The organism is Mesoflavibacter sp. SCSIO 43206 (genome assembly GCF_019904215.1).
GTDB classification, from domain to species: Bacteria; Bacteroidota; Bacteroidia; order Flavobacteriales; family Flavobacteriaceae; genus Mesoflavibacter; species Mesoflavibacter zeaxanthinifaciens.
This window is the reverse complement of sequence record NZ_CP063201.1, coordinates 540,001-1,001,373: the sequence shown is the minus strand read 5'-3', so window position 1 is coordinate 1,001,373 and position 461,373 is coordinate 540,001. Positions and strand designations below refer to the sequence as shown.

At 31.8% G+C, this 461,373-nt stretch carries 400 protein-coding genes, 5 tRNA genes and 1 riboswitch (2 of these 406 cut by a window edge); of the genes, 223 read left to right on the top strand and 182 right to left on the bottom strand.

Annotated elements, in window-relative coordinates:
* Both INR78_RS04760 and INR78_RS04755 read left to right on the top strand, forming a co-directional pair.
* On the top strand, positions 1–3,234 hold the 3' portion of the coding sequence (locus INR78_RS04760) for a T9SS type A sorting domain-containing protein (protein WP_223077690.1). 207 nt of this gene lie to the left of the window's left edge; only the last 3,234 of its 3,441 coding nucleotides appear in the window; its start codon lies beyond the left edge, outside the window; the stop codon is at positions 3,232–3,234.
* A 101-nt stretch (positions 3,235–3,335) separates the two neighbouring features.
* Positions 3,336–5,441 carry a M13 family metallopeptidase gene (locus INR78_RS04755; protein WP_223077689.1) on the top strand — a complete coding sequence of 702 codons (2,106 nt, stop codon included), beginning with the start codon at positions 3,336–3,338 and terminating at the stop codon, positions 5,439–5,441.
* A gap of 70 nt (positions 5,442–5,511) precedes the next feature.
* On the opposite strand, the gene INR78_RS04750 is transcribed toward INR78_RS04755, so the two are convergent.
* Positions 5,512–6,219 (bottom strand): hypothetical protein, encoded by a 708-nt coding sequence (locus INR78_RS04750; RefSeq protein WP_223077688.1) that lies wholly within the window; start codon positions 6,217–6,219, stop codon positions 5,512–5,514.
* Positions 6,220–6,297: 78 nt separating this feature from the next.
* On the bottom strand, positions 6,298–8,601 hold the full coding sequence (locus INR78_RS04745) for a M28 family peptidase (protein WP_223077687.1): 2,304 nt from the start codon (positions 8,599–8,601) through the stop codon (positions 6,298–6,300).
* A 111-nt stretch (positions 8,602–8,712) separates the two neighbouring features.
* On the opposite strand from INR78_RS04745, the gene INR78_RS04740 reads away from it, so the two are divergent.
* Positions 8,713–9,180 carry a CBS domain-containing protein gene (locus INR78_RS04740; RefSeq protein ID WP_027879176.1) on the top strand — a complete coding sequence of 156 codons (468 nt, stop codon included), beginning with the start codon at positions 8,713–8,715 and terminating at the stop codon, positions 9,178–9,180.
* On the opposite strand, the gene INR78_RS04735 is transcribed toward INR78_RS04740, so the two are convergent.
* The 6 genes from INR78_RS04735 to INR78_RS04710 form a co-directional block, all read right to left on the bottom strand.
* Positions 9,177–9,866 carry a hypothetical protein gene (locus tag INR78_RS04735; protein WP_223077686.1) on the bottom strand — a complete coding sequence of 230 codons (690 nt, stop codon included), beginning with the start codon at positions 9,864–9,866 and terminating at the stop codon, positions 9,177–9,179. The two genes, INR78_RS04740 and INR78_RS04735, sit on opposite strands and share 4 nt — an antisense overlap.
* A gap of 62 nt (positions 9,867–9,928) precedes the next feature.
* Complete coding sequence (locus INR78_RS04730; RefSeq protein ID WP_223077685.1) at positions 9,929–11,014, bottom strand: DUF2891 domain-containing protein; 1,086 nt, start codon at positions 11,012–11,014, stop codon at positions 9,929–9,931.
* A 1-nt stretch (position 11,015) separates the two neighbouring features.
* A complete protein-coding gene (locus INR78_RS04725; RefSeq protein ID WP_027879173.1) occupies positions 11,016–11,363 on the bottom strand; it encodes a hypothetical protein in 348 nt (115 codons plus the stop codon).
* Positions 11,360–11,896 carry a GNAT family N-acetyltransferase gene (locus tag INR78_RS04720; RefSeq protein ID WP_223077684.1) on the bottom strand — a complete coding sequence of 179 codons (537 nt, stop codon included), beginning with the start codon at positions 11,894–11,896 and terminating at the stop codon, positions 11,360–11,362. Before INR78_RS04720 ends, INR78_RS04725 begins: the two co-directional genes overlap by 4 nt.
* Positions 11,897–12,388, bottom strand: coding sequence for a DUF6265 family protein (locus INR78_RS04715; RefSeq protein WP_223077683.1), 492 nt, complete (start codon positions 12,386–12,388; stop codon positions 11,897–11,899).
* A gap of 41 nt (positions 12,389–12,429) precedes the next feature.
* A complete protein-coding gene (locus INR78_RS04710) occupies positions 12,430–13,080 on the bottom strand; it encodes a fused MFS/spermidine synthase (RefSeq protein WP_223077682.1) in 651 nt (216 codons plus the stop codon).
* A 177-nt stretch (positions 13,081–13,257) separates the two neighbouring features.
* Between INR78_RS04710 and INR78_RS04705 the strand changes: the two genes are divergently transcribed.
* Entirely contained in the window at positions 13,258–13,590 is a 333-nt protein-coding gene (locus tag INR78_RS04705; protein WP_223077681.1) for a single-stranded DNA-binding protein, read from the top strand.
* A 59-nt stretch (positions 13,591–13,649) separates the two neighbouring features.
* Here the strand turns inward: INR78_RS04705 and INR78_RS04700 are convergent, their stop codons facing one another.
* From INR78_RS04700 to INR78_RS04630, 15 genes are all read right to left on the bottom strand, one after another.
* Complete coding sequence (locus INR78_RS04700) at positions 13,650–15,029, bottom strand: sugar porter family MFS transporter (RefSeq protein WP_223077680.1); 1,380 nt, start codon at positions 15,027–15,029, stop codon at positions 13,650–13,652.
* Between the two features lie 15 nt (positions 15,030–15,044).
* Positions 15,045–15,890 (bottom strand): endonuclease/exonuclease/phosphatase family protein, encoded by an 846-nt coding sequence (locus INR78_RS04695; RefSeq protein ID WP_223077679.1) that lies wholly within the window; start codon positions 15,888–15,890, stop codon positions 15,045–15,047.
* A gap of 2 nt (positions 15,891–15,892) precedes the next feature.
* The gene (locus INR78_RS04690; protein ID WP_223077678.1) at positions 15,893–17,746 is read right to left on the bottom strand and encodes a family 43 glycosylhydrolase; all 1,854 of its coding nucleotides are present in this window, start codon (positions 17,744–17,746) and stop codon (positions 15,893–15,895) included.
* A 91-nt stretch (positions 17,747–17,837) separates the two neighbouring features.
* Positions 17,838–19,526 (bottom strand): sulfatase, encoded by a 1,689-nt coding sequence (locus INR78_RS04685; protein ID WP_223077677.1) that lies wholly within the window; start codon positions 19,524–19,526, stop codon positions 17,838–17,840.
* Positions 19,527–19,642: 116 nt separating this feature from the next.
* Positions 19,643–20,530: an alpha/beta hydrolase gene (locus tag INR78_RS04680; RefSeq protein ID WP_223077676.1), complete on the bottom strand. Its 888-nt coding sequence runs from the start codon at positions 20,528–20,530 to the stop codon at positions 19,643–19,645.
* Positions 20,531–23,083, bottom strand: coding sequence for a glycoside hydrolase family 2 TIM barrel-domain containing protein (locus tag INR78_RS04675; RefSeq protein ID WP_223077675.1), 2,553 nt, complete (start codon positions 23,081–23,083; stop codon positions 20,531–20,533).
* 60 nt (positions 23,084–23,143) lie between these two features.
* Positions 23,144–25,486: a beta-glucosidase BglX gene (gene bglX / locus INR78_RS04670; RefSeq protein ID WP_223077674.1), complete on the bottom strand. Its 2,343-nt coding sequence runs from the start codon at positions 25,484–25,486 to the stop codon at positions 23,144–23,146.
* A 3-nt stretch (positions 25,487–25,489) separates the two neighbouring features.
* Positions 25,490–26,275, bottom strand: a complete 786-nt coding sequence (locus INR78_RS04665; protein WP_223077673.1) for a prolyl oligopeptidase family serine peptidase — start codon at positions 26,273–26,275, stop codon at positions 25,490–25,492.
* A gap of 11 nt (positions 26,276–26,286) precedes the next feature.
* On the bottom strand, positions 26,287–27,630 hold the full coding sequence (locus INR78_RS04660; RefSeq protein ID WP_223077672.1) for a glucoamylase family protein: 1,344 nt from the start codon (positions 27,628–27,630) through the stop codon (positions 26,287–26,289).
* A gap of 10 nt (positions 27,631–27,640) precedes the next feature.
* On the bottom strand, positions 27,641–29,011 hold the full coding sequence (locus INR78_RS04655) for a glucoamylase family protein (RefSeq protein ID WP_223077671.1): 1,371 nt from the start codon (positions 29,009–29,011) through the stop codon (positions 27,641–27,643).
* A gap of 112 nt (positions 29,012–29,123) precedes the next feature.
* Positions 29,124–30,857, bottom strand: a complete 1,734-nt coding sequence (locus INR78_RS04650) for a LamG domain-containing protein (RefSeq protein ID WP_223077670.1) — start codon at positions 30,855–30,857, stop codon at positions 29,124–29,126.
* A gap of 11 nt (positions 30,858–30,868) precedes the next feature.
* Complete coding sequence (locus INR78_RS04645) at positions 30,869–32,401, bottom strand: RagB/SusD family nutrient uptake outer membrane protein (RefSeq protein WP_027879158.1); 1,533 nt, start codon at positions 32,399–32,401, stop codon at positions 30,869–30,871.
* Between the two features lie 15 nt (positions 32,402–32,416).
* Positions 32,417–35,434, bottom strand: coding sequence for a TonB-dependent receptor (locus tag INR78_RS04640; protein ID WP_223077669.1), 3,018 nt, complete (start codon positions 35,432–35,434; stop codon positions 32,417–32,419).
* A gap of 222 nt (positions 35,435–35,656) precedes the next feature.
* Positions 35,657–38,434, bottom strand: coding sequence for a LuxR C-terminal-related transcriptional regulator (locus tag INR78_RS04635; protein ID WP_223077668.1), 2,778 nt, complete (start codon positions 38,432–38,434; stop codon positions 35,657–35,659).
* A 9-nt stretch (positions 38,435–38,443) separates the two neighbouring features.
* Complete coding sequence (locus tag INR78_RS04630) at positions 38,444–39,409, bottom strand: endonuclease/exonuclease/phosphatase family protein (protein ID WP_223077667.1); 966 nt, start codon at positions 39,407–39,409, stop codon at positions 38,444–38,446.
* A gap of 79 nt (positions 39,410–39,488) precedes the next feature.
* Here INR78_RS04630 and hflX point away from each other — a divergent pair, with 79 nt between their 5' ends.
* A complete protein-coding gene (gene hflX, locus INR78_RS04625; RefSeq protein ID WP_223077666.1) occupies positions 39,489–40,718 on the top strand; it encodes a GTPase HflX in 1,230 nt (409 codons plus the stop codon).
* Positions 40,719–40,884: 166 nt separating this feature from the next.
* Here the strand turns inward: hflX and INR78_RS04620 are convergent, their stop codons facing one another.
* The 17 genes from INR78_RS04620 to INR78_RS04540 form a co-directional block, all read right to left on the bottom strand.
* Positions 40,885–41,790: a DUF3078 domain-containing protein gene (locus INR78_RS04620; RefSeq protein WP_223077665.1), complete on the bottom strand. Its 906-nt coding sequence runs from the start codon at positions 41,788–41,790 to the stop codon at positions 40,885–40,887.
* 122 nt (positions 41,791–41,912) lie between these two features.
* On the bottom strand, positions 41,913–42,416 hold the full coding sequence (locus INR78_RS04615; RefSeq protein WP_223077664.1) for a DUF2480 family protein: 504 nt from the start codon (positions 42,414–42,416) through the stop codon (positions 41,913–41,915).
* An 11-nt stretch (positions 42,417–42,427) separates the two neighbouring features.
* Entirely contained in the window at positions 42,428–42,748 is a 321-nt protein-coding gene (locus tag INR78_RS04610) for a DUF59 domain-containing protein (protein ID WP_027879151.1), read from the bottom strand.
* A 34-nt stretch (positions 42,749–42,782) separates the two neighbouring features.
* Complete coding sequence (locus tag INR78_RS04605; protein WP_223077663.1) at positions 42,783–43,208, bottom strand: SufE family protein; 426 nt, start codon at positions 43,206–43,208, stop codon at positions 42,783–42,785.
* 79 nt (positions 43,209–43,287) lie between these two features.
* Positions 43,288–43,767, bottom strand: coding sequence for a hypothetical protein (locus INR78_RS04600; protein ID WP_223077662.1), 480 nt, complete (start codon positions 43,765–43,767; stop codon positions 43,288–43,290).
* Positions 43,768–43,818: 51 nt separating this feature from the next.
* Positions 43,819–45,033: an aminotransferase class V-fold PLP-dependent enzyme gene (locus tag INR78_RS04595; protein WP_223077661.1), complete on the bottom strand. Its 1,215-nt coding sequence runs from the start codon at positions 45,031–45,033 to the stop codon at positions 43,819–43,821.
* Position 45,034: 1 nt separating this feature from the next.
* Positions 45,035–46,348, bottom strand: coding sequence for a Fe-S cluster assembly protein SufD (sufD, locus tag INR78_RS04590; protein ID WP_223077660.1), 1,314 nt, complete (start codon positions 46,346–46,348; stop codon positions 45,035–45,037).
* Between the two features lie 91 nt (positions 46,349–46,439).
* Complete coding sequence (gene sufC, locus INR78_RS04585) at positions 46,440–47,192, bottom strand: Fe-S cluster assembly ATPase SufC (RefSeq protein WP_223077659.1); 753 nt, start codon at positions 47,190–47,192, stop codon at positions 46,440–46,442.
* A gap of 5 nt (positions 47,193–47,197) precedes the next feature.
* Positions 47,198–47,584 (bottom strand): hypothetical protein, encoded by a 387-nt coding sequence (locus tag INR78_RS04580; protein ID WP_223077658.1) that lies wholly within the window; start codon positions 47,582–47,584, stop codon positions 47,198–47,200.
* 6 nt (positions 47,585–47,590) lie between these two features.
* On the bottom strand, positions 47,591–48,463 hold the full coding sequence (locus tag INR78_RS04575; protein WP_223077657.1) for an N-acyl homoserine lactonase family protein: 873 nt from the start codon (positions 48,461–48,463) through the stop codon (positions 47,591–47,593).
* 14 nt (positions 48,464–48,477) lie between these two features.
* Positions 48,478–49,926: a Fe-S cluster assembly protein SufB gene (gene sufB / locus INR78_RS04570; RefSeq protein ID WP_223077656.1), complete on the bottom strand. Its 1,449-nt coding sequence runs from the start codon at positions 49,924–49,926 to the stop codon at positions 48,478–48,480.
* A 21-nt stretch (positions 49,927–49,947) separates the two neighbouring features.
* Positions 49,948–50,277 (bottom strand): iron-sulfur cluster assembly accessory protein, encoded by a 330-nt coding sequence (locus tag INR78_RS04565; RefSeq protein WP_027879140.1) that lies wholly within the window; start codon positions 50,275–50,277, stop codon positions 49,948–49,950.
* A 105-nt stretch (positions 50,278–50,382) separates the two neighbouring features.
* The gene (locus INR78_RS04560) at positions 50,383–51,462 is read right to left on the bottom strand and encodes a cytochrome-c peroxidase (RefSeq protein ID WP_223077655.1); all 1,080 of its coding nucleotides are present in this window, start codon (positions 51,460–51,462) and stop codon (positions 50,383–50,385) included.
* Positions 51,463–51,468: 6 nt separating this feature from the next.
* Positions 51,469–52,242 carry an MbnP family protein gene (locus tag INR78_RS04555; RefSeq protein ID WP_223077654.1) on the bottom strand — a complete coding sequence of 258 codons (774 nt, stop codon included), beginning with the start codon at positions 52,240–52,242 and terminating at the stop codon, positions 51,469–51,471.
* A complete protein-coding gene (locus INR78_RS04550) occupies positions 52,243–53,598 on the bottom strand; it encodes a hypothetical protein (RefSeq protein ID WP_223077653.1) in 1,356 nt (451 codons plus the stop codon).
* A complete protein-coding gene (locus INR78_RS04545; protein WP_223077652.1) occupies positions 53,599–54,867 on the bottom strand; it encodes a choice-of-anchor B family protein in 1,269 nt (422 codons plus the stop codon).
* A 6-nt stretch (positions 54,868–54,873) separates the two neighbouring features.
* Positions 54,874–56,424, bottom strand: coding sequence for a choice-of-anchor B family protein (locus INR78_RS04540; RefSeq protein ID WP_223077651.1), 1,551 nt, complete (start codon positions 56,422–56,424; stop codon positions 54,874–54,876).
* Positions 56,425–56,582: 158 nt separating this feature from the next.
* Between INR78_RS04540 and thiL the strand changes: the two genes are divergently transcribed.
* A complete protein-coding gene (gene thiL, locus INR78_RS04535; RefSeq protein ID WP_223077650.1) occupies positions 56,583–57,638 on the top strand; it encodes a thiamine-phosphate kinase in 1,056 nt (351 codons plus the stop codon).
* 376 nt (positions 57,639–58,014) lie between these two features.
* Here thiL and INR78_RS04530 read toward each other — a convergent pair whose 3' ends face one another.
* Positions 58,015–58,794: an alpha/beta fold hydrolase gene (locus INR78_RS04530; RefSeq protein WP_223077649.1), complete on the bottom strand. Its 780-nt coding sequence runs from the start codon at positions 58,792–58,794 to the stop codon at positions 58,015–58,017.
* Between the two features lie 82 nt (positions 58,795–58,876).
* Here INR78_RS04530 and INR78_RS04525 point away from each other — a divergent pair, with 82 nt between their 5' ends.
* Positions 58,877–60,427 (top strand): serine hydrolase, encoded by a 1,551-nt coding sequence (locus INR78_RS04525; protein WP_223077648.1) that lies wholly within the window; start codon positions 58,877–58,879, stop codon positions 60,425–60,427.
* Here INR78_RS04525 and INR78_RS04520 read toward each other — a convergent pair whose 3' ends face one another.
* Positions 60,428–61,084, bottom strand: coding sequence for a hypothetical protein (locus INR78_RS04520; protein ID WP_223077647.1), 657 nt, complete (start codon positions 61,082–61,084; stop codon positions 60,428–60,430). It lies immediately after the preceding gene.
* A 102-nt stretch (positions 61,085–61,186) separates the two neighbouring features.
* On the opposite strand from INR78_RS04520, the gene INR78_RS04515 reads away from it, so the two are divergent.
* Positions 61,187–62,515: an aspartate kinase gene (locus INR78_RS04515; protein WP_223077646.1), complete on the top strand. Its 1,329-nt coding sequence runs from the start codon at positions 61,187–61,189 to the stop codon at positions 62,513–62,515.
* Positions 62,516–62,686: 171 nt separating this feature from the next.
* Here the strand turns inward: INR78_RS04515 and INR78_RS04510 are convergent, their stop codons facing one another.
* From INR78_RS04510 to INR78_RS04500, 3 genes are all read right to left on the bottom strand, one after another.
* Positions 62,687–63,505, bottom strand: coding sequence for a hypothetical protein (locus tag INR78_RS04510; RefSeq protein WP_223077645.1), 819 nt, complete (start codon positions 63,503–63,505; stop codon positions 62,687–62,689).
* Positions 63,505–63,996, bottom strand: a complete 492-nt coding sequence (locus INR78_RS04505) for a hypothetical protein (RefSeq protein WP_223077644.1) — start codon at positions 63,994–63,996, stop codon at positions 63,505–63,507. Before INR78_RS04505 ends, INR78_RS04510 begins: the two co-directional genes overlap by 1 nt.
* Positions 63,997–64,139: 143 nt before the next feature.
* Complete coding sequence (locus INR78_RS04500) at positions 64,140–65,432, bottom strand: aminopeptidase P family protein (RefSeq protein WP_223077643.1); 1,293 nt, start codon at positions 65,430–65,432, stop codon at positions 64,140–64,142.
* A 101-nt stretch (positions 65,433–65,533) separates the two neighbouring features.
* On the opposite strand from INR78_RS04500, the gene INR78_RS04495 reads away from it, so the two are divergent.
* From INR78_RS04495 to INR78_RS04465, 7 genes are all read left to right on the top strand, one after another.
* Positions 65,534–68,377, top strand: a complete 2,844-nt coding sequence (locus tag INR78_RS04495; protein ID WP_223077642.1) for a sialidase family protein — start codon at positions 65,534–65,536, stop codon at positions 68,375–68,377.
* Between the two features lie 108 nt (positions 68,378–68,485).
* Positions 68,486–69,160, top strand: coding sequence for a succinate dehydrogenase cytochrome b subunit (locus INR78_RS04490; RefSeq protein ID WP_027879127.1), 675 nt, complete (start codon positions 68,486–68,488; stop codon positions 69,158–69,160).
* A gap of 13 nt (positions 69,161–69,173) precedes the next feature.
* The gene (locus tag INR78_RS04485) at positions 69,174–71,186 is read left to right on the top strand and encodes a fumarate reductase/succinate dehydrogenase flavoprotein subunit (RefSeq protein WP_027879126.1); all 2,013 of its coding nucleotides are present in this window, start codon (positions 69,174–69,176) and stop codon (positions 71,184–71,186) included.
* Positions 71,187–71,264: 78 nt separating this feature from the next.
* Complete coding sequence (locus tag INR78_RS04480; protein WP_027879125.1) at positions 71,265–72,011, top strand: succinate dehydrogenase/fumarate reductase iron-sulfur subunit; 747 nt, start codon at positions 71,265–71,267, stop codon at positions 72,009–72,011.
* 89 nt (positions 72,012–72,100) lie between these two features.
* The gene (locus INR78_RS04475; protein WP_223077641.1) at positions 72,101–73,870 is read left to right on the top strand and encodes a DNA mismatch repair protein MutS; all 1,770 of its coding nucleotides are present in this window, start codon (positions 72,101–72,103) and stop codon (positions 73,868–73,870) included.
* A gap of 12 nt (positions 73,871–73,882) precedes the next feature.
* Positions 73,883–75,802, top strand: coding sequence for a sensor histidine kinase (locus INR78_RS04470; RefSeq protein ID WP_223077640.1), 1,920 nt, complete (start codon positions 73,883–73,885; stop codon positions 75,800–75,802).
* 89 nt (positions 75,803–75,891) lie between these two features.
* Positions 75,892–76,611 carry a LytTR family DNA-binding domain-containing protein gene (locus INR78_RS04465; protein WP_223077639.1) on the top strand — a complete coding sequence of 240 codons (720 nt, stop codon included), beginning with the start codon at positions 75,892–75,894 and terminating at the stop codon, positions 76,609–76,611.
* 202 nt (positions 76,612–76,813) lie between these two features.
* Here the strand turns inward: INR78_RS04465 and INR78_RS04460 are convergent, their stop codons facing one another.
* Complete coding sequence (locus INR78_RS04460; protein WP_223077638.1) at positions 76,814–78,901, bottom strand: S46 family peptidase; 2,088 nt, start codon at positions 78,899–78,901, stop codon at positions 76,814–76,816.
* A gap of 97 nt (positions 78,902–78,998) precedes the next feature.
* Between INR78_RS04460 and INR78_RS04455 the strand changes: the two genes are divergently transcribed.
* Together INR78_RS04455 and INR78_RS04450 are read left to right on the top strand one after the other, a co-directional pair.
* Positions 78,999–79,520 carry a hypothetical protein gene (locus INR78_RS04455; protein ID WP_223077637.1) on the top strand — a complete coding sequence of 174 codons (522 nt, stop codon included), beginning with the start codon at positions 78,999–79,001 and terminating at the stop codon, positions 79,518–79,520.
* Positions 79,520–80,305 (top strand): nitrilase family protein, encoded by a 786-nt coding sequence (locus tag INR78_RS04450; RefSeq protein WP_223077636.1) that lies wholly within the window; start codon positions 79,520–79,522, stop codon positions 80,303–80,305. The genes INR78_RS04455 and INR78_RS04450 overlap by 1 nt, the downstream gene beginning before the upstream one ends.
* Here INR78_RS04450 and INR78_RS04445 read toward each other — a convergent pair.
* Positions 80,292–81,902, bottom strand: coding sequence for an Ig-like domain-containing protein (locus INR78_RS04445; RefSeq protein WP_223077635.1), 1,611 nt, complete (start codon positions 81,900–81,902; stop codon positions 80,292–80,294). The two genes, INR78_RS04450 and INR78_RS04445, sit on opposite strands and share 14 nt — an antisense overlap.
* 57 nt (positions 81,903–81,959) lie before the next feature.
* A complete protein-coding gene (locus tag INR78_RS04440; RefSeq protein ID WP_223077634.1) occupies positions 81,960–82,649 on the bottom strand; it encodes a ComF family protein in 690 nt (229 codons plus the stop codon).
* Between the two features lie 202 nt (positions 82,650–82,851).
* Here INR78_RS04440 and INR78_RS04435 point away from each other — a divergent pair, with 202 nt between their 5' ends.
* Both INR78_RS04435 and INR78_RS04430 read left to right on the top strand, forming a co-directional pair.
* A complete protein-coding gene (locus tag INR78_RS04435; protein WP_223077633.1) occupies positions 82,852–83,757 on the top strand; it encodes a hypothetical protein in 906 nt (301 codons plus the stop codon).
* 79 nt (positions 83,758–83,836) lie between these two features.
* Positions 83,837–85,381, top strand: a complete 1,545-nt coding sequence (locus INR78_RS04430; RefSeq protein ID WP_223077632.1) for a glycine--tRNA ligase — start codon at positions 83,837–83,839, stop codon at positions 85,379–85,381.
* Between the two features lie 67 nt (positions 85,382–85,448).
* Here the strand turns inward: INR78_RS04430 and INR78_RS04425 are convergent, their stop codons facing one another.
* The 5 genes from INR78_RS04425 to INR78_RS04405 all read right to left on the bottom strand — a co-directional run bounded on the left by INR78_RS04425 (position 85,449) and on the right by INR78_RS04405 (position 96,118).
* The gene (locus INR78_RS04425) at positions 85,449–86,597 is read right to left on the bottom strand and encodes an efflux RND transporter periplasmic adaptor subunit (RefSeq protein WP_223077631.1); all 1,149 of its coding nucleotides are present in this window, start codon (positions 86,595–86,597) and stop codon (positions 85,449–85,451) included.
* Between the two features lie 93 nt (positions 86,598–86,690).
* The gene (locus INR78_RS04420; RefSeq protein WP_223077630.1) at positions 86,691–91,010 is read right to left on the bottom strand and encodes a CusA/CzcA family heavy metal efflux RND transporter; all 4,320 of its coding nucleotides are present in this window, start codon (positions 91,008–91,010) and stop codon (positions 86,691–86,693) included.
* A gap of 66 nt (positions 91,011–91,076) precedes the next feature.
* Positions 91,077–91,466, bottom strand: a complete 390-nt coding sequence (locus tag INR78_RS04415) for a hypothetical protein (RefSeq protein WP_223077629.1) — start codon at positions 91,464–91,466, stop codon at positions 91,077–91,079.
* A gap of 92 nt (positions 91,467–91,558) precedes the next feature.
* Complete coding sequence (locus INR78_RS04410; protein ID WP_223077628.1) at positions 91,559–92,593, bottom strand: NAD(P)/FAD-dependent oxidoreductase; 1,035 nt, start codon at positions 92,591–92,593, stop codon at positions 91,559–91,561.
* Between the two features lie 81 nt (positions 92,594–92,674).
* Entirely contained in the window at positions 92,675–96,118 is a 3,444-nt protein-coding gene (locus tag INR78_RS04405) for a hypothetical protein (protein WP_223077627.1), read from the bottom strand.
* Between the two features lie 118 nt (positions 96,119–96,236).
* On the opposite strand from INR78_RS04405, the gene INR78_RS04400 reads away from it, so the two are divergent.
* The 6 genes from INR78_RS04400 (at position 96,237) to INR78_RS13675 (ending at position 107,801) form a co-directional block, all read left to right on the top strand.
* Complete coding sequence (locus INR78_RS04400) at positions 96,237–96,998, top strand: exodeoxyribonuclease III (protein ID WP_223077626.1); 762 nt, start codon at positions 96,237–96,239, stop codon at positions 96,996–96,998.
* A 28-nt stretch (positions 96,999–97,026) separates the two neighbouring features.
* Positions 97,027–97,983: an OmpA family protein gene (locus INR78_RS04395; protein ID WP_223077625.1), complete on the top strand. Its 957-nt coding sequence runs from the start codon at positions 97,027–97,029 to the stop codon at positions 97,981–97,983.
* Positions 97,984–98,304: 321 nt separating this feature from the next.
* Positions 98,305–99,342 (top strand): aldo/keto reductase, encoded by a 1,038-nt coding sequence (locus INR78_RS04390; RefSeq protein WP_223077624.1) that lies wholly within the window; start codon positions 98,305–98,307, stop codon positions 99,340–99,342.
* A gap of 145 nt (positions 99,343–99,487) precedes the next feature.
* Positions 99,488–104,941: a gliding motility-associated C-terminal domain-containing protein gene (locus INR78_RS04385; protein ID WP_223077623.1), complete on the top strand. Its 5,454-nt coding sequence runs from the start codon at positions 99,488–99,490 to the stop codon at positions 104,939–104,941.
* A gap of 30 nt (positions 104,942–104,971) precedes the next feature.
* Entirely contained in the window at positions 104,972–105,880 is a 909-nt protein-coding gene (locus INR78_RS04380) for a type IX secretion system membrane protein PorP/SprF (RefSeq protein WP_223077622.1), read from the top strand.
* 22 nt (positions 105,881–105,902) lie between these two features.
* Positions 105,903–107,801, top strand: a complete 1,899-nt coding sequence (locus INR78_RS13675) for an OmpA family protein (protein WP_223077621.1) — start codon at positions 105,903–105,905, stop codon at positions 107,799–107,801.
* A 212-nt stretch (positions 107,802–108,013) separates the two neighbouring features.
* Here the strand turns inward: INR78_RS13675 and INR78_RS04370 are convergent, their stop codons facing one another.
* Together INR78_RS04370 and INR78_RS04365 are read right to left on the bottom strand one after the other, a co-directional pair.
* Positions 108,014–109,558 carry a ribonuclease E/G gene (locus tag INR78_RS04370; protein ID WP_027880826.1) on the bottom strand — a complete coding sequence of 515 codons (1,545 nt, stop codon included), beginning with the start codon at positions 109,556–109,558 and terminating at the stop codon, positions 108,014–108,016.
* 307 nt (positions 109,559–109,865) lie between these two features.
* The gene (locus INR78_RS04365) at positions 109,866–110,156 is read right to left on the bottom strand and encodes an HU family DNA-binding protein (protein ID WP_019386001.1); all 291 of its coding nucleotides are present in this window, start codon (positions 110,154–110,156) and stop codon (positions 109,866–109,868) included.
* Between the two features lie 139 nt (positions 110,157–110,295).
* On the opposite strand from INR78_RS04365, the gene mutY reads away from it, so the two are divergent.
* From mutY to gldD, 4 genes are all read left to right on the top strand, one after another.
* Positions 110,296–111,336, top strand: coding sequence for an A/G-specific adenine glycosylase (gene mutY / locus INR78_RS04360; RefSeq protein WP_223077620.1), 1,041 nt, complete (start codon positions 110,296–110,298; stop codon positions 111,334–111,336).
* Between the two features lie 92 nt (positions 111,337–111,428).
* Positions 111,429–111,884 carry a single-stranded DNA-binding protein gene (locus tag INR78_RS04355; RefSeq protein ID WP_223077619.1) on the top strand — a complete coding sequence of 152 codons (456 nt, stop codon included), beginning with the start codon at positions 111,429–111,431 and terminating at the stop codon, positions 111,882–111,884.
* A gap of 10 nt (positions 111,885–111,894) precedes the next feature.
* A complete protein-coding gene (locus INR78_RS04350) occupies positions 111,895–113,199 on the top strand; it encodes a gliding motility-associated protein GldE (protein ID WP_106679691.1) in 1,305 nt (434 codons plus the stop codon).
* Between the two features lie 16 nt (positions 113,200–113,215).
* Complete coding sequence (gldD, locus tag INR78_RS04345; RefSeq protein WP_106679692.1) at positions 113,216–113,797, top strand: gliding motility lipoprotein GldD; 582 nt, start codon at positions 113,216–113,218, stop codon at positions 113,795–113,797.
* Between the two features lies 1 nt (position 113,798).
* Here gldD and INR78_RS04340 read toward each other — a convergent pair whose 3' ends face one another.
* Positions 113,799–114,626 carry an alpha/beta hydrolase gene (locus INR78_RS04340; protein WP_223077618.1) on the bottom strand — a complete coding sequence of 276 codons (828 nt, stop codon included), beginning with the start codon at positions 114,624–114,626 and terminating at the stop codon, positions 113,799–113,801.
* 98 nt (positions 114,627–114,724) lie between these two features.
* Entirely contained in the window at positions 114,725–115,237 is a 513-nt protein-coding gene (locus INR78_RS04335; RefSeq protein ID WP_223077617.1) for a heavy-metal-associated domain-containing protein, read from the bottom strand.
* A 99-nt stretch (positions 115,238–115,336) separates the two neighbouring features.
* On the opposite strand from INR78_RS04335, the gene INR78_RS04330 reads away from it, so the two are divergent.
* On the top strand, positions 115,337–116,233 hold the full coding sequence (locus INR78_RS04330) for a DMT family transporter (protein WP_223077616.1): 897 nt from the start codon (positions 115,337–115,339) through the stop codon (positions 116,231–116,233).
* Positions 116,234–116,268: 35 nt separating this feature from the next.
* On the opposite strand, the gene INR78_RS04325 is transcribed toward INR78_RS04330, so the two are convergent.
* Entirely contained in the window at positions 116,269–118,347 is a 2,079-nt protein-coding gene (locus INR78_RS04325; protein ID WP_223077615.1) for a pitrilysin family protein, read from the bottom strand.
* 49 nt (positions 118,348–118,396) lie between these two features.
* Positions 118,397–119,719, bottom strand: a complete 1,323-nt coding sequence (locus INR78_RS04320; RefSeq protein ID WP_223077614.1) for a pitrilysin family protein — start codon at positions 119,717–119,719, stop codon at positions 118,397–118,399.
* A 191-nt stretch (positions 119,720–119,910) separates the two neighbouring features.
* On the opposite strand from INR78_RS04320, the gene INR78_RS04315 reads away from it, so the two are divergent.
* The 5 genes from INR78_RS04315 (at position 119,911) to INR78_RS04295 (ending at position 125,505) form a co-directional block, all read left to right on the top strand.
* On the top strand, positions 119,911–120,363 hold the full coding sequence (locus tag INR78_RS04315; RefSeq protein WP_027880836.1) for a DUF4199 domain-containing protein: 453 nt from the start codon (positions 119,911–119,913) through the stop codon (positions 120,361–120,363).
* 97 nt (positions 120,364–120,460) lie between these two features.
* Positions 120,461–121,114 (top strand): 50S ribosomal protein L21, encoded by a 654-nt coding sequence (gene rplU / locus INR78_RS04310; RefSeq protein WP_106679702.1) that lies wholly within the window; start codon positions 120,461–120,463, stop codon positions 121,112–121,114.
* Positions 121,115–121,178: 64 nt separating this feature from the next.
* Positions 121,179–121,439: a 50S ribosomal protein L27 gene (gene rpmA, locus INR78_RS04305; RefSeq protein ID WP_027880838.1), complete on the top strand. Its 261-nt coding sequence runs from the start codon at positions 121,179–121,181 to the stop codon at positions 121,437–121,439.
* Between the two features lie 194 nt (positions 121,440–121,633).
* Positions 121,634–124,492: a TonB-dependent receptor gene (locus INR78_RS04300; protein WP_223077613.1), complete on the top strand. Its 2,859-nt coding sequence runs from the start codon at positions 121,634–121,636 to the stop codon at positions 124,490–124,492.
* Positions 124,492–125,505: a phytase gene (locus tag INR78_RS04295; RefSeq protein WP_223077612.1), complete on the top strand. Its 1,014-nt coding sequence runs from the start codon at positions 124,492–124,494 to the stop codon at positions 125,503–125,505. The genes INR78_RS04300 and INR78_RS04295 overlap by 1 nt, the downstream gene beginning before the upstream one ends.
* Before the next feature lie 127 nt (positions 125,506–125,632).
* Here the strand turns inward: INR78_RS04295 and ahcY are convergent, their stop codons facing one another.
* Positions 125,633–126,949, bottom strand: a complete 1,317-nt coding sequence (ahcY, locus tag INR78_RS04290; RefSeq protein WP_106679707.1) for an adenosylhomocysteinase — start codon at positions 126,947–126,949, stop codon at positions 125,633–125,635.
* A gap of 133 nt (positions 126,950–127,082) precedes the next feature.
* Between ahcY and INR78_RS04285 the strand changes: the two genes are divergently transcribed.
* From INR78_RS04285 to INR78_RS04250, 8 genes are all read left to right on the top strand, one after another.
* Complete coding sequence (locus INR78_RS04285) at positions 127,083–127,709, top strand: 4'-phosphopantetheinyl transferase superfamily protein (RefSeq protein ID WP_223077611.1); 627 nt, start codon at positions 127,083–127,085, stop codon at positions 127,707–127,709.
* Positions 127,709–128,431 carry a geranylgeranylglyceryl/heptaprenylglyceryl phosphate synthase gene (locus INR78_RS04280; RefSeq protein WP_370632512.1) on the top strand — a complete coding sequence of 241 codons (723 nt, stop codon included), beginning with the start codon at positions 127,709–127,711 and terminating at the stop codon, positions 128,429–128,431. The genes INR78_RS04285 and INR78_RS04280 overlap by 1 nt, the downstream gene beginning before the upstream one ends.
* A gap of 1 nt (position 128,432) precedes the next feature.
* Positions 128,433–128,693: a thiamine-binding protein gene (locus INR78_RS04275; protein ID WP_106679713.1), complete on the top strand. Its 261-nt coding sequence runs from the start codon at positions 128,433–128,435 to the stop codon at positions 128,691–128,693.
* On the top strand, positions 128,677–129,297 hold the full coding sequence (pnuC, locus tag INR78_RS04270; RefSeq protein ID WP_223077610.1) for a nicotinamide riboside transporter PnuC: 621 nt from the start codon (positions 128,677–128,679) through the stop codon (positions 129,295–129,297). The genes INR78_RS04275 and pnuC overlap by 17 nt, the downstream gene beginning before the upstream one ends.
* Positions 129,270–129,851: an AAA family ATPase gene (locus tag INR78_RS04265; RefSeq protein WP_223077609.1), complete on the top strand. Its 582-nt coding sequence runs from the start codon at positions 129,270–129,272 to the stop codon at positions 129,849–129,851. Before pnuC ends, INR78_RS04265 begins: the two co-directional genes overlap by 28 nt.
* Complete coding sequence (locus INR78_RS04260) at positions 129,835–131,388, top strand: DUF4301 family protein (RefSeq protein WP_223077608.1); 1,554 nt, start codon at positions 129,835–129,837, stop codon at positions 131,386–131,388. The genes INR78_RS04265 and INR78_RS04260 overlap by 17 nt, the downstream gene beginning before the upstream one ends.
* Positions 131,388–131,795 (top strand): alternative ribosome rescue aminoacyl-tRNA hydrolase ArfB, encoded by a 408-nt coding sequence (arfB, locus tag INR78_RS04255; RefSeq protein ID WP_223077607.1) that lies wholly within the window; start codon positions 131,388–131,390, stop codon positions 131,793–131,795. Before INR78_RS04260 ends, arfB begins: the two co-directional genes overlap by 1 nt.
* 332 nt (positions 131,796–132,127) lie before the next feature.
* Positions 132,128–134,257: a TonB-dependent receptor gene (locus INR78_RS04250; RefSeq protein WP_223077606.1), complete on the top strand. Its 2,130-nt coding sequence runs from the start codon at positions 132,128–132,130 to the stop codon at positions 134,255–134,257.
* A gap of 66 nt (positions 134,258–134,323) precedes the next feature.
* On the opposite strand, the gene INR78_RS04245 is transcribed toward INR78_RS04250, so the two are convergent.
* A complete protein-coding gene (locus INR78_RS04245) occupies positions 134,324–134,767 on the bottom strand; it encodes a hypothetical protein (protein ID WP_223077605.1) in 444 nt (147 codons plus the stop codon).
* Between the two features lie 159 nt (positions 134,768–134,926).
* Between INR78_RS04245 and greA the strand changes: the two genes are divergently transcribed.
* Together greA and INR78_RS04235 are read left to right on the top strand one after the other, a co-directional pair.
* Positions 134,927–135,400: a transcription elongation factor GreA gene (greA, locus tag INR78_RS04240; RefSeq protein WP_027880851.1), complete on the top strand. Its 474-nt coding sequence runs from the start codon at positions 134,927–134,929 to the stop codon at positions 135,398–135,400.
* A 108-nt stretch (positions 135,401–135,508) separates the two neighbouring features.
* Complete coding sequence (locus INR78_RS04235) at positions 135,509–135,898, top strand: HIT family protein (protein ID WP_223077604.1); 390 nt, start codon at positions 135,509–135,511, stop codon at positions 135,896–135,898.
* Here the strand turns inward: INR78_RS04235 and INR78_RS04230 are convergent.
* Complete coding sequence (locus INR78_RS04230; RefSeq protein WP_223077603.1) at positions 135,889–136,239, bottom strand: hypothetical protein; 351 nt, start codon at positions 136,237–136,239, stop codon at positions 135,889–135,891. The two genes, INR78_RS04235 and INR78_RS04230, sit on opposite strands and share 10 nt — an antisense overlap.
* A 2-nt stretch (positions 136,240–136,241) precedes the next feature.
* A complete protein-coding gene (locus tag INR78_RS04225) occupies positions 136,242–137,393 on the bottom strand; it encodes a HAMP domain-containing sensor histidine kinase (protein WP_223077602.1) in 1,152 nt (383 codons plus the stop codon).
* A gap of 121 nt (positions 137,394–137,514) precedes the next feature.
* Here INR78_RS04225 and INR78_RS04220 point away from each other — a divergent pair, with 121 nt between their 5' ends.
* The 3 genes from INR78_RS04220 (at position 137,515) to aat (ending at position 139,520) form a co-directional block, all read left to right on the top strand.
* Entirely contained in the window at positions 137,515–138,369 is an 855-nt protein-coding gene (locus INR78_RS04220) for a flavin reductase family protein (RefSeq protein ID WP_223077601.1), read from the top strand.
* Between the two features lie 46 nt (positions 138,370–138,415).
* Positions 138,416–138,790: a DUF3127 domain-containing protein gene (locus INR78_RS04215; protein WP_223077600.1), complete on the top strand. Its 375-nt coding sequence runs from the start codon at positions 138,416–138,418 to the stop codon at positions 138,788–138,790.
* 106 nt (positions 138,791–138,896) lie between these two features.
* A complete protein-coding gene (aat, locus tag INR78_RS04210; protein ID WP_223077599.1) occupies positions 138,897–139,520 on the top strand; it encodes a leucyl/phenylalanyl-tRNA--protein transferase in 624 nt (207 codons plus the stop codon).
* 234 nt (positions 139,521–139,754) lie between these two features.
* Here aat and INR78_RS04205 read toward each other — a convergent pair whose 3' ends face one another.
* Positions 139,755–140,318 carry a DNA-3-methyladenine glycosylase I gene (locus tag INR78_RS04205; RefSeq protein WP_223077598.1) on the bottom strand — a complete coding sequence of 188 codons (564 nt, stop codon included), beginning with the start codon at positions 140,316–140,318 and terminating at the stop codon, positions 139,755–139,757.
* A gap of 77 nt (positions 140,319–140,395) precedes the next feature.
* Here INR78_RS04205 and INR78_RS04200 point away from each other — a divergent pair, with 77 nt between their 5' ends.
* Positions 140,396–141,010 carry a thioredoxin family protein gene (locus INR78_RS04200; RefSeq protein ID WP_223077597.1) on the top strand — a complete coding sequence of 205 codons (615 nt, stop codon included), beginning with the start codon at positions 140,396–140,398 and terminating at the stop codon, positions 141,008–141,010.
* 50 nt (positions 141,011–141,060) lie between these two features.
* Here INR78_RS04200 and INR78_RS04195 read toward each other — a convergent pair whose 3' ends face one another.
* The 4 genes from INR78_RS04195 to INR78_RS04180 form a co-directional block, all read right to left on the bottom strand.
* Positions 141,061–141,777, bottom strand: coding sequence for a hypothetical protein (locus tag INR78_RS04195; protein ID WP_223077596.1), 717 nt, complete (start codon positions 141,775–141,777; stop codon positions 141,061–141,063).
* A 72-nt stretch (positions 141,778–141,849) separates the two neighbouring features.
* Positions 141,850–142,545 (bottom strand): tRNA pseudouridine(55) synthase TruB, encoded by a 696-nt coding sequence (gene truB / locus INR78_RS04190; protein WP_223077595.1) that lies wholly within the window; start codon positions 142,543–142,545, stop codon positions 141,850–141,852.
* Positions 142,546–142,550: 5 nt separating this feature from the next.
* Complete coding sequence (locus tag INR78_RS04185; RefSeq protein ID WP_223077594.1) at positions 142,551–143,345, bottom strand: undecaprenyl-diphosphate phosphatase; 795 nt, start codon at positions 143,343–143,345, stop codon at positions 142,551–142,553.
* A 38-nt stretch (positions 143,346–143,383) separates the two neighbouring features.
* Entirely contained in the window at positions 143,384–144,406 is a 1,023-nt protein-coding gene (locus INR78_RS04180; RefSeq protein WP_223077593.1) for a LacI family DNA-binding transcriptional regulator, read from the bottom strand.
* Between the two features lie 115 nt (positions 144,407–144,521).
* Between INR78_RS04180 and INR78_RS04175 the strand changes: the two genes are divergently transcribed.
* The 4 genes from INR78_RS04175 (at position 144,522) to INR78_RS04160 (ending at position 151,429) form a co-directional block, all read left to right on the top strand.
* The gene (locus INR78_RS04175; protein ID WP_223077592.1) at positions 144,522–147,188 is read left to right on the top strand and encodes a TonB-dependent siderophore receptor; all 2,667 of its coding nucleotides are present in this window, start codon (positions 144,522–144,524) and stop codon (positions 147,186–147,188) included.
* A gap of 84 nt (positions 147,189–147,272) precedes the next feature.
* Positions 147,273–148,583, top strand: a complete 1,311-nt coding sequence (locus INR78_RS04170) for a trehalase family glycosidase (RefSeq protein ID WP_223077591.1) — start codon at positions 147,273–147,275, stop codon at positions 148,581–148,583.
* An 11-nt stretch (positions 148,584–148,594) separates the two neighbouring features.
* Positions 148,595–150,301, top strand: a complete 1,707-nt coding sequence (locus INR78_RS04165; protein ID WP_223077590.1) for a sodium/solute symporter — start codon at positions 148,595–148,597, stop codon at positions 150,299–150,301.
* A 3-nt stretch (positions 150,302–150,304) separates the two neighbouring features.
* The gene (locus INR78_RS04160; RefSeq protein ID WP_223077589.1) at positions 150,305–151,429 is read left to right on the top strand and encodes a glycerate kinase; all 1,125 of its coding nucleotides are present in this window, start codon (positions 150,305–150,307) and stop codon (positions 151,427–151,429) included.
* 8 nt (positions 151,430–151,437) lie between these two features.
* Here INR78_RS04160 and INR78_RS04155 read toward each other — a convergent pair whose 3' ends face one another.
* Both INR78_RS04155 and INR78_RS04150 read right to left on the bottom strand, forming a co-directional pair.
* On the bottom strand, positions 151,438–151,695 hold the full coding sequence (locus INR78_RS04155; RefSeq protein ID WP_027880868.1) for a DUF3098 domain-containing protein: 258 nt from the start codon (positions 151,693–151,695) through the stop codon (positions 151,438–151,440).
* A 344-nt stretch (positions 151,696–152,039) separates the two neighbouring features.
* Positions 152,040–152,915, bottom strand: coding sequence for an ABC transporter permease (locus INR78_RS04150; RefSeq protein ID WP_027880869.1), 876 nt, complete (start codon positions 152,913–152,915; stop codon positions 152,040–152,042).
* A 127-nt stretch (positions 152,916–153,042) separates the two neighbouring features.
* Between INR78_RS04150 and INR78_RS04145 the strand changes: the two genes are divergently transcribed.
* The 4 genes from INR78_RS04145 (at position 153,043) to INR78_RS04130 (ending at position 158,955) form a co-directional block, all read left to right on the top strand.
* Positions 153,043–156,054 (top strand): leucine--tRNA ligase, encoded by a 3,012-nt coding sequence (locus INR78_RS04145; RefSeq protein ID WP_223077588.1) that lies wholly within the window; start codon positions 153,043–153,045, stop codon positions 156,052–156,054.
* Positions 156,055–156,245: 191 nt separating this feature from the next.
* The gene (gene ald, locus INR78_RS04140; RefSeq protein WP_223077587.1) at positions 156,246–157,346 is read left to right on the top strand and encodes an alanine dehydrogenase; all 1,101 of its coding nucleotides are present in this window, start codon (positions 156,246–156,248) and stop codon (positions 157,344–157,346) included.
* Between the two features lie 94 nt (positions 157,347–157,440).
* Positions 157,441–158,151 carry a zinc metallopeptidase gene (locus INR78_RS04135; RefSeq protein WP_255593117.1) on the top strand — a complete coding sequence of 237 codons (711 nt, stop codon included), beginning with the start codon at positions 157,441–157,443 and terminating at the stop codon, positions 158,149–158,151.
* A 96-nt stretch (positions 158,152–158,247) separates the two neighbouring features.
* Complete coding sequence (locus INR78_RS04130) at positions 158,248–158,955, top strand: Bax inhibitor-1 family protein (RefSeq protein WP_223077586.1); 708 nt, start codon at positions 158,248–158,250, stop codon at positions 158,953–158,955.
* Positions 158,956–159,133: 178 nt separating this feature from the next.
* On the opposite strand, the gene INR78_RS04125 is transcribed toward INR78_RS04130, so the two are convergent.
* Both INR78_RS04125 and INR78_RS04120 read right to left on the bottom strand, forming a co-directional pair.
* Entirely contained in the window at positions 159,134–159,604 is a 471-nt protein-coding gene (locus tag INR78_RS04125; RefSeq protein ID WP_027880874.1) for an Lrp/AsnC ligand binding domain-containing protein, read from the bottom strand.
* 215 nt (positions 159,605–159,819) lie between these two features.
* Positions 159,820–161,184 (bottom strand): saccharopine dehydrogenase family protein, encoded by a 1,365-nt coding sequence (locus INR78_RS04120; RefSeq protein WP_106679767.1) that lies wholly within the window; start codon positions 161,182–161,184, stop codon positions 159,820–159,822.
* Positions 161,185–161,293: 109 nt separating this feature from the next.
* Here INR78_RS04120 and INR78_RS04115 point away from each other — a divergent pair, with 109 nt between their 5' ends.
* A complete protein-coding gene (locus INR78_RS04115; RefSeq protein WP_106679769.1) occupies positions 161,294–161,683 on the top strand; it encodes a DUF423 domain-containing protein in 390 nt (129 codons plus the stop codon).
* A 66-nt stretch (positions 161,684–161,749) separates the two neighbouring features.
* Positions 161,750–163,366, top strand: coding sequence for a phosphoenolpyruvate carboxykinase (ATP) (pckA, locus tag INR78_RS04110; protein WP_223077585.1), 1,617 nt, complete (start codon positions 161,750–161,752; stop codon positions 163,364–163,366).
* A gap of 80 nt (positions 163,367–163,446) precedes the next feature.
* Here pckA and INR78_RS04105 read toward each other — a convergent pair whose 3' ends face one another.
* A complete protein-coding gene (locus tag INR78_RS04105; RefSeq protein ID WP_106679773.1) occupies positions 163,447–164,196 on the bottom strand; it encodes a uroporphyrinogen-III synthase in 750 nt (249 codons plus the stop codon).
* 22 nt (positions 164,197–164,218) lie between these two features.
* Complete coding sequence (locus INR78_RS13705) at positions 164,219–164,863, bottom strand: DUF4271 domain-containing protein (protein ID WP_106679775.1); 645 nt, start codon at positions 164,861–164,863, stop codon at positions 164,219–164,221.
* Between the two features lie 107 nt (positions 164,864–164,970).
* On the opposite strand from INR78_RS13705, the gene INR78_RS04095 reads away from it, so the two are divergent.
* The 3 genes from INR78_RS04095 to INR78_RS04085 are packed head-to-tail and all read left to right on the top strand — an operon-like array spanning position 164,971 to position 167,496.
* Complete coding sequence (locus INR78_RS04095; protein ID WP_223077584.1) at positions 164,971–165,696, top strand: polyprenol monophosphomannose synthase; 726 nt, start codon at positions 164,971–164,973, stop codon at positions 165,694–165,696.
* Between the two features lie 6 nt (positions 165,697–165,702).
* The gene (locus tag INR78_RS04090; protein WP_027880881.1) at positions 165,703–167,049 is read left to right on the top strand and encodes a dihydroorotase; all 1,347 of its coding nucleotides are present in this window, start codon (positions 165,703–165,705) and stop codon (positions 167,047–167,049) included.
* A gap of 6 nt (positions 167,050–167,055) precedes the next feature.
* Positions 167,056–167,496, top strand: coding sequence for a DUF4296 domain-containing protein (locus tag INR78_RS04085; RefSeq protein WP_223077583.1), 441 nt, complete (start codon positions 167,056–167,058; stop codon positions 167,494–167,496).
* A 10-nt stretch (positions 167,497–167,506) separates the two neighbouring features.
* On the opposite strand, the gene INR78_RS04080 is transcribed toward INR78_RS04085, so the two are convergent.
* Positions 167,507–168,517, bottom strand: a complete 1,011-nt coding sequence (locus tag INR78_RS04080; RefSeq protein WP_223077582.1) for an NAD-dependent epimerase/dehydratase family protein — start codon at positions 168,515–168,517, stop codon at positions 167,507–167,509.
* A gap of 87 nt (positions 168,518–168,604) precedes the next feature.
* Between INR78_RS04080 and tyrS the strand changes: the two genes are divergently transcribed.
* Complete coding sequence (tyrS, locus tag INR78_RS04075) at positions 168,605–169,915, top strand: tyrosine--tRNA ligase (RefSeq protein ID WP_223077581.1); 1,311 nt, start codon at positions 168,605–168,607, stop codon at positions 169,913–169,915.
* A gap of 210 nt (positions 169,916–170,125) precedes the next feature.
* On the opposite strand, the gene INR78_RS04070 is transcribed toward tyrS, so the two are convergent.
* The 3 genes from INR78_RS04070 to INR78_RS04060 all read right to left on the bottom strand — a co-directional run bounded on the left by INR78_RS04070 (position 170,126) and on the right by INR78_RS04060 (position 173,707).
* Complete coding sequence (locus INR78_RS04070) at positions 170,126–171,106, bottom strand: acyl transferase (protein WP_223077580.1); 981 nt, start codon at positions 171,104–171,106, stop codon at positions 170,126–170,128.
* Positions 171,107–171,179: 73 nt separating this feature from the next.
* The gene (locus INR78_RS04065) at positions 171,180–171,932 is read right to left on the bottom strand and encodes a T9SS type A sorting domain-containing protein (protein WP_223077579.1); all 753 of its coding nucleotides are present in this window, start codon (positions 171,930–171,932) and stop codon (positions 171,180–171,182) included.
* A 95-nt stretch (positions 171,933–172,027) separates the two neighbouring features.
* Positions 172,028–173,707, bottom strand: a complete 1,680-nt coding sequence (locus INR78_RS04060) for a DUF6130 family protein (protein ID WP_223077578.1) — start codon at positions 173,705–173,707, stop codon at positions 172,028–172,030.
* A 270-nt stretch (positions 173,708–173,977) separates the two neighbouring features.
* Between INR78_RS04060 and INR78_RS04055 the strand changes: the two genes are divergently transcribed.
* The gene (locus tag INR78_RS04055; protein ID WP_223077577.1) at positions 173,978–174,661 is read left to right on the top strand and encodes a response regulator transcription factor; all 684 of its coding nucleotides are present in this window, start codon (positions 173,978–173,980) and stop codon (positions 174,659–174,661) included.
* Positions 174,662–174,740: 79 nt separating this feature from the next.
* Entirely contained in the window at positions 174,741–175,703 is a 963-nt protein-coding gene (locus tag INR78_RS04050) for a cell wall metabolism sensor histidine kinase WalK (RefSeq protein WP_223077576.1), read from the top strand.
* On the opposite strand, the gene INR78_RS04045 is transcribed toward INR78_RS04050, so the two are convergent.
* Positions 175,684–176,733 carry a glycosyltransferase gene (locus INR78_RS04045; protein ID WP_223077575.1) on the bottom strand — a complete coding sequence of 350 codons (1,050 nt, stop codon included), beginning with the start codon at positions 176,731–176,733 and terminating at the stop codon, positions 175,684–175,686. The genes INR78_RS04050 and INR78_RS04045 overlap by 20 nt on opposite strands.
* Positions 176,734–176,942: 209 nt before the next feature.
* Between INR78_RS04045 and trmB the strand changes: the two genes are divergently transcribed.
* From trmB to INR78_RS04010, 7 genes are all read left to right on the top strand, one after another.
* Complete coding sequence (trmB, locus tag INR78_RS04040; protein ID WP_027880889.1) at positions 176,943–177,617, top strand: tRNA (guanosine(46)-N7)-methyltransferase TrmB; 675 nt, start codon at positions 176,943–176,945, stop codon at positions 177,615–177,617.
* A 3-nt stretch (positions 177,618–177,620) separates the two neighbouring features.
* Positions 177,621–178,250 carry a LysE family transporter gene (locus INR78_RS04035; protein WP_223077574.1) on the top strand — a complete coding sequence of 210 codons (630 nt, stop codon included), beginning with the start codon at positions 177,621–177,623 and terminating at the stop codon, positions 178,248–178,250.
* Entirely contained in the window at positions 178,247–178,576 is a 330-nt protein-coding gene (locus INR78_RS04030; protein ID WP_027880891.1) for an MGMT family protein, read from the top strand. The genes INR78_RS04035 and INR78_RS04030 overlap by 4 nt, the downstream gene beginning before the upstream one ends.
* A 135-nt stretch (positions 178,577–178,711) precedes the next feature.
* The gene (locus tag INR78_RS04025; RefSeq protein ID WP_223077573.1) at positions 178,712–179,851 is read left to right on the top strand and encodes an Mrp/NBP35 family ATP-binding protein; all 1,140 of its coding nucleotides are present in this window, start codon (positions 178,712–178,714) and stop codon (positions 179,849–179,851) included.
* Positions 179,852–180,091 carry a NifU family protein gene (locus INR78_RS04020; RefSeq protein WP_223077572.1) on the top strand — a complete coding sequence of 80 codons (240 nt, stop codon included), beginning with the start codon at positions 179,852–179,854 and terminating at the stop codon, positions 180,089–180,091. It begins immediately after the preceding gene.
* 183 nt (positions 180,092–180,274) lie between these two features.
* Positions 180,275–181,327: an NAD(P)/FAD-dependent oxidoreductase gene (locus INR78_RS04015; protein WP_223077571.1), complete on the top strand. Its 1,053-nt coding sequence runs from the start codon at positions 180,275–180,277 to the stop codon at positions 181,325–181,327.
* 1 nt (position 181,328) lies between these two features.
* Positions 181,329–181,664, top strand: a complete 336-nt coding sequence (locus INR78_RS04010; RefSeq protein ID WP_223077570.1) for a 2Fe-2S iron-sulfur cluster-binding protein — start codon at positions 181,329–181,331, stop codon at positions 181,662–181,664.
* 57 nt (positions 181,665–181,721) lie between these two features.
* Here the strand turns inward: INR78_RS04010 and INR78_RS04005 are convergent, their stop codons facing one another.
* The 7 genes from INR78_RS04005 to INR78_RS03975 all read right to left on the bottom strand — a co-directional run bounded on the left by INR78_RS04005 (position 181,722) and on the right by INR78_RS03975 (position 187,295).
* Positions 181,722–182,615, bottom strand: coding sequence for a metallophosphoesterase (locus INR78_RS04005; RefSeq protein ID WP_223077569.1), 894 nt, complete (start codon positions 182,613–182,615; stop codon positions 181,722–181,724).
* Between the two features lie 9 nt (positions 182,616–182,624).
* Positions 182,625–183,323 (bottom strand): SGNH/GDSL hydrolase family protein, encoded by a 699-nt coding sequence (locus INR78_RS04000; RefSeq protein ID WP_223077568.1) that lies wholly within the window; start codon positions 183,321–183,323, stop codon positions 182,625–182,627.
* Between the two features lie 2 nt (positions 183,324–183,325).
* The gene (locus INR78_RS03995) at positions 183,326–184,114 is read right to left on the bottom strand and encodes a DUF3050 domain-containing protein (protein ID WP_223077567.1); all 789 of its coding nucleotides are present in this window, start codon (positions 184,112–184,114) and stop codon (positions 183,326–183,328) included.
* Between the two features lie 98 nt (positions 184,115–184,212).
* Positions 184,213–185,391, bottom strand: a complete 1,179-nt coding sequence (locus INR78_RS03990; RefSeq protein ID WP_223077566.1) for an acyl-CoA dehydrogenase family protein — start codon at positions 185,389–185,391, stop codon at positions 184,213–184,215.
* 109 nt (positions 185,392–185,500) lie between these two features.
* Entirely contained in the window at positions 185,501–186,214 is a 714-nt protein-coding gene (locus INR78_RS03985; protein WP_223077565.1) for a tRNA1(Val) (adenine(37)-N6)-methyltransferase, read from the bottom strand.
* Positions 186,207–186,737, bottom strand: coding sequence for a ribosome maturation factor RimM (gene rimM / locus INR78_RS03980; RefSeq protein WP_223077564.1), 531 nt, complete (start codon positions 186,735–186,737; stop codon positions 186,207–186,209). The genes INR78_RS03985 and rimM overlap by 8 nt, the downstream gene beginning before the upstream one ends.
* A 69-nt stretch (positions 186,738–186,806) precedes the next feature.
* Positions 186,807–187,295 (bottom strand): 30S ribosomal protein S16, encoded by a 489-nt coding sequence (locus INR78_RS03975; protein ID WP_223077563.1) that lies wholly within the window; start codon positions 187,293–187,295, stop codon positions 186,807–186,809.
* 185 nt (positions 187,296–187,480) lie between these two features.
* Here INR78_RS03975 and INR78_RS03970 point away from each other — a divergent pair, with 185 nt between their 5' ends.
* The 15 genes from INR78_RS03970 to INR78_RS03900 all read left to right on the top strand — a co-directional run bounded on the left by INR78_RS03970 (position 187,481) and on the right by INR78_RS03900 (position 201,055).
* Complete coding sequence (locus INR78_RS03970) at positions 187,481–189,031, top strand: DUF6252 family protein (protein WP_223077562.1); 1,551 nt, start codon at positions 187,481–187,483, stop codon at positions 189,029–189,031.
* 170 nt (positions 189,032–189,201) lie between these two features.
* Entirely contained in the window at positions 189,202–189,891 is a 690-nt protein-coding gene (locus INR78_RS03965) for a DUF6252 family protein (protein WP_223077561.1), read from the top strand.
* A 145-nt stretch (positions 189,892–190,036) separates the two neighbouring features.
* Positions 190,037–190,486, top strand: a complete 450-nt coding sequence (locus INR78_RS03960; protein ID WP_223077560.1) for a PA2169 family four-helix-bundle protein — start codon at positions 190,037–190,039, stop codon at positions 190,484–190,486.
* Positions 190,487–190,639: 153 nt separating this feature from the next.
* Positions 190,640–195,025, top strand: a complete 4,386-nt coding sequence (gene dnaE / locus INR78_RS03955; RefSeq protein WP_223077559.1) for a DNA polymerase III subunit alpha — start codon at positions 190,640–190,642, stop codon at positions 195,023–195,025.
* Positions 195,026–195,141: 116 nt separating this feature from the next.
* On the top strand, positions 195,142–195,465 hold the full coding sequence (trxA, locus tag INR78_RS03950) for a thioredoxin (RefSeq protein ID WP_369695045.1): 324 nt from the start codon (positions 195,142–195,144) through the stop codon (positions 195,463–195,465).
* Positions 195,466–195,544: 79 nt separating this feature from the next.
* Positions 195,545–196,474, top strand: coding sequence for a DUF58 domain-containing protein (locus INR78_RS03945; RefSeq protein WP_223077557.1), 930 nt, complete (start codon positions 195,545–195,547; stop codon positions 196,472–196,474).
* Positions 196,475–196,540: 66 nt separating this feature from the next.
* A tRNA-Asp gene (locus INR78_RS03940) sits at positions 196,541–196,614 on the top strand.
* A gap of 412 nt (positions 196,615–197,026) precedes the next feature.
* Positions 197,027–197,203 carry a hypothetical protein gene (locus INR78_RS03935; RefSeq protein WP_223077556.1) on the top strand — a complete coding sequence of 59 codons (177 nt, stop codon included), beginning with the start codon at positions 197,027–197,029 and terminating at the stop codon, positions 197,201–197,203.
* A gap of 27 nt (positions 197,204–197,230) precedes the next feature.
* Complete coding sequence (locus INR78_RS03930) at positions 197,231–197,407, top strand: hypothetical protein (RefSeq protein WP_223077555.1); 177 nt, start codon at positions 197,231–197,233, stop codon at positions 197,405–197,407.
* A 28-nt stretch (positions 197,408–197,435) separates the two neighbouring features.
* Positions 197,436–197,612, top strand: a complete 177-nt coding sequence (locus INR78_RS03925) for a hypothetical protein (protein ID WP_223077554.1) — start codon at positions 197,436–197,438, stop codon at positions 197,610–197,612.
* A gap of 27 nt (positions 197,613–197,639) precedes the next feature.
* Entirely contained in the window at positions 197,640–197,816 is a 177-nt protein-coding gene (locus INR78_RS03920; protein ID WP_223077554.1) for a hypothetical protein, read from the top strand.
* A gap of 26 nt (positions 197,817–197,842) precedes the next feature.
* Positions 197,843–198,019, top strand: a complete 177-nt coding sequence (locus INR78_RS03915; RefSeq protein ID WP_223077554.1) for a hypothetical protein — start codon at positions 197,843–197,845, stop codon at positions 198,017–198,019.
* A 27-nt stretch (positions 198,020–198,046) separates the two neighbouring features.
* Positions 198,047–198,223, top strand: coding sequence for a hypothetical protein (locus tag INR78_RS03910; RefSeq protein ID WP_223077553.1), 177 nt, complete (start codon positions 198,047–198,049; stop codon positions 198,221–198,223).
* 108 nt (positions 198,224–198,331) lie between these two features.
* The gene (locus INR78_RS03905) at positions 198,332–200,362 is read left to right on the top strand and encodes an ATP-binding protein (RefSeq protein WP_255593116.1); all 2,031 of its coding nucleotides are present in this window, start codon (positions 198,332–198,334) and stop codon (positions 200,360–200,362) included.
* Positions 200,363–200,377: 15 nt separating this feature from the next.
* Positions 200,378–201,055 carry a response regulator gene (locus tag INR78_RS03900; RefSeq protein WP_106679818.1) on the top strand — a complete coding sequence of 226 codons (678 nt, stop codon included), beginning with the start codon at positions 200,378–200,380 and terminating at the stop codon, positions 201,053–201,055.
* Between the two features lie 269 nt (positions 201,056–201,324).
* Here the strand turns inward: INR78_RS03900 and INR78_RS03895 are convergent, their stop codons facing one another.
* The gene (locus tag INR78_RS03895) at positions 201,325–201,822 is read right to left on the bottom strand and encodes a DUF456 domain-containing protein (RefSeq protein ID WP_106679820.1); all 498 of its coding nucleotides are present in this window, start codon (positions 201,820–201,822) and stop codon (positions 201,325–201,327) included.
* Positions 201,823–201,941: 119 nt separating this feature from the next.
* Between INR78_RS03895 and INR78_RS03890 the strand changes: the two genes are divergently transcribed.
* The 3 genes from INR78_RS03890 to INR78_RS03880 all read left to right on the top strand — a co-directional run bounded on the left by INR78_RS03890 (position 201,942) and on the right by INR78_RS03880 (position 204,651).
* A complete protein-coding gene (locus INR78_RS03890; protein ID WP_027880912.1) occupies positions 201,942–202,301 on the top strand; it encodes a BlaI/MecI/CopY family transcriptional regulator in 360 nt (119 codons plus the stop codon).
* A 2-nt stretch (positions 202,302–202,303) separates the two neighbouring features.
* On the top strand, positions 202,304–204,055 hold the full coding sequence (locus INR78_RS03885) for a M56 family metallopeptidase (protein ID WP_223077552.1): 1,752 nt from the start codon (positions 202,304–202,306) through the stop codon (positions 204,053–204,055).
* A gap of 119 nt (positions 204,056–204,174) precedes the next feature.
* Complete coding sequence (locus INR78_RS03880; RefSeq protein ID WP_223077551.1) at positions 204,175–204,651, top strand: hypothetical protein; 477 nt, start codon at positions 204,175–204,177, stop codon at positions 204,649–204,651.
* 51 nt (positions 204,652–204,702) lie between these two features.
* Here INR78_RS03880 and INR78_RS03875 read toward each other — a convergent pair whose 3' ends face one another.
* From INR78_RS03875 to INR78_RS03860, 4 genes are read right to left on the bottom strand one after another with little or no spacing between them, the layout of a single operon-like run.
* A complete protein-coding gene (locus INR78_RS03875) occupies positions 204,703–205,443 on the bottom strand; it encodes a Bax inhibitor-1/YccA family protein (protein WP_223077550.1) in 741 nt (246 codons plus the stop codon).
* Positions 205,444–206,316 (bottom strand): hypothetical protein, encoded by an 873-nt coding sequence (locus tag INR78_RS03870; RefSeq protein WP_223077549.1) that lies wholly within the window; start codon positions 206,314–206,316, stop codon positions 205,444–205,446. It lies immediately after the preceding gene.
* Between the two features lie 51 nt (positions 206,317–206,367).
* On the bottom strand, positions 206,368–207,492 hold the full coding sequence (locus INR78_RS03865; RefSeq protein ID WP_223077548.1) for a glycosyltransferase: 1,125 nt from the start codon (positions 207,490–207,492) through the stop codon (positions 206,368–206,370).
* On the bottom strand, positions 207,492–208,457 hold the full coding sequence (locus tag INR78_RS03860) for a lysylphosphatidylglycerol synthase domain-containing protein (RefSeq protein WP_223077547.1): 966 nt from the start codon (positions 208,455–208,457) through the stop codon (positions 207,492–207,494). The genes INR78_RS03865 and INR78_RS03860 overlap by 1 nt, the downstream gene beginning before the upstream one ends.
* Before the next feature lie 46 nt (positions 208,458–208,503).
* Here INR78_RS03860 and INR78_RS03855 point away from each other — a divergent pair, with 46 nt between their 5' ends.
* The 10 genes from INR78_RS03855 (at position 208,504) to INR78_RS03810 (ending at position 214,380) form a co-directional block, all read left to right on the top strand.
* A complete protein-coding gene (locus INR78_RS03855) occupies positions 208,504–209,133 on the top strand; it encodes a cell envelope biogenesis protein OmpA (RefSeq protein WP_223077546.1) in 630 nt (209 codons plus the stop codon).
* Positions 209,133–209,687 (top strand): crossover junction endodeoxyribonuclease RuvC, encoded by a 555-nt coding sequence (gene ruvC, locus INR78_RS03850; protein WP_223077545.1) that lies wholly within the window; start codon positions 209,133–209,135, stop codon positions 209,685–209,687. Before INR78_RS03855 ends, ruvC begins: the two co-directional genes overlap by 1 nt.
* A gap of 74 nt (positions 209,688–209,761) precedes the next feature.
* A complete protein-coding gene (locus tag INR78_RS03845; RefSeq protein ID WP_223077544.1) occupies positions 209,762–210,268 on the top strand; it encodes a hypothetical protein in 507 nt (168 codons plus the stop codon).
* Between the two features lie 5 nt (positions 210,269–210,273).
* A complete protein-coding gene (hemW, locus tag INR78_RS03840; protein WP_223077543.1) occupies positions 210,274–211,401 on the top strand; it encodes a radical SAM family heme chaperone HemW in 1,128 nt (375 codons plus the stop codon).
* A 4-nt stretch (positions 211,402–211,405) separates the two neighbouring features.
* Positions 211,406–212,152 (top strand): cyclase family protein, encoded by a 747-nt coding sequence (locus INR78_RS03835; RefSeq protein ID WP_223077542.1) that lies wholly within the window; start codon positions 211,406–211,408, stop codon positions 212,150–212,152.
* A gap of 1 nt (position 212,153) precedes the next feature.
* A complete protein-coding gene (locus INR78_RS03830; RefSeq protein ID WP_223077541.1) occupies positions 212,154–212,498 on the top strand; it encodes a DUF4260 domain-containing protein in 345 nt (114 codons plus the stop codon).
* Positions 212,498–213,109, top strand: coding sequence for a DUF4230 domain-containing protein (locus tag INR78_RS03825; RefSeq protein WP_223077540.1), 612 nt, complete (start codon positions 212,498–212,500; stop codon positions 213,107–213,109). The genes INR78_RS03830 and INR78_RS03825 overlap by 1 nt, the downstream gene beginning before the upstream one ends.
* Positions 213,110–213,218: 109 nt before the next feature.
* A complete protein-coding gene (locus INR78_RS03820) occupies positions 213,219–213,356 on the top strand; it encodes a hypothetical protein (protein WP_223077539.1) in 138 nt (45 codons plus the stop codon).
* A gap of 15 nt (positions 213,357–213,371) precedes the next feature.
* Complete coding sequence (locus INR78_RS03815) at positions 213,372–213,737, top strand: MmcQ/YjbR family DNA-binding protein (RefSeq protein WP_223077538.1); 366 nt, start codon at positions 213,372–213,374, stop codon at positions 213,735–213,737.
* Positions 213,738–213,801: 64 nt separating this feature from the next.
* A complete protein-coding gene (locus tag INR78_RS03810; RefSeq protein ID WP_027880946.1) occupies positions 213,802–214,380 on the top strand; it encodes an alkylphosphonate utilization protein in 579 nt (192 codons plus the stop codon).
* Positions 214,381–214,434: 54 nt separating this feature from the next.
* Here the strand turns inward: INR78_RS03810 and INR78_RS03805 are convergent, their stop codons facing one another.
* Positions 214,435–215,535 carry a DUF4407 domain-containing protein gene (locus INR78_RS03805; RefSeq protein ID WP_223077537.1) on the bottom strand — a complete coding sequence of 367 codons (1,101 nt, stop codon included), beginning with the start codon at positions 215,533–215,535 and terminating at the stop codon, positions 214,435–214,437.
* A gap of 192 nt (positions 215,536–215,727) precedes the next feature.
* Between INR78_RS03805 and INR78_RS03800 the strand changes: the two genes are divergently transcribed.
* The gene (locus INR78_RS03800) at positions 215,728–218,823 is read left to right on the top strand and encodes a CHAT domain-containing protein (RefSeq protein WP_223077536.1); all 3,096 of its coding nucleotides are present in this window, start codon (positions 215,728–215,730) and stop codon (positions 218,821–218,823) included.
* A gap of 54 nt (positions 218,824–218,877) precedes the next feature.
* Here the strand turns inward: INR78_RS03800 and INR78_RS03795 are convergent, their stop codons facing one another.
* From INR78_RS03795 to INR78_RS03785, 3 genes are read right to left on the bottom strand one after another with little or no spacing between them, the layout of a single operon-like run.
* Entirely contained in the window at positions 218,878–220,914 is a 2,037-nt protein-coding gene (locus tag INR78_RS03795; RefSeq protein ID WP_223077535.1) for a hypothetical protein, read from the bottom strand.
* A gap of 43 nt (positions 220,915–220,957) precedes the next feature.
* The gene (locus INR78_RS03790; protein WP_223077534.1) at positions 220,958–221,665 is read right to left on the bottom strand and encodes a tol-pal system YbgF family protein; all 708 of its coding nucleotides are present in this window, start codon (positions 221,663–221,665) and stop codon (positions 220,958–220,960) included.
* Positions 221,666–221,669: 4 nt separating this feature from the next.
* Positions 221,670–222,203: an RNA polymerase sigma factor gene (locus INR78_RS03785; protein ID WP_223077533.1), complete on the bottom strand. Its 534-nt coding sequence runs from the start codon at positions 222,201–222,203 to the stop codon at positions 221,670–221,672.
* Between the two features lie 126 nt (positions 222,204–222,329).
* Between INR78_RS03785 and INR78_RS03780 the strand changes: the two genes are divergently transcribed.
* Together INR78_RS03780 and INR78_RS03775 are read left to right on the top strand one after the other, a co-directional pair.
* Positions 222,330–224,330 carry a T9SS type A sorting domain-containing protein gene (locus INR78_RS03780; RefSeq protein ID WP_223077532.1) on the top strand — a complete coding sequence of 667 codons (2,001 nt, stop codon included), beginning with the start codon at positions 222,330–222,332 and terminating at the stop codon, positions 224,328–224,330.
* A gap of 80 nt (positions 224,331–224,410) precedes the next feature.
* Positions 224,411–224,929 carry a DUF6252 family protein gene (locus INR78_RS03775; RefSeq protein WP_223077531.1) on the top strand — a complete coding sequence of 173 codons (519 nt, stop codon included), beginning with the start codon at positions 224,411–224,413 and terminating at the stop codon, positions 224,927–224,929.
* Positions 224,930–225,027: 98 nt separating this feature from the next.
* On the opposite strand, the gene INR78_RS03770 is transcribed toward INR78_RS03775, so the two are convergent.
* The 4 genes from INR78_RS03770 to INR78_RS03755 form a co-directional block, all read right to left on the bottom strand.
* Positions 225,028–227,241 carry a M56 family metallopeptidase gene (locus INR78_RS03770; RefSeq protein ID WP_223077530.1) on the bottom strand — a complete coding sequence of 738 codons (2,214 nt, stop codon included), beginning with the start codon at positions 227,239–227,241 and terminating at the stop codon, positions 225,028–225,030.
* 2 nt (positions 227,242–227,243) lie between these two features.
* Positions 227,244–227,609 carry a BlaI/MecI/CopY family transcriptional regulator gene (locus INR78_RS03765; protein ID WP_223077529.1) on the bottom strand — a complete coding sequence of 122 codons (366 nt, stop codon included), beginning with the start codon at positions 227,607–227,609 and terminating at the stop codon, positions 227,244–227,246.
* 86 nt (positions 227,610–227,695) lie between these two features.
* Positions 227,696–228,556 (bottom strand): DMT family transporter, encoded by an 861-nt coding sequence (locus tag INR78_RS03760; protein WP_223077528.1) that lies wholly within the window; start codon positions 228,554–228,556, stop codon positions 227,696–227,698.
* Between the two features lie 129 nt (positions 228,557–228,685).
* Positions 228,686–230,074, bottom strand: coding sequence for a dipeptidase (locus tag INR78_RS03755; RefSeq protein ID WP_223077527.1), 1,389 nt, complete (start codon positions 230,072–230,074; stop codon positions 228,686–228,688).
* A 120-nt stretch (positions 230,075–230,194) separates the two neighbouring features.
* Here INR78_RS03755 and INR78_RS03750 point away from each other — a divergent pair.
* Positions 230,195–230,276, top strand: a tRNA-Leu gene (locus tag INR78_RS03750).
* A gap of 112 nt (positions 230,277–230,388) precedes the next feature.
* On the opposite strand, the gene INR78_RS03745 is transcribed toward INR78_RS03750, so the two are convergent.
* The 4 genes from INR78_RS03745 to INR78_RS03730 form a co-directional block, all read right to left on the bottom strand.
* A complete protein-coding gene (locus tag INR78_RS03745) occupies positions 230,389–233,268 on the bottom strand; it encodes an alpha-amylase family glycosyl hydrolase (RefSeq protein WP_223077526.1) in 2,880 nt (959 codons plus the stop codon).
* Between the two features lie 83 nt (positions 233,269–233,351).
* Positions 233,352–234,686 carry a SusF/SusE family outer membrane protein gene (locus INR78_RS03740; protein ID WP_223077525.1) on the bottom strand — a complete coding sequence of 445 codons (1,335 nt, stop codon included), beginning with the start codon at positions 234,684–234,686 and terminating at the stop codon, positions 233,352–233,354.
* A 15-nt stretch (positions 234,687–234,701) separates the two neighbouring features.
* Positions 234,702–236,246, bottom strand: a complete 1,545-nt coding sequence (locus tag INR78_RS03735) for a RagB/SusD family nutrient uptake outer membrane protein (protein WP_223077524.1) — start codon at positions 236,244–236,246, stop codon at positions 234,702–234,704.
* Positions 236,247–236,256: 10 nt separating this feature from the next.
* Positions 236,257–239,370, bottom strand: a complete 3,114-nt coding sequence (locus INR78_RS03730) for a SusC/RagA family TonB-linked outer membrane protein (RefSeq protein ID WP_223077523.1) — start codon at positions 239,368–239,370, stop codon at positions 236,257–236,259.
* 286 nt (positions 239,371–239,656) lie between these two features.
* Here INR78_RS03730 and INR78_RS03725 point away from each other — a divergent pair, with 286 nt between their 5' ends.
* The 8 genes from INR78_RS03725 (at position 239,657) to INR78_RS03690 (ending at position 251,864) form a co-directional block, all read left to right on the top strand.
* Complete coding sequence (locus INR78_RS03725; protein ID WP_223077522.1) at positions 239,657–240,697, top strand: LacI family DNA-binding transcriptional regulator; 1,041 nt, start codon at positions 239,657–239,659, stop codon at positions 240,695–240,697.
* A gap of 131 nt (positions 240,698–240,828) precedes the next feature.
* Entirely contained in the window at positions 240,829–242,202 is a 1,374-nt protein-coding gene (locus INR78_RS03720) for an MFS transporter (RefSeq protein WP_223077521.1), read from the top strand.
* 1 nt (position 242,203) lies between these two features.
* Positions 242,204–242,860: a beta-phosphoglucomutase gene (gene pgmB / locus INR78_RS03715; RefSeq protein WP_223077520.1), complete on the top strand. Its 657-nt coding sequence runs from the start codon at positions 242,204–242,206 to the stop codon at positions 242,858–242,860.
* 14 nt (positions 242,861–242,874) lie between these two features.
* A complete protein-coding gene (locus INR78_RS03710; RefSeq protein ID WP_223077519.1) occupies positions 242,875–245,160 on the top strand; it encodes a glycoside hydrolase family 65 protein in 2,286 nt (761 codons plus the stop codon).
* 26 nt (positions 245,161–245,186) lie between these two features.
* Complete coding sequence (locus INR78_RS03705) at positions 245,187–247,301, top strand: glycoside hydrolase family 97 protein (RefSeq protein ID WP_223077518.1); 2,115 nt, start codon at positions 245,187–245,189, stop codon at positions 247,299–247,301.
* 3 nt (positions 247,302–247,304) lie between these two features.
* Positions 247,305–249,233 (top strand): glycoside hydrolase family 13 protein, encoded by a 1,929-nt coding sequence (locus INR78_RS03700; RefSeq protein ID WP_223077517.1) that lies wholly within the window; start codon positions 247,305–247,307, stop codon positions 249,231–249,233.
* Positions 249,230–250,429, top strand: coding sequence for an alpha/beta hydrolase-fold protein (locus INR78_RS03695; protein WP_223077516.1), 1,200 nt, complete (start codon positions 249,230–249,232; stop codon positions 250,427–250,429). Before INR78_RS03700 ends, INR78_RS03695 begins: the two co-directional genes overlap by 4 nt.
* Before the next feature lie 10 nt (positions 250,430–250,439).
* Entirely contained in the window at positions 250,440–251,864 is a 1,425-nt protein-coding gene (locus INR78_RS03690; RefSeq protein WP_223077515.1) for an alpha-amylase family glycosyl hydrolase, read from the top strand.
* A 50-nt stretch (positions 251,865–251,914) separates the two neighbouring features.
* Here the strand turns inward: INR78_RS03690 and INR78_RS03685 are convergent, their stop codons facing one another.
* The 6 genes from INR78_RS03685 to INR78_RS03660 form a co-directional block, all read right to left on the bottom strand.
* Complete coding sequence (locus INR78_RS03685) at positions 251,915–252,175, bottom strand: heavy-metal-associated domain-containing protein (protein ID WP_106679911.1); 261 nt, start codon at positions 252,173–252,175, stop codon at positions 251,915–251,917.
* A gap of 111 nt (positions 252,176–252,286) precedes the next feature.
* Positions 252,287–253,648 carry a glycosyltransferase family 87 protein gene (locus tag INR78_RS03680; protein WP_223077514.1) on the bottom strand — a complete coding sequence of 454 codons (1,362 nt, stop codon included), beginning with the start codon at positions 253,646–253,648 and terminating at the stop codon, positions 252,287–252,289.
* A 169-nt stretch (positions 253,649–253,817) separates the two neighbouring features.
* Entirely contained in the window at positions 253,818–255,251 is a 1,434-nt protein-coding gene (locus tag INR78_RS03675) for a cellulose synthase family protein (protein ID WP_221184965.1), read from the bottom strand.
* Positions 255,252–255,307: 56 nt separating this feature from the next.
* The gene (locus INR78_RS03670; RefSeq protein WP_223077513.1) at positions 255,308–255,997 is read right to left on the bottom strand and encodes a glycosyltransferase family 2 protein; all 690 of its coding nucleotides are present in this window, start codon (positions 255,995–255,997) and stop codon (positions 255,308–255,310) included.
* A gap of 42 nt (positions 255,998–256,039) precedes the next feature.
* Positions 256,040–257,623 carry a 4Fe-4S dicluster domain-containing protein gene (locus INR78_RS03665; protein WP_223077512.1) on the bottom strand — a complete coding sequence of 528 codons (1,584 nt, stop codon included), beginning with the start codon at positions 257,621–257,623 and terminating at the stop codon, positions 256,040–256,042.
* A gap of 1 nt (position 257,624) precedes the next feature.
* The gene (locus INR78_RS03660) at positions 257,625–258,929 is read right to left on the bottom strand and encodes an NAD(P)/FAD-dependent oxidoreductase (protein ID WP_223077511.1); all 1,305 of its coding nucleotides are present in this window, start codon (positions 258,927–258,929) and stop codon (positions 257,625–257,627) included.
* A gap of 94 nt (positions 258,930–259,023) precedes the next feature.
* Between INR78_RS03660 and INR78_RS03655 the strand changes: the two genes are divergently transcribed.
* Together INR78_RS03655 and INR78_RS03650 are read left to right on the top strand one after the other, a co-directional pair.
* Entirely contained in the window at positions 259,024–260,028 is a 1,005-nt protein-coding gene (locus tag INR78_RS03655) for a glycoside hydrolase (protein ID WP_223077510.1), read from the top strand.
* A gap of 3 nt (positions 260,029–260,031) precedes the next feature.
* Positions 260,032–260,790, top strand: coding sequence for a metallophosphoesterase family protein (locus INR78_RS03650; RefSeq protein ID WP_223077509.1), 759 nt, complete (start codon positions 260,032–260,034; stop codon positions 260,788–260,790).
* Here INR78_RS03650 and INR78_RS03645 read toward each other — a convergent pair whose 3' ends face one another.
* From INR78_RS03645 to INR78_RS03605, 9 genes are all read right to left on the bottom strand, one after another.
* Positions 260,791–261,600 carry a glycosyltransferase family 2 protein gene (locus INR78_RS03645; RefSeq protein ID WP_223077508.1) on the bottom strand — a complete coding sequence of 270 codons (810 nt, stop codon included), beginning with the start codon at positions 261,598–261,600 and terminating at the stop codon, positions 260,791–260,793.
* On the bottom strand, positions 261,593–262,291 hold the full coding sequence (locus INR78_RS03640; RefSeq protein ID WP_223077507.1) for a DUF547 domain-containing protein: 699 nt from the start codon (positions 262,289–262,291) through the stop codon (positions 261,593–261,595). Before INR78_RS03640 ends, INR78_RS03645 begins: the two co-directional genes overlap by 8 nt.
* Before the next feature lie 55 nt (positions 262,292–262,346).
* Complete coding sequence (gene arsM, locus INR78_RS03635) at positions 262,347–263,315, bottom strand: arsenosugar biosynthesis arsenite methyltransferase ArsM (protein WP_223077506.1); 969 nt, start codon at positions 263,313–263,315, stop codon at positions 262,347–262,349.
* Positions 263,316–263,663: 348 nt separating this feature from the next.
* Complete coding sequence (locus INR78_RS03630) at positions 263,664–264,476, bottom strand: purine-nucleoside phosphorylase (protein WP_223077505.1); 813 nt, start codon at positions 264,474–264,476, stop codon at positions 263,664–263,666.
* Positions 264,473–265,081 carry a TIGR04282 family arsenosugar biosynthesis glycosyltransferase gene (locus INR78_RS03625; RefSeq protein ID WP_223077504.1) on the bottom strand — a complete coding sequence of 203 codons (609 nt, stop codon included), beginning with the start codon at positions 265,079–265,081 and terminating at the stop codon, positions 264,473–264,475. The genes INR78_RS03630 and INR78_RS03625 overlap by 4 nt, the downstream gene beginning before the upstream one ends.
* Complete coding sequence (locus tag INR78_RS03620; RefSeq protein ID WP_223077503.1) at positions 265,082–265,573, bottom strand: rhodanese-like domain-containing protein; 492 nt, start codon at positions 265,571–265,573, stop codon at positions 265,082–265,084. It abuts the gene before it with no gap.
* Position 265,574: 1 nt separating this feature from the next.
* Complete coding sequence (arsS, locus tag INR78_RS03615; RefSeq protein ID WP_223077502.1) at positions 265,575–266,639, bottom strand: arsenosugar biosynthesis radical SAM (seleno)protein ArsS; 1,065 nt, start codon at positions 266,637–266,639, stop codon at positions 265,575–265,577.
* Between the two features lie 3 nt (positions 266,640–266,642).
* Entirely contained in the window at positions 266,643–266,978 is a 336-nt protein-coding gene (locus INR78_RS03610; protein WP_106679939.1) for an arsenosugar biosynthesis-associated peroxidase-like protein, read from the bottom strand.
* Positions 266,979–267,112: 134 nt separating this feature from the next.
* A tRNA-Phe gene (locus tag INR78_RS03605) sits at positions 267,113–267,188 on the bottom strand.
* A 185-nt stretch (positions 267,189–267,373) separates the two neighbouring features.
* On the opposite strand from INR78_RS03605, the gene INR78_RS03600 reads away from it, so the two are divergent.
* The 7 genes from INR78_RS03600 to INR78_RS03570 all read left to right on the top strand — a co-directional run bounded on the left by INR78_RS03600 (position 267,374) and on the right by INR78_RS03570 (position 275,109).
* The gene (locus tag INR78_RS03600; RefSeq protein ID WP_223077501.1) at positions 267,374–268,105 is read left to right on the top strand and encodes a type III pantothenate kinase; all 732 of its coding nucleotides are present in this window, start codon (positions 267,374–267,376) and stop codon (positions 268,103–268,105) included.
* Complete coding sequence (locus tag INR78_RS03595; protein ID WP_223077500.1) at positions 268,102–269,418, top strand: hypothetical protein; 1,317 nt, start codon at positions 268,102–268,104, stop codon at positions 269,416–269,418. Before INR78_RS03600 ends, INR78_RS03595 begins: the two co-directional genes overlap by 4 nt.
* 22 nt (positions 269,419–269,440) lie before the next feature.
* Complete coding sequence (locus INR78_RS03590; protein ID WP_223077499.1) at positions 269,441–270,766, top strand: hypothetical protein; 1,326 nt, start codon at positions 269,441–269,443, stop codon at positions 270,764–270,766.
* Complete coding sequence (lptC, locus tag INR78_RS03585) at positions 270,766–271,320, top strand: LPS export ABC transporter periplasmic protein LptC (RefSeq protein WP_223077498.1); 555 nt, start codon at positions 270,766–270,768, stop codon at positions 271,318–271,320. The genes INR78_RS03590 and lptC overlap by 1 nt, the downstream gene beginning before the upstream one ends.
* 55 nt (positions 271,321–271,375) lie before the next feature.
* Positions 271,376–271,561: a hypothetical protein gene (locus tag INR78_RS03580; RefSeq protein WP_027880983.1), complete on the top strand. Its 186-nt coding sequence runs from the start codon at positions 271,376–271,378 to the stop codon at positions 271,559–271,561.
* Positions 271,561–272,850, top strand: coding sequence for a hemolysin family protein (locus tag INR78_RS03575; RefSeq protein WP_223077497.1), 1,290 nt, complete (start codon positions 271,561–271,563; stop codon positions 272,848–272,850). The genes INR78_RS03580 and INR78_RS03575 overlap by 1 nt, the downstream gene beginning before the upstream one ends.
* Before the next feature lie 132 nt (positions 272,851–272,982).
* Positions 272,983–275,109 carry a peptidylprolyl isomerase gene (locus tag INR78_RS03570; RefSeq protein WP_223077496.1) on the top strand — a complete coding sequence of 709 codons (2,127 nt, stop codon included), beginning with the start codon at positions 272,983–272,985 and terminating at the stop codon, positions 275,107–275,109.
* An 81-nt stretch (positions 275,110–275,190) separates the two neighbouring features.
* Here INR78_RS03570 and INR78_RS03565 read toward each other — a convergent pair whose 3' ends face one another.
* Both INR78_RS03565 and INR78_RS03560 read right to left on the bottom strand, forming a co-directional pair.
* Positions 275,191–276,099: a GYDIA family GHMP kinase gene (locus INR78_RS03565; protein WP_223077495.1), complete on the bottom strand. Its 909-nt coding sequence runs from the start codon at positions 276,097–276,099 to the stop codon at positions 275,191–275,193.
* Positions 276,100–277,398 (bottom strand): hydroxymethylglutaryl-CoA reductase, degradative, encoded by a 1,299-nt coding sequence (locus tag INR78_RS03560; protein WP_223077494.1) that lies wholly within the window; start codon positions 277,396–277,398, stop codon positions 276,100–276,102. It lies immediately after the preceding gene.
* A 179-nt stretch (positions 277,399–277,577) separates the two neighbouring features.
* Here INR78_RS03560 and INR78_RS03555 point away from each other — a divergent pair, with 179 nt between their 5' ends.
* From INR78_RS03555 to INR78_RS03545, 3 genes are all read left to right on the top strand, one after another.
* Positions 277,578–279,764: a S9 family peptidase gene (locus INR78_RS03555; RefSeq protein ID WP_223077493.1), complete on the top strand. Its 2,187-nt coding sequence runs from the start codon at positions 277,578–277,580 to the stop codon at positions 279,762–279,764.
* A gap of 25 nt (positions 279,765–279,789) precedes the next feature.
* Positions 279,790–281,379: a peptide MFS transporter gene (locus INR78_RS03550; RefSeq protein ID WP_223077492.1), complete on the top strand. Its 1,590-nt coding sequence runs from the start codon at positions 279,790–279,792 to the stop codon at positions 281,377–281,379.
* A gap of 101 nt (positions 281,380–281,480) precedes the next feature.
* The gene (locus tag INR78_RS03545; RefSeq protein WP_223077491.1) at positions 281,481–282,023 is read left to right on the top strand and encodes a thioredoxin fold domain-containing protein; all 543 of its coding nucleotides are present in this window, start codon (positions 281,481–281,483) and stop codon (positions 282,021–282,023) included.
* A 6-nt stretch (positions 282,024–282,029) separates the two neighbouring features.
* On the opposite strand, the gene INR78_RS03540 is transcribed toward INR78_RS03545, so the two are convergent.
* The 4 genes from INR78_RS03540 to surE form a co-directional block, all read right to left on the bottom strand.
* Complete coding sequence (locus tag INR78_RS03540) at positions 282,030–284,057, bottom strand: ComEC/Rec2 family competence protein (RefSeq protein WP_223077490.1); 2,028 nt, start codon at positions 284,055–284,057, stop codon at positions 282,030–282,032.
* Positions 284,058–284,126: 69 nt separating this feature from the next.
* Positions 284,127–284,705 carry a C40 family peptidase gene (locus INR78_RS03535; protein WP_223077489.1) on the bottom strand — a complete coding sequence of 193 codons (579 nt, stop codon included), beginning with the start codon at positions 284,703–284,705 and terminating at the stop codon, positions 284,127–284,129.
* A gap of 7 nt (positions 284,706–284,712) precedes the next feature.
* Positions 284,713–285,828: a lipid-A-disaccharide synthase gene (gene lpxB, locus INR78_RS03530; RefSeq protein ID WP_223077488.1), complete on the bottom strand. Its 1,116-nt coding sequence runs from the start codon at positions 285,826–285,828 to the stop codon at positions 284,713–284,715.
* A 19-nt stretch (positions 285,829–285,847) separates the two neighbouring features.
* On the bottom strand, positions 285,848–286,624 hold the full coding sequence (gene surE, locus INR78_RS03525; protein WP_223077487.1) for a 5'/3'-nucleotidase SurE: 777 nt from the start codon (positions 286,622–286,624) through the stop codon (positions 285,848–285,850).
* Positions 286,625–286,776: 152 nt separating this feature from the next.
* On the opposite strand from surE, the gene INR78_RS03520 reads away from it, so the two are divergent.
* On the top strand, positions 286,777–288,912 hold the full coding sequence (locus INR78_RS03520) for a carboxy terminal-processing peptidase (RefSeq protein WP_223077486.1): 2,136 nt from the start codon (positions 286,777–286,779) through the stop codon (positions 288,910–288,912).
* 6 nt (positions 288,913–288,918) lie between these two features.
* The gene (locus tag INR78_RS03515) at positions 288,919–290,013 is read left to right on the top strand and encodes an ABC transporter permease (RefSeq protein ID WP_223077485.1); all 1,095 of its coding nucleotides are present in this window, start codon (positions 288,919–288,921) and stop codon (positions 290,011–290,013) included.
* 3 nt (positions 290,014–290,016) lie between these two features.
* Here the strand turns inward: INR78_RS03515 and INR78_RS03510 are convergent, their stop codons facing one another.
* The gene (locus INR78_RS03510) at positions 290,017–290,643 is read right to left on the bottom strand and encodes a hypothetical protein (protein WP_223077484.1); all 627 of its coding nucleotides are present in this window, start codon (positions 290,641–290,643) and stop codon (positions 290,017–290,019) included.
* A gap of 166 nt (positions 290,644–290,809) precedes the next feature.
* Here INR78_RS03510 and INR78_RS03505 point away from each other — a divergent pair, with 166 nt between their 5' ends.
* Positions 290,810–293,188 (top strand): GAF domain-containing protein, encoded by a 2,379-nt coding sequence (locus tag INR78_RS03505; protein ID WP_223077483.1) that lies wholly within the window; start codon positions 290,810–290,812, stop codon positions 293,186–293,188.
* On the opposite strand, the gene INR78_RS03500 is transcribed toward INR78_RS03505, so the two are convergent.
* A complete protein-coding gene (locus tag INR78_RS03500; protein WP_223077482.1) occupies positions 293,172–294,437 on the bottom strand; it encodes a Pycsar system effector family protein in 1,266 nt (421 codons plus the stop codon). The two genes, INR78_RS03505 and INR78_RS03500, sit on opposite strands and share 17 nt — an antisense overlap.
* A 56-nt stretch (positions 294,438–294,493) precedes the next feature.
* Between INR78_RS03500 and INR78_RS03495 the strand changes: the two genes are divergently transcribed.
* Both INR78_RS03495 and INR78_RS03490 read left to right on the top strand, forming a co-directional pair.
* A complete protein-coding gene (locus tag INR78_RS03495) occupies positions 294,494–298,204 on the top strand; it encodes a metallophosphoesterase (protein ID WP_223077481.1) in 3,711 nt (1,236 codons plus the stop codon).
* Positions 298,205–298,213: 9 nt separating this feature from the next.
* Complete coding sequence (locus tag INR78_RS03490) at positions 298,214–299,488, top strand: DUF2254 domain-containing protein (RefSeq protein WP_223077480.1); 1,275 nt, start codon at positions 298,214–298,216, stop codon at positions 299,486–299,488.
* Here INR78_RS03490 and INR78_RS03485 read toward each other — a convergent pair.
* Entirely contained in the window at positions 299,477–300,283 is an 807-nt protein-coding gene (locus INR78_RS03485; protein WP_223077479.1) for a hypothetical protein, read from the bottom strand. The genes INR78_RS03490 and INR78_RS03485 overlap by 12 nt on opposite strands.
* Before the next feature lie 86 nt (positions 300,284–300,369).
* On the opposite strand from INR78_RS03485, the gene INR78_RS03480 reads away from it, so the two are divergent.
* From INR78_RS03480 to INR78_RS03470, 3 genes are read left to right on the top strand one after another with little or no spacing between them, the layout of a single operon-like run.
* Positions 300,370–301,056, top strand: coding sequence for a glycerophosphodiester phosphodiesterase family protein (locus tag INR78_RS03480; RefSeq protein WP_223077478.1), 687 nt, complete (start codon positions 300,370–300,372; stop codon positions 301,054–301,056).
* Complete coding sequence (locus tag INR78_RS03475; protein WP_223077477.1) at positions 301,053–302,258, top strand: NAD(P)/FAD-dependent oxidoreductase; 1,206 nt, start codon at positions 301,053–301,055, stop codon at positions 302,256–302,258. The genes INR78_RS03480 and INR78_RS03475 overlap by 4 nt, the downstream gene beginning before the upstream one ends.
* A gap of 2 nt (positions 302,259–302,260) precedes the next feature.
* On the top strand, positions 302,261–302,797 hold the full coding sequence (locus tag INR78_RS03470; protein ID WP_223077476.1) for a DUF1697 domain-containing protein: 537 nt from the start codon (positions 302,261–302,263) through the stop codon (positions 302,795–302,797).
* Here the strand turns inward: INR78_RS03470 and INR78_RS03465 are convergent.
* Positions 302,794–303,354: a TetR/AcrR family transcriptional regulator gene (locus INR78_RS03465; protein ID WP_223077475.1), complete on the bottom strand. Its 561-nt coding sequence runs from the start codon at positions 303,352–303,354 to the stop codon at positions 302,794–302,796. The genes INR78_RS03470 and INR78_RS03465 overlap by 4 nt on opposite strands.
* 201 nt (positions 303,355–303,555) lie before the next feature.
* Between INR78_RS03465 and INR78_RS03460 the strand changes: the two genes are divergently transcribed.
* The 4 genes from INR78_RS03460 to INR78_RS03445 are packed head-to-tail and all read left to right on the top strand — an operon-like array spanning position 303,556 to position 307,407.
* A complete protein-coding gene (locus tag INR78_RS03460) occupies positions 303,556–304,635 on the top strand; it encodes a diphosphomevalonate/mevalonate 3,5-bisphosphate decarboxylase family protein (protein ID WP_223077474.1) in 1,080 nt (359 codons plus the stop codon).
* A gap of 28 nt (positions 304,636–304,663) precedes the next feature.
* Positions 304,664–305,593 carry a mevalonate kinase gene (locus tag INR78_RS03455; RefSeq protein WP_027881006.1) on the top strand — a complete coding sequence of 310 codons (930 nt, stop codon included), beginning with the start codon at positions 304,664–304,666 and terminating at the stop codon, positions 305,591–305,593.
* Between the two features lie 32 nt (positions 305,594–305,625).
* Positions 305,626–306,531: a geranylgeranylglycerol-phosphate geranylgeranyltransferase gene (locus tag INR78_RS03450; protein ID WP_027881007.1), complete on the top strand. Its 906-nt coding sequence runs from the start codon at positions 305,626–305,628 to the stop codon at positions 306,529–306,531.
* Positions 306,532–306,564: 33 nt separating this feature from the next.
* Positions 306,565–307,407: a pseudouridine synthase gene (locus INR78_RS03445; RefSeq protein ID WP_223077473.1), complete on the top strand. Its 843-nt coding sequence runs from the start codon at positions 306,565–306,567 to the stop codon at positions 307,405–307,407.
* A gap of 32 nt (positions 307,408–307,439) precedes the next feature.
* On the opposite strand, the gene INR78_RS03440 is transcribed toward INR78_RS03445, so the two are convergent.
* A complete protein-coding gene (locus INR78_RS03440; protein WP_223077472.1) occupies positions 307,440–308,312 on the bottom strand; it encodes a sterol desaturase family protein in 873 nt (290 codons plus the stop codon).
* A 396-nt stretch (positions 308,313–308,708) separates the two neighbouring features.
* On the opposite strand from INR78_RS03440, the gene INR78_RS03435 reads away from it, so the two are divergent.
* The 6 genes from INR78_RS03435 (at position 308,709) to INR78_RS03410 (ending at position 313,633) form a co-directional block, all read left to right on the top strand.
* Complete coding sequence (locus tag INR78_RS03435) at positions 308,709–310,106, top strand: arginine decarboxylase (RefSeq protein WP_027881010.1); 1,398 nt, start codon at positions 308,709–308,711, stop codon at positions 310,104–310,106.
* Positions 310,096–311,031 (top strand): agmatinase, encoded by a 936-nt coding sequence (gene speB, locus INR78_RS03430; RefSeq protein ID WP_223077471.1) that lies wholly within the window; start codon positions 310,096–310,098, stop codon positions 311,029–311,031. The genes INR78_RS03435 and speB overlap by 11 nt, the downstream gene beginning before the upstream one ends.
* Positions 311,021–311,995, top strand: coding sequence for a deoxyhypusine synthase family protein (locus tag INR78_RS03425; protein ID WP_223077470.1), 975 nt, complete (start codon positions 311,021–311,023; stop codon positions 311,993–311,995). The genes speB and INR78_RS03425 overlap by 11 nt, the downstream gene beginning before the upstream one ends.
* A gap of 57 nt (positions 311,996–312,052) precedes the next feature.
* A complete protein-coding gene (locus tag INR78_RS03420) occupies positions 312,053–312,376 on the top strand; it encodes a hypothetical protein (RefSeq protein ID WP_027881013.1) in 324 nt (107 codons plus the stop codon).
* Positions 312,377–312,378: 2 nt separating this feature from the next.
* Entirely contained in the window at positions 312,379–313,155 is a 777-nt protein-coding gene (locus INR78_RS03415) for an RMD1 family protein (RefSeq protein WP_223077469.1), read from the top strand.
* Between the two features lie 139 nt (positions 313,156–313,294).
* Positions 313,295–313,633, top strand: a complete 339-nt coding sequence (locus INR78_RS03410; protein ID WP_223077468.1) for a hypothetical protein — start codon at positions 313,295–313,297, stop codon at positions 313,631–313,633.
* A 52-nt stretch (positions 313,634–313,685) separates the two neighbouring features.
* On the opposite strand, the gene yihA is transcribed toward INR78_RS03410, so the two are convergent.
* Both yihA and INR78_RS03400 read right to left on the bottom strand, forming a co-directional pair.
* The gene (gene yihA / locus INR78_RS03405; protein WP_223077467.1) at positions 313,686–314,294 is read right to left on the bottom strand and encodes a ribosome biogenesis GTP-binding protein YihA/YsxC; all 609 of its coding nucleotides are present in this window, start codon (positions 314,292–314,294) and stop codon (positions 313,686–313,688) included.
* A 33-nt stretch (positions 314,295–314,327) separates the two neighbouring features.
* Complete coding sequence (locus INR78_RS03400; protein ID WP_223077466.1) at positions 314,328–315,092, bottom strand: alpha/beta fold hydrolase; 765 nt, start codon at positions 315,090–315,092, stop codon at positions 314,328–314,330.
* Between the two features lie 271 nt (positions 315,093–315,363).
* On the opposite strand from INR78_RS03400, the gene mraZ reads away from it, so the two are divergent.
* From mraZ to INR78_RS03315, 17 genes are all read left to right on the top strand, one after another.
* A complete protein-coding gene (mraZ, locus tag INR78_RS03395; protein ID WP_223077465.1) occupies positions 315,364–315,831 on the top strand; it encodes a division/cell wall cluster transcriptional repressor MraZ in 468 nt (155 codons plus the stop codon).
* The gene (gene rsmH, locus INR78_RS03390) at positions 315,818–316,714 is read left to right on the top strand and encodes a 16S rRNA (cytosine(1402)-N(4))-methyltransferase RsmH (RefSeq protein ID WP_223077464.1); all 897 of its coding nucleotides are present in this window, start codon (positions 315,818–315,820) and stop codon (positions 316,712–316,714) included. Before mraZ ends, rsmH begins: the two co-directional genes overlap by 14 nt.
* A 2-nt stretch (positions 316,715–316,716) precedes the next feature.
* Complete coding sequence (locus INR78_RS03385) at positions 316,717–317,034, top strand: FtsL-like putative cell division protein (protein ID WP_106686899.1); 318 nt, start codon at positions 316,717–316,719, stop codon at positions 317,032–317,034.
* A gap of 64 nt (positions 317,035–317,098) precedes the next feature.
* A complete protein-coding gene (locus INR78_RS03380) occupies positions 317,099–319,042 on the top strand; it encodes a penicillin-binding protein (protein ID WP_223078025.1) in 1,944 nt (647 codons plus the stop codon).
* On the top strand, positions 319,042–320,505 hold the full coding sequence (locus tag INR78_RS03375; RefSeq protein WP_223077463.1) for a UDP-N-acetylmuramoyl-L-alanyl-D-glutamate--2,6-diaminopimelate ligase: 1,464 nt from the start codon (positions 319,042–319,044) through the stop codon (positions 320,503–320,505). Before INR78_RS03380 ends, INR78_RS03375 begins: the two co-directional genes overlap by 1 nt.
* Positions 320,506–320,547: 42 nt before the next feature.
* Entirely contained in the window at positions 320,548–321,780 is a 1,233-nt protein-coding gene (mraY, locus tag INR78_RS03370) for a phospho-N-acetylmuramoyl-pentapeptide-transferase (protein WP_223077462.1), read from the top strand.
* A 4-nt stretch (positions 321,781–321,784) separates the two neighbouring features.
* Positions 321,785–323,116 carry a UDP-N-acetylmuramoyl-L-alanine--D-glutamate ligase gene (gene murD / locus INR78_RS03365; RefSeq protein WP_223077461.1) on the top strand — a complete coding sequence of 444 codons (1,332 nt, stop codon included), beginning with the start codon at positions 321,785–321,787 and terminating at the stop codon, positions 323,114–323,116.
* Between the two features lie 17 nt (positions 323,117–323,133).
* Positions 323,134–324,336, top strand: coding sequence for an FtsW/RodA/SpoVE family cell cycle protein (locus tag INR78_RS03360; protein ID WP_223077460.1), 1,203 nt, complete (start codon positions 323,134–323,136; stop codon positions 324,334–324,336).
* Between the two features lie 5 nt (positions 324,337–324,341).
* A complete protein-coding gene (gene murG, locus INR78_RS03355) occupies positions 324,342–325,448 on the top strand; it encodes an undecaprenyldiphospho-muramoylpentapeptide beta-N-acetylglucosaminyltransferase (protein WP_223077459.1) in 1,107 nt (368 codons plus the stop codon).
* The gene (murC, locus tag INR78_RS03350; RefSeq protein ID WP_223077458.1) at positions 325,448–326,803 is read left to right on the top strand and encodes a UDP-N-acetylmuramate--L-alanine ligase; all 1,356 of its coding nucleotides are present in this window, start codon (positions 325,448–325,450) and stop codon (positions 326,801–326,803) included. Before murG ends, murC begins: the two co-directional genes overlap by 1 nt.
* Positions 326,804–326,819: 16 nt before the next feature.
* Positions 326,820–327,512 carry a cell division protein FtsQ/DivIB gene (locus tag INR78_RS03345; RefSeq protein WP_370632504.1) on the top strand — a complete coding sequence of 231 codons (693 nt, stop codon included), beginning with the start codon at positions 326,820–326,822 and terminating at the stop codon, positions 327,510–327,512.
* A gap of 3 nt (positions 327,513–327,515) precedes the next feature.
* Complete coding sequence (gene ftsA, locus INR78_RS03340) at positions 327,516–328,841, top strand: cell division protein FtsA (RefSeq protein WP_027881029.1); 1,326 nt, start codon at positions 327,516–327,518, stop codon at positions 328,839–328,841.
* 70 nt (positions 328,842–328,911) lie between these two features.
* The gene (gene ftsZ, locus INR78_RS03335; protein WP_223077456.1) at positions 328,912–330,882 is read left to right on the top strand and encodes a cell division protein FtsZ; all 1,971 of its coding nucleotides are present in this window, start codon (positions 328,912–328,914) and stop codon (positions 330,880–330,882) included.
* A 125-nt stretch (positions 330,883–331,007) separates the two neighbouring features.
* Positions 331,008–331,457, top strand: a complete 450-nt coding sequence (locus INR78_RS03330) for a GatB/YqeY domain-containing protein (RefSeq protein ID WP_223077455.1) — start codon at positions 331,008–331,010, stop codon at positions 331,455–331,457.
* Between the two features lie 9 nt (positions 331,458–331,466).
* A tRNA-Arg gene (locus tag INR78_RS03325) sits at positions 331,467–331,540 on the top strand.
* A gap of 173 nt (positions 331,541–331,713) precedes the next feature.
* Positions 331,714–332,586 (top strand): zinc-dependent peptidase, encoded by an 873-nt coding sequence (locus INR78_RS03320; RefSeq protein ID WP_223077454.1) that lies wholly within the window; start codon positions 331,714–331,716, stop codon positions 332,584–332,586.
* A 72-nt stretch (positions 332,587–332,658) separates the two neighbouring features.
* Complete coding sequence (locus INR78_RS03315; protein ID WP_223077453.1) at positions 332,659–333,078, top strand: CBS domain-containing protein; 420 nt, start codon at positions 332,659–332,661, stop codon at positions 333,076–333,078.
* A gap of 57 nt (positions 333,079–333,135) precedes the next feature.
* Here INR78_RS03315 and rpe read toward each other — a convergent pair whose 3' ends face one another.
* From rpe to rpsO, 8 genes are all read right to left on the bottom strand, one after another.
* A complete protein-coding gene (gene rpe / locus INR78_RS03310; RefSeq protein WP_223077452.1) occupies positions 333,136–333,798 on the bottom strand; it encodes a ribulose-phosphate 3-epimerase in 663 nt (220 codons plus the stop codon).
* A 138-nt stretch (positions 333,799–333,936) separates the two neighbouring features.
* A complete protein-coding gene (locus INR78_RS03305; RefSeq protein ID WP_013869172.1) occupies positions 333,937–334,800 on the bottom strand; it encodes an RNA polymerase sigma factor RpoD/SigA in 864 nt (287 codons plus the stop codon).
* Between the two features lie 100 nt (positions 334,801–334,900).
* Positions 334,901–336,103 (bottom strand): glutamate-5-semialdehyde dehydrogenase, encoded by a 1,203-nt coding sequence (locus tag INR78_RS03300; protein WP_223077451.1) that lies wholly within the window; start codon positions 336,101–336,103, stop codon positions 334,901–334,903.
* A 12-nt stretch (positions 336,104–336,115) separates the two neighbouring features.
* Positions 336,116–336,892, bottom strand: coding sequence for a glutamate 5-kinase (proB, locus tag INR78_RS03295; RefSeq protein WP_223077450.1), 777 nt, complete (start codon positions 336,890–336,892; stop codon positions 336,116–336,118).
* A 1-nt stretch (position 336,893) separates the two neighbouring features.
* On the bottom strand, positions 336,894–337,727 hold the full coding sequence (gene proC, locus INR78_RS03290) for a pyrroline-5-carboxylate reductase (protein ID WP_255593140.1): 834 nt from the start codon (positions 337,725–337,727) through the stop codon (positions 336,894–336,896).
* A gap of 234 nt (positions 337,728–337,961) precedes the next feature.
* Positions 337,962–339,371, bottom strand: a complete 1,410-nt coding sequence (locus tag INR78_RS03285; protein ID WP_255593111.1) for a glycosyltransferase family 2 protein — start codon at positions 339,369–339,371, stop codon at positions 337,962–337,964.
* A gap of 111 nt (positions 339,372–339,482) precedes the next feature.
* Entirely contained in the window at positions 339,483–341,708 is a 2,226-nt protein-coding gene (locus tag INR78_RS03280; protein ID WP_223077449.1) for a polyribonucleotide nucleotidyltransferase, read from the bottom strand.
* A gap of 157 nt (positions 341,709–341,865) precedes the next feature.
* Entirely contained in the window at positions 341,866–342,135 is a 270-nt protein-coding gene (rpsO, locus tag INR78_RS03275; RefSeq protein ID WP_027881040.1) for a 30S ribosomal protein S15, read from the bottom strand.
* Positions 342,136–342,338: 203 nt separating this feature from the next.
* Between rpsO and INR78_RS03270 the strand changes: the two genes are divergently transcribed.
* Entirely contained in the window at positions 342,339–343,436 is a 1,098-nt protein-coding gene (locus tag INR78_RS03270; RefSeq protein ID WP_223077448.1) for a PAS domain S-box protein, read from the top strand.
* Between the two features lie 56 nt (positions 343,437–343,492).
* Here INR78_RS03270 and accD read toward each other — a convergent pair whose 3' ends face one another.
* The 3 genes from accD to INR78_RS03255 form a co-directional block, all read right to left on the bottom strand.
* Positions 343,493–344,350: an acetyl-CoA carboxylase, carboxyltransferase subunit beta gene (gene accD / locus INR78_RS03265; protein WP_223077447.1), complete on the bottom strand. Its 858-nt coding sequence runs from the start codon at positions 344,348–344,350 to the stop codon at positions 343,493–343,495.
* Positions 344,351–344,579: 229 nt separating this feature from the next.
* The gene (fbaA, locus tag INR78_RS03260) at positions 344,580–345,647 is read right to left on the bottom strand and encodes a class II fructose-bisphosphate aldolase (protein ID WP_223077446.1); all 1,068 of its coding nucleotides are present in this window, start codon (positions 345,645–345,647) and stop codon (positions 344,580–344,582) included.
* Between the two features lie 111 nt (positions 345,648–345,758).
* Positions 345,759–348,290, bottom strand: coding sequence for a BamA/TamA family outer membrane protein (locus tag INR78_RS03255; protein ID WP_223077445.1), 2,532 nt, complete (start codon positions 348,288–348,290; stop codon positions 345,759–345,761).
* Positions 348,291–348,440: 150 nt separating this feature from the next.
* Here INR78_RS03255 and INR78_RS03250 point away from each other — a divergent pair, with 150 nt between their 5' ends.
* A complete protein-coding gene (locus INR78_RS03250) occupies positions 348,441–349,157 on the top strand; it encodes an RNA methyltransferase (RefSeq protein WP_223077444.1) in 717 nt (238 codons plus the stop codon).
* Positions 349,158–349,161: 4 nt separating this feature from the next.
* On the opposite strand, the gene INR78_RS03245 is transcribed toward INR78_RS03250, so the two are convergent.
* Together INR78_RS03245 and ubiE are read right to left on the bottom strand one after the other, a co-directional pair.
* Positions 349,162–349,881 carry a porin family protein gene (locus tag INR78_RS03245; protein ID WP_223077443.1) on the bottom strand — a complete coding sequence of 240 codons (720 nt, stop codon included), beginning with the start codon at positions 349,879–349,881 and terminating at the stop codon, positions 349,162–349,164.
* A gap of 5 nt (positions 349,882–349,886) precedes the next feature.
* The gene (gene ubiE, locus INR78_RS03240) at positions 349,887–350,615 is read right to left on the bottom strand and encodes a bifunctional demethylmenaquinone methyltransferase/2-methoxy-6-polyprenyl-1,4-benzoquinol methylase UbiE (protein ID WP_223077442.1); all 729 of its coding nucleotides are present in this window, start codon (positions 350,613–350,615) and stop codon (positions 349,887–349,889) included.
* A gap of 118 nt (positions 350,616–350,733) precedes the next feature.
* On the opposite strand from ubiE, the gene trkA reads away from it, so the two are divergent.
* Positions 350,734–352,083 (top strand): Trk system potassium transporter TrkA, encoded by a 1,350-nt coding sequence (trkA, locus tag INR78_RS03235; RefSeq protein WP_027881048.1) that lies wholly within the window; start codon positions 350,734–350,736, stop codon positions 352,081–352,083.
* Between the two features lie 4 nt (positions 352,084–352,087).
* A complete protein-coding gene (locus INR78_RS03230; RefSeq protein ID WP_106680045.1) occupies positions 352,088–353,593 on the top strand; it encodes a TrkH family potassium uptake protein in 1,506 nt (501 codons plus the stop codon).
* Here the strand turns inward: INR78_RS03230 and INR78_RS03225 are convergent, their stop codons facing one another.
* The 3 genes from INR78_RS03225 to INR78_RS03215 form a co-directional block, all read right to left on the bottom strand.
* Positions 353,594–356,305, bottom strand: coding sequence for a T9SS type B sorting domain-containing protein (locus INR78_RS03225; protein ID WP_223077441.1), 2,712 nt, complete (start codon positions 356,303–356,305; stop codon positions 353,594–353,596). It abuts the gene before it with no gap.
* 482 nt (positions 356,306–356,787) lie between these two features.
* On the bottom strand, positions 356,788–357,978 hold the full coding sequence (locus tag INR78_RS03220) for a pyridoxal phosphate-dependent aminotransferase (protein ID WP_223077440.1): 1,191 nt from the start codon (positions 357,976–357,978) through the stop codon (positions 356,788–356,790).
* Between the two features lies 1 nt (position 357,979).
* Positions 357,980–359,083 (bottom strand): acyl-CoA desaturase, encoded by a 1,104-nt coding sequence (locus tag INR78_RS03215; protein ID WP_223077439.1) that lies wholly within the window; start codon positions 359,081–359,083, stop codon positions 357,980–357,982.
* A 130-nt stretch (positions 359,084–359,213) separates the two neighbouring features.
* Between INR78_RS03215 and rsmG the strand changes: the two genes are divergently transcribed.
* Complete coding sequence (gene rsmG, locus INR78_RS03210) at positions 359,214–359,840, top strand: 16S rRNA (guanine(527)-N(7))-methyltransferase RsmG (RefSeq protein WP_027881054.1); 627 nt, start codon at positions 359,214–359,216, stop codon at positions 359,838–359,840.
* A 54-nt stretch (positions 359,841–359,894) separates the two neighbouring features.
* Here the strand turns inward: rsmG and metK are convergent, their stop codons facing one another.
* Positions 359,895–361,148, bottom strand: coding sequence for a methionine adenosyltransferase (metK, locus tag INR78_RS03205; protein WP_223077438.1), 1,254 nt, complete (start codon positions 361,146–361,148; stop codon positions 359,895–359,897).
* Between the two features lie 313 nt (positions 361,149–361,461).
* On the opposite strand from metK, the gene INR78_RS03200 reads away from it, so the two are divergent.
* Positions 361,462–364,041: a phosphoenolpyruvate carboxylase gene (locus INR78_RS03200; RefSeq protein ID WP_223077437.1), complete on the top strand. Its 2,580-nt coding sequence runs from the start codon at positions 361,462–361,464 to the stop codon at positions 364,039–364,041.
* Positions 364,042–364,211: 170 nt separating this feature from the next.
* Here INR78_RS03200 and INR78_RS03195 read toward each other — a convergent pair whose 3' ends face one another.
* Both INR78_RS03195 and INR78_RS03190 read right to left on the bottom strand, forming a co-directional pair.
* A complete protein-coding gene (locus tag INR78_RS03195; protein WP_223077436.1) occupies positions 364,212–365,447 on the bottom strand; it encodes an ammonium transporter in 1,236 nt (411 codons plus the stop codon).
* Between the two features lie 11 nt (positions 365,448–365,458).
* Positions 365,459–365,797, bottom strand: a complete 339-nt coding sequence (locus INR78_RS03190) for a P-II family nitrogen regulator (RefSeq protein ID WP_223077435.1) — start codon at positions 365,795–365,797, stop codon at positions 365,459–365,461.
* A 440-nt stretch (positions 365,798–366,237) separates the two neighbouring features.
* On the opposite strand from INR78_RS03190, the gene gltB reads away from it, so the two are divergent.
* The 7 genes from gltB to ilvA all read left to right on the top strand — a co-directional run bounded on the left by gltB (position 366,238) and on the right by ilvA (position 379,458).
* On the top strand, positions 366,238–370,743 hold the full coding sequence (gltB, locus tag INR78_RS03185) for a glutamate synthase large subunit (protein ID WP_223077434.1): 4,506 nt from the start codon (positions 366,238–366,240) through the stop codon (positions 370,741–370,743).
* 4 nt (positions 370,744–370,747) lie between these two features.
* Positions 370,748–372,214, top strand: coding sequence for a glutamate synthase subunit beta (locus INR78_RS03180; protein ID WP_223077433.1), 1,467 nt, complete (start codon positions 370,748–370,750; stop codon positions 372,212–372,214).
* 378 nt (positions 372,215–372,592) lie between these two features.
* Positions 372,593–374,272 (top strand): dihydroxy-acid dehydratase, encoded by a 1,680-nt coding sequence (ilvD, locus tag INR78_RS03175; RefSeq protein WP_223077432.1) that lies wholly within the window; start codon positions 372,593–372,595, stop codon positions 374,270–374,272.
* Between the two features lie 137 nt (positions 374,273–374,409).
* Positions 374,410–376,143 (top strand): biosynthetic-type acetolactate synthase large subunit, encoded by a 1,734-nt coding sequence (ilvB, locus tag INR78_RS03170; protein ID WP_223078023.1) that lies wholly within the window; start codon positions 374,410–374,412, stop codon positions 376,141–376,143.
* A 2-nt stretch (positions 376,144–376,145) separates the two neighbouring features.
* Positions 376,146–376,673 (top strand): acetolactate synthase small subunit, encoded by a 528-nt coding sequence (gene ilvN, locus INR78_RS03165; RefSeq protein WP_181256134.1) that lies wholly within the window; start codon positions 376,146–376,148, stop codon positions 376,671–376,673.
* Positions 376,674–376,685: 12 nt separating this feature from the next.
* Entirely contained in the window at positions 376,686–378,185 is a 1,500-nt protein-coding gene (ilvC, locus tag INR78_RS03160; RefSeq protein WP_223077431.1) for a ketol-acid reductoisomerase, read from the top strand.
* A gap of 10 nt (positions 378,186–378,195) precedes the next feature.
* On the top strand, positions 378,196–379,458 hold the full coding sequence (gene ilvA, locus INR78_RS03155; protein ID WP_223077430.1) for a threonine ammonia-lyase IlvA: 1,263 nt from the start codon (positions 378,196–378,198) through the stop codon (positions 379,456–379,458).
* 53 nt (positions 379,459–379,511) lie between these two features.
* Here ilvA and leuB read toward each other — a convergent pair whose 3' ends face one another.
* From leuB to INR78_RS03135, 4 genes are all read right to left on the bottom strand, one after another.
* On the bottom strand, positions 379,512–380,630 hold the full coding sequence (leuB, locus tag INR78_RS03150) for a 3-isopropylmalate dehydrogenase (RefSeq protein WP_223077429.1): 1,119 nt from the start codon (positions 380,628–380,630) through the stop codon (positions 379,512–379,514).
* A 175-nt stretch (positions 380,631–380,805) separates the two neighbouring features.
* Positions 380,806–381,393 (bottom strand): 3-isopropylmalate dehydratase small subunit, encoded by a 588-nt coding sequence (gene leuD / locus INR78_RS03145; RefSeq protein ID WP_223077428.1) that lies wholly within the window; start codon positions 381,391–381,393, stop codon positions 380,806–380,808.
* Positions 381,394–381,396: 3 nt separating this feature from the next.
* On the bottom strand, positions 381,397–382,797 hold the full coding sequence (leuC, locus tag INR78_RS03140; protein WP_223077427.1) for a 3-isopropylmalate dehydratase large subunit: 1,401 nt from the start codon (positions 382,795–382,797) through the stop codon (positions 381,397–381,399).
* A gap of 22 nt (positions 382,798–382,819) precedes the next feature.
* A complete protein-coding gene (locus INR78_RS03135; protein ID WP_223077426.1) occupies positions 382,820–383,995 on the bottom strand; it encodes a 2-isopropylmalate synthase in 1,176 nt (391 codons plus the stop codon).
* 148 nt (positions 383,996–384,143) lie between these two features.
* Here INR78_RS03135 and INR78_RS03130 point away from each other — a divergent pair, with 148 nt between their 5' ends.
* From INR78_RS03130 to INR78_RS03100, 7 genes are all read left to right on the top strand, one after another.
* Positions 384,144–385,688 (top strand): hypothetical protein, encoded by a 1,545-nt coding sequence (locus INR78_RS03130; protein ID WP_223077425.1) that lies wholly within the window; start codon positions 384,144–384,146, stop codon positions 385,686–385,688.
* A 98-nt stretch (positions 385,689–385,786) separates the two neighbouring features.
* Positions 385,787–385,911, top strand: a riboswitch (SAM riboswitch).
* A gap of 120 nt (positions 385,912–386,031) precedes the next feature.
* Positions 386,032–387,324, top strand: a complete 1,293-nt coding sequence (locus tag INR78_RS03125; RefSeq protein WP_223077424.1) for an O-acetylhomoserine aminocarboxypropyltransferase/cysteine synthase family protein — start codon at positions 386,032–386,034, stop codon at positions 387,322–387,324.
* 96 nt (positions 387,325–387,420) lie between these two features.
* On the top strand, positions 387,421–388,434 hold the full coding sequence (locus tag INR78_RS03120) for an alpha/beta fold hydrolase (protein WP_223077423.1): 1,014 nt from the start codon (positions 387,421–387,423) through the stop codon (positions 388,432–388,434).
* Between the two features lie 38 nt (positions 388,435–388,472).
* The gene (gene epsC / locus INR78_RS03115) at positions 388,473–389,198 is read left to right on the top strand and encodes a serine O-acetyltransferase EpsC (RefSeq protein WP_223077422.1); all 726 of its coding nucleotides are present in this window, start codon (positions 388,473–388,475) and stop codon (positions 389,196–389,198) included.
* Positions 389,191–390,078, top strand: coding sequence for a cysteine synthase CysM (cysM, locus tag INR78_RS03110; RefSeq protein WP_223077421.1), 888 nt, complete (start codon positions 389,191–389,193; stop codon positions 390,076–390,078). The genes epsC and cysM overlap by 8 nt, the downstream gene beginning before the upstream one ends.
* A 50-nt stretch (positions 390,079–390,128) precedes the next feature.
* Entirely contained in the window at positions 390,129–391,223 is a 1,095-nt protein-coding gene (locus INR78_RS03105; RefSeq protein ID WP_223077420.1) for an acyloxyacyl hydrolase, read from the top strand.
* Between the two features lie 153 nt (positions 391,224–391,376).
* Positions 391,377–392,120, top strand: coding sequence for a head GIN domain-containing protein (locus tag INR78_RS03100; RefSeq protein WP_223077419.1), 744 nt, complete (start codon positions 391,377–391,379; stop codon positions 392,118–392,120).
* Positions 392,121–392,255: 135 nt separating this feature from the next.
* Here INR78_RS03100 and gldA read toward each other — a convergent pair whose 3' ends face one another.
* Positions 392,256–393,149, bottom strand: coding sequence for a gliding motility-associated ABC transporter ATP-binding subunit GldA (gene gldA, locus INR78_RS03095; protein ID WP_223077418.1), 894 nt, complete (start codon positions 393,147–393,149; stop codon positions 392,256–392,258).
* A 281-nt stretch (positions 393,150–393,430) separates the two neighbouring features.
* On the opposite strand from gldA, the gene INR78_RS03090 reads away from it, so the two are divergent.
* From INR78_RS03090 to INR78_RS03075, 4 genes are read left to right on the top strand one after another with little or no spacing between them, the layout of a single operon-like run.
* A complete protein-coding gene (locus INR78_RS03090) occupies positions 393,431–394,258 on the top strand; it encodes a prephenate dehydratase (RefSeq protein ID WP_223077417.1) in 828 nt (275 codons plus the stop codon).
* The gene (locus tag INR78_RS03085; RefSeq protein WP_223078022.1) at positions 394,255–395,397 is read left to right on the top strand and encodes a pyridoxal phosphate-dependent aminotransferase; all 1,143 of its coding nucleotides are present in this window, start codon (positions 394,255–394,257) and stop codon (positions 395,395–395,397) included. Before INR78_RS03090 ends, INR78_RS03085 begins: the two co-directional genes overlap by 4 nt.
* The gene (locus INR78_RS03080; protein WP_027881079.1) at positions 395,397–396,248 is read left to right on the top strand and encodes a prephenate dehydrogenase; all 852 of its coding nucleotides are present in this window, start codon (positions 395,397–395,399) and stop codon (positions 396,246–396,248) included. The genes INR78_RS03085 and INR78_RS03080 overlap by 1 nt, the downstream gene beginning before the upstream one ends.
* Positions 396,249–396,280: 32 nt before the next feature.
* Positions 396,281–397,363: a bifunctional 3-deoxy-7-phosphoheptulonate synthase/chorismate mutase type II gene (locus INR78_RS03075; RefSeq protein WP_223077416.1), complete on the top strand. Its 1,083-nt coding sequence runs from the start codon at positions 396,281–396,283 to the stop codon at positions 397,361–397,363.
* 60 nt (positions 397,364–397,423) lie between these two features.
* Here the strand turns inward: INR78_RS03075 and INR78_RS03070 are convergent, their stop codons facing one another.
* Positions 397,424–397,894, bottom strand: a complete 471-nt coding sequence (locus INR78_RS03070) for a hypothetical protein (protein WP_223077415.1) — start codon at positions 397,892–397,894, stop codon at positions 397,424–397,426.
* 100 nt (positions 397,895–397,994) lie between these two features.
* Here INR78_RS03070 and rsgA point away from each other — a divergent pair, with 100 nt between their 5' ends.
* From rsgA to rlmN, 7 genes are all read left to right on the top strand, one after another.
* Positions 397,995–398,945 carry a ribosome small subunit-dependent GTPase A gene (gene rsgA, locus INR78_RS03065; RefSeq protein ID WP_223077414.1) on the top strand — a complete coding sequence of 317 codons (951 nt, stop codon included), beginning with the start codon at positions 397,995–397,997 and terminating at the stop codon, positions 398,943–398,945.
* Positions 398,946–398,947: 2 nt separating this feature from the next.
* Positions 398,948–399,400 (top strand): D-aminoacyl-tRNA deacylase, encoded by a 453-nt coding sequence (dtd, locus tag INR78_RS03060; RefSeq protein WP_223077413.1) that lies wholly within the window; start codon positions 398,948–398,950, stop codon positions 399,398–399,400.
* Positions 399,401–399,402: 2 nt separating this feature from the next.
* Entirely contained in the window at positions 399,403–399,594 is a 192-nt protein-coding gene (locus INR78_RS03055; protein ID WP_223077412.1) for a hypothetical protein, read from the top strand.
* Positions 399,591–399,917 carry a nucleotide pyrophosphohydrolase gene (locus tag INR78_RS03050; protein ID WP_027881088.1) on the top strand — a complete coding sequence of 109 codons (327 nt, stop codon included), beginning with the start codon at positions 399,591–399,593 and terminating at the stop codon, positions 399,915–399,917. Before INR78_RS03055 ends, INR78_RS03050 begins: the two co-directional genes overlap by 4 nt.
* Before the next feature lie 11 nt (positions 399,918–399,928).
* Entirely contained in the window at positions 399,929–401,152 is a 1,224-nt protein-coding gene (gene aroA, locus INR78_RS03045) for a 3-phosphoshikimate 1-carboxyvinyltransferase (RefSeq protein ID WP_223077411.1), read from the top strand.
* Positions 401,153–401,255: 103 nt separating this feature from the next.
* Positions 401,256–402,305: a tRNA preQ1(34) S-adenosylmethionine ribosyltransferase-isomerase QueA gene (gene queA, locus INR78_RS03040; RefSeq protein ID WP_106680121.1), complete on the top strand. Its 1,050-nt coding sequence runs from the start codon at positions 401,256–401,258 to the stop codon at positions 402,303–402,305.
* 236 nt (positions 402,306–402,541) lie between these two features.
* The gene (gene rlmN / locus INR78_RS03035; protein WP_223077410.1) at positions 402,542–403,585 is read left to right on the top strand and encodes a 23S rRNA (adenine(2503)-C(2))-methyltransferase RlmN; all 1,044 of its coding nucleotides are present in this window, start codon (positions 402,542–402,544) and stop codon (positions 403,583–403,585) included.
* 53 nt (positions 403,586–403,638) lie between these two features.
* Here the strand turns inward: rlmN and INR78_RS03030 are convergent, their stop codons facing one another.
* A complete protein-coding gene (locus INR78_RS03030) occupies positions 403,639–404,628 on the bottom strand; it encodes a T9SS type A sorting domain-containing protein (RefSeq protein ID WP_223077409.1) in 990 nt (329 codons plus the stop codon).
* A 148-nt stretch (positions 404,629–404,776) separates the two neighbouring features.
* Between INR78_RS03030 and INR78_RS03025 the strand changes: the two genes are divergently transcribed.
* The 5 genes from INR78_RS03025 to dnaG all read left to right on the top strand — a co-directional run bounded on the left by INR78_RS03025 (position 404,777) and on the right by dnaG (position 410,292).
* Complete coding sequence (locus tag INR78_RS03025; RefSeq protein ID WP_223077408.1) at positions 404,777–405,754, top strand: polyprenyl synthetase family protein; 978 nt, start codon at positions 404,777–404,779, stop codon at positions 405,752–405,754.
* Between the two features lie 76 nt (positions 405,755–405,830).
* Positions 405,831–406,391: an RNA polymerase sigma factor gene (locus tag INR78_RS03020; protein WP_223077407.1), complete on the top strand. Its 561-nt coding sequence runs from the start codon at positions 405,831–405,833 to the stop codon at positions 406,389–406,391.
* Positions 406,378–407,100: an MSCRAMM family adhesin SdrC gene (locus tag INR78_RS03015; protein WP_223077406.1), complete on the top strand. Its 723-nt coding sequence runs from the start codon at positions 406,378–406,380 to the stop codon at positions 407,098–407,100. The genes INR78_RS03020 and INR78_RS03015 overlap by 14 nt, the downstream gene beginning before the upstream one ends.
* Positions 407,101–407,132: 32 nt before the next feature.
* Positions 407,133–408,200, top strand: a complete 1,068-nt coding sequence (locus INR78_RS03010; RefSeq protein ID WP_223077405.1) for a hypothetical protein — start codon at positions 407,133–407,135, stop codon at positions 408,198–408,200.
* A 133-nt stretch (positions 408,201–408,333) separates the two neighbouring features.
* Positions 408,334–410,292 carry a DNA primase gene (gene dnaG / locus INR78_RS03005; protein WP_223077404.1) on the top strand — a complete coding sequence of 653 codons (1,959 nt, stop codon included), beginning with the start codon at positions 408,334–408,336 and terminating at the stop codon, positions 410,290–410,292.
* Here dnaG and INR78_RS03000 read toward each other — a convergent pair.
* Together INR78_RS03000 and nadE are read right to left on the bottom strand one after the other, a co-directional pair.
* Entirely contained in the window at positions 410,287–410,910 is a 624-nt protein-coding gene (locus INR78_RS03000) for a response regulator transcription factor (RefSeq protein ID WP_223077403.1), read from the bottom strand. The two genes, dnaG and INR78_RS03000, sit on opposite strands and share 6 nt — an antisense overlap.
* Before the next feature lie 108 nt (positions 410,911–411,018).
* On the bottom strand, positions 411,019–411,807 hold the full coding sequence (gene nadE, locus INR78_RS02995) for an NAD(+) synthase (RefSeq protein WP_223077402.1): 789 nt from the start codon (positions 411,805–411,807) through the stop codon (positions 411,019–411,021).
* A 91-nt stretch (positions 411,808–411,898) separates the two neighbouring features.
* Here nadE and gldB point away from each other — a divergent pair, with 91 nt between their 5' ends.
* Together gldB and gldC are read left to right on the top strand one after the other, a co-directional pair.
* The gene (gene gldB / locus INR78_RS02990) at positions 411,899–412,858 is read left to right on the top strand and encodes a gliding motility lipoprotein GldB (protein WP_223077401.1); all 960 of its coding nucleotides are present in this window, start codon (positions 411,899–411,901) and stop codon (positions 412,856–412,858) included.
* A 2-nt stretch (positions 412,859–412,860) separates the two neighbouring features.
* Positions 412,861–413,193: a gliding motility protein GldC gene (gene gldC, locus INR78_RS02985; RefSeq protein ID WP_223077400.1), complete on the top strand. Its 333-nt coding sequence runs from the start codon at positions 412,861–412,863 to the stop codon at positions 413,191–413,193.
* Between the two features lie 72 nt (positions 413,194–413,265).
* On the opposite strand, the gene pruA is transcribed toward gldC, so the two are convergent.
* The gene (gene pruA, locus INR78_RS02980) at positions 413,266–414,894 is read right to left on the bottom strand and encodes an L-glutamate gamma-semialdehyde dehydrogenase (protein WP_223077399.1); all 1,629 of its coding nucleotides are present in this window, start codon (positions 414,892–414,894) and stop codon (positions 413,266–413,268) included.
* Between the two features lie 171 nt (positions 414,895–415,065).
* On the opposite strand from pruA, the gene INR78_RS02975 reads away from it, so the two are divergent.
* Positions 415,066–415,683: a hypothetical protein gene (locus tag INR78_RS02975; protein ID WP_223077398.1), complete on the top strand. Its 618-nt coding sequence runs from the start codon at positions 415,066–415,068 to the stop codon at positions 415,681–415,683.
* Here INR78_RS02975 and apaG read toward each other — a convergent pair.
* On the bottom strand, positions 415,676–416,062 hold the full coding sequence (gene apaG / locus INR78_RS02970; protein ID WP_027881103.1) for a Co2+/Mg2+ efflux protein ApaG: 387 nt from the start codon (positions 416,060–416,062) through the stop codon (positions 415,676–415,678). The two genes, INR78_RS02975 and apaG, sit on opposite strands and share 8 nt — an antisense overlap.
* Before the next feature lie 89 nt (positions 416,063–416,151).
* Entirely contained in the window at positions 416,152–417,402 is a 1,251-nt protein-coding gene (locus tag INR78_RS02965) for a type IX secretion system plug protein domain-containing protein (protein ID WP_223077397.1), read from the bottom strand.
* A gap of 157 nt (positions 417,403–417,559) precedes the next feature.
* On the opposite strand from INR78_RS02965, the gene INR78_RS02960 reads away from it, so the two are divergent.
* From INR78_RS02960 to INR78_RS02930, 7 genes are all read left to right on the top strand, one after another.
* Positions 417,560–418,915, top strand: a complete 1,356-nt coding sequence (locus tag INR78_RS02960; protein ID WP_223077396.1) for a Na(+)-translocating NADH-quinone reductase subunit A — start codon at positions 417,560–417,562, stop codon at positions 418,913–418,915.
* Entirely contained in the window at positions 418,915–420,129 is a 1,215-nt protein-coding gene (locus tag INR78_RS02955) for an NADH:ubiquinone reductase (Na(+)-transporting) subunit B (RefSeq protein ID WP_223077395.1), read from the top strand. Before INR78_RS02960 ends, INR78_RS02955 begins: the two co-directional genes overlap by 1 nt.
* Positions 420,130–420,131: 2 nt before the next feature.
* Positions 420,132–420,887: a Na(+)-translocating NADH-quinone reductase subunit C gene (locus tag INR78_RS02950; RefSeq protein ID WP_223077394.1), complete on the top strand. Its 756-nt coding sequence runs from the start codon at positions 420,132–420,134 to the stop codon at positions 420,885–420,887.
* 2 nt (positions 420,888–420,889) lie between these two features.
* Positions 420,890–421,534 carry an NADH:ubiquinone reductase (Na(+)-transporting) subunit D gene (locus INR78_RS02945; protein ID WP_027881108.1) on the top strand — a complete coding sequence of 215 codons (645 nt, stop codon included), beginning with the start codon at positions 420,890–420,892 and terminating at the stop codon, positions 421,532–421,534.
* A gap of 52 nt (positions 421,535–421,586) precedes the next feature.
* The gene (nqrE, locus tag INR78_RS02940) at positions 421,587–422,321 is read left to right on the top strand and encodes an NADH:ubiquinone reductase (Na(+)-transporting) subunit E (protein WP_027881109.1); all 735 of its coding nucleotides are present in this window, start codon (positions 421,587–421,589) and stop codon (positions 422,319–422,321) included.
* A gap of 1 nt (position 422,322) precedes the next feature.
* Positions 422,323–423,633, top strand: a complete 1,311-nt coding sequence (nqrF, locus tag INR78_RS02935) for an NADH:ubiquinone reductase (Na(+)-transporting) subunit F (protein WP_027881110.1) — start codon at positions 422,323–422,325, stop codon at positions 423,631–423,633.
* Positions 423,634–423,815: 182 nt separating this feature from the next.
* Entirely contained in the window at positions 423,816–426,620 is a 2,805-nt protein-coding gene (locus INR78_RS02930; RefSeq protein ID WP_223077393.1) for a T9SS-dependent choice-of-anchor J family protein, read from the top strand.
* A 54-nt stretch (positions 426,621–426,674) separates the two neighbouring features.
* Here the strand turns inward: INR78_RS02930 and INR78_RS02925 are convergent, their stop codons facing one another.
* Complete coding sequence (locus tag INR78_RS02925) at positions 426,675–427,148, bottom strand: Na(+)-translocating NADH-quinone reductase subunit F (RefSeq protein WP_223077392.1); 474 nt, start codon at positions 427,146–427,148, stop codon at positions 426,675–426,677.
* Between the two features lie 77 nt (positions 427,149–427,225).
* On the opposite strand from INR78_RS02925, the gene INR78_RS02920 reads away from it, so the two are divergent.
* Both INR78_RS02920 and INR78_RS02915 read left to right on the top strand, forming a co-directional pair.
* Positions 427,226–427,603: a Na(+)-translocating NADH-quinone reductase subunit F gene (locus tag INR78_RS02920; protein WP_223077391.1), complete on the top strand. Its 378-nt coding sequence runs from the start codon at positions 427,226–427,228 to the stop codon at positions 427,601–427,603.
* Between the two features lie 4 nt (positions 427,604–427,607).
* Positions 427,608–428,591, top strand: coding sequence for an FAD:protein FMN transferase (locus INR78_RS02915; protein WP_223077390.1), 984 nt, complete (start codon positions 427,608–427,610; stop codon positions 428,589–428,591).
* 2 nt (positions 428,592–428,593) lie between these two features.
* Here INR78_RS02915 and INR78_RS02910 read toward each other — a convergent pair whose 3' ends face one another.
* From INR78_RS02910 to map, 4 genes are read right to left on the bottom strand one after another with little or no spacing between them, the layout of a single operon-like run.
* Positions 428,594–428,968, bottom strand: a complete 375-nt coding sequence (locus INR78_RS02910; protein WP_223077389.1) for a DUF423 domain-containing protein — start codon at positions 428,966–428,968, stop codon at positions 428,594–428,596.
* Positions 428,969–428,976: 8 nt separating this feature from the next.
* Positions 428,977–429,744, bottom strand: a complete 768-nt coding sequence (locus INR78_RS02905; RefSeq protein ID WP_223077388.1) for a class I SAM-dependent methyltransferase — start codon at positions 429,742–429,744, stop codon at positions 428,977–428,979.
* Between the two features lie 25 nt (positions 429,745–429,769).
* On the bottom strand, positions 429,770–430,144 hold the full coding sequence (locus INR78_RS02900) for a GxxExxY protein (RefSeq protein WP_027881116.1): 375 nt from the start codon (positions 430,142–430,144) through the stop codon (positions 429,770–429,772).
* 48 nt (positions 430,145–430,192) lie between these two features.
* A complete protein-coding gene (gene map, locus INR78_RS02895; protein WP_223078021.1) occupies positions 430,193–431,011 on the bottom strand; it encodes a type I methionyl aminopeptidase in 819 nt (272 codons plus the stop codon).
* A 122-nt stretch (positions 431,012–431,133) separates the two neighbouring features.
* On the opposite strand from map, the gene INR78_RS02890 reads away from it, so the two are divergent.
* Complete coding sequence (locus INR78_RS02890) at positions 431,134–432,405, top strand: acetyl-CoA hydrolase/transferase family protein (protein WP_223077387.1); 1,272 nt, start codon at positions 431,134–431,136, stop codon at positions 432,403–432,405.
* Here the strand turns inward: INR78_RS02890 and INR78_RS02885 are convergent.
* The 4 genes from INR78_RS02885 to INR78_RS02870 form a co-directional block, all read right to left on the bottom strand.
* Positions 432,402–432,800, bottom strand: a complete 399-nt coding sequence (locus INR78_RS02885; protein ID WP_106680160.1) for a BT0820 family HAD-type phosphatase — start codon at positions 432,798–432,800, stop codon at positions 432,402–432,404. The two genes, INR78_RS02890 and INR78_RS02885, sit on opposite strands and share 4 nt — an antisense overlap.
* Before the next feature lie 129 nt (positions 432,801–432,929).
* Positions 432,930–434,447, bottom strand: coding sequence for a 2,3-bisphosphoglycerate-independent phosphoglycerate mutase (gene gpmI / locus INR78_RS02880; protein WP_223077386.1), 1,518 nt, complete (start codon positions 434,445–434,447; stop codon positions 432,930–432,932).
* 80 nt (positions 434,448–434,527) lie between these two features.
* Complete coding sequence (locus tag INR78_RS02875) at positions 434,528–435,289, bottom strand: M48 family metalloprotease (protein WP_027881121.1); 762 nt, start codon at positions 435,287–435,289, stop codon at positions 434,528–434,530.
* 97 nt (positions 435,290–435,386) lie between these two features.
* Entirely contained in the window at positions 435,387–436,325 is a 939-nt protein-coding gene (locus INR78_RS02870) for a GNAT family N-acetyltransferase (RefSeq protein WP_223077385.1), read from the bottom strand.
* A gap of 51 nt (positions 436,326–436,376) precedes the next feature.
* Here INR78_RS02870 and INR78_RS02865 point away from each other — a divergent pair, with 51 nt between their 5' ends.
* Together INR78_RS02865 and INR78_RS02860 are read left to right on the top strand one after the other, a co-directional pair.
* Positions 436,377–436,802 carry a GNAT family N-acetyltransferase gene (locus INR78_RS02865; protein ID WP_106680216.1) on the top strand — a complete coding sequence of 142 codons (426 nt, stop codon included), beginning with the start codon at positions 436,377–436,379 and terminating at the stop codon, positions 436,800–436,802.
* A 48-nt stretch (positions 436,803–436,850) separates the two neighbouring features.
* A tRNA-Gly gene (locus tag INR78_RS02860) sits at positions 436,851–436,923 on the top strand.
* Positions 436,924–436,955: 32 nt separating this feature from the next.
* On the opposite strand, the gene pepE is transcribed toward INR78_RS02860, so the two are convergent.
* Positions 436,956–437,663, bottom strand: coding sequence for a dipeptidase PepE (gene pepE, locus INR78_RS02855; protein WP_223077384.1), 708 nt, complete (start codon positions 437,661–437,663; stop codon positions 436,956–436,958).
* 114 nt (positions 437,664–437,777) lie between these two features.
* Here pepE and INR78_RS02850 point away from each other — a divergent pair, with 114 nt between their 5' ends.
* The 5 genes from INR78_RS02850 (at position 437,778) to INR78_RS02830 (ending at position 442,772) form a co-directional block, all read left to right on the top strand.
* Positions 437,778–438,593: a carboxypeptidase-like regulatory domain-containing protein gene (locus INR78_RS02850; protein WP_223077383.1), complete on the top strand. Its 816-nt coding sequence runs from the start codon at positions 437,778–437,780 to the stop codon at positions 438,591–438,593.
* A gap of 13 nt (positions 438,594–438,606) precedes the next feature.
* Entirely contained in the window at positions 438,607–439,377 is a 771-nt protein-coding gene (locus INR78_RS02845) for a carboxypeptidase-like regulatory domain-containing protein (protein WP_223077382.1), read from the top strand.
* Positions 439,378–439,434: 57 nt separating this feature from the next.
* On the top strand, positions 439,435–439,935 hold the full coding sequence (locus tag INR78_RS02840; RefSeq protein ID WP_223077381.1) for a DUF6702 family protein: 501 nt from the start codon (positions 439,435–439,437) through the stop codon (positions 439,933–439,935).
* A 62-nt stretch (positions 439,936–439,997) separates the two neighbouring features.
* A complete protein-coding gene (locus INR78_RS02835; protein WP_223077380.1) occupies positions 439,998–442,307 on the top strand; it encodes a M1 family metallopeptidase in 2,310 nt (769 codons plus the stop codon).
* Positions 442,308–442,442: 135 nt separating this feature from the next.
* On the top strand, positions 442,443–442,772 hold the full coding sequence (locus tag INR78_RS02830) for a thermonuclease family protein (protein WP_223077379.1): 330 nt from the start codon (positions 442,443–442,445) through the stop codon (positions 442,770–442,772).
* A 42-nt stretch (positions 442,773–442,814) separates the two neighbouring features.
* Here the strand turns inward: INR78_RS02830 and INR78_RS02825 are convergent, their stop codons facing one another.
* From INR78_RS02825 to INR78_RS02815, 3 genes are read right to left on the bottom strand one after another with little or no spacing between them, the layout of a single operon-like run.
* Positions 442,815–443,360 carry a DUF4136 domain-containing protein gene (locus INR78_RS02825; protein WP_223077378.1) on the bottom strand — a complete coding sequence of 182 codons (546 nt, stop codon included), beginning with the start codon at positions 443,358–443,360 and terminating at the stop codon, positions 442,815–442,817.
* A gap of 13 nt (positions 443,361–443,373) precedes the next feature.
* Entirely contained in the window at positions 443,374–445,368 is a 1,995-nt protein-coding gene (locus tag INR78_RS02820; protein ID WP_223078020.1) for a urocanate hydratase, read from the bottom strand.
* Positions 445,369–445,382: 14 nt separating this feature from the next.
* Positions 445,383–445,550 carry a DUF5522 domain-containing protein gene (locus INR78_RS02815; protein ID WP_223077377.1) on the bottom strand — a complete coding sequence of 56 codons (168 nt, stop codon included), beginning with the start codon at positions 445,548–445,550 and terminating at the stop codon, positions 445,383–445,385.
* Between the two features lie 49 nt (positions 445,551–445,599).
* On the opposite strand from INR78_RS02815, the gene INR78_RS02810 reads away from it, so the two are divergent.
* The gene (locus INR78_RS02810; protein ID WP_223077376.1) at positions 445,600–445,923 is read left to right on the top strand and encodes a hypothetical protein; all 324 of its coding nucleotides are present in this window, start codon (positions 445,600–445,602) and stop codon (positions 445,921–445,923) included.
* Here the strand turns inward: INR78_RS02810 and INR78_RS02805 are convergent.
* Positions 445,920–447,347: a hypothetical protein gene (locus INR78_RS02805; RefSeq protein ID WP_223077375.1), complete on the bottom strand. Its 1,428-nt coding sequence runs from the start codon at positions 447,345–447,347 to the stop codon at positions 445,920–445,922. The genes INR78_RS02810 and INR78_RS02805 overlap by 4 nt on opposite strands.
* Positions 447,348–447,629: 282 nt before the next feature.
* Between INR78_RS02805 and INR78_RS02800 the strand changes: the two genes are divergently transcribed.
* Genes INR78_RS02800 through hemL form a run of 3 tightly spaced genes read left to right on the top strand, consistent with a single transcriptional unit; the run spans position 447,630 to position 450,651 of the window.
* Complete coding sequence (locus INR78_RS02800; RefSeq protein ID WP_223077374.1) at positions 447,630–448,553, top strand: 1-aminocyclopropane-1-carboxylate deaminase/D-cysteine desulfhydrase; 924 nt, start codon at positions 447,630–447,632, stop codon at positions 448,551–448,553.
* A 4-nt stretch (positions 448,554–448,557) separates the two neighbouring features.
* Positions 448,558–449,370 (top strand): glucosaminidase domain-containing protein, encoded by an 813-nt coding sequence (locus INR78_RS02795; protein WP_223077373.1) that lies wholly within the window; start codon positions 448,558–448,560, stop codon positions 449,368–449,370.
* A 3-nt stretch (positions 449,371–449,373) separates the two neighbouring features.
* Positions 449,374–450,651, top strand: coding sequence for a glutamate-1-semialdehyde 2,1-aminomutase (hemL, locus tag INR78_RS02790; protein WP_223077372.1), 1,278 nt, complete (start codon positions 449,374–449,376; stop codon positions 450,649–450,651).
* Positions 450,652–450,731: 80 nt separating this feature from the next.
* On the opposite strand, the gene INR78_RS02785 is transcribed toward hemL, so the two are convergent.
* The 3 genes from INR78_RS02785 to lysS all read right to left on the bottom strand — a co-directional run bounded on the left by INR78_RS02785 (position 450,732) and on the right by lysS (position 453,548).
* A complete protein-coding gene (locus tag INR78_RS02785) occupies positions 450,732–451,088 on the bottom strand; it encodes a hypothetical protein (protein ID WP_027881136.1) in 357 nt (118 codons plus the stop codon).
* Positions 451,089–451,223: 135 nt separating this feature from the next.
* Positions 451,224–451,697: a hypothetical protein gene (locus tag INR78_RS02780; RefSeq protein WP_223077371.1), complete on the bottom strand. Its 474-nt coding sequence runs from the start codon at positions 451,695–451,697 to the stop codon at positions 451,224–451,226.
* 156 nt (positions 451,698–451,853) lie between these two features.
* A complete protein-coding gene (lysS, locus tag INR78_RS02775; protein ID WP_223077370.1) occupies positions 451,854–453,548 on the bottom strand; it encodes a lysine--tRNA ligase in 1,695 nt (564 codons plus the stop codon).
* A gap of 176 nt (positions 453,549–453,724) precedes the next feature.
* On the opposite strand from lysS, the gene INR78_RS02770 reads away from it, so the two are divergent.
* From INR78_RS02770 to lipB, 3 genes are read left to right on the top strand one after another with little or no spacing between them, the layout of a single operon-like run.
* A complete protein-coding gene (locus tag INR78_RS02770) occupies positions 453,725–453,883 on the top strand; it encodes a YqaE/Pmp3 family membrane protein (protein WP_081653219.1) in 159 nt (52 codons plus the stop codon).
* 41 nt (positions 453,884–453,924) lie between these two features.
* Positions 453,925–454,686 carry a hypothetical protein gene (locus INR78_RS02765; RefSeq protein WP_036227664.1) on the top strand — a complete coding sequence of 254 codons (762 nt, stop codon included), beginning with the start codon at positions 453,925–453,927 and terminating at the stop codon, positions 454,684–454,686.
* Positions 454,687–454,690: 4 nt separating this feature from the next.
* Complete coding sequence (gene lipB, locus INR78_RS02760; protein ID WP_223077369.1) at positions 454,691–455,401, top strand: lipoyl(octanoyl) transferase LipB; 711 nt, start codon at positions 454,691–454,693, stop codon at positions 455,399–455,401.
* A 38-nt stretch (positions 455,402–455,439) separates the two neighbouring features.
* Here the strand turns inward: lipB and INR78_RS02755 are convergent, their stop codons facing one another.
* From INR78_RS02755 to INR78_RS02745, 3 genes are read right to left on the bottom strand one after another with little or no spacing between them, the layout of a single operon-like run.
* The gene (locus INR78_RS02755; RefSeq protein WP_027881142.1) at positions 455,440–456,489 is read right to left on the bottom strand and encodes a nucleoid-associated protein; all 1,050 of its coding nucleotides are present in this window, start codon (positions 456,487–456,489) and stop codon (positions 455,440–455,442) included.
* 8 nt (positions 456,490–456,497) lie between these two features.
* Positions 456,498–458,909, bottom strand: coding sequence for a DUF3352 domain-containing protein (locus INR78_RS02750; protein WP_223077368.1), 2,412 nt, complete (start codon positions 458,907–458,909; stop codon positions 456,498–456,500).
* 33 nt (positions 458,910–458,942) lie between these two features.
* Positions 458,943–459,542 (bottom strand): ribonuclease HII, encoded by a 600-nt coding sequence (locus tag INR78_RS02745; protein ID WP_223077367.1) that lies wholly within the window; start codon positions 459,540–459,542, stop codon positions 458,943–458,945.
* A 140-nt stretch (positions 459,543–459,682) separates the two neighbouring features.
* Between INR78_RS02745 and INR78_RS02740 the strand changes: the two genes are divergently transcribed.
* Positions 459,683–461,373, top strand: partial view of a putative porin gene (locus INR78_RS02740; protein WP_223077366.1) — the 5' portion only. 268 nt of this gene lie beyond the right edge of the window; only the first 1,691 of its 1,959 coding nucleotides appear in the window; it begins with the start codon at positions 459,683–459,685; its stop codon lies beyond the right edge, outside the window.

The window sequence follows — 461,373 nt, the reverse complement described above, 5'->3', positions numbered from 1 at the left end:
TTTAAAAGATGGGAAGCGTATTGGTCTAACTTTGTAAAAGAAGACGGGACTTTACCTACTTCAGAAGAATTATGGGATACCTATCAATTAGTGCAAAATCAGTCTCAAAACTTACGTAGTAGTAATGTACTAATAGATGAAAGTAATTGGATGCCAATAGGTCCATTTACACACACCAATACTGGTTCTTGGTCTTCTGGTCAAGGACGAGTTAATGTTATCGTTAAAGATCCAAATAATCCATCAACATTTTATGTAGGAGCACCTGCTGGAGGTATATGGAAATCTACAGATGCTGGTTTAACATGGAATACAACAACCGATAATTTACCTCAAATAGGTGTTTCAGGAATTGCGGTAGATGTCAATAATTCTAATATCATTTACATAGCAACAGGAGATGATGATGCAGGAGATTCTTACAGTGTTGGTGTTATGAAGTCTACAGATGGTGGTCAAACATGGAATACAACAGGTTTAAATCCTGGTAACTCACCAAGCTCTATGAATGACATATACATGCACCCATCTAACTCAAATATCTTATGGGTAGCAACTAATAGTGGTGTTTTTAAAACTACAGATGCTGGTGTGTCTTGGTCCAATCAAAACTCTTTAGGAGGAAGTAATGGTACAGCTGGATTAAATATTAAAGACATAAAAATACATCCAACAAACCCAGACATTATTTATGCAGCTTCTAGTAGCAGAATTTATAAATCAACTAATGGCGGAGAAAGCTTTAGTTTAGTTTCAAGTGGCTTACCTAATAACGGCGTTTCTAGATATGTAATAGATGTAACGCCTGCTAATCCAAATGTTGTCTATGCGTTAGCAGCAGACAATTCGTATAATTTTTTAGGGTTATATAAATCATCAGATTCTGCTAATTCTTTCACAAACGTAGCTTCATCTCTTACTGTCGGAGATATATTTGAATCTCCACAAGCATGGTATGATATGGCAATGACTGTATCAGATACTAATGAAAACGAAGTGTATACTGGAGTACTTAATATCTGGAAAACTACAGATAGTGGAGCAACTTTTACTAAAATAAATAATTGGAGTTCTCCTTTCTCTAGTTCTTATACACATGCAGATATTCATTTTTTAAGATTTTTTGACGGAGAATTGTTTGCAGGAACAGATGGAGGTTTTTATAAATCAAGTAACGGAGGTACAAGTTTTACAGACCTTACTGCAGGTATGCAAATAAGTCAGTTTTACCGTATATCTGTATCAAAACAATCTTCAAGTAAAATGGTTGGCGGTTTACAAGATAACGGTGGACACGCATTTTCTAATGGACAATGGCAAAACTATTATGGTGCAGATGGTATGGATACTGCAATAGACCCTAACAACTCTAATATATATTATGGTTTTACACAAAATGGAGGAGGATTGTATTATTCTACAAATGCAGGCGCATCACTAACAGGTAGTGTAAGTGCTCCTGCAGGAGAAAGTGGTAACTGGATTACACCTTTAGCTATGAGTGCTAATGGCGAATTATTTTCAGGTTACAATAGCCTTTACAAATTACAAGGAGGAAGTTGGGTAGCAGTTTCACCTTCTTTTGGAACTAATATAGATGTTTTAGAAATAGACGAAATTAATCCTAATAATATTTACGTAGGTACTAATTCTTCATTATATAAAAGTACAGATAATGGTGTAACATTTAATTTTACTTATTCGTTTTCTTCAAATATTACTTCTATAGAAGTTAATAATACAGATAACAATATTATTTATGTTACAACATCTGGTGTTGCAGGTCAAGTTTATAAATCTGTAGATGGAGGGATTAATTTTACAAGTATCTCAACAGGCTTACCAAATGTGACAAAAAACAGTATTAAACATCAAGCATTACACACTAAAAATCCTTTGTTTTTAGGAACTAGTTTAGGGGTATATAGGTATGATGATGATACTTTAATGTGGGAATTATTTAATAATAATTTACCAAACGTATCTGTAAGAGATATAGAAATTAATCTAATAGATAATAACATTACAGCAGCAACATATGGAAGAGGTATTTGGCAATCAAGTATTCCTTATGAGTTACCTCAGGATGACGTTAAATTAGTTTCGGTTTCTGGAATAGGACAAGCAATTGAATGTAACGCAAATTTAGCACCACAAGTAGAGCTTTTTAATAACGGACAAAATACGATTACATCTATCGACTTAACTTATAATATAGATGGCACACCTAATATGTTTACTTGGACCGGTACATTAGCATCAGAAACTTCTGTAACAGTAACTTTACCTTCATTTACATTGTCAAAAGGAACACATTCATTTAACGTGTCATCTACAATAAATAATGATGCTTTTGCTGAAAATAATAATTCAGAAACTTCGTACATAAAAGCAAACGCGTCTGGTACAACACTTGTAGTTAATACCTTTGAAACACCTGAAGAAGCATTATTAGTTTATGACGAAGGTACTACAAATCAATACTGGCAAAGAGGTTTGGCAAGTGGTACAACCTTAAACAGCACAGTAAACAGTACAAATGTATATGGTACTAATTTAAATGGTGATTATGCAGACAATACAAAAAGTTATTTAGTATCAGAATGTTTTGATTTAACAACAGTGTCATCACCAACGTTAGAATTTGATATGGCTTTTGATTTAGAACAAGATTGGGATATTGTATATGTAGAATACTCTTTAGATCAAGGTGCAACGTGGAGTTTGCTTGGGTCAAGTACAGATGTAAACTGGTATAATAATGGACTAACATCAGGAGAAAACGGAACTTGTTATAATTGTCCAGGAGGACAGTGGACTGGTGTAAATACAACTATGACACACTATACTTATAATTTATCTGCGTTTGGTACGGAGACTAACTTTATGTACAGATTCGTATTTCATTCAGATCAAGCTGTTAACGAAGAAGGCGTGATTATAGATAACCCAATCATATCTGGTACACCTTTAAGTACAGAAACTTTTAATAGTGAAACATTTAATGTATATCCAAACCCTTCTACAGGTATATTTAATTTAAAGACTGATAGCGTTCAGCAATTAAGTATATCAGTAATAGATATAACAGGTAAAGAAATATTTAATCAACAAAACGTAAATATTCAAGACAATAATTATAAAATAGATTTAAGTGATTATTCCTCAGGTATTTATATTTTAAATATTAAAACTTCAACATCAACAACAATTAAAAAGTTAATAGTTAAATAAAAGTTAATATAAACTTAAAAAAAGCGCCTTTCAAACTTATGTCAGGCGCTTTTTTTATATCTTGAGTCGCGTAATAACTAACATAGTCAATACTTATAACAATGAAATTCAACTTTAAAAATTTAGCATTAATGAGTGCTTTAGGCGGTGTTTTTCTTCTTGGTTGTAAAGAAGAAAAAAAAGCTGAAGAGATGGAAACAGCTCAAGTAGAAGTTTTGCCTGGTATAAATACAGAGTATATGGATACTTCTGTAAAGCCTAGCGAAGACTTTTTTAGATTCGTAAACGGAAAGTGGTTAGACACTAACGAGATTCCTGCAGATAGAACAGTTTGGGGTAGTTTTAACGAGTTAAGAAAAAAAACAGACGAAGATGCTTTAGCAATCTTAAAAGAAGCTATGTCTAATGATAAGGACTTAAAAGGTATCCAAGTTGTACCAGGTTCAGATCAAGAAAAGGCAGTGTTTTACTACCAAACTATTATGGATACTGTTGGTCGTAATAAAGCAGGTTTAGAGCCAGTAAAACCATATTTAGCTAAAGTAGAAGCAATAAATAACATTGAAGACTTACAAAACTATATGATAGAGATGGAGCCAGCTGCCGGCGGTGGTTTATATGGTGTAGGTGTTGGTGCAGATCCTAAAGATAGTGACCGTAATGTAGCTTATTTAGGTGGCGGTAGTACAGGTTTACCAGACAGAGATTATTATGTAAAAGATGATGCAGATTCTAAAGAAAAAAGAGAAAAGTATGTAGCACACATTACTAGAATGTTACAGTTTTTAGGAGACTCAGAAGAAGAAGCAAAAGAACAAGCAGAACAAATATTAGCTTTCGAGACGCGTCTTGAAGAAGCTAAAATGGATAAAGTAGATAGACGTGATGCTCGTAAACGTTACAATCCAAGATCTATAGAGCAAGTACAAGAAATGGTTCCGGAAGTAGACTGGAAAAAATTCTTTGCTGGTGTAGGCTTAAAAGATTTAGATACCGTAATTGTTGGTGATTTAGGTTATTTTAAAAGATTACACGAAGTATTAGCAGATAATAATGTAGATAACTGGAAAGCCTATTTAAAATGGAACACATTTAGAAGTGCTGCAGGCTACTTAAGTACAGATATCGAAACTGCTAATTGGGAGTTTTATGGAAAAGAACTTAACGGTGCAAAAGCACAGCGACCAAGAGAAGAGCGTGCTTTAGCAGCTTTAAACGGAACTTTAGGAGAAGCTTTAGGTAAATTATATGTAGATAAAAAGTTTCCGCCAGAAGCTAAAGAAAAAGCAGAGAAAATGATTAAAAACGTAATTCTTGCTTTCGAAAAACGTATAGAAAAGCTTGACTGGATGAGTCCAGAAACAAAACAAAAAGCTATCGAAAAACTAAAAGCGACTAAAGTTAAAATTGCGTATCCAGACAAATGGAAAGATTATTCTGATTTAGAAGTTAAAAGTGTAGAAGAAGGCGGATCTTACCTACAAAACTCTTTAAATGCTAGAGTTTGGAACTTTAATGAAGACATCAATAAATTAGACAAACCAGTTGATAAGTCAGAGTGGTATATGGCACCTCAAATTGTAAATGCATATTTCAATCCATCTTATAACGAGATTGTTTTTCCAGCAGCTATTTTACAACCACCTTTCTATAATTTTAATGCAGATGATGCTGTAAATTACGGTGGAATAGGAGCAGTAATTGGTCATGAAATCTCTCATAGTTTTGACGATTCTGGTGCGCGTTACGATAAAGACGGAAACCTTAACAATTGGTGGACAGACGAAGATTTAAAGCAATTTGAAGCTTTAGGTGAAGACCTTGCAAATCAATATTCAGAAATTGAAGTGTTACCTGATACAAAAATCAATGGTAAGTTTACTTTAGGTGAAAACATTGGAGATTTAGGAGGTGTTTTAGCGGCTTACGATGCTTTACAATTAAGCTACGAACAAAACGGTAGACCAGAAGAAACTATTGATGGATTTACACCAGAACAACGTTTCTTTATGAGTTGGGCAACAGTATGGCGTACAAAAATGCGTGATGATGCTTTAAAAACAAGAATTAAAACAGATCCACACTCACCAGGTATGACAAGAGCTGTACAACCTTTACTTAATGTAGATGCTTTTTACAAAGCTTTTGATATTAAAGAAGGAGACAAAATGTACATTGCTCCAGAAGACCGAGTTAGAATTTGGTAATCTGTAAAGTTTTATAAATAAAAAAGCCTTCAGTTATCTGAAGGCTTTTTTTTATAATTTCAACTTAAAACTACTCTTTAGTTTCAGTAGTTGTTTTTGGTGTTTTTTGTTGCATTAAAGCATTTTTAGCTAAACTAGCCATATTAAAATTAGGTGCTAAAGCTAAAGCTTCATCTAATTTTTTAATAGCTAAATCTATATTTGCTACTTTATCTTGATTGTATTTTACTAATGCATCTAGATAGGTAAAAGCAGCTTTTAAAGGTACAGTGTAAGGTTGTTGTGTTTCGTAGTAGGTTTTTCCTTGTTTTTCTTTTATACCAGGCATACCTAAATTAATATAGGCTTTAGCTTGTGTTAGATTATTAATGTTAAGGTTAAGTTCTGCAATTTCATAAGCCACTAAAGCATTTTTTGTTTTGTTATAAATTTTAGTGTAAAAAGGAATTGCTCTTTCAAATTCACCTAAGTTTTTTAGTGCTACAGCTTTTACTTCTATTGCAATATCAGAATCAGAATCTTTATTGTCAATTCCAATGGTATTTAAAGCTTGCGAAAATTTATTGTTTTGAAGATAGATGTAAGCTAAAGTATCTTTTCTTGCTTCAGATGGTTTTAAAACGTTTAAATGCGTCATTGCATTAATAATACCTTGTACGTCACCTTGCATTTGCATTTGTTGGTAATACGCTTCGTAATGCTTTATTAAAGCGTCATTATTTTGAGCAGTAAGACTAAGGCTAAAGCAAAAAATAGATAAATAAATTATGTGTTTCATTTTGTTAAAAATTTTTGTGGCTCAAAACTAAAAAAATATTTTGCTTAGTGGTCTTAAAATAAGTGAAATAAGCGTTAATTATTCTAAGCTAATTGTCTTTTTAACAATAATAGCGTCATTAAGCACAAAAGGTTTTGGGATCATATCTTTTGATCGTTTAGGAATACTAAATAATTCATTGTCTAATAAATCATTAGATGCTTCATAAAGCTCTATGCTTGTTTGTTGATTTTTTGGCACAGAAATTTCTAACTCTAAAGGCTCGTCATTTGTTACATAATAACAGAATAATCTATTACTTTTTCTATTGTTAAACACAGCAGAATCTTCTTCAGTTTTATTTTCAATCTTAACACCATTTATTTTAAAACTTTTAAACACATTTGTGGTGTCAGAAAACAATTCTATACGTTGCACATGTCTTTGTGGAATAATACAAATGTTATATGATCGCAAATTACCAATTATAGTATCGTTAGAAATTTCAATCTTTGGTTGAGGTATATTTTTTATTGGTGCAGATTTAGAATAACTAAAACCTGTACCGTATTTACTACCAAACGTATTATTGCCAAAAGCTTTAGCTTCTTCTGGGTTTTCACCTAAAAAATTAGTCGTATACGTATCTAAAATCTTATCATACGTTGCCCAAACAGCAGTATTTTTATCAGCATCTAACGCGTAAACTAAACTATTTGGTTTTGGTGAATCCTCTGTAAACTGCGAATTGAAATGCGCCATAAAAAAGCTAATAATTGCTAAAGTAAAAAAGCAATAACTCCATTTTTTTTTATGTTTTAAAAATCCAAAAACAGGTAGACAAAGTCCAAAAATAAGTACCAATAAGATAGCAGTGACAAATAAGATTTTTAGCCCTAAGCCAACAGGAAACATTATTATTAATGGCGACATAATAAATAACACAGGTATGCATAAAAACGCCAATATAATAGGGTTAGGTTTTTGTTGTCTTATTAAAACAAAAAGTGCTATTAACCCAAAATATACTGGGATAATAAAATAGCTTGCACCTTTTAGACCAAAAGCTGTTAAAGCACAAATTATTAACCAAAAGAATAGTGGAGCAATAAGTAAACTGCTTACATTATTTGTCTTGTAAACTTTACCGTAAACGTAAAAACTAATGGCTAATGTTAGTACTACAAAAAACCATATGTAGGTATGACCGTTATAGGTAAAACCGTGTAAAATTTCGTTGTATTCTGGGTAGATGGTTAAAATTAATTTCCATCCAAAAAATCCAACAAGTCCAGAAATTAGTAAGCTTAATAAAAAGGCAATAAAACCTTTGCCAATCTCTTTTCCTTTTAATTGTCGTTGTTTAAATCCATAAATTAATAATGCAATAAAAGCTACAAAAGCAATAACTAACATTGGTATAATCCAACTAAAAGGGTAAGTAACTGTCTTAAAAAAAGGAACATTAAAATAGATATAATCTTCAGTGCTTTTTAAGTTGGTTAGATTAGCTTGGCTAAAATGTTTTAATAAAGGCATCAAATACGTGCCTTGATGCTCTAATGTATTTCGGTCTAAACGCTGGTAATTATCATTAGCGGTGTGGTAATCAAAATGATCATCGATAAAGGCAAAATTAAAACCTTCAATATCGCCATCACGTCTAAAAACAGTCAAATCTGTATCGTTTGGCAGCATTTTGTAAATACTATACGCTAAACTATTGGCTACTGGATATTCTGGATTTGCAGCCACAAATTCTTTCATTAAACTAGCATTTCCGCCATTAGTTTCAATAAGCATATAACTTGGTCCGCCGCTTCCTCTAGCTTCAAAGTTTAAAACTAAACCAACATCTTTTGCCCAAGGGTGTTTATTTACAAATAATTCGGCACCATTTAGACCTAGTTCTTCAGCATCTGTAATACAAACAATAATATCGTTTTTAGGCGTGTTTCCTTCAGCTAAATACGCACGCAAACCTTCTAAAATGGTAACCACGCCAGAACCAGCATCACTTGCACCAATGGACGAATGCGGGTTACTATCATAATGCGTTAACAGCATTAAAGCTTTGCTGTTACTTTTGCCTTTAATTCGTGCTAAAATATTGACAGGTTTTGTAAAGTTGTTCCATTGACTGTTAGTAAAACCTTCCTGAGTTTCTGTAGTTAAACCTAGTTTTTCAAGTTCAGAAATAATATAATGTCTAACACGTGCATTCTCTTTATTTCCTGTGTAATGAGGTGCTTTAGAAATTTCTGCTAAATGCACCAAAGCTCTATCTGTAGAGAATTGTGATAATGGCGTGTCTAAGTTTGAAATTTTATTAGGAAGAAGTGCATCGAAGCTTAAATATACAGCTAAGCACAATACAAGAATAGCAATTAGTTTTTTAAACATTTTGAAGGTTTTGGTTTGCAGTATAAAAGTAAGAAATAATTGCGTGTATAAATATTTTAGGATAAGTGATTGAAAATAAGTAACTTTAGTTAAACCGAAAATTAAAAAATTATGGGAATTAAAAGTTTTGAAGGTTCTAGAAAAGGACAACAGCAAGTAGATGATACCTCTTTACAGGTTAAAGATTACATGACTAAAGATTTAATTACTTTTAAACCTACACAAAGTGTTGAAGAAGTTGTAGAAATTTTAATTAAACACAAAATTTCAGGTGGACCAGTTGTGAATGAAAACAATGAATTAATAGGAATTATCTCTGAAGGTGATTGTATTAAACAAATTAGTGAAAGTAGATACTACAACTCACCAACCCAAGATAGTCATGTAGAAAACCATATGGTAAAAAATGTTGAAACCATTGATGGTAACCTAAATATTTTTGATGCTGCCAATAAGTTTTTAAGTGCTAAACGCAGACGTTTTCCTATTATTGAAGATGGTAAATTAATTGGACAAATAAGCCAAAAAGATATTCTAAAAGCGGCTATGCAATTAAAAGGACATAACTGGAAACCTTAACGACCGTGTTTTGGTTTTAAAGCTTCTGTAGCATCTGTGATTAAAATCTTGTTTTTGTCTTTAGCCACTAATGTTGCTACACGAGAATAGTTGTAGTCTGAAACAGGCTGTTCTAACTCTACCCATTTTACGTAGCCAGCAACAGTAATACGTTCGCCAACTTCTATAATAGATTCGCGGTAACGTAATTGTTTGTTGAAACCAAAAAATCCGGTAGATTCTATGCCATAATTATTTAAAAGCGACTGAAACTCTGGTGTTGGATCATTAAATGTTCCGGAATTTGCTTTCTTATCAGACACCAAATAGGCGTAATAATTTTTAGGATTTTGCTTCGGGAAAATTAATAATCTTTCTCCTGTTTGCTCCACAAAAAAATCTTGAATTTTCTCCTCATCAACAATAGTTTTCCAATGTGAGTTTTTTCCGCTATTAACTTTCTTTTCAATAACAATTTGATAAAACACACATTCGCGTTGACTTAAAGGAGCAATTAAAGGTTGGTTAACGTTAAGTGCATTGCCTTCAACTTTAGAATAATGATGATTTTGTAAACTACCTATTTTACTAAAACGTAATTTTTTAAGCCGACGTAAAATAATGGTCTTTGGATTAAAATAGTAGATTAAAAAAATAATTATAGCAACAACAGAAACAATAGAGATGATTATGATAGATTTTTCCATTACGATAATTAAAAGCGTTTAATTGTACTGTATAAGTAGCGTTTTATAGATGTTAGTTACAATTATTTGCCAACTTTTAAAGCATGCAATGCAAAAGAAGCTAACCAATGTGCGCCAGCATATTCGCCAGTATCCATTTTTGAATAACTATCATTAAAATGCGTATTAGCTAACGTAATCATTTTATTGTTATCTAGTGCTTTTCCTATTTGGTATAAACACCACGTTCTACTAAAGTTTAAACCATCTAAATGTGCCATTTTACCATCCGTCTTATCTACAACTTCAACAGGAGATATGTATTGCGATGGTTGTGTTCTAAACCCAGGTAAAAATTGATCCAACCATGTTAAGTAGTCATCTTTAGGTAATACTTTTAACATTAAAGTAGCTTCTTCTAAGCATGGTGATAAAAAATCAAATCCGCCAGGTTCCCAATTTATGGGACAACCTTTATCATTTTGATAGAATATTTTAGCTCTTTCTTTAATGACTTTTGCTAATTCTGGACTGTAATTTTCAGCATAATCTAAAGCAAAGCTCATTCCAAAAGCAGTATTTGGATGTTCTCCTACACGGATTGGATAATTTAATTTCTTAAAAAATTCAATACACTTACTTTCGATTAATTGGGTTAAAGGTTCTAAGTTTTTATCTAATGCTTTTAACTCAGGAATATTAGATTCTTTTAAGCTTTTAGCTAATTTTAATAGCCAAGCCCAACCGTAAGTACGCTCAAAAGTTTTGTTATGTACATCATCAAAGTATTCAATTTCTTTTAAAACATTTTCTTTAGAAATGGTTGCTTGTAGTTTTTTTATAATTTCATCTTTTTCTTTAAAATCTGGGTACGTGTTAAGTATGTTAACTAGTGTCCAATGTCCATGTACAGCACTATGCCAGTCAAAACAACCATAAAAAGTAGGATGTAACTCTTTAGGTGTTTTTAAATACGTACTGTCTCCTAAAACTTGACCTAATTTGTTTGGATACTCTTGATCAATACAAGTGTAAGCAAAAGTATATAAGTAATCTGCTTTTTTTGTGTCAATAGTAATAGGTTTTACTATTTGTTCAGTATCAGTTTTTTGATTTTTGTTATTACAGCTAAGTATTATTAACGCTAAAAAGAGTAATGTGTATTTCATATTATTGTCGTTTTACAAGTGCGTAAAAATCATTGTCTAAAGGTAAATAGCCTTGATCGTACACAAAGTAATAGATTGTTCCTGCTTTGGTGGTGTAAATGCTAGTAAAGTAATTAAAATCAAATCCTTTTTCTATCAATTTTGTACGTGTAGTTTTTGTTTTTTGATCTGGATTTAAAGCTTCTAAAATACGCCAATTTTTACGTAAGCGATTATTTATATTTCTAATTAGATTTTTTCCGTCTTTATTTAATTTGTTGTTGTAAGCATTGCGACAACCATCAGAACAGAATTTTTTATCAATTCTTCCAACTATTTTGTCGCCACATTCTGGACAGGTTTTACTCATAGTTTTGGATTATTAATTTTATACCAACGTAAAGTCATTTTTTCTGGCGAAAAATAAAAATCGTTTAAATAATGTAAACCAATTTTTAATAACGCATTGTGTGATGCTTGATTATCTATGTGCGTTGTAGCATAAAGACGTTTTAAATTTAAAACTTCAAACGCAAATTTAGCAGCAGCTTTACCAGATTCGGTAGCGTAGCCTTTTCCCCAATAGTCTTCAATTAAACGGTAGCCAATGTCATAATATGTTGTGAAGCCATTCATATTATATTCGGTGTTAAGTCGTAAACCAGACCAACCCACATAATTACCCGTAGCTTTTTCTATGACCGTAAATCTGCCAATGCCACGTTCTTTATATTGTTGTTTTACACTGTCTATAACCTTTTGCGCTTCAGCTTTTGTCTTTATTGGTCTATTACCTAAATATTTATGTACGTTTGGATTACTGTCTAAAGTAAATAAGCCATCAAGATCTTCGTCACGCATTTCGCGAAGTAGTAAACGCTCGGTTTCTATATTAAAGGTCATTTATTTTTTGTAATTAAATTTCACTTCATCAACGTCATCTTCATTTTCAATAACGACGTAAATATTTATTTCGTTATCGCTTATTTTTTCAAAAGTAAATTGATCAAAATACACACGATTACCTTCAATTTTTACCAATTTAGCATCAACAGTTTCGTCTTTTTCTTCCCAGCCTTTAAAATCGGCTCCAAAATGTTTTAGTTGAAAAAGTAAGGTATTGTCTACTTCTCTAATGCCACCTATTTCATAAAAAACAACTTTTTGATCTACAACTAATTTGAAAGAAAACATCATTGAATCTCCTAATGGCGGACTCCAAGTTTCTTCTGTAATGCCTCCAAAAGCTTCACCTTTCCAGTGACCAGCAATCCAAGACACATCGCTTAATTTAGTTTCTGGTGACACTGAATTTTCAGTAAATTTTAAAGTGTTGTTCTGCGCGTATGTAAACGAAACAAAGAATAAACAAATGATAATAGCAAGTTGTTTCATAACAATGAAATTAAAGAGATTAAGGTACAAAAATTATTCGTTTACAAATGATTACGTTGGGCAATTAATAACGTATTGGTGCCATTTACTTTATTTAAAGTTTCAGTTTTGTACTTGTTTTGATTTAAAAATGAAATAATGCCAGCTAACTTCTGGTCGTTATTTTGATGTAAAGCAGCATTAAAAATAATTTGGTTTTTAACCGATGCAGTTTTTAAAATTGCTGACCAAAAATTGTTTGCTAAAACAAAGTTTGGCACTTCGGTATCAATAAAAATATCTAAGATGATGAGGTCAAAAAGTAATTTATTTTCATTTAAAAACTGAACAGCATCTTGACAAATTATCTTAAGGTTTTGATCTGTTTTTAAACTGAATTCTTCTTTAGCTAAATCAATAATTACAGGATCAATATCTACTCCGTATATCTGTTTTTTATAGTTGAAATCTTTTCGTAATGTTTCAATAACACTTCCGCCACCAAGACCTAAAACCAAAATATTCTCTACGGTTTTTAGTTGGATTTGCTTTAATCCAAATTTCAAAATTTGCTGTAAACTACCGTAAGAATAGTTAGCATTTTTAGTATTTAAATGCTTTTTTCCGTTGTACCAAGTAATTTCTAAAGTATCGCTATACTTAGATTTTATTTTTTTAGTAATCGGGTAGAAGTAGCTTAAAAGTCTTTTCATTACTGGTAAAAGTAGCTTTTTTGCTTCAAATAAAAAACATTTACAAACGACAACAAACGATTACATTCGACATTAAATAGGTAACAACCGAATAAAATTTGCAAGCTGTCTGATCTTTGCACTGTCGAAACATAAGAACTCGATAGTATTAACTGTTTAACATTAAAAATTAAAATTATGAACGCATTAAAAAACAAAGTACAGTTGATTGGTAGATTAGGACAAGATCCAGAAATTGTAACCTTTAACGACGGAAACAAAATGGCTAAATTTAGTCTTGCAACAGATGATAGCTACAAAGACAAAAATGGTAACAAAGTAGAACGTGCGTATTGGCACAATATAGTTGTTAAAAACGGTTTAGTAAAAGTAGTTGAAGAGTACGTTACTAAAGGTCAAGAAATAGCTATAGAAGGTAAATTAACTAACCGTACTTGGGAAGATAAAGAAGGTAATAAACGTTATGTTACAGAAGTAATATGTAACGAGTTATTAATGCTCAGCAAATAAGATTTAGATATTATATCAAATAAAAAAGGCTCGCTTAAAGCGAGCCTTTTTTATTGTTATTATTCTTTCCAGAATTCTTCAATTTCTTCTAAAGATTTTCCTTTAGTCTCTGGTATAAATTTATAAGTTAAAAATATAATCACTAGGATAAACGCGATAAATATAAAGTATGGCATTGATCCATTCCAAGGAGCGCTATTGTTAGCTTCACTTTCCATCACCATAGGGAATGATTGAGAGACTAAATAATTTGCAGCCCATTGTGCTGCTACAGCAACAGACATAGCTACACTACGGATTTTATTAGGAAACATTTCAGATAAAATAACCCATACAATTGGACCCATAGACATAGCAAAAGAGCCAATAAAAATTAAAACTCCTAATAAAGATATAAAGCCTACTGCACCTTGCTGTAAAGATACTCCTAAAAGTAAAAATCCTAATATCATACCAATAGAACCAATATATAATAAAGGTTTTCTACCAAACTTATCTACTGTAAACATAGCGATAAAGGTGAATACAAGATTTACAAATGCTAATAATATTTGTTGAGCTAAAACATCTTCTTTACCAAATCCTAAAGCCTTTTCAAAAATATCTGCACCATAGTATAATACAGCGTTAATACCTGTAAATTGTTGTAAGACAGATAATGCTGTACCAATAACTATTATAGCTAAAATCCCTTTAGAAAAATAATTAACTTTTACCTTGTTTTCAGTTTTTTCAAAAGAATTTTTTATTTCAACAATTTCTTTTTTAGCTTCTTCTACACCATGTATTTTACTTAAAATTTGTAACGCAGCACTATCATTTCCTTTTAATGCTAACCAACGAGGGCTTTTAGGTACAAAGAATAATAGTATTAAAAATAAACCACTAGGGATTAATTCTGACCAAAACATACGTCGCCAACCAAAATCTATATTTTCAGATTCTGTTAAATTATTTCCAATAAAATAGGTTGCTAAAAACACTACAAAAAAACCAACAACTATGGCTAATTGGTAATAAGTAACCATTTTACCTCTAATGTTACTTGGTGCTATTTCTGCAATATACATAGGTGCATTCATAGATGCGATACCAATACCTAAACCTCCAATAATTCTAAAAATAACTAATAAGGTTACAGATTCTTCAAAAAATGAAGGTAAACCTGATCCCCATGCAGAAATTGTAAATAGTATTGCAGAGATAATCAAAGAATACTTACGTCCTAGTTTAATACTTAAAGGTCCAGCTACAATTGCTCCTACAAAACAACCTAAAAGTGCACTACCAACGACCCAACCTTTCATAGCTGCATCTAATTCAAAATACTTACTTAAGTAAAATTGTGCGCCATTAATAACTCCTGTGTCATAACCAAATAGTAATCCACCTAAAGCAGAAACTATTGTGATTAGTAATAAGAAAATTTTTTTATTCATTTTAATCTATTAGTGTTAGTTAGTATCTTTTTTTAAAAACTGAAAAGTAATAAAAACAGGTAAATGGTCTGAAGGATATTTTAAATCCCAATTATCACTTAAAACTGCATATTTTTTTACTAAAATAGATGATTTTGTTACAAAAATATAATCTATCCTTCTTTTAACAGTTTTATCAAAATTAAATCCATTAAAAGTACCTTCTGGTCCAAATGCTAATTTGGCAATATTTTTACTATCATCTAAAATAGATGTGATTGTTTGTATAGGTTTACTATCAGGTTCTAAGTTAAAATCTCCCATTAATAAAACTGGATAGTTTTTTGTGTTTAATGTGTTTATCTTCTCAAGAATTAATGCCGCGCTTTCTAGTCTAGCAACTTCACCTACATGATCAAAATGCGTATTAAATACCCAAAATGTTTCTTTTGTCTTTTTATGTTGAAATAAAGCATAAGTACAAACACGGTTACAAACGGCATCCCAACCCATACTTACTTTGTCTGGAGTTTGGGACAACCAAAAAGTTGACGATTGAAGCACTTTCAACTCCTTATTTTTATAAAAAATTGCAGAAAATTCGCCTTCATTTTTACCATCATCTCTACCAACACCAACAAAACTATAATCTGTCAATAGGCTATCCATATATTTCATTTGATTGGGCATAGCTTCTTGCACACCTAAAACATCTGGTTCGTAAAATTTGATTTGATTCACCATGAATGGCTTACGGTTTGTCCAACTGTTTTTACCTTCTTTTGGATAATCTAATTTGATGTTGTAACTCATTATTTTCAAGTCTTGAGATAAGACCGAAAATGAAGTTAAAACAACTAAAAGTGTTATAAATTTTTTCATCTTTATTCTACATAAATAGTTTCAGTTTGTTCCGAAATACCATTTTCATTATATGCTTCTATGGTAAAATAATAAGGTGTATCTCTATCTAAACAGCGCATAAAATGAGAATTAGTATCGTAAACTTGCCAAGATTGGTAGAGTTTGTCTGGTGCAATTCCCCAACGTATGTTATACCCTTGCGCGCCTTCAACTTTATCCCAAGAGAATGAAATGTCTCTACGGTCTTTTTCACGATTAATTTTAAAATTTGACACTTTGCTTGGTGTTTCGCCTAAACCTAATCCAAAGACTCTAACTTCTGACATCGCGAAGTTATTTCCTGGTACTTTTATATTGTTATATCTAACGTATTTTGCTTTTACAGGTTTATCTAAAACAAGATAGGCATTTGGTGCGTCAATCTCAGATTTACTTCTATCTACAACCGTCTTCCAGTTTTTTCCATCTTCAGAAGTTTCAATAGTAAATTGATGTTTTAATCCTTCAACACGTGTGTAAATTCCTGATTCGTGATCGTGGTAATTTAACTGAATAGCGTGTACAGTTCCTTCATTTAACAATTCAATTGTAATCCATTGTTTATCGTCATTAGCTTCGGCAACCCAAAAGGTTTTTGGGTTTTCGTCGGTTAAAACTTTTGAAGTTATTTGTCCTTCAGCATTGGTTTCTGTTGGGATTTCTTTGACTTCAACTTCATCATCATTAGACGTAAATTTCATTATTTGTTGAAGCGAAGACGATACAGTTACATTGCCTTTATACGATAATAACATCCAACCGTTATGTTGTCCGGCTTTTGTTGGATGATTAGCACCATAACGCGGATAATCGCCGTACGATGTGTTGCTGTACATTAAACCGTCTTCATCAAAATAGGTAGGAAACATACATAAACGACGTTCCCATTGCGCGTTAGATGCCAATGCCATCGTCGCAAAATGCCAGTATTGACCGTTGGTTTGCTTTACTGTAATACCGTGTCCTGCACCATTGGTAAATCCGCCTGGTTTAAAACTCATCGGATTATTTTTCATATAGGAGAAAGGTCCAAGTGGCGAATCGCCAACATACACACCATCTGCGTAAACATTAAATTGTGTACCTGGTGCAGCGTATTGCAAGTAATATTTCCCGTTGTGCTTGGTCATTGACGCGCCTTCCATATAACCTTCTTTTAAAGTTGGATGAAAATTGTTTTCGCCAAATCGTTCCCAACCGTGCTTTTCTTCATCTAAATTTATCAATTCTTCTCTAACACCAGTTTCTAAGAAACGGTCATCTTTATTCAGCATTTTTACACGAATAGGATGCACGTTAGAACTTCCCCAATACAAATACGACTTACCGTCATCATCAATAAATAATTCGGAATCTTGAATATTGTTTGAAATGGAAGCTGTTGGTGTCCATAATCCTTTTTTAGGATCATCGGTATATAAAATACTTCCGTAACCAGCAGGATCACCAGCAAAATAAACTAGCGAATCTTTATAATTGAAAGCTGTTGGCGCATTGCTACCTTCAAAAAACCATTGTTGCGGTTTTATAAATTTCCAGTTCACTAAATCTTTGGAATGCCAATACCCAAATGAACGTGTTACGAACATATAATATTCGCCTTTAAATTCAATCACCGCAGGATCAGCACCAGAACGGTAAGATTGATTTCTGGCAGAATTGTAAACCATATAGGTATAATCAATATCTAACGGATTGATGTAGGTTTGCGTGGTGTCTATTGTTGTTGTTTCAGTTTTATTATCTTCTATAACAATAGTATTTTCTTGCTTTTGTTTACAAGATACCGTTGCTATAATTACGAATGCGAGTTGTATGCTATGTTTTAATTTCATCTGTTAATTTTTATTGTTTTTCAATCGTCAGATGGAACATCTTATTAATATGTTCACTAAGTGACTTGAGATTAATCAGAGATGTTTCATTTTAATGATGATGATATTTTGATCCTGTGTTACCTCTTAATCTTTCAAATTGCTTGTAAGCATTATCTACACGTTGCTTTGGCGCCTTTTCAAATTCTTTCTCGGTAACTTTATATTGTTCTTGTAATTCGGCTAAACGTGTTCTTAGTTTGGTTTCAATCTCGTCATAATTTTCGTCATTGATAAGATTAGTTAACTCTTTTGGGTCGGTTTGTAAATCATATAATTCCCACTCATCAATATCATCATACACGTGAATTAATTTATAACGATTGGTACGTATACCATACATCTTTTTTACCATATGGAATGCTGGATAATCGTAATAATGGTAGTAAACCGCATCTCTAAAATCTTCATTGTTTTCAGTACCATCTAATAAACCTGCAAATGATTTTCCTTGCATATCACTAGGAATATCAACATTTGCAAAATCTAAAAAGGTTTCAGCAAAGTCGAGGTTTTGCGTTAAGCCTTCAACAACAGTTCCTGGTTTAATTTTTTCAGGATATTGAATTAATAATGGCATTTTTAAAGATTCTTCATACATAAATCGCTTATCAAACCATCCTTTTTCGCCTAAATAAAATCCTTGGTCTGATGTGTACACAACAATGGTATTTTCGGTTAAACCGTTAGCATCTATATAATCTAAAATCTTCCCAATACCTTCATCTACCGAAGCTATTGTTGATAAATATTCTTGCAGATAACGTTGTCCTTTCCATTCTGCTAATGCTTTACCTGATAAATTAGCATCGTGGAAGGCATCATTTTTTGGTTGATAGGCTTTATCCCAAGCTGCACGTTGCTCTGGTGTCATTCGTTCAAAATCAGTTTTCCAAGGATTCCAAGCCAATTCTGGACTGCCTTTTTCTTTGGTCATTTTAAGGTCGTGACCTTCGTACATATCACGATAGATAGTCTGTAACTGCTCTTTTGATGCTGTTGAATTTTCGTGCTTTGTAAAATACGTATCAGGTAACGGAAATTGTACCGAATCGTACTTATTAACATGACGCAACGCTGGCATCCAATTACGATGTGGCGCTTTGTGATGTACCATTAAAAAGAAAGGCTGGTCGCTGTTTTTCTTTTCATCTATATAGTCAATTGCGTAATCCGTAATTAAGTCGGTTGCATAGCCTTTAACCACAGTGGTATCTGGTAATTTAGTTGTCCAATGTGCAGTGGTATCAATGTGTTTTCTGTTGATGTGAACGGTATCTTGAATCTTAATAAACTGCGGATTGTAATAGTTTCCTTGATCGTTTAAAATATTCCAGTGATCAAAACCTTCAGGATAACCGTGCAAATGCCATTTACCCACAATTGCTGTGTTGTAACCTGCTTCTTTTAGTAATTTTGGAAGCGTTTGTTGTGAACCATCAAAACGGTCGCCATTCATTCTAAATCCATTGACGTGACTATGTTTCCCGGTTAACACTACAGCACGACTTGGTCCGCAAATGGAATTGGTACAAAAGTTATTTTTGAAAATTGCACCGTTTTTTGCCAATCTATCAATGTTTGGTGTTGGTGCCAGTTGACCAATAGGATGACCATACGCGCTAATGGCTTGTGCAGCATGGTCGTCTGCCATAATGTAAATGATGTTTGGTCGTTTTGAGTTTTCAGTTACATCTGTATTGACAGCTTCTGACCTGTTTTCTTTGCAACCTAAAACCATCAGTACAAAAGCTAATAATAAAAAAAGAGAGTTTCCTATACTCTTGTTCTCGATACATTTCGACTTTTGGGTCGAAATACTCGAACTGACGATTTTAAACGTATTCAAAAAATGCATTACTTTTTCGTTTTTATAATTTTAGTTTGAATGATTTCATCGTTAATTACTGTACGCTCAAAAAAGTTGAACACAATATCTAATTCTTCATAAGGAATTCTGGAAATTTCATGACGTGCTTCTTTCACAATATTGAAATAGAAAGACGTTTCAAATTCCTCTAATTTATCAGCAATAATTTTAGAACCATCTAGCATTATATAACCGTCTTTTGTTGGTGCGCAATAATGGTGTGGCGCATTTCCGTAAGGTACCAATTGGTCTTTTGTACCGTGATACAACACAGTTGGCACAGCGTTTTCTGGCGTCATATAACTTGCATCTACAATAGCACCAGCGCAAGAAAAAGCGCCAGCGAATTTAACATCGCTATACGCTTCGACATTATCTATAAAATACTCGCGCATAAAAACTGCATTTAGAATGCCTTCAGCACCAGCACTACTACCACCAGCAATGATTTTTGTAGTATCAATTTGAAGTTCATTAGCGTGTTCAACCACATATTTTGCAGCATCCATATAATCGATAGCAGCTTGTTTAAAGGTCTCAAGCTTTTCGTCCTTACTACAATCGCAACCAAAACCTGTTTTTGTACCTTTTCTTAGCAAACGGTACGAAATGGAAATACCAATGTAATTCTGCTCTTTCGCTGCATATTTAACTAAATTTTCATCATCTATGTATTCTCTATGACCACCTGAAAATCCGCCACCATGCATCCAAAGCAATACAGGTAACGTGTCTGTTTTTTTGATGTTTTCTGGTGTGTAAACGTCTAGCTTTAATGTGTCTTTTCCTTTTATCGAGTAGGTGTAAGTCGTTTTGTTTTGTGCCGAAATTGTTAACACAAAAAAGAAAATAAATACGTTTATTACTAATTTCATTTAGTCTAGTTTTTCAATTAAAATGCCGCTAATAACAGGCAACCCTTCAATAGCGTTGAGTTTTAAAGTTAGTCCATTTTTTGTTTGAATATTTGCCTGAAGTGTTACACCATATTTCTCTGGATAGGCTTGGGCTAAATTCAATTGTTTTTGGATTAGTATATCGTTAATATACACATCAAAAATGCGCTGTGTCTTATTACTTTCTGATGTTTCTTCTGAGAGGTTATAAATATTTTCAGTTGGCTTAATTTGTGGTTCTACGAAGTATAATTTCACCTTATAGTTGCCTTCAGGAACGTCTAGTTGATATTCAGTACAACCTTCTAATAAGGTTTGAAATAATGGCTCTGCACCTGTGTTTTTAATATTATGTGGCAAACCTTGATTTTTATCTTTGGTCATCCCAAAAGCTGAACCATTTTTATATCCAAACCATTCTTTTTTATACGCTTGGTCTGGTACAAATGTGATGTTTTGTGCTTTATCATAAAAGTTGAAATGCGCACCTAAATTGATACCGAAACGTTTGAAGTTTTTAAAATCAAAAACTTCAATACGATTAACTTTTATTGTTTTTTCTTCGGAAATAGTTTCTGTTGAAACTCTAATAGAATTATTTCCATTTTTGAAAGACATATCAATAGAAACAACACCGTTTTCAACTTTAAAAACACCTAAATTGTGACCATTCAAATTGATATTGACGTCATTTTGATTAGAATATATTTGGATAGGAACAGTTTCATTTTCTAAAACCGTTAGTTGCTTTAAATAATCTGTTGAGATATGTATGAATGGTTTTTTATTATCTAAAACCGATTTGTACCAATAGTAAATGTCTTTTGGTGTTCGGTCGTATTGCACAAGTCCTTTTTGGTTGACGTGCGGAATGGCATCAGCACGAAATTCTGAACCAAAATCGGCAAAATTCCAAGCTGTCATTCCTGTCATAAACGGTCTGTCTGTAATCTGTTTGTAATACGATTGATGCAGTTTTGCTTGATAATTGGTGGAAAAGTCGAACTTTTTGGGTGTTTTGGTAAAAATTCTAACATCAGCGCCAGGACCATATTCAGACAACAATAACGAGCGCTTTGGATAACGTTGATGTTGTTGATCTAAGAATTTACCTAAATCTTCAATCTGTGCATCATACCAACCGAAGTATAGATTCCAACCAAACAGCATTGGTAAATCTGCTATGCCAGTATCGTTATAAACTTCGTTTAAATGACCAGCCATAACTGTAATGTGGTTAGGTGTCAATTTTCGGGTTAAATCTTCTAGCTGGTTGGCGAGTTTTAAAGTCGTTGTTTTTAGAGCTTCTTTTTCTTTATCAGACGACTTTTTATCGAATGCTAAACGCAGAAAAATTTCATTCATATAACCAAACATTACTACACTTGGGTAATTGTAATATTGTTTGATGTGCTCGTTTTGCATTGTATTTGAGACCTCAAAAAAGGTTTCAGAATCGGTCACTTTATTTACTATCGGTATTTCAGTCCATACCAAAATCCCAAGTTCGTCACAAAGTTTGTATAATTCTCTAGCATGTGGATAATGTGCAAACCGTATCACATTTGCACCCATATTTTTAATGAGATGAATATCTTGTTTTTGTAATTCTATTGGTACGGCATTACCATAATCTTTATAATCTTGATGACGATTAACACCAACTAATTTTATTGGTTTTCCGTTAAGAAAAAAGCCTTTTTCAGGATCTACAGTTGCCCAACGAAAGCCTAAATTAGATTGTTTTTGGTCTAAAATAGTTCCGTTTTTATCACTTAAGGTTAGCTGTAATTTGTATAAATACGGATTGTTTGGCGACCATAATTTTGGGTTTTTAATTTCAGGAAACTTGACCTTTACAGTTTCAGTTTTATTGGATTTTAAAGTTAATCCTTGATGTTCTTCTCTAACACGATTTCCTTCAGCATCAAAAATTTCAAGATATAAATGCGCATCGGTTTTGATTTCAAAATTATCTATCAATATATCAACTTTTACACTAGCTTTGTCGTTGGAAACGTTGTAATAATTGACATAAAAACCATCGGATGCAAAATCCTTTAAACTAAAATGCTGTTTTGGGACTTTAATCAATTCCACATCGCGATAGATACCTCCATAGAATGTAAAATCTGCATCAAGAGGCGGAATGTTGTCATTGTGAGAATTATCGACTTCAATTTCAATTAAATTATAAGCATCAAAGTTTAAAAGCGACGTAATTTCAACATTAAACGCTGTGTAACCACCTTTGTGATTGGTTGCTTTTTTTCCATTAATAAAAACAGTCGCTTCCTGATTTACAGCGTTAAATTTTAGATAGAAAATCTGGTCTTTATCTTGAGAAGACACATAGATTTGCTTTTTGTAATAGCCTAAGCCACGACGGTAACCAGACTCGTCATCAAAAGCATCTTTATCATTCCACGTATGTGGAATATTTACGGTTTGCCAATGGGTTTTATCTTCAGAAAATTGCCAACCCGAATTGATGATTTTAGATTGTGCGTAACTTAAAAAAAGGGAAGCCACACACGCCATTAAAACTAGGGAAAACGTCTTATATTTTATGTGTGGCATAATAATTAGCTATTAATCTAAAAGTTTGAATGATTTTTTTAAAGCAACATCAGAGTTTGTTCCGATAGCAACTTGGAATTCACCAGGTTCTGCAACAAAATCTAAATTAGAGTTGTAGAATTTTAAGTCTTCAACCGAAATTTCAAAAGTAACTGTTACAGTTTCACCCTTTTTAATAAATACTTTTTGGAAGCCTTTAAGCTCTTTTACAGGTCTTGTTACACTACCAACTAAGTCTCTTATGTATAATTGAGCTACTTCTTTTCCGTCGTAATCACCAGTATTTGTAATATCTATAGAAACATTAATTATGTCGTTTTGAGACATTGATGTTTTATCTAGTTTAATATCACCATACTCAAAGGTAGTGTAGCTTAATCCGTAACCAAAAGGATATAAAGGCTCGTTACGAACATCTAAATAATTGGTTTTGAATTTTTCAAAATGACCTTCGTCGTTTCCTAATGGGCGACCTGTATTTTTATGATTGTAGAATAACGGAACTTGACCAACATTTCTTGGGAATGTTGCTGTTAATTTTCCTGAAGGGTTAACATCACCAAACAACACATCTGAAATGGATAAACCAGCTTCGCTACCAGGGAACCAAACATTAAGGATCGCAGGAACAGTTTCATTCTCTTCAACTAACGTTAAAGGTCTACCTGTAAACAGTACTAAAACAACCGGTTTTCCTGTTTTTAATAAGGCTTGTAATAAATCTTTTTGAACTTGCGGAATACCTAAATCTGTACGACTACTACTTTCGCCACTAAACTCAGCAGATTCACCAATAGTAGCTACAATAACATCAGATTTTTTAGCGATTGCTAGAGCCTCATCAAGCATTTGCTGATCGGTTCTTCCATCTCTTGGGATATCTTTACCGAACATTGTAACGCGTTTTTCTAAATCTAAATCGTAATCTACATTACTTCCTTTTGCATATAACAAATTAACATCGTTACCAACGGTTTGTTGTAAACCGTCCCAAACTGAAATAGAACTTTGATGATCTGTAGATACAGACCAAGTACCAGCCATATTACTATTAGCTTTAGCTAACGGACCAATAACAGCAATAGTACCAGATTTTTTTAATGGTAAAAGCTGATTATCATTTTTTAATAACACTGAAGATTCTGCACCAACAAGACGTGCATAATCTCTATTTTCTTGTGTGTAAGTTTCGTTTTTAGCACGCTCTTCACTGCAATATTTGTAAGGATTGTCAAATAAACCTAATTGATATTTTGCGGTTAACACACGTGCTACAGCAGTATCAATATCTTCCATTGAAATTTTACCTTGGTCTAACGCACCTTTTAAAGCATGGGTAAAAGAGGCTTTAATATTTGGCGAATCACCAGCCATATCCATATCTAATCCAGCTTTTAATGCTAGTGACGTTACATCGTATTCATCACCCATTCCGTGTGCACGCATTTCGTAAATACCAGTATAATCAGACACTACAAAACCATCAAATCCCCAATCATCACGAAGTAAATCGGTTAACAACCATTTGTTTCCAGTTGCAGGAACACCATCAATCTCGTTAAAGGATGCCATTACAGAGCCAACACCTTCGTCTACAGCAGCTTTGTAAGGCGCTAAATATTCGTTATACATACGAATACGGCTCATATCTACCGTATTGTAATCTCTACCTGCTTCTGGCGCACCATATAATGCAAAGTGTTTTACACAAGACATTAAGGTATTATTTGCAGCCATATTATCTTGCTGATAACCACGAACCATAGCGCGAGCAATAGCACTACCTAAAAACGGATCTTCACCATTTCCTTCGGAAACGCGTCCCCAACGTGGATCGCGAGAAATGTCTACCATTGGCGAAAAGGTCCAGTTGATACCGTTTGCACTTGCCTCATTAGCTGCGATTTGTGCTGTTTTTTCAATCATGTCCATATCCCAAGAGGCAGATAAACCTAACGGAATTGGGAATGTGGTTTTAAAACCGTGAATTACATCCATTCCGAAAATAAGTGGAATACCAAGTCGGCTTTTTTCAACTGCAATTTTCTGAACTTCATAAATATTTTTTGGATCTTTAATATTGAAAAGACCACCAATTTTTCCGTCTTCAATCTTTTTTACAACATCAGTACTTTTTGAAGCACCTGTTGTAATTGGACCTGTAGCAGGAAGGTTTAATTGACCAATTTTTTCATCTAAAGTCATTAACCCGATAATGGAATCTACTTTAGTTTGATAAGGGTTATCGCTTTTTGACGATGTTGTTTTATTGCTATTGGTATTGCATGATATAGCAGTTAATAACCCAAAACCTATTGCTAGGGATTTTATGTTAGTAAGTTTAAGCGTTGTCATTATTTATTTTTTTGATTTAGAGAAAAGCCATGTTAATAATTCAGGTTCTGCAAAAGCAGGATCCCAACTGTTGTGATTTGCATCTGAGTACAAAGTGAAATTCGGTTTTCCGCCATTTTCTAGAATAGCATTAACCATTTTTATTGAACCTTTTGGGTCTACAACATCATCATTTGCACCATGAAAAACCCATAAATCTACTTTTGTTGCGTAGTTTTTAGTTAGTTCGGCATTACCATCACCGCAAATAGCGATAGCAGCAGCGAACATGTCTGGTTGTCTTGATAGAATTTCGAATGTTCCCATTCCTCCCATAGATAATCCGCCAACATAAACTTTGTCTGTATTTACATAGTCTTTGCTGGTAACTTCTTGCATTAAATCTATAACCAATTGCATTGGTTTTGTAGCTTCTTTATCTTTAGGAAACACTAATTTTATTGGAAAAGATGACCGATCTACATCTGCATTAGACCAGTAACTATCTTTTGGACATTGCGGAAAAATTACTATTGCAGGAAATGCACCACGATTGGTTTTGTCTGCAAATAATTTACTTCCGTGTGCTAACTGTCTTTGGTTATCATTTCCACGTTCGCCAGCACCATGAAGAAATAATACAACAGGATATTGTTTGTCTTCTGAAAAATTTTCAGGATACATAATGCGGTACTTAAGCGTGTCTTCGCCTTTAATATGAACCTTTTCCTTATAAAGATCTTTTTGTGCAAATGCTAGTGATGTAATTAGTAGCAGACAAAAAGTAATTTGTGTTTTAATGTGTTTCATTCTTAGTGAGTTTAATAGGTGAATCCTAGTGTGTCTAATCCGTTTTGTACGTCTTCGTTTTGCATAAATAAATTCCATAGTAAACCTGTACGGTAATTTTCTATCATAATTATTTGCGGACCTTGGTCTATTGCCAAGTAGCGCTCTGTTACCCAATTATATTGCGGGCTAAATGCATCATAAAAACCTGCTGGACCCATTAAATCATTTTCGTAGAAAAAGTGCATTGCTGCCAGAGATTGTGCTGGAGTGTAAGGAATAGAACTTACAGCAGCCGTTGGTGAAATGACACCTGTATCATTTTCTGGATCGTGAGCAGAATACCCAACAGAACCATCTGCATTTCTGGTATAACTTGCTGTTAATCCCCAACAATCTTGTCCATAACTCACATAATTGCTAGGATTATCAACACAGTATTGATAATTTATTCTGGTATGATTAACATTTAGATCCCAATAATTGGCATACTGATCTGAAAGATTACTTGGATCTAATCCTAAATAAGAATAGTGTGCCCAAAATAAAGGTCCTGTGCCTGTGCCAGCATGATCTAAAATTAAAGGAATGTTATACTGCGTTGCAGAAGACACAATATTACCACTACTTGCCCAACCTTGATGATAAGCCTCTGATGGCATTGTATGGTCTGGTGACGCTGCTCCAAAAATAAAAGCTAATAAGGTTTCGTTGTAACCTTTTAGCTCAAGGTTAATTGCAAATCCGTTGTTTGGGCTCCAATGCCACAATAATTTATTTTCGTTGTTGGTATACCAATTCCACTCTACACCCTTCCAAAGCGCATCTGCTTTAGCTGCTAAAGCATCTTCTTCGGTTGTACCTCCTTCAAAATATTCTTTTACACAAATTAAACCTTGTACTAAAAATGCTGTTTCTACAATATCGCCACCATCATCCTGCGAACTAAACGGAATTACATTACCAGTACCTCCATCTAACCAATGTGGCCAAGCTCCGTGAAAACGATCTGCACTTTCAAAGAAATTTAATATTTGTATTAATCTTGTGACACCTTCGGATTGAGAGATATAACCTCTTTCAATACCAACTAAAATTGCCATAAGACCAAATCCGCTTCCACCGACAGTTACCACATTTTGGCTGTTTGATGGATCATTAGGATGATATCTTTCTCTCGCTGCACCAGAATTACTTTCAGCATAATCCCAAAAGTATTTAAACGTTTGTTGCTGAGTTAAATCCATTATTTCATCATCTGTTAGCTGTACAACAGGATCATCATCATTTGGATTGTAAGGTTCTTGATATCCTGGTCCGTCATCTTTTCCACAGCTTAAAATGAGTAATAGTAACATGAAACTAAGTTTCTTCATTGTTAAATTTTTAGTATTTAAAGCCAAGCTTATCTAAACCAGCTTGAACATCTTTGTTTTGCATGAATAATTTCCAGAATAAACCTGTTCTATAATTTTCTATCATAACAGGTATTGGGCCTTGATCGATAGCTAAATATCGTGGCAAATACCAATTATATTCTAAACTAAAAGCATCATAAGGCCCATATTTTCCAACCAAACTATCGTGGTTTTTGTAAAGATTTTTTAGCATTTGCATGCTCTCTTTTGGTGTGTAAGGAAAAGAAGATAGTGCAGCTGTAGGTGATACAACACCAAGATCGTCTCCTGGTCTATGACCAGCATAACCTTTTATAGAATAACTCGATGTAAAACCCCAAAGACTATCTCCATAGCCCTTATAATTTTTAGGATTATCGATTGCATATTTGTAATGAATTTTAGCGTGATTTTGAGTTAGCTTCCAATAATCAGCGTATTGATCTGATAGTCCTTTAGGATTAAGACCTAAGTATGAATAATGTGCCCAAAACAATGGACCAATTGATGCATCGCTATGCTCAAAATAGTCTAAAACTAATTCTTCATCATAATATGAATCTTTAGAAACGATAGCACCGTTTCTTGCCCAACCTTTTTCGTAAACTTCTTTTGATATTGGATGTGTTGGTGAGGAAGCAGCAAGTACATACATAATTAAGCATTCGTTATAACCACCGACAGGAAAATTCATATCCCAACCGTATTCTGGTGACCAATGCCAATACAATACGTCTTCGCCTCCTTTGGTGTACCAATTCCACTCAACATCTTTCCAAAGTTTATCTATTTTGGCTACTAATTCTTGCTCTTGTTTGTTTCCGTCTTTAAAATACTCTGAAACTGTAAGTAACCCTTGAATTAGAAAAGCTGTTTCTACCAAATCGCCACCATTGTCTTTTTTTCCAAATGGGTAAACTTTACCAGTTTCACCATCTATCCAATGTGACCATGCACCGTGAAAACGGTCTGCGTTTTCAAGAAAATTAACGATTTTAGTATATCTTTTAAAAGCTTGTTCTCTTGTAATCCAACCGCGTTCTACACCAACTAAAATAGCCATAAGACCAAAGCCAGTTCCTCCGGTTGTTACTGTATTTTTAGGTGAGCTTGAGTAATTTTCATCTAAATGAATACGCTCTCTTGCCATACCAGAATTAGGTTCGGCACCATCCCAGAAGTAATTGAAGGTTTGATATTGAATAGTGTCTAATAGTTGATTTTCGGTTAATTCAACTTTAGTATTATTAGCTATAGCTAACTCAGAGTTTTCTTTGTTTTTGGTATTGTTTTTACAGCTAAAAATTGATAATAGTATAGCTGTCAAAACAAGGATATTATTTTGAAGGTTTAATCTCATTAGAAAAAATTAAGATAAACTTTAGCTGCATTTACGCAATTATAAATACAGCTAAAGAGTGAAAAAATAGACTAATCTAAAATGTTAATGTTTGCTATTAATTAATCTACGGTTACAACATGGCTTGTATTTCAGCCTGAGTAAGTGCTTTTTTATAAATTTTTAAGTCATCCATTAAACTAGCGTCAGAATTGTGTCCCCAACCTGTAAACCTTGGAGCACCAGACATAATTGAAATAATATCACAACCAGTCCAATCTACACCTGCAAAAGCATTTTGACTAACAACTTGACCATCTATATAGACTACACATTCTGTACCTGAAATGGTAAAAGCCATTTGTTTCCATTGGTCAATAGTTGGGTCTACATCTGCAGCTGCACCACCATCAAACCAAGAATCTGATGAACCGCTACCTACATTTAATTTAAAACGTTGCATTCCACCAGCGTTTTCACGGAAGAATCTAAATCCTTTAGTACGATCATTTTGAGCATCAGGATTAGCAGTGTCTTCTGGACCTATTACTAATACGCCAGCTCTATCTGGTGTTGCATTAACTTTGTATCTAAATACAGCTGAAAATTCTTCATTTAATAAACCTTCTGTTGGGAAAGTTAAGTAAGAATCTGTAGCACCTTGGTATGCGCTACTACCTTCAAAAGCATCAGATGAAAATCCTGGATTACCAACCTCTGTGCAGTCTTGATCACTGAAGCTTTCTGTATAACTACCATTAAATGCTAGTTTAAAAACTTGATCGCTATTGGCAATTAATTCTGTAATATCATTCTGTGTTAAAGCGATATTGAATAATCTTAAGTCATCCATATAGCTTTGGTCAGCATTGTGTCCCCAACCTGTAAATCTAGGAGCACCAGACATTATAGATAATATATCACAACCTGTCCAATCTATTCCAGAAAAGCTATTTTGAGTTACAACTTGACCGTTGATGTATACAGTAGCTTGAGATTCTGAAATTGTAAAGGCTAAGTGAACCCATTCGTCTAAAGTTGGATCTACATCTGCAGCTGCGCCACCATCAAACCATGCTTCTCCAGATCCTGTTCCGATATTTAATTTGAAACGTTGCATTCCTCCTGCATTTTCACGGAAAAGTCTAAAACCGCTAGTACGATTATTTTGCGCATCTGGGTTTGCTGAATCTGGAGGACCAATAACTAATACACCTGCACGATCTGGTGTAGCGTTAACTTTCATCCAGAAAGCAGCACTAAATTGGTTAGCTAGAAGACCGTCTGTAGGGAATGTTAAATAAGAATCTGGTGTGCCAGCATATGCATTTGATCCAACTCTTGCTTCACCAGCAAAACTTGGAGCTCCAAATTCTTCTGCATCTGTAACAGTTACAAGCTCTGTGTAACTACCATCAAAAGGCATATAAAATGTTTCGCCTTGGTATTCTGGTGTGTAAGGTGGTTGTTTACTAAAGTTGTTAGTTACACTTGTTGTGTTTCCTGCTATATCTGTAGCAGTAACAGTAATAAAGTGATCACCTGTGGTTATATTATCATAAACAAACTCTTCATTAAAAATTCTATAATCTAAGAATGAGTTGTATGAAGCTATAACATCTCCATCAAGTTCTACAACTACAGAAGTTAGTTCTATATCATCCTCAGCTTTAAACTCTATAGGAGTTGAAGTAACAAGATCTGCTACTTGAATTTGAAAACCATCAACAGGTTTTTCTATCGTAACAATAGGAGCACCAGCGTCAGGACCTGGATCTACTTGTGTTATTGGATCTATACCTTCATAACATGACGCAGTAAGCGCTAAGGTTAAAAAGGCTAAAATATATGTGTTTAGTTTTTTCATAATTTAGTGTTTTATTCAAGAGGTAATAAGTCTACTTGTGCTTGTGGATATGGTAAATACTCGTCGTCAGCAGTAAAAGTTCTTCCTTCGTAGCTTAATTCGTCATATCTATTTAATCTTATCATATCAAAGTATCTGATTCCCCATTCCATTGCTAATTCTGCAAATTTTTCGTCAATGACGTCGTCTGTAGTTACTCCAGATAGCGCAGGCATATTTACTCTTGCTCTAACGCTATTTACAGCTTCGTCTGCCGTCATTACTGTTCCTGTAGCACCTTGTGTTAATGCTTCTGCATACATTAATAAGATTTCTGCATATCTAATAGCAATTAGGTTTTTACTAGAACCGTAGCTGTTTCTTCCAGGTGTTAATTGAGTAGAAGGAAGGTAGTGTTTACCACTAGCAAACATTGCTCTTGGGTAGTCGTTAAAAATGTCTCCAGAAGGAGTTGTGTTAGATACATAATTAGGAAGTGTTGCGTATGCTGGATCTTCCATGATTTCGTCAATACCTCTTGGTGTGAAACATACACTAGTTACTAATCTAGTTTGATCACCTCTATCTAGCATAAATTTGATAAATTTTAAACTTGGCTCATAAAATCCCCAACCTCCAGATGCAGTTTCTACAACTGGTGTCCAGCTAGAAGGACCAAAAGGCGCAAAAAGGTGATTGTTAACATCTCCAGAATCGGTATTGTAATCTGAGAATTGTAATTCAAATAAGTTTTCGTTACAAAGTTTTCCTGGTTTTTTAAATAATTCGTAATAATCTGGGAATAAAGAGAATTTATTTGAGCTAATAATTTCTTCTGTAGCTTCTGCAACTCCTTGGTAGTCTTCCATTTCTAAATTAGCTAAAGCTTTTACTGCTAGTGCAGTATATTTTGTTACACCACCAGGTACATCTTCACGTTCGTTAGGTCTTGCATCTGGTAGGTAAGGAATAGCTTCGTCCATTAAATCTGATACGTACTGCATAACTTCCATTTTAGAATCAATTCCGTTATCAATATCTATTTGAGGATCTGCAGGGTTTTGGATAATATAAATATTACCCCAAAGACGCGACATTTGTAAGTGTTGGAAACCACTAAGTACTTTAGTTTCTGCAACATATTGGTTTGCTAGGTCTACATATGAGCCAGTAGCTAAATCACCGTATCTTTGTATTATTTCGCCAGCATTAAGTACATCTACAATATCTCCATAGAAGTTTTTCCAAACTTGATTATACATCCAGAATCCATTATCATAATTGTATAAATCTGTTTCTGCAAATAAAGGTTGATCACCAAGTCCGCCAGCATTAACATCATCACCTCTAACACCAACTAATAATGGGTCTTCCCAACCTCTTGTGTAAGTTGTAGAGTATGCACCAATTAATGGTAAAATCATATCACTAGATATAGTATAATCTAAATCGTCTGTGGCTACTTGACCTTCAATTTCTTCTAATTTGTCATTACAATTGAAGAAAGTAAACCCAACTGCTAACAATAAAGTTAGTTGTTTAAAGTTTTGTTTTAAATTTTTCATAAAGCTTTTCTTTTTTTAAATTTTTACGTTAACTCCAACGGTGTACACTGCAGGTACAGGATATGTTTGTCTATCTACACCATTTGCTACTTCAGGATTAAACCCGTTGTAGTTAAAGAAAGTAAATGGTCTATCTGCAGTAAAGTAAACTCTTGTTTCTGGCATATTATCGCCTAGTAATGTTCCTGATTTTATAGTATAAGCTAATTGAATGTTTTGGATACGGAAGTAAGCACCATCTTCTATGAAAAATGAACTTAATTTTTGGTTCCAAGCTCTTCTTCTTCCTGCTGCAGAAGGGTATGAGTTTGTTGTACCTTCTCCGTGCCATCTATTGATAGCAAAATCTGCATCCATATTAGTATCGTTTGTAAAAATTACTTCACCTCTTTTTCGATTTAGTATTTGGTTACCAAATTGACCTTGCATGTCTATTGATAAATCAAAGTTTTTGTAAGATACTTTTAGATTTGCACCATAATTGAATGTAGGTAGATAAGAGCCTATGTTTACTCTATCATTATCGTCTATAACACCATCGTTATTTTGGTCTACATATTTAAAGTCTCCTGGTACTAATCCATTATCTACAGCAACAGGATCATTAGCAACTTCTGTGTCGTTTTGATATACTCCAGCAACTTCTAATCCGAAGAAGTAATTTACAGGTTCTCCTACCTCAATTCTTTGTCTAAATTCTGCACTACCAGTATCTATATAACCACGACCGTTATCTAGTTTAGTTACTTCGTTATCTAAAGTTGCGATGTTACCACCGATTGAGAATTTCCAGTTATCATTGATAGTTTGATTCCAATTAGCAGCAAATTCAAAACCTTTGTTTCTCATTTCTCCAATATTATCTCTAACAAAGTTACCAGTAATCGGTACTTCTCTTGATGCTACTAAATCTTTAATATCTCTTATGTAATAATCAGCTTCAAGACTTAATCTACTATTAAATAATCTAGCACTAATACCTATATTGGTTTCTTCCATAATCTCTCTTTTAAGATTTTGAAAAGTTGTACTACCAATTATACCATTAGTTTGTGTATCGTCTATTGCTGTAACGATTGTGTTTATTGTGTTTGTTCCTGAGCTTCCTGATAAAGAACCGTTAGATAATTGTCCCCATGTAGCTCTTAATTTTAAGAAGTTTATAAAATTACTATCGTTTAAGAATTTTTCTTTTGAAATTACCCAACCTAAACCAAATTGAGGAGTTGTTTTCCAAATTTCTCTTGGGAATCTTGAGTCTCCTTCACGTCTTACGGTTGCGTTAAATAAATATTTATCATCAAAACCGTATTCTAGTCTACCTAAATAAGACATGTAATAAAATCTGCTAGCACTTTCAAAAACTCTACCATTAAAAGAATCTGGATCAGCAAAGTTTAAATACCAAGAACTTTCAAAATCTACAGCGCTAATATCTTCTCCAGTTGCAGAGAAACTGTTAGAATGTAAATCTCTATATGATGTACCAGCTATTGCTTTTACAGAATGCTTACCAAATGTGTCTGAGTAAGTTAAAAGATTATCCCACATTTGGTTAGATGTTGTTAAATTAGCTCTTCTAATACTAGAAACTTGTCTTTGAGATTGACCAGATATAAAGTAAGGTAATCTTACATTTCTTTCTAATATTGTTGAATAATCATTGTAATAGGTTGTTTTAAACGATAATTTATCAGGAATAAGGTAATACTCTGCATAAATGCTTGTAAGTAGTTTTCTTATTCTTAATTGATTATCATTAAACGTCATAGCTGGAAATGGGTTTTGTGATCCTCTATAACCAAGTAAAGTAGCGTCTGAAAAAGGTATTGGGTCTGCAGCTGTGTTTGCATAATCATATTTTGGTAAAATAGGTACTGCAAAATAAGCTTGAAACCATGCTCCGTTTTCTGGATTATATTTAGTAGCATTACTAAACGCACTATTTACTCCTACTTTAAAACGATCTGATACGTCTATGTCTATATTACCTTGAATATTAAAACGTTCATATTCGTTTTTCATGTCTAAAATACCTTCTTGGGCAAAATAACTTGTGTTTATACCGTAGTTAGAGTTTTCTCCACCACCTGTAATACCTAAACTATGGTTTGTAATAGGTGCATCTCTTAAAACTTCTCTGTACCAATCTGTGTTTACGTTAGGGATGTTAGGATTAACACGACTTCTACCAAAACGTTGTATAGCATTTTCTACATATTGAATATCTGCAGCAGATTCAGACTCATAAACCATAGTTACAAACTGTTCTGCGTTAGCCATTTTTAATACGTTTTGTGCATGTTGAATACCTGTATATCCATTATAGGTAATAACAGGTTTGCTACCTTTTTTACCGCCTTTAGTTTTAATAATTATAACACCATTACTACCTCTTTGACCAAAGATTGCTGTAGAAGACACGTCTTTTAAAACAGAAACAGATTCTATTTGGCTATTATCTAAAAAGTCAATGTTATCATACCAGTTTCCATCAACTACGTAAAGCGGATTTTGGCTACCGTTTAAAGTGTTAATACCACGAATTCTTACATTAGGAGAATCTCCTGGTGATCCTGCACTTGTAATTTGCACACCAGGTACTTTACCTTGTAAAGATTGCATTACGTTACTGTTAGGTGTTTTTTCAATAACCTCTGAGTCTACTGTTGTTATTGCTCCGGTTAAATCTGATTTTTTTTGTGAACCATAACCTATAATAACAACCTCTTCTAAGTCTGAAACTTGAGTTTCTAAAGCTATGTTTAAAGTGTTTTGGTTTGTAACAGTTATTTCTACTGTTTTAAAGCCTATGTAACTAAATTCTATTACATCACCTTGTTTGGCACTAATTGTATAATTACCGTCAAAGTCTGTACTTGTTCCTGTACTAGTGCCTTTAATTAGGACATTAGCACTAGGTATAGGCAATCCGTCTTCCATACTGGTTACAGTACCTGTAATAGTTCTGTCTTGTGCATATAAAGTAATGCCAAGAAGGAAGAAGAATAAAACGCTAATCTTTGTTCTCATTTACTTTTAGTTTTTAAATGTTAGTGAAGTAAAATTAACAGCTATTTAACTAAATCTTTTATTTGGAAATACATTTTGATTACGTCAAGATTAAGAAATTGTTAAAAACACAGCTATGACGTACTGTTAAACTATTAAAAAATTAGCAAATACGCAACTAAAACGTTATAGTGACGTAGTTTTGACGTATGTTAAAAATGACTTATTTTGTTAAAAAAAGTACTAATTAAAACTGTGTAAATATTCGGTAAGAGAGTCTTCTTTATCTAGTTTTAGTTTTCTTTTAAGACGATATCTATGCGTTTCTACACCTCGTGTAGATATGTTCATAAGAGGTGCAATTTCTTTTGTAGTTAGATTCATTTTGATGTACGCTGAAAGCTTTAAATCTTTAGGGGATAATTTTGGATGTTTATCTTTTAACTGATTGAAAAACTTTTTGTGTACTTGGTTAAAATTATATTCAAATATTTCCCATTGATCTTTGTTGCCAATGGTTTGATCTATTTTTTTCTGAATTCTTCTGTTAATTAATTTATTGCTAAACTGCCCTTCGTTAATTTGAAGATCTTTTTTTATTTCTAGTAAAGCTTCGTTCTTTTTAACTAGTGCAATTGCGGTATTTGCAAGTTGCTTGCTCTTTAATTGAATTTCGCTTTCTAAAGCTTCATTTTTAATTTCTACTAATTTGCGTTCGTTTTCTATGTTTTTTTCTCTTAATAAGTGCTGTTGTTCTTTTTTTAATTCAATTTCAAGTCTTCTTTGTTCTTTATACATTTTACGCTTGTGTAAAAAATAAAAAATAGCAGTAAGGATTAATGCTGCAATAAAGTATAGTATAAATCCAAGACTAGATTTATACCAAGGAGGAAGTACGTGTAATTTTAATGATTTGACCTCTGATGTTTGTCCAGATTTATTTGTGGTTCTAAAAAGCACTCCAAAATCACCATTTTTTAGATTAGATAGTACCAGGTTTTCATTATCTACTTTTTCCCATTTATTTGGATCTGTAGTAAGGCTATATTCAAAACTATGGCTAGTTGAACCAGGTGATGATATAGTAATATTGATATTACCATTGTTGGGTATGTCTATAACTTTATTTTCTAAACTCACATAAGTATCATTAACTTTTATTTGCTCTATAGCTGGAGTTTTTGGTGATTGAGCAGAAAAGTTATGATTAGGATTAAACATTAAAAAACCATCGTTAAGATTTAATGTGTATGTGGAGTCGTTTAATTTTGATACATTTTCATAACCTAAGATAATACGGTTGTCATAGTAGTTTCTTGTTAAAATTTCTTTTACAGAATTATCTTCATCTAGTTTAATAATTCCGTTATTGTTTTTAAAAAATATACTGTTTGTTGACGCTTCTGAGATTACATCTGAGTTTTTACCTATCTTTTCATTTAAAAAAGGATATGGTACTATGCTATCTAATAAGGGCTCGTATTTTTTCCAACCATTATTTGTCTTGAAGCAAATGGTATTTTTAAGTTTATAAACTCTTACGTTATAATCTGTTTCTAAACCTTTATGATTATAGTCTACAACTTTTGTTATTGAATCATGATTAGTATTAAAAACAACTTTACTTAATCCTTTATATGCATTTGCAGCCCATGCTTGTTGTTTGTTTTCAAATTCTAAAAACCGTGTAGGATTAGTCGTTTTACCTAAATGGTTAACTTGCCATTTATTATTCTCTTTTTTAAATTTAACTAAACCTCCATAGGTGCCTTGAGTATATATGTCTGTATCTGGTATTTTTTTTAAAGTCCAACCACCAGTGAAATTGGAGATAAGTTCAATTTTGTCTTTTGAAACCAAATATGTACCGTTATTGTGACCACAAAATAGTTGATCATCAATTATTTTTAAATCCCAAACTTGTCCTTGTGTACCTTCAATAAATTTAAGATTATGGTCTTGGTCTAGATAATAAAGACCAGTATTACTTCCTATATAGATGGTGTTATTAAAATTTATAACATCATAAACAGCTCCTAATTTACCCGTTACATCATTGTAATAAGAGATATTGTTTTTTAAGTTAATTTTAGAAAGTCCATTATCTAAACACAGCCAAATGTTTTCATTTTTTTCAATTAAAATGCTTAAAACAGTATTGTTAGCAAGTCCATTTTCTTTGTTTATATTATAAACAACTTCACCATTATGATTGGTTATATAAAGTCCATTTTTGATAGTTCCAAAAACTAAATATCCGTTATCAAGCTGTCCAAAACGATTAAGTTGATATTTTTTTAAAGTTTCGTTTATGGGTAAGTTTAATGGTTCTAACTTTTTGTTTTTAATAATAAAACAACCTTTTAAATCTGTTGTAAGTAGTAATTGATTTTTGTATTTAGAAATAGATATTATTCTATCTCCTGCTATAATATCATCTTGAACGAAAGGAGTTAGTTGTAACTGGTGATTAAGTATAAACACACCTTTGTTTAAAGTTGAAACATATAAAGTGCTATTAACTATACTGCAAGAAATAACTGTAGATGGTAAATTAATTTTGGTGATTTTATCATTTTCATAAACGTAAATATTTTGAAACGATCTAAAAACGATTTTATCGTTGTAATCTAATATCTGCCAAAACTCTTCACTTGTTGATTTAGTTTTATTTAGTAAATGTGATAATGAATGATAGATAATTTGACCTTTGTCATTGTATGTCCAATATCCAAATTCTTCATAAGAACCAGTGTAAATCTTGTCTTTTACCGCTAAAACAGATCTTATAGTTGTTTTATTAGGTAGCGATTTAATTTTCCAATTTAATCCATTGTAAATTAAAAGTCCGTTGTTGTTAGCAACATAAATTTTACCGTCATCTCCTTTAGATATTCCCCAATTTTGATTACTTGCATTATATTTTGAAAGTGAATAATTTTCAAAATATGGTGTAAATTGAGCGTTAGCAAAAGGACTTGCCAGTATACAAATAAAGACTAAAAGTGTTTTTAATTTCATTTTAAAAACTTATTTTTTATTTAAGATCAGATATACAGGAAAATGGTCACTGTAACCACCTTTATAATTTTTACCAACATAAGTCCGATAAGGACTACCTTTATACTTACCGTCATATTGTTTTAAAAAATCTGCATCATAAATATCTGCTTTTACGTAGCGCAGTGTTTTGGGTTTTCTTTCAAAAAAATTGTGTGTAATTATAATCTGATCAAATAAATTCCACTCAAAATTATGACTTGTTGTGCCTCTATCAATAGATAGTAGAGTGTCCATCGGGTTAAACAAACCTATATTATCTACCAACTGTTTTATACTATTACTAAAAGGATCATCATTAAAATCTCCCATTACTATAATTTTAGGATTATCATAATCTTCTTGTAGTCTTAAAATAATAGCTTGTACTTGTTCTGATGCTTTAATACGTTTAAATTCTGTAGCAACATCACCAGTTCTTCTTGATGGCCAATGGTTGACTATAAAATGTATTTTTTCACCAAAAAACAAACCAGATACTAATAAGATATCTCTTGTGTAGTCGGGTAATCCATCTTCATCGGTTAAAGTAAAGGTGAAAATTTCAGAATGTAAAACCTCAAACTTTTTACTATCGTAAATAAATGCTACGTCTATACCACGCTCATCTTGACTATCATAATGTACAAATTGATATGGATATTCTTTAAGATGTTTTGAAGCAATTAAATCCCTTAATACAGCATCATTTTCTACTTCTGCTAAACCAATAATTGCTGGATGACTGTTGGTTTCTTTTCTGCCTATGTTAGAGATAGCATAACCAATTTTACGTAGCTTATTTTTATAACGTTTAACTGTCCAGCGCTTTTTAGAAGTAGGGATAAAATCATCATCACGAGTAAATTCGTCATCATAAATATCAAAAAGATTTTCGATATTATAAAAAGCAACAGTTTGTTTATTAGTTTTAGATTTAAATATATTAAACTTCAAAAGGGTAGAATTTTAAAAGTCTAAAAATAGCAAATTTATTGTGGCTACAATTATGTAAATTTGCAATATAAATATTTATATGCTAGAGAAAAAAGACATAGAATTAGAAAGCGCCGTATTAATTGGTGTAGTAACAAGAGAACAAGACGAAACACAATCTAAAGAATACTTAGATGAACTAGAGTTTTTAACCTATACAGCAGGCGGAGAAGTAAAAAAACGTTTTACCCAAAAAATGGAGATGCCTAATCCAAAAACATTTATTGGTACAGGGAAAATGGAAGAGGTAAAGCAGTTTATTGATGATAATGAAATTGGTACAGCCATTTTTGATGACGAACTTAGCGCTGCGCAAGAACGGAATATTAGTAAGATTTTAGGTGTAAAAGTATTAGACCGTACCAACTTAATATTAGATATTTTTGCGCAACGTGCACAAACTAGTTATGCGCGTACCCAAGTGGAGTTAGCACAGTGCGAATACTTGTTACCAAGACTTAAAGGAATGTGGACACACCTTGAGCGTCAAAAAGGAGGTATTGGAATGCGTGGACCTGGTGAAACCGAGATTGAAACAGATAGACGTATTGTACGTGATAAAATAGCATTGTTAAAGGCTAAAATAAAGACTATTGATAAGCAAATGGCTGTGCAACGTGGTAACCGTGGCAAAATGGTACGTGTTGCTTTAGTTGGTTATACAAACGTAGGTAAATCTACTTTAATGAACACTATTAGCAAATCTGAAGTCTTTGCAGAAAACAAATTATTTGCAACTTTAGATACTACAGTTAGAAAAGTTGTAATTCAAAATTTACCATTTTTATTAACCGATACCGTTGGGTTTATCCGTAAGCTGCCAACACAATTGGTAGAAAGTTTTAAAAGTACGTTAGATGAAGTACGTGAAGCAGATTTATTGCTACATGTTGTAGATATTTCGCATCCAAATTTTGAAGAGCATATTGCTTCTGTAAATAAAATTTTAGGTGAAATTGATAGCGCAGACAAACCTACTATTATGGTGTTTAATAAGATTGATGCTTATAAAGCAGAACCATTTGATGAAACCGATTTAACTGCTGAGCGTACCACAGATCATTATAGTTTAGCTGAATGGAAAAGGACTTGGATGAATAGAGTAGGAGAAGACAATGCTTTATTTATCTCTGCGCTAAACAAGAAAAACTTAGAAGAATTTAAAAAGCGTGTATATAATGAAGTAAGAGAAATACACGTAACACGTTTTCCTTATAATCACTTCTTGTATCCGGATTACGATTACGAAAACTTAGGAGAAGAAGAATAAAATAATTTGGGCGTTACCCACTTTTGTTTTTAATGACAAAAGTACGTCGGGCTTTCGCTAGTCGCAATCAAAGATGTGCTCCAACAATAGCTCAATCCCTAACGCATAAAAAAAAGTGCTTCCTTTTTGGGAAGCACTTTTTTTATATCTAAATCTAGAGTGTTTATTATAGTTTATAGTTTAAACCAAATAACCAGTAAGATTGTAAATCATTATCAGCGTTGTCTAAACTTACACCTTGGTAAGCTGCAGCTTCTTGTTTGTTACTTCTTAAACCAAAGTCAAAACCAACACCTATGTTTTTCCATAATGTATACCCAAAACTGTTAATCCATGTCCAGTTAGAGTAGTCACCACTTTTATAGCTAGCAAAACCAGAGAAGTTAGATTTAAAGTTTACTTTACCAATTTGTCTAGTATAGTCTGCTACAAACTTAGCTCCTAAAGAAGATTCAAAAACAGTACCTTCATCAGCAAAAACAAAGTTGTAGTTTAATGGATGTATTACAACTACTAAGTTTTCTATAGGTGTCCAAGTTGCACCAACACCAAGATCTAAATAACCAGGGTTGTTAAAATTGTTTAAAAGTGTTGTTCTGTATTCTCCTAATCCAGAAATTGCCCACTTATCACTTAACTTTCTACCATAAAGAGATGTGATATTAAAAACGTCTGTGTTTTCTCTAAACTTATCGCTATCTGTAGGATCGTCTTTATCATCTAATTTAACCCAACCTAAGTTTACGTTTAAATTGTTACGCCAGAAAAATTTCTCTTCAATTAAATTTGCGTAACCATTTACAGTAAAACCAATATTACCAGAACTGTTGTTAGGTGCTGCTTGAGCATACCAATTGTTAAATTCAGAGATGCTTCCTCCAATGGTACCAAAAGCACCAACTCTCCAACCAGGTAAAGCATCTATTTGAGCCTGTATAGCATGTGCTTCTGCTTGAAACTTATCAGCTTGTGCTTGTTTTTCAGCTTTTTCAGCTTTTAATTCTTCTTTTGTTTGAGCATTTACGGAAACGATTCCTAAAAATAAAGCCCCAATAAGTAATACTTTTTTCATTTCTAATTATTTTAGTTTTTAATAAAACGAATGCAAAGGTAAGTTTTACTTTTGATTTATATGAAATTACCAAAACAGATTAATGGTCTGTTATTCAGTAATTTAAATAATTAACAAAGTTGTTAACGTTTAAATAATGGCACAGAAGAACATGCTTCTCCATACATTATTGATTTGGCGTGTTTTTTTAGTTTAGAAGTAAGCATAGTGTAAGCGTTTATAGGGACTGGCTTGTTGCTACAGCCTTTAACGATTACTGGTTTATCTTGGTAAATTGTAGTGTCTATTTGGTTAATTTTATCTTGGTAGATTGAAGTTTCTAATTCCTCTAAAGTTCCGATATGGCACTTTTCGACAAAAGGTTCTAAATTAACGACCAACAACATAAATGCCCAATCTGGTATTATAGCATCTGTACTACAATTTATTGCGACGTACTGGTTTTTATATTGAGACCAGTCATATGCTTTTACTTGTTCTCTAAAATCTTTTTCTCTAAGGACTAATCCTTCATAAAGCCAATCTTTAATGTCAAAAACTACACATTTACCAGATGGATAATAATCTTCTAGATCTATTATTTGCAGCTTGCTATTGGCTACGCGGTTTATAATTTCGTCTGCCATTTTGATTGCTTTTATAGCATTCCTAATTCTAGTTTTGCTTCTTCACTCATTAAGTCTTGAGACCATGGTGGATCAAAAGTGATTTCTACTTCAGCGTCTTTAATATCGTTAAGAGATTTTACTTTTTCTTCTACTTCAAGAGGTAAAGTTTCTGCAACTGGACAGTTTGGTGTTGTTAAGGTCATTAGGATTTTTACTTCGTAATCTTCGTTTACTAATACGTCGTAAATTAATCCTAATTCGTAAATATCTACTGGTATTTCTGGATCGTAAATGGTTTTTAAAACCTTTACTATTTTTTCTCCTAATTCGGCTGTATCTATTGTGCTCATTTTCTTTTTCTTTTGTTATTCCGCGAAAGCGAAATTATTTTAATTGTGTTTGATAAGCAATTGCATACATCTTTAATTGCTTAATCATGCTAACTAATCCGTTTGCTCTTGTAGGAGATAGGTGTTCTTTTAATCCAATTTTATCAATAAAATCGGTATCTGCTTCGATAATATCTTTTGGGTGTTGGTTTGAAAATACACGAATTAAAATAGCAATAATCCCTTTGGTTATTATAGCATCGCTATCTGCAGTAAAGGCAACTTTATCTTCATCCATTTGAGCATGTACCCAAACTTTGCTTTGACAACCTTTAATTATATGATCGTCGGTTTTGTATTGCTCCTCAATTAATGGTAAGGTTTTACCAAGGTCTATCATGTATTGATAACGCTCTTCCCAATCTTCGAACATTGAAAATTCGTCTATGATGTCTTCTTGTATTTCTTTTATATTAGGCATAAGTCGTTTCTGTCTTTTTCAGTTACAAAATTAATGAATATTCTTCTATTGTAAGCCTTGACTTGTCGTTAAACCGTTCTTAATTTTTTGGCACTAAGTTTAAAAGATAGTTAACTAGTTCTGCAATTTCTTTTGGAGGATTACCTGCATCAAAAGATTGAGAACCGTATGTTTTTTCTCCAACAAAAATTTTAAAGTTAGCAATTGCAGCACCATCATATTGATGTGCTTTGCTTGGAGCTTCAAATTCATTAATTTTTGTAATGTCAAAATTACTAGCTAAGTTGGTTAAAGTTTCCCAATTCTTAGTTGTGCAATCTTTTGTTTCTTCTTTAGACGTGCGAGATAATTGATAAGTAATTTTATCTTTATTAGCTTTTACCATTAAATACCCGCCTCTTGTAACTGCAGAATATTCAAATGACGAAATGTCTGATTGTGTTGTTTTAGCTTTTGTTGATATTTCTGTGTTACTTTCAGCTAAATTAGATGGTATATTTTTAGAAGCGTTACAAGCGTTTAAAAATAAGGTTAAAAATATAAGAATATAGGTTTTCATCTTCATTGAAATTTATTATTTACTATAATAATACAAAAAAGACGCCAATTTTTAACTTAACATCATCTTTGCTTTTTTTACAGCAGTAACTAAAGCGTCTATTTCTTCTTTTGTATTATAGAATGCAAACGAAGCTCTTACTGTTCCTGGTATATTATAAAAGTCCATTATAGGTTGCGTACAATGATGACCTGTACGAACTGCAATACCCATTTTATCTAATAATGTACCAACATCATATGGATGAATACCAACTAAGTTAAAAGATATTACAGATGTTTTATTTTTAGAAGTTCCGTAGATTTTTAATCCTTCAATTTCTAAAAGTTTTTTAGTGCCGTATTCTAAAAGTTCATGCTCGTAATTAGCAATATTATCAAAGCCAATAGCATTCATGTAATCTATTGCGGCTCCAAAAGCAATGCCTCCACAAATATTTGGTGTTCCTGCTTCAAATTTATGCGGTAAACCAGCGTATGTTGTTTTTTCAAAAGTAACTTGGTCAATCATTTCTCCACCACCTTGATAAGGCGGAAGTTTTTTTAACCATTCTTCTTTACCATAAAGCATACCAACACCTGTTGGTCCACACATTTTATGAGCTGAGGTTACATAAAAATCTACATCTAATGCTTGTACATCTGGTTTTATGTGTGGACAAGCTTGCGCACCATCTATTAAAACAGCAGCGCCAACTTGATGCGCTTTTTCAATAATTGTTTCAATTGGATTAATGGTGCCTAATGCGTTAGATATATGATTAACGAAGACTAATTTTGTGCTTTTAGAAAGTAGATTAGTGTAGGCTTGCATGTCTAATTCACCTTCATTAGTCATAGGAATCACTTTAAGTGTAGCTCCTGTTTTTTCGCAAAGCATTTGCCAAGGAACGATATTACTGTGATGCTCTAATGCAGAAACTATAAGTTCATCTTTTTCATTTAAAAGTGAAGCAAAGCCATTTGCAATTAAATTAATACTATGAGTTGTACCAGAGGTTAAAATAATCTCGTAAGCATGTTTAGCATTAAAATGATTTTGAATAGTCTTACGTGCAGCCTCATATTTATCTGTGGCTTCTTGACTTAATGTGTGTACACCGCGATGTATATTAGCGTTATAATTAGAATAATAATCTACTATTACATCTATAACTTGTTGTGGTGTTTGCGACGTTGCAGCATTATCAAAATACACTAAAGGTTTACCATTTACTTGTCTATTAAGTATAGGAAAATCTTGTCTTATTTTTTTAATATCTAGCATATTATAAGTCAAATCCTATATTTACGCCTAATTTTAAAGCAATTAATTTAGTAATACGTTGTTTAAGTTCTGGTATTTTTACCGAACTTAATACGTTGTTACTAAATGCAAACATTAATAATCCTCTGGCTTCTTTTTCTGGGATACCTCTAGATTTTAAATAGAATAAAGCACTTTCGTCTAACTGACCAATTGTACAACCGTGAGAGCATTTTACATCGTCTGCAAAAATTTCTAGTTGAGGTTTGGTGTTAATTGTAGCTTTATCGCTAACTAAAATATTGTTGTTAGATTGAAAAGCATTTGTTTTTTGTGCTTCTTTTTCAACAACTACTTTACCATTAAATACGCCGGTTGCGTTATCGTCAAAAATACCTTTGTAATCTTGGTGACTTTCGCAATTTGGTTCTATATGATGTACTAATGTATTATGATCTACATGTTGTTTTTCACCAATAATTGTTACTCCTTTTAATGTAGAATCTATACGCTCTCCGTTTTGATAATAATTAAGGTTATTTCTGGTTAATTTACCACCAAAACTAAAGGTATGAACAGAAGCAAAACTTTCTTGCTTTTGCTCTACAAAAGTGTTGTCTATTAATGAAGCATTTAGATTATCATTTTGAATTTTATAATAATCAACAATTGCGCGTTTGTTGGCAAATATTTCTGTAACACTATTGGTTAATACAGGATTGTCTGTAAGACTTTGATGACGTTCTATAATTTGTACATGACTATTCTCGTCAACTACAATTAAATTACGAGGTTGAAGCATAAGTGCAGACTCGTTACCTGTAGAAAAATGTACAATTTGAATAGGTTTGTTAACTACTTTATTTTTTGGAACGTGAATAAATGCGCCTTCTTGAGAAAATGCTGTGTTTAAAGATGATAATCCATCTTTTTCTGCTACTTTGTTAAAGTAATTTTCTATTACCAATTGGTATTTTGGTTTTGTTAACGCAGCAGACATTAAACAAACATCTAGACCTTCGTGTGTAGTTTGAGATAAATGAGATGAGTATTTACCGTCGATAAAAACAATCTTGTAAGTGTCTATATCGTGAATAAAATATTGTTTTATATCACTATATTCTAAAGCGTTTTCTTGTTTAGGGAATACGCTATAGTCATGTTTTAATATGCTGTTTAAAGATGTGTACTTCCAAGCTTCATCTTTTTTTGTAGGAAAGCCTTTATCTTCAAAAAGCTTTATAGCTTCTGTACGAATATCATGTATTTTAGTATCAACGTCTACATGGTCTTCAAAAGCCATGAAAGATGAAACTAATTTTTCTTTTAAACTCATTTGTTAAGTTTTCAGTATTCAGTCTTCAACGCATTTTAAATGCTGCTTAAAGCTGTATTATTCTACATAATTTTAATTTGCTAGAAAGTGCTTATGCACCAACTTCTTCTTTAATCCAATCGTAACCTTTTTCTTCTAGCTCGTGTGCTAATTCTTTAGTTCCAGATTTAACAATACGACCATTTAATAACACGTGTACGTAATCTGGTACGATGTAATCTAATAAACGTTGGTAGTGTGTAATTACTACAACAGCGTTGTCTTTACTTTTTAATTTATTTACTCCATTTGCTACAATACGTAAAGCATCAATATCTAAACCAGAATCAGTTTCGTCAAGAATAGCTAATTTTGGTTCTAACATTGCCATTTGGAAAATTTCGTTACGCTTTTTTTCTCCTCCAGAAAACCCTTCGTTTAAAGAACGAGATAAGAATTTACGATCTATTTCTAGTAATTCTGATTTTTCACGAATTAGCTTTAACATCTCGTTAGCTGGCATTTCTTCTAAGCCTTTAGCTTTTCTTGATTCGTTGATAGCTGTTTTCATAAAGTTGGTTACCGAAACTCCAGGGATTTCTACTGGATATTGAAACGATAAAAATACACCTTTATGTGCGCGCTCTTCTGCTGCAAGCTCGTTAATGTTTTCTCCTTCTAAAAAGATATCTCCATCCTCAACTTCGTAATCTTCTTTACCAGCAATTACAGAAGCTAATGTACTTTTACCAGAACCGTTTGGTCCCATAATGGCGTGTACTTCACCTGGTTTTACTTCTAGGTTAATACCTTTTAATATAGATTTGTCTTCTACGCTTGCGTGTAAGTTATTTATCTTTAACATACTGTTTATTTTCCTAATTTAATAACGTCGTTTTTATTCGGGTCTAGTGCTTTAACACTATGTATTTTTTCTATTTTTAGTTTGTATGGCCAGCCTTCTTCATTTGTATCTTTTGGGATAATTTGTGCCTCTACATCTGCTATAACCATATCTGTTGCTTCTTTTTTGTAAGGCTCTGCTTCTTTATTTAAAGCTTCAGATTTTTCATCTAAAATAACACCATAAATATCATTTTTTACTTGAAAAACTGCTGCGTCTGCATAATATACAAACTCTCCAACTAATCTTTTGGTTTCAACTTTTTTATCTGTTGAAGTGGTTTCGGTGTGTTTCTTTTCGTCTTTACAACCAAAAGCTAATATGATAGTACAAATAAGAATTATTTTTTTCATTTTTTACTATTGAATTGGTTCTGGTGCTGGATTTAAACTGTTATAATCTTTTGTTGAATGTTGTATAATAACACGTGCTCCTTTTTCTTTTGCAAATGTTTCAAAAACTTCCATTGATGCTAAAGTTTGATCAACATCATGATTAAAGATTGGTACTCTAGAGTTTTCTCTGCTTTCTTCCATGTGGTACATATCTCCTGTAAGCATTAATGGTCCTTCTTGTTCTAAATCTACAAATAAAGACTGATGACCTGGTGTATGACCTGGAGTTGATACTATTACAACTCTTCCGTCACCAAAAACATCATAATTACCATTTATTTTCTTTAAAGCTTTTAAATTTTTTATCGCGTTAAAATTGTCTGGACTTTGTTTTTTTTGTTCTTCGCTAGTTACAAAGTTATACTCGTTTTCTTGAACGATCCAAATGGCGTTTGGTAATTTAGATGCAGATCCAGAATGGTCAAAATGTGTATGCGATAGCGCAATATATTTTACATCATTGGTTGACAAGCCTATTGACTTTAGTTGTTCTTCAATTCCTGTTTTTCTACTTACAGTAAAAGCGCCTTCTGGAGTTGTAAATGGTTCTTTTCCTATTAAATCTTCAGACAATCCTGCGTCCCATAATAAGTTACCGTCTGGATGCTGAATTAAATAAAATGCATCTGCAAAGGTTTTTGATTGTCCTTTATAAGCATCATCTTGAGAAAAAATTTCAAGCATGTTAACTTGAACAGTACCACCATCAAACATAAACATTTTGATAGGCTCTTTTTTAACCTCAGTTTCTGTTTGCTCTACAGTAGTTTCTTTTTTGTCTTTTTTACAAGCAACAAATAATGAAAGGGTAATAAGAAGAATGATTAGTTTTTTCATAGTTAAAAATTGATTTATCCTACAGAACCTTCTAATGAAATTTCTAAAAGTTTTTGCGCTTCTACAGCAAACTCCATAGGCAATTTATTTAATACTTCTTTACTAAAACCGTTTACTATTAAAGCAATTGCTTTTTCGGTATCAATACCACGTTGGTTACAATAAAAGATTTGATCTTCTCCAATCTTACTGGTTGTAGCTTCGTGTTCTATTTGTGCCGATTTATTTTTTGCTTCAATGTAAGGGAATGTATGTGCGCCACACTCGTTACCCATTAGCAAACTATCACACTGTGAAAAGTTACGTGCATTTTCTGCGCGACCTGCTATTTGTACTAGTCCACGGTAAGAGTTTTGAGATTTACCTGCAGAAATTCCTTTAGAAATAATTGTAGATTTAGTGTTTTTTCCAAGATGAATCATCTTAGTCCCTGTATCTGCTTGCTGGAAATTATTAGTTACTGCAATAGAATAAAACTCACCAACACTGTTGTCTCCTTTTAATACGCAGCTTGGATACTTCCAAGTTACAGCACTACCGGTTTCTACCTGTGTCCAAGAAATTTTTGCGTTTTTCTCGCACAATCCACGCTTTGTTACAAAGTTATAAACACCACCTTTTCCTTCGGCATTTCCAGGAAACCAATTTTGTACGGTACTGTATTTTATTTCGGCATCATCTAAAGCAATAAGCTCTACAACTGCGGCGTGTAATTGGTTTTCGTCACGACTTGGTGCTGTACAACCTTCAAGATAACTTACGTAACTACCTTGATCTGCTACAACTAATGTACGCTCAAACTGTCCTGTTCCTGCTTGATTAATACGGAAGTAGGTAGATAATTCCATTGGGCATCTTACACCTTTAGGGATGTAGCAAAAACTACCATCACTAAATACAGCGCTATTTAATGCCGCATAAAAATTATCTTTTTTAGGCACAACGGTACCAATATATTTTTTTACTAAATCGGGATATTCGCGAATAGCTTCAGAGATAGAGCAGAAGATAATACCTTTTTCTGCTAATGTCTTTTTAAATGTAGTTGCTACAGAAACAGAGTCTACAACAACATCCATAGCTACACCTGCTAATTTTTTTTGTTCGTCTAAAGAAATTCCAAGTTTATTAAAAGTGTCTAATAATTCTGGATCTACTTCGTCTAAACTATCGTATTTAGGTTTGTTGTTTGGAGCCGAGTAGTAAGAAATAGCTTGAAAATCTGGTTTTTCGTAATGTACGTTTGCCCATTCTGGTTCTACCATTTCTTTCCAAGTTTTGAAGGCATCAAGACGCCACTCGGTCATCCATTCTGGTTCTTCTTTTTTAACCGAAATGGCACGAACAATGTCTTCGTTTAAACCAACAGGAAAGGTGTCAGATTCAATATCTGTGTAAAAACCGTATTCGTATTCTTTAGTTTTTAATTCTTCTCTTAAGTCGTCTTCAGTATATTTTGACATAGTAATTTTTGTCTTCTTTTTTTAAAGTGAAAAACTTTCTCCGCAACCGCAAGTACGGTTGGCATTAGGGTTATTAAACACAAATCCAGTTCCGTTTAATCCTCCTGAATATTCTAAAGTGGTACCTATTAGGTATAAAAAACTTTTTTTGTCAACAATAATTTTAACCTCATTATCTTCAAAAACTTTATCTTCTTCTGCTTTGGTTTTGTCAAACTTTAAATCGTAAGATAAACCAGAGCAACCACCACTTTTTACACCAACTCTTATGTAGTCAGTGCTAGGATTAAAGCCATCATCATTCATTAATTCGATGACTTTCTTTTTTGCTGTATCAGAAACTTTTATCATACCTGTTTATTAGAGTTTATCTAAATAGAATGCAAAGATACAATTTAAGTCTCTGTTTACCATATTTAGTAACATTATATTAATAAATAGGCAGATTGATTTTTCTTATTGAGGAAGAAATGCGGGATTGTTTATAAATGAAGGGTCAGAAAGTGATAACAAGAAAGCTTTTAAGTTGTTCTTGTCTTCTTCTGAAAGTTGAACGCCACCTTGCTCTACTTTTTTCATTAAAGGATCAATGGTTGAAGAATTTTGAAGACCGCTACTGTAATGTTCTATAACATCGTCTAATGTTAGAAACCTACCGTCGTGCATATATGGTGCAGTGTAAGCTAAATTACGTAGTGTTGGTGACCTAAACTTACCATTATCATTAGGGTTGCCTGTAACTGCGCCCAAGCCTAAGTCTGTAAAAGTAGCATCTAGACCATTGTTGTGAAATTGATTATCTGTCCAAAGCGGATTGTTAGGATTACCATGACAGTGGAAACAATCTCCACGTTCTTCATCCATAAACACATTTAAACCTTCTTGTTCTTGAGCAGTTAATGTGGCTTCTCCATTTAGAAATTTATCAAATTTTGAATTACCAGAAATTAAAGTACGCTCAAATTGTGCAATTGCTTTTGTTACTAAGTCTTTTGTAATAGTTGAAGTACCAAACGCTTGGTTGAATAAATTTGGATATTCTGGATGGTTGTTAAGTCTGTCTTCTACATCACTCCATGAAGGATTTTCTAGCTCTATTGGATTGGTGACAGGTTCTAATGCTTGATGTTCTAGTCCTAATGCACGTCCGTCCCAAAAATATTTGTCATCAAAATTCCATGCTAAATTAATTAAAGGCATACTATTGCGATTACCAAAATTTCCTGAAACACCTATGCTAAATTTATTAGAGTCTGAAAATCCATTTTGTGGCATATGGCAACTTGCACAAGCTTTTGTATTATCTACAGAAAGAATACGATCGTAAAATAAGCGTTTTCCTAAAGAAACACCTTCTTCTGTCATCGGGTTGTCAAAAGGAATAATTGGATCTATTAACAATTGGTCAAAATGTAGCGGTACTTCTAATTGATAAGGTATAGGTACATAATCATTCTCATTATTAGCTACGTCTTCAGATTTTGAGCAAGAACAAATAATAATTGTTAATAGGCAATATGTAATCCAATATTTCATTAATATTTATTGTATAATTTCACCTAAACTAAATACAGATAATACATTTTCTTGCATCATTTTTTGTGCAGTATAATTAGGCATTAGTGGTGTGTCTAATACGTTTAAATCCCAAGTGTTTGGATTGGTAAAAAATTCGGCAATATTCATTTTAACTTCAATTGTTGCATTGTTTGAAATAGTGAATGACTCTGAAAATGTTATTGTTGCAAAATTTTGCTCAAAAACACCTTCGCTTACTCTTGCAGTTCCATTATGATAGTTAAAAGGTGCAGGGTTAGTTGTATTAACATTATACATGCCATCAAATTGTAAAAAGTGATAACCGCCACCAAGCATGTCTGGCCAATTCCAAGAAGCAATATTTAAATCTGGATAAGCACCGTTTATATTATCTTGTTCGTTAAATCCCCAAATAAATTTAAGTTGATAATTACCTAGTGGAACGGCATTGGTTTCTGGGGAGAAATCATATGTATTTTCGTTTGATAAATCTGTAAATTTATAACCATCAAATACATAGCTAAGGTTGTTATCTGTATTAATTAATTCAATACGAGAGATAAGGTATCTTACTCTGTCTATATTTATTACTTCTCCGTTTTCGTTTGTTAGATCTAAATTTTCAAAGTTAGAACTATCTAATAATTGGTCATTCCAATTGTGTGTAAATTTAAAACTAACACTAGCATTTGTTTCTGCTACAGCATTGTCGTCTACATCTTCACTACATGCAGCTAGGGTTAAAAATAAAGCTATTAATGTTGCTATTTTTTTCATTTAATTTAATGTTGCTATAATTAAGTCTTCAAATCCTTTGTTTTCTGGTATGTCAATATCGTTACTGCTAGAGACGCCAACAACTACAATTTTACCATTGTCTAATTGAGTAATTCCATGTCCGTAATCGATGTTGCTTCCTCCAATTGATGTTTGCCAATTTAAATCACCGTTAGAATTAGTTTTAAATACCCAAATATCATTTTGTCCATTATTTTGAGTGAGTTGTCCTGTGCCACTTCTAGAGCTTCCGCAGTAAAGATATCCGTTTTCTAAATCAGAAATAACAGCCCGACCAACATCAAAACTTTCTCCTCCATAATTGGTTTCTTGTAAAAGTTGACCAGAATCATCAATTATAATAGACCATACATCTGCAGCACCTAAACTGTTTGAGATATCTGCATCTTCACTTCTTGTGTCACCAACAATTAGATAATTACCATTATTAGTTTTTATTATCTTACGTGCTTCGTCTATTTGAGAGCCACCATAATTTTTTTTCCACTCTAAAATACCTTGACTATTTATTTTGATAACCCAAAAATCGTAAGAACCGATGTTGTTTGTAACGTCAAAATCGGTGCTGTCTGAGGATCCTATAATTATAAAGCCACTATCTTCTGTTTGTATCGTGTCGTAAGGCGTATCTGAGAAGGAACCGCCAAAATATTTACTCCATTGAAGGTTGCCAGTTTCATCTATTTTTAAAGCCCAATAGTCGCCGCCAGCATGTAAGGTTTGATTGCTTCTGGTGTTACCTTCTCCTCCAGAAGCAGTAACGTCTAAAACACCTGTTAAAAAATAACCGTTGTCGCTTGTTTGTATTATTGATAGTCCGTAATCTAAACCTGAATAGCCATAAGTTTTTTCCCATTCAATATTACCTTGAGGATCTGTTTTAAACACCCATAAATCTTGTTGACCAGCATTATTACTTACGTCTCCATCGTTGCTAAAAGTGTATCCTATTACAATAAATCCACCATCGTTAGTTTGAATAATATCATTAGCTTTTTCATCATTACTACCTCCGTAAGTTTTGTTCCATAGTAAATTGTTGTTAGCGTCAAATTTTAATAACCATGCATCATAACTTTCGTCAGATTTGTTTGTGATATCGCCATTTACAGATTGTGTATATCCAACAACAGCGTATCCGCCATCAGATGTTTTTATTACTGCTTCTGCGCTATCATTTTTTGAACCGCCAAAAGTTGATATGTTTTCTATACTGCCTGTTGTTGTCACTTCTGGAGTTTCTTGTTCTTGTTGAGGTTGAGGCGTGTCATCTTCAGTTCTACAAGAAGTTAAAACTAAGGCTAAAGCAATTATAATTAGATAAATATATTTCATTTAATTACTTTTTCTAACAATTAAAAGTCCAGCATCAATATCTCCTATTATTATATTTTCACTCTCAAAATAAGGATATACACTCCATGCACCATTAAAATCAGGATTATCATCTGCTGGATAAGAATCGAAATATCCTGTTTCAACTAAAGCATTTGATGACGCAGAAATATTACTAATATCTAAAACTCTTAATCCAGCACGATAGTTGGCTAAATAATATTCGTTTCCTTTTACATAACCGTTATGATCAATTGCTGGTGTTGGTCCAAAATATGTTGAAGATAATGAAGGGTTGTCTAAATCGTTAAAGTCAAAAACTAAAGTCTTTGTGTTAAAGCCATAGGTAATTTCATCTACCTCATCACCTAAAATAAAATAGGCTTGATCCTCTGTAAACCAGCCTTGATGCGCGTAGGCTGTTTGAGGATAAGATATACTACTTATTTGAGTAATATTAGACTTATCTGTAACATCTAAAATTACAACTTGATCTGTATTGCCATTACTGCCTATGTATATTTGATGTCCAGTGTAGTCATTGTCTGGTCCGTTATAAGTTACAACTTGCGCATCATGAGAGTAGCCTGCTGAGTTATATTCTCCTAAGTATGTCGGGTTTAAAGGGTCAGTAATGTCTACAAATATAGGACCTCCATTATTATTGGTACATCCAACAAGGTATGCTACACCTTCCTCTTCATTAATAACTATGTTGTGACAGCTATCTACACCGTTAAAGGTTGTATCTGCAGTAAATGTTACTGGTGTAGAAGTAAGGTTTCTTAGCCTAGTAAGATCAAAGACCTGCATCCCATGCGTGCCTGCATTATCTGCAACAATAAAAGCATAGTTATTATAAGTTTTAACATCTCTCCATATACTTGAAGTTGTGTTTGTTTCAAGTCTACCTAAAAATATAGGGTTTGTTGCATCAGTAACATCTATAAATGCTGTGCTGTTAGTTAAAGCGGCTATTGCATATTCTTTTTGGGTTGATGGGTCTGTCCATCCCCAAATATCATTACCTCTTGCTGCAGTAGATCCGCTTAAAGTTAGAACATCTATTTCTCCCATTAAATCAAAGCCATTACAGGGATAATTTCCTGCTAATCCATCAGTACATGGTGATTGAGAGCTTTGTGTACTGTTGTTAGGCTGTGTTGAGGTAATCTCTTCATTTTCTGAACAACTAAGGTTTAATAAAAGAATAACTATTAAACTTAATGTTTTGTAATAGTGTTTTATTTTAAGCTTAAAGTTGTTCATTTTTTTTTATTTATTGATTATCAATTTTTTAGATATTCTATCATTTATTCTGACAATATAAATCCCATTATTATAATTGTCTGTTGGTAAAACGAAGTTTCTGGCATTGATATTGTTTTTATCAAATACCTTTTTACCAAGTACATTAAATATTTGAACAGTCATTATTTTTTTTGTGCTGTTACTTGTTAATTTACTTTTACCCTTCGTTGGGTTAGGAGATATTGAAAAATTATTAGTAATTTCAAATTCTTTAGTATTTAATGAATTCTCACTTTCTCTAACCACAAATAAGCCTCTTTCTATATCACTAATAATGATATTACCGCTTGCGAAATAAGGGTAGATACTCCACGCACCATTAAAAGCTGTGCTGTTACTAGATGGGTAAGTATCAAAATAACCAATTTCTGTCATGGAGTTAGAAGTTGTGTTTACTGTTGAAATATCTACTACACGCATGCCAGCACGATAATTTGCTAAGTAAAACTTGTTACCTTTAATGTAACCATTATGATCTATTGCATCTGAAGGTCCATAATATGTTGATAATAATGATGGGTTATCTAAATCATTAACATCAAACACTAAAGTTCGTGTGTTGTTTCCAAAATTCATTTCGTCTGTTTCGTCTCCAAAAATGAAATATTTATGATCTTCTGTAAACCAACCTTGATGTGCATAACCTGGACTTGGATATGTAATTTCTGAAATAAACTGCGGATTGCTTTTGTCTGTAACATCTAAAAACACAACTTTATCATTAGATCCTCCATTACTAGCTGCTAAAATTTGTCTGCCTATATAACTAGAAACTCCAGTAACATTACTAGCGTTTGTGTCTGGTCCATTATAAGTTATAACTTGTGCGTCATGTGTATATCCGCTTGCGGCGTAACTACCACTAATAGTTGGTGAGCTAGGGTTAGAAATGTCTACAAATATAGGTCCGCCACTAACTGCGTTACAACCTACCAGATAAGCGGTTGCGTCATCTTCATTGATAACTATATTATGACAGCTGCCAATGTTAATTCCGTTATCACCACTAAATACTACAACTCCGCCATCATTTATAGCGCTAGTATATGTTAAATCTGGATTTGGACCATTTCTTAAATTGGTTAAATCAAAAACTTGCATGCCATGATTACCTACACCATCAGCAACTATGTAAGCATGATTATTATACACTTTTACATCTCGCCAATAGGATGTGTTTCCGTTTGCAGTTTCAATTCTTCCTAAAAAAACAGGATTAAAAGCATCAGAAACATCAACAAAAGCGGTACTATTTGTTGTGCCTACAATAGCATATTCTTTTCCATCTAACGGATCGGTCCATCCCCAAATATCACTACCTTCTTCTGTCCCTAGTGTAGTTGCTAAAACAGAAATAGGTACTCTAGATAGCAAGTCGTAACCGTTGCAAGGGTAAGATGTTGTTTCGCCATTTATTGTGTGGGAAGCAAATCCATTTTCACATTCACTTTGAGCATTAGTCAAATAATAAAAAAGACTAAAAGCTATAAATGGTAATTTTTTTAAATAATTCATTTAGGTTAAGTTCTGATATTGAGATTTTAGCAAATTTAACAGAAATACCAACAATTAAGTAAAATTTGCAGTTGATTTAGATTTATGCTAACTATTAATTATAACAATTAATCTTACTTTTTGCCTACCTTTTAAAATAGCCTTAGTATTTTTGCACTATGATAGAAGATAAAAATCAACAACGAACAGATTTAGGTCAAATAGGAGAATTTGGCTTGATAGACCATTTAGCTAAAAATTTTGAAATCAAACAATCATCAACTATTAAAGGAATTGGTGATGACGCTGCTGTTTTAGATTTTAAAGGAGATAAAGTTGTAGTGTCAACAGATTTTTTAGTTGAAGGTGTGCATTTTGATCTGTCCTACATGCCTTTAAAGCACCTAGGTTACAAATCAGTTATGGTTAATTTATCAGATATTTATGCAATGAATGCACAAGCTTCTCAAGTTACTGTGTCTATTGCGGTTTCTAATAGGTTTCCGTTAGAGGCTATAGAAGAGCTTTACTCAGGTATACAAACTGCTTGCAATATTTATGGTGTAGATTTAGTTGGAGGAGACACTACAAGTTCAACATCTGGACTAGTAATTTCTGTCACAGCAATAGGTCATGTAGATAAAGGTAATGAGGTATATCGTAGTGGTGCTAAACCAAACGACTTACTTGTGGTTACAGGAGATTTAGGAGCTGCTTATTTAGGACTTCAAGTTTTAGAACGCGAAAAAGAAGTGTTTAAAGTAAACCCTCAAAATCAACCAGATTTAGATCAGTATACTTATCTAGTAGAAAGACAACTTAAACCAGAAGCAAGAAAGGATATTGTTAAGTTATTAAAGGATTTAGATGTAAAACCTACATCTATGATTGATATTAGTGATGGTTTATCTTCAGAAATACTTCATATTTGTAAAAATAGTGACGTAGGTTGCGATCTATACGAAACCAAAATACCTTTAGATCCTCAAGTTATTACTACTTGTGAAGAATTTAATATAGATAGTACTACAATAGCTTTGAACGGAGGTGAGGATTATGAGCTTTTAATGACGATAAGCCAAGAAGATTATCCTAAAATTAAAGCCAACCCAAATTTAACAGTCATTGGTTACATTACTGAAAAAAATGCAGGCGCACATTTAGTCACAAGAGCAGAACAAAAAATTGAATTGCAAGCTCAAGGATGGAAAAGTTTTAAATCTACAGAGGACTAAGATGTCATTTTAAATTGAGGATAATCAATCCTTTGTCTAGACAGCCTAATTAGTTTGTTGCTATGAATTCGTTCTAAAACGGAATTAATTTCTTTAAATTTAGGGGTTAATTCTGTTAAGTCACCATTGCTATTGGTTGTCATTTCTTTTTTGCAATTGCAACATTTGTACTCTTTAACATGATAGGTGATGTTTTTACTCACCTGAAAGTTGTGTCCAAAAATAGCGCAGTATAGACTACTGCGATTAGTTGTTTGGCTGTCTACTTTTCTCATCGGTATATGTTTGTTTTAGATAGCTTTGGGGCTAAAAGATTAAAAATGTAGTAGTTAACATTTCGAATGTAAATAATAAAATCTAAAACACCGACAAAAAGTTATATTTTTTCGATGAAATGCACTATTTCTTGTAAGAAATCACTTTCATTTTCAATATAAGACATATGTCCGCCTTCTAAAATGCTAATATTTAGAAGATTAATAGGTTTTAAAGATTCAAGGTCTTCTAAGCTTAAAATTGGGTCGTTTTTACCAGCAATAATTAGTTTTTTACAGTTAAGCTGTTTTAAAACTTCGGTTCTATCTTTTCTTAGCTTCATACCTTCTTGAGTGGCAATATAACCTTGTAAAGGTGTTTTTAAGGCTTCTGTTTTTAAGGCTTCAATGTCTTCACTAAATAATTCTCTATTTTTTTCGTAAAATAAATTACTAATAGACATACTAACCAAGCTTTCGTAGTTTCTCTTTGCTGCTTTTATAGCTCGTGTTCTAGTATCATAACGTAACTGGCTATCAGCAAATGGTGTCGAGTTCATTAAGCATAACCCATTAATGTATTTTGGATGTTTTTCGGCGAAAGCCAAAGCAACGTAACCGCCTAAAGAGTGACCTATTACTGTAAAGTTTTTAATATTTAATTGGGTAATCAATGCGTGTATCATGTCTGCATTATCTTCCATAGTATGAATGTAACCCAAGCAATCGGTTTGACCATGACCTAATAAATCTACAGTTATTATTCTGTTAGTATATTTTAATGTGTCAACTAAAGCATTCCACATGGTGCTGTTTTCTAAAAAACCATGAATTAATACTATTGTATCGCCTTGACCAATATCGTTATAAGAAACCGTAATGTTTTTGTAGGTTGTTGTCATAGTTTGCAAATATAAGTTAAGAGCATAAAAAGTAGCTCAAGGATTTATTATATTTGAAGACTTTCAACTTAAAATTTTTAAAATGAAATTTAATAAAATCACTTTCATTTTTGCCTTTTTTACATGTTTGTTTTTACAAGCTCAAATCGAAGAAAAGCAATTAGATAAATTAGTAGAAAAAACTTTAAAAACCTTTGATGTTCCTGGTATTTCTGTTGGGATTTTAAAAGATGGAAAAGTGGCTTACGCAAAAGGACATGGTGTTAGAGCATTGTCTAACCAAAAAGAAATGAATGAAAACACCTTAGTCGGTATTGCGTCAAACAGTAAAGGGTTTACCTGTTTTGCATTAGCAATGATGGTAGATCAAGGTAAATTAAGTTGGGACGATAAAGTTACAAAACACATTCCTGAATTTAGATTATACGATGCTTGGGTAACCCAAAATTTTACGGTTAGAGATTTGGTTACGCACAGAAGTGGACTTGGTTTAGGTGCAGGAGATTTAATGTTTTTTCCAGAAAACGACCATTTTGATGTGCAAAAAGTAATTGATAATTTAAAGTATATCGAGCCAAGTACCTCGTTTAGAAGTACGTTTGAATACAATAACAATATGTTTATCGTTGCTGGTGAAGTTTTAAAACGTGTAAGCGGATTATCTTGGGAAGATTTTATAGAAACTAAAATCTTAAAACCTGTTGGGATGACTAACAGTAAAGCTGCTTACAGTCGTGTGACCGATAAGTCTAATATAATCGAAGCACATACGATGGCTGATGGTAAATTAGAAGAAATTCCGCATGATTGGGATGATACTGCTAATGCTGCTGGTGGAATTGTAAGTAACGTTACCGATATGCTAACTTGGGCAAAATTTTTAATGAATGATGCCGTAACCGAAAACGGAGAACGTTTATTAAGTGAAGATCAATTACACGAGCTTTGGCAACTACAAACACCATTAAAAGCTAGAGCCAATGACAGTTACAATTCTAATTTTAGAGGGTATGGTTTAGGTTGGTTTGTAACCGATGTAAAAGGCGGATATAAACAAGTGTATCACACTGGCGGGTTATTAGGAACAGTGACCCAATTTACTATCATACCAGAACTAAATTTAGGAATAGTTGTCTTAACTAATCAAATGAATGGTTCTGCATTTACCACTATAACCAACACCATTAAAGATACGTATTTAGGTTACGAAGATAGAGACTGGTTAGACAAATTAGGACAAAGCAACAAAGATTGGTATAAGTACAACGATAGTATCAAAACCGAAGTGTTTAATAAAGTTGAAATGATGAAATCAAGCCCAATTGTACCTAAATCAGAACAAATTACAGGTACGTTTACCGATGCTTGGTTTGGTGATATGGTGATTAAAGAAGAAGGTGAAGATTTAAGAATTTCATCGGAAAACTCTAAAACTATTAAAGGTCAATTATTACCATATAACGCGACTACTTTTGTTGTAAAATGGGATAATCGTAGTTATGATGCCGATTGTTTTATGCAATTTACTTTTGATGAAAAGGGTAAAGCACAAAGCGCTACCCTAAAACCAATTGCACCAATTACAGATTTTAGTTACGATTTTGAAGATTTGTTTTTAAAGAGAACGGAGTAGTTAATTCTTCAAATTTTTAATCACAGAAAACGCTTTATCTACCACGTGATCTTCAACCAATACAGTAAACTCATTGGTAGTAGAAACCACTTCGTAAATCGGGATGTTTTCCCAAGCTAAGCGCTTAAAAATTTGATAATACAAACCAGATACTTTAGAGTTGTCTTTAGGTAGTCTTACGCTTATTGCAGACAAGCCTTCTTGCAATCCTATTTGAATTTCGCCTTTAAAACGTTTTAAAACTTGCTTGTTTTCAGAGCTAGAAATAATAATGTTACTCTCGTAAATTCCTCTGGTAAACGCATAAAAAATGTCTTTGTTCGTTTCGACTTGTTCTAAAATTTTGGTGTGACATTGTATTAAGGTTTCCGAGTTTTGAAACGTAAAATCACTAAGGTTAGAACGTACCGTAATATCACCAAGTTTTTGAAGCGTCGTTTTTAGTTTTAAAGAATGACGTAAATTATTTGGTGTATTGTAACGTCTTAATGCCATCATAATAGCGCCAGACTTTACGGGTTTTCTTAGCATATTGCTAATAGGTTCGCGTAGCTCTTCTGCTAAAGCAGAATAATTTATAATACTGCGTGTTAAAGCTTCTTCTAAAAATGGTTGTGCAATTAAGATATCTTCAACGCAAGATGAAATGGTTTTCATGATGTTAATTATTTAACAATTTGTGTAAAAGTAGTATAATTTTTTCATTTTTAAGGATATTGCTAAGGTTAATAGTAGTTTAGCATTCTAAATAATAAAAAAATGTTAGTATTAAAATTTGGTGGTACATCTGTAGGTAGTGTAGAAAGCATGATTAATGTTAAAAACATTATTAATGATGGTAAGAAAAAAGTGGTTGTATTATCTGCAATGTCTGGTACTACAAATGCGTTGGTTAATATTTCTGAGCAATTAAGGCAAAATAATGCCGAAGAAGCAATAGTGTTACTTGATCAATTACATAAAACATATAAAAATACTATAGATCAGTTAATAACTAATCCAACATTTAATGCAGAAGTTAATGCATATGTGTCCAATATTTTTGAAGTTTTAACGCAAAATACCAATAATGAATATAATCGCTTAACATACAATACATTTGTAGCGCAAGGCGAAAGATTATCAACCTATATCTTTACTAGATATTTACATCAAGAAGGTATCGATGCTTGTTTGATTTCGGCATTAGATTTTATGCGAATTGATAAAACTAACGAGCCTGATAATTTTTATATTCAACAAAATTTAAACCGCATCCTTTTTGAGAATTCCGAATCTCAAATCTATATCACACAAGGTTTTATTTGTCGTGATGCAGATGGTAATATTGCTAATTTACAACGTGGCGGAAGCGATTACACCGCAACTATAATTGGTGCAATATTAAAAGCTGAAGAAGTACAAATTTGGACCGATATTGATGGGTTTCATAATAACGATCCACGTTTTGTAGAAAACACAACAGCAATCTCTAATTTGTCTTTTGACGAATCTGCTGAGTTGGCATATTTTGGAGCCAAAATCTTACATCCGCAAACGGTAATGCCGGTTAGCGCTTTTGATATACCTGTGCGATTAAAAAACACAATGTCGCCAAATGCACACGGTACGTTAATTACCAATCAAGTACATGGCGAAGGGATTAAAGCAATAGCTGCAAAAGATGGCATTACGGCAATCAAAATTAAATCTGCTAGAATGTTATTAGCGCACGGATTTTTAAAGAAAGTTTTTGAAGTTTTTGAGCGTTACGAAACTTCTATAGACATGATTACAACGTCTGAAATTGCAGTATCACTAACCATAGACAACACTACCTATTTACATGACATTGTAAATGAACTTAATGCTTTTGCGCATGTTGAGGTAGACGATTTTATGAGTATTGTATGTTTGGTAGGAAACGCAATTGTTTATCATCCAGATACACCTAATTTATTCCAGATTTTACAAGATGTTAATGTAAGAATGATTTCTTACGGCGGAAGCAACAATAATATCTCACTATTAATTAATACTAGCGATAAAGTAGAAACCCTTAAAAAACTACAACGCTATGTCTTTGAAAATAACCAAGTTTTAGTTTAAGTTGATTTGAAAAAAAGCGAACCATTTGGTTCGCTTTTTTATGGGTTTTGTTTAAGGTGTTTGGATTTTATTACGTGGTTTGAGTGCTAAACTTAGTAAATAAAATTCGCAAAGATTTTTGTAAATATCCTAGTGCTAAGAGCGATTAATTTTGTGTTACTACAGCAGTTTTTAATTGCATCCACCACATCCACCGCAACTACTACAACCACTATCACAAGAAGAGCAACCTGATGCGTCAAATTCATGATCAAATGAATCTAAAGTGTCATCAAAACTATCAAAATATGAATCAAACATATAATCATCTTCAAAAAAGTCAACATATAACCACCAATCACTATCAGAGTCATAAGTATCACTATATAAAACTTTCTGTTGATTTAGTAATTCTTTGTCGATTGTTTTTAAAAGTTGAAAATCTAAGTTCTTTAAAAGGAAAATATTTCCTCCAATTCTCAATAATAATTCTAATCCTTCCTTTTTATCATTATGAAGCAAATGGTCTATGCTTTTATCAATCTCATTTAAATAGCTTGATATTTCTCTCCTTAGTTTGTTCCCGCTGTCAGTTAGTTTATTTAATCTGAATAAATTTAACAAAAATGATTGCTTAAAATATGGGTTGATTTCTCGATTACTTTTTGTTGTTTTTTTAAAATTCCAGCTACCGTTTGAGGTGTCATAAGCCATTTTTATAAAATTCTTAAAAAGTATTTGAATTGAAGGACTTTTTATAAATGGACTCAAATAAATTAATTCGTGATTTTTTGGCTGGTATTTATTAAAGTTTTTACCTGGAATAACATAAGTGTAAGTTCTAATGTAATTGTCTCTAGGATGAGATTTTTTATTTATTTCTTTAATTTCAATTACTTTTTTTAGAAGTAAATCCATAAAAGTAAACTTCATTAAATCTTTCAATTGTACAGAAGTACAATCTTTAATTAGCATTGTTTCTGCTGGAGTTATTTGAGATAGTATTTTCATTACTTTTTAAATCGTAGTTTAGGTATTACCCAATTTCTCTTTCTATTAACTCTTGTAAAGTGAATTTCGTTAAATCTAGTATCAATATCAATCCAAATGTCACTTGGTGGTTTTTCATTAAATATTGACTCGTAAAATTCAAGTGTTTTTGAATACTGTTCTTTAAACAAAGGTTTTTCCTCTGAGCCTTTTGTTGGTCCGTGATGAATATCTTTATTTATTGTGTTTTTACAAAGTTCTATCCAATATGATTCTGTGTAAAGTAAATGAAGATGCCAAACTTGGTCAATTTGGTCTGAAGGTGTTTGAGGGAAATCTGAAATAGTAATCAGAAAAATAAATTTTTTGTATTCCAATACTGTTCTCAGCGAATATTCTATTGACCAATTATTTTCTCTTGCTAATCTATCTGTAAAGCTGAAAGAAGAATCTATGTCGTCAATTTCAAAATTTTGAATTTTCTTCCATATTTCATTTTGTTGTTCAGTCATTTTTGGGTAATTGTAGCCAACTTTAAGATAAAGCAAGTTTTAAATTCGCATTATCGATTATTAAACGAATATAGAATAAAAATTCAAGCCATCAAAAAAGCGAACCATTTGGTTCGCTTTTTTAAAATCTCTACTAAAGACTATTATTTATTCATAATTTCCTCAATTTCATCTGCTTCAATTGGGATATTTCTCATTAAGTTAAAAGGTTCTCCTGTTTCTTGGATAACTACATCGTCTTCTAGTCTAATGCCAAAACCTTCGTCTGGTATATAAATACCTGGCTCTACAGTAAAGACCATGTTAGCTTGCATAGGCTCGGTTAAAATACCGTAATCATGTGTATCTAATCCCATGTGGTGAGACGTACCGTGCATAAAGTATTTTTTGTAAGCTGGCCAATCTGGGTTTTCGTTTTGTACATCTGCTTTGTCTAATAAGCCTAAACCTATTAACTCGCTAGTCATTAATTTACCAACTTCTACGTGGTAATCTGCCCAAATGGTTCCTGGTGTAAGTAGTTTTGTAGCTTCATTTTTTACACGGTTTACAGCGTTGTATACTTCTTTTTGACGTGCTGTAAATTTACCAGACACAGGTATGGTACGAGACATGTCACTACTGTAATTAGCATATTCTGCACCAACATCTAAAAGGATTAAATCACCAGCTTTACACTCTTGATTATTTTCTATGTAGTGTAATACGTTAGCATTGTTTCCAGATGCAACAATTGGCGTGTATGCAAAACCACGAGAGCGATTGTTTAAAAACTCATGCATAAACTCAGCTTCAATGTTAAATTCCATAACACCTGGTTTCACAAACTCTAAAATACGTCTAAAACCTTTTTCGGTAATGTTACAAGCGTTTTGTATTAAATCAATTTCAATTTGATCTTTTACAGAGCGTAAACGTTGTAAAATCGGGTTGCTTTTTGCTACACGATGTGCAGGAAAACGGTCTTTAAGTTTTTTTGTAAAACGGTCTTCGCGTGTTTCGGTTTCAACATTAGCACGGTAATGCTCATTAGTATTAATGTAAACAGTATCGCATTGCGTCATGATTTCGAATAAAATTTTATCTAAATCTTGTAACCAGTATACGGTTTTGATACCGCTAGTTTCAAACGCTTTTTCTTTGGTTAATTTTTCGCCTTCCCAAACAGCAATATGTTCGTTAGTTTCTTTTAAAAATAAGATTTCGCGATGTTTTGGGTTTGGGCAATCAGGAAAAATAACAAGTATACTTTCTTCTTGATCTACGCCGCTTAAATAAAAAAGATCTCGGTTTTGCTGAAACGGTAACGTGCTATCTGCACCAATTGGATAAATATCGTTAGAGTTAAAAACTGCTAAACTGCTAGGAAGCATTTTTGCAGCAAAATTTTTACGGTTTTTTATAAAAAGTTCTTTCTCTATTTTATGGTATTTCATTGTGATATTGTTTTACTTTCCGCGAAAGCGAAAAGTTATTATCTATTTATTTGCTTCAAAAATAAGAAGATTAATTATCTTTAAAGAAAATTATACTAACTATGAAACTTAAACTTCTGTTAATCTTAACAGCGCTTTTTACTTTTAGTGTTGAAGCACAACAAAACTTAACGACTTCAAGAGAAGTACAACAAGCTTTAATTAATAAAAAAGAACTTGTAAACGCTTCTTTAGTTAAAAATGTACCTTTTGAAAATATTGGACCAACAGTTATGAGTGGTCGCGTGGTAGATTTGGCTGTAAATCCAGAAAATCCAACCGAATTTTATGTAGGTTACGCATCTGGTGGCGTTTGGCACACTACAAATAATGGTACGTCTTTTACACCTATTTTAGACAACGCGCAAACCCAAAATGTTGGTGATATTGCTGTAGATTGGAACACTAGAACTATTTGGGTAGGAACTGGAGAGAACAATGCCTCACGATCGTCTTACGCTGGTATAGGAATGCTTAAATCTACTGATAACGGAAAATCTTGGCAACATGTTGGTTTACCAAACTCGCAACACGTTGGACGTATATTAATTAATCCTAATAATCCAGAAGAAGTGGTTGTTGGTGTAACGGGTAGTTTGTATTCTAAAAGCGTAGATAGAGGTGTTTACAAAACTAAAGATGGAGGTAAAACATGGACCAAAACATTGTATATAGATGATGTTAGCGGAGTTATTGACATGCAACATGCTCCAAACAATTATAACATCATGTTTGCTACGTCTTGGACTAAAGACAGAAAAGCTTGGAATTTTGATGGAAGCGGAAATAACTCGGCAATATATAAAAGTACCGATGCAGGTGAAACTTGGCAAAAAGTATCTACAGAAAAAAGCGGTTTTCCTACCGGGAATGGTGTTGGTCGAATAGGATTAGCAGTTTACGACAGTAATATTGTTTATGCTATACATGATAGTCAATTTAGAAGACCTTCTGAAGGTAAAAAAGATGAAAGTAACGGCTTGCAAAAAGACGATTTTAAATCTATGACTACAGATATGTTTTTAAAATTAGAAGATAAGAAGCTGAATAATTTTTTAAAGACTAACGGATTTCAAGAAAAATACAGAGCAGAAAACGTTAAACAAATGGTGCGCAGCGGTAATGTAAAACCTGCAGATATAGCAACATATCTAGAAGATGCAAACTCTATGCTGTTTGATACGCCTGTTATTGGCGCAGAAGTATATAAAAGTACTGATGGCGGAATAACTTGGAGTAAAACTCACGATGATTATATAGACGATTTATATTATAGTTACGGATACTATTTTGGACATATTTATGTATCGCCTGCTAATAAAGAACATCTATATATTTATGGTGTGCCTATTTTAAAATCTAAGGATGGAGGTAAAACATTTACTTCGATTTCTGCAGAAAATGTACATGCAGATCATCATGCGCTTTGGATTAATCCAAAGAATCCAAATCATTTAATTAATGGTAACGATGGTGGAGTAAATATTACATATGATGATGGTGAAACTTGGATAAAAAATAATTCACCATCTGTTGGACAATTTTATGCTATTAATGTAGATAATCAAACACCATATAATGTATATGGAGGTTTGCAGGATAATGGTGTATGGAAAGGTGCAAACAACGCACCAGAAGACAGAAGTTGGCAACAATATGGACAATACCCTTGGGAAATGATTATGGGAGGAGATGGTATGCAAATTGAAATTGATAACCGTAATCCAAATATTGTTTATACAGGTTATCAGTTTGGGAATTATTACCGTCTAAATCTAGATACCGAAGAGCAAACTTACATACAACCAAAGCATCAATTAGGCGAAAGTCCTTATCGTTTTAACTGGCAAACTCCGATACAGCTATCAAGTCATAATCAGGATATTTTGTATCTAGGAGGTAATAAATTAATGCGTTCTTTAGATCAAGGAAATACTTGGGAAGCTATTAGCGACGATTTAACTAAAGGTGGTAAAAAAGGAAACGTAGCCTATGGCACATTAACTAGTATTAGTGAATCACCATTTCAATTTGGGTTAATTTATGCAGGTAGCGATGATGGTTTACTTCATATAACTAAAAATGGAGGAGCATCTTGGCAAAATATTTCTACATCTTTTCCTAAAGATCTATGGGTAAGTCGTGTTATAGCATCTTCGCATAAAAAAGAACGTGTTTATGCTACATTAAACGGTTACCGTTGGGATGATTTTTCAGTCTATATTTATAGATCTGATGATTATGGTCAAACATGGAAAAATATTTCTTCAAACGTACCAATGTCTCCAGTAAACGTGATTAAAGAAGATCCAGTAAATCAAAATATATTGTATTTAGGAACCGATAATGGTGCATATGTATCTTTTAATAAAGGTGAAACTTGGCAAGCGTTTTCTAAAGGTTTACCAGCAGTTGCTGTACATGATTTAGTGATTCATGAAGACACTAATGATTTGTTGTTGGCAACACACGGAAGAAGTATTTATAAAACTAGTGTAGCAAATCTTCAAAAGTATAATGATGTTGAAAGTGCATCTCAAAACATTTCAATTTTTGATATAAATAATATTAGATATTCTGGACGTTGGGGAAGTAGTTGGAATAAATGGGCTAAACCTTTTGAACCAAAAGTAATTGTTGAGTTTTATAGTAATATTTCAGGTCAAGCAGATTTTAATATAGTAACAGAAAAAGGTACAGTTCTACATATTAATAGTATTAAATTAAATAAAGGATTTAATTATGTAGATTATGGTTTAGAGATTACAGAAAAAGCAAAGAAAAAGCTTTTAAAGGAGAACACTTCCCTTGTTATTAATAAAGCTAAAAATGGAAAATTTTATTTGCCTAAAGGTAAGTATTTTGTAAAAATCAATAATACATCTAAAACGTTTGAAGTAAAGTAAAACTCAGATTAATTAAACTCATTCTAAATAGCGTAAATAAAGCTTTTAATTTGTTATAAATTGCTCTGAGGCTTATCTTTGTAAAAAGAAAAAATAACCATATACACAATGAGCGGAATTTTAAATTCTTCAATAGGAAGAAAGGTTGCTATGGCACTTTCGGCATTCTTTCTTATGATTTTTATTCTTCAACACTTCGCAATCAATATCTTATCTGTTTTTAGCCCAGATACGTTTAATGAAGTATCACACTTCATGGGTACGTTTTGGTTAATACAGTTTGTATTGCAGCCTGTTTTAATTTTTGGGGTAGTTTTTCACTTCATTATGGGATTTGTTTTAGAAATTAAAAATAAGAAAGCACGTCAAATTAGCTATGCTAAAAACAATGGTAGTGCAAATTCTACTTGGATGAGTAGAAATATGATCTGGAGCGGAGGCTTCATTTTAGTATTCTTAATTATTCACTTTATCGATTTTTGGTTTCCAGAAATCAATACTAAGTATATTGTTGGTGATATGTCTGGAACATTACCTAATGGTGAGTTTAGATATTACGAAGAGTTAGTGCATAAATTTGAACCAATCTGGAGAGTTGCATTATACTGTCTAGGTTTTGTATTCTTAGCACTGCATTTGCTTCACGGTTTTAACTCGGCATTCCAGTCAGTTGGAGCTAACAATAAATATACAAAAGGATTAAAAGGTTTTGGTAAAGCCTATGCTATATTAATTCCGCTAGGATTTATTTTTATCGCATTGTTTCACCATTTTAATCACTAAAAAATAGTTGACTATGAGTTTAGATTCAAAAGTACCTAAGGGTCCAATTGCAGACAAATGGACTAATCATAAAAATAATATTAATTTAGTTAACCCAGCTAACAAGCGTCTTATTGATGTTATTGTTGTTGGTACTGGATTAGCTGGTGGATCTGCTGCTGCTACTTTAGCAGAGTTAGGTTATAACGTAAAAGCATTTTGCTTTCAAGATTCACCAAGACGTGCGCACTCCATTGCAGCACAAGGTGGTATTAACGCTGCCAAAAACTATCAAGGAGATGGAGACTCTAACTACCGTTTATTTTACGATACTGTAAAAGGAGGAGATTACCGTTCTAGAGAAGCAAACGTATATCGTTTAGCAGAAGTTTCTGCAAATATCATTGACCAATGTGTAGCTCAAGGAGTACCTTTTGCACGTGAATATGGTGGATTATTAGACAACCGTTCTTTTGGTGGAGTGTTAGTATCTCGTACATTTTACGCAGCAGGACAAACAGGTCAGCAATTATTATTAGGAGCTTACTCTGCAATGAACCGTCAAATAGGACGTGGAAAGATAAAGATGTATAACCGTCACGAAATGCTTGATGTTGTAGTTGTAGATGGTAAAGCAAGAGGTATCATAACACGTAACCTAGTTACAGGTGAAATAGAACGTCATTCGGCACACGCAGTAGTTTTAGGGTCAGGAGGATACGGAAACGTATTTTTCTTATCAACAAATGCAATGGGAAGTAATGTAACAGCAGCTTGGAAAGCACACAAACGCGGTGCATACTTTGCAAACCCATGCTATACTCAAATACATCCAACGTGTATTCCTGTTTCAGGAGATCATCAGTCTAAACTAACGTTAATGTCAGAATCATTACGTAATGATGGACGTATTTGGGTGCCAAAAAATATAGAAGATGTAAAAGCAATTAGAGAAGGACGATTAAAACCAACAGAAATTGCTGAAGAAAATAGAGATTATTATCTAGAGCGTCGTTACCCAGCATTTGGTAACCTTGTACCTCGTGATGTTGCCTCTCGTGCAGCTAAAGAACGTTGTGATGCAGGTTACGGTGTAAACGCAACAGGAGAAGCAGTGTACTTAGATTTTGCTTCTGCAATAACACGTTACGGTAAAGAGCAAGCACACGTTAAAGGATTAGACGAAAACGATGCTGCTTTAGTAAAAAAATTAGGGCAAGAAGTTATCAAAACTAAATATGGTAACTTATTCCAGATGTACGAAAAAATTGTAGATCAAAATCCTTACGAAACACCAATGATGATTTATCCTGCAGTACACTATACAATGGGTGGACTTTGGGTAGACTATAATTTACAAACAACAGTACCAGGATTATATGCAATTGGTGAAGCTAATTTCTCTGATCACGGAGCTAACCGTTTAGGTGCATCTGCATTAATGCAAGGATTAGCAGATGGTTACTTTGTATTGCCTTATACAATTGGTGATTATTTAGCAGACGATATTAGAACAGGACCTATATCTACAGAATCTAAAGAATTTGAAGAAGCAGAAAAAAATGTACGAGAGCGTATAGAGTTTTTTGTAAACAATGAAGGAAAGCACTCTGTAGATTATTTCCACAAGAAATTAGGAAAAATCATGTGGAACAAAGTAGGAATGGCACGTAACGTAAAAGGATTAACTGAAGCTATTTCAGAAATTAAAGCCTTACGTGAAGAATTTTGGAAAGAAGTTAAAGTACCAGGTACAGCTAATGAATTTAATGAAGAGTTAGCTAAAGCTGGTCGTGTAGCAGATTTCTTAGAGTTAGGAGAATTATTTGCTAAAGATGCATTACACCGTGAAGAATCTTGTGGAGGACACTTTAGAGAAGATTTTGTTGAAGAAAGTGGAGAACAAAAAGGTGAAGCAAAACGTGATGACGAAAACTTTGCTTATGTTGCTGCTTGGGAATACAAAGGGCAACCAAGTGAGGCTCAACTACATAAAGAAGAATTAGAATTTAACGATATTGAGTTAAAACAAAGAAGTTATAAATAGATTAAGTATTGAGATAAGAGATGTTAGACACAGATTTAAACGCTCAATACTCAATACTCAATACTAAAATCTGAATATATGAATTTAACATTAAAAATATGGCGTCAAAAAAACGCCAACGATAAAGGAAAAATGGTTGACTATCAAGTCAGTGATATTTCTCCAGATATGTCTTTTTTAGAAATGTTAGACGTATTAAACGAACAGTTAATTAACAAAGGTGAAGAACCTGTAGCGTTTGATCATGACTGTCGTGAAGGTATTTGCGGTATGTGTTCTTTATATATTAATGGAGAAGCACATGGACCAGATAGAGGCGTAACAACATGCCAATTACATATGCGTATGTTTAAAGATGGTGACACAATCTTTATAGAGCCATTTAGAGCAAAAGCATTCCCTGTAATTAAAGATTTAGTTGTAGATAGAAGTGCTTTTGATCGTATACAGCATGCAGGTGGATTTATCTCTGTAAATACATCTGGTAATACTATAGATGCTAATGCAATACCTGTAAATAAACATGATGCAGACGATGCATTTTCTGCAGCAACATGTATTGGTTGCGGTGCATGTGTAGCTAGCTGTAAAAACTCTAGTGCAATGCTTTTTGTTGGTGCTAAAGTATCTCAGTTTGCATTATTACCACAAGGACAAGTAGAAGCTACAGATCGTGTTATGAACATGGTGAAGCAAATGGACGAAGAAGGGTTTGGTAACTGTACAAATACAGGAGCATGCGAGGTAGAGTGTCCTAAAGGAATCTCTTTAGAAAATATAGCTCGTATGAATAGCGAATACTTAAAAGCAAGTCTTAAAGGTTAATTTATAACCTAAAACAAGATATATTTTGTAAAATCTCAAGAGGCTAGCTTCTTGAGATTTTTTTGTTTCTTTACTTTTTAAATTTCAATATGCAACAACCTTCTGCTTTTTACCAAAAAAATATTACAAACTATTCTAATCAGGTATCAAAACTAAGTAAGCAATTATTTGGTTTAAGTCTATTACGCTTCTCTATTTTTATTCTTACCATAATTGGATTGTATAGTTTTTTTGGAGAATGGATAATATTTTCAATTATATCTATACTTGGGTTAAGCTTGTTTTTATTGTTATTATCTAAATATACCAATATAAAAAAACAACTGTTATTGTATAAACAGTTAGTTTCAATTAATGAGGAAGAAATTAGAATAATATCAGGAGATTTTTTCTACAAAGACAAAGGAGAACAATATCAAAATGTTAATCATAATTATGCATTAGATATTGATTTGTTTGGTAGAGGATCATTTTTTCAGTTTTTAGATAGAACAGCAACAAAAGAAGGACAGGAAAAATTAGCAAATGCATTAAAAGCTAATCAAATAACAAATATAAAAGATAGACAACAAGCTATAAAAGAGTTAGCCGAAAAACCTAGTTGGCGTCAAGAATATCAAGCAACAGCAAGTTTAATACATGTAGAAACCGATGTTAATCAAGTTGTTTATTTTTTAAATAATCATAAAAGTTTTTTGCCAAAATGGATGAAGCATATTCCATTAGTTTTCGGAATTTCATCTTTAGTGTTATTAGCACTAGTCATTTTTAAAATTTTACAACCACAATATTTTGGATACTGGATTTTTGTAGGCTTTTTTATTACTGGTAAATATTTAAAAAAGATAAGCAGTTTAGCTTCAAACACCGATAAAATAAGGGATACGTTTAGACAATACGCTTTGTTACTTAAGTTAATTGAAAACGAAAAATTTAACGTCTCTTTACTAAAAGATAAACAACAAAAAATAAAACAAGAGTCAAAAAAAGCTTCTGAGATTTTAACAGAATTATCTAAAGCAATGGACGCATTAGATAATCGTAATAACTTCATTTCTGCCATTTTTGGTAATGGTTATTTTTTGACAGATATTAAACACAGTTTCTCCATAGAAAAATGGATAGAAAATTATCATGATACCGTAGAACAGTGGTTTGAAGTGGTTAGCTTTTTTGATGCTTATAACAGTTTTGGTAATTATACTTTTAATAATCCAGATTATATTTTTCCTGAAATATTAGATACCAAGCAAACTACTAAAGTTGAGCAATTAGGTCATCCTTTATTAAAGTCAGAAAAGCGAGTTGATAATGACTTTCAAATTAAAAATCAACAATTTTTTATAATTACAGGAGCAAATATGGCAGGTAAGAGTACTTTTTTACGCACTGTTTCTTTGCATATAGTAATGTCAAATGTAGGTTTGCCCGTTTGTGCAAAGTCAAGTCAATATAGTCCCGTAAAGTTAATAACAAGTATGCGCACAACAGACTCCTTAACAGATGATAGTTCCTATTTTTTTAGTGAGCTAACCAGACTTAAACATATAGTTGAAGCTATTAAAACCGACGATTATTTTATCATTTTAGATGAAATATTAAAAGGAACAAACAGTACAGATAAAGCTATTGGTAGTAAAAAGTTTGTAGAGAAATTGGTGGCAAGTAAAGCAACAGGAATAATTGCTACACACGATTTAAGTTTGTGCGAAATAGAAAATGAGTTACAAGCAGTTAAAAACTATTATTTTGATGCTCAAATTGTTAATGATGAGCTATTCTTTGATTACACCTTTAAAAAGGGAATTTGTCAAAATATGAATGCTAGCTTCTTATTAAAGAAGATGAATATTGTGTAAATGTAAATACTTATGAAATTTTTTAATTTATTAATACTTATAAGCTTTATAGCTTTTAAGCTAAATGCGCAAACTAATAATGCAAGTATACAAAAGATAGAGAGCCTTATCCTAAATCAACAAAAAGATTCGGCTTCAATATATCTTTCAAAAATTAAAGAAACTACACCGTATATTTCAGTATTAAGAAAAATCACAAACAATCAATCCGATTATTCTAATTATAAAAAATTCATTGATAATATTAGTAATTCTGGCAATCATCAATATGGATTAATTTCAAATTTTATAAATAATTCAATAAATCAACCAACTTCAGATAATTTCAATCAAAATTATTTTCAAATAAAATTAGATCAGATATCTGTATTACGTGACGATTCAAAAACCATAGATCAATCTACTACATTAAATAAAGAATTAGAAAAATACCTTCTAAAATTTGATCAAACAAATAAAGAAATAGTAATCGCAAATACGTATTTAGATTTTCATAAAATCGTATTACTTCTCATTCAGTATAAAGATGAAGAGGCAAAAAAAATATTAGATAAAAATTTAAATATTGCCAAAAAATATAATGATAAAAAGTTACAAATAGCTACGCTATATTATACATGTAATTATTATTTGAATAAAAAAAACCTTCAAGAGTATATAAATACTTGTGAAGCAATTTTAGATTTAGAACAACAATTGCCAGAACATTCAAAGTATTATAAAGGGACTATTATGAATACTTTAGATGCTTACATATATAAAGGTGATCATGAAAACGAAGTAGATAAATTATTATTAGAATTATATAATAATCCAAAAACAAGAGCAGATAGCTATGCGTTTTATGCAAAATATCTTACCTATTTACCTTTGGAAAGTGAAAGGATAAAGAAAATTTTTAAACAATTTGAGGTAGATAATATAATTGAGTTTGGAGAAAAAATTAAAGCGCTTGCAAAAAACAAATTAAACTCTAATGATTATTATTATATCTATTATGAAATGGGTGAAGCTTTAGAGCAACACGGATTTTTAAAGGAGGCTTTAGCATACCAAAGGGATGCAGTAGCTTTAAATAGGCAGATATATTCTGAAGATTTATCAAAAGCTTTAGCAAATTTTCAAACACAACAAGCAATTAAAGAAAAAGAATTAGAGTTACGGTTTGCTCAAAAAAAATCTCAACTCTATGTGGTAATAGCATCATTAATTGGATTAGCTCTATTTTTTACAGCTCTACTTTTAATCAAAAATAAAAAACAGACAAAACAACTTAATAAACAGAATAAGCAAATAAATAAAGCCTTAAATGAAAATAAGCTATTGGTTAAAGAAATACATCACCGTGTAAAAAATAACTTCCAAATGGTGTCAAGTCTTTTAGATTTACAGACTAGAGATATTGAAGATGAAAAAGCTAAAGAACTTGCAAAAGAAGGACAAAACCGTATAAAATCTATGGCGCTTATACACCAAAAGCTGTATCAAAAAGAAGATGGATTAATAGATTTTTCAGATTATTTAACAAATTTAGTCAATCAAATAAAATATTTATTTAAAAATGAAAAGAGTGTAGAAGTAAAACTTGAAACAAAAAATTTAAAACTAGATGTAGATACTGCTTTACCTTTAGGTTTAATTGTAAATGAACTTTTGACTAATACATTTAAATATGGACTTTTAAGCGATCAAAAAAATATCATTAGCATAACGGTAAATAGACAAGAAAACGGTATTTATAAAATGGTGTTTTCTGATAACGGACGTGGATTAACTAAAGGTATTGATATAAAAAAATCAAAAAGTTTAGGTTTAAAACTAATAAGTAGATTAACAAGGCAATTACAAGGTACTTTATCTTATAAATATCAAAACGGAGCTGTATTTAGTATAACATTTAAAGATTTCTTTTTAAGAAAGCAAACTACTTAAGTTGTCTGTTTAGAACAAGATATTGTAGTCTTAGAACATTTTTGGGTAGATTAAGGATATTATAAATATTTTTAGAAAATTTTGATTTAATGAGCCAAATAAAAATCTTAGTAGTTGAAGACGAAATACTAATAGCAGATAATATATGTGATACCTTGACAGATTTAGGTTACTTTACTTTGGAACCAGCATTAAATTATACAGAAGCAATATTATCTTTAAAAACTGAAACACCAGATATAGTAATATTGGACATTAATTTGTCAGGAGAAAAATCTGGAATTGACATAGCTGAAGTAATTAAAAGTCAATATGACATACCGTTTATCTTTCTTACATCCAACGCAGATAAAAACACAGTAAGTTTAGCAAAAAAAGTACAACCCAAAGCTTTTTTAGTTAAACCGTTTACACAAGAAGAACTATACTCTTCAATAGAGATAGCTCTTTCTAACCATATTAAGCATAACTTGGCTACATCGAATAATGATACAAGCAAAAAGGTGTTGTTCTTAAAAGAAAAAGGAATTTTTATCAAAATTAAGCTTGAAGATATTCTATATATAAAAAGTGACCATGTTTATATTGAAGTAATTCTTTCTTCAGAAAAAAAGCATGTAATAAGAACGAGCTTAAATGATATATTAACTAAGCTAAATAAAAACTTTATTAGAATACATAGAAGTTATATCGTTAATTCTAATTATATAGATCAAATACAAAGCAATAAATTGTTTTTAAACAACTCCGAAATTCCAATTGGTAAAAGTTATAAAAATAAAATACTACAAAAAATAAATATAAATTAGTTTTTAATTATTTAAATGGGTTGTTAAGAACAATATACGTTCGTTTAGAACATAAATAACTGTATTGTAAATCATTAAGTTATCTTTAGGGTTAAAGACAATATTATATACAATATATTATACTTAGATTAGTAGTACATATGTGTGAAGTGTATAAAAAAGCCTGTAATTTTATTACAGGCTTTTTAAAATTCTAACTTTATTATTTTTTAGGATGAACCAATTTCATTTCTTCAATTAAGTGTTTGGCACCAGCAAACTTATCTATGATAAATAGGACGTATCTAGCATCTACCATAATGTTGCGGCAAATTTCTGGATCGTAATTAATATCACTCATTGTGCCTTCCCAAACGCGGTCAAAATTTAGTCCGATCAAATTTCCATTTGCGTCAATTGCAGGACTACCAGAATTTCCTCCAGTGGTGTGATTAGTCCCTAAAAAACAAACAGGTACTTTACCGTTAGCGTCTGCGTATTGACCAAAATCTTTAGCTTCATATAAATCTAAAAGCTTTTGTGGTACATCAAACTCGTAATCTCCAGGGACATATTTTTCAATTACACCATCTAAGTAGCTTACTGGCATATAGTAAACAGCATCTTTAGGCGAATAGCCTTTTACCTTCCCGTAAGTTACACGCATTGTACTGTTAGCGTCAGGAAAATATCTAGCATCAGGTAACGCTTCCATCAAAGCTTTCATGTATTGTTTTTCTAAAGCAGTGATCGGCGCATTTTTAGTTTCAAATTCTGGGTTTATTGTGCTATAAAATTCATCAATAAATGGTTTTGCATATTTATAAGCAGCGTCTTTATTTAACTTTTTAAGGACGTCTTTTGGTTTACCATCAAGAAGTTTTAATGCTTCATCTAAATCTGTAAGAGCTGTTTTATCATAAATAGAAGCGTCTACTTTTTGTGTGTAAAAAGGCATAACGTTTTTAAAAACACCTTTATCTACATTTACATCATAATTTTTATGAATACCTTTTAAAGTTGAAGCAAAACGCGCTTTAGCTTTTTCAAAATTATCAGGATTTTGTTTAATAGCTTGCTCCATTTGATAAGCTCTAAGCGTCATGGTCATCAACTCGTTGGTAACAATAAATACTTCAATAAAATTTCTTCTTTTAATATTTATTGCTGCAAAATCTTTATAAAGTTGATCAAATTCTGGAAGAATGTTTCCGTATTTACTTTCTAAATTTTTGTCTTTTAAAGCTTTTGTAAATTCAGCTTCAAAAGCACGTCGTTCTGCTATTGCATTACTTTTTTCGATACCAAGATTTTCTCCAATCCATTTTTTCCACGCGTTAGCAATTCTTGCTTGTTTAGAGGCGTATTTAATACGTACCTCATCGTTAGCTTTCATGTTAGCATCTATAACTTTTAAAGCAGCTTCGCGTATTGCAATATTGCTTGGGTTGTATTCTTGTGTGATGTGTTGTATAGCTACTGCAGGAAGATATTCGTTTGTACGACCAGGAAAACCAAATACCATGGTAAAATCGTCTTCTTCTATACCATCTAAAGATATTGGTAAATAATGTTTTGGTGTGTATGGTACGTTGTCTGCACTATATTTTGCTGGTCTGTTATTTTTATCTGCATAAATACGAAATAAAGAAAAATCGCCGGTATGTCTCGGGAAAACCCAATTATCTGTATCGCTACCAAATTTACCTATGCTTGCTGGTGGCGCACCAACTAATCTAATATCTTCAAAACGTTCTGTAATAAATAAAAAATATTGATTACCCTTATAAAACGCCTTAACTTTAGAGTCTTGCCAAGGTTCTTTATCATAATAAGCCTGAACTTTATTGCTGTTTTTGTCAATTATAGATTGCTTTTCTTTTTCAGACATTTCATCAGTTATACCAGCTAAAACATCGTTAGTAACATCTTCAATACGTATGATAAATTCGACAAAAAGACCTTCGTTTGGCAATTCTTCATCTAAATTCATTGCCCAAAACCCATTTTTAATATAATCGTTTTCTAAAGAAGAATGTGATTGTATTTGACTGTAACCACAATGATGATTAGTTAAAATTAATCCTTTTGGAGAGATCACTTCGGTAGTACAACCACCATTAAAATGACCGATAGCATCCTTTAAACTAGATTTGTTAACGCTGTATATATCATCAGCAGTAAGCATGCTTCCAAGGTTAGCCATTTCGGTTTCATTCATTCCATCCAAAAGCGAAGGAATCCACATACCACCTTGTTGTGCAGATACGCTAAAAGTGATAAAAAGTAGTAAAAATTTTATAAGTCTCATTGTATTTAGTTTATTAAAACTCAAATATAAAAAATTAGTTAAAGGCGTAAGCCAGCAAACATCAATTACTTATATTTAGGTATTAAATATTTTATAAATGAAATCAATAATTACTTTAATTATTATCCTATTAGGTGTAAGTTTTACCTTTGCTCAAGAAGTTACTTTAGACGATAAAAAATACCAAGTAGATGATAAAACAATTTGGTCTAATGGTACAGATGTTACTAATGTTTTAAATGAAGAGCAGCAGCAAAAAATATACGATTTAGCTGAAGAAAAGCAAAACGCATTAAAACAAATTGAATTAGAGAAAAAGGCATCTGAAAAAGCTAAAAAACAAGCCGAAAAACAAGCAAAACAATTAAAAAAGCTTGAAAAACAACAAAAAAAGACTCAAAAAGCATTAAAAAAGAAAGAAAATGCAATTGCTAAAAAAGCTAAAGCCGAAAAGCAATTAGCAAAAGCCGAAAAAGAAGCTAAAAAAGCGCAATCTAAATATGAAAAACTTAGTAAAAAAGGAAAATTAAGTACAGAAGATGAAGCTAAATGGCTAAAAAAAATTGAAAAACTTAATGCTAAAGTAGCCAAAGTAGAAAAGAAATTAAAAAAATTGTAATGGAACAAATTACTCTACATGTTGCGATAATTCAAGCAGATTTAGTGTGGGAAAATCCCAATCAAAACAGAGAAAATTTCACCAAAAAAATTGAAGAAATTACACAAGATGTAGATCTAATTGTATTACCAGAAATGTTTACTTCTGGTTTTACAATGACGCCAGAACATATTGCAGAAACTGAAGAAGGAGAGACCATTATTTGGATGAAAAAAATGGCTTTTCAAAAACAAGCAGCTATTGTTGGAAGTGTTGCAATTAAAGATAATAACCATTATTACAATAGATTATTTTTTGTGTATCCAAATGGTTTGGTAGACACTTACGATAAAAAGCACACGTTTACTTTAGCAGGCGAAGATAAGGTTTACAAAAGAGGAAATTCTAAAGTCATTGTAGATTATAAAGGTTTTAAAATACAACCTTTAATTTGTTACGATTTAAGGTTTCCTGTATGGTCAAGAATAGCAGAAGAAGATTATAATGTATTAATCTATGTTGCTAATTGGCCAAAAATAAGAGTACATGCTTGGAATACTTTGTTACAAGCTAGAGCAATAGAAAACATGAGTTATTGTATTGGTGTTAATCGTGTTGGTTTAGATGCTAATAATTATGAGTATTCTGGTCACTCTGCAGTTTATGATGCTTTAGGTAAAAAACTTTCAAACACACAGCCAAATATTGAAGGTGTGGAAATTATTGTTTTAAATAAAAAACATATTGATGATGTAAGAAGCAAACTTCGTTTTTTAGACGATAAGGATAGCTTTAGTTTAGAATAAACTCTTCAATATTACTCCAACCAACCCTAATTTCGACTTCTTTTTTACGGTAGCTTACACGTTCTGGCTGAATTTTCCTTAAAAAATCACCTGTGTCATATTTTCCGTTTTTATTGCTGTCAAAAACAACTCTTAAATAGTATTTTCCAGGTTTTACATAGAAAAAATCTAATGGTTCTGGTTTTGTACTATACTTTTCGTATTTCACTTCACTTTTATCATTAACAAGTTGTACTAAAATAGGGTAAGTTGCATTTTTTATTAAAACTCTTGCTTCTCCTAGCGTATCAGGATCTGGAGTTTGTAAATTGTAATTTAAAGAGTCGTTAGTGTTTTCAAAAAAGTCTGTTACTGTTTCTGGTAAAATTGTTATTTTATATTGGCTTTTATCTTCTTTTGCAAATTTGATTTCCAAATGATTTAGTAATGTGTCAAGTTTCGTGTCAAAGTCAATAAAAACAGAGTCTTTATCCATAATACTAATGTTATCCTTATTTACTTTAGTAATAGGGATATTAGCTTTTAATTTAAAACTTTCGTTTATAGCAATAGTGTTTATAGGTTCTGCTCTTAGATTTAAAGAGTCTTTTAAATTATCCTTAAGCTTAACAGTAAATGTGTCTATTATTTTATCGTTTTGTACTTTAAAAATTAAAGAGTCTGTGTCTTCTAATTTTGGGTAGTAAAAATAATTTAAAGTATCTGTGTCTTGCTCTTTTACAATTCTAAATTTAAAATCTTCAGGTACTTTGGATAATACATCTATTTTAGTTTTTGTATAATCACCTTGGTAACCAAATGCTATTTTTTCGCCTGCAACTAATCTTGGTTTAAATGCTTTATAATCTAAATCTTCTTTAAAGACCTTAAGTTGATAATTAGCAGAAGTATCTGGTACTGTTATGTAATCTTCAAAAAAGCCAATTTTATCACTTTTTTGCTCGTATAAATTATTGTTGTTATTGTCTTTTAAAGCTATTAAGCGGTATGTTCCAGCTTTTAAATTTTCGATAGTAAAGTTTGTTGTGCTATCTAATGTGTTGGTGACGTATTTAGGTTTTTCTTTATATATGATTGAGTCTGTGTAAGTAGAATCTACTTCGTAAAGGTGAACAGATATGAAAGATTCTGTTATTCGGTCTAATCCATCTACCACACTTCCTTTAACGTTTAAAGAATCAATATAGTCTCCGGTAGAAAAGACGTAGCGATAATACTCGTAAGGATTTTCTTCGTTGTTATCTACAATACTATTACCAAAATTAAAGGCGTATGTAGTATTAGGTTTTAAAGTGTCGTAAATTTTAATTTTTATATACTCGCTAGCAGAACTTAAAGGTGTTATTTCTGGTTGAATATCCATTGGAGGCGAAATAATTAACTGCTTCTGTAAATTTTTAACTTTTACATATTCATTAAAGTAAATTCTTATTTCGTTTGCGTTAAAGTTAGTCGAGTAATTTTCTGGTACAGTTTTTACTATTTCAGGAGGAGTTACATCTTTTGGTCCGCCACCAATAGATCCACGGTTGGCACAGTTAATAGCAGTAAGTGCTAGTATTAAATAAAAACTAAAATTTATCCAACGTTTTTGCATAAAAAATCAAATAGAAGCACAAATTAACAACATATTTATGTTTTAACGAAAAATCCTTTATGCTATTGCCATACAAGCAATGCTTATTTTTATATTATTTGCTTTTTGAAGTTGTATGCAGCAAGACTCTATTGTATTTCCTGTAGTAATTATATCGTCAACTAATAAAATGTGTTTATTGTTTAATTTTTCTATGTTTTTAGTAGAAAAAAGTTCGTTATTAAGTTGCCATCTTTCAAGACGTTTTTTTGATGCTTGAGATTTTGAAGAGCCACTAATTTTTACCAAAATATCATCTATAAATTCTGCTTGCAATGCGTAAGCAATTTCTTTTCCAAATTTTTCAACTTGATTATAACCACGTTTTTTTAGTTTTTTAGCGTGTAATGGTACAGGTATTACTATATCTACATCATTATAACTTTTTATAGTTTTAAGTTCTGTACCTATCCATTTCCCAAAAAACTCACCTACTTTTTCATTACCACCGTATTTAAGTTGGTGTATTAAATATTGTACCGTACCTTGTTTTTCAAATCTTAGTAAAGCAGTACCGTTTTCTATAGCAACACGACCGTATAAAACATTATCAATACTCTTATCATTATTAAAATGAAACTCTGTAATAGGTAATTTATGTCTACAGTCTGTACATATAAAATCTTCATTATCATAAAGTAAGTTTTTACAAGCATTACAAACTGAAGGGAAGAAAACATTAATAAAATCTCTTATTAAATTTTGCATCGAATATTCGTTTTATTCTTCAATGAAAATAATGAATAAATATTTAATATTAAAAATCTATGATTAAACATATTTCTAAATTTAGGTTTCAGTAATTATAATTTGACAATCAATTAACATAGTTAATCAATTATTTTTTCGTTTTATCGATAATTATTGATGGTCTTTATTCTTCTTATTTACTTTGCAAAAAAAATTAACAATGATAGTTTTCCCTCAAACATATAACTACAAGTTAATTATTGGTTCATTGATAATAGCGTTATCCGTTTTAGGAGTATTTACATTTCAAAATCAAAATAAGTTAGAAGAGTATAATGCATACTTAGCTCAAGAAAAAAGCTTAATTCAAAATGAGTTGTCAGAGATGATATCTAGATTTGATACTTTAGATATTGAAAACGAAGAATTAAGTTTGCAATTAGAAGCTTCTAAGCTAAAACTAGAACAAGCGTTAGACTCTATAAAAACACTAGAAGTCACAGCCAATTTATTAACTCATTATAAGTCCAAAGTACAATTACTTAAGGAAGAAAAGGCGCGTATTCTTAACTTAGTTAATAACTTAGAGACTCAAAATAAAACTTTACAAACAGAAGTTACTCAATCTAAACAACAATTAAGCAGTATAAAAGTTAAAGCCAATACATTAAAAGAAACAAATGTAAAGCTTAAAAAACGCAATGAAACCTTAAATAAACACATTGTTAAGGCAAGTCAAATGCAAATTACTATGTTAGATGCAAAAGCAGTAAAACGTGTTAGTAAAAACAAGGTTGTAACAACAGATAAAGCAAAAAGAACAAACAAACTTTTAGTCGAATTTGTAATACCAAAAAATGATTTAATTACTAAGGGTAAAAAAGATATTTATATACAAATAGTTAATCCAAATAATAATGTGGTCTCAAATAAAGACGAAGCTAAGTTTGGAAAACAATCCTTAATTTACAGTAAAAAACTAGATGTTAATTTTAACAATAAAGATTTAGCAGTTTCAACTTTTATAGATGCTGATAAAGATGAACCTTTTAAACAAGGTGTTTATTTTGTAAACGTTTTTAACCAAGACAACCGTTTAGCTAGTACTTCAATATTGTTAGACTAATTTTCTTCTTTATTATTAGGCTTAAATCAGCCAAAAATTATATTGTAAACTTTTTATAAACGTTTATCTTTGCTGTATTATGGCAAACAACGACGATCAATTTAAAAAAGTAATCTCTCACGCAAAAGAGTATGGTTACGTATTCCAAAGTAGCGAAATTTACGATGGACTAAGCGCAGTTTACGACTACGCACAAAACGGTGTAGAATTAAAGAAAAACATACGCGACTATTGGTGGCGCGCTATGGTGCAAATGCACGATAATATTGTAGGATTAGACGCTGCAATTTTTATGCACCCAACCACTTGGAAAGCGTCTGGACACGTAGATGCTTTTAACGATCCGTTAATTGATAATAAAGACTCAAAAAAACGTTACCGTGCAGATGTTTTAGTTGAAGATTATTGCTTAAAAATCGAAGCTAAAATTGAAAAAGAAGTTAAAAAAGCCGAAAAACGTTTTGGCGATGCTTTTAATAAAGAAGAATTTTTAAGCACAAACGGTCGTGTTTTAGGTTATCAAGAAAAAATTGATACCATCCTAAAACGTCTAGGTAAATCTTTAGAAAATGAAGATTTAGCAGACGTAAAAGCCTTAATTGAAGAATTAGAAATTGCATGTCCATTAAGCGGAAGTAAAAACTGGACAGACGTTAAGCAATTCAACTTAATGTTTGGTACCAAATTAGGTGCAAGTGCAGACAGCGCAATGGATTTATACTTACGTCCAGAAACAGCACAAGGTATTTTTGTAAACTTCCTAAACGTGCAAAAAACTGGACGTATGAAAATTCCTTTTGGTATTGCTCAAACAGGAAAAGCTTTTAGAAACGAAATTGTTGCAAGACAATTTATCTTTAGAATGCGCGAGTTTGAACAAATGGAAATGCAATACTTTATCAAACCAGGAACACAAAAAGAATGGTTTGATTACTGGAAAGAAACACGTCTTAAATGGCATAAATCGCTTGGTTTAGGCGAAGATAATTACCGTTTCCATGATCACGAAAAATTAGCACATTATGCAGATGCAGCTACAGATATCGAGTTTAAATTCCCGTTTGGATTTAAAGAATTAGAAGGAATTCACAGTCGTACAGATTTCGATTTAAAACAACACGAAGAGTATTCTGGTAAAAAACTTCAGTATTTTGATAACGAAGACAATACAAGTTATACGCCTTATGTTTTAGAAACCTCAATTGGTTTAGATCGTATGTTTTTAGCAGTGTTTTCTAACAGTTTACAAGATGAAACTTTAGAAGACGGAAGCGAAAGAACCGTTTTAAAATTACCAGCAGTTTTAGCACCAACAAAAGCAGCAATTTTACCATTAGTTAAAAAAGATGAAGGTTTAACTAAAATGGCAAAAGATATTGTAGACGATTTAAAATGGGACTTTAACGTTACCTATGACGAGAAAGATGCAGTAGGTAGACGTTACCGTCGTCAAGATGCAGCAGGTACGCCATTTTGTATCACTGTAGATGGCGAAAGTCTAGAAGATAACACTGTAACGATACGTCATAGAGATACTATGGAGCAAAAACGTGTTAAAGTTGAAGAATTACGCGACATCATTAAAAAAGAAGTTGATGTAAAAGAATGGTTAATGAAGATGTAAAATTCCTGTAAAAACAGAAATTTATAAATAAAATTCGCCCAAAACTTTATGTTTTGGGCGTTTTAGTTTAATGACTATGTCCACCTTTGCCACCTTCTTCTAGTAACATTCCTATACCTTTAACTAATATTTGTTTGTTTTGTAATGCTTCAGGATTTAAAATTTCTGTAGCATTTTCGTCTTCTTGACCTATGTTTACTTTTAGCTTTTTAAATTGATAGCCATCAGTAGTTGTTTCATCTAAAACAAGCACATAATTGTTTTTGTCTTCACTTACAATAGCTTCGTTTGGTAAGCCAAGACCTTTTTTACTGTCTGTAATAATGTTAGCTTCTACAAACATACCAACAATAAAATTGGCTAAGTCTTTATCTACGTGTCCGTGAACTTTAACACGTCTTGTAGTTTCATCAATGGTAGTGCCAACTAAATGCACGTCTGCTTCAAAAGTTTTTTCTGAAGCTTCAGGAATTTTAAAGAGTATTTTTTGACCTTTTTTAATGTGCATAATGTCTTTTTCAAAGACTGATAATTCCAAATGAATATGGTCAATATCTACAATTTCTAATATCACATCGTTTGGCGCAACATAAGCGCCATTACTTACATTTACTTTAGTGACGTTTCCATTAATTGGTGCATATAAACTAATGGTTGAGGTAATGTTTCCTTGTTCTACAGCAGCTGGACTAATATTCATCATTTGTAATTTTTTCTTTAGTCCGTTGTAAGTAGCCAAACTACTTTTGTAAGTGCTTTGTGCTTTTAGGTAGTTTTTTTCTGAAGTTATTTTTTCGTCAAATAACGTTTTTTGTCTGTTAAATTCAGCTTTCAAATAATTAAGTTGCTCTGCGATTTCTAAATAGTTTTGCTGAATTTCGACATACTCAGGATTTTTTAAGCTTACCAAAAGTTGTCCTTTTTTAACTTCGTCACCAACTAAAAGTGGTGTGTTTGTAATATATCCACCAATAAATGTCGTGATACTCGATTTGTTTTTTGGTGGCACGTCTATCATTCCGGTAACGGCAATTCCTGTTGAAAAATCAAGTGTTTTCAAACTATCTAAAACCATTTGCTCGCTTTCAAATTGTGCTTTAGTTACTGTTATTGCATTGCTTTTGGTAGGTGTGTTTTCAAGCGTTTCTGTTTTGTTTTCTTTATTTCCGCAGGTTAAAAATAAAAGCGATAAAAGAAGTATATATATATGTTTCATAGATTTAAAATTTTCAAGAACCATTGGTTCGGTTATTTACTTTTCTAAAGTTATTGGTCTTTATTTGTCAAATGCCCATTATGGGCTTTCATTTTAATTAATATTTAATGTCAAGTGATTAATTTGTATTACGGTTTGATTGTAAGCGTTTAAATTTTCTAGATACGATAATTCAATTTCGCTAGCGGTTTCAAGACTTTGTATGTATTGAAAAAAGTCAATTTCACCTTCTTTAAACGTACGGTTTGCGGTTTTTATAATTTGATTTTTCAGCTCTTCACCTTCATTATTATAGTAATTTACAGCTTCTTCGTATTGCGCTAAAGTCGTCAAAAGTGCATTATACTTAGTGTTTAATTTGGTTTTATAATCTTGTTGTTGCTCTGTAATAATGTCTTTAGCAATTTTTGAAGCTTTTATTTTTGAAGCATTGCCAGAAAACAACAACGGAATTTTCAACCCTAATTGATAGCCTTTTAAATTGGTATTTAACTGGTCGTTTGTACCTTGAAAATACTCGACGCTAATGTCTGGTAACAGGTTTTGTTTTTCCTGTTGATAGATGGCGTTTTGATAGTTTTTAGCTTGTTCAAAATAGTGTAAACCAACATTATTTTGTGTTGACATAACTTCGATTTGTAACTGTTCAAGCGGTTGGTCTACAATCTCTAAACTATCAACTTGTACAACACTTTTTAATTGCTCTTTAGAAAATGCAACTTCTTTAAGTGCTTGTTTATACAAGGTTTCTAACTGTTTTTGTTTGGATTTAGCGGTAATCATTTCTAAATAATTGGTTTCGCCAAGTTCAAAGCGACGTTTAGATTTATTGGCAAAATCTTGATACAGACTATCTAAATATTTGTAAGTTTTCGCCTTGTTTTTAGAATAACTCAACTGGTAATAGTTGGCATAAACTGCTTGCTGTAATTGCTCAAACCTGAGATTGTAATGCGTTTCTTCTAAACTAGCTTTTGCTTTATTGGTTTTCTTTTCCGCAAAATATACCGTCGGAAACTTAAAATCTTGAGCAATACCAAACACCTTTAATGGTTGATTGTTTATGGCTAAATTATTTTCGTCATAACTGTAATAAATAGACATTTTATCAAAACTAAAAGCGCTTCCTATTAAAGCATTGCTTTCGTCTACCTTAAGATTTGACGCTTTTAAGCCTGAGTTATTTTCAATAGCTAGAGCTAAAGTTTCTTCAATGCTTAATTTATTTTGCGCGTTAGCATTCATCATAAAAAAGAAACCGAGAATGGTAATTATTACTGTTTTGTTGATTTTGACTTCTTTTTTAGTTTCAAACCACGCGTATAAAACGGGTAACACGATTAGGGTTAATACGGTTGCAGTGACTAATCCGCCAACGACTACGGTTGCTAAAGGACGTTGAACTTCGGCACCAGCATTGGTCGAAACCGCCATAGGTAAAAACCCTAAAGCTGCTGCTGCTGCGGTTAGTAAAACAGGTCGCAAACGCTCTGAAGTTCCACGCTTTATGCGTTCTTCAATATCATCCATACCGTGTTCTTTTAATTCTTTAAAATGCTCGATAAGCACAATACCGTTAAGTACAGCAATTCCAAAAAGCGCAATAAAACCAACACCTGCCGAGATACTAAACGGTAAATCGCGTAGCCATAAAAGCAATACGCCACCAACAGCAGATAATGGAATAGCTGAGTATACTAATAAAGCTTCTTTTACTGAACCAAATGCAAAATATAGTAGCAAGAAAATTAAGGCTAAAGCAATTGGTACCGCAATCATTAAACGTGCTTTGGCACTTTGTAAGTTTTCAAATTGTCCACCATAAGTTACATTGTAACCAACAGGTAATTTTAATTGTTGATCTAGAATGGCTCTGACATCATCTACTACCGATTGCAAGTCACGATTACGAACATTGATCCCAACGACGATACGACGTTTGGTGTCATCTCTTGAAATTTTTGCAGGTCCAGTGGTGTAAGTGATCTCTGCTAATTCGCTAAGCGGAATTTTTGTTCCACTTGGTGTATCGATATATAAATTTTGAAGACTGGCTAGATTTTTTCTATTGTTTTGATCTAAACGCATTACTAAATCAAAGCGCTTTTCGCCTTCAAAAACTTGCCCAACAGTTCCGCCAGCAAATCCCATTGAAATTATTTGATTAATATCTGAAATATTAAGTCCGTAACGTGCAATTTTACTTCGGTTGAAAGACACGCTCATTTGTGGTAAACCTTCAACTTTTTCAATGATGATATCTGAAGCACCTTCAACATCTTTAATTAATTCTTTGACTTCGTCTGCTTTATTGGCCAAAATGGATAAATCTTCACCAAAAATTTTAACAGCAACATCGGCTCTAACACCAGTGATTAGCTCGTTAAAACGCATTTCGATAGGTTGGGTAAATTCCACTTCCATACCAGGAATGATGCTTAATGCTTCTTTAAATTTATTGGCTAATTCGTCTTTACTTTCTGCGCTTACCCATTCGTTTTTTGGTTTTAGTTTTATGATGACATCGCTTTCTTCCATAGACATTGGATCTGTTGGTACTTCGGCAGCGCCAATACGACTAACGACTTGATCGACTTCTGGGAATTTTTCTAGAAGAATCTTTTCAATTTTGGTTGTAATTTCAATGGTTTTACCAAGTGATGTTCCTGTTTTTAAAACTGGCTGAATAACAAAGTCTCCTTCGTCCAAAGTTGGCACAAATTCACCACCCATTTTACTAAATAAAAAGATGCTGATAACTAGTAAAATTCCGGCTAAACTCATCACTGTTTTTTTGTGTTGCAAAGCCCAATTAATAGTAGGTTTGTACCACGAGTTAAGCACTTTCATTAACCTAACGGAAATATTTTTTTCGCTTGGCTTTTTCGGTTTCAAAAATAAAGATGATACCACAGGAACGTATGTTAAACATAGCAGCATTGCACCAATTAATGCAAAACTAAACGTCAATGCCATAGGCTTAAACATTTTACCTTCTACACCGCTTAATGATAAAATAGGAATAAAGACTATTAAGATGATTAATTGCCCGAAAATGGCAGAATTCATCATTTTTGAGGCGCTTTTTAACGTGATTTGGTCAATTTCGGACTGTTTAGCTTCTTTAGTGAGTGATTTTAGTTTTTCACTTTCGGTTATAATTCTAAAGGCGATAAACTCGACAATAATCACTGCACCATCAATAATAATCCCGAAATCTATTGCACCAAGACTCATTAAATTGGCATCAACACCAAATATGTTCATCATTGAAATGGCGAATAATAAACTTAACGGAATAACAGACGCAACGACCAAACCCGAGCGTAAATTACCGAGTAATAAAACCACAACAAAAATGACGATTAATGATCCTAAAATTAGGTTTTCAGACACGGTAAAGGTTGTTTTACCAATCAGTTCGCTACGTTCTAAAAATCCGTTGATGTAAACACCTTCTGGTAGACTTTTTTGGATGTCTTCTACGCGTGTTTTTACAGCGTCTATAATAGCTTTAGAGTTACCGTTTTTAAGCATCATAATTTGCCCAAGCACTTTTTCGCCTTCACCGTTACCGGTAATGGCTCCAAAACGTGTGGCACTTCCAAAACCTACTTTAGCAACATCTTTTATGTAAATTGGTGTACCTTCATTTTTGACTACGATTTGCTCTATATCTTCAAGGTTTTTAACCAAACCTTCGCCACGAATAAAATAGGCTTCGTTAGTTTTTTCAATATATCCGCCACCAGCAACACTATTGTTTTTTTCTAATGCGTCGTAAATTTCGGATACCGAAATCTTCATAGCATTTAGCTTGTTTGGGTTAATGGCAACTTCGTATTGCTTTAAAAATCCGCCCCAAGTATTGACTTCCACAACACCAGGTATACCTGATAGTTGACGCTTAACAATCCAGTCTTGTATGGTGCGCAAATCGGTAGTTGAATATTGGTCTTTATATTCGGGTTTTACATCCAAAATGTATTGATAGATTTCACCCAAACCAGTGGTAATTGGTCCCATTTCTGGCGAACCAAATCCGTCTGGAATTTTCTCTGAAGCTGACTTGATTTTTTCGGCAATTAATTGTCTTGGTAGGTAAGTACCCATATTGTCCTCAAACACAATAGTCACTACAGAAAGACCAAATTTTGAAACTGATCTTATCTCTTCTACGCCTGGTAAATTAGCCATTTCTAGCTCGACAGGATAGGTGATAAATTGCTCAACATCTTGGGTTGATAAGTTGCGTGATGTGGTAATCACTTGGACTTGGTTGTTGGTAATATCTGGTACAGCGCCAATAGGAATTTGGGTCAAAGAGAAAATTCCGAAACCAATAATAAATGCTGTAAAAAGGAAAATAATAAGCTTATTATTTAAGCTTGATTTTATGATTTTTTCTAACATAATTCATAATAATAAAATTGAAAAGTGCCTGTCTGCAATTGAAAACAGGATGAGTTTTAAAATGAATTATGCGTGTTTAGGTGGTTGAAAAACAGATGGTTTTTCAAATGAAGTAAAAGATTCTTTGTAGATGAAATTAAAAGGAATTTCAATAAACTCTGTATTGTTTATTTTAAATGAAATGTTAGGACTTATAAAAGACAAATTTATGTGCGTACACATGTGGTGATTGTCTTTAAAAGGTAAATCTTTATGTTCTTTATGATCGTTTTCATGATTATCTCTAGCTTCACCATAATGTTCAGCTAAAAAATCAAAAAAAGAATCGCCATACATTTCTTTATGAAATTGAGCATGATCAATCAAGGCATTAATCTTAGAAATGTCGTCTAAGTTAATATTGAAACTTTGAATAAGAATCAGAAACGAATATGTTAATGCCAATATTTTGTTCATACCTTACGAAATTACAAAATTAAAGGAATTAAACTGTTACAAAAGTTACATATGACTGCTAATATAGAACGTTTTTAATTAAGGATTTTTATTTATAAAATATTATTAGCTAGGTAATTGGCGTCTTTTTTTATGCCGCCTAAAGTAGCAGATCCACGTGTGTGTAACCATGGTAAACCAATAAAATATAGTCCGTTTGTTGTGCTAATACCACGATGATGTTTTGGATAGCCATTTTGGGTTAACTCAATATTTTTTATCCAATTAAAGTTGGGTTTATAACCGGTTGCCCAAACAATATTCTTTACATCTTTAAGGATTTGTTTTGATGTTTTTATTGTGTTTTCTTCGGCGTCAAGTGTATATCCAACTGGTATAACGTTATCTCTTTTAATAATAGATTTTACATCTGTACCAATAATTGGCTGTTTAGATTTACTAATCTTTTTTCCAAGCCAAGAGTCCTTACTAAAACTTAAAAAGCCTGTTATAGTAAACCACCACCAAAGCGTTTTTCCTAAGATTTCTTGTGGTAAAGTTTTGATATCTGTGTTTCCTGAGAAATAAGTTTTTTTATTGGTTTGTTTTGAAATTTCATCTAAAATTTGAAATCCGCTATCGCCGCCACCAACAACCAGTGTTGCGCCATCTTTAAGTTGTTCTGGATTTTTGTAGTAATTACTATGTATTTGAAAAATATCTTCGGAGAGATTATTATGAAATTTTGGAGTATAAGGAATATGAAACGGTCCAGTAGCTACAATAACTTCTTTGCACTTTAAATCACCTTTATTAGTTTTTACAATAAAATGATTGTCTTCTTTTTCAATGCGTTCTGCAAGCGTGTTTAATTGCAGTGGGAAATCAAATTTTTCTACATAAGATTTAAAGTAATCTGCGACTTCGTATTTGTCAGGATAATGTCCTTTAGGTGCAGGAAAAGGCATTCCTGCAAGGTGATTAAATTCGGTTGGTGTAAAAAGTTTTAACGAATTCCAACGGTTAAGCCAAGAGGCACCAATTTGGTCTTCTTTATCAATTATTAGAAAATCTTTTTGATTTTTCTTTAAGTGATAAGCCATAGATAATCCAGCTTGTGCAGCTCCAATAATTATAAAATCTTTCATTAAAACGTATTGTGGTTATTGCCATAGTATACGTTTTTTAAAGGGTTTTAACAAATGGAAGTTTTTAAAATACGTAAATGCTTAAAAATAAGCTTTTAACTGTACGTTACCGGTATGAATGGTTTTGGAGGTTTCAGTTTTTCTGCCAAAATAATTAAGGTTTAAATCTAAAAATTTGGTTAGTTTTTTTTGCGCTAAAAGTGTCCAAGTGAAGTTTTTTCCTGGTTGTAAACCTTCTAATAATTGATAAGCTACAGGACTGTTGGCGTTGCCTGTAAAGTTGTTGTCGAATACGTTAAATTCAGCAGAAATTGCGCCAGATTGTGCATTGTTTTTAGGCGAAAACGCAAATGATAAACCATACTTTTGCTGCTGTAAAGTTTCTAAATTATTAATCGTGTTTTCTTTGTTTGTATATTGATAAAACACGTCAAATTGTACATTATCATTTAATAAATATGATAATTTAGGGTTGAAAGCTTCAGTATCTAAATCGAAATTTTTACTGCTAAAGTTTTCACTTCTATTAAATTGATTTTCTAAAGTAGACGTTAAAGTAACCAACCAACTATTAGCTATTTTGTGCGTAAAATTTAATTGGTGACTTTTCAATTTGTTTTCTATAAACCCAAAACTTAGTGTGCTTTTAGATTGATTGTTTAAATACGTGTAAGACGTTGTATAGCGTTGCTTGCCACGATTAAAAAACAGTACATTTCTAAAATTTTGGTTAAGTCCTAATTGATTGTCTTCATCTTTTTTAAAAGGATTTAAATCAAAATTATCACCGTTTCTTCTAATTTTTCTATCAATTAGATAACTGGTTTGATTGTAAAATTTAGATAATAATTTTTTTCCTTTTTGCTTTGAATTTACCCAATTTATAGGGTTTAAAGTTAGGGTTTGACTCAATCTGTTTTGGTGTGTTTTTATATAAACTTGATTAGGTAATAACACACGAATATATTCGCCTTGATCGGTAAATTGAGCAATTTCAAATTCTTCTAATTCTTGTATACCGTTATTATTATAATCAATCCAAGTGTATGCGCCTTGACCAGGTTCTACTTGCACGTAAGTGAAATCTTGTTGAGGTAAAGAGCCAGAATTAGTCTCGAAAGCAGTATTCCAAATAATACCATTTTTTAGAAACTTTTGATTGAATAATATACGCGAGTTTAGAGAGTTTTCGTCTGCAATGTCTTCATCTTCATAAGTCAGCGTACGGTAATTAATATACATTGATAGATTGGTGTTTTTGTTACTTATCAAACGCGAATCTAAATAGTAAGTGTTTGAGGTGTTAACACGAGTTAATTTTTGATTTTGAATACTATCATTAACTCTAAATTTATAACCAACTTCTGCAAAAACATTAGTGCTATCACCAATTCCTGTAAAAGCTTGATAAGCTATAAAACGTTGAGATAGGTCTGTAAAAGCTTGAGTTTCTTTAATGCGCTCTTTGTTTTCTTCAGCAGAAAAACCAGCACCAAACCATTGTTTTTTTAAAGCGTAAATAGCTTTGTTGTAGGTTCTGAAAAATCGAGATTCGTTTAGCGTTCCATCCGAATTTAACAGACTTGATTGTGATGAAATATTAAGTTTTTTAAGTCTTAAATTGGTGTTTAAATTATGTTTGCTTCCACTAAATGTACCAGAGTAATTTAAATGCTGAAAATTGTAGCTTGCATTTCCTTTTTCGGGATGAAAAGCCTCAAAACCTGCCGAAATTAAAGCTTGATTTCCTAAGGTTGTATTTTGAAGATTGGTGCTGTTTTGACTTAAATTCCAGTCGCGATTAAATTCTGGTCGGTATAAACGTTGTATAGTTTTAAAATCTTGATTGATGTAATCTATATCTGCAATTGCATTAAGATTCCAAAGACTATCTTGCTTGATTATGGACTGTTCTACGGTTAATTTACCTGCATAGCCATTATTGTTTTCATCATCTAAATTAGAAAATAGGTTAAGATCGTTTTTGCTACCAGCTAATTCAAAACTAACGTTTGTTTTTTCGCTTGGCGAGTATTCTCCATTTACCACAGCAATTTGTAAAAGTGTTGGTGCTACTAATTGTACCACAGGTGCATAATTACCTTGTGGTATGCCATTTATTGGAGCAACGTATTCATAAATATTATTAATGGCATTTGACGATGATAGTATATAATTACCTTGATTATCTCCAACTAAAGTAAAGGTAACGCTGTAAAGCTCGTCATCTGAATTGTTAGAGAATATGTAAATCTCTTCTCCGTTAATAATCTCTTTTCTATATAAAATTCTATTTTCATTATAGGCTTCTGGGACTTCAGAAGGCGCTGTCATTAGGTTTTGATCATCACCTGCGTTGCTTAAAATTTCAGCTTGTGCTTGAGAGATATTTTGCTGTAACGGATTGTTTTTAGAGTCGTTTTCTGAATAGACAGAAGCGCCAATTTTTAGTTTGTCGCTACTGTAATTTCCACCTCCAAAAGCGACAATTCTAGAATAATTTCGTTCAGAATATTGAAAATCAACACTAATTCTCATTTCTGAAGTTACAGGATACGTAGGGTTGAAAATAATTTCACCTGCATTGTAATCTATAATATAATCTTCGTTTTCTCCTCTTTTTAACGGTACTCCATTTACGTAAACGGTTTCACTTCCAGAAACAATAAGTACAAACAACTCGCCACTTGGACCTTGCAGTTTGTACGGACCTTGATTACCTTCTTGAGCGATGAATTGGTAGTTGGTAAATTGTCCGCGTACCAAAGCGCCTGACGCAAAAATATTGGTTTGATGGTTGTCGTCACCCAAGTTAGCTCTTATTTGTAAGCCTTGAACTCGCTTAGAAAAATTAGCAAAATAAGAGTTGTTGTTTTGTAAGTCTATATCTCCAGCACGTATCGCCCAACGGTCACTAAAAAGCTCTAAAAACACTTGGTCAAACTCGTCTAAACGTTGTGAGTAACCACTTTCTTGTAATGGTATGTTGGCATCTTGTATACTGGCACGCAGTGAGACTTTGTCGTTTAATTTACCGGTTATTTGTAAATCTAATTCGCTATTTAAAACTGAATTTTGGTTGTTACCAATAGTCACACCACGACTTATACTACCAGTAGTGGTTAAGCCATCAAAAGGTGTGAAAGTGTTGGTAATATTGGGTTGTTTAAGTTGTACAAGTTTGTCAACGTTTGCAGTACTTTCTACAATAACGCTTTTGTCAAATTGTTGGTAAGTTCTAGTTAAAAATTCAGGATATTTTTGGTAACTTACTATTACAGAATCTCCTTCAATAGGTTTTAAAAGTTGAAGCGTTGACGTTGCAAAATCTATAGCATAATACGTAGTATCTAAAATCTGATTGCTTTTAGTTTTTAATTCAAAAAAAATAGAATTTATACTTACACTATCTACTTTTATAGTGTCTTTGATAGCGATGGTTTTCTTTACCATTAAAGCATCTTGGTCTTGCCCAAAAGCAAAAAAGACTGACAAGAAAATAAAAAAGGTAAAGCAATTTTTCATCTACAACTATAACAGCAAAATTGTTAGTTTATTTTGTTAATATTTTTTAGTTAAAAAGGCTATAATTCATCTTGTAAAAGTAACGCATTATTTATTTTAGCAGAAATTAATAATTAAGATGAAAATTATCTCGTACAACGTTAACGGAATTAGAGCTGCAATAAACAAAGGATTTATAGATTGGTTAAAAAGTGCAAATCCAGATATTTTGTGTTTGCAAGAGATAAAAGCAATGGAAGAACAGCTAGATTTAAACTTGTTTAAAGACGCTGGTTACCATTATAATTATTGGTTTAGCGCACAAAAAAAGGGTTATAGCGGTGTAGCAGTTTTATGTAAAAACGAACCAGATCATGTCGAGTTTGGAACAGGAATAGAATCTATGGATTTTGAAGGTAGAAATTTGCGTGTAGATTTTGGACACTTATCGGTGATGAGCATGTATTTGCCTTCTGGAACAAACGATGCTAGATTATCGCATAAATTTGAATATATGGACATGATTCATCAATATTTAAATGATTTACGTCAAGAAAGACCTAATCTTGTGGTTTGTGGAGATTACAATATTTGTCATGAAGAAATAGATATTCATAACCCAAAAATGAAAGGCGTTTCAGGATTTTTACCCGAAGAACGCGAGTGGTTAACAAGCTTTATAGATAGCGGATTTATAGATTCTTTTAGATTTCTTCATCCAGAAAGACAAGAATATTCGTGGTGGAGCTACCGTGCCAATGCAAGAGCAAACAATAAAGGTTGGCGTTTAGATTACGCAATGGTTAGCGAGCCATTACAACAAAAAATAAAAAGAGCAGTTATATTACAAGAAGCAAAACATAGTGACCATTGTCCAATTTTGCTAGAGCTAGAAAACTAATAAACAATAAACCCAAATTAATTAAACAATGAAAAACACCTTTTTAACTTTAATGCTTTCAGCTTTTGTATTTTCAAGTTGCGTATCGCCAAAAGTGTACAAAGAACTAGAAAGTAAATATGCAGATTTAAAGAAAGAAAATAGATCGTTAAAAGACCAAAATAATGATTTGCAAAAAGCAAAAAACCAAGCTGAAAATGATTTAGCTTCATTACAAGCAAAATATGACGAAGCTGTAGCAAATCGTGATCAATTACAAGCAGATTTAGCAGCAACAAAAACTAATTATGATACTTTAAAAGCATCATATGACGCTTTAGAAGCAAATAGTAGTTCTGCAATTGCAGCAAATACTAAAAAAAATAGAGAATTATTAGCGCAATTAGAAGCTAAAGAGCAAGCATTAGCTTCTGAAAACGCTAGATTAGAGCAGTTAAAAAAAGAACTAGAAGCAAGATCGCAACGTGTAGCAGATCTTGAGGCTATAATATCTGCAAAAGAAGCCGAAATGAATGCGTTAAAAGACGCCATTTCAAGTGCGTTAGTAGATTTTGAAGGTAAAGGATTAACCGTAGAAAAACGTAACGGAAAAGTTTATGTATCTATGGAAAATAAATTGTTATTCCAATCAGGTAGTTGGGCAGTAGGAACACAAGGTAAACAAGCCGTAAAGCAGTTAGGAACTGTGTTGGCAGATAATCCAGACATTTCAGTATTGATAGAAGGACATACAGATAATGATCCGTATTCTGGTAACGGAAACGTAAAAGACAACTGGGATTTATCAACCAAACGTGCTACAGCAATAGTTAATATTCTTCAAGAAAATAAAAACATTAATCCAGAAAGTTTGACAGCAGCAGGTCGTGGCGAGTATGCTCCCGTAGCAACTAACGACACAGCAGAAGGAAAAGCAAAAAACCGTCGTATAGAGGTTATTTTAACACCAAAATTAGACAAAATCACAGAGTTACTAAATAATTAGGGTGTTACCACACACTTCGACTATGCTCAGTGCAAGTGGTCGGGCTTTCGCAAGTCGCAATCAAAGATGTGCTCCAACAATTGCTTAACTATGAAGTGATTATGAATACGTTAATTTGAAATAAATAATAAGGAATAATCCCTAACGTGTCATACCGAGCGCAGTCGAAGTGCAGGCTTAAGCAAAGGTTCTTTCATAAAAATAGGACTAAAATTTTCAGCCAACTTTCAGTAAAAATTTCTTAACAAACATTTAGACCTTTAGTTAAATTATTTAATTAAAGGTCTTTTTATATTTGTTAAAAAGTAAACTATCCAAAAAATGAAATATACAACGCTTCCAAACACAGATATAAAAGTGAGTAAAATTTGCCTAGGTACTATGACTTGGGGAAATCAAAATACCGAACAAGAAGGTCATGCGCAATTAGACTACGCGTTAGAACAAGGCGTAAACTTTATAGACACAGCAGAGCTATATCCAGTACCTGCCGAAGCAAAAACACAAGGAAGAACTAGTGAAATAATAGGGACATGGCTTAAAAAAACAGGACATAGAGAAAAAGTTGTCATCGCATCAAAAATAGCTGGACCAGGCGATTATACTGCACACATACGTACATCAGGATTTCAAAAAGGATCTGTTAAAGATGCTGTAGAAAAAGAATTAAAAAGATTACAAACAGATTATATAGATCTGTTTCAGTTACATTGGCCAGAACGACAAACCAATACGTTTGGGGTAAGAGATTATAATCATAATCCAAATGACAAATGGGAAGATAATTTTAAAGACGTTTTAGAGCAGTTAGAGGCTGTAAAAAAAGAAGGGAAAATTCGTTTTGCAGGACTTTCTAACGAAAAAGCATGGGGAACAATGCGCTATTTAGAAGAATCTAAAAAGCACAACTTAATAAGACCAATAACCATTCAGAATGCGTACTCATTAATTAACCGAGTTTTTGAAGGAGATATGGCTGAGGTTTCTATTAGAGAAAATATTGGTATGTTGGCTTATTCGCCTATGGCATTTGGTGTGTTATCAGGTAAATATATTAAAGGAACTGCAGGAGAAAACTCTAGATTAAAATTGTTTCCTAGATTTGCAAGATACAGTAGTGAAAATTCAACAATTGCAACAAAAAAATATCTAGAGCTAGCAGAAGCTAATAATCTTAGCTTAGCGCAAATGGCATTGGCTTTTGTTAATCAAAGACCATTTATAACTAGTAATATTATTGGAGCAACTAATTTAGAGCAACTTAAAGAAAATATTTCAAGTATTAATATTGAATTATCTTCAGGTATTTTAGAAAAAATAAATCAAATTCATTCCATAATACCTAATCCTGCCCCTTAATCGATAGTCATTAAGGGATTAGTCGCTGTTTTCTTTTAAACGATAAATTAAAACATTTTATCTATATTAACTATTTAGGGCAAGTAGTAGTAGGTTTTTTTTAATAGCTTAGATGTTTCTAAAACTAAACATCTCATTAATTAATATGAAAAAAACTACTCTACTAATTTGTTTGATTGCTTTATTTTCTAGCATACAATCATTTTCACAAATTACCAGTTATCCTTACTCAGAAGATTTCGAATCTGGAGATGGTGGCTGGACAGCAAACGGTACAGGAACATGGGCTTTAGGAACGCCAGCAGCTACTATTATAAATAGTGCAGCATCTGGTAGTAACTCATGGGTAACAAATCTAACCGGAAATTATAATAGTAACGAGGACTCTTTTGTAAGTAGTCCAATTTTTGATTTGTCAACATTATCATCACCAAGCATTGAAATGAGTATTTGGTGGGAATCAGAGTTTAGTTGGGATGGAACTGTATTACAGTCATCTATCGATGGAGGAACAACATGGCAAAATGTTGGTGCTTTTGGAGATCCTAACAATTGGTATACAGACACTACAATTAATGGTAACCCTGGAGGGCAACAAGAAGGATGGACAGGTCGAGATGGTTCTGGATCTAATGGATGGGTAACTGCACGTCATGCTTTAGTAGGCTTAGCAGGAGAAAGTAGTGTTCAGCTAAGAATAGCTTTTGGATCAGATGGATCTGTTCAGGATGAAGGATTTGCTTTTGATGATGTGTCTATTTTTGATGTGATATGTCCTGAACCATTAACTTTAACAGCAACAACGACAGGAGACAGTACAGCAGATGTTACCTGGTCAGCAGGCGGATCAGAGACTGAATGGCAAATCTGGGTGCAACCAGCAGGAACAGGTGAGCCAACAACAGATGGTACAACAACATCGACTAACAACCCTTATCCAGCAAGTGGTTTAACACCAAGTACAGCTTATGAAGTTTATGTAAGAGCTGATTGTGATACTGATGGGTTTAGTAACTGGGTGGGACCAGTAAACTTCACAACGTTTAACACACCACCACCAGCACCAGTAGGTGTAACATGTTCTAGTGGAACATCAACATTTATCTTTACAGAAGATTTTGGAAATGATACAAACTATGTACCATCAGGATGGACAGGAACAACTTTTGCAGATAGTAATGGTAACTGGGATATTACAGGCGTAAGTGCAAACTCTTCAGGAACTGGTCCAGATGTTACATGGGATGGTAACGCAGGAACACATTTAGAATATGAAGCTTCAGGTAATACTACTAATGTGGCTTCAGCAATTACACCAGCAATTGATTTATCAACTGCAGTAGACGGTGCAGAGTTATCCTTTTATATGCATGCGTTTGGTTCAAACATAGGAACTTTAAACGTGGGTGTATCTACGTCTGCAACAGGACCATTTACAACAGAATATACTTGGATAGGAGATTATCAAACCTCTGCTTCTGAAGCATGGGTACCAATAGGTATAAACTTAGACGCTTACTTAGGTCAAGTTATTTATATAGAATTTAGTTATGTAGGAACAGGAGAGACTTGGGAAGGCGATATGGCTATAGACCAAGTAAGAGTAGAAACTTGTGGTAACTTTTGTGTAGCTCCAACAGGATTAGCAGTAGCAAATGTTACAGATACTACAGCAGATATTTCTTGGACAGCTAACAATGGAGAAACAGCTTGGGAAGTAGTTGTACAACCAGCAGGAACAGGCGTGCCAACAGGAGCAGGAACAGCTGTAACAACAAACCCATATACTGCAACATTATTAAACTCGAGTACTGCTTATGAAGCTTATGTATTAGCAGATTGTGGTAACGGTACAAGTGTTTGGGCAGGACCAATAAACTTTACAACATTAAACACACCACCGCCACCACCATTAGGTGTAACATGTTCTTCTGGAGGATCTACTTTTGTGTTTACAGAAACTTTTGGAGCAACTTCAGGAACAGCACCAGCAGGATGGACAGGAACAGGTTTTGATGGTTCTAATGGAAATTGGCGTATTACAACAGAAAACGGAAATTCATTTGGAACGGGACCAAACGTAACATGGGATGGTAATGCAGGAGCGCACTTAGAATATGAAGCATCTGGTAGTGCTTCAGATATAGCCTCAGCCATTTCACCAGCAATAGATTTAACACCAGCGGTAGATGGCGCAGAGTTATCATTTTATATGCATGCATTTGGTGATGATATAGGAACTTTAAATGTAGGTGTGTCTACATCTCCAACTGGTCCATTCACAACAGAATACACTTGGATAGGAGACTACCAAACAGACGCTACAGAAGCATGGGTACCAATAGGTATAAACTTAGATGCTTATTTAGGACAAGTAATTTATGTAGAATTTAGCTACGGAGGCGCAGGAACAGGATTTGAAGGTGATATAGCTATTGATCAAATGCAGGTAGAAACTTGTGGAACATTCTGTATTGCACCAACAAACTTAACAGCTTCGAATATTACAGCAACTTCAGCAGATATTTCTTGGACACCAAGTGGACCAGAAACACAATGGAACTATGTAGTACAACCAGCAGGAACAGGAACACCAACCTCAGGAACAACAGTTGGAACAACAACAGTTTCAGAATCAGCACTAACACCTCAAACAGATTATGAAGTATATGTACAAGCAATTTGTGGAGCAGATACTAGTGTATGGGCAGGACCTTACTTCTTCACAACACCAGCACAAACCAATTTTGTATTAGATTGTGTTAATGGTGGACCACAAACACTAACATATTGTTATGAGAATAACGATACTAATGTATTCACATTTACAAGTGCAGATGGTACAACACCATTAAACATAACGTTTAATGCTGGACAAGTAGAACAGAACTTTGATGAACTAGTAGTTTTAGACTCTGACGGATCAACAGATTTAAATGCAGCTACACCTTATGGTAACGGTGGAAACTTAAGTGGTCTAACTTATCAATCAACAGGATCTACAATTTCATTCCAAGTTCAGTCAGACGGAAGTGTAAACTGTCAAGGTAACAACTATACATCAATTGATGTAACTGTAAGTTGTGCTACTTGTGTTAATCCAACTGCAACTTTTGTTGTGGTAGATGATTGTGCAAATGGAGATCAATTCTTAGTAGATGTAGATATTACTTCTTTAGGAGATGCAACATCATTATCTATTCAAGATAACCAAGGTAATCCTCCAGTAAGTGTATCGTCTACAGGTTCTGTAACTCCTCTATTTGGGCCTTATCCGTTTAATACAGATATTATATTTACTGTTTCAAATGAACAAGATGGAAACTGTGTGATTACAAGTCAAGCAATATCATTAGCTGCTTGTCCACCGGATAATGATAACCCATGTAATGCTACTATAGCTTCTGTAAATTCAGATGAAAGTTGTACAGTAGTTAATTCAGGAACATTATTAGAAGCTACAGATTCAGGTTATCCAAATGGATCATGTACAACTAGTGCAGATGATGATGTTTGGTTCCAATTTACAGCAGTTGGTGATCAACAAATTATACAAATACAAAATGTTGTAGGTGGCTTTAATGTAGATCATGCTGTTTATGAAGGAACAGACTGTAATAATTTAACTCAGTTATATTGTACAACAGATGACTTCAGTTTAACACCTACGTTAACAGTAGGTAATACATATTATATAAGAGTATTTTCAGCTGGTTCAACACCAACATCAATCACTTTTGACTTATGTATACAAACTCTAGGCGCACCTACATATTGTACAGATGCTTTACCTATTTGTGCAGATCCAACTATATTTTATCCTAGTATTGTAGGAGATCAAACAGCTCCTCCATACTTAGATTATGATTGTTTAGGAAGTCAACCAGATCCGCAATGGAACACAATTCAGTTTGATGATCCAGGAGATTATACTTTCCAATTAGCTCAAACAAACGATGCGGGAACAGGTTTAGATATTGACTTTATAGTTTGGGGACCATTTACAGGACAAGACACAGGTTGTTTTGAGTTATTACCTCCTAATATTGCAGATTGTAGTTTCTCTGCTACAGCAACAGAAACTATTACATTAACAGGAGTTCCGGCGAATTCAACATATGTTATTTTAATAACTAATTATTCTCAACAATCTGGTACGTACAACTTTACTCAAACATCTGGACCTACAGATGGTACAAATTGTGATGTGGTTTGTGACGTTACTTTAGATTATGATGGTATAGTTGTAGAACAAGGAACAACAGCTCCTGATGGAGAAAGTGATGATATTAACTTATGTGGTTATACATCTGTTACCTTAACAGCAGATACTGCTTATTCTGTAGATTCTTATGATTGGTACATTGACGGAATATATCAAGCAGGAATCAACTCTCCAACTTTAGTCGCTACCCAGTCAGGTAGTTACCAGTGTGTTGTTGGAGGAGGAATTTGTGATGATTTTACATCATCTATAATAGCTAATATTAATTTCTTTGACGATGCTAATGCTAACCAAGCACCTGATATGGAAGCTTGTGATGAAGGTGCTGGTAATGCTAGTTTTGATTTAGAGTCTCAAACAGCTACAATTTTAGGTACTCAAAGTAATGCAGAATTTGTTGTTACTTATCATGAAACATTATCTGATGCTCAATCAGGTACATCAGCTATTTCTTCACCTTACGTAGCAGTAGATGGTACTGAAATTTATGTAAGAGTTGAAGATATTGATGCAGTAGGATCAATGTCTGGATGTGCATCTACAAATACTAGCTTTAACTTGGTAGTTAATGATGCACCAGAAGCATATACAACACCAAATCAAGAACTATGTGATGATGGTAGCGGAAGTAATATATTTGACTTAACGCTTAACGAAGCGGTTACAATAGGAACACAAACAAATGTGTCTGTATCTTATTATACATCTCAAATAGATGCAGAAACAAGTACAAATGCAATCAATAATCCAACTGCATATTCTAATACAAATAGTCCTCAGACAATTTTTGTTAAAGTTGAAAATTCTTCAGCAAGTGAGTGTTATGCAATTACAAGTTTTGATATAGCACTTTATGAAACACCAGAGACACAATTTGGAGATGTAGTTTACGAGGTCTGTCCAAATGCGACAGCACCAATTACAGTAACAGCGATACCGGATAATTATACTTCAGATGAAGTAAGTATTGTATGGTATGACCAAAATGATAATATAATATCAGGCGAGAACAGCTTAGATTTAGATACCGTATTAACAGAAGGTACTTATACCATTGAGGTTACTTTTAATGATACAGAATGTTCAAACACAGCAACAGTAGATGTCTTTGAATTAGAGAGTTGTGTTATCCCACAAGGTATATCACCAAATAATGATGGATTTAACGATAACTTTGACTTAAGCAGTTTTGATGTACAACGCTTAGAGATTTATAACCGTTATGGTACGTTAGTATACTCTAAAGATTCTTACAGCAATGAGTGGCATGGTCAATCAAATGACGGAGAAGAGTTACCAGTAGGGACTTACTACTTTGTCATGAAGTATCAAGGAAGCAAACAAAAAGCCGCTTGGGTATACATAAACAGATAATAAACTAATCATACAACCAATACAGATATAATGAAAAAAATATATATCCTATTCGCTTTGCTCTTTGCATTGCAAGCACAAGCACAGCAAGATCCACAATACACACAATACATGTATAACATGAATGTGGTCAATCCAGCTTACGCGGGTTCATACGAAGGTGTTGCCATAGGCGCACTTTACAGAAGCCAATGGGTAGGTTTAGAAGGAGCACCATCAACAGGAACCTTAACCATACACTCGCCAGTAGGTAAGCGTGTAGGTTTAGGTTTATCCTTAATAAGTGACGAAGTAGGACCAGTAAACGAGACTAATGCGTATGTAGATTTCTCATACACCTTACCGGTAGGGACAGGAACAAAATTAGCATTTGGATTAAAAGCAGGAGCTACTTTTCATGACATTGGATTAACTTCAGTAGAAGTATTAGATCCAAACGATCCTTTCTATTCAGAAAACATCAATGAAGTCACACCAAATATAGGAGCAGGTTTATATTTTTATAAGCCAAACAAGTATTACATTTCTGCATCGATGCCAAATATTTTAGAATCTGTACACTTAGATGCTAATGGGTTTAAAATAGGGTCAGAGACCCAACACGCATTTTTAGCTGCAGGATATGTTTTTGACTTATCAGAGAACTTTAAGTTAAAGCCACATGTAATGACAAAGCTAGCGTTTAGTTCACCAGTGACTTATGATGTTAATCTAAACCTATTTATGTATGATTTTGTAGAAGTAGGCGCAGGTTACCGTTTAGACGATTCGTTTAGTGGTATGGTTAACTTTTTAGTAGCACCAAACTTAAGAATCGGTTATGCATATGACAGTGTTAACTCACAATTAGATGTTGTAACTAACTCATCCCATGAGATATTTATCAACTTTGATATCAATCTACCAAGAAAAGTATCAAGATCACCACGTTATTTCTAATCAGATAAGCTAACCAAGAACAATGAAACATATACAATTATTTATAGTTTGTGCCTTAATAAGCAGTTTTAGTCTAACTGCTCAAAATAGTACCACAAAAAAAGCCGATAAACTTTTTGCTAAGTATCAATTTGTAGACGCTATAGAGGCCTACAATAAATTAGTAGAAAAAGGAGAAGCCGATGCTTATGTCTACTCACAATTAGCAGAAGCCAACTACAATATCTATAGTACCGAAGCAGCCGAAAAATGGTATGCTAAAGCATTTGAAGCAGGAGCAAACGATGCAGAGATGATCTACAAGTATTCAGAAATGCTAAAAGCAAACGGAAAGTACGAAGCATCAAACACGCAAATGGATAAGTTTGCTGCAATGAAGCCATCAGATGACAGAGCAATGATGTACAAGTCTAACCCAGATTATTTATCAAAAATCTTAGACAAAGGAAAAACCTTTAACGTACAAAACTTAGACATCAACACAGCTACATCAGATTTTGGAGGTACGCTTCAAGATGGTAAACTATACATTACTAGTTCTAGAAATGATAACCGTAAAAAATACGGATGGAATGAAGAACCATTTTTAGATATCTACGAATATACTGTAGCAGAAGATGGGACTTACCAAGGTGAAGAGCTTTTAGAAGGTGATATTAACACAAAATACCACGAAGGTATTGTAAGCTTTACACCAGACGGAAAGACTATGTATTTTTCAAGAGAAAGTTTCTTTGAAAACATCTATGAAAAAGACAGTTTATCAAATACTAAAATTAGTGTATTACACCTATTTAAAGCCACAAAAGACAGTGATGGTTTTAGCGAAGTAGAAGCCTTAACTATCAATAGTCCAAACTACTCAATAAAAAATCCAAGTGTAAGTGCAGATGGAAGTATGATTTACTTTGCAAGTGATATGCCTGGAGGATATGGTAAGTTTGATATTTACAAAGCAACTTTAGATGCAAACGGAAATGTAGGCACACCAGAAAACTTAGGTCAAAAGGTAAATACCGAAGGACAAGAAATGTTCCCATACATTAGTAGTGATAACACACTTTACTTCTCTTCTACAGGTCATTTAGGGCTTGGAGGTATGGATGTATTCCACACTAAAGAAATAGACGGTAAAATGGCGCCAATACGTAATGCAGGAACACCAATAAATAGTAATGGCGATGACTTTGCTTTTAGAATGAATGAAGAGACAGGAGAAGGATTTGTATCGTCTAACCGTGAAGGAGGAAAAGGAAGTGATGACATTTATGCTATTAAAAAGTTACAACCATTATGTGATGTATTAATTACAGGAACTGTAGTAGATGAGAAAACCGGAGATGTAATAGCAGGAGCAACAACAAGCTTAGCCGATGCTAACGGAAACATTTTAGCTACAAAAACTACTAATGCAGAAGGTATTGTAGAGTATATTGTAGAATGTGAAACAGATACAGAGTTACAAGTCACTATGGAAGGTTACGAAAGTAACAAAGTAAGCGTAGATGGTACTAACGAAGAAGAAGTAGCAGTAAGCGTAGCATTAACACCAATAGAAGAGATTGTAACACCTGTAGAAGTGGTGTTAAACCCAATTTACTTTGAGTTTGACAAATCAAACATCACAGCAAAAGCAGCGTTTGAATTAGACAACTTAGTACAAGTGATGAATAAATACCCAGATATGGTTATAGAAGCAACGTCTCACACAGACTTTAGAGGTTCTGATAGCTACAACCAAGCTTTATCAGAAAGACGTGCGCAAACTACAAGACAGTACATTATCTCTAAAGGTATTGATGCTAGCAGAATATCTGCAACTGGTAAAGGTGAAACTGAGCCTGCTGTAGATTGTAACCCTTGTAGTAAAGAACAACACCAACTTAACAGAAGAAGTCAGTTCTTAATTGTTAAGCAGTAATCTAAATTTTATGCTGAAATAATCAGTTTAAGTAATACTAAAAAAGCGGTGATTTGAACCAATCAAATTACCGCTTTTTTGCGTTAAGGATGGTAGTGGCATCCTTTTTTTGCTTCCATATAAGGCAAAAAAAGATATAACGAACAGCCTGTTAAAACGCCTAAATCTTTACAATAAAAAAAGCCTCACTAATTAATTAGCAAGGCTTTGGGTTATTTTATTAAATCACCATTTTTATCGTAAAAATGATATTCTAAATATGTGTAAGCATCTCTAGGTTGTATTTTTACCCATTTTTTGTGTTCAAAAAACCATTTTGAACGTACAGATGGAAAACCTTTTGTTAAAAAGGCTGCTATAAAAGGATGTGTGTTTAAGGTCACCTTTTTATAGTCTTTTTTAAATAGTTGTTCTAAGTCATGAGTTATTTTTTGTACCAATACTATTGGTGCCTCGACCTCTTCTCCATTATCGCCATTAGGGTTAACTTCTCTGGTTTTAATGTTCATTTCTGGTCGTACTCTTTGACGTGTTATTTGAATCAATCCAAACTTACTAGGAGGTAATATTTTATGTTTGGCTCTATCATCTTTCATTTCTTCACGTAAGTGATTGTAAAGTTTTTTTCTGTTTTCGGCAGAGTTTAAATCTATAAAGTCTACTACAATAATACCGCCCATATCGCGTAATCTTAACTGTCTTGCAACTTCTGTTGCAGAGATAAGATTTACTTCTAGCGCAGTATCTTCTTGTGAGTTTGATTTGTTAGATCTATTACCGCTGTTAACGTCTATTACATGAAGTGCTTCAGTATGTTCTATAACAAGGTAGGCACCTTTAGCCATAGATACTGTTTTTCCAAAAGAAGTTTTTATTTGTCGTTCTATCCCAAATTTCTCAAAAATGGGAACTTTAGATTGATAGAGTTTGACAATTGATTCTTTATTTGGTGCAATTTCTTGCAAATAATCTTTTATTTGAAAATAAAGCTCTTCATCATCTACATGTATACCTGTAAAAGTGTCGTTAAATATGTCTCTTAAAATTGAAGATGCTTTATTTAATTCTCCTAATACTTTGGTAGGGTGATGGGCTTTGTGTAGCTTTTTACACATTGTTGTCCAACGACTTAACAGATGTTGTAAATCTTTGTCTAGTTCGGCTACTTTTTTGCCTTCAGCTACTGTTCGTACAATAACGCCAAAACCTGGTGGTGTTATGCTTTTTACCAATCGTTTTAAGCGGTCTTTTTCTTCTCTATTTTCTATTTTTTGAGAAATAGATATACGATCAGAAAAAGGGACTAAAACAATATATCTACCGGCAATAGAAAGCTCTGAGCTTATTCTTGGACCTTTTGTAGATATTGGTTCTTTTACGATTTGTACTAAAATAGACTGGTTTGATTTTAAGACGTTATTTATTTTACCGTCTTTATCAATGTCTTTTTCAAATGGGTAATCTTTTAAAGAAAAGTCTTTTAATTTACCTGTGCTTACACGTTTTGTGAATTTTAAAAGTGAAGAAATTTTTGGTCCTAAATCATGATAATGCAAAAAGGCATCTTTTTCATATCCTACATTAACAAATGCAGCATTAAGACCTGGTACAGCTTTTCTTATTTTGGCGATAAACACATCACCAACAGCAAACTTGTTACCATCTTCATCTTTATGTAATTCAATTAGTTTTCCATCTTTTAATAAGGCAAAATCAACAGCTTCTGGACTAGACCTAATAATTAATTCTTTATCCATTTAGGTTAATTTTTATCCATACGATTAAGTATAGATGGATTATACAATTTTCACAGGATTTTTAATCCGGCTGAGTTTATTTTTACGCAAGGTTATAACGTAATTTTTTTAAACTCTATTTTCAAAGAACGAAATTTTAAAAAACCAAAAAAGTAGTTAAAAAACTACTTTTTGGAATTATTTTTTCTTTTTGTGACGGTTAGCGCGTCTACGTTTTTTACGCTTATGCGTAGCAACCTTGTGTCTTTTACGTTTCTTACCACTTGGCATAGGTTAATGTTTTTAAATTAATAATTCGTTTAAATTTTTACTTTACGTCAACATTTGTCTTAACGCCTTCTACAAATACTTTTGCTGGCTTAAATGCTGGAATATTGTGAGCTGGAATCTTTATTGTTGTGTTTTTAGAAATATTTCTTCCAGTTTTTTCAGCTCTAGTTTTGATGATGAAGCTACCGAATCCTCTTAAATACACGTTATCTCCACTCTCTAAAGATGTTTTTACTTCTTCCATAAAAGTTTCAACAGTCGCTTGAACATCTCCTTTTTCAATTCCTAATTTCTCAGAAATTTTTGCTACTAAATCAGCCTTAGTCATTTTCTTTTATTATTTGGGTTATTATATTTTTTTTAAGGGTTGGCAAATATAGGCATTTAATATTCAATATTTCAAACCTAATTCATTAAATTTTAATGCTATAAACTTTACTTTTGCATTTCTTGTAGTTTTTAGCCCTATGAATTTTTCAACAAAGTTAATTAATTGGTATACAGTAAACAAACGCGATTTACCTTGGCGTAGTACGAATAACCCTTACTATATCTGGCTTTCTGAAATTATCTTACAGCAAACACAAGTTGTTCAAGGTACACCTTATTACCATGCTTTTACAAGTCAATTTCCGACAGTTTATGATCTTGCAAATGCTAATGAAGAAGACGTTTTAAAATTATGGCAAGGATTGGGTTATTACTCACGCGCACGAAATTTACATTGGTCTGCAAAATATATAGTAAACGAGCTTGATGGTGTTTTTCCTGATACATATAAAGATATTTTAAAGCTAAAAGGTGTTGGAGATTATACTGCTAGCGCAATTGCCTCTATTTGCTTTAACGAAGTAACTGCAGTGGTAGATGGTAATGTTTATAGAGCTTTATCAAGAATTTTTGGAATTGAAACACCAATAAACTCTACGCCAGGACAAAAAGAGTTTAAAGCGTTAGCACAACAATTAATAGATAAACAACAACCTGCTATTTTTAATCAAGCTATAATGGAGTTTGGCGCAAGACAATGCAAACCTAAAAATCCAGATTGTAGTGTTTGTCCTTTTAAAACAAGTTGCTTAGCATTAAAAGAAAATAAAATTGCTGTATTACCTGTTAAGCTTAAAAAAACTAAGGTTACTAAAAAGTACTTTAATTTTATAGTTATTATTTCTAAAAACGAAAAAACAATTTTAGAACAACGTGTTGGAAGCGGGATTTGGCAAAACTTATATCAATTTCCTTTAATTGAAACTGAAAAACCTTCAATTTATAATAATATAAAGTCTAAGATTGAAAATTTAGATGTTTTAGAAGATATGAATTTTGATGTTCATTTATATAATGATACAGATATAATACATAAACTATCTCATCAACATTTGTACACAAAATTTTGGATAGTTAGTGTAGATAAAAGTATTGAAAATGGTATTGATATTTCTAACATAAAAGACTATCCTGTGCCTATTTTGATAGGAAACTTTATTGATAAATTTAATTTTTAAAATTTATAATTCATTCACTTCAAAAAAAATTATTAATTTTAATAACATACAGACGCAATTCTGTAATTTTGCGTCCTTAATATTAAATAATTATGTCAGGAACACTAAATAAAGTAATGCTAATTGGGCATTTAGGAGACGAAGTAAAAATGCACTATTTTGAAGGTGGTGGCTGTGTAGGACGTTTTCCTTTGGCAACTAACGAAACTTATACCAATAAGCAAACTAATGAGCGTATTAGTAATACAGAATGGCATAATATAGTTGTACGTAATAAAGGTGCAGAAATCTGCGAAAAATACTTGTCTAAAGGAGATAAAATATATGTTGAAGGTCGAATAAAAACTAGAAAGTGGCAAGATGATTCTGGTAACGACCGCTATAGTACAGAAATACAAGTGACAGATTTTACGTTTTTAAGTAATAAAAACGAATCTGAAGCTATGCAAGGTAATGCACAAGCAAAACCGATGCAACAACAAGCACCAAAACCTGAAACACCAAATACACAAACAGTAGAAGATAGTAATGACGATCTTCCGTTTTAAGTAATATTATATGGATCCTGAACCCTCGTGTTTTATCTTACTTATAGCTAGTACTAATATAAATATAGTACTAGGATTTGTACTTTTAATAGTTCTTTTAATTGGTTCTGCATTAATTTCTGGAGCGGAAGTTGCTTTATTTTCTTTGTCAAGAACAGACTTAGAAGACGAAGAACTAGCTGCAAAAAACCAAATAAAAATAATTACCAAGCTTTTAGAACGACCAAAAAAACTACTGGCAACCATATTGGTGGCAAATAATTTTATAAATATTGGTATAGTAATTTTGTTTGCTTTTTTAAGTGAGTTTATGTTTAAAAGTATTACATCTACTTTAATAAAATTTATAGTTGATGTAGTAGTTGTTACTTTTTTAATTTTGCTTTTTGGAGAAATTTTACCAAAAATATATGCTAGCCGTAATAATTTAAAATTCGCCACTTTTATGGCATATCCTTTACGTGTTTTAGATGTTGTTTTTTCTCCGTTAAGCCTACCAATGCGTGCTATAACGCTAACAATACACAGCCGATTAGGAAAACAAAAATCAAACCTTAGTGTAGATCAATTATCTCAAGCTTTAGAGTTAACAAGCGAGCATGATACAACCAAAGAAGAGCAAAAAATACTACAAGGTATTGTAAGTTTTGGTAATACAGATACCAAGCAAGTGATGCAGCCACGTATTGATGTATTTGCATTAAGTATAGATCAAACTTACGCAGAAATTGTGGAAGAAATTGTAGCCAACGGTTATTCCAGAATACCAGTTTACCAAGATAATATGGATAATATAAAAGGTATTTTGTACGTAAAAGACTTGTTGCCTTATTTAAATGAAAAAGAATTTGATTGGACATCGCTTTTACGTGATCCATTTTTTGTGCCAGAAAACAAAAAATTGGATGATTTAATGTCCGAATTTCAAGAGAAAAAAGTACACCTAGCTGTTGTAGTTGACGAATATGGAGGAACTTCAGGTTTAGTGTCTTTAGAAGATATTATAGAAGAAATTGTTGGTGATATAAGTGACGAGTTTGATGATGAAGACCTAATATTTTCTAAATTAGATGACAAAAATTACGTCTTTGAAGGTAAAACAGCATTAAAAGATTTTTATAAAATTATAAAACTTGAAGACGATACCGTTTTTGAAGACAATAAAGGTGAAGCCGAAACTTTAGCTGGATTTATTTTAGAGAATTCTGGAGGTTTTCCTAAACGAAACAGTAAAATAAAATTTGAAAATTACGTTTTTACTATAGAGTCTTTAGATAAAAAAAGAATTAAGCGTGTTAAGGTAACTTTACCCTAACCAAAATGTAGAATTAATGATACAAAAACTAACATATTTACTTTTAGGTTTACTCTTATTAACCAGTTGCGCAGAAGATCCTGTACCAAAACCAAAAGGGTATTTAAGGTTAGAGTATCCAGAAGCAACTTATAAAAGTTATAATAAACAATTACCGTTTTCTTTTGAAAGAAATACACTTAGTGATACTGTTAAAATTAAAACCATTCCTAATGATCCTAGTAGTTTTGGGTTAAACTTAGAATATGATAAATTAAAAGGAACAATTTATCTTACTTATAAAACCATACACAACGAAGAAGAATTAACCAAGTTTTTAAAAGACGCACAAAACTTTACACAAGAACACACACGTAAAGCTGATGAAATTGTTGAGCAAGTTTATGATAATAAAGAACGAAAGGTTTACGGAATGTTTTACGAAGTTGGAGGTAATGCAGCAAGCCAATCACAATTTTATGTCACAGATAGTACAAAGCACTTTTTAACAGGTTCTTTATATTTTTACGCAAAACCAAATTACGATTCTATCTTACCTGCTGCTAACTATCTGCAAAAAGATATTAAACACATAATGGAAACTTTAGAGTGGAAGTAATTTATTTTTTAGAATTATAAATTTTCTCAAAAGCATCATAAACTGCAATGTGTAAAGCATCTCCGTGAGTTTTGTTTTCTAAAAAGTTAAAAAACAACCTTGTGTTTTGTTTTTTATTAGAGTTTAGTTTTTCGTAAAGTTCTTTGGCTGTACGTTCCATAACTTGACCTTCTTTACCAACTGCTACGTAAATAGATTTATTATTGTTATAAATAATAGGTTTGAAGTTTAATAAATTTTCATCATCCCACCACAAACTAGGACTAACAATAATATAATTGTCAAAAAGATCTGGTTTTTTAAATAATATTTCTGTTGCTAATAAGCCGCCTAAAGATTGACCAATAATTGTTTTTTCTTTACTAGTTTTAAATTTAGAGTTAATGTAAGGCTGAAGTTCTGATTCTATAAAACTTATAAATTTATCAGATTTTCCAGATGAAGGAAATTCTTTTTGATCAAGTTCATTTTTAGATGGATATGTAAAGTCTCTTTTTCTGTCTACATTAGCAATTCCTACAACAATAGACTCTGGCAACATATTAATCCAAGAAAACGAACCAAATTGCACAATTCCTGAAATATGTATAAAATCTTCGTCTTTAGAACCGTCTAATAAATAGATTACAGGATAGGTCTTTAAACTGTCTAGATTGTAAGATGCAGGTAAATAGATATTTAATTCTCTGCTTTCGTTTAATATTTTAGACTTAATTTTTACTGTTTTACCAATTGTAAAAGTTGTATCGCTAATGGTTTGAGGTAATGTTTGAGCTTTTATAAAATAAGCACACAAAATTGTAATGAATAAGAGAATTTTATTTTTCATCTTTAATAAATTTTATCCAAAATATGAATATTTATTGATTTTAAAGCATAAAAAAGCCTCGATTAATCGAGGCTTTTTATAATAAACTTTTAAATGTTTTAGGCTTTTTTAGCTTTTTCTGCGCAAGTTTTTTTGCATGCTTCTTTACAAGCCATTTTTTCTGCATCTGTTTTGTTTGCACATTTTTCTTTACATTTTGCAGAACATTCTTTTTTGTCTTTAGTAAAACTCTCTACAGTTTTCATGTCTTTTACACTGTATTGATCTGCAACACTTGTAACTGTATTTTCTAAACTTTCTTGTGTTACTTTAGCATCATCATATTCTACCATTGCTAATTTTTTGTCAAAATCTACTGTTGCAGATTTTACACCTTCCATTTTAGCCATTTTCTTCTCGATAGTTTTTGCGCAACCCATTGCACAAGTCATTCCTTCGATAGTGAATTCTGCTTTAGCATAATTAGCGTTTGGATCTAATTTAGCTACTTCATTATTAGTTGTAATTTCAGAGTTTGGAGAAGTTACTACTTCTGGCTTAGCTTCATTTTTACAACTAAACGCAAAAAGAGTGACAATAGCTAAAGCTAATATGTTTTTAAATAATTTCATTTTATATAGTATTTAATTATTACTGAATAGATTACAAAACTAAGAAATATTGTTAATTATTGTATTTATTATTCCATTTTTGTAGTGTAAAAATTGACTATGCAAAATAATGATTATTTAAAATGGGTTTACCTATTGGTGTTGTCTTTAATTTGGGGTACATCTTTTATCCTGATAAAAAAGGCATTGATAGGATTAAACGCTTATCAATTAGGAGCTTTACGTACGATTATTACCGGTGTGTTTTTGTTTATTGTTGGTTATAATAAATTGAAGCTTATCAAAAAAGAAGACTGGAAATGGATAGCGCTTTCGGGTTTTGTAGGTTCATTTTTTCCTGCGTTTTTCTTTGCTATAGCAGAAACTGAAATTGATAGCGCTGTTGCTTCTATTTTAAATAGTTTGGTGCCTTTAAATACGGTTTTGTTAGGTGCTGCTGTTTTTAAAATAGCGACAAATACTAGACAGGTTATTGGGATTATAATTGGTTTTGTAGGGACTTCTATTTTAATCCTTGAAGGAGCAGATCTAAATCCAAATCAAAATTATTGGTATGCAGGTTTTGTAATTGCAACTACAATTATGTATGCAATTAATGTAAATGTTATAAAAACTTATTTGCAACATGTTAAACCATTAAGTATTGCAGCAGGTAATTATGTTATAATTTTTATTCCTGCATTATTGGTGTTGATTTTGACTAACTTTTTTAATGTTGAAAACTTAGACCAATCAGAATTTTTAAGTTCTATTGGTTTTGTAGTTGTTTTATCTTTTTTTTGTACTGCTTTAGCCAAAGTTTTATTTAATAAGTTAGTGCAGATGTCAACACCTGTGTTTGCATCTTCTGTAACTTACATAATGCCAATTGTAGCATTAATTTGGGGATTATTAGATAATGAAACCTTTAGTTGGACCCAAGGTTTGGGTAGTTTGATAATATTATTTGGTGTGTTTTTAGCAAATAGAAAGCAAAAAAAAATCCGAAGTAATTAAACTCCGGATTTTTAATAAATATCATAAACAATTAATTATTCAAAGTCTGCGTCTGTAACACCTTCGTTAACTTTAATTGCTTTAAAATTCATAGATATAGTTTGAGGTCCAGAAACAATTGTTTGACCATATGGTAACTGTACTCCGTTAACAGGAGAATAGTTGTTGTATGATACAACTGTTTTAATTTCTTGACCTTGTGCTTCGGTAGTACTTTCTACTTGAGTTAATAAGTTAGTAGACGTATTGTAATAACGGAAAATTTCATTATCTCCATTAACTACTTTTACTTTGTAGTTATCCTCTCCGTTAATAGAAACAATGCTTTCTAAGCTTACATTGTTCATGTCCAAATCAGTTTCTGGGAATAATGCTGGGCTTGCTTTTTTCTCTGCAATTTGATCTTCTGTCATATCTCTTTTCATTCCTTGTTGCTCCATATATCCAGTTGTACCATTCCACTTTTGCTTCATTAAAGTACCCATACCTTCAGCGTTCATTTCTAAAGATTCTTTGTTAGGCATCATGTATTTTACTTCTGCAGTTAAAGGAATTGGCACACCTTCAATTTTTACATCTCCACTCATGTGTACTGTTTTTACAGCTTTGATTTTGTCTATTCCACCAACAGCTGTTAAGTAATTATCAACTACTGTTTTTGCAGTAACACCATCAGGTATTGGTTTAGAAAATACTGGCTTTTCTACAGGGTTTGCAAATTTGTCAAAATACTTAATAGGTAATCCTGTTTTTTCTAAGTTAGGTATTACTTCGCTTCCTTTACCAACTATAATAACTCTTGCGTTTTCAGGCTTAAAATATTTATTAGCTGCATCTTTAATGTCTTGAACTGTAAGTGCATTAATTCTTGATAAATAAGTCTTGTAGTAATCTGCAGGAAGATTGTTTAATTTAATGTTTAGAGCATTTCTTGCAATAGTTTGAGGTTGTTCTAAAGACATGATAAAACTACCTACATACTTAGCTTTTGCATTTTTTAAAGCTTCTTCAGTAATCGTTTCGTTTTTAATACGGTTTACCTCTTTAAGCATTTCTACTACAGAGCTATCTGTAACCATATTTCTTACTTCTGCAGTAGCTTCAAATCTTGATGCACCATATTTATTTGCTCCTATACTAGAATAAGATCCATAGGTGTAACCTTTATCTTCACGAAGGTTTAAGAATAAATAACCTTCACCACCACCACCAAGGATGTAATTAGCAACTTTAGCAGCTAGATAATCGTCATCATTCATTTTTAAGTCTACATTGTTAGTTAAAGCAATGTTAGATTGAACTGCGTTTGGCATATCAACAAAATTGATTTGCGTAGCAGGTACATTAGGATTTGGTTTAATTATATTAGTTGTAACATCTATTCCTTTTTCCCAATTTTTAAAATATTTTTTTACGTTTTTTTCAACGGTTTTAAAATCTACATCTCCAACAATTACAAGGTAAGCATTGTTTGGGTTAAAGTATTTTTGGTAAAAAGCTCTAACATTATCTAACGTAATATTGTTTACAGTTTCTTCTGTAATAAATTCTCCATAAGGATGTTTTTTACCGTAAGCAAGTGCAGATCCAACTCTACTAGCTACAGCAGATACGCTTTTTTCTGAGTTTTTAAGTCCTTCTAAAACTTTAGTTTTTTCTTTGTCAAATTCTTCTTGTGTAAATAATGGGTTAATTGCTGCATCTGCCATTAACTCCATAATACGCTCAGAATATTTAGATAAACCAGAAGCGTATGCGCTACTAGATCCAAAACTTAATCTTGCTCCTAAAAAGTCAATTTCATCATTAAATTCGTCTTTAGATATGTTAGTAGTTCCATTACCTAACATAGCTCCAAGCATACTAGATACTCCAGCTTTATCTCCTTCTACAATTGGATTGTTGTCAATTGTTAAAGAGTAAGATACGCGTGGTAATTTGTGGTTTTCTACAACTAAAACTTTAAGTCCATTTTTAAGTTGAAATTCTCCTGGTACTTCTAGAGTAATGGTTGGAGCAGGACCTGGTTTAGGTTGTACAGATCTATCAATTTGAGCTGTTGCAGAAATTGATAAGAACAATACGGCTAATAAGGCTGTTATTTTTGTTTTCATTATGTTTTATATTTTAAATTGAAAAATTGCCGAAGCTAATCTTCATTTCTTATTTGTTATCTTTTTCCTCTGGTAAATACTCTAATACAAGACGCTTATTAGGTTGTAAGTATTTTTTAGCTACTTCTTGCATATCTTCTCTAGTAATAGATCTATAGATTTCAATTTCTGAGTTGATTAAATCTGTATCACCGTAAAGCATGTAGTATCTAGCTAAAGAGTTAGCAATACCTGAGATACTAGAATTAGAATTTACAAATTGATTTTCAAATTGATTTTGAAGTTTTTGATAATCTCTTTCTGATATTAATTCGTTTTGAACTTTAACAATCTCTTCATCAATTTCTTTAATTAGATCAGAAAGTTTTACATCTCCTAAAGGAAGACCAAAAAGGATATAAGTACCGTAGTCTTCTTGGCTGTTGTTAAAAGCGCCAACTTGTAAAGCCATTTTCTTTTCGTCAACTAACTTTTTGTAAAGTACAGAAGATTTTCCGCTACTTAAGTAAGTAGATAACATATCTAAAACGTAAGCATCTCTATCTTTCATAGATGGCGTACGATAAGCAGCTACAACAGCAGGTATTTGGATGTTAGCGTCGTAAGCTTTAGCATTTATTTGTTCTGTTATAGGGTCTTCTTTTGGGAAGTTTCTTGTAATTTCTTCACCTCTTGGAATTGGTCCAAAATAATCGTTAATCATTTTTTTAACCTGAGGTACATCTATATCACCAGCTACAACTAAAACAGCGTTGTTAGGCACATAGAATTTTTTGTTAAATGCTTGAAACTCTTCTAAAGTTGCTGCATCTAAATGTTCCATCTCACCAATTGTAGTCCAACGGTAAGGATGTTTTTTAAACATGTGTTTTTTTACGTTTTCAAAAAACTTACCATAAGGAGAGTTATCTACACGTAAACGTTTTTCTTCTTTTACAACTTCATTCTGTGTATCTACACCAATTTGATTAATTACAGGATGCATTAAACGCTCAGATTCCATCCATAAACCTAATTCAACTTGGTTAGAAGGAAAAACTTCGTAGTAGTACGTTCTATCATCTGTAGTATTAGCGTTGTTGCTACCACCATTTGATGATACTATTTTAAACCAATCTCCACGAGGAATGTTTTCTGTACCTTCAAATAAAAGATGCTCAAAAAAGTGAGCAAATCCTGTGCGTTCTGGGTTTTCGTCTTTAGCACCAACGTGATACATTACAGAAGTAGTAACAACAGGTGCAGAATTGTCTTGATGTAAAATAACGTGCATGCCGTTATCTAAATCATACTCTTCATACTTAACTTCTTGAGCATTAGCGGTAAAACCAGCCAACACTAAAGCTGCTAATGAGAATAAACTTTTTTTCATGTTTAAGATATTTAATTGTCTATTTTTTGGTATTAGTATCAAATCTTAAAGATTTGTTACACTTTTTAACAAAAATAACAATACAAATGGCTTAACATCCTTTAAATCAGAAAAATTAACATCAAATTATAAAAAAACAGTTTTTTTTTCACGAAATTAAATGGACTATTTAACCAATAAAATAAAAAACTATGAAAAATATCTCATTACCTATTAAATATGGGTTTGCCATAAGTGCAGCCCTTATTGCTTATTTTTTAATTTTAGCATTATTTAATTTACACACAAATCCTTTTTTTAGTTTGTTTAATGGCTTTATAACGGGATTTGGTATTTACGAAGTTATTAAGCATCAAAAACTAAAACAAGATGAAGACTTTACTTATTCTAATGGGTTTACATCAGGATTAGTAGCTGGATTCTTAGCTGCTATTGTTTTTACAATATTTTTTACGTTATATGCTACCGAAATTAACCCTGATTTTTTAAGTCAATTACTTACTGTGTTTAAACAAGATTATAATGTACACATAGGTTTAGTAGCTTTTGTAGTTGCAATTATGGGATTTGCAACGACAGTTGTTTTAACCTTAACTTGCATGCAAATGCTAAAAAAGAGCAGAAATATGCTTCAAAATGCCTAAAACGTTTGTAGATTAATTAATTAGAAGTATATTTGCATCCGCTTTCTGAGAAGATGGAAGCAAAAAGTAATAATTAAATTAATAAAAACGTTACGCTATGTACGCAATTGTAGAGATAGCAGGGCATCAATTTAAAGTTGAAAAAGACCAAAAAGTTTTTGTTAATCGTTTAGCAGTAGAAGAAGGTAAGCAAGTTGATTTTGACAATGTACTTTTATTAGCAGACGGTAGCAATGTAACAGTAGGCGCCCCAGCTATAGATGGAGCACAAGTAAGTGCAAAAGTCTTAAAGCACCTTAAAGGTGATAAAGTTATTGTTTTCAAAAAGAAAAGACGTAAAGGTTACCGTGTAAAAAATGGTCATAGACAAGCCTTAACTGAAATCGTAATTGAAAACATAGTAGCATCTGGAGCTAAGCCAGCAAAAAAAGCTGAAAAAGCTGCTCCAAAAAAAGAAGCTAAAGCAGAAGCGCCTAAAGCAACTGCAAAAAAAGCTTCCGGTAAAGCAGATGATTTAAAGAAAATTGAAGGTATTGGACCTAAAATTGCAGAAACTTTAGTAGAAGCAGGAATTGCTACTTATGCAGATTTAGCTAAAGCTAAACCAGCAAAAATTTCTGAAATCATCGAAGGTGTTCGTGGTAATCACGTACCAGACACTTGGCCACAACAAGCTCAATTAGCTGCTGATGGTAAGTGGGATGAATTAAAAGAGTTACAAGACAAATTAGATGGTGGAGTAGAAAAATAATCTACAACACTTAAGTATAACACAACGTTACTGCGTAAAGCAGAAACTTTAAAACCTTAAAATTATGGCTCATAAAAAAGGAGTTGGTAGTTCTAAAAACGGTAGAGAATCAGAATCGAAACGATTAGGTGTTAAGATTTTTGGTGGTCAAGCAGCTGTTGCAGGAAATATCATTGTAAGACAAAGAGGTAACACACATCATCCAGGTGAAAACGTATACCAAGGTAAAGACCATACGTTACACGCTCAAGTAGATGGTGTTGTAAAATTCACAAAGAAAAAAGATAACAAATCTTATGTTTCTATAGAGCCTTTTCAGGCTTAAGAATTTTTAGCCCAAAAAATAAAAAACCCTTTCTAATTGTAGAAAGGGTTTTTTGTTTCTTTAATATTACCTCAAAGTTTTGTTAATATTAAAAAGCTTATTTTTTCATTTAAAAATAACTCAACCTTTAAGTTTATCTAAATTCACTTAGATGGGTATTTTATTATTTAGCGTTGAACAAAAATCAACAAAATATGAAATACTTTTACACCTTATTAATGCTACTAACTATCTCTTTTAGTGGCTATTCTCAGTCAGGAAATATTCAAGGAACATTAACCGATGAAAATGGTATATCTATACCGGGAGCTACTATTTTAATAGAAACATTAAATAAAGGAGCAATCTCTAACTTTAATGGTAAATATACTCTAGTAGACGTGCCAGAAGGAAATTATACTTTATTGGTTAAATATTTAGGATATTCTGATGTTTCAAAATCTGTACAAGTAACAGCTAATACAACAACAACGCTAAATATAAATTTAAACTCAGAAAATACCGAATTAGAAACGGTTGTATTGACTGGATACGGTATTGGTAGTCAAGCAAGAGCTTTAAATGCTCAAAAAAACAAACAAAACATTACAAATATCGTATCTACAGACCAAATAGGTAAGTTTCCGGATGCCAATGTAGGAGATGCTGTAAAGCGTATACCAGGTATTACAATGCAAGTAGATCAAGGAGAAGCAAGAAATATTATTGTTAGAGGTTTATCACCTCAATTAAACTCGGTAACTCTTAACGGAAGCAGAATTCCTTCTGCAGAAGGAGATAATAGAAACATACAAATGGATTTAATTCCTTCTGATATGATTCAAACTATCGAAGTTAATAAAGCAGTTACACCAGATATGGATGCAGATGCACTTGGAGGATCTGTAAATTTAATTACAAGAACATCACCACAAGGATTTAGATTGTCTGCAACAGCTGGTTCTGGTTTAAACTTTATTACAGATAAGCGTATTTTAAATGGTTCATTTTTAGTAGGAGACCGTTCTAACGATGGTAAATTTGGTTGGATGGTTTCTGCATCTATCAATGATAATGATTTTGGAAGTGATAACGTAGAAGCAGAATGGACAGATGAGTTTGAATATAATACAGGAGTCCAAGACATAGAAGGTGATGATATCCTTGAAGAAGTAGATGTAAATCCTTACGCTAATGTTTTTGAAATTAGAGAATACTTAGTACAACGTGTTAGAAGAAGTTTTTCTGCAAATTTTGATTACGAGTTAGATAAAAATAATACGGTTTACTTCAAATCAATTTACAACTGGAGAGATGATCGCGAAAACAGATTTAGATTAGAACATGAAATATTAGATGGAGAAGATATTGGTTTAGGCGATTTTAATGTTGATAGCAATGGAAATTTAACCATGTTTCCGGTTGAGGCAAAAAGACAATCTAAAGGCGGAATTGATAATAATAGAAATAAAAACAGACGTTTAGAAGATCAACGTATGTTTAACTTTAGTTTAGGTGGAGATCATTTATTAGGTAATGTAGAATTTGATTGGATGGCTTCATTTGCTAAAGCATCTGAAGAAAGATTAAACGAGCGTTACTTAGAATACGAAAGCGAGTACATGGTTAACTTTAATAACAATCAAGACAAACCAAACTACGCTCTAGTAAATGCTGCTAATTCTGATTTTTCAATTTTCACACTAAACGAGTTATCAGAAGAAAATCAATATACAGAAGAAGAAGATTTTAACTTTTTTGTAAACGCAAAATTACCAGTTTCTATTGTTGAAGATAGAGATGGGTTTTTGAAGTTTGGAGTAAAAACTAGATTAAAAAATAAAAATAGAGATAACGATTTTACAGAATACAGTGATGCAACAGGAATGTTAGATGAGTTAGGAATGATTCCTACAAAAAACTACTCTGATTCAGATTTCTTAGCTGGTAGTCAATATCAAATAGGGACATTTGCTTCAGAAGAATTTTTAGGAGGACTTAATCTTAACAACACAAACCTATTTGAAAGTGAAGATTTGCCAGAAGAATATATTACAGCTAACTACGATGTTAATGAAAACGTATACGCAGGATATGTTATGTTAAATCAAGATTTTTCTGATAAATTTAGCGTGTTAGCAGGTGTTAGGTTAGAGCATACCTCTATTGATAGTGAAGGTAACGAGTTAACTTTTAATGAAGATGGAGATGTAGACGGTATTCAAAAATTAACAGACAAAAATTCTTACACAAACCTTTTGCCAGGTGTTCATTTAAAATATAACGTAACAGATAATACTGTTTTACGTTTTGCATGGACAAATACTTTAGCGCGTCCAAACTATGTAGATTTAGCGCCTTATCAAGAAATTAATAATGAAGATGAAGAGATTTTCTTAGGTAATTCAGAGTTAGACCCAACTACATCTATGAACTTTGATATTATGGCAGAGCATTACTTTAAATCTGTTGGTATAATTTCAGGAGGTTTATTCTATAAAGATATTCAAGATTTTGTTTATGTAAGACAAACAGAAAATGAAAATGGTTATGAAGTTTACCAACCATTAAACGGAGATGGAGCATCTGTTTTTGGAGCAGAATTTTCATTTCAACGTCGTTTAGATTTCTTACCAGGTTTTGCTAAAAACTTTAATATTTATTTAAACTATACGTATTTAACTTCAAATACAGATGGTATTTATAACGAAGACGGAGAAGAGCGTACAGACTTAGATTTACCACAAACAGCACCAAATATGTTTAACGGATCTTTAAGCTATGATGCTAAAAAATTCAGTTTACGCCTATCAGCAAACTTTTCAGACGATTATATAGATGAAATAGGAGGAAATGCTTTTGAAGACAGATACTATGACGAGCAGTTTTTCTTAGACTTTAATGCTAATGTTGCATTAAGTAAAAATCTAACCTTATATGCTAATTTAAATAACATTACTAACCAACCATTACGTTATTATCAAGGTGTAAAAGGAAGAACCATGCAAATGGAATACTACGAGAAGCGTTTAACCTTTGGATTAAAGTACGATCTATTTAAAAGCAAAAAATAATGAAACAATTTTTAATACTATGTTGCGCAATTACAATGGTAGCTTGCAAAACTAACTTACCAGAAATACCGCCAACATTAAAAACAGATAAAGTACCTCACGATAGTGATGATCCAGCAATTTGGGTAAACAAACAAAACCCAGAACAAAGCATAGTTTTTGGTACAGATAAAGATGAAGTTAATGGCGGTGTTTACGCTTTTGATTTAAACGGAAAACTAATTAAAGACAAAGCAATTACAGGTGTAAGTTACCCAAATAATGTAGATGTAGAATATGGTTTTAAGTTAACAGATAGTACAGAAACAGATATATTGATGTTTACAGAAAGAGAAAAAAATCAAATACGATTATTTTCTGTACCAGATTTAAAGCCACTTGATAATGGAGGTTTTAAAGTATTTGAAGATGAAACTGATAAACTTCAAAAAAGACCAATGGGAATTTCAATTTATAAAAACCCAAAAACTAATGAAGTCTCTGTATTTGTTAGCCGAAAAGCTGGTCCAAAAGAAGGTTATTTATACCAGTATGGTTTAGAAACTGACTCGACAGGAGTTTCTGCAAAATTACTTAGAAAATTAGGCACATTTAGTGGTCAAAAAGAAATTGAAGCTATAGCTGTAGACGACGAGTTAGGTTTTGTGTATTTTTCAGATGAAGGTGTAGGTATAAGAAAATATCACGCCAACCCAAAAGATGGGAATAAAGAAATATCTATGTTTGGTTCTGAGTATTTTAAAGACGATATAGAAGGTATTGCTATAGCAACTTATCCTAACGGAGAAGGTTATATAATAGTATCAAACCAACAAGATCATACGTTTAATTTTTTTACAAGAAGAGACAATACCTATGTAAAAACTTTAAACTTAGGAACTTTAGAAACTGATGGTTGCGATATTACAACACAAGCATTGGGTGATAAATTTCCCAACGGATTATTTGTTTCAATGAATGATGAGCAAGATTTCTTTTATCATGCAGTAGATTCATTACAATTGAATAAATAATAATTTTTTCATAAATTAAGAAAACCCTTTCTTTAACAGAAAGGGTTTTTGATTTTTAAAATGTACAATAAAAAAATCCCAAACATTTCTGCTTGGGATTTGTGATTTTTCTGCTGTTGCAGAAATTTTAGTATCTATAGTGTTCTGGTTTAAAAGGACCTTCAACCGTTACACCAATATATTCAGCTTGATCTTGCTTAAGCTCGGTAAGTTCAACACCAATTTTTTCTAAGTGTAATTTAGCTACTTTTTCATCTAAATGTTTTGGTAGCATATATACTTCGTTTTCATACTTGTCAGAATGATTCCAAAGCTCGATTTGCGCTAACGTTTGGTTAGTAAAAGAGTTACTCATTACAAAACTTGGATGACCAGTTGCACAACCTAAGTTTACTAAACGTCCTTCTGCTAAAACGATAATATCATTACCATCAATAGTATATTTATCTACTTGAGGTTTTATAGTGTTTTTAGTGTTACCGTAGTTTTCGTTTAACCAAGCCATTTGTATTTCGTTATCAAAATGACCAATGTTACACACTATGGTTTTATCTTTCATTGCTTTAAAGTGCTCTGCACGTACAATGTCTTTGTTACCAGTTGTAGTAATTACGATATCTGCATTACCAACAACAGTTTCTAATTTTTTAACTTCAAAACCGTCCATTGCAGCTTGTAACGCACAAATTGGGTCAATCTCAGTAACTGTTACGATACTTCCTGCACCTTTAAAAGACGCAGCAGTACCTTTACCAACATCTCCGTAACCACAAACAACAACGCGTTTACCAGCTAACATCACGTCTGTTGCACGACGTATAGCATCTACAGCACTTTCGCGACAACCATATTTGTTATCAAATTTAGATTTTGTTACAGAGTCGTTTACGTTAATTGCAGGCATTGGTAATGTTCCATTTTTAACACGCTCGTATAAACGGTGTACACCAGTCGTAGTTTCTTCAGATAAACCTTTAATACCAGAAGCTAATTCTGGGTATTTATCTAAAACCATATTAGTTAAATCACCACCATCATCAAGAATCATGTTTAAAGGCTTACGATCTTCTCCAAAAAATAAGGTTTGCTCGATACACCAGTCAAACTCTTCTTCAGTCATATCTTTCCAAGCATAAACAGCAGTTCCTGCAGCAGCAATAGCAGCAGCTGCTTGATCTTGTGTAGAGAAAATGTTACAGCTACTCCAAGTAACCTCTGCACCTAAAGCCTGTAACGTTTCAATTAAAACAGCAGTTTGAATGGTCATATGTAAACAACCAGCAATACGTGCGCCTTTTAATGGCTGCTCATTTTTATACTCTTCACGTAAACTCATTAAACCTGGCATTTCTGCTTCGGCTAATTCAATTTCTTTTCTTCCCCAATCTGCTAGAGACATATCTTTTACCTTATTAGGAACGTATGGGACTGTTTTTGTACTCATTTCTAAATTTTTTCTATGTTTATTAAAGGGCTAAACTTTGGTTTTAGTGTTTTAAAATAACTAAATTCGCTATATAAAATGCCAAAATCGCCTAAGGCGTTGCAAAGATAACTAATAACATTTAGAATATTAAATGCCTCTTTACAAATCCATTACTCCTAATAGCCAAACTACTGTTAAAATTTGGAAAATTGAAGAATCTTATGACGATTTACTATCGCCTTTAGACTTAAAACCAGAAAGTTTAACCAGAGTTTTAGGAATGAAAAGCGAGTTACATCAACGAGGTTTTTTAAGTGTTAGACACTTGTTACGAGAGTTTGGTTATACCGATCAAGATTTGTATTATGATGAAAATGGTAAACCACATTTAAAAGACGGTAAGCATATTTCTATCACGCACAGTTTTACATTCTCTGGAGTTATTATTAGTGATAATGAAGTTGGTATAGATATAGAAATGCAGCGCGAAAAAATTACGAAAATAGCTAAGAAATTTGTCGAATATGAGTTTGAGTATTTAGATACTGAAGCTGAAGATTATATTAATAAACTAACCGTAATTTGGGGCATAAAGGAATCTTTATATAAATTATTTGCAACGCCAGGAATGTTGTTTAGAGAACATTTTTTAGTTATTCCTTTTTCTATTGAAGATGAAGAAACGGTGTGTTGGATTGATTACAATGGACTTAAAAAAAGATACAACTCGCACTTCTTAGAATTTGAAGGATTTACTTGCGCATACGTTATTGAATAATGAATATTTATAACCATATATTACAAGCTAAAAACGACGGAAATAAACTATTAGCAGTCTTAATAGATCCTGATAAGTTTCAGCTTAAAAATGCATTGCAATTTATAGATAAAGTCAATAAATCTCTAATAACACATGTTTTTATCGGCGGTAGTGAAGTCGGGCAAAACGTAACCCAACAATTAGTTGAGGTTATAAAAATGCTAACCGATTTGCCTATAGTTTTGTTTCCTGGTGATGTGACTCAAATCTCAAAAGATGCAGATGCTATTTTGTTTCTGTCTTTACTTTCTGGTCGTAATCCAGACTATTTAATAGATAAGCAAGTGCAAGCTGTACCATTATTAGAAAAAACACAATTAGAAGTTATTTCAACAGGATATATTTTAATAGAATCTGGTAAAACAACAGCTGTACAACGCGTTACAAATACGTTGCCTCTAAATAGAACAGACGTAGATGTTATAACAAACACAGCAAAAGCAGGAGAATTACTAGGTAAAAAGTTGATTTATTTAGAAGCTGGTAGCGGCGCTACTTATGAAGTGCCGGCTGAGGTAATTTCTTCAGTAAAAAATAAAATAGATATTCCGTTAATTGTTGGTGGCGGTATTAGAACAAAAACACAAATAGAAAACGCTTTTATTGCAGGTGCAGATATGGTAGTTATTGGTACTGCTTTTGAAGAAGACCAACAGTTTTTTGAACAATTAAAACAATAATATGCAAATATCAGTAGATTTAACCTTGTCACCGTTGCAAAACGATTATGAGGCACACATTATAGACTTTATAAAAACACTAAGGAATTCTGAATTTAAAGTACTTGAAAACCCTTTAAGCACACAAATATTTGGCGACTTTGATAAGCTAATGCCATTTTTAAATCAAGCTATCAAAACGTCTTTTGAAAATGCAGATATTAGTGTGTTAACTATGAAGGTTGTAAAAACTAACAGAAGCGATTATGAACCACATTTTTGATTTCTTTTTTGGTCAATATGCAACTTATAATACCATAGATGTTGTTTTAGAAATTATTGCAGTAATCTTTGGCTTTTTATCTGTTTGGTATTCTAAACAAAATAAAGTTCTTGTATTTCCAACAGGTATGATTAGCACAATAATTTTTGTGTATCTATTGCTTAAATGGGAACTTTTAGGTGATATGATGATTAACGCTTATTATTTTATTATGAGTGTTTATGGATGGTATTTTTGGACCAAAAAGGTAGATCAAACTCATGTAACGCCAATTTCTACAACAACCACTAAAGAAAAACAAGCTAGTGTTGCTATATTTATAGCAACTTTAATTTTTGTTTTTGCTGTTTATAAAACCTTTGATAAATGGACAAGTTGGGTTGCTTATGTAGATGCATTAACTACTGCAATTTTCTTTGTTGGAATGTGGTTAATGGCAAAACGAAAAATTGAAAATTGGATTTTTTGGATTATAGGCGATATCATTTCTGTACCTTTATATTTCTATAAAGGATTTACGTTTACCAGTTTTCAATATTTAGGGTTTACGGTAATAGCAATTTATGGATATTTAGCATGGAAGAAGCTCTTAAACAACAACTAAGTAACTGTATAAAAGTTGTGCTTTTTGGACCAGAAAGCACTGGTAAAACAACACTATCTATTCAGTTAGCACGATATTATAATTCGGTTTGGGTACCAGAATATGCACGCGAATATCTACAAAATAAATGGAATAACGAGCGTAAAACTTGCGAGCCTAAAGACCTTTTGCCAATAGCTATTGGTCAAATGCAATTAGAAAACACATTAGCCCAAAAAACAGATTCAGTTTTAATTTGTGATACAGATTTACTAGAAACTAAAGTGTATTCAGAAGAGTATTATTCTGGGACATGTGATCCATTATTAGAAAAATATGCCTTAAAAAACACCTACGATTTATACTTTTTAACGTATATTGATACACCTTGGGAAGCAGATGATTTAAGAGATAAACCAGAAGAAAGGCAAGAAATGTTTGAAGCGTTTGAAGCAGCTTTAATAAAATATAACAAACCATATGTTTTATTAAAAGGCGATAAGCAAACACGTTTAGCATTAGCCACCAAGCACATTAATCAATTATTAGCAAAGAAAAATGAAGTTAAGCCCTAAAGACCAAGAGTTATTAGATAAAAAAGGAATTACTGTAAAAAAGCTAAAGCAACAATTAGAAACTTTTAAAACAGGTTTACCTTATATAAATTTAAAACGTGCAGCAACTGTAGGAGATGGTATTTTAAATTTAAACGATACAGAAAAAGAACAATTAATCTCGTTATATGATGCTTCTAAAGATAATATTGATGTAATTAAGTTTGTTCCTGCATCTGGCGCAGCAACACGTATGTTTAAATTCTTATTTCAATTTTTACAATCATACCAATCTAATGACGAGAGTATTAATGCATACATTAACCGAAAAAAAGCATTAGATATTTCGTTATTTTTTATAGGTCTAGAAAAATTACCGTTTTACAACGATGTCATTCAGCATTTAAAAAACACAAAACCGCATTATTCAAAATTAACTTTAGAAGAACAACGTATCGAGTTTGTAAAAGCTTTATTAGAAGAAAATCAGCTTAATTATAGCTTTTACCCAAAAGGATTATTACCATTTCATAAATACAAAGATCATATTGCAACTGCTTTTGAAGAACATTTATACGAAGCAGCGTTATATGCATCATCAAATAAAAAAGCAAAAGTACATTTAACAATTTCAGACAAGCATCTAGAACTTTTTGAAGCAGAGTTTGAAAAGATTAAGGATAAAGTAGAACAAAACACAGAAACCAAATTTGATATTTCATTTTCTTTTCAAAAGCAATCAACAGACACCATTGCAGTAAATAGTAAAGACGAGATTGTAAGAACAAAATCTAAAGAGTTATACTTTAGACCATCTGGTCATGGCGCTTTGTTAAACAACTTAAACGATTTAAATGCAGATGTTATTTTTATAAAAAATATTGATAATGTCGTGGTTCCTAAAAGCAAAGAACAAGTTTGGAAACATAAAAAAGTCCTTGCAGGATTGTTGTTAGATGTAAAAAGTAAAGCGTTTGATTATGCCAAAGCATTAGACGAAAAAGATCTAACCGAAGAAGAGTTAATAGAGATTGCAACGTTCTTACAAAATAAACTTAACGTAGTAATTTCTCAAGAATTTGAAAAATACGCTAAAAAATATCAAGTAGAATATTTACAGAAAAAACTAAACCGTCCAATTAGAGTTTGCGGTATGGTAAAAAATGAAGGAGAACCTGGTGGAGGACCATTTTGGGTAAAAGATGAAGCTGCTAATATTTCGCTTCAAATTGTCGAAACAGCTCAAATAGATACAAAAGCAAAGTCACAGAAAAAAATACTTAAAAAAGCAACTCATTTCAATCCTGTAGATATAGTTTGTAGTATTAAAAATTATAAAGGAGAAGTCTATGATTTACAAAAATTTTTAGATCCAAAAGCCGCTTTTATAACAGAAAAAACCATTAACGGTAAAAGTATAAAAGCATTAGAATTACCTGGATTATGGAATGGAAGTATGTCTAACTGGAATACTATTTTTGTAGAAGTACCATTAGCAACATTTAACCCAGTAAAAACGGTAAACGATTTGCTTAAATCATCTCATCAAGTAGACTAATGTTACTTTATCAAGAATTAGAAAAAGAATTTAATTTTAAAGCCATTCGTAGCTCAGGTAGTGGTGGGCAACATGTAAATAAAGTTGCTACAAAAATCGAATTAAGTTTTTCCGTTTCAGAATCTTCAGTCTTAAATCAACACCAAAAAAAATTAATAATAGAAAAGCTTTATAACAGGTTAACAAAAGATCAAGTGTTAATTCTGAAATCTGGAGAAACACGAAGCCAACTTAAAAATAAACGAATTGCTATAAGTAGAGCATTTTCGATTTTAGAAGCAGCACTAGAGGTTAAAGCAGAAAGAAAACCTACAAAAGTGCCAAAATCAGTTATTAAAAAGCGACTAAAAAATAAAAAAATACAATCCGAAAAGAAAGCAAGTAGGCGTAAACCTAACATTGATTAGTTTAATGTTATTGTAAAAAAGAGTAATTTTATTTTCGGCTATTTTTAAATTAATTCTATAAAAGTCAGAATTCTTATTTTTATTTCAAAAAACCTATTTATCTTTGCGCCGTTCTCAAAAAAGGGGTGCTTTTTTGATTTAAGATATACTAGTCAAACTTAAATCATACAGGCTGAGATCATACCCAACGAACCTAGAACAGGTAATGCTGTTTAGGGACAAAGAATGGACAATCTTACAAGTAAAAACGTATGATTAACATTCAACAAATTAATTATTAATAGTAAAGAATAATTACCTCTTTTTATTCGATTATAAATTTCATAATCGTAATGAAAAATTTATTTCTTTTTTTAACACTTTTAGTGTTATCAGTCAGTGTTAATGCTCAAGAAGACAAACAGCAAGACACTACAAAAATTCAAAAATTAGACGAAGTTTTAGTAAAAGCAGTACGTGTAGATGCAGACTCACCAATCACGCACAGTAATGTTTCTAAAGCAGAAATCGAAAAGCGTAACTTGGGTCAAGATGTACCTATATTACTTAATTATTTACCGTCTGTTGTTACTACAAGTGATGCTGGAGCAGGTATAGGATATACTGGTATTAGAGTACGTGGTACAGATGCAACACGTGTTAATGTAACTATTAACGGTATACCTTATAATGATCCAGAAAGTCAAGGTACTTTTTGGGTTAATTTAGGTGATATAGCATCATCAACAGAAAGCATTCAGTTACAACGTGGTGTTGGTACATCTACCAATGGTTCTGGAGCGTTTGGAGCAAGTCTAAACTTGTTAACCGATGTGTTTTCTGAAGAAGCTTCTGCCGAAATTTCAAACAGTTTTGGTAGTTTCAATACAAGAAAACATACAGTAAAATTAAGTACAGGATTATTAAATGATCATTTTGAATTCTCAGGAAGGTTATCAAAAATAGATTCAGATGGATATATAGATAGAGCTTTTACCGATTTAAAATCTTACTTTTTACAAGGAATTTATAAAGATGAAAATACGTTAATTAAAGCCTTAACTTTTGGTAATGTAGAAAGAACTTATCAAGCATGGTATGGTTTAACTAAAGAAGAATTAGAAGAAGATCGTCGTCAAAATCCATATACTTATGATAACGAAACAGATAATTACTGGCAAGATCATTATCAATTACACTGGAACCAACGCTACAATAATAATTGGTCAACAAACCTAGGATTAAACTATACAAAAGGGAAAGGATACTTTGAGCAATATAAAGAAGAAGAAGCTGCAGCAGATTTTTCTAATTTAATAGAAGACGACTCAGATGTAATTGTACGTCGTTGGTTAGATAGCGATTTTTATGTGCTTAATGCCAACGTAGTTTACAAAAAAGATGCTTTAGAGGTTATCTCTGGTATCTCATATAGCAGTTTTACAAATGACCATTTTGGTGAAGTAATTTGGGGAAGCGATTTAGCACCAAACACACAAATTAGAGATCGTTACTATGATGGTGATGCTACAAAAAACGACTTTAGTGTATTCTCTAAAGCTACATTTAAACTAGCACCAAAATTTACAGGATTTGTAGATTTACAAGGACGCTTTGTAAGCTATAAAACCAATGGTATAAATTCAGATTTAAATGAATTTGTTACCGATGCAGATTTTAGTTTTTTCAATCCTAAATTAGGATTAACTTATAAATCTTCAGAAAAAAATAGCTACTACGTATCTTATGCAAGAGCTAACCGCGAGCCAAATCGTGACGACTTTAAAGCTGGTGTAACAGAAAACGAAACTTTAAATGATATAGAGTTAGGTTGGCGTTATGCAAATAATAAAGTTAATGTAAATACTAACTTATATTATATGTTTTATCAAAACCAGTTAGTACTAACGGGCGAATTAGACGATGTTGGTAGTCCTATAAGAGCTACTAGTGGAGAAAGTTATAGATTAGGATTAGAGATTGATGCTAACATTGCTTTTAATAGTAAGTTTAGTACGTCTTTAAACGTAGCAGTAAGCCAAAATAAAAATCAAGATTTTACAACATCATTAGATGGAGAATTTGTAAATCTTGGCGATACAAATATCTCTTTTTCTCCAGAGTTAGTTATTGGTAACGCTATTAATTTTATGCCTACTAAAAATTTACAAATTTCATTTTTAAGTAAATTTGTTGGTGAACAATATATGGGTAATATTGATAGTGAAAACTCTAAGTTAGATAGCTATTTTGTAAATGATTTAAACGTTAATTATCAAATTAAACCAAATAAACTATTTAAGTCTATAGTATTTTCTGGGTTAGTAAATAATGTGTTTAATAAAAAGTATGTTTCAAATGGATATTACGGTACATATGATGATACTTGGTCAGTACCTGGTCAAACAACAACTTTAGATTATGCAGGATACTATCCACAAGCAACAATAAACTTTTTGTTAGGAATGACTTTAAAATTTTAATATGTAATTAATTACAAAAAAAAGCACCTTTTTTTAAGGTGCTTTTTTATTTTTCAATAAGTTTTTTTAATTGTTGTAAACGCGTATTACACTACCATTTACTTCTACAAAATAAGGTTTTAAACTAAAATTACCGTCAGTACCATCAAAAGGAGCACCAGTTACAATATTGTAACTATTGCCATCCTCACAATTACAAGTTGCAGTAATACCTTCAACACTTAATCTAGAACAATCAGAAGGCGCATGGTTTGGATCTGTTAATTCAAAAGAAACATAATTGCCATTACCAACATTATAAATAACAATGGCATTATAACCAAAAGCGTTTAAAACCAAGTGGTTTCCAGCAAACTGTAAATCGTTGTATTGAGGTAAAGATGTATCTATAGAGTTTTGAGTGTCAAAAACAATATTAGGGATATAATTATTGTTGTTATTATCATCATCTTTTTGACAAGAAACACTAATAATAATAAGCGATACAAGTGCTAATAATTTGATTTTCATATTCTAAAATAAAAGTCTAAATTCTACACAAATTTACAACAATAAGTAGCGTAAAATAAATATTTTGTATATTTGCTTAACAAAATCTCGTGCATGCGAGATTTTTGCGTTTTACGCTGAAATTTTTTTCAGCGTCTTTTTATTTAAAACGAAATAACTATGAGTAAAGTATCTTATTATACAGCAGAAGGTTTAAAAAAACTAAGAGATGAGCTTAAGCAACTTAAAGATGTAGAACGCGTAAAAGCATCTAAAGCAATTGCCGAAGCAAGAGATAAAGGAGATTTAAGTGAAAATGCAGAGTATGACGCCGCTAAAGAAGCGCAAGGTATGTTAGAGATGCGTATTTCTAAATTAGAAGAAGCTTTAGCAGGAGCACGTTTAATAGACGAGTCTCAATTAGACACATCAAAAGCATTGGTGTTATCTAAAGTAAAAATTAAAAACCAAACCAATGGTATGGAAATGGTTTATACGCTAGTAGCAGATGGTGAAGCAGATTTAGCATCAGGAAAAATCTCTGTAAATAGTCCAATTGGTAAAGGATTGCTAGGTAAATCTGTTGGTGAAGTTGCCGAAATACAAGTGCCAAGTGGTATTATGAAATTTGATATTATCGAAATTTCTAGATAAATAATATTTCGCTTTCGCGGAAATTAAAAACAAAATTCCTGTGTATTCTGAAATATGTTTTCAGTTTGGCAGGAATCTTTTTTATATTTAAATCATAAATTAATCAATATGGCTTCAATATTTACAAAAATTATAAATGGTGAAATACCGTGCTACAAAATTGCTGAAACGGAAGATTTTTTCGCTTTTTTAGATATCAATCCTAATGCTAAAGGACACACACTTTGTATACCCAAAAAAGAAGTTGATAAGATCTTTGATTTAGATGAAGCTACATATACAGGCTTAATGCAATTTTCTAGAAAAGTTGCTATAGCTATAGAACAAGCAATACCATGTAAGCGTGTTGGTGTAAGCGTAATTGGTCTAGAAGTACCACATGTACACGTACATTTAATTCCCTTAAACACTATGGAAGATGCGCGCTTTATTAGTAAAGAATCACTAACTAAAGAAGATTTCGAAGCAACTGCAAAAGCAATACAATCTTACTTATAAAAGCTGATTAAAAACGTAACTAAAGCAGCAATTAAAACTATAGCTACTATTATTAAAATCAATGCAAATGGTTTTAGTTTTAAGTAGCTTTTTTTTGGCGTAAATGCTTTTAATTGATACTCATATACACGCTCAATATCGTCAGTCCATTGTACAGGGAAAATTTCTGTCTCACATGTGTTACAATATAAACTATGACTTATTTTTTGGGTTAAAGTTTTGTGTAAAGATGTTTCTAAAAACTCTTGTTTAAAAGTAAGTTGCAATCCAGAGTTATTATAACATTCTGGACAGTTATTTTTTAAAACTACTTGTTTTATTGTAACATAACTTTTACGCATAATTAAACTGTTTTTAGAGAAATTAACATGGTTGTTCCAACACCAATTTCTGATAATTGTACTTTTATTTTTCCGTCATGAAAATCTTCAACAATACGTTTTGTTAAAGATAATCCCAATCCCCAACCACGTTTTTTTGTGGTGTAACCTGGCTCAAAGATAGTTTTAAATTCTTTTTTAGAGATACCTTTGCCAGTATCGCTAACTGTAATATCTACATATTTTTGATGTGGTGTAATTTGTACCTTTAGATTACCTTTTCCTTTCATAGCATCTATCGCGTTTTTAACCAAGTTTTCAATGCTCCAACCGTATAATTGTCTGTTTAAATTTACATAAATTGGTGTGTCTGGAGCATCAATACTAAAGTTAATTAATTTTGAAGATCTAGACTTTAAATAACCATAAGCTTCTTTAGTTTCTTTAACAATATCCAATTGTTCTAAGGTTGGTAAAGAGCCTATTTTACTAAAACGTTCGGTAATAGTTTGTAGTCTATTTATATCCTTTTCAATCTCTTTAATATATTCTGGATTGGTATTTTCGGTCTTTAAAATTTCTGTCCAACCAATTAAAGAAGATAGTGGAGTACCAATTTGATGAGCTGTTTCTTTTGCCATACCGGACCATAGTTTGTTTTCGGTTGCGTTTTTAGAACTTTTATAAAAAAAGTAAACAACTGCACCAAATAATAAAATGATTAGTAGTAGCGCTAATGGATAGTATTTAAGTTTGTTTAATAAAGGGGAATTTCCGTAGTAAAGCGTAGATAAAACTTTGTCTTTGTATTTAATTTCGATGGGCTTATTTTCTCCTTTAAATTGTTCTATTAAAGATTTAAGGTAAGTTTCGTTTTCTGTTTCCTTTTCATCTATGTTATTAAAGTCCATCGTTCCATCTTCGTTAACTTTAATCATTGGAGTAGTGTTATTACTTTCTAAAATTTTTAGTGGTAAATTGCCAATATCTCCATTTAAATCCATGTTCTGGATAATGTCTTGTTGAGCAAAAGACCAAATCTCCATTTTTTTGCGCTCTTCTTCTTTAAATTTCTGAAAGAACACGTATGTATTCCACAAAATCAAAGAGATAATTCCAAAAGACGCAATAATAATAATCCAACGTACTAGCTGACGATGTTTAGTAAAAAACATGATGGTTAATTTTTGTTGTTAATATAATGCAATTCTGTTAATAATATTGTGAGAGTTACCTATTAAATTGCTTTTAGTTGCGTGCCAGATTATGTACTTTTGTACAAAATAAACAAGTAGTATGTTATCATTTTTGCCAAAGGATTTAGAAACACCAAAACTACACAGTTACCTACTTAGCGCTGTGGCACCAAGACCAATCGCGTTTGCAAGTACAGTAGATAAAGATGGAAGACCAAACCTATCTCCGTTTAGTTTTTTTAATGTATTTAGTGCAAATCCACCAATATTAATATTTTCTCCTGCAAGACGTGTTAGAGGCAATACCACAAAACATACTTTAGAAAATGTAGAAGTTACAAATGAAGTCGTAATTAATGTGGTAAATTATGATATTGTACAACAAATGTCATTAAGTAGTACAGAGTATCCTGAAGGTGTAAATGAGTTTGAAAAAGCAGGGTTAACCATGCTAAAATCGGACATTGTTAAACCTTTTAGAGTAGCAGAAAGCCCAATACAAATGGAGTGTAAGGTTAATGAAGTTGTTAAGCTAGGTACAGAAGGTGGTGCAGGTAATTTAGTAATATGCGAAGTAGTTAAAATGCATATTAATGATGAGGTTTTAGATGAAAATGGAGCTATCGATCAAGTAAAATTAGACTTAGTATCAAGAGCAGGAGGTAGTTTTTATAGCAGAGCAAAATCTGGTTTTTTTGAAATACCAAAACCTTTAAGAACCTTAGGTATTGGTGTAGACGCTTTACCAGAACATGTAAAAAACAGTAACATATTAACAGGTAACGATTTAGGTTTATTAGCAAATGTAGAAACATTACCAACAGAAGATGCTATATTAGCATTTAAACAAAAACATGATTTATCAAAAATAAATCTCGAAGAAAAACACAAAAAAGCACAAGATTTTTTAAGTTATAATGATGTAGAAAGTGCTTGGAAAATGCTATTATTGTAAAATAGCAATTTAAATTTAGACGAATATTTAATAATTATAGAGAGAAATGGAAGTACAAGGAAAAGTAAAATTAATTGGAGAAACACAGACTTTTGGAAGTAATGGGTTTAGAAAAAGAGAAATAGTAGTAACTACTGAAGAGCAGTACCCACAACATATCATGATAGAGTTTGTTCAAGATAAAACAGATTTATTAAACAACTACCAAGTAGGACAAGATGTAAAAGTTAACATTAACTTACGTGGTAGAGAATGGGTAAATCCACAAGGTGAAACAAAATATTTCAACTCTATTCAAGGTTGGCGTATAGAAGCTGTTCAAGCAGGTGCACCACAAGGTATGCCAGAAGTGCCACCAGCACAAGCATTTGAACCAGCAAATAATGTAAACGAAGAAGAGCACGACGATTTACCGTTCTAAATAATATTTCGCTTTCGCGGAAATAAAAACCCTCAAAACCTATTTGGTTTTGAGGGTTTTTTGTCAAATTCATTTTAAATATTTATTTTGATTAAAAATAATTGTATTGAAATTTTTAAATAAACATCACTTTTTCCCTCCAGTATCTCAAGCAACAGATGATGGTCTTTTAGCTTTTGGTGGTGATTTAAGTCCAGAACGACTTTTAGCAGCTTACCAAAACGGAATTTTTCCTTGGTTTGAAGATGATAATACTATTTTATGGTGGTCACCAGATCCTCGATTTGTGCTATTCCCTTCAAAATTAAAAGTATCTAAAAGCATGAAACAAGTGTTGCGTAATTGTGATTTTGAAGTGACCGTAAATAAAGATTTTAATGCGGTTATTACCGAATGTGCTAAAGCAAAACGATCTGGTCAAGATAGCACTTGGATTACCAACGGAATGGTAGAGGCTTATAACGCATTACATCAACTAGGTTTTGCTAAATCTGTTGAGGTTTGGCAAGACCAAAAATTAGTTGCTGGCTTATATGGTGTCGATTTAAATAATGGTGTGTTTTGTGGCGAAAGTATGTTTACCAAAGTTAGTAATGCTAGTAAAGCTGGTTTTATCTCTTTTATTCAAAATAGTAATTACAAATTAATAGATTGTCAAGTTTATACTAATCACCTAGAAAGTTTGGGTGCAGAAGATATACCTAGAGATGAGTTTTTAAAGTATTTATAAGTTTTAAGTTATTGTGGCAAAAAATATTATTGTAAAAATTAACCCTAAAATCACATTGTAAAATTGTGTCTTCTCATTGTCATAAAAACTTTTTGATCCAGAAAAGTAGTTTTTAAAGTTATAAGTATTCATTTTAAAAAGAAACCTAATGCTGCTTCCAACGGTCCATCTTATAATTGCTCCAATTATATTAATTAAAAAGTAGAATATAATTCCAACTATTTCAATCATAAACTACACTTCATTATACCTAAAACAATCAATCTCATGATCGTTAACCATACCAGTTGCTTGCATATGTGCATATATAACAGTACTGCCTACAAATTTAAAACCGCGTTTTTTTAAATCTTTACTTAAAGCATCACTTATTGGTGTATTTGCTGGAGCTTCTTTATAATTTTTCACTTTGTTTTTTATAGGTTTACCATCAACAAAAGCCCAAATGTATTTACTAAACGTTCCAAACTCTTCTTGCACTTTCATAAAGGCTTGCGCATTTGTAACTGTAGCTTTAATCTTTAGTCTATTTCGTATAATACCTTCATTTTGCATTAATTCTTCAAGTTTCGTTTCATTATAATTTGCTATTTTTTTATAGTCAAAGTCATTAAAAGCAACTCTAAAATTTTCGCGTTTACGTAACACAGTAATCCAACTCAATCCTGCTTGAAACGTTTCAAGAATTAAAAACTCAAAAATCGTGTCGTCATCATAAATAGGTTTTCCCCATTCTTGGTCATGATAAGCTTCGTATAGGGCATCACCAACGCACCAACCACATCTGTGTTTTGTCATTGTAAGGTTTTTAAAAATATACTACTAATGTAACAACAGTTACTAAATTATCCTAAAAGTTGCTGTAATTTTAGACTATGGAAACAACACAATTAGACTTAGCAAATGTTATAGAAGAGAGCTTAAAAAAAAGTCTTTCTTATCAAGATTATAGAACTTTATTAAGCAGGTTAGTAGAAGAGAATGCTACTACAGGTACTAATCAGTCTGAAGCATTAATTAATTATACTGCGCTTAACGATAGACGTATGAAGCGCTGGGATAAAACGATAAAAATTAGTGAAGCCGATAAAATAACTATTAAAAATGCAACAGTAAATCAAACATGGATTGTTCTTACCGAAAGTTGGTGTGGCGATGCAGCACATGTAATACCTGTAATTAATAAAGTTGCCGAGTTAAATTCTGGTATAAATTTGCAGTTGGTTTTGCGTGATGAAAATGAGCAATTAATGGATTTGTTCTTAACTAACGGAGGTAAATCAATACCTAAACTTATTCAGTTTGATAATACAACAAAAACAGTTTTAAATAGTTATGGTCCAAGACCAACAGAAGCTACCAAGCTGGTTAATGATTTTAAAAAGAAAAACGGTACGTTAACTGCCGAATTTAAAGAAGATTTACAACGCTGGTATAATAAAGATAAAGGACAAAATGTGATTAAAGATTTAATAGAATTAATATATTAATTACGTCAGTTCGAGTGATTTTGAGGCACGGAAAATTGTATCGAAAACTTTTATTGAAATTCAAAAGTAATAGTACCAATTTGTGAAATTTTATTAGCGCTGTTAAATCTAGCTTCTTTTGCATACTTTAAAGCGTAATCTTTTAAACAAGCATTATTAGAAGTTGATGCAGAATTGGTGCTAACTTTAACTACATTTCCGTTATGATTTACTGTAATATTTACTACTATTTTTCCTCTTGCATCGCATAAATAAATAGGTACAGGTAAATATTGATCTATACGATCTTTTAAAGAATAATAGACATTACTGTTGGTATTTGCGACATTGCTTTGTGCTGCACTTTGATTTTGGCTACGTTTAGAAAGTACACTATTTACACTATTAAAACTGGTTATAGTTTCTTCAGAAATTGAAGAATTACCATTGCTTTTAGATGTTGAAGTCTCTTTAATTACTTCATTTTTATAAGTTTCTAGTTTAGGGTTTTTATAATCTTTTGGTGGCGCTATAGGTTTGTAAGCTTGTGCGTAGTGTTTATAATTTTCGGTTGTATTAAAAGCTTTATTTGTAGTGTTAGAACTTTTGTTTTGTGATTCTACTTCAGGTATTTGTTCTTTTATATCTTCAATAGTTTCTACTTCGTAAAATGTTTCAGCTTGCGCGTTATCTAACTTAAAAATAGTTGTATTAAAAATAGAAAGCGCCAATGTGCCAACAATTAAAAATGTTATAACTAATGCCTTATGTGAATTGTTAAACTGCATGCAAACAAATTAATAATTAAGCTTGATTTGTTAGTAATTTATATACGCAGCTTTACGTTGAAAAGACGTTTTTTATTCCTTTTTTGGCAAATTTTTAATAAATTCTTCGATAGAAAGTGCATTCTTTACATCAAAATCGCCAATTTTTGTACGTCGTAATACTGAAAGATGAGCGCCAGAATTTAAAGCTTTTCCAAAATCGTTTGCCAAAGATCTAATGTAAGTACCTTTGCTACAAACTACTTTAAACTCTAAGTTTAAACCGTTAATTTTAGTGATTTCAAAAGCTTCAATGGTTACTTTTCTAGACTTAATTTCTACGTCTTCACCAGCGCGAGCAAATTCATAAAGACGCTTTCCGTCTTTTTTGATGGCTGAAAATACAGGTGGATATTGATCAATTTCACCAATAAATTGTTTGGTTGTTTGGTGTATTAATGCTTCAGTAATATGATCGGTTGGATAGGTGTTGTCAATTTCGGTTTCTAAATCAAAAGAAGGAGTTGTGCTTCCTAAAACAAAAGTGCCAGTATATTCTTTAATTTGACCTTGAAACGTATTTATTTGTTTAGTCATTTTTCCGGTACAAATCACTAATAGACCAGTTGCTAATGGATCTAAAGTACCAGCATGACCAACTTTAATTTTTTTTATGTTAAAGGCTTGCCTTATTTCCCAACGTAGTTTGTTTACAACTTGAAAAGACGTCCAATTTAAAGGCTTATCTATTAATAAAACTTGTCCTGCTTTGTAATCTTCTCCTGACATTTTTCCTAATTTAAAATTGAATATGTTATAGCAATTAATCCAACAATAGCACAGTAGATAGCAAAGTAAGATAGTTTACTTTTTTTGACTAAACGTATCATCCAAGTACAAGCAAAAAGACCAGAAATAAATGCAGCTATAAATCCAATAGATAATGTGGTGAAGTTTTGAGATTCTAAACTTAAATCTCCACTTAACACATCTTTAGCAATTTTACCAAAAATTAAAGGCACAACCATTAAAAACGAAAAACGCGCAGCTTTTGTTTTATCATTACCTAACAAAACAGAGGTCGAAATTGTTGCACCACTTCGAGAAATACCTGGAAGCATTGCTATTGCTTGAGAAACACCAATGATAAAAGCATTACTAAACGATACATTTTTATTCGTGTTTTTGGCTTTGTCTGCAAAAAATAAAAGAATGGCTGTAATTAATAACATAAAACCAACCAATAAGATGTTTCCTCCAAAGAGTTGCTCTAATTGCTCTTCAAAAAATAGACCTACAATTACTGCAGGAATCATAGATATTGCAATTTTTGAAGCAAATTGTAAGTCTTCGTTCCATTCAAATTTTAAAATGCCTTTTAAAATAGACCAAATGTCTTTTCTAAACACAACAATGGTACTTAAAGCAGTAGCAAAATGAAGTACAACGGTAAATAATAAGCTTTCTTCAGGAATACTTTTATCACCCAAAATAGCTTTTCCAAGTTCTAAATGACCACTAGAAGATACTGGTAAAAACTCAGTTAAACCTTGTATAATTCCTAATAAAATTGAATCTAAAACATCCATTTAAATAAATTAATTAGCCAAAAGTAAACATTTGTTTTTTAAATTTTAAAGCTAGAATCTCTAATAATTAAGTTTGTTTTTATTTCTATGGTTTTATTAATATTAATTTGATTAGTACTGTTTATTTCTTCAACTATTTGTTTTACTGCTGTAGATCCTATTTTTTGTCCAGGTTGATCTATTGTAGTTAGTTTAGGTTCTATTATTTGAGAATTTGTAGAGTTGCTAAATCCAACTACTGCAATGTCCTCTGGAATTTTTATGTTAAGTTTCTTTAAAGTTTTAATTACACCTATAGCAGCACTATCTGTTATGGCAAAAATGGCATCTGGTCTTTCTTTTAAGGATAGCAATATATTGGTCATTCTCTTTCCCTGATGCATAGAAATGTCTTCTACACTTAAAACTATTTTACTATCTAATAGAATATTATTTTCTTTTAAAGCTCTTAAATAACCGTGATATCTTTTTTCAGAAGTAAAAGAATATTCGGTTTCTTTAATGATTGCAATTCTTTTTTTTCCGATGTTAATTAAGTGCTCAACTGCATTAAAAGCAGCTTCTTCTTCATTAATAACTACTTGTGTACATGGTATTTTATTAGATGCTTTATCAAATAAAATAAGAGGTACTGTGTTTAATACTTTAAGGATGTCATCTACCTCTTTTGTCATTTTAGAGATTGACATTAGTACGCCGTCTATACCAAATTGTAACATGGTATTTAACATTTCGGTTTGTTTTTTTACGTCATTATTAGATTCTGAGATAATAACCTTATAACCTTGTAGATTTGCTTCTTCTAAAATTCCTCTAATTAATGTAGTTGTAAAATAATGTGTAATGTTAGGTACTATTACACCTAATATGTTGCTTTTATGAGATCTAAATCCTTTAGCAAATAGATTAGGAACATAATTTAAATTTCTAGCAAGATCTTTTACTTTTTGTTTTGTTTCTGTGCTTATGTCAGGATGGTCGTTTAGTGCTCTAGAAGCTGTAGATGGAGAAATATTTAGACGTTTAGCTATGTCTTTAAGTGTAATTATCTTTTTTTTCATGTTTTTTACGCAATCGTTACCGCAATCGTTTGCGTGCGAATCTATCATTTTTTTTGATAAAAATTTAACTATTTGATAATATTTTAGCCACACTAACAAAAAATATATAACTAACATGAAAAAATTTTTACTTACATCCTTAATGATGATTAGTATTATTTCTGCCTTTTCTCAGACTGTTATTAAAGGAAAAGTTTCGGATGCTAATAATACACCTGTAATGGGAGCAAACATTATTATCAAGAATAGTGACTTTGGAGCTGTTACAGATTTTGATGGTAATTTTACATTTACTACAAGTTTGACAGGCCAACAGACTTTGCAAGTATCTTACGTTGGTTTTAATACCTATGAACAAGTTATTGACTGTAATAATAAAGAAGTTAATATTAATGTTGTTTTACAAGAAGGAGAAAATGCTTTAGAAACAGTAGTGCTTACTGCATCTTCTACTTTTAGATCTCAAAAAGAGACTCCAATGTCTATTAGTTCTGTAAAACAAAAGGATATTACCAAGCTATCTGCAAATAGTCAAGCAGATGTTTTACGTAGTATTCCTGGTATTACTGCTGAAGGTGGTGGTGGAGAAACAGCTACAAACCTTTTTGTAAGAGGTTTACCATCAGGAGGACAATACGTATTTAATCCATTACAATACGATGGTATGCCGCTAATGAGTACGTTCGGTCTTAATTCTTCTGCACACGATGTTTACGCTAGACCAGATTTAGGATTTAAAGGTGTAGAGTTTGTTAGAGGTGGAGCAGCTGTTTTATATGGTGCTGGTTCTGTAGCAGGTATTATAAATTACACTAGTAAAACAGGTGACTCAAATGATGAGAATATCCTTAATCTAGAGTATGGTACAGATGGAAGATTAAAAACAGAATTTTACTCTGGAGGACAATTAGGAGGAGAAGATTCTAATACTTATTACGCAGTTACTGGTTTTGTTAGAAAAGATGAAGGTCCAATAGATACAGGTTTAGATACTAGAGGTTTTCAGTTAAGAGCTAACATTAAACAAAAATTTGATAAAGGGTTTTTTACAGTACATGGTCAATTTATAAATGACCGCGCACAATTTTTTATGCCCTTACCACTTCAAGGAGGATCAAGAGATAGATTAAATGGTAATGATGGTGATGAGGTACAATCTTTATTAACAGGAGAATTAGCTAACACATCATTTTTAACACCAGGAGGAAATTATGATAGTCCTATAGGAGATGGAGTTTACACTAAAGGTGGATATATTTTAGCAGACTTTAATTATGATCTAACGGATAACTTAAAATTTAAGTCTAAAGTAAAATACGCTAACTATCAACATAATTTTGCCTTATATGTAGGAGGTGACGGTAATTATGGTAACCCGATTGCTTTATCAGACTATGTAGCTGCTGTAGCACCAAATAATATTGATTATACAGCAAATTATTTAGGCGGATCAGGACAACAAATTAATGGTAATGATCTTGTAATTGAAAATTTACACATTGATAGATTAAGACCGATGACAGATTATTCAGGAGAAGCCAATTTAGTATTTAAATCAGATAATGGTAAACATACTTATACAGCAGGTACATTCTTGGCACGCACAGAAGCAGAAGATGTTAATTATCAATATAGAGTACTTTCAGAATTTAATAATAATCCACGTCTTATAAATTTAAGCTATACCAATGCTGGCGGAGATAATGTTATATATTCTCAAGGTGGATTGTATAATAGAATTGGTATGACAACCAATAACTTTTTAAATCAAAGTAGAACAGCATTTTACATTACAGACGAGATGGTTTTTGATAAATGGCGTTTTGATGTTGGTTTTAGAATAGAATCTACAAAAGGAACATTTAGAAGAGGAAATTTAGCAGAAACTCAGGTTTATGATGATGCTAATTTAACTTCAGATCTTCAAAACGTAAGATATACAGACGGTACATTTACAACAGGTGAAATTGAAGCAACAGATTGGGCTGTGTCACTTGCAGGTTTATATAAGTTAACAGCATCTACAAATTTATACGCTAACTTCTCAAGAGGATTCTTTTTTCCACAACAACGTGGTTTTGCCCCAACACCAGGAATTAGAGACACAAATTATGACGCTGAAACTATTTTACAAGGAGAAATAGGAGCAAAATTTGGTACATCTAAGTTTTCAGGTTCAGCAGCAGCTTATTATGTTGGGTTAAGTGATCGTATTAGAATTGATCAAGCAATTGTTAACGGAGAGTTAGTAGACCAAGGTCGTAGTGAACAATCTACAAAAACATTAGGATTAGAAGCTACTGGTAACTATAAAATAACAGATGCGTTTACCGCATCAGCAACATTAACTTATCAAAACCATGAAATTACTACAAATCAAACAGAAGATTTAGTTAATGGTGGTATCACAACAATTAACGAAGGAAACGAAATAGGAAGACAACCTAACTTCTTAGGGTCATTTGCTTTAAATTATGACAATAGCCAGTTTGACGCTTTATTTTCACTTAACCATACAGGAGCAAAATTTACAGACGATACTAATAACGTAGAGTTAGATGCTATTACTATTGCAAGATTAGGTGCAGGATACACTTTTAAAACAAAAGATAATAGCAATTTACGAGTTGGGTTCTCTGTGTTTAACTTATTTGATAGTACTGGACTAACAGAAGGAAACCCAAGAGCTGGTATTGCAGGACAATCTGGAGACGGAGATTTCTTTTACGGAAGACCAATATTACCAAGACGATTATTTATTACCACTACATTTAATTTCTAAAATTATTTAATTATGTCTTAAAGCATTGGCATTATTTATTGTAATGTCGATGCTTTTTTTTCAATTTTTATATTAAAACAAACTATGAGTAAAGAAAACCTACAAGAAAAAGCAAAGCATATTCTTGATGCTAACTTTAATGAAGATAAAGGATTTACAATACCTTGTGAAGGCTTATATCCTTTTCAATGGAATTGGGATTCAGGCTTCATAGCTATCGGATTTGCCCATTACGATAGTAACAAAGTAAAACGAGAAATAGAAGCGTTATTAAGCGCACAATGGGAAAACGGATTTATTCCTCACATTGTATTTCATAACGATAGTGATACCTATTTTCCAGGTCCAGATTTTCACTTGTCAAAACTTCATCCATTAGCATCAAAAAGTCACAGAACAACTGGTATGACGCAACCGCCAGTACTGGGATTTGTACTTAAAGAAATTTATGATATTGTAGATGATAAAGAGGATATGCTAAATTTTATTAAGCAAAACATAGACAAAGTTTTCTTTAACCATCAACATTTTTACAACCACAGAGACCCAAATCAAGAAGGATTGGTCTTCATATATCATAATTGGGAATCTGGTACAGATAATTCACCAATTTGGGACGATATTTGGGAGACTATGGATCCACCAAACTATAAGTTTGAAAGACGAGATACCACACATGTCGATGCAGCGCAAAGACCAACAAATAGAGAGTATGATTACTATCTTCATTTAATTGAAATTGCAAAAGCGCATAATTACGATGACGCAAAAATTGCAGAACTATCACCATTCTTAGTGCAAGACCCATTATTTAATGCTATGCTTATTAAATCTAACGAAGCATTAATTGAATTGTATGAAATGATTGGCGATTCCGAAGATAAAATAAGTACATTAAAAGCTTGGCAAGAAAAGGCAATAACAAGATTTAACGAAAAGCTTTATAACGAAAAATTAGGAGGTTACGTACACTACGATTTAAGAAATGAAAAGCAGATAGAACATCTTTCGTCTTCATCTTTTGCACCTTTATTTTCCAATATACCAACAAAAGAACATGCTGACGTAATGGTGAATACGTTAATAAAAAAGTTTGGAGGAGAAGACCGTTATCTTTGTGCATCTTTCGACCCAGAAAGTGATAGGTTTAACCCTAAAAAATATTGGCGTGGACCAATTTGGATAAACCTCAACTGGATGCTTTATAACGGACTAAATAATTATGGGTTTACAGATATTGCTAATCGTGTAAAAGAAGATTCTATAACACTAATCGAAAAATATGGTTTTTACGAATATTTCGATTCTAGAAAATCTGTAACAGAACATGCTGGTTACGGAGGAAATAACTTTTCTTGGAGTGCAGCATTATTACTAGATTTATTAAAAGACTAAAAAGCAACTAAATGAATTGGCTAGATTACACCATTATAATTGTTTATCTCATAGGTTTTGTGGCTATGGGCTATTTCTTCAAAGAAAATAAAGATTCTAAAGATTATTTTTTAGGAGGAAAAAGCTTAGGTTGGTTTCCGCTAAGTTTATCAACTATGGCAACCCAATTATCTGCCATTAGCTTTATTTCAGCACCAGCTTTTGTTGGTTTAAAAGCTAACGGAGGATTAAAATGGTTAACCTTTGAGTTTGGTGTTCCTCTAGCTATGATTGGTATTATGTTTTTCATAATCCCGCCTTTATACAAATCTGGGATTGTTAGTATTTATGAATATTTAGAACGTCGTTTTTCTAAATCAACTCGAAAATTAATAAGTGTTGTTTTTCAAATTAGTAGAGCTTTAGGAACAGGTGTAATGGTATTTACTATGGCGTTAATTATACAAGCTGTAGTAGGTATAAGTTTTCATTGGACGTTAATTATTATAAGTATTGTAACACTTATCTATTCGTATCAAGGTGGTATGAAAGCTGTTGTTTGGGGCGACGCAATACAAATGATAATTCTGTTTTCAGGATTAATAATTTGCCTTATTGTTGGTTATTCCTTAATGGAAGATACTGGAACATTTACAGGTTTTAATACCGAAAGATTACAGGTGATAGACCTGTCTAATTTAGGAATTTTCCAAGGTGATGAATATGGTTTTTGGCCAATGCTTTTAGGTGGTTTGTTTTTGTATTTATCATACTACGGTACAGATCAAACCCAAGCACAACGCTTATTATCTGCAAAAGATGAAGGTACAATTAGAAAACTTTTAATGGCTAATGGACTGCTAAGATTTCCCGTAGTATTAGTATACTGTATTATGGGATTGATTATTGGCTATTTAGTTAGTAATATTCCAGAGTTTTACCAAAGCATACAAGAAACAACACGAGTACATTATCCTGCTGAATATTCAGCTTCTGGTATAAAACCAGATTTAATGATGCCTGTATTTATTACCAAATATTTGCCAAACGGACTAATCGGTATTTTAATGGTTGGTATCTTATCTGCAGCAATGTCTTCGTTAAGCTCTACAATCAATTCTTTAAGTGCTGTAACTATCGAAGATTTTTTTAATAGCGGAAAAATCAAACTGTCCGAAAAACGCTATATGGTGTTATCTAAAGGTCTTGTTGTTTTTTGGGGTGTAGTTTGTATACTTGCAGCATATCTTTTTGGTAATAGCCAAAGCACAGTTATAGAGCTTATTAATGCGATTACATCCTTGTTTTATGGGCCAATATTAGCTGCTTTTGTTATTGCAATATTCTTAAAAAAAGTTAATCATATAGGTATGAATGCTGCCATTATAACATCGGTAGCAGTAAACCTTATTTTTAAATACTTACCAGAATTAATCTACTTTTTTACACAAGGTCAGTTTTATTCGGGTCAAGATTCTATTCATTTAGCATTGGCAGATTTAGGATATAATAATGTGCCAGATATTTTTTGGATTTGGTACAATCTTACAGGATTTATAATAGCAATTTTAGTTGCTGTTTTAGTCAGTAAATTAACCCATAAAGTACCTGCAAAACAAATAGATATGGACTATAAAGTTAGCTTTAAAGATTTATTTAAAAAGGAAAGTATTATACTAATTTCATTCTTTGTTTTTATACTTATAGTAAGTTCATTTTTACCTAATATTTTAAGCTAAAAAATGAAAATTGTATTAGCACCAGACAAGTATAAAGGCTCATTATCAGGCTTAGAGTTTTGTAACATCGTAGCGCCAATTTTAAAGCAAATCGTCAATGCAGAAGTCATTAACGTGCCTTTAGCAGATGGTGGCGATGGTACTATTGAAGTTGTTAATTATTACCTTAACGGAAACAACATAGAAGTTGAAGTTAATAATCCGGTATTTAATAAGGTAAAGGCAAACTATTTATACGCCGAAGAGTCTAAAACAGCTTTTATAGAAATGGCTGAAGCATCAGGTTTAAAGCTTTTAAAACCAGAAGAGCAAAATTGTATGAATACCACAACCTTTGGTACCGGACAATTAATTCTCGATGCGATTAATAAAGGTGCAAAACACATCATTTTAGGAATTGGTGGAAGTGCTACGAACGATTGCGGAATTGGTATGGCAACCGCTTTAGGATATCGTTTTTTAGATGAAACTAATAACCAAGTGAAGCCAATTGGTAGAGAGCTAATTAATATTAAATCTATTGATGATACGCATGTAAATCCACAATTAAAATCAGTTAGCATACAAATAGCATGCGATGTCACTAATCCGCTTTTCGGTACAAATGGTGCAGCACATGTCTACGCAAAACAAAAAGGTGCTTCAAAAAGTGATATTGAATATTTAGATCAAGGTCTTCAAAGTTTTTCAAAAGTTTTAGATGCTCATTTCAATACAAATGTTCAAGACATTGCTGGAGCAGGAGCAGCTGGCGGAATGGGTGCAGGTTGCGTTACTTTTTTAAACGGAATACTATCACCAGGAATAGAATTAGTAAAACAAATAGCCGATTTTGATAATAAAATAAAAAACGCAGATTGGATTATTACAGGAGAAGGCAAGCTAGATAGTCAAACACTTTCTGGTAAAGCAATAGATGGTATTTTAAAATCTGCAAAACCACAAGGGATTAAAGTTGCAACATTTTGTGGTAGTGTAGATTTAAGTCAAGAGGCACTTCAAAATATAGGTATAAAATACAGTGCATCCATAATTGATAAAGCAAAAAACTTTGAAGATGCTTTAGCAAATACAGAATCTTATTTAAATCAAATCACTAAAGATTTTATACTTAAATCAAAATTATAAAGGGTAGATTAATTTTTAGGCTTAGATAGTATGGCATAAACCTGTACGCCAAGACCAATAATAACCAATGTTGGTGCTAGTCTAATGCGTCTCCAACTAAAAATTTCTGGGTTAAACACATTAGGGTCATCACTTCCACCGCCAGACATAAGTATAAATCCAAGTGCCATAAGTGCAAGACCTATAAACATAAACTTATAATTGTGTTTTTTAAAAACCAATTCGGTTTTAAGATTGTTTTTGTTCTTGTTTTTACTTTCGCCCACGATGTAATAGATCTAAATTTAAATACAAATTTAATAGTTTTTATATTAATCTTAGAACTGATTCAAAAATTGTTTTTTACCATTTAAAAGAAGGATTACATTTTTGTGGTTCTGAGGAGTGTCATTAAATAATTGTACCACGAAAGATATTAATCCTACTATAGTAAAAGCTACAATAGCAGCAAAACTAATCAATATATATACTAATGTTTTCATAACCTTAAAAGATTTTTAAATTAATAATTTAATAATAGTATGGTTAAGGTTAGTATTAGTTGTGATAAAGATAACGTGCTATTGTGTGAAGTATTGTTAACGCTAACGTTAAAAGCTGTTAAAGTTGTTTAATACAACTGGTCAGTTTTTAAATTTAAAAAACGTTGTGTAGCAAAATGTGTACTTATCCAAGTGATTATAATCCCTAATAGGAAAACGGCTAAAAATAAACCACCAATTAAGACTAAACTTTGTCTAAGTGCTAATTCTGGAAACATTTTATCTACATAGTAAACAACAAAACCAAGTCCTATTAATGCTACAACAGCACCAAGAATACCTAGTTTTATGCTTTTCCAAACAAAAGGTCTGCGTATAAAGCTTTTTGTAGCGCCAACCATTTGCATAGTTTTAATAGTAAATCGTTTTGAGTAAACAGATAATCTAATAGAGCTATTAATTAAAAGTACAGCAATTAAAGTGAAGATAGCACTAAGTAATAATACCCAAAAGCTTATTTTTTTCACGTTGCTATTAATTAGTTCAACAAGACTTTCGTCGTATTTAACTTCATCTACAAAGCTTTTTTCTTGTGCTAAGGCGGTTAATTCTTCTAATTTTTCGTTAGTTAAAAAATCGGCTTTCAACTTTACATCAATACTATTTTGTAAAGGATTGTAACCAACAAGATCCATAAAATCGTCACCAAATTCAGATTTCATTGCTTCTGCAGCGTCGTCTTTAGATACAAAATCGGTCGTTTTTACATAGTCTGCAAGCGCTAGACTTTTTTCAAGTTGTTTTATTTCAACATCCTTAGCAGTGTCTTTTAAATACACTGTTACGTTTACGTTTTCTTTCATAAAATCGGTTACTTTTTTTGCGTTAAGCAATAAAAAGCCAACAATTCCTAATAGAAAAAGTACTAAAGCGATGCTAATTACAACTGAAAAATAAGACGAAATTAAGCGTCTTTTTTGATATCTGTCAAAAGATGAACTCATAAAACGATGTTAGATTATACCGTAAAAATATAAATATTTTGGATTGCTTAATGTTTACAACGTTTAAACTTTCAACATTGTTATAATAAGTTTAAATTTGCGCTTTTATAAGCCGAAAAACAACAAGATGCAATACGATTTTAAAAAGATAGAAGACCGTTGGCAACAGTATTGGGCCAAAAACGAAACTTTTAAAGCCGAAAACAACAGCGAAAAACCAAAATATTACGTGCTAGACATGTTTCCTTATCCATCTGGAGCAGGATTACATGTTGGACATCCGTTAGGTTATATTGCTAGTGATATTTATGCGCGCTACAAACGCCATAAAGGCTTTAATGTATTGCATCCGCAAGGTTATGATAGCTTTGGTTTACCGGCAGAACAGTATGCTATCCAAACAGGACAACATCCTGCAATTACTACCAAAACTAATATTGCTACCTACAGAAAACAGTTAGATAAAATTGGGTTTTCTTTTGATTGGAGCAGAGAAGTACGTACCAGTAATCCAGAATATTACAAATGGACGCAGTGGATTTTCATCCAACTATTCAACTCTTGGTATAATGTAGAATCAGATCAAGCTGAAGACATTTCAACATTAGAAACACTTTTTTCTTCGGAAGGAAACACAACAGTTAAGGCTGTTTGTGATGAAACGGTTGAATCATTTTCTGCTGAAGAATGGCAAGCCTTTTCTTCTGAAAAACAACAAGAGATATTATTAAAATACAGATTAACGTATTTAGCCGAAACTGAAGTAAATTGGTGTCCAGCTTTAGGAACTGTTTTGGCTAACGACGAGATTGTAAATGGTGTTTCAGAACGTGGCGGTCATCCTGTTGTGCGTAAAAAAATGACACAATGGTCTATGCGTATTTCGGCGTATGCAGAACGATTATTACAAGGTTTAGATGGTATAGATTGGACAGATGCGTTAAAAGAAAGTCAGCGTAATTGGATAGGTAAATCGGTTGGAGCATCTGTAACTTTCAACGTAAAAGATCATAACGAAACAATCGAAGTTTTCACCACAAGACCAGATACTATTTTTGGTGTTAGTTTTATGACTTTAGCGCCAGAGCATGATTTGGTTTCAAAAATAATAACACCAGAACAAAGAGATGAGGTAAATGCCTACATCGAAGCAACTGCAAAACGTAGCGAACGCGACCGTATGGCAGATGTAAAAACCATTTCTGGTGCATTTACAGGTGCGTATGCAGAGCATCCGTTTACAAAAGAACCAATCCCAATTTGGATTGGCGATTACGTATTGGCTAGCTATGGTACAGGAGCAGTAATGGCTGTACCTTGTGGTGACCAACGTGATTACGATTTTGCGAAACATTTTAATATCGAAATCCCAAATATTTTTGAAGGTGTAGATATAAGCGAAGCAGCGTTTGCAGATAAAGAAAAAACCGTGATAGCTAATAGCGATTTCCTTAACGGAATGAACTACAAAAAAGCAACCAAACACGCTATTTTTGAGCTAGAACAAATTGGACAAGGACAAGGTAAGACTAACTACCGTTTACGCGACGCTGTATTTAGTCGTCAGCGTTATTGGGGAGAACCTTTCCCGGTGTATTATGTTAATGGTATGCCACAAATGATAGACCAAAAACATTTGCCAATTACCTTACCCGAAGTAGAAAAATATCTACCAACCGAAACTGGCGAGCCACCATTAGGTCGCGCAGATGTTTGGGCTTGGGATACACAATTAAACCAAGTGGTTAGCAACGATAAAATAGATGATAAAACGGTATTTCCTTTAGAGCTTAACACGATGCCAGGTTGGGCAGGAAGTTCTTGGTATTTCTTTAGATATATGGAAGAACAAGCCAATCGTGGTAACGCATTTGCAACCGAAGATGCGCTTAACTACTGGGAAAATGTAGATTTATACATTGGCGGAAGCGAGCATGCTACAGGACATTTATTATATGCACGTTTTTGGACTAAGTTTTTAAAAGATAGAGGTTTTGTAAACGTAGATGAGCCTTTTAAAAAGCTAATAAACCAAGGAATGATACTTGGGACTAGTGCTTTTGTTTATAGATTAGAATATGAACCTAGTGCTGAATTGGTAGATAAATTTGAAAATAAAGATGAAATGAAATTTAGTTTTTTCATTAAACCTATTTTTATTTCAAAAAATGTGTGCGAAAATATCAAACCAGAAGAAATAAAACAGTATTTCATAGAAAATCATAAGGAAGAGATTTTACAAGGTTTGTCTGATTTCATTTCTGAAGAAAACAAAAATATTGATATTGAAAATATGTTTCATGCTTTTAGGTTTACATCAATTCATTCAGATGTTTCGTTTGTAAATGCTTCTGAAGAACTTGATATTTCAAAATTTAAAAAGTGGAGACCTGATTTTAATAATTCAATTTTTATTACAGAACAAGATGGAACTTTCTTAGTAAATCGCGAAGTAGAAAAAATGTCTAAATCAAAATACAACGTGGTTAATCCAGATCAAATCTGTGAAGATTACGGCGCAGATAGCTTACGTTTGTATGAGATGTTTTTAGGTCCGTTAGAACAAGCAAAACCTTGGAATACTGCTGGTATTACTGGTGTGCATGGTTTCCTTAAAAAATTATGGAAGTTATACGTAGACGATAACGGTTTAAAAATTACCGATGCAGAACCTACAAAAGACAACTTAAAAACCTTACATAAAACCATTAAAAAGGTAGAAGAAGATATTGAGAGTTTCTCTTTCAACACATCGGTATCTACTTTTATGATAGCGGTTAACGAGCTAACAGCGCAAAAATGTACAAGTCGCGATATTTTACAACCGTTATTAATTTTAGTATCACCATACGCGCCACATATAGCAGAAGAGTTATGGCATCAATTAGGTAATGAAATGTCTATTTCTACAGCGCCTTTCCCAGTTTTTGAAGAAAAACATTTAGTAGAAAGCAGTAAGAATTATCCAATTTCATTTAACGGTAAAATGCGTTTTACACTAGAATTACCTTTAGATATGAGCAAAGATGAGATTGAAAAAACTGTTATGGCTCACGAAAAAACACAAGAACAATTACAAGGACGTACACCTAAAAAAGTAATTATTGTACCAGGTAAAATTGTGAATATAGTAGGATAAAAACCTAAATAAAATAACATTTTGTTAAAAAGCCTTCAATAATTTTTGAAGGCTTTTTTTATAGAATTAATAATATGAAAACAGCATTTTTTTAATTCCATAAAAATTCTATAAATGCATCATTCTCTTTGGGATAGCTAAAAATTTCATTGTAATTTTCAAAAGCTATAATCTACAAATTCAATAAAAAAATGAAAATCGGTATTCCAAAGGAAATAAAAAACAACGAAAATAGAGTAGGTATGACACCAGCTGGAGTTTTCGAATTAATCAAATACAATCATACTCTTTATGTGCAAAAAGATGCCGGTTTTGGTAGCGGTTTTTTTGACCAAGATTATAAAGATGTTGGTGCAACAATTTTAGAAACTATTGAAGAAGTTTATACCTCAAGTGATATGATTGTTAAGGTTAAAGAGCCAATTGCAGAAGAGTATCCGCTTATAAAACCGCATCACGTGGTATTTACTTATTTTCATTTTGCGTCTAGTGAAGCACTGACTAAAGCAATGTTAAAAAGCGAAGCGGTTTGTATAGCTTACGAAACTGTAGAAGATACCGATGGTACATTACCTTTATTAACGCCAATGTCTGAAGTTGCAGGACGTATGGCAATACAACAAGGTGCTAAATATTTAGAAAAACCAATTAAAGGTCGTGGTGTACTTTTAGATGGTGTACCAGGTGTTCCGCCAGGAAAAGTTTTAGTTCTTGGTGCTGGAGTTGTTGGTATTCAAGCCGCAAAAATGGCTGCAGGATTGGGCGCACACGTAACTATTATGGATATAAACATGAAACAACTACGTTATGTAAATGACGTAATGCCAAATCATGTTGTTACAGAGTTTTCTAGCGAATTTAATATAAGAAAACGTATTAAAGATCACGATTTAATTGTTGGTGGTGTATTATTAAAAGGTGCAAAAGCACCAAACTTAATTACCAGAGATATGTTAAAAAAAATGCGTCCAGGAACAGTCATTGTAGATGTTGCTGTAGACCAAGGTGGTTGTGTAGAAACCTCAAAGCCAACCACGCATGAAGAGCCAACTTATATTATAGATGATGTTGTGCATTACTGCGTTGCAAATATGCCAGGAGCAGTACCATATACTTCAACTTTAGCTCTAACAAACGTTACATTACCTTATGTTTTAAGATTAGCCAATCAAGGTTGGGAAAAAGCTTGCGAAAACGATAAAATGTTAGCAAAAGGATTAAATGTTGTTAACGGAAAAATTGTATATCAGGAAATTGCAGAAGCTTTTAACTGGTCTGTTGATGCAGTTTAAAAAGAACTGACATTGTTTTTCTGACAAAATTACCTAACACTAAATTGGCTTACTTTTTGTTATATTTAAATCATTAATATTAAAAAAGAAAAACATGTTTACAGGATATATGGGTTACTACATACTAATAGGTGTTATTGCATTAATAAGTGGTATGGTAAGTAGCCAATTAAAACGAAAATTTGCACATTACTCTAAGGTACATTTACGCAACGGAATGACAGGCGCACAAATAGCAGAAAAAATGCTAGCCGATCATGGTATACAAGACGTAAAAGTAATTTCTACAAGAGGTAAATTAACAGACCATTACAATCCAGTTGATAAAACAGTAAATTTAAGTGAAGTAGTATACAATCATGCTAACGCAGCAGCAGCAGCAGTAGCTGCTCACGAGGTTGGTCACGCTGTACAACATGCTACAGCGTATCAATATCTAACGATGCGATCTAAACTAGTGCCAATTGTACAAGTCACATCAAGTATGTCGCAATGGGTTGTAATTGGTGGTATAGTATTAATGGCATCTAATGCTTTAGGCGGTAGTGGTTTTTATGTAGCAGTTGCTGGATTAATCATGATGGGATTTGCTACCTTATTTAGTTTTATCACTTTACCTGTAGAGTATGATGCAAGTAACCGTGCATTAGCATGGTTAAAAGCTAAAAACATGGTAACTCCAGAAGAATATAAAGGTAGTGAAGATGCTTTAAAATGGGCTGCAAGAACCTATTTAGTTGCAGCAATTGGTGCTTTAGCGTCATTACTATATTGGGCATTACAAGTATTTGGAAGTCGAGATTAAACAAAAAGTATTAGATTATAAATCAAGCCGAAGAGTAAAACGATTTCTCCGGCTTTTATGTTTATATTTAAAATCTAATTAAACAATAATTTTTATATGGAAAATCAAATTCAAGGTCCAATATTAGTTGGCAATTTAGAAGATAGCGAAAAAGCTGTTTTTTATCGTAAAACTTATACTCACGTTGCATTTGCAATTTTAGGTTTTGTACTACTAGAGTATATCTTTATAGGTATGTTTGAAGATGCAGTTATTTCATTAATTAACCTTATGTTTGGAAGTAGCTTTTCTTGGTTAATAGTTTTGGGTCTTTTTTGGTTTGGAAGTAGTATGGCAGATAAACTTGCTCATAACCCTTCAAAACAAACCCAATACTTAGGATTAGGACTCTATGTGCTTTTAGAAGCAATCATTTTTTTACCAATGATATATCTTGCGGCATATCATTCTACAGGATCAGAAATGTTAACTCAAGCAGCAATAATTACACTTTGCCTTTTTGCAGGTTTGACAGCTACAGTATTCATGACAAATAAGAATTTTTCTTTCCTTAAAACAGGTTTGGTTATAGGAAGCTTTGTAGCTATTGGATTAATCGTTGCAGGAACTATTTTTGGTTTTGATTTAGGACTATGGTTTTCTGTAGGAATGGTTGTGTTTGCAGGAGCAGCAATTTTATATCAAACATCTAAAGTAAAATATGAATATACTGGTGATCAATACGTAGGAGCCGCTTTAGGTATATTTGCTTCAGTAATGTTATTATTCTGGTATATACTTCAATTGTTTATGTCAAGAGACTAGATTATTATTTGGGCGTTACCCACTTTTGCTTTTAATGGCAAAAGTGCGTCAGGCTTTCGCAAGTCGCAATCAAAGATGTGCTCCGACAGTTGCTCAATCCTTAACGCAAAAAAACACCTCAAAATTTTAATATTTTGAGGTGTTCTTTTATTCTCTTTTATAATAAAATTGTATCGTTTTAGATTTTAATTTGTCTTTCTATCTGTTGATCTAAAGAAATAAATGTTTCTGTTCTAGATACGCCTTCTATAGATTGAATTTGACTATTTAATAAGTGCATTAAATGCGAGTTGTCTTTACAGAGAATTTTAATTAAAATACTCCAATTACCCGTAGTATAATGACACTCGATAACTTCTGGTATTTTTTGTAATTGTTTTACAGCTTGCGGATTACTAATGGCTTTATCTAAATAAATCCCAACAAACGCCATAGTAGTATAGCCTAAAACTTTAGGATTTATTACAAATTTAGATCCAGCAATAAGTTTAGATTTTTCTAGCTTACGTAAACGTTGGTGTATTGCAGCGCCCGAAATACCAACTTGTCTAGCAATTTCTAATATAGGTGTACGGGCATCTTCCATAAGTGCGCGTAATATTTTCTTGTCAATACCGTCTATGATAATATTGTTATTTGAAGTTTTCAAAAGATTTAAGCTTATAGTTTAAAAGATAAAAGTAAGTATTTTGTTTTAAACTAAAACTTTATTTTGTGTAATTACCTTTGGCTAGCGCGTTAGGGATAGTAATGTAAATCCCACAGCGAGGTACGAGCGAGGAATTGCAATACTTCGACTCCGCTCAGTATAAATTCCTAGCCCGACCGTACCGATGTTTTCGGTACGGTAACGCTATAATAATTTTAAATATTTAAAGGATTATACCCTAAATAAGGTACTTCGGTTTCTTTAAAAATGATACCGTGGTTTTCTAACTCGTTAAGAATTGGTGTGTACACTTCTTTGTTTATAGGTAGTTGTACACCTGGTGTAGTAATTTTTTTATTTAATATGGCTAATGTAGCTATTGCAACCGGTAAGCCTACTGTTTTTGCCATAGCTGTGTAGGTTTGATCCTCGCCTAAACAAACCATTGTCGAGTCTATTTGCTGTTTTTTACCATCTAACTCGTATCCAAATTTGTGATACATCACTAGCATATCTTTGTCTTCTTCTGCTAGTGTCCAGCTATCCATTAATATTTTTTGAAGGATTTGAGCTGGTGTTCCTTTTTTTAGTTCGACCATTTTATTAGGATTAAAAATATCAAGTTCTACAAACTTGTCCCAAACCATATCATCCTGGTCTATCTTTAATGCGTGTCTAAATTTAAGCTCTACAGAGTCTGTTGGACTGTATGGTAAAAAAGAGTTTACAAAGTCGCGGTAGCTCATGTTTTCACTATCATCTATGGTGTAGCTATCGTCTGTCATGCCCAATAGCACAAAAGCTTGCCAAGCACGAGAAAATCCTACACGACGCATTGTACCTCTGTATAATGTCCTGATATTATCTAATCCGTAAACGCTTTGATATTTTAAAGAATCGCGGTTAGCATAAGCTTCAAAGCGTCCAAAACCTTCAATTTCTAAAAATTCGGTACGTCTAAATAATCTGTGATAAGGAATGTATTTATAGGTGTTTTCTTGTAAAAATTTAGCTGCGCCACCTTGTCCTGCAACAACAACATTTCTTGGATTCCAAGTAAATTTATAGTTCCAAAGATTGTTATCACTTTCTGGTGCTACAAGTCCGCCACAAAATGATTCAAATAGTATCATTTTTCCGCCTTTATCACGAATACGGTCTATCACTTGCATAGCGCTCATGTGGTCAATACCAGGATCCACACCAATTTCGTTCATAAAAACTAAACCTTTATCCTTAACTTGTTGGTCTAAAGCTTGCATCTCGTCACTTATGTAAGATGCTGTAACCATATTTTTACCGTAGGTCACACAATCTTTAGCAACTTCTATATGAAATCTTGCAGGTAGCATAGAGATAACAATATCTGCTTTTTTAACAGCATCTTCTCTAGAGTTTTTATCAAAGACATCTAAAGTTATAGCTGTAGCATTTTTATGATTACCAATCATTTTTTTAGCATTATCAATGTCTAAATCACCAACGGTAATGTGCAGATTTTCAGTTTCAGATTGTTCTAATAAATATTTGAATAAGTAAGATGTTGATTTTCCGGAACCTATAACTAATATATGTCGCATAAAGGTTATTAACTATTTTTAATTTTTATGTAATATTTTTAAAGTATCTTATATTTTTATACGAATTTAATAAATACTTACTGTATTTTTGTGTTAAGATTAAATTATTATGAATAAAAGAATTCTAATTTTAGCTTCATTTTTAGGTTTAACAAGCGTTATAATTGGTGCTTTTGGGGCTCATGGATTAAAGGAAGTTTTAGATGCAGAGCAATTGCAAACTTTTGAAGTTGGTGTACGTTATCAAATGTATCACGCATTATTCTTGTTATTTATAGGACTTATTGATAAGATTTCAGAAAAAACAAAATCAACAATATTTTATTTAGTATTTGTAGGTGTTATCTTTTTTTCAGGCTCAATATATGGTCTAGCTACAAATGATTTAACAGGTTTTGATTTTAGCAAAATTGCATTAATAACACCAATAGGTGGCGCTTTGTTAATCGCGTCATGGGCTATATTGTTAATAAACTTTTTAAAATATAAAGAGAATTAACAAGTTTTACTTAGCGTTAATTTATATTAAATTTTACCTTTGCACTTTAAACAACACAAACAAATTATGGTAAACCATACACAATCCACGAAAACGATTTCGTTAGAACAGTACGGAATCAAAAATGCACAAGTACAATATCAACTAACACCTGATCAATTACATGATGTAACTATAGAAAAAGGTTTAGGAGTAGAAGCATCTTCTGGAGCTTTAGCAATTAATACTGGAGAGTTTACAGGTCGATCTCCTCAAGATCGTTTTATTGTAAAAGATAGTATTACCGAAGATAAAATTTGGTGGGGAGATATTAACATTCCGTTTGATTCGGATAAATTTCAGAAATTATATGATAAGGTAACCGTTTACCTTTCTGATAAAGAAGTTTTTGTAAGAGATGCGTATGCTTGCGCAGATGATAATTACAAACTAAATATTAGAGTAATTAACGAATTACCTTGGAGTAACATGTTTGCTTATAACATGTTTTTAAGACCAACAGAAGAAGAGTTAAACGACTTTACTCCAGAATGGACTGTAGTAAATGCACCAGGTTTTATGGCAGATCCAGAAGTAGATGGAACACGTCAACATAACTTTGCTATTTTAGATTTTACACGTAAAATAGCCTTAATTGGAGGAACAGGTTATACTGGAGAAATCAAGAAAGGTATTTTTTCTGCTTTAAACTTTATTTTACCAGTGTTTAAAAATACGTTGCCAATGCACTGTAGTGCTAACGTAGGAGAAAATGATGAAACTGCTATCTTTTTTGGTTTATCAGGAACAGGAAAAACAACACTGTCTGCAGATCCAAATAGAAAATTAATTGGAGATGATGAGCACGGTTGGACATCAGAAAACTCTGTGTTTAATTTTGAAGGTGGATGTTATGCTAAAGTGATAGATCTTTCTGAAGAAAAAGAACCAGATATTTTTAGAGCAATTAAAAGAGGTGCAATTTTAGAAAATGTTATTATGGATGATAATGGCGTTGTAGATTTTGCAGATACTTCAATCACACAAAATACACGTGTTAGTTATCCAATTTATCATATTGATAACATCCAAAAACCGTCTATTGGTAAAAACCCAAAAAACATATTTTTCTTAACTGCAGATGCTTTTGGTGTATTACCTCCAATTTCAAAATTAACACCAGCACAAGCTGCTTACCATTTTATATCAGGTTACACAGCTAAAGTAGCAGGTACAGAAGCAGGTATTACAGAACCAGTACCAAGTTTTTCAGCGTGTTTTGGAGCTCCTTTTATGCCTTTACATCCTACAAAATATGCAGAGATGTTAAGCAAAAAGATGAAAGAAGCTGGCGTAAACGTTTGGCTAGTTAATACTGGATGGACTGGCGGATCTTACGGTGTAGGAAGCAGAATTAAACTAAAATACACTAGAGCTATGATTAATGCGGTATTAAATGGTGATTTAGGCTTATACAATTACAACGATTATCACATTCATTCTGTATTTGGTGTAGCACAACCAAGAAGTTGTCCAGGTGTACCAACAGAAGTTTTAAGTCCAAGAGCAACTTGGAATAATGATAAAGAATATTACAAAACAGCATTTAAATTAGCTAATGCGTTTAGAACTAACTTTGAAAAGTTTGAGTCTTACGCAAGTGAAGAAATTAGACGTGGCGGACCGCAACGTTATGCTGAGTAATACAAACCAGGTGTTAAAGTAAAAAAGCGCTATCTAAATAATTAGATAGCGCTTTTTTTATACTGTTTAAAGAGAAGTTTTTACTTTCCTTTATTTGCTTCTTTAATGTATTTTTCTAAAGCCATAGTCATAGAAGGTGTTTCTGGTGTTGGTGCAGATATATCTACACGTAATCCTTTTGCTTCAACAGCTTTAATTGTAGTGTTTCCAAACACAGCAATTCTTGTATCATTTTGCTTAAAGTCAGGAAAATTATGAAATAAAGACTCGATACCAGATGGACTAAAAAACACTAATATGTCATAGTACACGTTGGCTAAGTCTGATAGGTCACTAATTACAGTTCTGTAAAAAATAGCTTCTTTCCAATCTACACCAAGTCCATCTAATATGGTAGGTACTTCTGGCTTTAACTTGTCTGTTGTTGGTAATAAAAATTTTTCGTCTTTATACTTTTTGATTAATGGCGAAAGCTCTGCAAAAGTACGTTTACCCACATAAATTTTACGTTTTCTGTAAACCACGTATTTTTGTAAGTAAAAAGCTACAGCTTCAGATTGGCAAAAGTACTTCATTGTATCTGGTACTTTAAAGCGCATTTCTTCGGCTACTCTAAAAAAGTGATCTACTGCATTTCTACTGGTTAGGATAATTGCAGTGTATTTAGTCAAATCTACTTTTTGTTGTCTAATTTCTTTTGTAGATACACCTTCTACGTGAATAAAAGGTCTAAAATCAATTTTAACTTTCTGCTTTTCTGAAAGATCAAAGTATGGCGAATTTTCAATTTTAGGTTCTGGTTGCGAGACTAAAATGGTTTTCACTTTCATAAGTATCTTTAAATTTTTAGGCCTATTTTATTGCTATAAATTGATAAACAATAAGGTAAGGTGCGATTTCGAGAGCGCAAAGATACAAAATAAAATAAAACATACTTCTTTTAAATACATTAAGATTAGCTTTAAAAAAAGTTAATAAACCTAAACTAAAAACAGTTAATCCTAGTAAGCTTATAATAATCAGTGTATTAAGATTTGGAGTGACCGAGTATATTAATATTGCATTAATTGGTAGTAATAATAAACCTAGATAATTTCTGTAACTAGTTTTAGTAAACAGATAATCTTTAATAAGCAATTCTATCTCAAAAATGCTAGATAATAAACGTTCTAAAAGTACTTTTACTATAAAAAAGCAAGCTATTAAAAGTGCATATTTTAAGATTAGTAATTGCGAAATCCTCTCGCCAACCAAGCTGTTTATAAACAAGTAAAAAAAGATAGCGGCATTAAGGCACAAGTTTATAAACAGTATGCCATCAAAAAGCTCAATAAAATGCTGATCTTTTGAAAATAACTTTGTGTATCTGTTATTAACAACTAAGTAAGAAAAAATCTCGAAACGTTTTGTGTAGATTAATTTACTTAAGGCAATACAAATTAAGCACACTATAAATATTAGTGTAATAATATCTGTATTTATAATTTCTCTAATCACACGGTAAAATTATTACTTTTTAAAGCAAAAAAATGGCAATTATTAAGGTTTTTTTATAAACATTTAACCCTATAAAATGTACATTTGCCTAAATTTTAAAAGAATTAATGCAAGACGCTATTGTCATTATACCAACGTATAACGAAGTTGAAAACATAGAAGCAATTATAAAAGCGGTTTTCAATTTAAAAAAAGAGTTCCATATTTTAGTAGTAGATGATAATTCTCCTGATGGAACTGCAAAAAAAGTACAGCGTCTTCAAGAATATTATCAAGACAAGTTGTTTTTGTCTGTTAGAAAAGAAAAATCTGGACTAGGTACAGCCTACATACATGGGTTTTATTGGGCTTTAGAAAAAGAATACAATTACATTTTTGAAATGGATGCAGATTTTTCTCATAACCCAAAAGATTTAGAAAAACTATATAAAGCATGCCATGAAGATGGCGCAGACATAGCAATAGGATCAAGATATGTTAAAGGTGTAAATGTTGTAAATTGGCCATTAGGTCGTATAATCTTATCTTATGGTGCATCATTTTACGTTAGATTCATAACAGGAATGCGTATAAAGGACGCCACAGCAGGTTTTGTATGTTATAAAAGGCAAGTTTTAGAGACACTAGACTTAGAAGATATAAAATTTGTAGGGTACGCATTTCAAATAGAAATGAAATTTAAAGCCTATTTAAAACGTTTTAAAATCGTAGAAATACCTGTTATTTTTGTTGATAGAATAAAAGGCGAATCTAAATTAAGTTCTAGCATCATATCTGAAGCCATTTTTGGAGTGATTGCTATGAAAATAAAAAGTATATTTAATAAGAAATAAAGCATTATGCATCAAAAAATCACTTTAATAAAAAATGCAAAAATCGTAAACGAAGGAGAAATCGTTAACGGAGACATTTTAATAGAAGGCGAAATTATCACAAAAATAGCACCATCTATAAGTCCAAAATCTGCAGATGTTAATGTATTTGATGCAGAAGGGCAATATGTTTTACCTGGTGCAATAGATGATCAGGTTCATTTTAGAGAACCAGGTTTAACCCATAAAGCAAATATAGAAACCGAGTCTAGAGCTGCAATTGCTGGTGGTATTACCTCGTTTATAGAAATGCCTAACACCAACCCGCAAACTACAACAATAGAAGCATTAAACGATAAATTTGACCGTGCAGAAAAAACATCTTGGGCAAACTACTCGTTTATGTTTGGTGGTACAAATGATAATTTAGAAGAAATCCTTAAAGTCAATAAAAAAGAAGTTGCTGGATTAAAATTATTTTTAGGATCATCAACAGGAAATATGCTTGTAGATAATCCAGAAGTTTTAGAAAAAATCTTTAAAAGTACAGACCTTTTAATATCTGTGCATTGTGAGGACGAAGCTACAATCAAAGCCAATTTAGAGATTTATAAAGAACGTTACGGAGATGATATTCCTGTACACTTTCATCCAATAATTAGAAGTGAAGATGCATGTTATTTATCGTCTTCTAAAGCAATAGAATTAGCAAAGAAAACAGGCGCAAGATTACACGTGTTTCACCTATCAACAGGAAAAGAAACCGAGCTATTTGATAATAGCATACCATTAAAGGATAAAAAAATTACTGCCGAAGTTTGTATACATCACCTATGGTTTTGCGATAAAGATTATGACGAAAAAGGAACGTTAATTAAATGGAATCCTGCTGTAAAAACAGAAAAAGATCGCGATCAATTATTAAAGGCGCTTTTAGATGATAAAATAGATGTTATTGCAACAGACCATGCACCTCATACATTTGAAGAAAAATCTAATGTCTACACAAAAGCACCTTCTGGCGGACCATTAGTACAACACGCTTTACCTGCATTATTAGAAATGCATCACGACGGTGATATTTCAATTGAGAAAATTGTAGAAAAGTTTTGCCACAATCCTGCAATCTTATTTGATGTAGAAAAACGAGGTTTTATAAAAGAAGGCTATTACGCAGATTTAGTAATAGTAAACTTAAATAACCCTTGGACTGTTAAAAAAGAAAACATTTTATATAAATGTGGTTGGTCTCCGTTTGAAGGTACTACATTTAAATCTAGGATTACCCATACGTTTATAAACGGTGGTTTAGCATACAAAAATTTTAAGTTTTATGATACCAAGTATGCAAAACGATTAACTTTTGATAGATAATTTATAGTGAAACACAGTAGCCTTTTATACTTTTTAGTTTTGACACTGTTTGTGTCTTGTTATGATATAGAAAAACCAGAAAAACCAAAAGATTTACTCTCTGAAGATAAAATGGTTGATGTTTTGGTAGAGATTTCTATTATGTCTTCTGCAAAAGGAATAAATAAGCGTATACTAGAAAATAATGGTATAAAACCAGTTGAGTATATTTATAAAAAACATGGCATAGATAGTATGCAATTTGTTAATAGCAACACTTACTATTCTCATGATATAGAAGTCTATGACAAAATTTACGATAAAGTAAAAGACAGTGTTACAAAGCTAAGAGATAAGTATAAAGCCATTCAAAATAAAGAAAAGAAAAAAAAGGAAAAGGAGAAAAAAGAGTTAAAGAAAGCAGAGTTAAAACTAGACCAAAATCTTCTTGAAAAAGAAACTAATTAAGTTTTAAACTTTACTTTAAATCTTTTTTAAAAAAACTAGTTGTAGTCTTTATACTTTTATCCATTGGTAAAAACTCAAAACCTATAGCGTCTTTAATTTTATTATTACTGTAAATAGTTGTTGTAACTGCGCTATTTGCGGTTTGCTTAGATAAGACTCTACGTTTTTTAGTTAATTTATGTTTTAGCCAATCCAAACGCCAAGCAATATTTAATAACCAAGGTTTAGCTTCTTTTTGTGGCGGTTTTACTCCTAAATAATTAGCGGTTTTGGTAAAAAAATCTTTAAAAGATAAGTTTTCAGAAACTAGAATATAGCGTTCGTTTTTTATATCACTTTTTAAAAGTTGTATCATTGCTTTTACAACATCATTAACATCAACATAACCAGTAGATCCAGTGGTATAATATTTTAGTCCCTTGTAAATCATTTTTATTAAACTACCACTACCGTAGCGCCAAATACCAGGTCCAATAATAACACCAGGATTAACAATTACAGCATTCAAACCTTCTTGTGTACCGCGCCAAACTTCAAGTTCTGCACCATATTTAGTAATGGCATAAACGCTGTTATCAATTTCTTTATTCCATTCGGTGTCTTCAGTAATAGCCTTGTTATTTAAAGAAGCCCCTAAAGCAGCAATAGAGCTAACGTAACATAGTTTTTCAACTTTATGATCAATACAAAAGTTAACAATATTTGCGGTACCTTTTATATTTGTCTTTTGCAACAAATTAAACTTATCAGGTTCAAAACTTACAAATGCGGCGCAATGGTACACCTGTGTAACGTCTTTAAAAGCTTCGGTAAGTTGTGGGATATTGTTTAGATCTGCTTTAACCCATTCAATAGTATCAAATAAAGCGTCTACATTGTTGGTGTAATAGCCAAAAATACGTTTAACGGTATCAAACTTTTTTTCACTTCTATAAATAGCACGTACTGGCTGGTTTTCATTTAATAAATGAAACAACAAATGTGCGCCAACTAATCCCGTTCCTCCTGTGACTAAAATCATGCTACTAAAGTAATAAATATAAGATATTGTACAGATTTTATGGCACTATTTTTATCTTTGTGGCTTCATTAAATAAAATAATTTAAGATGGCAAACGCACTTGTAGAAGAATTACGTTGGAGAGGTATGGTACACGACATCATGCCTGGAACAGAAGAGCAACTTGATAAAGAAATGACTACTGCTTATATAGGATTTGATCCAACATCAGATTCTTTACATATAGGTAGTTTAGTGCCAATTATTTTGTTAGTGCATTTAGAAAAAGCAGGTCATAAACCAATTGCTTTAGTTGGTGGTGCAACGGGTATGATTGGTGATCCTTCTGGTAAAAGTGACGAGCGTAACTTATTAGACGAAGCAACACTAAACCATAATGTAGCTGGTATAAAAAGCGTACTGTCTCGCTTTTTAGATTTTAACTCTACAGAAAAAAACGCACCAGTTTTAGTTAATAATTATGATTGGATGAAAGACTTTAGCTTTATAGATTTTGCACGTGATGTTGGTAAGCGTATTACCGTAAACTACATGATGGCAAAAGACTCTGTAAAAAAGCGTTTTAGTGGCGAAGAAGGTAGCGTTGGTATGAGCTTTACCGAGTTTACTTACCAATTAATCCAAGGGTACGATTTTTACCATTTACACAAAACCATGGGTTGTAAATTACAAATGGGTGGAAGTGACCAATGGGGAAACATAACTACAGGAACAGAACTTGTTAGACGTATGAATGTTGGCGACGATACCGCAAAAGCATACGCTATGACTTGCCCATTAATTACAAAAGCAGACGGATCTAAATTTGGTAAAAGTGAAGGTGGTAACGTTTGGTTAGATGCCGATAAAACTAGCGTGTATAAATTCTACCAGTTTTGGTTAAATACTACAGATGAAGATGCAGAAAAGTACATTAAAATCTTTACGTTTTTAGATAAAGACACGATAGATACTTTAATTGCAGAACATAAAGAGAATCCTGGTTTTAGAGCTTTACAGAAAAAATTAGCAGAAGAAGTTACAACCTTTGTACACACTAAAGAGGAATACGAAAATGCAGTAAAAGCATCTCAAATCTTGTTTAGTAAAGACTTTAAAAACGATATCAAACAGTTAAACGAAAGTTTATTTTTAGATGTTTTTGAAGGTGTGCCACAAGCTGAGGTAAGTAAAGATAAAATAGACGCTGGTTTAGATATGATTGCAGCACTGTCTGCCGAGACTAACTTTTTAGCAAGTAATGGCGAAGCACGTCGTGCGTTAAAAGAAAACTCGGTAGCTGTTAATAAAGACAAAGTTGGTGAAGATTATACCATAACGACAGAAGATTTAATTAACGATAAGTATGTTGTAATTAATAGAGGTAAGAAAAAGACCTTTATTATAAAAGTGGTTTAATTGTCGCTTACAGCGAAGTCAAGAAGTCTTGAATAAATTAAAAAAGGTCTCGACTGCGCTAGACCTGACACTATACTTAAAAAATGTAAATACAATTAAAAGCCTGTTTTCAAAAGTTTGAAAACAGGCTTTTTTTTACAAAAATTAGCTAATCAACTAAATCTAATTTTTCTTTTTCGTTTATAGTTTGTCGTATGTGGTAACTTGTCCTTACAACACCATTAGATTGCAACCTCTAATATCACTATTATCAAAACGACCAATAACCTCAAAGCTACCGTTATTAAGTGGTTTGCCTAAGTCTTGCGTTGCAATAAAAGCACAAGAATTGATATTGGCTAAATCTATAACATTAATGCCTCCTGTTTTTTTGGTGTCAAATACCGTTAAAGCATCTTCTGTGTCTCTAGTTAAAATTTTCATCCAAGGTGGACAGTTAAACACACCATTACCTTTAGAATACGCTTGACTTAAAAGTTCGGTCATGCCATATTCGCTATGTATTTGGTCAACACCAAAACCAGATTTTAAAAGTTGATGTAACTCTTCTCTAATTATTTCTTTGCGTTTACCTTTCATACCACCAGTTTCCATAATAATGGTATTTTTTAAGTTGAATTGGTAACGCTCTACCAAATCTAAAAGCGCAAAAGACACACCAATTAGTAGTGTTTTTTTACCTTCATTTTCAAGTTGAAATAAAGTGTCTTTTAATTCGTCTAAATTATTTAAATAAAATCCGCTTTTAGGCTGTTTAGAGTCTTTAATTAAATGATCTACCATATAGACCAAAGACGATCCTTCGCGTTCTAAATAATTAGGTAATAACGCCAAGATGGTGTAATTTTCTACATTACCATAAAAATGTGCAAATCCTTTTTTAAAACTGTCTTCGTAAACCTTTAAATTGGTAACATGGTGTTTACTTGTTATTTGTCCTGTAGTACCACTACTAGAAAAAGTAATCTCGGTTGGTGTGTTAGCGCTTAAAACGTCGTGCGATTTAAAAAACTGAATAGGTAAAAATGGTATTTGATGTAGTGCTGTAACATCACTTGGGTTTTTGTATAATAAATCACAAAAAGAACGATACACGTTATTATTTTCGTACTGAAATTTAAACACGTTTAAAGCATGGGTTATAAACGCCTTTTCTGTAGTAATGTTAAAGATGTCTTTTGTATTTATCATAGGATTACAAAAGTATAGAAAATAAAAAAGCGTTGCCAATAGCAACGCTTTTAAAATTTATATCAAATAAGGATTACTCTATAACTAATTTTTTAGTCGTAGATGCTCCGTTTTGCTCTATGTTTAATAAGTACATACCAGCTTTTAAGTTAGATACGTTTAAACGGTTAGTCGTTAATGTTTGTTTAACAACTTGTTTACCTAAAACATCAAAAACTGTTACGTTAATAGCATCGTTAGATGTAGTTTTAATATTAACAAAACCGTTTGTTACAGGATTTGGATATACAGAAAATTCTGCAGTTTCAAAGTTTTTAGTAGAAAGAGTTGGGTCTGTAACTAATAAATTATCTACATATATAACTGATGAGCCATTCCATCCTGATACATCATAGAAACGTAAACCAACTTCTATATCTCCGCTTACCGAAGGAGTAAAAGTTGTAGTTACTGTTTGCCAAGAATCTGTTGTTGATGGGTCAGAATAATTTTCGTAACCATCAATGTATAGTCTAACTCTAGCATCATTATCACCAGTAAGATGATAAATGTCAACAGAATATGTATACTCAATACCTGCTGTTACATTTATAGTTTGTCTAAAGTCAGTATTTCCTTGATCTCCAGTAGTTACGGTTACTTTTAAAGATTTAGAGCCTTCATTTATAATAGTTGTTTCTTCTTCTGTTGTAATTCCAGAATCTATTAAAGTCCAACCATCAGGAGTACTTCCTGTAAAAGATTCAAATCCACCGTTTACAGCAATACTTTGGCTAATGCCGAAGAATGGGATTAATGTTAAAGCTAAAAAGTAAAATTTTTTCATGTGTGTGTTATATTTAAATTTTGTTCAAATCTAGCAAAAAAAAAGAGTTATCTAATTGTAGATAACTCTCTTTTAACAATAGCTTAATATAGCTTTTATTCTATAACTAACTTCTTAGTCGTAGAAGCTCCGTTTTGTTCTATGTTTAATAAGTACACACCAGCTTTTAAGTTAGATACGTTTAATGTATCATTACTTAATGTTTTAGTGATTACTTTTTTACCTAATAAGTCAAACACAGTTACGTTTACAGCGCTGTTAGACGTTGTTTTGATGTTTACATAACCTTTGTTTGTTGGGTTAGGGTAAATGCTAAAGTTAGCTTGTGAAAATTCTTGTGTAGTTAAAGTAGCATCGCTCCAAGTAGTTGCAATTCTTAGCTCATCCATTATCATAAATGGTGTTTCTGTAGGACTATCTTGGCGAATTAAAAATTGAGAAAAAGTATTTCCTGTAGATCCAGAAGCTTCTGTAAGATCAGCAGCTGGTTCAGTACCACCAATACTTGGGTTGATCCATGCATTAACAACATCATTGTCAATATCATAATTAAATACAACAAATACAGTATCTCCTAAATTATAATCTGTAGTTCCTATTTGAGTTAAGGTTCCACCGTTACTAAGACCTATTCTGTATGTTGTTGTGCTAGTTGGAGATATCCATAATCTTGATTCATATCCTCCAGAATCTGTTCTTAAAACAGCGAAATATCCATCAGTTGGTGCTGCGTCTAAAGCATTAACTTGCATTAAAAAAGAAGCATATATTGCACCAGAAGAAGTAGCGGTGTAATCAACAACTGGATCAGCACCAGAACCGTCAAAAGAAATTGAGTTTCCTGAAGAAGTAATACCAGTATATGTTAAGTTTCCTGCCTCAACTAATACATCATCTCCAGAAAAATAATTAGTCCAAGGTGTTTGAGAAGCTAGAGTTTCTGTTGCAGTATAATCAAAGCTTTCTGTAAATGGTAAAGCTTGAACTTCGTAAGTTGTAAAGTTAACAGTTGTATTAACAGCAGGAGAAATTGGTGTATGAGTATTATCTACTAATTCTAGATATACTGTATGTTCACCCGAAGTTAAACCAGTTAAATTAATTGGATTAGTATCGTATTTCATTATTGTGCTTCCTCCATCAACTGTGTAGTGTATGTGTCCATCTCCTGTTCCATTTGCTACCACAAAATTTTGAACACTAACATCTACAGTTACATCGCTAGAACCAATTAACTCGCCATCAGTTGGTGAAATTACTGCGATACTTGGAGATGATTGAGGTAAAATTTGGAAATTATCTACAATTATATTTGATTGATTACCGTTACCAGCCCAATTTCCACTATCATCGTAAAAACGCAGTCCAAAATCTGCGCTTGCGGCTGCAGCTGTGTATTGATAAGTTATTGTTTGCCATGCACCAATTATAGAATTATCTGAATAGCCTTGATACCCGTCAGCAAATAATCTTGCTTGACCTGCATTGTCTAAATGGTAAACATCTACAGATATATCATATACAACTCCAGGCGTTAACGAAACCGTTTGTCTAAAATCTGTATCACCTTGAGTTTGAGTAGTAATTAAAAAGTTAATAGAAGATCCACCTTCAGAAACGATTGTATTTTCCTCAGTAAGGGTTGTTCCAGATTCAGAAGTCCAAGAGTCTAAAACACCACCAGTCCAACTTTCAAAACCTCCATTTACAGCAGCGTTTTGTGCAAATGAAAAGGTTGAAATTAATGTTAAAAGTAAAAAGTAAATTTTTTTCATAATTAATAGTTATAAATTGTGTCTTACAAATATACACAGAATTTTGTCTTACAAGTAACTATTAAGAAGCTAATAACATTTTTTACAATTATATAACATGGTATTTTAACTACTTGGTAAGCAAAAGATTGTAAATTACATAAACCTAAAAACTTAGGTTAGGTTATAAGTTGTAATTAATGTTATTTAATTGTTATCAATGGATTAAATAGATAATTTAATTTTAATAATTTTATCTTTACGTTATTATTTTAACACAAAGTCATTCTGATGAATAAGAAAGATATTAAAATTCTTTTAGTAGACGACGAGCCGGATATTCTTGAAATAGTAGGCTATAATTTAAGTGCAGAAGGTTACCAAGTCATTACTGCAGATAACGGTGTAAAAGCTGTTAAAAAAGCAAAAAAAGAAAAACCACACCTTATTATATTAGATGTGATGATGCCAGAAATGGATGGTATTGAAGCTTGTGAAGCTATTAGAAAAGTACCAGAATTAAGCAGCACAATTATTACATTTTTAACCGCAAGAGGAGAAGATTACTCTCAAGTAGCAGGTTTTGACGCTGGTGCAGACGATTATATTACTAAACCAATTAAACCAAAAGTATTAATAAGTAAAGTAAAAGCACTTTTAAGACGATTAAAATCTGAAGACACTAACCAATCGGTTATAAAAATTGGTAAGCTTACCATTAATAGAGACGAATACAAGATTATTTTAGGAAACGAAGAGATTATTTTACCAAGAAAAGAATTTGAACTCTTATCTTTGTTGGCATCAAAACCAGGTAAAGTCTTTAAAAGAGAAGATATTTTAGACCGCGTTTGGGGTAACGAAGTCGTAGTTGGCGGACGTACTATAGATGTACACATAAGAAAACTAAGAGAAAAAATTGGCGACGATAGCTTTAAAACCGTAAAAGGTGTTGGCTATAAGTTTGTAGAATAACTTTTATTTGAAACTAAAAAAAACATACAAGTTTGCATTAAAAACTTCGTTTTTAATCACCGTATTTTTAACGCTCTTAATGAGTGTTTTTTTGTATTTGTTTTATACAATAAACATATTACACATACTGTTTTTTGCTTTTTTTACGTATTCATTTTCCTTTTTAATTATTCAATATAGAGTAGAAAAATTCATCTATAAAAGAATAAACAAAATTTACAAAGACCTTACCTTGTTAGAGTCTGCTAGTTTTAGAAAACATAGCATTACTACAGATATGGCAACGCTAACTAGGCAAATAGATAAATATGCCAAAGACAAAAAGTTAGAAATAGAAACTTTAAAGGTTAGAGAAGAATACCGTAAAGAGTTTATGGGTAACGTATCGCACGAGCTTAAAACACCATTATTTACAGTACAAGGTTATATAGAAACATTGCTTGACGGCGCAATGAAAGATAAAAACGTAGCCGAAAAATATCTAGAAAGAGCCAACAAAGGTGTAGAACGATTAATATATATCGTAAAAGACCTAGATATGATTACCAAATTAGAAGTAGGAGATTTACGACTTAATGTTACCACTTTTGATATTGTAGATCTAGTAAAAAGTGTTTTTGACTTACTAGAAATGAAAGCTGCTAAGAAAAAAATTAGCCTAATGTTTGATATGGACTACAAACAACCAATACTGGTAAAAGGTGATGAAGAGCGTATCCAGCAAGTGTTAACCAACTTAGTCGTAAATTCAATTAAATATGGTCATCAAAACGGTACTACAGAGATTAGTATAGAAAGACTTATTAAAAACAAAGTTATAATAAGAGTCACCGATAATGGCGAAGGTATTGGTAAAGAACATTTACCAAGACTTTTTGAGCGTTTTTATCGCGTAGACAAAAGCGGATCGCGTAAAGAAGGCGGATCTGGTTTAGGACTATCTATAGTAAAACATATTATAGAAGCACACGACGAAAAAATCTATGTAGAAAGCGAAGTAAACGTTGGTAGCGAGTTTTCTTTTACGCTAGAAAAAGCTTAAACAAATCACTAAAGTTTGTTTTACAATCTAAAGCATCAAATCCAGTAAAATCTTTAACTCTATCAAGTTGCTTTAAAGAAAATTCTTTTTGGTTACAACTAGGTATAATACCTTGTTTGTTTAAATTTTGGGCTATATATTCTTGTTCAAACTGTCCTGGTGTAGGAATAAAAAATGCTTTTTTACCTAACTTAGCTAAGTCCATAACAGTAGTATATCCAGATCTAGAAATTACCAAATCACAACTGTTTAAAGCTGTTTGTAAATCTGCAGAAGTCATAAAATTATAAATGGTAAACTGTTGCTTGGTTTCAATACGTTGCTCACCTTCAATCTTACCTTTTACAAATAATATATTACCATTATAGTCTGCTAATTCTTTAAATAATTTTTGCTCTAATAATCCACGTTGTGGCTCAGGACCAGATAACAAGACCATGATATCAAACTTAGAAGGAATAAGTGTTTTTTCTAACCTGCTTAATGCGCCAATATATTTAATAGGTAAAAGTTTTGAAGTAAAATCATGTCCTAATTTACCACTTAAATTAGGTGTGTTTTCAAAATCTGGTACCCAACATTCATCAAACTTTTTAAGATAATAATCATGTAAAGATGTGCTTAATTTTGTAGTCATTCCGCTTAAAACATTAAGCTGATGAGTAATAAACACCGACGGAATTTTAGAACTATATACACCCATTCTGTTGTCAGAGATTATACCTTCAATAGCATAATCGTGTACAATTTTTTTAATCGCTAAATGTTCTTTTAAAATAGCTTTTTTAATCTTAGGTAGTTGTCTAAAAAGGCGCCATTTAAAGCTAGATTTAGAATAAGTAATATTGTAAGCAGGCAACTCGATAAAGATAATCTGTTTAAATTCTTTTTTAAGTAGTGCTAAAGCAGCACCATCAGAAGCAATAACAGGTTCAAAATTTTGTTCAATAAGCGCATTAATAATAGGTATGCAACGTGTAGCATGACCAATTCCCCAATTAAGAGGCGCAACAAGAATTCTTTTTTTCATTATAAAAATTTGGGCGTTACCACACACTTCGACTACGCTCAGTGCAAGTGGTCAGGCTGTCCGTTATATCTTTTTTTGCCATATATGGCAGCAAAAAAAGGATGTCATTTCCATCCTTAACGCAAAAAAGCTAATTTCAAAGATAAGTATAATAGTACTAAGGTATATTTCCTTAATTTTACGCCGGAAATAACAAATTGTTAAAACAAGTGGGAAGCAAAAACAAATTAAAACGATTTCAAGAAAACGAAACATTTGATAACGTATTTCAACCAACAAGAAGTCAGTTGGTAGATATGGATTACCAATACAAAGGACAATGGAATGCACAAGTGTTTAAAAATAATAACCCAATTGTTCTAGAATTAGGATGCGGTAAAGGCGAGTATACAGTTGCTTTAGCAAAAAAATATCCAAATAAAAACTTTATAGGGATAGATATAAAAGGCGCACGTTTTTGGAGAGGCGCAAAGACAGCTGTAGAAGAAAACATACCAAACGCTGCATTTATACGTACTCAAATAGAATTAATAGAATATGTTTTTGCAGAAAACGAAGTGGATGAAATTTGGATCACCTTTCCAGATCCACAAATTAAATATAAGCGTACAAAACACCGCATGACCAATTCTGAGTTTTTAAAACGCTACAAAAAAGTATTAAAACCAGATGGCGTAATGAATCTTAAAACCGACTCTGAGTTTATGCATGGTTACACCTTAGGTCTTTTACATGGCGAAGGACATGAAGTGTTGTACTCTAATAACGATGTGTATAGACAAGAAGGAAGTCCAGAAGAAGTTACAAGTATACAAACCTTTTACGAAGGTCAATATTTAGAACAAAACAAACCAATTACGTATATTAGATTCAAAATAAAATAACCTTTGGGCCTTACAATTACATTTTTCTTAAGTCTAATTATTGCATTAGTAGGTGTTATACCACCAGGTTTGCTTAATATGACAGCAGCAAAAATTAGCTTAAAAGAAGGCTATAACCGTGGTTTGGTTTTTTCTGTTGGCGTTTGTATTGTTGTTATTTTTCAAACCTTAATAGCAGTAATATTTGCAAGGTATTTAAGTAAGCATCCAGAGATAATAAAAATACTACAACGTGTTGCTTTTGTACTTTTTGTGTTAATCGCTATTTACTTTTTTGTTTTAGCTAAAAAGAAACCACAACCCAAAATAGAACAAACCAGACGCAGTAAACACAGTCGTTTTTTTTATGGGATGTTGTTATCTGCTTTAAACGTTTTCCCAATACCTTATCAAGCTTATATGAGTTTGACTTTAGCAGGTTTTGGATGGCTAACTTTTGATAAAACTGGTATTGCATCTTACGTTGCAGGAGCAGCAACAGGTACTTTTGTAATGCTTTATGTGTATGTGTTTTTATTTGAAAAAATTAAAAGCAAACGTATAAAGTCTCAAAAAAACATGAACTTTAGTATAGGTATTATCACTGCTGTTATAGCTGTAGTTACGCTAATTAATATCATTAAAGACTTATGAAACCAGAAACCTTAAGTTTTTACGAGAAGGTTTATGAGGTGGCAAGACAAATTCCTTACGGAAGAGTAACCTCTTACGGTGCTATTGCAAATTATTTAGGCGCCAAAAGAAGTGCTAGGTTAGTAGGTTACGCTATGAATGGTTCTGCAGGAAAAGACGTACCAGCACATCGTGTGGTAAATAGAAAAGGTTTGTTAACCGGCAAGCATCATTTTGAAGGTACTAACCTAATGCAACAGCTGTTAGAAAGCGAAGGTGTTAAGGTAAAAGATAATCAAATTCAAAATTTTGAAATGGTGTTTTGGGATCCTTCTAAAAGTTTATAAATTTCCCTTATTTCACCATAAAAAAACTTGCAATAACAACAGCTTAACTTCACTTAATAAGTAGTATATTTGCATTTTAGAAATATCCTTGATAAAACACGTTAAAAAATTGATTTTTAGCACAATATTTTAAAGATGAAGTTAAACAAACAAGATATACTTAAAGCACTAGAAACTATAACAGTACCAGGAGAAGGACAAAACATGGTAGAAAGCGGATCTGTAACTAACGTAGTTACTTTTGGAGACGAAGTTATAGTAGATATTACAATAAAAAACCCATCATTACAAGCACGTAAAAAAACAGAAGTAGAAATTTTGCAAGCCATACACAAACATGTGTACGAAAAAGCAAAAATTAAAGTAAACGTAAAAGTAGACGCGCCAGAAAAACCACAAGCAAACACCATTAAAGGTAAACCAATACCAGGTATTCAAAATATTGTTGCAGTAGCATCGGGTAAAGGCGGTGTAGGTAAATCTACAGTTACCGCTAACATAGCGATTATGTTGGCAAAAATGGGCTTTAAAGTAGGTGTTTTAGATGCAGATATTTATGGGCCATCAATGCCAATTATGTTTGATGTAGAAATGGAAAAACCATTATCTGTAACAGTAGACGGTAAATCCAAAATGAAACCTGTAGAAAATTACGGTGTTAAAATATTATCTATAGGCTTTTTTACAAAACCAGACCAAGCCGTAATTTGGCGCGGACCTATGGCTGCAAAAGCATTAAATCAAATGATATTTGATGCTGCTTGGGGCGAGCTAGATTTCTTACTATTAGACTTGCCACCAGGAACAGGAGATATTCATTTAAGTATTATGCAATCCTTACCAATTACAGGAGCAGTAGTAGTAAGTACACCACAAAACGTAGCTTTAGCAGATGCTAAAAAAGGAGTAGCTATGTTCCAACAAGACAGTATAAACGTACCTGTTTTAGGAATTATAGAAAATATGGCTTACTTTACACCAGAAGAGTTGCCAAACAACAAATACTATATCTTTGGTAAAGAAGGAGCAAAAAATCTAGCAGAAGATTTAGATGTGCCATTATTAGGAGAAATTCCTTTAGTACAAAGTATTAGAGAAGCAGGAGATGTTGGTCGTCCAGCAGCAATGCAAGTCGCAACACCAACCGAGAAAGCTTTTGAAAAACTAACACAAAACGTCGTGCAAGAAGTGGTAAATCGTAACGAAAACTTACCAGAAACCGAAGCGATAAAAATTACAACTATGGCAGGTTGTTCTGCGGTAAATAAAAAATAAATGACAGCACAAGAACTAAAAACAAACGTAGAAAAAGCTCTAGAAGAAATCCGTCCATTTTTACAAAATGATGGCGGAGATATAGAGTTAATCTCTATAGATAATAACGAGGTTATCGTACAACTTCAAGGTGCATGTACCTCATGTAGTGTCAATCAAATGACTTTAAAATCTGGTGTAGAGATGACTATAAAAAAGTACGCTCCACAGATAGAAAAAGTCACAAATGTTGGCGTTTAGGGCGTTACCACAAGGGTCGCGCTATCCGTTATATCTTTTTTTGCAACTACCTATAGACTAAAAATCAAAGTAAAGTTAGCAAAAAAAGGATGCCACTACTATCGCTAACGCAATCGTAAAGCTGATAAAAGTCATAAGCCACAACACATTAACCTTTTACATTTGCACAAAACAATCTAAAAAATGATTAAAACAGATATACTAATCATAGGCGCAGGACCAACAGGTCTATTTGCAGTCTTTGAAGCAGGATTACTAAAACTAAAATGTCATTTAATAGACGCATTACCACAACCAGGTGGACAATGTTCAGAGTTATATCCTAAAAAACCAATCTACGATATACCAGCATATCCAGAAATTTTAGCAGGAGATTTAACCGACAAGTTAATGGAACAATGCAAGCAGTTTGAACCTGGGTTTACGTTAGGAGAGCGCGCAGATACCATAGAAAAACAAGACGACGGGACTTTTATTGTAACTACAAACAAAGGGACAAAACACCATGCGCCAGTTGTGGCAATAGCAGGTGGATTAGGTAGTTTTGAGCCACGTAAACCTTTAATAGATAATCTATCAGATTACGAAGATAAAGGTGTAGAATACATGATTAAAGAACCAGAAATCTATCGTGGTAAAAAGGTTGTTATTGCTGGTGGTGGCGACTCTGCTTTAGACTGGAGTATCTTTTTAAGTGATGTAGCCGAAGAGGTTACTTTAATACACAGACGTAACGAGTTTAGAGGTCATTTAGATTCAGTAGAAAAAGTACAAGAATTAAAATCTGCAGGAAAAATTAATTTAATTACTCCAGCAGAAGTTATTGGCATAGAAGGTGATGGCAAAGTAGAAGCGGTAACCATTAAACAAGACGCAAAAACTTTCAAAAAAGAATGTGATCATTTTGTGCCTTTATTTGGTTTGTCTCCAAAATTAGGACCAATTGCAGATTGGGGATTAGAAATAGAAAAAAACGCCATTAAAGTAAACAATGCGTTAGACTATCAAACTAATATTCCTGGTATATATGCTATTGGAGATGTTAATACATATCCAGGTAAGTTAAAGTTAATACTTTGCGGATTTCATGAGGCAACTTTGATGTGTCAATCTGCTTATCAAATTATTAATCCAGGTAAACGTTATGTGTTAAAATATACAACTGTTGCAGGAGTAGATGGTTTTGATGGTACACGTAAAGAAGCGCCTAAAGCAGTTGTTAAAGCAATAGAGTAACATGGAAAATCAAGATGTTAATATTAAAATTACCGATCGTGATGGTGTTACTCACGAAGTGCTTGCGCCAACAGACATGGCAATGAATTTAATGGAAGTTGTACGTAGTTACGAGCTTGCGCCAGAAGGTACTATTGGTATTTGTGGTGGCATGGCAATGTGTGCTAGTTGTCAATGTTATGTTTTAAGCGATACCGAATTACCAGAAATGCAAGATGATGAAGAGGCAATGCTAAGCGAAGCGTTTTATGTAAAAGATAACTCAAGATTAGGTTGTCAAATACAAATCACGCCAGAATTAGAAGGCTTAGAAGTAGAATTAGCTCCTGAATCTTAAATTTTCAACAATATTTTAAAATTATAAAAAAGATTCCTGCTTTATGCAGGAATTTTTTTATCTATAATCTATCAATCTTCTAGGTCCTTCTAATAATACTCTTACAATTTGAAGTGTACCATCTTCTTTAGTAGCAATTTGCCATTTTATTAAAGATATTGCCCCATTTTCTATTTCGATACCAGTGATGCTTCTTGGATGTACACAACTACCATCATTAAAAAAAGCAATATCACCAGGTTCAGGAAAACGCGGTCTGTGTGTATGACCAACAATGGTCATTAGATTGTTATTATCGGTAATCCATTTTTTGGTACGACGTTCTACTTTAATTAGTTCTTTGTAGTTTTTTGCAGGACTTGTTGGGTCTGCAATTCCCATTACGTTTAAAGGCTTCCAAAGAATACGCACCATAAATCGGCTCCATTTCCAGAATAGATAATTCCACCAATCTGCTTGATGACCGTGCGTTAAAAAGATCTCTTGATTGGTGTCTTTGTGTTTTAAAACAATAGCTTCATGATATTTAATATCGCCAAAAAGCTCCACATCTTCACCTACTTTTGGGTCAAAATAAGTAGATAGATTTTTCTTAACTGTATCAGGATTACGATATACCATATCATGATTTCCCCAAATCATATGCAAACGGTTCTTTTTATGAAACAGTTGCATCAAATGATAAACATTTTTATGTGCGTTTAAAATGGAGGAGAAAGAAATGTTTTCCCAAAGCTCATCACCATCACCAAGTTCGGCATAATTAAAACCTTCTACGTAATAATGTTTTAATGCGTGGTAATAGATATTTCTGTTGTTGGCAAAATCGTCTGCAAAACTATTATCGCCACGATGACAATCGCTAAATAATATAAATTTGGAGTCGTCATCAAAAGGAACAACGTGAGCATTTTGATAAGCTTTGTCTAATCTTTTCTTTGCTGAAAACATAATCTTACGCTAAAGTTTTTCTAAAGCGTAAGGTAATAAACGTTCAACAAATAAACTATAGGCTTTTTTGGAAGGATGCAAACCATCAGAAGCAACTAAATCTGTATCTTCTAATCCATTTCTGGTAATATCTGTAATGTTTATAAAAGTAATGTTATTAGCGTTGCAATAATTTTCCGCGAAAGCGTTATAGGCGTCAATTTCTGAAGAAATAGTTGTGTTTCCGTTTCCAAAAGGTGTGAACGCATAATCAGGAATAGAAACGACAATAACTCTATTTTTATCGCCTTTTGCTTTTGTAATTGCAATATCAACTAGTTCTGGAAATTCGGTTTCATAAATTGAAAAATCTTTTCCTTGATATTGATTATTTACACCAATTAATAAGGTGACTAAATCGTAATTATTAAGAAGATTTTCGTTGTTAATTCCGTTTAATAAATTGGTCGTAGTCCAGCCTGTTGTTGCTACAACCTTTAAATTGAAAGCAGTATTTTCTGTATTGTTAATTAAGCTGTCTTTAAGTTGTTCTGGAAATCTGCACGTTTCGCAAACACTTTCTCCAATCGTGTAACTATCACCCAAAGACAATAGTTTGTAATTGGTTGTTTGTGGCGTTTCAATATTGTTATATTGATTGCTATCTGTTGCGTTGCAGCACAAAAACAATATAAATATTGCAGAAATAAAAAGCGTTGATTGTTTCATATCTATAAAGATACAACTTCCTTGCTTTCTAAAATTTCGTTTTCAATACCATCCCAAAGTGCGATTCGTTTTTGTAAAGCTTCTATAGATATTTCTTCAACTTCTTTCCATTTTTTCTCATCATTTTCACAAAGCTCTTCTATCATTTGAAGCGCCATAGGACCATGTTCGTCAGCATCTAATTCGATATGTCTTTCAAAATAATATACTAATTTAGAAAGGTCTTTTTCAGGGAAGTTTTGCTGAAAATTTTTTAAAATTTCAGTAAACATATTCGGGATTAGATCTTCGCGACCAAATGTAAATGCAGCTGCAATTTGATGTGGTTGACCTTCTATTGCAACATTAAACGTAAACTCTAAAAAGTCCTTTAGCGATTGAGGCAAATCACTATTTCTTATTGCAACAAAAATGTTACCTAAACTTTCTGAAGTTTCTAAAAACGTTTCAATGTTAGTGGTTGAAACGCCACAGGCTTGCATAGCGTCCAAATACATTTCGTAGTGGCTTTTATGTTTGCCATTAATATCTACATCGGTTTCTTCGGCAAGAACAATTTCGTTAATTAAATATCTTGTTTCAGGATGTTTTGTAGGCAACCAAGGTATTGTAGTACAAGTTAGTTTATTTTGCAGTGCTTTAAGTAGCGACATAAAATCCCAAACAGCATAAACATGATGTTGTAAAAAGATTTCTAAATCTTCTATAGATTTTATTTTATTGTATAAACTGTGATTAAGCAATTGATTTTTAAGAGGATCAATTGATTTTTCAATATCGTTAATAGTCATAGCATTTTCATTTTTAACAAAAATATAAAATGCACCTCTAAAATTAAGGTGCATTTTATATTTATTAACTATTTATATTTTTATAAAATCTATAGTTTTTATTTAAAAGCGTTTAATCCAGTGACGTCTAAACCTGTGATTAATAAATGAATATCATGTGTGCCTTCGTAAGTAATTACGCTTTCTAAGTTCATCATATGACGCATAATACTGTATTCTCCTGTAATACCCATTCCGCCTAACATTTGTCTAGCTTCACGAGCAATTTTTATTGCCATATCTACATTGTTACGTTTAGCCATAGAAATTTGAGCAGATGTTGCTTTACCTTCATTACGTAACACACCAACACGCCAAGCTAATAATTGTGCTTTGGTGATTTCTGTAATCATTTCGGCTAACTTTTTTTGTTGTAATTGAAATTGTCCAATTGGCTTACCAAACTGCATACGTTCTTTACTGTATCTTAATGCTGTATCGTAACAATCCATTGCAGCACCAATTGCGCCCCAAGCGATACCATATCTTGCAGAATCTAAACAGCCTAATGGTGCGCCAAGACCAGATTTGTTAGGTAATAGGTTTTCTTTTGGCACTTTTACGTTATCAAAAATAAGCTCGCCAGTAGCACTTGCACGTAACGACCATTTGTTGTGAGTTTCTGGAGTAGAAAATCCTTCCATACCACGCTCTACAATTAAACCGTGAATACGACCTTCTTCATTTTTAGCCCAAACAACAGCAACTTGTGCAAAAGGTGCGTTACTAATCCACATTTTAGCACCATTTAAAAGATAATGGTCGCCCATATCTTTAAAATTAGTAGCCATCCCGCCAGGATTAGATCCGTGATCAGGCTCGGTTAAACCAAAACAACCCATCCATTCTCCAGAAGCTAGTTTTGGTAAGTATTTTTTACGTTGCTCTTCGTTACCATATTTAAAAATAGGATACATTACTAAAGACGACTGTACAGAAGCTGTACTACGTACACCAGAATCGCCACGTTCAATCTCTTGCATGATTAAACCATAAGAAATTTGGTCTAATCCTGCGCCGCCATATTCCATAGGAATATATGGTCCAAATGCGCCAATCTCGGCTAATCCATCAATAATTTGTTCTGGAAATTCTGCTTTTTGTGCATACTCTTCAATAATAGGAGAAACATCACGTTTAACCCATTCTCTAGCAGCATCGCGTACTAATTTATGTTCGTCGTTTAATAAATCGTCAAGATTTAAGTAATCTGGAGCTTCAAATAAATCTGGTTTCATTAGATAAGTATAGTTTTAAACTGTTGCATAATGATATATGTAACAATATATTGTTTACAATATTATAGTTAACAAAAATAACGAAATCGTTTTCATTGCCCAATTAAAACTACATTTTTAAGTAGAAATCTTTAGTAAGATTTATGTAGTCTTCTGTGTATTGATGTCTTTGGGTTTCTATAATTAATTCTTCTTTTTGTATTTTACTTTCGTGGAAACTAAAGCTAATTAAACTTCTTTTTATATCAGCGTTTGGATTACCTTTTACGTTAAGGATCTGGTTAGGAAATAAACCTACTTTTTGAGCAAGGTTGATAAATCGGTCTTCTTCACTAAAAGGTATAATTACTGAAAATCTTCCGTTGTCTTCCAAAAGGTGAGCTGCGCAAACCACAAGATGTTCAAAAGGCATCGCATCTTGAAAGCGCGCCATGTCACGTTGCTTGTTATCGGTTTTAAAATGGTCTGCGTAAAACGGCGGATTGCTAATTATGAGGTCATATTTGTCTTCAATTTCTTCGGCAAATTCTTGTAAATCTGCGTGATAACAAAATAATCGGTCTGACCAAGGAGAGTTTTCAAAGTTGTCTACGCACTGTTCGTAAGTATTTTCGTCTATTTCTAAACCGTCGATAACTTGTGCGTTACTACGTTGGGCTAACATTAATGATAAAATTCCTGTACCAGCACCAATATCTAAAATAGAAAAAGGGTTGTCTTTTAATGGTGTCCAAGCACCAAGTAAAACGCTATCTGTACCAATTTTCATGGCGCATTGGTCTTGTTTAACTGTAAACTGCTTGAATTGAAAAGGGTTATTCATTAATGTAAAGATCTATTAGTCCTTCTGGTGTTTCTACAAAAATGGTTTTGTTGGATTTGTCTACTTTTATGATAAACTCGTCATTCATCGGGATTAAAATTTCTGTCCCATTTCTATCAATTTCAAACAATGCTTGAGCTGTACTATCATTTACACCAGAAATTATTCCAACGTTTCCAAAATTTTTATCTTCAACTTTAAAACCTATAATTTCGTGGTAATAAAATTTGTCTTCTTCTAACTCTGGTAAAAAGCTTAATGGTAAGTATAACTCACTTTTCATCAAACTATCTGCATCATCTTCTGTGTCAACTTCTTCAAATTTAACACGTAGTAATTCAGATTTGTGTAGTTGTGAACTTTCTATAAAAAAAGGTACTAAATTACCTCTTAAGTTAATAAGTACAGACTCAAGGTTTTCAAATTGTTCAGGCTCGTCAGTATCTAATTTTATTAGTAATTCTCCTTTAAAACTGTATTTTTTTACAATTTTACCAACGTAAAAGCATTCATTTATATCCATAAGGAAAGTTTTAAACATAAAAAACTCCGATAGCGACTATCGGAGTTTAAAAGTATAAAAAAATAATTTTTATTCTTCTTCGTTTGAAGCTTCAGCTTCTTCTTCAACAACAGGAGCTGCTGCTGCAATACGCGCTTCGTTAGCTGCTTTTTCAGCTTCAAAAGCTTTTGCTTTAGCATCTGCTTCAGCTTTAGCTAAGTTTTCTTTCTTAGCATCAACTTTTCCTGCTTTTTCATCTAACCAAGCATTAAATTTCTCTTCTGCTTGTTCTTCTGTTAAAGCGCCTTTTCTAACTCCACCAGCTAAATGGTTTTTAAGTAAAGCACCTTTATAAGATAAAATTGCTCTTGCTGTGTCAGTTGGTTGTGCACCATTCTGTAACCATTTTACTGCACCATCAACATCTAAATCTATAGTTGCTGGGTTAGTGTTTGGATTGTAAGCACCTATTTTTTCTAAGTATTTACCATCTCTTTTTGCTCTAGCATCTGCTGCTACGATCCAGTAGTAAGGTTTCCCTTTCTTACCGTGTCTTTGTAATCTAATTTTTACTGGCATAAAAAATTAATTTGTGAGGTTCTCGACCTCTGTTATTAATAAGTTTGCAAAGATACTATATTTTTTTTAAGCGACACTTTAAATTTCAATTATTTATAATAAAAAATTATTCTATTTTTGAAGGATAGTATGTCTAGATTATTATTAGGCACATATAACATCAATAATTTATCAAAGATTTAAGAATGAGAAAAGTAATTGCATTAGCCTTAACGGTTTTATTAATGTTTAGTTGTAGCGAAGAAAATGAGTTTAAAATAACCACATTTCAAGCCCAAAGAGAAGGCGATGGTGTTTTGTTTAATGCAAATATTTACTCAGCTCAGGTAGATGAGAATGGAGTTATAACTATAGAAGGATCTACTTCTTTAGAAACAATTACGTTAGTAGCCTATCCGCAAGATGCTACTAGCTGTACAGGAGCTATTAGTGTAGGTCAAGGATCATGTTACGATATGCAATACAATGCTTCTTTTGCTAATTTTATAGATGAAAATAACGTATTATGGTCAACAAATAAAATTCCAGATGAAAGCGTACAAGTATATCGTCCAGATGGAATGATAAGTATTACAGCTGGTAGCTTAGAAGAAGGCACGCTTTCAGGAAGATTTTATTTTAATGCATTTAATCCAACAGGTCTAAATTCTGTAGGGTTTTCAGAAGGTGTTTTTAATAATATACCATTTACAACAGGACCTACAACTAATTATTTTACTTGTGTAGATGCGGAAGAACAAGTGCAACAAGCAATGATAGCGTATAATAACGCAGATTTAATGGAAAGTGCTGTTTTTGAACAATTATGTAATGCATATGTAAACGCATTGTATACTCAAATAGAATTTTGTGGAGATGTAAACGGGACGATACAAGAAACAATTGATCAACTAACAGTAAATAATTGTCAATTAACTTGCGAGCAAATAAGTGATAATACCGCAACAGCACAATCAGATTACAATAATGCTACTTTAGGTAATACTATTGATATGTGTACAAGATATATTCAATATCTAAACGAACAAATTGACACTTGCGGAGATCCAAACGGAGATTTACAAGCAGCTATAGATAGCTTAGATTGCGGTGATGATGATGGAGATGGTGTTCCAAACTCAATTGAAGACCTTAATAATAATGGAGATTTAACAGATGATGATACAGATGGAGATTTAAATGCAGATTATTTAGACGAAGACGATGATGATGACGGTATTTTAACAAACGACGAGTTAAACCTTGATGCAGATGGTAACGCTGCAGATACAGATATGGATGGAATACCAGATTATTTAGATTTAGATGAAGATAATGATGGTATTTTAACAGCAGACGAAGATATTAACGCAGATGGTAACCCATTAAACGATGATACAGATGGAGATGGTATACCTAATTACCTAGACCAAGATGATGATGGAGATGGTGTTTTTACTGTTTATGAAGGAATGATTGATACAGATAATGATGGAACACCTAATTATTTAGATAATGATGATGACGGAGATACCATCTTAACTATTTATGAGTTTATAGATGATGATGGCGATGGTAATCCTGTAGATTCTCAAGATTTTGATTCAGATGGAATGGATGATTATTTAGATAATGATGATGATAACGATGGTGTGCCAACAGCAGACGAAAACCCAGATCCAAACGGAGATGGTAACCCAGATGATGCACAAAACTCCGATGCAGATTCTGCACCAGATTATTTAGATGCAAATTAAAATCAGATACACTTGTAAAAAAAGGAGCTTTAATTAAAGCTCCTTTTTTTGTTTATCTCTTTATCAATAAAAAATGTATTTGGTCTAATATTAGCGCTGTTTAAGTGTCTTTTTTATTTAAAGTGAATTAAAATTATATTTTTGATTTCTGTTTTTTTAATCCATTATTAATGAAAAAGATATCCTTATTATTTTTGCTATTAACAACAATTTTATCATGTGGAGATGATTTAGAGTTTAATACTCCGTCATTTCAATCTTATAAAAATGAAATTGTATGGAATGCAGAAGATTTTAGAGCTAATGTAGATGCGTTTGGATTTTTAAATATAACAGGTACAAGTGGAGAAGAAGCTATTACGCTATCAACAGCTGGATCAAGCGTTGGTGTATATAGCTTGGGTAATGTAGCATCAAAAGCAGTTTTTAGAGACGAGTTTGATATAACATATTCTACTAACAGTGTTCCAGATCCAACCATTCAATTGTATCCATCAGAAGGTGAAATTGTCATTGAAGAATTTAATATAGTAGAAAAAACAGTGTCAGGTACATTTTACTTTCATGCATTTGATAGCACAGGATTAAATAGTGTTGTGATAAACCGTGGTTACTTTTATAATGTTCCAATAACATCAATAGCAACTTTAAACGATGGGCAACAATCTGTAGCTTGTCAATTAGCTCATGCTACAACCGAAACAACATTGACAAACTTAAATGCTGTAGACCCAAACGGACCACAATATCCTCAGTTTTGTAGTTCATATAAGATAGCTCTTCAAAACGAAATTAACCTATGTGGTGATGATGGTACACTTCAAAATATAGTAGATAATTTAGGAGATTGTCTAAACTAAAAACGATTGTTAACAAATCTTAAGGCAATCACAAACCTTGTTAAACCCTTGGTATGCTTAGTAATTCATTATATCTTTATAAATGAAGATGCGAAACAATACACATCTATAAATAATTTATTGAAATTTAAAATGAAAAGATATTATGAGTTATAGTGAAGAAATTTCAGAAAAATTAAACGAATTATTAGTAAAAAACTATGATGCCGAAAAAGGGTATTTAAACGCAATGTCTAATGTAGACGACAAAAATTTAAAAATCTTCTTTAAGAGAAGAGCATCAGAACGCAGTCAATTTGCTAAAGAATTAAGAACAGAGATTTTAAGGTATGGCGAGGTACCAGAAGATTCTGGCACATTTAAAGGAACTGTACATAGAAATTGGATGAGTTTAAAATCAGCATTATCTTCTAATAACGAAGAAAAAATATTAGAAGAAGCCATTAGAGGTGAAGAAGCTAGTTTAGAAGAGTATGATAAGTTAATAAAAGAAAATAACTTGCCACCAACAATTGACGAGTTAATTTTTAGACATCGTAACTCTATACAAGCAGCAATTAATACAGAAAAAGTACATGAAGAGCTAGTGTCATAACACTTAAATGTTTAGTATAAAATAAAAAAATCCAGTATAATCATACTGGATTTTTTTGTGTATAATTGTTTATAACTTCACTTTAAAAAAGAGAAATTTCTACGTACATTTATAAGCTCTAAAATTTTCTAGAAAACATCTAAAAATACCTTAATGTACTTAATATTTGATACAGAAACTACCGGATTACCAAAACGTTGGGATGCACCAATTACAGATGTAGATAATTGGCCTAGATGCATCCAAATAGCATGGCAATTACATGACCATATGGGTAACTGTATTGATCATCAAGATTATTTAGTTAAACCCGATGGGTTTGATATTCCGTATGATGCCGAGCGTATACATGGTATTTCAACAGAGTTGGCTCAACAGCAAGGTGTTCCTTTAGTAGAAGTTTTAGAAAAATTTAATGAAGCTTTAAGTAAAACAAAGTTTGTTGTCGGTCAAAATGTAGGTTTTGATTTAAATATTATGGGAGCAGAGTTTGTCCGCGAAAGCGTAGATAATCCTCTGCAAGAGTTACCAGTTTTAGACACATGTACAGAGTCAACAGCACAACTTTGTCAAATACCTGGCGGACGTGGAGGTAAATTTAAATTACCAACTTTAACCGAGTTACATCAATTTTTATTTAACCAACCATTTGCCGAAGCACATAACGCAACAGCAGACGTAGAGGCTACAACGCGTTGTTTTTTAGAGCTTGTTAGACGTAAAGAATACACAAAAGAACAATTAGATGTTCAGCCAGATTATTTTGAGCGTTTTAATAAAGAAAACCCGCAACCTATTCAGCTTATAGGATTAAAACACTTAAATCTTAAAAGAGAAAGTGATAAAATTCGTGAGCAATTAAAAAAGCAGGAATCTAGCGGAATTTCTTCAGCAGAAATAAAAGAAAACATTGAAGATCTTAAATCTGTAGACTTTGCACACTTGCATAATCACTCTCAGTTTTCGATACTTCAATCAACAATAAGTATTTCAGATTTAGTCAATCTAACGGCAGAACATAAAATGCCAGCAGTAGCACTTACAGATCATGCAAATATGATGGGTGCATTCCATTTTGTTAAAGCTGTAAATGGACATAATAAATCTGTAAAAGCAAAAAATGAAGCAGCAGCACTACAAGGTAAGCCACCAGTAGCAAATCAAATTAAAGCAATTGTAGGTTGCGAGTTTTTTGTTTGCGAAGATCACACAGATAAAACAAGAAAAGATAACGGTTACCAAATAGTACTGCTTGCAAAAAATAAAAAAGGATATCATAACCTTGCAAAACTTTCGTCCCACGCGTTTGTAGATGGATTTTATTATGTACCGCGTATTGATAAAAAATTAATAGAACAATACAAAGAAGACGTTATTTGTTTAACAGGAAACCTTTACGGTGAAGTGCCAAGTAAAGTCTTAAATGTAGGAGAAGCACAAGCTGAAGAAGCTTTACTTTGGTGGAAAGAAACATTTCAAGACGACTTGTATATCGAGTTAATGCGACATGGTCAAGAGGACGAAAACCGTGTTAATCAAACACTAATCGAGTTTTCTAAAAAACATGATATAAAATTACTAGCCACTAATAATACCTACTACGGTAAAAAAGACGATGCTAATGCGCATGATATTTTATTATGTGTGAAAGATGGCGAAAAGCAATCAACACCAATAGGACGTGGTCGTGGTTATCGTTATGGATTACCAAATCAAGAATATTATTTTAAGTCTGCAGACGAAATGAAGGAGTTATTTAAAGATATTCCTGAGGCGATAAGTAATATTCAAGAAGTTGTAGATAAAATAGAACCTTTTGAGTTAGCAAGAGATGTCTTGTTACCAGCATTTAATATTCCAGAAGAATTTAAACATCCAGAAGATGAGGTTGATGGTGGAAAAAGAGGAGAAAATGCCTATCTAAAACACTTAACCTACGAAGGTGCAAAAAAGCGTTATGGAGAAATCACAGAAGATATCAAAGAACGTCTAGACTTTGAACTTGAAGTAATTGAAAATACAGGTTATCCAGGATATTTCTTAATTGTAGAAGATTTTATTCGTGAAGCCAGAAATATGGATGTATCTGTTGGTCCAGGTCGTGGTAGTGCAGCGGGATCTGTTGTTGCATACTGCTTGTGGATTACCAACATAGACCCAATACAGTACAATCTACTTTTTGAGCGTTTTCTTAATCCAGATCGTATTAGTATGCCAGATATTGATATCGATTTTGATGACGAAGGAAGAAGCCGAGTAATGGATTACGTTATCGATAAATATGGAGCAAATCAAGTAGCACAAATTATAACTTATGGTACTATGGCGGCAAAAAGTAGTATTCGTGATACAGCTCGTGTACTAGATTTGCCACTTTTTGATGCAGATAGAATTGCAAAATTAATCCCAAATATGTCTAAACTAAACAAGATTTTTGGTTTAGATGAAAAACAACTGGGACAAAAATTCAGGTCTGAAGATTTAGAAAAAATAAACCAACTTTTAAATATTTCTGAAGGATCAGATCTTGAAGCCGAAACAGTAAATACAGCAAGAGCGTTAGAAGGCTCTGTAAGAAATACAGGTATACATGCATGTGGTGTAATTATTACACCAGACGATATTACCAAGTTTGTACCAGTATCTACAGCAAAAGATTCAGATTTATACGTTACACAATTTGATAACTCGGTTGTAGAAAGTGCAGGACTTTTAAAAATGGACTTTTTAGGGTTAAAAACATTAACCCTAATTAAGGATACTGTAAAAATTGTTAAGGCAAAACATAATATTCAGTTAGATCCAGAAAGTTTTCCTTTAGATGATGAAAAAACTTTCGCATTATTCCAAAGAGGAGAAACAGTTGGAGTATTTCAATATGAATCTCCTGGAATGCAAAAACATTTAAAGGATCTTAAACCAACGGTTTTTGACGATTTAATTGCGATGAATGCATTATATCGTCCAGGACCAATGGAATATATACCAAGTTTCGTAAGAAGAAAACATGGCGACGAAGATATCGAGTATGACTTGCCAGCAATGGAAGAATACTTAAAAGAAACCTACGGTATTACAGTTTACCAAGAGCAAGTAATGCTTTTGTCTCAAAAGCTAGCTAATTTTACAAAAGGTGAAGCCGATGTCCTTCGTAAAGCAATGGGTAAAAAGCAAATTGCGGTACTAGATAAGATGAAACCTAAGTTTATCGAACAAGCAAGTGCTAATGGTCATGATGCTAAAAAACTTGAAAAAATCTGGAAAGACTGGGAAGCATTTGCAAGTTATGCCTTCAATAAATCTCACTCTACGTGTTATGCTTGGATTGCTTATCAAACGGCGTATTTAAAAGCGCATTATCCTGCAGAATATATGGCTGCAGTACTGTCCAATAACATGAATGATATTAAACAAGTTACTTTCTTTATGGAAGAATGTAAACGAATGAAATTACAAGTTTTAGGACCAGATGTAAACGAATCGTTTTATAAATTCTCGGTAAACAAAGATAATGCGGTACGTTTTGGTATGGGAGCAATTAAAGGTGTTGGTCACGGAGCAGTAAAAACGATTGTAGAAAATAGAAAGGAAGACGGACCATATACTTCAATATTTGATTTAGCAAAGCGTATTGATTTAAGAGCAGCTAACAAAAAAGCGTTTGAAAATTTAGCATTAGCAGGTGGATTTGATGAGTTAGGAAATACACACAGAGCACAATATTTTTATAAAGATGGTGGTGATTTAACCTTTTTAGAAAAAGCCATAAAATATGGTGCAAAGCATCAAGAAAACGAAAATTCTGCTCAAGTAAGTCTTTTTGGTGGTGAAAGTGAAGTTCAAATTGAAGAGCCAACAATTCCCGAATGCGAAACTTGGGGAACCATGGAGAAGCTAGCGAAAGAACGTGAAGTAGTAGGAGTTTATATCTCTGGGCATCCACTAGATGATTTTAAAATAGAAATGAAAACCTTCTGTAATGCTAATTTATCGGTATTTAACGATCTTGAAAAATATGTAAATAGAGAAATGACTTTTGGAGGAGTTGTTACCGATGTGCAACATCGTGTAAGTAAACAAGGTAAAGGTTGGGCATTATTTACTGTAGAAGATTACACAGATACTTACGAGTTCAGAATATTTGGTGAGGAATATTTAAAATTTAGACATTTTTTACTTCAAAATAATTTTGTTTATGTCAAGGTATTTGTACGAGAAGGTTGGGTAAACAAAGACACAGGTAAAAAAAGCGATCCTAGGCTTCAATTTAATAACTTTCAATTACTACAAGATGTTTTAGAAAGTTATGCTAAAAAGCTTTCAATTCAATTAAATATAAAAGATTTAGATGTAGAAAAAATACAACGTTTAAAGGATTTGATTAATCTTCATCCAGGTAATCAAGCTTTAAATTTTGTTGTTTATGATAACAGGGATCAAGTAAAATTGAATATGTCTAGCCGTAAACAAAAAGTGAAAGTAAGTCAAGAGCTTTTAGATCAATTAGAAAATGAACAAGTGTATTTTAAATTAAATTAACAACATAACTCAAACTAATACAGTAATAATCAAAACAAATTGTTATGCTGTAAGGTTTGGCAAATTTTTTGACTAATATTGCATATTAACACGTATTAAAAACACAATTAAATTATATTATTATGGCATTAGAAATTACAGATGCAACTTTTGAAGAGCAAGTATTAAACAGCGACAAACCAGTAATGGTAGACTTTTGGGCTGCTTGGTGTGGACCATGTCGTATGGTTGGACCAATTATTGACGAATTAAGTACAGAATACGAAGGTAAAGCTGTTGTGGGAAAAGTCGATGTAGATGCAAATCAAGAGTTTGCAGCAAAATATGGAGTACGTAACATTCCAACAGTATTAGTATTTCAAAATGGAGAAGTAGTTGGACGTCAGGTTGGTGTAGCACCTAAAAATGCTTATGCAGAAGCATTAGATTCTTTATTATAATCTAAATTATAAATAAATTAAAATGAAAGGTTTGCCTTAATGGCAAACCTTTTTTTATTTTAGATGAAATTTAAAAATCATGAAATTACAAAACGAACTAAATAAAGCAGGCGGATTTAAAAACCTTGAACATCTAGCAAAACAAGTAGTAGAAGGTTTTATATCTGGTATGCATAAAAGTCCGTTTCATGGTTTTTCTGCAGAATTTGCAGAACATAAAATATATAATCAAGGAGAAAGCACTAAGCATATTGATTGGAAACTGTTTGCAAAAACAGATAAGTTATACACAAAGCGTTTTGATGACGAAACTAACCTAAGATGTCACATAATATTAGATAACAGTAGTTCAATGCATTATCCAATCCTATCTAATTTTTCGATTAATAACTTAAATAAAATTGCATTTTCAGCTTTAGCAAGCGCTTCATTAATGCATATTTTAAAACGACAAAGAGATGCTGTTGGATTAAGTATTTATAGTGACGGTTATGATTTTTATGCGCCAGAAAAAGGAAGTGAAAGGCATCATCAAATGTTATTGCATCAACTTGAAAAGACTACAGAAAAAAAACAAAAAATTAAACAAACAGTAACATATACACTTCTTCATCAAATAGCAGAAAAAATACATAGAAGATCCTTGATATTTCTTTTTACAGATATGTTTCAAACACAAACTAATGAACAGAAGTTATTTGAAGCACTTAGGCATTTAAAACACAATAAGCATGAAGTAGTACTCTTTCATGTTTTTGATAGCAAAAAAGAACTAAATTTTAATTTTGATAATAAACCAAAACGCTTTATTGATGTAGAAACAGGTCAATATATTAACTTATATGCTGATTCTGTTAAAGAAAATTATAATAAAATGGTAGAAGAGTATTTCAAACAATTAAAATTAAAGAGTTTGCAGTATAAAATTAAATATGTGCAATCTGATGTAAATCAAGGGTTTAATGATATTTTGACAACTTACATGATCGAAAGGCAAAAATTTATTTAAAAAAAACACGAAAAATATTTGAGAAATTAAAATAGCAGTGTATATTTGCCCTCGCAATAAAGCAACGGTCTGGTAGTTCAGCTGGTTAGAATATCTGCCTGTCACGCAGGGGGTCGCGGGTTCGAATCCCGTCCAGACCGCAAAAATTGTTAAAGCTCCGAGAAATTGGAGCTTTTTTTGGCAATAAAATTTAGTTGTGTTGTTTGACAGATGTTGATGTCTGTCAATGGTTTAAGTAGTTAAACCAATGGAAAGCTTTCCTTTTTTCTGTTTTGTTTCAGAAATTAGGGATGCTTTTTTGTTTAATGACACTTTATCCTTCATTTTAAACACTTTATCGATTTATTTACTTAATTTAGTCTTCTAATTTTACTTTCGTAGATGTTTATAAGTGTCCCTAAATCAATATACTACGCTTATAGTATTAATTATCCATTTTAAAAAGTACAATATCCCTCATTGTATGTAATTTCTTGTTAATTCAATTTTAATGATTGAACAAGTACGCTTTTGCTTAAACAAAACAATATAAATTTTAAAATAATAATTAATATGAAATCCCTTAAAATTACAATTCTAGCAATTTTCTCAACTATCTTATTAACTGGATTAATTTCAGCTAATACATCTCCTACTACAATAAAAACTAACAAAGACGTAAAAGAGATACAGGTAGATTTAATCTCTATGACAGATAAAAAAGTATCAAAGGTACCAACGCAAGGTTAATTAATAATTCACAAAAAAATATATACAATGAAATCCCTTAAAATCACACTAATAGCAATTGCATCAATCGTCATATTAACCGGAGTATTATCAATAGAAACAGAAACAGTTACTAAAGAAGATAACAAAGAAGTAAAAGAGGTACAAGTAGATTTAATTTCTATGACAGATAAAAAAGTATCAAAGGTACCAACGCAAGGTTAATTAATAATTCGCAAAAAAAATATATACAATGAAATCCCTTAAAATCACACTAATAGCAATCGCATCAATCGCCATATTAACCGGAGTATCATCAATAGATACAGAAACAGTAACTAAAGAAGATAACAAAGAAGTAAAAGAGGTACAAGTAGATTTAATTTCTATGACAGATAAAAAAGTATCAAAGGTACCAACGCAAGGTTAATTAATAATTCGCAAAAAAATATATACAATGAAATCCCTTAAAATCACACTAATAGCAATCGCATCAATCGCCATATTAACCGGAGTATCATCAATAGATACAGAAACAGTAACTAAAGAAGATAACAAAGAAGTAAAAGAGGTACAAGTAGATTTAATTTCTATGACAGATAAAAAAGTATCAAAAGTACCAACGCAAGGTTAATTAATAATTCGCAAAAAATATATACAATGAAATCCCTTAAAATCACACTAATAGCAATCGCATCAATCGCCATATTAACCGGAGTATCATCAATAGATACAGAAACAGTAACTAAAGAAGATAACAAAGAAGTAAAAGAGGTACAAGTAGATTTAATTTCTATGACAGATAAAAAAGTATCAAAAGTACCAACGCAAGGTTAATTAATAATTCACAAAAAAATATATACAATGAAATCTCTAAAAATCACACTAATAGCAATCGCATCAATCACCATATTAACCGGAGTATCATCAATAGATACAGAAACAGTAACTAAAGAAGATAACAAAGAAGTAAAAGAGGTACAAGTAGATTTAATCTCTATGACAGATAAAAAAGTATCAAAAGTACCAACGCAAGGCTAAGACATATATACTTAATTATATAAAAATCCTCTTCTAATATAACAGGTAGAAGAGGATTAGTTTTTTATTTAAAATATTTTAAATTTGATTTATTAAGAACTCTACTTAGTGAAATATATATTATATATAACCTTATTAATCACTTTTTTCTCTTTTACTTCTTCACCAAAAGCTAAAGAAGAAGACCCTATTTTAAAAATATTAAAACTAAGAAAACAAGCCAATAATTCAGATTTAAACATATCTAAAAGGTTTGAATATGCTAGAGAAGCTATTTCGCTATCAAAAAAATATGATAAAGACTCTACAGTATTAGCAAGTAACAGAGTGTTATCTTGGTTATTTATAGTGTCTGGTCAGTATGATTCTTTATATAGGGTAAATAAAGAAAATCTTAAAATTTCTACTAGAATAAAAGACTCTCTTAAAATGGCTTATGCAAATAATAACCTAGGATTTTACTTTGCAGAGAGTAATAAAAATGACAGCGCTTATTACTATTATTACAATGCCAGAAAACTTTACGAGCTTTTAAAAGATATACAAAACGAATCTAATATTATCCTTAATATGGCTAATATACAAGAGTCTGAAAGAGATTATATAGGAGCAGAAATAAATGCCATTAAAGGAATAGAAATAGCAAAAACATTACCAATATCTGACGGAAACAACCTTAACCTATGGGCTTTTAATAATTTAATAGGTATAGTCTCAAGTAAAGTAAAAAGGTTTGATAAGTCTATTGAATATCATAACAAAGCTGTAGAGTATGCAGAAAAATTAAAAGCTGAAAGGTATAAATATTATAAAGACTTTTCTGAAATGAACATAGCCATAGCATATCGCAGAAAAGGAGATTATGATAAAACAATACAAGTATTAAATAATATAAAAAACTTAGAAACATTAAAGGAAGAAGATCCTCAAACCTATGTTTCTATAATTTCAAATTTAGCCTACGCCAAGTTTTTAAAAGGTAATTTTGTTTCAGAAGAAATAGAAAACACATTTAAAACAGCATACAAATTCTCTATTGATCAAGATATAAAAGTAGAACAATCTATTATCGCCTCTTTTATTTCAGAATTATACTTACATCAAAAGCAAATAGATTCTGCTCAAAAATATGCAAATATAGCATACAATAAAGCAAATGAAGTAGGAGAAAACCAAACTGTTTTAGATGCGTTAATACTAAAAGCCAAAACCGAAACAGGAGAGCAATCTAAAGCATACTTATATGAACATATAAGGTTAAACGATAGTTTAATCTCCAAAGAAAGAACAAACAGAAATAAATTTGCTAGAATTGAGTTTGAAACAGACGAAATTCTTCAAGAGAAAGAACAAATCTCTAAGCAAAGACAATGGTTAATATTTATATCTGTAGGGTTATTAGGTGTATTATTCTTCTTGTATATAATTAAATCTCAAAGAGAAAAAAATAAAGAGTTACAACTACAAAAACAGCAACAAGAAGCAAATGAAGAGATCTATAAGCTAATGCTCTCTCAACAAGAAAAAATAGACGAAGCGCGTAGCGTAGAGAAAAACCGAATTTCTCAAGAAATGCATGATGGTATCTTAGGAAGACTTTTTGGAGCAAGATTAAGTCTAGATAGCTTAAATCTAGTTAATACAGAAGATGCAATTTCAAAACGAAGTAAATACATTTCTGAATTAAAAAATATAGAAGATGATATAAGAAAGGTTTCTCATGAGTTAAATTCAGATTTTGTTAATCAATCTGGGTATTTTAATATGGTTAAAAACCTAGTAGAAACTCAAATGACAGCCTACAATATCGATTATACGTTTAAAGCAGATTCTAATATTAATTGGGATATGCTTGATAACAAAATAAAAATTCACTTGTATAGAATCTTGCAAGAAACTATGCAAAATATCTATAAACATGCAGAATCAACATTAGTTGATATCGAGTTTTACTTAGATAAAAATAAATTAAATTTGAAAATAACAGATAATGGTGTTGGATTTGACCAAACCAAAACTAAAAACGGTATCGGTCTTAAAAATATAAAAGATAGATTAAAAGAAATTAACGGATTTTTCAATGTCACATCTCAAATAAATAAAGGAACATCTGTTACAATTACTGTCCCAAACATTTAAACTAACTAAAAAAACATGAAAACTCAAGAGTTAAAAATATTAATGGTTGATGATCATCCAATGATTATAGAAGGCTATATGCATACATTAATGGCTACAAAAAAAGAAAACCAATCTTTGACAATAGATATAGCTTCAGATTGTGATTCGGCATTAAAAGCCATGAAAAAAGCAAAAAGCATAGGCGTACCTTACAATATTTATTTTTTTGATATTAGTATACCAGAGTCTAGTGATGGCTTATATAAATCTGGAGAAGATTTAGCAAAACGAGTAAGAATGGTAGAAGAAGATGCCAAAATAGTAATTCTGACTATGTTTGATGAAGTTTATAGAATACATGATATTATAAAAACTATAAACCCAGAAGGATTTTTAATAAAAAGCGATTTAACCTCTAGTGAGCTAGCTAGTGCTTTTCAAGCCATTCAAAATAATCCTCCATTTTATAGCGGTACTATCAATAAAATACTAAGAAAAAGCTTACAAAATCCAATAACTTTAGATTTGATAAATCATAAAATGCTTCATCTTTTATCATTAGGTGTAAAGACAAAAGATTTAGTTAAACATTTAGACTTAACATTAAGTGCAATTGAAAAAAGAAAGAAAAACATAAAAGAACTTTTCTTTGTTGAGGATGGTAAAGATGAAACCTTAATTAAAATTGCGAAAGAAAAAGGCTACATATAAAAACTTTTAAAGAAAATTACAATTTTGTTTAACGTTAAAAAAAGCTTTAAAAGTCTACATATACTTAAGGTTTACGGTTTTTACCACAATCAACTTGCGGTAAAAACCGTAAAGACATAATATACAATTACTTATATTTGTAATGACTATTAATTTAAGTATTTTCCCTTATAAACTTAGTTTGGTTAATAGCATTTACATTTACACACAAGAAAAAGCAACATCGCTCGATGTTGCTTTTTCATTTTATATATATATGATTAAAAAAATTAAAAAATTAAATGCTTAAATTCCCAAAACGTACTAATAAAAAAGCCCATGTAGACTACTGCTACAATAAACTTTAAAAAAGTACCAGTTACAAAACCTAAAAAGGAGCCAAAAGCAGCTTTTAAAGCAGTTTTAGAATCTGCTTTATTAGATAACTCACCTAAGTAAGCGCCAACAAAAGGTCCAATAATAATACCAAATGGTATTGGTGCAATTAATCCTATAATTAAACCTAGCGTTGTCCCAATCATTCCGGATCTACTACCGCCAAATCTTTTAGTACCAATTGCAGGTATGATGTAGTCTAAAGCAAAAATTGATAATGCAACGATTAAGGTTATAATCAAAAAAGAAGTGTCGTTGGGCACAGCGTCTGTAATAAATAAAAATAACAAACCAATCCAACTTAAAGGTGGACCAGGTAAAATTGGTAAGATGCTTCCAACTAAGCCTAACAAGATAAATGCAAAGCCAATAATGGTTAAAAAAATATCCATAAGTTTTTGTTTATATGACGATTATATTTCTGTTATGTTACATTTTTAAACTAAAAAATTAGTTTAAACTAATTTTTTAGTTATATTTGTTATGTTCAACTAAAACTTTAGTTATAAAAATGAAGCCACTTACAAAAGCAGAAGAAGATATTATGCAAGTCCTTTGGCAATTAGAAAAAGCTAATGTAAAAGATATAATTAATATACTTCCAGAACCTAAACCAGCTTACAACACGGTTTCTACAATTGTTAGGATTTTAGAATCCAAAGGATTTGTAGATTATGAAAAAAAAGGAAAGGGACATGTGTATTTTCCTATACTTAAAAAACAAGACTATAGCAATCAAAGCTTAAACACCTTGGTCGAAAATTATTTTCAAGGATCTTTTAAAAGTATGGTGTCTTTTTTTGTGAAGAAAAATGATATAAATATTGAAGAGCTAGAAAGTGTTTTAAAAGAAATCAATAAAAACGAATAGTTATGGTTACCTATATCATTCAAATAATAGCTTTTCAACTTATTTTTTTATTGGTTTATGAAGCGCTTCTAAAAAAAGAAACGTTTTTTAATTACAACCGTTGGTATTTATTATCAACTTCTGTATTGTCATTACTCTTGCCTTTAATTAAAATTGAAAGTTTTACTAAAACCATACCAAGTAAATATGTAGTTGTGTTACCAGAAGTTGTTTTGGGTAACGTGCACAAAACACCACAAATTACTACAGAAGCTTCAACTATTGCTAATCAAACTTCATTTTTAACGCTTAACAATATTATCATTTTAGGTAGTAGTATTGCATTTTTAATTTTTGTCTTTAAACTATCTAAACTTTTAAAATTATGGGCAAAATCTAAAAAAGTAAAGTCTAATGGATATCAAATCTTATCACTGCCAAATACAACTGCTGCTTTTTCCTTTTTTAGCTATGTGTTTATTGGTAATCAACTAACAGAACAACAAAAAGAAAGTATTTTGGCACATGAGCTTATTCATGTTAAACAAAAACACAGCATAGATTTATTATGGTTGGAAGTGTTAAAAATTGCACTTTGGTTTAATCCTTTAGTATATATCTACAAAGGATATTTAATACAAGTGCACGAATATATTGCCGACCAAAATGCCATAAAAACCGTCAATAAAAAAGACTATTATCAGCGTTTATTACAGCAAATTTTTGATGTAAAATCGTTGCCTTTCGTCAATCCATTTTTTAAACAATCATTAATCAAAAAACGAATTATTATGTTACAAAAATCAAAATCAAAACCAGTCTATTTAATTAAGTACTTGCTACTAATACCAATGATTACGGCAATGTTAGTGTATTCTTCATGTTCTCAAGACGAAACTAATAAAGCAAATACAGAACAAGCCACATTAACGGAAGAAGAGTTAGTGCAGAAGTATTTAGAAGAATATAGGAGTAAGTATAAAGATAATATTGAAAAATTGTTTTCAGAGAACAAGACAGATTATAATAATTACTTAAACACTTTAGATCAATATACAAGGCTTAAAGCTAAGTTTTTGTTTATGGCAGAAGTTCATAAGGAAAAAACTGGTGAAGATTCAAATATCCTAAAAGTTTTAAAAAATGAAACCTATCAAGATTATCTTAACAATAAAAAAACTCAAGAAGCAAAGGATAATTGGATTGACAATCCAAAAAGAGGCACTTTAAGATTATTAGTAGACGATTTAGATAATTTAACTACTGAAGAAGAAGCATTGAAACAATCAAAATTAGCGCAAATAAATAAAGAAGAATGGTATCATGCTTTGGTAATATCTGATGGTTACAGACATATTAAAATTGAAGTTAGAGAACCAAAAGGCGATTACATTCATGATACAAATAACGAAATAGATGTTCCTTTTAGTGTTATAGAACAAGTCCCATTAATTGAAGGTTGTGAAACAGTAGTTAACCTTAAAGAACAAAAAGAATGTTTTTCAAACAAAATTAACGAACATGTTATGAAAAACTTCAATACAGAACTAGCAAATAATTTAGGTTTAGAAAAAGGTGTAAAGCGCATTTTTGTAAGCTTTAAAATAGATGTTAATGGAGATATAGTAAATGTAAAAGCTAGAGCACCACATAAAGAGTTAGAAGAAGAAGCTATTAGAGTGATTAATTTATTACCAAAAATGATACCTGGTACAGATAAAGGTAAACAAGTTAATGTACCTTACAGCTTACCAATAACCTTTAAAGTAGATTAGTAAATTTTCTTTTAAAAAGTTACAACCGAAGTCTTTTGCTTCGGTTTTTTTATGGTCAACATCTAATAAATATACAATTATCAAGTAAAAATCGTATTTTTCGGCGATACTTGTTTAATATGAAGCAAATAGCAATTTTTTTTATATTCCTTTTGTTAGTGTCTTGTCAGTATTTTGAAGCTAAAAAGACATCAAAAGATGCTATTCTAAAAAAGGAATTAAAAACATTTAATTGGAACGAAGTAGACACGTATCCAAGCTTTCCTGTTTGCGATTCTTTAGACACATTGACTAATAAAAAACAGTGTTTTGAAACTACGTTAGCCAACCACATAAGTACACAATTAGCTAAAGAAACCTTTGTGGTGACTCAGGATATTAATGACACTATAATTTTAGAATTTTTAATTTCAGAAAAAGGACAATTACAAATTGAAAAGTTTACAGTAGATTCTTTAACTATAGCAGAATTACCTAATATTCAGCAAATAATAGAAAGTAGCTTAGATAGTTTGCCTCCAATTTATGCAGCTTTAAAACGCGGTCAGCAAGTAAAAACACAATTTAAATTACCAATCATTCTTCAGGTTAATTAAAATATTATTAACTTTTTTGTCATTCAGAGCTCAGCTAAGAATCTAAAAAAATTACTTCGGAAACTTAACAGCAAACTTTTTCATCAACCTTAAAATTTCAACATATAACCAAATAAGAGTTGCTAATAATCCCCAAGTAGCAAGCCATTCTTTGTGTTTTGGTGCACGATGTTTTTGTCTTTCAATAAAATCAAAATCTAAGAGTAATGATAAAGCGGCGAAAACAATAGCAAAAATATTAAAGCCAATAGCAAACCAACTTGTTCCCCAAATAAAACTTTTTATACCAAAAAAGCTTAAAATCCATGAGATGATATAAACTACAAAAATACTAGCACAAGTAGTAATAATAATACTTCGTAGCTTTTTGGTAACAATAATAATGCGTGTTTGATAAAGTAAAAGCATAACAAAAAATGTAACTATCGTTACACCAACTGCTTGATACGGTAAATCCGGAAATTTTGCTTGAGCATAAGCAGTAATTCCTCCAAGAAAAAAACCTTTTGCAACCGAGTATAATGGAACCAAAAAATGTGCCCATTGTTGTCTAACCGAGATGATAATACTAATCACTATTGCAGCAATACCACCTCCAGAAGCAAACCATTTTATACTTGTGCCTTGCGTTTGTAGTTTCCAAATACCAACAACAATTGCAGTTATAATTAATAGGCAATACAAGGTTTTTAATAAAATGCCACCAACGGTCATTTTTTTTGGTTTTTGGTCGTAATTATCCCAAAAGTAACCGTCAAAAACAGGATTAGAAGTTTTGTCTATTAAACTCATTTATAAGTTAAATTTATAGCCTAAAGCTACATCTGTAGGAAAGTTATCTTCATTATCTATAAATGCAGCAAATAAAGAGTCAAATATTAAAGTGATATAACCATTACCAACTTTAAAATCGGCACCAAGTCCAAAAATTAAAGGTGCGTCAAATTCGGTATTAGAGACTTCGTTTTCTATTAAATTTCCTGGGTTTTCAGGGTTTTCAACTATATAAGTTGCGTTTACATTAGTTAATGTTGCAAATTTAGTTTGCGCGTAAACATTAAAATTATCTTGATTTATAAACCTAAATCTATAGCCTAAAGCTAATTGTGTAGCGCTATATTGTAGATTGTCATTTTCTGCAATGTATCTTAGGTTAACAAATCCAGCATGTTTAGGTTGTGCTTTGTCTTGGACAATTTCTAGCTCAGTCCCAAAAAACAGACTGTTTTCATTATCAGGGTTATTTACAAAAGGGTTGTTAGTTAAACCTCCAAAAACACTTAATCTAGTTTTAAGTTTTGGTTTACTATCATTAGCTGTATAAGTATCGTCTACAGAAGCGTTATATTTATTTACAAATTGCTTCAAACCAAATAATGTAAATTTAGTTTTAGACGCATCCATGTCAGTTAAATTTGTAAGTGTAGTTTGATATTCGTTTTGGTACTTATTGTTGTTGCCTTTAGTGTTTTTAAGTTCGGTTACAGCGTTGTCTTCGGTTTTAATAAAATATCTAAATTGCCCATCAACAGAAGTCCAAAGTAGATCTAAAGTGCCTTCTACTTCAGTGTCTAATTTTAAAGATTCGCCATTAACAGAGTAGGTTTGTTGTGCAAAACTTAATGTTGAAACACATAAGCTTAAAATGAAAAGTAAACGTTTCATAGAGATTGTAATTTGGTTCTATGCTAAAGTAGAAATTTTTAAACTAATAAACTATTTCTTAAAGCGTCTGTCTTTCCATTTGTAACTTGAAAACGAGCCAACAACAGCAACGTAAACACTAAAAAAAGGATATAATAAACTTGACGGTAAATAGTATTTTAATGCTTGTTCTTTGCTGAAAAACACACTTGCTTTATAAATTAAAAGGAAATCTATAAGCAGCTTTAAAAGAAACAAATAGGTAAACGTTTTAAACTGAAATAACCCTAAAACCATTAACACAAAACTAATGACAATTACAGAATTTGCTAGTAAAACCATTAGCCCAACCAACTTAGCAAAATTATTATTGTAGTTAGATGTTTTATTAGCCCAACGTATGCGTTGCGATAGTAAACTTTTAAAATCTGGTTGCGGTATTGTCTGCACAATAGCATGTGTGCTTTTTAAATATCTAACAGAATTTACATCTGTTTTTAAAGCTTTTTCCATTAAAAAAATATCATCTCCGCTTGCAATGGTATCATTGCCTTCAAAACCATTCATGCTATTAAAAAATGATGCTTTGTAAGCTAAATTAGCACCATTACATAAAAATGGTTTACCAATACCAAAACCAGCAATAGTGCTTCCTGTTAAACTTAAAAAATCTAAAAGCTGAAAGTGCTTTAAAAACCCATTAACTTGATGATAAGTAACTGGTCCAACTACCATTTTAGCATCGTTTTGTTGGATAAAAGTATCAAAATTATCTAGCCAATATTTTGGTAAAACACAGTCGGCATCGGTTGTGATAATCCAATCGTATTTGCTAATTTTTATTGCTGAAGAAATAGCGTCTTTTTTAGGCGAATTGGATTGTCTTTCGTTTTCAATTAATGTAATGTCCAAAGCTGAAGTTGAAATAAACTTAGTAACAATATCTTTTGAAAGATCTTCAGAATCGTCATTAACTAAGATGATTTCAAAAAGCGAATTTTGGTAATTTAAAGTAGAAATAGATTTTAAAAGCGTTGGTAAATTTTCGGCTTCATTTCTAAAAGGAATAACTACTGTAAATGTTGTTTTTGCAGGAATATCTTCCAGTTTAAACTCTGATACTTTGTTAATTGCAAAAGCAAATTTTCCTATTAAAAGCAAGTATAAAAGCAATATGATTACAGCAACAATAAGCATTAATTTTGAGGTTTTAAAACATTAAAATTAAGCACATAATAGCTTCCGAAAACACTTGGTAGTGCAAAATTTAGTAACCACATTAATAAAATACAGCTTAAAATAGGTAATTGGTTAATGCCAGCTAGCCCAAAAACATACAGCGCAACACTACCTTTTATTACCACATCAAATATTGAAATTGTCGGAATAATTGAAGCCAATAAATACATAGACGTAATTAAAATCATGGCATCAACATAGTTTAATTGAATCCCAAAAAGTGTCAAAATAAAATAAAACTGAAAAGAAAATACAGCATATCGTAACACCGATAATAAAAAGCCAATACCTAAATATTTTAGACCTAAATTTTTAATGTAATTAATCACTTTTTCAAAAGAAAAACCTTTAATCTTAAATCGGTTTTGTTTCAAACCAAATACAGTAAACAAAGCAATTATACACAATAATATTAAAGCTCTTATAAATCGATAACCAATATTGACTTCATAATTGTGATATAAAAAAATAAGCCCAATTACACCTAAAATAACAGTAACACTCATTTGAAACATATTGCTAATTAGGTTTAAAAGCAGTACTTTTTTACGATGCGTTTTTGCAAAGTAAATCGCTTTTGCACCATATTCGCCAATACGATTTGGTGTAAAAATAGAAGCAGTTAGTGCGCCCAAACTTTGCTCAGTAGCTTCTAAAAAACTTATTGTTTTAATTTTTGAGATTAAAAATCGCCATTTCAAAATTTCCAAAAACCAATTAAAACTACTCAAAAACACTAAAAAAATGATGTTTTTTGTAGAAAACAGCTTGTTTTTGTCTAGAAAATTTAAAAAATCTTCAAGTTTTAAATCAGGATTATTAAGTAATTTTTGATAAATAAAGTAAAAAGCGCCAACAACTATACTTAATTTGATAAGTACAAAAAAGAATTGCTTAGTTTTGTAAGGTAAGCTACTATTCATCTTATTTTTTCTGAAAGTGCTTGCAAAATAAACTAAAAAACACACAATGTTATCAAGATTTAAAATCATTTGTTTGTTTGCTTTTTTGATGTTTGGATTAACCACAGTAAAAGCACAAATAGAAACTAGTAAATGGAAAGCTTTAATTGCTGTAGGTGTAAATAGCCCAAGTCAAGATGGATTTGTAACGCTTTTTGATGCTGATGGATTAAATTTTCCGACTATAAATTTAGGAATTCAGCATATGTTTACTAATCAATTAGGAGCTAAAGTAGATTTTGGGTATAATAGATTTGTAAATGCCGATAATACACCAGATTTTAAAGTAAACTACACACGTGTAAATGCACAGTTTGTTTATGATGCTACACCAGATTTTACGTTTTTACCATTTGGTACAGGTGTAGTTTTTCATGTTGGTCCTGGTTATTCTATGATAAAACCTTTAGATGCTTATGGCGATAATAAAACGTCTTATTTAAATGCTATGGGCGGAATGGAATTTCATTATGGAATAAGTAGAACTGTTTCAGCATATATCGATGCGTCTTACATTATGGGATTTGCAAGCGATTTTGATCCTATTACAGAAGGTTATGGATCTTTTAACGGTAATTTATTAACCGTAACTGTTGGTGTTGCAGTTTCTTTAAGCGGTTGCGCAACTTGTAATTAATGGCAAAAGAACAAATTATATTAGGTATTGATCCCGGAACAACCATTATGGGTTTTGGCTTGATTAAAGTTGAAAATAAAAAGATGAGCTTTTTACAACTTAACGAGCTAGATCTAAAAAAATACGACGACCATTACTTAAAATTGAAATTGATTTTTGAAAGAACTATAGAATTAATCGATACACATCATCCTGACGAAATCGCTATCGAAGCGCCTTTTTTTGGTAAAAACGTACAAAGTATGCTTAAGTTAGGTCGTGCGCAAGGTGTTGCTATGGCGGCAGGATTAAGTAGAGAAGTACCAGTTACCGAATATTCGCCAAAAAAAATCAAAATGGCAATTACAGGTAATGGTAACGCTAGTAAAGAGCAAGTAGCAAAAATGTTGCAAAGTTTGTTAAAGCTAAAAACTTTGCCTAAAAATTTAGACTCTACCGATGGTTTAGCAGCAGCAGTCTGTCATTTTTATAATCAAGGTCGCGTAGAAATTGGTAAAAGCTATTCTGGTTGGGCAAGTTTTGTAAAACAGAATGAAGGTAGAGTAAAGAAGTAGTTTTGTTATTCCTGCGTAGGCAGGAGTCACTTTTAATTTTTTTTGATATGAAATATTTGCAACTATTTTTTTTAATGATTTTACTGTCTAGTTGTAATGATGAAATAAAAAAAACAACATCAGAATTTGAAACTATTTCAATTAAATCTGGACCAAAAAATCAACATATAGATCCAGCGAGATTTAGAACTTTAGTTGAAGGGAATATAAAGAGATACGAGTACAAAATTTTTGAAAATGATAGTACTTTTTACCAATTCATTGAAAAAGAAATTAATAATGATAGTGTTTTGATAGTAAGAGGAAATAATTGCAAATTAATAAGCTCTCATCATTATCAATTTAATTCAGAAGAAATAAAAATACAAGCTTATTTATATAACATTCCTAACCTTTCTGATGATGAGTCTATATTTTATTTTAACAATAAATATGGTGTAATTGCTGAGTATTCTCTTGCTTGGCCTGACACCAAAGTACTTTATAATCAGGAAGAATTGAAGCCTCTTCAAGATTCAATTCATAAAGATTTTAATAGATTTCTTTTAATTGATAAAATGGTAAAAATGTCTAAGTATTAACTGATATGTCCGGCATCTACATTCACATACCATTTTGCAAACAAGCGTGTTATTATTGCGACTTTCACTTTTCTACGTCATTAAAAAAGAAAGATCAATTAATTTCTGCTTTAGCAAAAGAGCTTCAACTTCGTAAAGATGAATTTAAAAACTCAACCGTAGAAACCATCTATTTTGGTGGAGGAACGCCAAGTCTATTATCCATTGAAGAATTACAATTTTTAATAGATACGGTACATAAAAATTACTCAGTAGCAACGTCACCAGAAATCACATTAGAAGCCAATCCAGACGATTTATTTGAAGAGAAAATTATAGAATTATCCAAATCGCCAATCAATAGACTAAGTATTGGTATTCAATCTTTTTATGAGAAAGATTTAAAGTTAATGAATCGCGCTCACAATTCCGAAGAAGCAAAAAAATGTTTAGAAATTGCGACGCAATACTTTGATAATATTAGCTTAGATTTAATCTACGGGATACCAAATAGCACGTCAAAAGAATGGTTAGACAACATTAAAATTGCGCTAAGCTTTGGTGTGCCACATATTTCTAGTTACGCACTAACTGTCGAGCCTAAAACAGCATTAGCAAATTTTATTGACAAAGGTATTATTGACGATGTTGATGATGAGGTCGCTCATCAACAATTTCATCAACTAATAGAACAATTAGAAGATGCAGGTTTTGAACATTATGAGTTATCTAATTTTGCAAAACCAGGTTATTACAGTAAAAACAATAGTGCTTATTGGTTAGGTAAACCATATATTGGTATTGGTCCATCTGCACATAGTTTTAACGGAGATCAACGTGCTTGGAATGTTAAAAATAATTCCGTTTACATCAAAAAAATAGAAGCCAACCAATTGCCTTTAGAGATAGAAACCTTATCACAAAATGATAAGTATAATGAGTTTGTCATGACAGGTTTACGTACAATTTGGGGCGTGTCATTATCTAAAATAGAAGACAAGTTTGGGCTTCATTATAAAAATTTCTTAATAAAAGAGGCTCAGTTTTATATCAATGAACAATTATTGTATATTGAAAAAGACAGCTTAAAAGCTACAAAAAAAGGGAAATTTTTAACCGACGGAATAGCAAGTGAGCTATTTATGTTAAATTAATTAGATGAAAACAGTAATTACAATAAACACTATAAAATACACAATAGACTTATCTAAACCTTTAGATATTTCTATGCCAATTAGAGGTTCTAAAGATAACGCTAATGCATGGTATATTGATGAGCCTAAAATAGAACCAGCGCAAATAGACGAGTGGACTGCAAGCGTAAAAGAAGGTGCGTCTATTAACTTTAATAATATTCAATTTAATCCGCATGCACACGGTACACATACCGAGTGTGTTGGACATATTACCGAAAAATTTTATAGCATTAATAAATGCTTAAAAACTTTTTTCTTTAGAGCAGAGGTAATCACTGTAGCACCAGAAAAAACTGACGAAGATTACGTGATATCTAAATCGCAATTAAAATTTTTACTAAAACAACGTAAGCCAGAAGCATTAGTTATTCGTACAATGCCAAACACAAAAGATAAGCTTTCTAGACAATACTCTAATACTAATTGGCCATACTTAACTGAAGATGCAGCAGAATTTATAAAAAAAATAGGTGTACAGCACCTTTTGGTAGACTTACCAAGTGTAGATAAAGAAAAAGATGAAGGTAAATTATTAGCGCATAAAGCGTTTTGGGATGTTAATGGTAAGATTAGAAAAAATGCCACTATAACTGAGTTTATTTACGTGAAAAATAAAATAGAAGACGGTAAATATATTTTAAATTTACAAATCGCACCTTTTGAAAACGATGCTACACCAAGTAAGCCTATTCTTTATAAAATAGAATAAAATGAAATCTGTTTTAAAACTAGAAGAATTATTACAATTCGCATTAGGTATTTACTTGTTTTCTACCTTAAGTTATGCTTGGTGGTGGTTTTTGGTATTAATTTTGCTACCCGATATTGGTATGTTAGACTATTTAGTAAATACAAAAACAGGAGCATTAACTTATAATGCGTTTCATCATAAAGGATTAGCAATTCTAATGTTATTAATTGGAATTTATTTTGAAATCGAAGTCATGCAATTAATAGGAATCATTTTGTTTTCTCACGCTGCTTTAGACCGAGTTTCTAGTTACGGACTTAAATATGCCGATAATTTTAAAAACACACATTTAGGACATTTATAATGGAAATTTTTATCTCTCTTATTATTGGTGGTTTAGTAGTTTTAGGCATAACTACCTATGTAAAACATTTTAATAACAAGAAAAAAGTAACATCACAATCGGTTATACTTTTAGATAAGATTAAAAAAGTATGCAAATTTATTACTGTAGAAGGCGACTTTGCCGAAATCTACCATTATGAAGATGTAAAAGAACGCTTTTTAAAACTAGTCTCAAGTCGTAAAAAAGCATTAGTTGTAATAAACGCGAAAGCACATGTTGGATTCGATTTTAATAAAATAAGTCTAGAATCAGATCAAAAAACAAAAACAGTGATTATTAAAAGCTTTCCGCAACCAGAAATATTGTCTATAGAAACTAACTTAAATTATTACGATAAAAAAGATGGTTATTTTAATAAGTTTGAAGCAGCAGATCTTACAGCTTTAAATGAAGAAGCAAAACAACATATCTTAGAAAAAGTGCCAGAAAGTGGTTTATATAATGTAGCAAAACAAGAAGCTTTAGAGTCTTTACAATTAATAGAAAATATTGTTGAAACTATTGGTTGGACATTAGATTATCAAAATTTAGTCTTGGATACAGACGATATTAAAAAGATAAGAGAATAGCTACGAAAACGTTTGAAATGGGTGTGTTTCATCGAAAAAGTAGTCAGTTTTCTTTGTGTTAACATCAAATCTTATTACCTTTTAAGTATTAATAATCAAAACCAAAGCTATGAATAGATTATTACTCTACTTAAATGATACTTTAGAAAGTTTAGATATTCCTCCAATTATCAAAAATGATAGTCGAGAAATTAATAAAACAAATAAGAAAAACTCTAAAAAAGTTAAATTAAAAGAAATTAAATAAGCACTATATTTATGCATGAATATAGAGCAATTACACAAATATTGTCTTCAAAAACCAAAAGTAGAAGAAACCTTTCCTTTTAATCAAGATACCTTAGTTTTTAAAGTTTTAGGTAAGATGTTTGCCTTAATCCCTTTAGATAAGTGGGAAGCTGGTGAAGGCTCCATTTCACTTAAATGTGATCCAAAATATGCTATCGAGTTACGTGAAGATTATGATAGCATAAAAGGCGCATATCATATGAATAAAACACACTGGAATACGATTTATATCTATAAAGGTGAAGTTTTACCAGAACTCTTATTTAAACTCATAGATCATTCTTATGATCAAGTGGTTAAAGGTATGTCCAAAAAAATGCAACAAGCGTTGAAAGAATAATTGCACAACAACTCAAATAAATGTATCATTGCAAATATTCAAAAACACATAAAATCTTCACATCATGAGCGTACTTCAAATGTTAAAAGATAGAAGTCAATCAACTTGCGAGTTGTGTGGATCTTCTTCAAATTTACAACAATATACAATTCCACCTTCATTAAACGAAAGCGTAGATACTTGCGTTTTGGTTTGTGATACGTGTTATAACCAAATTGAAAAAAACACCGATATGGATCCAAACCATTGGCGTTGTTTAAACGATAGTATGTGGAGCGAGCATGTTGCTGTCCAAATTATGGCATGGCGTATGTTACAACGATTAAGAGGCGAAGGTTGGCCAAAAGACCTGTTAGATATGATGTATTTAGATGAAGATGCTTTGGCATTAGCAAGAGCAACAGGAGAAGATAAAGACGAAAGTGAAAAAATTATACATCGTGATGTTAATGGTGTTTTACTAGAAAACGGAGATAACGTCGTTTTAATAAAAGACCTAAAAGTAAAAGGTTCTAGCATGGTGGCAAAACAAGGAACAGCTGTAAGGAACATACGTGTAGACCATGAAAATGCAAATTACATTGAAGGTAAAGTGGGCGGACAACAAATAGTGATTATCACAGAATATGTGAAAAAGAATTAAAATTTTTAATATGGAAAAAAAGCCCGATTTTCTAATTGAAAATCGGGCTTTTTTTTACAATAATTTTTGCTGACTTTTATAAAACGCATCTGCTTGTAACTGCATAAGTTCTCTAGCTTTTTTGCGTTTAAATTGATATGATTCGTCTTCTTTAGATAAGTCTGTATATACTTTATCGTTAATTGTAAAGTCGGTTTGTAAAGCTAGTTTACGCTCTTCAACACGTTGTTGTACTACTATTTTTACAGCAGTTTCTTGATCTTCTAATCTAAAATCATATTCACTTTTAGGTGAAATTAATTTAGCAAATATCGGCGCAGTTTCAATAGCTAAAAATAATAGAAATATAAAAAACGAAGGTAACCAAGGTAATTTGTCTAAAGCATTAACACGTGCCATTAAACCATCAAAACCATCAATTATGGGTTGTGTATTATTAACTTGTGTTTGATAATTATTTTGAAGTTGCTGTAGTTGCATTTCAATAGCTGTAATTTTTGCTTTGTTATCTGTTTTTAGTTGTTGTAATTGGGCTAAAGCAGCATCGTGTTTGTCTCTTTTTTCTTTATAAACAGGACCTTTACCCAGTTTTTTTGTTCCAGCAGTACCTTCGGCTTCGCTAATATAAGTGTCGTAAAGCGCATTAACTTCAGCTTCTTTGGTATCAATTTCGGATTTTAAATCTTCGATGTTTTGCTTTAGTTCTGATTCTTTAGGAAAAAACTGAAGCGCAATTTGTTCTTGATTTTCAAGTGTCATTACATTTTTTTCTTCCAATAAAACCTGATTGATTTCTTTTTCAAAAATCTTCATTTCTAAAGGTTTTGAAATAACTACAGCAATTATAACAGCTAGAATTAGTCTTGGAAGCGCCTGCAAAAATTCATCTAAAAAAGAATCTCTTTTCTTAATTGTAGACACTATAAAACGATCTAAATTAAAAATGAGTAATCCCCAAATTAGTCCAAAAAAGATGGCTGTAAAAAGATTGTCAAAAACGGTGTAAAGCCCATAACCAGATGCAATAAACGCCATTAACGCCGTAAAAAAGACAGTGGCACCAATACCTGCGTATTTGTTTTTTTCGCTTGAAGACGCATTTTTTAAGATGTTAATATCTGCACCAGAGCAAATAATAAAGAATTGTTGTAACATAATGTGATTGTTTTTTTGATTGATGATACTTTGTGTTAAGTAGGGTAGAATAATTATTAGAACGTGTTTTGCTATGTTTTGTTACAAAAATTAACATTTTAATGTTCTCATTGTAAAGTCCTTATTTTTAAAAAGACTTTTTTATTAAATTTCTATATTTGAAGAGCTAATCAATTTACCAAAATCTTAACCGTGGTTAAACCTGTTTTTTACAAACTTCATTTTATTACTTTAATTTCTATTTTGCTTTGTTTTTCGTGTAACAATAATAAGGATAAGAAGTCAAAAGAAGTAGTAAACTATACTTCTTTTACTTTAAAAAAGGCAAATCAAGATTACTTAAATTATTTAAAAACAGGAGATAGAGCTTTACTTAAGCAATTAGATACCGTTGTAAGTACTAGAATTGATAGTTTAAAACAAAGTGACTCAGCGTATTTACAAACATTGGTTTTAAGCGCAAAATTAGATTTAGAACAAAGTAAGTTTAAGCTAGGAAGAACAAAACTTTTAAAGGCAGACAGCTTGTATTTAGCTAATAATTTAAAAGATTCTACCATTAAACATAGTATTGATTATTACAAAGTCTACACAAAATCTCAAGTTAATAGGCGTCTTTATTTAAATGAAGTTTTAGAAGTTATAGACCAATATAAAGACTGTAAAAATAAGGATACATTAACCGAAATGTTTTCTAAAGAATATTTAGCAAGAGTTTATATTGATTATGCTAAATATGATAAAGCTATTGCTAATTTAAAAGAAGCGATAAATTATTTTAATTCTAAAAAAATAAAGAAAAATTTATCTGTAGCTTATTCTGTTTTAGGTGTTGCTTATGATGGTAAAGATGCTATTGATAGTTCCTTAGCTAATTACAAAAAATCTATAAAAATTGGAGAACAATTAGTAGATCCAAATTATAATATTTTAGCCGCAAACAGTTTTAATTTAGGGTTAACTTATAATGACCGATTAGGTAATTCTAAACAGTCAATAACATACTTTAAAAAAGCAGTCACTTTTGATTCGATTCAAAACCCTAAAAACCAATATTTAGTAGATGATTATCAAAATTTATCTGCAGCATATCTATCTAATTATGATATAGAAAACGCAAAAAAATATGCAGAAAAGTCACTTAGTCTGGCTGAGGAAGTGTTAGGTGAAACCGAGTTTTATATGAAAGCGTCTTCAAAATTTGTATTAGCTAATGTGTTAATACAAAACAATCAAAAAGAAGAAGCTTTAACTTTTGCAAAAGATGCGTTTAAAGAGATTGTTACAAATACAAAAGAAAATCATAGATATGTAGCCAATGCAAATTATCAATTAGGTGATTTGTACATGCAAGCAAAAGACACTTTAAATGCAATTAATTATTTAAAAAAGGCTTCAAAAATAGCTAAGGATATTGATAGAGGTTTATTTGAGCTTAAAGCTAATAAAAGCTTGATTGATTTAGGTTTTTATACAGATAAAGTCTTTAAAAGACAAGACCTACTTTTAAATACTAAATTTAAAAATGCTTTATATTATCAAGTAGAATATTTAATACAGAGGATAAATTTTTTGAAAAATAAAAGTGAATATGAAGCGGCTAAATCTTTGGTTTTAGAGCTTAAAAAAAGATATTCAGATGTTCAAATTTCTGCATTTCAACAAATACAATTAAAAGCACTTCAAATAGAATTATTGTGGCAATCTCCAGGTTATAATTTAGAAGAAGAAACTAACCAATTTATAAAATTAGTAGTAGATAGTAAGAATAATTTTTCAAACCATAATAACCAAGTTTACTACGCTAATTATTTAAAAGAATCTATAACACAAACTTTAAATAGTGTTTATAAAGCTTATCAAAATACAAGTCAAGAAAGCTATTTAAACCTTTTTTTAAAGCTTATAGAGGTTAATAAAAATTCTGCGTTATTAGAAGGTATTCAGCAAGTTAAGTTTAAAAACATTGCTGGTGTGCCAAAAGAATTAATTGAAAAAGAACAGCAATTAAAAGATAAATTACAGAGTGTTTATAATAATATTCAGTTTTCAAAACAACAAACAAATTTGAATGAAGACCTGCTAAATAAACTCTATTTAGAACAACAAGATTTAACCCAAGAATATGAAAATTTAATTGCCGATTTAAATACAAATTACCCTAAATACGCATCTTTAAAACGCGTAAAAGTTTCTGATAATTTAAAGTCTTATCAAACCAAATTACATGGTGACGAGGTGATTTTAGAATACTACATAGATAAGAATATTGGTTACTGCTTCATGATTTCAAAAGAAAATATTGAAATCATACAATTGAAAGATATAGTTGCTTTAAGAGAAAAAATCACACAATTTAAAAGTCAAATTAACAATAGAAGATCCATAACCGAAACATCAAAAGGTATTTCAAATTTGGTATTGCCTAAAATTGAAAATGACATTAAAAAAATAACCATTATTGCTGATGATATTTTAACTGTTCTGCCATTTGAAGTCCTATTGCAAAACAATCATTATCTGGTTGAAAATTTTAGCATATCTTATGCAGGTTCTTTAACGCTTTTAGAAGAACAAAAAAGCCTCAAAACAGAATCTAAGGGTTGGGCAGGATTTGCTCCTAAATACACTAAAGTCGACTTAACTAATAATGTAGATGAGGTAAAAAATATTAAAGCAATTTACGGAGGCACAACTTATGTAAATGAAAAAGCTAGTAAGGTTTTATTTGTTGAAGAAGGTAAAAATTTCGGTGTATTGCATTTAGCAATGCATTCTACATTAAACCAAACCAATCCAATGAATAATAAACTTCTTTTTAATGAAGTTGATCCTGATCAATCACTTACTGCTGCAGAAATATATAGCTTACATCTAAATGCAAATTTGGCAGTCTTAAGTGCTTGTAATACAGGTTTTGGAAAACTTGAAAAATCTGAAGGATTAATGAGTATGTCACGCGCTTTTACTTACACAGGTGTACCTAGCACAATCATGAGTCTTTGGAAAGTACCAGATAAAGAAACCTCTATAATCATGACTTCTTTTTATCACTATTTAAAACAAGGAAAAACAAAAGATAAAGCCTTACAATTAGCCAAATTAGACTACTTAAATAATACAGATGATGTCGCTTTAAAACATCCATATTATTGGTCAGGATTTGTAGTGACAGGTGATACAATAGTTGTAATAAATGAAGGTAACTCCTCAAGCTATTGGTGGTTAATATTGTTGATTATACCTTTAGGTTTAGTAATAAAAAACCGCCTTAAAAAGGCGGCTTAAGTAGATTTAGGAATAACAGTTTTTAAAAACATAAAAACCTGTTGCGTTAATTTTTTAGTTTGAAATAACTAACCAATTTGTACCATCACTTTGAATTGTAAATCTTTGATTAGCACTTATACTAGTAATATTTGAATTAGTCACAACATCATAAACATTACCGTTAGTAATATTAAAGTTTTTTGTTGTAATGCCGTTTGTGCCAATTAGTACTATAATTCTTCCTGTTTGAGTAGTAGCGTCTGGTATGGTAATACTAGTAATTGTATTAAGAACTTTTAAAGTATAAATTGTATCTGTGATTGTAAAATTACCAAAAACAAAACCTGTCGAGGTAATGTTTTTTGTCATAGTACCAGACCAATTTACATTACCAGAACCATCTGTTGTTAGGACATTGCCTTTTTGTCCATCTGTGCTTGGTAAAGTGTATTGGTTACCAGAATTACCAAAAGTTGCTGTGCCATTAACAGTTAGTGGGTTAGCACCAATAGTGTTTAATCTAATCATTTCGTTGCCAGCACCAACAATACTAAAATAATCACCAATATCTGTGTATTTTAGTCCATAATTTGGGCTAGTTTCGCTATGCGCAATTACCATTCTTTCGTAATTAGTAGAGCCACTAGAAAACATATTAATCATAGATGGAGCAGATGTACTAGTAGCTGCAAAAGTGATACTAGAGTCAGAGCTATCAAAACTTAAATCGTCTCCTACATTGGTTGGTCTAATTGTAGTACCTGTTTTAGTAAAAGGGCTTGAGCTACTACCTGTTATGTTTTGCCAGCTCAAATTACCATTAGCGTCAGTGATTAGTGTTTGTCCATTACTGCCTCTTGTAGCAGGAAAAGTATAGCCAGTAGAACTTAAATCACCTATTTGAAAAGTGCCATTTATTCTAATTATATCATTATCAAATTCACCATAGATTAGAGGAGAAGTTGAAGATGAATTTTCTATATATAATCTATTGCTTTCTGTAATTCCTGTTCCAGCTCTGTATCCAATTAATATATTTCCATTTACATCACCAGATTCGTAACCTGCTCTTTCTCCTATAGCAACATTTTGACTTCCAGTTCTATTTGTTGTACCTGTAGAAGTCATAGCGTTTGGACCAATAAAAACATTAGAAGAAATATTTTCTAACCTATTTCCTGCTCCTTTACCTATGATTACATTTCCAGAACCATTACTATTATAAAAAGAGGCTTGGCCAATTACTACATTATTAGAACTATTAGCACTATATCTTGCAGTATCATTTCCTAAATAAACATTGTTGTTACCAGTTGTGTTGCCCATACCTGCAGTTTGGCCTAAAAAAGTATTATATGAGCCTGTAGAAGTTGAGTATCCTGATAAGCCTCCTACAGATGTATTATGTTCTCCTGTTGTTAAATTTCTTAAGGCGGCTTCGCCAATAGCTGTATTGTAATCTGAAGTTGAAAAGAGTAAGGTGTTAGGTCCTATTGCTATATTTGCTCCACCAGTTACATTAGAATTTAAGGACATTGGACCAATAGCTATATTGTTGATGCCTGAAGTATTGTTATAACCCGCATTTTTTCCAATGAAGATACTAGAGTTACTGTCAAATAAGAAAGAAGAGCTTTGATCATTTTCACCTGCGTTTTCCCCAATATAAATAGCGCCTCTATTTTGTAAAGACTCTAATTGTCCTTTTGTACTGATTCTCCAATGCTCAGTATCATTAGTTCTAAAAGTTAAATCTTGATTATCTAAAGTGCCTAAAAAATTGATAGTAGGATCTGTGCCACTATTACCTTTTGTTGACCAACCAATCTTTTCCCAAGAAGTAGAGTTGTTGTTCCAATAATAAAAACCTGGTGTGTTACCTCCAATATTATTTGTAAGATATATAAGCATGCTGTTTTGAGCTGCTGTTGGATTGGTAGCAGGAAAATTACTAACTCTGGGTATTAATAACCCATCTGTGTTTTGAGGTGTTGTTGTATTACTTGCTGTTATCTCTAAAGTAGCGTTAGGATTAGTGTTATTAATACCTACTTGAGATAAACAGATGTTAAAAAATAAAGTAAAACAGATTAAAAATTTGTGTTTCATCACTGGTTTTTCTTATTAGTGACAAAACTTTAAAAAGGTTAACTTACAAAGATTTTAATAACAAATTTGCTTCTTTATGTTTGTATGTTTTATTTGAGACAATACTTGTTAATTCTGATTTAGCTTTTTCAATTTGGTTATTTTTTAGATAAGCTAAAGCTAAATACCATTTACTTTTATCAAAAAAGGAGTCTTTAAATTCTTGATGTTTTAATAGTGTTTTTATGGCTTGTTCATTTTTATCAAGTTCTAACAAGCAATTTGCTTTGTAAAAAAGAAGGTGTGAGCTATTTTTTTTTTTATATAAACTGTCAAAATCTTTTAAAGCGTTTTGATAGTGTTTTGTTTCGTAATTAAAAAAAGCTGTGGTTTCTAAATCATTACTCTCAGTGCCTCTTTCTATAGGTTTTATAATGTTTCTGTAAGGCTCAAAATGCTGTGCATATAACTTTTGATGACCTGTACTTTTATTTAAAAATGGAACAGTTAAAACACCTAACCCAATAACTAATATAGCAGCTATTAGCAGTTTTTTATAATTGAATGTAGAGGTGTTTTTTTGTTCAATGGTATTAAAAGAAGCTTTTAAATCATCTTTTTTTCTACTTATTAAAGCTTCATGTAGGTCTTTTGCTTCTTCGACTTCTGCTTTAAATTGCGCATCTGTTTTAATCAATTGATTAAAATAATCCAATCGTTCACCTCTTAGCCTGTCAGAAAGATAATCTTGTATGAGTTTTTCTTTGTCCATAACGCTATTTTATTAATTCTCTTAAGGTTTTCATACATCTAGACTTTTGAGCTTTTACAGTATTTTCGTTTTTATAGTTGCCTAAGATTTTAATCTCGTTGATACTTTTTTTATCTAAGTAAAAAAGGTTAATTATTTTTTGACAGTTTTCGCCTAGTTTCTCAAAAGCTGTTTTAAATTTTTCTTGCCTTTCAGTTAGTTGGTTGTTTTCTAGATTTAAGTGGTCTATTTCACATTCATCTTCTAAGTTTTCTTCTAATACTAACTTTTTATTAGCTCTTAAATTTTCATAGATTTTATATTTTCCTATACTAAAAATATAGGTTTTTAAGGAGCATGATAGTTGGTCTATTTTGCCTCTAGCTACATTGTCATAAAGTGCTAAAAAAGTGTCTTGATAGATGTCTAAAATATCACTTTCTTCTATTTTAAATTTATGAGCAAAGCTTATAAAGTCTTTTTTATACGCAGTATATAATCTAGCGTATGTTTTTTGATCTCCAGCTTTTAAGGCTTCAATAGTCAAATCTTTACTCATTTATGAGACAACTTTAGAAAGGTTAACATCGTGTCTATTAACAAATGTATTAAAAAAGTGTGTTAACCTTTTTAATAAGCTGTCACAAATAGGTACAAGACTATTAATTTAAAACTATTTAAAACCATGAAATTAAAATTACTCTTATTAATCAATCTTTTTTTTGTAGGTGTTATTTATGCGCAATGTCCTACAGGCAATGTTACTTTAGCCTCTCAAAATGAAGTAGATAATTTTTTAGTGAATTACCCAACTTGTACAACCATAACTGGTAACTTACTTATTAATACAAATTCGGACATTTCAGATTTATCACCTTTAGCAAATATAAATTTTGTTACAGGTACGTTTTCAATTTCTGGGTCAAATTATGGTACCAGTAACCTGACAACTTTAAATGGTTTAAATATTCAAGAAGTAAATTCTTTAATTATTAATAGAAATCAAGCGTTAACCGAAATTGATGCTCTTACAAGTTTGACAATACTTAACGATGGAGGACTTTTGATTTATGAAAATCCTGTACTAGCTAACCTAAATGGGCTTTCAAATTTAGTTCCGATGGGAAATGGAAACTCAGGAGAGATTGTTGGTAATTTTTGGGTTAGTGATAACCCTTTGATTTCTTCACTAAGTGTTTTTGAGGATATTACGAAGGTAGGTTTTGAAGTTCAAATTAATAAGATGCCTAGTCTTTTAAATTTATCAGGTTTACACAATATAACAGAATCTGGATCTTTAATTATTTCTGAAAATTCAGGTATAACAGACCTTTCAGGATTAGAAGGATTTACAAAAGTAACTACACAAGTAGTTATTTTTAGAAACGATAACATCACAAGTTTAACGGGATTAGATAATTTAAGTGATGTTGAAGGTAGTTTTAGAATTGAAGATAACAATCAATTACAAGATTTAACTGGTTTAGGTGGATTAACTACAGTGATTACTAATTTTAATATAAATGCACCTCAGTTTTTTGATATATCAAATAATGATAATCTAACATCTCTTAATGGTTTAAGTACTTCTTTAACTACTATTGGTGGCGACTTTTCTTTTTATTACAATAATAACTTAACAGATTTATCGGCATTAAATAATATAACTAATATAGTTGGTGATTTAAGGATTTCAAATAATGCTTTGATGGCTAACTTAAATGGTTTTCAAAATTTATTAGGTATAGGTCAAACACTTCAAATTAATAGTAATGCTAGTTTATCAAATTTAGACGGATTGGTAGGATTAACTTCTATTGGAGAAACCTTAAGTTTATATTCTAATTATAATTTAGGTAATATAAACGGATTAAGTAATTTGTCTTCAGTTGAAGAAATTTTTATAAACGATAATAGTATATTAACTAATTTAATTGGTTTAGAAGGCATTACTTCGGTATATCGTATTAGAGTTGTTTTTAATCCAAGTTTACAAAGTTTAGATGGCTTAGATAATGTCTCTGTTATTAGTGCAGATTTAGAAATAAACACAAACGCTTCACTAACAGATGTTACAGCTTTGTCTAGTTTAACTTCTGTAGGCACATTTACTAATCATGATTTTAAAATAGTAAATAATGCTAACTTAGTTTCGTTAGATGGATTTCAAAATTTAACAGTCGTGAATGGCGAAATTATTATTAATCAAAATAATAATTTAACAGATATAACGAGTTTAGAAAACATAGATCCAAATACTTTTTGGAGACTAGTTATTCAGCAAAACCCTAATTTAACGGTCTGTAGTCTTCCTAATTTTTGTTCTTATTTATCAGATGCTAATAACCTTAGAAGTATTGCTCTTAACCTAAATGATTGTGTTAGTGATACTGCAATTTTAAACGCCTGTACTTTAGGTACAGAAGATATAAATATTACAGATGTCTATAAAATCTATCCAAATCCAGTAACTAATGGTCAGTTGTTTATAAAGGCTAAAAATTCAATAAAAAATCCTATAAATATCAGTATTTACAATTTACTAGGACAAGATGTTTTAAAACAAAAGTTCTCTCAGAGTTCTCAAGAAATCTCTATGAATATTAATAGTCTAAAAACAGGAATATATCTAGTTAAAGTAGAACAAGAAAAAAAGTTTTTTACAACAAAATTGGTTGTAGAGTAATAATTTAAAAAGATCATGTTAACCTTTTTTAACTTATATCACTAATAAATAAAATCACTTATTAATTAATAAAATTTAAAATGAAATTACTTATCAAACCTTTAATGCTATTATTTTTATTTATCTCAACAGTTGCAACATCTTGTTCTGGTGATGATGATAATAACCAAGATCAAAACCCTTCTACAAATTCTTTTTTCTGTAAGGTAGATGGAGCAGATTTTAACCCTCAATTTGTGTCAGGTTTTAATTCTACCATTAGCTCTAACACTATTTTAATTAATGGTGCAAAAAGTATTAGTGCAACACAAACTACAGGTATAAATATTTTTGTACCAAATAATATACCTGCAGGGACGTACAGTTTAACTCCAGACGCAACAGCAGACTACTATGTTTATGCACAATATTACACACCAAATGATGAATTTGAGAATACAGGCGAATCTGCTACAGGATCTTTAGTCATTACAGAACATAATACTGAAACAAAAATAATTACAGGTACTTTTAATTTTACTACAAATCCAACAGCAGCAACAGGTGCTACTTATTCGATAACTGAAGGCACATTTACTATTAAATATTCTGATATTTAATTATAATTTAGAGTTAGTTTTAAAAAAATCCATTCAAGGAAATTGAATGGATTTTTTATTTAATCATTAATTACTTTACCACTAATAATTTTTATAGGTTAATCTGTAATATGAACTATTGATACTCCGTTATTAGTGTTTGAAGATATATTTAAGTTTTTATTCTCTTTTAAAAGTTTAATAGCTTTATCAGAAGTTATTTTTTCATTGTTGTAATAAAAAGTAGCACCTTTTTTAGACATTTCTACAACTGTGTCTAAAGGCGATTTTGGTTTTGGTGGTGCAGGTGGTTTTGGTACCTCTTTTAAATTTTTTGACTTTGATGGCGTTGGTATTTTTGTAGGTTTACCATCTATAATTTTATATTTTTTATAATATTCTTCTCTTTCTTTTTTATATTTTTCTTTTTGCTCTTTAGTAGCATTATGTGCTACTGGAGGCGGCGGTAACGGAATTGTCTTTTTATTGTTTTTACTTGGTTCATTTTTTATAATTACTATCATAGAAAGCACTTTACTGCCATCTTCAAGTTTTATGTCAAAGTATTGTATAGTAGTACCATTTTCAGCATCTAATAAATACTTAATAGCTTCTTCATTAAGTAATGTACCATCAACTTTTACTGTTGGTTTACCAGGTACTTTAAATTTAAAATTTAACACTTTTTTTTCGGTTGTTACAGCAACTTGACTTGCTCGTATCATTTTTTTATTGGCGTAAATAGGATCACCTTTAAAAACGGACATACCTAACATTGGGTATTGTTTGTCTTGTGTAGTTTTTTTCTTTTCTATAACATTGAAAGAGTAATCTTTGTTTGGAGAAACTTTATGGGTTTGCTCGTTAATTTTTATTCCGTTGCTTAATTCTATCGATTTATATAAACCTTCTAATGCTTTAGTTACTTTTTCTAAAATAGAGTAATCTAAACTTTTACCTTTTGAATTTATTTGTAATTCAACATCTTTTTTTCCAAATAAGTTTATGAAATCTGATCTCAAATTTTCTAAACTAGTCGACTTACCATTTAGTTTAAGAGATAATGGGTTTTGATTGATTTCTAAGGTTTGTTTATTATTCTTTTCTAAACCAATATCATTTTTTAGTTTAAAAGGAGTATTTCCTTTAGATCTAATAATTTCTTGATTATATGCTACAATTCTATGGTAGCCATAATCTTGAACATTATTAAAAATAAACCAAACTTCTTTATCAGAGATTTCTTCTGGACTATCAACATGTATATTTATTACTTTTTCTCTTTCACTTTTAGAAATATCTTGATGTAATTGATTTAGGGTCTTTACAAAGTTTTTCTTGTTAGCTAGAAAACCATCTATTAAATATTGCCCTTCCTTAATAACTTTAATAGATATGCTTCTAGCATAAAGCTTTTCAGTTTCATTATATTCATTTTTTGGTTCAATATTTTTTTCAACCTCTTTAGTTTGACTAAAACTAAATAAAAGCAATGCCAATACAGGTAGTAGTAATAGGCTTCTAAGCCATTTTGTTCTTTGTGTTGTTTGTGTGTTCATAATTGTTAAACGTTTTTTGATTGATGAATAATTGATAGCATTAACCAGTGCTAACTCTTTTTTGTTTGATGAGAACTTTAACAAGAGATTTTGATAATCTTTTAAGTTGAAACCACTTTTTAAAACATGTTGATCAGCTAAAAATTCGTGGTTAAGTTTAATGTCTTTTTTTATAAAATAGAGTAGTGGATTAAACCAAAAAATAACCTGTAAGATTTCTAAAAACAAAATGTCTAAACTATGTTTTTGCTTAGCATGTGCTTGTTCGTGTAATAAAACTTCTTGTGGAATATCGTTATTTTCAAAAGCAAATTTATTAAGAAAAATATAGTTGAAAAACGTATGCGGAATGGCAAGTTTTTCAATTAGGACATTAATAAAAATAGATGTTTTAACCTTTTGATGCCTTTTAATTTTAGATGAAATTTTAATTAGATTTAAAATAAATCGCGTTGAAAATACAATTACACCAATAGCATAAAATGTCCATAAAAGAGTTGGTAAAAATGTATTGGGTTGTTCTTCTGTAATTGTAGGTAATTCTGCAGGAAAATATGGTGGTGTAGTCATACTTTCTGGATCGTAAACACCAAAATCTAAAGTTGGTTCTACATATTTAATAAATGTAATAAAAGGTATGATTGCCGAAAGTAAAAGCGCAGCTAATAGATAAAATCTTTTAAAATGATGATGGTTTAACGGCTCTAAAACTATTTTGTAAAATAGCATTAAAATAGCCAAACAAGCAGATGATTTTAATAGCAGAATACCCATGATTATTTGTTTTTAATTTGATGGTCAATAATTGCGCGTAGTTCTTCTAATTCTTCTTTGCTTAAGTCTGTTTCTTGTGTAAAAAATGAAGCAAATTGCGTACTACTGTTATTAAAAAAGTTTTTAATCAAACCATTTACATGCTTAGAAAAATAGTCTTTCTTTTTAACTAAAGGGTAGTATTGTCTAGAGTTTCCAAATTTGTTATAAGCCACAAAACCTTTGTCTGTCATACGTTTTAAAAGCGTCGCAACTGTTGTGTTTGCTGGTTTTGGTTCTGGATAGGCATCTAGCAAGTCTTTCATAAACCCTTTTTCTAGTTGCCATAAATAACTCATTAATTCTTCTTCAGATTTTGATAACTGCATGTTCTATGTTTTTAGAATAACTTCTACAAATGTAGAATATAAAAACGAATTCTACAAATGTAGAATAAATTTTGAGTGAAAATATTTTATTTCTTACGTGTTCTAAGACTTTCTATGATGACTGTAGAAAGGATTAATAGTCCGCCAAAAAAGGTGTTCCAAGTAGGGATTTCATTTAAGAAAAAGTAAGCAATAATAATCCCAAAAATAGGCTGTGTACTACCAATAATACTAGCTGTACTCACTTTAAAATGATTTAAACTTTGTACAAATAAAGTATGTCCTAAAGCTGTAGTGACTAACGCTAAAATGATCACATAAGGATATTGGGTTGCCATATTAGAACTGTCTAAGAAGATTAATACAGGCGATAACATTATACCCATAATTAGTAATTGATAAAACATTAAATGACTACCGTGATAAGTAGTAACATATTGTTTCATTATTAAAATTCGAAGTGCATAACACAAAGCAGATACCAATCCGAAGAATATGCCTATAAATGCGTCGTTTTCAAAATCTATTTCTGGAGATAAAATATAAATACCTAAAAGTACCATTGCGCCAAGTAAAAGGTGCATGATATCAAATTTAGTTTTAGAAAATAGAGGCTCTAAAAGTGCTGTAATTATCGGGAACGTAAACAGCGATAACATGCCAATTGCAACACTTGATTTTTGTAAGGCAATAAAATAAGTAATCCAATGTAAAGCCATAAAGATGGACGCAATTATAAATCCGCCTAAATCTTTTTTTGTATGAATCTTTAATTTGATGTTTTTAAACTTACAATAACCCAATAAAATAAGCATAGCCAAAATGCTTCGCCACCAAATTGTTACTGGTGCTGGCATATCTATATATTTACCTAAAGCACCAGAAGTACTTATTAAAAAGGTTGCAAAGGTAAGTTCTAAAACGTGCTTAAAATGTTGGTCTTTCACTTTGGGTGAGTTGTGTTAGCGATTGGAATGACATCCTTAATTTTGCTGCCATATATGGCAAAATTAAGATATAATGAAAAGCGCGACCACCTTTTGCCATTAGAAGCAAAAGGTGGAAACACCCAAATTTTATTTATGTAGCTCTGTAAAATATTGATAGAAATACGGAATAGTTTCTATGCCTTTTAGATAATTCCATACGCCAAAATGTTCGTTTGGACTATGTATTGCATCGCTATCAAGACCAAAGCCCATTAAAATGGTTTTGCTTTTTAGTTGCTCTTCAAAAAGTGAAACAATAGGAATACTTCCGCCACTACGTTGTGGTATAGGTGTTTTTCCAAAAGTTTGTTCGTAAGCTTTACTTGCAGCTTGATAACCAACACTATCTATTGGCGTTACGTAACCTTGTCCGCCATGATGTGGTTTTACAATTACTTTTACACCTTCTGGAGCAATGTTTTCAAAATGTGTTTTAAATAGTTGGGTGATCTCTTCCCAATCTTGATTTGGTACTAATCGCATTGATATTTTTGCATAAGCCTTGCTTGCAATAACAGTTTTTGCACCTTCGCCAATATATCCGCCCCAAATTCCGTTAACGTCTAAAGTTGGTCTAATGCTGTTACGCTCGTTAGTTGTGTAACCAGCTTCACCATAAACCGCATCAATGTCTAAAGATTTTTTATAAGCGTCTAAAGAAAAAGGTGCTTTTGCCATTTGCGCACGTTCTTCTTGGCTTAATTCTTCAACTTTATCATAAAAACCAGGAATGGTAATGTGGTTATTTTCATCATGAAGTGAAGCAATCATTTTTGTTAATACATTTATTGGATTGGCAACTGCGCCACCATATAATCCAGAATGTAAATCGCGATTTGGACCAGTGACTTCAACTTCTACATAGCTTAAACCACGTAAACCAGTTGTAATTGAAGGCACATCTTTAGCAATCATACCTGTATCTGAAATTAAGATCACATCGTTAGCTAATTTTTCACGGTTTTCTTTAACAAACTTTCCAAGATTAACGCTACCAACTTCTTCTTCACCTTCGATCATAAATTTAACATTACACGGCAAGCAGTTATTTTTGGTCATAAACTCCATTGCTTTGACGTGCATGTACATTTGTCCCTTGTCATCACAAGCACCACGTGCAAAAATTGCACCTTCAGGATGTAAGTCTGTAGGTTTAATGACAGGCTCAAAAGGTGGCGAATGCCATAAATCTAGAGGATCTGGTGGTTGTACATCGTAATGACCGTAAACTAAAACGGTTGGTAAATTTTTATCAATTATTTTATCTGCATAGACAATAGGATAACCATCGGTTGGGCAGATTTCTACGTTGTCACAACCTGCTTTTTTTAAACTTTCTGCTACAGCATCTGCAGTATTAAAGGTATGTTCTTTGTAAGCAGAATCTGCACTAATAGAAGGAATTTTTAAGAGTTCTATTAGCTCGTCAATAAAGCGTTGTTTGTTGTCTTTTACGTATGTTGAAATGTTTTGCATAAGAGAATTTTATGATTTATGTAAAAGTACAAAAAGCAAATCAAAAAAATCTGCTATTAACATGTTTGTAAATTGAAACTATTGATTATATTTGCAATCCGAAATTAACGGAAACAAGTTGCAGGCGTGGTGGAATTGGTAGACACGCTAGACTTAGGATCTAGTGCCGCAAGGTGTGAGAGTTCGAGTCTCTCCGCCTGTACAGAGTAAAAAAGCTAACTGAATAAGTTAGCTTTTTTTGTTTTAAATCATTATAAAAAAAGGCTTTAACCTAATTAGATTAAAGCCTTTTTAAAAGCATATTTCTATTGTGACTAATTAATAATTAATTTTTGAGTTGAAGATTGACCATTTTCATTTTCAAGTTGGATTAAATATAACCCTTCTGAAATACCTTCAACATTAAAAGTATGTCCTTTTTCAAAATCACCATTAAACGATTTTATTTCTTTTCCAGAAACATCAATAATCGATACATTGTTTAATTTAATATTTACCGAGAATGTTGTTTTAGTTGGGTTTGGATATAGTTTAATAGAATCTTCTATATCAAAACTTGTAGTGCTTAAATTTTGTGGCACAGCATTACCAAAAATTCTAAATTTACCAGCAGGAATATTAATTGTTGCAGCGGTGTTTGTTACATTAATTGATGTTGAGTTAGCTTCATCCATTAAATCATACCATGTTCCCGTATAAGGGAAATCTGGTACAATGTTTTGAGCTGTTAAATCAAAGTTTGCTAAAATCACAACATTTTTTAATTCATTTGCAGGAATGGCGTCATTCCAGATAAAAATACGAGGTGTTAAATCTCCAGAGTCAATAGAGTAGTCACCTTCAAAAACATCTTCGTTAATTTTTAAATCGTTCAATCTAGACCAATCGTTAAAAACTTGACTTCTATTTGGGTCACTTGTCCAGTTGTTTACCCATTGTGGTTGTGGTTTTGTGGATAATTTACAGTCACCATCATTATTACCGTCATAATCAGTATTTACAACACCGTTGTCACAAGTCCAAATAGAAATATCCATTCCTAACTCTGCAAAATGCCATAACATTTTAGGACCAGGAATCATGATAGACGTAGCGCCAATGGTTGACATTCTTGTTAAAGCTGTATTTAAATCTGTAATGTCATAACTACCATTATTAGCACCAAAGGTTACCATCTCGTACATTACACGGTCTTTATCATGACTTTCTGGGTAACCTAAAGCTCTTTTCATTGTAAACCCATGTTCGTTACTTCCCATACCGCTAATGTTTGCAGCATTACCATTACCAAGGTTTTTGTAATCGTTCCACATTTCTTTCCACATCATTACACCTTTAGGAATAGTTTCACCAATACGGTAGTTAGCCCATTGTTGTTCTTCAGAATCAGACCCTAAGTGTTCAAATATAGCATAGTGATAAGGATCAAGTGACCAAGAATAATCAACATATTCTCTTAGAACATCAACACGATCTTGTTGGTAGCTGTTTGTACAACCTTCATCTCCAGATGTACAATTTTGAGTAAACCCTTTAGTTAAATCCCAACGAAAACCATCTATATGAAACTCTTCAATCCAATGTTTAATAACACTTTTTGTATAATCTTTTGTTCTTGGATTAGAGTGATCAAAATCATATCCAACATTATAAGTATGTGTAGGTGTTACATTAAAATATGGGTTTTGACTATTTGGCTCGCCCCAACCATCTCCATCAGGATCATTCATCCACATGCGTACCATTGGATTACGACCAAAAGCATGATTTAAAGCTAAGTCTAAAATTACAGCAATTCCATTTTGATGACAGACATCAATTAACTCTTTTAACTTATCTTCTGTTCCGTAAAATTTATCTAACGCTCTATGAAATGACGTATTGTATCCCCAACTTTCATTGCCTTCAAACTCCATTACAGGCATTAACTCGATAGCATTAATGTTTAAGCTCTTAAAATAGTCTATTTTATCAATAACATCTTGATAATTTCTATCTGCGTCAAAGTCCCTAACCAAAAGTTCGTAAACAATTAAGTCTTCTTTTTTTGGTTTAGTAAAGTTTGTGACTTGCCAGTTATATGGTGTTTGAGCTGTTTGTAAAACAGTAACCTCGCGTTCTTGACCTGCAGGATATGCTGGTAAGTTTGGGTATGATGCAGCAGGAATCCAAGGATCGTCAAAAGGAGACAATACTAATGTTGAGTAAGGATCTGCAGTTTTTACTAATGATGGTGAATTTGCAGGTGGAGTTTTATCTACTACCCAATATTGATAAGTCTCAATTTGTCCAGGTGTTAATCCTGTAAGTGTGATCCAAAACTTATTATTACGAGTTGGATCAACCTTCATGGCATAATTAGAATCTGGTTGCCAATTATTAAAACTTCCAGCCAAGTACACAAAGTCCTTACCTGTTGCATATAAAACTAGTACAGCTTCTGTATCACTTAGATAAGTTATTCCGTCTTGATAATTTGTAGGCATTACGTCGTAGACTGTTCCTGGATCTACAATAGCTGAAAATTCTTTAAAAATAGTTGTTCCGTTTAAAGTAACTTCTAAAACATAATTTTGATTATTAGTTATGTTTGTTTGTGTATAGTTATATGTAGAAACACTATTTTGAGTATTTATTATATTTCCATTAGATTTTAAAACATAATCTGCAGGACCGCCAATATTTGATGCGCTTACGGAGAAATTATTTCCTGAATTAATTATAGTTGTAGAGTCTTCTGCAGGAGAGCTTAAGCTAACTTGAAAAGTCCCAACATCAAAAAAGAAATCAGAACAACCTGAAGCTTTTAATTCTTGAGTGCCGTCTGCGTTTCTAAAAACCATTCCCATTTTTATGGCATTTTGTGCCTGAGTTGTAGAAAGATTATAATAAGTTTCAGGAACAAAAGTGATGCTCCATGTGCCATTACCATTGTTTGTCATTTCACCAACTCCATCATCTTGTCCCCAATTTCCAACTACATTAAATCCCCAAGGGTCATTATCGTCTCCAATACCAGAGTGTAGGTAAACTTTTGATGGGTTATTAATTCCGTTACAATCTGTTGCAGAGCTATTAATATCTACTGTTATTGTAATAGATTGATCGACTTCAAAAGGATTTGGTGTTATTGTAACTTGTCCTAATGATATTATTGAAAACAACATCAAGATTATTAATGTAATTTTTTTCATATTAAGTATTTGTATTTAAAAAAAGGCTGACTAAAACTAGTCAGCCTTTTCAATTTATATAATAGCTAGTTATTTAGATAAAATTAATTAACTTGATTTAATTCGTAAGTTAGATTAACTGTATCAAAAGATATTCTATAATTTCCAGCAGTTACAGCAATATTGTCTCCACCATCAACTAAAGTTCCTGAAGTACCACCATAGTTGGTTCCCCAATCTTCATTAGCTCTAAATTTAATTTCACCATCAATTATAGGTACAATTTCAGCAACCCAAACACCATTACTTAAAGGCGTAAAAGAAAAATCAGGAGTTGCTCCCCAATCGTTATATCCAGAACCTACAACACCGTAGATGTCTGTAGCTTCCATGGTGTATGTTCCATTGTTGAAATCTAAAGTTATTGCATAAAAACCAGCTGTAACAACTAAGTTGTCTCCGCCAGCATCTAATGTGCCATCTACACCAGTATCACCAAAGTTTTCAGCCCAATCATTATTTTTTCTAAACTTAATTTCACCATCAATTAGTTTAACTCCAACTTTGAAAGTATCAGTAACGTAATCGTATGTAAATTTAGCATCAGGAGTTGCTCCCCAATCATTATAACCAGAACCAACAATTCCCCAAGAGTATTCTTCCATTGTATATGTGTTTGTAGTAAGATCTAATGTGATTTTGTAAGTTCCTGCTGTAACAGGTATATTGGCTCCTCCTGCTTCTAAAGTTCCGTCTGCACCATCGTCTCCAAAGTCATTAACCCATTCGTTATTTTCTCGAAACTTGATTTCACCATCTACTAAAGTCACATAAGATACATATACATCTGCTTGGTCTGTTGTGTAAAAAGGAGAATCTGCAAATGCGCCCCAATTATTGTAACCAGAACCAACAATTCCCCACGTAGAAGGTTCTATCCCTGATCCGCCACCAGTTTGAGCTTCTAATAGCGTTACTGTTATAGATTGAGTTTCAGTAAATGACTCTGTTGTAGAAATCGCATCACCAACATAAGCTCTTATTCTAAAGTTTAACATCCCTGAGTCTGGTGCAGTAATACCATACTCTTCTGCTAAAGTTTTTAAAGTTCCAATAGTAACCTCTATTTGATTGTTATTGTTGTTTGATAATGTAGGAACTACAGTTGCGTCTGTGAAATCTCCTAATATAGAAGATTGTAATTCGTATGAAACATTAGTTTGAACATCAAAATCTGCTGGGTTGAAAGAAAATATTGCGCCAATATTGTCATCAGTACTATTTTCGGCTGGTAAAATGTACTCTGACAAGAATGTGTTAGTAAATTCAAATTCTCCTTGAGGAGCTGCAACAAATTCTAAACTATCATCTTCTTCACAAGAAGTAAAGCTTAAGAATAATGTCAAAAATAAAGCTGATATTTTTATAAAATTTTTCATTGTTTCAATTTTTAATTAGTAACCAGGGTTTTGTTGTAAATTAGGATTAGCGTCTAAAGCAGATTGTGGTATAGGGAATAATCTATAAGAATCGGGTATAGATGTACCGTTTAAGGTGTTACCTTTCCAAGGCCATAAGTAGCTTCCACCTGTAAACATACCAAATCTAATAAGGTCAGTTCTTCTATGTCCTTCTAGGTTTAATTCTCTAGCTCTTTCGTCTATAATAAAATCTAATGTTAAATCTGACATATTTATTAAATCTGCATTAGCTCTATCTCTAACTAAATTAACATATGTTAAGGCATCATTCATGTTTGTGTTAGAAGCACCTCTTAAAGCACATTCTGCATACATTAAATATACATCTGCAAGTCTGTAAAGCGGGAAATCTGTTCCTGAGAATGAAGTTCCTGTTGTAGGTGTTTCGTTAAAATCGTTGTTTCTAAACTTAATTGAAGGATAACCATCTGTCCATTCTCTGTAATCTGTCATAGTGTAATTATGACCATCCGTCCAGAATAAACTTGCTCTAACATCATTAGATGTATTTAAATCTCCAAATAGACCATACCAAGCTTCTGTTGCTCTGTGACCTTGCCAACCTTCGGCAGCGCCAAATTCTAAGATAGGAATAGTATCTGGACTTAAACTACCATTTACGATGTATGTAGTGTTACCAAAGCTTTGACTATTTACTGCGTCTGCAATTAGTGGGTAAATAATTTCTGTAGATACATGATTGTCTCCAGAGAAATTTTGAACAAAATTTTCTTCTAATTGATAACCACCTTCATTTATTATTTTATTGATATAAGTTGCTGCTTCTGTATACATTGCTGTTCCTGTGTATACTTCGGCATTAATATATAATTTAGCTAATAACATATCTACTACGTATGTGTTTGCTCTACCGTAACCATTGTCGTTTCCAATAGTTGGTTCTATATCTAATAATTCTGACTCAACAAAGTTAAATAACTCTTCTCTTGAAGCTTCTGGTAAGAAATCTGATGATCCAGAGTTTTCTTCAGTAACTAAAACTCCTTTTCCAAATGTATCTATTAAATAGTAGTAAGCTAAAGCTCTTAAAAATCGTACTTCGCTTTGAATAGATTCAGGTATTTCAACACCAGCATTAGGTAATACTGTTAACAAGTTGTTACATTGAGGAATCGTATAGTATGCACGATTATATAGGTATCTAAAAAACTTGTTGTTACTTGTCCATTGAGATGTTGTTGTTAATTGGTCTAAACCATCATCTCCCCAACGGTTTTTCATTCCGTCTGCTGTAAAATCTTGTAAGTTGATAATTCCTCTTAAAAAAGGTGACTCACCTGGATCATCAGAAACATCAGAACTTCCTGGTCCGTTAGGTCCAGATAAAGCAAAAGAAGCATAAAGTCTAGATAATAAACCTTCTATTGCATTTGGGTCTTGATCTAAAAGCTGTTGTAGAGTAAGCTCTACTTTTGGTTCTGTGTCTAGATCGTTAACACATGACGTAATCGTTACAAATAACGCCAATCCAAAAAATGTTAATATTAATTTTTTCATAGTCATAATTTTAAAAATCTAAGTTTACACCAAATGTATAAGCTGTTGGTCTTGGGTAAAACGCACCATCTATTCCTCCAAATTGTTCAGGATCTTGTCCATCGTAATTAGTTATAATAAAAGGATTGTTAACCGATGCGTAAAGCCTCATGTTTGTGTTTTTAATAAAATTGTTAGGTAAACTATAGCCAACAACAATATTTTCACATCTCATAAACGCTGCGTCTTGTAAGAAATAATCTGAGAATTGAATATTTCCGTTAGCATCTTGAAAAGCAGGGTTAGCAGCGCCATTATAAAAATTAAGTACATTAGAGATACTAGTATTATTGTTAGGAGCAGCACTTTCTGTAAATCCAAAACGTAAAGCGTTTAAGTCATAAACTTTTCCATCTAATTGGCCTCTAAACGTTGTGCCAAAATCCCAATTTTTGTAGTTAAAGTTTAATCCAAATCCAAAATTCCAGTTTGGTCTAAGAGGTGTATAATATTTGTCTTCTTCAGTTATTTGGTTATCTCCATTTAAATCTACAAAAGCATTTGGTATTGGGTTACCATCGGTATCATATACTTGTTTGAATACACCAGCTTGATAAGGTTCTTTACCTTCTAAGTTGAATAATAAATTAGATCCTGTATTTAATAACTGACCGCCAATGTTAAGTCTATTAACACCTCCTAAATCAGTCACTTCTGTTTTTGCGTATGATAAATTACCATTAATACTTAAGCCTATATCTTCTTTCTGGATAGCATTTAAGTTTAAACTAAGTTCAAAACCTTCACTATCTGTACTTCCAACATTTTTAATAAAGCTATCAGTTAAAGATTGACCTGGAGGTAAACTTACTCTTGATAATAAATCTGTAGTTTCTCTTTTAAATACATCAAAACTTCCTGTTATCAATCTGTTATTAAAGAAAGCAAAATCAATACCAGCATTTAATGTTGTTGTTTTTTCCCAAGTTAACCCAGTTTGAAATGCATTAGCAGAATATAAATTATATCCAGGTAAGTATTGACTGTTTTGACTTCCTATAGAAAACAATGGACTTGTTGGGTAGAATCCAGAAACGCCAGTAATATTTTGTTGTCCTGTTTTACCCCATCCTAACCTTAACTTAAGATCGTCTACAAATTCTACATTTTTTAAGAAGTTTTCTTCTTTTACTTTCCAAGCAAGAGCTGCAGAAGGGAATAATCCCCAAACGTTGTCTCCCCAAATGTCATCAAATACAAATAGAGAAGATGCGTCTGCTCTTAATGATAATGTTAAAAGGTATTTGTCCTTGATATTAATGTTTGATCTTGCAAAAAATGATTGTAAGTTTTGAGTGTTATAATATCTATTGTTTGGATTGTTTGGGTTTAATACTAAGTAACGTTCTCCAATAGCTACACCATATTGATCAACCTCTTCTTGAGTAGATGCGTAGTTATAAGTGTCATTATTACCATCGTTTTTAAAATTTTGGTAAGCGTATCCAAGTTGGATATCGTAATTATTAATAAACGAATTTTCTAGGTTTTTTGCATATTTTAAATAAGCATCAAAAGTTGTATTAGTTATATGTTGTCTTTCAGCATAATTTAATCCAGGATTAAATACTCCTTGACCATTTTCATCTAACTTATAAGTAGCTAAAGCGCCTTCGCCAAAAGTCTCTCTAATTTTAGACCTTGAGGCATCCAAACCAACATTAACTACAGCTTTTAACTCAGGTAAAAAAGGCATAGTGTAATCAAACTCAATGTTTCCTAAAAATCTAAATGCTTTTTCAGGTCTTTCACGTTGCTCAAGTAAAGCTAAAGGATTGTATTGTCCATCAATTAAATTAGGGTTTGTAGCGTTTAAGTTAGTATAAAACCCGTTAAATATACCTGAAGTATTATAAATTGGTTTTGTTGGGTCAAATACTAATGCACCACCTAAAGCTCCACCAGCATCTGTTGCATTTTTCTCTGCCCAAGTTAGTTTTGCATTGGTATCAATTTTTAAATTATCGTCTAAAAGTTGAGGAGATAATTTAAATGAAGCGCTAAATCTCTCATAATCATCTGTTCTTACAACACCTTGTGCGTTGTTGTAACCTATTGAAGCTCTAAAAGGTGTGTTTTCTCCTAAATTAGCTCTAGCAGAAAAGTTAGTGTTAGATGTAAATGCTGTTCTAGTTATAGCATCTCTCCAGTTAGTGTCATAAATAGCTCTATCTCCATCAGGAGTATTTAAGATATAACTAACAGGTTCGTTTGTTGTAACTGAGCCAACTGGTACACCAAGACTGCCTACTAAATCTGGATGATACTCTTGTATAAATCTTACATAACTATCACTATCCATCATATCTATACCTTCTCCAGCGCTACTAGCAGTTACTGTAGTAGAGAAGTTAAATTGTGGTGCTCCAGAAGTTCCTCTTTTTGTAGTAATAATAATTACACCGTTAGAGGCACGAGAACCGTAAATTGCTGTAGCAGATGCATCTTTTAATATCGTGAAGCTTTCTACATCATTAGGATTTACTAATGATAAAGGGTTGCTTACACCTGCTGGATTTTGTGTGCCTACAGGTATTCCGTCAATTACTATTAATGGACTACTATCTGCATTTAAAGAGGCTCCACCTCTAATTCTAATATTAGGAGCAGAATCTGGTGATCCACCACTATCTGTAATTCTTACACCTGCTGCTTTACCTTGAAGTAATTGATCTGTAGATTGAATGGCTCCTTTGTTAAAATCGTCAGAAGAAACTACATCTACAGATCCAGTTAAATCTTCTTTTTTAACACTACCATACCCAATAATTACGACTTCGTCTAATTGGGCAGAGTCTTCTACTAAAGCCACGTTAATTTTGTCTTGACCATTATACGTTACTTCTTGAGTAATAAATCCTACGTAAGAAAAAACTAAAATTTCTCCTTGATTAACTTGTAGGCTATAATTACCATCAAAATCTGTAACAGTACCCTTAGTTGTGTTTTTTACTAAAACATTAACTGTTGGTAATGGTAATGAGGTTGCTTGCTCTGTAACTGTACCAGTTACTGTGTTCTGAGCCATTATTAAAGATGGTATCAGAATAAACGCAAACAACAACCCTTTAAAAATTGTTTTCATACAATTGCTATTAAATTATTTTATTAGTCTATTTTTAAGTATATTTTTACTTCTCGTTATAAAACTATGTAAAATTTATGTTAAATTGACGTAACTCCTTTGTTAACAGGTTACTCAAACGTTTTCGTGTTGAAAACTTTTGGTTATTTGACAAAATAGACTATAAAATTTTGCAAAAATCACATTTAGAGCGTGTTTTAAATTGCATCTTCTTAATTTAGAGTAGATAATTTATTAAATTCTCAATACAAAAACAACTAAAACAAATTGATTAACAGTATCTAAGATGAAAAAAAAGGTAACATTAAAGCAAATAGCTAAAGAATTAGATGTATCTATATCTACAGTGTCTAAAGCATTAAAAAACAGTATTGAGATAAGTGAGGATACAAGACAAAAAGTACAAGCTTTTGCTAAACTCTACAATTATAGACCTAATAATATTGCTTTAAGTTTAAAAAATAGAAAAACAAAAACTATAGGTGTAATTATACCAGAGATTGTTCATCACTTTTTCTCAAAAGTAATAAGCGGTATAGAAAAAGAAGCACTAAGTAGAGGTTATAATGTTATTGTTGGTTTGTCTAACGAGTCTTTTTCTAACGAAGTAATAAATATGGAGATGTTGGCTAATGGAAGTATAGATGGATTTATACTTTCTGTGTCAAAAGAAACCATGTTACTTCAAGATTACCATCATTTAACCGAAACTATTAATCAAGGTATGCCAGTAGTGATGTTTGATCGTGTGATAAATGAAATTAATTGTGATAAAGTAATCGTAGATGATTTTGAAGGCGCAGTAAAAGCTACTAATAAACTTATTGAAAATGGTTGTAAAAAGATTGGTTTAATTACAACAAAGGATTATATAAATGTTGGAAAATTAAGAACCCAAGGGTATTTAAAAGCGTTAGAAGATCATCAGATTTTTCCAGAAGCAGACTTTATCTTGAAAGTAGATGACGAAAAACTTTCAGAAGAAAACCTTGAAAGTTTGGAGAAAGAAATAGAAAGCTTTTTTAAAGCAAACAAAAATCTAGATGGAATAGTTGCAGTTAACGAAATCTATGCAATTACTGCAATGAAAGTTGCTAGAAAGTTAAAAATAAAAATACCTGAAAGTCTTCAAGTAATTGGTTTTACAGATGGTGTATTGTCCAAGCACGCTGTGCCAAGTCTAACGACAGTTAGTCAGCACGCAAGCCAAATGGGAGAAAAAGCAGCAGAACTTTTAATTGATAATCTAGAGAGAGAAGACGAAGAAGAGGTATACGAAACCTTTACAATTCAAACCGATTTAATAGAACGAGAATCTACAAAATAAGATTTTTAACATATAATCTTAAAATGTTTTTTATCTTTACGGCAATCAAAACTTATATTTTTACTTCTCACCTTTAAGTTTTGATAGGTTTTTTCAGCTTATCAAATAGTATAAATTTAATAATACTATAAATGAAAAAACAGAAGTTAGGATTTTGGGAAATCTGGAACATGAGTTTTGGTTTTCTCGGGATTCAATTTGGATTTGCCTTACAAGGCGGATTTATGTCTAGAATATTTCAAACACTAGGAGCAAGTAAAGATGAAATTCCTTTGCTTTGGATTGCAGCACCATTAACAGGGTTAATAGTACAGCCAATTGTCGGGTATTTAAGTGATAAGACTTGGCATCCAAAATTAGGAAGACGTAGACCTTACTTTTTAATAGGAGCAATACTAAGCTCTTTAGCATTATTTTTTGTGCCATATTCTCCTGCGCTTTGGGTAGCAGCTGGTTTTTTATGGGTTTTAGATGCCTCGATTAATGTGTCTATGGAACCATTTAGAGCTTTAGTTGCAGATAAATTACCAAACTCACAAAGATCTTATGGTTTTGTGGTACAAACACTAATCATTGGTATTGGTACTTGGATAGCAAGTAACTTACCTTGGATGGTATCTCAATTTGGTGTTAGCGATTCTGCAGACTCTGGTGTTATTACAGACACTGTAAAAGTAGCTTTTGCAATAGGTGCTTTTGTGTTTTTAATTAGTGTATTATATACGATTTTTACAACTACAGAATATCCTCCAGAAGATATGGAAGAGTTTGAGCGTGAAAAAGCTCAAAAAAACAACTTCATAAAAGATATAATAAATAACATTGGTAGTATGCCAACCACCATGAAAAAACTTGGAGTTATTCAATTTTTTTCTTGGTTTGCATTTTTTACCATGTGGAGTTTAGCCAATCCTGCACTTACAGAACATGTCTTTCATACTCCAGCACCTATAGAAACTGCTTTTGATATGGCAGACAGCGCACAAAAACTAGCTTTTGATACCGCAAATACGGCATTTCAAAAGTCTTCAAATTTAGTAGGTTCTGCAATGGGTATTTATGGCTTGTCATCTATGGCGTTTGCTTTACTATTAACTTTTTACACTTCCAAAAGAAGAATTAATAGAAAATTTGTACACATGGGTTCTTTAATATTAGGAGGTATAGGTTTTTTAATGATGAATATAGCAACTCCTGAAACCCTAAAATATTGCTTTATTCTTATAGGTTTTGCATGGGGAAGTATTCTTTCAATGCCATATGCTATGTTATCTAGTAGTGTAGACCCTAAGAAAATGGGAGTAATCATGGGGATTTTTAACATGTTTATTGTAATTCCTCAAATTATTGCCGCACTTGGTGGTATTAATTTTATCTCTGGATTATTAGGTGAAGAAGCAATAAATGCTATGACAGTTGCAGGTGTAAGTTTGGTTATAGCTGGACTTTGCAATCTGTTAATTACAAACAAAAATGCAATTACATATCAAATAGAAGAGAATTAAAATGAATAAAAAAGGCTTCATATTCGATTTAGATGGTGTTATCGTAGACACAGCAAAATATCACTTTTTAGCTTGGCAAAAACTAGCAAAAAGTATCGGTGTCGATTTTTCGCACGAACAAAACGAACAACTTAAAGGTGTAAGCAGAGTTAAATCTCTTGAAAAAATATTAGCATGGGGAAATAAAACCATTTCCGAAGACAAATTTAATGCCTTAATGGCATCAAAAAATGATGATTACTTAAGCTTTATAGCAAAAATGAATCACGAGGAAATTCTTCCTGATGTACCAAAAGTTTTAAATTATTTAAAAACTCAAAATCAACCTATTTCTTTAGGATCGGCAAGTAAAAATGCACGTCAAATTCTTGAAAAAGTAGATTTACTAAAGCAGTTTGATGCTATTGTAGATGGCAATGACGTAAGCAAAGCAAAACCAGATCCAGAAGTGTTTTTAATTGCAGCAAAATCATTAAACGTAAACCCAGAAGATTGTATTGTTTTTGAAGATTCGGTTGCAGGTGTTCAAGCTGCAAATACAGCAAATATGATTTCTATAGGTATAGGGGAAGAAAACGTATTACATGAAGCAGATTATGTCTTTTCAAATTTTACAGAAATAGACACTGCATTTATAGATAAATTAATAAAAAGATAAATTATTCATTAACAATGAATCAAGATTATATACAACCAAACAATTGGTCAATTATAGAAGAAGGATTTGACGTAGATCGCGTAAAATCTTCAGAAAGTTTATTTAGCATCGGTAATGGCGCAATGGGTCAACGTGCTAATTTTGAAGAGCAATACTCAGGATCAACCTTTCAAGGTAGTTATATTGCTGGCGTGTATTATCCAGATAAAACTCGTGTTGGTTGGTGGAAAAATGGTTACCCAGAATATTTTGCCAAAGTACTTAACGCACCAAGTTGGATTGGTATTAACGTAACCATTAATGGAGAAGCTTTAGACCTTTTTAAAGCAAAAAGTGTAGACAACTTTCGTAGAGAATTAAATATGAAAGAAGGCTGGCTATCTAGACGTTTTGAGGCAACACTTCAAAATGATTTAAAAGTTGAAGTCAACATCGTTCGTTTTTTAAGTTTAGATTTAGATGAAGTTGGCGCGATAAAATTCAACATAAAACCATTAAACGGAAGCGCAGCTATTCAGTTTCAACCTTATATAGATAGCGGTATTACTAACGAAGATTCTAATTGGGATGATAAGTTTTGGAATACCACAAATGTTGAAGTTATAAACGATCAAGCATTTATAGAAGCACATACTATGAAAACTAATTTTCATACCTGCACGTTTATGCAGTCTCATGCGTTTATAAATGACGAAAAGCAAGATATTGCGCCAGAAGCAACTTCAACAGAACAAACAATTGCATTTTCATATAATGTAGAAGTTGATCAAAATCAAATCGCAAGTTTAGTAAAGTTTGGTGGTTATACCGTAGATAGAAATTATGAGAAGGATCAATTAATAGAGGCAGCAAAAACAGCATTGTCAAAAGCTAACACAAAAGGTTTTGATTCGCTTTTAGAAGATCAAAAGCAAGCTTGGGCAGAGATTTGGAAGATGTCAGATATTACTATAGATGGTGATGTAAAAGCACAACAAGGTATTAGATTTAATATTTTTCAGCTTAACCAAACCTATTTAGGTAAAGATTCTAGATTAAACATTGGTCCAAAAGGATTTACTGGCGAAAAATATGGCGGTAGTACCTATTGGGATACAGAAGCGTATTGTATTCCTTTTTACATGGCAACCAAAGACCAAAAAGTAGCTCGTAACTTATTGCAATACCGCTATAATCACTTAGATAAAGCTATAGAAAACGCGCAAAAATTAGGGTTTAATAATGGAGCAGCACTTTACCCAATGGTAACCATGAATGGTGAAGAATGCCATAACGAATGGGAAATTACCTTTGAAGAAATACATCGTAATGGTGCAATTGCTTTTGCCATATTTAATTATTACCGTTATACAGGCGATTATAGCTACATTCCAGAAATGGGATTAGAAGTGCTTATTGGTATAGCTAGATTCTGGCAACAACGTGCAACATTTTCTTCAGACAAAAATAAATACGTTATTTTAGGAGTTACTGGTCCAAACGAATACGAAAACAATGTAAATAATAACTGGTACACTAATTACATAGCAAAATGGTGTATCGATTACGCTTTACAAAATATTGAAAAAGTAAAAGAAGAATACACTTCAGATTACAACAGGATCATGGACAAAGTTTCTTTATCTTCTAAAGAAATGGAAACTTGGCAAGACGTTGCAAACAACATGTATTTTCCTTATTCAGATAAACATAATGTTTACCTGCAACAAGATGGCTTTTTAGACAAAGAGTTAATCACGGTTGAAGATTTAGAAAAATCACAAAGACCAATTAATCAAAAATGGAGTTGGGATCGTATTTTACGTTCTCCTTATATTAAACAAGCAGATACATTACAGGGATTTTACTTCTTCGAAGATCATTTTACAGATGAAGAATTAAAACGTCATTTTGATTTTTATGAGCCATTTACAGTACACGAAAGCTCACTATCGCCATGTGTACACAGTATTCAGGCAGCAAAATTAAATCAAATGGAGCAAGCTTATGCGTTTTATTTACGAACATCACGTTTAGATCTTGACGATTATAATAAAGAAGTAGAAGAAGGGTTACATATTACCAGTATGGCTGGTACATGGATGAGTATAGTTGAAGGTTTTGGAGGTATGCGAGTTAAAGACAATAAACTTCATTTTAAACCAAAAATCCCAAAAGAATGGGATGCATATTCATTTAAAGTAAACTTTAGAGATACAATTGTTAAGGTTACTATTTCTCAAAATGAGTCTAATTTTGAATTAATCTCAGGACAACCTTTAGATATAATAGTAAACAATCAAGCTAAAACTGTACAATAAACATCATTATTAATACATCAAAACAAATGAAATTACTAAAATCATTAATCATATTACTTTGTCTTTCTGTAAGCATTGTAACTGCGCAACAGTTAACATCTCCTAATGGCGAGTTAACCATGCAATTTTCACTTCAGGAAGACGGTACGCCAACCTATAAATTAACATATAAGAATCAAGAAGTTATAAAAGAAAGTCGTTTAGGGTTTCATCTTAAAAATGATAAAAAATCATTGTTAGATGATTTTAAAGTTACAGATACTAGTACATCTACTTTTAAAGATACATGGCAACCGGTTTGGGGAGAAGTTAAAGAGATAACTAATCATTACAATCAGTTAAAAGTAACTTTAAAACAAAATGAAACAGACCGAATTATGGTTATTAATTTTAGGTTGTTTGATGATGGTTTAGGATTTAGATATGAGTTTCCTACGCAAAAAAACTTAGTGTATTTTACCATAAAAGAAGAACGTACACAGTTTGCAATGACAGGAGATCATACTGCATTTTGGATTCCTGGTGATTATGACACGCAAGAGTACGATTATACAAAATCAAAACTTTCAGAAATTAGAGGCTTATTTGATAAAGCAGTAACAGGTAACGCCTCTCAAGAACAGTTTTCTAAAACAGGTGTACAAACAGCTTTAATGATGAAAACAGATAAAGGTCTATACATCAATTTACATGAAGCAGCTTTGGTAAATTACTCATGTATGTCTTTAGATTTAGATGATAAAAACTTAGTGTTTCAATCGCATTTAACACCAGATGCAGTAGGAGACAAAGGATATTTACAAGCACCAACACATTCGCCTTGGCGTACTATTATGGTTAGTGATGATGCAAGAGATATTTTAGCCTCAAAACTAACCTTAAACTTAAACGAACCTTGCGCAATAGAAGACACATCTTGGATTAAACCAGTAAAATATATTGGTGTTTGGTGGGAAATGATTACAGGTAAAAGCTCTTGGTCTTACACAAACGATTTACCATCGGTTAAATTAGGAGAAACAGATTACAGTAAAGTGACACCTAACGGAACACACGCTGCAAACAATACTAAAGTTAAACGTTATATCGACTTTGCTGCAGAGCATGGTTTTGATGGTGTTTTAGTTGAAGGTTGGAATGAAGGTTGGGAAGATTGGTTTGGTCAATCTAAAGATTATGTATTTGATTTTGTAACGCCATATCCAGATTTTGATGTAGAAGAAATTCACGCTTATGCAAAATCTAAAGGTGTAAAAATGATTATGCATCATGAAACGTCTTCGTCTGTAAGAAATTACGAGCGTCATATGGATGAAGCTTATCAGTTTATGAAAGACAACGGTTACGATGCTGTAAAAAGTGGTTACGTAGGTAATATTTTACCTCGTGGAGAGCATCATTATAGCCAATGGATTGTTAATCACTATCAATATGCTATAGAAAAAGCTGCAGAATATGAAATTATGGTTAACGCACACGAAGCGGTTAGACCAACAGGTATTTGCAGAACATATCCAAACTTAATTGGTAATGAGTCTGCAAGAGGAACCGAGTTTCAGGCATTTGGTGGCTCTAAACCAAACCACGTTACTATTCTTCCGTTTACACGTTTAATTGGTGGACCAATGGATTATACACCAGGTATTTTCGAGATGGATATTAGCAAACTAAATCCTGATAATAATTCGCATGTAAACAGTACCATAGCAAATCAATTAGCACTTTACGTAACAATGTATAGCCCATTACAAATGGCTGCAGATTTACCAGAGCATTATGAGCAGTTTATGGATGCGTTTCAATTTATAAAAGACGTAGCAGTAGATTGGGAAGATAGTATTTATTTAGAAGCAGAACCAGGAGATTACATTACTGTAGCACGTAAAGCAAAAGGAACTAATAATTGGTTTGTGGGTAATGTAAATGGTAAGGAATCAAGAACATCTACCATAAAATTAGACTTCCTTGACAAAGGGAAAACTTATACAGCAACAATTTACGCAGATGCAAAAGATGCAGATTATAAAACTAATCCGCAAGCTTATAAAATTTCAACTAAAAAGGTAACTAGCAAATCTAAAATCTCTCAATTATCTGTGCCAGCTGGTGGATTTGCAATTAGTATAATTGAAAATAAATAATAGATGAAACTGACTAAAAGCATACTGCTGTTTTCTGCTTTACTAACTTTAGTTTTTTCTTGTAAAAATGAAGAAAAGCCAGTAGTAAAGGTTGAAACAGAAAAAGTAACTGAAGTAAAAAACGAAGTGAATCGTATAGAGCCACCACATTGGTGGATTGGTTTTAAAGATAAATCACTTCAGTTATTGGTTAATCATCCAAATATTTCAGAAGCAACGCCAAGCATTTCTTATGAAGGTGTTTCTATAAAAAAGGTAAATAAAGCAGATAGTCCAAACTATTTATTTATCGATTTAGAGATTTCAGAAATAGCAAAAGCAGGTCAGTTCAATATTCATTTTAAATTTGAAGATGGTACTAAATTAGTTCAAACCTATCAGCTAAAAGACAGAGACAAAGCAGCAGATCAATTTGTTGGTTTTGACAATAGCGATGCTATTTATTTAATCACGCCAGACCGTTTTTCTAACGGAAACCCAAACAACGATAGTGTTGAAGGTTTACAAGAACAAAGTGTAGATAGAAGTCATGATTACAAGCGTCACGGTGGTGATATTACTGGCATAACTAATCATTTAGATTACATAAATGATATGGGATTTACGCAAGTTTGGTCATGCCCATTACTAACTAACGATATGAAAAATGGATCATATCATGGTTATGCTATTACAGATTATTATCAAGTAGATCCACGTTTTGGAACTATGGAAGAGTACATTAATCTATCCCAAAAAGCTAGAGAAAAAGGTATGGGAATGATTATGGATCAAGTGGCAAATCATTGCGGAGTTTCTCATTGGTGGATGAAAGATTTACCATTTAAAGATTGGGTGAATCAGCAATCTAAATTCGAAAACGGAGAACCTTTAAACAATTCTAATCACAGACGTACAGTAAATCAAGATTTATACGCGTCTAAACAAGATAAAAAAGAAATGAATGAAGGTTGGTTTGTACCATCTATGCCAGATTTAAACCAGCGTAATCCTTTTATGGCTAAATACATAACGCAAAATAGTATTTGGTGGATCGAAACTTTAAAGCTTAGCGGAATTAGACAAGATACCTATCCATATCCTGACAAAGATTTTATGTCTAGTTGGGCAAAACAAATAATGACTGAGTATCCTAACTTTAGTATTGTTGGAGAAGAGTGGAGTTATAACCCATTACTTATTGGGTATTGGCAAGCAGGACATAAAAATAAAGATGGCTACAATGGGCATTTAAAATCGACAATGGATTTTGCAATGAACCAAAATATTGTAGACGCTTTAAATCAAGACGAAGCTTGGGATCGTGGTTTGATTAAAATGTACGAAGGATTAGCTAACGATTTTAGTTATACATCACCAAAAGACATTATGATATTTTTAGATAATCACGATAAAAGTAGAGTTTTTACTCAGTTTAATGGTGATATAACAAAAACTAAAACAGCATTAAGTTACATGTTAACCTTACCAAGAATACCTCAAATCTATTACGGAACAGAAATTTTAATGGACGATTTTGAAAAACCTGGCGATCATGGATTAATTCGAACAGATTTTCCTGGCGGTTGGCAAGATGATGCTGTAAATGCGTTTACAGGTAAAGGGCTAACAGAAGAGCAATTAGATATGCAACGCTATATAAAAACATTACTTAATTATAGAAAAGAAAGTAATGCCATACATAATGGTAAAACCATACATTTTGCACCATTTAATGGGACTTACTTTTTATTTAGAATTGCAGAAGACGAAACCGTAGTTCATATTATCAATAAAAACGAAAATCCAATAATAATAGATTTAAACCGTTACGACGAAGTTGGTCTAAAAGGAAAGACGTTAACCAATATTATCTCTGGTGAAACTATGATTTGGGAAGATGTCATTCAATTAGATGAAAAAGGTAGTTTGATACTAACAACTAAAAAATGAAAAATATAGTTGTCATATATTTTTTAACGCTATTTGTATGTTTTTCTTGTAAAAAGGAAAACGAAAATCCTATTTTAGGAGAAGAAGTTGTGACCTTTAAAATCAATAAACTTCCAGAAAATCATAATTTTGAAGAAGACATTTTTATTTCAGGAGATTTTGAAGGTTGGTCTGGTGGAAGATCTCAATTTAAGCTGAATAAAAAGGATGAAACTTACAGTATTTCAATTCCTAAATACAGAGAGCAAATCAACTTTAAATTTACAAAAGGAAATTGGAAATCTGTAGAATGTCAATTAGACGGAAACCCAATAGAAAATAGAACTTATAGCTTTGATGGTAAAGACGAAACTATAGACGTTGAAATTGTTAACTGGAGTACAGGAGAAAGAGCTGAAAGCCCTTCAACTGCATCAGAAAATGTATCCATTTTTGAAGATAATTTCTTAATACCTCAATTAGATAGACAACGCACTATTAGGGTTTATTTACCGCCAAATTATCATAATTCAGAAGACAATTACCCAGTACTTTATATGCACGATGGACAAAATGTTTTTGACCTAAAAACATCTTACAGTGGCGAGTGGGAAGTAGATGAAACTTTAGATAAATTAAACAAAGAAAATGGCTTTAGTTTAATCGTTGTCGCAATTGATAATGGAGGAGAAAAACGCTTAAACGAATACTCTCCTTGGGATCATAAAAAGTTTGGTAAAGGAGAAGGTGTGGACTACGCAAAGTTTATTGTTAATACGCTTAAACCAAAAATAGATCAGACTTTTAGGACTAAAACAGATAAAAATAACACAGGAATAATGGGATCGTCTATGGGCGGATTAATTTCACATTATACAGCTTTACAATATACTGATGTTTTTGGTAAAGTAGGTGTGTTTTCTCCTTCGTTTTGGTATTCAGAAGATGTGTTTGATTTTAGTAAAAAGCATTCAAATATTAAAGATTTAAGACTGTACTTTTTAGCTGGAGGAAAAGAAGGAGGTAATCCAACCTTTGAAGGTATTAGCAAAACAGCAAAAGATATGAACACAATGGTTGATGTTTTAAAGTCAGGAGGATTTCCTGCTGAAAACATCAATTCAAAAATAGAACCAGAAGGAGAGCATAACGAAAAACTCTGGAAAAACAGCTTTGAAGAAGCTATAACTTGGTTATTTAAACTTAAAAACAAATAAATTAACACATATGAAAAAACTAATCTTACTATTAACTGTAGCGGTGCTTTTTGCTTGTAAAGAAGAGCAAAAACAACCTGTCATGGATACGAAGCAAGAAGACACATTTAAACCTATTACAGAAGAAGATATAGAAAGCGGAGTTATTTACGAAGTCAATATACGTCAATACTCACCAGAAGGCACATTTAATGCGTTTACTAAAGATATGCCTGTTTTAAAAGATTTAGGTGTAAAAGTGATTTGGGTAATGCCAATTAACCCAATTTCTGAAGTTAAAAGAAAAGCAACTGACGGACAATTTACTAGCGATATTGAAGACGAAAAAGAACGTGTAAAATATTTAGGTAGTTACTATTCAGTATCAGATTATAAAGCGATTAACCCTGAATTTGGTAATCTAGAAGACTTTAAAAACTTAGTAGATACTGCGCATGACCATGGAATTTATGTAATCGTAGATTGGGTACCAAATCATACAGGTTGGGATCATCCTTGGATTACAGCTCATCCAGATTGGTATACTCAAAATGAAAAGGGAGAAATTATAGATCCAATCAATCCTGATACTGGCGAATCTTGGGGATGGACTGATGTTGCCGATTTAAATTATGACAACATGGAAATGCGTAAAGAAATGCTTAATGATTTAAAATACTGGTTAACCGAAGCTAATATTGATGGTTACCGTATGGATGTTGCGCACAAAGTACCACAAGATTTTTTTGAAGAAGTGACTAAAGAGTTAAAGCAAATTAAACCAATATTTATGCTTGCAGAAGCAGAACAACCAGCGTTGTTAGAAAAAGCGTTTGATATGCAGTATGCTTGGGAAGGGCATCATTTATTAAATGAATTAGCTAAAGGTGAAAAAAATGCAGACGATTTTCAAGCGTATATTAAAAAGCAAGATACAGTCTTACAAGACGATGATATCAACATGAATTTTGTAACAAATCACGACGAAAATTCTTGGGCAGGTACTTTAAAAGAACGTATGCCAAATAAAAAAGAGTTGTTTACAGCTTTAATTTACACTATGCCTGGTATGCCTTTAATTTACTCTGGTCAAGAGTATGATTTAGATCACAGATTATTGTTTTTTGAAAAAGATAGCATTCCTAAAACTAAAGGAGATTACTTTACGTTATTACAACGTTTAGGCGAATTAAAAAATACAAATTCAGCCTTAAATGGAGGTAAAGACGCAGCTGCTTACAATGCAATAGACGCAGGACCAAGTGTGATTGCATTTAGCAGAACAAAAGATGATGATGAGGTTATTTTTGTTGCAAACATTTCAGGTGAAAGTATTAAAACAAACGTACCTCAAAAAGGAAGTTATTTAGATTACATTTCTAATCAACCAACCCAATTAAAAGGCGATGCAATTGAGTTAGCACCAAACACATACAAAATTTATGTAAAGCAATAGTTTTACACTATTTATTTGAATTTTAAAAAGCGCCTTTTTAGGCGCTTTTTTTATAAAGGAAAGATAGATTTAGGAATGGCATGAAAACCAGTTTTATTAATCTCGTTTTCTATCGTAATAACCTCTACTAATTTAGAGGTTTGTACCGTAAATTGTTTTGGGTAGGTATCTGCATCTATAATAACGTTTTCTACACCGTCAACTCTTAAAGCAGCGTTTTTAATTAACTCTAAATCTTCAAGTTGTTTTGCATTGGTTTCAAATACTTTCCCATGGTTACCAGGGATAACGTTTTCTGATATTAAACTCATGATAATTGTTTTAGATTGGCTAGTTAGCTAACCATTTATTAAGTATCATAAAGTTACAAAATGTTAAAATACACTATTCCTAATTATTTTAACATTTGCGTTAAAATGCTGTTATATTTTAATGTTTTTGATAGTTTTTAGGTTGAAAATTTCACCAATAATAAATAGAAATACGATAGAATATTCAATACCAATTAACCACAAGTTTTCGGTATTATCTTTATTTGCATATGCTAGGTAACTTAACACGATAACTAAGCTCCAGACTATTACATATTTGTAGTTAGAAAACACCGAAAGAAGTACCAACGTAGCTAAATACCATGGATGAACGGTAGTGCTTAATAAAAAATAAACTGTCAAGCCTAAAAGCATGTTAACTATTAATTGTTGCATATTATTTACTTTTCTAAACAAAGCTAAAGACCAAACAATTATAAAAATTAAAAAAGCTAAGCATTTACCAATAATAGCAATTTGATTATATCCAGATATACTGTGCCCAATAGCTCTTGCTATGTAATAGATACTAGCATTAAATTCAAAATTATTAAACCAAAGCGCTGTTGTTTTAGAATAATTTGTAATAAAATCTGAACTTATAAAGGGTGAAAATAATAATAGTACAGTAATACCAATAACAGCATAAAAACCAATTAAGGATTTTAAGTTGTGGTGTTTTAAAAACCATTTTATAAAAAATGGTAATAATAAAACAGGTATTAATTTAGTTGAAATTGCAAATGCAAAACATAAAGCAGACCAAAACCATTTGCCTTTATGAAGAAGGTAAAGACTAAATATGATAAAAAATATCATAATGCTTTCAAAATGCAAATTACCAGTTAATTCAATAATAATTAAAGGATTTAACGCATATATAAAAATAGAATTTTCTGGAAGTTGAAAAGCTCTTAATAATTTTCTTCCATAAAATATCACTCCAATATCAGCAAGGATAATACATATGCGCATTCCAATTATAGAACTTAGTATACTGCTTCCCGGAAACCAATTACCAAGCACAAAAAACAACTGATTAATAGGCGGATAATTACTGTTGTTACCTTGACTAAGCCAGCCCATACCATCGTAAAGTTGTTGTTGGTTGGACATTTGTTGTGCTAAGTTTTGATTAACAATTTCGGTAGCAGAATATAGGTAAGGATTGATACCTAATTGATTGAGATATCCATCCCAAATAAAGCGATAAAAATCTTGAGATAGATTTGGAGTTGCTAATAAAAACACAAGCCGGCATAAAATGGCTGCTACAAGTAAAAACTTAAACTTACCACTAGTTATTTGTATTAATTTATAACTTACTATAAATAAAGCTACATAAAGCGTTATAAGCTTAATATAGTCTGTCCGTGCTAAATTGTAGGCAAAACTAAAATAGAATAATAAACAAGCAAACGTAAGAAGTATTGAAATCTTATTTAGTTTGAAAAATGTTGTATTTATTTGCATTACTCAAATATAGCTAATAAAGCTGTAAAGTAAGCTTTATAGTAGGTTTAGGACTTGTTGTTGGCAAGTACATGCGTTAGCGATAGTAATGGTTAGCTTTTGGCGAGGCTTGCATCGAGCCAAAACTAGTAATGGATAGCGCGACCACTTGTGGTAACGCCCAAAAAATCTAAGCTTTTGACGTTAAAGACTTAAAGAATACAAATCCAAAACCAATTGTAAGCATTAAGTGGAAAGGGAATAATCCAAAATCACCACCTTGATCACCAACTATGAATGCGCTGTACATTCCGAAAGCGAAATAAAGCATTAAAAGACCTTCAAAAACAACGTTAATACTAATGTTTTTGCGTAAATATTTATTGCCTTTCCAACTATCTTTAAGTGAACTAATGTTGAATTTTGGTGTACGTACAAACTCGCTTCGTTTACCAATATGTCCTTCTAAAACTGCAATAGAATTATGTAAAGAAAAGCCCATTGCGATAGAGAAAAACGTAAAGAACATACCAATATATTTGATAAAATCTTTAAACGTGTTACCATGACTACGTTTGTACATAATCCAATAACAAACAAAAAAGATAATTGTGCTCATCACAAAAAAGCTCATAATGTAAAAGTATGGTCTTAAATGTGCGTATTCGTTTTTAATGTAAAGCATTGGTATACTTAAAATACCAACAATTAATACGTTTAAAAACATGGTACTGTTTAATAAGTGTAAAATACCGTGTAATTTGGTTTTAGCAGAAATATTCTTGCTAGTTAAAACGCGCCAAAGCATTTTTCTAAAGTTTTCTGCGCCACCTTTATTCCATCTAAATTGTTGTGATCTTGCTGCACTGATAACTACAGGTAATTCGGCTGGTGTTTCGACATCTTCTAGATATTTAAATTCCCAGTTTTTAAGCTGTGCACGGTAACTTAAATCTAAATCTTCAGTAAGTGTATCGCCTTCCCAATTTCCTGCATCAATAATACAATCTTTACGCCATACGCCAGCAGTACCATTAAAGTTGATAAAATGACCTTTACTATTACGTCCAACTTGCTCTAATGTAAAATGTGCATCTAAAGCAAATGCTTGTATTTTTGTTAATGTTGAATAATCACGGTTGATATGAGCCCAACGTGTTTGTACAACACCAATTTTATCATTTTTAAAATATGGGATTGTTTTTTGTAACCAATCGTGTTCTGGTAAGAAATCGGCATCAAAAATGGCAATAAATTCTCCTTTTGCAATTTCTAATCCTTCTTTTAATGCGCCAGCTTTAAACCCTTGTCTGTTGGTTCTGGTAATATGTTTGATGTCTAATCCTGTTGCTGCAAGCTTTTCTACGTGTGCTTTGGTTGTAATTACGGTTTCGTCTGTAGAATCGTCTAAAACTTGAATTTCTAACTTGTCCTTTGGATAATCTATTAAAGCAATGTTGTCTAATAATCTGTCCATAACATACAACTCGTTAAATACAGGAAGTTGTATGGTAACGTAAGGTACTTCTTCTGGATTATTTAAATTGAATTTTGGACACTTATCTTTTTTACGTTGAGCTGCTAAATAATTAAACATTAAGTTTAATTGCGCTAACGCGTACATGAATATTAAAATTAGCGAAATGCTGTAAATAACTATTAATGTGGTTTCTAAAATCACTATTTAAAACTATATTTGAAAATCCAGGACAAAATTTTTATGCCTGCAAATATACTACCTTTTATGGTTCCTGAAACTTTTGAGACACCAATTCTATTTCTGTAGTTTACAGGTACTTCTGTATAACTAAGTTTTTGCTTTAATGCTTTTAACTGCATTTCTACTGTCCAACCGTACGTTTTGTCAACCATATTAAGGGCTAACAGCTTTTCGTACTTAATAGCTCTAAAGGGACCAAGGTCTGTAAATTTAGCCTTAAAAAAAAGTGACATTAATTTGGTTGCCAGCCAATTTCCGAAGATTTGTTGAGGCGTCATAGCACCATCTTCTCTTAATTCTTTAACACGACTACCAATAACTAAGTCAATATTGTCTTCAATAATAGGAGCAATAATTTTAGTAAGTTCTTCTGGATAATCACTATAGTCACCATCTAAAAATACAATAATATCAGGTTTAGACTGTTGCTTAGAGATGTAATCCATACCTTTTAAACACGCATAACCATAACCTTTTCTGTTTTCTGTTAATACGGTTGCTCCTGCTTGTTTTGCATTAACTTCTGTAAGATCTGTAGAATTGTTGCTAACTACAATAACTTCTTCTACTAAAGAAGGAATGTCTTGTATAACATTTGCAATTGAGTCTTGCTCGTTAAAAGCAGGAATAATGACTTTTATTTTGGGCATTTAGGCATTTAATCTTAGCGCAAAAATACAATTGTTTTTGGATTATTTGTTATTTATTAAATCCATTAAATCTACATCGTTTCCAAGAAGGATTTCGTTAGGGTTAATACGACCTTTCATGCTGTCGTTTTCTAATTTTAAAACGCCTCTTGGGCAAACAGCACTGCAAATACCGCAGCCAACACAACTAGAACGTACAATGTTTTCGCCTTTTTGTGCATAAGCACGAACATCAATTCCCATTTCGCAATAGGTAGAGCAATTTCCGCAAGAAATACATTGTCCACCGTTGGTAGTAATTCTGAATTTTGAAAATAAACGTTGCTGAAATCCTAAAATTGCCGCCATAGGACAACCAAATCTGCACCAAACACGACTACCAAAAATAGGGTAGAAGCCAGTACCAATTACACCAGAAAAGATAGAACCGATTAAAAATCCGTAGCTTTTTCTTAAGCTTTCAGATTTAAATAAAAATAACGAGTTGTCTTTACTAAAATAGTGCAAAGCAAATAATGTCATGATAATTACAAAGTAGCCAATAGCACCATATTTAGCGTCTTTTGCTAGTTCATTTCTTTTAAAAATCATTGTACCTGCAAAAATGATAGTTAAAAAAGAAGCAACAAAGATTAAAAACGACGATTTGGTAAGCCAATATTTGCTGGTGTCATTACCCAAATAGCTGTGTATTACAGCTGTAGTCATAAGTATTACAAATACTAAAACCGAGTGAATTACCCAACGCTCTACCTTCCAAGCAAATTGAGATTTGTCGCTTAATTGTCTAAAGCTATCACCAGCTGTTTCGGCTAATCCACCACAACCACAAACCCAAGAACAATACCAACGTTTACCGTACTTATAAGTTAAAATAGGTGTAATAACAAATATTGAAACGATACCAAAAATTAGCATTGCTAAACCAATATTGCCTGCGCTAATAAATGCTTTTACGCGATAACTTTCAAAATTATAATAATTAAGAGGCCAAATGTTTTTTAAATCGTAGTACGGTAAATCGCTATTCATTACGTACATAAATTCTGGAATTAAAAATGCAAAAGCCAATTGAAAAAACATGACCGAAACAGTTCTTATTTGCTCATAACGATTATGTCTATATTTTAAAATGAATTTATAGCCAAACACCAAAATAGCAACTGTATATAACGTACCGTATACAAACCATTGGCTAGCGTCTCTACCACTTAAAAGTTGACTTAAAGGATCAAAAAGCGCAACTAAACCTGTGTTTTCTTCACCTTTTTGAGCTAATCCTAAATATTGAGGATAAAAATAAAGTACAATGTAAAATAAGGTTAAAACGACACCAATTAGCCAACCGACTAAACCTCTTGAAGATAAAGATTTAAACCAAACGCCATCATTTTTAATGCCTTTAGATTTGTTTAAGTATAAACTATTAGAAAACCATATAGTCCCAATAAACATTAAGGTTAAAGCGATAGATAAAGCTATAGTTTTGTTAGGAAATTGAACATTAAATAATGCTAAAACCAAAATAAAAAGTCCTAACATACCAACTGCTGATGCTATTTTTTGAGTTTTTGTTAATCCGTAAGAATTAGCCAAAGACATACTGTAATTTAATTTTAAGCTCATATTAGTTAGTTTGTAAGGTGTTGTTATATTTTTCTTTTATCTCGTTTTCAAATCGCTTGTAAAATTCTGGATCAAAATTGGCTTGCTCTAGATGATTGATGACAAAGTCTAAATCTCGCTTTTCGGTAAGCCATTTGTTAAAAACTTCGTGTCGCATTCTTATGCCAAAGGTATTGATGCCTAAGAACTCGTTAGTGTCTCTGTGATAAGCTATGGTCATACATTTGGTGTCGTCTTCATGTTTCCAATGAAAATGAGCTTCGTAATCCGGTTTTCCTTTTTTACCATGAACCCAACCATAGGTTTGGTATTCAATTTCTAAAAATTTTGCGCTGTTAAACCAATGTCCTGGCTTATATTCTAGTTTATTGCCGCAAATAGTTTGCGCTAAAGTTTCGCCCATAATGCGACCTGTGTACCAAACTGCTTCAATTGGTCTGCGGTTACCTATAGCCTCACGTTGTTCGGCACAGTCACCGATTGCATACACATCTTTAATGTTAGTTTCTAAAAACCGATTGACTAAAACGCCTTTATTGGTTTCAATATTGCTTTCTTTTAAAAATGAAATATTTGGTGTTACACCTGCAGTTAAGCCTACAAAATCACAAGGAATTTCTTCGCCAGTTTCTTCAATGATGATGGATTTTACTTTTCCATTTTCACCCGAAATGATTTCTTTTAAATTAGTTGAAAGTCTTAAATCTATATGATGATTTTTAATGTGTCTGTTTATCATTTGGCTTTCGCCTTCAGGTAAAACGCTATTCCAAAAACTGCTTTCGCGAACTAAAAATGTTACCGGAATATTTCTGGAATTTAGCATTTCTGCCAATTCAATACCAATTAATCCACCACCAACAATGACGGCACGTTTACAAACTTTATTGTTTGGTGCGTAGATTTCAAGATTTTCTAAATCTTGTTTGCTGTATAAGCCTTGCACACCTTTTAGATCTTCACCTGGCCAACCAAACTTGTTAGGTTTGCTACCTGTTGCGATGACTAATTTGTCATAACTCATTTGGTCGCCTTCTGCAAAATGAAGTGCTTTATTATCAGTGTCAATAGTCTTTACATAGCCTTTTTTTAGTTCGATATTGTTTTTCTTCCAAAACCAATTTTCATAAGGTTGTGTGTGCTCAAACTTCATATGTCCCATATAGACGTACATTAACGCCGTACGCGAAAAAAAGTAATCACTTTCAGCAGAAATAATAGTGATTTTTTTATCAGATAATTTTCTAATATGTCTTGCTAAAGTTACGCCAGATATACCATTACCTATTATGGCTATGTGTTCCATACAATTAGTTTAGTTAGGCTTTAAGTCGAAGCTTTTGTTAAAACCTTAATTACATTATTCAACTTTGTTTAAATTTATAAATAAATTAACAGTTATGAAGCACTTTTCACTTTTATGTATGGTCTTATTATTGGTTTCGTGTAGTATGACTTTGCCTAAAACAGAAAAAATTAATGGTGTAAGTTTTGTGGCGTCTCGCGATAGTATTTCAGAAAAACATACCAAACCAGTTGTAAATTTAAATGCTAATTATGCTGCGATTGTGCCTTTTGGATTTGTTAAAAGTTTAGAGCATCCAGAAATTATTTATAATACCGATAGACAATGGTTTGGCGAAACAGATAAAGGTGTAAAACAGTACGTTAAAGCACTTAAAAAAAAACAAATAAAAGTGATGATAAAACCTCAAATTTGGGTTTCTCATGGTGCTTTTACTGGTTTTATAAAAATGAATACTGAAGAAGAATGGCAAGAACTAGAACAGACTTATGAAAACTTTATTTTAGATTTTGCAAAAGTAGCCGAAGACATCAACGCCGAAATGTTTTGTATTGGTACAGAACTTGAAAATTTTGTAGCACATAGACCAAAATTTTGGACGCAATTAATTAAAAAAATTAGAACCATTTACAAAGGTAAACTTACATATGCAGCCAATTGGAACGAGTTTACAAAAACACCATTTTGGGCAGATTTAGACTACGTTGGAATAGACGCGTATTTTCCTGTAAGTGATTTAAAAACACCAACTGTAGAAGATTGTTTACAAGGTTGGAATGCGCATTTACCAGATATTAAAAATGTACAAAAAAACACAAAAAAGCCTATTTTGTTTACCGAATTTGGTTACCGTAGTTTTGATTTTTCTGGTAAAAAACCATGGTTAACCGGTAATTACGACGCTAATCCAAACCTAGAAGCGCAAGTAAATACCACAAAAGCTTTATTTAAAACCTTTTGGGAAGAAGACTGGTTTGCTGGTGGATTTGTTTGGAAGTGGTTTCATAATTACGAGCAATCTGGCGGCGCAAAAGACAATATGTTTACACCACAAAACAAACCTGCCGAAGAAATTATTAGGCAATATTATAAAAAATAATCTATGAGAACATTAGTCTTTGGAGATATACATGGCGGATTAAAAGCGCTAATTCAACTATTGGAGCGCGCAAAAGTTTCAGAAGAAGATTGTCTTATTTTTTTAGGAGATTATGTAGATGGTTGGAGCGAATCTGCTCAAGTAATTCAATATTTAATAGAATTGTCTAAAACTAATACTTGTATTTTTATAAGAGGAAATCATGACGCTTGGTGTGAAGATTGGCTTAGAGAAAATTTGATTAATCAATCTTGGTATCAACATGGCGGAAAAGAAACTATTGAAAGTTATAATGCTTTTTCAGAAGAAGAAAAGCAGCAACATTTACAGTTTTTTGAAGCGATGCAAATGTATCATTTAGATGAACATGATAGGTTGTTTATTCATGCAGGATTTACATCTGTTCATGGTGTTGAAAGAGAATACCAAATCGAGAATTTTTACTACGATCGTACACTTTGGGAAATGGCAATAACCATGGATAAACGCATTGAAAAACACTCAGAATTATACCCAAACCGCTTAAAACACTACACCGAAATTTTTATTGGTCATACACCAACCATAAGATTTTCTCAAGATCAGCCAATGCATGCTGTTAATATTTGGAATGTAGATACTGGCGCAGCATTCACGGGTAAATTATCTGCAATAGATTTGGATACAAAACAGGTGTTTCAAAGTGATGAAGTTTTCAAAATGTATCCTAATGAATCTGGTAGAAATACTAATCCTTATCGTTTAATTAAAAGAAAAAAATAATTACCCAATATTTTCTTTATAATATTCGTGTAATTCACTAGCAGAAGCGCCAAACCACTTTTTTAAATATATCATCCAAAAATGATATTGAAGTTTAAACACGCCATGTTTTTTATATAACCTTGAAGAGGTAATTATAGGTGAATTAATTACAGTAAATTGATTACAATCATATAACTGACTTATAAAAATATTGTCTTCGTAAATAATATAAGACTCATCAAAACCACCAATTTTGTTAAACAATGCTTTTGTAACAAATAAACTTTGGTCGCCGCCACGACACGCTTTAAAATTAAATTTTGTAAACCAACCAGCCAATCGTAACCACAAATGGTTACTATCAAATTTTAATCTAAAACAACCTGCGTGATTATCCTTTTGTATTTCATTTAAAATGAATATATCAAAGTGTTTTGGAGGAAAAGAATCGGCATGTAAAAAATAAAGAATAGTTCCTGTAGCAGCTTTTGCACCAACATTCATCTGTTTGGCGCGACCTTTTTTGGAATTCAGTAAGACAATTTTTGTTTTATCTTCAGCGTCAGTTCGAGTGAAATTTTCTGTTGAAAATTTTGTATCGAGAACTTTTCCTGCATCTCGATTTAATACTTCATTACAATCAGAATCACTTGATGCGACGTTAATCATTTTCTCAACTATTTCAACTGAATTATCAGTACTTCCGCCATCTATAACAATAAGTTCTAATTGGTCCTTTTGTTTAGCGTTTTCAATAAGATGTTGAAGCAATTTGCCAATGTGTTCTGCTTCATTTAACATAGGAATTATGATAGAAAATCTATTCATTTAAATTCCAGTTATATTCTTTGTAGTTAATTTTTGCGTCTTCAGAAATTATAGTTGAAGTGTATTTATTTATAAAATCAATAACAGTTCCGTTAGTTTCAAAATCTTTTCTAAACCATTTGAAAATTTTAGAGAGTTTTAATTGATTTTTAGTGATTCCATTTTTAGTGTTATCCGCCAGAAATGCTTTAGTAGCTTTAGTTAATTGAGCATCTAAAGTATTTGTTTTAAAAGCTTTGTTTTGAAGTTTTGGACAAGAAATTGATGCGCAAACAATAGCAAAATGAATTCGAGGTTCGTTCATTTTTCTCAAAATATCGTGTTCAATTTCATCTAAATTATAACTGAGATTTGCAGTTTTCCATAATCGTTGTTTCCAAGGATTTTTTATGTCTTTGATAGAATTTATTGGGTAATGACGCACAATTAAATCTACTGTCAACGCATTATAAAGGTTAATCCAATAAGCTAATTTTTCATTTTTAGTAGCGCTATTTGAAGGTATGTTTTTAGATAAATATGATATGTAGTCTCTAAGTTTTACAGAATCTTTTTTGAAAGACTTGTAATTTATTTCTCCAGATTCTGAAACATGTTTAGATAATAATTCTGACCATAATTTATGATCTAAATCTTGAGAAAAACCAAAAAACGTCCAACTAAAAATAAATAGATAAATAAAGTGTTTCATAATAGTTTTTTATTTTTTAGTTAAACGTTTTTAATGGTTAAATGTCGATTATCGACTAGCAGCATCCGCCACCATCGTAATGGAAGGTAGATTCACTAATAAAAATATCATCTCTACCAAGACTAGCTAAAGCACCAGCAGTTTTATCGCAAATTGCCAATGGTTGGTTTTTTAATAAAACGTGACCAGCTTTATCGTCAAAATAATCGTCTTCACCATAATAAATAGCTGCTTTACCTGTGAAAATGCAAGGTCCATCTGTAGGCATTGGATCTTTTATAGCGGCAACTTCTATAGATTCTATATAGATTAGCTCGTCTGTTGGATAATGTTTTGGGTCTAAAATACGGTATGGTTTTCTGGCTCTAATTTCGATAGTTCCAAAACCAGCATCGGTTAAAGCTTTTACATACTCAGCAATTGGTAAACTACCGCTTAAACAAAGTGCGCGTAATCTTTCGTCGTTGCGTAACGTATCATTCATTGGTTGCTCACAAGTTGGATCACTCATCACTAAACGACCATGAGGTTTTAAAACACGGTACATTTCGTCTATTGCTTTTTTTAATTCTTCAGCTTTAAAAATATTGAATAAGCAGTTTTGCGCTGCAACATCAATGCTGTTATCTTCAACAGGTAAGTGTAAAGCATCACCTTTTTTAAGGTCTACAAATTCACTTTTAAACCAAGGGTTTTGAGCTTCGGCTTCTTTAAAATTTTTACGTGAAGCGTCTAACATTTCATCTACAACATCTACACCGATAACGCCATTTTTTTGTCGAGAAAAATAGGCGAATTGCAGTAACTCCATTCCGCCACCAACACCAACATAAAGTATTTTTGGACTGTTAGTTAAATCTCGAGGATGAACGGTTGATCCGCAACCATAATTCATCTCTTGCATAATTTTTGGGATTTTTAATCCTGGTAATTCCCAAATAGGATTTGTAGTACAACATAAGCCAACATCTGGTGTTAGTGCTGCTTCTTTGTAAACGTCTTTTGTGGTGTTTAAGTAACTCATAATTTATTTTCCTGCGTATGCAGGAATCTTTTTAACTGTTAATATCTTTTAAACGTTCATTTTGTCTTGATACAAAACGAACCAAAAAATCATATTGAAATGAGGAATTTTTTATTCCTTTTAGAGGAATAAAAACCTAAAATTAAATCTAAATTTTCTCCAAGGTTTCAAAAATTATTGACGATTTAATTATAATATTCTGCATTTCAAAACTCAATGTTAAACATTGAATAGGGACTAGACTTTTTATCAAAAAAAGTTATCCCAATATTTTAAGTTTTCTATCTTTTATCTTCAGTATTTAGTGTCAGTTTTGAATGCAAACTTTCTGCTAAATACTACCAACTATTAAAGTGTTTCTATTAAATCTTTAAATAAAGTAATCATATCAGGTTCGGCTTTGTTAGCCATAGCTATAATTTCTTGAATATCTACTGGTTTTAAATTTTCTGGGTCACACTCGTCTGTTAATACAGAGACTGCTGCAACTTTTAAATTTAAGTGATTTGCGACTATAACTTCTGGTACGGTGCTCATTCCTACAGCATCTGCGCCAATAGTTTTTAGCATTCTGTATTCTGCTCTAGTTTCTAATTGCGGACCAACAACACTTGCATATACACCTTCATGTAAAGAAATATTATGTTTTTTCGCTATAGTTTTTATTGCGCTGTTAATGTCTAAATTGTAAGGAGCACTCATGTCTACAAAGCGTTCTCCTAAAGCTTCTACACCTTGAAAAGCTAATGGGGAACTGCCTTGTAAGTTAATATGATCGTCTATTAACATAAGTTCGCCTTTTTTAAAATCTAAATTTATAGCTCCAGCAGCGTTAGAAACTAATAAAGTTTTTATACCTAATTTTTCCATAACTCTAACAGGATAAGTTACATCTTGTAAGGTGTACCCTTCGTAAATATGAAAACGACCTTGCATGACAATTACTTTTTTGCCTGCTAGTTTGCCAAAAATTAATTTACCTTTATGAAACTCGACTGTAGCAGTAGGGAAGTGCGGAATATGATTATAACTTACTTCTGCAATGGTTTCTAGATGACTTGGTAATTGTCCTAAACCAGTACCTAAAATAATCCCTATTTCTGGTTGGTCAAATCTTTTATCTTTTAAGTAATCTACAGTTTTATTAATGTATTTTATCATGGTTTAATTAATGCTTTTAAATCGTTATATTTTTCTATGTCGCTATAAACGTCAATATCGTTTAAGGTCTCTAACAAAAATACATTTTCTTGCTCTAAATTGTCTAAAGTTTCTTTTAAAACGCTACTTGTTCCCCAATTTTTATTTTGAAATAATTTAGCGTGTAATTCCTTCATTCCTAATAAATAATAACCGCCATCTTCGGCAGGTCCAAGTACAACATCATTGTTGTCTAACGCATCAAACGCTTGATTGATATGTCCTAGTTTTAAGTCGTAAAGATCGCTGCCAACTATGATTATTTTTTTATAATCATTTTCAAAACCGTGTTTAAAAGCATTTGCCATTCTTTGACCTAAATCATTACCGTGTTGTTGATGTTTTTGATAAATGTTGTTATCCCAAACATCATTTTCTCTAATTTTTACAGAATAATAGACAGCTTTATCGCAGGTTAACGGTCTCAACACACTTTCGGTATGCTCTAATAATTTTTTATATATCGCTAAAGCGGAAGGATTGCCAATAGTTTTAGCTAACCTTGTTTTTACTTTTCCTAATTCTGGATTACGTGTGAATGTTATGATGAGATTTTTCTGATTCATTTAAAAAACTTTTTCACCTTTAATTAACCATTTAGACCAATTTTTGTCGTAAACATGTACTTTTTCGGTTTCTTCGTTATTATTATTGAAGACAGAAAAGTTGTTGTTTTTCCATTCAAAAATACCACCATACAAATTGAAAACATTGGTGTAGCCTTCATCTTTTAATTGCTGAGCAATTTTTGCAGATCGTACACCAATAGAGCAATACACGACAATCATTTCGTTTTTATCAGAAATAAGTTGAGTTGTTTTTTCTATGTCGAAATTTTCAAAATCTACAAATACAGCATTTTTTAGATGACTTACTTTATATTCTTCAAAACTTCTAGCGTCCAAAATTTTAGCTTTGGTTTTTGGCATTGCTAACTCTTGTACACTAATGTAAGGTATATCAGAACGATTGTGTTTTTTCAATACATCATTTAAAGTTTTTTGTCCAAAACTTTGAACTCCTATTAAGGTAAATATGTATAAAAAAACTACCTTCATTTTAAGCTACAGTACCTTGACAACTACTTCCTGCACCAGCAGTACAACCATAACAATGTTGAGAAATTATGATATCTCTGTTTTGTAAAACTTCTTCATTGTAATTGCTAATATGTTTAGTTTTACTAGCGACTTTTAAATCTAGCATTTGATTAAAATCGCAGTCGTATAAATAACCATCCCAACTTACAGATAGTGTATTTGTGCACATTACATTTGCTACAGCCGAAGGATTAAATGCATCTACTAAAGCGTACATGTAATCTTCATAATTTTCACTAGCAATTAGGAAATCTAAAAAGCGGCTAATAGGTAAATTAGTGATTGCAAATAAATTATGGAATTGAATACCAAAATCTTCAAGCAAAGCCTTTTTAAAATCTTTTTCCATTGCAGCTTGATTAGCCGGTAAGAAAGCGCCAGATGGATTATAAACTAAATCTAATTTTAGATTGCTGTCTGGCATACCATATCCAACAGCATTTAAATCTTTTAGAGCTTGTATGGATTGGTCAAAAACACCTTCGCCACGTTGTTTATCTGTTTTTCCTCTTGTCCAGTGTGGCATTGACGATACTACATGTACGTTATGTTTTTTAAAGAAGCCTGGTAAGTCGTGATATTTTTTATTAGCTCGAATAATAGTTAAGTTAGAGCGAACAATAAAATCTTTAATTCCTACTTTAGCTGCCTCTTCTACAAACCATCTAAAATTAGGATTCATTTCTGGTGCGCCACCAGTAAGGTCTAAAGTATGTGCGCCTGTAGATTTTATAACGTCTAAGCATTGTTGCATAGTTTCTTTCGTCATAATTTCCTTTCGATCTGGTCCTGCGTCTACATGACAATGCTCGCAAACTTGATTACACATATATCCTACATTAATTTGTAAGATTTCTAAAGGTTTTGGTTTAAGGGGGAATTGATTGCTTTCTGCAATTTTATCTTTAAAAGTGGGTAATTCGCCATTAGCAAAGATACCATTAGACAAAATTTCTAACTGTTTATTTGTATTTGCTAATTCACTATCGCGTTTATGTAAAGATTGGGTTTTTAATTTAGACATAAATTAACCTTCTAATTTATTCACTTTATTCATCATTTGCACACCATGCACTAAAGAGGCGCCACCACGTATTGCACCAGCAACATGTAAGGCTTCCATCATTTCTTCTTTAGTGATTCCGCGTTGTAAGCCGTCTCCAGTGTATGCGTCAATACAATATGGGCATTGAATGGTGTGAGCAACAGCTAAAGCGATTAAAGATTTTTCTCTTTCAGATAATGCGCCTTCTTGAAAAACGGTATTGTAATAATCGAAAAATTTTGAACCAAGCTCTTCGTTCCAGTCAGAGATTTTTCCAAATTTTCTTAAATCGGCAGGATCATAGTAAGTTTTTGACATAATTGGTGTTTGTATTTAGTTACGTAAAAAGTGAAATTACAGTTTTATGTCGAAAAAAATATTGGCTTATTACATTTTTTTTAAAAGAAGATTGTAAAAACCAAAAAACCCGAACAATTTGTTCGGGTTTTTAGTGGTGGTGCCTCCAGGAATCGAACCAGGGACACAAGGATTTTCAGTCCTTTGCTCTACCAACTGAGCTAAGGCACCAGTTGCATTATTGCGGATGCAAATATATATTCATTTTTAAAACTGACAAAACAAAAAATGAAAAAAATAAAATTTGTTTTAAAACTTTCATTGTTTGAATGTGTATTTGTCTCTAATTCAATATTATAAATAAATTAAGAAAATTTATGATTCGGTTTTGTAAATTTGGCACTTTTGGTAATTGTATGAACTTAATTATTGACGTAGGAAATACTAGTATAAAGCTTGCTGTTTTTGAAGAAGAAAAACTTTTGATAAAAAAGGTTGTTTTGGAAGAAGGATTGATTGAAGCAGTAAATAATCTGAATAAAGATTATAAAAATATAAAACATGTAATAGTATCTTCTGTAGGGAATTTGGGAGAAGACATAAAAGCATATTTAACTAAAAATCATCAGGTTTTATTTCTTTCACATCAAACCAAAATTCCTTTTAAAAATTTATATGCAACACCAAATACATTAGGTATTGATAGAATAGCTTTAATAGCAGGTGCTGTAAATCAATTTCCTGATAAAAACGTATTAGTTATAGATGCTGGTACATGTATAACGTACGATTTTATTAATTCTAAAAATGAGTATTTAGGTGGTGCAATTTCACCAGGATTAAGAATGCGTTACAAGTCTTTACATAATCAAACAGCTAAATTACCGTTATTAGAAACTGAAGCGATTGAAAGTATTATAGGTAATACAACCAAAACATCAATTAATAGCGGTGTTGTTAATGGATTAACTGTAGAAATTGATGGAATAATAACCCAATACAAAGAAAAATTTAGTGATTTAACAATAATTTTAACAGGCGGAGATGCTAATTTTTTGTCTAAACAATTAAAAAGTAGCATATTTGCCAACTCAAATTTCTTGCTGGAAGGCTTGAATTTTATTTTACTCAACAACATAAGCGAATGATAAAAAAACTTTTAATAGTTTTTATTGCATTAATAGCAATTCAAAGTAAAGCACAACAAGGAGGCGGATCTCCATATTCTTTTTATGGAATAGGAAGTTTAAAGTTTAAAGGATCTGTAGAGAATAGAAGTATGGGAGGAATGGCTGTTTATAAAGACAGTATACATATTAACTTTGCAAATCCAGCAACTTTTGGAGATAATAATATTGCTAGTTTTAAAAATGAAAGCAGACCTGTAAAATACACAGTTGGAGGAAGTCACTCTGCATCAACATTAAAATCAAATTCTAGTAGTGATAAATCTAATACAACTTCTTTTGATTATTTGGCACTTTCTGTACCTATAAATAAGTTTGGTTTTGGGTTTGGACTTTTACCTTACAGTTCTGTAGGTTATAAATTAAACAACTTTTTAGATAATGGTAATCCAGAAGCTAGATATGAAGGAAGCGGAGGAGTTAACAAAGTATTTTTATCTACAGGATATCAATTAACAAAATCCTTAAGTATTGGTGCAAATGCAGATTATAACTTTGGTAATATAGAAAACTCAACACTTGTTTACGGATATAACACAGAAGGAGATTTATTATCATATCACTCTAAAGAAACAAACTCTTCTAGCTTAAGCGGTTTAAGTTTTAATTTTGGATTGCATTTTAGAGAGATGATTTCAGATAAACTAGAAATACAATCTTCTTTTACTTATGCGCCAGAGTCTAATTTAACATCAAAAAACGAAAGACTATTTTCTACAGTAACAATAAATTTTGATGATGGTACCGAAACTTTTATAAATCAATTTGATGCAGACTTAGAAGCAAATAATTTAGATGAAACAACCTTAACATTGCCATCTAAGTATAGTATTGGCGTTGGTTTAGGGCAACCACGTAAATGGTTTGCTGGTATAGAATATACAGCACAACAAACAAGTAAATTTAACAATCCGCTCTACGCAAATACAGGTACAACTTTTGAAGACGCATCAAAACTATCTATCGGTGGATTTTATATACCAGAATACAATGCCTTTTCAAGTTACTGGAAGAAAACAGTTTACAGAGCAGGATTGCGATTTGAAAATACTGGTTTAAATATCAATAATCAAACTATAAACGAGTTTGGCATGTCTTTTGGAGTAGGATTACCAGTAGGAACACCAAGAACACCATTTTCTAATGCAAATATAGGGTTAGAGTTTGGAAGACGAGGGACAACAGATGCTAACTTAATAAAAGAAAACTTTGTGAATATCAATATAAGTTTATCGTTAAACGATTGGTGGTTTCAAAAAAGAAAATACAACTAAAACAAGATAAAAATTAATAATTATGAAAACTAAGATTACATTACTAATCGCGCTATTTTTTAGTTTAAGCTTTGGTTTTTCTCAAAACGAACAAGAGTGTGGTACAAAATTATCTTTAATGGCAGAAGCCGCTAAAGCTAAAAACTACGAAGCTGCATATGCGCCATTTAAATGGTTAAGAGAAAACTGCCCAAAGTATAATCTTGCTATTTATCAATACGGAGAGAAAATTTTAGAAAACTTTGTTGAAACTAAAGAAGATAAAAAAACTTATATCTTAGAATTAACAGAGATGTGGAATGATAGAGCAGAATACTTCCCTAGCAAAACTAAAGCTGGTAAAGTAATGGTAGACGCATGTCTTCTTAAGTATGATAATAAAGAAGCTTTAGGTTTATCTACTCAGCAATTATATGATTGTTTTGACAATGCATACAAGACAGATAAAGAAAACTTTACAAGCACCAAAGGATTATATCTTTACTTTAAATTAGCTGTAGAATTATATGATGCAGAGAAAATGACTGCTCAACAGTTGTTTGATAAGTATGATGATGTTGCTGAAAAAATTGAATACGAAATAGAAGACAATACTAGAAGTCTTAACAAGTATATAGAAAAAGAAGAAGCTGGTACAACTTTAACAAGTAGAGATAAAAAGTATAAAAAATATCATGGTCAAATGATAGATGCTTTTGGCAAAGTAACTGCTGGTATAGATTCAGATTTAGGTACAAGAGCAAACTGTGATAACTTAATTCCTTTATATACTAAAAACTTTGAAGCTAACAAAGATAATGCAGAGTGGTTACAAAGAGCATTAAATAAAATGTATCAAAAAGATTGTCAAGAAGATCCTTTATTTATAAAAATATTAGATACTAAGCACAATTTACAACCAACAGCAGATTCAGCTTATTATTTATATGTTAAAACAGGAGAACAAAAATATTTAGATCAAGCAATTTCTCTTCAAACAGATCCTTTAAAAAAGTCAAACTTAGTGTATAAAATTGCATTAAACTTTAAGAAAAAAGGAAGCTATGGTCAAGCAAGACAATATTTTTACGAAACAGTTAAGTTAAATCCATCTAACAAAAACCCATACATGCATGTAGCAGAAATGTATGCAAAAAGTGCCAACAGTTGTGGTACAGATAGTTTTAACAAAAGAGCAGTATTCTGGTTAGCAGCACAAGAAGCTAATAAAGCAGGAAATTCAAGTGCAGCAGCAAGATATAATGGTTTAGCACCAACTAAGTCAGAAATCTTTAATAAAGATATGGCAGGTAAATCAATTAGTATTGGATGTTGGATAGGTAGAACTGTAACAGTACCAAGCTTATAATGCAAAATCAAAACTTACATATCATAAAAAACTCAGTCATAGCATTTGCTATGACTTTGTTTTTTGCATGTAAAGGCAATTTAAAGGACATTAAAAAAATGGATATGTCTGCTAACGAGCCTGTTGGTATTTCAGATAGTATTAATGTGAAATACACAGATTCTGGTCGTTTAGCAGCTAATTTAATAAGCCCAAAAATGTACGATTATAGTAATCGTGACTTTTCCTATAGCGAATTTCCTGATGGAATTTTACTTTACTTATACGATAAGCAAAATCAAAGAACAACAATTATTTCAGATTATGCTATTGTTTATAACGATACAGATTTAATAGATTTAAGAGGTAATGTTGTTGCTGCAACTCCAGAAAAAGATACACTTTATGCAGAGCAATTATATTACGATCAAACCAAACAATGGTTATTTACAAACTTACCTGTTACCTTTAGATCTAAAGATTACGTAACTAATGGCGAAGGTTTTGACTCTGATAGAGATTTTAATAAAGCCGAAGTTTTAGGAGTTACCGGTCAATTTGCTATTACAGAATAATTGTAACACCTTTTACTTTTTTAGTATCTTTACAGCCTAAATTATAATTCATTACATGAAATTATTTAAATTATTTCAATACGCATATATTGTATTTGCAGTATTGTTTGTTTATGATGCGTTTGCAGAATACAATAGTACAGGACAAGTAAAATACCTTTCATTATTTTTAGCGGCTTTAGCTGTATTTATGTTCTTTTTTAGAAAAAAATTCAACAATAAATTTGATAACAATAAATAATGGCAACTTCAATAATAATTATTGTTTGTTCATTATTGCTATCGGCTTTTTTTTCGGGTATGGAGATTGCTTATGTGTCTTCAAACAAAATTCATATAGAAATTGAAAAAAAGCAAGAAGGATTTTTAGCGCAAATACTAACAAAAATTACTGCTAAACCTTCAAAATTTATCGCAACTATGCTTATTGGTAATAATATAGCATTAGTTATTTATGGGTTGTTTATGGGCGATTTGTTGGTGCAATGGTTTCAAAGCTTTTTACCTTCAGAAAGCGGATTAGTAACCTATTTGTTAACCGATTTAAACTTGCTGACCCAAACCATAATTTCAACATTAATTATATTGTTTACTGCAGAGTTTCTTCCAAAAGTATTCTTTCAGATTTATGCTAATTCACTATTAAAAATACTAGCATTTCCAGCGTATTTGTTCTATGTGCTATTTACTTTTATTTCAGATTTTGTGATTTGGATTAGTGATGTGGTACTAAAAAAATTCTTCAAAACAGAAGGCGATCAAGTTCAACTAGCTTTTACAAAAGTAGAATTAGGTAACTATATTAGTGAGCAAATGGAAAGCGTAGAAGAACATGAAGAAATTGATACCGAAATTCAAATTTTTCAAAATGCTTTAGAGTTTTCCGAAGTAAAAGCACGCGAAGTTATGGTACCTCGTACCGAAATTACAGCGCTAGAACTTCATGATTCTGTAGACGATTTAAGCAAATTATTTACAGAAACAGGCTATTCTAAAATTTTAATTTATAAAGAAACTATAGACGAAATTTTAGGTTACGTCCATTCTTTCGATTTATTCAAAAAGCCAAAAAATATAGGCTCTATGATTATGCCTATAGAGCTGGTTCCAGAAACCATGCTTATAAAAGACATCTTAAACGTACTTATCAAAAAAAGAAAAAGTATAGCAGTTGTGGTGGATGAGTACGGTGGTACATCTGGTATTATGACTGTAGAAGATATTGTAGAAGAATTATTTGGAGAGATAGAAGACGAGCATGATAGCGTAGATTTAATTGAAGAACAAAAAGACGAAGATAATTTTGTGTTTTCAGCAAGATTAGAAGTAGACTACATTAACGAAACCTATAAAATAGACTTGCCAGAAGGTGAGAATTATGAAACTTTAGGCGGTTTAATTGTAGACTTTACAGAAGAAATTCCGCAACAAGACGAAATCGTAACTATTGACAATTTCGAATTCAAAATATTAGAAGTATCCAATACAAAAATAGATTTAGTAGCCTTAAAAATTAAAGAAGAAGATTAGCTTCAACTACATGAAAATCTTGATAATAGCTGCTTAATTTATTATTTGATTATTTATTATAAAAAGTACTTTTATTATTGAATAGAAAATGGTATTTTCGCCCACTATATTTCATAAAATTTATCATAGAAAATGGCAATTTTAAATAAAATAAGACAGAAAACAGTTGTATTAATTTTGGTTATCGCGTTAGCCTTATTCGCATTTATTTTATCAAGTTTATTTGATAACAAAGATGCATTATTTGGTAAATCTCAAGACGTAGTTGCAACCATTAACGGTAAAGACATAAGCAGAGTAGAGTTTATGAGCCTTGTAGAACAGCAACAACAACAAATGGGTGCAAACGCAACTTCAACTCAGGTAATGAACCGTGTATTTGATGCTAAAGTTAGAGAAGCTGTTATGGAAGGTCAGTTTGAAAAGTTAGGACTATCTATAGAAACTGATCAAATGAGAGATATTTTAAAAAATGCATTATCTACAAGCCCAGAATTTTTAAATGAAGCAGGTATATTTGATGAGTCTAAATTAAAAGTTTACATAGATAACTTAAAATCTACATCAGCTCAAGCATACCAAAACTGGGTAAATTATGAGCAGCAATTAGCAGTAGGAGCATTACAAACAGATTACTTTAACATGGTTAAAGCTGGTGCAACTGCAACTTTAGCAGAAGGAGAGTTAGATCATAAATTAGCTAATGATAAAGTAGATATTAAATATGTGCAAGTACCTTATAGTTCTATAGCAGATAGTACTGTTAAAGTATCAAAATCTGAAATTAAAGATTACATTTCTAAGCATAAAAAATCTTACGAGACAGAAGCTAGTAGAAGTTTTCAATATGTATTCTTTAAAGAAGAAGCATCTGCTGAAGACGAAAAGAATATCCAAAATAGTTTAAAAGAATTATTAAACGATAGAGAAGTTTACGATGAAAATGCAGAAGACAAAAAACGTACAGAAATAGGTTTTATAAATACAAAAGATGTAGAAGATTTTGTTAATGCAAATTCTGACGATATAAAATATAACGATAGATTTTTAAAGAAGTCTGCTTTACCAGAAACTATTGCAGATACAATTTTTAACCAAGAGATTGGCTTTATCTATGGACCATACAAAGAAGGTAACTACTATAAATTATCAAAACTAGTAGATAGAACTACTTTACCAGACTCAGCAAAAACAAGACACATTTTAATACCATTTATAGGAGCTTCAAGAGCGCCAGCAGATGCTAAACCAAAAGCAGAAGCAGAAGCTTTAGCAGATAGCTTATTAACAGTTTTAAAATCTGATAAATCTAAATTTTCTGAGTTTGTTACAGAATATTCTACAGACCAAGGAAGTGTAAACAACGAAGGTCGTTACGACTGGTTTGCTTACGACAGAATGGTGCCAGAATTTAGAGACTTTGCTTTTGAAGGTAAAACAGGAGATTTAGGTGTAGTAGAAACTGCATTTGGATTACATATCATTGAAGTTGAAGGTCAAAAAGGATCTTCGGATATGGTGAAAGTAGCAACTATAGCTAGAAAAATTGAACCATCAGAAGATACTAACGACAAAATATTTAGAGATGCTTCTACATTTGAAGTAAACTCAGAAAATGCAGACTTTGCAACATTAGCTAAAGAGTCTAGTTATGATGTAAGACCAATGACAGCTAAAGAATTAGACGAAAGTATACCTGGTATAGGTAACCAAAGACAAATTGTACGTTGGGCTTTTGAAGAAGGAACAGATGTAGGGGACTACAAACGTTTTACAGTTTCTGGAGGTATAGTTATTGCACAATTAACTTCAAAATCTGAAGCAGGGTTAATGAGCGTAGAAGATGCGTCTGTAACAGCATTACCAGAGATTAGAAAAGAAAAGAAAGCTAAGCTAATCATGGATAGAGTAAGCGCAACTACTTTAGAAGAGTTTGCAAAAGCAGAAAATCAAAATGTAAGAAGCTCTGTAGCTATCAACATGAAAAATCCTACAATTTCTGGTGCTGGTAATGAGCCAATGGTTGTTGGTACAGCATTTGGATTAAATGAAGGAGAAACTTCTGGTTTAGTAAAAGGAAATACAGGTGTATTTATGGTACAAACAACTAAAAAGACACCAGCAACAGAGTTAGAAAACTATCAGCCTTTTGCAAATCAAGTAAGTACACAAAAATTAAATTCTGTACAAAACAGATTGTACAATGCTTTAAAAGAAGCTGCTGAAATTGAAGATAACCGTGCTAATACAGTACAGTAATTTTTAAATAAAATACTATAAAAAAGCCTCTTGATTTTCAAGAGGCTTTTTTTTGTTTCCGTTTTCAGCTTTAAAATAAAGTTATAACACCATATCAGTATAGCTTAAAATGGTATCAAAGCCTTTACTTTTAAAATACTCAGTTGGATTACTTTTTGAAGCCACCAAAACAAAATCTCCGCCCCAAGCACCAAGACTTTTTATACTTCCTCCAAAATTTTCAAAAAGTAATTGCTTTATTGGTGTTTGATTGGTTACAGAAGCAATAATCTGTTCATGTTGGTCTATTAACGTTTGAAACTTCTCTAAAGTCTCACAAATTATAATTTGTTCTGTAATTGCATTTATTGCAGCAATGGTTGATTCTAAATTGTTTCTATTAGCTTTGTAATGTGCAATACCATCTCTACTATTTTGTTTTTTATTTAAGTGAACAAAATATAGATTATTTTTAAAATTAGGATTAAAATTTAAAGTTTCAATAACTCTTTTTTTATCATTTAATTGATAAGTTAAAGCTAGGTCTTCTTGTGCACACGCAATGTCGTAACCACTACCGCCAAACGTTAATTCTAGTAATTTATAAGCATCAACATTAGCCCAGTTAGCGATATTATTAATTAAGGTTGAAGATGTGCCTAATCCCCAATTTTTAGGAAATTCTAATACAGTTGAAATTTTAAAACCTTCATCTTTTAAAAAATCAGGATTTAACTGTTTTACAGCTGTTATAATTTGTAATAATCGATCTGAGATTTCAGGATTGGTTGTGTTTTCAATTGAAACAGATTTATCTTGAAATGAAAATTTTGCACTAAACCAAACGTTTTGATTTTGGTCTAAGCTGTTCCAGGTCAGTTTGTTTATTGTTTCTTTTTCAACATGAAGTGATTGTCCAAATACAGTAGGAATAGCTAATGCTTTTGCACCATCAAGCACCACATATTCTGCGGTTAGTAATAATTTTCCGTGACTGTAATAGGTTTGCATTTATCCTCTTAATTTTTCAATCTGTTCTACAACAGCGCTATGCGAAACAGTATTGTTTTTAAAATGATCGACTATAGTTTCTTTTTCTTGTGGCGTAGCTTCAAATTGATTTAAAATATTCATTAAATGCATTTTCATGTGTCCTTCTTGAATACCTGTTGTTGTCAAGCTTCTTAAAGCAGCAAAGTTTTGTGCTAAACCAGCAACCGCCACAATTTGCATTAATTGCTTTGCAGTAGGATGATCTAATAAATTTAAAGCTAATTTGACTAAAGGATGTAAACTTGTTAATCCGCCAACTGTACCTAAAGCTAACGGAATTTCCATCCAAAATGTAAATACACCATTTTCAACTTTAGCATGTGTTAAACTAGAGTATCGACCATCTTTTGATGCGTAAGCATGTACACCAGCTTCTACAGCTCTAAAATCGTTACCGGTAGCCAAAACAACCGCATCAATACCATTCATGATGCCTTTGTTGTGTGTTACAGCTCGGTAAGGTTCGATTTCGGCAATCTTTACGGCTTGTACAAACTTTTCGGCAAAGGTGTTTGGGTCAATATCTTTTTCGGACAAATCTTCAACTTTGCAACTTACTTCAGCTCTAACTAAACATTCAGGAACGTAGTTAGATAAAATACTCATCACAATTTCTATAGGCTCTGCAAGTTGTGTTTCAGCTTCGGTTTTAAATTTTTTTGCAAATTGCTCTAAACACGAATTGATAAAATTTGCACCCATTGCATCTAGCGTTTCAAAAGTTGCATGCAATTGGTAGTAATTATCTAAATCTGTAGTTTTATCTATAAGTTGAATGTCTAAAATACCGCCACCACGTTTTTCCATATTTTTGGTAATTGGCTTGGCATCTGTAATTAATTTCGACTTTATTTCATCAAAAAAAGAGGTTAAAGTTTCCTTTTTACCTTGATACATAAAATGAACTTGGCCAATTTTTGTTGTGTTAATCACCTTCGTTTTAAATCCGCCACGCGTTTGCCAAAATTTTGCAGCTTTACTAGCAGCTGCGACTACAGAGCTTTCCTCGATAGCCATAGGAATGGTGTAAATTTTGTCGTTAATCACAAAATTAGGAGCAACGCCAAAAGGCAAGTAAAAGTTAGTTAAGGTATTTTCTATAAACTCGTCGTGTAACTGTTGAAGTTTTTCGTCAGAGTTCCAATATTGCTTTAAAGCTTGTTTAATAGAGTCGTTTTTAGAAAAATGATGAGTTACTAACCAATCAATTTTTTCGGTTTTTGATAGTTTAGAAAATCCAGAAACTAATGCTGCCATGTAATTAAATTTAGAAATGCAAAGATACTATACTGAAGTTAACATTTTAAGTTTGGTGTAAAAATTGATGTTATTGATGTTTTTAAAGATAGTTTAAGCTGAATTTACTGTTAATATTTACGGTTTTTTGGCTAATTTTTAGTAAACTTGACATCCTTTTATTAAATATTTAATTTTAGATGAAAATATTCAAAATTCTTTCCCTTTTTTTAGTTTTAGCAACATCTGCTTTAACCGCTCAAAACAAGCAAATTACATTAGAAGAGATTTGGAACGGTACCTTTAGAACAGAAGGTTTACAAGCGTTACACTCTATGAAAAACGGTCAACAATATTCCGTTTTAAATTTTGATAGAGCCAATCGTGCAACAACTATAGATATTTACGATTATAAAACGTTAGAAAAGACTAAAACTTTAGTAAGTTCTGCAGATATAGATGCTATACCTTACTTTACAGATTATACGTTTAGTGAAGATGAAAGCAAAGTGCTTTTAGCTACAGAAGAAGAGTCTATTTTTAGACGATCTACTTTAGGTAAATATTTTGTTTTTGATACAGAAACAGGAAAAACAACTTTAGTAACCGAAGACAAAATACAAGAACCAACATTTTCTCCAGATGGGACAAAAATAGCTTTTGGTTTAAACAATAACTTGTATGTAAAAGATTTAAATTCTGGTAAAATTACTCAGTTTACTACAGATGGTGAGAAAAATAAAATCATTAACGGAATTACCGATTGGGTTTATGAAGAAGAATTTAGTTTTGTTCGCGCTTTCGATTGGAATGCAGATAGCAACAAAATAGCATTTATCAGATTTGACGAAACTGATGTTCCAGAATTTTCGATGGATGTTTATGGTGAAGATTTATATCCAACACAATCGGTATTTAAATACCCAAAAGCAGGAGAAAAAAACGCAGAAGTATCGCTTCATATTTACAATTTAAAAACAAATAAAGCTGAAGAAGTTAAAGTAGATAAAACCTATAACGATTTTTATATTCCACGTATTAAATGGACCAACAATCCAGATATTTTAAGTGCGCAATACATGAATCGTCACCAAAACGAATTAGACCTTTGGTTTATCAATGCAAAGAAAAATCAAGCTGAAATTGTTTTAGCTGAAACGGATAAAGCATACATAGATGTGACTTTCGATTTAACATTTTTAGAAGATGATAGCTTTATTTGGACAAGCGAAAAAGATGGATATAACCACATTTATCACTATGATAAAAACGGAAAGTTAATCAACCAAGTTACCAAAGGAAATTGGGAAGTAACAAGTTACTACGGTTATGATAATAAAACTGGTAGAATTTTTTACCAATCTGTAGAAAACGGAAGTATTAATAGAGATGTTTATGCTATAAAATTAAACGGAACTAAAAAGCAAAGATTAACAGATAAAACAGGAACAAACAATGCAGATTTTAGTGCAAATTTCACCTATTTTATCAATACCTTTTCAAATGCATCAACGCCATATTTATATACTTTAAATGATGCAAAATCGGGTAAGGTTTTAAAAGCTATAAAAGATAATAGCGAATTAAAAAATCAATTAGCAGATTATCAATTATCAGAAAAAGAATTTTCTACAATAAATGTAAATGGTAACGATCTTAACATGTGGATGATTAAACCTGCAAATTTTGATGCTTCAAAACAATATCCATTGTTCATGTTTCAATATTCAGGACCAGGATCTCAACAAGTAGCTAACCGTTGGAATAGTGCTAACGATTATTGGTATCAACTATTAGCTCAGCAAGGTTATATTGTTGCATGTGTTGACGGAAGAGGAACAGGATTAAAAGGAGCAAATTTTAAAAAAGTAACTCAAAAAGAATTAGGAAAATACGAAGTTGAAGACCAAATAGACGCTGCAAAATTATTAGGTCAAAGAAATTATATTGATGCGTCAAGAATAGGAATTTGGGGCTGGTCTTATGGTGGTTTTATGTCAAGTAACGCCTTATTTAAAGGTAATGATGTCTTTAAAATGGCAATAGCAGTAGCACCAGTAACTAGCTGGCGTTATTACGACTCTATTTATACAGAACGTTACATGACAACACCACAAGAAAACCCAAGTGGTTATGACGAAAACTCACCAATTAACCATGTAGAAAAATTAAAAGGCGACTTTTTATTAATTCATGGATCAGGAGACGATAATGTACATGTACAAAATACAATGCGTATGGTAGAAGCGTTAGTGCAAGCAAACAAACAGTTTGAATTAATGATATACCCAGATAAAAATCATGGTATTTATGGCGGTAATACAAGATTACAGTTATATACTAAAATGACAAACTTTATAAATCGTACATTAGGCGATAAACTTTAAATAAAAACTAACTAAATTATATATTATGGAATTTAAATTTGGAGGTTCAGAAACCAATCAAAAGACTGTTTTAGGTCATCCTTCAGGGCTATTTGTCTTGTTTTTTACTGAAATGTGGGAACGTTTTTCTTACTACGGAATGCGTGCGCTTTTAGTACTTTTTTTAGTGTCATCATTACTAGAAGAAGGTTGGGGCTGGGAAAGAAGTGATGCGTTAGTATTATATGCATGGTATACTGGATTAGTTTATTTAACACCAATTATTGGAGGTTTTTTAGCAGATAAAATTTTTGGATACAGAAAAGCAGTTGTCCTTGGTGCATTTATAATGACGTTAGGTCATGCAAGTATGGCTTTAGAAGGTATGTCTAATATATTTTTCTATTTAGGTTTATTATGTTTAATATTAGGTAATGGGTTATTTAAACCAAATATTTCTTCTATAGTAGGTCAATTATATAAAGGAAATGGTAAAGAAAAAGATGCAGGATATACTATTTTTTATATGGGTATTAATGCAGGTGCATTTTTAGGAATTTTATTATGTGGTTATATTGGTGAAAAAGTTGGATGGCACTATGGTTTTGGATTAGCTGGGATATTTATGTTCTTAGGAATGTTACAATTTTATTTTGCACAATCAATATTTGGAAACATAGGTTTGTCTCCTAAACAAACTCAAGATTTAGATGACTCTGTAGAAGATACTATTGAAGAAATAGGTGAAAATATAGAAGATGTGGCAGATGAAGCTGAAAACTCTAAGGTAGTAAGAGATAGAATTACAGTTATTGGAATTTTTGCTGTATTTACAATCTTCTTCTGGTGGGCATTTGAACAAGCAGGAGGATCAATGACTATTTTTGCAGCAGATTATACAGATAGAGCTTTAGAAGGTAGCGCTGCAAATACATTTAAAATTGTAAATACAATTATTACATTAGTACCAATGGTAGTAATAACTTGGGTATTAATAATGCTATTTAAACAAACTTTCGGAAAATATTCTATGTCTAATGTGTGGCTAGGTTTAAGCTTTTTAATTATTTGGGGGATTGTAATTTGGATGCTTAAAAAAGAATTTTCTTCTGATGCAACAGAAGTGCCAGCATCTTGGTTTTCAGTTTTAAATTCATTATTCATTATATTATTTGCTCCATTGTTTTCAAAGGTTTGGGAAAGTAAATTTAACCCATCAGGACCTATAAAATTTGCATTAGGTTTAATATTGTTAGGTATTGGTTTTGCTGTTTTATCTTATGGTGCATCCGCAATTCCAGAAGGAGCAAAATCAGCTTCAGTAAGCTTAATGTTTTTAGTTGTAGCTTATTTATTTCATACCTTGGGAGAGTTATGTATTTCGCCAGTAGGTTTGTCTTATGTAAGTAAGTTAGCTCCTTTAAAATTAGTTGGATTGATGTTTGGTATATGGTTTATAGCAAACTTTATAGCAAACTTTTTAGGAGGTATTACAGGAAGTTATATAGATCAAATTTCTGAAGAGTATGGACTGTCAACATTCTTTTTAATATTTACAGTAATTCCTATCGCAGCAGCTGTTATATTGGTTGTTATTAATCCAATGATGAAGCGAATGATGCACGGTGTAAAATAATTATAAGTAATTAATATAAAAAAAAGCGTCTCAATTTAGAGGCGCTTTTATTTTTTGTAAATTTGGAATACATTTTGCGACTACAATAAAAAACAATATATATGAAAACATTTTTTATAGCCTTTACAATGCTTTTTGCATTAAATATTACCGCACAAGAAATTAATTGGATGTCTTTAGAAGAGGCTTTAGAGGCACAAAAAACTGCTCCTAAAAAAATATTTATAGATGCCTATACTGTTTGGTGTGGACCATGCAAAATGCTAGATCGTAACACATTTAAAAATGAAGACGTTGTAAACTATATTAACAAAAATTACTACGCAGTCAAATTTAATGCTCAAGGAGATGAAGAGGTAACTTATAAAGGAAAAACATATTCTAATCCTGGTTATGATCCTGCAAAAGCAAAAACAAGAAACGCTAATCATCAGTTATCTCGTGTTTTTGGTATAAGAGCATTTCCTACCTTAGTGTTTTTAGATGAACAATCTAATGTGTTAGCTCCAATTGTAGGATATAAAGATGCTCAAGGCTTAGAATTATACTTAAAAATGTTTGCACAGAACGATCATAAGGAAATGAAAACTCAAGAAGATTTTAACGCATATTATGAGAATTTTAAATTCCAGTTCAAAAAATAAAAGTATTTAATCAATTATAAAAGCTCCCGTTTTTCCTGTTTGGTAAAACGGGATTTTTTGTTTTAAACAAGTAGTTTTCCAACGTAAAATATAAGATTTATAATTACTTCCATCTGCTATAATAGCTTTAGGCTGTATGCTGTCTATTAATCGATTTAAGTTAATTTTTGGCGATTGCGTAAGTAAAGCATAATCAATTTTTAATTTTTTTACTTGATATACGCCTAAACTATCAACAACTAAAAGTGTTTTGTTTTTTATATTGAAAATAGGCTGTATAGGTTTTGGTCTTTCAATGGTTAAATTATTTTTTACAGCAAAAGTTCTTGAGATTGTATTTGTTTCAACACTTTCAAGATTAGAATACAATTGAAGCTTTTTATCAACTTTTTCACCAATGATTGTGTATTTACTTTTATGAAAAATATATAATTTTTCACCTTTATTTTGACTTGTATTAAAGATGAAATTTGCTTGAAAACCAATAATTAATGCTAAAGAGTAGAATATCCATTTCGCTTTTCGGTTAAAATAAAATTGATAGACCGTGAAAATTAGTAAGTAACTTATAATTACTTGAAAAATATTGAAAGAAATGTCTTGAAATAAAAAACTTTCTTGACGTGCAATCCATTCAAAAAAAGAGTTCATCATTCTAATGATATAAGCAAAAATATCTGCTAAAAACTCAGGTAACAAATCAATCAAAGCTAGTGTGATAACTAATAGACCTAAGCCTAATATAATCCCTAAAACTGGAATAACCACCAAGTTAGATAACCAAAACAAGCTTGGAAATTGATGAAAATAATACAGGCTAATTGGTATGATTCCAAATTGTGCAGATACAGTAACTGTCAATGTTTTCCAAAGTAAGTTAAGTAATTTGTTGTTTGGTTTTACTAATGGTTCTATAATTGGTTGAATACTTACTATTGCAAATACAGCCGCATAACTTAATTGAAAACCTACATCAAAAATAAAACTAGGCTTAATTAATAAAAGAACAAAAATTGAAGTCGCTAGTGTGTTGTAAATATTTGATGTTCGTTTTAAATTTAAACCAATAGCAACAATGCTAAACATAGTTGTGGCACGAACAATTGAAGCAGAACTACCCGCAATTATGGCATAACTCCACAGTAGCAACAAAATGACAATTGTTTTTATAAAAAAGCCATGTTTAATGCGTTCTAAAGGTTTTAAAACAAAACTTAAAATGATTAAAATAATACCAACATGTAAACCAGAAACTGCCAAAATATGTATAGCACCAGCATTGGTGTAACTATCGTAAAGATCTTTGTCAATACCTTGACGTTGTCCTAAAATTAGAGCATTAATTATAGATAGTTCGTCTTTAGTAAAATTGTAGTTTTTTAGCTTCTTATTGATAAGGTTTCTAAAATTGGCGGCGTGACCGCGTAGTGTATTTGTGTTATTCTTTAAAAGGAAAAGCTCTGAATCTTTACTATATAATTGATAAAAAACTTGTTGATTTTTTAGATAGTTTTTGTAGCTAAACTGATCAGGATTTAATGGCGATTTTATATCATATATTTCGGTTTTAGTTGTGTAAATATTATCAACTTTTAATGTGTTTGTAGTAGAATCTTTTTCAATATTTAATAATGCTTTACCGTTGGTGTTTTGATAGTCTACTTTTAAAATTTCAATATAGTAACGGTCGCTAAAAGCATTTGGTTTTAAAAATTCTTTAACTTGAAAAGTGATTAATTGACGTTTTTGATTTTCTTCTTTAAAATGAAAAAAATGAGATTTTTCTAAAAGACTTTTATTGATTGTAGAAACAAAAATGCCTAAAATAATACAAGTTAAAATTGCTGAAAAACCAAACCAAACTGTATTGTTGTATTTATCTTTAAAAATGAAATAAACTCCAGCTGTAATTATAAAACTAGCGATGAGAATTACTAATGCATAATTAATTTCTATCAGAAAAAATTCTGATAAAAGGATGCCAAAAATCAACCCGATGGTTAGTCTTACTATGCTGAATTTGAGAAGCTTCACTTCTCTAATATAGCAAATAATTGATTATTCGTTCTGTGTTTTAGGGAATATTTTAAGTTTTAGAAAGAATTATAATACACGACGCGCTTGTACAAAAGCAAAATACCAGTATTTTTCAGATAGTAAAGATCTAATAACACCACGACTTGTACTAGCATGGATAAACTCTACACGACCTAAACGCGCAGAAGTAACCAAACCAACATGATTAACTTGTCTGCTATTTCTTTTAGTAGCAAAAAATAGTAAATCTCCTTCTTTTACTTCTTTTAAATCTACCCAATCTCCGTAAGTAGATAGCTGACTTGTGGTACGAGGTAAGCTTATATCTTCCTCAGAAAAAACAGTGTACATTAAGCCAGAACAATCCATTCCTTTTTTTGTAGTACCGCCATATTTGTATCTAACACCTTCGTAAGTGCTTGCGTTTTTAATGATTTTTTCAATTAATGCATTGTCAATTTCTTCTACAATAACTTCAGTTGAAGCTGTTGTTTTTTTAGTAGTTCCTCTAGTAGAAGGTTTGCGTATTTCTGGTGTTTTGGTAGTTTTTTCTTCCTCTTTTTTTGTAACAATAACATGTCTGTTTTTAGAGCCACCACAAGAAAAAATGGTAAGTAGTAATAAAATTAAAGCAGATCTTTTCATTAAAAGGCTAATCATTTAGAGACTCAAATATAAGAGTTGCTGTTTTTAAACTGGCACCTTTTCCTCCTAATTTTTTTTCTAAATCGTAATAATCAATAAAAAACTTAGTACGCTCGTATTCATCTAAAATGAGATCTAATTCTTTTTTTAGACGTTTTTTATTAAAATCATTTTGAATAAGTTCAGTAACAGCTTCTTTTTCTAAAATAAGATTGACTAAGCTTATAAAATCAAGGTTTACAACACGTTTCCCTATTTGGTAAGAAATCCAACTTCCTTTATAGCAAACCACTTGAGGTACTTTAAAAAGTGCTGTTTCTAAAGTTGCAGTACCCGAAGTTACTAACGCAGCTGTAGATAAGCTTAGTAAATCATACGTTTTGTTACTTATAAAGTTAACGTTGTCTTGTTTTATAAACTGCTTGTAGAAGTCGTAATCTTGTCCTGGTGCGCCAGCAATTACAAACTGGTAATCTTCATAGTCATTAACAAGACTTAGCATAACCGAAAGCATTTTTGTAATTTCTTGTTTTCGGCTACCAGGTAATAATGCAATAATTGGTTTATCACTTAAATTGTGTGTTTTTCTAAATTCTGAATCGTCAATTTGTGTTCGGTTAGAAATAGCATCAATTAAAGGATGACCAACAAAATGAACAGGAAAATTATGTTTCTTTTCATAAAAATCTTTTTCAAAAGGAAGGATTACATACATTTGATCTACATCACGTTTTATGTCCTTAATTCGACCTTCTTTCCATGCCCAAATTTGTGGTGAGATGTAATAGTGTGTTTTAAAACCTTTTGCTTTTGCCCATTTGGCTATACGTAGGTTAAATCCAGGATAATCAATAAAAATGATGGCATCTGGATTGTAATTTTCTATATCTTTTTTACAAAACGACAAATTTTTGGCAATGGTGCGTAAGTTCATCACTACTTCTACAAAGCCCATAAAAGCTAATTCTTTGTAGTGTTTGACTAAAGTACCTCCAACAGTTTCCATCAAATCTCCTCCCCAAAATCTAAAGTCTGCATTTGCATCTACTTTTTGTAAAGATTTCATAAGGTTAGAGCCATGTAAATCTCCAGAAGCTTCACCCGAAATAATATAGTATTTCATTTATTAAATATATTAAAACTTAATCGTTTAATTGCCAAGTGTTAAGTTGCTGCATGTAATGGTGCGCAGTCAAATCAAATTGTACAGGTACTACAGATACATATCCTTCTTTTAAAGCCCATTCATCTGTATCGCTTCCATTATCGTAATTTACAAATTTTCCTGTAAGCCAATAATAATCTTTTCCTTGCGGTGTTTTTCGTTTATCAAACTTCTCTTTCCAATTGGCTCTAGCTTGTCTACATACTTTAATGCCTTTTATGTCTTTTTCTTCTAAATCAGGAATGTTAACATTCAAAATAACACCTTCAGCAATACCATGTTTTAAAGCGTTTTTTGTGATGCGTTTTACGTATTTTTTTGAGGCTTCAAAATTGGCTTCCCAATTATAATTTAAATTAGAAAATCCTATTGCTGGTATACCTTCTATACCTGCTTCAATCGCTGCACTCATCGTGCCAGAATAAATAACATTAATAGAACTGTTTGAACCATGATTAATCCCAGAAACACATAAGTCTGGTTTACGGTTTAATACCTCGTTTACAGCGATTTTCACACAATCTGCAGGTGTACCAGAACAACTGTATTTTTGTGTTTTTTCACCTTTTTTAGAGACCTTATCTAAGTGTAATGTGTTGTTAATAGTAATAGCATGTCCCATACCACTTTGTGGGCTATCTGGTGCAACTACAACCACATCGCCTAAAGTTTCCATAACTTCTATTAAAGCCAGAATACCTGGAGCTGTAATTCCATCATCATTAGTCACTAAAATTAAAGGTTTTTTACTCATAATTAGATTTGTTTTTCCCTATTGCTAAAATACATAAAAACTTCTGTAACCGCCTAATTTATTCAGTTTAACAAAAAATTAGTGCAAATAGATTTTATTGGCATAGTTTTTTCTTTACTTTAGTAGAAATTTCCCAAAAAATAATGAAGAAAATGAGAAGGAATTATAATATTTTGCTACTAGTTTTAGTGCTTGCATTTGGATCTTGTAGCTTTACCACTAAGGTAGACGATAACCCAGATAAAGATAAATTATTAATTCAAATAATAACTTTGGCATTAGATCAACTTCACTTTGAGCCAAAGACTGTAGATGATGCATTTTCAAAAGAAATATTTGAAGATTATTTAGAGCAAGTAGATCCTTTAAAACGTTACTTTTTAAAGTCGGATATTGATGATTTTAAAAAATACGAAACTGAAATTGATGACCAATTAAAAGCTTATGATATTTCATTCTTTAACGCAGTACACGAAAGGTTAATTAAGCGTCAAGAAGAAGCAAAAGCTTATTATAAAGAGATTTTAGAAAAACCTTTTGATTTTTCTAAGGATGAAGAATATAACGCAGATTATGAGAATTTAGAATACTCTAAAAACAAAAAACAGCTTAAAGAAAGATGGAGACAACAATTAAAGTTTAATACACTATCAAATTATGAAACTTTAATTGAGCAACAAGAAAATGACGAAGCTAAAGAAGATAATACAGAAGCACCAAAGTCTTTAACCGAACTTGAAGAAGAGGCTAGAAATGAAACCTTAAAAGCGCTTGATAATTACTTTACAGACTATATAGAAGATATGGAACGTAAAGATTGGTTTGCAATGTATGTAAACACAATAGTAGAAGAGTATGATCCGCATACATCTTACATGGCGCCAGTAGATAAAGATCGTTTTGATCAACAGATGTCGGGTAAACTTGAAGGAATTGGAGCAAGACTACAAAAGAAAATGGATTACATTAAGATTGTCGAGTTAATCTCTGGTGGACCAGCTTGGAGAGACGGACAAATCGAAGTAGGCGATGTGATTTTAAAAGTACGTCAAGGTGACGAAAAAGAAGCAGTAAGCATTGTAGGAATGCGTATTGATGATGCTATAAAACTTATAAAAGGACCAAAAGGAACAGATGTTGTTTTAACTATGAAAAAGGTTGATGGTACCATCGAAGATATAAAAGTGACAAGAGATTTAGTAGAGTTAGAAGAAACCTACGCAAAGTCTTCAATTGTAAAAAAAGACGATAGAATTTATGGTGTAATCAACTTACCAAAGTTTTATGTAGATTTTAATGATTACAAAGAACGTAATGCTGCTTCAGATATAAAACTTGAAATTGAGCGTTTAAAAGAGCAAGGTATCGAAGGTTTAGTTTTAGACCTAAGAAACAATGGTGGTGGATCTTTAAAAACCGTAGTTGATATGGCTGGTTTATTTATAGAAGATGGGCCAATTGTTCAAGTAAGAGAAACAGGATCTCAAAAAGAAGTTTTAAAAGATACCGATAGAAGTATAACTTGGGACGGACCATTAGTAATTATGGTAAATGAGTTATCTGCATCAGCTTCAGAAATTTTAGCAGCTGCAATGCAAGATTATAAAAGAGCTATTATAATTGGTAGTAAACAAACCTACGGAAAAGGTACTGTGCAAAACGTATTAGACCTTAACAGAATGGTGCGTAATAGTTCTCACGGAGATTTAGGTGCTTTAAAATTAACAAGACAAAAGTTTTACCGTATTAACGGAGGATCAACACAATTAGAAGGTGTAAAAAGCGATATAGCAGTTCCAGACAGATACAGTTTTATTGATATTGGCGAACGTGACCAAGAAAACCCTTTACCATGGGATAAAATTACACCAGTAGATTATGATGTTTGGGATAGTTATTTTGATTATGATGCAACTATTTCAAAAAGTAAGCAGCGTATGGCAAATAACCAACAGCTTAAACTTATAGAACAAAGTGCAAAATGGGCTAAAAAGCAAATGGATGATAATACATATTCATTAAACTATAAAAAATATAAAGAAGAGTTAAAGCTTAACGAAGAGCAAGCTAAGCAGTTTGATGCTATTTCAGATTACAAAACTAATCTAACATTTAACTCTTTACCATACGAACAAAAAATGTTTGAACAAGACACTGTATTAAAGCAAAAACGCGAAAGATGGCATGAAAATTTAAGTAAAGATGTTTATGTAGAAGAAGCTTTAAACGTGTTAGACGACTTAAATAGTACTTACCGTATTAATAAAGTAGCTACAATTAAAGATTAATAATCAATGAGTAAAAACTCTAGCTCATTATCTCAACTAGCGCTTCAAAAGTTTAAAAAAAACTTTTGGGGCGTTTTTAGTTTGATATACATTGGCTTGGTTGGTATAATCTCGGTTTTTGCATATGTCTTTGCGCCAGACAGTTCGCAAAATGCCAATCAAATGCATGTCTCTATTCACTCTAAATCACCTGGTTTTTCGGTTGATATGCTAACTATTCCTTCAGAAGTAGATAATGATCAAAATTGGTTTGATATTATTTTTTTTGGAAAGAAAAACACAAACACAGAAATACCTATTTCAAATTATAAATTAAAAGGTAATCAGCTAACTTATACCGAGTATGTTTCTGATGGATTACAAGGTCAAACAAAAACCATAAAGGCTAATTTTATTTCAGATAATTCCGCAAAACAATTCATAAAAAAAAGAACATTTTATTTAGGAACAGATAAATACGGAAGGGATTTATTAAGTAGACTTTTGGTTGGTGCACGTATTTCGTTTTTTATAGGTTTTGTAGCTGTATTTATTTCGTTAGTAATAGGTGTTTTTATGGGAAGTATTGCTGGCTACTATGGTGGTAAAATCGACGCAGCAATTATGTGGATTATTAACGTAACATGGTCAATACCTACATTATTATTGGTAATAGCTATAACCTTAGCTTTAGGTAAAGGGTTTTGGCAAGTGTTTATAGCAGTAGGCTTAACCATGTGGGTAGAAGTAGCAAGAGTGGTAAGAGGTCAAATTATTAGTGCTAAAGAAATGCAATATGTTACCGCAGCAAAAGCATTAGGATTTAATGATTTTAGGATTATAACCAAGCACATTTTACCTAACATTTTAGCACCAGTAATAGTGATTTGTGCAGCAAATTTTGCAGCTGCAATTTTAATAGAATCAGGTCTTAGTTTTTTAGGTATTGGTGCGCAACCGCCAATGGCAAGTTGGGGAGCAATGATAAAAGACCATTACAATTACATTATTTTAGGTAAGCCATATTTGGCAATTCTACCTGGACTCTGCATCATGTTTTTGGTTATGGCTTTTATGTTAGTTGGTAACGCATTGCGTGACGCGTTAGATGTAAAGGTTTAATAGTTACTGGATATATTTAAAGTTTTGCCAGATAGTTGAAATCTCTAATTTGTCCTTAAAATCTTCATAATTATTGATGTTTTGATCATCTCTTGCAGACATTAGCATAATAATATGTGTATCTCTATACGGGTTTGGTTTTAAAATAACATTAAAAAAGTAAGTGCCTTTAAAAGCAGGGTTACTATCGTTACTCATTTTACCGATAGCTTGTAATGCAAAATATTTTTCATCATCAAAAGTTACCTCTTCAATTTTGGATTCAATCATCTCATAACCGCCAAACTGTAACATGCTTTTTATTTGATTAAGAAATGTTTCACTTGCAAAGTTTAAAGACTCTTGTTTAGCGTTGATGTAGCTAAATGAATACATCTGGATAACAACACTGTCTTTATCTTTCTTTTGAATCATTCCAAAAGATGAATTTTTCTTACCAACAATTGGTTTGTCAATAATTAAATCCTTAGGTATTTGTGTTGTAAAATGAACTTCAGGTTTATCAATCTTTGCAGAAAATTCTGGAGTAATTGTGTAAGTAATAGTTTTTTTATCGACTTTATCTTGACAGTTTACTAGCGTTAGTTGGCTAAATACAACCAGTAAAAAAAATAGCAAATGTTTTTTCATCTTAAAGAATAATAGTTGGTTTATATATTTTATTGTGATACAAATTTGTTATATTAAGGTTGTAAACACAATACGATAAATGACGTATATGGCTCTAATTTGAAAAATCTATGTGTAATAATGATTTTGGCTTTAAGATTTTTTAATTTTGCACAAATAAAATAATATGCTAAAAACTATAGACACAAGTATTACTTTTCCTTTTTCTGTGAAAATTGGTTTTAATAAATTATTAAGCCAGTACGATGCTTTGTCTAAAAGTGAAAATGAAATTATAGCTAAAAAAGCTAAATCTATATTAGAAATTGCAGAACAAAACCCGATTCTAAAAGAAGGTTTCACAGATTATTCTATACTTTCTGAATATCAAAAAGAAGTTAAAATTATACTTCAAGATGTATTTAGTGAAGTCTTAACTTTAAACGAAATAAAGTTTGCAACAATACCATTACAAAACATAGTTTTATCCTCTTCGCAACGTTTTAAAAATATACTTAAAGAAGCAGGAGAAGAGTTTGATTTGGTTATAAAAAACATGCCAGATGATGATTTGTATATTTTTGGATGTACAATAATTATAAGCATGTACTATGGCTATAAATTAAATTTTAAACGTCCTATTTATTACGATATACCTGATGGTAATGGAATTTTAAGAACTTATAAAGTCCTTTATAATGCAGATTTTATAGAGATTTTACCTACAAAAGATGCTCCAGAATTTACTAAAGCAGATTATGAAGAGTTATTAGATAATTTTGATAATATAGATCTATGGAAAGAAAAATTTCCGCCAAATAGTTATCAATTTAAAGGATTTGTAGTGTCAAGTATGTTTGATGTAACAGACGATCAGTCTATATCAAATATAAAATCTACTTTGATTCAAATAAATAAAAGAGAGAAGAAGACGTTTATAGAAAATTTTGAAAATGTTTTTCAAAGACTATTTAATAGTAACAATATAAAAGTTGGTTTTTCAATATTTACACAAGAAGACAGTTCGCTTACGCAAGCCTATCAAAGTAATATAAAAAGTTTTTTATTAAACCATCAAGAAACAATACACTGTAAAGATGCACTTTGTATGTTTTCTTATGATAAGTTAATAAAAGATAAAAATTATTACACAATCTCTGATGTAGAAAAGCTGTATCAATTATCAAAAGGTAAAGAGCCACAACTTAAAGCTTTGCACGATCAAGGTATAGAAAGTGCTATTTTTGCTCCAATAGCAGAAGATGGACAGCTGTTAGCTATTTTAGAATTAGTGTCTAATCAAAAAGGAGAGTTAAACAGTATTAATGCAAATAAGTTAATAGATGTAATGCCTTTTATACTTACAGCTGTTAAACGCGCAAAAGAAGAGGAAGAAAACGAAATAGAAGCCATCATACAAAGAGAATGTACATCTATACATCCAAGTGTAAGATGGAAGTTTGAAGAAGCAGCAAGATTATTTAAAAAAGAACAAGAAGAAGGTAAACGTAACCCAAACTTTAAACGTATTAGTTTTGATAAAGTTTATCCATTATTTGGGCAAATTGATGTAAAAGGATCATCAAAAGAAAGAAATGAAGCAACACTTAAAGACCTTCAATTACAACTTAAACTCGTAAAAAATATAATTGAAAAAGCTTCAACACTAGAAGATTTAATAATTTACCAGCAAATTAAGTTTAAGATTGATCAATTTGAAGATCATTTAAAACAACAGTTTAAAGTAGATACAGAGCAAAAATTAACGCAGTTTTTTAATAAAGAAATAGAGCCTATATTTAGATTTCAACTAAATAAACACCAGCAATTAAAGGAAGATATAGAAGATTACTTTAATAAGATAGACGATACTTTAAAAGTTATTTATTTTTATCGCAAAAATTTTGATGATACCATTAGCTTGATTAACAAAAACATGGCGTCTATTATAGATAGAAAGCAAATTGAAGCTCAAAGCATGTATCCTCACTTTTTTGAACGTTTTAAAACTGATGGTGTAGAACATAACATGTACATTGGCGAGTCAATTACAAAGGAAAATTCTTTTAACGAAATTTATCTTTATAACCTAAGGTTATGGCAAATGCAGGTCATGTGCGAGATGGAAAATACATACTACAACCATCAACATCAATATCCAAAAGCTTTAGACGTAGCATCAATGATATTGGTGTTTAATCAACCGTTATCTATTCGTTTTAGAACAGATGAAAAGCATTTTGATGTAGACGGAACATATAATGCAAGATATGAGGTAGTAAAAAAGCGAGTAGATAAAGCTTATATAAAAGGTACTGACGAGAGAATTACCCAAAAAGGGAAGTTAACTATTGTATACTCTCAAAAAGAAGATGAAAAAGAATATTTACAATACGTTAAGTTTTTACAAGCCAAAAAACGTTTAGCAAATAATTTAGAAATATTAGAGTTAGATGATTTGCAAGGTGTTACTGGCTTAAAAGCAATACGAGTAGATATTCTTTATAACGATAAAGCAGAAGATGTTTACTTTACTTATAAAGACATGCTTAAAGATAAAAAGTAGATTTTTTATCTTTAAGCATATCTGTTTTAATAATAGAAGTTGTGTCTAAAACGTCTTCTATGTTAGTTCCAGGATTGTTCTTTACAGCAATTCCAAAAGCAATTAAAGACGTAATAATACCTATCATAAATACAGTATAAGTTATACGTAATAACCTATATTTTCTTTCTAACACTTTACCTAAAAAATATAAGTCTTTAGTAAGGGATTTATAAACGTAGTTTTTATCTTTTAAAAGCTCTTCTATAGCCCATTCGTATTCTTTTAAATCCATTTTATGGAAGTTACCAAAAAAGGTTAAGTTTACTTCTTTATTAGCGACATCTTCTTTGGTAAATTCTCCGCTAGTGACGTTAGGACGAGTAGCTATTATTGACATTACCATAGAAATCACGCTAAATACAGTAAAAATTACTGTAGGCCAAGTCAGGTAAGGATTAGTATCTAATTTAGAAATTAAATTAGCTAATACTACCGATATGATAATGGCATTTACAGATAGCAAAATATTAGCTTTTGTATCTGCAATATCGCTTAATTTAATATGGTTTCTTAAAGCAACTCTATAAAATGTTTGTATACCTCGTTCTGGGCTTTCGTTTTTATATTGTGCTTTATATTTTGCCTTAATTTTTTCCTTTTTAATTTTTCTTTTGTGCTTCTTTTTAGTTTTAATAAGCTTAGCAAGATTTTTCTCTTTTCTTGGTTGCCAATTCTTTAAAGCATAATCTGTATAAAATCGATGCTTTTTTGATAGCATTTTTATGTTTTCATCAAGCCATTCGCTAGGAGTAAATGTAGCGATACCATTAATTTCAAGCTCTTTTCTTAAAAATTCACTTGCTTCATTAAAATATTTTTTTCCAAAATGAGACGCATCTGCATCACGTAAGATTTTATCAAGCTCAGTTTTAGGTTCGTTAGCTACTTTTGTAGCCATTATGCAGTCTTTTACGCTATCAATTACCTTTTGATCAGCACCTTCTTTTTTTAGGAAATCTTCTGCAATTTTGGCGCTTTCATCTTCATGGTCATCCCTAGTTTTGGTGTAACCAGTGTCATGTAATAATGCTGCTAGCATCAAAATTTCAGCATCATTAACATTAATTTCAGAATTTTCAATTATTTCTTTTGTACATTTAAAAACACGCTTTGTATGTGTATGATTATGATAAACTATCGTATCCGGTAGTTCATTTTTAAAAAGTTCAAATACAAAGGATTCTGTTTTTTCAACAAGCTTAGTCATTTATAATTTTTTTAAACTAACCTAAAATAACCAAAAATTAACCGTAAATACTATTTATGTCAAAAAATAACATAATTCTAACGTTTTTTATTACATTTTTAATTGCTAGTTGTGCTTCTTACAAAGCACAATATAAAGAAGAAGATAATAAAATTCAACAACTTCCAGACAAACCAATAGATAAGACTTTTTATCTTATAGGAGATGCAGGTAAGTCGCCAATTAATGGCTATTCTAAAGGATTAAAAGCTTTTAAAAGTTTTATTAAAAATAAAAATACTAAAAATACTTATGCAATATTTTTAGGAGATAATATATATCCTGCAGGTTTACCTGATGAGGATGATGAAGGCTATTCTGAAGCTAAAAACAACCTACAAGCACAAGTTAATAGTTTAGATGGTTTTGAAGGAGATGTGGTTTTTATACCTGGTAATCATGATTGGTATGCAGATGGAGTAAAAGGTGTAAAACGACAAGAAAAATTTATAGAAGACGCTTTAGGTAAAAATACGTTTCAGCCAGAAAATGGTTGTCCGTTAGAAGATTATGATGTTGGCGAAAACACAAAGCTTATCATTATAGATACACAATGGTATTTAGAGAATTGGAATGATAATCCTACGATAAATGACAAGTGTGAAATAAAAACAAGAAAACGCTTCTTTTTAGAATTAGAAGGCGAATTTAAAAAAGCTCAAAATAAGCGTGTCATAGTTGCAATGCACCATCCAATGTATACCAACGGTACTCATGGTGGATTTTACGAAAAATCAAAGCACTTATACCCAACGCAAAGCAAAATTCCTGTTCCTATTTTAGCGTCGTTTTTAGTACAAGTAAGAACGCAAGGTGGTGTATCTATTCAAGATCGTTATAACGAAAGGTATAATGAGTTAATGAGTCGTGTAGAAACTTTAGCTTTAGAGTATGATAATATTGTCTTTGCATCAGGACATGAACATACCTTGCAATACATAGAAAATAATGGTATTAAACAAATTGTTTCTGGTTCTGGAGCAAAAGAATCTGGTGCAGCATTAAGTAGAAATGGTTTGTTTGCATATGGTAAGCAAGGTTTTGCAACATTAACGGTTTATAAAGACGGAGAAGCTTGGGTTAGCTATTACGGCGAAGAAAATGAAAATCCTAAACTATTATTTACACATCAAGTTTTTGAACAACGCGAACAAGAATTTGATGTTTCGACTTTACCAGATAATTTCCCTCAAACTATAAAAGCATCAGTTTACACTAAAGAAGAAACTGATAAATCAGGTGTTTATGAAGCCTTTTTTGGAGAACGTTATCGTGATTTATATAGTACAAAAATAGATGTGCCAGTTGCAACATTAGATACACTTTATGGCGGTTTAGAAATAGTAAGAGAAGGTGGCGGACATCAAACAAGATCCATAAGATTAAAAACCAAAGATGGAAGAGAGTTAAATATGCGTGCATTGCGTAAAAGTGCAACGCAATATTTGCAAACAGTTTTATTTAAAGATAATTATCTAGAAGATGACTTTGATAAAACAACTGTAGAAAATTTAATTTTAGATTTCTACACAGCAGCTCATCCATATGCATTTTTAGCAATACCAGACTTGGCAGATGCAGCAGATGTATATCATACAAATCCAAAATTATATTACATACCAAAACATAAATATCTTGGAGATTATAATAAAAATTATGGAGGCGAATTATATATGATTGAAGAACGTCCAGAAGAAAACTACACAAACAAACGTAATTTTGGATATGCAGATGATATAGAAAGTACACATGATATTATAGAGAAAATAAGAGATGACGAAAAATATAAAATTGACGAAAACTCTTATGTAAGAGCAAGGTTGTTTGATATGTTAATTGGTGATTGGGATAGACATCAAGACCAATGGAGATGGGCGCAATTTGATCAGCCTAATGGAGACAAGCTATTTAAACCAATACCAAGAGATAGAGATCAAGTGTTTTCTAATTTTGACGGAGCGATACTTGATGTAACGCGTTTTCTGTCTGGCGCATCTAAGCAACTACAAGTTTACGACGATAAGTTAAAAGATGTAAAATGGATGAACAGCGCTGGCGTTAAATTAGATAAGGTTTTAATACAACAATCAGATAAAGACGTTTGGTTAAAACAAGCTAAATTTATTCAAGAAAATGTAACAGATCAAGTTATAGAAACAGCTTTTTCAAAATTACCAGAAGCATCAAAAAACGAATCTTTAGCAGAAATTAAAAAGTTTTTAAAAGGTAGAAGAGATAACCTTAAAGACATTGCAGAACGTTACTATAAATATTTAAATGAATTGGTAATCTTAACAGGAACCGATAAAGATGATTTTATAGAAATTAACCGTATTGCAGATAATAAAACAAAGGTAACCATTTGGAGAAATAAAGACGGAGAAAAAGCAGACGTTATTGTAGATAGAGTTTTTGATAAATCGATAACAAAAGAGCTATGGATTTATGCACTTGATGATGATGATATCATTGAAGTAAAAGGAAAAGCCAATAATCTAATTTTTACACGTATTATTGGTGGACAAAATAACGATAAGTACATTATAAAAAATGGTAGACGCGTTCATGTCTATGATCACAAAACTAAGCCAAATGAAATTGTTGAAAATAAAGGTGCAAAAATAAGCTTAACAGATATCTACAATAATAACCTTTTCGACTTTCAACGTAATATTGTAAAGTCAAATATATTAGCGCCAAGTATAGGTTATAATCCGGATGATGGTATTTTATTAGGTCTTCAAGACACGTACACAGTTAAAGGTTTTAGCAGAAATCCTTATACGCAAAGACATAAATTTAAAGCAGGATATTATTTTGCAACAAGTGGCTTCAGTTTAGATTATAGAGGAGATTTTGCAAACTTTACTAGCGAGTGGAATTTGCACATTACAGGTAAAGTAACTAGTGAGAATTTTACTAACAACTTTTTTGGTTATGGAAATGAAACAGTAAACCTTGATGATGATTTAGGTTTGGATTACAATCGTGTAAAAACAAGTACTTATGCGGCAAGTTTTGGTTTGTCAAAACGAGGTAATTTTGGTAGTGACTATGGTGTAAGTATTCTTGCAGAAGCTATAGAAGTTGAAGAAACACCAGATAGGTATATTGAAGTTTTACAACCACAAAACGCTTCAGAAGAATTTTATGGAAGAAGATATTTTGCTGGTGCGCAAGGTGATTTTACATATGAAAGTTTTGATAGTAAAATTACCCCAACAAGAGGTATGACGTTTAATATCTCTGCAGGAGCAAAAACCGAAATTGACAATAGTAAATATACCTACGGTTTTATAGATAGTAATTTAGGTTTCTATAATGCCTTAACAACAAATAGAAAACTAGTACTAAAAACAGATGTAAGAACACAAATACGATTTGGGGACGATTTAGTGTTTTATCAAGCAGCTAATCTTGGTGGGCAAACAGGATTAAGAGGATTTAGATTACAACGTTTTACAGGACAACATAGTCTAGCCGGAAGCGCAGATGTACATTATAGATTAGGCTCTTTTAAAACAAAAACGTTACCATTACAAATTGGACTTTTTGCTGGAGGAGACGTTGGTCGTGTATGGCTTAAAAATGACGAATCCGATAAGTGGCATAATGACTTTGGAGGCGGATTTACAATTGCTGCTGCCGAGACAATAGCAGGTACCTTTAACTTCTTTAATAGTGTAGAAGGTTGGAGATTTTCCTTTGGATTTGGTTTAAGTTTTTAATCAATTTAAATGAAAAACTACTTAGCAAGCTTAATAAAATACATCTATAAATTAGAAGGTAAAATAGCCTTTTATCCAACATTTTATAGTGTTATTGGTCTCGCTATTTCATTTTTAACTTATGGAGCAGAAAATTTAGGGGTATCAGAGTATTTATACAAAAATATTCCGCAACTGATTATTAATAGCACAGATACTGCATTAAATATTTTAACAACATTTATTGCTGGACTAATATCTATAATGGTATTTAGCTTTTCCATGGTAATGGTGTTACTTAATCAGGCTTCAAGTAATTTTTCTCCAAGAGTGTTACCAGGTTTAATTTCTAATAAGCGACATCAAAAAATATTAGGTATTTATAATGCTACTTTGCTGTATTGTATTTTTACTTTGGTACAAATAGAACCTAACCAAGAAAAATTTCAGCTTCCAGGATTTTCAGTGTTATTAGCAATTGGATTTATGACTGTTTGTTTAGGTGCTTTTATTTATTTTATTCATTCAATTTCTGAAGAAATTCAAGTAAATAATATTATTTTAAACATATATAATAAAGCTAAAAGTAGACTAGAAAAACTTATAGATTCTGAGAAAACTAATAATCTTAATTTTCCAGATTCAGAACAATGGAATTGTTACAATACTAAAACTTCAGGCTATTTGCAAGATACTGTCTTAGGAGTTTTGTTAGATTTTGCAAAAGCGCATAATTGTAAATTTGAAGTATTACCTATTAAAGGTAATTTTGTTTTAGAAGATGAGATTCTTTTTAAATGCAATAAAAAGCTAAATGAAGAAGAATTAAAAAAAGTTTATTCTTTGTTTAACTTTTCTAGTAGCCAGCGTATTGAAGAAAATTACGTTTTAGCTTTTAAACAAATGACAGAAATAGCTGTAAAATCTATGTCACCAGGAATTAACGATCCAGGAACAGCGCTAATATGTATTGATTACTTAACACAATTATTTAATATTAGACTTAGTAAAAAGGATCAAATTATTTTATCCCAAGAAGATGTTGGTTGTATAAAGATTAATTCGGTAAGTTTTAATTCGCTTTTATACTCTGTTATAACACCTATTAGAACTTATTCTAAGCACGATATAGTTATTGTTTTAAAATTATTATCTATGTTAGAATACGTGTATCTTAATTCAAAAAACGAGGTGTATTCTAAAGCGATAAAAGATGAAGCTAATTCTTTGTATAAAGATGCGAAGCAAGTTATTAAAAACGAAACTGATTTATCAAAATTAGAAGCTGCTTACTTAAAGTTTTAAAGCATAAATATTATTATCCTCTTTACCAGAATCTTCATCTGTAATAATCACGGTATTGTTATCTTTAAAGCAAATACCTTCTTTTTGAGAGTCGTGTTTAAAATCTACAGCTTCAACCTTTCCTTCAAAAAAGTTGTCGTCTTCAAAGTCTGTTAATTTCCATAATTTATCATGGTTAAGTAATACAACAGTTTTTCCGTCATCACTAATATCTGCAGATGTTATTTTGTTGTGTTTTCCTTCTAAATTATATTCTGTTACAAGTTTTGCTACATGTGTGCCTGGCGTATTCGGAACTTTTAAAACTTTAAAATTTTTGGTTTCTTTAGTAAAAATGTAAAAGTTGTTATTTAACAAAAAGAAAGACTCAAAATCTTCAGATTTTACATTTTTTGGTAAGGTAAAATGAATAGTATCTGCTGTAGCTTTAGTTTTTACCGAATTTATATCTTCAATTTTATAAATAAAAAAATGCTCTCTTTTTTTGTTGTTGTTTCCAAAATCACCGATATATAGATTTCCGTCGTCATCACTAGTAAGATCTTCCCAGTCTTCATTTCTAACGTTGCTTACATCTATATCTCTAACAATATTTCCTTTGTAGTCCATACCATACACATTGTTTTTGTTACCAGCATCTTCAATAGTCCAAACAATATTTGTGTGGTTAACTATTTCTGCAGCAGAAGCTTCTTTTAAATCGCTATCAATGGACCCAACAACAGTAAGTTTTCCGCTTTGACAAGACATAAAAAGTAATATTAAAAAGACAGCAGGTTTTAACTTAAAAATCATAAATTGTAATTTATTAAATGAGAATAAAAATATAAGTATTGTAGTATTTAAATTAAAAAATAGACTCATAAAAAAATTATAAATTAATGAAAAGCACCTTAAAAGTGGGACACAGAGGCGCAAAAGGATATATATCAGAAAACACACTACCTTCAATTAAAAAAGCATTAGAATTGGGAGTAGATGGAATAGAAATAGATGTGCATCTATGTGCGTCTGGAGAGTTAGTGGTGTTTCATGATTTTACTTTAGATAGAATGACTAATGGTACAGGAGAGTTATGTGAACAAACGCTTAACCAATTACAAGCATTAAAAATTGATGGTCAATATAAAATACCAACATTAATTGAGGTTTTAGATCTGATAAACGGAAGTTGCTTACTTAATATAGAATTAAAAGGAGAAAAAACAGCACAACCAACTGTTAACCTGTTGCATCAATATTTTGCAAAGGGTAATTGGTCTTACAATAATATTTTAATCAGTAGTTTTCAAAGAAAAGAACTAGAAGCTGTTTACGTTATAGATAAAAAAATGCCTTTAGGAGTATTAACCAAAGCAAGTGTAAATGCCTCTATACGTTTTGCAAAAACAATAAAAGCAGTTGCAATTCATCCTAATTTTGCACTTTTAAGTAAAAATAACGTAAAAGAGGCTCAAGACGAAGGTTTTAAAGTAAATGCATGGACTGTTAATGATTACGAGTCTATTGAGCGTATAAAGTCTTACGGTGTTGATGCTATAATAAGTGATTACCCAGATAGAATATGAAGTATTTTGATGTAATAATAGTTGGTGGTGGCGCAGCAGGTTTTTTTGCGGCTATTAACATAGCAGAACAATATCCAGACGTAACTGTAGCTATTTTAGAAAAAAGTAAAGAAGTACTGTCTAAAGTAAAAGTCTCTGGTGGTGGACGTTGTAATGTAACGCATGCAGAGTTTATTCCTCAAGAATTAGTAAAAAATTATCCGCGCGGAGAAAAAGAACTACTTGGTCCTTTTCATACATTTATGACAGGAGACACTATGGAATGGTTCGAAAGAAAAGGCGTGCCGCTTAAAATAGAAGAAGATGGGCGTATTTTTCCAGAATCCAACAGTTCTCAAACTATTATAGATTGCTTTCTTTATGAAGCAAAAAAACTTGGTGTTGAGGTTATTAAACAACAAGTTGTAACTAAGTTTAATAAAGATGAATATTGGCAAGTCAATACCAAAACAGACTTATATTCTTGCGAAAAATTAATAATAGCAACAGGTAGTAGTGCTAAGATTTGGACAGAATTAAATAAGCTTGGACATAATATCGTGCAACCAGTTCCTTCATTATTTACGTTCAATATTAACGATTCTAGAATAAAAGAAATACCAGGTGTTGTGGCTCAAAATGTAACTGTAAAAGTGTTAGGAACTAATCTTGAGACTAATGGACCGTTGTTGATTACACATTGGGGAATGAGTGCTCCTGCTATACTAAAATTATCAGCTTTTGGTGCTGTAGAATTAGCTGAAAAGCAATATAATTTTCAAATTGAAATTAATTTTATTAACCAAGATTACGACGATACTTTATCAACATTAAAGCAAATAAAAATAGATCTTGCAAAAAAGGTTGTTGTTAATTATGCAATGTTTGATTTGCCAAAACGTTTATGGAATCAATTAGTTTTAGCTGCCAAAATAAGCGCTGAAGCAAGATGGGCAGATATAAATAAATATCAATTAGAGCAACTGTCAAATCAGTTAACAAAAGCAATATTTAATGTAAAAGGTAAAAGTACTTTTAAAGAAGAGTTTGTGACAGCTGGCGGAATAGACCTAAAAGAAGTAAACTTTAAAAACTACCAAAGTAAGCTTTTTGAAAACTTATATTTTGCAGGAGAAGTCATTAATGTAGACGCAATTACTGGTGGATTTAATTTTCAAAACGCATGGACAGGCGCCTATATATTATCTAAAAATCTTTTTTAAATATGAAAACATATTTAGCCTTTTTAAAAGGTATTAATGTTGGTGGACATCATAAAATATTAATGAAAGACCTTAGGGATTTGTTAAATAACCTAGGATTTAAGGATGTTAAAACATATATCCAAAGCGGCAATGTGATTTTTAAGACAGAAATAAAAGATAAAACAGTTGTAGAAAAACAAATAACTACTGCAATTAAAAATAAATACAACTATAACATACAAGTAATTGTAAAACAGCCCAAAGAAGTACAGGCTATTTTAGATAACTCGCCATTTATACAAGAGAAAACACAAGAGAGTTATTTTTTTATATTAAAAAACTCTCCATCAGGAAAAAGTATTGATCAAATACAATCAATAAGTTATCCAAATGAAGAGTTTTTTGTAACAAGTAAAGTTGTCTATCTTTATTGTAATGCTGGATACGGAAGAGCAAAATGTAATAACACTTTTTTTGAAAAAAAGTTAAATGTAATTGCTACTGCACGTAACTACAAAACCTTAAATAAAGTTTTAGAAATTAGTAAGGATAATTAGTGCTTTTTAATACAATCCCAAGCCATTCCTGTAACTTGCTTAATTTCTTTTTCAGAAAGCTCTATCGCTTCTTTTTCTTTAAGCTTGACAGCAGATGTAATACAGCCTGAAGCTGTTTGCATTAACAATCTTAATTCTACGTCATCTCTTAAATAACCATCATCAATTCCTTTTTGAAAAAACTCTCTTAATCCAGCTGTGTATTCTCTAACAGCTTCAACTAATTCTTTTGGCATTAACGGTGGTACAGCAACAAACTCCATAAACTTAAAAGCTAATGGGTTGCCAATGTAATAGTTAAAAAGATTTAAGCAAATTGCTTCAAATTGAGTTTTAAAATCAGTATCAGGTAAATTAGCCATCAAAACAACACCATAGTCTTGGTTAATCATTTTGTAAATTTCCTCTAAGATTTCTTGTTTGTTGTCAAAATAGTGGTAAATAGTACCAACTGCAACATTAGCCTCTTTTGCTACTTGTGACATAGGTGTAGCATAAACACCTTGTTTTACCACCAATTCTAGCATGGTAAAAATTATTCGTTGTCTTTTATCCATTTGGATACAAAAAATTTGATAAGGTGAAAGAAGTTTTTGGTTAATTTTGGGAGTACTTCCACCTTAAGTTAGTTAATTAAACATTTAAATTTACACAAAGTGAATAAATAAATCAATTAATTAAATTGAATACCTATTCATTGTAAAACTACTAAAATTATAGAATAATAAAAACTATCTTTGTCAAAAAATAAATAATAAATGTTGATAGATCAGTTTTGTTTTTCATTAGATGTTAGTAAACTTAAGGAAGGAAGCGTGATTTGGGAATCTCCTAGTAATATTGCTTTAGTGAAATATTGGGGCAAAAAAGAGCATCAAATTCCAGAAAATACATCAATAAGTTTCACTTTAAATCAGTGTAAAACAATTACAGAATTAACATTTGTTAAGAAAAATTTAACAGAAGAATTTTCATTTGATGTTCTTTTGGACGATCAACCTAAGCCAGAATTCAAATCTAAAATAGCTACATTTTTCAAGCGTGTAGAAGATTATTTACCATTTTTAAAACATTATCATTTTGTTATAAATACAAAAAATACATTTCCTCATAGTTCGGGTATCGCTTCCTCAGCTTCAGGGATGAGTGCTTTAGCTTTATGTTTAATGGATGTCGAAAAATTACATAATCCACAAATGACACAAGATTACTTTAATAAAAAAGCGTCATTTTTAGCAAGATTAGGTTCTGGTAGCGCCAGCAGAAGTATTGAAGGACCAATTGTAGTTTGGGGTAATCATCCAGAAATTGAAGAAAGCAGCGATCTTTTTGGTGTTAAATATCCGTATAAAGTACATGATAATTTCAGCAATTTTAACGACACAATTTTACTTGTAGATAAAGGCGAGAAACAAGTAAGCAGTACTGTTGGTCATAATTTAATGCATAGACATCCATTTGCAAAAAATAGATTTATTCAAGCAGAAGAAAATATCTCTAAACTAAAATCTATTTTAGCATCAGGAGATTTAAACGCATTTATTGAGTTAGTAGAAAGTGAAGCACTTACATTACACGCAATGATGATGACAAGTTTGCCTTACTTTATATTGATGAAACCAAATACACTTCAAATCATTAATAAAATTTGGCAATTTAGAAAAGAAACAGGTTTGCCAATTTGTTTTACATTAGATGCAGGAGCAAACGTTCATGTTTTGTATCCATCAAAAGAAGAAGAAAAAATATTAAAATTCATTAACACAGAGTTAGTTGCGTATTGCCAAAACGGTCATTATATTTGCGATAAAATTGGTTTTGGTGCTAAAAAGCAGTAAATTTATATAACCATTGCATTAATAGCTTATGAAAGGTCCCTTATTTTATTCTAAAATTTTACTTTTTGGTGAGTACGGTATCATCAAAGATTCTAAAGGATTATCGATACCATACAACTTCTATAACGGAGCGTTAAAAAAAGATAATAACTTGTCTAAAGAAGCTAAAGCATCTAACGAAAGTTTGAAACGTTTTGCTGACTATTTATCCAATATTAATAAAGATTTAGTGACTTTTGATATTGATGCACTAAATCAAGATATAGCGCAAGGTATGTTTTTTGACTCTTCAATACCACAAGGTTATGGAGTAGGAAGTAGTGGCGCTTTAGTGGCTGCTATCTATGATAAATATGCAGATGAAAAAATTACTGTTTTAGAAAATTTAACGAGAGATAAGCTATTAAAGTTGAAAGCTATTTTTTCTGAGATGGAATCTTTCTTTCACGGAAAATCTTCAGGATTAGACCCATTAAATAGCTACTTAAGCTTGCCAATTCTTATAAACTCTAAAGAGAATATTGAAGCAACAGGCATACCAACTCAAAGTACAGATGGTAAAGGTGCTGTGTTTTTATTAGATTCTGGTGTTGTTGGTGAAACTGCACCAATGGTTTCTATTTTTATGGAAAACATGAAACAAGAAGGCTTTAGAAACATGCTTAAAGACCAATTTATAAAACATACGGATGCTTGTGTAGAAGACTTTTTAAAAGGAGATATTAAATCTCTGTTTAAAAATACAAAGCAATTATCTAAAGTCGTTTTTAATCATTTTAAACCAATGATTCCTGCACAATTCCATGAGCTTTGGAAAAAAGGTTTAGAAACCAATGACTACTATTTAAAACTATGCGGTTCTGGAGGTGGCGGTTATATTTTAGGATTTGCTCCAGATTTTAAAAAAGCAGAAGAAGCTTTAAAAGATTATAAATTAGAAGTGGTTTATAACTTCTAAAAATTATCACAAGCATAATTTACTTTAATTATATGCTGTCCAGAAAACAAAAACATGTGTTGCTTAAATTTTTCAGCATGTTTTCTGTGGTAAGAGGTTATAATATTTTAGTAATAATTGTAGCGCAATACTTAGCGTCCATTTTTATTTTTGCACATGATAAATCAGCAAAATCTGTTCTCTTAGATTTAAATTTATTAATGTTAGTTTTAGCATCTGCTGCTGTTATTGCTGGTGGATATATTATCAATAATTTTTACGATTCTGAAAAAGACTTAATCAATAGACCAAATAAATCTATGTTAGATAGGTTGGTTAGTCAAAATACAAAACTGTCCTTATATTTTGTGCTAAATTTTTCAGCAATAGTCATGGCTAGTTATGTGTCTTTTAAACCAGTCTTATTCTTTTCTGTTTATATATTTGGGATCTGGTTTTATTCTCATAAACTTAAAAAAATGCCAATAGTAGGCAATTTAGTGTCAGCTATTTTAACAATAACGCCCTTTTTTGTCATTTTTGTGTATTACAAAAATTTTGATAATGTAATATTAATGCATGCATCATTTTTGTTCTTAATACTTTCAATAAGAGAACTTACCAAAGACTTAGAAAATATTAAAGGAGATTTAACGCTTAACTACAGAACAATTCCGATAGTTTATGGAGAGGCTACTTCAAAAAAAATGATTAGTGTTTTGGTTGCGCTTACATTAATACCTTCATATTTTTTAATTACACAGTATAATATTGGTAAGATGAATTTTTATTTCTACATCTGTGAAATCTTATTAATAGTCTATTTATTTCTGCTCTGGAAATCTAAAACAAAGACCCATTACTTGTGGTTGCACAATATCTTGAAATTCATTTTATTGGCAGGTGTTTTAAGTATTGTTTTAATAGACTATAATGTAGTTATAGAGCGTATTTTGTGAAAAATTCGTTGTAGCTTTGCAAAAAAATAAATTATGAGTAGACATCAAGGTGCAAATGATAAGAGAAAAAACTCTGGAAGAGGCAGAGGGAACTCTAAAAGCAAAACTTATGCAAGAGGTAACGCGCCAGTAAAACCTAAAAAGGTTTCTAAACAGGCGTCTTCAGATTCTGACTTAATCAGGTTAAATAAATACATAGCTAACGCAGGTATATGTTCTCGTCGTGAGGCCGATCAACATATAGCAATGGGTTTGGTGACCGTAAATGGTAATATCGTTACCGAAATGGGTTACAAAGTAAAGTTAGATGACGAAGTGCGTTATGATGGAGCAAGAGTAAGTCCAGAAAAAAAAGCATACGTTTTATTAAATAAACCAAAGGGTTTTGCAACAACAACTAGTACAGATAAAGGTCGTACAGTTATGGATTTAGTTGCAAATGCAACGAGTTCTAGGATTAAGCCAATTGGTCGTTTAGGTCGAAACTCAACAGGGTTATTATTATTTACAAACGATGAAAAGATTGTAAAAAAGTTTACAAACTCTAAAAATGGTGTATCAAGATTATTTCATGTAGAATTAGATAAAAACCTTAAACTTGAAGATTTAAAGAAAATTCAAGAAGGATTTAAAGTAGACGATAAATTAATTACAGTAGAAGAGGTTAGTTATATTGAAGGTTCTCCTAAAAAAGAAATAGGTATTAAAATTAAAAATACAGGTAATACCATATTAAGAACCATTTTTGATCACCTTAAATACGATATTGTAAAAATAGACTGTGTTGCAATTGCACATCTAACCAAAAAAGATATTCCTCGTGGTAACTGGAAGATCTTAACAGAGCAAGAAGTAAATACATTAAAAATGTTATAACAAAAAAGCCAACTATATAAGTTGGCTTTTTTTTATTTTTCTTTCTTAAATCCGTAGGTGTTTTGACCAATAAAATCTTTAGGGAATTGGTCGTCACCTTCAAAACCAATTTCAATGGTACCACTATCTTCTGGTACATAATTAGTTTTAAAAATATAATCCCATAAACTTAAGCTAATTCCGTAGTTAATACCATGTCTACCTTCTGGTATAGTGTAAGCATGATGATAAAGGTGCATTACAGGATTATTAAAAATATATTTTAAAGGACCATAGGTTAGTTTTATGTTAGAATGGTTTAGGTGACCAATAGTAATTGCAATAAAATGAACGATATAAGCTTGTTCAGGTTCAAAACCACCAAGGATCATTACGCCAAAAACCTTTAAGGGTTTATATAAAACGTTTTCCATCCAATGGTAGCGTAAATGTGCAGCAAAACCCATTTCTTTAACGCTATGATGTACTTTATGGAAATTCCAAAGAAATTCATAACGATGAAGTAGCACGTGTGTAAACCATTGTACAAAATCTAAGATCAAAAAGAAAACAAGTAGTTGTAACCAAGGCGACCAATTAGAAATATTTATTAATGCTAAGCTTTGAGTAGTTATATTAAATTCTGCAAAAAATAAACTAAGAACTTTATAAAACCCACTTATTACTATAGAAAAAACAAAAAAGTTAAAAAACATATAGAAAGCATCTAGCCAAAAGTCTTTTCTAATAATAGCTTGGTTTTTTCTCCACGGGAAAACAATCTCTAATCCCCAAACAATTAAAGATATAAGGATTAATCCCCAAAAATAATTTGTATACCAAGGGACTTCAAAAATTATAGATTTATAAGTCCAATTAACCGTTCCTAAAAAAGAGTTAATAAAAGCGTCTAAATATTTTTCCATCTTTCAATTATGAAACTTAAATTTTAGTCGTGCAAAATACTAAATCTTACAGGCGTTTTTTGTGATTTTTGTTACAATTGAAAAAAAACAAAAAAAAGTTTTGCGTGTCAAAAAAAAAATTACATTTGTCACGCATTTAGCTGAACATTTTGAAAACTGTTTCTATGTTCGGGCTTTTGAAAATTAGGAAGTCATATTCAAAAGCAGCTTACAGATTAAGTGACCGAATTTTAAAGCTAACTTCCGCATTTACTTCAATTTATGCTAGTCAGCATCAGCTTGGCTTTATGCCAACTTATGACTTAAAAATCCAAATTTGATAAAATTCTTATTATTTTTTTAACAGTAAATTCATGCTGTTTTGGTAACTTTTTAGAAAATTTATAAAAAATAATAATGAAAACTAAATACATAGATTTAATAAGTCAAACTTTTGATTTTCCTCAAGAAGAGTTTGATTTAAAAAATAAAACATTACAATTTCATGACGTAGATTTAATGAAGTTGATTGAGGAATATGGTGCGCCATTAAAATTTACTTATCTACCTCAAATTTCTAATAATATCCAACGCGCAAAGCAGTGGTTTGCTAACGCGATAGATAAGCATAATTATAAAGGTAAATACAACTATTGTTATTGTACAAAAAGCTCTCACTTTAAACATGTTTTAAATGAAGCTTTAAAAAACGATATTCATATAGAAACATCTTCTGCATTTGATATAGATATTGTCGAAAATCTTAAAAAAGAAGGAAAAATTACTAATGATACCTTTGTTATTAGCAATGGTTTTAAACGTGAGCAGTACGTAACTAACATTGCTAGATTAATTAATAATGGTCATCATAATTGTATCCCTATAATTGATAACTACGAAGAGATTAATCTACTATCAGAAGAAATTAATGATAACTTTAAAGTAGGTATTAGAATTGCATCAGAAGAAGAGCCAAAATTTGAGTTTTATACCTCTCGTTTAGGTATAGGTTACAAAAATATTGTACCATTTTATAAAAACCAGATTAAAGATAATCCAAAAGTAGAGCTTAAAATGCTTCACTTTTTTATAAATACAGGTATAAGGGATAATGCATATTACTGGAACGAGTTAATCAAATGTTTACGTGTTTATGTTAGCTTAAAAAAGATATGTCCAACATTAGATAGTTTAAATATTGGAGGTGGATTTCCTATAAAAAACTCGTTAGCTTTTGAGTTTGATTACGAGTATATGATAGATGAAATTTTAAATCAAATACAAACTATTTGTGATTTAGAAGGTGTAGATGTGCCAAATATTTTTACAGAATTTGGAAGTTTTACCGTAGGTGAAAGCGGAGGAGCAATCTATCAAGTGTTATATCAAAAACAACAAAATGATCGCGAAAAATGGAATATGATAAATTCGTCTTTCATAACAACATTGCCAGACACATGGGCAATTAATAAAAGATTTATTATGTTGCCTATTAACCGTTGGCAAGATAGTTACGAGCGTGTATTATTAGGCGGATTAACATGTGATAGTGACGATTATTACAATAGCGAGCAGCATATGAATGCAATATATCTACCAAAATATAACGTAGACAAACCATTATATATAGGCTTTTTTAATACAGGCGCTTACCAAGAAACCATAGGAGGTTTTGGAGGATTACAACACTGTTTAATACCAAGCCCAAAACATATCTTAATAGATAAAGATGATGACGGAAACATCAAAACACAATTATTTTCAGAACAACAAAAAAGTGAAGACTTACTTAAAATTTTAGGTTATGCAAACTAAAACGTATGCAGGAATTCCAGAAGAATTCGCAAAATTAGAAAAAGCAAAAGTAGTGTTAATACCTGTGCCATATGACGGTACAAGTACTTGGCAAAAAGGAGCAGATAAAGGTCCGCAAGCCTTTTTAGATGCTTCTGAGAACATGGAATTATACGATATAGAAACTGATACAGAAGTGTATAAGCAAGGTGTGTTTTTGGCAGACGCTGTAACAGAAAACAGTAGTCCAGAAGCAATGGTAGATGCTGTACATCAAGCAACAAAAAGATATATTAAAAAAAATAAGTTTGTAACTATTTTTGGTGGTGAGCACTCGATATCTATTGGTACAATTCGTGCGTTTAACGAGATGTATCCGAACTTAACAGTGTTACAATTAGATGCGCATGCAGATTTACGTAAAGAGTACGAAGGATCTAAATGTAATCATGCTTGTGCGGTTTACGAAGCAAGCCAAACAACAAATCTAATTCAAGTAGGGATTAGATCTATGGATGCTATCGAAAAAACCGTAATGGATGAAGATAAAACGTACTTTGCTCATGAAATGGTGGAAGATAGTACATGGATGGATAGTGCAATTGACCAAATGACAGATAACGTATTTATTACAATAGATTTAGATGTGTTTGATCCTTCAATTATGCCAAGTACAGGTACGCCAGAACCAGGTGGATTATTATGGTACGAAACCCTAGATTTTTTAAGACAAATATTTGAAGAAAAAAATGTAGTAGGATTTGATATCGTAGAGCTTTGTCCAAATAAAGATGAAAAATCTTCAGACTTTTTAGCAGCTAAACTATATTATAAAATGTTAAGCTATAAGTTTTTAGATGAAAATATAGAAGACGAATACGATAATAATTACGACAACAAACAAAAAAATAACAGCACAAAATACAACGAAGACGATGAGTACTAAAGGACCAATTTCTCAATTTATTCAACATCATTATTTACACTTTAATTCTGCAGCTCTTGTAGATGCAGCAAAAGGATACGAAGCGCAATTAAACAACGGTGCAAAAATGTTAGTATCTCTTGCTGGTGCAATGAGTACTGCCGAATTAGGTAAAAGCTTTGCAGAGATGATCCGTCAAGACAAGGTTCAAATAATAAGCTGTACAGGTGCAAACCTTGAAGAAGATATTATGAATCTGGTAGCACATTCTCATTACAAACGTGTACCTAATTATCGTGATTTAACACCGCAAGACGAGTGGGATTTATTAGAAAAAGGATTAAACCGAGTAACAGATACTTGTATACCAGAAGAAGAAGCTTTTAGAAGACTGCAACAGCATATTTATAAAATATGGAAAGATGCAGAAGCAAATGGAGAGCGTTATTTTCCGCATGAATATATGTACAAAATGTTACTTTCTGGTGTGTTAGAAGAGTATTACGAAATAGATTTAAAAGACTCTTGGATGTATGCAGCAGCAGAAAAGAATTTGCCAATAGTTGTTCCTGGTTGGGAAGATAGTACTATGGGTAATATTTTTGCAAGCTACGTATTAAAAGGAGAGCTTAAAGCAAGTACAATGAAATCTGGTATAGAGTATATGACCTTTTTAGCAGATTGGTATACAGAAAATTCTCAAAACGGAATTGGTTTCTTTCAAATAGGAGGTGGTATTGCAGGAGATTTTCCTATTTGTGTTGTGCCAATGCTATATCAAGATATGGAGCGCACAGATACGCCATTTTGGAGTTATTTCTGTCAAATAAGCGATTCTACAACTAGTTATGGTTCTTATTCTGGAGCAGTACCAAACGAAAAAATTACTTGGGGAAAACTAGATATTAATACACCAAAGTTTATTGTAGAAAGTGACGCTACAATAGTAGCGCCGTTAATCTTTGCATACCTTTTGGATTGGTGAAAATTTCCTATAACTTTAAAATATAAAAATACATACCCGAAAAAGTAAAATTATCCCATGAAAAAGCCTGACAACCTAAAACGTGTTATCGTAGACTTTAAAAAATTAACACCAGAAATCTTAAAGCTTTTAGTAGATAAGTATCCTGATGGATATGACGAGGATCATATTATCGAATTTAGAAATGCTAAAAATGAATTAGTAGAAGCTGTAGAAGTAACAACAGAAGATACTAAATATTTAGTAAAAGTAAGTACCAAGTTAGTACAAACTATGGAAAATTATGACGAAGATGATTACGAAGATTTTGATAGTGATGATCCAGAAGCAGTACAAGATCCAGATATAGAGCCTAGCGAAGAGCAGGACGAAGATTTTTAACAATGTATAAAGTTGTAGCTTATCAAATAGCTAGTAGTATAAACATTAAAGCTTGTAAACAGCAATTGTCTTGGCAATTGCTGTTTCAAGATAGTGACGAGCTATTTTACGAAATTGATCAACATGCATTTGTATATGTTTTTCAATATGGTATGGTTAGTTTTTTTAATATGTCTGATAGTCAAATAACAGAAGTATTAAATACTTTAAAGCCGCATACCAATAATTATTTCTTCCAAAAACTGTCGGAAGCAACAGAGGTTTTAATTAAGCTAAAAACATTAAAAGTCCAGTTTAATCACATAGAATTACCAACTCTTGATCAAGAAATGATAAGATTGGTAATGTTATACGCATCGCAAAGTGTAGCATTAGACAGATATTCTGAAATTACAGAAGAACTACTTGAGCAAACACATCAACATACATTATATCTAGAAAAAAAAGGAAAACTAGACATATCAGGACATAAACTAAAACGCTTCATAGGCAAGACGTTAAATATTAAAAACAAGATTTCTGAAAACTTATATATTTTTGATTCGCCAGAAATAACGTGGGAAAACGAGCAGTTAAATAAATTAAATACAGATTTAAAACAGTCTTTTGATCTGCATGCGCGTTATCGATTAATACATGAAAGAATCGAAATTATAAAAGAAAACCTAGAGCTTTTTAAAGATATAATGGATCATAGAGAAAGTAGTACTTTAGAATGGATCATAATCATATTAATCGTAATAGAAGTATTCGATCTTTTTATAGCCAAATTTTGGTAACCTTATAAGATTTTACAAAGCGTACACAGTTCATCTTACCACACGTAATTACAAGGTATTGTAATACTAAAAGCAATCGGACTTGAGGTGGCAAATTTCCGAGCAAAATAAATCAAACTTAACTTTAATTATTTTTAAAATGAAGACAAAACTTATCGTTTCAGTTTTTGCATTAGTTGCTTATTTGTCAACAGCTTTTATAACGCCTTCAACCCAAAAAGCAATAAGCGGTACCTATGAAGGGACAGAAGAATTTAATTATGTGTTTACTGTAGAAGTAAAAGGCGAAAAGCAAACAATGAAATTTCAATATGCTTCAGAAGAAGTATTAGAAAATTATGATTTAGATACAGACGAATATATAGGTGAAGATTTTAAAATTACCTATCAAACATCAATAGAAGTTGTAGAAGACGAAGATGGTAATGAAGAAGAAATAGAGGTGTTAACTATTACAGACTTGGTGTTAAATCAGTAATTGTGCAATCTATTTAAAAAAAAGACCGCTATTATACGCGGTCTTTTTTATTTTACTGTTCAACTTCTATAGTGTTATTTAAATGGCCAATGTAGCCAAGTAACTCGTCTTTACCTATATTTTTACTTGAAGACGTTACGAAGTAATTTGGCATGTCTTGCCAAGTTTCAAGAAGTATGTTTTTATAATCTTCTATATGTCTTTCAATAGCTTTTGGTTTAAGTTTGTCTGCTTTGGTAAACACAATAGAAAACGGTATACCGTTTAAGCCTAAGTATTCCATAAACTCTAAATCTATTGGTTGAGGTTTGTGTCTAATGTCTACTAAAACAAAAGCGGTAATTAGTTGTCTTCGCTTTTCAAAATATTCAGTTATAAACTTCTGAAATACTTTTTTTGTGCTTTTAGAAACGCGTGCATAACCGTAACCGGGTAAATCGACCAAAAACCAATTGTCATTAATTAAAAAATGATTAATTAGTTGTGTTTTTCCTGGTCTTCCAGAGGTTTTAGCTAAACTCTTCCTGTTGGTTAGCATATTAATTAAAGAAGACTTACCAACATTGCTTCGCCCAATAAAAGCGTATTCTGGTAGCTTATCTTTTGGGCATTTAGCAACGTCAGAGTTGCTCATTACAAATGTAGCAGATTTAATATGCATTAGATTTATTTTTATTTCTGCAAAAAGGGTAAATTAAAACTCACGCTTTTTTAACCAAGCGTATAGAATTTCATTAAAAGTTTCTGGATGTTCCATCATTGCAGCATGACCACATTTGTCAATCCAAAATAGCTCTGAATCTGGTAAAAGACTGTTAAATTCGTCTGCAACTTCTGGTGGTGTTACAGTGTCATTTTTTCCCCAAATAATGCAAGTCGGTGTTTGCATTTTTGGTAAATCTTTTGCCATATTATGTCTTATAGCGCTTTTAGCAATAGCTAAAGTTTTAATTAGTTTGTTTCTGTCATTTACTGTTTCGTAAACTTCATCAACAATTTCTTTAGTTGCAACTTCAGGATCATAAAACACATCTTGGGCTTTTTTCTTAATCACCTCATAATCACTTCGTTTTGTGTAGCCGCTTCCCATAGCGCTTTCATATAAGCCAGAACTTCCTGTAATTACTAAGGCTTTTACTTTTTCTGGGTATAATTTTGTGTGATATAATCCAATATGTCCTCCAAGAGAGTTTCCTAATAAAATAACATCTTCTAATCCTTTAAAATCTATAAATTCATGCAGATAGTTTGCAAAAGCCTTTACGTTTGTTTTAAGTAAAGACATTGTGTAAACAGGTAATTCTGGAATTATTATTTTATAACCTTTTGTACTAAAATAGGAGGTTACGGCGTCAAAGTTACTAAGCCCGCCCATAAGTCCATGAAGAATAATAATTGGTTGTCCTGTGCCAACTTCTATGTAGTTAAACTTTCCTTCTTTTTTAAGTTTGTGCGTCATTAACAGTTAGTCATTTGCTTAGCAACAAATATAGGTATTTCATTTAAAACAAATCCTAATATAACTTTTTACTTCCAAAAATTAAGACACTTAAGATTTGTTTTTCTTTCCCACTTTTTGATAAGTTGTTTGTCTTACTATTTTCAATTATTTACACGCTTTTTAAATGTTAAAAAACCATAACTTATTAACAATGTGGTAAAATGTGGTAAAATGTGGTAAAATTTTCAATATATTTGATTTTTAAATATTAACCCAGTTCTAAACTGTTGTGAACTCATTTATAGGAACATACGAATGTAAAGTAGACGCCAAAGGAAGGCTAATGCTGCCTGCTGCTCTAAAAAAGCAGATGGATGGTGTGTTGCAAAATGGGTTTGTGATTAAAAGAGCGGTGTTTCAAGAGTGTTTGGAATTGTATCCAATGACCGAATGGGATGCATTAATGCAGAAAATAAATAAGCTAAATCGATTCAAAAAAAAGAACAACGATTTTATTAGAAGGTTTACTGCTGGAGTAAAAATGGTAGATGTTGATGCAAACGGAAGGTTGTTAATACCAAAAGATTTAGTGGTTTTTGCTTCTATCTCTAAGGATATTGTAATGTCTTCTGCGGTTAATATTATTGAGATTTGGGATAAAACGAAGTATGAAAAAGCTATTGATGATGCAACTGTAGATTTTGCGGATTTAGCTGAAGAAGTAATGGGACAAGATGACGAAGATGGACTATCATAATCCAGTTTTATTAAAAGAAACCGTAGATGGTTTGGCTATTAAAGAAGATGGTATTTATGTAGATGTCACTTTTGGTGGTGGCGGACACAGTAAAGAGATATTAAGTCGTTTAGGTGAAAAAGGAAGACTTTACGCTTTTGATCAAGATAAAGACGCTCTTAAAAATAAAATAGACGATAGTCGCTTTACGCTAATCAATGAAAATTTTAGATACATAAAGAGATTTTTAAGGTTTTATGGTGTAAAAGAAGTAGACGGAATCTTAGGTGATTTTGGTGTATCTTCTCATCAATTTGATGTGGCAGAACGTGGTTTTTCAACGCGTTTTGAGGCAGATTTAGATATGAGGATGAATCAAAGTAATCAGCTATCTGCATATCATGTTGTAAATGAATATAGTCAGGAAGACTTGCGTGATGTGTTATTACAGTATGGAGAGTTAAGAGCTGCGCCAGCTATGGCAAGAGTGATTGTAGAAACTAGAATGAATGGTGAAATAAAAACTTCAGAGCAGTTAAAATCTGCTTTAAAAAAGTTTTTGTCGCCAAAGCATGAAAATAAAATTTTAGCTCAAATCTATCAAGCGATTAGGATAGAGGTAAATCAAGAAATTGAAGTTTTAAAAGAGTTTTTAATGCAAACACCAGAAGTTTTAAAACCTGGCGGAAGATTAAGTTTGATTTCTTATCACTCTTTAGAAGATAGATTGGTAAAGCGATTTACGCGAAATGGGCTATTTGAAGGTGAACCAGAACGCGATGTTTTTGGAAGATTTGAAGTGCCTTTTAAAAAAGTAGGAAAATTAATAGTGCCAACAGCACAAGAGATAAAAGAAAACAATAGAGCTAGAAGTGCTAAACTTAGAATAGCAGAAAAACTATAAAAGTGAAAAAAAGCATCTATAGCATATTAAGAGGAACGTTTTTAGTTAGCGAAGACTCGTTTAAAAATTGGCGTGTCATCTTATTTATTTCTGTGTTGGCAATAATAATGATAGCAAGTTCGCATAGTGCAGATAAAAAAGTGTACGAGATAGCAAGACTTAATAACGAAGTAAAAGAATTGCGATCTGCACTTTACGACGGAAGAACCAGATTAATGCAGTTAAAAATGGAATCTTCTGTTGTAAAAAAAATGAAAGAAAAAGGTTTGGCGCCTTCTGTAATACCGCCAACCAAAATAATTGTAAAACCACAAAATTAAGTTCTCAATCGTGGCAGTTAACGAAAAGAACATATTAAACAGATTGTATTTTGTAGCGGGATGTATGTTCATCTTCGCTATTGCTGTTGTGGTTAAATTGTTAAGCATTCAATTTATTCAAGGCGATAAGTATAAGGCTTTAGTAGAAGAAAGCAATATAAAAGAAGTGTCTATTCCTGCTAACCGTGGTAACGTATACTCGGCAGACGGAAGTCTTTTAGCAACTTCAATTCCAAAATACGATATCAGGTTTGATGCAATTACGCCAACCGATAAGCGATTTAAAGAGTACTTAACGCCTTTAAGTGAAGCACTTTCAAAATACTCAGGTAAATCAGTTTCTTATTATAAAAAAGAATTGCAAAAAGCACGTGCAAACAAGAATAGATATTATTTGTTGGCTAGAAATATTGGGTATTCAGAATATTTAAAATTCAGAAGCTTTCCATTGCTAGAATTAGGTCCGTACAAAGGTGGTTTAATTGTAGAACAGTATGTAAAACGCGAACATCCTTTAGGCGAAGTTGCGCAACGTACCATTGGTTACGAGCGTGTTGATGACGAAGGAAATATAACAAGAGCAGGAATAGATGGTGCTTTTGGAAGTGATTATTTAAGAGGAACAGATGGAAAGCGTATCAAACAAAAAATAGGTAAAGGACAATGGAAGCCAATTACGGTTGATAATGAAGTTGAGCCAAAAGATGGTTACGATGTCTACACAACTATAGATGTAAATATTCAAGATATTGCACATCACGCATTATTAGAGCAATTAGAAAAATACGAAGCAGAGCACGGAACTGTAGTGGTAATGGAAGTAAAAACAGGTGAAATTAGAGCTATTTCAAACCTGGGAAGAACATCTAAAAATACCTATTACGAAAAAAGAAATTACGCGGTTTACGAAGCGCATGAACCTGGTTCTACATTTAAGCTTATGACGTTAATGGCTGCTTTAGAAGATAAAAAAGTAGATACATCAGATGTAATAGATACCGGAAATGGATACAAAGTGTTTTATGGGCGTGGTATTAAAGATTCTCATGGTTATGGTAAGATTTCTGCAGCAAGAGCTTTTGAAGTGTCATCAAATATAGGTTTAGCTACTATAGTAGATAAAGCATACGCGAAAAATCCAGAGCGCTTTTTAAATATTTTAAGTCAATGGAATTTAGATAAAAAGCTAAACATTTCAATTAAAGGTGAAGGAGAACCAATGATACCAAAACCTGGACATAAAAATTGGAGTAGAAATGCATTGCCATCATTAGCTTATGGGTATGGTTTAAAAATAACACCGTTACAAACATTAACATTTTACAATGCTGTTGCTAATAATGGTGTAATGGTTAAACCAAGATTTATTAGAGAGGTAAGAAATCTTGATGAAAAAATAGAGGTGTTCGAAAAAGAAATAATTAATGAGAAGATTTGCTCTGATCAGACACTTAAAAAAGCAAAAACCATGCTAGAAAATGTTGTAAAGCGTGGTACAGGTACATCATTGTATTCAGATTATTTCTCTATGGGAGGAAAAACAGGTACGGCTCGTACAGAGTATTGGCATAAGGACTGGTCCAAAAACCCACGATATATTTCGTCTTTTGCAGGGTATTTCCCAGCAGACAATCCTAAATACTCATGTATAGTTATCATTCATAAACCAAGTGTTAAAAAAGGATTTTATGGTGCAGATGTTTCTGGTCCTGTATTTAAAAAAATAGCTCAAAAGATATTTACAGATACACCAATTGTTGATGAGGTTGAAACTTTAGAAGTAAAAACAGCTAAAGTAGAAAAAGAGTATAAAACATATTACGATATAGCAAATAGGTATAAAACCATAATGCCTGATGTTAGAGGTTTGCCAATTATGGATGCTGTAGCGTTATTAGAAAATATGGGTTTGAAGGTAAAAGTTGAAGGTGTTGGAGTGGTAGAAAATCAATCCATTAGTAAAGGAACAAAAGTTAAGAAAAATCAAACAATAGTTTTAAAAGCATAGTGATTACATTAAAAGACATATTATACAAGGTAACTTTAGATGCAGTTATTGGTAGTACAAATGTTATGGTGCGTAACATTCATTTTAATTCACGTAGTGTGGCAATTAATGATGTGTTTGTAGCTGTCAAAGGAACTGTTGTAGATGGACATAACTATATAGATGCGGCTATAAGTCAAGGAGCAATTGCTGTAGTTTGTGAGGTGATTCCTGCAATAACAAAAAAAGAAGTAACCTATATTAAAGTAGATGACTCAAGTCGTGCTTTGGCAATAATGGCATCTAACTTTTATGGTAATCCTTCAGAAAATTTAAAGTTAGTAGGTGTAACAGGTACAAACGGAAAAACAACTATAGCTTCATTATTATACCAATTATTTAAAAAAGCCGGTTTTAAAGTAGGTTTATTATCTACTGTAAAAATCATGGTAGATAATAAAGAGTTTTCAGCAACGCATACAACGCCAGACTCATTAACTATCAATGCGTATTTAAAGCAAATGAATGATGAAGGTGTAGAGTTTTGTTTTATGGAAGTCAGCTCACACGGAATCGACCAAAATAGAACATTAGGCTTAAAGTTTGAAGGCGGAATTTTTACTAATCTGTCACACGATCATTTAGATTATCACAATTCTTTTGCAGAATACAGAGATGTTAAAAAACGCTTTTTTGATGAGTTGCCAAACACTGCTTTTGCATTAACAAATATCGATGACAAAAACGGAAGCATCATGCTTCAAAATACAAAAGCAAAACAGTATAGCTATGCCTTAAAAAGCTATGCAGATTATAAAGCTCAAATTTTAGAAAATCAATTTAACGGATTGTTGTTAAAACTGAATGATAACGAAGTTTGGGTACGATTAATCGGCACTTTTAACGCTTATAATATTTTGGCAATTTTTGCTTGCGCGGAATTATTAGGTCTTGAAAAAGATGAGTTATTAAGATTTATTAGCGAGTTAGAAAGTGTTAGCGGAAGATTTCAATTCTTGATTTCTGATGAAAAAATTACCGCAATTGTAGATTACGCACATACACCAGATGCATTGCAAAATGTGTTAGAAACCATAAATGATATTCGTACCAAAAACGAAGAATTAATTACAGTTGTAGGTTGTGGTGGAGATAGGGATAAAACCAAACGTCCAAAAATGGGGCATATCGCTTCGGCTTTAAGTACAAAGGTGATTTTTACTAGTGATAATCCAAGAACAGAAGTACCAGAAACGATTATTGATGACATTGAAAAAGGCGTGGAAGCTCAAAATTTTAAAAAAACAATGTCTATTGTAGATAGAAAACAAGCCATTAAAACAGCATGTCAATTAGCAAATCCTAATGATATCATTTTAATCGCTGGAAAAGGGCATGAAACTTATCAAGAGGTAAATGGCGTAAGAACAGATTTTGATGATTTCAAAATTGTAAAAGAATTTTTAAAACAGTTACAAAAATAGTGTTTGTTTAATAAAGTTTAAGCAGCAAAAAATAAATAAAGAATGTTATACTATTTATTCGAATTTTTAGAAGAACAATATCAAATGCCAGGTGCAAGTGTGTTTCAATTTATCACATTTAGAGCCGCTTTAGCTATCATTTTGTCGTTGTTGTTTTCTACTATCTTCGGAAAAAAAATAATCCTTATGCTTCAAAAAAAGCAGGTTGGAGAATCGGTAAGAGATTTAGGTTTACAGGGACAAATGCAAAAAGCTGGTACACCAACTATGGGAGGAATTATTATCATTTTAGCGACTTTGATACCTGTGTTATTATTAGCAAGATTGGATAATATTTATGTAATCATGCTAATTGTTACAACACTTTGGATGGGCGCAGTTGGTTTTACAGATGATTATATAAAAGTTTTTAAAAAAGACAAGGCAGGTTTAAGCGGTAAGTTTAAAGTAATGGGGCAAGTAGGTTTAGGACTATTTGTTGGTGCTGTGATGTATTTTCATCCAGGAGTTACGATTAAGCAAGAAAAAATTAATCCGCAATTTGAAACCGAAAAAATAACTCAAAATTCACCAAGAGAATTTAATCCAGAAGAGCAATCACTTTTAACAACTATTCCGTTTGTAAAAGATAATGAGTTTGATTACTCAAAATTAATTACATGGCTTGGTGATGATTATGCAAAGTGCGCATGGTTAATTTTTATACCAATCGTAATTTTTATAATAACAGCAGTGTCTAACGGAGCGAATCTAACAGATGGTATAGATGGTTTGGCAGCAGGAAGTAGTGCGATAATAGTTTTTGCGCTAGCCATTTTTGCGTTTATCTCTGGTAATATTGTTTTTTCAGATTACTTAAATGTCATGTACATACCAAGGTTAGGCGAGTTAGTAATTTTTACCTCTGCTTTTGTTGGAGCATTAATAGGATTTTTATGGTACAACACATATCCGGCTCAAGTGTTTATGGGCGATACAGGTAGTTTAACAATTGGTGGTGTCATTGCGGTAATAGCAATCGCTGTTCGTAAAGAGTTGTTGATTCCTGTGTTATGCGGAATTTTCTTCGCAGAATCTTTATCCGTAATCCTGCAAGTAAGCTGGTTTAAGTATACCAAAAAGAAATATGGCGAAGGTCGACGCATATTTTTAATGTCGCCTTTACATCATCATTATCAAAAGAAAAACTATCACGAAAGTAAAATAGTGACACGATTTTGGATTGTTGGAATTTTCTTAGCAATCATTTCAATAGTTACACTGAAGTTGAGATAGAAAAATGAAACGATTAGTTGTATTAGGAGCAGGAGAAAGCGGCGTAGGAACAGCGCTTTTAGGAAAAGAAAAAGGCTATGAAGTTTTTGTTTCCGATAAGGGAAAAATAAAAGAAAAATATAAAGAAGTTCTTATACATAATGAGATTGAATGGGAAGACCAACAGCATACTGAAGCTAAAATTTTAAATGCAGATGTAGTTATGAAAAGTCCAGGAATACCAGATAAAGTGCCAATGGTAGAGGCGCTTTTAGAGAAAGGTATTTCCGTAATTTCTGAAATAGAATTTGCTAGCCAGTTTACAAATGCAACAATAGTTGCAATAACTGGTAGTAATGGTAAGACAACAACATCTATGTTAACGCATCATGTGTTAAAACAAGAACTTAATGTTGGGTTAGCTGGTAATATTGGCGATAGTTTTGCTAAGCAGGTTTTAGAGCATAATTATAAAAATTATGTGCTAGAGATAAGTAGTTTTCAGTTGGATGGTTGTTTCAATTTTAAACCAAAAATTGCAGTAATTACCAATATTGTTCCGGATCATTTAGATCGTTACGATTATAAATTTGAAAATTATATCGCATCAAAATTCAGAATAGCTCAAAATCAAACTAAAGACGATTATTTGATTTATGATGCCGACGATAAAGTGATTTCAGAACACCTAAAAAAGTATCCAATTCAATCTACATTTTTACCATTTTCACTAACAAAAAAAATTGAAAATGGAGCGTATTTGGACAATGATAATATAATAATAACAATAAATAATAACAAGATAATTATGCCAGCAAAAAACATTGCCTTAGACGGTAAGCATAACACTAAAAATGCTATGGCGGCTTCAACCGTTTCGCATTTATTAAAAATAAGAAAACAAACTATTCGTGAAAGTTTAGAAAACTTTCAAGGTGTAGAGCATCGATTAGAACAAGTGCTTAAAATTAATAAAGTGCAATACATTAACGACTCTAAAGCAACAAATGTTAATGCTACATATTTTGCTTTAGAAAGTATGGATGCGCCTACAGTTTGGATTGTTGGTGGTGTTGATAAAGGAAATGATTACACAGAGTTGTTTCCGTTTGTAAATGAAAAAGTAAAAGCAATCATTTGTTTAGGTGTTGATAATCAAAAGTTATTACAAAGCTTTGGTAATATGGTTGATGTTATTGTTGAAACTCAGTTTATGAGTGAAGCTGTAAAAATAGCCTACAAAATTGCTGAATCTGGAGATAACGTGTTATTGTCACCAGCTTGTGCAAGTTTTGATTTGTTTGAAAACTATGAAGAAAGAGGTAGACAATTTAAAGAAGCAGTAAGAAACTTGTAAAACAATTAAAAATATAAATGCAAAAAGCAATACTAAATAATATTAAAGGTGATAAGCTAATTTGGGCTATTGTAGCACTATTGGCTATATTTTCTTTTTTACCTGTGTATAGCGCTGCTAGTAATTTGGCATATGTTGGTGGTAGTGGTAATACATTTGCATTTTTAGTTAAGCATTTTATGCATTTGTTTTTAGGTTTTGCAATAATGTATGGTGTGCATAAATTGCCGTACCGTTACTTTAGAGGTTTATCCATGGTAATGATGCCTTTAGTGTTTGTACTACTAATAGTAACCATTTTACAAGGCACGACTATAGAAGGTGCAAATGCAAGTAGATGGATACGTATTCCGTTTATAAATATGTCTTTCCAGACATCAACATTAGCTTCGGTTGTGTTGATGGTTTACATAGCAAGATATTTATCAAAAATAAAAGATAAAACAATCACCTTTAAAGAATCTATTTTACCATTATGGATTCCGTTGTTTATCATTTTAGCATTGATATTACCATCAAACTTTTCTACAACAGCAATCATCTTTGTAATGTCAATGATGTTATTATTTTTAGGCGGTTATCCATTACGTTATTTGTTAGCTATGGGCGCAGCAGGTTTGGTAGGATTAACATTTTTTATTTTAATAGCAAAAGCCTTTCCAGAAGCAATGCCAAACCGTGTTGATACCTGGATGAGTAGAATTGAAAATTTTGCAAACGGAGAAGATACAGAAGAAGATTATCAAATTGAAAAAGCTAAAATAGCAATTGCTTCTGGAGGTGTTGTTGGTTTAGGTTCTGGTAAGAGCATTCAGAAGAATTTTTTACCGCAATCTTCATCAGATTTCATCTTCGCAATAATTATAGAAGAATACGGTTTGATTGGAGGATTGTTTTTAATGGTGATGTATCTCTGGTTACTTTTTAGAATTGTTATTGTATCACAAAAAGCAGATACCATATTTGGAAAATTAGTTGTGCTTGGTGTTGGATTACCAATTATATTTCAAGCAATGATCAATATGGCAGTAGCGGTAGAGCTTTTTCCGGTAACGGGACAAACACTACCATTAATTAGTAGCGGAGGAACAAGTATTTGGATGACTTGTATGGCAATAGGAATTATATTAAGTGTTAGCGCAAAACGCGAAGAAATAAAAGAAAAACAATCACAGGATGAAGGTGATAATCCTTTAGAAATTCTTTCAGAAACGATTTAAGGACAGTGAGTAAAAAAGATAAAACATATAAAATCATTCTAAGTGGCGGCGGTACTGGAGGGCACATATATCCAGCAGTAGCAATTGCTAATGAGCTTAAACAGCGTTTTCCAGATGCTCAGTTTTTGTTTGTAGGTGCAAAAGACCGTATGGAAATGGAAAAAGTACCTCAAGCAGGATACGATATAAAAGGACTTTGGATTTCAGGTATACAAAGAAAATTAACACTTAAAAACCTTTCATTTCCTTTTAAATTGATTAGTAGTTTATGGAATGCTAAAAAAATTGTAAAGCAATTTAAACCAGATGTCGTTATAGGAACAGGTGGATTTGCTAGTGGACCATTATTACAAGTTGCTGCTTCAAAAGGAATACCTTGTTTAATACAAGAGCAAAACTCTTTTCCTGGTATAACCAATAAATTATTATCTAAAAAGGTAGATAAAATTTGTGTGGCTTACGATAATTTAGAGCGCTTTTTTCCTGCAGATAAAATTATTAAAACAGGTAATCCTGTAAGACAAGACTTATTAGATATTTCTTGCAAAAGAGAAGAAGCTATTAAGTATTTTGATTTAGTTGAAGGTAAAAAGACACTTCTGGTTTTAGGAGGAAGTTTAGGAGCTAAAGCAATAAACGAACTTATAGAACGTGAGCTAGATTATCTGCAAACTTTAAACCTACAAATCATTTGGCAATGCGGTAAGCTGTATTATCAAACATACAAACTGTATGGTCATACAAAGCATGTGCAAGTACATCAGTTTATAAATAATATGGACTATGCTTATGCAGCTGCAGATTTTATTATATCACGTGCAGGAGCAGGTTCTGTAAGTGAGTTATGTATCGTTGGTAAACCTGTAGTTTTTGTGCCTTCACCATACGTGGCAGAAGACCATCAAACTAAAAATGCAGATGCAATAGTTAGTAAAAATGCAGCGATGATGATTGCTCAAGAAGATTTAAAAGTAGACTTTAAAAACAAGTTTGGACAGTTAGTAGCTAACCCAGAAAAGCAAGAACAGTTTAGCAAAAACATTAAAAAATTAGCGTTAACAAACGCAACAAAAGATATAGTAGACGAAGTAGAAAAACTTCTAAATAAATAATGAATTTAAAAAATATACATAACATCTATTTTGTTGGCATCGGTGGTATCGGTATGTCAGCAATAGCACGTTTTTTTAAATCGCAAAATAAAAATGTTGCAGGTTATGATAAGACACAAACTGAAATTACTAATAGTTTAGAAGCTCTTAATATTTCTGTTCATTTTGAAGAAGAAATTGGATGTGTTGAAAATTCATTTTTAAATGTAGACGAAACTTTAGTTGTTTATACACCTGCAATACCAAAAGATCATAAGCAGTTAAATTATTTTAAATCTAATGGTTTTAAAGTTTTAAAACGCTCAGAAATTTTAGGGATTATTACAGAAAATACTTTTTGTTTAGCAGTTGCAGGTACGCACGGTAAAACAACAACAACAAGTATTTTAGGTCACTTGTTAAAATCTTGTGATGTTAAATTAACAGCGTTTTTAGGAGGAATAAGTGAAAATTATAACTCTAACTTAATTTTAAACGGAGATAAGGTGTCAGTTGTTGAAGCAGATGAATTTGATCGTTCGTTTTTAACTTTAAGTCCAGATATGGCTGCTGTTACTTCAATGGATGCAGATCATTTAGATATTTATGGTGATGCATCACAATTGCAAGAAACATTTAAGGATTTTACTAAAAAAATAAAACCAAACGGAAAGCTGTTTGTAAAAAATGGTTTACCAATTCAGGGAATAACTTATGGTATTGAAGATGGTTCAGATTATTCCATTCAAAATATAAAAATAGAAAACGGGACGTATGTATTTGATGTCAAAACTCCAAATACAACAATTAAAAATATAGAGTTTAACCTACCTGGTAGACATAATTTGTCAAACGCTTTAGTTGCTCTGGCGATGTCTGTAGAATATGGTCTCCCTACCAAACAGCTCGCCAAAGCATTAGCATCTTACAAAGGTGTAAAGCGTAGGTTTAGTTATCATATTAAAACCGATAAAATAGTGTTTATAGATGATTATGCACATCATCCAGAAGAGATAAATGCTGTACACCAAGCGGTAAGAGAGATGTATCCAGAAAAGAAAGTTTTGGCAGTATTTCAGCCACATTTGTTTTCTAGAACACAAGATTTTGCAACACAATTTGCTAAAAGCTTATCACAGTTTGATCAAATTATATTGTTAGATATATATCCCGCAAGAGAGTTGCCAATAGAAGGTGTAACCTCAAGCTGGCTGTTAAGTTTGATAGAAAATAGTAATAAAAAATTAGTTAATAAAGAAGATCTAATATCACAAATAAAGCAAAGTAACGCCGATGTAATTTTAACTATTGGCGCAGGAGATATAGGAGCTCAAGTTTTAAAAATAAAAGAAGCACTTTTGGAAAATGAAAATTAATTGGAATTACATAAAAATGATAGTTCTGCTAATTTTAGTAGTGTTTTTGTATGCGTTTTCTTCAGCAAGAAATTCAAAACGTTTAGTATCTCAACCTAATATTCAATTTATAGGCAATAAAAACCTGTTTATCACCCAAGAAGCTGTTAGTAAATTGTTAATACAAAATCAACAAGGTATTACAAATGTGCCTAAAGAAACTTTAGATTTGAATGGTTTAGAGTCGACGCTAAATAAAAACCCAATTATCGAGTTTGCAGAAGTTTACGTAAATGTAGAAGGTAAGTTAACAGCAAAGGTTAAACAAAAAACACCTATAGCTAGAGTTTTAGGTAATAATAGTTATTATATAGATAGTAATGGTGGTGTTATGCCGCTTTCAAAAAATTATACAGAACGTGTTCCTTTTGTAACAGGTTTTGTAAAAAAAAGTAATCTAGATATTGTTTATAAAGTAGCAGATTACGTATTAAAGGATGAATTTTTAAAACAAAACGTGATAGAAATTCATCAAAATAAAAATAACAGCATAGACTTAAAATTAAGACAAACCAAATTTGTAGTGCATTTGGGGCAGGTAAAACAATTAGAAAAAAAGATAAGTAATCTAAAAGCCTTTTACATAAAAGCTACAAAAGATAAAGTTTTAGATAAATACAGTAAAGTAAACTTGCAATTTGGCAACCAAGTTGTTTGTACAAAAGCATAAGTTATGGAGCAAAACATTGCAGTAGGGTTAGATATAGGGACTACTAAAATAGTAGCCATGATTGGTCGTAAAAACGAATATGGCAAAGTAGAAATTTTGGGTATAGGTAAATCCAAAAGCTTAGGTGTGCATCGTGGTGTTGTCAATAACATTACACAAACCATACAATCTATACAGATAGCAATACAAGAGGCAGAAGCTGCAGCAGCTACAAAAATAGAAGGAGTAACAGTAGGTATAGCGGGACAGCATATTAGAAGTTTACAACATAGCGATTATATAACACGTCCAAATAGTGAGACTGTTATAGATGAAGATGATATAGAACGATTAATAAACCAAGTACATAAGTTGGTAATGCTTCCAGGAGAAGAAATAATCCATGTATTACCTCAAGAATATAAAGTTGACGGTCAAGCCGAAATCAAAGAACCAATAGGTATGTATGGAGGTAGATTAGAAGCTAACTTTCATGTAGTAGTAGGTCAAGTATCTTCTATAAGAAACATTGGTCGTTGTGTACAAAGTGCAGATTTAAATTTAGAAGGCATCACTTTAGAACCGTTAGCAAGTGCTAATGCAGTGTTAAGTCAAGAAGAAAAAGAAGCAGGAGTAGCTTTAATTGATATAGGAGGAGGAACAACAGATTTAGCAATATTTAGAGATGGTATAATCCGTCACACAGCAGTTATACCTTTTGGAGGAAACGTAATTACAGAAGATATAAAAGAAGGTTGCTCTATCATAGAAAAGCAAGCCGAATTGCTAAAAATAAAATTTGGTAGTGCTTGGCCAGGAGAAAATAAGGATAATGAAATTGTTTCAATACCAGGATTAAGAGGACGAGAACCAAAAGAAATCACCCTTAAAAATCTATCTAAAATTATCCATGCGCGTGTCGTAGAAATTATTGAGCAAGTATATGTCGAAATAAAAAACTACGGACACGAAGAACAAAAAAAGAAACTAATTGCAGGTATCGTTTTAACAGGTGGAGGCAGCCAATTAAAACATTTAAAGCAGTTAGTAGAATATATTACAGGTATGGATACCAGAATTGGTTATCCAAATGAACATTTAGCTGGCGATAGCGACGACGTAATAACAAGTCCATTATTTGCGACAGCAGTAGGTTTAGTTATGGATGGTTTAAAACGTCAAGACCGTAAAAAAGCAGAAGCTATTATTGAAGAAGAAATTCAAGCGGTAAAAGAAGAAAACGAAGAAAAGCCTGAAGAAGAACAAATAGAAGTGCCAAAAAAACAACGCAAGTCGTTTTTAGATAAGTTAACAGAAAAAGTAAAAGACTTTTTAGATAACGCAGAATAAGTAAAATGAATATACAGCGAAAGTACAGATTCGCTATTAAATAAGAATTGATCCAGTAAAAATAGAATTTATGAGCAACAACGAATTCGAAAGCATAGCATTTGATTTACCAAAAAATCAATCTAACGTCATTAAAGTAATTGGTGTTGGTGGCGGTGGTAGTAATGCCATTAACCACATGTTTCAGCAAGGAATAAAAGGTGTAGACTTTGTAATTTGTAATACAGATGCACAAGCACTACAAAGTAGCGGTGTACCAAACAAAATTCAGTTAGGTGTTAATTTAACAGAAGGATTAGGTGCAGGAGCAAATCCAAACGTTGGAGAGCAAGCAGCTGTAGAAAGTTTTGAAGACATCCAAATGATGTTAGATACCAATACAAAAATGGTATTTATCACAGCCGGAATGGGCGGAGGAACAGGTACAGGAGCAGCACCAATCATTGCAAAAATGGCTAAAGACTTAGACATTTTAACAGTTGGGATTGTGACAATGCCATTTCAGTTTGAAGGAAAAATGCGTAATGAACAAGCTCAAATAGGTATAGAAAAATTACGTGCAGAGGTAGACTCGTTAGTAGTTATAAACAACAATAAATTACGTGAAGTTTACGGTAATTTAGGGTTTAAAGCAGGTTTTTCTAAAGCAGACGAGGTTTTAGCAACTGCAGCACGTGGTATAGCAGAAGTTATAACACATCACTATACACAAAACATTGACTTGCGTGATGCAAAAACGGTTTTAAGTAATAGTGGTACCGCAATTATGGGATCTGCAGCAGCTTCTGGTCAAAACCGTGCACACGAAGCTATTTCAAAAGCATTAGATTCGCCATTACTTAACGATAATAAAATCACAGGAGCCAAAAACGTATTGTTGCTTATCGTTTCTGGAGCTCAAGAAATTACTATTGATGAGATTGGAGAAATTAACGATCACATTCAAAATGAAGCAGGTCATGGCGCTAACATTATTATGGGTGTTGGTGAAGACGAAAGCTTAGAAGAGTCTATTGCTGTTACAGTAATTGCAACAGGATTTGATGTAGAACAGCAAAACGAAATTTCTAATACTGAAGCAAAAAAAGTAATTCATGCATTAGAAGACGATCAAAGTATGGAGCAAGATTTAAGCAGAGAACAACCAAATCCTGCTATAATCTTACCAAATATTGAGTTAGAAGAGAAGAAGGAAACGCCAGTTGTTAAGCATACTTTAGAAATAGAAGAAGAGGAAGAAGAAACCAAACAGTCATTATCTTCTTTTGAAATGGATCAAGTAAAAAAGCAAACTATAGAAGAGCGTGACTTAATACCTACAAGTGAGTTTATAAAAAACTTAGATGTAACTTATTACGAAGTAGATGTTAATCTAGACGAAAATCAAGAATTTAAGATTACCTCTACAGCAAAAAAAGAAACGCCAAAACCAATAGAAGCAGAGCAAAATAAACAGCAAACTATGCTTAGTTTTGATATGCCTATTTCTGAAAAGGAACCTACATCTGCTCCAGTTACAGAAGAAGACGAAGGTCCGATAGTTATGGATCTATCAGACAATGTAACCGATTTAGAAGTAAATGATTTTGTTGAGGTTATTCCTGTTACTGAAAATACAGAGACAGGAGAAAAACGTTACGCTTTAGATGATTACGAAATAAAAGAATCTGCTATAAACCCAAAGCAGGAAGTAAAGCAAGAAGAAATTGTTTTAGAAAAGAAAACAGTTGAGACTGATGCAGAATCAAAAGAAATTCAACCAGATGTAGAAGTAGATCCAATGAATACGCCAATTTCAGAACTACTAAAAAGTAGAGCAGAAGAGCGTAGAAAAAAAATGAAGAATTTTAATTATAAGTTTAACACCTCTAAAATTGATGATATAGAGAAAGTACCAGCGTACAAGCGTCAAGGATTAGAGTTAGAAGATAGACAACATTCTTCAGATACAAATATTTCTAGAACTACATTAGGTGTAGATGATAATGATGATATTCAATTAAGAAATAACAATTCATTCTTACACGATAATGTAGATTAAGATTTTTAATTAATTCATTAATTATAACTATAGCCCGAAAAGTGCCCTCAAGCTTTTCGGGTTTTGTTTTTTAATATTAATAGTCACTTTTTAGTATCTTCGTACTCTTAAAAAAACAAATTAAAATGAGCTTATCAGCAAAAGTAATGACAGCCTTAAAAGAGGCTATGAAAAGTAAAGATCAAACCGCTTTAACCGCTTTAAGAGCAGTAAAATCTGCTATTCTTTTGGCACAAACAGAAACAGGATCAAAAGAAGAGTTAACAGAAGAGCAAGAACTTAAATTATTACAAAAACAAGTTAAGCAACGTAAAGATAGCGCAGCTGTTTATATCGATCAAGGTAGAGAAGATTTGGCTGAGCCAGAATTAGCAGAAGCTAAAGTTATCGAGCAGTTTTTACCAGAAGCAATGAGTGAAGATGAGGTAGCAAAAATTGTAGAAGATATTATTGCAAAAACTGGTGCAGAAGGTATGAAAGATATGGGTAAAGTTATGGGTATGGCAAGTAAAGAATTAGCAGGTAGAGCAGACGGTAAAACCATTTCTAATATTGTTAAAGCTAAATTAGCATAACTAAAAAAAGGCTGCGTAGCTCAATTGGATAGAGCACTGGATTTCGGCTCCAGCGGTTGTAGGTTCGACTCCTGTCGCAGTCACGAATACATCATAAAAAAGTGCAGATTTTTTTATGAAGAAAAACAAAGTTTACTTTTGTTTTTCTGTTAAAATAAGATGCTTTTTATGATGTTCAACACGGAGTGTTGTTAGGACGAATGTAATTACTCCTGTCGCAGTCACAAATTCATTATAAAAGAAACCTGTTTAGTTAATGTTGTTGCAATTATTACTTCAAACAAAACAACAAGAAGAGTTAGAAAGACAACTAATTTATGAATATATCATACCAATTGGTGTTGTTTTAATTGCAATTTTTATAGTGTATAAACTAGCTAGAGCATTTCAGTTTTTTTATGCTTCACGTTTTAAAAAACCACTGTTTAATCATGTATATTTTAAACTTAAAAAGCTAACACCATTACAACTTTCTATTTTAAAAAACGAATATACTTTCTATAGAAAACTCTCACCAAAACATCAAGTTTATTTTGAGCATCGTGTAGCTACTTTTTTAAAGGAAATAACCTTTATTGGAAAGCAAGAATTGCAAATTACAGAACAAATGAAGGTGATTATAGCTGCAACATCTACACTGCTTAATTTTGGGTTTAGAAACTACAGGATTAAACTTCTTGATAAGGTTTTATTGTATCCTACAGCTTTTTATTCTAAACTTAATCAAAACATGCATAAAGGTGAGTTTAACCCATCTTATAAAGCAATTGTATTGTCTTGGGAAGATGTTTTACACGGTTACTCTATAGACAACGATAATTTTAATGTGGCAATACATGAATTTGTACATGCAATGCATTTGGATTGTTTAAATCAAAAAGGACTTAAAGCAGCTATTTTTATTAATGGGTTTTCTGATATTGCACATTTTATAGAGACAAATGAAGATTATAAAAATCGTCTAATAGAATCTGAATATTTTAGAGATTATGCTTATACAAATCAATTTGAGTTTTTATCAGTCATTATAGAAACTTTTATTGAAACTCCAGGTGAGTTTAAAAGACAATTTCCTGAGTTGTATAGACTTGTAAAGCGTATGCTTAATTTCAATTTTGCTAATTACTAGTTTACTGACTTTTATCATAATTTTTAAGGGTTTTAAATTTTAAATTTATTGTAGAATTTAAAGCCTTAAATGATGAAAAAAAGAACACCAATTTCAGAAATAATGACAAAAAATGTCATCTCGTTAAAAACTAATGATGACTTAGAAAAAGCAGAAAGCTTATTTAAAAAAAATAATATTAGACATATTCCAGTAGTATCAGGAAAAGAGATTGTTGGTATGTTAAGCTATACCGATTTATTACGTATTAGTTTTGCAGACGCCATAGATGATTATGCAGAAGACGTAGATACTGTAGTATATAATATGTTTACAATAGAACAGGTAATGGCTAAGAAATTGATTACAGTTTCTAGTGATACAACCATAAAAGAGGTTGCAGAAATTTTAGCAGAGAAAGAATTTCATGCCTTACCAGTAGTAGATAATGAAATTTTAGTTGGCATAGTAACCACAACTGATTTGATTAAATATCTAATTAATCAGTACTAAAATTTGTTTAAGGGTTAAAAATGATAAAGGCTACCAATTGGTAGCCTTTATCTGTTTTTATGAGTTAGCTAAAGCTTTTAAATCTTTAATTGTTTCTATTTGGTTGTCGCTTTTAAAGACATAACTACCAGTTACCAATGCATCTGCACCAGCATCTACCAATTGCTTTGCGTTTTTATTAGTTACACCACCGTCAATTTCAATCATAACGTTAGCGTTTTTATCTTTTATAAGCTGTTTTAGTTGTTTTACTTTGTTGTAAGTGTTTTCTATAAAGCTTTGTCCTCCAAAACCAGGATTAACACTCATGATTAATACTAAATCAATATCGTTAATAATATCTTCTAAAACATTTATGTTGGTATGAGGATTTAGAGCAACACCAGCTTTCATACCTTCTGCTTTAATAGCTTGAACTGTTCTATGTAAATGTGTACAAGCTTCATAATGTACCGTTAATATATCACTTCCTAAATCTGCAAATGTTTTAATATATCTATCAGGATCTACAATCATTAAGTGTACATCTATAGTTTTTTTAGCGTGTTTAGAAATTGTTTTTAATACCGGCATTCCGTAAGAAATGTTTGGAACAAAAACACCATCCATTATATCTATATGAAACCAATCGGCTTCACTAGAATTAACCATTTCTATATCACGTTGTAAGTTGCCAAAATCTGCTGCTAGCAATGATGGCGCAATTAGTTTTGAAGACATTTTTTTATTTTATTGTGTTGTTGTTTTTGCAAAAATAGGTATAAAAAATGAACCCGAAGTAATCAGCTTCGGGTTCTTTCATCAATCAAAAAACGAACAGTTATGATTAACTGTTTGTTAGGGTAAAAAACGTACTTATTATCCTAAGTAAGTTTTTAATATTTTACTTCTAGACGTATGTTTTAATCTACGAATAGCTTTTTCTTTAATTTGTCTTACACGTTCTCTGGTAAGGTCAAAAGTTTCTCCAATTTCTTCTAATGTCATTGGATGTTGGTTACCTAAACCAAAGTAAAGTCTTATTACATCTGCTTCACGAGGTGTTAACGTTTCTAAAGCGCGTTCAATTTCTGTTCGTAAAGATTCGTGTAATAATTCTCTATCTGGGTTTGGTGATTCGCCAGAGTTTAATACATCATATAAGTTAGAATCTTCACCTTCTACTAAAGGCGCATCCATACTTACGTGACGACCAGAGTTTTTCATAGACTCTTTAACATCATTAATAGTCATGTCTAACTCTTTTGCAATTTCTTCTGCACTTGGTGGACGCTCGTGTGCTTGCTCTAAAAATGCAAAGGTTTTATTAATCTTGTTAATAGAACCAATTTTGTTTAAAGGTAAACGTACGATTCTAGATTGCTCTGCTAACGCTTGTAAAATAGATTGTCTAATCCACCATACAGCATAAGATATAAATTTAAAACCACGAGTTTCGTCAAAACGTTGTGCAGCTTTGATAAGACCTAAGTTACCTTCGTTAATTAAATCTGGTAATGTTAAACCTTGGTTTTGATATTGTTTAGCAACCGATACAACAAAACGTAAGTTAGCTTTAGTTAATTTTTCTAATGCTACTTGGTCTCCTGCTTTAATACGCTGTGCTAACTCTACCTCTTCATCTGCAGTAATAAGGTCTACCTTACCAATTTCTTGAAGATACTTGTCTAAAGAAGCAGTTTCTCTGTTAGTAACCTGCTTCGTAATTTTAAGTTGTCTCATCTAAAAATAGAGTGATTTATTTAATGTGAATAATTTGCTATCAATAGTTATACGTAAGACAATTACTTTTTGTTACAAAAAAGTTTAATTTTTTTAAAAATTAACTTGTTCTTATGTGTCCGTCACCAAAGACGTAGTATTTATTTGTAACTAATTGCTTTAATCCTAATGGACCACGATGGTGTAACTTATCTGTACTAATAGCAAGCTCTGCACCAACACCCATTTGTCCGCCATCTGTAAATCGGGTAGATGCATTATGGTATACAGCTGCACTATCTACTTGCTGCATAAATTTTTTAGCTAATTCTTTATCTTCTGTTATTATTGCTGCCGAGTGACCTCCAGAATATTTATTTATCATGTCGATAGCGTTATCTTCATTATTAACTTCGGCTAGCATAATTTTCATAGCTAAAAACTCTTCGTACCAAACGTTGTTATCTTTCACTTGAGTTTCATTTGGAAGAATTTCACTTACATTTTCATCTACTAAAATATCCACACCGAGTTTGTGTAACATGGTTTCTAATTCTTGTATTTTCTTTTCGTATTCAGGGATATTCTTATCGATTAATACTTTATCAAGTGCGTTACATCCTGAAATTTTATCGGTTTTGGCATTAACAATTACTTTTACGGCTTTTAACCAATCTGCGTCTTCTGCAACGTATAAAAAGTTGTTACCTCTTCCGCTAATTAATACGGCGCAAGTAGCATTGTCTTTAACAAATTTAATTAAGCGTTCTCCACCACGCGGTACGATTAAATCTATTTTTTCTGGTGGGTTTTTTAAGAAATCTTGTGTTTCTTCTCTTTTTAAATGTAATAATTTAATCCAATCTTTTGATAATCCATTCTCTTCTAAAGCTTGATGCCAGCATTTTTCTAAAATAATATTACTGTTCACAGCTTCTTTACCACCTTTTAATAAGATTTTATTATTGGCTTTAAAGGCTAAAACAGCAGCTTCTATAGTTACATCTGGTCTAGACTCATAAATGATAAGAATAGTACCAAATGGTGCTGTTTTGTTGGTGACTTTAAGTCCGCTATCTAAAGTTAAATCAGAAATAGTCTGTCCAACAGGATCCTCTTGATCTCTAACTTCTTGTATGGCTTTTATCATACCGTCAACCTTTGCGTTATCAACAACTAAACGGTCGTATAATGCTTGGTCTTCTTTATCAAAAGCGTCTAAATCTTTTTTATTTTCGGCTATAATTTGATGTCGTTCTTTATCAATAATAGTTATCATTGAATCTAGAACTTTATTTTTTATGTTTTTATCTAATAATTTCATTTTCAATTTTTTTTAGTGAATAAATTTTGTTCCTATTTCTTTATCGTCTACAATGTCTACAATTACATTTTCTCTTTTACCATTGGCGATATAAGTAGGAATATCTTTTTTAGCGGTTCCCTTGGCTATTTTTAATTTTGAAGCCATACCACCACGTCCTTCGCCTTCTTTTTTACCAGAAGCTTTGACGTATTTTTCTACATTTTGATCAACAGTAACCTCTGTGATTTTTTCTGAATCTTCATCATCTGGATGACCGGTATATAATCCGTCTGTGTCAGATAAAATTATTAACCTATCTGCGTCTATTAATTCTGCAACTAAACTAGCTAACTCATCATTATCAGAAAACATAGACATACTTAAAGAAACGGCGTCATCCTCATTAGCAATAGGAGTTACACCTTCTGCCAATAAACCTTGATAGCAGTTTATCATGTTCTCACGGTGTTTACCAGCATCAAAATCTCTTTTGGTTGCTAAAACTTGGGCACATCGCATCCCATAATCATGAAAAATACTATAATAATGACGCATTAAACGAGGTTGTCCTACAGAAGAATAAATTTGACGTCTTATAGCTTTATCAGTTGCTTTGATTTCGCCTAAGACTTCTTTTCCTGCAATTGCAGAACCAGATGAAACTAGTACAACGTCTATATCTCTTTCATTTAAAACAGAAATTTGTCTTACTAATTCTCTTAAAACAGGTCCTAAAATTCGGTTATCTTTATTTGTAAGAACGTTGGTTCCTACTTTTACTACAATTTTTTTAATATCGTCGTCCATTTTATTTGTCTTTACCTAATTCTACAGCTCTATCAAACGCAGCATATGCAGCATCTTGTATTAACTGTTTTACATTATTATCTTCCATACTATCTATTGCAGCTTGTGTTGTACCTCCTTTAGAAGCAACTCTGTTTATCCAAGATTTTGGAGATAAATCTGACTGATTAAAAAGTTCTATTGCACCTTCAAAAGTATTGCTTACTAAAATCTTAGAATCGTAATCTGAGAAGCCCATTTTTAATGCAGCTTCTAACATAGATTGCATAAAATAGAATACGTATGCTGGTCCACTACCAGAAATTCCTGTAGAGGCATCGATAAATTTTTCTGTATTAACATGAATAGAAGTACCTGTAGTATCTAAAAGGTTTCTAACCATGATTAACTCTATTTTACTAACAGCGTCAGATTCTGTGTAAGACGTTACACCTTTACCAACTTTTGCTGGAAGGTTAGGCATTGCTCTTACAACTTTAATAGCGCCTAATTGTTCTTTAATTGTATCTATTGTTACACCAGCCATTAATGACACAATAATTTGTTGGTTGTTAATTTTTGGCTTCATTTCTTTAAATAAATCCTCGCTATGATATGGCTTTACAGCTACAAAAACGATATCTGCTTTTGGTAAACAATCGTCTAAATTATCATAAACATCAAAATGAGGTTCTTTACTTAAAGTTTCGATCTTTTTTGGATCAGTATCAAATATTTTAAGATTATGCTTACCTAAAAGTGGTGAGCTAGCCATACCTTCAGAGTATGTTAATCCCATATTTCCTGCTCCAATAACTAATACTTTCATGTTTTTTAAAGTGTTGGTTTTAAATATTATACACTTATTGTTGCACAAGGACTGTACGGAACACCCGAAAAAAAGAATTAATTTTAAAAATTGTTATATGTGAAAATTATTTAATTAAAGTTTGAAGGTTTCTCAATTATTGAGTAAAATCCTTAGTGTATTTTGAAAAATTAATAAAATTAAAAACTGACATAGTGTCGCAAAAATGAGGTTTTGTCAGTTTAAATTATAGTCTGTGCCAATTAATTACTTTAATATTAACTAGCGTGTTAACCAACCAGGTTTTCTAGCTGTTGCTATTGCATAAGGAGTTATCCAGAACAATGCAAATGTGTACACAATGCTATATGTAAATGCCCAAAACCCTTGTAGTGATTTATATCTAGTAAAAAAGAACAGTAATGAGAATGATGAAATTATTAAAATACTAAATAGAGTAGTACCTAAAAATAATAAAGGATGAACCATTACAAAAAATAACATGAATAAGACAAATGGATAACTTAGAAGTAAATTAGAAAATTGACTGATAAATAATAGTCTTGCTCCTAGTTTATTGTTTTTTCTAAAATTAGTAAATACGTATTTAGACATTTCTAGATTTTCTCTTACATTACTTCTAGACCATCTTATAAACATTTTATATAGTCCAGGATATTCTTCTGGAACATTAGTGTAGGCAATAGCATTACGTTGAAATAGAACATTTTTTCCTTGTTTTAATATCATATTTGTTAAAGCTCTATCTTCACCAATATCAGATGGTTTTCCCATAAATTTTTGATTAATCCACTGTTCTAAGCACGCTAATACTGCATCTTTTTTGTATGCTGCTAGCGCACCAGGTGTACATAATACGGTGTTTAAGTTGCTTTCTGCAGATCTTACAAACTCAAAACTCATTACAAAACTAACATCTAGCATTTTAGGGATAATTCGTTTTTTATTGTTTAGTACTCTAATATTTCCTGCTACAGCAGCACAATTTTTGTCTTTAGAAAATGGACTAACAAGGTTGCGCAATGTATCTTTAGTTACAATAGAGTCGCTATCAATTGTTACAAAAACGTCTCCTTTACCTAAATTGAAACCACGATATAGAGCATGCCTTTTTCCTTGGTTTTTTGGTTGCTTGAAAATTTCTAATTCATCTTTAAGCTCTTCTTTAGCTTTCTTAATCCATGACCAAGTATTGTCTAAGCTACCGTCATCTATAGCTATTAATTGTAGTTTGTTTTTTGGATAATCACTTTTTGAAATGCTTATTAATGTATCATATACTTGTTTACCTTCGTTATATGCAGGAATGATTACTGTGCATGTTGGTAAACTTTGATCTTTAACAGATTCTATAGGTTTATAATTAAAATAGTTATAAGTGGTATATATGAAAAAAAACGCTTTGTATATAAATAAGGAACTAGCAATGATGAGAAAGCTTAGACCCAATAAAGATTCTTTTCTATTATTATTGAATGCCTCTAAGTCTGCATAAAAGATAGAAAGTAAGTACAGTCCAAAAGCAATAAAAATAAACGAACTTATTAATATCGCTCTATTTTGAGTGTTTTCAGTTTTGGTTTTTGGAGTTGATAAAAGTTTTTTAATTGATTTGAAAAATTTGTTTTGGTTAAGTGTTAAGTTGTGCATAAATAAATGATTGTTTATCATATTTACGCCTTAATCTAAAGTGTAGATTTTGATAAATTAATTTTTAAGAAAACTTTATAAAAAAACCTCGTAAAGAATTACGAGGTTTAATTTTTTAGTTTTAAAAAAGAATTAGTCTTTTTTGTCATTTCTAGGTTTTCTGTCGTCACGTTTGTTGTTTCGTTCACGATTTCCACCTTTATTATTATCACGTTTAGGTCTGTCTTGCCAACCTTCTGGTTTTGGTAAAATAGCTTTACGAGATACTTTTTCTTTTCGTGTTCTTGGATCAATACCAAAGTATTTTACATCAAAAACGTCTCCCATGTTTACAACATCAGATACATTTTCTGTACGTTCCCAAGCTAATTCGCTTACGTGTAATAAAACTTCGTTTCCTGGTGCTTCTGTATATTCTACAACAGCTCCAAAATCTAACATTTTAATCACTTTTACTTCGTAGATGCTACCAACTTCTGGTTTAAATAACATTGCATCAATACGAGCTAAAACAGCATCTATACCTTTTGAACCAACACCTAAAACTTCAACAATTCCTTCTTCAGTAACAGGATCTTCATTGATAACAATAGTAGTTTCTGTTTCTTTTTGTAACTCTTGAATATTCTTTCCGCCAGGACCAATAAGTGCTCCAATAAATTCATTAGGAATACGTCTTGTTACCATTTTTGGTGCATGACCTTTAACGTCTGCATTAGGTTCTGCAATAGTATCAGTTAACTTACTTAAGATGTGTAAACGACCATCGCGAGCTTGTTTTAGTGCATTTACTAAAATCTCATATGATAATCCTTTAACCTTTATATCCATTTGGCAAGCTGTAATACCATCTGCGGTACCAGTTACTTTAAAGTCCATATCTCCTAAGTGATCTTCATCACCTAAAATATCAGATAATACAGCATATTTACCAGATTCTGTATCGGTAATTAATCCCATTGCAATACCAGAAACAGGCTTCTTTAATTTAACACCAGCATCCATAAGTGCCATAGTACCAGCACAAACTGTTGCCATAGAAGAAGAACCGTTAGATTCTAATACTTCTGATACTACACGTACTGTATATGGACAATCTTCTGGTACCATACCTTTTAAAGCACGTTGCGCTAAGTTACCATGACCAACTTCACGTCTAGAAGTACCTCTAATTGGTCTTGCTTCACCTGTCGAAAATGGAGGGAAGTTATAGTGTAAATAGAAACGCTCTTCACCTTCAAAAGATGGCATGTCTATTTGGTTAGCTTCTCTACTTGTTCCTAAAGTAACGGTTGCTAATGCTTGTGTTTCTCCACGAGTAAAGATAGAAGAACCATGTGTTGATGGTAAGTAATCTACCTCACACCAAATTGGTCTAATCTCTGTTGTTTTACGACCGTCTAAACGTAATCCTTCGTTTAAAGTTAAGTCACGTACAGCAGCTTTTTCAGCTTTGCTGTAATATTTTGAAATTAAATCGCCAAAATCTTCAACCTCTTCTTCAGAGAATGAAGCGATTATTTCTTCTTTAATTTCGGCAAATGCAGCACCACGTTCGTGCTTAGAAGATCCTGCTTTTGCTACAGCATATACTTTATCGTATGCCATATCGTGGATCTTTTTAGCTAAATCTTCGTCTGCTCTTTCTGGTTCGTATTCTCTGGTTTCTTTTTTACCAAATGCTTCAGCTAATTTTGTCTGAGCTTCACACTGTATTTTAATAGCTTCGTGAGCAGCTTTGATAGCTTCTGTCATTTCCTCTTCAGAAATCTCATCCATTTCACCTTCTACCATCATTACAGAGTCTGCAGATGCACCAATCATCATGTCTATGTCAGATTCTGCTAATTGTGCTAATGTTGGGTTGATGATAAATTCTCCATTAATACGTCCAACTCTTACTTCTGAGATTGGAGTTTCAAAAGGAATGTCTGAAAGTTGAATAGCGGCAGATGCAGCTAAACCAGCCATAGCGTCTGGCATAACTTCTGGGTCATGCGACATTAATTGAATCATTACCTGAGTTTCGCTGTGGTAATCTTTCGGGAATAATGGACGTAAAACACGGTCTACAAGACGCATAGTTAGTACTTCTCCATCGCTTGGTCTTGCTTCTCTTTTAAAGAAACCACCAGGATAACGACCAGCAGCAGCAAATTTTTCTCTATAATCTACTGTTAACGGTAAGAAATCTACGTCTGCAGCTTTATAGTTGGAAACAACTGTACATAATAACATACATTTTCCTGATTGCACAACAACAGAACCATGAGCCTGTTTTGCAAGTTTTCCGGTTTCGATAGATATTTCTCTACCGTCCCCAAGGTCAATGACCTCTTTGTAAGTTTTTGGAATCATAAATTTTTTAATTCTAATTAAACAATGGTCGTTGTGTTGTTGTGTAGTTGTTGTGTGACCAATGAAAAACTATAATTAGCTTCTTCAATTCCGATAGTTATACTCGTTCGAAAGCGAGTTATATAATGAAAAAAAGAGGCGCGAAGCCTCTTTTTAATTATTTTCTTAATCCTAATTCTTTCACTATTGCACGATATCTCATGATATCTTTTTTAGTTAAATAGTCTAAAAGCGCACGACGCTTACCTACCATTTTTACAAGAGAACGCTCTGAGTTAAAATCTTTACGATTCTTTTTTAAGTGTTCTGTTAAGTGGTTAATTCTGTAAGTGAATAATGCAATCTGTCCTTCTGCAGAACCAGTATCGTTTGCTCCTTTACCGTGTTTTGCGAAGATTTCTTCTTTTTTTTCTTTTGATAAATACATGCTAATATTATTGTAAATGATTGTTATGTACACGAAAGGTTATCTTTCGAGCGGCAAATATAAGTATTTTTATTAAAACTCTATATTTAAATGTATAAAACATCTAATTAGATATTTTTTTAATTTTTTTTGAGTTTATATCGAGTTTTTTTGATACTTAACTCTTAATGATGTAATTTTATGACGCTATAAATCAATGTATTATGAACTTCGAAATCGAAAAGGTCAAAAACGATCTTTTTGAAAATATCTTTAACCAAGCTAAAGAAGGGATTGCTATTGTTAGTTTAAAGGGAGAATGGGTAAAAGTTAATGCTAGTGTGCTAAATACTTTAGGTTATACTAAAGAAGAGCTTTATAGTATGACTTTTAAAGAGATTACCCATAAAGATGATCTTGATATAGATTTATCTAAGATGAAATCTTTGCTATCAGGGACTATACCTAGCTATTCTATGAAAAAAAGATATTTTCATAAAGATGGTCGTATAATTTGGACTAGGCTAAGTGTGTCTTTAGTTAAAGACAATTTAGATAAACCTCAATATTTTATTTCTCAAATATCAGATATAAGTCAAATGATAAAAAATGAGAATAAATTAAAATCAATGCTAGATATCGTAAAGATTCAAAATGAGCGTTTATCTGATTTTACAGAGATTATTACCCACAATTTAAAAACTCATGTATTTAATTTATCTACACTTGTAGATTTTATTGAAGAGGATATTCCTGAAATAAAGCCTAGAGAAGATTTTAAAATGCTAAAAGACTCGGTCACTAATTTAAATGATACCGTACTTCATTTAACAGAAATATCTAAAATTAAAACAATTAAAGAAAATAAGTTAGATAATCTTAATTTATGCGAATACGTTAGCAAAACTATTTACAATGTAAGTGCTTTAGCAAAAAATATTGATTGTAAAATAGTAAACAAAGTTGAAGCTAATTGTGAAATAAAAGCTATACCAGCCTATTTAGATAGTATTATTCTTAATTTTTTGACAAATGCTATTAAGTATAGATCTAATGAAAGACCATTAGAAGTGACTATTGAAAATGAAATAAAAGGACAATTTAATATTTTAAAAATTAAAGATAATGGCTTAGGTATAGACTTGGATAAGTTTGGAGATAGCTTATTTAAGTTATATAAAACGTTTCATTATAACAAGGATGCAACTGGTGTTGGTTTATTTATAACAAAGAATCACGTAGAGTCTATGGGAGGAAAAATTGAAGTTGAAAGCCAGGTAGATAAAGGAACTACTTTTAAAATTTTCTTTAGAAAAGGATGAAATTAAATATATGATTTATAAAAAAAAGACCTTTGTAAAAAGGTCTTTTTTTTATTTTAAGCTCTTAACGGCTGATTAGTTATTAAGTCTATGTACTTATTAACTTTGTTTTTTAAATCTTTACGATGTGTAATAAAATCTAAGAAACCATGCTCTAATAAAAACTCTGAGGTTTGGAAGCCTTCTGGTAACTCTTGTCCTGTAGTATCACGTACAACACGTGGTCCAGCAAATCCAATTAATGCACCAGGTTCTGCAATATTTATATCTCCAAGCATAGCAAAAGAAGCAGTAGTACCTCCAGTTGTTGGATCTGTACATAATGAGATGTAAGGTATACCTGCATCTGCAAGTTGTCCTAATTTAGCAGATGTTTTAGCTAACTGCATTAATGATAAAGCAGCTTCCATCATACGTGCACCACCAGATTTAGATATAATCATAAATGGAAGTTTTTTCTTTAATGCATAATCTGCAGCACGAGCAATTTTTTCTCCAACAACACTACCCATAGATCCACCTATAAAAGCAAAATCCATACAAGCAATTACTAAATCTTTTCCTTTAGATTTACCGACAGCGCAACGTACAGCGTCTTTTAAATTTGTTTTCTTTTCAGCAGCTTTTAAACGGTCTGGATACTTTTTTGTGTCTTCAAATTTTAAAGGGTCTTTAGATGTTAGGTTAGCATCTAGCTCTTTAAACTTGTTATCATCAAATAAAATTTCAAAATATTCTTTACTTCCTATTCTTACGTGGTATCCATCCTCTGGACTTACATAGAAATTTTTCTCTAATTCTTTAGAGTCTACTATTTTACCAGTTGGAGACTTATACCATAAGCCTTTAGGAGTGTCTTTTTTTTGTTCTGTAGAGGTTTGTATACCTTTTTCTTTTCTTTTAAACCAAGCCATATTGATTTACGATTTTTATTTACGGTTTTAAAATTATGCTTGAAAAACCGGTTTTGCTATTAGTTAGTTTTTAAATAATCAAGCGTACAAAATTACAGTATTTATTATTTAATCTCAAAAAATTGAAATGTTTAACTGTTAATTTTAGACTTGTAAACATATAAAAAATCCTGCTTAACTAAATGGTTATAGTATATAAGCAGGATTTATTTGTTTTAAAATTTAACGTTTAAAGTGTATTTACGTTATTTAAATCTTCAAATGCTTGTTTAAGACGACTTACAAATGTTTGTTCCCCTTTACGTAGCCAAACACGTGGGTCATAGTGTTTTTTGTTAGGAGAATCTGGTCCATCAGGACTACCAATCTGAGATTTTAAATAATCTGCTTTTTCTCCCATATAATCCCTAACACCAGACATAAATGCATATTGCATATCTGTGTCTATATTCATTTTTATAACACCGTAACCTATAGCTTCTCTAATTTCTTCTAAAGTAGAACCTGATCCACCATGAAATACGAAGTCAATATGGTTGTGTGGTAAATTATATTTTTCTGAAATATATTCTTGAGAATTTTTAAGAATTTTTGGAGTTAACTTTACATTTCCTGGTTTATAAACTCCATGAACATTTCCAAATGCAGCAGCAATAGTAAATTGATCACTTACTTTGCTTAACTCTTCATAAGCGTAAGCTACTTCTTCTGGTTGTGTGTATAGTTTAGACTCGTCTACATCACTATTGTCTACACCATCTTCTTCACCGCCTGTAATACCTAGTTCTATTTCTAAAGTCATTCCCATCTTGCTCATTCGCTCAAGATAAGTTTTACAGATTTCAATGTTTTCTTCTAAAGGCTCTTCACTTAAATCAATCATATGAGAGCTGTAAAGCGGTTTACCTGTTTCTTTATAGTGTTGCTCACTAGCGTCTAACAATCCGTCAATCCAAGGTAATAATTTTTTTGCGCAGTGATCTGTATGTAAAATTACAGGAACACCATAAGCGTCTGCCATTTGGTGTACATGTTTTGCACCTGCAATACTACCAGCTATAGCAGCTTTTTGATCTTCGTTACTTAAACCTTTACCAGCGTTAAATTGAGCACCACCATTTGAGAATTGTATAATAACAGGAGCGTTTAATTCTGCTGCAGTTTCTAAAACACCGTTAATTGTATTAGATCCAATTACGTTAACAGCAGGTAATGCAAAGCCTTTTTCTTTAGCTAGTTTAAAAATTTCTTGAACTTCTTTTCCGGTTGCAACTCCAGGTTTAATGTTATGAGCCATTTTAATTTAATTTGTTGAATTAGTAATGTTTGTAAAAGTAATGAAATTAGATGTTATTTTTAAGTTTTTAGGTACAAAACCACGCAAACGTTATCGCAAAATTAAGACTGTTTAGAATGGATAATTTATACCAATATTATAGACTGCGTTAGAGAAGTTATAATCTTTAAACCATCTATTACCTTCTGAATAAGCAGGATTATAGGTTTTAAATCCGATGTCGCCACGTAGTACAAAAAAGCCAAAATCGTACCTTAATCCAAAACCAGAACCAACAGCTATGTCTTTTAAAGAGTCAAATCCAGAAAACGTTGCCCGGTCGTCTTCAATATCATCAAAAACGTTCCAAATGTTTCCTGCATCTACAAATAAAGCGCCGTTTAAATCACCAAATAGGTTAAAACGTTGTTCTGCGCTAAGAGCAATTTTAAAGTTAGCTTCATTAAACTCGTTTGTAGTGTTTAAACTACCTGGTCCTAAGTTATATGCTGTCCAAGCTCTGTTATCATTAGCGCCACCTGCAAAGAAACTTTTTGAGAAGGGTATGTTGGTCGAATTTCCGTATGGTATTGCAATACCCACAAAACTTCTTACTGCAAAAACGTTTTTGTATCCTAGACGCCAATGCTTGATATAATCAAATTCGGTTTTTACGTATTGGGAAAAAGCTACATTAAAAAGCTCGTATTTATCATTGTCATTTTTTTCTACACCAATTAAAGAAGATACTGTAGATAAGAAGTTACCTGCTAATTCTAGTTTAAGTCTTAATATAGAAAAATCTTCATCTAAAAGATTATCTCTTCTATCTTTTACGTAGTTAAAGTTAGTAGAGAAGATAAGGTTGTCTTCTGTTAATCTTATTTTTCTTTCGGCAATTGCATTTGCAGCTGTTAAATCGTCATTAGATAAAGTGTTGTTGTATGTTCCGTTTCTAATTTCATTTAAAAAATTATCTGCTTGTGTTGGTATACCTAAGGTTTGGTTTGTAGCTATAAAACCACTGTTTTGTGCAATTTCATTTAAAGCATCAAAAGAGTTTTGATAAACGTTAAAATAGTTTGCGGTGTTTAGGTTTTTTACAAATTGAATATTAAAAAAATCTAATCTATTTGTAACTTTTTTACTAGGATACCATTGGTAGTTAAAGATGCCAGTAAACGTTTGTCTATCTAGACCAATGTTTGTTTGGCTTGATGCCGAAAGAGAAATTTTTGTACTAGGAAACATGGATTTAGGAATGATCTTTTCGGTATTAATAGGAAAGAATATCCTAGGGAAACTTAGTTTTAAATTAGCTCCAAGCTCATTAATATCAAAAAATTGATCATTACCATTATTTGCATCTTTTGAAGCACCAATAGATGCAAATCCAGAAAGCTCTAACGTTTCTGCACCTCTAAACACATTTCTAATTAATAAACTTGGATTAAAAGAAAATCCTACAGTTTGTATGTTGCTTTGAAACGTTTCTGCACTAATGCCTAACTCAAACTTTTTTAATGGTGTTAGATAAATATTTGCTGTTAGCGTAGTGTCTTGATTTTCTACATATTCAATATTTGGATATTTAAACGTACGTAGATTACTAATTAATCGTGACGTTAATGGTCTTGCTTGGTCTTTAAAAATGGTGTTTGGCGAAATAAAAACAGCATTTGTAATAGCTTTAGGTTTGTATCTTAATTTACCAACGCTATATATATTGTAACCGTCATAATTTACAGAGTCTGTTAAAGTTGCATTTCTGTTTTTAAAAGAGCTATTGGTATAGATGTTTACATCTTTTATGCTATAAATTTTAAAGGGTTCTCGTCTAGATTCGTCTTCTTCTCTTATTAAACGGTTATCTATGACCGTTTCTAAAGTCATAGTGCTGTTACCTCTTAAAGTATCAGACACATAGCGTACGTAATCTTGAGAAAAATGATAAACACCATTATTACGCATAAGATTTGTTATGCGGTCTTCTTCGCTATAAAGATAATTGTCTTTAAATTGTTTACCTGCTTTTATAAAGCTTTCATTTTTATGTTCGTCGTAAATTTTTTTTACTGAAGGTGATGCGATTGTTGCATATACTGTATCTAAAATAAAAGGACTTCCTGTTTCTATTTTATAGTCAACCGTACCTCTTTTGTTGTCTTTTCTGTTTATTGTATAATCGGTTTTTACATTAAACCAACCGTTAGACTTATAATAATTTTCGAGGTTTTTTGTAGATTTTTTAGTTAACTCTTCATTGATTACTACTGGAGCTTCACCTGTATTTTTAATCCATTTATTAAAATTAGATTTGCTTTCTATAAGTTTATCTAATTGTTTTCTAGAAAGTAGTTTTGACTTACGTTCCATTTTTTCTGGATTGTTGTAATACTTCTCCATTAAAATAGAATCTATATTAGGTCTAGCTATATTGTAAATAAATAGACGTAAAGGCGTTTTTATTAAAGGTATGCGAGTGTTTGGTTTTTGTACAATAGTGTTAGAGATAGTGTCGTTTGCTATTTTTTCTCCATTTATAATTAAATTGTTTTCTGTTAAAAGATGCTGATTTTCGCCAACACGTTTAACCGAATTACAGCTGTTAAGCAACGTAACAATTAATAAAAAAACGATTATTTTTGGTTGAAATGTTTTCAATGATGTTTTAAAAAGCTAAGCAATTTTAATCAAAAGTTGTGCCTCTTATTTAAGGTTAGTTCAAAAATACATTAAATATTGAATAAAGCTTAGGTGTAAATCTCTAAACTCCTTTTTTTTCTGTTACTTTATAAAAAAATTAAGATAAAAGTGATTTCTAAAAATCAGATTAAAAATATAACGCGTTTACAGCAAAAAAAATATAGACAGCAAGAAGGTTTATTTATTGCTGAAGGTGTAAAAGTGATTAATGAGTTTTTAAATTCGACATTTAAATTAGTCGATTTGTTTACCACTAAAACTTTTAATGTTGATAACGAAACACTAATAACCGAAGCAGAACTAAAAAAAATTAGTGCTTTAAAAACGCCAAACACAGCTTTGGCGGTTTTTGAAATCCCTAAACTATCCTTAATAGAAAGTAAAGGGTTGATAGTAGCTTTAGATGATTTAAGAGATCCAGGAAATCTAGGAACTATAATTAGACTTTGCGATTGGTTTGGTGTAAAACAATTATTGTGTAGTAAAGAAACTGTAGATTGTTTTAATCCAAAAGTCGTACAAGCAACCATGGGAAGTTTAACACGTGTTAATGTGTTTTACATAGATTTAAATCATTATTTAGAAGAAACTAAACAGACTGTTTTTGGAGCTTTTATGGATGGTGAAAATGTTTACGCATCTAATTTACCTGCCGACGGTATTTTAGTATTAGGTAATGAAGCCAATGGTATTAGTCAATCTATTGAAAAACATGTGAATAAACGTATTAGCATACCAAGATTTGGAGATTTGCAAGCAACAGAAAGCTTAAATGTAGCTACAGCAGGAGCTATTTTGTTAAGTGAGTTTAGAAGAAGTAATTAAATTTTTATTGAACTGTAAAATTTATAAAAACTCCGCGAGTTTGCATTTTGTTTATGTTACTTGTCCAAGGACTATTTGGGTCTTTATCTCTGATAAGTTCGTCATTTAAAGCAAAGACACCACGTATTGATGGTGTAAACTTAAAACGATCTAAATAAAAATCTATACCAAACCCTAGCTCATAAAACTGTGCGTTTTTTTTCATTCTAAATTCTCCAGCAGAATTATCGTCAGGATTTTTTTCGTTGCTAGATAAATTAATAGCTGTAGATATACCAGTCAGGATAAAAGGTTTTATATTATTAATCCTTTTAGTTGAAATTTTTAAAAGTAAAGGAAAATATACATAAGTAGATTTTACTTCTCGTAGTAAGTCAGAATCAGACACTTCATCTTCAAAATTATCAAAGTAATTAATAGAGTAGTTTAGGTTACGTTGAGATATTACTAAACCAGGCTCTAAACGTAAGTCAAAATGATCATTAATGCGTAAGTTACCAATTAAACCTACGTTAAAACCAACACTTCGTTCAGTTTGTATGTCGCCTAAATTGCTGTTATAATCAAATTTAAAGTCTAAATTATTAAATCCTAAATAATAGCCCCAACTTAAGGTGGATTTGTCTACACTTTGTAGGTTTTGTACTTTTTCTTTTGAAAATAACTGGGCATTAGACGTTGTTATGCTTGATACAATAAAAAGTAAAGAAAAAATATATTTCATGTAAATTATTGTTTTGATGCTGTATAGATTGTAGCTACACCAAATGTTTGTGGTTTATCTTCCACATTAATAAACCCAATATTACGTAAAATATTGTTTAAAGCTTCACCATAAGGAAAAACAGAAGCACTTTCGCTTAAATATTTGTAAGCCGTTTTGTCTTTAGAAAATAGTCTGCCAATGCTTGGTAGGATAAATTTAGAATAGGCTTTGTACCCTTGTTTAAAAGGAAATTTAGTAGGCACAGAAGTTTCTAAAATTACAAAAGTACCACCAGGTTTTAATACGCGTAAGATGTCCTTTAAACCATTTTCTAAAGTTTCAAAATTTCTTACCCCAAAAGCAACAGTTATAGCATCAAAAGTGTTGTCTTCAAATGGCATGTTTTCAGAATCGCCAATAATCATTTTAACACGATTGTCTAACTGTTTAGCTTTGACTTTTTCTTTACCTACTTCTAACATTCCTGGACTAATGTCTAATCCAACAATTTCTTCTGCAGAAGTTTCGGCTAAATTTATAGCTAAATCACCTGTTCCTGTTGCAATATCTAAAATAGTTTTAGGTTGTTGTTTTTTAACTATTTCAACAACTTTTTTTCGCCATTTAATATCAATTCCAAAAGAAATAACACGGTTTAAACCATCATAATCTTTAGAGATTGTATCAAACATTTTTGTGACTTGTTCTTTCTTGCCTAAGTCACTATTTTTATAAGGATTTACTTTTGTCAAAACTAAATTTTTGGCAAAGATAACGCTTTACATATTCTCTTAAAACTTCAAAAGGATAATTATTTAAGGCTTAAATATTTAAAATATTTATCTTTGTACCCCATATTTTATACAATCTATGAAAATAATTATTGCAGGAGCAGGTGAAGTTGGATTTCATTTAGCAAAACTACTGTCTTACGAGTCTCAAGAAATTACTTTAATTGATACCGATAGAGAAAGCTTAACTTACGCAGATAACCATCTTGATATTAAGGTTATTAAAGGAGATGCAACATCTATTGCCATTTTAAAAGAATCTAGGGTAGAAGCATCAGATTTATTTATAGGTGTAACCGCTTCAGAAACTACAAATATTACAGCTTGTGTCCTTGCTAAACAATTAGGAACAAAAAGAACAATTGCAAGAATTTCTAATACCGAGTTTATTAAGCATAAAGATGAAGTTGGTTTTACAAGATTTGGAATTGACGAGCTAATTTCTCCAGAAAGTTTAGCAGCATCAGAGATAGAATTGCTTTTAAATCAATCGGCTTTTAAAGATAGTTACGAGTTTGAAGATGGTGCATTAACCATGGTGAGTTTAACGTTATCTAGAACAGCTAATTTTGTTGGTAAAACTGTAAAAGAGGCTGGACAATTGTTTTCAGAAATTCATTTTGTACCTATTGCAATACAACGTTTTGGAACACAATACACAATTATTCCTCGTGGTGATACCGAGTTTAGAGAAGGAGATAGCGTAGTATTTATTACAAGTGAAGGTGGAGATCAAGAATTGTGTAAAATGACAGGTAAAACTAATGCATCAATTAAAGATGTAATGATTCTTGGTGGAAGTAAAATAGGATTTAAAACTAGTAGAGATTTATCTGCAAATGGGTTTAATGTTAAGCTTATAGAAAACAATAAAGATAGTGCTTTTGATCTAGCAGATGAGCTGCCAAAAGTATTAGTTATAAATGGAGACGGACGTAATGTAGAGTTACTTGAAGAAGAAAATATTAACGATATGGATGCATTTATATCGGTAACTGGTAACTCTGAAACCAATATTATGTCTTGCTTAGTAGCTAAGTCTAAAGGTGTAAGAAAGACAATTGCTTTAGTAGAAAATATGGATTATTTTGAATTATCTCAATCCATAGGAATAGATACGCTTATTAACAAAAAACTTCTAGCAGCCAACAACATATTTAGATATATACGTAAAGGAGAAGTAATAGCAATGACAAAACTAAACAACATGAATGCAGAGTTGTTAGAGTTTAAAGTCAAGCCAACATCAAAAATTTGTAATAAATTAATTAAAAATGTAGAGTTTCCTAGGTCTGCAATTGTTGGTGGTGTTATTAGAAATGGAGAAGGGTTAATAGCATTAGGAGGATTTAAAGTAAAAGAAGGAGATTACATTGTTGTTTGTTGTCTGCCAAGATCTATTAAAGAAGTAGAAAAATTATTCTTGTAACTACATGGGAAAGCGACTTCATCTTAACTATAAAATTATATTTTATTTTTTTGGGCTACTATTAGTTTTTAATGGTGGTTTTATGTTATTATCATCTTTGGTAAGTTTGATTTATCAAGATGGAGTAACGTTACAAATTTTTCTTTCAGGAATTGTAACCTTAATTTTTGGTCTCTTTGGAATGTTACATCATCGTAACCATAATAAAGAGATGAATAAACGTGAAGGTTATATTGTAGTAGCTTTTGGTTGGGTTGTAATGTCTCTTTCTGGAGCAATACCCTATGTTGCAACTGGAGCAATACCTAACTTTACAAGCGCTTTTTTTGAAACCATGTCTGGTTTTACTACAACAGGAGCGTCTATTTTAAATGATATAGAAGTCGTACCAAAAGGAGTTTTGTTTTGGAGAAGCCTAACGCATTGGATTGGTGGTATGGGAATTATCGTTTTAGCAGTTGCAATTCTTCCTTTATTAGGAATTGGAGGAATGCAGTTATTTGCTGCCGAAGCACCAGGACCAAGCGCAGATAAATTACATCCACGTATTACAGACACAGCTAAAAGATTATGGCTAATTTATTTTGGATATACAGCAGCTGAAACGATTTTACTTAAAGTAGCAGGAATGAGCTTTTTTGACGCTATTAACCATTCAATGAGTACGCTTTCTACAGGAGGTTTTTCAACTAAAAATGCAAGTGTTGCCTATTGGAATGATAATCCTTTAATCCAATACATCATAATATTATTTATGTTCTTAGCGGGTACTAACTTTGTTTTAAGTTATTATGCATTTAAAGGAAAAGTGCAAAAGATAATTAAAGATGAAGAGTTTAAGCTGTATTTTAAATTTATAGCAGTTTTTACACTAGTTGCTTCTCTTTTAATTTATTTTAAAGCTGATATTTCAATGTCAAGTATATCTCATCCTCAAGTATTAGGAGAAGGAGAAAGTGCTTTTAGACATGCTTTATTTCAGGTGTTAACAGTTGTGACTACTACAGGTTTTATTAGTGCAGATTATTCTTTATGGACACCATTTTTAACAGTTATGTTTTTTGGTTTAATGTTCTTGGGTGGATCTGCAGGTAGTACTTCTGGAGGAGTTAAAGTAGTACGTCATTTAGTAATGATAAAAAACGGTTTCTTAGAATTTAAAAGAACACTGCACCCAAACGCTATTTTGCCTGTTAGATATAACCGTAAATCGGTCTCTGGTATTATTGTATTTAACATCCTTGGATTTTTTATTCTTTACATGATTTCTTTCATTACAGGTGCATTAGGTTTTTCTATGATGGGATTTGATTTTGAGTCTTCTATAGGTATTGCAGCTTCTAGTTTAGGAAATGTTGGTCCTGCATTAGGTGTTTTTGGACCAGTAAATAATTATGCTGCTTTGCCACCAATTGGACTTTGGTGGTCTAGCTTTTTAATGTTAATTGGTCGTTTAGAATTATTTACTGTGCTAATTTTATTTACACCGTTTTTTTGGAGAAATAGGTAGTTACCTTTTCAAGGTAAAATGCCCAGATTTTTCAATTATTTGGTCATTTTTGTCAATTAATGTTGCTTTATACCAATAGTCAGAATTAGGTAATAATGTACCATTATATTTACCATCCCAACCATGTCTAATAGTCTTTAAGCTATAATTATATAATCTTTTACCATATCTGTCATAAATCGTAATTTCTACTCTTTTGTAAAGATTATCATTAATACCATAAACAATCCATTTATCGTTTATTCTGTCATTATTTGGTGTGAAAAATTTTGGAAAAAATATATATGAAAACTGAGTATTAATAGGTCTTTCGCAATCATTAATATCTCTTACATAAATATCAATAACACCAGGTGTTATATTTTGAAATACATAATTGTTTCCTTGTCCAACATAAGTTTGGTCGTCTAAAGAAAATTCATAAAGACTATTTCCATCAACAGATACATAAAGTGTTGTGCCATCTATAGATATATTTTTAAAAGTAACATTTTCAGGCTCTTGTACAGTAAAATCTTTAGAGTAAGAACAGGTTAATCCATTTTCTGTTTTGGTAACTGTAACATTATAATCGCCTGAGGATTGTATTTGAAATAGTCTTTGTGTAGATAATATGTTTCCGCTACTATCAGACCATGTCCATGTGTTATTAGAGCTGTTTCCATCTAATATTGGATTGTCTTGTAAATAGCATAATAGATATGAGTCTTGTATATCTAGGTTTATTGAAGAATTAACTATTAAATCCATAGTAGCTATTCTACCACAACTACCGTTTTCGTCTCTAACTATAATCCAAATAGCTCCACTACTTGATGTATACTCACTTTCTAACGGATTATTATTTGTTAATGCGTTATTATATGAATCGTAAAAACTAATTTGATCTGTTTCTGAAACGTTTAATAAAGTATTTATTTCATCCATTTTTTCATTAAAATCAAAATAGCCTAAATTATTATTAGTAACATCGTCAGAATCTTCACAAACTATATAAGGTGAAATTGTTACAAGTGGTTGAAATTGTGTTTCTATATTGAAACTTTGTATGTTCTCACAGTTTTTATCTGTTGTAATCTTAACAAATATTTCTTGTGGGTTAGTTGTGTTTTCAAAAAATTCAGGATTTTCAATTTCATTTGTGCCATTTTCAGCATCTTGTATAGATGTGTAAAAATTTAGTTGATAACCTTCAGTTATTTCTTCGTTTAATTCATCAATATCAAAACCATAGTGCACTTCGTTTAAATTAAATATAGATGTTTCGTCAAAGTCGTTATCACATTGTAACATCGAGTAAGAATCTTCAAGATTTATAACTGGATAAGCTATAACTTCTTTGTATAAATCAATAACTTTTGATCCAACTGTTATCACTGCTTTAACAATGTAAGTCCCTGCTTCTTGATATTGATGTGATGGGTTTAAGCCAGTGCCTGTTGTGCCATCACCAAAATCCCATGTAGCATTTGTTATCGTTGCATATGCATCTAAAGAAAAGTTAAGAGTGGTATAAAAACAGTCATTTTTTACAATAATTCTATTTCTAAAATATGATGTTACAAAGTTTGGTAATCCTTGTGTTGTTCTTGACTCTTCAAATATTATTTGTGAAGGATTATATTCTATATTATCAAAATCTTCCGGATTATTTATTACACTTAGATGCTTAAGAGAATAAGGTTGTCTATCTGCTAAATAATTAGTCATGTAAATTTTAGAGTTACTTGCTAATTGTAGATTTCCAAAACTTCTTTTATCTGAAAATTCGATTAAAACTTTATCATTAAATGGCTGGTTTACGTCAATAAAGTATTTGTGTAAAAAACCATTCCCATTAAAATTACCTGAAAAATATAATATTTTAGAGTCTGCAGAAAACTCAATGCCTTCAACATTAACAGGAGTAAAAATATAGCCTGCGTTGATAGAGCTTAATTGGTTGATATCATCATTATCCATATTAAAACTATATAGTTTTACATAAGTAGATGTTCTGATATCTCCCACAGCAATATACTCTCCATTTGGTGAAAATTTAATTGGGCCTAAAGTGTTTTCAAAAGGTTGGTCTATAACTATGTAATTGGATAGATAGGCTAAAGAGTCAATAAATGCTCCGTAAGCACCGACAGTAATAATAAAAAATGCATTGTAGTTGTCGTTACTTGGATTGGTTTTTCCTATCCCGACAGCTTTAACAGAGTTAGTCTCAGGTGAGTAAACAGCAGTGATTCGTTCAGTAGAAGATGTAGTAATTGTAACATTTTTATCAGTTACAACACCTAAAGGATTTTGGTTACTAAACACTACTTTAGAAAAGAATATTCCTCCACTACTTGTGTCAATCTTTGTAGTAAGGATAAAATATATATTCTCATTATTTGGATCTGGAATAATTATACTGGATTGGTTGTTTTCTATTTCAGCATTTAGTCCTTCACCATTATCCATTATTTCATGGTTCTTATTCCAAACTGTTTGACCATTAGTGTAAAACATTAAATTTCCATCTCTATCAGATATACTAGAACAGCCTGCAGGAGTAGACATGCTACTGTCATATTGAATATTTACTTGAGCAAAGTTAAAGTCTAAGCCAGAATAGTCTCCAAAATACCAGTTATTAGTCTCGTTTTGAGCATAAAAGGATTTGCTAAAAATGAAAAGTAATATGAATAGGGGTTTGTATTTACAAAGTAAATATTTCATGGATTTTTTTCTTTTTAATAGCAATGAAATACTAAGATAGAAAAAAGAAACTAATTTGAGGTTAAAAAAAAGAATTTGTTGTTATAATTATCTGATATGTAACTTTTTAAATAAAACAGCTACTTATATATAAAGGGTTTGTTTAACTATAAATGTCAACTATTATGTTTGGTGGTTCATCTTCTTCTGTAATTAAAAACAATAGAAACTTATTAAAAAATAATAAGAGAGAGAAGTTTGTGTATAAAAGAAGTAAGCATAATAAAGTGGAAAAAGAAAAGTTTGATCACTTAATTTTAAATACAGAATATTGTCAAAATATTAGAAAAAAAATGCGAAAAGAGCACAGAATTAGAAGGAAAAAACAAATTGTTTCTCTTTTGTTAATAATGTTTCTTTTAATTTTAATTCTCTATTATTATTCGTAAAAAAAAAGACCTTAAAAAATTAAGGTCTTTATGATTATATATTGTAAAACATTTTTAGCTAACAGCTTCCTTTATTCTCTGTATTGCTTCTTTAATTTGTTCTTGACTTGCAGCATAGCTAATACGGATACAGTCAGGATTACCAAACGCATCACCTGTTACTGTTGCTACTAGAGCTTCTTCTAATAAGAATAAAGAAAAATCCGTAGCGTTATTAATTGTTTTTCCTTTTAAAGTTTTTCCGAAAAAATAAGATACATTAGGGAAAACATAAAAAGCGCCTTCTGGTACATTGGTGTTAAAGCCTTCAATATCACTAAGTAAATCTAGAACTAAGTCGCGACGTATCTTAAACTCGTCTATCATAAATTTAACAGCGCTTGGGTCTGCATTTAATGCAGTAATAACAGCACGCTGTGCAATACAATTAGCGCCACTAGTAACTTGACCTTGCATTTTATTACATGCACGAGCTATCCAATCTGGAGCGCCAATGTAACCAATACGCCATCCGGTCATAGCAAATGCTTTAGATACGCCGTTTACTGTTATTGTTTTTTCAAACATACCGTCTACACTAGCCATACTTGCATGGGAAGAGTTTGTGTAGTTGATGTGCTCATAAATCTCATCTGAAACTACATAAATATTAGGATGTTTTTTTAAAACTTCAGCTAAACCTTCTAATTCTTCTTTGCTATAAATAGATCCACTTGGGTTGCAAGGAGAGCTAAACCAAATCATTTTAGTTTTTGGTGTGATAGCAGCTTCTAATTGAGCTGGAGTCATTTTAAAATCTGTATCAATAGTTGTTGGTACTTCTATTGGTACGCCTCCATTTAGCTTTACAATGTCAGAGTAGCTTACCCAATAAGGACAAGGTAAAATAACTTCGTCACCTTCATTTAACATTACCGCAGCTACATTGGCTAAGCATTGTTTAGCTCCTGTAGAAACAACTATTTGTGGTAATGTGTAAGTAAGATTATTATCACGTTTAAACTTAGTAATTATAGCTTCTTTTAACTCTTGGTAACCGTCTACTGGTGTGTAAGAATTATAATTGTCATTAATAGCTTGTATGGCAGCGTCTTTAATAAAATCTGGAGTATTAAAGTCAGGTTCGCCTAAACTAAGTCCAATAATATCTTTTCCTTCACTTCTTAATTCTCTTGCTTTAGCCGCCATAGCCAAAGTAGCAGAAGTAGACATGTTTAAAATTCGGTTAGAAAGTGGTTGATTCATCTTATGCTTGTATAGTGGTTGGTCTTTGTCCCATTTCTTTTAAAAATTTAAAATGAGCAATAACAGCTTTACGTGTTGTTTTATATTCGTTGTAAGGTAAATTAAACTCTTTAGCGGTGTTTTTTACTATTTCGGAAATTTTACCGTAGTGAACGTGACTAATATTTGGGAATATATGATGTTCAACCTGATGATTTAATCCTCCTGTAAACCAGTTAATAATTTTGCTTTTTGCTCCAAAATTAACTGTAGTTTTTAACTGGTGAATTGCCCAGGTGTTTTTCATTGTGCCATCTTTTTCTGGTAATGGCATTTCAGCCTCATCCATAACGTGCGCTAATTGAAATACAACACTTAAAATCAAACCAGCTGTATAATGCATGATGAAGAAGCCTAAAAGAACCTTCCACCAAGCAAGATCAAAAAATACTAAAGGAATAATAATCCAAATAGCGATATAAACTAATTTTGAAATTACTAATTTACTCCAATTCCAAACAGGATTAGGAAATTTTCCATAGGCTAATTTACGTTTCATGTAACGTTTCATTTGTTGCCAATCTGTAGTAATTGCCCAATTAATGGTTAATAAACCATATAGTAAGATAGAGTAGTAGTGTTGAAATTTATGGTGTTTTCTCCATTCTGTATGTTCAGAAAAACGTAAAATACGACCTGCTTCTAAGTCTTCATCATGTCCATGAATATTTGTGTAAGTATGATGTAAAACGTTGTGTTGTACTTGCCAGTTGTAAACATTACCGGCTAAAATGTAAATGCTGCTTCCCATTAAACGGTTAACCCATTCTTTATTAGAAAAAGAACCATGGTTACCATCGTGCATCACATTCATGCCAACTCCAGCCATACCAATACCCATAACAATAGTTAAAAGTAATTGAGCCCAACCAGGAATGTTTAAGGTCATAATTAAAAAATATGGAGCTAAAAACATAGTAAACATAACTATGGTTTTAAGCCAAATACGCCAGTCTCCTGTACGTTTAATGTTGTTTTCTTTAAAATACTTGTTTACTCTTTTATTAAGTGTTCTAAAAAAGTTTGCAGAATCTGTTCTTGAAAAAGAAAGTGTTTGCTTTGTCATTGCTATTAATTATTTATTTTATAACGTGTAAGAGCCAAATTTTATTGGCTGTAAAGATATGTAAATATGTAAAAGCAAGCGCAATGTTTTAGTGTTAAATGTCTATTTTTGCCTAAATTTTATACAACCCATGGAACTCATTTTAAAATATTTTCCTGATTTAACAGAGAAACAAATTGCTCAATTTGAAGCTTTAGAAGATTTATATAAAGATTGGAACTTAAAGATAAACGTCGTGTCAAGAAAAGATATTGACGAATTGTATTTGAGACACGTTTTACACTCATTAGCTATTGCAAAAGTTATAAATTTTAAAGACGGAAGTTCTTTGATGGATGTTGGTACTGGTGGCGGTTTTCCGGGTATACCGTTGGCTATTTTATTTCCTAATTGTCAATTTCATTTAGTAGATAGTATTAATAAAAAACTAAATGTTGTAAGAGAAGTAATGGCTGGTTTAGAGCTTGAAAATGTAAAAGTAACACATACTAGAGTTGAAGAGATTAATGAAACTTACGATTTTATTATTAGTCGTGCAGTTGCAGCAATGCCAACTTTTGTACATTGGGTAAAGGGTAAGATAGCTAAACCACAGAATAATGATTTAAAAAATGGAATTATTTATTTAAAAGGTGGTGATTTAACTGAAGAATTAAAAGATTATCAAACCACGACTATTTATAATATATCAGACTTTTTTGAAGAAGATTTTTTCGAAACAAAAAAAGTAGTTCATCTACCATTAAAATGGAAGTAAATAAAAAAGCCTTTTCAGATCAAAAAGGCTTTTTTTTATTTTGATTTATAAGAATTATAACCCAAATTCAGTTTTTACTTTTTCAACATAGTCAAGTTTTTCCCATGTAAATAATTCAACATCTAATGTTACATTTTCACCATTAGGTTGTTCAAAAGTTTTAGTGACAACTTCGTTTTGTCTTCCCATATGTCCATAAGCTGCAGTTTCGCTATACATAGGGTTGCGTAGTTTTAAACGTTCTTCAATAGCTGCTGGACGCATATCAAATATTTTTGAGACTTTTTCTGCAATTTCTCCGTCGGTCATGTTAAAAGGACAAGTTCCGTAAGTGTCAATATAAATCCCCATTGGTTCTACAACACCAATAGCATAACTTACTTGTACTAAAACCTCGTCACAAACTCCAGCAGCAACAAGATTTTTAGCAATGTGTCTTGTTGCGTAAGCAGCACTACGGTCTACTTTACTTGGGTCTTTTCCTGAAAAAGCACCACCACCATGTGCGCCTTTTCCGCCATAAGTGTCTACTATAATTTTACGACCTGTTAATCCTGTGTCGCCATGTGGTCCACCAATTACAAATTTTCCTGTTGGATTGATGTGGTATTTAATATCGTCATTAAATAGCCCTTTTAATTCTTCAGGTAAAGTTGCAATAACTCTTGGGATTAAAATTTCAATAATATCCTTTTTAATTTTTGCTAGCATGGTAGCTTCATCTGCAAAATCGTCATGTTGTGTAGAGACTACGATAGCATCAATACGTTGAGGTATGTTATCATCACTATACTCGATAGTTACCTGACTTTTAGAATCTGGTCTTAAGTAAGTAATGTCTTTGTTTTCGCGTCTTAAAGTTGCTAATTCTTTTAAGATTTTATGAGATAAATCTAATGCAAGTGGCATGTAGTTTTCAGTCTCGCGTGTTGCATAACCAAACATCATACCTTGGTCACCAGCGCCTTGCTCTTCTTTAGTAGCACGGTCTACACCACGACTAATGTCGTCACTTTGCTCATGTATTGCACTAAAAACACCACAAGAGTTACCGTCAAACATATATTCTCCTTTGGTGTAACCAATTTTATTTATAGTATCTCTTGCAATTTTTTGAACGTCTAAATAAGTGTTAGACTTAACCTCTCCAGCTAAAACCACTTGACCAGTCGTAACCAACGTTTCGCAAGCAACTTTGCTTTCTTTGTCAAATGCTAAAAAATTATCAATTAAAGCATCACTAATTTGATCTGCTACTTTATCTGGATGTCCTTCAGATACACTTTCTGATGTAAATAAATACGCCATTTTAAATTTAATTTATAGGTAAGATTTGACACGTGCGTCTCAAGGAAGTATTACTGCCTTTAGCATTTTTTATGGAGGTTGCAATCAGTCAAATCTTTCCTCTGTTTTTTCGAGCGACAAATGTACTAAAATAAAATAATTTAAAAACTGGTAAGACGTTAAAATTATTATAACAATAACTTCAAATACAAGAAGAAAAAAATATTAATTACGAAAAGGTTTTCTCTAATTTAATCTTAAAAAACGGGTTATACTTTGCTAAGTTTAAGAAGCTTCATTAACTTTAAGCTTAATAAAAAAATAAAAGATAAATATGCCTTTACAGCCAAAATTAACTCGTTTTAATCAAAATGTTTTGTCAAAATACCAAATCTACAATAGTATTTTTATGACTCTGCCTTTTGATACAATTACAAAAACTGGTGTCTTATTACCGTTGTTTCATGAAACGTGTCAGAAAGGTTTTAAAGATGGGCAAAATCCAACCGAAATTGTAGAAACCTTCTTTGAAAAATACCAAGCAAGACGAAGTGAAGAAAGCCGAATAAATCTTATGTTTAGGTTTATTCAATATATAGAAAGACAAGTTGTTTTGTTTGATGCTATTGAAGATGCTGCATTTCCTGTAGTAAATAATATGGATGGTATTGGTACGTTAAGAAGTTTAAAAGAATCTACTAGAGCAAGTGGAAAATTAGACGAGCTACGTGAATATTTAGAAGAATTTAAAGTGCGAATAGTACTTACTGCGCATCCAACTCAATTTTATCCAGGTTCTGTTCTAGCGATTATTACAGATTTAACAGAAGCAATAAAAGATAATGATTTATTAAGGATTAACGATTTATTAGCCCAATTAGGAAAAACACCTTTCTTTAAAGATAAAAAGCCAACACCATACGATGAGGCTGTAAGTTTAATTTGGTATTTAGAAAACGTGTTTTACTATTCTTTTGGTAAAATATTCGATTATATTCAAAGTAATATTTTTGAAGGCGAAGAAGTAAATAACGATATCATTAATGTTGGCTTTTGGCCAGGAGGAGATAGAGATGGTAATCCGTTTGTTACACCAGAAATTACTCTGAAAGTAGCAAATAAATTAAGAGAAGCAATAATAAAAAACTACTATCGAGATGTAAGACGATTAAAAAGAAAGTTAACCTTTGAAGGTGTAGAAGATAGAGTTTTAAAATTAGAGTCTCAACTATACAGTATTGTGCTTCAACAAGAATCAGATTTAACACTTCAAAACTTTACTGAAGAATTAGAAGCTATAAAAAAAGTAATTATAGAAAAACATCAATCACTTTACGTAGATGAATTAAAAAGTCTACTTAATAAAGTGAAATTGTTTGGTTTTCATTTTTCAAATTTAGATATCCGTCAAGATAGTCGTGCACATACTAAGGTGTTTAACACTATGGTTGATACTTTAATTGAAAACGGTAGTAATATCTTTCCTGAAAATTATCACGATTTAAATGAAAAAGAACAAGTACAATTACTCTCTAAAGTAAAAGGAAAAGTGGATTTGTCATTGATAAAAGATGAAGACGCTTTAAAAGCACTTAAGACTATTGAGGTAATAAAAACCATCCAAGAAAATAATGGAGAGCGCGCAGCAAACCGTTACATAATTAGTAATAACCAAACCACATTAAATGTGATGCAGTTATTTGCAATGCTTAAACTGGTAGCGTTTCATGATAAACTAACTGTAGATATTGGTCCGTTGTTTGAAACCATTACAGATTTAGAAAACGCACATTTGGTAATGGAAGAGTTGTATACAAATCCAGAATATAGTGCTCATTTAAAATCTAGAGGTAACAAACAAACCATCATGTTAGGTTTTAGTGACGGTACAAAAGATGGTGGTTATCTAATGGCAAATTGGGCAATATATAAAGCTAAAGAGCGCTTAACTGAAGTATCAAGAAAATATGATGTAACTGTAATTTTCTTTGATGGACGTGGCGGACCGCCAGCACGTGGTGGTGGTAAAACACACAACTTCTATGCGTCTTTAGGACCAACGATTGAGGATAAAGAAGTGCAGTTAACCATTCAAGGACAGACAATAAGTTCTAATTTTGGGACATTAGAATCTTCACAATATAATTTAGAACAATTAATAAGTTCTGGACTTTATAATAGTTTAAGTGATACAGATTTAAGAATGGTACCAGAAAATAGAGAAGTAATGGATAATTTAGCAAAACTAAGTTACGAAGCTTATTCTAGCTTTAAACAACATGAAAAATTTATTCCTTATTTAGAGCACATGAGTACTTTAAAATATTATGCTAAAACAAATATTGGTAGTCGTCCGTCAAAAAGAGGAAAATCTGAAGGTTTAGTTTTTGAGGATTTAAGAGCAATACCTTTTGTTGGGTCTTGGAGTCAGTTAAAGCAAAACGTGCCTGGATTTTTTGGTGTAGGAACAGCGCTTAAATATTATGAGGATGCAGGCGAATTTGATAAAGTGCAAGCGTTATTTAAATCATCAAATTTCTTTAGAACATTAATAGAAAACAGTATGATGTCCTTATCAAAATCGTTTTTTGATTTGACTAAATATATGAGTGAAGATCCTGAATATGGTGAGTTTTGGAATATTATCTATAAAGAGTTTGAAACCTCTAAGCGTCTAATTTTAAAGCTAACTGGTTATAAAGAATTAATGCAGGAAGAGCCAGCAGGAAAAGCTTCAATAAATGTTAGGGAATCTATAGTGTTACCTTTATTAACTATACAGCAATATGCCTTGAAGAAAATTCAAGAACTGCAAAAAGATGGCGTGACAGAGGGTAAAGAGTTAGAAGTGTATCAAAAAATGGTAACACGCTCTTTATTTGGTAATATTAACGCTAGTCGTAATTCGGCTTAAGATTAAAATGAATTTCATTTAACAAAAAGGCACTTTTTTAAAGTGTCTTTTTGTTATTTCTTTATCCATAAAAATGGAAAAACCTCAAAGCTTATACAACCTTGAGGCTTGACACTAACTAACAAACTAAATAAAAATAGTTACTTAAAACCACTTTAAATTTTAATATTCTAATGTTCGTTTAATCTAAAATCTGGATACGCACTCATACCGTGTTCGTATTCATCTAATCCATTAATTTCTTCATCTTCAGAGACTCTGATGCCTGCTACTTTTTTAAGAGTAAATAATATTATAAATGAGGTGACTAAACAGAAAACAGCGTAAGCAGCAACTCCTATTAATTGATTTAAAAATTGATCAAAACCAGCAAGATTTCCAAATATACCTACAGCTAATGTTCCCCAAATACCGCAAATTAAATGAACAGCAATTGCACCAACAGGATCATCAAGTCTAATTTTATCAACCAATGCTACAGCACCAACAATCAATCCGCCAGCAATAACACCAATTAATATGGCATCTGTTGGAGACATTTGATCAGCACCAGCAGTAATCCCAACTAAACCACCTAAAATTCCGTTTAAAAACATCGTTAAATCATAATTTTTATAAGCTAACGTTGAAATTAAAAAAGAGGAAACGCCTCCAGCTGCAGCAGCTAAAGATGTAGTCACTAAAGTAAGTGATGTTGCTGCTGGATCTGCAGATAAAACTGAGCCGCCATTAAACCCAAACCAGCCTAACCATAAGATTAAAACACCAGCAGTAGCTAATGGTAAATTATGACCAAGAATTACAAAAGATTTTCCGTCTTTAAATTTTCCAATACGTGCGCCAAGTAACCAAACAGCAACTAAAGCTGCCCAACCACCAACGGAGTGTACTAATGTTGAACCAGCAAAGTCATAAAAACCTAGTTGGTCTAACCAACCTTCTCCCCATTTCCAAGAGCCAGCAATTGGATAAACTAATCCTACATATATAATTGTAAATATCATGAATGGTCCAATTTTAATGCGTTCGGCAACTGCTCCAGAAACTATAGTTGCAGCTGTTGCAGCAAACATTCCTTGGAATAAAAAGTCAGTCCAATATGTGTAGCCTGCATTGTAATTAAGGTCTAACTTACCTTCAGTAGTTATAGGAGAGTCTAGCCCAAAACCAGAAAAACCAAAAAGGCCTGAAGCGCCTTCTTCAAATCCTGGATACATTAGATTAAATCCAACTAAACAATATAAAAGTAATCCTACGCAGATAATAAATATGTTTTTAAATAATATGTTAATGGTATTTTTTTGTCTTGTCAATCCTATTTCTAATAGAGAAAAGCCAAGATGCATAAAAAATACTAAGGCTGTACAGACCATCATCCATACATTATTTGTGGTTAATAATTCCATTTTGTTGTTAGTTAGTTTAAAGTGTTTCCTCCTTTTTCTCCTGTTCTTATTCGATAAACTTCTTCAATGTTTGAAACAAAGATCTTTCCGTCTCCAACTTCACCTGTTTTTCCAGCTTCAATTATAGCTTGTACTGTAACGTCTAAAAATTCATCATTAACTACAATTGATAAGTAGCGACGCTGTATGTCACTTGTGCTATATGATACACCTCTGTAAACGTGTCCTATCTTTTCGTTACCCAAACCAGTAACATCCCAATAGGAAAAAAAATTAACTCCAACTTCATGAAGTGCTTTTTTTACAGCAGAAAACTTAGACTTTCTAATTATTGCTTCTACTTTTTTCATTTATTTAGTTGTTTTTTGTTAGTTGTTGTTTTAAAGCTAATAAAAAAGATGTTTAACCCTATAAAATTAAGGGGTAATGTTTTAATTTTTGCTAAATTGATATTTTTAACCCTTAAAAGTTAAGGGTGAAATATTTATATTTAAAAATATTATCAAATCCTTAATCGGTGTTTTGAGTAAATCTCAGTAAATAGATATTTTCGTTGAATTTATTTTTGATTTTCGTCTTTTTCGAAAACCTTTTCGCAACAAATTGCCTTTTTTGCTAAAAATTATCATTAGTTATTTCTTATTTTTTAGCGGTTCATTTTGATAATATCTTATAAAAAATTAATGTCATTATTAAATATGGAAAAATGATTTCACTTCTTTCATATTAGGATGTATCACAGTATCTTAGGATAAATACAACTAACTAACTCTTTAAAAATTTTTGCATTATGTTAAAGCAACAAGGCCTTTATTTTCCAGAATTTGAGCATGATAATTGTGGAGCAGGATTTATTTGCAGTCTTAAAGGAAATAAATCAAATAACATCATACATAAAGCACTAGAAATTCTTGAAAAATTAGAACATCGTGGTGCTGTAAGTAGTGACGGAAAAACAGGTGATGGCGCAGGTATTTTAATAGATATTCCGCATGATTTTTTTGTAAAAAACTGCAGTTTTATTTTGCCAAAACCTGGTGAGTATGCTGTAAGTAATATGTTCTTGCCTCAAAAGGAAAATCAACGTAATTTCTGTATTGATATTTTTACAAAATATATTGAAGAACAAGAGTTAGAAATTTTAGGTTGGAGAGATGTACCTGTAGATACTTCGGTTTTAGGTAAAATTGCAGCAGAAACAGAGCCTTTTGTAAAACAAGTCTTTGTAGGTAAATCCGATAAAAAACAATCAGATTTTGATTTCAATTTAAAACTTTTTACAGCAAGAAAACAAGCAGAACATGCTATGCATAACTCTAAACTTTCAGAAAGTTCAAGATTTTATTTACCAAGTCTTTCAGCTAAAACAATTATATATAAAGGACTATTAATTCCAGAAGATATAAAACTGTACTACATAGATTTGCAAGATCCAACATTAGTCACGCGTTTGGCATTAGTGCATCAACGTTTTTCAACTAACACATTTCCAACTTGGGATTTGGCACAACCATTTAGATATATGTGTCATAATGGAGAAATTAATACGCTTCGCGGAAATGTCTCCCGTACTTTATCTCGACAAGAATTAATGGAAAGTGATTGGTTTGGAGAAGATATAAAAAGTATTTTTCCAATTGTAATACCAGGAAAATCTGATTCTGCATCTATGGATATGGTTGTAGAATTATTACTAATGACAGGAAGAACTTTACCAGAAGTTATGATGATGTTAGTGCCTGAAGCTTGGGAGAAAAACCCAAAAATGTCTGAAGCTAAAAAAGCGTTTTACGAATACAATTCCTGTATTATGGAACCTTGGGATGGACCAGCATCAATACCATTTACAGATGGTAATTATATCGGCGCCGTTTTAGATAGAAATGGTTTACGACCATCAAGATATTCTGTGACTAAAGATGGTTATGTAATTATGTCTTCAGAAACTGGAGTGATAGAAATTGATCCTAAAAATATAGAAAAACACGGTCGCTTAGAACCTGGGAAAATGTTTTTAGTAGATATGAATCAAGGTCGAATTATTAATGATGAAGAAATTAAAGCAGATATCGTTACCAAACATCCTTACAAAAAATGGTTAGATAAAAACTTAGTGCATCTAGCAGATATACCTGCAAAAAAAGGACCAATAAAACATAAAGAAGACAGATTAGACAAAAGACAAGTTGTATTTGGGTATACTCAAGAAGATTTAAACACCATTATTAAACCTATGGCACAATTAGGAAAAGAGCCAATAGGGTCTATGGGAAATGATACGCCAATTGCTATACTTTCACAAAAACCACAATTGATTTATAACTATTTTAAGCAGCTTTTTGCTCAAGTTACAAATCCGCCATTAGATGGTATTCGCGAAAAATTAATCACAGATATTAGTTTGACTTTAGGTAGCGACACTAACATTTTTAAGATTAACGAAGATCAATGCCGAAAGTTAAAAATTCAAAATCCAGTCATATCAAAACACGATTTAGATAAGATAAAAAACTATAAAAACAATCCAGATTTTGTAGTTAGCACGATATCGATGTTGTATGAAGTTGATAAAGGTTTAAACGGTTTGGAAGCAGCGTTAGAAGATTTGGTAAATCAGGCTTCAAAAGCTATAGATAAAGGTGGAAATATTATCATACTTTCCGATAGAGGCGTAAACAAAAAACTAGCACCAATTCCTGCATTAATGGCGTGTTCTTATGTTAATCATGAATTATATAAAATAGGAAAACGTGCCAAGGTTAGCCTAATTATCGAGTCGGCAGAGCCAAGAGAAGTCCATCATTTTGCACTACTTTTTGGTTACGGCGCAAGTGCGATAAATCCTTACATAGTAAATGAAATTGTTTACAATCAAGTTGAAAATAAAGAAATTGAAAATCTAGATTATCTACCGGCTATTAAAAACTACAATAAAGCAATAGGAATGGGTATTTTAAAAGTGATGAACAAAATCGGTATTTCAACACTTAATTCTTATCGCGGATCTCAACTTTTTGAATGTGTAGGATTAAACACCAAAATTGTAAACGATTATTTCCCAAATACAATCACAAGAATACAAGGTGTTGGCTTACGCGAAATTGAAAAAGAAATTTACAAGCGTCATAAAAAAGCTTACAAAACAGATGAAGTAGATGCCGATTTAAATTTAGAATTTGGTGGGCAATACAAATGGAGACGTCATGGCGAAAAACACACGTTTAATCCATTAACCGTTGCAAAACTTCAAGAAGCTGTAAGAAGCAATAAACACAAGACTTATAAAGAATATTCTGATTTAATTAACGAGCAAAGCAAGCAGTTAATGACCATTCGTGGATTATTTGAATTTACTAACTACGACCCAATTCCTTTAGAAGAAGTCGAACCATGGACAGAGATTGTAAAACGTTTCAAAACAGGAGCTATGTCTTACGGATCTATAAGTAAAGAAGCGCATGAAAATTTAGCAATTGCGATGAATCGCATTGGTGGTAAATCCAATTCTGGTGAAGGTGGAGAAAATGAAGAGCGTTTTTATAAAGACCTAAACGGAGATTGGAAAAACTCGGCAATCAAACAAGTTGCATCTGGTCGTTTTGGTGTGACTTCAAATTATTTAACCAATGCGTCAGAGATTCAAATAAAAATGGCGCAAGGTGCAAAACCTGGTGAAGGCGGACAATTACCTGGTCCAAAAGTTAATCCAGATATTGCAAAAACACGTAATTCTACACCTTATGTTGGTCTAATTTCTCCGCCACCACATCACGATATTTATTCTATCGAAGATTTATCACAATTAATTTATGATTTAAAATCGGCTAATCGTGACGCACGAATTAATGTGAAATTAGTATCCGAAGTTGGTGTTGGTACCGTTGCTGCTGGCGTTGCAAAAGCAAAAGGCGATGTGATTTTAATTTCGGGTCACGATGGTGGTACAGGTGCTTCACCTTTAACATCATTAAAACACGCAGGTTTACCATGGGAATTAGGTTTAGCTGAAGCACAGCAAACTTTAGTAATGAATGATTTGAGAAATCGCGTCGTTTTAGAATGTGACGGACAATTAAAAACTGGTCGAGATGTTGCTATTGCTTGTCTTTTAGGAGCTGAAGAATTCGGTTTCGCAACAGCGCCATTAGTGGCTTCTGGTTGTATTATGATGCGTGTTTGTCACTTAAATACATGTCCAGTTGGTATTGCAACTCAAAATCCAGAACTATGTAAAAAATTCAAAGGAAAACCAGAACATGTGGTTAACTTCATGTATTTCGTTGCGCAAGAATTAAGAGAAATTATGGCGCAACTTGGTTTTAGAACCGTTAATGAAATGGTTGGTCAAGTTCAAAAATTAAACAGAAATAATACCATTAAACATTATAAAGCTTTAGGTCTGGATTTAACGCCTATTTTACATCAGGTAGATGCGCCAAAAGACGCTAAATTTTATAACACCGAAAAGCAAGATCATGCTTTAGATTCGGCTTTAGATTTTAAAATTATTAGTCAAGCACATCCGGCGTTATTCAGAAAAGAAAAAACAGTACTAGAATCAAAAATCACTAATCGTAATCGTGCTTTCGGAGCGATTTTAAGTAATGAAATTTCAAAAATTTATGGAGCACAAGGTTTGCCAGATAACACGTTAAAAATCAATTTTACTGGTGCTGCAGGACAAAGCTTTGGTGCATTTGCAACCAAAGGTTTAACCTTGGTCATTAATGGTAACTCTAACGATTATTTAGGTAAAGGATTGTCTGGTGCAAAAATAGCAGTAAAAGTTCCTGACGAGTCAACTTTAGTGCCTGAAGAAAATATCATTATAGGTAACGTGGCGCTTTACGGTGCAACGTCTGGCGAAGCTTATATTAACGGAAAAGCTGGCGAGCGTTTTTGTGTGCGTAATTCTGGTGCAAGTGCTGTTGTCGAAGGTATTGGTGATCATGGTTGCGAATACATGACTGGCGGACGCGCTGTAATTTTAGGTGAAGTTGGTCGTAATTTTGGAGCAGGAATGAGTGGCGGAATTGCATATATCTACGATCCAAAAAATACCTTTGAACAACATTGTAATAAAGAAGGATTAAATCTTGATCCAGTTGAAACTGCTGAAGATATTTCAGAATTAAAAGGCTTAATAGAGAATCATTACAACGCAACATTAAGTCCGTTAGCACAACGTATTCTCGAAAATTGGCAAACAGAATTGCCAAAATTCATTAAGGTATTGCCGGAAGAATACAAACAAGCATTAATAAGAATAGCAGAAGAGCAAACTGTAAAAGCTTAAGATTATGGGAAAGACAACAGGATTTTTAGAATATAAAAGAGAAGACGAAGGTTATTTAAAAGTAGAAAATCGTCTAAAAAATTATAAAGAATTTACAGTGCCTTTAAAAGAGGAAAAACTCAAAAATCAAGGCGCTAGATGTATGGATTGCGGTATTCCGTTTTGTCATAGCGGTTGTCCGTTGGGTAATTTAATTCCGGATTTTAATGATAAAGTCTATAAAGGACGATGGAAAGAAGCAGCGCAAATTTTACATGCTACAAATAATTTTCCAGAATTTACAGGTCGTTTATGTCCAGCACCTTGTGAAGAAGCTTGTGTTTTAGGTATTAACGAAGATCCAGTAACCATTGAAAATATTGAAAAAAATATTGCCGAAATCGCCTTTAAAGAAGGTTGGGTTGAAGCGCATCCGCCAAAGCATCGTACAGGTAAAAAAGTTGCTGTGGTAGGTTCTGGTCCGTCAGGTTTAGCAGCTGCACAACAATTAAATAGAGCAGGACATTTGGTAACGGTTTTTGAGCGTGACGCAAGAGTTGGTGGTTTATTGCGTTATGGTATTCCTGATTTTAAGTTAGAAAAGAAAATTATAGATAGACGTATAAAAATACTTGAAAACGAAGGGATTATCTTTCAAACCAATGCTCATGTTGGGCAAAATATAAGTGTCGAAACGTTAAAGGCAGATTTTGATGCGATTCTTTTATGTGGCGGCGCAACCGTTAGACGAAATATTCCTATAAAAGGAAATCATCTAAAAGGTGTACATCAAGCAATGGAATTTCTGAAGAAAAATAACCAACATGTTGATGGATTGATAGATGAAGATGAAATTATTTCAGCAAAAAATAAAAAAGTAATTGTCATTGGTGGCGGCGATACAGGTAGCGATTGTATCGGTACAAGTAATCGTCATGGTTCAACATCGGTAACAAATTTTGAAATTTTAAGTAAACCAACTAAAGGTCGTCCAGCGCATCAACCTTGGCCTTATTGGCCTATGCGATTAAAAACGACAACGTCTCATAAAGAAGGCGTAGAACGTTTTTTTAGTATTTCAACTAAAGAATTTTTAGGAGATAAAAATGGAAATTTAATTGGTTTAAAAACGGTTGAAGTCGAATGGATTTTTAAAGAAGGCGAAAGACCAGAACTTAAAGAATTACCAGATACCGAAAAAACTTGGGACTGCGATTTAGCGTTGTTAGCACTAGGTTTTACTGGTGCCGAAAAAACTTTAGCAGAACAATTTGGTCTAGAAATGGATTTTAGATCCAACATCAAAGCAACCGAAAAAGATTATGCAACTAATGTAAAAGGTATTTTTACTGCAGGAGATATGCGTCGCGGTCAGTCGTTAATTGTTTGGGCAATTTCCGAAGGTCGTCAAGCAGCACATCATGTAGATGCTTTTTTAATGGGAAAATCTAATTTACCACTAAAAGAAGAAGGTGATTTACCTAGAGTGTAATCGTGTAATTTGGATTTTAATTAAATAATTTCAATATTTGCATATCAAGATGAAAAAACAAACTGTAAATATCATTTCAATTATTAGCATTGTGATTATTAAATCACGGTGGTAAGGAATGGTGTCTATTAGTTAAGAATAAATTTAAAAGCCTTCCTTTTCAGGAAGGCTTTTTTGTTGGGTTTATTTCAGTTCAAAGTAAAATAAAAAGGTCAAATATTAACAATTGGGCATCATACTTGTTTTGTTTTAAGCAACTGAAAATCAATATATTAAATAATTAAATTGAATTATGGCTTTAGTCTATAATTCAATAACTAAAAAGTCAAGCATAGTCAAATTAGTAATTTAGAAAATCATAAATAAGAAACGGACTAAATGAGTCAACTAAATAAATACAGTAAAACAGTAACGCAAGATCCAACGCAACCAGCAGCACAAGCAATGTTGCACGCTATAGGATTAACCAAAGAAGATTTTTATAAACCCATTATAGGTATTGCAAGTACAGGTTACGAAGGTAATCCATGTAATATGCATTTAAATGACTTAGCAAAACTCGCTAAGCAAGGCACAAAAAATAAAGATGTTGTAGGCTTAATTTTTAATACAATTGGTGTAAGTGACGGAATTTCCATGGGTACACCAGGTATGCGTTATTCTTTACCGTCACGAGATATTATTGCAGATTCTATGGAAACCGTAGTGCAAGCAATGAGTTACGACGGACTAATTACCGTTGTTGGTTGTGACAAAAATATGCCAGGCGCATTAATGGCAATGATTCGTTTAGATAGACCAAGTATTTTGGTGTATGGCGGAACCATTGATTCTGGTTGCCATAACGGAAAAAAACTAGATGTCGTTTCCGCTTTCGAAGCTTGGGGAAGCAAAGTCGCTGGTACCATGAATGAAAGCGAATATCAAAATATAGTTGAAAAAGCTTGTCCTGGTGCTGGTGCTTGTGGTGGAATGTACACGGCAAATACTATGGCTTCAGCAATTGAGGCTTTAGGCATGACCTTACCTTTCAACTCATCAAATCCAGCAACTGGCGAAGAGAAAAAACAAGAAGCCATAAAAGCTGGTGAAGCGATGCGATTGCTAATTGAAAAAGATATTAAACCAAGCGATATCATTACACGCAAATCTTTAGAAAACGCTATTCGTTTGGTGACTATTTTAGGCGGATCGACCAATGCAGTGCTTCACTTTTTAGCAATTGCTCGTGCGGCAAATATTGATTTCACTTTAAAAGATTTTCAAAATATCAGTGATAACACACCTTTTTTAGCCGATTTAAAACCTAGCGGAAAATACCTGATGGAAGACGTACATCGCGTTGGCGGTATTCCTGCAGTTTTAAAATATCTGTTGAAAAAAGGCTTAATTCATGGCGATTGCTTAACCGTAACCGGAAAAACTTTAGCCGAAAATTTATTAGATGTTAATGATTTAACCGAAGGTCAAGATGTGATAAAACCAATCGAAGAACCTATAAAAATCTCAGGTCACTTGCGTATGTTGTATGGCAATTTAGCTGAAGACGGAAGTGTCGCAAAAATCACAGGAAAAGAAGGGTTACGCTTTCGCGGAAAAGCAAAAGTATTTGAAGGTGAATACGCAGCAAACGATGGTATTAGAGATGGTAAAGTAGAAAAAGGTGATGTAGTTGTCATTAGATACGAAGGACCAAAAGGCGGACCAGGAATGCCAGAAATGCTTAAGCCGACAGCTGCTATTATGGGTGCTGGTTTAGGTAAAGACGTAGCGTTAATTACAGATGGACGTTTTTCTGGTGGAACGCACGGTTTTGTAGTCGGTCACATCACACCTGAAGCTCAAGATGGCGGAAATATCGCGTTAGTTAAAGATGGCGATTTTATTACAATAGATGCTGAAACCAATACCATTCAACTTGAAGTTTCAGAAGAAGAATTATCACAAAGAAAACAATCATGGAAAGCGCCAGAATTAAAATTTAATCGTGGTGTCCTTTATAAATATGCTAAAACAGTATCGTCTGCATCTAAAGGTTGTGTAACCGATGAGTTTTAACAAATTCCTGCGCAGGCAGGAATCTAAAAGTAATGAGCATAAAATAAATGTTTTAATAAAATTATAAAACTCAAGTATTGCTTGAGAAAATATAAAATTAAAAAGGTAGGATGAGATTCCTGCCTGCGCAGGAATTTATGGAAACAAAAACAATAAAAAACAACGAGCAATCTACTTCAAAAACTATCCGCATTTCGGGTAGCGAAGCGGTTGTTCGAAGCTTAATGGCTGAAGGCGTAGATGTACTTTATGGTTATCCTGGCGGTGCAATTATGCCTGTTTATGACGAGTTGTATAAATTTCAAAACGAAATCCATCACGTCTTAACACGTCACGAGCAAGGTGCAACGCATGCGGCACAAGGTTACGCACGCATTTCGGGTAAAGTTGGTGTCGCTATGGCAACTTCTGGTCCTGGCGCAACTAACTTGATTACAGGTATTGCAGATGCGCAAATAGATAGTACGCCAATGGTGTGTATTACAGGTCAAGTTGGATCGCATTTATTGGGTAGCGATGCGTTTCAAGAAACCGATATCGTTGGTATTTCTACACCTGTGACTAAATGGAATCATCAAGTCACAAAAGCTTCAGAAATTCCTAAAGTGATTGCTAAAGCGTTTTACATCGCAAAAAGTGGTCGTCCTGGTCCAGTTTTAATAGATATTACTAAGGATGCGCAATTTGAAGAATTCGATTTTGAATATGAAAAATGTACAGGAATTAGAAGTTACAAACCAATTCCTGAAACTAATCCAGCCGATTTACAAGCTGCTGCAGATTTAATTAATAATGCAAAAAAACCTCTTGTCGTTTGGGGACAAGGTGTGATTTTAGGTAAAGCTGAAGCTGAATTTAAAGCGGTTATCGAAAAAGCAGGTTTACCATCGGCTTGGACTATTTTAGGTGCTTCGGCAATTCCTTCGACTCATCCATTAAATGTAGGCATGGTTGGTATGCACGGTAATTATGCGCCAAATGTGTTGACTAACCAATGTGATGTTTTAATTGCAATCGGAATGCGTTTTGATGATCGTGTCACAGGAAATTTAGCATCTTACGCTAAACAAGCTAAAGTGATTCATTTTGAAATTGATCCTGCTGAAGTTGATAAAAACGTAAAAACAGATGTCGCTGTTTTAGGAAATTCAAAAGAGACCTTGGCAGCAATTCTTCCACTTTTAAAAGAAAATTCGCATACAGAATGGCATCAAAAATTTAAAGATTTATATCAAATTGAATTTGATAAAGTCATAAAAGACGATTTGCATCCAACAAAAGATGGCTTAACGATGGGTGAAGTGCTTAAAGAGATTAATGCACAAACCAAAGGTGAAGCAGCAATTGTTAGCGATGTTGGTCAGCACCAAATGATTGCGTGTCGTTATGCCGATTTTAATCTCTCTAAAAGTAACATTACGTCTGGCGGATTAGGCACAATGGGATTTGCGTTGCCAGCAGCAATTGGTGCAAAAATGGGCGCACCAGAACGCGATGTGGTCATGATTGCTGGTGATGGTGGTTATCAAATGACCATCCAAGAACTTGGAACCATTTTTCAAACCAAAGTGCCAGTAAAAATTGTAGTGTTAAACAACAATTTTTTAGGTATGGTAAGACAGTGGCAACAACTATTTTTTGATAGACGTTACGCATCTACTGAAATGGAAAACCCAGATTTTGTAGCGATAGCAAAAGGCTATCATATTAATGCTAAAAGCGTGTCTAAACGAGAAGATTTAGCCGATGCTGTAAAAGAAATGATGGAAACGGAAGGCCCATATTTCTTAGAAGTTATGGTTGAAAAAGAGGATAATGTATTCCCTATGATACCAACAGGCGCAAGTGTTTCAGATGTAAGATTAGAGTAATTATGAGCGAAAATAAATTATATACCGTTTCTATTTATACCGAAAATAATACTGGGTTATTAAACCGTATTTCGGCAATATTTCAACGTAGACATATCAACATTGAAAGTATAAATTCTTCAATTTCTGAAATTGAAAACGTGTCTAAATGGACCATTGTGGTAAAGTTAGCCGAAGACCAAATGAAAAAAATTATTGGTCAAATTGAAAAACAGGTTGAGGTGATTAAAGCCTATTATCACACGGAAGAAGAAACTATTTATCAAGAATCTTGTCTGTTCAAAATCAAATCAGATTTACAGTTTGAAGAACGACAAATTCAAAATATTATTAAAGAAAGTAACGCAAGAATTGTCACTGTAAATAAAGAATTTTTTGTACTTGAAAAATCAGGAAGACGTAGCGAAATAGAATTATTGCACAGAGAATTAAGTGCGTTTGGGATTTTACAATTTACACGTTCTGGACGAATTGCAGTTACCAAAACACCAATGGAAATAACTAAAATGTTGGAAGCTTTTCAACACTAAAAACAAACTAAAATGGCAAATTATTTTAACACATTACCATTAAGAAAACAATTAGAACAATTAGGAAAATGCAGATTTATGGACGCTTCAGAATTTGAAGATGGCGTAGCTGTATTAAAAGATAAAAAAATAGTCATTGTAGGTTGCGGCGCACAAGGATTAAACCAAGGATTGAACATGAGAGATTCTGGTTTAGATATTTCTTACGCCTTACGCCAACAAGCAATTGATGAAAAACGTGCGTCATACAAAAATGCAACCGATAACGGATTTAATGTTGGGACCTACGAAGATTTAATCCCAACAGCAGATTTGGTGTTAAACTTAACACCAGACAAGCAACATACCAATGTAGTTAACCAAGTGATGCCTTTAATGAAAAAAGGCGCAACGTTAAGTTACTCGCATGGATTTAATATTGTTGAAGAAGGTACGCAAATCCGTAAAGATATTACGGTAATTATGGTCGCGCCAAAATGTCCAGGAACCGAAGTGCGTGAGGAATACAAACGTGGTTTCGGTGTGCCAACATTAATTGCTGTGCATCCAGAAAACGATCCAGAAAATAAAGGTTGGGCACAAGCAAAAGCTTATGCAGTAGCAACTGGTGGCGACAGAGCAGGCGTTTTAGAATCGTCTTTTGTGGCTGAGGTAAAATCTGATTTAATGGGTGAACAAACCATTTTGTGTGGCTTGTTGCAAACTGGTGCAATTTTGTCTTTTGATAAAATGGTTGCCGAAGGAATTAATGCTGGTTATGCTGCAAAATTAATTCAGTTTGGTTGGGAAACTATTACTGAAGCTTTAAAGCATGGCGGCATTACAAACATGATGGATAGATTGTCAAATCCTTCAAAAATTAAAGCATTTGAATTGTCAGAAGAGTTAAAAACCATCATGCGTCCGTTATTTGAAAAACATATGGACGATATCATTTCTGGTCATTTCTCAAAAACTATGATGGAAGATTGGGCAAATGATGATGTAAATCTATTAAAATGGCGTGCAGAAACCGGTGAAACTGCTTTCGAAAAAACCGAATTAACCACAGATCACATCACAGAACAAGAGTATTTTGATCATGGTGTGTTATTAGTCGCATTTGTGAAATCTGGTGTAGAACTTGCTTTTGAAACAATGGTAAGCGCAGGAATAATCGAAGATTCTGCTTACTACGAATCGTTACACGAGTTGCCATTAATAGCAAATACTATTGCGAGAAAGAAGTTATTTGAAATGAATCGTGTCATTTCAGATACTGCAGAGTATGGTTGCTATTTATTTGATCATGCGTGCAAACCGTTATTAGCAGATTTTATGAAAACTGTTGATACTTCGGTAATAGGAAAATCATTTTCAACAAAAACAAGCGTTGATAATATCGAATTAATAAAAGTGAATGACGCTATTAGAAATCATCCAATCGAAACTGTTGGTAAGCGTCTTCGTGCTGCAATGACCGCAATGAAAGTGATAAAAACCGAAGCTAAAGAAGAAAGTGTTTTAGCTTAAAAACAAACTAATGCAAACGCAAACAACCTATTTTCCTAAATTAAAAGCAGTAGAAGCTGCAGCCGAAAAATTAAGAGATGTTGCAGCGGTTACGCCGTTAACAACAAGCTTTAGATACTCTAAAGAGTTTGACTGTAATATCATGTTTAAACGTGAAGATTTGCAGCAAGTGCGATCTTATAAAATTAGAGGCGCTTATAATAAAATGTCTTCATTATCGGCTTCAGAAGTAGAAAATGGTATTGTTTGTGCTAGTGCTGGTAATCATGCGCAAGGTGTAGCATTGTCGTGTAAATTATTAAAAATCAAAGGTACTATTTATATGCCTGCTCCAACGCCAAAACAAAAGGTGGAGCAGGTAAAAATGTTTGGAGAAGAGTATATCGATATTGTTCTTGCAGGCGATACTTTTGACGATTCTTATCATCTAGCGATGAAAGAATGCGAGCGACTTTCAAAAGCATTTATTCATCCATTTAATGATGAAAAGGTAATTGAAGGACAAGCTACAGTTGGTTTAGAAATTATAGACCAAGCACATCATCCAATTCATTATGTGTTTGTGCCTGTTGGTGGTGGCGGATTATCAGCTGGATTATCTTCAGTGTTTAAAGAGTTATCACCGCAAACAAAAATTATTGGTGTCGAGCCTTTAGGCGCGCCTTCAATGAAAACTTCCATCGAAAATCAAAAAAACACACAGTTAAATCATATCGAAAAGTTTGTTGATGGTGCAGCAGTGCAACGTGTTGGCGATTTAAATTTTGAAATTTGTAAGTCAAATTTAGATCAAATGGTAACGGTTGCTGAAGGTAAGGTATGTCAAACTATCTTGGATTTATATAATAAAGATGCAATAGTAGTTGAACCTGCTGGTGCTTTGAGTATTTCTGCTTTAGATGATTTTAAAGAAGAAATAAAAGGTAAAAATGTGATTTGTGTAGTAAGCGGAAGTAATAATGACATTACCAGAACTGCCGAAATTAAAGAACGTGCCTTATTACATGCTAATTTAAAACACTATTTTATCGTGAAATTTCCACAACGTGCTGGTGCATTACGCGAGTTTGTTGTAGATATTTTAGGAGCAAATGATGATATTACTCATTTTGAATATACCAAAAAAACAAACCGTGAAAATGGTGCAGCAGTAGTAGGAGTAGAGTTAAAATCGGCAGACGATTTAGAACCTTTAATTACAAAAATGAAACTTCATAATTTTTACGGTGATTACTTAAATGATAAACCAGATTTATTTCAGTTTTTAGTGTAAAAAAAAGCACCTTTTTCAAGGTGCTTCATAGACTCCAAATTAAATACTAAAACTTAAATAATTGTGGATTGTCCTAAGTGAATATTAGTAAAATTTAAATTACTATCCTTAGGATTATGGATAAAATCTTCTATAAAATCTCCAACTTTATTTGTTGTAATGTGATCAAATTTGGTGTTTAAATCTGGAGTTGTAACATGTAGCTGTAAAGATTTTTCTACAGCAGCTTTTATAACTTCAGCTTCCTTGTAAAGTCCAAAATGTTCAAGTAACATAGCAGCACTTAAAATAGAGGCAATAGGATTTGCAATACCTTTGCCAGTTGCTTGAGGATAAGAGCCATGTATTGGCTCAAACATTGCGTATTTTTCTCCAACAGATGCGCTTGCTAATAATCCAATGCTGCCACCAATAACGCTAGCTTCGTCGCTAATAACATCTCCAAACAAGTTTTCTGTTAAGATGACGTCAAATTGTTTTGGGTTTAAAATCATTTGCATTGCTGCATTATCAACAAACAAAAAGTCTAATTCTACATCTGTATATTCTTTTGCTAGTTCAGTAACTACTTTTCGCCATAAACGTGATGTTTCTAAGACATTCGCTTTGTCTACCAAAGTCACTTTTTTCTTTCGGCTTTGTGCTGCTTTAAATGCTAAATGCGCAATACGTTCAATTTCTTCCCGAGAATATTCGCATAAATCTGAAGCTACATTTCCATCTTCACTTAATTGTTTTTCACCAAAATAAATACCGCCAGTCAACTCACGATAAATACTAATATCTGTACCTTCAATAATACTCTTTTTTAAAGGAGATTTGCCTAATAATGTCTCGTAAGCCTTAACAGGTCTGATGTTGGCAAATAAACCAAGTTCTTTACGTAGTTTAAGTAAACCTTGCTCAGGTCTAACCTTTGCCGAAGGATCATTGTCGTATTTTGGATCGCCAATAGCTCCAAACAAAATAGCATCACTAGACTTGCAAAGCGCTAAGGTATCGTCAGGTAAAGGATTGCCAGTTTGGTCAATCGCAATAGCACCAACAGGCGCTTCTTTAAATCTAAAGCTATGGTCAAACTCTTGTGCAATAGCTTTAAGTATTTTTATAGCTTGATGCGTAACTTCTGGTCCAATACCATCACCAGATAACACTGCAATATTTAATTTCATAGTATATGTTTTAAAGCAATTAGCTTTATTAGTTATTATTAATTTATTGGCGTTTCCCTATCGGGTCGCGCTTTCCGTTATATCTTTTTGCTCTGTTTTCGGTACAATGCTCCTAACGTCGCATCACTCAAACTGACGTAAAAAGGATACCACTGCAATCGCTAACGCAGGCTAACTAGCTACGTTGGTTTTCAAACTGAGTGATTAATTCTTTTTTGCTTAATAAATAGTCAATATCATCATAACCATTAATTAAGCATGTTTTTTTATAAGGGTCAATCTCAAAATGTTCTTTAAACGAAGTGTTGGCAACGCTTATCGTTTGGTTTTCAAGATTTACAATTAATTCAGTTTTAGGATTCTCTTTAATTTCATTTAAAAGTACCTTTAAAAAATCGTCACTAACTTGTACAGGTAGTAAACCGTTATTTAATGCATTTCCTTTAAAAATATCTGCAAAAAAACTAGAGACAACAACTTTAAAACCGTAATCTGTCAAAGCCCAAGCAGCGTGTTCTCTACTAGAGCCACAACCAAAATTGTTACCAGCAACTAAGATGCTTCCGCTATATTCTAGTTGGTTTAATGCAAAACCTGTATTAACTGAACCGTCTTTATTAAAACGCCAATCTCTAAACGCATTTTCGCCAAAACCATTACGGTCTGTAGCTTTTAAAAATCGCGCAGGTATAATTTGATCGGTATCTATATTTTCAATCGCTAATGGAATAGCTGTAGATTGTAATGTTGTAAATTTTTCCATGTCTTAAATCTCTTCAGTAACAAAATTGGTTGCAGTTACATCAATAATTTTTCCTTCAATAGCTGTTGCGGCTGCAACTAATGGACTAGCCAAAATAGTACGAGATCCTTGACCTTGTCTACCTTCAAAATTTCTATTTGAAGTCGATACGCAATATTCGCCTTCCGGAATTTTATCGTCATTCATTGCTAAACAAGCACTACAACCAGGTTGACGTAACTTAAAACCAGCATCTTCAAAAATACTTTTTAAGCCTTCTTCAATTATTTGAGATTCTACCTGTTTGCTTCCTGGTACTAACCAAGCAGTTACATTATCTGCTTTTTGTTTACCTTTTACATATTGCGCTGCAATCCTAAAATCTTCAATTCTTGAGTTGGTGCAACTGCCAATAAATACGTAATTAATGGTTTTGTCAATCAGACTTTCACCTTTTTTAAAATCCATGTATTTTAAAGATTTTTCAAACGATGCATCATTAAATTGCGGTATATTATCGGTGATTTTTATGCCCATTCCTGGATTTGTACCGTAGGTAATCATGGGTTCGATATCTTCAGCATTAAAGGTGTATTCTTTATCAAAAATAGCACCTTCGTCCGTTGGTAAAGTTTTCCAATAGGCTATTTTGTCTTCAAAATCTTTTCCTTTTGGAGCAAATTCTCTGTCTTTTATATAGTCAAAAGTAGTTTGGTCTGGAGCAATCATTCCGCCACGTGCGCCCATTTCAATACTCATATTGCAAACTGTCATTCTGCCTTCCATAGACATGTTTTCAAATACATCACCAGCATATTCGCAGAAGTAACCAGTTCCAGCATTGGTGCCTATTTGAGCGATAATGTATAAAATGACATCTTTAGGTAAAACGCCTTTTTTTAGTGTTCCGTTTACGGTAACTCTTAAGCTTTTTGGTTTGGTTAATAATAGGCATTGACTAGCAAAAACTTGTGCAACTTGGCTAGTACCAATACCAAAAGCGATAGATCCAAATGCACCATGAGTTGAAGTGTGACTATCGCCACAAACTATGGTCATTCCTGGTTGAGTAATACCAAGTTCTGGTGCCATAACATGAACAATACCATTGTATTTATGACCTAACTCGTAAAGTGTAATATTGTTAGCTTTACAATTTTCTGAAAGTTGTTTTAATTGCTTTCTTGATAAATCGTCTTTAACTGGTAAATGTTGATCTACAGTTGGTGTATTGTGATCTGCTGTTGCAACAATCTGATCAGGTCTAAAAATAGGAATGTTACGTGCCTTTAGCTCATTAAAAGCTTGCGGACTTGTAACTTCATGTATTAAATGTTTGTCTATATATAAAATTTGCGGACCATTTTCCATTGCATCTACCACATGTGCGTCCCAAACTTTATCAAATAATGTTTTTTTAGTCATTATCTTTAATATTTACGCTGTATTAAGCGCTTATAATTTGTTGATACACGTTGCTAGTTGCAATAATCTCGTGTATATCGTTATCGTTAATTTCTTTTTTCTTGTCTGCAAAACTTAAAAAGTTTGCATACACGTCGTCTAACTGAAGTTTTGTTAATTCGTAACCAATATTTTTAGCTCGGTAAGCTAAAGCAGCTCTTCCGCTACGAGCAGTTAAAACAATTGCGCTTTCGGTTACGCCAACGTCTTTTGGATCGATAATTTCGTAAGTTTCACGATTTTTAATTACACCATCTTGATGTATACCAGAGCTATGTGCAAACGCATTTGCGCCAACTATAGCTTTATTTGGTTGCGTGTAAATACCCATATTTTCACTTACCAATTGGCTGATGCCGTAAAGGTGTTTTGTGTTAATTGAGGTGTCTAAATTAAGATATGGATGTTGTTTTAAAACCATAACAACTTCTTCTAAAGCAGTGTTACCAGCACGTTCTCCAATACCGTTAATAGTGCATTCTATTTGTCTTGCACCATTAATTACGCCTTCTATAGAATTTGCTGTTGCCAAACCTAAATCGTTATGGCAATGACAAGAAAGTATGGCATTTTCAATGCCTTTTACATTTTCTTTTAAGTATTTTATTTTTGCACCATATTCACTAGGTAAGCAATAGCCTGTTGTGTCTGGAATATTTAAAACTGTTGCGCCAGCTTTTATGGCAGCTTCACAAACACGTGCTAAATATTTGTTTTCTGTACGACCAGCATCTTCGGCATAAAATTCGACATCTTCAACAAAGGATTTTGCATACTTAACCGCTTCAAAAGCACGATCGATAATAGCATCTCTGTTTGATTTAAATTTGAATTTTATATGAGAATCTGAAGTGCCAATTCCTGTGTGGATTCTAGGTGATTTTGCTTTTTTTAAAGCTTCTGCAGCAACTTTAATATCATTTTCTACAGCTCTTGTCAAGCCACAAACAGTAGCATTTTTTACAATTTCAGAAATTGCTTCTACCGATTGGAAGTCGCCAGGACTAGATACAGGAAATCCAGCTTCTATTACATTAACACCAAGTAAGTCTAGTTGCTTTGCAATGACTACTTTTTGTTCTGTATTTAATTTACAACCTGGGACTTGCTCTCCGTCCCTAAGTGTAGTATCAAATATTTGAATTGTGTTTTTAGACATTTTAAGAGAGAATTATTTTTCTATTGACTTACTAATTTATACTTTGGTATGTCTAACACATAATGGCTAATTGATATCTTACGATGTTCAGTTTCTAAAAACACACATAAGTACTTGTAAATAAGTGAGTTAAATAACATGTTTATTGATGACTAAAGACCAAAAAGATAATTTATTTATACTAGTTAAATCTTTAACTAAGTCAGAAAAACGTCAATTTAAATTGTATGTAGGTAGGTTAGGAGTAAATAGTGACTCTAAATTTTTAAACCTTTTTAATGTCTTAGATAAGTTAAAAGAGTATGATGAAATTGCAATTTTAAAGTCTACTGAAATTAAAAAACAGCAATTAGCCAATGTCAAAGCACATTTATATAAGCAAATTTTAATAAGTCTTAAGTTAAGCCCATCTCATCAAAACATACGTTCTCAAATTAGAGAACAGTTAGATTTTGCTTCTATTTTATATCATAAAGGACTCTATAAACAGAGTCTAAAAATATTGGATAAAGCCAAAGATCTAGCCGTACAAAATGAAGAAAAAAACTTAGCTTATGAAATTGTAGAATTTGAAAAAGTTATAGAATCTCAATACATAACCAGAAGTATTAGTAGTAGGGCAGATGAGTTAACTGTTCAAGCAAAAGAGTTAAGTGCTCAAAACATGATAGCAAGTAAGTTGTCAAATCTATCACTTCAGCTTTATAGTATTATTCTTAAAACTGGCTATGTAAAAAGTGAAGCAGAAGGTAATGAGGTTAGTGATTATTTTAAAGCTAGATTGCCTAAATACAAAATAAAAGATTTAGGATTTAGAGAAAAATTATGGTTGTATAACGCTTATTTGTGGTATAGCTTTTTACTACAAGACTTTAAAAATTGCTATAAATATGCCTTAAAGTGGGTTGATCTTTTTTATGAAAATCCTTCAATGATAAGCCTAAATCCTGTTTTCTTCTTAAAAGGAAATAACTACTTGTTAGAATCACTTTTTTTTATAAAAAACAAAAATAAATTTGACGAAGCTTTAAATAAATTTCAAGCAGTTATAGAAGATAAAAATTTCCCTAAAGATGAAAATGTAGAAGCTCTTTCGTTTTTGTACTTCAATTTAAATAAAATCAATTCTTTTTTTATTGATGGAAGTTTTAAAGAAGGTGTAAAATTAATCCCAGAAATTGATAAAGAATTAGAGCGTTTTAAGGATAGGATTGACGAGCATCATACCATGATTTTCTATTACAAATTTGCTAGCTTACATTTTGGGTCTGGTAATAATAAAGCATGCATTTTTTATTTAGATAAAATAATTTCAAACAAATCTTTAACTATGAGAGAAGATTTGTTATGTTTTTCTAGAGTTTTAAATTTAGTCGCGCATTATGAAGCTGGTTTAGATTATCATTTAGAAACTTTATTGCGTACAACTTATAAATTTTTAATACAAATGAATGAGTTGCACGAAGTGCAAAAAGAGATGATAAAATTTATTAGAAATTTGCAAGATATTTATCCACAAGACATTAAAAAAGCATTTAAATCTTTACTTGAAAAGTTGAAAGTTTATGAAAATCACCCTTTTGAACGTCGTGCATTTTTATATTTAGATATCATTTCTTGGCTAGAAAGTAAAGTTAAAAACAAGCCTGTAGACCAGGTGATTAGAGAGAAGTTTTTGCAAGAAAACCAATAGTGATTTTTATCTTTTTTAAAAATTTTAGTATAAATTATTTGGATTTTAAGTTTTTGTATTTGAATATTTGTGCTCACAAAGTTCAATAACTTACTGAAATGTTATCAAGAAAGGCAGAGGGAATAGACCCAATGAAGCCTTAGCAACCCTTAGACTTACTAAGAAGGTGCTAAATTCTACTTGAAAGTGCGAATCATTTCTCGCATTCTCGGATAGATAACCAACACGTAATTACTCATCTGTAATTGCTATTTTTCTTATAACATTTTTCTATTAAGTACGCTTCTTACGAGGCTTATTTGGCTTTTGGTTTAATTATTTATTAACTCAAAAACTTAGAAAAATGAGTACACAAAAATTTGCAACCCAAGCGTTGCACGCAGGTCATGACGCTAGTCAACATGGAGGAACAAGATCAGTCCCAATTTATCAAAACACAGCATATGTTTTTGATAATGCAGATGACGCAGCAGGAAGATTTAATCTGTCAGTTCCTGGGTTTATTTACACTAGATTAAACAATCCAACAACAGATGTTTTAGAACAACGATTAGCTGCTTTAGAAGGCGGTATTGCTGCAGTAGCAACAGCTTCTGGCACATCTGCAATAGCAACTACATTGCTAACATTACTTAAAGCAGGAGACCATATTGTTGCTTCAAATAGTCTTTATGGCGGATCGTATAATTTATTAAGTGTAACCTTGCCAAGACATGGTATAACGACCACTTTTGTAGATCCTTCAGATCCTGATAATTTTAGTAAAGCTACAAAAGAAAATACAAGAGCTATTTTTGTGGAATCTTTAGGAAACCCAAAATTAGATGTTTTAGATTTAGAAAGTATTTCTAAAGTAGCAAAAGCACACAAAGTACCATTAATTGTTGATAATACAGTGCCAACGCCATATTTATTAAACCCAATAGAATATGGTGCAAACATTGTTATTCATTCTTTAACAAAATACATTTCAGGTAATGGGACTTCATTAGGAGGAATTATTATTGATGCAGGAACATTTGATTGGACAAATGGTAAATTTCCAGAATTTACAGAACCATCACCAGGGTATCATGGATTAGTATATAGCGAAGCTATTGGTGCTGCTGCATTTATTGCAAAAATAAGAATAGAAGGTTTGCGTGATTACGGTAGTGCTTTAAGTCCGTTTAATGCGTTTCAAATCATACAAGGATTAGAAACTTTAGAATTACGTTTAAGTAAGCATAGTGATAATGCACTACAACTAGCCAAATGGTTACAAGAACAACCAGAAGTTAATTGGGTAAACTATCCAGGTTTAGAAACCAGTAAGTACTATTCTTTAGCACAAAAGTATTTGCCAAAAGGACAAAGTGGTGTGTTAACTTTTGGAGTAAAAGGCGGTTATGAGTCTGCAAAAAAAATAGTAAATACAACTAAACTGTTTGATTTAGTAGCAAATTTTGGAGACTCAAAATCATTAATTATTCATCCAGCTAGTACAACACATCAACAACTTAGTGATGTGTCTCAAGAAGATACAGGTGTTACAAAAGACTTAATTAGACTATCTGTTGGCTTAGAAAATATTGAAGATTTAAAAGCTGATTTAAAAGAAGCTTTTAATGTTGTAGAAAAGTCAGTATTGGCTTAAAAATAGCATGTTTTATTTTTAGTTATTAGTAAGAAATAGCTTCGCATTTTATATGAAAAAGTGAAGTGCGAAGTCTATTTTAAAAAATCTGCAATTATGAGAAAATTACAACATATATCAATATATGATTTTGCGTTAAGCAACGGTCAAACAAAATCAATAGACTTAACATATCAAATATTTGGGCAAGCTTTACACACAGCACCAATAGTTCTTATTAATCATGCATTAACCGGAAACTCAAATGTAACAGGAATTAATGGTTGGTGGAACGATGTTGTAGGCGATCAAAACATAATTGATACCCAAAAATATACAATTTTATGCTTTAACATACCAGGTAATGGCTTTGATAATAAAGAAGAAAATATAATAAATAACTATAAAGATTTTACAGTAAATGATATTGCAAAAATCTTTGAAATTGGGCTTTATACACTAAATATTGACAGCATACATACTGTAATAGGTGCCTCTTTAGGTGGCGGTATTACTTGGTATTTGGCAGTAAATAATCCAAATCTATTTGATAATATAGTTGTTGTAGCTAGTCATTGGAAAGCAGACGATTGGTTGATAGGTAATGTTTTTATTCAAGATAATATTTTAAATAATTCTAATCGACCAATAGAAGATGCGCGTATGCATGCTATGACATTTTATCGCACAGCAACATCTTTCAATCATAAGTTTAATAATCAAAAAGAAGCTAATTATTATGCAATAGAAAATTGGTTGCAATATCATGGTAATACATTAAAAAATAGGTTTCAATTGTCTTCCTATAAATTGATGAATCATTTGCTAAAAACCATTGAAGTTGCCAAAACAAAAGAGGAGTTTATTAGCAAAGTTTCAAAAATATCAGGACAAATTCATCTAATAACGATAAATACAGATGGTTTGTTTTTATCAGATCATAACTGGGATACTTATATTCAACTAAAACCTAAAAAAGAAAATATATCTATTTCAGAAATTAAATCAATACATGGTCATGATGCGTTTTTAATAGAGTTTGAGCAGCTTTCAAAAATTTTAAAACCTATTTTTCAATACTCAAACTTAAATAAAGAAGCCTTAACAAAATATAAACAAGCCGCTAGTTAATTAAGCTTTATCTTTGTAGCTGTTAGATAAACACTTTAATGGCTTTAACAATAAACGTAAGATTAAAAGATAAAGTAGAAGTTTTTACCAAAAGACTTTACTACTTTATGTTTGACGAACAAGCTGAGGATTCTCAATTTTTAGAAGAAAAATTTTTAGAAATAACTACAGCTTTAGGAGTAAATGATACAACTCAAATTTGGAATGATTTCAACTCAAGTCTGCCTTCAATTAGAGAAAAATTGCATTTAGATGCAAAAGCTTTTCAAGATAATGACCCTGCAAATAAATGCGTAGAAGAAATCTATTTAGCATATCCAGGTTTTTATGCAATTTCAATACACCGTTTAAGTCATCAGTTATTAAAACTTGGTGTTAGGATTTTACCAAGAATGATGAGTGAATATGTGCATGGTATAACAGGTATAGATATTCATCCAGGAGCAACTATTGGCGATTCGTTTTTCTTAGATCACGGTACAGGAATTGTAATAGGAGAAACCACAATCATAAAGGATGAAGTGAAAATTTATCAAGGTGTTACACTTGGCGGATTACATGTATTAAAAAGTCTTGCAGATACAAAAAGACATCCAACTATAGAAAAAAATGTGGTTATTTATGCCAATGCTACAGTGTTAGGCGATATTGTTATTGGCTCTAATACCATTATAGGTGCTAATGTATGTGTAACAGAAAATGTTCCTCAAAATTCAACGTTAACCTATAAAAAAGAATATAAAATCAGAACAAAAAGTGAGTAATAAAAGTATCATAAACCTTATAGGAAACACGCCTTTAGTAAAGTCCATAAGTATCAACCCAAATAAAAACGTGACCTTATATTTTAAATTAGAAGGACACAATCCTGGTGCTAGTGTTAAGGATAGAGCGGCTTATAACATGATAAACGAAGCTTTAAAAAGAGGAGATATAAAAAAAGGAGATACTTTAGTAGAAGCAACAAGCGGTAATACAGGAATAGCATTAGCTTTTATAGCAAACTTATTAGGCTTAAAAATGAAATTAATCATGCCTGAAAATTCTACTGAAGAACGAGTGAAAACGATGAAAGCTTATGGTGCAGAAGTTATCCTAACATCTGCAGAAGACGGTATTGAAGGCTCAAGAGATGTGGCTTTTAAACTTCGTGATGAAAAAGGATATACACTATTAAATCAGTTTGAAAATAATGATAACTGGAAAGCACATTACAAAACTACAGGTCCAGAAATCTGGAGAGATACTAACGGAAAAGTAACACATTTTGTATCTGCAATGGGAACAACAGGAACCATTATGGGTACATCTACTTTTTTAAAAGAAAAAAATAATAACATCACCATAGTTGGTGCGCAACCTACCGATGGATCAAAAATCCCAGGAATTAGAAAATGGTCACCAGCTTACGTGCCAACAATATTTGATAAAAACAAAGTAGATCAAGTTTTTGAAGTTAGTACAGAAGAAGCTAAAGCAATGACACAACGGTTAGCAAAAGAAGAAGGCGTTTTTGCAGGAATGAGTAGTGGTGGCGCTGTTGCAACTGCATTAAAATTGATTAAAAATTTAGACCAAGGAACAGTTGTTGTGATTATATGTGATAGAGGAGACAGATACTTATCTTCAGATTTATTTGATTAATAAAATTAGTATTTTAAAAAACCATTACTTTTGTTTCATTAATTATTAAGATGAAACTAAAACTAGCCCTAATTTGTTGTTGTATTACAACATTAATTTTTGCTCAGGAAGACAAGCGACCATTCTCTTTAGACGCTAATTATTTTTACGGAAATATAGCCGAACATAATACTGATATTTCGCATTTAATTAAAGGTCATCCAACTGGCGTAATATTAAGTTATAACCAAAAAACCTTTGGTGATCAAGCTTGGCAAAGCAGATATAATTATCCGGATTATGGTGCGTCTTTTATCTACCAAAACCTTCAAAATAAAACTTTAGGTAACAATTTTGGGTTATACGCACATTATAATTTCTACTTTTTAAAAAGACATTTAATGTTTAGAATTGGTCAAGGATTAGCCTACAACACAAATCCTTACGACAAACTAGAAAATTATCGTAATAATGCGTTTGGGACACATTTATTAAGCTCGACATATTTGATGCTTAACTACAAAAAAGAAAACTTGTTTAAAGGTTTAGGGTTACAAACAGGATTATCTTTAATCCATTATTCTAACGCTAATGTAAAAGCGCCAAACAGTTCAATAAACAGTATTACATTTAATTTAGGTGTAAATTATGTATTGGATGCAGATCAATTACCAGAATATATCCCAAATACAGAAGACAAAACCTTTACCGAAAAAATTAAATACAACTTCGCTTTTAGAACAGGTGTAAACGAGAGCGATATCATCAATTCTGGTCAATACGCATTTTACATTGTGTCTGCTTATGCAGATAAAAGATTAAATCGTAAAAGCGCCATCCAATTAGGAACAGATGTGTTTTTTTCAAACTTTCTAAAGAAGCATATCGAGTATAAGTCAGTAGCTTTTCCTTTAGATAATGTTAGCGGAGACGAAGATTACAAACGTATTGGTGCATTTGTTGGGCATGAGTTGTTTATTAGCAAAACGTCCTTAGTGACGCAGTTAGGTTATTACGTGTATTATCCTTTTGATTTTGAAGGTCGTGTCTACAGTCGTGTTGGTTTAAAACGTTACTTTGGAGATAAAATTTTTGGAGCATTAACCCTAAAATCTCATGGAGCAAAAGCAGAAGCTGTAGAATTTGGAGTTGGAATTAGATTATAAAATTTGGGCGTTACCACAAGGGTCGCGCTTTCGGTAGTCGCTTTTTTGTGTTGCGTATGTGCAACAACACAAAAAGAGCTCCGACAAAACCTTAATCGCTAACGCAGGTAAAACCAATGGTTAGCGTTTGACGATAAAGTAAAGAGTAAAAAAATGAAAAAAATACTATACATAATTACCCTATTTTTTGTTTTTGGATGCAATCAAGAAGATGCGCCAGACTGCATTCAAAGTGCAGGAGATATCATTCAACAAACTTTTGAAGTTGGTACATTTTCAAAAATCACGGTATATAAAAATGTTGAGTTATTTATAACTCAAGGCGCAACACCAAGTGTTTTAGTAGAAACTGGTGAAAATTTAATTAACGATGTTGAGGTTTATGTACAAAACGACCGATTGATTTTAAAAGACAACAATTCCTGTAATTTAACTAGAGATTACGGTATCACTAAAGTACATGTTACTGTACCAAACCTAACCGAAATTAGAAATAGTAGCACTTTAGATGTGCATAGCGTTGGTGTTTTAAATTTTGAGGAATTAAAATTACTGTCTGAAGATTATGGTGGAGATTATTATAACGTAGGTAATTTTAATTTAGAAGTTAATTGCACAACATTAAGAGTTGTAATTAACAATCTAACAACAAATATAATTTCTGGTTCTACAGAACATTTAAACATAAGTCATGCATCAGGAGATGGACGTTTTGAAGGACGATATCTTGTGGCGCAAAACGTGACTATTTATCATCGTGGAAGTAACGATATTATTGTAAACCCGCAACAAGAACTTAAAGCAAACCTAGTAAGCACAGGAAATGTTATCGCAGTTAATACTCCGCCAATTATTGATGTTACCGAGCAATTTGATGGTCGGGTTATTTTTGAGTAACATTCCTGCGAAAGCAGGAATCTAAAAGTGTATAGATGTTGTTTTGGATACAATTAAAAATACATAAAGAATTTGTGTAAATTAGTGTAATTAGTGTCAATAAGAATTTACAAAAAGACTTTAAGTTAATTCTGCTTAACTCGTCAATTCCCTAAACAAACTTTCTAAACTCGCATTTTTCTGATTTAACTGAAGAATCTTCAACTCATTATCATGTGCGAAATCAAATACATGAGCACGCATATCTGTTGTGGTATCAAACACAATTTCATAAATAAAATCGTGAACATTTTTCACGCTTTTAGCATGCGGAAGTTTAAGTAAAAACGTATCTTCTACGCGATAATCAAACTCGACAATAACAGTTTGTTCTTGTCCTTCGCGTAATTCACTTAATTTTTTATCGGCAACAATTTCACCTTTATTAATAATAATAACACGATCACACATAGCTTCTACTTCCTGCATAATGTGCGTAGATAAAAAGACGGTTTTGTCTTTGCCTAAGCCTTTAATTAATTGCCTGATGTCTACTAATTGATTTGGATCTAAACCAGTTGTAGGTTCGTCTAAAATTAAAACTTCAGGATTATGCAATAACGCATTAGCTAAACCAATACGTTGTCTGTAACCTTTAGAGAGTTGCCCAATTGTTTTATGTGCTTCTGGTGTTAATCCAGTAAGTTCAATAACCTCTTCAACTCTAGATTTGTCAACGTTATATACGTTTGCATTAAATCGTAAATACTCACGCACGTATTGGTCTAAATATAAAGGATTGTGCTCTGGTAAGTAGCCAACACTTTTTTGTACTTGCTTTTGTTGGTTAGAGACTGCATGCCCATTTACTTCAGCGTTTCCAGAAGTAGGAGAAAGGTAAGTGGTTAAAATTTTCATCATTGTCGATTTTCCTGCGCCATTAGGACCTAAAAATCCAACAATTTCTGGACGATTAACGCTAAAAGATACATTGTTTAATGCCTTTTGATATCCAAATTGTTTAGTGATGTTTTTAACTTTTATTGACATGCTAATATGTTTCTTCAAAAATAAACATTCTATAATTTAAAAGCTTAATTGTATCAAAATCTTTAAAACTTGTTATAAAACTCATAATTTCAGTCTTTAGTATTTTGATTTTTCAATTAATTGTCTACTTTAGCAATAACAAAACAACGATGAACACAATTTTAAATACATATTATAACTGGTTTTATTTCTTTTTTAACAAAAAGAACGAGACGTTATATGTGTAATTTAAACAACATAAATTCAATACAAAGTCTCGATTTAATCGGGACTTTTTTTTTATGACAAAAACAATAGCAATACAAGGTATAAAAGGCTCTTTTCATCATATAGTGTCGTTAAATTATTACGGTAGCACACAACATGTAATAGAGTGTTTAACGTTTGATGAAACTGTTGCGTCCTTATTTAATAATACCGCAGAGACAGCAATTATGGCGTTAGAAAACTCAATTGCTGGTTCTATTTTGCCAAATTATGCGTTAATAGATAATAATAATTTACACATTGTTGGCGAGCATTATTTGGATGTGCAACATCAATTAATGGCGTTACCAAACCAAACAATTGCAGATATAAAAGAAGTACACAGTCATCCTATGGCGCTATTACAATGCAAATCGTTTTTTAAAGACTATCCGCATATCAAACTGGTAGAAGATAAAGATACTGCAGATGTGGCAAGAAAAATTGAGACGCAGCAAATAAAAGGTGTTGCAGCAATAGCAAGTACTTTAGCGGCAGAGATTTTTAACTTAGACATTTTAGCCGAAAGTATTCAAACCATAAAGCACAATCAAACCCGATTTGCTATTGTAAAAACGCAACCAATTAACAATCATAAAAACGAAATTAATAAAGCGTCATTAAAATTTGAATTAGACCATAAAAGAGGAAGTTTGGCAACAATTTTAAATGTGATGAGCGATTGTAAACTAAACCTTACCAAAATACAATCCTTACCAAAAATTGAAACACCTTGGAAATATTCATTCTTTGTCGATGTCACTTTTGAAGCTTATGAAGATTTTGAAAAAGCAGCATCAATTATGACAATAATGGCAACACATTTTAAAATTTTAGGAACCTATAAAAACGCAAAACTATAATGAAAGTTGCAGATCGATTACATAGCGTTCAAGAATACTACTTTTCTCGTAAGTTAAAAGAAGTCAATCAATTAATTAAAGATGGAAAACCAATTATTAATTTAGGAATAGGAAGTCCAGATTTAGAGCCACCAAAACAAGTGGTTGATGTTTTGATAGATAGTTTAGTGCATCCTGTGGCGCACAAATACCAGAGTTACCAAGGATTACCAGAATTAAGAACAGCAATTGCAGATTTTTATAATACCGAATTTAATGTTGCAGTAAATCCAGATACCGAAGTTTTACCGCTTATGGGAAGCAAGGAAGGTATCATGCACATTTCTTTAGCGTTTTTAAATGAAGGCGATGCCGTTTTAATCCCAAACCCTGGTTACCCAACTTACAGCTCGGTAACACAATTGGTACAAGCAACACCAATACATTATAATTTAGATGAAACCAATAATTGGCTACCAAATTTTGAAGCTATTGAGCAGCAAGATTTAAGCAAAGTTAAATTAATGTGGACCAGTTATCCGCATATGCCAACAGGTGCAAAAGCAACAAAAGCCGATTTAGAAACGTTAGTCACATTTGCTAAAAAGCACAATATTTTATTAATAAATGACAATCCGTATAGCTTTATTTTAAACGATAATCCGATTAGTATTTTAGATGTTGAAGGTGCAAAAGATGTCGCTTTAGAGCTAAATTCGTTAAGCAAAACATTTAATATGGCAGGTTGGCGAGTTGGAATGGTTTTAGGACATGCAGCACATATCAATGCCATTTTAAAAGTAAAAAGTAATATGGATTCTGGTATGTTTTACGGGATTCAAAAAGGTGCGATAGAAGCTTTAAAATGTTCATCTGCTTGGTACAAAAGTTTAAATGAAATTTATAAAAATAGACGCGAACTTGTTTGGCAATTAGCCGATAAATTAGATTGCACTTACGATAAAAATGCAACAGGATTATTTGTTTGGGCAAAGTTACCAGAAGGTAAAACCTCTGAAGCATTTATAGACCAAATTTTATACAACAACAGCGTGTTTATTACACCAGGAACCGTTTTTGGTTCGCAAGGCGAAGGATATATTCGTTTTTCTCTTTGCGCTAAAGAAGCACAAATTAAAGACGCAATTAGTAGATTATAATGAAACATATATACATCATAGGAACAGGTTTAATTGGCGGTAGCTTGGCATTAGATTTTAAAAATGCGTTGCCAGACTGTATCATTTATGGTATTGATAAAAACGAAGCGCATTTAATTGAAGCGCAAGAACTAGGTGTTATTGATCAAAAAGCAACTTATGAAGATTTACCAAATGCAGATTTGGTAGTGCTTGCAATTCCAGTAGATGTTGCAGTAAATGAGTTGCCAAAAGTATTGGATAAAGTATCTGATTTTTCGGTAGTGATAGATGTTGGTTCTACAAAACAAGCTATTTGTAAAGCGGTAGATAATCACCCAAAACGTCGTAATTTTTTAGCAACACATCCAATTGCAGGTACCGAGTTTTCTGGTCCAAAAGCAGCTATTCAAAATTTATTTAAAAACAAAACAAATATTATATGTGAAGTTGAAAAAACAGCTTCAAAATTACAAGAACAAGTTTTAAATGTGTTTTCAAAAATAGGTATGCGCATGCGTTACATGAATCCAGAATCGCATGATAAACACATAGCATACGTGTCGCATTTATCACACATTAGTTCGTTTATGTTAGGAAAAACAGTAATAGAAAAAGAAAAAAACGAACGCGATATTTTTGATATGGCAGGATCTGGTTTTGAAAGTACAGTTAGGCTTGCAAAAAGTAGCCCAGAAATGTGGACACCAATTTTTGAGCAGAATAAACAAAATGTCGTAGAGACTTTAGAAGAGTATATTCAAAATCTTTCAATGTTTAAACAAATGATTGTAGAAGACGATTTTCAATCGGTTTACAAAGCAATGAAAGACACCAATTATATAAAACAAATTTTAAACGGAATACATTAATACAACCTGGTAGGTTAAATTCAGAAAAAGAAATGGAAAACAAGAAAGAATTAAGAACATGGTTGGACGATTTACAATTAGATCATCCTTTAGTAATTGCAGGACCATGTAGCGCAGAAACCGAAGAACAAGTTTTAAAAATCGCTCATGATCTAAAAGATACAGACGTAAGCTATTACAGAGCAGGAATCTGGAAACCACGTACGAGACCAGGTAATTTTGAAGGTGTTGGTGCATTAGGTTTAAAATGGTTACAAAAAGTAAAGGAAGAAACAGGATTAAAAACAGCTACCGAAGTTGCCAATCGTGCACACGTAGAATTAGCGCTAGAGCATGACATTGATTTATTGTGGATAGGAGCAAGATCTACAGTTAGTCCATTTATCGTACAAGAAATTGCAGATGCTTTAAAAGGAACAGATAAAGTAGTATTAGTTAAAAACCCTGTAAATCCAGACTTACCGTTATGGTTAGGCGCAATAGAGCGTTTAGCGACTGCAGATATTAAAAAGTTAGGCGTAATACATAGAGGATTTTCAACGTATGAAAAAACAAAATACAGAAACAATCCAGAATGGCAATTAGCTATCGAGCTGCAAACTAAGTTTCCGGATTTACCGTTAATTAACGATCCGTCACATATTACTGGTAAACGTGATATGATTTTTGACGTATCACAAACCGCATTAGATTTAAACTTTGATGGATTAATGATCGAAACTCATTTTGATCCAGATAATGCGTGGAGTGATGCTGCACAACAAGTTACACCAAGTAGTTTAGTGCAAATTATGAAAGACTTACGCATTAGAAAAGAAACCGATCCTGAAGCAGAGTTTAATAGAGACTTAGCCAATTTAAGAGCTAAAATTGATGTTGTAGATAACCAAATTATAGAGCTTTTAGGAAAGCGTATGCAAGTAGCAGATAGTATTGGACAGCTTAAAAAAGAAAAAAACGTAGCCGTTTTACAAAGCAAACGTTGGAATGAAATTTTAGGAAAAATGGTATTAGAAGGCGAGCAAAAAGGATTAAGCGAAGAGTTTATTTTAAAGCTATTTAAAGCTATTCATCAAGAATCTATAAATCATCAAGAGAAGATTATTAAGTCTTAAAAATTAAGAAAGCCTTTTTCAGTAATTGAAAAAGGCTTTTTTTATGATGTTGTTTTTAGATTATTTTACACGTTTAAATGTATATCTAGTAATAAAAATACCTTTTCCGTCACCTTTTCCACCTTCACTTTCTACACCAGTATTTACAAATGCTAATTCCCAACCTTCGCTAATCATAGCATTAATTTTAGAAGACATTACAGCATCGTTAGCAGCAATATTTTGAAATCTAATTCCTCCTAAATTATAAAAGTTTAAAAGTTTAGTTTCTTCGTAATTTTTAACTCTTATTTCGTCTCTTTTAGATTTATTTTTTTCGTCTTTATCTTTGTCGTCACTTCTTAAAGTGGTAAATTCTTGATAGTCTTTGTCTTCTGTAGCCATTATCATTCTAGAACGACCAATACCGTTAGGAACAATAGATTCTACAGCAGTAACAACCTTGTATTCAACTTGAGCAGGTTTGTTAATAAAAGAGATTGATGTGAAAGCGATTGCAATGATTGCGATTAAGAATAAAGATTTTTTCATAATAATGTTAAATTGATTAATAGTTTGATGCTAATATACATCAATTATTTACAATTAAATTTTATTGCATTAAAGGCGATTATTCATCATATTTGTACAAATGACAGGACGCGTTTATAAATCTACAGGAAGCTGGTACACAGTAAAGACCGAATTAGGTCAGACTTACGAGTGTAGAATAAAAGGTAAATTCCGTTTAAAAGGAATAAAAAGTACCAATCCAATTGCTGTTGGAGATTTTGTAGATTTTGAACTAGATGATAAAAATAACGAAGAAACCGGTGTTATTAATAAAATCCATGAACGCGAGAATTATATTGTAAGAAAATCGGTTAATCTGTCTAAGCAAACACACATAATTGCTTCTAATATTGATCAGGTATTTTTGTTAGTAACGATTGATAATCCACCAACATTTACCAGTTTTATAGACCGTTTTTTGGTTACTGCAGAAGCTTATGATATTAAGGCTGTACTTTTGTTTAATAAGGTAGATACTTATGATCAAGATACACTAAATGAGGTAAGGTATTTGGCACATGTGTATAGGCAAATAGGATACGAGTGTGTTGGCATTTCAGCAAAAACAGGAAAAAATATAGATAAGGTCAAAAGTATGATGTCTGGTAAAGTAAGTATGTTTACAGGTCATTCTGGTGTAGGAAAATCTACTTTGGTAAATGCTATAGAGCCTTCTTTAGATCTAAAAACTAAAGAAATATCCATGCAGCATATGCAAGGACAACATACTACTACTTTTGCTGAAATGTTTGATTTAAGTTTTGATGCAAAAATAATAGATACTCCAGGGATTAAAGGTTTTGGAGTTGTTGATATGGAAAGAGAAGAAGTAGGCGATTATTTTCCTGAGTTTTTCGCTTTAAAACAAGATTGTAAATTCAATAATTGTTTGCATTTGGAAGAGCCAAAATGTGCTGTGAAAAATGCTTTAGAACATGATGAAATTGCGGCATCACGATATAGAAGTTATGTGCAAATTTTAGAAGGAGAAGAAGAACATTACCGAACTGATAATTGGGATAAAGAATAAGTATGAAAGTTGTATTGCAACGTGTTAGTCAAGCAAATGTCACTATAGATAACCAAACAGTAGCTAAAATAGAACAAGGTCTATTAGTTTTAGTAGGAATTGTAGAAGAAGACACGCAAGAAGACATTAATTGGTTAGTTAACAAAATAATGAATTGCCGTATTTTTTCTGATGAAAACGGTGTAATGAACAAGTCTGTAAAAGATATTGATGGCGATGTTATTGTGGTAAGTCAATTTACGTTACATGCCAGTACTAAAAAAGGCAATAGACCAAGTTATATAAAAGCAGCAAAACCAGATGTTGCAATTCCGCTTTACGAAAGTTTTATAAAAATTTGCGAAGCAGACTTACAAAAGCCTATTCAAACAGGACAATTTGGTGCCGATATGAAAGTTGCTTTAGTAAATGATGGACCAGTTACAATTATCATAGATTCGAAAAACAAAGAATAAAAATGAAGCAAAAAATTAGAACTTTTATCGTAGCATTTATTTTTAATGCTATAATGTTTTCTTTAATACATTACTTTTTAGATAATAGCTATTCCTTAAGTCAGTTAATCAAAATGGGCTTGTTTTTTGGATTATCAATGGGCTTATTTTATACATTTTTAATGCCTTTAATAACTAAAAAAAGTAAGATATGAATATCAAAAACGCACAGCAAGAAGTAGATAATTGGATTAAAAACCATGGAGTAAGATATTTTAACGAGCTTACTAATATGGCGCAACTTACAGAAGAAGTAGGTGAAGTAGCACGTATTATTGCAAGACGTTACGGAGAACAAAGTGAAAAAGAAAGCGATAAAAATAAAGATTTAGGTGAAGAGTTGGCAGATGTTATGTTTGTAGTTTTATGTTTAGCTAATCAAACAGGAGTAGACTTGCAAGACGCTTTTGATAAAAAGCTGGACTTAAAAACAAAACGCGATCACGACAGGCACCATAACAATCAAAAATTAAAGTAAATCATAGATAGATGAATTTACAACTCCATAAATCTACCATATCAAGCAAAAAAAAAATAGCTATAACAGGCTCAAAAAGCGAATCAAATAGATTGTTGTTATTACAAGCGTTATATCCAAGTGTTAACATTGAAAACCTGTCAAATTCAGACGATAGTCAATTAATGCAAAAGGCATTAAAATCATCAGATAGAATTATAGATATACATCATGCTGGTACAGCAATGCGTTTTTTAACAGCATTCTATTCTACTCAAAAAAATAGAGAAGTAGAATTAACTGGATCTAAACGTATGAAAGAGCGACCAATAGCCATATTAGTTGATGCTTTAAGACAAATTGGTGCAGATATTTCATATAAAGAAAACGAAGGTTTTCCACCATTGATCATAAAAGGAAAACAACTAACAGGCAATAAAGTTATTTTAAAAGCCAATGTTAGTAGTCAATATATTTCTGCATTATTGTTAATTGCTCCTAAATTAGAAAACGGACTAAAGTTAACTTTAGAAGGAACAATAACATCTATTCCATATATTAAAATGACGCTTAATTTATTATCACAAATAGGCGTAGAATCTTCTTTTAAAGATAATGTAATTACAGTAAAGCGATTACTAAATATAAAAGAAAATAAAAATTTGGTAGTAGAGTCCGATTGGTCTTCTGCATCCTATTTTTATAGTATTATAGCACTTTCAGATATAGGTGCTAATGTTACTATTTCATCTTATAAAAAGGAAAGTTTGCAAGGCGATTCTGTTTTAGCACAGATTTATAAAACATTTGGAGTTTCGACTGAGTTTAATAATAACTCCGTAACAATTTCAAAAACTTCCGAAGCAAAATCAATCAAAGAGTTAAACTTGCAAGAAGCACCAGATATAGCTCAAACTATTGCAGTAACAGCATTTGGCTTAGGCTTGTCTTGTCATTTAACTGGTTTGCACACTTTAAAAATAAAGGAAACAGATAGATTAGTTGCTTTAAAAACCGAAATAGAAAAACTTGGAGGTAATGTGTCTATAACTAATGATAGCTTAACTCTAGAAGCGTCAAATTCAATTTTAAAAAGTATCGAAATAGATACCTATAATGACCACAGAATGGCTATGGCATTTGCACCATTAGCGTTAAAAACAGATATTATAATTAAAGATTACAAAGTCGTTTCTAAGTCATATCCAACATTTTGGGAAGATTTAAAAACTTTAGGTTTTAATTTAGCTCTGTAAACCCTTGTTATAGTTGAACAAAAAATAATAATTGCTCATTTACTTGACAACGCCTAGTTTCAGATTGTATATTTGCAACTTGTAAATAAAATAAAGCAACTAGATGAAATTATCACATTTTAACTTTGACTTACCAGAAGAACTTTTAGCAGAATATCCAGCAGAAAATAGAGACGAGTCTCGTTTAATGGTATTGCACAGAGATACTCAAAAAATCGAACACAGAATGTTTAAAGACTTAATCGATTATTTTGATGAAAAAGACGTGATGATTCTTAATAATACCAAAGTCTTTCCTGCACGTTTATTTGGTAACAAAGAAAAAACAGGAGCACGTATAGAAGTATTTTTATTAAGAGAATTAAACGAAGAACAACGTCTTTGGGATGTATTAGTAGATCCAGCGCGTAAGATTCGTATAGGTAACAAATTGTATTTTGGAGATGACGAGTCTTTAGTTGCAGAGGTAATAGATAACACAACATCTCGTGGTCGTACACTACGTTTTCTTTACGATGGATCTTACCAAGAGTTTCGTAGAAAATTAAATGAGTTAGGAGAAACGCCATTACCAAAATATATTAAAAGAGAAGTAGAGCCAGAAGACGAAGAGCGTTACCAAACCATTTTTGCAAAAGAAGAAGGCGCAGTAGCAGCACCAACAGCAGGATTACACTTCTCAAAACATTTGTTAAAACGTTTAGAAATTAAAGGTGTAGACTTTGCAGAAGTAACATTACACGTAGGTTTAGGTACATTTAACCCAGTAGAGGTAGAAGATCTTTCTAAACATAAAATGGATAGCGAAGAGCTAAAAATAGGACCAGAAGCAGTAAAAATAATCAATAACGCAAAAGCCGAAAAACGTCGTGTATGCGCAGTTGGTACTACAGCAATGCGTGCTATAGAAAGCTCGGTATCTTCAAGCGGTACGTTAAACGAGATAGAAGGTTGGACAAATAAATTTATTTTCCCACCATATGATTTTAGTATTGCTAATTCAATGATTACAAACTTCCATACACCAAAATCAACATTATTAATGATGATTTCTGCATTTGCAGGACACGATTTTGTTAAGCATGCTTACGAAGAAGCTGTTAAAGAAAAATACAAGTTTTACAGTTATGGTGACGCCATGTTAATTCTGTAAAATAAAAACAAATAAAAATTAACCTCTTTTTATGTCAATAAGAAGAGGTTTTTTTATGGCATTACCTTAAAGGGTCGCGTTTTCGGCAGTCGCTTTTTTGTGTTGCATATACGCAACAACACAAAAAGAGCTTCAACAAAGCCTTAACCGCTAATGCGCCAGCCAAAGACTATTACATTAAATAAATCAATCACTTACACAAAGGATAAATCATAATTTGTAGCTTTGCAAAATCTATGGAAACAAAGAAAAAAGACATACGCGCATTAACCAAAGACCAATTAAGAGATTTTTTTGTGTCTCAAGGCGACAAAGCCTTTAGAGGTAATCAAGTATATGAATGGTTATGGAGTAAAAGCGTTCATACTTTTGAAGATATGACCAATATCTCAAAAGAAACACGTCAAATGCTAGAAGACAACTTTGTAATTAACCATATACAAGTAGATACTTTACAGCGTAGTAGTGATGGTACAGTAAAAAATGCTGTAAAACTACATGATGGTTTGGTGGTCGAGTCGGTTTTAATACCAACCAGTACACGTACAACAGCATGTGTTTCTAGTCAAGTAGGTTGTAGTTTAGATTGTAAGTTTTGCGCTACAGCACGTTTAAAACGTATGCGTAATCTTAATCCAGACGAAATTTATGACCAAGTCGTAGCTATAGACAGAGAAAGTAGATTATACAATGATAGACCCTTAAGTAATATTGTGTTTATGGGAATGGGAGAACCATTAATGAACTACAACAACGTATTAAAGGCAATAGACAAAATAACCTCACCAGAAGGTTTAGGGATGTCTCCAAAACGTATTGTGGTGTCAACTTCAGGAGTGCCAAAAATGATAAAGAAAATGGCAGACGATGAGGTGAAATTTAAATTAGCAGTATCATTACACTCTGCAATAGATGAGGTAAGAACATCAATAATGCCATTTAACGCAACATTTCCTTTATCAGATTTAAGAGAAGCTTTAGAGTATTGGTATGCTAAAACAAAAAATAGGATAACTTATGAATATGTAGTCTGGAAAGGTATAAACGATAAACGTAAAGATGTAGATGCATTAGTTAAGTTTTGCAAATTTGCACCAAGTAAAGTTAACTTAATCGAATATAATCCAATTGATGATGGCGAGTTTCAGCAAGCAAACACAGAAGCTATTGACATGTATCAAAATGTATTAGAAGCTAATAATATAACGGTAACAGTTAGGCGCAGTAGAGGTAAAGATATAGATGCCGCTTGTGGTCAATTAGCCAATAAGAGTAAATAAAAAAAGCGATTTCAATTATTTTGAAATCGCTTTTTAAATATAATTAAGTGTAATTATTCTTTTATAAATTTAAAAGTTTCTTTCCTTTCTTCAGCGGTAATAGTCATAAAATAAATACCGTTATTAAACTCTTTTACATTTATGGAGTTGTCTATTATTTGGTCATTATTTAGTGATAATACTTTTTGTCCTAATTGATTAAAAACTTCAACAGAATTTATAGTTAATTCTGTTTTAATTTTTATAAAGTCTGATGTCGGATTAGGATAAATACTAAATGGTTTAATGTTAAATTCATCTGTAGATAAATTAGGATCAGCTTCGGTTGTAAAAGTGTAATTAGCACTAGTTACTGTTCCTAAACAATTAGTAGAAGTAATATTCCAAGTATAGGTTGTATCATAAGCCCAAGAACCATAAGTTATGTTAACAGGACTTGTAACACCAGTAACAGTTCCCACAGTTAATAGATTTAAGTCGTACGTAGTAGCAGCGCCATTATCTGTCCATGCAAAACCGTTTATAACTGGATTTGCTGGATCTGTCATATCAATTGGTACATCGATAGCGCCATTAGCAGGATAAGTAATATTTGCAGCATCAGGCATCATTGTAGCAGTACAGGTACAAGAAGGACTTGTACATTGTATTGTAGTTACTGTTGCGTCAGAATCTTGGGTTTGACAAGTTGCATTTAAATGCCAATGAATTATGACATCTGTAGTAGTAGCAGTAAAAGATACAGAAGAAGCACCATGTGCTAATACTGTACCTCCTACAACAGGATTTTGCCAGTCGATTTCTGCAACAGTAATATATATGCTAGTAGTATTTGTTCCTGTAACGGTATAGGTGTTCCCTATAATTAAGCCTTCAATAGCAGAATATTCTGCGTTTGGCCAATTATCTGCAGCAATTTGTTCTGCTGTACCATCGTTGACCATAACCAAGTTTCCATAATTTCCACCTGTAGTAGTAGTGCATTGGCTATAAGCACTAATTGAAAAAATAATGGATAATAAAAGTAAAGTAAAATTTCTCATAAGCTAATTAGTTGTTGATTAATTGATTATCCTAAAGTTAAACAAAAAAATCTAGTAAATAGCTCGATTACAAAAAATTAAAAAATTTTAATAATATTGTGTCTTACTTTATTCGTATTTTTGAAATTCATAAAATAAGCACTGTTTTTTGAAAATAACCGAACAAATAAAACAACCTATAGCGTTTGAAATGGATCTTTTCGAACAAAAATTTAGGTTGTCAATGTCTTCTAAAGTCGCATTACTTAACCGTATTACCTATTACATTGTAAATAGAAAAGGAAAACAAATGCGACCAATGTTTGTATTTTTAGTTGCAAAAATGGTAGCAAACGGAGAGGTTAGCGAACGTACCTATCGTGGAGCTTCTGTTATAGAACTAATCCATACAGCAACTTTAGTACATGATGATGTTGTTGATGATAGTAACAAACGTCGTGGTTTTTTTTCGATCAATGCACTTTGGAAAAACAAAATAGCAGTTTTAATAGGAGACTTTTTATTATCAAAAGGGTTATTACTTTCTATAGATAATAACGATTTTGATTTGCTTAAAATAATTTCGGTTGCCGTAAGAGAAATGAGTGAAGGCGAATTACTTCAAATAGAAAAAGCCAGAAAATTAGATATTACTGAAGAAGTCTATTACGAAATTATCCGACAGAAAACCGCAACTTTAATTGCTGCTTGTTGTAGTTTGGGTGCTGCTTCTGTAAAACCTAATTCTGTAGAAGTAGAAACCATGCGTAAATTTGGAGAGTTAATAGGAATGGCTTTTCAAATCAAAGACGATTTGTTTGACTATGGTTCTAAAAGCATTGGTAAACCTATAGGTATAGATATTAAAGAGCAAAAAATGACCTTACCGCTTATTTATGTGCTTAATAATTGCTCTAAAAAAGATAAAAACTGGTTAATCAATTCAGTAAAAAATCATAACAAGGATAAAAAAAGAGTTAATCAGGTTATAGAATTTGTAAAAGAAAATGGCGGACTAGATTACGCAGTTTCTAAAATGAAATCTTTTCAAAAAGAAGCCCTAAACATCCTTGAAACTTTCCCAGAATCAGACTATAAAGCATCATTAAAACTGATGGTAAATTACGTTATTGAAAGAAAAAAATAATTTTTTTCAACTTCAGGCAACCTTTTTCATAGTTTTTGCGTCTTTATAAATACAACGTCCAACTAAATACGTTTTTGTGAAAGTAGTAACACTTTTTAATAACGAAGCAAAGCTGATAAAAAAAGCAATTCAGCATAACAGAAAAGCGCAGCATACGCTATACGAGATGCATGCGCCTAAAATGTTAAGCGTTTGTCGTTATTACATAAAAGACCTTCAAAAAGCAGAAGAAGTCATGCTAAACGGTTTTTTAAAAGTGTTTACTAATCTTAAACAATTTAAAAGTGAAGGAAGTTTTGAAGGATGGATAAGACGCATTATGATAAGAGAAAGTATCTCTTTCTTACGTCAAGACAAGCAACTATTTTTTACAGAAGACACGCATCCTTATACAGAGATAGAAGATAGTACATCACAACAATATGATGTGGCATATTTGCAAAAAATGATAGATAATTTACCTGATGGCTATAAAATGGTTTTTGTTATGTATGCAATAGAAGGTTATAAACACTCAGAAATTGCAAAAGAATTAAACATTTCAGAAGGTACATCAAAATCACAATTGTTTAAAGCACGACAATTATTACAAACCCAAATTAATAACCAAAATACCAAAGAGTATGGCTCCAAATAAATTTGAAAAGAAAGCTAAAGACGTTTTAGAACGCCGTACCATAGCGCCAAGTAAAGACGCTTGGGCGCAGTTAAATAATAAACTAGAACAGTCTGATAAAAAAAGAAAATTGTCTGTTTGGTGGTTAGGTGTAGCTGCAACTTTAGTAGGTGTAATGTTAGCCATTACTTTATTTAACAAAGAAGAAGTATTGCCAGAAAATACTATTGTTAATCAAGAAAAAAACCAACAAAGCAAAGAGCAGCCTACAATTACAAAAAATAAAATTGAAGATAAAGTTGAAGAAAATTTAGAAAACACACCTTTAGTTAATACTAATGATGAAGTCGAAACCTCTAAATTAAAAACAGAAAAACCTAAAACATTAGTAACTAATAAAAAGAAAAAACCAGATCAATATTTAGCAGTTGCTAGTACTAAAAATATAGAAGAAAATAACAATCAATTAAGTAGTCAAATATCAGAAAATACAGTTGCAGAAGTGTCTAAAGAACAAATAAACTTAGACGAAGCTAATCAACTTTTAGAAAATGCAATGAATCAATTTTCTGTAGATAATTATAAAAACGTAACAGAAAAAATAAACGCTAACGACCTATTGGAAGAAGTAGAGATGACTTCAGAAAAGTCATTAAAACACAGGCTGTTTCATGTCGTAAAATCAGGTTATGAAACCGTAAAAAGCACAGTAGTAAGTAGCGATAATTAATATTTCATCTAACAAAATTAACACTAACAATTATGCAAAACATTACTAAACACTTAACGCTATTAATTTTAATATTTGTAGTTAGTCAACTGCAAGCACAAGACACATTAACAGTTGCGAAACAAGACGTTTCTAAAATGATTGAAGATTATAAAGAACGTATTAAAAAAGCCGAACTTGAAACTTTAAAAGAAGAAGTAGACAATATTAATGACCGTTTAGAAAGAGAAGACATCACTTTTGAAGAAGCAGAAAAGCTTAAAAAAGAAGCTGCAGAAAAACATGCTAAAAACATAGAAAATCGTTACATTATTTTAGAAAATAAGTTCGAATTAATGGAGCGTAATAATGATCTGCCAGATCCAGATAAAAAGTCAACAGTGTTTTCTATCAATATAGGAGATGGAGAAAAAGAAATAGTAGAAGTTAAAGCTAAAAAATCACCTCCAAAATATGATATAAGAACTGGCAATCAATTACTTTTTGCAATGGGTTTTAATAACGCAATTATAGATGGTGTTTCTTTAGATGATTCTCCATACAAATTAGGAGGATCTGGGTTTGTAGAGCTTGGTTGGTTATGGAATACTCGTGTGTTTAAAGAATCAAACTTTTTAAGATTTAAATACGGGTTATCTTTTCAGTGGAATAAATTTGATATAAAAGACAATTTGTATTTTGAAAAAGGAGCAGAAGAAACAACTCTGCAGGTTTTTCCTAACGACCTAAAAAAAGCAAAATTTAGAACTACTAATCTTGTAATACCTGTGTTTTTTGAGTTTGGACCATCAACTAAAAAAGAATATAAAGATCGTATTAGATATTTTACAGATGATCATTTTAAAGTAGGTATAGGTGGTTATGGTGGTGTTAATTTAGGGACGCAACAAAAGCTAGTTTACGAAGATGAGTTTGGTGATCGTGTAAAACAAAAAATAAAAACAAGCTACAATACTAATACTTTTGTTTATGGTTTAGCGGCTTATATAGGTTACGGAGATTTAAGTTTATATGCTAAATATGACTTGTCTACAATTTTTAAAGACGCAACTGTAGATCAAAACAATATTTCATTAGGTATTAGAGTAGATTTGGATTAAGTCTAATAAGTTAGTATTAAAGCCTCTTAAAATTTTAAGAGGCTTTTTTTGTTTAGATTGTTTTGTTATTAAAAGAAGAAGTAAAATATTATTACTTTTACAGTCTAAATAAGCATTAAAAAACATACATCTTTTGATATCAAAAACTACCATAGATCAAGTATATGAATCCGCCAGACTAGAAGAGGTTATTGGTGACTTCGTTCAGCTTAAAAAAGCTGGTAGTAACTTTAAAGGATTAAGTCCATTTTCAGACGAGCGTACACCAAGTTTTATGGTATCTCCAGTAAAGCAAATCTGGAAGGATTTTAGTACAGGTAAAGGAGGAAATGTAGTAGCTTTTTTAATGGAGCATGAGCATTTTACTTATCCTGAAGCAATAAAGTATTTAGCAAAAAAATACAATATTGAAATTGAAGAAACAGAGCAAACTAACGCTCAAAAAGAAGCGCAAGATAAAAGAGAAAGTCTTTATTTGGTAAGTGAATATGCAAACACATATTTTCAAAATATATTACACAATACAGATAAAGGTAAAGCAATTGGTTTAAGCTATTTTAAAGAACGTGGTTTTACACCAGAAACTATAAAAAAGTTTGATTTAGGTTATTCTTTAGATGATTGGAGTGCTTTTACAGATGAGGCTTTAAAGCAAGGATATCAATTAGAGTTTTTAGAAGAAACAGGACTTACAATAGTTAAAGAAAACAAACAATTTGACCGATTTAAAGGTCGTGTAATGTTTCCTATACAAAGTATGAGTGGTCGTGTTTTAGGTTTTGGAGGTCGTATTTTAACAAACGATAAAAAAGCAGCCAAATATCTAAATAGTCCAGAGAGTGAAATTTACCATAAAAGTAAAGTGCTTTATGGTATTTATCATGCTAAGCAAAGCATAGCAAAAGAAGATAATTGTTATTTAGTAGAAGGTTATACAGACGTTATTCAGTTTTATCAAACAGGAATAAAAAACGTAGTTTCAAGTTCTGGTACAGCTTTAACAAGTGATCAAATTAGATTAATTAATAGGCTAACCAAAAATATTACGGTGCTTTTTGACGGCGATGCTGCAGGTATGCGTGCGTCATTACGTGGTATAGATTTGATTTTAGAGCAAGGTATGAATGTTAAGGTTTGTACCTTTCCAGAAGGCGAAGATCCAGATAGTTTTGCTAAGTCAAATACTTTAGAAGAGTTAACAACTTATTTAGAAGAAAACGCTAAAGATTTCATTCAGTTTAAAGCATCGGTGTTATACCAATCTGCAAAAGGAGATCCAATAAAAAAAGCTGAAACGATTAGAGATATTGTAACTAGTATCTCAAAAATACCAGACAGGATTAAAACCGAGGTTTATATTCAAGAATGCGCTCGTATTATGGATATAAGTGAAGATGTACTTTTTACAACTTTAGCACAACTTCAAAATAAAGATGTAAACGAGGCTTCAAAACAAAATGTCGCAGCAAAAAAAGCATTTGACGTAATAAAACCAGAGCAATCTGTAAAAAAGGTTGATGTTCAATATGAATTAGAAAGAAAAATTATAGAGATCTTATTGCTTTATGGTGATAGAACAGAAGAGTTTGAAGATTCTATATTGAAAGAAAATGAAAAAGGTGATTTAGTAGAGGAAACAGTAATACAAGAAGCTAAAGTATTTGAGAAGATTTACTTAGATCTTCAAGAAGACGAAATGGAGTTTTTAAATCCTAAATTTAAAGCTATTTATTATGAAGTCATAAATGGTTTAAATCAAGATCCTAATTTTAAAATAGAAAACCTTATTAACACTATTGACCCTGTACTTTCACAAGAGATCACTTCTATTATGATGGAAGATGAAAAATATAGTCTAGCAGATTGGCAAAGAAACAATATCTTTCCTAAGGACAAAACTATAAGTTTGTCACAATTAGTTAGTCAAACTATTTTGCACTTAAGGTCATTTTTAATAACTAAAAAGATAAACAGTTTATTGCAGCAAACAGATAGTGATTTAACAGTGCAAAATAGATCTATTATTGAAGATGTAATGGATTATAAAAAACTAGATAACATTTTATCTAGACGCTTAGGTAAACCTCTATAGATTTAAATTATTAGCTTGATTAACCAAGTCTATTAAATTAGAGACGTTTAACTTTTTCATTAATCTTGCTTTATATGTACTTACCGTTTTTTCATTAATATCTAATTCTTCAGCAACTTCTTTGTTCCGTCTACCATTAGAAAGAAGTTTTAAAACTTCTACTTCTCTTGTAGATAGTTTTTTAAAATAACCTCCTTTGCTTTTAGTTTTGTTTAATGCAATTTTTTTAGATAAAGAAGGACTTAAATAAACGCCTCCTAAATGCACTTTCATTATTGCATCTTTTAAAGTTAATAAGTCTTCTTTTTTAGATATAAATCCATCTGCGCCAGCTTTAATAGTGCTAATAGCATAAACATCTTCTTGCTGTCCAGAATAAATAATTTTTTTTACGTTAGGATATTCTTTTTTTAAGCGTCTTAAAACGCTTATCCCATTAAGTTTAGGTAAGTCAATGTCACACATTATAATGTCTACATAGTATTCATTTAAAACATCAAAAATAGCTTCTCCGTCTGCTACAGTTGCAACAATTTTTACATCTCTAGAATCTGAAAAGACCAATTCTATCCCTTTAGTAATAATAGGGTATTGGTCTGCAACCAATAATTTGACCATATTGTACGATTTTTTTATCTATCAAAAGTAAGATAGACTGGTTATAGAATAATTAATAGCATTTTAAAGTTATGTAAAAAACAGAAAAAAACAAAGTAAATTAAGGTGTTATAACAAAAAGTTAGGGATTTCACACACAGGTATAGGGTTCATTTTGTGTAAGTTTCTGGTATTGTAAGACTTATATATTTTGAAAACTTCTTTTTCTCTTCCTGTAAAATCAGAAATCTGTTTTCCTTTACTATCCATAGTCATAGCCCATTCTAATTCAGGATAGCTAGCGCCTATTTGGTCTTCGTCGCTTCTTGCGTCACCAAATAAACCATCGCTTGGCGCTGCCTTAATTATTGATTTAGGGACATGTAAAAATTCGCCAATTTTATAAACTTCACTTTTCATTAAATCTGCAATTGGACTTAAATCTACGCCGCCATCTCCATATTTTGTATAAAAACCAACTCCAAAATCTTCAACTTTATTTCCGGTTCCAGCAACTAATAATCCATATAGACCAGCATGGTAGTACAAAGTAGTCATGCGCAGTCTTGCTCTTGTGTTAGCAAGTGCCATATCAACAGTGTCTTGTTTCCCTTCTAAAGAAACTTCTGTCTTAAACTCTTCAAAAACAGGAGTTAAATCTACTCTAACATCGTCAACATTACTATATCTATTTTTAAGTTGTTTGATGTGTTCTTGTGCTCTACTTACGTGGCTGGCTGCTTGATGTATAGGCATTTCTATGCATAAAACTTTTAAGCCTGTTTCTGCGCATAAAGTAGATGTTACTGCGCTATCGATTCCGCCAGAAATACCAATAACAAATCCATTAACTTTTGCGTTATTAGCATAGTCTTTTAACCAATTTACAATATGTTTAACAACTTTTTCTGTTTGCATAATCAAAGAATTTAAGTTAAAGTGTAGTACCTTTGTTTAACAAAAGTAAAGTAAAGCTTTAAGTAATAAAAATTAAGAGAAGTTTAAGTCTATGAGAGTTTACATTTTTTGTGTTTTTGTTTTTTTTAGTTTGTTTTCTTGTGAAGACGACAATAAAATAGAAGAAGAAATATCTAAAATTAATGTAAATTTAGATGTAGAACGTTTTGATTTAGCGTTTGCTAACACTTCTAAAGAAGATTTTCCAAAACTAAAAGAAGCATACCCGTTTATGTTTTCTAATAAATATGAAGATGAGTTTTGGTTAAACAGAATGACAGATACTTTAGATGTTTTAATAGCTAAAAAAACAAGAGAAGTCTTTCCTGATTTTAAAGATGAGACTATTGAAATAAAAAAAATGTATCAACATCTAAAATATTATTTCCCAGATACTAAAGTTCCAAGAATAATAACCTTTAATGATAGAGTGGTGTATCAAAATAGAGTTTTTGTAACAGATACTGTTACGTTAATAGAATTGGATACCTATTTAGGAAAAGACCATGAGTTTTATCAAGGTATGCAAAAGTATATTGCTAGTAATATGGAGTCAGAATATATAGTTTCAGACCTATCTGAAGCTTATGCTAAAAAAATGATTTTAGATGGTAAACGTAAAAACTTGTTAGAAGAAATGATTTACCACGGAAAGATACTGTATTTCAAAGACATGATTATTCCGTTTAAAACTGATGCAGAAAAAATAAAATACACACCAGAGCAAATAGAATGGGTAAAATCTAATGAAGAGTACATTTGGCGTTACTTTGTAGATAAAGAGTTGCTTTTTAGTACAGATGCAAAATTACCTGGTAGGTTTATTAATCCAGCTCCTTTTTCTAAATTTTATTTAGAGCAAATTGATAACGAATCGCCTGGTCGTGTAGGAAGATATATAGGTTGGCAAATTGTAAGATCTTATGCAGAAAAAAATGACATAGATTTTGTACAATTGTTAAATACACCAGCACAAACAATTTTTAATAAAGCAAAATATAAACCAAATTAATAATGGCAAATATTAAATCAGAAATAAAATTAAACGTAGAATTAGATGAAAATCGTGTTCCAGAAAAATTAAATTGGACAGCACTAGATGGCGGGATAACAAATGCAGAAGCTAAAGCAATGATGCTTTCTGTTTGGGATAGTAAAGCGCAAGAATCTTTAAGAATAGATTTATGGACTAAAGATATGCCTGTAGATGAGATGAAAGTATTTTTTCATCAAACGTTAGTGGCTATGAGTAATACATTTCATAGAGCAACACAAGACGAAAAAATGTCTGCAACAATGAAAGATTTTTGCGATTACTTTGCAGAAAAACTTGAATTGAAAAAATAACAGCATCATAATTTAAAATAAAAAAAACCTAAGCTAATTGCCTCGGTTTTTTTATTGAATAGTTTTTAGAGGTTATTCACCTAAAAACGGATATCTGTAATCTGTTGGAGTTACAAATGTTTCTTTAATCATTCTTGGTGATACCCAACGTAATAAGTTTAAAGCACTTCCTGCTTTATCGTTAGTTCCAGATGATCTTGCACCACCAAAAGGTTGTTGTCCTACAACAGCACCAGTAGGTTTATCGTTAATGTAGAAATTACCAGCACAGTTTTGTAATGCTTTTGTTGCTTCTACAATAGCGTATCTGTCTTGCGCTAAAATAGCTCCTGTTAAAGCATACTCGCTAGTGCCATCTACTAATTCTAATGTTTCAGAGAATTGATCATCTTTATAAACGTAAATAGTAATTACAGGACCAAATAACTCTTCTTGCATTGTTGTATATTTTGGGTCTGTAGTTAAAAGTACAGTTGGCTCTATAAAATAACCTTTACTTTTATCGTAATTTCCACCAGCTATAACTTCAACGTTGTCATCAGCTTTAGCTCGGTCAATATACTTTGCTAATTTATCAAAAGAACCTTCGTGTATTACAGCAGTAAAGAAGTTGCTCATATCTTCTGGAGAACCCATTTTAAATGACTTTACATCTTCAACTACGTAATCTTTAACTTGGTCCCAAATGCTTTCAGAAATGTATGCTCTAGAAGCTGCGCTACATTTTTGACCTTGAAACTCAAATGCGCCTCTAACAATTGCAGTAGCGACTTGTTTTGGGTTTGCAGTTTTATGTGCAACAATAAAATCTTTTCCTCCAGTTTCACCTACAATTTTAGGGTATGTTTTGTAGTTGTGAATGTTGTTACCAATTTTTTTCCATAATTCTTTAAAGATAAAAGTAGATCCTGTAAAGTGTAATCCTGAAAAATCTGGACTATCTAAAACAGTATCTGTAATCATCACTGGATCACCAAAAACAACGTTAATTACACCGTCTGGTACACCAGCTTCTTTAAATACGTCCATTACAACTTTAGCAGAGTAGATTTGTGAGTCACTTGGTTTCCAAACCACAACATTACCCATCATAGCCATGCAAGAAGGTAAGTTTCCTGCAATTGCAGTAAAGTTAAATGGAGTTACTGCGTATGTGAATCCTTCTAACGGGCGATATTCTAAACGGTTCCAAGCATCACTTGTGCTTTCTGGTTGGTCGTGATAAATGTCTGTCATGTACTGCACATTAAATCGTAAAAAATCAATCAACTCGCAAGCAGAATCAATTTCAGCTTGGTGTATTGTTTTTGATTGTGCAATCATGGTTGCTGCATTAATTTTTGCACGGTATGGACCAGCAATTAATTCTGCAGCTTTTAAAAATATAGCAGCACGTTGTTCCCAAGGTGTGTTAGCCCATGTTTTTCTAGCTTCTAATGCAGTTGCAATAGCTTCGTCAACATGTTTTTTTTCAGCTAAATGGTAGGTTCCAACAACATGTTTATGGTCGTGAGGAGGAGACATTGTTCTTGTGTTTCCTGTAGTAACATCTTTACCATTAATATACATTGGTACATCAATAGTCGTGTTAATCATTTCTTTGTATGCTTTTAAAACTGCTTCGCGTTCTGGCGAGCCTGGAGCATAGCTTTTTACTGGTTCATTAACAGCAATAGGTACGTTAAAAAATCCTTTTCCCATAGTTTAATGTTGTGTTTTTAATTCAAAAATTTTGTCACACAAAGGTACAATTTTTTATGGGTTTTAAACGAGGATTTCTAATGCATTAATAATAAAACCTTTGACTATTTTTTTAGTTCGTAGTGGTAAATTTTAATTAACTATATTTATTAAAAATTATTAATGTTAATTATGAGTTCAAACTTAGAGAGAAATAGGCTTGATGTATTGTTAAAAGAATATGAATTAGTCAATTATAAGATTGAGAAATTTGTAGGGAATCAATTTTTGTATACTCAAGGAGCTTTGGCTCTAACAGCAGGTTATATATTTTTCCTAGTAGAAGGTATAGGTTTGGTGGATAATAGTATTGATCAGGTTAATACTAAATTATACTTACAGTTTTTACCTGTTTTAGTTTTAATGATTCTTGCAGCAATATTGTATCAATATCAAAGAACTTTAGGTTTTCATGGCTATAAACAGTATTTAGAAATTCAAATTAACACATTAATTAATCAGAACTTGATAACATATAGTCATATAGGTGGTAAATACATGATAAAAAATTATGTAATTTATCTAAATCTATTGATGTATATGGTAATATATGTTGGTGCTGTAACGATTGCATTTAATAAACCTGATGGAATTGAGAATCCCAATTATTTAATTGCTCATGTGATCATTTTTTTAATATTTTTAATATTTGCTTGGTTTCAAACTAAAGATCAATTAATTAGAGTGAAAAATATGGCTTTTGATTTATCTGAAAGTGAGCTTTTAGATAAAAATACTGAATTTAATTAATAGCAAATGGCGCGCTAAGGTGGAATTTAGGTATTGCTACTTCAAAATTTTTGGTAGTTGCAAAATTAACCATGTTGTAAAATCCTGACATGGCTCCAAATGGAGATGTTAATAAGCAACCAGAAGAATAGGTGTGAGATTCGCCAGGTTTAATTACAGGTTTTTGACCAATTACGCCTTCGCCTTCAACTTCTTCAATGTTGTTTAAAGCATCGTAAATTGTCCATTTTCTTGAATTAAGTTGGACAGCATCTTTACCTTGGTTTTCAATAGTTACTTGATAACCAAAAGCAAAATGAAGTTTGTAGTTTTTGTAAAACGTACCTTCAAAATTTGTTTCTACCGAAATTTTTATGCCTTTAGTAATTTGCTGTACCATAATATATTAACTGGTTTTCTGCTATTGCAAAAATAGCAAATTATCAGTTAAGTTGATTGTTTTTAATGTTTATTAGAATAATTTTAAGATTAATTGGTGATTCCAACCGAGTTTTTTTCGCCTAAACCAATTACTTTATCATATCTAGCACCAAGTTCTCTATAATAAACTATAACTTTATAATTATTTTCTGTTTGCCAAAAACTTCCGCCTATTTTATCATGGTCAATGGTGTTGTCTTTGTTTAAAATAACGTATTTGTAGTTGTAAAAACCTTGTTTTAACAAGAAAGAAGTAGTGTAAATACCTTCTTCTTCAAAATATTCCATTTTTGTAGCTTCTTCAAGTTCATAGTTATTAAAATTTCCGTAAACAAAAATATCTTGACCATCTTCTAATTTTGGGTGTTGAAGACTAAAATGAACTTCGGCATAATCTGCTTCTACATCAGGATTATTAACATCTAAAGCAGTGATTACAAAATTACCGTTAATGTCAGGATTGTATGTGTATTTTTGATTTGCTCTTGATGCGTTTGTAAATAAATATGAGTGGTATAAGTCTTGTAAATCAATAAATTGAACGCCATTACTTGCGGCTCTTATTTCTTTGTTTTCAAAAAAGAAAAATTCGTTACCTCCATAAAAGCTAGACTTTTCATTATACCTGTATGTAAGTTCGTTTGCCAAAATGTATTGAGGTTTTAAATCGGTTATGGCAGTTTTTAAATTATTGTTTTGAATAACTACGGTTTTTACAGTTTCTTTTGGGTTTACAAACTGAATTTGACTAGAGTTAATGGTAATATCTACAGATTGTTTTTTGTCTATTTCTTTAACATTTCTGGATCGTCTTATTGCAACTCCAACATCAGCTAATTGCTCATAAACCATAAATTTTCTAGAGAAAATTATATCGTCATAATCATCATAAATAGTAATCATATAGTTGCCTGTAACTTTAATGGCTTGAGTGTATTGATTAGGTATAGTTAACTTGTAATGCGAGTAAGTTTGTAGTGTGTTAAATGAGTTTTGGTAGTTTCTTATGCGTTGTTCATCAAAGCCATCTAAGTATTCAGATTCTACTAATTGCGATGGTGTCCAATCAAAATTATAGTGTTTAATCTCGTAATAATAATCATCTTCATTTCCATTAAGAGCATCAAATTCAAGTTGTAAGGATTCGCCTAATTTTATGATTGGAAGTTGGCTTTCTGCAGTTCCGCCATTAAAATAAATGGTTTTAATATAGTCAGGAGGAATAATTTCTTCAACTTGTGAAAAGCCAAATAAAGGAAAGATTAATAGCAATATAAGTTGTTTGATTTTTTGTTGCATTTAACGAAGATTTTATATAACAAATATAAACAAAATCTGTGCCTTAAAGTTTTTCTTGATTATTTATGATATAATTATGTATTTATTCTTAAATTTGCACGGATTTTTGATTCCTCAAAACTCAATCAGTATAACTATTAACTAATAGATTTATAACATGTCAAACGACATTAAGATTAAAAAAGGTCTAGATATAAAGTTAGAAGGAGAAGCAGAAAAGGCTACTGAAAATGCCATAGTAAGCAACTTTTACGCTATTAGACCAGAAGATTTCCATCAAGTTACTCCAAAATTAGTTGCTAGAGAAGGAGATAAAGTAAAAGCAGGAAGTACTGTTTTTTATGATAAATCCGACGAAAGTGTAAAATTTGTTTCTCCTGTTTCTGGAGAAATCGTTGAGATAGAACGTGGAGCTAAAAGAAGAATTTTAACAATCAAAATTAAAGCAGACAAAGAGCAAGCTTACGAAGATTTTGGAAAGTTAGACATAGAAACTGCAAATGCAGATGCTATTAAATCTAGACTTTTAGAATCAGGTTGTTGGGCTTTTGTTAAGCAACGTCCTTATGATGTTGTTGCAAAACCAACAGGTACGCCAAAGTCTATCTTTATCTCAGCTTATGCTAGTGCGCCGTTAGCTGCAGATTTAGATTACACGCTTCAAGGTAAAGAAGCAGAATTACAAGCTGCGGTAACTGCTTTAAGTAAGTTAACAGAAGGAGCAGTACATGTTTCGGTTGGTAAAAATGGTAACTCGCCATTAGCTAACTTAAATAATGTAACAGTACACAAAGTGTCTGGTCCACATCCATCTGGTAATGTAGGAACACAAATCAACAAAATAGATCCGATTAATAAAGGTGAAGTTGTTTGGACAGTAAATGCACAAGATTTAGTAATCATAGGAGAATTACTTTTAACAGGAAAGTTTAATGCAGAACGTGTTATCGCGCTAGCAGGAGCATCTGTTAAAAAGCCAAGATATTTCCGTACTAAAATAGGAAGTGAAGTGTCTACTATGATTTATGATAATGGTGTTGATAAAGATGGTAATGACCGTATTATTTCAGGAAATGTCTTAACAGGAAAACAAGTTAAACCAGACGGATATTTAGATTACTACAGTAACATAATTACGGTAATTCCTGAAGGAGACGATTACGAGTTTTTTGGTTGGAATAAGCCTGTATTTAATAAGATATCTACTTCAAGAGCTTTAACTTTTTCTTGGTTATCGCCAAACAAAAAATATAACTTAGATACAAATACTAACGGAGAGCATAGAGCTTTTGTAGTAACAGGAAGTTATGAAGAAGTATTTCCTTTAGATATTTATCCATTACAAATCTTAAAATCTTGTATGTATAAAGATTTAGATGAAATGGAAGCTTTAGGGATGTATGAGGTTGCACCAGAGGATTTTGCATTAACAGAATTTATTTGTGTGTCAAAACAACCACATCAAAAAATAATTAGAGAAGGATTAGACTTAATGCTTAAAGAAATTGGATAATGGGTTTAAAAAGTAACTTACACAATTTAAAAGAAAAGTATAAGGGCACCAAAATGGCGCCAGCATTTAATGCAATACATACTTTTTTATATCTGCCAAATGAAACGACTCATGGAGGAACTCATGTAAAGGCAGCAGACGATTTAAAGCGTACAATGAATACTGTAATCATGGCATTAATACCATGCTTAATCTTCGGTATTTTTAACGCCGGTTACCAACACTATGCAGCTATCGATGCTGCTGCAGGTATAACAAGAGAAGCTTCTTTATTTGGAAACTTCTTAACATGGGATAATTTTGTTATAGGAGCTTGGACCGTTTTACCTTTAGTAATAGTATCTTACGGAGTTGGTCTTTTAGTCGAATTTATTTTTGCAGTAATTAAAGGTCACGAAGTAGAAGAAGGTTACCTTGTAACAGGAATGTTAGTACCATTAATTGTTCCAGTAGATATCCCATTATGGATGTTAGCTGTAGCAGTTGTTTTTGGTGTAGTTATAGGTAAAGAAGTTTTTGGTGGTACAGGAATGAATATCTTAAACCCAGCATTAACTATTCGTGCATTCTTATTCTTTGCTTATCCAACATGGATGTCTGGAGATAAAGTATGGGTACACGGAGCAGTTGAAAGAGCAGGTACACCAGATGCTATTTCAGGCGAAACACTATTAGGAGCTTATGCTCAAAACAGTAGTCTAGCCGGAATTGACTACATGGACATGTTCTACGGTTTTATTCCAGGTTCAGTTGGAGAAACTTCTAAGTTATTAATTATAGTAGGAGCATTATTCTTAATCTTCACTAAAATAGGAAGTTGGAGAATTATCCTATCTACAGTAATTGGAGCTTTATCTATGGGATTAATTTTTAATGGTGTAGTAGATGCAGGTTGGATAGGAGAAACAAGTAAGTTTTATGGTTTAATGAGTGTTCCTTTCTGGCAGCATTTAATCATAGGAAGTATTTTGTTTGGTGCTGTTTATATGGCAACAGATCCTGTTACAGCATCTCAAACAAACAAAGGAAAATGGATATATGGGTTCTTAATTGGTTTTCTATCAATAATGATACGTGTATTTAATCCAGCATATCCAGAAGGTGTTTTCTTAGCTATTCTTTTAATGAATGTTTTTGCACCAACAATTGACCATTACGTTGTACAAGCAAATGTAAAACGTAGAATGAAACGTTTAAAAGTTAAAACTGCTTAGTCATGTCAAACAAAACAGATAGTAATTTATATACCGTATTATTTGCCATAGGAATGGTAGTTGTAGTTGGTGCTTTATTAGCTTTTACAGCAGCATCTTTAAAGCCTAATATAAAAGAAAACGAAAGAATGGAAAAACAACAAAACATTCTTTACGCTATGGGAGTAAATGACAATGGAGAAACTGATGTTGCATTTATTTCTACAGATAAGGTTAGCGAAGCTTTTTCAAAATACATTACTAAACAAATTGTAATAGAAGGTAATGATGTTAAAGAAAATGACGAGGCTTACCTAATCGATGTTAAAAAAGAACAAGCAAAAGCAAAAGCAGGAGAAACAAGACGTTTACCTTTATTTATTGGAGAAAAAGATGGTAATACATTTTACGTAGCACCAATATATGGTAAAGGACTTTGGGACGCTATTTGGGGCTATATTGCTATGGATAAAGATATGGTTGTTCAAGGTGTGTATTTTGACCATAAAGGAGAAACACCAGGTTTAGGAGCAAACATTAAACAACGTTATTTTATGGATGACTTTTATGGAGAACACTTACTAACAGATAATGGAGTGTTTAAAGGTATAACAGTTGCAAAAGGAAATAACGACCCTAAAAATGAAGATAAAACAGATTATGAGGTAGATGCTCTGGCAGGAGCTACCATTACAGGTAATGGAGTTAGTGCTATGATTAAAAATGACTTAAAGTTATACATGCCTTATTTTGAAACATTAAAAAATCAAGCTAATTAATTATGGGACTACTTTCAAAAAAAGACGCTAAATTAATTACAGATCCATTAGCAGATAATAACCCAATTACTATACAGGTATTAGGTATTTGTTCTGCGTTAGCAATTACTGCAGAACTTAAAGCTTCTATAGTAATGGCAATTTCTGTATTATTTGTATTAGGAGTTGGTAACGTTGTTATTTCTTTAATGAGAAATATCATACCTTCAAAAATTAGAATTATAGTACAACTTATTGTTGTAGCTGCTCTTGTAATTATTGTTGATCAAGTACTAAAAGCTTTTGCTTACGAGTTAAGTAAAACACTTTCGGTATTCGTTGGTTTAATTATTACAAACTGTATCATTATGGGACGTTTTGAAGCATTTGCTTTAGGTAATGGACCGTGGAAATCTTTCCTTGATGGAATAGGTAACGCATTAGGATACGGTGTTATATTAATAATAGTAGGTTTTTTTAGAGAATTATTAGGTTCTGGTACTTTATTAGGATTTAAAGTTTTAGGAGATCCAATCGAAAAATCAGGATTGTACGCAATAGGATATGAAAATAACGGGTTTATGTTATTATCGCCAATGGCATTAATTGTTGTAGGTATTATTATTTGGGTACAACGTAGCAGAAACAAAGATTTAATAGAAGACTAAACATTGACTCGTTTTTTGAAGTATACTTCAAAAAGACATCAAAAAATAACATATGGAACATATAGAATTATTTTTCAAATCAATCTTTATAGATAACATGGTATTTGCAACATTCCTTGGGATGTGTTCTTACCTTGCAGTATCTAAAAAAGTATCAACAGCTGTAGGTTTAGGTGCTGCAGTAATCTTTGTATTAGCAGTTACTGTGCCTATAAACTGGCTTTTAGATCAATATGTATTACAACCAGGTGCATTATCTTGGTTAGGAGAAGAATATGCTAGTTATGATTTAAGTTTCTTATCATTTATCATGTTTATTGCAACTATTGCAACCATGGTACAATTAGTAGAAATTGTTGTAGAAAAGTTTTCACCTTCATTGTATAATTCACTAGGTATATTTTTACCGCTAATTGCTGTAAACTGTGCAATTTTAGGAGGATCTTTATTTATGCAGTCTAGAGAAATCGAAACTATAGGTTTAGCATTTAATTATGGTATAGCTTCTGGTATAGGTTGGTTCTTAGCAATTTTAGCTATCGCAGCAATCCGCGAAAAGATTCGTTATTCTAACGTACCAGCTCCTTTAAGAGGACTAGGAATTACATTTATTATTACTGGTCTTATGGCAATTGGATTTATGAGTTTTGGAGGAATGTTAACTGGAGGAGATGATGAAGGTTCTAAAAAAACAGAACAAGCAGCTCAAATTGAAAAGCAAGATAAAACCGAAACTAAGGTTATAGAGAATAACTCAACTATAGCTAACAATACAACAGTAGAGTAATATGATTTTAGCAGCAAGTACATTAGGAACAGTTTTAACAACTGTTATCGCTTTCTTAGTAATAACATTGGTATTAGTGTCATTACTATTATATGTTAAGCAAAAATTATCACCATCAGGTCCTGTAACTATTAAAATAAATGGTGAAAAAGAAATTGAAGTATCATCAGGAGGTACATTATTATCAACATTAGGTAACCAAAAAATATTCTTGCCATCAGCATGTGGTGGTGGTGGAACTTGTATCCAATGTGAATGTCACGTTTTAGATGGAGGAGGAGAAGCTTTACCAACAGAAACACCTCACTTTACAAGAAAAGAATTACAACATGGTGCACGTTTAGCTTGTCAAGTAAAAGTTAAACAAGACATGGAAATTACGATACCGGAAGAAGTATTTGGTATTAAAAAATGGGAAGCAACAGTTGTCCGTAATTACAATGTAGCATCTTTTATTAAAGAGTTTGTAGTTGAAATCCCTGAGGATATGAATTACAAAGCTGGTGGATACATTCAAATTGAAATTCCTAAATGTGAAGTGAAATATTCAGATATGGATATTACCGCACATCCAGAAGAACACGATTCACCAGATAAGTTTCAGGCAGAATGGGATAAATTCAATTTATGGCCATTAGTAATGAAAAATGACGAAACTGTAGAGCGTGCTTACTCTATGGCTTCTTACCCAGCAGAAGGTAGAGAGATTATGTTAAATGTTCGTATTGCAACGCCACCATGGGATAGAAATAAAAATGGTTGGATGGATGTAAACCCAGGAGTTGCATCGTCTTATATATTTAATTTAAAGAAAGGTGATAAGTGTGTAATCTCTGGACCTTATGGAGAGTTCTTTATTAACGAATCTGATGCAGAAATGCTTTACGTTGGTGGAGGAGCAGGTATGGCACCAATGCGTTCTCACTTATATCATTTATTCAAAACATTAAAAACAGGACGTAAAGTAACATATTGGTATGGTGGTCGTTCTAAACGTGAATTATTCTATATTGAACATTTCCGTGAGTTAGAAAGAGACTTCCCTAACTTTAAATTTTACTTAGCACTTTCAGAACCTTTAGAAGAAGATAACTGGAAAGTTAAGAAAGACATACATGATGAAGAAGGAGATGGTTTTGTAGGGTTTATTCACAATTGTGTAATAGATAATTACTTAAATCATCATGATACACCAGAGGATATAGAGTTATATTTCTGTGGTCCTCCTTTAATGAATAAAGCAGTACAAAAAATGGGTGAAGATTTTGGTATTCCAGATGAAAATATCCGATTTGATGACTTTGGAGGATAGTATAAAACCTCTTCAAATAAAAAAAGCCAATGTTTTTACATTGGCTTTTTTTTTACTTAAAATCAGAAAAAAACCGAATATTTCCTTTTTTTTTAGTTTTTTATCGAAAAATGATTAAAATCATTCTATTTTTAAGTTTAAAAGTTAATTTGCATCGGTTAAATGTAAATATTCTTATATCTATGAAAAAAAACACTAAATTATTGTTAATAGCGATATTTTTGTTAAGTGTTAATCTCAGTTTCTCTCAAAATAGAAAGATTAACAAAGAAAACTCTAAAAGTATTAGTCATAATCATCCTAATACAGAGCAGGATGTTATATTAAATGAAGAAAATCAAAGATTCTTAAATGAGAATGGTGTTGTTCGTTGTCTTACTGAAGAAATGAATAACAAGTATAGATTAAACAACCCAAATGTGCAATCTAAACAACAGTTTGAAGATTGGATTGCTCCTTTAGTTCAGCAGTATAAATCTCAACAGGCTTCAAGAATCGCTAATAGTGTAGAGTCTGCTCAAATGCAAGTATATACTATTCCTATTATCTTTCATGTAGTTTCTGGAACACAAGGTGATGCAGCAGATTTAGATGCTCAGTATGTAAATGCTCAAATCGAACAATTAAATCTTGATTTTTCTAACCAAGCAGGCGGAGCAACAGGATATTGGTCTTCTGTAGCAGCAGATGCACAAATTGTATTTGTCCCTGCTCAAATAGATCCCAATGGAAATCCTTTAGCAGAACCAGGTATTAATCGTGTTTACGGATATCCTGGAGAATTATCAACTGCAGATTTTGATAATACAATTAAACCTGCTACAATTTGGGATAGAACATTATATGCTAATTGTTGGACAGGAAATTTAGGAGGTGGATTATTGGGATATGCTCAGTTTCCTGATAGTTCTGGATTACCTGGTATGCCAGCTTCAGGAGGATCAGCAAATACAGATGGTGTTGTTTGTTTATATACATCAATAGGATCTGTAGCTAACCCACATCCAAACGGAGGTGTTTATGCAGCAGGAAGAACTTTAACACATGAAATAGGTCACTGGATCGGTCTAAGACATATTTGGGGAGATGGAAATTGTAGTGTAGATGATTTTTGTAATGATACACCAAACCAAAACGGATCAAGTTCAGGTTGTCCAAATACTAACGATACCTGTACTGGTGGAGATAGAGATATGGTAGAAAATTTTATGGATTATAGTTTTGATACTTGTATGAATTTATTTACTGCAGATCAAGTTGCAAGAATGGCTGTAGTTATGCAAAACTCTCCTGGTCGATCTGAGTTAGCAAGTTCTAACACAGGTAACGCTGGACCTATAATTTCTTTTGCTTTAGCTAGTGATAATGTTATTGAAGGATCTGATTGTAATTTTACAGATGTAACTGTAGATTTAACAATTGCCGAAGGAGCTTCTCAAGACACAACTGTTAACTTATCAGTACAAGGGGCAACAGCAGATGCACAAGATTACACGCTTTTAAATAATTCAGTAGTATTCAGTGCAGGTTCAACAGCAACACAATCTGTAGTAATAAGAGTTTTTAATGATGGCTTTGTTGAAGGAGAAGAAAGTATAGATTTAACTTTTACAGTTAATGCTAATGGAGGAGATGCTACAGCAGGTAATAATAACTTTAGATTAGTAATTACAGATGATGATGTTGTTCCTGTAAATACTCAAACAATTACTCTAATAGATTCTAATTTAGAAACAACAGATACTACTAATTGGTTTGTTATTGATAATGATGGTGATGGAAATAATTTCTTAAGTGCTAATTCATCAGGTACAGATTTATATGGTAATGGGACAATAGTAAGTGTATTTTTTGCTTCAGAATCTAATGGTGCAATTTTTGGTACAGGAGCCAATTTTACACCAGATAATTTCTTACTGTCTGATATGATATCTATACCTTCTAATGCATCTTCAGTTAACTTATCTTATGGTATTGCAGGATATGGAGATAGTGAACCTTATGAGGTTTATTGGACTACAGACAACACTAATGTAAGTACAATAACTAGTGGTAATTTAATTGATTCAGGAAATACACTTGATGATAATGGTGAGTTTAGAAATATAGATATGTCTGCTTATATTGGTCAGACAGGTTATTTAACATTTAGGCACAATAGTTCTGGTACAAACAACGGTAACGGGGTAACAGAAGGACTGTTCTTATTAGATAATATAAATTTTGAAGCTATAATTGATAAAAGTATACAAACAGATGTTAATACAGGTACATCTAATGATTTATTAGCTTTAAGGTCTAGTGGAACTGTTTACGCTTCAGATTCTGTTAGTACAGATTTAATGTTAGATATAACCAATGTAAATAATGATGATTTTGGTTGTGTAGACATATCTGTATCTAGAGCAGGTACTAGTGCACAAAGTTACAACGGAAGTTCAGTGTCTAATTATGTAACAGATAAGACGTTTACTATAACACCTCCAAATATACTTACAACTTCTAATGTTACTGTAGATTTTTATTTTACTGAAGCAGAAATATTAGGTTATGAAGCTACTACAGGACAAAGTAGAAATTCGATTAGTATATTAAGAGATAATGGCGTTACAACAGAAGTAGTATCAGCTTCAGTATCATCTTTTGGTTCAGATTATAAATTATCAGGAACATTTACTTCAGGAATTGAAGGGACTTATTATTTTGGTGTGCCTGCAGCATTATCAACTTCAGAATTTGATTTTAATCAATTTGCAGTTTATCCAAATCCAACAAATGGCAAAGTGACTATTGCTTTAAGCACCAATCAAGATGTTAATCTTTCTTTATTTGATATTAGAGGTCGTCAAATTTTTAATAATTTATATTCTAACAACAATTCAATATTTAATAAGACTATTAATTTAAATACAAATTCAACAGGAATTTATATACTTAAAGTTGAAGCAGGTAATAAGTCTGCATTTAAAAGAATTGTAGTGAAGTAGATTAATGATATATATTTAGAAAAGCCCAATACTAAAGTGTTGGGCTTTTTTATTTTAAACATTTTCAAATTCAAAATTTGTAAATTTTAAATCACTATTTTTTGTAATTACAGCTTTAAATACGTTGGAATAATCCATAATATTTTCAATATTATCAAAGTCGCATAGTACTTTAATAGTTTCTTTTAAACCATTAAATAGTATGTCTTTATTTGTTGAGTTTTTAGGTCTTTTATTTTTATGATGAAGTGGTAGTTCGTAACCGCAACCTTTCAAAAAAGCAGCTTCAATTTTTAGTAATTCTAATGGCGAATATCCGTTAAAAGTTCTTCCTAAATTTTGATGTACTAGTCCAAGATAATTTAACTTTAAAGAGCCATGATCATCAGATAAATATTTCCAAGCATCTTTTTGGTCTAAAATATTTCCAACAGCACATTGTTTACAACATTCAGGATTTAAAAGATCTTCATTAAAAGCTGTGTACAGTTTTTTAATAGCGTTATCAAACCTTGTTGATGTTTTCATTTTAAATTTCTTAGCGATTTTCTTCTTTTAAAATAAGAAAATTTCAGCAAATAAATGTTAAAACGTATTTTTGTACTATGAGTAAAGCCTTAACAAAACAAGAACTTCATAATCTAGCAATGAACCATGTTGGAAAAGACTTAGAACAACGTGGTTTCGAGTTTATTGCTATAAACAGTAAGCTAAAAAGACATCCGCAATTTGTTTGTATGGATAAAAATAAACAGTACTACTTTGTAATAGTAAAAGCTGTAATTTTACCAGAAAATGCTAATAATTATGATGTCGTTTGGATGGAATCTTTTAAAAAACATGCACAAGAGCATAATGCAAAAGTTTTATATGCTGGTGTTGGTTTGGGTAATCCAAAAGGAGACGATTTACCGATATACTTAAATGAAGAGTATTTAATAGAATATAATGGCATCCAAGTGATAGAAACTCATTTAAATTAAATTTATGTTACAGCGTTTATCTTCAATTTTATTATTGTTATTAGTTTTTATTTCTTGTAAAAACGAACCAGAATTAGTAAAAATTAAAGGACCAATTTTTGGTACTGCTTATCAAATACAATATTATGATGTTGATAGTAAAAGTTATCAAAAACAATTTGATAGTATTTTTGAAGTACTAAATCAATCTATGTCAAATTACATTCCGTCTTCAAATATTTCAAAAATTAATAGAAATGAAATTGTAAATACAGATCCTCATTTTGACACTGTTTTTAAGGCAGCTAAGAAAATTTACAGAGAAACAGAAGGTGTTTTTGATCCAACGATTGGTAAGTTAGTAAACGCATGGAATTTTGGATCAGAGAATAATAAATCTGCTGTAGATAGTATTAAAGTGGATAGTTTAATGAAATCTGTAGGTTTTAATCGTGTTGGTGTTGTAAACGGAGTTATAATGAAACGCACTAATACGTTTATAGATTTTAATGCTATAGCTAAAGGTTATGGTGTAGATGTTATAGCAGATTTTTTAGAAAGTAAAGGTATAACTAATTATTTGGTAGATATAGGAGGAGAGTTAAGAGCTAAGGGAATAAATTTAAATAAACAAAAAGAATGGGCAATTGGCATAGAAAACCCAAATTTTGATGGCTCTCAAAGTTATTCTAAAGTTATTGGTATTACAGATAAAGCTATGGCTACTTCAGGAACTTACAGAAAGTTTAAAGTAGATAATAACGGTAACAAATATGCTCATATTATAAATACAAAAACAGGCTATCCAACACGAACCAGAATCTTAAGTGCTTCAGTAATTACAGATAAATGTATGATGGCAGATGGTTATGCTACAGCATTTCAAGCAATGGGAATAAAAAAAGTAGATTACTTTTTAGCAAAACATCCAGAATTACAAGTGTATTTAATTTTTGAAAACGAAAAAGGAGAGTTAGAAACGAAGTCTTTTAATGGTTTTCCTGAATAAAATTAAAAGTTAATAGCTTTAAGTATTAATAACAACCAACCAGCTACGAAAAGTAGACCACCAATAGGAGTAATAGGTCCAAGAAACTTTAATTTCTTTCCTTTAGCATCGCTTAAAACTAAACCGTAAATACTAAAAGAAAAAAGTAGAACACCTAAAGTGAAACACCAATACATTGCAGAAGTTGAAAACTGAAAATTAAACCCAAGAAGTAATAAAATAATAGCATGATAGATTTGGTATTTAACGCCAGTTTCAAAACTCTTAAGTTGATCATCTGATAAGATTTTCTTTAAAACATGAGCTCCAAAAGCACCAAAAATAATAGCCAACATACCAAAAAATGCACCTGTAATGATAAAAGTTTGTTGTGTCATAATAGTTTCTATTTGTAACAAACAGGAATAATTTCCCCTTTTGCTAAACGGTATTTGTCTATTTTTTCTGAAGTAAGTTTACTTGTATAATCTACTTCTTCAACTTTAAAACCTATGCTTCTAAGTTTGTCAAAATAATCACGACCGTAAATGCGTACATGATCGTATTGACCAAAAATTTCAGCACGTTCTTTTTTGTCTGTAATGGTGTTATCCTCAAAAGTAGTTTCACGATTTAAATCTTGCGGTATTTGCAAAATAGCAATTCCGTTAGGTTTTAAAACACGATAAAGCTCTTGCATTGCTTTAGTATCATCAGGAATATGCTCTAACACATGATTACATAAAATAACATCGTAAGTATTATCTTCAAAGGGTAAATCGCAAATATCTGCTTTTACATCTGCTAATGGAGATAGTAAATCTGTTGTTGTATAATCTAAATTTTTAAGTTGCCTAAAGCGTTTGTAAAATGCTTGTTCTGGAGCAAAATGAAGCACTTTTTTATTAGAAGTAAAAAAATCTGTTTCATTTTTTAAATAGAGCCACAAAAGTCTATGTCTTTCTAAGCTTAATGTAGAAGGCGACAGTACATTAGGTCTTTGCTTACCATAACCATAAGGTAAAAAATACTTAAAACTCTTGTCATCTATTGGGTCTGTATATTTTTTGCCTCTTAAAACAAAAGCTAAAACAGGTCTAACAATATAGCTTAACCTAATTAGCAATGGTCTTGGAATAAAATTAAGTATGTATTTAAAGAGTTTTTTTGACACTAATTTCACGAATTAACACAAATTATTACAAGACAATTCGTTTATATTTTAAACTTTCATCACCAAAATTAATTAATAAACCTAATTTTAATTTTGAGACAGCAAGGTAGTTTAATGTTTGTTTTACATGAGCAGAATTTAAAGCTTCAATAGCTTTTAGTTCTAAAATTATTTTATCATCAATGATAAAATCTGCTTTATATTTATGAGGTAAAGTGTTTCCTTTATAGCTTATTGCAAATTTAGTTTCTCTAGAATAAGCTATATTGTTATCAATTAATTCGATTTCTAAAGCATCAGCATACACAACTTCATTAAAACCTTTTCCAAGTTGGTTATGTACTTCCATACAAAGACCAATTATCTTATAAGCTTCATCTTTATAAATTAAATTTTTCAATAGAAAGTGAATTATTAGTGAGAATTAGTGTAATTCGTGTCTTTAGGTCTATAAAACTAAAGCTTGTTGTCTAAATTCATCTTCCTCGTCACTTTCAATACCTAAAGCCTCATAAATGTATTTAAAAGTAGATAATAGCTCTGGTTTACCATCTACAATAGCAACATCATGCTCAAAATGTGCACTAGGTTTACCGTCTAAAGTTGTAATTGTCCAGCCATCACGATGTTGTTTAATTCGTTTTGTCCCCATGTTTATCATAGGTTCAATTGCTACGACCATACCTTCAATAAACTTTTTTCCTCTTCCTCGTTTTCCGTAATTTGGCATTTCTGGATCTTCGTGCATAGTGCGTCCTAATCCATGACCTACTAATTCTCTTACTACGCCATAACCATGATCTTCGCAATATTTTTGAATAGCATAACCTACATCTCCAACGCGATTTCCTAATTTAAACTCTTTGATACCAACATATAAAGATTCTTTAGTAACTTGGAGTAGTTTTTCTGTTTCAGGATCAATTTCACCTACAGCAAATGTGTAAGCATGATCACCGTAAAAACCATCTAAAATAGCACCACAATCTATAGATATTATATCTCCTTCTTCAAGTGGCTTGTCGTTAGGAATACCATGTACCACTTGCGAGTTTGGACTCATACAAAGTGTGTTAGGGAAGTCATATAAACCTAAAAATCCAGGTATAGCTCCAAGGTCTCTTATGTGTTCTTCTGCAATTTTATCTAGTTGAAGTGTTGTTACACCAGGTTTTACAGCTTTAGCAACTTCTCCTAGAGTTTTAGACACTACTAAAGCGGCTTGGCGCATTAATTCAATTTCTTCTTTTGTTTTTACTATAATCATAATCTCTAAAATATCTGCAAATATACTTAAAATAAAAGTCAATTTTCTTTTAGAAATATGACTTTTAGCAGGATTTATCCATACTAAGCATTGTAACTTTGTAAAATAAAAACAAAACCAATATGTATTCACCAGTAACCGCAGAAGAAGCAGTAAAAGTTATAAAGTCTAATGATAGAGTATATGTGCAAGCTGCAGCAGCTGCACCGCAATCTTTAGTAAAAGCAATGTCTGCCAGACACGAAGAACTAAAAAATGTTGAAATATGCCACTTACATACCGAAGGTGAAGCACCTTATTCAAATCCGGAGCTTAAAGATAGTTTTCATGTTAACTCATTTTTTATAGGTAAAAATGTACGTCATACTTTAAAAGAAGGAAATGGTTCTTACACACCAGTATTTTTAAGTGAATTACCGCTTTTATTTAAAAGAAATATAATTGATTTAGATGTAGCGTTAATCCACGTATCGGTACCAGATAGACATGGGTATTGTTCTTTAGGTGTTTCTGTTGAAGCAACATTAGCAGCAATAGATAATGCAAAAATTGTAATAGCTCAAATTAATAAATATATGCCACGTACACATGGTGCTGGTATTATTCATATTTCCGAAATTGACCAATTTGTAGAACATCATGAATCATTACCAAGTCACGATGCATTACCACCTAATGAAGTTGAAGCAAAAATAGGTGAATATGTAGCTAATTTAATTGAAGATAGAAGTACGTTGCAAATGGGTATTGGAAGTATTCCAAATGCAGTTTTAGCCCGATTAACTAATCATAAAGACTTAGGTTTACATACCGAAATGTTTTCTGATGGTGTTATAGATTTAATTTTAAAGGATGTAATTAATGGTAACTATAAAGAAATTAATCGTGGTCGTGCTTTGGCTACTTTTTTAATTGGTTCGCAAAAGCTATATGACTATGTAGACGATAACCCATTTATAGAAATGCGTGCATCAAATTACACAAACGATGTTTCGATTATTAAACAAAATCCAAAAATGGTAGCCATTAATTCTGCTATTGAAGTAGATGTGACCGGACAAGTTTGTGCAGATTCTATTGGTGCGCATATGTATTCTGGAGTTGGCGGACAAATGGACTTTATTAGAGGCGCATCTTTAAGTGAAGGCGGTAAAGCAATTATAGCATTACCATCTGTAACTAGAAATGGTATTAGTCGAATTGTACCATCTTTAAAACCAGGTGCTGGTGTGGTAACTACAAGGTCGCACGTACATTATGTTGTAACAGAATTTGGTGTGGCTAGCCTTTACGGGAAAACTATTAAAGAGCGTATAAAAGCTTTGGTTAATATAGCTCATCCAGATCACAGAGAAGAGATAGATAAAGCGTATTTTGAAATGATTGGTTGTTAAAATTTAAACCAGCCTTTTTTCTTAGGTTTTGATTGTTGTGGTGTTTGGTTGGTAAGCATTTGATAAATTTCTCCCCAACCTAAAATACCACCAATATTACGATCGTCTATAAATAAATCGGCATTAATTTTTCGGCTTACATCACCTTTAAACGTTTCTTCAGGAAAACTTTTATTTACAGCGTAAAAGTCTATACCATTGTCTTTACAGAAATTTACAGCTTCCTCTAGACGTTTACCATGTCTATAGGTCCAAAGTATAAGTCGATGACCATCATTTTGAAGACGTTTTAAGGTTTCAAAAGCAAACAAACGAGGTTTGCCTATACCTGGATATGCGTCTTCTACAATAGTGCCATCAAAATCTACAGCTATTATTTTTCCTTGTATATTCATTTATATAGAAATAAGATTGTAAAAGTACAATAAATTTAATTTTTTGAATTTAAAATTCAATTGATTTAAAATGAAAAATCCGCTTCAATACGAAGCGGATTTTTTAATTACAATTATATTTATTTAGTATTAAACTAAAGGTTTTTGCGTCATCGCTTCAGGTTGCTTTACACCCATTAACTTTAAGATAGTTGGTGCCATATCTCCTAAAATACCGTTTTCTATATGTTTTAATTCGTTATCAATTAAAATAACAGGGACAGGATTTGTAGTATGTGCTGTGTTTGGGCTACCATCAGGATTTATCATAGTTTCGCAATTACCATGATCGGCAATTAAAAGTGTTGTATAACCATGGTCTAAAGCAGTAGTAACTACTTTCTCTACACATTTATCTACTGCTTCGCAAGCTTTAATTGCAGCGTCCATAACACCAGTGTGACCAACCATATCACCGTTTGCAAAATTTAAACAAACAAAATCTGTTGTTTCATTTTCTAATTCTGGTACTAAAGCATCGGTTAGCTCAAACGCACTCATTTCTGGTTTTAAATCGTAGGTTGCTACTTTAGGCGAATTTTTTAAAATTCGTTTTTCGCCTTTAAAAGGTGTTTCACGTCCACCAGAAAAGAAAAATGTAACGTGTGGATATTTTTCAGTTTCAGCAATTCTGATTTGTGTTTTATTATGTTTTTCTAAAACTTCACCTAAAGTATCGGTTAAATTTTCTTTGTTGAAAACTACGTTTATGCCTGTAAAAGTTTCGTCATAATTTGTTAAAGTCACGTAGTATAAATTCAGCTTATGCATGTTTTGCTCATGAAAATCGCGTTGTGATAATGCTTCTGTTAATTCGCGACCACGATCTGTTCTAAAGTTAAAAAAGATAACTACGTCATCTTCTTTAATAGTTGCTATTGGGTTACCATTAGAATCTGTTTTAATAATTGGTTTGATAAATTCGTCTGTGATATCATTATCGTAATTTGTCTGAATTTTATTAGATAAATCCAGTGTTTTTTCACCTAAACCATTTACTACAGCATCATACGCTAGTTTAACACGTTCCCAACGTTTGTCTCTGTCCATTGCATAATAACGACCAGTTACACTTGCAATTTTTGTGTTTGTATTTGAAGTGAAATTTTCTAAATCTTCAATAAATCCTTTACCAGATTTTGGGTCTACATCACGACCATCTGTAAACGCATGAACATAGCTGTTTGTTACTCCAGCATTTTGAGCAGCTGAAATTAATCCCTTAATATGGTTGATGTGCGAGTGTACGCCACCATTACTTACTAACCCTAAAAAATGAACATCTTTATTATTTGCTTTTGCATAATTAAAAGCATCTATTAATACTTGTTCTTTGGCAAGTGTATTATTTTCTACAGCAAGATTTATTTTTGCTAAGTCTTGATAAACAATGCGTCCTGCACCAAGATTCATGTGGCCAACTTCACTATTTCCCATTTGTCCTTCTGGTAGACCAACATGCAGTCCATCTGTACGCAATTGTGCGTTAGGAAATTTAGTGTATAAACTGTCTATAAAAGGTGTTTTAGCATTATCTATTGCAGATACTTTTGGGTCTGGAGATTTTCCCCAACCATCTAGTATCATTAAGATGACTTTTTTATTCATTACTGTAAATTTTATTATAACAAATATAAAAACAAAAGTCCTGCAAAAGCAGGACTTTGTTGGTTTTCTACTAAATCGTTTTAGTTTATTGTGTATTTTTTAATAGAGGCTTTAATTTTTTCAATTCTATTTTCTGGATCGGGATGAGTACTCTGAAATTCTGGTACGCGGTTTGGACCAGCTGCTTGTTTTAAAATTTGCATAACGCCAATCATTTCTTCTGGATCATACCCAGAACGCATCATAAAACGTACACCTAAGTCGTCACTTTCTAACTCATCACCACGACCATTTTTTAATAGTTTAGACATGCCATATTGACTAACTACATCTCCCATATTACCGCCAACAGAACCTGCGGTTGATAAACCTTGCCAAAGCTCGGAATTCGCAATACGCTCTGCACTATGACGACCAATAACGTGACCAATTTCGTGCCCTAAAACACCAGCTAACTGGTCTTCGTTTTCTAATTTAGAAAATAAGGCATAGGTAATAAAAATTTGTCCGCCAGGTAAAGCAAACGCATTAATTGTATTTTTATCTGCAAGTAAATGAAACTCGTACTTGTAAGGCGTGTCTTTTGCGACACTATTTTGTACTAGTTTGTTGCCAACTCTATCTATAAATGCTTGATATTCTTGATTAGGATATAATCCACCATGTTGCGCTGCCATTTGATCACGACTTTGCAAACCCATTTGTATTTCTTGGTCTGGCGTCATAGAGATTGCTTGTTTCTTTCCTGTGTACTCATTTGTTTCCATTGAGTTGTAATATTTAAACAAAGCAAATGCAGCAAGAAGAACACCAATTAGAAGTCTACCTTTAAAATTTCTCATGATAATTGATTTAGATAAAGCAATTTACGAAAGTTCATCGATAAATGTTGAGTTAGTTTTTTTAGTTGAATGAATTTAGACGAAATACAAATAAAATCTATAATCGTTTATACATTACATAATGAGGACCAACTTTAGGGACTTCAAATTGGTCCCCAATAATTGTGAAACCTAATCGCTTGTAAAATCCAACAGCAATTAATCTAGCATCAAACCAAAGTAGTTTAGTTCCTTTTTGTTTTACCATTGTTTCGGCTGTTTCTACTAGTAATCTGCCAAATCCATAGCCTTGAAATTGTTCTAAAACGCCCATTCCGCGTAAGCGATATTGGTCTTGTTCTTCAAATTTTTCGTTGTTAAGTTTCATTAAACTAACTACACCAGACAACTTGTTTTTATAATATAAACCTAAGTGAAATGTGTCTTCGTGATCATCAAAAGTTAGCTTACAATCGTCAATAGGTCTGCCAGTCCTTAAAACAGGATGACGAACTGGATAGGTTTGTAAAGCTGTGATTTGTTTAATTATAATATCAGGGTTTTCGATTTTGTATAAATTTGCTGGCATACCTGTGTAATTAAAGGTTTTTATAAAATTCATGTTGCATTTTTCTAAGACTTTATGTGATGCATAATTGTCTACATGTGCATGTGCATATATGGTTTTAAGTTTAAGGTGTTTAAAACCATAATGTATTGCGGCTTGGCAGCTTTCGGTAGCGTAACCATTGTTCCAATATTTTTTATAAAATCGGTAGCCAACTTCAACTTTGTTTTCTTTAGGATGAAATTTTAATCCGCACCAACCTAAAAACAGATCTGTTTTTTTATCGCAAACTGCCCATCTTCCCATATTATGTTTTTCGTATTCTTTGTAGTTTAATAGGAATTGCTCTGCTTCATTTAAAGAAGAAAACGGTTTGTCTCCAGTATATTTTAGTACGTCTTGGTCAGAATTCATCTCGTAAAAATGAATAGCATCATCTACAGAAAATTCTCTTAAATATAACCGTTGTGTACTTGCTATGATTTGCATTATTTGTATAATAGTATTTCAAAATTAACTAATTTTGCAATAAAAATTGAGATGTCTTTTAAGTTTAAAATAATAGATAAAACTGAAATTTTCAGCATTATTCCGTTAATGCAAAAATTAACTAATAATGCTAATTCTGATGCAGTATTAAAAGAGCGTTTTGCCGAAATGATTACTCAAAATTATGAGTGTGCAGGTGTTTATGATGGCGATACTTTAATTGGTATGTCAGGAATGTGGTTTCAAACAAGACATTACGTTGGTAGGAGTATGGAAGTAGATCATGTGTATATTGAAGAAAAATATAGAGGAAATGGTCTTGGTAAACTTTTTTTTAAGTGGTTATACGATTATGCCAAAAGTAAAGGCTGTACTACTTGTGAATTAAACACTTACGTTCAAAACTACCCATCACACAAATTTTATTATAACGAAGGTTTTGAAATTTTAGGCTATCATTTTTTAAAGAAATTATAATTTTTTGCAAATAATTAAAATCTTTGTTTATATTTGCCACCGCAAAAAGCGGGAGTAGCTCAGTTGGTAGAGCGTCAGCCTTCCAAGCTGAATGTCGCCGGTTCGAACCCGGTCTCCCGCTCAAAAAGCTTCATCAAAAACGATGAAGCTTTTTTATTTCAATTCATTTAAGAATGTATCAGGATCAACTTCGTAAGGTTCTTGATTGTGCTCAAAAATACGTGCTTGTAAATTTCCTTTTAATTGTAAATTGTTGTCTTTAACTTCTATCCAACTTCCTTCGCGTAAGCCAATTACTGGTTGTGTATTAAATTGATGAAATTCTTTTATTCTAGTCTCTCTAGTTTCACCCATGTGTTTGCTGTTTGGATCTGGATCTAAATAGTGTGGATTAATATTAAATGGCACAAAACCTAATGTTTTAAAACTTGGCGGATAAACAATAGGCATGTCATTAGTTGTATTCATGGTAAGACCACAAATGTTGCTTCCAGCACTGGTTCCTAAATACGGAGTTCCTTTTTTTATGGCGTCTTGTAAGCTTTCAATTAAATTAAATTTGTAAAGAGCATTGACTAAAACAAAGGTGTTTCCGCCACCAACAAAAATACCTTTTGCGTTGTCTATAGCTTCTTTTGGATTTTTAAAAGTATGTAAGCCAATTAATTTTTTTTCAATTTTATTAAAAGCATTGCTAGCTTTTTCTGTATACTGTTTATGTGTGATTCCGCTAGGTCTAGCGTAGGGAATAAAGATAACTTCTTCTGTGTCTTTAAAATGAGTTTTTAATGTGTCTAAAAGATAGTCTAAATATTGACCGCCATGTACGGTAGAAGTGCTTGCAATAATTATTTGCTTCATTGTAATAAATAGTTTTTGTAAATTTATGTAAAGCTAGCTTTTAACAAAAGTTTAGTGCCTAATTAGAATTAAATTAAGAGTAAAAATGCTTAATTTACAGTAAAATCAACCGTTATGAAATATTTTCTATCCTTATGTTTATTCTTCTTCACTATTTTTTCTTTAGCTCAAGATTCAACCAGAGTTACTGTAAAAGGTAAAATTATTGTAAATACACCAGATGTAGAAGGTGTTACAATTTTTAATATATCTTCTAATAAAGGAACAATTACAGATGAAAAAGGAGAGTTTACCTTGCAAGTTATGCTTAATGATAAGGTAGAGGTGTCTGCGCTTCAGTTTAAAGATTTTAGTTTAACAGTAACACAATCTATTATTAAAAATAAGCAAATGACTGTTTTTTTAGTAGAACGAGTTAATAAGTTAGATGAGGTTGTAATATTACCATACGATTTAACTGGTGTTTTAAAAGAAGATATTGAAAGTGTAGAAGTGTTTAATCCAGATATGGATGCTATTTATTTTGGAGTGGATGATATATCTGTATACGAGTTTTCTGATGACAGATATAGTAAGGTAGAAAATTATGCAGCGATGAATCAAAATGATCGTATACGTTATCAAGCTAACGGTGTTGCAATTGTTGAAGGTTTGGTGAATTTAATTTTTAAACCAAAAAAGAAATCTAAAAATACTAATACAGAAACAGAGAAAATACCAACCCAGACTTTAGCAGATAAATACCAACATGATTATTACACTAAAAATTTTAATATCCCAGAAGAACAAGTAGAAGCTTTTATAGCATTTGTGCAAAAAAATGATTTTGATGTATCTCTTCTAGAAAAAGGTAATGAGGTGCAATTAATAGAGGATTTAAACAAAAAGAGTAAAAAATTTTTAAGTGAGAATCCAGTTGAAAAAGAGTAATCAACTTTTTATATTGTTAGCTTTTATTGTACAATTTTCAATATCTCAAACGGTTACTATAAAAGGTCAGATAGTAGCAGATGATGATTTAGAAAATATTCACGTTTTAAATAAAACATCCTTTACTAATGCAACTACAGATAGTTTAGGCGTTTTTAAAATTAATGCAAAACTTAATGATACAATTGTGTTTTCTGCAGTTCAGTATCAGGTTTTAGTTAAAGTTGTATCAGAAGAAAATATTAAGACAAAAACTTTAAACGTCAAATTAGAATTATTTACTAATGATCTGGATGAAGTTTTTTTAACCAAACAACTTTCTGGAGATTTAAATAAAGATGTTTCTTCCTCAACAGCAAAAGCAGATATTAACTTTTATGATGTAGGTATACCTGGTTACAAAGGAAAACCATTAACCCAAAACGAAAACCGACTTAATGAAGCAGGCGGAAACGAAAAAATGTTTGCAATAGGCTTAGGTGCTGCTGTTAATTTTAATAAGTTTTTAAACACTATTACCGGTCGCACAAAAATGTTAAAAGAACGCGTAAGGTTAGAAAGTAATGACGCGTTATTAGCTAGATTAAAAAATGATTTAATCGAAGATTTTTTTACCCAAAATCCCTTACCAGAAGACAAAAAAGACGAGTTTTTTTACTACTGTCAAGAAGATCCAAACTTTAGATCAAGATGTACAAAAAGTAACTTAGAAGCATTACAATTTTTTACAGATAAGTATAATGAGTTTATTAAAAATGTAAGTCAAATACAAAATGATAATTAATTAGAATGGTTTTTGGTTACTAACCATTAGATTTGTGACTCTAAATAATACACTTAAATGAAATCAATTAAACTAATATCTGTAATAGCAATTTTCTTTTTATGCTCTTTTAATACACTACACAAATATTATGTAAGTATTACACAAATAGAGTTTGTGAAAGAGAAACAATCTGTGCAAATAATTTCTAGAATATTTATTGATGATTTTGAAAGTGTATTGAGAAAAAGATACGACAAGAATATAACTTTAGATAGAGGTGATGACGAAACACAAATAGATGATTACATAAAAAAATATCTTTTAACAAAAATTGAAATATCAATAAATAATAAGGAAGTAATACCAAATTTTATAGGCAAAAAATATGATGATGGTATTATGCATTGTTACCTAGAGATAGAAAACATAAAATCAATTTCTACTTTCCAAATTAAAAATAAGGTTTTGTTTGATATGTTTGAAGATCAAAAAAACGTTATAAGAACCAATATTAATAACAAAAATAAAACCGTGGTATTAACTGCGCAGAACGATAAAGGTTTGTTAAACTTTTAGTAAAGCCTTTATAGCAACGTTAAATTTTGTTAAATTCACATCCTTTATAACTAATTCTAAAAATGAAAAAACTAAAGTATTTATTTCTTTCAGCTTTATTTGTTTCAGCAAGTGTATTTGCGCAAGACCAAGCTGAAGACAAAAAAGAAAGACAACCAGGTCATACTAACAACAACAAGTTTAAGCAATTATACGACGAGTTTTCTACACCAAACATGTTTAGAACAGCGTCTGGTGCACCAGGTCCTGCTTATTACCAACAACAAGCAGACTATAAAATGGACATCGAGTTAGACGATGTTAACGCTAGAATTTACGGTGAAGAAACAATTACGTACACTAACAACTCACCAGACAACCTAGAGTATTTATGGGTACAATTAGATCAAAATATGAGAGCTAAAGACTCTAAAACACCTTTAATACAAGGAAGCGGTATAGCACCAGCACAACAAACTTCATCATTTGCTAATAGCTACATGACAGAAGGTTTTGATGGAGGTTTTAATATTGAATTTGTAAAAGATGAAAAAGGTAATCCTTTACCACATATGATTAATCGTACCATGATGAGAGTAGAAATGCCTTCAGTATTAAAATCTGGAGACCAATTTACTTTTAAAATTAAGTGGTGGTATAACATTAACAATCACGTAGAAGGAAGAGGTCGTTCTGGTTACGAATACTTTGAGGAAGACGATAATAGAGCATACGTTATAGCTCAATTTTATCCTCGTATGGCAGTTTATAATGATGTAGAAGGATGGCAAAACTCTCAATTTTGGGGACGTGATGAGTTTGCACTACCATTTGGTAATTTTGAGGTGAACATTACAGTACCAGAAGATCATATGTTAGATGGTACAGGTAAATTAACTAACCGTAAAGACGTTTTTTCTAAAGAAATGATGAAACGTTATGAGAAAGCAAAAAAATCTTATGAAGAGCCTGTTTTAATCGTAACAGAAGAAGAAGCAAGAGCAGCAGAAAAAACAAAAGCAACAAAGAAAAAAACATGGAAGCTATATGCTGAAAATGTTCGTGATTTTGCATTTACAACATCAAGACGTTACATCTGGGATATGATGGCTGTTAAAATAGGTGATAAAGATGTAATGGCAGTATCATTATATCCTAAAGAAGGAAATCCTTTGTGGGAAGAATGGTCTACAAAAGCAGTAGCAAGTACTTTAAAAACGTATTCTCGTATGACTTTTGATTATCCTTATCATAAAGCAATTTCTGTTCATGCTAAAAATCAAGGAATGGAATATCCTATGATTTGCTGGAACTATGGAAGACCAGATGCAGATGGTAATTATAGCGATCGTGTAAAATACGGAATGATAAGTGTAATTATTCATGAGGTTGGACACAACTTCTTCCCAATGATTGTTAATAGTGACGAGCGTCAATGGACATGGATGGATGAAGGTTTAAATACATTTTCTCAATACGTAGCAGAACAAGATTTTGCAGAGTGGTATCCGTCTTCTTTATCTCCAGGTATGGATAAGTATCCATCACGACGTGGTCCTGCAGAAAAAATTGTTAATTACATGGGTGGTGATCAAGATTACATAGCACCAATTATGACAAAAGGTTTAAATACATATCAGTTTGGTAATAATGCTTACGGAAAACCAGCTACAGCGTTAAATATTTTACGTGAAACAATTATGGGACGCGAATTATTTGATTACTCTTTTAGAACATATGCGCAAAGATGGATGTTTAAACACCCAACTCCAGAGGATTTCTTTAGAACAATGGAAGATGCTTCTGCTGTAGATTTAGATTGGTTTTGGAGAGGATGGTTTTATACAACAGATTATGTAGATATAGCAATTAAAGATGTTAAAAAGTTTTATGTATCTAATGAACCAACACAGCAAATCAAAGACATGGTTAAAGCGCGTGGTATGAGTTTAAGCGATTTACCACCATTAGTTTACATGGTAGAAGAAGGAAGTGAAGATTACAAAGAAGACATGAAAGCAAAAAGCTTAATGGAAGGTTCTCAATCACTAAAAGAATACATTATGGATAACTTTACTCCTGCAGAACAAAAGCAATTAAAAGAGCCAAAGTATTTTTATAATGTGACTTTTGAAAAACCAGGAGGATTGGTAATGCCAATAATTGTAGAATATACTTATGCAGACGGAACATCAAAAACAGAAACTTACCCAGCGCAAATCTGGAGACTTAATGATAAAGAAGTAAGTAAAGCTGTAGCTTCTGAAAAAGAAATTGTAAAAATTACAGTAGATCCAAAACTAGAAACTGCAGACGTTGACACATCAAACAACACTTGGCCAAAAGAAGAGCAAACAAGCGAGTTTGATAACTTCAAACAAAATAAAGATTAATCATAAAGACTTTATTAAGTTATAAATCTAACCCTTAAAACTTTAGTTTTAAGGGTTTTTTATTGCATATAATAGTTTGATTGACTGTATTTCACTTAGTTTTTATATATTTAAATAGCTATTAAACAATTAGATATGTACAATTACAAAGCAAAGATTATAGACGTTTATGATGGAGATACTGTAACAGCAATGGTAGATTTAGGTTTTTTACATTTTCAAGAAATGAAATTACGTCTTTACGGTATAGATACTCCAGAGCTTAGAGGAGAAGAAAGAGAGCAAGGTATTATTGTTAGAGATATACTAAGAGAAATGATGTTAGGGAAAGAAGTAACAATACGTTCTTACAAAGATAAACAAGGTAAATATGGTCGTTATTTAGCAAATATTATTTTAGAAGATGGATTAGAAGTTAATCAATGGTTAGTAGATAATGGTCACGCTAAAGAATATTACCCTTAAAATACAAAAAGGCGACTATTTAATTAGTCGCCTTTTTTATTCTTATTGCATGCTACCAGGAGGATATTTCTCCATGATTTTTGCAACAAATTCTTTTATTCTTTGTTCTTTCTTTTCCATATTAGAACTTAAGTAACCTGTACCTTGTCCTTGCCAGACTAATTCTTTTTTCTTAGCGTCTATAAGGTCTACAAATAAAACACCTTGTGTTCTGGTAGAAACATTAGGTTGCATATTCCAGCCCCATCCCCATCCAGGTGCGCCCCATCCCCAAGCACCAAAGCCCCAAGAGTTATTATAAACATCAACACGTTGATTAGATTTGGTAAAAATGCTAACTAGCATATCAGGATTTTCTGATTTTGTGTATCCTTTTGCTAATAACTCTGCTTCTATTGCACGTAAGATACGTTTTTTATCAAGGTCGCTTATTTCAGCTTTATCTATACCAGATTTGAAGAAAGCAAACGTTTTGTATTGGTTAAAATCTACATCTCTATCATAATCTGCAGCAACTCTAACCGAGCTACAAGATGTAATAACCATAGCAATTAGAGCAATTGGTAAAAGTTTAATGATTGTTTTCATAGCGTTATATGTTTTAAATTGAATTCAATAAATCATCATCCACAATATTTGGTAATGTTACTTTTAAGTTAGGCTCGGTTTGCATGGCGCGTTTAATGGCAAAAATAGCCTCGTCATTTCTTGCCCAACTACGTCTTGCAATTCCGTTATTAACATCCCAAAATAACATTTGTTTTAATCGGGTTGATGCTTCTTTAGTACCATCAAGAACCATACCAAATCCGCCATTTATAACTTCGCCCCAACCAACGCCACCACCGTTGTGAATACTAACCCAAGTAGCGCCTCTAAAGCTATCGCCAATTACATTGTGTATAGCCATATCTGCTGTAAAACGAGAACCATCATAAATGTTTGAAGTTTCGCGATAAGGACTATCTGTACCTGATACATCATGATGGTCTCTACCTAATATAACAGGTCCAATTTCATTATTTTTTATAGCTTGATTAAAGGCTTCGGCTATTTTCATACGTCCTTCAGCATCTGCATATAAGATTCGAGCTTGAGAACCAACAACTAGTTTGTTTTCTTGAGCACCTTTTATCCACTGAATATTATCAGCCATTTGTTGCTGGATTTCTTCTGGAGAATGCTGCATAATTTCTTCTAAAACTTGACAAGCAATTTCATCTGTTTTAGCTAAATCTTCAGGTTTTCCAGAAGCGCAAACCCATCTAAATGGACCAAAACCATAATCAAAACACATTGGTCCCATAATATCTTGCACGTAACTTGGATATTTAAACTCTCTACCTAAAGTGACGTTTGTAGCCATTACATCTGCTCCAGCACGAGATGCTTCTAATAAAAAGGCATTACCGTAATCAAAAAAGTACGTGCCTTTTGCGGTATGTTTATTTATTGCTTTAGCCTGTCTACGTAAAGATTCTTGTACTTTTTCTTTAAATAAATCTGGTTGATTAGCCATCATTGTGTTGGCATCTTCAAAAGATAATCCAGCAGGATAATAACCACCAGCCCAAGGATTATGTAATGAGGTTTGATCACTACCTAAATCTATATGTATGTTTTCTTTATCAAAAGTTTCCCAAACGTCAACCACATTTCCTAAATAGGCTATAGAAATTGTTTCTTTTTCTGCTTTTGCTTTTTTAACACGAGTAACTAATTCATTTACATCTGTAATTTTTTCGTCTATCCAACCTTGGTCTAATCGTACTTGTGTGATTTTTGGGTTGACTTCTGCGCAAACCGTAATACAACCAGCAATATTACCTGCTTTTGGTTGTGCGCCAGACATTCCGCCTAATCCAGAAGTTACAAATAGATTTCCTTTAGGTTGTTTTTTAATTTTTCTAAATCCGTTAAGTACTGTAATAGTTGTGCCGTGAACAATACCTTGCGGACCAATGTACATATAACTACCAGCAGTCATTTGACCATATTGTGTTACGCCTAGTGCATTAAATTTTTCCCAGTCATCAGGTTTTGAATAGTTAGGAATCATCATTCCGTTAGTGACTACAACACGAGGTGCTTCTTTGTGACTAGGGAATAAGCCCATTGGATGACCAGAGTACATAACCAAGGTTTGTTCATCGGTCATTTCGGCTAAATATTTCATGGTTAATCTATACTGTGCCCAATTTGAAAAAACTGCACCATTTCCGCCATAAGTTATTAGCTCGTGCGGATGTTGTGCAACAGCATAATCTAAATTGTTTTGAATCATTAACATGATTGCAGCTGCTTGTCTAGATTTTGCAGGGTATTCTTCTATTGGTCTTGCATACATTTTGTAATCAGGACGTAAGCGATACATATAGATTCTTCCGTAGGTGTCTAATTCGTTTTTAAACTCTGGAAGTAACGTTGCATGATGTTTTTTATCAAAATAACGAAGCGCATTTTTTAATGCTAATTTTTTTTCTTCGACATTTAAAATGTCTTTTCTTTTTGGTGCATGATTTAAAGAATGATCAAACGGTTTTGGTTGAGGTAATTCATTTGGAATTCCTTCTAAAATTTGTTCTTTAAATGATATACTTGTTGTTTGCATTACTTTTTTTTTAATGTATTGGTTGATTTATCATACCCATAAGGACAATGTCTGCAACCGCTTTGGCAGCAATAACCACGTTTAAGGTGATATTGCGCTGTAAAACAACGGTAACCTTCTGATGTTAGATAATAATCACCTTCTTCTACAGGAATGATTTTCTTCATATTTACAAAGATAATGTAATTTTACTACTACTTTTATATCAAAAACCTTATGCTTTTAGTTTTTAAATATTTGGTGCCAAAAGGTTATACGGCTATAACTATTTATCCATTTATAGTGTTAAAGCATAAAAGACAAAAAGATGACATGATTTTAATTAATCATGAAAAAATACATTTAAGACAGCAATTAGAGTTATTGGTTCTTCCTTTTTTTATTTGGTATGGAATTGAGTTTTTAATTAGACTTGTACAATTTAAAAATTGGAGTAGGGCATATCGAAATATTTCTTTTGAGCGTGAAGCTTATGAAAATGAAAAAGACCTCGACTATTTAAAGGGGAGGTCTTTTTGGAGTTTTTTTAAGTATGTTTAGTTTTTAGTTTCTTCTTTCTTTACTTCTTTTGATTTGAATCCTGGTTCTTGTACTAATTTTGGACCGATAGGAAATCTTAAGTTTTCAAAATGAGATGTTATTTCTCCATTCGTATCTTTACTATTGGCTCTTGTAGCAACGATTTGCCAAGAAAAAGTAACATCACTATTTCCGTTTTGTAATTCTTTAACGGTAAAGCCTTTGTCTGATTTGTTTGTTACGTATACACCGTTACAATCTCCTTCTAATTGAATGAAAACCTTTAGAGGATGAGTGTTGTCAACTAAGATGTTTCTACTTAAAATTTCATCTAGTTTAATCACTGCTGTTCCGTTTACTAGTTTACCAATTCCATAGTCTTGGAAAAGTACTTCGGGTGCTTCTGGAGCAAACATAATTCTAGGATTGTTATCTTTATCTTTTACTATAGTTGAAACAGTTCCATCACCTAAAATTTTATAATTTGTTCCTCCTGCTCCTGTATTATCATGGTCATATTTAGTTCCTACATATGCATAAGCTTGTCCAGGTCCAATTCCAGAAACGAAATACCCTCCAAATAAAGATCTGCTTAAAGGAGTACCACCTCCTGGTGGATTAATTTCGGTTTTACCAGCAATTAAAGCAAATGCACTAGAGTTATTTGTGTTTGGATTATTGTCAGAATCCAATGAAAAATATCCTGCAGAATTTCCATCATGAGCAGTATTGTTTGGTGCTCCATTACCAGCCATACCAGATATACCATGTCCGTCGATAGCTGATCCTGCTACACCCGCACCTTTTGTAGGATAAACACCACCAAGTCCATTGGTAGCACCTATTATAGCTGTCCCACCACTATTTGAGTTTCTCCCCCAAAAAGCATTACCAACTGTGTCATCATTTATACCCGCAACAGCATCTTCTGTATTATCAGCTTCAACAAAAATTTGACTTGATGCAGTTCCTGCCGAGTTAACTCCAATATTTCCAGTGCTTAATATTCTAGCTCTCTCAACATTATTTGTATATAGTCTTAAATCTTGCGCATCTGTTGTTCCTAAAAAATTTGTACCAGCAGTTGTACCACTATTACCTGTTAAAGACCAATCTAATCCACCAGGTGAGCCTGCAAAAGCAATCCATCTAGATCCGTTCCAATAGTATAAACCAGGTGCTACATTGTTTGGAGATGTACCAGATGTTGCAGTGTTATAAACTACAGTTCCTGTAGGTATAGATCCTCCTTGAGGATTAACAGCGGTTTCTGTAATGGTATTTACAAGAGCTACATTAGGGAAAACTAAACCTTGTGTGGTAGAAGCTATATCTACTGCGCCTCTTGGTGCAGTAGTCCCAATCCCAACTTGTGAGTAGCTATAATAAAAGCTTAAAAAAGCAAATAAAACAAGTGTGTTTTTTTTTGTGAAAATTCTCTTCATTGCTTTAAGTTTTTTTTAACATTTTAAATAACAAAATTAATCAGTTCTTTACTTTTTAATATTTATATGCTTTTTTTATCAATAAAAAACATGTTATTTAAAATTGTTCATATGTTTTTTTTTGCTGATTTTGCTGGTTTATTGGAGTTTTATTGCCTTGTAAGAAAATACTTAATTGCTTAAAAATGAATTTTGGTCAATTTTGTTTTTAAATTTATTTATATAGTTTTTCTTTTTATTTTAAATCAGTTTTTTGAAGTTTGGTACTTAATAAAATAAGTAATGAGTTTAAATTTATTTTCTTCTAATTTTTTATCAGATAATCAGCATGTTTGGTTAGATGATAAAAAAGATATTGAGCTTTCAATAAAGAGAGAAGATTTAATACATCCTTTTGTATCTGGTAATAAGTATAGAAAACTTAAATATAACGTTTTACAAGCTAGAAAAGAAAATAAAACAACTTTGCTAACTTTTGGAGGTGCATTTTCTAACCATATTGCAGCAGTTGCATCTGCAGGTAAAGCTGAAGGCTTTAACACTATAGGATTTATTAGAGGAGAAGAATTGAAAGATAAAGTTAACACTAATCCTACACTAAGTTTTGCTAAATCTTGCGGAATGACATTAAAATTTATAAGTCGTAAAGACTATAGAGATAAGTCTAATCCTAATTTTATTTCAAATTTGAAAGATCGGTTTGGTGATTTTTATTTAATACCAGAAGGAGGAACAAATAATTTAGCCATAAAAGGATGTCAAGAAATTTTAAATGAGAAGGATAGTAAGTTTGATTATATATGTTGTGCTGTTGGAACAGGTGGTACAGTTTCTGGGATAATTAATGCGTCAAAATCTAATCAAAAAGTTTTAGGGTTTTCGTCATTAAAAGGTGACTTTTTAAATAAAGATATTAGTAAATTTGCCAGAAGTACAAATTGGGAATTAATCACAGATTACCATTTTGGAGGCTACGGAAAAATAAATGACAGTTTAATTACGTTTATCAATAAGTTTAAAGCAGAAACTGAAATTCCGTTAGATCCAATTTATACAGGAAAAATGATGTTTGGTATCTTTGATTTAATCCAAAAAGGGTATTTTAAAGCAAACTCAAAAATTTTAGCAATTCATACCGGAGGATTACAAGGAATAGAAGGAATGAACGCTAAACTAGAAAAACAAAATAAACCGCTAATTATTTAGGTTGATGAAGAAAATATTTACGCTTTTACTACTTTCAATATTAATAGTAAGTTGTGGTAGTTCTAGAAAAGTTACAACTAAAAAAACTAAAACAAAACCAAGAGTTGTTATAAAAACGACACCGAAAACAACTCCTAAAGAAGACACAGAAGAGGTTGTTGTAGCGGTAACACCAAAAAGTACACCTAAAGTTTACGCAAATAAAACAGAAGAATATATAGCAATTTACAGTGATATAGCTCAAGAAGAAATGCGTAATTACGGCATACCAGCAAGTATCACTTTAGCGCAAGGTATTTTAGAATCTGCTTCTGGGCAAGGAAGACTTTCAGTAGAAGCTAATAATCACTTTGGTATAAAATGTCATGAATGGACAGGCGCAAAAATATATCATGATGATGATGCATCTCAAGAGTGTTTCAGAAAATATAAAAACTCAAAATACTCTTTCAGAGATCATTCATTATTCTTAAAAGAAAGAAAACGTTATTCAAAACTTTTTACATTAGAAAAAGACGATTATAAAAATTGGGCAATAGAGCTTAGAAAAGCCGGTTATGCTACAGATAGAAAGTACCCTGATAAATTAATAAGCTTGATAGAACGTTATCAATTAGATAGATTTGATGCTGAAGTTTTAGGAAAGCAAACCGTTAACAATGATAAACATGTTGTCGTAAAAGGCGATACACTTTATGCCATTTCAAAAAAATATAATATAACAGTAGACCAGTTAAAATCGTTAAACGGTTTACAAAGTAACGATTTACACGTAGGTCAAGTTTTATTCGTAAAACCAATTCCAAAAGATTTTTAATACATGATTTATAAAAGAAGTAGTGCCTTATTTGCTGAAGCAGAAAAAGTAATTCCTGGAGGCGTTAATAGTCCTGTTAGAGCATTTAAAGCTGTTGGCGGAATACCGATTTTTGTTAAAGAAGCCAAAGGAGCATATCTATACGACGAAGATGGAAACCAATTAATAGATTACATAGCATCTTGGGGACCAATGATTTTAGGTCACGCACATGAGCCTGTAGTTAACGCAGTAATCGAAAAAGCAAAAAAAGGAACATCTTTTGGTACGCCAACCGAAATTGAAACTAAAATTGCTGAGCTAGCTGTGTCAATGGTGCCAAATATTGATAAAATTAGATTTGTAAACTCAGGTACAGAAGCTTGTATGAGCGCTGTTAGATTGGCAAGAGGTTTCACAAAACGTGAAAAAATAATCAAATTTGCTGGTTGCTACCATGGGCATTCAGATTCGTTTTTAATACAAGCAGGAAGTGGCGCAGTTACTTTTGGTACACCAAATAGTCCAGGAGTTACTCAAGGAACAGCAAAAGATACTTTGTTAGCAAAATATAACGATCTAGATAATGTAAAATCTTTAATAGAGGCTAATAAAGATGAAATAGCTTGTATAATTCTAGAACCAGTTGCAGGAAATATGGGGTGTATACCTCCAAAACCAGGTTTTTTAGAAGGACTTAGAGCTTTATGTGACGATAATAATGTTTTGTTAGTCTTTGACGAAGTTATGACAGGCTTTAGATTAGCAAAAGGCGGAGCACAAGAATTATTTGGTATTAAAGCAGATATTGTTTGCTTCGGAAAAGTAATTGGTGGTGGATTGCCAGTTGGTGCATTTGCAGCAAGAAACGAAATAATGAATCATCTTGCGCCTTTAGGACCAGTGTATCAAGCAGGAACCTTAAGCGGAAATCCTTTAGCTATGGCTGCAGGTTTAGCGATGCTTACAGAACTAAATAGTGAAAATGTTTTTGAGAGTTTAGCTAAAAAAACAGAATACTTACATAAAGGTTTAGTAGAAGTTTTAGACAAAAACAATGTGACTTATACCATAAATAGAGTAGGTTCTATGATTTCGGTACATTTTTGTGAAGATGAAGTTGTAGATTTTGAAACATCTGCAAAAGGAAATAATGAAACATTTAAAACGTTTTTTCACGGTATGTTAAACCAAGGAATTTATATAGCGCCAAGCGCATTTGAAAGTTGGTTTTTAAATGATGCTTTAACTTACGAAGATTTAGATAAGACTATAGCCGCTTGTAATACTATATTTAGTTAGATAAATAAGTATGTTTTGAAATAAAAAAATCCGATTGAAATTTTCAATCGGATTTTTTTTTATAATAAATATGATAATTATTACTCGTCTTTGATTTGGTCTGTTAATTCTAAATATTTCCCAAATTGTTCTTCATTTAAAACGCTCTCTAAAGATGTAAGTAAACGTTTGTTGATTTTTGTTTCTAAATCAGTATATCCGCTAGAACCAATTTTTTGAGTTTTGTTTAATGTATTTGTTTTGTCATAATATTCTTGAAAAGCAGTGTACATAGCTTCTTGTGTTTCTTGGTCTGCTTTTAAGTGTCTACCATATTCTACAGCTTTTTGATAAGCTTTTTGGTTAACTTCTGTGCTAAACTTTTGTTGTGCATTAACTGATTGAGTAGTTAATAAAAGTCCAAAAACAAATAAACAAAGAGTAAATAATTTTTTCATTGTAGTAATAGTTAATTAATTGTATCTCAAAGTAACGCTTTTTGATTAATAATTACAAATAAAAAAGCATTGATTAGACAAATCAATGCTTTTTATCTTTTAAAGTGATTAAAATACTAAGTAATTAAGATTGTGTTAATCTTTTGATAGCTCTTTATGCATTTTTTTCTCTTCCATACGTTTCCCTCTTTTCATTCTGTTTTTCATTCTAGCTTTTTCCTCTAACATGGTTTCCCATTTTTTGTATTGTTCTTCATTTAAGATCCTTTTCATTTGTTTTTTATTTTCAATTTGAGCATCTAATTTTTTGTTCTCAAAAGCTAGGCGTTCTTCTTTTGTTGGTTTTTTACCTTTTTCTTTAGCTTCTTTACGTTTTTCCATAACAGCTTTACGTTGTTTAGCTTGCTCTAAATTAAGCGCCATTACCTTTTTTTGCTGTGCTTCGGTAAGATCTAAATGTAAAGTCATTTTTTTAGTTTGAAGCTCAGCTATTTCTTGAGGTTCTAACTGCATCATTTTTTCTTTACGTTCTTTTTTTACTTCTTTTTTGTCTTGTGCATTAGCTTGAAATGTGATTAATGCTAAAGCTAGTATTGCTAATTTTTTCATCTGTTTTGTTTTTTAAGTTATTTACTACTTTGACCTTTAAAAAGTTAAATGGTTTAATAGTATTTTATTTTTGTGAATTAATTAACAAAAAAAGGAACTACATTTCTTTAATTCCTTATTCTATATATTAGGTTTCTACTTATGTAGAAATAAAAGTTATGCTATTTCTACAAATAAACCATCATCTGTTTTGTTCACTTTTGCAACGCCTAATTTGGTTAAGCCTTTTATGGTTTTGTCCCATTTTTTATTACTTAATCCAGATTGTGATTTAAGTGCGTTAAGGTTTATTGGATTATTTTTTTTCAAGATTGTAAATACTGCTTTTTCTTCATCTGTCATTGGTATTGCTTTTTTCTCAGGTTTCATTTGAGGGAAAAACAATACTTCTTGTATAGATTGGTTATTGGTTAAAAACATGATTAATCTGTCCATACCAATTCCCATACCAGATGTAGGTGGCATACCATATTCTAAAGCACGTAAAAAGTCGTAGTCTATAAACTCGGTAGCTTCGTCATCTCCTTTTTCGGCTAATTTTAATTGGTGTTCAAAACGTTCTTTTTGATCAATAGGATCGTTAAGCTCTGAATAGGCATTTGCAATTTCTTTACCGCAAACCATAAGTTCAAAACGTTCTGTTAACTCAGGATTATCACGGTGTTCTTTACATAACGGACTCATTTCTTTTGGGTAATCTGTGATAAATGTTGGTTGGATGTAATTACCTTCACATTTTTCTCCAAAAATTTCGTCAATTAATTTTCCTTTACCCATGGTTTCATCAACTTCAATACCCATGTCTTTTGCAGCTTGTCTTATTTCTGCTTCTGTTTTACCTGTAATATCAAAACCTGTAAAATGTTTTATGGAGTCTGCCATAGTTACTCTTGCGTATGGCGCTTTAAAGTCTATTTCGTGTTTGCCAAATGTCGCTTTTGTTGTTCCGTTTACAGCTGTTGCACAATGCTCTAATAATTGCTCGCAAAAATCCATCATCCAGTTATAGTCTTTGTAAGCCACGTAAATTTCCATAGCGGTAAACTCTGGATTGTGCGTACGATCCATACCTTCGTTACGGAAGTTTTTAGAAAACTCATAAACACCTTCAAAACCACCAACAATTAATCGTTTTAGATACAGTTCGTTAGCAATTCTCATATATAAAGGAATGTCTAAACTGTTATGATGCGTTATAAATGGTCGTGCAGCAGCGCCACCAGGTATTGGTTGTAAGATTGGTGTTTCAACTTCAAAATAACCAGAGTTATTAAAAAATTGACGCATGGCGTTAAACAATTTAGTACGTTTTACAAATACGTCTTTAACTTTTGGGTTAACCACTAAATCTGCATAACGTTGGCGGTAACGTAATTCAGGATCATCAAATTTATCGTGAATATTACCTTCGGCATCTACTTTTGGTAATGGTAAAGGTTTTAATGCTTTACTTAATAAGGTAAAGTCTTTTACTAACACTGTTTTTTCGCCAACTTTAGTTGTAAATAATTCGCCTTCAATACCAATAAAATCACCTATGTCAAGTAATTTTTTGTAAACAGTATTGTATTTTGTTTTGTCTTCGTCAGTACAAATTTCGTCTCTATTAAAATAAACTTGAATACGACCTTCGCTATCTTGTAGTTCGGCAAAACTAGCATTTCCTTGAATACGACGACTCATTAAACGACCGGCAATAACTACCTTTTTTCCTTCTTCAAATTGAGATTTTATTTGTTTAGAGTTTTCGGTTACAGGAAATAAATCCGCAGGATAAGGGTTAATACCAAGTTCTCTTAATTTACCTAGTTTTTCTCTTCTTACAAGTTCTTGCTCAGATAATTGTGACATGTTTATTTTGAATATAATTTTAGCTGGCAAAGATAAGATATTAACAGAGGAATTAAAACTATTTTTTTACGTAATGCAGCGTCTAGAATTGAATCAAAATAAGGGTTATTTTTTGTAACAAATGACTTTTGTAAACGTCTTATATGTAATCATCAATCATTAAAAATCAAATTATTATGTCTTTTTGGCGCGTATTATTATGCATTTTCTTTCCGCCTTTATCCGTTTTAGATAAAGGATGCGGATCAATTCTAATCGTATTTATATTATGGTGTTTGGGTTGGATACCAGGTACTATAGCGGCTTTGATAATTGTAAACAATCCTAACAGATAAATCGTATCTTTGTACTTTAATCAACTTAATCAATAATTATAATGAACAAATTTTTTACTCTAGTTTTTGGTCTTATGACTCTGTTTTTAACCAGTTGTAACTTTTCTGAAGATGTTTACATTAACGAAGACGGATCAGGTAAAATTTCTTTTTCTTTTGATGGCTCTCAATTAATGCAAATGGCAGGAGATAAAATTAAAGAAGATGGCGAAAAAGCTATAGATTCTACCTTTAGTTTTAAAGAATTGTTTGACGAAAAAAGAGATAGTATATCTAAATTACCAGCTGAAGAACAAGCGAAATTTAAAAAGCTAGAAAACTTTAGTATGCATATGGTTATGAATCCTGAAACAGAACAAATGACATTTGAGTTGTTTACAGAATTTAATAATGCTTCTGAAATGCAAAATATGTTTGAAGCCATGAATACTTTTAGTGAGTTAGAAGGTAATAAAAAAGGAAAGAAGCAACCAATTAATGATCCGTCAAATCCTTTTAGTCAATTAGATAATACAGCTACAAAACTAGATTATAATTTTGACGGAAAAACATTTACAAGAACAGTGAAAATTCTGGATCCAGAAGCTCATCAAAAAGGAGCAGACAGTATTAAAGATATGATGGCTATGTTTGGGTCTTCTACGTATAAATTAAATTATCATTTTCCTAGACCAGTAAAATCTGTAAATAATGATAACGCTATGTTTAGTGCAGATAGAAAAACTATAATGGTAGAATTTCCTTTTGCAACTTATGTAACAGATCCAGAAGCTTTAAATTTGGAAGTAATTTTAGAAGATTAATACATTGAATAAACAAATAATAATAGAAGATTTAGGATTTAAAGACTATAAAGATACTTGGGATTACCAAGAAACTTTATTTAAAGAAATCCTTGATATAAAAATTAAAAATAGAAGAGAAGATGCAGGTTTAGAAACTCCAAACTATTTTCTTTTTGTAGAGCATCCGCATGTATATACTTTAGGTAAAAGTGGCGATATGTCTAATTTACTTTTAGATGAAAAACAGTTAGAAGAAAAAGGTGCTACATTTTATAAAATAAATAGAGGCGGAGATATAACTTATCATGGACCAGGACAAATTGTTGGTTATCCTATATTGGATTTAGACAATTTTTTTACAGACATCCATAAGTATTTACGTTTTCTTGAAGAGGTTATTATTTTAACTTTAAAAGAATACGGTTTAGATGCTACCCGTAGTGAAGGCGAAACAGGAGTTTGGTTAGATGTTGGTACACCGTTTGCACGTAAGATTTGTGCTATGGGCGTACGTGCTAGTAGATGGGTAACTATGCATGGTTTTGCACTTAACGTGAATGCAAACTTAGGCTACTTTGATAATATTATTCCTTGCGGCATAAGAGGAAAAGCAGTAACTTCTTTAAATGTAGAGTTAGGTGTAAAGGAAGTAGATGAAGCTGAAGTAAAAGAAAAACTGCTTAATCATTTTAAAACTCTTTTTGAAGCTGAATTTGTAACAGCGATAGTATAAAAAAAAGCGATTTGAAATTTCAAATCGCTTTTTTGTTTTTAATCTTCTGCATTAAAATATACTTTATAGTAATGCATTTTTTTGTCCTCGTCGTAACCGCGTTCTAGATGTTCGCTAGCAGCATCTGGTGCGTCAATATCAAGTTTTATTTGGATATGCGTATCTAATTTTATATCGGTTTTTATTTTCTTTTTTTCTTTGGTTAATACTTTTTCAGAAACATCAAATTGATTTCTGATAATTATGTTTTGCTCTGCTTCAAAATCTTTTTTATAGCTTTCAAATAAATCTATGTGTTTGTCTTCTTCAAAGATTTCTTCTTTAAAACGCTCTACATTTATAATTTCATTTTCTTTAAAAAAGTCTATGGTTTTAGCTAAAAAGTCATTTCTTTCTTTAGATCCGTAACTGGTTTTTATAACTTCTGTAGAAAACTCTTTACATAACTCTAAATAGTTTTGGGTATGACTATTATAATCGTCTGCATATTTTATGTTTAAAAACTTGTCTGTCCAATATGCTGCATCATAATTATTGTTATCTACGGTAAGCACTACTTTTCCTTCTGCATCACCTGTGTTTAAAATTAAACAACCTTTGTCTAGTTTTTTGGCATTGATTCCTTTTTGAACAATAACATCGTAGCTATTATTTTCTAAATAGGTTTGAAAGAAATTGCTTTTATTTTCAATTTTGAAAATTCCAACTGCATCAATGACCATTTCATTATATTCTATACCATCAAAATAAGCTACAATAACATCTCCTGTTTTAATTTGTGCACTTGTAGATTGCTCGTATAAATGTTTTACTATGTTTTTTGAAGTTTCTACTAATGCATTATCATCACTAAAAATTTCTTTAGAGTAGGCATTAATTTCATTTAACTCGATATTGGCGTGATGATTAAATCTGTGACTTTGTACTAAGCTAGTAAAAGGTCTTAGTAAAAAAGGTAGCATAAGCTCGTAGCTTTCTTCGTCAAACTGTAATTCGTTTTCAGAAAATGCATTTTTTGTATCGTTATGTTTATTACCAACTTTATGAATTATACATTTAAGTATGCTGGCTTTGTTTCTGTTTATCATTAGTGCTATTAGTTAATTTTGTAAACTAAAATATTGTTGCTTTCTCCTTTAGTAACAAATTCTAATTTATTGTCTGTGTCAATATTGTTTAGGTCAATGCTTGATGTACCATAAACCGGGAAGTTTTCAATCATTTCAGCATTACTATCATAAAGAAGAATTTTTTGATTTTGAACATCTGTTACCGAAACGTATATCTTATTATTGATATAAAATAACTTTGGCGCCGTGTAATTTGCTAAATCTAAATTAAGCGTTTTGTCTTTAATATTAAGTATGTTTTCTGATTGAGACACCAATGTTTTTGTAGTTGTAACTAGTTGATGTTTTTCTTTTAGATTGGTATTAGCAACGTTTACATTCCCGTTTTGGTCAATTGTAGCTAATTTTCCGTTGTTTGTTGTTGTTATATATCCGTTATTAAATTCAAAAACTGGTTGATTAGAGTAATTTAACTGTTGTTTTACATTGACTCTTGTTTTACCGCGTCTTGATAAAATGTGTAAATGATTATCTGTTTTTACAATAATATAGTCTTTAGAGCCAATTCTTATATGTTTAGGAGGCGTATTAATTATGTCTTTGGCAGATTCAAATTCAAAACCTTTTACCGTTTTTCCTTTTGCATCGTATAATAATACGTTTTTACCTTGAGTGACAAACAATCTGTATTTACGTCTTTTATCATAATCAAAAACAGCTAAAGGTTGTGTGATTTCGTCACTAAATTTAAGAGGAAAAGGATCTACGTCTTTACCATTTCTATCTATAACATAAACACGATGCGGAGTTGCAAAAGCTAATTGTAACCTGCTGTTTTTGTACATGTCTATTTGGTTGACTTCACCTAAAATTGGACCGTCTAGTTGTTTGGTCCATAAGATTTTTCCGTTATTAGAAATTAAATACAAATTGTTAGTAATGTCTTGTACTATAATTTCTTTTTGATTGTTTGTATGATTAGTAACAAATTGCGGCGTGTTAAGTACGTCATTTTCAATTTTTATATTGAATACTTCAGAAATAATATTGTCTCTATAACTTTGTTTTGCTTTTTTGAAAATAGCATTGAAATGTGCAAAATCCCGATCATATATAAATTGTATAGCAGAAGTTTTATAACCCTTTAGGTTTAAATCTTCTTCTGAATATAAGTTGTGTTTAACTGTTGCTTCTAAACTTTCAGGAGTTAAAATTTGTAAGATTGAAGCATCATTGCTAATTTTTGATTTTACTGTTTTGTAATAATCGCGGTGGCTAAATGTGGTTTGGTTTTGATAATTAGCAATAACATTTTCTAGAGCTTCGGTAGTTTTAGCAAATACAACAAACTGATCTAACACGCAATAATGATTAGCTTCAACTTTATTTATAAATGGTGCTAATGTATTATTGAAAATTTCAGGATTACTAAAATTAAACAGATCTACATTTCGGTAAGTTTCTACAAGATGTTGTTCGCTTATTAAGGCTTCTTCTGTAGCAATAATATCTTCGGTGTTTATAATAAATAGGTTGCCTGATTCAAAATAAACTTCTCCAAATTCTATACTGTTTTTTAAAAGTGAATTTGCTAAAGTGTCATTTTTCTTAGTAAAAGCGTTTAGGTTTTTTTTAAACGTAGTGTAGTTGTTATAGGTCAAACTTAAAAAACCATTACTGTTAGATGGTGCAATTTGTGCAAGTTGGTTGGTTTGTGGTATTGTATTTTTAAAAACATTAATTAAACTGTTACTACTATCTGTTGCTTTTGTAATACCATTTAATATAATTTGGTCTTGAGATACATCTGCATCAAAAGTTAACGAATTAGTGAAATTTGAAAACGTAATCTTTTCGTTTCTAAAAAGACTTTTTACAGGTGAGTTGTTTGTAGCAATCACAGAAAATGAAGCATTTTTATCCTGGACATTAATTAAATTTTTAATGTGTTCAGGTTTATGCTTACTGTTTATGATTTGCTCTAATTCGGTTTTGGTATTACTCCCTATTAGTATACTATCCTTTTTAGTAACGTAAAGTTTTAAACTGTCTATTAAAATTTCTTCAGCAGAAAACCCTTTTAATTGTAAAGATTTTCTTTTTGTACTATCTAAAGTAAAAATAGAATCTGATAATCTTGTTGTAAAACTAAAAACAGTTTCTTTTTTAGAATCTATACCTATATATATAGGATGTTTTGTTTTTAGGTTTTTTATAAAGGCAAACTGCGCTACTGTATTTTGATAGCTTTTAGTTTTGTTTAATGAAGAAAGAAGATCATTATTATTAAGGTTGTTTGTAAAACCTTCTAGGTTGTTAATGGTTAAAACAATATCTGCATTTTCTGAAATAAAATCTACAACCTTAACTTTTTTTGAATCCGAATTACAAGAAAAAACTAAGAATACTATTGAAAGGTAATACCAAAAATGTTTCATATAAATTATGAGGGTTTATGCAAAGATAGAAAGTTACAGTTCTAATTTCAATTGTTCTGGTAATAGTCTAAAAGATTTCCTGTGATATTTTGTAACGCCAAATTCCTTAATGGCTTCTCTGTGCTCTTTTGTTGGGTAACCTTTGTTTTTTTTCCAATTATACATAGGGAATTCTTTATGGATTTTATTCATATACTCATCTCTATACGTTTTTGCTAAAACCGAAGCAGCTGCAATGCTTAAAAATTTACCATCTCCTTTTATTATAGTTTCATGCGGTATTTCTTTAAAAGGTTTAAACTTGTTGCCGTCAACTATGATGAATTCGGGTGTGTTTTTTAAAGTTTTAATAGAATTGTGCATTGCTAAAATTGATGCATTTAAAATGTTTATCTCGTCAATTACATCAGGATAGATATGAGAAAAGCCAAAACATAAAGCTTCATTTTCTATAACAGGTCTTAAAATGTCACGCTTTTTTTCGCTTATCTGTTTAGAATCGTTAAGAATAGAGTTTTTAAAATCAGGTTTTAATATAACAGCAGCAGCAGTAACAGGACCAGCAAGACAACCACGACCAGCTTCGTCTGTGCCACATTCAAGGTTAAAGCCAGAAAAATTTAGTTTAAGCATTAAATAAAATGAATAATAAAACGTTTAAAAAATTATAGATTTATGCCTTTCTTTACTAAAAATCAAATACCATAAAGATATTTGCTATTTTTGGCACTTAGATAATTTAAAAATTAAAAGACTAAAATAGTCAGCAATTAATGAAAAAAATAATTTTCAGTATAATTTTAATAATGTTTACAGTATTTGGTTTTGCTCAAAGAAAACTTGGAGGGAAGTCAGATGTGTCAAAAGAAGATCAAGAGTTAATGGATTCTATTGGTCAAGGAGGAGAAAAAAAATGGAAAAAAGTCAAATTTGAAGACACAGAAATAACACAATATCTAATAATTACTCCTGAAAGTGACTCTACTTATTTAGATACAACCTTATCTATAAAAAAAGAGTATAAATATAATTATTTAAGACGTGATGATTTTGGTTTAATGCCTTTTGCTAATGTTGGACAAACGTATAATAGTTTGACGCATAATTTTAGTGATAATAATTTATTGCCCAAATTTGGCGCTAACGCAAAACATTTTAATTATTTAGACGCAGAAGATGTTAATTATTACCATGTCCCGACGCCTTTAACAGAGATTTACTATAAAACAGCTTTTACACAAGGTCAGCAATTAGATGCTTTTTTTACGGTAAACACATCAAAACGACTTAATTTATCTATTGCATATAAAGGAATGCGATCTTTGGGATTTTATCAAAATTCTTTATCAAGTACAGGAAACTTAAGGATGACAGCAAGCTATAAGACTAAAAACAATAGATATATAGCTAATATGCACTTTACCTCTCAAGATATTTTAAATGAAGAAAATGGTGGTATTACAGATGAAAGTATTGAGTTTTTTGAAACTGGAGATGAAGATTTCTTAGATAGAGGTGTTTTTGAAGTAAATTTTGAAAATGCCGAAAGTTTATTTTTAGGAAAACGATTTTATCTTAACCATACATATGATATCATTAAACATAACGATTCTACACAAACCAATAAGTTACAAGTAGGTCATGTAATGATGTTAGAAGATAAAATATATAAGTTTGAACAAAGTAGGAGCGATGATTATTTTGGAGAAGCTTTTAAGACATCAAATCTAGTAGATAGAAATGAGTATGAGCGTTTTTACAATCAATTACGACTAGATTATACAAATAAAACAATAGGAAGCATACGATTTAATGCAAGTCATAATAATTATAATTATGGTTACAATAAAGTATTGTATTTAGATTCTGGGACAATACCTAATAGAATAAAAGGAGACATATTAAGCGTTGGCGGAAAGTATAAAAAACAATATAAAGGTTTCTTATTATCTGGAGAAGCACAATTAAACATCGTGGGTGATTATGATTCTAATTATCTATCAGCAAAAGCAGGCTATAAGTTAAGTGAAAACTTTGATGCTTCTGTAGGTATTAATCATCATACTGTGGCTCCAAATTTTAACACCTTATTGTATCAAAGTGACTATGTGAATTATAATTGGAAAAATAATTTCAACAATATAAAGACACAACAAATAGTTTTTGACATTAAATCCGATAAATACGTAAACCTATCATTAGACTTTAACACCATAACAGACAATGTGTATTTTGCAAAAAACGAAGATGATAACGTAAAGCCTTTTCAAAATAGTGCTACAATTACATATCTTAGAGCAAAACTTCAAAAAGAAATCCGATATAAAAACTTCGCTTTAGATAATACGGTACTATATCAAAATGTCTCCGATGAGAATAATACATTAAATGTACCTCAAATAGTAACACGTAATACATTGTATTATTCAAATCACGTGTTTAAAAAAGCGATGTTTCTTCAAAC

Coding starts and splice junctions, on each gene's coding strand:
- INR78_RS04755 (WP_223077689.1), top strand. CDS start 3,336: ATGAAATTCAACTTTAAAAATTTAGCATTAATGAGTGCTTTAGGCGGT.
- INR78_RS04750 (WP_223077688.1), bottom strand. CDS start 6,219: ATGAAACACATAATTTATTTATCTATTTTTTGCTTTAGCCTTAGTCTT.
- INR78_RS04745 (WP_223077687.1), bottom strand. CDS start 8,601: ATGTTTAAAAAACTAATTGCTATTCTTGTATTGTGCTTAGCTGTATAT.
- INR78_RS04740 (WP_027879176.1), top strand. CDS start 8,713: ATGGGAATTAAAAGTTTTGAAGGTTCTAGAAAAGGACAACAGCAAGTA.
- INR78_RS04735 (WP_223077686.1), bottom strand. CDS start 9,866: ATGGAAAAATCTATCATAATCATCTCTATTGTTTCTGTTGTTGCTATA.
- INR78_RS04730 (WP_223077685.1), bottom strand. CDS start 11,014: ATGAAATACACATTACTCTTTTTAGCGTTAATAATACTTAGCTGTAAT.
- INR78_RS04725 (WP_027879173.1), bottom strand. CDS start 11,363: ATGAGTAAAACCTGTCCAGAATGTGGCGACAAAATAGTTGGAAGAATT.
- INR78_RS04720 (WP_223077684.1), bottom strand. CDS start 11,896: ATGACCTTTAATATAGAAACCGAGCGTTTACTACTTCGCGAAATGCGT.
- INR78_RS04715 (WP_223077683.1), bottom strand. CDS start 12,388: ATGAAACAACTTGCTATTATCATTTGTTTATTCTTTGTTTCGTTTACA.
- INR78_RS04710 (WP_223077682.1), bottom strand. CDS start 13,080: ATGAAAAGACTTTTAAGCTACTTCTACCCGATTACTAAAAAAATAAAA.
- INR78_RS04705 (WP_223077681.1), top strand. CDS start 13,258: ATGAACGCATTAAAAAACAAAGTACAGTTGATTGGTAGATTAGGACAA.
- INR78_RS04700 (WP_223077680.1), bottom strand. CDS start 15,029: ATGAATAAAAAAATTTTCTTATTACTAATCACAATAGTTTCTGCTTTA.
- INR78_RS04695 (WP_223077679.1), bottom strand. CDS start 15,890: ATGAAAAAATTTATAACACTTTTAGTTGTTTTAACTTCATTTTCGGTC.
- INR78_RS04690 (WP_223077678.1), bottom strand. CDS start 17,746: ATGAAATTAAAACATAGCATACAACTCGCATTCGTAATTATAGCAACG.
- INR78_RS04685 (WP_223077677.1), bottom strand. CDS start 19,526: ATGGTTTTAGGTTGCAAAGAAAACAGGTCAGAAGCTGTCAATACAGAT.
- INR78_RS04680 (WP_223077676.1), bottom strand. CDS start 20,530: ATGAAATTAGTAATAAACGTATTTATTTTCTTTTTTGTGTTAACAATT.
- bglX (WP_223077674.1), bottom strand. CDS start 25,486: ATGACAACGCTTAAACTTACTAACATAAAATCCCTAGCAATAGGTTTT.
- INR78_RS04665 (WP_223077673.1), bottom strand. CDS start 26,275: ATGAAACACATTAAAACACAAATTACTTTTTGTCTGCTACTAATTACA.
- INR78_RS04660 (WP_223077672.1), bottom strand. CDS start 27,630: ATGAAGAAACTTAGTTTCATGTTACTATTACTCATTTTAAGCTGTGGA.
- INR78_RS04655 (WP_223077671.1), bottom strand. CDS start 29,011: ATGAGATTAAACCTTCAAAATAATATCCTTGTTTTGACAGCTATACTA.
- INR78_RS04650 (WP_223077670.1), bottom strand. CDS start 30,857: ATGAAAAAACTAAACACATATATTTTAGCCTTTTTAACCTTAGCGCTT.
- INR78_RS04645 (WP_027879158.1), bottom strand. CDS start 32,401: ATGAAAAATTTAAAACAAAACTTTAAACAACTAACTTTATTGTTAGCA.
- INR78_RS04640 (WP_223077669.1), bottom strand. CDS start 35,434: ATGAGAACAAAGATTAGCGTTTTATTCTTCTTCCTTCTTGGCATTACT.
- INR78_RS04635 (WP_223077668.1), bottom strand. CDS start 38,434: ATGAAATTAAAAACACTTTTAGTCTTTATTTGTATACTGGCAAGTCCT.
- hflX (WP_223077666.1), top strand. CDS start 39,489: ATGCTAGAGAAAAAAGACATAGAATTAGAAAGCGCCGTATTAATTGGT.
- INR78_RS04620 (WP_223077665.1), bottom strand. CDS start 41,790: ATGAAAAAAGTATTACTTATTGGGGCTTTATTTTTAGGAATCGTTTCC.
- INR78_RS04615 (WP_223077664.1), bottom strand. CDS start 42,416: ATGGCAGACGAAATTATAAACCGCGTAGCCAATAGCAAGCTGCAAATA.
- INR78_RS04610 (WP_027879151.1), bottom strand. CDS start 42,748: ATGAGCACAATAGATACAGCCGAATTAGGAGAAAAAATAGTAAAGGTT.
- INR78_RS04605 (WP_223077663.1), bottom strand. CDS start 43,208: ATGCCTAATATAAAAGAAATACAAGAAGACATCATAGACGAATTTTCA.
- INR78_RS04600 (WP_223077662.1), bottom strand. CDS start 43,767: ATGAAAACCTATATTCTTATATTTTTAACCTTATTTTTAAACGCTTGT.
- INR78_RS04595 (WP_223077661.1), bottom strand. CDS start 45,033: ATGCTAGATATTAAAAAAATAAGACAAGATTTTCCTATACTTAATAGA.
- sufD (WP_223077660.1), bottom strand. CDS start 46,348: ATGAGTTTAAAAGAAAAATTAGTTTCATCTTTCATGGCTTTTGAAGAC.
- sufC (WP_223077659.1), bottom strand. CDS start 47,192: ATGTTAAAGATAAATAACTTACACGCAAGCGTAGAAGACAAATCTATA.
- INR78_RS04580 (WP_223077658.1), bottom strand. CDS start 47,584: ATGAAAAAAATAATTCTTATTTGTACTATCATATTAGCTTTTGGTTGT.
- INR78_RS04575 (WP_223077657.1), bottom strand. CDS start 48,463: ATGAAAAAACTAATCATTCTTCTTATTACCCTTTCATTATTTGTTGCT.
- sufB (WP_223077656.1), bottom strand. CDS start 49,926: ATGTCAAAATATACTGAAGACGACTTAAGAGAAGAATTAAAAACTAAA.
- INR78_RS04565 (WP_027879140.1), bottom strand. CDS start 50,277: ATGATAAAAGTTTCTGATACAGCAAAAAAGAAAGTCATCGAATTAATG.
- INR78_RS04560 (WP_223077655.1), bottom strand. CDS start 51,462: ATGAAATATTGGATTACATATTGCCTATTAACAATTATTATTTGTTCT.
- INR78_RS04555 (WP_223077654.1), bottom strand. CDS start 52,242: ATGAAAAAAATAGCAACATTAATAGCTTTATTTTTAACCCTAGCTGCA.
- INR78_RS04550 (WP_223077653.1), bottom strand. CDS start 53,598: ATGAAATATATTTATCTAATTATAATTGCTTTAGCCTTAGTTTTAACT.
- INR78_RS04545 (WP_223077652.1), bottom strand. CDS start 54,867: ATGAACAACTTTAAGCTTAAAATAAAACACTATTACAAAACATTAAGT.
- INR78_RS04540 (WP_223077651.1), bottom strand. CDS start 56,424: ATGAATTATTTAAAAAAATTACCATTTATAGCTTTTAGTCTTTTTTAT.
- thiL (WP_223077650.1), top strand. CDS start 56,583: ATGATAGAAGATAAAAATCAACAACGAACAGATTTAGGTCAAATAGGA.
- INR78_RS04530 (WP_223077649.1), bottom strand. CDS start 58,794: ATGACAACAACCTACAAAAACATTACGGTTTCTTATAACGATATTGGT.
- INR78_RS04525 (WP_223077648.1), top strand. CDS start 58,877: ATGAAATTTAATAAAATCACTTTCATTTTTGCCTTTTTTACATGTTTG.
- INR78_RS04520 (WP_223077647.1), bottom strand. CDS start 61,084: ATGAAAACCATTTCATCTTGCGTTGAAGATATCTTAATTGCACAACCA.
- INR78_RS04515 (WP_223077646.1), top strand. CDS start 61,187: ATGTTAGTATTAAAATTTGGTGGTACATCTGTAGGTAGTGTAGAAAGC.
- INR78_RS04510 (WP_223077645.1), bottom strand. CDS start 63,505: ATGAAAATACTATCTCAAATAACTCCAGCAGAAACAATGCTAATTAAA.
- INR78_RS04505 (WP_223077644.1), bottom strand. CDS start 63,996: ATGACTGAACAACAAAATGAAATATGGAAGAAAATTCAAAATTTTGAA.
- INR78_RS04500 (WP_223077643.1), bottom strand. CDS start 65,432: ATGAAATACCATAAAATAGAGAAAGAACTTTTTATAAAAAACCGTAAA.
- INR78_RS04495 (WP_223077642.1), top strand. CDS start 65,534: ATGAAACTTAAACTTCTGTTAATCTTAACAGCGCTTTTTACTTTTAGT.
- INR78_RS04490 (WP_027879127.1), top strand. CDS start 68,486: ATGAGCGGAATTTTAAATTCTTCAATAGGAAGAAAGGTTGCTATGGCA.
- INR78_RS04485 (WP_027879126.1), top strand. CDS start 69,174: ATGAGTTTAGATTCAAAAGTACCTAAGGGTCCAATTGCAGACAAATGG.
- INR78_RS04480 (WP_027879125.1), top strand. CDS start 71,265: ATGAATTTAACATTAAAAATATGGCGTCAAAAAAACGCCAACGATAAA.
- INR78_RS04475 (WP_223077641.1), top strand. CDS start 72,101: ATGCAACAACCTTCTGCTTTTTACCAAAAAAATATTACAAACTATTCT.
- INR78_RS04470 (WP_223077640.1), top strand. CDS start 73,883: ATGAAATTTTTTAATTTATTAATACTTATAAGCTTTATAGCTTTTAAG.
- INR78_RS04465 (WP_223077639.1), top strand. CDS start 75,892: ATGAGCCAAATAAAAATCTTAGTAGTTGAAGACGAAATACTAATAGCA.
- INR78_RS04460 (WP_223077638.1), bottom strand. CDS start 78,901: ATGAGACTTATAAAATTTTTACTACTTTTTATCACTTTTAGCGTATCT.
- INR78_RS04455 (WP_223077637.1), top strand. CDS start 78,999: ATGAAATCAATAATTACTTTAATTATTATCCTATTAGGTGTAAGTTTT.
- INR78_RS04450 (WP_223077636.1), top strand. CDS start 79,520: ATGGAACAAATTACTCTACATGTTGCGATAATTCAAGCAGATTTAGTG.
- INR78_RS04445 (WP_223077635.1), bottom strand. CDS start 81,902: ATGCAAAAACGTTGGATAAATTTTAGTTTTTATTTAATACTAGCACTT.
- INR78_RS04440 (WP_223077634.1), bottom strand. CDS start 82,649: ATGCAAAATTTAATAAGAGATTTTATTAATGTTTTCTTCCCTTCAGTT.
- INR78_RS04435 (WP_223077633.1), top strand. CDS start 82,852: ATGATAGTTTTCCCTCAAACATATAACTACAAGTTAATTATTGGTTCA.
- INR78_RS04430 (WP_223077632.1), top strand. CDS start 83,837: ATGGCAAACAACGACGATCAATTTAAAAAAGTAATCTCTCACGCAAAA.
- INR78_RS04425 (WP_223077631.1), bottom strand. CDS start 86,597: ATGAAACATATATATATACTTCTTTTATCGCTTTTATTTTTAACCTGC.
- INR78_RS04420 (WP_223077630.1), bottom strand. CDS start 91,010: ATGTTAGAAAAAATCATAAAATCAAGCTTAAATAATAAGCTTATTATT.
- INR78_RS04415 (WP_223077629.1), bottom strand. CDS start 91,466: ATGAACAAAATATTGGCATTAACATATTCGTTTCTGATTCTTATTCAA.
- INR78_RS04410 (WP_223077628.1), bottom strand. CDS start 92,593: ATGAAAGATTTTATAATTATTGGAGCTGCACAAGCTGGATTATCTATG.
- INR78_RS04405 (WP_223077627.1), bottom strand. CDS start 96,118: ATGAAAAATTGCTTTACCTTTTTTATTTTCTTGTCAGTCTTTTTTGCT.
- INR78_RS04400 (WP_223077626.1), top strand. CDS start 96,237: ATGAAAATTATCTCGTACAACGTTAACGGAATTAGAGCTGCAATAAAC.
- INR78_RS04395 (WP_223077625.1), top strand. CDS start 97,027: ATGAAAAACACCTTTTTAACTTTAATGCTTTCAGCTTTTGTATTTTCA.
- INR78_RS04390 (WP_223077624.1), top strand. CDS start 98,305: ATGAAATATACAACGCTTCCAAACACAGATATAAAAGTGAGTAAAATT.
- INR78_RS04385 (WP_223077623.1), top strand. CDS start 99,488: ATGAAAAAAACTACTCTACTAATTTGTTTGATTGCTTTATTTTCTAGC.
- INR78_RS04380 (WP_223077622.1), top strand. CDS start 104,972: ATGAAAAAAATATATATCCTATTCGCTTTGCTCTTTGCATTGCAAGCA.
- INR78_RS13675 (WP_223077621.1), top strand. CDS start 105,903: ATGAAACATATACAATTATTTATAGTTTGTGCCTTAATAAGCAGTTTT.
- INR78_RS04370 (WP_027880826.1), bottom strand. CDS start 109,558: ATGGATAAAGAATTAATTATTAGGTCTAGTCCAGAAGCTGTTGATTTT.
- INR78_RS04365 (WP_019386001.1), bottom strand. CDS start 110,156: ATGACTAAGGCTGATTTAGTAGCAAAAATTTCTGAGAAATTAGGAATT.
- mutY (WP_223077620.1), top strand. CDS start 110,296: ATGAATTTTTCAACAAAGTTAATTAATTGGTATACAGTAAACAAACGC.
- INR78_RS04355 (WP_223077619.1), top strand. CDS start 111,429: ATGTCAGGAACACTAAATAAAGTAATGCTAATTGGGCATTTAGGAGAC.
- INR78_RS04350 (WP_106679691.1), top strand. CDS start 111,895: ATGGATCCTGAACCCTCGTGTTTTATCTTACTTATAGCTAGTACTAAT.
- gldD (WP_106679692.1), top strand. CDS start 113,216: ATGATACAAAAACTAACATATTTACTTTTAGGTTTACTCTTATTAACC.
- INR78_RS04340 (WP_223077618.1), bottom strand. CDS start 114,626: ATGAAAAATAAAATTCTCTTATTCATTACAATTTTGTGTGCTTATTTT.
- INR78_RS04335 (WP_223077617.1), bottom strand. CDS start 115,237: ATGAAATTATTTAAAAACATATTAGCTTTAGCTATTGTCACTCTTTTT.
- INR78_RS04330 (WP_223077616.1), top strand. CDS start 115,337: ATGCAAAATAATGATTATTTAAAATGGGTTTACCTATTGGTGTTGTCT.
- INR78_RS04325 (WP_223077615.1), bottom strand. CDS start 118,347: ATGAAAACAAAAATAACAGCCTTATTAGCCGTATTGTTCTTATCAATT.
- INR78_RS04320 (WP_223077614.1), bottom strand. CDS start 119,719: ATGAAAAAAAGTTTATTCTCATTAGCAGCTTTAGTGTTGGCTGGTTTT.
- INR78_RS04315 (WP_027880836.1), top strand. CDS start 119,911: ATGAAAAATATCTCATTACCTATTAAATATGGGTTTGCCATAAGTGCA.
- rplU (WP_106679702.1), top strand. CDS start 120,461: ATGTACGCAATTGTAGAGATAGCAGGGCATCAATTTAAAGTTGAAAAA.
- rpmA (WP_027880838.1), top strand. CDS start 121,179: ATGGCTCATAAAAAAGGAGTTGGTAGTTCTAAAAACGGTAGAGAATCA.
- INR78_RS04300 (WP_223077613.1), top strand. CDS start 121,634: ATGAAATACTTTTACACCTTATTAATGCTACTAACTATCTCTTTTAGT.
- INR78_RS04295 (WP_223077612.1), top strand. CDS start 124,492: ATGAAACAATTTTTAATACTATGTTGCGCAATTACAATGGTAGCTTGC.
- ahcY (WP_106679707.1), bottom strand. CDS start 126,949: ATGAGTACAAAAACAGTCCCATACGTTCCTAATAAGGTAAAAGATATG.
- INR78_RS04285 (WP_223077611.1), top strand. CDS start 127,083: ATGCCTCTTTACAAATCCATTACTCCTAATAGCCAAACTACTGTTAAA.
- INR78_RS04280 (WP_370632512.1), top strand. CDS start 127,709: ATGAATATTTATAACCATATATTACAAGCTAAAAACGACGGAAATAAA.
- INR78_RS04275 (WP_106679713.1), top strand. CDS start 128,433: ATGCAAATATCAGTAGATTTAACCTTGTCACCGTTGCAAAACGATTAT.
- pnuC (WP_223077610.1), top strand. CDS start 128,677: ATGAACCACATTTTTGATTTCTTTTTTGGTCAATATGCAACTTATAAT.
- INR78_RS04265 (WP_223077609.1), top strand. CDS start 129,270: ATGGAAGAAGCTCTTAAACAACAACTAAGTAACTGTATAAAAGTTGTG.
- INR78_RS04260 (WP_223077608.1), top strand. CDS start 129,835: ATGAAGTTAAGCCCTAAAGACCAAGAGTTATTAGATAAAAAAGGAATT.
- arfB (WP_223077607.1), top strand. CDS start 131,388: ATGTTACTTTATCAAGAATTAGAAAAAGAATTTAATTTTAAAGCCATT.
- INR78_RS04250 (WP_223077606.1), top strand. CDS start 132,128: ATGAAAAATTTATTTCTTTTTTTAACACTTTTAGTGTTATCAGTCAGT.
- INR78_RS04245 (WP_223077605.1), bottom strand. CDS start 134,767: ATGAAAATCAAATTATTAGCACTTGTATCGCTTATTATTATTAGTGTT.
- greA (WP_027880851.1), top strand. CDS start 134,927: ATGAGTAAAGTATCTTATTATACAGCAGAAGGTTTAAAAAAACTAAGA.
- INR78_RS04235 (WP_223077604.1), top strand. CDS start 135,509: ATGGCTTCAATATTTACAAAAATTATAAATGGTGAAATACCGTGCTAC.
- INR78_RS04230 (WP_223077603.1), bottom strand. CDS start 136,239: ATGCGTAAAAGTTATGTTACAATAAAACAAGTAGTTTTAAAAAATAAC.
- INR78_RS04225 (WP_223077602.1), bottom strand. CDS start 137,393: ATGTTTTTTACTAAACATCGTCAGCTAGTACGTTGGATTATTATTATT.
- INR78_RS04220 (WP_223077601.1), top strand. CDS start 137,515: ATGTTATCATTTTTGCCAAAGGATTTAGAAACACCAAAACTACACAGT.
- INR78_RS04215 (WP_223077600.1), top strand. CDS start 138,416: ATGGAAGTACAAGGAAAAGTAAAATTAATTGGAGAAACACAGACTTTT.
- INR78_RS04205 (WP_223077598.1), bottom strand. CDS start 140,318: ATGACAAAACACAGATGTGGTTGGTGCGTTGGTGATGCCCTATACGAA.
- INR78_RS04200 (WP_223077597.1), top strand. CDS start 140,396: ATGGAAACAACACAATTAGACTTAGCAAATGTTATAGAAGAGAGCTTA.
- INR78_RS04195 (WP_223077596.1), bottom strand. CDS start 141,777: ATGCAGTTTAACAATTCACATAAGGCATTAGTTATAACATTTTTAATT.
- truB (WP_223077595.1), bottom strand. CDS start 142,545: ATGTCAGGAGAAGATTACAAAGCAGGACAAGTTTTATTAATAGATAAG.
- INR78_RS04185 (WP_223077594.1), bottom strand. CDS start 143,345: ATGGATGTTTTAGATTCAATTTTATTAGGAATTATACAAGGTTTAACT.
- INR78_RS04180 (WP_223077593.1), bottom strand. CDS start 144,406: ATGAAAAAAAAGATAATTACACTTAAAGACATAGCTAAACGTCTAAAT.
- INR78_RS04175 (WP_223077592.1), top strand. CDS start 144,522: ATGAAAAAATTTTTACTTACATCCTTAATGATGATTAGTATTATTTCT.
- INR78_RS04170 (WP_223077591.1), top strand. CDS start 147,273: ATGAGTAAAGAAAACCTACAAGAAAAAGCAAAGCATATTCTTGATGCT.
- INR78_RS04165 (WP_223077590.1), top strand. CDS start 148,595: ATGAATTGGCTAGATTACACCATTATAATTGTTTATCTCATAGGTTTT.
- INR78_RS04160 (WP_223077589.1), top strand. CDS start 150,305: ATGAAAATTGTATTAGCACCAGACAAGTATAAAGGCTCATTATCAGGC.
- INR78_RS04150 (WP_027880869.1), bottom strand. CDS start 152,915: ATGAGTTCATCTTTTGACAGATATCAAAAAAGACGCTTAATTTCGTCT.
- INR78_RS04145 (WP_223077588.1), top strand. CDS start 153,043: ATGCAATACGATTTTAAAAAGATAGAAGACCGTTGGCAACAGTATTGG.
- ald (WP_223077587.1), top strand. CDS start 156,246: ATGAAAATCGGTATTCCAAAGGAAATAAAAAACAACGAAAATAGAGTA.
- INR78_RS04135 (WP_255593117.1), top strand. CDS start 157,441: ATGTTTACAGGATATATGGGTTACTACATACTAATAGGTGTTATTGCA.
- INR78_RS04130 (WP_223077586.1), top strand. CDS start 158,248: ATGGAAAATCAAATTCAAGGTCCAATATTAGTTGGCAATTTAGAAGAT.
- INR78_RS04120 (WP_106679767.1), bottom strand. CDS start 161,184: ATGCGACATATATTAGTTATAGGTTCCGGAAAATCAACATCTTACTTA.
- INR78_RS04115 (WP_106679769.1), top strand. CDS start 161,294: ATGAATAAAAGAATTCTAATTTTAGCTTCATTTTTAGGTTTAACAAGC.
- pckA (WP_223077585.1), top strand. CDS start 161,750: ATGGTAAACCATACACAATCCACGAAAACGATTTCGTTAGAACAGTAC.
- INR78_RS04105 (WP_106679773.1), bottom strand. CDS start 164,196: ATGAAAGTGAAAACCATTTTAGTCTCGCAACCAGAACCTAAAATTGAA.
- INR78_RS04095 (WP_223077584.1), top strand. CDS start 164,971: ATGCAAGACGCTATTGTCATTATACCAACGTATAACGAAGTTGAAAAC.
- INR78_RS04090 (WP_027880881.1), top strand. CDS start 165,703: ATGCATCAAAAAATCACTTTAATAAAAAATGCAAAAATCGTAAACGAA.
- INR78_RS04080 (WP_223077582.1), bottom strand. CDS start 168,517: ATGATTTTAGTCACAGGAGGAACGGGATTAGTTGGCGCACATTTGTTG.
- tyrS (WP_223077581.1), top strand. CDS start 168,605: ATGGCAAACGCACTTGTAGAAGAATTACGTTGGAGAGGTATGGTACAC.
- INR78_RS04070 (WP_223077580.1), bottom strand. CDS start 171,106: ATGATAAATACAAAAGACATCTTTAACATTACTACAGAAAAGGCGTTT.
- INR78_RS04065 (WP_223077579.1), bottom strand. CDS start 171,932: ATGAAAAAATTTTACTTTTTAGCTTTAACATTAATCCCATTCTTCGGC.
- INR78_RS04060 (WP_223077578.1), bottom strand. CDS start 173,707: ATGAAAAAAATTTACTTTTTACTTTTAACATTAATTTCAACCTTTTCA.
- INR78_RS04055 (WP_223077577.1), top strand. CDS start 173,978: ATGAATAAGAAAGATATTAAAATTCTTTTAGTAGACGACGAGCCGGAT.
- INR78_RS04050 (WP_223077576.1), top strand. CDS start 174,741: ATGAGTGTTTTTTTGTATTTGTTTTATACAATAAACATATTACACATA.
- INR78_RS04045 (WP_223077575.1), bottom strand. CDS start 176,733: ATGAAAAAAAGAATTCTTGTTGCGCCTCTTAATTGGGGAATTGGTCAT.
- INR78_RS04030 (WP_027880891.1), top strand. CDS start 178,247: ATGAAACCAGAAACCTTAAGTTTTTACGAGAAGGTTTATGAGGTGGCA.
- INR78_RS04025 (WP_223077573.1), top strand. CDS start 178,712: ATGAAGTTAAACAAACAAGATATACTTAAAGCACTAGAAACTATAACA.
- INR78_RS04020 (WP_223077572.1), top strand. CDS start 179,852: ATGACAGCACAAGAACTAAAAACAAACGTAGAAAAAGCTCTAGAAGAA.
- INR78_RS04015 (WP_223077571.1), top strand. CDS start 180,275: ATGATTAAAACAGATATACTAATCATAGGCGCAGGACCAACAGGTCTA.
- INR78_RS04010 (WP_223077570.1), top strand. CDS start 181,329: ATGGAAAATCAAGATGTTAATATTAAAATTACCGATCGTGATGGTGTT.
- INR78_RS04005 (WP_223077569.1), bottom strand. CDS start 182,615: ATGTTTTCAGCAAAGAAAAGATTAGACAAAGCTTATCAAAATGCTCAC.
- INR78_RS04000 (WP_223077568.1), bottom strand. CDS start 183,323: ATGAAACAATCAACGCTTTTTATTTCTGCAATATTTATATTGTTTTTG.
- INR78_RS03995 (WP_223077567.1), bottom strand. CDS start 184,114: ATGACTATTAACGATATTGAAAAATCAATTGATCCTCTTAAAAATCAA.
- INR78_RS03990 (WP_223077566.1), bottom strand. CDS start 185,391: ATGAAACCAGATTTATTTGAAGCTCCAGATTACTTAAATCTTGACGAT.
- INR78_RS03985 (WP_223077565.1), bottom strand. CDS start 186,214: ATGAATAACCCTTTTCAATTCAAGCAGTTTACAGTTAAACAAGACCAA.
- rimM (WP_223077564.1), bottom strand. CDS start 186,737: ATGGATATAAATGAATGCTTTTACGTTGGTAAAATTGTAAAAAAATAC.
- INR78_RS03975 (WP_223077563.1), bottom strand. CDS start 187,295: ATGCCAGTAAAAATTAGATTACAAAGACACGGTAAGAAAGGGAAACCT.
- INR78_RS03970 (WP_223077562.1), top strand. CDS start 187,481: ATGAGAAAAGTAATTGCATTAGCCTTAACGGTTTTATTAATGTTTAGT.
- INR78_RS03965 (WP_223077561.1), top strand. CDS start 189,202: ATGAAAAAGATATCCTTATTATTTTTGCTATTAACAACAATTTTATCA.
- INR78_RS03960 (WP_223077560.1), top strand. CDS start 190,037: ATGAGTTATAGTGAAGAAATTTCAGAAAAATTAAACGAATTATTAGTA.
- dnaE (WP_223077559.1), top strand. CDS start 190,640: ATGTACTTAATATTTGATACAGAAACTACCGGATTACCAAAACGTTGG.
- INR78_RS03945 (WP_223077557.1), top strand. CDS start 195,545: ATGAAATTACAAAACGAACTAAATAAAGCAGGCGGATTTAAAAACCTT.
- INR78_RS03935 (WP_223077556.1), top strand. CDS start 197,027: ATGAAATCCCTTAAAATTACAATTCTAGCAATTTTCTCAACTATCTTA.
- INR78_RS03930 (WP_223077555.1), top strand. CDS start 197,231: ATGAAATCCCTTAAAATCACACTAATAGCAATTGCATCAATCGTCATA.
- INR78_RS03925 (WP_223077554.1), top strand. CDS start 197,436: ATGAAATCCCTTAAAATCACACTAATAGCAATCGCATCAATCGCCATA.
- INR78_RS03920 (WP_223077554.1), top strand. CDS start 197,640: ATGAAATCCCTTAAAATCACACTAATAGCAATCGCATCAATCGCCATA.
- INR78_RS03915 (WP_223077554.1), top strand. CDS start 197,843: ATGAAATCCCTTAAAATCACACTAATAGCAATCGCATCAATCGCCATA.
- INR78_RS03910 (WP_223077553.1), top strand. CDS start 198,047: ATGAAATCTCTAAAAATCACACTAATAGCAATCGCATCAATCACCATA.
- INR78_RS03900 (WP_106679818.1), top strand. CDS start 200,378: ATGAAAACTCAAGAGTTAAAAATATTAATGGTTGATGATCATCCAATG.
- INR78_RS03895 (WP_106679820.1), bottom strand. CDS start 201,822: ATGGATATTTTTTTAACCATTATTGGCTTTGCATTTATCTTGTTAGGC.
- INR78_RS03890 (WP_027880912.1), top strand. CDS start 201,942: ATGAAGCCACTTACAAAAGCAGAAGAAGATATTATGCAAGTCCTTTGG.
- INR78_RS03885 (WP_223077552.1), top strand. CDS start 202,304: ATGGTTACCTATATCATTCAAATAATAGCTTTTCAACTTATTTTTTTA.
- INR78_RS03880 (WP_223077551.1), top strand. CDS start 204,175: ATGAAGCAAATAGCAATTTTTTTTATATTCCTTTTGTTAGTGTCTTGT.
- INR78_RS03875 (WP_223077550.1), bottom strand. CDS start 205,443: ATGAGTTTAATAGACAAAACTTCTAATCCTGTTTTTGACGGTTACTTT.
- INR78_RS03870 (WP_223077549.1), bottom strand. CDS start 206,316: ATGAAACGTTTACTTTTCATTTTAAGCTTATGTGTTTCAACATTAAGT.
- INR78_RS03865 (WP_223077548.1), bottom strand. CDS start 207,492: ATGCTTATTGTTGCTGTAATCATATTGCTTTTATACTTGCTTTTAATA.
- INR78_RS03860 (WP_223077547.1), bottom strand. CDS start 208,457: ATGAATAGTAGCTTACCTTACAAAACTAAGCAATTCTTTTTTGTACTT.
- INR78_RS03855 (WP_223077546.1), top strand. CDS start 208,504: ATGTTATCAAGATTTAAAATCATTTGTTTGTTTGCTTTTTTGATGTTT.
- ruvC (WP_223077545.1), top strand. CDS start 209,133: ATGGCAAAAGAACAAATTATATTAGGTATTGATCCCGGAACAACCATT.
- INR78_RS03845 (WP_223077544.1), top strand. CDS start 209,762: ATGATTTTACTGTCTAGTTGTAATGATGAAATAAAAAAAACAACATCA.
- hemW (WP_223077543.1), top strand. CDS start 210,274: ATGTCCGGCATCTACATTCACATACCATTTTGCAAACAAGCGTGTTAT.
- INR78_RS03835 (WP_223077542.1), top strand. CDS start 211,406: ATGAAAACAGTAATTACAATAAACACTATAAAATACACAATAGACTTA.
- INR78_RS03830 (WP_223077541.1), top strand. CDS start 212,154: ATGAAATCTGTTTTAAAACTAGAAGAATTATTACAATTCGCATTAGGT.
- INR78_RS03825 (WP_223077540.1), top strand. CDS start 212,498: ATGGAAATTTTTATCTCTCTTATTATTGGTGGTTTAGTAGTTTTAGGC.
- INR78_RS03820 (WP_223077539.1), top strand. CDS start 213,219: ATGAATAGATTATTACTCTACTTAAATGATACTTTAGAAAGTTTAGAT.
- INR78_RS03815 (WP_223077538.1), top strand. CDS start 213,372: ATGAATATAGAGCAATTACACAAATATTGTCTTCAAAAACCAAAAGTA.
- INR78_RS03810 (WP_027880946.1), top strand. CDS start 213,802: ATGAGCGTACTTCAAATGTTAAAAGATAGAAGTCAATCAACTTGCGAG.
- INR78_RS03805 (WP_223077537.1), bottom strand. CDS start 215,535: ATGTTACAACAATTCTTTATTATTTGCTCTGGTGCAGATATTAACATC.
- INR78_RS03795 (WP_223077535.1), bottom strand. CDS start 220,914: ATGAAACACAAATTTTTAATCTGTTTTACTTTATTTTTTAACATCTGT.
- INR78_RS03790 (WP_223077534.1), bottom strand. CDS start 221,665: ATGGACAAAGAAAAACTCATACAAGATTATCTTTCTGACAGGCTAAGA.
- INR78_RS03785 (WP_223077533.1), bottom strand. CDS start 222,203: ATGAGTAAAGATTTGACTATTGAAGCCTTAAAAGCTGGAGATCAAAAA.
- INR78_RS03780 (WP_223077532.1), top strand. CDS start 222,330: ATGAAATTAAAATTACTCTTATTAATCAATCTTTTTTTTGTAGGTGTT.
- INR78_RS03775 (WP_223077531.1), top strand. CDS start 224,411: ATGAAATTACTTATCAAACCTTTAATGCTATTATTTTTATTTATCTCA.
- INR78_RS03770 (WP_223077530.1), bottom strand. CDS start 227,241: ATGGGTATTCTGCTATTAAAATCATCTGCTTGTTTGGCTATTTTAATG.
- INR78_RS03765 (WP_223077529.1), bottom strand. CDS start 227,609: ATGCAGTTATCAAAATCTGAAGAAGAATTAATGAGTTATTTATGGCAA.
- INR78_RS03755 (WP_223077527.1), bottom strand. CDS start 230,074: ATGCAAAACATTTCAACATACGTAAAAGACAACAAACAACGCTTTATT.
- INR78_RS03745 (WP_223077526.1), bottom strand. CDS start 233,268: ATGAAAAAAATTACATTAATAATCTTGATGTTGTTTTCAATAATATCA.
- INR78_RS03740 (WP_223077525.1), bottom strand. CDS start 234,686: ATGAAAAATTTTATAAAAATATCAGCTTTATTTTTGACATTATTCTTA.
- INR78_RS03735 (WP_223077524.1), bottom strand. CDS start 236,246: ATGAAAAAATTAATATTAACATTTTTTGGATTGGCGTTATTTGTAACG.
- INR78_RS03730 (WP_223077523.1), bottom strand. CDS start 239,370: ATGAAAACAATTTTTAAAGGGTTGTTGTTTGCGTTTATTCTGATACCA.
- INR78_RS03725 (WP_223077522.1), top strand. CDS start 239,657: ATGAAAAAAAAGGTAACATTAAAGCAAATAGCTAAAGAATTAGATGTA.
- INR78_RS03720 (WP_223077521.1), top strand. CDS start 240,829: ATGAAAAAACAGAAGTTAGGATTTTGGGAAATCTGGAACATGAGTTTT.
- pgmB (WP_223077520.1), top strand. CDS start 242,204: ATGAATAAAAAAGGCTTCATATTCGATTTAGATGGTGTTATCGTAGAC.
- INR78_RS03710 (WP_223077519.1), top strand. CDS start 242,875: ATGAATCAAGATTATATACAACCAAACAATTGGTCAATTATAGAAGAA.
- INR78_RS03705 (WP_223077518.1), top strand. CDS start 245,187: ATGAAATTACTAAAATCATTAATCATATTACTTTGTCTTTCTGTAAGC.
- INR78_RS03700 (WP_223077517.1), top strand. CDS start 247,305: ATGAAACTGACTAAAAGCATACTGCTGTTTTCTGCTTTACTAACTTTA.
- INR78_RS03695 (WP_223077516.1), top strand. CDS start 249,230: ATGAAAAATATAGTTGTCATATATTTTTTAACGCTATTTGTATGTTTT.
- INR78_RS03690 (WP_223077515.1), top strand. CDS start 250,440: ATGAAAAAACTAATCTTACTATTAACTGTAGCGGTGCTTTTTGCTTGT.
- INR78_RS03685 (WP_106679911.1), bottom strand. CDS start 252,175: ATGAGTTTAATATCAGAAAACGTTATCCCTGGTAACCATGGGAAAGTA.
- INR78_RS03680 (WP_223077514.1), bottom strand. CDS start 253,648: ATGCAAATAAATACAACATTTTTCAAACTAAATAAGATTTCAATACTT.
- INR78_RS03675 (WP_221184965.1), bottom strand. CDS start 255,251: ATGTACGCGTTAGCGCAATTAAACTTAATGTTTAATTATTTAGCAGCT.
- INR78_RS03670 (WP_223077513.1), bottom strand. CDS start 255,997: ATGCCCAAAATAAAAGTCATTATTCCTGCTTTTAACGAGCAAGACTCA.
- INR78_RS03665 (WP_223077512.1), bottom strand. CDS start 257,623: ATGAGCTTAAAATTAAATTACAGTATGTCTTTGGCTAATTCTTACGGA.
- INR78_RS03660 (WP_223077511.1), bottom strand. CDS start 258,929: ATGGAACACATAGCCATAATAGGTAATGGTATATCTGGCGTAACTTTA.
- INR78_RS03655 (WP_223077510.1), top strand. CDS start 259,024: ATGAAGCACTTTTCACTTTTATGTATGGTCTTATTATTGGTTTCGTGT.
- INR78_RS03650 (WP_223077509.1), top strand. CDS start 260,032: ATGAGAACATTAGTCTTTGGAGATATACATGGCGGATTAAAAGCGCTA.
- INR78_RS03645 (WP_223077508.1), bottom strand. CDS start 261,600: ATGAATAGATTTTCTATCATAATTCCTATGTTAAATGAAGCAGAACAC.
- INR78_RS03640 (WP_223077507.1), bottom strand. CDS start 262,291: ATGAAACACTTTATTTATCTATTTATTTTTAGTTGGACGTTTTTTGGT.
- arsM (WP_223077506.1), bottom strand. CDS start 263,315: ATGAGTTACTTAAACACCACAAAAGACGTTTACAAAGAAGCAGCACTA.
- INR78_RS03630 (WP_223077505.1), bottom strand. CDS start 264,476: ATGATAAAATACATTAATAAAACTGTAGATTACTTAAAAGATAAAAGA.
- INR78_RS03625 (WP_223077504.1), bottom strand. CDS start 265,081: ATGAATCAGAAAAATCTCATCATAACATTCACACGTAATCCAGAATTA.
- INR78_RS03620 (WP_223077503.1), bottom strand. CDS start 265,573: ATGAAGGTAGTTTTTTTATACATATTTACCTTAATAGGAGTTCAAAGT.
- arsS (WP_223077502.1), bottom strand. CDS start 266,639: ATGTCTAAATTAAAAACCCAATCTTTACATAAACGCGATAGTGAATTA.
- INR78_RS03610 (WP_106679939.1), bottom strand. CDS start 266,978: ATGTCAAAAACTTACTATGATCCTGCCGATTTAAGAAAATTTGGAAAA.
- INR78_RS03600 (WP_223077501.1), top strand. CDS start 267,374: ATGAACTTAATTATTGACGTAGGAAATACTAGTATAAAGCTTGCTGTT.
- INR78_RS03595 (WP_223077500.1), top strand. CDS start 268,102: ATGATAAAAAAACTTTTAATAGTTTTTATTGCATTAATAGCAATTCAA.
- INR78_RS03590 (WP_223077499.1), top strand. CDS start 269,441: ATGAAAACTAAGATTACATTACTAATCGCGCTATTTTTTAGTTTAAGC.
- lptC (WP_223077498.1), top strand. CDS start 270,766: ATGCAAAATCAAAACTTACATATCATAAAAAACTCAGTCATAGCATTT.
- INR78_RS03580 (WP_027880983.1), top strand. CDS start 271,376: ATGAAATTATTTAAATTATTTCAATACGCATATATTGTATTTGCAGTA.
- INR78_RS03575 (WP_223077497.1), top strand. CDS start 271,561: ATGGCAACTTCAATAATAATTATTGTTTGTTCATTATTGCTATCGGCT.
- INR78_RS03570 (WP_223077496.1), top strand. CDS start 272,983: ATGGCAATTTTAAATAAAATAAGACAGAAAACAGTTGTATTAATTTTG.
- INR78_RS03565 (WP_223077495.1), bottom strand. CDS start 276,099: ATGCAAACCTATTACAGTCACGGAAAATTATTACTAACCGCAGAATAT.
- INR78_RS03560 (WP_223077494.1), bottom strand. CDS start 277,398: ATGGCAGCATTAGTTTCTGGATTTTCTAAACTATCAAAAACCGAAAAA.
- INR78_RS03555 (WP_223077493.1), top strand. CDS start 277,578: ATGAAAATATTCAAAATTCTTTCCCTTTTTTTAGTTTTAGCAACATCT.
- INR78_RS03550 (WP_223077492.1), top strand. CDS start 279,790: ATGGAATTTAAATTTGGAGGTTCAGAAACCAATCAAAAGACTGTTTTA.
- INR78_RS03545 (WP_223077491.1), top strand. CDS start 281,481: ATGAAAACATTTTTTATAGCCTTTACAATGCTTTTTGCATTAAATATT.
- INR78_RS03535 (WP_223077489.1), bottom strand. CDS start 284,705: ATGAAAAGATCTGCTTTAATTTTATTACTACTTACCATTTTTTCTTGT.
- lpxB (WP_223077488.1), bottom strand. CDS start 285,828: ATGAAATACTATATTATTTCGGGTGAAGCTTCTGGAGATTTACATGGC.
- surE (WP_223077487.1), bottom strand. CDS start 286,624: ATGAGTAAAAAACCTTTAATTTTAGTGACTAATGATGATGGAATTACA.
- INR78_RS03520 (WP_223077486.1), top strand. CDS start 286,777: ATGAGAAGGAATTATAATATTTTGCTACTAGTTTTAGTGCTTGCATTT.
- INR78_RS03515 (WP_223077485.1), top strand. CDS start 288,919: ATGAGTAAAAACTCTAGCTCATTATCTCAACTAGCGCTTCAAAAGTTT.
- INR78_RS03510 (WP_223077484.1), bottom strand. CDS start 290,643: ATGAAAAAACATTTGCTATTTTTTTTACTGGTTGTATTTAGCCAACTA.
- INR78_RS03505 (WP_223077483.1), top strand. CDS start 290,810: ATGCTAAAAACTATAGACACAAGTATTACTTTTCCTTTTTCTGTGAAA.
- INR78_RS03500 (WP_223077482.1), bottom strand. CDS start 294,437: ATGACTAAGCTTGTTGAAAAAACAGAATCCTTTGTATTTGAACTTTTT.
- INR78_RS03495 (WP_223077481.1), top strand. CDS start 294,494: ATGTCAAAAAATAACATAATTCTAACGTTTTTTATTACATTTTTAATT.
- INR78_RS03490 (WP_223077480.1), top strand. CDS start 298,214: ATGAAAAACTACTTAGCAAGCTTAATAAAATACATCTATAAATTAGAA.
- INR78_RS03485 (WP_223077479.1), bottom strand. CDS start 300,283: ATGATTTTTAAGTTAAAACCTGCTGTCTTTTTAATATTACTTTTTATG.
- INR78_RS03480 (WP_223077478.1), top strand. CDS start 300,370: ATGAAAAGCACCTTAAAAGTGGGACACAGAGGCGCAAAAGGATATATA.
- INR78_RS03475 (WP_223077477.1), top strand. CDS start 301,053: ATGAAGTATTTTGATGTAATAATAGTTGGTGGTGGCGCAGCAGGTTTT.
- INR78_RS03470 (WP_223077476.1), top strand. CDS start 302,261: ATGAAAACATATTTAGCCTTTTTAAAAGGTATTAATGTTGGTGGACAT.
- INR78_RS03465 (WP_223077475.1), bottom strand. CDS start 303,354: ATGGATAAAAGACAACGAATAATTTTTACCATGCTAGAATTGGTGGTA.
- INR78_RS03460 (WP_223077474.1), top strand. CDS start 303,556: ATGTTGATAGATCAGTTTTGTTTTTCATTAGATGTTAGTAAACTTAAG.
- INR78_RS03455 (WP_027881006.1), top strand. CDS start 304,664: ATGAAAGGTCCCTTATTTTATTCTAAAATTTTACTTTTTGGTGAGTAC.
- INR78_RS03450 (WP_027881007.1), top strand. CDS start 305,626: ATGCTGTCCAGAAAACAAAAACATGTGTTGCTTAAATTTTTCAGCATG.
- INR78_RS03445 (WP_223077473.1), top strand. CDS start 306,565: ATGAGTAGACATCAAGGTGCAAATGATAAGAGAAAAAACTCTGGAAGA.
- INR78_RS03440 (WP_223077472.1), bottom strand. CDS start 308,312: ATGGAAAAATATTTAGACGCTTTTATTAACTCTTTTTTAGGAACGGTT.
- INR78_RS03435 (WP_027881010.1), top strand. CDS start 308,709: ATGAAAACTAAATACATAGATTTAATAAGTCAAACTTTTGATTTTCCT.
- speB (WP_223077471.1), top strand. CDS start 310,096: ATGCAAACTAAAACGTATGCAGGAATTCCAGAAGAATTCGCAAAATTA.
- INR78_RS03425 (WP_223077470.1), top strand. CDS start 311,021: ATGAGTACTAAAGGACCAATTTCTCAATTTATTCAACATCATTATTTA.
- INR78_RS03420 (WP_027881013.1), top strand. CDS start 312,053: ATGAAAAAGCCTGACAACCTAAAACGTGTTATCGTAGACTTTAAAAAA.
- INR78_RS03415 (WP_223077469.1), top strand. CDS start 312,379: ATGTATAAAGTTGTAGCTTATCAAATAGCTAGTAGTATAAACATTAAA.
- INR78_RS03410 (WP_223077468.1), top strand. CDS start 313,295: ATGAAGACAAAACTTATCGTTTCAGTTTTTGCATTAGTTGCTTATTTG.
- yihA (WP_223077467.1), bottom strand. CDS start 314,294: ATGCATATTAAATCTGCTACATTTGTAATGAGCAACTCTGACGTTGCT.
- INR78_RS03400 (WP_223077466.1), bottom strand. CDS start 315,092: ATGACGCACAAACTTAAAAAAGAAGGAAAGTTTAACTACATAGAAGTT.
- rsmH (WP_223077464.1), top strand. CDS start 315,818: ATGGACTATCATAATCCAGTTTTATTAAAAGAAACCGTAGATGGTTTG.
- INR78_RS03380 (WP_223078025.1), top strand. CDS start 317,099: ATGTTCATCTTCGCTATTGCTGTTGTGGTTAAATTGTTAAGCATTCAA.
- mraY (WP_223077462.1), top strand. CDS start 320,548: ATGTTATACTATTTATTCGAATTTTTAGAAGAACAATATCAAATGCCA.
- murD (WP_223077461.1), top strand. CDS start 321,785: ATGAAACGATTAGTTGTATTAGGAGCAGGAGAAAGCGGCGTAGGAACA.
- INR78_RS03360 (WP_223077460.1), top strand. CDS start 323,134: ATGCAAAAAGCAATACTAAATAATATTAAAGGTGATAAGCTAATTTGG.
- murC (WP_223077458.1), top strand. CDS start 325,448: ATGAATTTAAAAAATATACATAACATCTATTTTGTTGGCATCGGTGGT.
- INR78_RS03345 (WP_370632504.1), top strand. CDS start 326,820: ATGATAGTTCTGCTAATTTTAGTAGTGTTTTTGTATGCGTTTTCTTCA.
- ftsA (WP_027881029.1), top strand. CDS start 327,516: ATGGAGCAAAACATTGCAGTAGGGTTAGATATAGGGACTACTAAAATA.
- ftsZ (WP_223077456.1), top strand. CDS start 328,912: ATGAGCAACAACGAATTCGAAAGCATAGCATTTGATTTACCAAAAAAT.
- INR78_RS03330 (WP_223077455.1), top strand. CDS start 331,008: ATGAGCTTATCAGCAAAAGTAATGACAGCCTTAAAAGAGGCTATGAAA.
- INR78_RS03320 (WP_223077454.1), top strand. CDS start 331,714: ATGTTGTTGCAATTATTACTTCAAACAAAACAACAAGAAGAGTTAGAA.
- INR78_RS03315 (WP_223077453.1), top strand. CDS start 332,659: ATGAAAAAAAGAACACCAATTTCAGAAATAATGACAAAAAATGTCATC.
- rpe (WP_223077452.1), bottom strand. CDS start 333,798: ATGTCTTCAAAACTAATTGCGCCATCATTGCTAGCAGCAGATTTTGGC.
- INR78_RS03305 (WP_013869172.1), bottom strand. CDS start 334,800: ATGAGACAACTTAAAATTACGAAGCAGGTTACTAACAGAGAAACTGCT.
- INR78_RS03300 (WP_223077451.1), bottom strand. CDS start 336,103: ATGAAATTATTAGATAAAAACATAAAAAATAAAGTTCTAGATTCAATG.
- proB (WP_223077450.1), bottom strand. CDS start 336,892: ATGGACGACGATATTAAAAAAATTGTAGTAAAAGTAGGAACCAACGTT.
- INR78_RS03285 (WP_255593111.1), bottom strand. CDS start 339,371: ATGATAAACAATCATTTATTTATGCACAACTTAACACTTAACCAAAAC.
- INR78_RS03280 (WP_223077449.1), bottom strand. CDS start 341,708: ATGATTCCAAAAACTTACAAAGAGGTCATTGACCTTGGGGACGGTAGA.
- rpsO (WP_027881040.1), bottom strand. CDS start 342,135: ATGTATTTATCAAAAGAAAAAAAAGAAGAAATCTTCGCAAAACACGGT.
- INR78_RS03270 (WP_223077448.1), top strand. CDS start 342,339: ATGAACTTCGAAATCGAAAAGGTCAAAAACGATCTTTTTGAAAATATC.
- accD (WP_223077447.1), bottom strand. CDS start 344,350: ATGGCTTGGTTTAAAAGAAAAGAAAAAGGTATACAAACCTCTACAGAA.
- fbaA (WP_223077446.1), bottom strand. CDS start 345,647: ATGGCTCATAACATTAAACCTGGAGTTGCAACCGGAAAAGAAGTTCAA.
- INR78_RS03245 (WP_223077443.1), bottom strand. CDS start 349,881: ATGAAATATATTTTTTCTTTACTTTTTATTGTATCAAGCATAACAACG.
- trkA (WP_027881048.1), top strand. CDS start 350,734: ATGAAAATAATTATTGCAGGAGCAGGTGAAGTTGGATTTCATTTAGCA.
- INR78_RS03230 (WP_106680045.1), top strand. CDS start 352,088: ATGGGAAAGCGACTTCATCTTAACTATAAAATTATATTTTATTTTTTT.
- INR78_RS03225 (WP_223077441.1), bottom strand. CDS start 356,305: ATGAAATATTTACTTTGTAAATACAAACCCCTATTCATATTACTTTTC.
- INR78_RS03220 (WP_223077440.1), bottom strand. CDS start 357,978: ATGAATCAACCACTTTCTAACCGAATTTTAAACATGTCTACTTCTGCT.
- INR78_RS03215 (WP_223077439.1), bottom strand. CDS start 359,083: ATGACAAAGCAAACACTTTCTTTTTCAAGAACAGATTCTGCAAACTTT.
- rsmG (WP_027881054.1), top strand. CDS start 359,214: ATGGAACTCATTTTAAAATATTTTCCTGATTTAACAGAGAAACAAATT.
- metK (WP_223077438.1), bottom strand. CDS start 361,148: ATGGCGTATTTATTTACATCAGAAAGTGTATCTGAAGGACATCCAGAT.
- INR78_RS03200 (WP_223077437.1), top strand. CDS start 361,462: ATGCCTTTACAGCCAAAATTAACTCGTTTTAATCAAAATGTTTTGTCA.
- INR78_RS03195 (WP_223077436.1), bottom strand. CDS start 365,447: ATGGAATTATTAACCACAAATAATGTATGGATGATGGTCTGTACAGCC.
- INR78_RS03190 (WP_223077435.1), bottom strand. CDS start 365,797: ATGAAAAAAGTAGAAGCAATAATTAGAAAGTCTAAGTTTTCTGCTGTA.
- gltB (WP_223077434.1), top strand. CDS start 366,238: ATGTTAAAGCAACAAGGCCTTTATTTTCCAGAATTTGAGCATGATAAT.
- INR78_RS03180 (WP_223077433.1), top strand. CDS start 370,748: ATGGGAAAGACAACAGGATTTTTAGAATATAAAAGAGAAGACGAAGGT.
- ilvD (WP_223077432.1), top strand. CDS start 372,593: ATGAGTCAACTAAATAAATACAGTAAAACAGTAACGCAAGATCCAACG.
- ilvB (WP_223078023.1), top strand. CDS start 374,410: ATGGAAACAAAAACAATAAAAAACAACGAGCAATCTACTTCAAAAACT.
- ilvN (WP_181256134.1), top strand. CDS start 376,146: ATGAGCGAAAATAAATTATATACCGTTTCTATTTATACCGAAAATAAT.
- ilvC (WP_223077431.1), top strand. CDS start 376,686: ATGGCAAATTATTTTAACACATTACCATTAAGAAAACAATTAGAACAA.
- ilvA (WP_223077430.1), top strand. CDS start 378,196: ATGCAAACGCAAACAACCTATTTTCCTAAATTAAAAGCAGTAGAAGCT.
- leuB (WP_223077429.1), bottom strand. CDS start 380,630: ATGAAATTAAATATTGCAGTGTTATCTGGTGATGGTATTGGACCAGAA.
- leuD (WP_223077428.1), bottom strand. CDS start 381,393: ATGGAAAAATTTACAACATTACAATCTACAGCTATTCCATTAGCGATT.
- leuC (WP_223077427.1), bottom strand. CDS start 382,797: ATGACTAAAAAAACATTATTTGATAAAGTTTGGGACGCACATGTGGTA.
- INR78_RS03135 (WP_223077426.1), bottom strand. CDS start 383,995: ATGTCTAAAAACACAATTCAAATATTTGATACTACACTTAGGGACGGA.
- INR78_RS03130 (WP_223077425.1), top strand. CDS start 384,144: ATGACTAAAGACCAAAAAGATAATTTATTTATACTAGTTAAATCTTTA.
- INR78_RS03125 (WP_223077424.1), top strand. CDS start 386,032: ATGAGTACACAAAAATTTGCAACCCAAGCGTTGCACGCAGGTCATGAC.
- INR78_RS03120 (WP_223077423.1), top strand. CDS start 387,421: ATGAGAAAATTACAACATATATCAATATATGATTTTGCGTTAAGCAAC.
- epsC (WP_223077422.1), top strand. CDS start 388,473: ATGGCTTTAACAATAAACGTAAGATTAAAAGATAAAGTAGAAGTTTTT.
- INR78_RS03105 (WP_223077420.1), top strand. CDS start 390,129: ATGAAACTAAAACTAGCCCTAATTTGTTGTTGTATTACAACATTAATT.
- INR78_RS03100 (WP_223077419.1), top strand. CDS start 391,377: ATGAAAAAAATACTATACATAATTACCCTATTTTTTGTTTTTGGATGC.
- gldA (WP_223077418.1), bottom strand. CDS start 393,149: ATGTCAATAAAAGTTAAAAACATCACTAAACAATTTGGATATCAAAAG.
- INR78_RS03090 (WP_223077417.1), top strand. CDS start 393,431: ATGACAAAAACAATAGCAATACAAGGTATAAAAGGCTCTTTTCATCAT.
- INR78_RS03080 (WP_027881079.1), top strand. CDS start 395,397: ATGAAACATATATACATCATAGGAACAGGTTTAATTGGCGGTAGCTTG.
- INR78_RS03075 (WP_223077416.1), top strand. CDS start 396,281: ATGGAAAACAAGAAAGAATTAAGAACATGGTTGGACGATTTACAATTA.
- INR78_RS03070 (WP_223077415.1), bottom strand. CDS start 397,894: ATGAAAAAATCTTTATTCTTAATCGCAATCATTGCAATCGCTTTCACA.
- rsgA (WP_223077414.1), top strand. CDS start 397,995: ATGACAGGACGCGTTTATAAATCTACAGGAAGCTGGTACACAGTAAAG.
- dtd (WP_223077413.1), top strand. CDS start 398,948: ATGAAAGTTGTATTGCAACGTGTTAGTCAAGCAAATGTCACTATAGAT.
- INR78_RS03055 (WP_223077412.1), top strand. CDS start 399,403: ATGAAGCAAAAAATTAGAACTTTTATCGTAGCATTTATTTTTAATGCT.
- INR78_RS03050 (WP_027881088.1), top strand. CDS start 399,591: ATGAATATCAAAAACGCACAGCAAGAAGTAGATAATTGGATTAAAAAC.
- aroA (WP_223077411.1), top strand. CDS start 399,929: ATGAATTTACAACTCCATAAATCTACCATATCAAGCAAAAAAAAAATA.
- queA (WP_106680121.1), top strand. CDS start 401,256: ATGAAATTATCACATTTTAACTTTGACTTACCAGAAGAACTTTTAGCA.
- rlmN (WP_223077410.1), top strand. CDS start 402,542: ATGGAAACAAAGAAAAAAGACATACGCGCATTAACCAAAGACCAATTA.
- INR78_RS03030 (WP_223077409.1), bottom strand. CDS start 404,628: ATGAGAAATTTTACTTTACTTTTATTATCCATTATTTTTTCAATTAGT.
- INR78_RS03015 (WP_223077406.1), top strand. CDS start 406,378: ATGGCTCCAAATAAATTTGAAAAGAAAGCTAAAGACGTTTTAGAACGC.
- INR78_RS03010 (WP_223077405.1), top strand. CDS start 407,133: ATGCAAAACATTACTAAACACTTAACGCTATTAATTTTAATATTTGTA.
- INR78_RS03000 (WP_223077403.1), bottom strand. CDS start 410,910: ATGGTCAAATTATTGGTTGCAGACCAATACCCTATTATTACTAAAGGG.
- nadE (WP_223077402.1), bottom strand. CDS start 411,807: ATGCAAACAGAAAAAGTTGTTAAACATATTGTAAATTGGTTAAAAGAC.
- gldB (WP_223077401.1), top strand. CDS start 411,899: ATGAGAGTTTACATTTTTTGTGTTTTTGTTTTTTTTAGTTTGTTTTCT.
- gldC (WP_223077400.1), top strand. CDS start 412,861: ATGGCAAATATTAAATCAGAAATAAAATTAAACGTAGAATTAGATGAA.
- pruA (WP_223077399.1), bottom strand. CDS start 414,894: ATGGGAAAAGGATTTTTTAACGTACCTATTGCTGTTAATGAACCAGTA.
- INR78_RS02975 (WP_223077398.1), top strand. CDS start 415,066: ATGAGTTCAAACTTAGAGAGAAATAGGCTTGATGTATTGTTAAAAGAA.
- apaG (WP_027881103.1), bottom strand. CDS start 416,062: ATGGTACAGCAAATTACTAAAGGCATAAAAATTTCGGTAGAAACAAAT.
- INR78_RS02965 (WP_223077397.1), bottom strand. CDS start 417,402: ATGCAACAAAAAATCAAACAACTTATATTGCTATTAATCTTTCCTTTA.
- INR78_RS02960 (WP_223077396.1), top strand. CDS start 417,560: ATGTCAAACGACATTAAGATTAAAAAAGGTCTAGATATAAAGTTAGAA.
- INR78_RS02955 (WP_223077395.1), top strand. CDS start 418,915: ATGGGTTTAAAAAGTAACTTACACAATTTAAAAGAAAAGTATAAGGGC.
- INR78_RS02950 (WP_223077394.1), top strand. CDS start 420,132: ATGTCAAACAAAACAGATAGTAATTTATATACCGTATTATTTGCCATA.
- INR78_RS02945 (WP_027881108.1), top strand. CDS start 420,890: ATGGGACTACTTTCAAAAAAAGACGCTAAATTAATTACAGATCCATTA.
- nqrE (WP_027881109.1), top strand. CDS start 421,587: ATGGAACATATAGAATTATTTTTCAAATCAATCTTTATAGATAACATG.
- nqrF (WP_027881110.1), top strand. CDS start 422,323: ATGATTTTAGCAGCAAGTACATTAGGAACAGTTTTAACAACTGTTATC.
- INR78_RS02930 (WP_223077393.1), top strand. CDS start 423,816: ATGAAAAAAAACACTAAATTATTGTTAATAGCGATATTTTTGTTAAGT.
- INR78_RS02925 (WP_223077392.1), bottom strand. CDS start 427,148: ATGAAAACATCAACAAGGTTTGATAACGCTATTAAAAAACTGTACACA.
- INR78_RS02920 (WP_223077391.1), top strand. CDS start 427,226: ATGAGTAAAGCCTTAACAAAACAAGAACTTCATAATCTAGCAATGAAC.
- INR78_RS02915 (WP_223077390.1), top strand. CDS start 427,608: ATGTTACAGCGTTTATCTTCAATTTTATTATTGTTATTAGTTTTTATT.
- INR78_RS02910 (WP_223077389.1), bottom strand. CDS start 428,968: ATGACACAACAAACTTTTATCATTACAGGTGCATTTTTTGGTATGTTG.
- map (WP_223078021.1), bottom strand. CDS start 431,011: ATGATTATAGTAAAAACAAAAGAAGAAATTGAATTAATGCGCCAAGCC.
- INR78_RS02890 (WP_223077387.1), top strand. CDS start 431,134: ATGTATTCACCAGTAACCGCAGAAGAAGCAGTAAAAGTTATAAAGTCT.
- INR78_RS02885 (WP_106680160.1), bottom strand. CDS start 432,800: ATGAATATACAAGGAAAAATAATAGCTGTAGATTTTGATGGCACTATT.
- gpmI (WP_223077386.1), bottom strand. CDS start 434,447: ATGAATAAAAAAGTCATCTTAATGATACTAGATGGTTGGGGAAAATCT.
- INR78_RS02875 (WP_027881121.1), bottom strand. CDS start 435,289: ATGAGAAATTTTAAAGGTAGACTTCTAATTGGTGTTCTTCTTGCTGCA.
- INR78_RS02870 (WP_223077385.1), bottom strand. CDS start 436,325: ATGCAAATCATAGCAAGTACACAACGGTTATATTTAAGAGAATTTTCT.
- INR78_RS02865 (WP_106680216.1), top strand. CDS start 436,377: ATGTCTTTTAAGTTTAAAATAATAGATAAAACTGAAATTTTCAGCATT.
- pepE (WP_223077384.1), bottom strand. CDS start 437,663: ATGAAGCAAATAATTATTGCAAGCACTTCTACCGTACATGGCGGTCAA.
- INR78_RS02850 (WP_223077383.1), top strand. CDS start 437,778: ATGAAATATTTTCTATCCTTATGTTTATTCTTCTTCACTATTTTTTCT.
- INR78_RS02840 (WP_223077381.1), top strand. CDS start 439,435: ATGAAATCAATTAAACTAATATCTGTAATAGCAATTTTCTTTTTATGC.
- INR78_RS02835 (WP_223077380.1), top strand. CDS start 439,998: ATGAAAAAACTAAAGTATTTATTTCTTTCAGCTTTATTTGTTTCAGCA.
- INR78_RS02830 (WP_223077379.1), top strand. CDS start 442,443: ATGTACAATTACAAAGCAAAGATTATAGACGTTTATGATGGAGATACT.
- INR78_RS02825 (WP_223077378.1), bottom strand. CDS start 443,360: ATGAAAACAATCATTAAACTTTTACCAATTGCTCTAATTGCTATGGTT.
- INR78_RS02815 (WP_223077377.1), bottom strand. CDS start 445,550: ATGAAGAAAATCATTCCTGTAGAAGAAGGTGATTATTATCTAACATCA.
- INR78_RS02810 (WP_223077376.1), top strand. CDS start 445,600: ATGCTTTTAGTTTTTAAATATTTGGTGCCAAAAGGTTATACGGCTATA.
- INR78_RS02805 (WP_223077375.1), bottom strand. CDS start 447,347: ATGAAGAGAATTTTCACAAAAAAAAACACACTTGTTTTATTTGCTTTT.
- INR78_RS02800 (WP_223077374.1), top strand. CDS start 447,630: ATGAGTTTAAATTTATTTTCTTCTAATTTTTTATCAGATAATCAGCAT.
- INR78_RS02795 (WP_223077373.1), top strand. CDS start 448,558: ATGAAGAAAATATTTACGCTTTTACTACTTTCAATATTAATAGTAAGT.
- hemL (WP_223077372.1), top strand. CDS start 449,374: ATGATTTATAAAAGAAGTAGTGCCTTATTTGCTGAAGCAGAAAAAGTA.
- INR78_RS02785 (WP_027881136.1), bottom strand. CDS start 451,088: ATGAAAAAATTATTTACTCTTTGTTTATTTGTTTTTGGACTTTTATTA.
- INR78_RS02780 (WP_223077371.1), bottom strand. CDS start 451,697: ATGAAAAAATTAGCAATACTAGCTTTAGCATTAATCACATTTCAAGCT.
- lysS (WP_223077370.1), bottom strand. CDS start 453,548: ATGTCACAATTATCTGAGCAAGAACTTGTAAGAAGAGAAAAACTAGGT.
- INR78_RS02770 (WP_081653219.1), top strand. CDS start 453,725: ATGTCTTTTTGGCGCGTATTATTATGCATTTTCTTTCCGCCTTTATCC.
- INR78_RS02765 (WP_036227664.1), top strand. CDS start 453,925: ATGAACAAATTTTTTACTCTAGTTTTTGGTCTTATGACTCTGTTTTTA.
- INR78_RS02755 (WP_027881142.1), bottom strand. CDS start 456,489: ATGATAAACAGAAACAAAGCCAGCATACTTAAATGTATAATTCATAAA.
- INR78_RS02750 (WP_223077368.1), bottom strand. CDS start 458,909: ATGAAACATTTTTGGTATTACCTTTCAATAGTATTCTTAGTTTTTTCT.
- INR78_RS02745 (WP_223077367.1), bottom strand. CDS start 459,542: ATGCTTAAACTAAATTTTTCTGGCTTTAACCTTGAATGTGGCACAGAC.